Source organism: Cupriavidus taiwanensis (assembly GCF_900250075.1).
GTDB classification, from domain to species: domain Bacteria; phylum Pseudomonadota; class Gammaproteobacteria; order Burkholderiales; family Burkholderiaceae; genus Cupriavidus; species Cupriavidus taiwanensis_C.
In genome coordinates, this window is the sequence record NZ_LT977071.1 from 113,031 (window position 1) to 565,872 (window position 452,842).

Consider the following 452,842-nt stretch of genomic DNA (forward strand, 5'->3'; position numbering starts at 1 on the left):
CACCACCTCGTCGCGGTAGGCGCGGAAGCCGTCGTCCGCGTCGGCGCTGGCGCAGTACGACTTCAGCGCCGGCAGGTCCCAGCCATAGGCCGGCGCGCACGAAGTGGGATGGGCGCCCGCCGGCGCGTGCACCACGCCGGTCACCAACGCGCGCTCGAACGGGTTGTTGCGGGCGCGCGCCAGCTCGGTGTCTTCGAGGCGCGGGTGCAGCGTTTCGCAGCTGACATAGCAGCGCTGCGCGGCGCGCGCGAACCACTCATCGAAGAACGGATCGGGGCCGTCGATGCGGGTGTTGCCCAGCACATCGCTTTGGTTCACGTGCAGCAGCGCCGCATCCAGCGGAATCGCCGGCATCGCCAGCAGCACCTCGCCATCGTCGTACGGCGACCGGACGGTCTTCAGGTGCGGGTTGCGGTCGAGCACGTCGGTGCCCAGCGCGGCGCGCGTCGGCAGGAACGGCAGGCGCGCGGCGGCCGCGCGCAGCCCCAGCTGCAGCATGCCTTCGTCCAGCTCGGTCACCTCCAGCAGGCCGCGCTCGCGCGCCTGGCGGAAGTACGGCTCGAGCGGGATCACGTCGAGCGAGACAAAGCCGAACACCAGCCGGCTCACCTTGCCGGCCGCGCACAGCATGCCCACCTCGGGGCCGCCATAGGCCACCACGGTCAGGTCTTTCAGCGGCGAGCGCAGGATCTCGCGCACCAGCGCCATGGGCTTGCGGCGCGGGCCCCAGCCGCCGATGCCGATGGTCATGCCGTCGGCGAGCTGGCCGACCACGTCGGCCGCGCTCATGGTCTTGTCGATGGTCTTGTTCATAGGTCTGTGCCGCGCTTAGCGGTATCCGATGCTGAAGTCATGGCCCCACAGGCTGACCCGCGTGGCCTCGTAGGCGGCGTGGCGGCTCCAGTCCACCTCCAGCCCGCCGTGCCCGAACTCGAGGTCGAAGCCGCCGGGGGTCTTCATGTAGAAGGAAGTCATGCGGTCATTGCAGTGCTGCCCCAGCGTGGCCGACAGCTTCACGCCGTGCTGCTGCACGCGGTCCAGCGCGCGGCCCACCTCAGCCATGTCGGGCACCTCGGCCATCACGTGGATGCAGCCGGCTTCGGACGGCATCTCGAAGATCGCCAGGCTGTGGTGGCGCGCATTGGCGCAATGCAGGAAGTGGATGCGCTTTTCCGGCTCGTTGGGATCGCTGGTGAAGCGCACGCGGTAGATGTCCGACAGGCCGAAGCCCATCACGTCGCGCAGGAACGCATAGGTCTGGTCGAAGACCGGCGCCGGCAGTACGGTATGGCCGGCGCCCATCGGGTCGGTGATGAAGCGCGGCACGCCGACCGGCGAGACGAAGCGCAGGAAATCGGAACGCATGCCCCACGAGACCTCGTGGCGGTTGCCGGACGGATCGGCAAACCAGGCCATCGCCTGCACGCGGCGCTGCGCGAGTTCCGCGGGGCTGGCCTGCACGACTTCGACCTGGGCCTGGCGCAGCGTCTCGAGCGCATGGCGATAGGCGGCCTCGTCGGCCAGCTCCCAACCGGATGCCAGGTAGCGGTCGCGCGCACCCGGCACCACCAGGTAGCGGTAGTCGCGTTCATCCATCTTCACGTAGAGCGCACCGCCGGGGGCGCCGGCGCAGGTCATGCCGAGCACCTGCTCCGCATAGTGACGCCATTGCCCCAGGTCGGTGGACTCGACCACGATATAGCCAAGCGCACGGATATCCAACATGCGGGTCTCCTCAGGTTCGTTGCCACTGCTGGCTGATGAGACCTATTCTTCCGCGCGCGGCTATCCGGCACATCGTCCAGTGGGACTAGCCGATCCAGGTCCGGATTCAGGCGCCGACGGGGCGGACGATGTACTGGCTGGTGGGGACCACGTCGATCTTGTCGAAGTCGATGAAACGCTGGCAGCTCGCCATCATGGCCTGGAGGTTGCGCTGGAATTTCTCTTCGTTGCCGACCGCGTCGAAGAACGCCTGCGGGTCGGTCATGGCCGCGTCGGGAAAGCACTCCTCGACGATGGCGTCGCAAGGTGGCGCAGCGTAGGTTAGCGGTCGCACCACCACATTCTGCACATAGAGGAAGTTGTCCTGGGTCTCGACCGCCACCTGAGTGTGGTGGTTGTGCCAGATGTCCAGCCACGCCTGCGGCGTGAGGCGGGGCGGCCGCGTCAGGAACGCCAGCTGCGCAAAGCCGGGCGTGCGCTCGCCCGCCGCGGCCGGGAAGCGCGTATTGCGGATCGGCTGGGACTCGGTCACGAGGTAGCCGGCCATGCGGCCGGCCGCTGCCTCGAGCGCCTGGTCGTACGGCTGGCGCAGGCGGTCGACCGCGCTGTCCATCCAGACCGAGACCAGCCCTTCCATCTGCGGGCGGGTGTTGGCCTGGCGCAGGCCCGCGGCAGGCAGTACGGCGTCATCGGCCACGTTGACCTGCAGTCCGCGTGCGCCCAGTGCCAGCAGCTTGTCCGCGAGTGCCGTGCGCAGCCGGTGCGCGAATTCCGCCGGCTCGGTCCGCGGATCGCGCCAGACGATATAAATGACTTTCTCCATGCTCCACGCTCCCTGATACAGGTGCCGGCCGTAGCCGGACGGGTTGAAGCGTGCGCGGAACAGGAACGGGCGCGGACCGCATGCATTGCCGTATCCGCCTGACGTGCCATCTGTTTGCCGCGCCCGCTGGTCCTGTGCATGCTAGGCGAGACGATGGCGGTGCTCATCCTCCGATCGGACTAGAGGGATGTTGTGCCGCGTTGGCGCTCAGCCGAGCGTCACCACGCTGCTCAGCAGCATGCGCACCAGCGTCGCCTGCCGCGTCACGCCGGTCTTGGAGAAGATCGCGCGCAGGTGGGCGCGCACCGTGTTCTTGCTGGTGCCCAGGGCCTCGGCGGCTTCGTCGAGCGTCATGCCGTCGGCAAGCACCAGCGCCAGGGCGGTTTCGGCGGGAGTGAGGTCGAACAGTTTGCGCACCACCTCGTACGAGGCGCGCGACTTGCGCTCGGGATCGCGGATAAAGACCGCGCAGGCGGGCCGATGGCGGTTTTCTTCCGACCATTCGCTGAGCGGAATGGTGCGAATCAGCACGCCGAGCTTGCCGCGCCCCGACGGGCGCGTGATCGACATGGCCTCCGCCAGCGCCGGCTCGCTGCCGTGGTGTCCCAGTTGCGCGCGCCGCAGCAGGTACTGGAACTTGCGGCTTTCGTGGGCGTAGGCAATCTCGAAGGTATTCCCGTTGAGGCGGATGCCGTCGTTCTGCGCAAGGATTTCCTCGGCCTCGGCATTCCTCTTCAGAACCGCGCCGGCGGCGTCGAGGATCACCATGCCCACCAGCATGCGGTCGATCGCGCCCGCGTAGAGCGAGCGCTCCGATTCCACCACATCGAGGCGGGAATGCAGCCGGATCGCGCGCTTCAGGTGAGGCAGGATGGCGGCGCAGGTGGTCTTGTCCGCTGCGGAGAAGTCCTGCGTGTCGTGCTGCCGGCAAATGCGCAGGCGGCACTCGACACCATCCTCGGTACGGATGTCCGCACCGAGCAGGTAGCGGATGCCGAGCGGCTGCAGGAACTGGCGGAAGATCTCGCTGCGGCACCAGTTGCCGGCACCCAGCGCCTCGTCGACCGTCACCGCCCGCTCGGTGGGCAGATTGATGAAGGGATCGATCGCGTAGTAGTAGCTGTTGTAGGAAGCCTCGGCCTCCAGCGAGGTGCCGTGCGCCGAAGCATGCACGGCCAGGCCGCTGCGGTCGCTGGCAGGCGAACGCAGGATGAAGCTCACATAGCTGGCACCGAGTTGCTGGCGCAGCATCTCGAGGGCGTGGCCCCACGGCACGGGCTCCATCGGTCCTTCATAGACCGCGGCCAGCAGCGCGCTGAATTCCGTGACGCTCAGGCCTGTTGGCACAGGCAAGGGCGACGCCACTTCCCGCGCCTCAACGGTCGCCATCCACATTCTCTGTCTCCTGGTTGCACACCACTGTGCATGCCTGCCGGCGCTCTGCGGCACCTGGGGCAGCGCAATTATAGGGACGCTGTCCGCCGATGCGCGGCCCTCGGTGTTTTCCCTGACCTGCAATCGGACGATGTCGGGCCCGCGCCGGGCCTTTCCAATGACTGCATTCCCGCAGTGCAACCCAAGGAGAACAAGCGAGATGAATTTCACCGACAAGTGCGTGCTGGTCACCGGCGGCGGCGCCGGGATCGGGCTCGCCACCGCGCAGGCCTTTCTGGAACAGGGTGCATGCGTGGCGGTCATGGAGATCGATGCGCAACGCGCCGACCATGCCCGCGCACTGCTGGCAAAGCCCGGCGCCGAGGTGCTGGTGTTACAGGGTGACGCTGCCGACCCGGCCACTGTGCGCGAACTCGGCGCGCAGATCGAACAGCGGTTCGGACGGCTCGACATCTTGGTCAACAACGTCGGCGATTTCCTTCGCATCGCCAAGCCGTTCGAGGACTACACCGACGGCGAGATCGCCAGCCTCTACGCAGCCAATCTCGGCCACATCTTCACCGTCACGCGCGCCATGCTGCCGCTGCTGCGGCGCAGCGGCGCGGGCAACATCGTCAGCGTCTCGTCGATCGAGGCCTTCCGCGGCATTCCGTACTGCAGCGTCTACGGCGCCTTCAAGGCTGCCATCACCGGTTTCACGCAGAGCCTGGCGCTGGAACTGGCGCCGGCGGGCATCCGCGTCAACCTGATCGCCCCCGAGACTACCGAAACCCCGCAGGTTCCCGTGTCGCAGATGGTCGCGGCCGAACACCGGCACCATATCCCGCGCTGGATCCCGCTGGGCCGCTTCGGCACGCCTCAGGACATTGCCGACGGCATCCTGTTCCTGGCCAGCCCACGCGCTGCCTGGATCACCGGCACGGCCCTGCATGTCAACGGCGGCGCCCTGGCCGCCGCCGGCTGGTACCGCGACCCCAACGGGGCGTGGACCAACATGCCAGTCATCGCCGGTAACGGTATGAACCTCTGATGGCCGCACTCCGCGGCCACCCCACCCAGCAAGGAGACAAGGATGAAGATACTGATCGTCGGCGGCACCGGCATGATCGGGGGCCACGCGGCCCTGCACCTGCGCCGCCGCGGCAACGATGTCACCATCGCGGGACGCAACCGCCCCGCCGCCGGCACGCCGCTGGGCGAGCTGGACTTCCTGCGCTGCGATTACATCGCCAATGACCTGCCCGCGGCGCGGCTAGGTGCCTTCGACGCGCTGGTGTTCGCCGCCGGCAACGATGTGCGCCACGTCCCGCCCGGCGGCGACGAAGCGGCGCACTGGGAGCGCGCCAACGTCGAAGGCGTGCCGCGCTTCTTCCGCACGGCGCGCGATGCCGGCATCCGGACCGCGGTGCATGTCGGCAGCTTCTACCCGCAGGCGGCGCCGCGCCTGGCCGAGGACAACGCCTATATCCGCTCGCGCAAGCTGGCCGACGAAGGCGTGCGGGCCCTGGCCACGGATGCCTTCCGCGTCAGCAGCGTCAATGCCCCGTTCGTCGTCGGCACGGTGCCGGGCCTGACCGTGCCCATGTTCAAGGCCTATACCGACTATGCCAAGGGCGGCTTTGCGCCGATGCCGGAGTTCGCCCCGCCGGGCGGTGTCAATTTCATCTCGGCCAGGTCGCTGTCGGAAGCAATCGAAGGTGCCCTGCTGCGGGGCGAGAACGGCAAGGCTTATCTCGTCGGCGACGAGAACCTGACCTTCCAGGACTACTTCGGCGCATTCTTCCGCGATGCCGGCCGCCCGGTTCCACCGGTCATCGACCAGGAGCATCCGCTGCTGCCGGACTCGGCGATCTGCTTTGGCCGGGGCAACACGCTCTACTACGAGCCGGACGCGGCCGAAACCGCCCTGCTCGGCTATCGCCGCCGCGACATCCTGCGCACGGTCAGCGAGATCGTCGCGCAGTACCGCTAAAGGTCGGCACGGCGGCCCGCGCGTGCAGGCCGCCGTGGCCGGGCCTACAGCCCCGAGATCAGCTGTGCGTTATCGATTCGCAGCTCCGCGCCATTGATGAAGCGCGAGGCGTCCGAAGCCAGGAACAGCACCAGCTTGGCCACATCCTCCGGCTGGCACATGCGTGCCATCGGATCCGTGCCGATACCCAGCGCCGCCGCATCCAGGTCAGGCACCAGCGCCTGCGTCATCGGCGTCCAGATGCCGTCGGGGTGGATCGAATTGCAGCGGATGCGGTAGCCGTTGCGCTTGCAATGCACGGCCACGCTGCGCGTCAGCGCGGTCACGGCCCCTTTCGCGCCACTGTACGCGCACATCATCGGCAGCCCGCCCAGCGCCGCCACTGACGACATCACCACGATCGAGCCGCCGGCCGGGTTGTCCTTCATGGCCTGCACGCCGAACCTGCAACCGAGGAAATAGCCATCGGCATTGACGCGCATGACCTGGCGCCAGGTGTCGAGCGAGGTGTCCTCGATCGAACCCAGCGGGCAAATGGCCGCATTGTTGACCAGCACGTCGAGCCGGCCGAAGCGGTCCTGCGCGGCGGCCATGACTTTGCGCCAGTCGTCTTCACTGGCGATGTCGTGACGTACAAACCGTGCCGCATCGCCGATCTCGCGGGCCAGTGCCTGCCCGGCCTCTTCGTTCACATCGCCGAGCACCACGCGTGCGCCCTCGGCCGCCAGCAGCAGCGCGTCGGCGCGCCCTACCCCGCTGGCCGCGCCGGTAACCAGCGCGACCTTGCCCTTGACTTGATGCATTGCCTCTCTCCTTGGATGGCTCGTTTCAGGTGGCGTCGGGAATGCTGCCGGCCAGCACCGCGCGCAGCGCCGCGTCGCCATACACGCCCGCCACGGCCTCATCGAGCAGGGGATTGCCGCGCAGCTCGCTGCCGCCATCGACGGCAAGGCTCTGGCCGGTGACCCAGCCCGATTCCGGCCCGGCCAGGTAGCGCACCGCGCTGGCGATGTCGTCCGGCTCGCCGGCGCGGCCCAACGGCATCTGCGCGACGAACTTGCCGAGCACGGCCGGGTTGTCGAACAGCGGCCCGCTCGCCCCGGTGCGGGTCAGTCCCGGCCGCACCGCATTGACGCGGATGCCGCATCCGGCCAGTTCCTCCGCGGCCGCGCGCACCAGTGCATCCAGGCCAGCCTTGGCCGCGCAGTAGGCCGAGAGCCAGCGGCAGGTCATGCGCGCCGCGTTCGACGAGATGCAAACGATCGCGCCACCGTGCGGCGCCATCAACGGCGAGGCGTGGCGGATCGCCAGGAAGGCGCTGGCGATGTTCAGCTCCAGTTCCGCCATCAGCGACGCGGCATCGTGCATCAGCAGCGGACGAAAGCCGCCGCCGCCGACTGTCGCCACGACCATGTCGAGACGGCGCCCCAGCGCCCACGCCTGCTGCAGCGCGGCCTGCACGTCATCCTCGCGGCATGCGTCGCCGACGCTGATTTCAACCGTGGCGCCGGCCACTTGCTCGCGCAAGCTGTGCCGTGCCGCTTCCAGCGCTTCGCGCCGCCGCCCCATCAGGACTACCGCCGCGCCATCGCGCAGCAGCGCCAGCGCGCTGGCCGCGCCGATGCCACCCGCCCCGCCGGTAACAAGCGCCGTCTTGCCTTCGAGTACGCGGGTCATGGTCACGCCCCCCGCAGCGGCAGGTCCTGCGTCCAGTCGACCACCAGCTCGCGCGCTGCAAAGCGCCACCGGCCCTGCCAGCGCTCAAGGCGGTCCTGGTAACGGATGCCCCAGTCCAGCTTGCGCTGCACCCCGTCCTGTTCATACAGGTGGTTGGCCACGCAATAGGTTTCCGCGGTCGCGGCATCGCCAGCGAGCACCACCGTTTGCTGGTGCAGGTGGTGCTGCGTCGCGCGGTACTGGCCGAGCGCAGCCATGCCATCAACGATGGCTTGCGCGCCGTCCAGGCGGAAGCCCGGCCCGCTCAGCCATGCATCCGGGCTGAACAGTTCCGCCAGGCTAGGGAAATCGCGCCGGTCCACTGCCTGCGCGTAGCGGCAGGTCAGCGCGTGAATGGCTTGCTTGTGCTCCAGTTCGGACATGGCCAGGCTCACTCCTTGGTTGTGACCGGCGGCGCCGGTGCGGCACCCTGCCGGTGGTTGGGATGGCGAATATCGTCGGCCTTGCCGCAGCGGTGGCCATCGTCCGCCTGGGGTAGCCGGCCGTGGCGCCGCTTAGTCCGAACGAAGGATGTTCCGGGGCCATGCCCGCCCCAAGCTTCCGTAGCGCGGGCAGCCACTGCGGCGTCCGCATATCACCAGACAGGAGACAGACATGAAGCACGCGGAACAGGCCATCGTCGCGGTCGTCACGGGCGGCTCGCGCGGGGCCGGCAAGGGCATCGCGCTGGCGCTCGGCGCAGCTGGCGCCACGGTGTACGTGACCGGGCGCACGGAACAGGAAGGCAGCGCGCCGCTTCCCGGCACCATCCACGCCACCGCGCGCGAGATCGATGCGCTCGGCGGGCGCGGCATCGCGGTCGCCTGCGACCATGGCGACGACGGCCAGGTCGCGGCGCTATTCCGCCGCGTGCACGAAGAGACGGGACGGCTGGACATCCTGGTCAACAACGCCACCTTCCTGCATGACCAGCTGATCCAGCCGGGGCCGTTCTGGCAGAAGCCGCTGGAGATGGCCGGCATCCTCGACGTGGGGCTGCGTTCCGGCTATGTCGCCAGCTGGCACGCCGCGCCGGTGATGGCGGCGCAGGGACGCGGGCTGATCGTGTTCACCTCGTCCTTCGGCGCCAACTGCTATATGCATGGGCCGGCCTACGGCGCGCAAAAGGCCGGCATCGACAAGTTCGCGCACGACATGGCGGTGGACCTGCGGCCGTACGGCGTGGCCGCGGTGTCGCTGTGGATGGGCCCGCTGCGCACCGCGCGCACGCTGCGGGTATGGGAGGAGCATCCGGACAAGTACGCGGCATTCGCGCCGGTGGCGGAGACGCCGGAGTTCACGGGGCGCATCATCGACGCGCTATACCGGGATCCGGTGCTGATGGAGAAGTCCGGGCAGGTGCTGATCGGCGCGGAAGCGGCGCTGGCCTATGGCATCGTCGACGCGGAAGGCGTGCAGCCGCCGTCGTACCGGGAGGCGCTGGGCGGCCCGCCGGCGGTGCATCCGGCGATCGTGGAATAGGGTTGGATCTGCGGGCCCATCGGCGCTTGCCACCACCCCTCGCATACGCTCCCCTCTCCCGCCTGCGGGAGAGGGGAGGGGGAGAGTGCAAGAGCTTCAACTAAGTGAACCCATACCGTTCTTGCCATACGCCTGCCCTCTCCCCCGGCCCCTCTCCCGCAAGCGGGAGAGGGGAGCAAACAAGCGCGGCCTCCTACCGTCCCTGTGACAACAACCCCGTCGTAAACACCGTCGACCGGATCATCCACTCCCCATCAGCCCGCACATACTCATCCGCATAGCGCCCGGTCAAGAACGTACGCGAACCACTGGCATCATCCAGCGCCAGGTAGGCCAGATCCCAGCTGCCCTGCGCCAGATTGTCATCCAGCACACGGATATCCCCCTGCCCCGCGAAATGCATCTCCCGCAGCGTAGGCCGGCAGGCCAGTTCGGCAAAGCACTGCACCAGCGCATCGCGGCCCGCGAACGTCCCGATCCGGTCATAGTGGATATGCGCCCCGTCGGCAACAAAGCACGCCCGCATGGCCTCGGGGTCCTTGTCGTCGCAGGCGCGCAGGTAGCGCAGCTTGAGCGCCCGGATCGCATCGGCGGCCTCGAGCCGGTCCAGCCGTTCGGCAAGCGACTTCATGTCCGTCATGTCGTGTTCCCCCATCACGATGCCCGCAACTGGTACTTGAGCACCTTGCCCGCCGCACTGACCGGCAACGAGCTCACGAACAGCACCTCGCGCGGCACCTTGTAGTTGGCCATATGCCGGCGCGCCCAGGCGATCAGCGTTTCGGCGTCGACGCGCGCGCCGTGGCGCAGCACCACGTAGGCGCGGCCGACCTCGCCAAGGCGGTCGTGCGGCATGCCCACCACCGCCACCTGGGCCACTGCCGGATGCGCCACCAGCAGCTTCTCCACCTCGGCCGGATAGCAGTTGAAGCCGCCGACGATAAACATGTCCTTCATGCGGTCGGTGATGCGCAGGTAGCCGCGCGCGTCCAGGGTGCCCACGTCGCCGGTATGCAGCCAGCCGTCGCCGTCGATGGCTTCGGCCGTCGCTTCGGGCAGGCCGAAATAGCCCTGCATCACGTTGTAGCCGCGCACCAGCACTTCGCCCGGCTCGCCGGTGGGCACCGGCTGCCCCTGGGCGTCGATGCAGCGGATCTCGATGCCCGGCATCGCGCGGCCGGAAGTGCCGGCAACGGTATCGGCGTCGTCGCCGGCGCGCGTCAGCGTGGCGAAGCCGCACGACTCGGTCAGGCCGTAGCCGGTGATGATGGTATCGAAGCCGAGTTCGTCGCGCATGCGCTGGATCAGCGCCGGCGCGATCGCGGAGGCGCCGGTCACCGCCACGCGCAGCGAAGACAGGTCGAACTCGCGCAGGCGCGGCGCGTTCAGCAGGGTCTGGTACAGCGTGGGCGGGCCGGGCAGCACCGTGATGCCTTCGTTCTCCACGCGCGTCATCACAGCCTCGGCGTCGAACACCAGGTGGGGCAGCACCGTGGCGCCGCGCGACAGCGCCGCCAGCCATCCGGCCTTGTAGCCGAACGTATGGAAGAACGGATTGACGATCAGGTAGCGGTCCCCCGCCCGCACGCCGGTGATGGCGGCCCAGCTGTCGATGGCGCGCAGGTTCTGCGCATGCGCCGTCATCACGCCCTTGGGCCGGCCGGTGGTGCCGGAGGTGAACATGATGTCCATCGGCGTGTCGCCGCCCACGCCGGCCTCGCGCGCGGCAAACGCCGCCATGTCGGTGCGCGGCGCCTGCGCGAGGAAATCGTCCCATGCCAGCTCGTCGGCGCCGGCGGTCCGTCCCTGCCCCGGCCGCAGGATCACCAGCCGCTCCAGCGTGGCGGGCCGATGCGGCGCCAGCATCTGCGGATAGCTTTCGCCAAGGAAGCCGTCGACGCAGAACAGCAGCCGCGCGCCGCTGTCGGCCAGCACCGCGCCGGCTTCGGCCCCTTTCATGCGCGTATTGAGCGGCACCAGCGCCGCGCCCACGCTGTGCGTGGCCAGCGCCGCGATAATCCACTCGGAGAAGTTGGGCGCCCACAGGGCGACGCGGTCGCCGGGCTGCACGCCGAGCGCCATCAGCCCGCGCGCCGCCTGGATCCGGCTGTCGTCGAGCGCGGCGTAGCTCAGGCGCAGCCCGTCTTCCTGGATGGCGATGCGCTCGCCGTGGCGGCTGGCCGCGCGCCGCAGCAGCGCGGGAATGGTCTCGGCAATGCTGTCGTTGGCCGCGGCTTCGATGCCGGCCGGTGCCACAATGGCGTCGAGGGTGTCAGATGGAGTCATGTCAATCCGGGAACTTCAGGTGGATCTCGCTGCTGGCCGGGCGCGCCTGGCAGGCCAGGGTCCAGCCCGCATCCAGGTCGGCGCGGTCGAGCACATGGTTTTCGCCGAGCGTCACATCGCCCTGCGTCACCTGGCACATGCAGGCGCCGCACAGGCCGGCGCGGCAGGAACTGGGCGCGGCCACGCCGGCGCGCTGCAGCGCGTCGAGCACGGTTTCGTCGGGGCTCACGCTGACCTGATGGGTGGCGCCATCCAGCTGCACGGTGAGCGCGGCGCCGCGCATCGCGGGGGCGGCGCGGCCGGCATCGGGTACCACGGTGGCCGCGGCCGCTGCCGCCGGCGCATTGGGCAGCGATACGAAGCGCTCCACGTGCAACTGCGCACGCGGCACGCCCAGCGCCTGCAGCGCGGCCTGGGCGCCGTCCATGAAGGGCCCGGGCCCGCACACAAAGCACTGCGCCATGCTCCACGGCCGCACCAGTTCCTCGATCTGGCGCTGCGTGGGCGGGCCCTGCACGCTGTCGAGCCAGTGGATCACGCGCAGGCGGCCGGGATGGCTGCGCGCCAGTTCCGCCAGCGCCTCGCGGAAGATGATGGAATGCTCGTCGCGGTTGGCATACACCAGCGTGACCGCGCCGCGCCCGTGCCGCAGCGCCGCCTTGGCGATCGACAGCACCGGCGTGATGCCGCTGCCGCCGGCCAGCAGCAGGAAATCGCCCTGCAGCGCGGGCGGCGTGAACACGCCGGCGGGTGGCATTGCCTCGATCGTGTCGCCGGCGCCGAGATGGTCGCAGATCCAGTTCGAGACGCGCCCGCTCTGCACGCGCTTGACGGTCACGCGCAGCGCGCCGTCCACGCCCGGCGTGCTGGACAGCGAATAGCAACGCTGCAGCGGCACGCCGTCGACCGGCACGCGCAGCGTCAGGAACTGGCCCGGGCGGTAGGCGAAGGTCTCGCGCAGCCCATCCGGCAACGCGAATACCAGTGAATGCGCCTGGTCCGTCTCCGCGACCACTTCGGCAATCTGCAGCCGATGGAATTGCACTGGCGCCATGATGTCCTTGTTTCGTCGTTGCTTCCCGGCGCGCGCTCAGGCCACGCCCATGATGGTCTGGGCGTTGTCGATGCGCAGTTCCGCGCCATTGATGAAGCGCGACTCGTCCGATGCCAGAAACAGCACCAGGTTGGCCACGTCGCGCGGATGGCACATGCGCTGCATCGGCTCGGCGCCGCCGACCTCCTCCGGCAGCGCGGTGGCGCCGCCCGGCAGGAAGGCCGCGGTCATCGGCGTCAGGATGCCGTCCGGATGGATCGAGTTGCAGCGGATGCGGTAGCCGCTCTGCTTGCAATGGCCCGCCACGGCGCGCGTCAGCGCCGCGACCGCGCCCTTGCTGGCGCTGTAGGCGCAGAACGCGCCCATGCCGCCCAGCGCCGCCACCGACGACATATTGACAATGCTGCCGCCGCCCGCCTTCATCGCCGCGACCCCGTACTTGCAGCCCAGGAAGTAGCCGTCGGCGTTGATGCGCATCACGCGCTGCCACTGCTCCAGCGTGGCCTCCTCGACCGTGCCCAGCATCAGGATGGCGGCGTTGTTGACCAGCACGCTGGGCGCGCCGAAGCGCTGCTCGGTGCGCGCCATCACCTGTTGCCAGCCGGCTTCGCTGGCGATGTCGTGCGGCACGAACAGCGCGGTCTCGCCGATCTCGCGCGCCAGCGCGTGGCCCGCTTCCTCGTTCACGTCGGTCAGCACCACGCGCGCGCCTTCGCGCGCCAGCAGCAAGGCGTCTTCCTTGCCGACGCCGCTGGCGGCCCCGGTGACGATGGCGATCTTTCCTTCAGTACGTTGGCTCATGGGTAGTCTCCTGGTTGGTATGGGCCTGCTGTGCGCCGATGGAGCGGCCGGCAGGCTGTTGTGCGAGATGGCGGCCCGCGTTGCGTCCCGACCAGATGCAGTCGGCAAGCGACAGGCCGCTTACGTAGTGATTGGAGGCGATGCCGACGGCGGTGCGGCCCACCGCATAGAGGCCGGGTATGGGCGCGCCGCCCGCGGCGGCCAGCACCCGGCCGCTGGATTCCTCCACCGCTAGCCCGCCCAGCGTGATCGCCGGACACGGAAAGAGCCGGCTATCGGCCGAGATGTCGATGGCCAGCCACGGCCCGGTCTCGAGCGACGCGCACATGGCCGCCGACTTGCCGGCCGGATCGGGCGTTTCGCCACGCGCCGCGGCGTTATACGCGTCGAGGGTCGCCCGCAGCGCGGCGCCTGGCATGCCCAGCTTGCCGGCGAGCGCCTCGATGCTGGCGGCGCGGCGCGCGCCGGCCAGCATCAGCAGCGCCGCGGGCAAGGCCTGGAACGCCCATAGCCGGCCGCCCAGGCATTCGCGCAGGGCCTCGCGCGCCAGCGCGCGGTTCAGCACCAGCCAGGCACGCCCGCCGTGCCGCTCGCAGATGGCATGGCCGAGCGTGGCGCCATAGGTTTCCTCGTTGCCGATGCGTGTGCCCTGCGCGTCGACCACGCAGCCGCGCGCCCACGCGAACGGCGGATTGATGAAGCGCCACGCCGACACGCGCTCCAGGTGCCGCGTGGCGCCGCCGGCCGATTCGCCGAGGCGGATGCCGCTGCCGTCGCAGCCGGTCGCCCCCAGCCGCCAGGCCTGCTGGTACTTGCCGGCGTGGCGCGCCACCATGGCGCGGTTGAAGATAAAGCCGCCGGTGGCCAGCACCACCGCGCTGGTCCGTATTGCGACCGGCTGTGCATGGCGCAGCTCCAGCTGCAGCACCAGCGCGCGCAGACGGTCGGCCAGCGCCGGCATGGCGTTGTGCAGGCGCTCGGCCAGCCGTGCCAGGCGCGCATGGCGCTTCTGGAGACGGCCCGGCGGCAGCTGCCAAAGTTCGACGCCGACCACCGCGCCGTCGCGGTCCAGGATCAGCCGCCGCGCCGCGCTATGGCGCATGACCGTGATCTGCCGGTGGTCTTCCACCGCACGGCGCAGCACGCCATACAGCGTGCGGCCGGACATGCCGGGACCCTTGACGCGGTGGCCGCGCGGGGCGGGCGCGGCATGCCGCGCGTAGGCGGGCACCGCTTCATTGCCGGAGTAGTACAGGTAATAGGGCTGCGCCGGATACGAGGTCTTGCGCGGCGGCACGGTGGCGGCAAAGCGCACCCCCAGCGCCTCCAGCCACCCGAGCATCGCGCGGCTGTGCTCGCAGAAGTCCTGCAGCGTGGCGTCGCTGACCACCCCTTCGGTTTCCTGGCGCAGGTAGCCGGCCATCGCCTGCGGCGTATCGTCATAGCCCGCGGCGCGCTGGTAAGGCGTGCCGCCGCCGGCATAGACCACGCCGCCGCTCCTGGTGCTGGCGCCGCCGCCTTCGAAGCGTTCCGCGACGATCACGCGCGCGCCGCCATGCGCGGCTTCCAGCGCGGCGCAGGCGCCGGCGGCGCCGAGGCCGACCACCACGGCATCGCAGGCGGCCTGCCAGGGATGCGCGTCGGGGTCATCGAGCCGCAACGGGGCGTGGACGGGGGTGACGGCGTCGTAAGCCATGCTGGCGCTTGCTCCAGGTCAGGCTGAACACAGCGCGCCCAGCGGCGCGGACGTGGTATAGGCGCCGTCGACGTAGACCAGCGGCGAGACCTCGCCGGCCAGCCTGACCTCGCGCAGCCGGCCGATAAAGACCGCATGGGTACCGTAGTCGAAGCGGCCGTCCTGCTGGCAGATCAGGTTGGCCTGGGCATCGCGCAGGGACGGCACGCCCAACAGGTCGTCTTCCCACTCGCCGCTGGTGAAGCGCGCTTCGCCCTTGAGCCGGCCGCTGCAATCGACCGCGATATCGCGATGGTCGGCGGCGAGCAGGTTGATGCAGAAGTCCGCGCCGTCATCGAGCGGCGGGTAGATCGACGAATTGCGGTTGATGCAGATCAGCAGCGAGGGCGGATCGGCGGACAGCGAATCGACCGCGGTCACCGACATCGAATAGCGGCGCTCGCCGTGGCGGCAGCTGATCACGGCGACGGAGCGCGCCATGCGGCGCATCGCCTTGAGCATGTCATCGCGCAGCGCGCCACCGGATGCAGCGCCGGAATCTGCGCTGGCATCCGCACTGGATTGGGGTCTGGCGCTCATAGAGCCTCCTGTACTGGTTGAGCGGGGTGCGTGGCGGGGGGTTGCCGCGCATGCTGCGAGATCACGTCCGCGGCGATCATGCCGAAGGTCATTGCCGGGCCCAGCGTGGAGCCGGCGCCGGGATAGCTGGTGCCCATCATCGACGCGCTGGTATTGCCGATGGCAAACAGGCCGGCGATGGCGCTGCCGTCCGCGCGCAGCACGCGCGCGCTGGCGTCGGTGACCAGCCCGCCCTTGGTGCCGATATCGCCGGCATCGAGCCGCACCGCGTAGAACGGCGCCTTGCCGATCGGCGCCAGGCAGGGGTTGGGCCGTACCGCGGGGTCGCTGTAGTAGGTGTCGAACAGGTTGTCGCCCTTGCCGAACTCCGCGTCCACGCCGGTGGCGGCGTAGTCGTTCATGCGCGCGACGCTGGCGGCGAGGCCATCGGCATCCACGCCGATCTTCTGCGCCAGCTGCGCCAGCGTGTCGGCGCGCACCAGGATGCCCGACAGGCTGGCCGGGATGCTGCGGTCCGGCATTACCGAGCCGGGCAGGATCGGCCCGCACGGGTACTTGTGGCGGAAGGTGGCATCGAACACCATCCAGGCCGGCACGCTGCATCCGGTCCGCTCGTGGTCGCGGTACATCGCGGGCACGAACTCGGAATACGGCGCGGCCTCGTTGACGAAGCGCCGGCCCTGTCCGTTCACCACCAGGCAGCCCGGCATGGCGCGCTCGATAAACAACGCGCGCTGTTTCTCTTCGCCCTGCACCTGCACCGTGGGCGCGCCCCAGACGTGGGACATCAGCGCCACGTCGGCGCCGGCCGCCTGCGCGGCGCGGATGGCGTCGCCGGTATTGTTCGGCGGCGTCGCGCTCCACGCAGCACGGGTGGGCTGCGGCAGGTATTGTTCGCGCATGGCCTGGTTGCGCTCGAAGCCGCCGGCGGCGAGGATCACGCCGCGCAGCGCGCGGATCTCCACCACGCGTCCGTCCTGCACGGCGCGCACGCCGCGCACGGCGCCGTCCTCGATGATCAGGTCCTGCAACGCGGTATCGAGCCACAGCGGGATCGCGCGATCCATCATCGCGCGCCGCAGGCCGCCGACCAGGCTGTTGCCGAGCGTGAGGCGGCGGTCGCGCCGGGTCTTGCGGCGCCAGCCCAGGTCGAGCCAGTAGCGCGCGAACTGGCGCAGCGCCAGCCCGAACCAGCCGGGCGACCGGCACAGCAGCGCGTGCGCCTCGCCGGAGGTGACGGCCACGCGGCCACCGACCAGCGTGCCCGGCGAGGGCGGACGCAGCCGGTAGAACTCCTCGCGCAGCTGCGCGCCGTCGAACGGCATCGGGTCGAGTGCGCGGTAGCCCGGCATCGCCCCCGGCAGTTTCTGGAAGTAATCGGCATAGCGCGGCAGCGTGTAGTAGTGCACGCCGGCCCGCTGCTCCAGGTATTGCAGCATGCGCGGCGCCTGTTCGAGGTAGGCGCGGATGCGCTGCGGGTCGCCGTGCTCGCCGGTGCAGGCCAGCACGTATTCCAGCGCGCTGGCGTAGTCGTCCTGCCCGCCCGCCGGCGCGATATGGTGGTTCAGTGGAATCCAGATACCGCCGCCGGACACCGCCGAGGTGCCGCCGTACTGGCTGCTCTTCTCCAGCACCACCGCCGACAGGCCGCGGTCGGCGGCGCGGCAGGCGGCCAGCATGCCGCCGGCGCCGGAGCCAACCACCACCACGTCAAATTCTCCCGGCTGCATGCGCGCTCTGCTCTGGCTCATGTTGGGTCCTCGTGCCGGTGCGGCTCAGATAAAGAAGTCCGTATTGGCGCGGCCCATCATCACGCCACCCAGGTTCTGGCCGAAGCGGTCCAGGTTGTTGGCATAGTGGGCGCGCGCCGCGTGCAGGTCGAGGAAGCGGCGCACCATCGGGTTGCTGCGGTAGATGCCGTTGCCGCCGGCGTAGCGCAACAGGCCGTTGGCCAGCTCCGCGCAGCGCTGCGCCACCTGCGCGGACTGGAAGCGGAAATGCAGGCGTCGCGGGGTCTCGACCTGGCCGCCGTCGCGCGCCACGGCCAGCAGCTCGTCGAAGTTGCGCTCCAGGATGGTCCGCATCTCGTCGATGGCCACTTGCGCGCTGGCGCACGCCATCTGCGCGCCGCCGTCTTCCGCGGTCTTGCCGCCGCCGTTGCTGCTGACGCGGCCGTCGGCATAGGCGACGAAGTCGTCCAGCGTGCCTTCCAGCGCGCCGATGCAGGCGGTGCAGACCGCGCGCACGAAGATCTGCGCGAACGGCAGCCGGTACAGCGGCACGTCATTGACGGCCAGCCCCGGGCTGGTGCCCATGGCGCCGTCGACGGCGCGGTGGGTGCGGTAGTCGGGCACGAACACGTCGTCGACCACGATGTCGTGGCTGCCGGTGGCGCGCAGGCCCAGCACGTCCCAGTTGCGCACGATCTTGTAGTCCGAGCGCGGCAGCAGGAAGGTGCGGTAGTCATAGGCGCCGCCCGGCTCGGCGGGGGGCACCAGGCCGCCCAGGAAGATCCAGTCGCACAGCTCGCTGCCGCTGGAGAACTTCCAGTGGCCGGAGAAGCGGTAGCCGCCCTCCACCGGCGTGACCTTGCCGACCGGCATGTAGGTCGAGGCGATCAGCGTGGCGGGATCGTTGCCCCACACTTCCTGTTGCGCGCGTTCGTCGAACAGCGCCAGCTGCCAGTTGTGCACGCCGACCACGCCGTAGACCCAGGCGGTGGACATGCAGCCGCGGGCCAGCGCCATCTGGATGCGGAAGAAGGTTTGCGGGTCCAGCTCGTAGCCGCCGTGGCGGCGCGGCTGCAGCACCTTGAAGAAGCCCGCGGCCTGCATCTCGGCAATGGTCTCGGCGGGGATGCGCCCGTCGGCCTCGGCCTGCGCGGCGCGCTGGGCCAGCGCCGGGATCATCTGCTCGGCACGCGCGATCAGGCGCGCGGCCAGTTCCTTGGGATGGTTGTCGTGATGCACCGCGGTCTCCTTGTTGTGCCTGGTTTTGTGGCTGGCATCGATGTTTGCACCGGCGCGGCGGCGTGCCATCGTCTGTTGGGACTAGCTGTTATCGCGGACTCGTATGTGCGACTTCGTGGTTGCGCCGGCCCTCACCCCCGCCCCTCTCCCGCAAGCGGGAGAGGGGAGCAAACCCGCGGCAAGCCAAACGCCTCCACGAATCAAGCCAGCGCCCGCAGCTTCCTGCCCTGCTTGCGGAAATGCGGAATCACGTGTTCGCCGATATTGCGGATGGTCTCCAGCTGCGCCCATTGCGGCACCGTGCCCATCTGGCAGATAAACAGGATTTCATCGGCGCCCGCATCGATCAGCCGCTGCACGTAGCCGATGCAGTCCTCCACCGTGCCGTAGGCGTGGTTGGGGTTCAGCATCATCATCGACGGATCGCTGAAGTCCACCGATACCTTCTCCGACGCGAACTTCGTGTTGATCACCGCCTTGCCCTGCGCATCGGTGGCCGTGACATGCTCGTCGTCCCACGCCGACGGATCGGGACGCTCGCCGCCGGCATACCAGTACGACAGCGACTCCATGAAATAGCGCTGCCCCTTGATGCCGATCTTGCGCGCGGCCAGGCCGTCTTCCAGCACGATGGTCGGGCACAGCGCCGCCAGGTGCTGGTGCGGGCGGAAGCCCACCTGGTCTTCCGGCTTGCGCGTTTCCCACGCGGCGCGGTAGATCTCGTTTTTCTTGGCGACATCCTCGGGGCCGCCGAAGCCCAGCACCAGCGCGCCCATGCCGCGCGCGCCGGCGCGCTGCAGCGTGTCGGCGTTGGTGCAGGCCAGGTACATCAGCGGGTGCGGGTCCTGGCGCGGCTTCGGGTGGATCGGGCGGCGCGGGATCTTGATGAACTCGCCGTCGTGCTCGATCTCGTCCTGCGTTAGGATCTTCGGGATCAGGTACATCGACTCGTCGATCATCGGGTGCAGGGTATTGAGGTCGTAGCCGAAGGTGCCGGCCTCCTGCTGGGTGCCGCCCTTGCCCACGCCGAAGTGCACGCGGCCGCCCGACAGGATGTCGAGCGTGGCGATGCGCTCGGCCACCTTCACCGGATGATTCATTGCCGGGGGCAGGCACACCACGCCGTGGCCGATGCCGATGCGCTGCGTGCGTCCGGCGACGAAGGCCAGGAACGTCTCCGGCGCGCTCATGTGCGCGTAGTTGGTCAGCGCGGTGTGCTCGACCGCCCAGACCACGTCGAAGCCCATGTCCTCGGCCAGCACCACCTGTTCCATGATTTCATCGAACACCTTGTGGTCGCCGGCGCGCGAGGCATCGACGGTCTGGGCTTCATAGATCAACGAAAAACGCATTGCAGTCCCCTCTCGCTTTGTCGGTACAAGACCGCATCCGGGGCACTGCGAGGCGCTGCGCCTTGGGCCGGAAGCGGCCTGCGTGATCGCAGTGTGGTCGGCGCAAGACGTCGCAACATCGTCTGATTGGATTATGAGCCGCGCCGGGCGCGTCCCTATCATGGGCACCGGGCATACCGCCCGCGCTGATCGAAAGGAACCGACACCATGCAAGCCAGGCTGCTGCTTTACCCCGTTGCGGACATCGACGCCGCGTTGCCGTTCTTCACCCAAGCACTGGGACTGCCGGTGAAGTTCCGTGATGGCGACCGCTATTGCGCGCTCGATGCGGGCGCGCTGACGCTGGCGCTGGTGGCCGGCGAGGAACGGCTGGTGGACCAGCCGGCGCTGGCCTTCAAGGTGGATGAGGGGGACGATATTGCCGCGGCGATGGCGCGGCTGGTGGCAGCTGGCGCCACGGTGGCGCAGCCCGCGACGCAGGGGCCGCACGAGACGCGCGCGGTATTGCGCGCCCCCGAGGGCTTTGCGCTGGTGCTCAGCGCAAAGCCCTGACGTCTTGCCTTAGCCCAGCGAAATCACGCTGCTCAGCAGCATGCGCACCAGCGTGGCCTGGCGGGTCACGCCGGTCTTGGAGAAGATCGCGCGCAGGTGCGCGCGCGCCGTGTTCTTGCTGATGCCGAGTTCGTCCGCGGCTTCATCGAGCGTCAGGCCGTTGGCCAGCTGCAGCGCCAGCTGCGTCTCGGCGGGGGTGAAGTCGAACAGCTGGCGCACCACGTCGTGCGAGGCCTGCGAGCGGCGCTCGGGGTCGCGGATAAAGACCACGCAGGCGGGGCGCTTGCGGTTGTCCTCGGACCACTCGCTCAGCGGGATGGTGCGGATCAGCACGCCCAGCCTGGCGCTGCCGGACGGGCGCGTGATCGACATCGCTTCCATCAGCGCCGGCGCGGTGCCGAGGTGGCCCATCATGGCCTGGCGCAGCAGGCGCTGGAACTTGCGGTTTTCCTGGCCGTACTCGACATCGAGCCCGCCCTTGGCGACACGGATGCCGTCCTTGGCGCCGAGGATCTCGTCGGCGGCGGCATTGGTCTTGATGATGGTGCCCGACTCGTCCAGGATCACCATGCCGACCAGCATGCGGTCGATGGCGCTGGCGTAGACGGTACGTTCGGACTCGACCACGTCCAGGCGCGAATGCAGGTCCACCGCGCGCTTCAGGTGCGGCAGCAGCGAGGTGCACAGCGCCTTGTCCGCGGCGGAGAAATCCGGACCGTCATGGTCGCGGCACACGCGGAAGCGGCATTCCACGCCGTCGTCGGTGCGCAGGTCGGCGCCGAGGATATAGCGGATGCCGACGTCCTTGAGGAACTGCAGGTACAGCTCGCTCTTGCACCACACGCCGTGCCCCAGGTGCTCGTCGATCGTCACCACGCGGTCCGACGGCAGCCCGATGAACGGGTCCAGCGCGTAGTAGTAGTTGTTGTAGGAGGTCTCGCCCGGCAGCGTCGAGCCATGCTCGGAGGCGTTGATCATCAGCCCGGGACGGTCCGTGGCCGGCGAGCGCAGGATCAGCGTGGCGTAATTGGCATTGAGCTGGCGCCGGATCTGCTCCAGCGCCTTGCCCCATGGCACCTGCTCCATCGGGCCCTGGTAGATATTGCCCAGCAGTGCGCTGAACTCCGACAGCGACACCGTCGCCTGCGCGAACAGGTGTGCGGCCGCCTGGCTCTGGCTAACCTCCATCAGCATTTCCTCTGTCTCCATTGTGGCGTGCGCAGCGCTCCGGACGAGCCGGGCCGCTGGCTTGTGGGGCTCTGTGGCCCTTTTTTTGTGCCCCGATTATAGGGACGGCAAAGGGGCCGCGGCTTGCCCCCCGCCTTCATGGTTTGCCCTAGGCAGCCCGGCCGCACATGCTGGCCGCACACGCTGGCCGGACTAGTCCCGCGGGACAGGCCCATCGTCACGCGGCGGCGGCGCAAACACATACTCCAAACAGACTAAGGACAGACCCATGCCCGCTCGCCAAGGGCAAACCCCTATGCAACCGGTAGCGCAGCGGCATCCCACCCAAACAGACGATGCCCGCGCGCGGCGCCGCGGCTACAAGGAGCCATGCGCGGCGATCGACGCCGCGGTTTTCAGGAGACTTCCACCATGGCGGCAAATCCGCGGCAGCAGGCCGCAGTCATCACCGGCGCGGCCGGCGGCATCGGGCTGGGGCTGGCAAAGGCGCTGGCCGCGCAAGGCTATGCGCTGGCGCTGGCCGATATCGATGCCCAGGCGCTCGAAGCGGCACGCGCGGCGCTGGCCCGCGACGGCGCAACCGCCGTCGCCGTGCCCACCGACGTCTGCGACGCGCGGCAGATCGCGCACCTGTGCGACGAGAGCTTCCGGCAACTGGGCCGTATCGACCTGCTGTTCAACAACGCCGGCATCCTCGCGACCGGCCGCTGCTGGGAACTGCCCCCCGAAGTGTTCGACAAGGTGATGCGCGTCAACCTGTGGAGCGTGCTGCATGCGCTGCGCTGCTTCGTGCCGCGCATGGCGGCGCAGGGTTCGGGCCATATCGTCAACGTGGCGTCGATGGCGGGACTTGCGGTCGGCCCGTGGCTGGCACCCTACACGCTGTCCAAGCAGGGCGTAGTGGCGTTGAGCGAAGGGCTGGCGCTGGAGCTGCAGGCGGCAGGCCTGCCGATCAAGGTGTCGGTCGTGTGCCCGGGTCCGGTTGCCACCGGCATCGCAGCGGACCTGGACGGCGCCGCGCCGCAGGAGGTGCACCAGATGAACGGCGCGCTGCGCACCGGCATCGCCGCCGGCCTGACGCCGGACCAGGCCGCGCGCGTGATCCTCGACGGCGTATCGGCCGGCCAGTTCTGGATCCTGCCGCACGAACAGGCCGCGCACGCGGCGCTGGCGCGCGCGCAGGGCATTGCCGCCGGCAGCGCGCCGTCGTTTGCGATGCAGGTTTGATTTCGACAGCCGTCCAGGAGACACCATGCCGCTCGATCCCCAGGCCCGTGCCATGCTCGATGCCATGGCCGCCATGCCCAGCCCCGACTTCTCCACGCTGCGCGCCCCCGACTACCGCGCCGCGCTGGCGGCCATGCCCGGCTTCGCGCCAGGCGATGCCGTCGCCGCGCAGCAAGACCTCACTTTCGACGGGCCGGCCGGTCCGCTGCAGGCGCGCCTGTACCGGCCCCATGCGCCCACCGAGGCCGACGGCAACGCTGCGCTGCCGCTAGTCATCTATTTCCACGGCGGCGGCTTCGTGCTCTGTGGCCTCGATTCGCACGACAACATCTGCCGCAGCCTGGCGCGCCGCAGCGGCGCGCTGGTGCTGTCGGTCGACTACCGCCTCGCGCCGGAGGCGCGCTTCCCGGCCGCCGCCGACGACGCCGTCGCCGCGGTACGCTGGGCCTCGGCGCATGCGGCGCAACTCGGTGCCGACCCATCCCGGCTGGCTGTCGCCGGCGACAGCGCCGGCGGCAACCTGGCCGCCGTGGCGTGCCAGCAGCTGCGCGGCAGCGGCATTTCGCTGCGGCACCAGCTGCTGCTCTATCCCTGGCTGGACTGCAGCGATGCCGCAACGAGCAGTGCCAGCTATCGCGAATGCGCGCAGGGCTATTTCCTCAGCGCCGCGGAACTGGCGTGGTATCGCGCCCAGTACCTGGCCACGCCCGCCGACGCCGGCGATGTCCGCGCCAGCCCGCTGCAACAGCGCGACCTGCGCGGCCTGCCGCCGGCCACCATCATCACCGCCGAATTCGATCCGCTGCGCGACCAGGGCGAGGCCTACGGCGAGGCGCTGCAGCGCGCCGGCGGCAATGCGGCCGTGCGCCGCTGGCCCGGCCAGATCCATGGCTTCGCCAGCATGCAAGGGGTGATGGATGCCGCCAGCCATGTGCTGGACGCGGCCGCCGCGTCGCTGCGCCAGGCCTTCGGCGCAAGCAGCCGGCAGGAGGCAGCATGAGCACGGCCAACCTGCTGGCGCCGATGGCCGAAGTGCTGGCAGCGCTGGCTGCGGGCGAGCGCGTGGTGGTGCTCGAAGACGAGAGCGCGGAAGCCACCGGCTGCGTGCTGGTGGCCGCCGAGCGCGCCACCGAGGCCGACGTCAACTTCATGGCCGCCGAGGCGCGCGGCCTGGTGTGCATGGCCATCACCGAGGCGCGCCGGGCGCTGCTGCAGCTGCCGCCGATGGCCGCAAGCCAGCGCCAGCGCGAGCGCTACACCGTGTCGATCGAGGCCGCCAGCGGCGTCAGCACCGGCATCTCCGCCGCCGACCGCGCGCTGACCCTGCGCGTTGCGGCGGCGCCGCGCGCCCGGCCGCAGGACCTGGTCCAGCCTGGCCATGTCTTCCCGGTGGTGGCGCAGCCGGACGGGGTGCTGCGCCGCGCCGGCTTTGCCGAAGCCTGTTCCGACCTGCCCCGGCTGGTCGGGCGCGTGGCGGCCGGGGCCTATGCGCTGGTGCTCGACGACGACGGCGAGCTGATGCGCGGACCGGCCCTGCTGGATTTCGCCCATCGCCACCGGCTGCCGGCGGTGTCGGTCAGCGCGCTGATCCACCACCGCCTGCTGACCGAGGGCGCGCTGCGCCGCACCCGCTCGACCGAACTGGCCACGCCGTTCGGGCGCTTCACCGTGCACGCCTACCATGACGCGCCGGTGGATGCGCTGCATCTGGCGCTGGTGCTGGGCCAGCCCGACCCGCACACGCCGGTGCTGACGCGGGTGCAGGCAGTGGAGATGCAGCGCGACGTGCTGGCCTTCGGCACGCCCGCGCAGCCGGCATGGAACCTGGAGCGCTCGCTGGAGCGGATCGGCGCCGAGGGTTGCGGCGTGCTGGTGCTGCTGGATGAGCGCGAGTCGCCGCAGCAGCGGCTGGACCGGCTGAGCGCGCCGGCCGCCGCCGCGCCGGCGCCGGCCTTCGCGCAGCGCGCGCTCGGCGTCGGCGCGCAGATCCTGCGCGACGTGGGCGCGCACAAGCTGCGCCTGCTGAGCCATCCGGTACCTTACCGCGCGGTCACCGGCTTCGACCTGGAGGTGACGGAGTTTGTCCCGCCCGGCTGAGCGGCATAGCCTTGTCCGTCGTCCCCGCGAAGGCGGGGACCCAGTGCCTTGTCCGTCCGCAGGCCAGAAACAAAAACGCTGGATTCCCGCCGCGCGCGAACGACTGTGGCTTATCGCAGCGCCTCGCCTTTTGGACGGCTCAGCATGACTGGCCGAAGCAGTCGGCAAAGCTGCGCGTGAAGCGCTCCACGTCGGCGTCGGGCAGGTGGTTGATGCCGCCGGCCAGGCGCCGGCCGCCGCCGGTGTCGAAGCCGCGGCAGAAATCCGCCGCGCCGGTGGCACTGTGCGCCGGCACCCGCACGCTGACCGCAAAGCCGCCGCCGGAGCGGGGCGACAGCAGGCCGATGGCATCGCCGGGACGCCCGCGCACCAGCTCGTTGGCGAGCACGCCGATCGCGCGCCGTGCCCACGGCGCGTCGGGCAGCACCAGCAGCGCGGCGCCGGGCACCTCATGCATGGGCGAAAGGCGGCGCGCCCGGGCCATGTCGTCCTCGTAGCCCTCGCACAGCAGGGTGTAGGTGGCGCACTGCGCGGCGAAGTCCAGCGGGTCGGCAAACGGCAGCATGTGCTGTGCCAGCGCGGCGGGGTCGCAATGCAGGTCGGCCACGCACTCGCCGTACGCGTTGTAGTTCAGGCAGGTGCCGAGCCGTTCCAGCACCGCGGTCTGGCCCGGGTCCAGGCGGAGTTGCGCCGCCATCGCGCGCGCCACCTCGCCGAGGTTGTCGCCAAAGGCGGCGGTGACCGCCCAGCGCCGGTGGCGCCCGCCCAGGTGGCGGTCGACCAGGATGCTGGTGCAGACCTGCGCCGCCTCGTCGATATGCGCGCGCAGGCCGGCATGCGAGGGCACGTTGCCGGCGTGGTGGTGGTCGAAGTAGTCCACCTCCACCCCGGCGTCGAGCAGCCGCAGCAGGCCATCGCGGTTCTGGTCGAGCGAGATGTCGAGCGCGGTCACGGTATCGCCGGCACGGGCCTCGATGCGCTCGAGCAGCCGGATATCACGCTTGACGCCGGTAACCAGCGTGGCGTCGCTGGCGTGCGAACCACCGGCCAGGCGCAGCTGCTGCAGCGCGCACAGGCCGTCGGCGTCGCCGTTGAAGGCAAAGTAGCTTGTCATGGCATGCGGTGCTGTGGGCTCAGGGCATGAAATCGCCACCATTGGCGTCCAGCGAGGCGCCGGTGATGGCCCTGGCGTAGTCTGACACGAGAAACAGCGCAGCGCGCGCGCAGTCGTCGTCGGTCGGCATGCGGCCCAGCGCGATCTGTGCGGTCACCGGCGCGATCACCGTGTCTTCGCTCACGCCCTGCTCGGCGGCGGCGTGGCGCACATAGCCCTGCACCGGCGCGCCCCACATCCAGCCCATGAAGATGCTGTTGGCACGGATGCCATGCGGCCCCAGCTCGCGCGCCAGGTACTTGACCGCCACCGCCAGCGCCCCCTTGGATGCGGCGTAGCCGGATTCGCCCGGCATCGGCTTGCGCGTGGCCTGGGTGTTGATCATCACGATGGCGCCGCCGCCCTGCGGCTTCATCAGCGCCGCCACTTCCTGCGTCAGCGTCATGGTGCCGAAGACATTGGTGTCGAACACCTGGCGCCAGACGTCCAGGTCGGCCGCTTCCACCGGCTCGGGGAAATTGCCGTGCTGGAAGGCGCTGTTGACCAGCGCGTCGATGCGGCCGAAGCGGCGCAGGGTCTCGTGGGCAAGGTGGCGCGACTGGGCGCGGTCGGTGATATCGGTCACCACCTTCAGCACCTCGCAATCGGCGCCGAGGGCATCGATGCGGGCCTGGGCTTCCTCCAGCTTTGCCTCGGTGCGCGCTGCGATGGCCACGGCGCGGGCGCCTTCGCGCGCCGCTTCCACCGCCAGCTTGATGCCCAGGCCGGGGCCGATGCCGGATACGATGACGATCTTGTCTTTCAGCAGCATGTTGGTGTCTCCTGGTTTGGTGGTCTTGTGCCTGTCAGAAAGGCTTGGTGGTTTCTCCCCTCTCCCGCTCGCGGGAGAGGGGCCGGGGGAGAGGGCAGGCGGTGGCATACCGCGGGCGCGACTTCGTCTGACGCTCACGCCCTCTCCCCAACCCTCTCCCGCAAGCGGGAGAGGGAGTACGCAAGCGGGAGTTGGAAAGCCAGAGGCGAGTGCTGGCGTTGCCGGTCATTCGTTTGCGTTGCGGTTCAGGATGTGCCGCGCCCGGTAACCGGCGAAATCTCGCTCGAGCTGCGCCTGGCTCAGCCCGAACCGTTCCGGCGTATAAGCGTGCGCCGCGCGCTGGTTGCGCGGGTTGCTTTCCATCCAGGCCCACATGCCGGCGCGCGCGGCCTCGGTCAGCGGCATGCCGGCGAAGCGGTAGACCGCCTGCGCCACGCCGAACGGATCGCGCACCGTGTCCTCGAAGCGCACGTCGAGGAAGCGCTCGGCCGGCATGGCGTCGCGCACGGCCATGGCGTGATCGGTGCCGCGCCGCATCTGTTCGCTCCACTGGCGGCCGGCCGTGACCGGATCCGGATCGTGGGCGTACAGCTTCCACAGCGTATGCGCCATGCTCGCCATCGACGGGATGGTCTGCAGCGGATCGCGGTGGGTCAGCACCACCTGCGCGCCCGGGAACACGCGGAACAGCACCTCCAGCGTATGCAGGTGCTGCGGGGTCTTCAGCACCCAGCGCTGCGCCGGCACCGTCGAGGCCTCGCCGCGCTGGCGCTTCTGCCACTGCAGGAACTGCAGCATGGTCTTCAGGCAGGCATAGACCTCGGTATGGTCCTGCCGCGCCAGCCAGCCGGTATAGGCCGGCACATTGGCGTAGGAATCCATCGCGCACAGGAACGAATGCTCCATCAGCATGAATTCCTCGTCGGCGGCCATCGCGTCGAGCGGGTGGATGGCAAGGATGTCCGGGATGAACCGGATCATCTGCGCAACCTCTTCGCGCGCCGCGGCGATGCGCCGGCCGGGGTCGCGCACGTCCTCGCCCGGCAGCGGGGCCGGATAGCGGGTCTCCCACCAGGCCGCCGAACTGAAGCGCGCGTCGGTGGCCAGCATGCGCTGCAGCAGCGTGGTGCCGGTGCGCGGCAGGCCGACGATGACCAGCGGATCGTCCACGCGCTCCTGCAGGATTTCCGGATGGCGCCGGCAGAAGTCCTGGATCACCAGCCGGTTGACCAGCTGGCCCCGCAGCTTGCCTTCCAGCATCTGCGCACCTTGCGCCGACAGGTTGGCCTCGCGTGACAGCGAATCCGACAGCACCCGCAGCGCCTCGCGATAGTTGCCCGGGCCGAAGTCGTCCAGGCCGCCGGCCTGCTCGCTCGCCTGCGCCAGCAGGCGTTCCACGTTGATGGCGTTCATGCCTTGTTCTCCCTGAGCGATGCAAGCTTGACCACGCGCGTGCGCGGATGCGCCGGCTGCGCCGCGCCGACCCAGCGCCAGCACATGGTGCCGTTGTGATGGCCGGCGGTTTCCAGCCAGTTGGGCAGGCCCGGGTCGCGCGCGCTGAGGATCACCGTGACGCCGCCGTCGGCGTTGAGCCGGGCGCCGTGCTTGTTGAGGCAGATATCGTGGTAGCGGTAGTCGAGCGATTCCATCCAGTAGTTGTTGATCTGGAAGTTCCAGAACTCGCACTCCGGCACCCGCTCGACCTCGACCACCAGCGCCTCGTCATCGGCGAGCCGCCAGCATGAGTGGTAGTAGAAGATGTTGGGATCGCCGCCCGCCGCCTGGCACACCGCCTGGTCCGCCGGCGGCAGCGCGTTGACATGGCCGCCGTAGCCCTCGGCCCAGTCGGCAAAGATGCGCGCGGTGCCCTCGACAAAACCGGCGGCGCGCAGCAGTCCGGCATGCAGGCGCTCCGCGCTCAGCGCTGGCGGCTTGCCATTGGCGTCGATACGCTCGATCTGCAATTGCGCCGGCGTCTCCGCCTTGCGGTCGAGGAAGGTCTGGCGCACCACCAGCGCATTGGTGGCCGGCTCCATGCGCACCCAGTTGCCCGGCTGCGGCTCGGCGCTGAGCGTGATCTCGAAACTGCCGTCCGGCTCCACGGCAAGCTTGTTGCTGTCGATAAAGCCGGTCTGGACCATGCGTCCGTCGGTTTCATAGCCGCCCTTCTGCGTGCCGAAGCTCAGGTACGCGACCGTGCCGCGCCGGCCACGGATGCGGTACGCCGCGTTGCCGTCCAGGCGCGCGTAGCGGTACAGGTTGTCCGGATTGTCCGCGCCGATCTTGGCGGTCTCGTGCGAGGGCGAAAAGAAGCCGGGGAACGCCGGATCGGCAAATTCCACATGCATCTCCAGCGCAATGCGCAGCAGGCGGCTCAGGTAGCGGAACCCTTCGGCGCGCGTGAGCGCGTCCGCCGGCGCTTCCGGGCGCAGGATCTGCTGCCCGCTGCGCTTCAGTACGTCGCAAAAATCGGCCCAGGTCTGGCCGCTCAGCAATTGGTCTTCGGCGGAGGTCGCCATCTGCCTGCTCCCGTGGTTGGTCGGCGCAGCAACGATACCCAGCGCAGCACGGCTCCTTCCTCGTCCGGGTGGACTAGGAAATGCGCGCCGCGGCCCGCGATTTCTTAGTCCGCCCGGACGAAGTGGCGCAGGCCCCCGGCTCGCTACCTTTTGCCCATGCCAGGCAGCCGCACAACCCTGCGCGGCGCCGGCAAACCAAGAGGAGACCCCGATGTTGACCCACCTGGAGCAACTGGAGGCGGAGAGCATCCACATCATGCGGGAGGTGGTGGCGGAGTGCGAGAACCCCGTCATGCTCTATTCGATCGGCAAGGACAGCGCGGTGATGCTGCACCTGGCGATGAAGGCCTTCCATCCCGCGCGGCCGCCGTTTCCGCTGCTGCATGTCGATACCACGTGGAAGTTCCGCGAGATGATCGCGTTCCGCGACCAGACCGCGGCCCGGCTCGGCCTGGACCTGCGCGTGCACATCAACCCCGAAGGTCTGGCGCGCAATATCAGCCCGCACGAACACGGCTCGGCCGTCCATACCGACGTGTGGAAGACGCAGGGCCTGAAGCAGGCGCTGGACCACTACGGCTTTGACGCGGCCTTCGGCGGCGCGCGCCGCGATGAAGAGAAATCGCGCGCCAAGGAGCGCGTGTTCTCGGTGCGCACCGCCCAGCACCGCTGGGACCCCAAGATGCAGCGCCCCGAACTCTGGCGCCAGTACAACACGCGCAAGCGCAAGGGCGAGAGCCTGCGCGTGTTCCCGCTGTCGAACTGGACCGAGCTCGATATCTGGCAATACATCTACCTGAACCAGATTCCGATCGTGCCGCTGTACTTCGCAAAGGAAAGGCCTGTCGTCGAACGCGACGGCACGCTGATCATGGTCGATGACGAGCGCCTGCCGCTGCGCGCTGGTGAAACGCCGCAACTGCGCAAGGTCCGCTTCCGCACGCTGGGCTGCTACCCGCTCACCGGCGCCATCGAGAGCGAGGCCGACACGCTCGGCGGCATCATCCAGGAAATGCTGCGGGCGACCACGTCGGAGCGCCAGGGACGGCTGATCGACAGCGATTCGGCCGGTTCGATGGAGAAGAAAAAGCAGGAGGGATACTTCTGATGGAAACCCTGATCGACAACGCGCCGGCAATGGCGCAACCCGGCGGCACGCAAGGCGAGATCGCGCAGTATCTGCGCGCCCAGCAACACAAGAGCCTGCTGCGCTTCATCACCTGCGGCAGCGTCGACGACGGCAAGAGCACGCTGATCGGCCGGCTGCTGTATGAATCGAAGATGCTGTTCGAGGACCAGCTGGCGCAGCTCGAGGCCGACTCGAAGAAGATGGGCACGCAGGGCGAGAACCTGGACTTTGCGCTGCTGGTGGACGGCCTGGCCGCCGAGCGCGAACAGGGCATCACCATCGACGTGGCCTACCGCTTCTTCGCCACCGACAAGCGCAAGTTCATCGTCGCCGACACCCCCGGGCACGAGCAATACACGCGCAACATGGTCACCGGCGCCTCCACCGCCGACCTGGCCATCCTGCTGGTCGATGCGCGCCGCGGCGTGCAGACGCAGACACGGCGCCACAGCTTCCTCGTGGCCACTCTCGGCATCCGGCGCGTGGTGCTGGCCGTCAACAAGCTGGACATGGTGGATTACTCGCGCGAAGTCCATACGCGCATCGAGAAGGAATACCGCGAGTTCGCGCGGCAGATCGGGCTGACCGATATCGTCTGCATCCCGATGTCCGCGCTGCGCGGCGACAATATCACCGCGCCCAGCGCCAACACCCCGTGGTACCAGGGCCCGACGCTGATGGACCACCTGGAGAGCGTGCCGATCGACCACGTGCCCGCGCAGGACGAGTCGTTCCGGCTGCCGGTGCAATGGGTCAACCGCCCCAACCTGGACTTCCGCGGCTTTGCCGGCACCGTCAGCGCGGGCGTGATCCGGCGTGGCGACCGCGTGCGCGCCCTGCCCTCCGGCCGCGAAAGCCGCGTCACCGGCATCGTCGGCGCCGGCGGCGAATGCGACCACGCCATGCGCGGCCAGGCGGTGACGCTGACCCTGGCCGACGAGATCGACGTCAGCCGCGGCGACGTGCTGGCCTGCGCCGACGACCCGCCCGCGGTGGCCGACCAGTTCGAGGCCACGCTGGTATGGATGAACGAGGACGCCATGCTGCCCGGGCGTCCTTACCTGCTCAAGCTGGGCACGCGCACTGTGGGCGTGACGGTGGCGCAGCCCAAGTACAAGGTCAACGTCAACACGCTGGAGCACCTGGCCGCGCGCACGCTGGAGCTGAACGAGATCGGCGTGTGCAACCTGCACCTGGACCAGCCGGTGGCGTTCGACCCGTACGCGCGCAACCGCGAACTCGGCGGCTTCATCCTGATCGACCGCCTGACCAACAACACGGTCGGCGCCGGCATGCTGCACTTCGCGCTGCGCCGGGCGCAGAACGTTCACTGGCAGGCGATCGACGTCGACCGCCGCGCGCATGCCGCGCTCAAGCACCAGTCGCCGCGCATCGTCTGGTTCACCGGGCTGTCCGGCGCGGGCAAGTCCACCATCGCCAACCTGGTGGAAAAGCGCCTGCACGCGCTGGGCCATCACACCTACCTGCTCGATGGCGATAACGTGCGCCATGGCCTGAACAAGGACCTGGGTTTCTCCGAAGCGGACCGCATCGAGAACATCCGGCGCGTGGCGGAAGTGGCCAGGCTGATGCTGGACGCCGGGCTGATCGTGCTGGTGTCGTTCATCTCCCCCTTCCGCTGCGAGCGCGAGATGGCGCGCGCGCTGGCCGGCGAGGGCGAGTTCATCGAAGTCTTCATCGACACGCCGCTGGCCGTGGCCGAGCAGCGCGACCCCAAGGGCCTGTACCGCAAGGCGCGCCGCGGGGAGCTTAAGAACTTCACCGGCATCGACTCGCCCTACGAGCCGCCCGAGCATCCGGAAATCCGCATCGACACCACCGGCGACAGCGCCGAGCAGGCGGCGGAGCGGATCGTCGCATGGCTCAGGGACAGGCCCTAGGCTGAACGGACGATGAGGCGGCGGTGGGGGTGGGTACGATGGGCGAGACCGACATTCTGCCGGGAATGCTCACCGTGCCCGCCTGAGGCCAAAGCACTTGCACGGCCGATTGCGTGCTCCCTCTCCCGCTTGCGGGAGAGGGGAGCCACCCACCGCTCTGCCATATGCTGCCAGACCCGTTGCCCGCCGCCGAACTCAGCGCCCTCCTCGCCCAGCTCTATCAAGGCCCCACAGAACCCGTCCCCTGGGCCATCTTCCTTGAAAGCCTCCGCCAGCGCCAGGCCGCCGCCTTCGTCACGCTGGTGCTGCGCCACCCCGCCACCGACCGCCCCGGCCTGATCGTCAACGCCTCCGACTACGGCCCCCACCTGCCCGGTGAGCCGTCATACAGCGAGCAATACTATGCGCTGTGCCCCTTCCTGGACCTGCACCCCGACCGCCTCTTCAGTGCCGACGAGCTGTTCGGCGAAGCCGGCTGGCTGGCGCATCCGTTCTACGTGCAATATCTGCAGCCGCTCGGCCTGCGCTACATCCTGGCCGCCAACCTGGTCACGCCGGATGGCGTCGAATGCGCGCTGTTCATCAGCCGCACCGCCGCGGGACAGGACTTCACCCTCGCCGACAAGGCGCTGCTGCTCGACTTGCTGCCGCACCTGAAACGCGCCGTCGACCTGCATGCCGCGCTCGACGTGCTGGCCTCCGAACGGTCGCTCTACGCCGATGCGGTCGACCGCATGCAGGTGGGCACGGTCATCCTGGACGAACACGGCCGCTGCATCCGCGCCAACGACGTCGCCGGCCGCCTGCTGCGCGCCCGCGACGGCCTCTACCTGGCGGACGGCGCGCTGCACGCGCACTGCCCGATGGAAAACCGCAGGTTCCGCAAGATCCTGGAGAGCGCCGCACAGGCCCACGCGCTGGCCACGCCGCGCAGCGAAGTCACCACGCTCAGCCGGCCCGCCGCGCCCACGCCGCTGAGCGTGCTGGTGCGCCCCATTCCGCTCAGCTACCGCAGCGAGGACAAGGCCCGCCGCCCCGCGGTAGCGGTCTTCATCCGCGATCCCGCCGGTTCGCCGCGCAACACCCACGCCAGCCTGCGCAAGCTGTTCCACCTGACCCCCACCGAGATCGAGCTGGCCCTGCTGATGGTCGACGGGCTGACCCTCGATGAGGCCGCGGCGCGGCTGGGCGTGAAGAAGAACACCGCGCGGGCGCATTTGCGGGGGATCTTTGCGAAGACGGGGGCGACGCGGCAGGCGGTGCTGGTGAAGATGTTGTTGTCTAGTGTGGTGGGGATGGGGTGAAGGACGGCGGCCGGTCAGCTAGTGTCGGCGCAGCTCAGGCTTTGCGTTCGTCGCTGGCTTGCATGGTCGAACCGCGCCTGGCAAATCAACGACCGACCGGTCGGGCTAATAACCGATCGGGGATACCGCCCACATCGAAGCCCATGGGGACCAAAGCAGAGAATACCCTAGCCCGTCGACAAGAACATTGAAGCCCCGCTGATGGGCACCTAAGATGGAGCTTCTGGCGTGAGCGGCGAGCTTGCCCTTGCCCAGTCTGTGGTCTGCGATGACTGGACCTTCCGATCCAGGCGGACCTGCGGTGTAGTGTAGTCCCGTAGCAAGAATAGACCTATAGCTTGGGAGACAACTGTGCTGAGTCATCATGAAATCGCCACGCTGGTCCTGGTGAACGACCACTCCGACGCCACCGAGCTGGACGACGCAGACATGCAGGCGCTGCTTGAAAAGCAGCTCATCACGCTCGAGCGTCTCGGGCCAACCCTTGCGCACCCGCAAGTCACGATTCAAGGCTACGCCTTTCTCAAAGCGGTCGGTCGTGTTCGCGCAAGCGACGGCAAGGCACGCCAGCAAACCGCCTTCAGACCATCGCTTTAACCCCTTGCGAGCTGTCGACTGCCTCGGCCTGCTTTCGCGGCCAGGGGCAGCCGGCCTTGCCAAGGCGGGCATGGCAATCGTCAACGGCGGACAACCTTGCAGTGAAGCCTCGCTGCTGCGCGCCGGGGCGGCGTGCTAGCATGAAGGCCCGCGTTCTCCTCCCGCCCCGCTTCCCATGACCACGCTCTACGCGACGCTTGGCGTACAGGCCGATGCCACCCTGGACGAGATCAAGCTTGCCTATCGCCGTGCGGCAATGAAATGGCATCCGGACCGCAATCCCGGTCGCGAAGCCGAAAGCCATGCCGCCTTCCAGCAGATTCGCGATGCCTATGCGATCCTGTCCGACGCCGAGCAGCGCCAGGTCTACGACGAAGTCTTCGAACGCGAAATGCGCCGCTGGGAAGCCGAGCACGCAGCACAAGAGGCCGAGGAACGCCAGGCACAGGAGCAGGCGAGACGCGTCGCGCAGGAGCATTACGAGAAGATGGTTGCCATCGCGATGCGCTATGCCGACGCAGGGCATTCGCGCGACGTCCTGTTCGGCATCCTGCTGGGCAAGGACTGCGAGACGGAGCTCGCCGGACGAATTGCCGACAGCGTTCATGCACTGCATCAGTCGCGCCACGCATGCGCCGAGCGCGAGGCCGTAGCGCCGGCGGATGCCAGCCCGGCGCGCACCGAAATCCCCGGCAGCCCGTTCGAGGCATTCTGGCAAGGGCTGTTCAGGTTCCGCTAGCAGCGGATTCCGGATCCGCGCGCCGCCGCTCACCACGCATCAGCATCCAGACATCGCACCCATCCATCGATGGCGTGTCGTGTTGCATTGGACCCTGCGTTGATGTGTCTCCACGCCACCTGCTTACCCCCCGCTTTGGTGGGGTGCTGGCGCTGCAAAATTGGATCTCTGTTAACCGCCGTTTGATATAGATTGTAAAGACATTTAGAGCCACGGGTTCGCATAGCAGGGCCTGGCCGTACTTCATCTTTGGTGTCAGCCGTCGGCGAAGACCACGATCTCGTGGTGACCGCCGCGAGCCGGGGGAGACAATGTTGCGTCAGGTGCTTGCGCGCACGCCGAGCCCGCTTGGACGCGTTGGGTCGCGTTCCATCACGGCGGGCACGGTGCTTCTTGGAGCGCTGACGACGGCTGTCGTCTATGCCTTCTGCACCGATCTGCTGGAACGGGATGTGCGGCTGCGCTTCGACAGCGATACCGGCGACGTGGTCCAGCAGATCGATACGCGGATCCGGCTCTATACCGACGTGCTGGTCACGATGCAGGCGCTGTTCGGCGCCAGCGACCATGTCTCGCGCGGCGAGTTTCGCGACTTTGTCGTCGGCCTGAACCTGCCGCAGCGCTACCCCGGTTTCCAGACGCTGAATTACGCGCCCTACGTGCCGGCGCCGGAGCTCGATGCGTTTGTCGCCAGGCAGCGCAATGACCCCATCCTGCGCGAGGCCGGCGTGACGTTCAGCATCCGGCCTCCCGGCCAGCGCCCGGGCTACTTCGTCCTGACCTATGTCGAGCCGCTCGCCACCAACCTGCCTTCCATCGGCGTCGACATGGGTGCCGAACCGCGCCGCCTCGCCGCGCTGGAGCGCGCCCGCGATACCGGGCACCCGGTCAGCAGCGGCCGGCTGATCTTCAGCGAGGCCAGGAATCCTCATGTGGGCATCGCGCTGCGCCTGCCGGTGTATCGCAAGGCGCTGGACCTGGATTCCGTGGAGGCGCGCCGCGCCGCTTACGTCGGCTCGGTCGGTGCCGGCATCCGCGTGGCGGATTTGCTCAAGGACCTGGTCAGCAACCAGAACCTGCGCCCGATCCGCTTTCGCGTCTATGACGCCGGGGACTTTACGGCGCCAGCCGATGCCCTGTCCGCCGGCAACCTCCTTTATGACAGCCGCACCGGGCTGGCCACGCCCCGCCCGGGCCGTGCCGCAGATGGCCGCGCAGCGCCGCGCGCGGGCACGGCGGCGGATGAACCGGCGGCCGCGGCGGCCAGCCGGGACGACCTGACCAGGAGCGTGGAGCGCAACTTCGGCGGACGGCGCTGGGTCATTGCCTTCGCTGCCGACTCGACCGCGATCGGCGGTCCGCAACGCTATCTGCCCACGCTGGTGATCATTTCCGGGATGATCATCACCGTGCTGCTGGGCTGGCTGGCCTACGCCTTGTCGAGCTCGCGTGCACGGGCCGTAGCCGTCGCCGACCAGATGACGCACAGCCTGCGCGAGAGCCAGGCGGCGCTGGCCGAGGCGCAGCAGATCGCCCAGCTCGGCGACTGGCGCATCGACCTGGGCAAGGACGTTGCCCACTTTTCACGGGAAATGGGGCGCCTGCTGGGCTGGCGCGGCCACCGGCCGACCCCGGACACGCTGTTCCAGGCGATCGAGACCAGCCATCGCGCCGTGCTGCGGGAACGGATGGAAAAAGCCGTGCGGGATCGCCAGCCGTTCGAGCTCGAGTGCCCTTACCGTTCGCAACGTGGACGGCGCGGCTGGTTGCATCTGATTTGCCACGCGCAGGGTCCGGCGGGCAACAGTACCGCCTTGCGCGGCACCGCGCAGGATATCAGCCAGCGCAAGGCGGCGGAACAGGCGCGCGCGCAGGAGCACCAGATCGCCCTGCACCTGGCCACGGCCGACAGTGAAGCCGAGGTGCTCGAGGACATCGTCCACACCCTGCTGGAAGGCATGGAATGGGAGGCCGGGGCATTCTGGCCGGCCGACGATGGCCATGGCAACAAGCTGCCGCAGGTATGCCTGAGCCGCGCCAAGGGGCTCGAGCCATGGCTCGCCGCACACCCTGCCCGTACCGCGGGCGCCACGGCCATTGCGGCGCCACAATGGTATGCGGGACTCCATGACCTGGCCCGGCATGCGCACGCCGGATGGCTTGCCAGCGGTGGCATCCGCACGGTATTCGCCTTTCCGCTGAGCCGGGGCCACGTTACCCTTGGCGTGGTCGAACTCTATTCCCGCACCCGGCGCAGCGCCGATGTCCATGCGCTGACGATGGCCGTGGGCATTGCCGGCCAGACCGGGCATTTCCTGCTGCGGCGGCAGGCCGAGGAAAACCTGCGTTTCATCGCCAATCACGATGCCCTGACCGGCCTGCCCAACCGGCTGATGTTCAAGGCCGAGTTCGAAAAGGCCCTGGCACGCGCCCGCGCCGGCGGACAGGCACTGCATGTGATCTTCGTCGACCTGGACGAATTCAAGGTCGTCAACGACACCATCGGCCACAACGCCGGCGATGCCGTGCTCCGCGAAATGGCCGAGCGGCTGCTCCAGGGCTTGCCCGAGGTGGAGTTGATTACGCGCTTTGGTGGCGACGAGTTTGTCGTGCTGCTCGACCCCAAGGGCGATTCGACCGTTCTTGGCCGGACCATCTCGCAACTGCAGGCGGTGCTCACGCCCGCCTTTGTGGTCAATGGGTCCGAGATGCGGATGACCGCCAGCATCGGCATCAGCTCGTTCCCCGAAGACGGCGACGACTGGCAAACCCTGCTCAAGCATGCCGACCTGGCCATGTACGGCGCCAAGCAGCTGGGCAAGAACGGCTACCAGTTCTATTGCCGCGGCATGAGCACCACATTGCAGCGGCGCATCGACATGGAGTCGCACCTGCACCGCGCGCTCGAGAATGATGAGTTCGTGCTCTATTACCAGCCGCGCATCGCGCTGGCATCCGGCACCTGCACCGCAGTCGAGGCGCTGATCCGCTGGCGCCACCCGGAGCTAGGCCTGGTCATGCCAGCGGACTTCATTCCCTTCGCCGAGCAAAGCGGCGCCATCGTCGAGATCGGCGCATGGGCGCTGCGCGAAGCGTGCCGCCAGAACGCCGCGTGGCTGGCGCAGGGACTGCCGCCGGTGCGTGTTTCGGTCAACCTCTCCGCCCGGCAGTTTGCCGACAAAGCGCTCAGGCTGACCATCATCGATGCGCTGCGCCAGGCAGCCCTGCCCGGCAACCTGCTTGAGCTGGAGCTGACCGAAAGCATGGTCATGCGCGATGCCGAACAGGCTTCGAACTGGCTGTCGCGCCTGAAGCGCACTGGCGTGCGCCTGGCCATCGATGATTTCGGAACCGGTTATTCCTCGCTCGCCTACCTGAGCCGCTTCCCGATCGATACGGTCAAGATCGACCGCAGCTTCGTCCGCTATGTACCCGAAAGCCGCAGCGACACGCAGATCACCAGCGCGGTGATCGGCCTGGGCCACAGGCTCGGCCTCGAAGTCGTCGCCGAGGGCGTGGAGAACGAGGCCCAGCTCGAATTCCTGCGCCGCGAAGGCTGCGACGAAGTGCAGGGCTACTACTTCAGCCATCCGTTGCCGCCGGCGAAGATCACTGCCTTCCTCGCCAGACGCATGGAGCATGGCCCCGAGTTCGCACGGAACCGATGCGCGCCTGACCAGGCGCGCCGTCGTGTCGTCGCATTGCAGGCAGTCCAACAAAAAGAGAGGAAACTGGATCATGCATGAACGTACTGTGCAAACCATGTGGCAAGACATCGATGCCCTCGATTTCGAGAGGATGAAGGCCAAGCTGCTGCACCAGCGGCATCGGGACTGGACTCCGGCGTCCCTGGAGCAGGCCGAGGACGGCTACCGCCAGTTCCTGAAGCTGGCCGCGAAGTATCCGGAAACACCGGCAGTGCCCAGCGAGCTGGTCGATGCCTTCTGGCATGCCCATATCCTGGATACCCGGCGTTATGCCGACGACTGCATGCGCATCTTCGGCCGTGTGCTGCATCACGATCCCTACGTTGGCATCGACGGCCCGGAAGACGAGGCACGCCTGCTGGCGCTGGCCGCCTCCAGCGACGCGCTGAACCTGCGCGAGTTCGGCAGACCGCTTACCTCCGCGGCCTACTGCGCACGCGCTGCAACGGACCACGCCGCGTATTGCGCGCGCATCGGCGAAAAGAAGGATGCCGCGTACTGTGCCCGGCTGGCTGAAAGGAAGGATGCCGCCTACTGTGCTCGCCTGGCGACGGATGAGGCCGCCTACTACGCACGGGAAGCGGAAGGCGGGCTGGGACAAGCGCCCTCGGTCACGGCGAGGCCCGCTTATTGCGCGGTGAATTCGCCTCGGCGTGTTGCTTGACTTCGGATCAGGAAGGCACCCATCACGTTTGGCCTGGGTGCTACCGACCACTGGTACAACCTGCAGATCGCTCCCCGTTATCTGTCAGGTGATTGTGAATGCGCGGCCCTGCCGCGCATTTTTTTCAGCTGGGTTGGGCGGCCGGCCTTTTCAGGGAGCGGTTTAAGCCATTGGCGGGGCGCGACATGAGACCGCCAGCCGTGTTCAACTGGCGCTGACTTCGTTAGTGAGCGACTTGCCGCTTTCGAACTCCGTCACGCTGCGCAAGGTTGTTTCGCAAATGGTGGTCACGGCCTCGCGCGTGAGGAAGGCCTGGTGCCCGGTCACGATCACGTTAGGAAAGGTGATTAGCTGCTGCAGCACGAAGTCGTCGACGATGGTGCCGGACAGGTCGCGGAAGAACAGGTCCGCCTCCTGCTCGTACACGTCGATCGCCAGGCCGCCGAGTTGCCCGGTCCTGAGCGCTTCGATCACTGCTTCCGTGTCGATCAGCCCGCCGCGACTGGTGTTGATCAGCAAGGCGCCTGGCTTGGCGCGCGACAGCGTTTCGGCGTTGATGATGTGATGGGTCTCGGGCGTGAGCGGGCAGTGCAGCGAGATGCAGTCCGCGCTTGCGCCGATTTCCCCCTCGTCCGCGTAGCGTCCGCCAAGGGCCTCGAATTCCGGGGATGGGTACTTGTCGTAGCCGATCACGTTGCAACCGAACCCGACCATGATTTTCGCAAACACGCGCCCGATCTTGCCGGTGCCGATCACGGCCACGGTCTTGCCGCACAGGTCGAAGCCCATCAGGCCTTCGAGCGAAAAATTGAAGTCCCGCGTGCGGTTGTAGGCGCGGTGGATCTTGCGGTTGACCGCCATCAGCAGGGCCACTGCGTGCTCGGCGACCGCGTTGGGCGAGTAGTCGACAACGCGCACTACCTTGATCCCAAGCGCCTGCGCGGCTTTCAGGTCGACGTTGTTGAACCCCGTGCAGCGCAGCGCGACCAGCCTGGTGCCGCCGCGACCGAGCGCTTCCAGCACGGTCGCATCGGCCCGGTCATTGACGAAGATGCACACGGCGCCGTGACCCGCGGCGAGGCCAACCGTCTCACTGTCCAAGGGCACGTCGAAGTACTTGAGCTGATGGCCTTCAGCCGCATTCGCGGCATCGAGATGTTGACGATCGTAGGACTTTGCGCTGAAGACGGCGATTTCCATGATGTGTCTCCGCGGCGAATCGCATGGCGCGCTTCGCCCAGGTTGCCCCTGCACTATCCGCCAGCCAGCGTGGCGGCGACCTGTACGAACAGGATCTTCACAATGGTCATTGACGGGAAGATCATCGAGTAGCCAAGGTCGGGCCGGTCGGTGGGCGCGACGCGGTTGGCAAAGGCAAGGATGGCGGGATTGCCGGTCGCGCCGCAGATCACGCCCACCGCCAGGTCGAACGGCAGCCTGAAGACCCAGAGGCAGAAAATCGCAGTAATCAGCAGCAGGGCGAGCAGGATCACCACGCCATAGATCAGGAAGGACACCCCGGTTACGCCGATGGTGGCGAAGAACTTCGGCCCGGATGCGATGCCCACCTGTGCCAGGAAGATGGTCAGCCCGAAGTTGCGCAGGACCAGGTTGGCCGACAGCGGCATGGTCCAGACGAACGGCCCGAGACGGCGCACCCGGCCGAGCACGAGGGCAACCAGCAGCAGCGCCGCCAGCCCCAGCGCCAGCGTGCCGACGCCGGGAATCGGCACCGGGATCAGCCCCACCAGCAGCCCGAGCGCCGCGCCGATGCCGATCGAGATAAAGCTCAGTTCGGCGGTGCCCTTGATGGAGTCGCCAAACAGCGCGCGAATCGGCTTCATGTGGGCGCGATTGACCAGCAGGCCGACGCGGTCACCGAACTCGAGGGTGAGGTCATCGCGGGGCATCAGGTCCGCATCGCCGCGCCGCACATGGGCGATCGAGCAGACCATGCCTTCGGGAAAACGGATATCGCGCAGCGTGTGCCCGACCACGAGCCGGCTTGAGGCGAACACGCGCATATAGTCCAGGTCTTCGCGATGGCTCGTCATGCGGCCTGGCTGCAGCTCTCCGCACAGCGAGGTGGCTTCACGCAGCGCGGCCGGGTCGGTGGCGGTCGCGAGCAGCACGTCGTTGGCCTGCAGGACCAGGTCATCGGCGGACGGGTAGTTGTGGTGGGCGCGACGCACGGCGGCAATCGCTACCCCTTCCGGCAGGCGCGCTACCACCTCCGGCAGCCGCAGGCCGATAAACGCCGGGTTGGTCAGCGCAATCTCGGCGGTCTCGATCAGCTTTGGTGGCGGCCGCACGATATTCGGCTTGAGCAGCGCGGTGAGGGCATACAGAAACAGGATCGGCCCGGCCACGCCGACCGGGTACGCGACGCTGTAGCCCACTGCGGCGCCGTCGCTCTTCATCGCCGTCATCGCGGCCTGCAGGCTTGCCGTACTGGTGCCCGCGCCGGCGAACATTCCCAGCGACTCGTCGAGCTTAACGCCGACCAGCGGCACCAGCGCAACCGCGACCAGTCCGGAGCCAACCACGCCAAGGACCGCAGCGGCGTTGGCCTTGATGCCATCGGGGCTGGTCAGCCCCTTGAAAAACTGCTCCCCGTACTGGATCCCAATGCCATAGAGAAAGAGCAGCAGCCCCAGGGTGCCAAGGATGGCAGGCGGCGCGGCCTTGGGCGCGAACCCGCCGATCGCCAGCCCCACGAACAGCACCGCGCCCGAACCGAGTGACACGCCCTTGATACTGATCTCGCCTACGACATAGCCCAGTGCAACCGTGAGGAACAGCGTGAGCAGCGGCTGGGTTTCGAGCAATGTCCGGACTGCATCCATGCCGTTCTCCGCTGGAGGTTCTGAAACACTGCGGGCGAGGCAAGCGACGGGTTCTGGAGCCCTACCTGGCCGCAGCCGGCTGTACGGACACTGCAACGGCCTCGGTATAAACCGCTTCGACCCGGTCGCCCGTCTTGATGCCATTGAGGCGTGTCGTGTCCCCTACCAGCAGGACCACGGTGCGTCCCTTTGGCCCCTTCAAGGTGACCGTCCTGGCGCTGGTGTCGAAGGCAACGACGTCTGCCGTGACGGTGACTTCACGTCCGACCGTGCCGCCCGGCTTTGCTCCGGGCGCAGCGCGCTCCGAGATCTCGCGCTCATGCATGGCCAGCGGACCACTGCCCTTCTTCAGGCTCATGGTCAGCGCTTCCCTGTACTCCACCGTGACAGTGTCGCCGACCTTGAGCTGCTCGAAGTTCCTGGCGTCCGGCCCCACGACGAGATCCCTGGTCTTGCCGTCGCCGGATTTCAGCCGGACCGTCCGCGTCGGCGCATCGATCTTGGTGATCGTGGCGGTGACCTTGGCGGTGCCGGTCGCAGTCGCCCCTTCAGGCGACTGCGTGACATCCACGCGGGTTTCGGGTTGCGCCCATGTTGCCGTGGTTGCCACCAGCATTGCCGCCGCGGTCAGTAGCGTCTTGCATTTCATGCCATCCTCCGTTTTCTGATCGGGCCGATGTGCGTCTTGTTCTGAACTCTAACGTTAGCCCCGGACGCAACAGAACTGAATCTTTTCGGATGACGAGATAAGAAAAACTTCCGGCCAACGGATGCGACCGCCTTGACTAACCTGACGTTGCGGTCGGCGTGTCTCCTGTGCGGGCTTTACCGAGGCAGTTCACTTGAACCGCACAGTGAGTACTTCAATTGCACGGAGTACCTGGGAGAGAGATTCCATCAATGGTTTTCCCACGACAGAAATCACGGGGGGTAGTGGCAACGTCTTCCTGGTCCAGCTCTCGGTCGAGGGGCAGTTTTCCGATTTTGGTGCAGCAAGAGCGAAATTCAGTCGAAAGTGCCGGAGTATTCGTCATGGCGGGAGAATCTACGGCGGGTTGCTGAGGTGTCCGGCCACTTTTGGCCGCCGAGGGCTGGGCGGGTTGTTCAGATGCCGTGCCACTCTTTCTCGCCGGAGCAGTCTTTGCTGGCTGTCCGGTTGACGGGACATTTCCCGTCGCCGGACGAACCCTTGCAGGTGGCTCGGGTGGCGGGACGATTTTTGTCGCAGGAGATGGTTGGACAGGTCGTTCTGCGTTCGGGCCTGTCGACGCAGGAGAGACGCATTGGCCCAGTTGGCAAATGCGCTCGCCCTTGCACTGCATGTCATGTTCGCATCCGACTGCACCGGCGTGCGGCGCAGTCCCCATGGCGAGTGACAGGGCGAGGAGCAAGCCTGGCGCTTTCATCTTCAGCTTCGCCTCCTGCTCTACGTTCGGTGATTGGCACGCTGCTCGACCCTGGCGCAAGTCAGACTGGACCTTTTCGCAGTCTTAGGGCCATGCGGCGGGCGACACTCCTAGTATGGAATGTTCAAACAGTGAGCGCCACCCGAGCTGTGAGCGGGCGAGTCGCGGCAACCCCGCGGTCAGACAGCCTGCGCCAGTGCGACGGCGTCGGCACATGTCCTCGTCAGGACAGCGCATGCGTATTACGACGCCGGATGGCCTCATGGCGCATCGCGTAATGCCATCCCAGGTCGGCTATCGGCCCGGCCTTTCGGCCAGTCTCGACGGCATCCGCGGCGGCAGCGTTGCCTTGCCGTGCCCTCTCTGCAATGCCAAACATAATGGCGGCCAGCCTGAACAGGTTGTAGGCGATGTAGAAGTCCCAGTGTTCGATACCCGCAGTGCCGTTGGCTTCGGCATACCACTGCAAATATGTCTGTTCGCACGGGATACCAAGGCCCGCGAAGTCGAGATCGGCGATACCGCGCCACAGCGATGAAGGGATGTGCCAGCTCAGGCAATGATAGGCAAAGTCAACGAGCGGATGTCCCAGCGCGGACAACTCCCAGTCCAGCACCCCGATGACCCGGGGCTCGCTGGGGTGGAAGACCAGATTGTCAAGGCGGAAGTCGCCATGGACGAGACGCGTCTCCTTGCCCGCGGGGATGTTCCTTGGGAGCCAGCTCACCAGCGCCTGCATGGCGGAACTTTCCAGCGCGCCGGTGGCACGGCTCTGGCGCGTCCATCCGGCAATCTGACGCGCCAGGTAGTTACCGACAGGGCTGTAGTCGGCCAGGCCTGCCGCCTGGACATCGATGCGATGCAGCGCTGCCATCACCCGATTCATCTCCGCGTAGATGGCCCTGCGCTCGGCGCTTTGCATTCCCGGCAACGACTGGTCCACCATTACCCTGCCATCTAGGTATTCCATCAGGTAGAACGGGCTGCCAACCACGGACAGATCTTCGCTGTACAGGTACACGGCGGGGACGGGCACATTACTGCCCTGGAGCGCGCTCATGACCCGAAACTCGCGGTCGATGGCGTGCGCCTTGGCCTGGATGTGCCCGGCAGGCTTCATCCGCAGCACGTAGCGGTGTGCACCGGAGGAGACCAGGAAAGTCGGATTGGACTGGCCACCGGTAAGCCGGGTGGCAGCAAGCGATGCCTGGTCGATCAGCCCGCGCGCAAGGAGCAGCCGGGCCAGCGCGTCCCAGTTGCGGTGAGTCGTATCGTTCATTGGGCTGTCCTTTGGCTGATGTGGAGAATCGCTTGACGCATCACAGCGTGCTGACGAGATGCCCGCCATCGACGGGCAACACGGCGCCGGTGATGTAATCCGATGCCCCCGATGCCAGCAGCAGCAAGGCGCCATCAAGCTGGGAGGGCTGTCCCAGGCGCCGCTGAGGGATGCGCCGGACCATCGCTTGCCCGCCGTCTGTCTGGAAGAAGGCGCGATTGATCTCAGTGGCGAAGTACCCCGGCGCCAGGGCGTTGACACGGATGCCATGGCGTGCCCATTCCAGTGCCAGCGATTGCGTCAGGTGGATCAAACCGGCCTTTGCCGCCGTGTATGCGGGAACCTGCTGCGCCACCCGCAGCCCCAGAATGGAAGCGATGTTGATGATGCTGCCCTGCCGGCCAGCTTCGCGCATTTGCTGGGCGGCGTACTGCGCCACACGCCAGGCGCCAGTCAGGTTGGTATCGATGACCCGCGCCCAATCCTGCTCACTCGTCTCTAGCGCGGGCCCGGTGGTTGCAATGCCAGCACTGTTGACGACGATGTCCACGGTACCCTGCGCCTGCTCGGCCCGGAAGAAGGCGCCGGATACGGAATCGGGATCACACACATCCAGGTGAACCACACATCCGTCCGCGCCCGTCGCCCGGATCTCCGCCAGCAAGCGTTCCCCTTCGGCGAGTCGGCGGCCGGCAAGCACTACGCGGCATCCAGCGTTTGCCAGGGTCAGCGCGAAGTGGCGGCCAAGCCCGCCGAATGCGCCCGTCACAAGTGCCACTTTGCCCTGCAAATCGGGAAAGACAGGTTGAGGACGAGGTGAGGAAGCCATACTTGCAGTCTCCTTGGACGCGGTCGTTGGAGCGCAGGTTAGGCCGTTGCGCCTGCCAAGCCAGCCACCCGAACGGGGAGGCACCCCACCATGCCCCCCCGAGGCAAACCTCGGGATGCCCGGTGCCTCCCCTGTTGGGGGGCTGGAAAGCCGTGCCATGGCGCTTACGCTGGCAGGCATCCGGCGTCCCTGGCGCTGCATGCAAGTCATGGGCATGCTGCCCAGGCCGCTGCCACAGCAATCAAGGAGTTCCTCCGTGACACGGCCTATCCCGATCCCCCGCACGCCATCGGCGTACGCCTATCCGCTGCTGATCAAGCAGCTCCTGCACGCGCCGCTGGCGGTCAACCCGGAGCAGGAAATCGTCTACCGCAGTCAGGTCCGACACAGCTACTGGACCATGCGGCACCGCATCGGCCAACTGGCCAGCGGCCTGCAATCGCTCGGCATTGCACCGGGCGATACGGTGGCAGTCATGGACTGGGACAGCCACCGCTACCTCGAAAGCTACTTCGGCATCCCCATGATGGGCGCGGTGCTGATGACGGTAAACGTGCGGCTGTCGCCGGAACAGATAGCCTACACACTGAACCACGCTGGCGTCAGGCTGCTGATCGTCCATGCCGACTTTCTGCCAACGCTCGCCTTGATTCGCGCTCAGCTCGAAACCGTCGAGCGCTTCGTTCTGGTCAGCGACGACACCTTCGCACTGAGCAATGCGCCCTTGCCCGATGGCTTCAGCGCCGAGTACGAAGCGCTGCTGGCGGCGTCGCCACCTGACTACGCCTTCCCGGATTTCGACGAGAACGCCCGGGCCACGACCTTCTACACCACAGGCACTACCGGGCTGCCCAAAGGGGTGTACTTCAGCCATCGGCAGATCGTGCTCCATACGCTCGCCACCATGGCGGCTCTGGCCGCTGCGCCCAGCCAGGGACGCGTGCATCGGGACGACGTCTACATGCCGCTGACGCCGATGTTCCATGTGCACGCATGGGGGATGCCCTTTGTGGCAACGGCGCTTGGTGTGAAACAGGTCTATCCGGGCCGCTACGCCGCAGATCACCTACTGCGGCTGATGCAAGGCGAGCGGGTCACGTTCTCCCACGGCGTGCCCACGCTGCTCCACATGATCCTGTCGCACCCTGATTCAACCGAGGTCGACCTGAGCGGCATGAAGATCATCGTGGGCGGTTCGGCGCTGCCGCGCGGCCTGGCGCAGGCCGCCGTCGACCGCGGCATCGACGTGTTCACCGGCTACGGCATGTCTGAGACCTGCCCCATCCTCACACTGGCGCAGGTGAAGACCTCGCTGCTTGGCGATGCCGCCACCGAGCTCGACCTCCGCACCAAGACCGGCTTGCCGGTTCCGCTGGTCGACCTGCGCATCGTCGATGACGAGATGCGCGACATTGCGCACGATGGCGAGGCCAGCGGCGAAATCGTGGTCCGCGCACCGTGGCTCACGCAAGGCTATCTCGGCGATGCGGCTGGGTCCGAGCACCTGTGGGCCGGTGGCTACCTCCATACCAACGACATTGGCTCGATCGACAGCGACGGTTATCTGAAAGTCACCGACCGCATCAAGGATGTGATCAAGAGCGGCGGCGAGTGGGTATCGTCGCTGGAGCTCGAAGACCTCATTTCGCGCCACGCCGCGGTGAGCGAAGTGGCCGTCATCGGCATCAAGGATGCACAGTGGGGCGAACGTCCCCTGCCGTTGGTCGTGCTGCGGCCGGGACAGTCCACTGGGACGGAAGAAATCCAGGAGCATTTGCGCAACTTCGTCCGCCGCGGCGCGATCTCGAAGTATGCGATCCCGGAACGGGTGCTCTTTGTCGACGCAATCGAAAAGACCAGCGTGGGCAAGATCAACAAGCGCCTGCTCCGCGAAAAGTACCAGAACGCCCCGCCCCTTTCCCCTGCTTTCGGCACCCACCCATGAACCGGCGGCCAACGCCGCTGTGGCAAGTGCCTTATCACTAGAAAAACCGCTTCAGGAGACAAAGCAATGCAAGCTTCCACCATCACAGAGCGCATCAGACGCCATCCCAGGTTCGGCGAACTGGTCCGACGCCGCGCCCGCCTCTCGCGGGTATTGCTGGCCCTGGTCCTCGCCCCCTATCTCGCGCTGATGCTTGCGGTTGCGATGCAGCCCCAACGCCTGGCCGAGCCGCTTCATCCGGAAACACTGCTCAACCTTGGCATCGTCCTTGCCGTCGGAATCGTGCTGCTGGGCTGGGCCGCGACATGGTTTTACGTGCGCCGTGCCAACGGCAAGCTCGAGACGATGGTGCAGCAGATCCTGTCGGAGGCCGGACAATGAATCTCCAGGCCATTGCCATGTTCCTGCTATTCGTCGCGCTGACGCTGGGCATCACGTACCGGGCCTCCTCGCGCACCCGGACTGCCAATGACTTCTTTACTGCAGGAGGCGGCATCACGGGTATGCAGAACGGCCTGGCCGTGGCGGGCGACTACATGTCGGCTGCCACGCTGCTCGGCGTAGTCAGCCTGGTCTATGCACGCGGTTTTGATGGGCTGCTGTATATCGTCGGGTTCTTCATCGGCTGGCCGGTCATGCTGTTCCTGATGGCCGAACGGCTGCGTAATCTCGGCAAATTCACCTTTGTCGACATTATTTCGCACCGGCTCGATCCCGTCAGCACTCGCTGCATTGCAGCGGCCAGCAGCCTGGTGGTGGTGCTGCTCTACCTGATCGTGCAAATGGTCGGCGCCGGCGAGTTGGTGCAGTTGTTGTTCGGCATCGACTATGCCTATGCCGTCGTCGGGGTCGGCGCGCTGATGATGATCTACGTGACTGTTGGCGGCATGATCGCCACGACATGGGTGCAGATCGTCAAGGCAGTGCTGCTTCTGTTCGGCGGTTCGTTGCTGATGCTCCTGGCGCTGGGGCATTTTGGCTTCAGCCTTGAAGCGCTGGCTGCCAGGGCAATCGCGGTGCACCGCAGCGGCCCCGCCCTGCTCGCGCCGGGCACGCTGTTCGCCGATCCGGTCTCGGCGCTCTCGCTGTGCGTGGCCACCGTGCTCGGGCTGTCGGGACTCCCGCATATCCTGATGCGCTTCTTTACGGTGCCGAATGCGTGCGAGGCACGCAAGAGCGTGTTGGTGGCCAGCACCTGCATTGGCTACATGTTCCTCGCCATGTTTGCCATCGGTCTTGCGGCCATCGTGATCGTCGGTACCGAGCCGCGCTACTTCGAAGGCGGCCAGGTTGGCGGCAAGCTGCTCGGCGGCGGCAATATGGTTGCAATGCATCTCGCCAGCGCGACCGGCGGCAACCTGTTCCTCGGGTTCCTGGCGGCGGTCGCCTTTGCCACGATTCTCGCCGTGGTGTCTGGCCTGACGCTCGCGGGCGCTTCCGCGATCTCGCATGACATCTACGCCGGTGTCCTGCGGCGCGGCTCTACCACCGATGCGGCCGAGGTCTCCGTCACCAAGAAGGCCACGCTCGCCATCGGCGTCGTCGCGGTGCTGCTGGGGATTGCCTTCAAGGGGCAGAACCTGGCGTTCCTGGTCGCGCTGGCTTTCAATGTAGCGGCCTCGGCGAATTTTCCGGTGCTGGTGCTGTCGATGTACTGGCGCGGCCTGACCACCCGGGGCGCGGTCGGGGGCGTGGCGTCTGGCCTGGCGTCGTCGGTCGCGCTGGTGATACTTTCCCCCGCCGTCTGGAAGAATGTGCTGGGGCATCCTTCAGCCATCTTTCCGTACGACCACCCGGCCCTGTTCACGGTCCCGCTCGCGTTCCTGGTCACATATCTGTGCTCGCGCTTCGACCGCAGCGCCAGGGCCGAGGCAGAGCGACTGGCCTTCGACGCGCAACTGGTCCGCGCACAGACCGGCCATGGAGCAGAGGCACCATCCAGCCACTGAAACCCGGCGCATGACCCGGCGCGGGTTGCGCGCCAAACCGAGGTGCAACCCGCTGCGGTAGCCCCGTGCTAGGTCGCTGCAGGCGTCAGCGCGGCATAGAACGCCGCGCTGTCCCAGTAAGCTCGCATGAATTCGATCCGGCCATCCGTGTCCATACGAACGATAAAGACGTGCGGCAGCGAGAAGGACTGGCCTCGGCTTGCGATCCCGAGCACGTCCCTGGCCTGCCTGCCCGTGATGGTCACCTCGGCAATCACGGTGCGCTGGTCATCGTCACCATAGACCGCAGTGACCTGGTTGCTCAAATTCGGGAAACCATCCATCAGGGCGCGCCAGATTGCCTTGCCGGCCTCGCCAACTGGCCCCTCCATTGCCATGGGGACATAGTCGATCCGCGCATCTTGAGAAAACATGGCAAGCATGCCGTCGATGTCATGGGCACGGTAGCGGGCGAAGAATGCCTCGACGATCTCGATCTGGTTCATCACGTATCTCCCTGGAAACACCCCGGCAAGCTAGCTCCGCGTCTCGGGGCGCTGCGCGACCCGAGGCAGGTCCCGACCCAGGCCGCTGCGGACCGCCTGGATGCGGGAGTTCACTTTCAGCTTCTCAAAGATATTCTTCAGATGCCATTTCACGGTTTCCGGGGCGACACGAATGGCCCGGGCAATCTCCTTGTTGGAAAGCCCCCGTGCCACGTAGTCGAGAATTTCCACTTCACGGGCGCTTAGCCTGCTGGCGGACGCTGGCTCCACCTGGTCATCCGCGGCGTCTGGCGCGCGTGCCGGCGCATCGAAGCCCGCGCATAGCCTCCTCACATACCAGGGCTCAACCTCGGCCAGGCGGTCTTGCTGCAGACACAGTGCGTCAAGGATTTCGCGGGCCGCAGGGCCGGCATCGAGAAACACCCGGTGCAGACCGTTCGCCTGGCCATAGGTGAGCGCGGCGCGCATGGCCTGCACAGCCTCCGCACGCTGCCCCGCACTGTGCAGGGCGACCGCCAGCATCACTGAAATCTGGGCGGACAGGTACTGCATGCCCGCCGCACGGACCTCAGCCTGCACCCCCTGCAGGATGGGAACGGCCAGCGCGGGTCGGCCGCGGCCCACCAGCAGCCGGCAATGCGCCACCTGGAAGCGTTGCCAGGTCTCCAGGTAGCTGCCACGCAAAGTCGCCGGTTTCTGCCCGACCAGCCCATCCAGGTCGTGCCCGATGCGCGCGGCACGGCCGATATCTCCGACACCAATACTGATCCTGATCGCCTCGGCCTTGCACGCGACCTGCATCCGCAGCCATTGGCGGCTCCTGGCTACGGCTTCCGCGTCTTCCACGATCCGATAGGCTTCATCCGGCTTCCCCGCCAGCAGCCGCAGACGGGCCAGCGTCACGCAGAAGCCGATCAGGGGTCCCAGCGAGCAAGATTGCAGCGCCATCTCGAGCCGCCCGTCCAGCAGTTCCGCGACCCGGTCGAGGTCATTCCACTCATAGTGGATGGCGGCCAGATATCCGACCGGAAGCACCGATGCGGCAGACTGCCGGCCGGCGCGCGCGTTGGATTCGCGCAGCACATCCTCCAGGGTCTGAACGGCCTCGCCCAGCCTGCCTTCCACGAACAAGCTGAGCCCAACCATGCTTTGCCGGTACACCTTGGCGTAGATCGGCGTATCAGCGCCGGTATTGAGGGTGAGCGTGCGCCGCAGGCGCTCGACCTCGTCAAACCCCGCTGCATAGCTGAGCCCGAAGATCTGTGTGGTCAACCCGATGCCCTCCTCCCATGAGCCGGTTTCGGGGCCGAGCGCAAGCACCTTGCGGCCCATTTCCAATGAAAGTTCGCTTTCATCGGACAGACCCGCGATTAGCGCCGTGACCGCCTGCAACTCGACGCGCACTACCTCGGTCAAGGGCAGCCGCCCGTGGCCGATGTCCTCCTCGACCGCCTGCAACACCGCTTTGGCCGCCACTGTCTGCATCGTCAACGCGAGCGCCCAGGCCTGCGCCAGACGCAGGCGCAGCCGGCCATGCACCGCCTCGGGGGGCAGCTTGGCAACCCAGCTCAGCACCGTCCGCACGTCGCTGGCCTCGACCAGGGTCATCGCGCATTGCTCGACCCAGCCGGCGGCGCGATCGACATCGCCCGCGGCCAAGGCATGCCGGACCGCTTCCTGCCACAGCGATTGCGCCGCAAACCATTCACTGGCCCGGCGATGCAATTCGGCAACTTCGTGCGGACGCTCCCTGACCAGGCGTTTTCTCAGGTATTCGGCAAACAGCGCGTGATAGCGATACCACTGGCCCTCGGCGTCCAGGGGTCTGACGAACAAATTCCGAGCCATCAGCCACTCGAAAGTGGCATGCGACTTGCTGGAGCCTGTCACTGCCTCGCACAAGGGCACCGACATTCGGTCCAGCACCGACGTCTGTAGGAGAAAAGTCTGTAGCGGCTCGGGGACGTGAACAAATACGTTCTCGTTCAGATACGCTTCAACGCTGCGCCGGACGAATGGCAAGCGCTCGGCAAAGACGTCTGGCTTGTCGGTTGCGCTTAATGCAAACGACGCCAGTTGCAAGCCAGCCGCCCAGCCTTCGGTCGCTCCAAGCAGGACCTCAGTCTGGGCAGCGCTCAGCTCATGCCCGGAAACGGCGGAAAAAAACGCCTGCGTCTCGGCGCTGTCAAAGCGCATGGCTTCCGCATCCAGCATCAGCAATTGACCCCGGGCTTCGAAGTAACTCAGCGGAAAGCCTGGCTCGCCCCGCCCCGCAACGAGTAAATGCAGGTTCTCCGGGGCATAGCGCAGCAGCCGGAACACCGCCTCGTGGATGGCGCGCGCTGCCAGCCGATCGAAATCATCCAGCACCAGCACCATCCGGCACGGCAGCGCCAAGACCGCATTGAGTAGCTCGGCAAACATTGCGTCCGCCGGCGCCAACGGGTCCGGCGCCAGGCCGCACGGGATCTGAACGCCGGCCCGGCTGCAGGCATCCCTGGCCGCTGCGAGCAAGTAGGCGCCGAACTGGAACAGATCGTCGTCGTCTCGGTCGATACTGAGCCAGCCAACGGCGCAGCCTTCCTGCGCCATGACCGTCCTCCATTCACTCAACAGCGAAGTCTTGCCGAAGCCGGCCGGGGCTACCAGAACCGTCAGCTTGCGTTCCATGCCTGGGCGCAACAGCTCGATGGCGCGCTTGCGACGGATATAGTGGCGTGTTCGCGGCGGCGCCAGCTTTGTCAGGATCAAGGCTGGCCGCCATTGGGGCAGTTGCGCAGCGGCGACCGGCGATGATTGGGTCATGCGTGGCTCTTCCTAACGGCGGGTGCGACCACTACACGATCACACCCCATTTATCCGCCTGCTCCCGGCGCACCATCTCGGCGGCTGAATCAGGCGTGATGGTTCGGTAGCGATGCGACGCGGCGGTGATGACATCGATCATGGCATCCATCATTTCCTGCGGGTCACGCTGGTTATTCAGCGGACGCTTTACCCGCGGCTGCATCTCGGGACACTTATGAAGCTTCTCCCCAAGACAAGAGGGTCTTCTTGCCACTCGCATCTAACTTTCCTTCACTAGGATCAGCCGAGCAGGTCCGGATGCGACTGTAACGGATGATCGCCGAAACGGAAGTCAAGCCACAAGGGCAGGAGATACCGTCAGAGGGGGGGACGGCGGGGGGCTTGGCCGGCGATGCCAACTCGCCGCTGTTTCCGGGCGTTGCTTTGTACTTCGCTGATGCCTCCTGGGCTGATCCGAACGCCGCTTTCAGCATTGCCAGGACCTGTACTGGGTACCCCCCCACTTAGGGAGGCTCCTTGCAAACACCGCCGCGATGCGGGAATGATTGCGTCAGCGATGCGAACGGCGTGTCTCGCCTTTCCACTAACAGTTGGCCGCGAATGGGAATCGCAAGGCAGAGACTAGTACGCGCATCTTTAAGCACTCCGGCGCCGCCAGCTACGGACCAGGCCGGGCTCGGCAAGCGCGAGATGAATCCAAGGAACCTGCCATGTCGACTATCTCAAGACGCTCCTTTGTCCAGTCCATCAGCGCCGCAACACTCGCGCCGGGAATGTTGCTCGCCTCGGCCGAGGCTGGAGCGTCCGAAAGCTCCGCTCTGCCCAAAGGGGCCGGCGCAAACTACGCCGATTACAAGCATATCCAGGTCACCAAGGACCGCCACGGCGTCGCCACCGTTACCTTGAACTATGCGCCGCTCAACCTGCTGGATGAGGTACTGTCGGATGAGTTCGACCGCGTGACCCGCCAACTGGAACAGGATGCGGGGGTGCGCGTCATCATCCTGCAGAGCGCCGTTCCGAAGTTCTTTATCGCTCACTCGGGCTTGCGCCGTGTCGGCTCCGCACCGAAAACGACTTCAAATACACGTACCTTCCGCCTGACCCAGATGCTCGGCGAGCGCTTGCGCAACATGCCAAAAGCCGTGATCGCCAAGGTCGAGGGCATCGCCCGTGGCGGCGGCTGCGAGATCGCGCTGGCCGCGGACATGTGCTTCGCCGCGATCGGCAAGGCTGTGTTCGGCCAGCCCGAAGTCGTCTGCGGACTGGTCCCTGGCGGGGGCAACACACAGCGATTGCCGCGGCGCATGGGGCGCGCACGTGCCCTTGAGGTGCTGCTCGTCGGCGAAGACTTCTCGGCAGAACTGGCCGACCACTACGGCTATATCAATCGTGCGCTGCCGGCCGATGAACTGGGGCCATTCGTGGACAGGCTCGCACGCCGCATTGCGACCTTCCCCACCACCACCATCGCGCACCTGAAAAAGGCGGTGGACATGGGCTCAGACGTATCGTTCTCCGAAGGGTTGTTGGTCGAAGCGCATGAAGCCGATCTTTGCGTAGCCAACGAAGCGATACAGGCGCGTGTGAAGGCGATACTCAAAGCGGGCGCCGAGACCTACGAAGGCGAACTCCATTTCCCCGACCTCGCTGCCAACCTGCCGCCAGCCGATTAGGCGATCTACCTGCCTCCGAACGGTCATCGCCCGCCGGTGCGAAAAAGCGTTGATACGAGCGAGCGAGTGCAGTGCACATAGCAAGGTGCCGGAATGCATGGCCCCTGCTGGTGATTGGGGGATTTCCCTCATCCTTAAAGCCGGTGGAAACTAAGCACCAAAAACCCGTTCATCTTTAGAAGGAAGCCCATCATGACGTCCCAGACCGACAGCAAGCAGCCGACGCCTGATCAAGCCGAGCGCAACGCATTCTTCCCCTCCCCATACTCACTCTCACAATTCACGTCGCCAAAGTCGGACCTCTCCGACGCCGACTATCCGGACGCTTATCAGGGCGGCCGCTGGAAAGTTCTGCTCGTTGCTGCGGACGAGCGCTATCTCCTCACCGGAAACGGTACCTTCTTCTCTACTGGCAACCATCCCGTCGAGACCCTGCTGCCCATGTATCACCTGGACCGCGCAGGCTTCGAGTTCGACATTGCCACGTTATCCGGCAACCCGGCCAAGTTCGAATGGTGGGCGTTCCCTTCCGAGGACGCCGAGATAAAGTCCCTCTACTCAAAGTACGAGCAAAAGTTCCAGCAGCCCCTCAAGCTTGCTGACGTGGTCAGTTCCTTGAACACGGATGCAAACTACATTGCCGTCTTCATCCCTGGTGGGCATGGGGCCCTGATGGGGCTACCCTTCAGCGCAGATATGAAGGCAACGCTTCAGTGGGCCATGCAAAACGACAGGTTCATCATCACGCTTTGTCATGGGCCTGCCGCCCTGCTTTCCGCAAGCGTCGACGAACCTAACGGTGGAGATCTGTTCCGCGGCTACCGCATCTGCGCATTTCCAGATTCCATGGACAAGCAGACCCCAGATATTGGCTATATGCCCGGCCCCTTGCGTTGGTTCTTTGGCGAGAAGCTTGCAGCGATGGGAGTCGAGATCGTAAACACCAAAATCGATGGAAGTACTTTCCGTGACCGGAAGCTCCTCACCGGAGACAGCCCGTTCGCTGGCAACAATCTTGGCAAGCTGGCTGCGCGCGCGCTACTCGATGAAGTGCAGAGTACGCCTGGGCGCTAGTTGTGAGTCGTCAAGACGTTATTTCCTGACGCCGCAGGTCGGGACATGGGCGCAAGGGCGCCGACACCGCTTGGTGGTCGGCGCCAATTGGTTTGCCGTTTTTACGTAGCGCGCCCGCTGCAGCGAGCCGATAATCTGCTCAATGCGCCGGCACTCAGCCTAGCGGGGGGCGGCCCAGGTGTTCGCAGTTCATCACGAATTCCACGCTTTCAGGGCGCTAACCGCGCCCCTGTTGCGCCGTCAGTGCCCTTCCAGTCCACCGAGACTGAACGTCCAAAGCGCGAACCCGGAGTGCCTGCCATGCTCAACCTCAGCCCGTTCGGAATGTTCCACACCGCCATTGCCCTCGTGGCGGTGACTTGTGGCCTGGTGGCGTTGTTCAAGTACGGCGAGATTGGAACCCGCTCCCGCCCCGGCCGTCTCTACGTATGGCTGACTGCAGCGACGGCATTTACCGGGCTCTTTATCTTCCACCATGGCGGATTCGGACCGCCCCACGCGCTGGCGATACTGACGCTTGTCGTCCTGGCCATCGCCGGCGCTGCTGAACGTCGCGGGGGAACCGGTGTGGCACGCTACACGGCGGTACTGGGCTACTCACTCACGCTGTTCTTCCATCTGATTCCAGGATTGACCGAAACCGGCACGCGTTTGCCGGTGGGCGCCCCGGCCTTCACCGGTCCGGAAGACCCGACGCTTAAAGCAATAGTCGGCTTTGCCTTCCTGATCTACCTGATCGGCGCAGCCATCCAGGTCTCGCGCATTCGGCGCTCCCGCCGAATGGCGGTCACCCTCTGAACTCTCCGCCGCGCCGACTGAGTCGATGTAACCGGTGGGTGGGTAACAGCGACGATCCCGAAATCGTCTTTCCAGGAGATGCTGTCATGAAACGGCTGTTCGCCTATTGCATGTCGTCGTTTGGTGTTCTCCCTAAATCAGGCCATCTGGCCGACCATGACCTCGACGTCTCGGCGGCGGCCGCTGGCACGTTGTACGTGACGGTAGGAAACGACAGGATTGGCTATCGCAGGTTTGGTCGGGGTCCGATGATCATTCTCGCCAACCGCTTGCGCGGCACGCTCGATACATGGGATCCGTTGTTCCTGGATGAGCTGGCGTCGCGATACACCGTCGTCACTGTCGACTATCCCGGGATCGCGTATTCGACTGGCAAACTGCCCGATGCCATGGCGTTGGCATCGAAGTTCATCGACGATTTCGCCAATGCCATCGAGGCTGAACGCTTTGCCATCCTCGGCTGGTCGTGGGGTGGTCTTGTGGCTCAGACCTACCTTTTAGACCACCCCCAACGCGTAACCCAGGCAATCCTGATTGGAACCAACCCTCCGGGACACAATGAGATCCCGCTGCAGCAGGTGTTTCTCGAGCGGGCGTTCAAACCCGTGAACGATCTCGCCGATGAAGAAATCCTGTTCTTCGAGCCGGCGTCCGAGGCGAGCCGCGCCCAGGCCAAGGCCTCACACGAACGGATCTATGCAAGGGCTGGCGTGGCTTCGAGGATACCGTCCACCCCCGAAGAGTTCGCACCGTACTTCAAGGCGGCGGAGGGCTTTCGCAACGACGAAGAGCGCCGACGCGAACGCATGGAGCAGGTAGACTTGCCTATCCTGGTCATTGCCGGAGACCACGATACAAGCACCGCTGGACAGAACTGGTTTCCTTTGATTGGAAAGATGCGGCAGGCACAGTTTATTTTCTTCTCCGAAACTGGGCACGCTCCACAGCACCAATACCCCGCCCTTGTATCCGGCTACATTCACGAATTTCTGTCGAGGACGTCTGTTGACAGCAGGAAGTGAGTCGGCGGCCGAGGATCGGTCGCATCGGGGCAACGCCTGTTGCCCCAGCAGGCATGGAAACGAGGCCAGCCATGGAGCCTGGCCTCGTGCTGATCAGGAACGGAGAAATGCCAGCAGGTCCGCGTTGATGATTTCGGCATGCGTGGTAGGCATGCCATGCGGGAAGCCCTTGTAGGTCTTCAGCGTGCCGTTGCGCAACAGCTTTGCCGAGAGCGGGGCGGAGTCGGCGTAAGGGACGATCTGGTCGTCGTCGCCGTGCATTACCAGCGTTGGCACGGCAATCTTCTTCAGATCTTCCGTAAAGTCCGTCTGGGAAAAAGCAACGATGCCATCGTAGTGTGCCTTGGCGCCGCCCTGCATGCCCTGGCGCCACCAGTTCGCGATCACCCCTTCGTCCGCCTTGGCACCCGGGCGGTTGTAGCCATAAAAGGGGCCTGCAGGGATATCGCGGTAGAACTGCGCCCGGTTCAGGGCCACCTGCGCCTGGAAGCCGTCGAAGACTTCCTTCGGCAAGCCGTCCGGATTGGCTTCTGTCTTGACCATCAGCGGCGGCACAGCGGCAATCAGGACGGCCTTCGCGACGCGGCTTTCGCCGTGTCGCGCCAGATAGCGCACCACTTCGCCGCCGCCGGTCGAATGCCCGACGTGGACGGCGTCTTTCAGGTCCAGGTGAGCCGTCAGCGTTGCCAGGTCGTCGGCATAGTGGTTCATGTCATGGCCGCTGGCGGTCTGGGTCGATCGCCCGTGGCCGCGTCGGTCATGCGCAATCACGCGGAACCCATGATTGAGGAAGAACATCATCTGCGCGTCCCAGTCGTCCGCGCTCAGCGGCCATCCATGAGAAAAGACAATGGGCTGGCCGCTACCCCAATCCTTGTAGAAGATATCCACACCATCCTTGGTCCTGACCGTCTGCATGGCATTGCCTCCCAGTTGATTGCCCCTGTTCGCAGGAGCGGCTATGAACGTCTTTCGGCCTTACAGCCAGATGGCGTGGTGCATAAATCACCTTGATGCGGGCAGCGCGTACCGTGGTCACCGGCCTTTTTCAAGCCCATGGTTTGCTCGCGTCTGTCATCTCGCCCTCATTTCCATCCCCCACTGCTGGCCATCATTCCTTGAAAACTTAATCCCTGGCTACGTAAAATCGGCAAATGTCGCCCGGTCTTTGCACGGCCTCCGGATTTGAACTACCAGCCAGGGAGCGATCCATTGACACAACTGGTCTGCCCGGAATTCGATGAATTCGAGGCCGCGCTTTACGGCGTCCAAGGAAGATACGTGTTGCGCGCCAGGCCGCAACGGGATTGGCGACTGAAGCTGATCGACCTCAACGGGGTGGCGATCATGATGGGCCGCGAGGGGGCGCCCACAGCGTATTCGGGCATCGGCATGCCTGACTACTTCAATATCTTCATTCCTCTCAGTGCACAGCAATGCACTATCGTCGATGGCCAGGCTTTCGACGCGCAGACCGTCGGATGGATGGCGCCCGACCTGATGTTCCACATCGTTGCAGAGCGGGCCGCAAGCTGGCTGACAGTGGCGATCTCCGCAACGTTGGTGATGCACTGGGTCCACACGCATGCCGACGAGTTCGACGCGGCGCTGCTGTCCAACAACCTGGTGTGCACCGGGCGCCGGGGCGTGATTGCACTACTGACGACGATATGGCGAATCATGCGTGTCGAGCGCGATGATCCGGCCCAATTGCGCTATCCAGGCGCTGAACTCGCTGCACGAACCGAGCTGGTCGACCTGGTGTTTCGCGCCGTGCTTGCGATCGATGAAGGCGCTGCCAGTATCCGGCAAACGCCGCGCCATCGGCAGATTCTCAGCCGGGCACTGGACCTCCTCAATCTGATGGGGGAAACGCCAATCCTTGTTAGCGATCTCTGCGCGGCGGCCGAAGCGTCCGAGCGCAGCGTCCGCAACGTATTTCATCGATACCTGGGCATGGGGCCTCACCGCTATCTGGCGCTGTACCGCATGCACGCCATCCGTGAAGCGCTATGCAACGCTGCGCCTGGCGACACGGTCTCCGGCATCTGCGGACGGTTCGGTGTATGGGACTTCGGTCGGTTCGCCGCTCTCTACAGCGCCCACTTCGGCGTTCTGCCATCGCAGACGCTAAGGGCTCGCCGCGCCCGACGGGCTATCCCTCAACGCCACGCCTGAGTGAACTCGCTGATCACCCTCTCCAGGTGGTTACGCATTGCGGCTCGCGCCGCTGTCGCGTCGCGCGCCATCACCGCCGCGAAGATGCGCTGATGGTCTTCCTGCGATGCCTCCCGCAGCCCCGTGGTATGGAAGTGTTCCTCGATCTTGCCCCATAGCGGATCGCGGCGCCCGCTGTCCCACAGTGCGGTGACCATATGCAGCAGAACCCTGTTGCCGGTCGACTCGGCCAGGCACAGGTGGAACTGCCGGTCCGCCGCCTCGTTGGCCTGCTTGTCGTCCATGTGCTCGCGCATCAGGCTCAGGGCCGCGAACATACGGTCAAGGTCGCCGTCCTTGCGCTCGCTGGCCGCCAGGCCGGCGATTTCCGATTCAATCAGCGCCCGGGCGCGCAGTGATTCTATCGGCCCCGGCCGCCAGGGCATCTCGAACGGCTCGCGATTGGGCGTGGGCGCTTCCGCGCAGACGTAGATCCCGGAGCCGCCGCGCACTTCGACCAGCCCCTGCACCTCCAGCGCGATGATGGCTTCGCGCACCAGGGTACGGCTGACGCTGAACCGCTCGGCCAGCGTGCGTTCGGACGGCAACCGCATGCCGGCGGAGAACTCTCCGGATGCGATCAGTGCCTGCACCTGGCTGGCCAGGCTCAGGTAAGAACGGTCGCTGGCCGCTGGCGGGTTCTCGACTGTCGGACGGGTTACAAGATCGCTGGTGGAATGTGGCATCGCAGGTAAGTGGGCGGCTGCCTGATGTGATCACCGGTTGACCACTCGCCACACGAAGGCATGGGCAGGGCAGTGCCTGATGCAGACCATGGTAAACCATGACGGCAAAACTGGGCAACCTGTTCATAATTGGTGAACCAAATAACCCAATCCGGTACACCAATGCCGCGCGTTTCTCCCGGCCATGACGCGCGCCAGGTCAGGCCGGATTGCCTTTCAGCCCTCTTCATCAGAATCGCCCCAAGGAAGCCCACCCATGAAGATGTCGTTCCGCTGGTTTGGCCCGACCGACCCGATCCCCCTCGAATACATCCGGCAGATCCCGGGCATGACCCACATCGTCTCGGCCATCTATGACGAACCGGTCGGAGAGGTATGGCCGCTGGACAAGATCCTGGCGCTTAAGTCCACCATCGAGGCGGCTGGGCTGCAGTTCAAGGTGGTGGAGTCGGTTCCGGTTCATGAGGACATCAAGCTCGGCAAGCCGACGCGCGAGCGGCTGATCGCGAACTACCAGCAGACCATCAGGAACCTGGCCGCAGCGGGCATCGAGGTCATCTGCTACAACTTCATGCCGGTGTTCGACTGGACCCGTACGGAACTGGCAAAAAAGCTCGATGACGGCTCGACCTGCCTTGCCTTCAGCACCCGCGAGGTAGACCAGGTCGACGTCAGCCAGGGTATCGCCCTGCCCGGCTGGGATTCCAGCTACGCGCCAGGAGAACTGCAGTCGCTGCTCGCCGAGTATCGTGACATCGACGAAGGCAGGCTCTGGGAGCACCTGGAGCATTTCCTGCGCGCGATCATTCCCGTGGCCCGGGAGTGCGGCATCAAGATGGCCATTCATCCGGACGATCCGCCGCGCCCCATCTTCGGACTGCCGCGCATCGTCAAGAACCGCGACGACCTGGCACGCATCCTGAGCATCGTCGACACGCCGGCAAACGGCCTGACGCTGTGTTCCGGCTCGCTTGGCGCCGGCCCGCAGAACAACGTCGAGGCGCTGGTGCGCGAGTTCGGCGGCATGGGGCGCATCCACTTCGCCCATATCCGCAACGTCAAGATCACGCCGGAGGGCGATTTCGAGGAAACCGCCCACCTGTCGAGTTGCGGATCGCTGGATATTGCCGCGATCGTCAAGGCGTACCACGACGTCGGCTTCCAGGGCTATTACCGCCCGGACCACGGCCGCATGATCTGGGGCGAGACGGGCAAGCCGGGATACGGCCTTTATGACCGGGCACTCGGCGCGGTCTATATCAATGGTATGTGGGAAGCGATGGAAAAGACGGCCTGAAGCGCCGTGGGGCCGAGGCCCAGTCAAAACATAATCGGAGACCTGTCATGACAATCACCAAGAAATCGCCCGTGAATTCGCGCCGTTCGGCGTTGATCCTGAGCGTCGCAGCGCTCGGCCTTGGCGCGCTGGCAACGACCGCCGCGTGGGCGCAGACCAACTGGCCGACCAAGCCGGTAACGCTGCTGGTGGGCTTTCCGCCCGGTGGCCAGACCGACTTCGCGGGACGCGCGCTGCTTAACGGCCTGCAGAGTTCGCTCGGTCAGTCGTTTGTCATCGACAACAAGGCCGGCGTGAATGGCAATATCGCCTCCATCGAGGTCATGCGCGCGGCGCCCGACGGAAACAAGCTGCTGGTAGGCAACGGCTCGATGACGATCATGCCGCACGTCTACACCAAGCTCGGCATCGTCGATCCGCAGAAGCTGACGCCGATAGGCGTGATGCTGCAGTCGCCGCTGGTGCTCGTCGTGCCCGCCAGTTCGCCCATCAAGAATTACGCGCAGTTCGTCGAGGAGGTCAAGGCGCGCGACAAGTCGGGCAAGACCATCGACTATGGCTCGGGCGGCACCGGCGCATTGCCGCATGTCACGATGGAACTGCTGCGCGAGCGCATGGGCGGGCCGAAGATGAACCATGTTCCCTACAAGGGCAGCAGCCCGGCTATGGTCGACCTGATGGCCGGGCGCCTGGATGCGATGTTCGATGCCACGTCGGTCGTCGCGCCTTTCATCAAGTCGGGCCAGTTGCGGCCGCTGATGGTAACGGGACCCAAGCGCGTGGCCATGATCCCGGACGTGCCGACGGCCACCGAGAGCGGCATCAAGGACTTCACCATCATCTCGTTCATCGGCCTGTACGGACCGCCGGGCCTGAGCCCCGACATCGTCAAGAAAGCCAACGGCGCATTGAATACGGCGCTGAAGGACCCGGCCGTCGTCAAGAGCATCGTCGACCGCGGCGACGAGCCCGGCGGCGGCACGCCCGAGCAGCTCGCAACGCTTACCCGCACCCACTACAAGATGTGGGGCGAGGTGGTGAAGGCCAACAACATCACGGCTGATTAAGGCTGCGCAGGCCGGTGAATGCCGGTCTGTCGCCAGTGCTGCGTCGCGGCACTGCGCAAGGGTTGGTTAAGAAAATTACTGCCACATTACGGAATATGCCTTCGCTGAAGCGCCACGCCCTGGTCAATTAGCCGTTCAATTTGTGAATCGGTAAGGCCTGCCTCGCGCAACACCTCTACCGTGCTGGCGCCGATCTCTTGCGGCGCCTCACGGTACGTTGCCGGCGTGCGGCTGAGCTTGACGGGAGAGGCGACCGACTTGAAGTTGCCGATTTCGGCCACCATGCCACGGTGCGCGGTATGCGGGTGGTTCAGCGCCTCGACCACGCTGTGGATGACACCGCACGGCACGCCAACCGCCACCAAGCGCTCGAACAGCGACTGCGCTTCGAAGCGGCTGAAGGCTGCCTCAAGATCACGCTTAAGATCAAACCGATGCACGGCTCGCTGAGCATTTGTAGCGTAGCGTATATCAACCGCCAGTTCAGTGCGGTCCACCGCTTCGCACAGCCGCTGAAACTGGCCGTTGTTGCCGACTGCGAGATAGATGGGCTCTGTGGCGGTCGCATAGGTATCGTAGGGTGCGATGTTCGGATGGCCATTGCCGGACCGCATTGGAGCCTTGGCGGTGAATAGTGTGTTGATGGAGTGTGGGTATAGCGAAAATAGAGCGTTGTCGTACAGAGCCGACTCGATGGACTGTCCCCTACCGCTGCGCTCACGCTCATGCAAGGCCAGCAACACGCCAATCACGGCGCTCAACCCGGTCGTCACGTCGACGATCGGCACCCCGACACGCGTGGCCGTGCCATCCGGGTCACCGTTGATGCTCATGATGCCACCGAGCGCCTGCACCGCGGCGTCGTAGCCGGGCAGCCCGCCGAGCGGCCCCGTCGCGCCGAAGCCGGTGACACGGCAATGGATGAGCTTCGGAAAGCGTGTGGAGAGCACGTCGTCATAGCCCATCTCCCAACGCTCCAGCGTGCCAACCTTGAAGTTTTCAATCAGCACATCCGCGTCAGCAAGCAATCGCATCAGCACTGCGCGTCCCTCTGGCAATGCCAGGTCGAGGCATACCGTGCGTTTGTTACGATTGATGCCGGCGAAGTACGACGCCATCCCAGCCTCATTGAATGGGGGGCCCCAGGTACGCGTCTCATCGCCCATCGGACCCTCTACCTTGATCACGTTTGCACCATGATCCCCGAGAATTTGCGCGCACAAGGGACCGCCAAGTACCCGTGAGAGATCCACGACCTTCACGCCGTCCAGTGATGCCATTGTTCCGTGCCTCCTGAATGTTGTTCGACGCTTTTGTTCAATTCGCCGCCAAGGGCGGCAGTTCGGCTCCCACGTTCCAGCGCGCTGGCCGGCGCTCCCGCGCCGCTGTCACGCCTTCCACCGCCTCCGAACGCATTTGCTGTGCAAACTTGATTGAGGCGGCATCGAGGTAGTTTTCCAATGCGTTGTGCGACTCGGCTGACAGCGAGCGAGCCTGTGTCAGCAGGGACTTGGTCAAGACACTGGCCGCGGGTGCCGTGGCCACGACGAATTCCAGAACTTCCTGCACGCGCGCCGGCAGTGCCTCCTCAGATTGTGCAAGGTAGTCCAGCAAGCCGATGCGGTGCGCCTCCACTCCATTGATCCGTTCACCGGTGAGCATGAGGCGGCGCGCAACCTGAACGCCAACGCGTGCGCTGACGAAAGGGAGGATTTGCCCGGGCACCAGACCAATACCTGCCTCCGGGAACCCGAACCGTGTGCCGGGAGAACCGACGGAGATGTCCACCGCGCATACCAGGCCAGCACCACCGCCCATGGCGGCCCCATGCACACTCGCTACCGTAACCTTCGACGACCGAGTGAGCCGGGACAGGAACTCGCCATAGCGACGGTTGCCAACCGCAATCGGGTCCTGGCCATCCGCGCCAGGCTTCACTGCCAGGCGGTCCTCGATATTGCCGAGATCTCCACCAGCACTGAAGGCCTTGCCTGCCGCGGTGAAGAGAATGACCCGTACGTCATCCATCTGTTCGGCCCGGTCAACCGCCTTTGCCAATGCGGCAACCATGTCGGCACCCAGTGGATTCCTCGCATCGGATCGGTTAAGCTCGATGCGAAAAACTGCGCCGTGAACGCCAGTGCGAACGAATGGCGCCGCCGCGGCGGCAGACCGGCCTGCAGCTTCGATGGGTGTGGGGGATACGCTGGAAGTCACGCTGTTCAATCCTGAAGGTTAATGTTAGGAATCAACGCCTCTTGCAAGCCGAGGCCGCAACGTTATTCGACATGAGCTTTCGCAACCTTGACATCGGCCTGCTTCGCACCTTTGTTGCCGTGGCGGAAAAAGAAAACTTCGCTGTGGCGGCGGAACAGGTTTTCCGTACCCAGGCCGCCGTGTCCCAGCAGATGCAGAAACTGGAGGCCGCGCTCGACTGCGAATTGTTCGAGCGTGTCGGGCGCAGCAAGCGTCTTACCATGGCGGGCAGCAGACTTCTCGACTACGCGCGTCGCATCGTCGGCCTGAACGATGAGGCCTATCGCGCCATGACCCAGAGAGCCTTCGACGAGCCTGTGAAAGTCGGAGCTTGTGCTGACGCCGTCGACTCGTTGATTCCCGAGTACCTGAAGATGTGTGCCGAGGTTTTTCCCGGTCTGCGCGTGGACATCCAGGTTGGCCGCCGCCGTTGGCTGACCTCGTCCCTGCGCCGGGGCGAGATTGATCTGGTCGTCATGCTTGATCCGGTGCCGAATCCGGAGTTCGATCAGGTCGTGCTGCGCACCTCTCCCGTCACCTGGATCGCCGGCGCGCGGTATCACCATCAGCCCGGCGCGCCGGTACCGCTTGTGCTCATCGAAAGAGATTGCCCGTTCCACAGCATGGCAATCAAGTCCCTGTCGGAAGCCAGCATCCCCTGGCGTATTGCCTTCCAGACCTCGACGCTGGCAGGTATTCGGGCTGCATTGCGAGCGGGCATGGGGATCACGCCTCGCACCGTAGAGATGCTGGCCCCGGACCTGAAAGTCCTGGACCCTCACTCGGGCATGCCAGCGCTGCCGACCATCAGCTACCGGCTTTATGCGCGCACCGGCAGGCTTAGCGAGAGCGCACTGAGCATCGGCCGCCTGATTTCGCCGCGCTGAACGAGCTACGGGCTTCATGGCTGCTGCATCCCTGCGTCGACGATGATTTTTCCCCAAAGCCTGGTGTCGCGCCGCTGCAGCTCCTGCAGATGCGTCGGCGCGACCTTGGCCGGAATCAGCCCCTTGCCCACCAGGAACTGGCGCCCGCTGGACGAGTCGAGCGTCTCCGCGATCCAGCGCGACAACAGCCTGGCCACGGGCTGGGGGGTCGACGCGTTGGCGCTCCAGATGGCGATCCACGAACTGACGTCGAAGTCCGGGAAGCCGCTTTCCGCCAGCGTCGGCACATCGGGCAACGACGGCGCGCGTTCGGCGCTGGAGATCGCCAGGGCGCGCACCGTGCCAGCCTGGATCTGCGGCAGCGCCGTGACCATGTCGCACAGGTAGTAGTCGAACTGGCCGCCGATCAGGTCCGTCATGGCCTGGCTGCTGTTCTTGTAGGGAACGTTCACCGCCTTGACACCCGCTCGCTGCTTGAACAGTTCACCGGTGATGCGGCCGCCCACGTTGGCGCTCGCAAAGGACAGCGAACTGCTCTCCTTCCTCGCCAATGCCAGGAACTCCTTGAACGTCGCCGCTTGAACCCGCTTGGGATTCACGAGCAGCACGAACGGGGTACTGGCCATGGTCGCCAATGGCGTAAAGTCGGCTTCCGGGTCGTACGGAAGCTTGCGGTAGATGGTGGCATTTGCCGCGTGTGTCGATGAACCGGACACCAGCAGCGTGTACGCGTCAGGGGCGGCTCGGACCGCGGTCTCCGCTGCAATGTTGCCGTCGGCGCCGGCCTTGTTTTCCACGATCACGGGCTTACCGGCACGCCTGGAGAGTCCGTCGCCCACGAAACGGGCGATACTGTCCGAGGCACCGCCCGCGCCATAGGCAACGATGATGCGCACGGGCTTGTCGAGGCGTTCGGTGCCGGCAGCGGGCGATGGCTGGGCGATGGCTGCGGCGCCCCACAGGAGAGCAGCCAGGCCGATCACCACGGACGCGCCATACTGTCGCCGAGGACGCCGCCGCGCACTGCTCTGAGCCTGCCAGGCTGATGGGTAAATCGCTTGCATCACTCGTGTCTCCTGGTTCGTTGTGTGTCGCGAAGTGCCTGCCGCCCGGTCAGCGAGCGGCGGCTGCTTCCCGGCTCCCTTCGGGCAACAGCTCTGCCGGGCATTCGATTTCCATGTCCAGCAGCATCTGTGCGTAGCACTTTCCCAGCGGATCGGAACGCAGGCTGCAGGAGCCACCGCCGCCCAGTGCCTTTTCCAGTACGAAGTTGAAAGCGCCGATTTCCGGAAGTTCGTACCGTGTCACCGGTCCTTCAATCAAGTGCGCAAAGTAGTCGCGTACCCGCTCCGCCGTCGCCTGCGCGCTGACCACCGGCAGCCAGGCGGGGTCCCGCACCATCAATCCGATATTGGCGTCGTTGCCTTTGTCACCACTGCGCCCGACCGCCAGCGTGCCGAGCGGAATACGCACGAGGCAGCCCACGTCCGGTCGTTGTGCATCCCCAGCGAATGTGACGGGCACGTGCGCAGTGATTGCCGGCCGCTCCGAGGACGTGCCACCCACTGGCACCTCCACGGTTGTCGCCGGCTCGTCGGCCATCTTCCATTGCACCGTCACTTCCTGCTTGGGAAGCAGGAACGAGACCGTGCGGATCACGCTCTGGATATCGGAGCGTCCGCCGAAATGGCTGCGCGTGCCAGGCCCCATCGATGTGCCGGCGGACGCCGCCTCCTTCTGCAGGAAAGCCAACGCCTGCCGGTCATTGTGCTGGGCGGCAATGCGCAGCACCACTTCGCGGCTGTCCCGCACGCGGCGGTGCGGCCCGTACATGGATTCCGCGCCCAGCAGTTCCACCAGGGTCTCGCTGTAGTCGGCGTGGCCGCTCCTGGCCATCAGGGTGCGGCTGCGCGCAAGCAGGGCCTGCGCCGTGCGTTCGGCCTTCTCCAGCGCCCGCTGCCCGCGAATCGCCATCATCAGCGCAATCTGGTAACCCTGCTGGTAGGTGGCGGTCACCTTGAAGCAATCGCTGGGCGCCCTCCCCCGCGCGCCGCTGACGCGCACCCGCCCGCCGCTGGCCTCGAAGCCCGGCAGATCCTCGATCCGGACTTCGGAGAAGTCGCAGATGACATCGGGCAGCGCATATGCCTTCGGGTCACCGATCTCGTAGAGCAATTGCTCGCCCACGGTCTGGCGCGTCACCAGCCCGCCCGCGTCGCCCGGCTGGTAGAGTTCGAACACGCCGTCGGCGGTCATGCGGACCAGCGGATATCCGATGTTGGTCCAGTCCGGCACGCGCTCCCAGTCCGTGAACAGCCCACCCGTGGCCTGCGCGCCGCACTCCACCAGATGGCCGGCAAGGCTGCCCTGCGCCAGCCGGTCGTAGTCCTGCATTGACCACCCGAACTCGTGGATGGCGACCCCGAGCAGCGCGGCGCTATCCACGCAGCGGCCGGTGACGACGATGTCCGCGCCGGCGTCCAGTGCCTGGGCAATGGGCAGGGCGCCGAGGTAGGCGTTGGCTGACATCAGCCGGGGAAGCCCGGCATCGGCCTCGTCGCCGGGCCAGGGCAGGAAGCTTTCCTGAAGTGCCAGCACGTCGTCGCCGGACACGATAGCGACCTTAAGGTCCAGTCCTTGCTCTCGCGCCAGGGCAAGGATGGCATCGCGGCAGCCCGCCGGGTTAAGGCCGCCTGCGTTGGACACCAGGCGCACCCCACGCTGCTTCAGCGCTTGCAGGTGGGGCTTCAGCGCCGCGCTGACGAAATCCGTGGCATAGCCCAGTTCCGGCGCACGAAGGCGCGCGCGCTGAAGGATCGCCATGGTGGTTTCGGCGAGGTAGTCGAAAACGAGGTAGCCCAGTCCCGGCTCCTGCAGCAGTTGCGGGACGGCGATCTGCGAGTCGCCCCAGAATCCCGATGCGCCACCAATGACGATCGCGCGGCCGGGTTTTGCGTTCTGGACCATTCATGCTCTCCTGTAGTGAGTGTCTGGACCCGCCCGTGGCCGTGCCCCCCGCGCGTCCGCTCTGCATCCGGGCTTCCATGCGGTCAGGTCGCGCCCTCGGCTTCGACCTTTCCCGCTTCGGCGTCCACGCCGACTTCGATCAGCACCTGTCCCGCGTTGAGTTGCATGCCCTCCCGGGCAAGCAGGCGCACGATGCGCCCAGTGCTCGGCGCTGCCAGGGGCATTTCCATCTTCATCGACTCCAGCACGACCAGAGTCTGGCCGCGCTCGACGGCGTCGCCCTCGCCAACCAGGACGGCAACCACGCGCCCGCTCATCGGCGCCCGTACGCTGCCACCGACGGATTCGCCGTCGCTGGCAGCGAAGCGCGCCAGCCGCCGGAACACGAACGTGTCGGCGCCATCCTGCAGCCACCATTCGTCGCGTCGAGGCGAGCTGCACGTCAGCTGGCGGTACACGCCATCGACCGCAAGCCCGAGCGTTCCGCCATGTCCGCCGGCCGAGCTCCCGGTCGGCTCCCAATGCACATTGGCAACGCTGCAGGCGGGCTCTGCCTCGCGCGCTTGCGCATCCGTCGCGTTGCGCGCGGGCGTCGGATCGCCCGATCGGAAACGGATGACGACTTCGCCCTGGTCCGCCGATGGCCGCAGTTCCACCGCGCTGGCCGTCCCTTGCGCCGCGGCGCCTGCGCCGCTTATGTGCGTGGCATCCATGAGCCACAGCGCCCGCGTTTGCGCCGGGCCGGCCGGCAGCCGCTGCATGCCGGACGCGCCGCGGCCGACCGCGCCCGACAGCAGCAAGGCCGCCGCGGCGCGTACATGCACCGACGGCTGCGCGCGCCACGCCGGACCGCCCATGTCTTCGCCAGCCAGAAAATCCGTGGTGACCTCGCCGGCCACGAAGCGCGGATGGCGCAGGCAGCGCGAGAGCAGGCCAAGGTTGGTTCGGACACCCAGCAGCGCCGTTCGCTCGCAGGCACGGACCAGGCGGTGAATGCTTTGTTCGCGCGTCTCGCCCCAGGACATGATCTTCGCGACCATCGAGTCGTAATCGGACCCGATCTCCATGCCGCCGTGCAGCGCGCTGTCAACGCGGATGTCGGGCGCCGGGCGCCAGACATCGACGCGGCCCACCTGGGGCAGGAAGCCCGCCGCGGGATCCTCCGCACACAGCCGTACCTCGATGGCATGGCCGCACATGCGCACATCCTCCTGCCCGAACGCGAGCCGCTCGCCCTGGGCGATGCGCAGTTGCTGCTCCACCAGATCAAGCCCCGTGACCAGCTCCGTCACGCCGTGCTCGACCTGAAGCCGCGTGTTCATCTCCATGAAATAGAAGCGGCCTTTTCCATCCAGCAGGAATTCGAGCGTGCCGGCGCCCGTATAGCCGATGGCCTCGCAGGCGCGCACCGCGACCTCTCCCATCGCCCGGCGCAGCTCGGCGTTCACCGCGGGCGAAGGCGCTTCCTCGATGACCTTCTGGAAGCGCCGCTGTGTCGAACAGTCGCGCTCACCGAGGTGCAGGCAGCGGCCATGCTCGTCGCACAGCACCTGGATCTCGATGTGTCTTCCGCGTTCGATGGCGCGCTCGATGATGAGCTCGTCAGAGCCGAACGCGCCTGCCGCCTCGGAGCGCGCCTGTTTCAGCGCCGCCGGCAAGGCCGTGGCGTCGCGGACGACCCGCATGCCACGGCCGCCCCCGCCTGCCGCGGCCTTCAGGATGACCGGGAAGCCGATGCGCTCCACCGCGGCGAGGGCCGCCTCGTCGGAGGCACAGCCCTGTTCTCCCGGCACAGTCGGCACCTCGGCCTTTTGCATGGCCAGCTTTGCCTGTGCCTTGTTGCCCATCAGCGCAATGACGTCTGCCGAGGGTCCAACGAAGGTCAAGCCCGCATCGGCAACTGCCCGCGCGAACTCCGCGTTTTCGGACAGGAATCCGTAGCCCGGATGTATCGCCTGGGCGCCGGTGCGCCGGCATGCCTCGATCAGCGCATGGGCATGCCGATAGCTGCGGGCGGCGTCGGCCGGTCCGATGCGCACGGCCAGATCAGCCTCGCGCACGTGACGGCCACCGGCATCGGCGTCCGAATAGACGGCAACCGTGCGCAAGCCGAGCTTGCGCGCGCTGCGCAGGACCCGCAGTGCGATTTCCCCCCGGTTGGCGACAAGCAATGTGTCGAAGCGCATGTGATTCTCCCCTGATCAGGCCGATCGCTTCGGCAGGATTCCCATGTGCTTGCAGATGATGGTCAGCATGATCTCGTCGGCGCCGCCGCCGATGGAGATCAGGCGGAGGTCGCGCCAGGCGCGCGACACCCGGTTGTCCCAGGTGAAACCCATGCCTCCCCAGTACTGCAGGCAGGAATCGGTCACCTCCCGGCACAAGCGGCCGGCCTTGAGCTTGGCCATTGAGGCTAGCTCGGTCATGTCGCCGCCAGACATATGCACCTGGGCCGCGCGGTAGATGACGGATCGCAGCAGTTCGACTTCGGTCTTCAGTTCGGCGAGCCGGAAATGGACCACCTGGTTGTCCAGGATCGAACGCCCGAACGCCTTGCGCTCACGGGTGTACTCGATGGTCTCGTTGATTGCATTGGTGAGCGCGGTGACCCGGCGGGTGGCGCCGCTGAGGCGCTCCTCCTGGAACTGGCGCATCTGGTAGGTGAAGCCCATGCCTTCTTCCCCGATGCGATAGCGCTGGGGCACCCGAACGTCGTCGAAGAATACCTGCGCGGTATCGGAAGACCACATGCCGACCTTCTTGATCTTGTTCATCGTGATGCCGGGACGCAGCTTCCCGTTCTCCCTCAGCGGCAGGCAAATGAGCGACTTGTTGCGGTGGACATCGCCCTCGCTGGTATTCGCCAGCAGGCACATCCAGTCGGCCTGCAGCCCGTTCGTGATCCACATCTTGGAGCCGTTGATCACATAGTCGGAGCCATCCTTGCGCGCCGTGGTCTTCAGCGATGCCACGTCCGAACCCGCCCCGGCTTCTGACACGCCCAGGCACACCACGAAATCTCCCGCAACGGTCGGCTTGAGAAAGGTCTCCCGCAACTCGTCCGAGCCGAATCGTGCCAGCGCCGGCGTGGCCATGTCGGTCTGCACGGCGATGGCCATGCCGACGCCGCCCGCGCTGATGCCGCCGATGGCCTCGCAGAATGCAATCTCGTAGGAGTAGTCCAGCCCCATGCCGCCGAATTCCACGGGCTTGTTCACGCCGAGATAGCCCGCCGAGCCGAGCTTCTTGAACACTTCGTGCGCGGGAAAGATTTCGTCAGCCTCCCATTTCTCGACAAAGGGTTCGATCTCCCGGTCGATCAGCCTGCGCACGCTGTCCTGCAGCGCGATGTGTTCGGGGGTCATCATGGTTGGTGTCTCCTTGTGTTTTCGAAAGGATGGGGCGCAGGCCGCCTGCCAGACATGCGGCCTCAGGCGGTGCGCACCCGCCGCTGTGTTTAGAGGCGGGCGACGCCGAACTGCATCGGCTGTACGGCGCGCTGCCTGGCCTGTGCCACCGTGGCGAGCGCCATGGCCAGCCACGCGCGCGTTTCCCTCGGGTCGATGATCCCGTCATCGAGCAGCATGCTGCTGGTGTGGATCGCACTGGACTGGCGTTCAAACGTGGCAACGATGTCGCGGCTCTCGGCTTCTATCGCAGGTTCGTCGACGGGGCGCCCGCTGCGGCGCGCGGCGTTCTCGGCGACCAGGCGCATGGTCATGGCGGCCTGCTCGCCGCCCATGACGGCAGTGCGCGCATTCGGCCACGAGAAAAGAAAGTCTGGGCGGAACGCGCGGCCGCACATGCCATAGTTGCCGGCGCCGAAGGACGAGCCACACAACAGGGTCAGGCGCGGCACCGGCGCATTGGACAGCGCCTGGATCAGCTTCGCGCCGTGCTTGATCATTCCTGCCTGCTCATGCTCGCGCCCAACCATGAAGCCGGTGATGTTCTGCAGGAAGACAAGCGGCCGGCCCAACTGGACGCACGACTGGATGAACTGCGCCGCCTTGGTGGATCCGTCGCAGTCGAGCGGTCCGTTGTTCGTCAGGATTCCCACGTCGTGTCCCTGGATGCGGGCGTGGCCGCAGACCGTATGGATCCCATACATCGCCTTGAACTCCCTGAATCGCGATCCATCGACAATGCGCGCAATCACTTCGCGCATGTCGACCGGCGTCCGGGTGTCGGCGGGCATCAGTTCCAGCAGATCCTCGGCAGGCTTGAGCGGCTCGTCCCAGCTCTCGCCGCCCGGTGCCTCGCGCCAGCCGATCGTGTCCATCACTTCGCGCAGGCGGGCAATGCCATCGAGGTCGTTGTCGGCCACGTGATCGGCGAGGCCTGAGACGCTGGCGTGCATGTCGGCCCCCCCGAGTTCCTCGTCGGTGGCCTCTTCGCCCGTCGCGGCGCGCAGCAGCGACGGGCCGGCCAGGTATGCATGGGCTTGGCGCCGAACCATGATGACGTGGTCGGATAGCCCCGGCAGGTAAGCGCCCCCGGCCGCCGAAGATCCATGGATGAGAGACACGACCGGCACGCCGGCTGCGGACAGCCGCGCCAGGTTGTAGAACATGCCGCCACCCACGACAAAGCGTTCGACCCGATACTTGCGCAGGTTGCCGCCCGCGCTTTCCACTAACTGGACAAAAGGCAGCTTCTGGGCGAGCGCAATTTCCTGTGCCCGAATCAGCTTCTGGCCGGTCAGCGCCTGCATCGCACCGGCACTGATGCCGGAATCGTTCACGGCGATCATGCAACGCACGCCTTCGATGAAGCCAATGCCGACAATGAGTGCGGCGCCGGGTACGCTGGTGGACGGGTCCGGATTCTCGATCCCGCAATAGCCGCAAAGGGTCATGAGTTCGTAAAACGGCCGGTCGGCGTCCAGCAGGTGCGCGAGCCGCTCGCGTGGCAGTAGCTTGCCTCGCGCGTGGAATGCGTCTGCCGCGCTTGCGGACTTGCTGACCGCCCGTTGCTCCAGCTCGCGCACTTGGCTCAGCATAGCCAGCATGTGCTCGCGGTTGCGTTCTGCTGCGGACACCGTAGCGCGCACGCCCGGAATCGATGCCGCTTGAGTGAAACTGTTTTCGTCCATTTTCTGCCTTTATGACATCCTTTTTTGCTGGCTGGTACGAGAGTTCGAAGCAGGTCTGATGACTGGATGATGATCTGCCTGCACCAGGAGTTCCAGTTAGAAATCCCTCCGGATTTAATAAGAGAATCTTATGTGTCGACGACATGCGCGGGAGCGACGGCATCGCACGCATCGGCGCGGCGAATCAGGTGCTGTGACGGAGGTGTGCGTGGAAAGCAAGAAGGACTGCCCAAGCGCAGAATCACCCAGGGCAGTGGCGACGCGAGACGGTCGCAGCCGCACGCGGCGGTTGCGAATACCGGAACGCCGCAGGAAGCAACAGCAATAGTCAGGTCGCTTTCCAGGCGTCGCCAGGTTGGCCGGTGCCGATTGCGGCCATGATCTCGCCAGTGTGCTGGCCGCGCCGTGGAATCGCGCCCGCCACCATGGCCTTGCCATCGAAACGCGGCGCGGGCGCAGCCTGCAGATGGCCCTCCGCCTGGAAGTAGACACCTCGCGCGGCCAGGTGCGGATGCCCGGCGGCCTCTTCCGGGCTCAGCACCGGGCCGAAACACACGTCGGTGTTTTCCAGCAGTGCGCACCATTGCGCGCGCGTCTTGGTGGCAAAGAGTTCCTCAAAGTGCCTATGCAGCTCGGTCCAACGCTCGCGGTCCCATTGCCGGGCGAAACGCGGATCCTCGGTCAGCCCTAATTTTTCCAGCAGCAACGCGTAGAACTGCGGCTCGATCGAGCCGAGCGTGACGAACTTGCCGTCCGCGCAGCGATAGGTCGAATAGAAATGAGAGGCATCGTGGATATTGTTGCCGCGCTCGCCGGTGATGAAGCCCTTGCGGGCCGTCGACAGCAGCAACTGCAGCATATGGGCCGAGCCATCGACGATCGATGCGTCGACGACGGTGCCCTTGCCCGTGGCGCGGGCATTGAGGATGCCCGAAAGCAATCCCACTGCCAGGTACAACGCACCGCCGCCGACATCGCCTACCACCGTGATGGCCGATGATGGTGGCTCAACGGGCCCGCCCTGGTAATACATCGCGCCGGAGAGCGAAATGTAGTTGTTGTCGTGCCCGGCCGCCTGTGCCAGCGGACCGGTCTGGCCCCACCCCGTCATGCGCCCGTAGACAAGACGCGGGTTGCGCGCCAGGCAAACGTCCGGGCCCAGGCCCAGCCGCTCCATGACGCCCGGACGCATGCCCTCGATCAGCGCATCGGCATCCTGGACCAGCGCCAGCACGAGCTCGCGACCCTCGGCCGTCTTCAGGTCGGCGACCACTGAACGCTTGCCCCGGTTCAGCACATAGCCGTCCGCGGACGGCGCTGCGCCGTTGGCCGGCGTGGCGCGCTCCACCGCGATGACGTCGGCGCCGAGATCGGCAAGGTGCATCGCGCAGAACGGGCCCGGGCCGATTCCGCAAATCTCGACGACTTTTACACCGGAAAGCATGGGCAGTTCTCCTGAATCAGCATGAAGGTGGAGGTTTGGGACTGTATTTCGGAGCCTTTCCGCAGGGGCCTTGCCACGCCAGTCTCGCCCGAAACGACAGGGAGTCCTGGCGGGCGGTATCCTTCAGTCAAGCGTGATGCGCGCCTCGCTGGCGATCCGTCCCCAGATCTCCGCATCGCGCCGCATCAGCTTCAGGAACGCCTCGGGCTCCAGCGTTCCCGGCTCCAGTCCCAGTTCGCGAATCGCGGTCTGCATCGCGGGCCTGGCCAGGATGGTCAGCACCGCGGTGGCAAGCTTGTCCCGCACCGGCTTCGGCGTGGCCGCGGGCACGAACAGGCCGTACCAGCCGTTGGGCTCGTAATCGCGATAGCCCAGTTCGGTGAACGTCGGCGCGTCCGGCAGCAGCTGCAGCCGACGCTCGCCCGTCACGGCCAGCACCCTGATCTTCGGCGAGCTGAGCGCGGCCTTGCTGCTGGCCACATCCACAAACCCCGAGCTCACCTGCCCGCCCAGCAGGTCCTGGGCCAGCGGCGAGCCGCCCTTGTAGGCAACATGGGTCAGGTCCACCTTCGCCTGCATGCGCAGCAACTCGCCGTGCATGTGGGAGGAGGTCCCGTTGCCATAGGAGCCGTAGCTGAACTTGCCTGGCCTGGCCCTGGCCTCGGCCACCAGCTCCCCCACGCTGCCGACGCCGGACGATACCGGCGCGACGAACACGTCCGACGAGAGCGCCAGGCGCGCCAGCGGAGCCAGGTCGCGGAAGGTATCGTAGGGCAGTGACTTGTACACGCCCTGCAATTGCACCAGCGGCGTCGCGCCCAACAGCAGCGTATAGCCGTCCGGCGCGGCCTTTGCCACCCCGCCTGTGCCGATCGTGCCGCTGGCACCCGGCTTGTTCTCGACCACCACCGGCTTGCCCCACATCGCCGTCAGCTCGCGGCCGAGCAGGCGGGCCAGGGTGTCGGATCCGCCGCCGGCCGGGAATGGCACGACCAGCCGGATGGGCTTCTGCGGATAGGCGAAACCATCGAGTGCATGACTCAGGCCCGGCAGCGCTGCGAAGCAGGCGATCGCGAGCAGCGCGGCCCGCCGCCGCGGTGAAGTGATAACAGCCATGGACGTCTCCTCAGATCAGGATCGGGTCAGTCGATCAGTTCGAACTGCGGCAGGCTCACGTCTTCGCTCGCCTTCTCGAACACCACGCGCACCCGCTTGCCGATGGCGACGGCCTCGGGCGATGCGTTGAGGATGTTCGCCATCATCCGCACGCCCTCGTCCAGTTCGACGATGGCAACCACATAGGGCAGCCGCGCCTTCATGAAGGCGTTGGGGGCACGGTGGTTGACCGTAAAGGTGTAGATCGAGCCGAATGCGGAGACCTCGGCCCATTCCACCTGGTCCGACCCGCACGCCACGCACAGAGTGCGCGGATAGAACTGGCGGTGGCCGCAGGCGCGGCAGCCTTGCACCACAAGGCGGCCCTGCGCCGCGGCTTGCCAGTAGCCTGTGGTGATCTCAGTGGGACGCGGCAGGGGACGTTGTGCTTCGCTCATGCTTCAGACTCCGAGGATCATGGTGGTGTTGCAGGAGAAGACGAGTCCCGGCGCATGGCACAGCGCCAGTTCGGCGCCGGGCAACTGCCGCTCGCCGCACTCGCCGCGCAGCTGGCGCACGGCCTCGATCAGCACGAACATGCCGAACATGCCCGGATGCCCGTAGGACAGTCCGCCGCCCGAGGTGTTGATCGGGAAGCGGCCACCCGGCCCCAGCGCGCCGTCGGCGACAAACGCCCCGCCCTCGCCACGCTGGCAGAAGCCGAGTTCTTCCAGCGACTGGATGACGCCAATGGTGAAGTGGTCGTAGATCTGCACCACGTCGATATCGTCGCGGGTCACGCCGGCCATGCGGAACGCTTCATCCGCCGTCTGAGCAACGCGGGTGTCGAGCCAGTCGGCCGTATTGAAGGGGGTGTAGTGGTGCGAGAAGGTCTCGGCCGCGCCCATCACGTAGACAGGCTTCGACTTCAGGTCGCGTGCACGATCGGCGGAGGTGATGATCAGCGCGCCACCGCCATCGGTGACGAGGCAGCAATCGCGCGTACGCAGCGGCGATGCGATGACGGGCGACGTCATGACCTCTTCAATGCTGGTTTCCTCCCTTCGGTACGCCTTGGGATTGAGCTGTGCCCAGCGCCGCGCCGCCACTGCCACCTCGGCAAGGTCCCTGGTCGTGGTGCCGTAGCGATGCATGTGCAACTGGGCGACCATCGCGTAATAGCCGACCGGGCTGAGCTGGCCATAGGGCGCGATGAACTGTCCACGCGGTGAGTCCGGTGTATCCGCGGCGACGGCGCCACTCTTGCGCGAGCCGTCGGACAGTTGCGTACTGCCATAGGTCACCAGCGCCACCGAACACATGCCGGCGGCAATGGCCGCCATCGCATGACGGATGTGCATCAGGTTGGACATGCCACCGACGTTACTGGAGTCGACGTACCGTGGCTGGATGCCGAGGTATTCGGCCAGCTGCACGGTGGCAAAGCGGTCATCGGTATGCGCGAACACGGCATCCACATCGCGCAGCGACAGCCCCGCGTCCTGCAGGGCCAGCCGCGCGGCCTGCGCCTGCAACTCCAGTGCCGTCTTGCCGGGCACCTTGCCCAGGTCGGATTCCGCGGCACCGACGATGGCGACCGAGCGAGAAAGGTTCTTGGTCATGGTGAATTCAGAGTGCGCGCGCGATGACTTCGCGCATGATTTCGGCCGAACCGCCGTAGATCCGGTTCGGGCGCACGTCGGTGTAGGCACGGGCGATGGGGTATTCGCGCATATAGCCGTAGCCGCCAAAGAACTGCATCAGGTCATCGATGGCGCGCGTGGCCTCGCCGGCCCAGAATTTGGCCATGGCAGCGCCATCCGGCGTCAGCGTGCCGGCCAGGTATTGTTCAAGGCAGCTGTCGACGAAGGCACGCGTGGCACACGCATGCGTCTTGATTTCGGCCAGGCGGAAGCGAATGAACTGGTTGTCGATCAGCGCCTTGTCGAAGGCACGGCGTTCCTTGACATGCGCAATGGTCCAGTCAAGCGCCACCTCCAGCGCCACGGCGCAACGCAAGGCGATCAGCAGGCGCTCACGCACCAGCCCGCTCATGGCGTAGCCGAAGCCGGCATTGCGCTCCCCGACCAGCATGTCGTCCGGCACGAAGACGTCCTCAAAGAAGAGTTCAGCGGTGTCCTGGGCTTTCTGGCCGATCTTGTCCAACAGACGGCCGCGGCTGAAACCGGGGCTGGTGGTGTCGACCCAGAACAGGCTGATGCCGCGCGCACCGGCGGCCGGCTCTGTCTTGGCGAATACCAGCACACGGTCAGCGTGGTAGCCATTGGTGATAAAGGTCTTCTGGCCGTTGAGCCGGTAACCACCATCCACCTTGACAGCGCTGGTGCGGATGGCCTTCAGGTCGCTGCCCGCCCCCGGCTCGGTCATCGCGATCGATCCAACCACATCGCCGCTGGCCATGCGCGGCAGGAACTCACGCTTCTGCGCCTCGGTGCCGAACTCCAGCAGGTACGGCGCGACGTTCTCCGAGTGCGTGGTGAACCCGGTCACGCCGCTGGCCAGGGCCCGGGCGATCTCTTCCACCACGATGGCGCTGTGCAGGAAGTCGCCGCCGGCACCGCAGTAGGCTTCGGGCAAGCCGGGGCACAGCAGGCCGTGGGCGCCGGCATCGCGCCAGACATCCCGCGGCACCAGGCCGGCGGCTTCCCATTCGGCGTGTCCGGGCATGACCTTGTCAGCCAGGAAACGGGCGACGCTGTCGCGATACATCTCGTGCTCCGGCGCAAACATCTTGCGCGGCGCGTGGTAGCTGGCTTCTTGTCGGGACATGGCATCAGTTGCGCTCAATGCGCGATTCGGTTTTCGGTTGGCCAGTAGCTGGCCTTGACGGCGCGCTTGAGCAGCTTGCCGGTTTCGGTGCGCGGCAGCGCCGCGACGAAATCGACCGAGCGCGGGCATTTGATCGGGGAGATCCTGCTGCGGCAAAGCGCGATCAGTTCTTCGGCCAGGACCGGCGACGCGCGCTCAGGCTCGTGCAACTGGACCACCGCCTTCACTTCCTCGCCGAATTCGGTATTCGGCACGCCGACCACCGCCACGTCGAAGACCGCCGGATGGCTCATCAGCACGTTCTCGGATTCCTGCGGATAGATGTTGACGCCGCCCGAGACAATGGTGTTGGCAAGGCGGTCCGTGAGGTAAAGGAAGCCATCGGCATCGACGTAGCCGATGTCCCCATAGGTGGCCCACCCACGGTCGTTATAGGCCTCCCGGGTTTTCTCCGGATCATTGTGGTAGGCAAAGGTCCCGCCGCCGGAGAAGTAGACCACGCCGGTCTGGCCCTGCGGCACTTCATTGCCATCGTCGCCGACGATGTGTACCTGCCCGAACTCGGGCCGTCCGACCGACCCCTTGTGCGCAAGCCATTCCATTGAGTCCAGCGAGGTGCGACCGACCAGTTCGGTGCCGCTGTAGAACTCATAGAGGATCGGCCCCCACCAGTCGATCATCTGCTGCTTGACTGAGATCGGACACGGCGCGGCGGCGTGGATCGCATAGCGCATGGTGGACAGGTCGAAGCGCTCGCGCTCCGCCGCAGTCAGTCGCAGCAAGCGCACGAACATGGTCGGCACCCACTGGCTATGGGTCACGCCGTAGCGCGCGATCGCATCCAGCGCCGCCAGCGGCTCGAACTTCTCCATCAGGATCGAGGTGCCACCGGCGTGCATCGTGGCCATGTTCCAGCGCACCGGGGCAGTGTGATAGAACGGCGCGGTCGACAGATAGACCGTGTCGCGGTCCAGTGACTTCCAGCCCAGGCGAGCGTCGTCACCGGTGCGGAAGAAGGCGTTGGCGCCTTGCAGTGGACGCTTGATGCCCTTGGGCCTGCCCGTGGTGCCGGACGAATATGAGAAGTCAGTTCCCTCCACCGTGCGCGGCAACGTGACATCGGCCGGCATCTGCTCCAGCCACGCTTCATAGTTGCTGTAGCCCGGCTCGCTCCCATCCAGAAGCACGCGCGTGACCCGAAGCGATGCCAGCGCGCCGGGGGCAAGGTCGCCAAGGGTCTGCGCCGAGCAGAACAGTACCCGGGCGCCACAGTCCTGCACGATGTACTCCACCTCGTCGGCTTTCAGGTGACGGCTGATCGTGGTGTAGTACAAGCCGATCCGGTGCGCGGCCCAAAGGATCTCGAAATAGCGGACATGGTTCTCCAGCAGCACGGCAATGCCGTCGCCCTCGCGCAGACCGGCAGCCAGCAGTGCGGCAGCGCACCGGCGCGAACGCTGCTCCAGTTCGGCCCACCTCACCGCCTGGCCGGACGGCACCATGCGGTAGGCAACCCGGTCGGGGGTGGCACGGGCGAATTGCTCGATCACTGACATCTTGACTCCTTGATTACGGATGCAGGTCGGCGACGCCGTGGCTCAGCACCACCACATTGCGCTCGTCGGCGAGCGCACGGAACCGGACCTGCCCTTCGCCGCGCCACATCTCCACGCGCAGCGTTTCACCAGGCACGAATGGCGATGAAAAGCGCACCGAAAGGCTGGCCAGGCGCGATGAATCCCCACCGCAAGCCTGCTTCAGCAGCGCCCGGCATGCCATGCCGTAAGTGCAAAGGCCATGCAGGATCGGCCGCTCGAAGCCTGCCTGCCGGGCGGCGGCGGGCAGTACGTGGATGGGATTGCGATCGCCATTGAGGCGGTACAGCAAGGCCGCTGAAGGCTGGGTCGGCATCGACATGATCATGTCAGGCGCGCGCTCCGGCACCGCCGGCAGTGGCTCGGGCGGTGCATCGCCGGGCGTGGCGGCGCAAGCAAAGCCACCATCTGCCCGGCAGAACGAGACATGCTCGACGGTCGCCAGCAACTCGCCGCTGGCCTGGTCCTCGATGCGCCGCTCAGTGACCACCAGCGCGCCCTTGCCGGCGCCCTTGTCCACCACGCGGCTGACGCGCGTCTGGCTGCGTACCGCGCCAGACGCCGCGGGCACTGCAAAAAAGCGCATCCGGTGCTCGCCGTGCAGAATCTGCATCCAGTCGATGCCCGTACCCGGGTCGCTTGCCCATGCACCTGGCGCGCCGACGGTGGCGAGGAAGGTGGGCACCACGCTCAGTCCTTCCTCAAAGACAAAGGGCAAGTCCGCCTCGTCCATCGGATCGGTGCCAAAGCCGAGGCTCAGCGCATAGCGAATGTTGTCATTCGCCGCATAGTTGGAAATCTGGTCAAAAAACGCCCACGAGCGCAGGCGGTGATAGTCGATGGCCATCGCTGCGTACCTCCGTTCTCAGACCGGGTCCCAGGAAAACACCTCGGGCGAGCGCTCCAGCGGCGTGAATGCGCGCTTCACCGCCGGCACGGCATGCTCCGCCAGCGTCTCCAGCGTCCAGCCTTCGGCGCGATGCACCGACGCCACCGGGCGCGGCTGGCTCATGACGATCAGCTCATTGCCGCGCACGGCCAGCACCTGGCCATTGACTTCCGCCGAAGCATCGCCGGACAGGAACGCTGCAACCGGGGCAACCTGCTCCGGCTTCATCGCCTGCATCCGCTCCAGGCGCTTCTTCTCGGCCTCGGTTTCGCTGGGCAGCGTGCCGATCAGGCGGCTCCATGCGAACGGGGCAATACAGTTGGAACGGACATTGAAGCGGGCCATGTCCAGGGCGATGGATTTCGACAGCGCCACGATGCCGAGCTTGGCGGCGGCGTAGTTAGCCTGCCCGAAATTGCCGACCAGGCCGGTGGTGGAGGTCATGTGGACGTAGGTGCCGCTTTGCTGCTCTTTGAAATAAGGCGCCGCCGCACGGCTGACAAAGTAAGCGCCCCCAAGGTGCACATCCAGTACCGCCTGCCATTCAGCGGTGCTCATCTTGTGGAAGATGCGGTCGCGCAGGATGCCGGCGTTGTTGATCACGCCATCGATGCGGCCGAACTCGCGGATGGCGGTATCGACAATGGCCTGCGCGCTCTCGGCAGTCGCGACCGAATCGGTGTTCGCCGCGGCCTTCCCGCCGGCTGCACGGATCTCGTCAACCACCTTCTGGGCTGGTCCGGCATCGCTGCCCTCGCCGCTCCCGCTGGAGCCCAGGTCGTTGACGACCACCCTGGCGCCCTGCGCGCCCAGCAGCATGGCAATGGCACGGCCGATGCCATTGCCGGCTCCGGTGACGACGATGACTTTGTCCTTGAAGTTGTTTTGCATGGCGTTGTCTGCGAGAAGAGAGTGATTAATTTGTTCGGGCTTACTCGGGCTTGATATTCCCGTCCTTGATGACCTGCTCCCAGCGGGTTTTTTCGGCGCGCACGAAGCTGTCGAACTGCCGCGTCGACCCCCCTGCCGCCGTACCGCCCTGCTGCGCCAGCTTCTCGCGCAGCGCAGGATCGGCCAGCGCCTTGTTGACGGCAGCGTTCAACGCCTGCACGACCGCGGGCGGCGTCCTGGACGAGACAAAGAGACCGAGCCAGACCGAAACGTCGAAGTCGCGGTAACCGGATTCGGCCATGGTCGGCGTATCGGGGAGTTCCGGGGCACGCTGTTTGGTCGTGACGGCAAGCGCGCGTAGCTTGCCTGCGCGCACCAGCGGCAGTGCGGTGATGAGGTTATCCACCATGAAATCGACTTGCCCTGCCACTAGATCGGTCAGCGCCGGCGAAGCGCCCCGATAGATCACGTCGACGGCGGTAATGCCGGCGCGCTGCTTCAGCAGGTCCCCGGCGAGATGGCCGGAAGAGCCGCTCGTCGAAACGGCCATGGACAAGCCGTTGGGGCGCGTCTTGGCATAAGCCGCCAGCTCGGCAATGGTCTTGACCGGCAGTTTCGGGTTAACCACCACGACGTCCGGCATCGTCAGCACATGCGCCACCGGCGCGAAGTCCTCGAACTTGTAAGGCAGCTTGTCGTGCAATGCGTAGTTGGCCGCATTGGGGCCAAGGCTGCCCATCACCAGCGTATGGCCGTCCGGCTCCGCGCGCAGCATGGCCTGCATCCCGATCACGCCGCCCGCGCCAGGCAGGTTCTCCACGACGACGGGCTGCCCCAGTTGCTCAGACAGCGTCTTGCCGAGCAGGCGGCTAGTCAGGTCAAGGATGCCGCCGGGCGAACTTGGCGCGATCAGGCGCAAAGGACGCTTGGCCTGGAAGCTCTCCTGGGACGGGTTGGCGAATGCAAGGCCCGCGGTGGACACGACAGCGAGGCAGGCTAGCGCCTGGCAAAGAAAACGCCGCTTCATGGTTGTCTCCTGTTTAATTTTTTCGGACATTTATGTCCGCCTGGCGGTCATTGCCGCCCGTTTTTTCGAACTTTACGTCCGGCCTTGCTACAATGTCAACCTGAAATCAGACCTCGCACAGACATGACTACTGCCGACAACGATGGCTTCATACGCTCTTTTGCCCGCGGACTTGCCGTTATCCATGCGCTGGGGCGCAGCGGCACGCACACCGTTGCCAGCATCACGGCATCCACTGGCCTCCCGCGGACCGTGGTGCGCCGGATCCTGCTCACGCTGTGCGAGCTTGGCTATGCGGCGGAATCCGAAACGCGGGGTTTTCGCCTGACGCCGAAGATTCTTACCCTCGGCATGACCTACCTGACTTCGCTGCCCTTCTGGGGCCACGCGCAACGCGCCCTGGAAACCCTGTGGACGCAGGTCACCGAGTCATGCGGCATGTGTGTGTTCGACGGGCACGATGCGGTATATGTCCTGCGTATTCCGTCGCTGAAGATCCGCTCACTGGGACTTGGCGTGGGCAGCCATGTGCCGGCCTTCGCCACGGCACCAGGCCGGGCGGTGCTGGGCTTCCAGACCACAGAATTTCTCTCGCAGTTTCTCGACGAGGCCTCCCTGCGCGCCTACACGGACCGCACCGTGCACGACAAGGCGGCATTGCTTGAAGCGTTCGCCGCCGTGCGCCGCGATGGCTATGCGTGGGTGGATGGAGAATTCGACCAGCACATCGCAGGCCTCGCAGTACCGGTACGCGACGAACACCACAACGTGGTGGCATCGATCAGCGTCAACCTGCCCTCGGGCGAAGTCACGAGGGAGGAAGCGGTGAAGCGCTTCCTGCCGCCCTTGCGAGCGGCCGCGGAACAGTTGACCGGCCTGGCGCCGGCATTCCTGAGCCCAGTCGTGGTGCCCACGCAGCGTGAAGCAGCGGTCAGCGTGCAAGCTTGAGCAAGGCTGCATGCCAGCAGACGCCTACTTCCAGTGTTGCTTGCGAAGCTCGTGCTTGAGCACCTTGCCGACGCTCGACAAAGGCAACGCCTCCACGAATTCGACGCTGCGGGGGACCTTGTAGCTGGCAATGCGTTCTCGGCAGTGGGACTGGATCGTCTCCAATGTCGCACTGGCTCCCTGCCTGAGCACGATCACCGCATGCACGGACTCGCCCCATTTTTCGTGTGGTACGCCAATGACCGCCGACTGTGCGACCGCGGGATGGCTCGCCAGCGCCGCCTCGACCTCCGCCGAGTAGACGTTCTCGCCGCCGGAAATGATCATGTCCTTGATGCGGTCGCACAGGAACACGAAGCCGTCCTCATCCATGTAGCCGCCGTCGCCGGTATGCATCCAGCCGTTGCGGATGGCCGCGGCGGTCTGCTCGGGCTGGTTCCAGTAGCCCAGCATCACCCCGGGGCCGCGCACCGCGATCTCGCCGACCGTGCCGCGTGGCACCTCTCTGCCCTCTGGATCGACGATCCTGACCTCGGTCGTAAATGCAGGCCTGCCCACCGAGCGCATGCGGCCGTTGGCCAGCGACTCCTCGTTGTGGTATTCCGGCCCCAGCATGGTCGCCACCGGCGACAACTCCGTCATGCCGTAGCCCTGGCTGAACCTGGCCTCCGGGAACGCGGCCTGCGCACGCTGCAGCAGCGACAGCGACATCGGTGACGCGCCATAGCGCAGCGCGCGCAGCGACGCAAAGCTCAGTTCCGCGGCACGCGCCGGATTCTGGTCCAGCCAGTCCAGGCACATCTGGATCAGGGTCGGCACCAGCACCACGTCCGTGACCTGGTCCTGCGCGACGGCTTCCATGGCGCGGCCCGGATCGAACAAAGCCATCGGGACATGCGTCCCGTTGGCCAGGAATCCATTGTTGATTGCCGAGAGACACGCCAGATGGAACATCGGCATGACGTGCAGGAAGGTCCCGCCGATGGTCGTCGTGCCCGCCATCAGGCTGTTTGTCGACGACGAGACCAGATTGGCATGGCTAAGCATCACGCCTTTCGGAAAGCCCGTGGTACCGCCGGTATAGAAGATGCCGGCAAGGTCGTCGCCCCGGCGCAGGCGGTCTTCCATTGGCGGGTTTTCGGCAATCAGCGCCTCGTACGGGATCATGCCCGGCGGCACCTCGCCATCACCCGCATAGATGACGTGGCGCAGGCCCTTGCTGTCGGCCGCCACCCTGGCGGCTACCGTCGTGAAATTGTCGTCGACGATCAGCACCGATGTGCTCGAATCCTCGAACGAGTAGAGAATCTCCGCGGCGCTCCAGCGTATGTTGACGGGATTCAGCACGCCGCCGGCCCAGGGCACGGCCATGTAGTACTCGATATAGCGCGCCGAGTTCAGCGAGAACATCGCGACGCGGTCGCCGTCCTGCACGCCCAACTTGCGCAGCCCCGCAGCCAGCCGCGCGACGCGCGCCCCCAGCCCGGCATAGGTCAGACTGCGGCCCATGTAGCGCACCGCTTCGGCATTGGGCCGCTGCTGCATGGAGCGGTGCAGCGCCTGAGTCATGTACATGTCGTGGTCTCCTTCGTCCGCCGCGTGCCCTGGCGGTGCAGGCCGCTGCGTCCGCAAACGCGCGACCCTTGTGTTGTTGACGCTGCCGGCTGCAAGCGCCCGCCGATTCGCGGGCGGATCGGGCACAGGGCAGTTGCACCGGCCTTCCGACTCTTTTGACTCTTCCGACTCAGAAGTTGGCGCCCGGGCCGCCGCCGCAGTAGAGCACCTGGCCCGACAGGAAGTTTGACTCCGGCGTGCACAGCAGGTACACCGCGCCCGCCGCCTCTTCCGCTTTGCCGGCACGGCCCAGCGCGATTACGCGGCTGGCATTGTCCAGCATCGCCTGCTGCACGCCCACTTTGATCTCCCGGCCTTCGATGCTGACCGTCTTCGACTGGTCGCCGGCCAGCGCCTGCGTCAATCGCGTTTCGATCAGGCCGAAAGCAACAGCGTTCACATTGACCTTAAGGCGGCCCCATTCCTTCGCCAGCGTCTTTGTCAGGCCGAGGATGCCGGCCTTGGCAGTCGAATAGTTCGACTGGCCGGCGTTGCCGCCGGCGGCGCCCGACGAGATGTTCACGATTTTCCGGAACACCTCCCGCCCTTCGGCGGCCTCGGCCTTGGCGGCAGCCGAAATGACCGGCTGGGCCGCCCGCAGGATGCGGAACGGCGCGGTCAGGTGGCAGTCGATAATGGCATACCACTGCTCGTCGGTCATCTTCTGGATCACGTTGTCCCAGGTGTAGCCGGCGTTGTTGACGATGATGTCGATGCCGTTGAAGTGCTTCACCGCGGTGCCCACCAGCCGATCGGCAAAGTCGGTGGCGGTCACGCTGCCGACGCAGGACACCGCCTCGCCGCCTTGCGACCGGATCAGATCGACGACTTCGTTGGCCGGTTCGGCATCGAGGTCGTTCACCACCACGCGCGCGCCCTCGGACGCCAGCTTCAGGGCCACCTCACGGCCGATGCCTCGGCCCGAGCCGGTGACGATGGCAGACTTGCCTGCGAGCTTGCTCATGCTTTCCTCCCTGGTTACAGGTATCTGGTTTTCCGGATTCAGCTCAGCGCCACGGTGGCTTCGCCCACCAGCTTGTCTTCACCGTACTGATTGGTGCACTTCAGCGCCACCTTCACGCGCTTTTCGCCGTCGATCTCGAACTTCTCGACGATTTCGCCCTTGCAGGTCGGCTGGTTGCCGAGGTGCGTGATGCCGGTGAAGCGGATCGACAGGTTGCGCAACGCGGACTGCGGCACCCAGCCGGTCAGCAGCCGGCCCAGGTAGGCGGCCGACAGCATGCCGTGCGCGAACACGTCCGGCATGCGCGACTTGCGCGCGAAGTCGAGATCGATGTGGATCGGGTTGTGATCGCCGGAAGCGCCGGCGTACAGGGCCAGCGTGGTGCGGTTGATCGCCGGCAGCGCCAGCGCGGGCAGCTTGTCGCCCACCTTCACGTCGCTATAGCGGGGTGCTTGCATGGTTCTGTTCTCCTTGCCGGCGCTCAGCCACGGCGTTCCACGAGAGTGCTGCGCATGTCGCCGACGTGCTCGCCGGCCTGGTTGGTCACGCGGGTGGTACTAACCACGAAGTGCAGCGCCCCGCCCTTCTTGTCATAGACGTCGCTGACCGTCGTGGTGAAATGGAGCGTATCGCCGGCGTAGGCCATGCGGTGATAGTCAAAGGCCTGCTCGGCATGCAGGATGCGGCCGAGGTCCAGTTGCAGCACCTTCATGCGGTCAATGCCGGAAGCGGCCGACACATCGCTGTTCAGGCACATGAAAAATGTCGGCGGCACCGGCAGCGAGCGGTGGCCCGCATCATGGGCCGCGGCGTCGTCGGTATAGACCGGGTTGGTTTCGCCGGTTGCCTTGGCGAAGAAGCGCAGGCGCCCCTTCTCCACCTCGATGGATCCCTTGCCGAGATCCATCCCGATCATGCTTTTGTCAGCCATCTCATCTCCTCTCGATAGTCGGGCAATGCACGGACCGAACGGCTGCCCCCGGATCCGGTTCAGCCGCGGCCGTACATCGTCACCACGCAGGCGCCGCCGAGGCCGAGGTTGTGCTGCAGCGCCAGCTTCGCGCCTTCAACCTGGGTCGGGCCGGCGGTGCCGCGGATCTGGCGGGTCAGCTCGAAGCACTGCGCAAGGCCCGTGGCGCCCAGCGGATGGCCCTTCGAAAGCAGGCCGCCCGACGGGTTGACCACCACCTTGCCGCCGTAAGTGTTGTCACCGTCCAGCACCATCTTCTCGGCCTCGCCGACCCTGGCAAAGCCAAGCGATTCGTAGGTCAGCAATTCGTTCTGCGCGAAGCAATCGTGCAGTTCGCAAACCTGGATGTCGGACGGGCCGACACCGGTCTGCTCGTACACGGAGTTCGCGCCCGCCTCGGCCATATGGAAGCCCACCAGGCCGATCATCGACGGCGGATCAAAGCTCGGCGCGACGTCGGTGGTCAGCGACTGGGCGAGGATGCGGACGCCGGTGCGCAGGTTGTGCTTCTTCGCAAACGCCTCCGTGCAGACAATGGCGGCGGCGGCGCCGCAGGTTGGCGGACAGGCCATCGAGCGCGTCATCACCCCAGGCCACATCACTTTCTCGTTCATCACATCCTCTTCCGTGACGACGGTACGGAACACGGCCAGCGGGTTATTGGCCGCGTGACGGCTGGCCTTGGCGCGAATCTTTGCGAATGTCTCCAGCCTGGTGCCGTACCGCTGCATGTGCTCGCGGCCTGCGCCGCCGAACAATGTCAGCGCGCGCGGCACGCCGGCTTCGAGCGCGTCCTGCACCATGGGTGCAGCGATATTGGTGAACTCGATCATCGCCGCCTCGCGGTCGGTCCAGGCACTCTTCAGCGGGCCCGGCTGCATGAACTCGAAGCCGAGCGCCAGCGCGCATTCCACCGCGCCGCTCTCGACCGCCTGGCGCGCCAGGAACAGGGCAGTCGAGCCGGTCGAGCAGTTGTTGTTGACGTTGACAATGGGAATGCCGGTCACCCCTACCTTGTACAGCGCCGCCTGGCCGCAGGTCGAGTCGCCATAGACGTAACCGACATAGGCCTGCTGGATCTTGTCGTACGAGAGGCCGGCATCCTCCAGCGCCAGTCTGGCGGCATTGGCGCCCATCACGGCGTACGGGTCGCTCTGGCCTGGTTTCCTGAACGGGATCATGCCGACGCCGGCGACTACCACGTGCTTGGTCATTCCTTGTCTCCTTGCATAGCGGCGGGAATTACAGCTTCCGCGAAATCAGTTCGCGCATGACCTCGTTGGACCCGCCGTAGACTCGGGCCACGCGCATGTCGACGAAAGCACGGGCGATCGGGTACTCGAGCATGTAGCCGTAGCCACCGTGCAACTGCGTCATATCGTCGATGCATCTCCACAGGACTTCGGTGGCATGCAGTTTGGCGATGGCGGCTTCTTCTCCCGTGAGACGACGCCGCATGTGCTCGCCGAGGTAGTAATCCACCATCGTGCGCAAGGACACCGCCTGTGCCTTGACATCGGCGAGCTTGAACCGGGTGTTCTGGAAGTCCCAGACCGTCTGCCCGAAGGCCTGGCGGTCCTTGACGTACTCGATGGTCTGCTCCAGCAGGCGCTCGAGCTTGGCGGCAGCGGAGACGGCGATGATGAAGCGTTCCTGGGCCAGGTCGTGCATCAGGTAGCCGAAGCCCTTATTCTCCTCGCCGAGCAGGTTGCCAGCCGGCACCCGGACGTTGTCGAAGAACAGTTCGGCGGTGTCCTGGGAGTGCATGCCGACCTTCTGCAGCTTGCGGCCGCGGCGGAAGCCCTCGCGATTGGTTTCGACCATGATCAGGCTGATGCCCTTGGCGCCGGCCGACGGGTCGGTCTTGCACACCACCATCACCATGTCGGAGATGAAGCCGTTCGAGATGAAGGTCTTGCTGCCGTTGATGACCCATTCGTCGCCATCCCGCACTGCAGTGGTACGGCAGGCTTTCACGTCCGAGCCGCCACCAGGCTCGGTAATGGCAACGGCCAGCACGGTCTCGCCAGAGCAGACGCCGGGCAGCCACGCCTGCTTCTGCGCTTCGGTACCCAGCCGGACGATGTACGGCGCAACGATATCGGAGTGAAGCCCGAAGGAAATACTGCAGCCGACATAGGCCATTTCCTCGGCGATGATGGCCGCGTGCCCGAAGTCGCCGCCTCCACCGCCGTATTCCACCGGCAGCCCCGTGCACAGCAAGCCTTCGCGGCCAGCCTTGATCCAGGTCGCGCGGTCTACGATACCGTCCTCCCACCACTGCTCTTGGCGCGACAGGCATTCACGCTCCAGGAACCGGCGGACCGTGGTGCGGAACTGCTCATGATCTTCACGATAGACACTACGAACGACCTGCACGAAGACTCCCCCCTGTTCGGCGTTGGATGGCGCCGACCGGCTGAGATATCTGCCCGGTCCGCGGTGAGTCAATGATGGGTCTCGGGCCACCCCCTGCCCCCTCCCCGAATTGGGTAGTCCATCCGATGAAAACCGGAAGGGATCACGAAAGCGCTGACGCGCCGTCAGCGCGACTGGCCTGCCCCTTGCATCGAGGCGTCGGCTTCGACATCCCGCAGCAACGCCACGGCTTCGTCGCGGCAGGTGACGCCCAGCTTGATGAAGATGTTCTTCAGATGCCACTTCACCGTCTCCGGGGAGACGGACAGGGTGCGTGCCACCATCTTGTTCGACATCGCCTGCGAGATCAGCTTCAGCACCTCGGCCTCGCGCTCGCTCAGGGTCAGGACCGGCGAAGCGCGGCGTACAGCGCCGGGCGGCACCACGCGAGCGCGCCATCGCTCCGACGCTTCGAGCAGGCGTCTCGCAAAGAAGGCAAGGACAGGGTCGAACACCTGCGCCTGAAGCGCCTCCTGGATGAGCCTCGCACCATGGGGGGCGGCGTCTAGCAAGCTGCGCACCAGTCCGAACCGCTGGCCGTAACGCAGCGCCTCGCGCAGACGCTCGTACGCAACGCGTGCATTGCCGCGCCCGCGCTCGGCAACCGCACACTGCATCAGCACGATCGCAAGGTATCGGCCGCGCGAGGCCAGCTTCCCACTCTCCAGCAATGGCGTCAGATGCGACAAGGCACCATCGTAGTCATGGCGATGCAGGCACAATCCGCTCACGGCCAGTGTCGCGACAAAGTCAACGCTCCACGTTGCGGCGTGGCGTGTGCCATCACCGGCCAGCGCCTGCGCTCGGGCGACGGCTGCCTCGGCCGGATCGAGTTCCCCCTCGAGCAGCAGCCAGCGCGAGCGGACGCCAAGGGCAATCACCAGAAGGCGGTCAAGGCTGTGCCGAACCGCGTAGTCTTCCAGGCGGTCCAGGTACGCCACGGACTCCAGGCTCCGTCCCGCCACCCGGTGAGCCTGGGCGAGCATCTGCAGCGCGCGCAGCACGGCATCGGGCACCGACACCGCTTCGAGTCGCTCTATCCGCTTCTCCAGCAGTTTGCAGACGGCTTCGATCTCGTTGAGCTCGTACAATGTTTCGCTCAGCAACACCGCAGCCATGTGTGCGGCGCCCACGTAGATGCCGCCCAGTTGCTCGGCTTCGTGCAGGACCTGGCGGAATACCGGCTCGGCTTCCAGGCACCGTCCTTCAATCGACAGGCTGAGGCCGGCGAAGCAGCGCCCCACGAGGCTGCTGACCATCGCGCCACCTTGCTCGGTGCTGTCGGCCAGCACCTCCCGGGCGCGCTCATATTCGCCGCGGTGCATGTGAATCCAGCCCACGACATTGCCACGCGTGGTCAGCATGAAATCGTCCGCGTCCGGCGGCACGCGCTCGAGCTCCGGCAGTAGCACCGTCGCGGCACTGATGTCGTCCCGCATCAGCGCCAGTCCGCCTCGCAATACCGTCACCGCATACCGTTCACGCTCGCCGAGGGTGGCTGCCTTCAGGGCCAGCTGCTCGATAGCCTGTTCTGCGGCAGCGAGGTGGCGCGACCGGAGATCGATGTGCGCCTGCATGGTCTGCAGCACAAAGTACGACTCGACCAGCCCGGCGGGCAGCGAACGGAGCAACCGGGTCAGCCGGCCGAGACCATCTCGCGCAAGCAGCTCCGAAGCCCGCGCCAGAATCACATCCGCCGCGGCGCCCGCCTCCCCGGCGAGCACCGCGTGCGCCACCGCCTCCTCGACGTAGTCGCGCTGCTCGAACCAACGCCAGGCTGCGGCATGGAGCGCGCGCTGCCGTTCTTCCGGCATGGCGGCGACGCGCGCGAGCAGGACTTCCCGCAGCAAAGGGTGAAGGCGATACCAGCTCTCCTGGTCATGGTCACTCACCTGGATCAGGAACAGATTGCTGCTGTCGAGCCTGACCAGACGCGTCATCATGCGTGCCACCGCCCGCGGCTCGCCCACCAGGGTCGCGCACAGGTGCGCGCTGAAGCGGTCGCAGATGGCCGCGCAGGTCAGTAGTTTCTGGTCGTCGGCATCCAGCTGACTCAGGACCTCGCGGTCGAAGTACTGCGCGAACGTGCCGGCATCGCGCAGCGCAGTGGGCGAAAAGCCGGCCCCATGCTTGGCCTTGATGTCGAGGGCAAACAATTGCAGGCCGGCAATCCAGCCATCGGTCAGCTCATGCAGCTGCCTGGCTTCGCGCGGACTGACCACGCCGAGCTGCTCGCGCAGATATGCCTCGGACTCCACCGGGTTAAAACGCAGATCGCGAAAATCGAACACACTTAGCAAGCCTTGCGCATGCATGCGGGCCAGTGAAAGTGAAAGCCGGTTACGCGAACAGAGAACCACGTGCAAGTGCGGTGGCGCGTAGTCGAGCAGCCATTGCAGGGCTTGCCAGATGCGCACGTCCTCGATGTGGTGGACGTCGTCGAGCATCAGCACCAGGTCGCGCGGCTGAGTGGCAATCGCCTCGATCAGCGTCACCACCCAGCTTTCGGCCGCAGAGAAATCGCCACGGTCTCCGGCAAGACCGGCAGCCTTCTGCGCAATATCGGCGTTCACCAGCGCGATGCTGGCAAGCAGACAGTCGAAGAAGCGGACGGGATCATTGTCCTCTTCTTCCAGCGAGAACCAGGCCACGTCAAAACCCAGCGCAACTAATCCCTGACGCCATGCGACCAGCGCCGACGTCTTGCCGCATCCGGCCGGCCCCTGCACCACCACACATCGCCGATGCCGCGCGTCGAGCAGCCTGTGAACCAGCGCTTCGCGGGCCAGCAGCCGCCGGGCCGGGCGCGGCGGCGTCAGCTTCGTACCGGCAATCGGCTCGGGCGGGCTCTTGGGTACGTTTGGCAATTGCGTCGACCCTGGATAAATGGGGGCATGTATCCGTTGCGCAGAACTCACTGCTCACGCAGGGCACTTAGCGAATGGGACATTATAAGGCCCGGGGCAAGGCCGTGGCGTTCGACGACAACTGAGGGTCGGTGGCAACAAGAAACCGGGGGTAATCAGCCCTCGGTGTACAACTGGCCTATGCAGCCAACAACGCAACCCAGCGGATGGTCAAGTAGCAAAGTCCGACGCACCCGAACTTGCGAGCAAGCGCAGCATCGCAGGCCAGGCCGAATGGCCGACGAGCCGCCCTTCCGGGTGAAATACTTTGGCCGTCATCTGACACAACTCCCGGGCAGGGAGACGCAGGTTCCCGGACATGTGCATGGCATCCACCTGTACCTTGCAAGCTATTTCGAGCCAGTAGCAACGATTGAAGGCTTCCGGGACCGTGGGCCCGACCACCAGCATGCCATGGTTTCGCAGGACCAGAACCTCATTGCTGCCGAGATCGCGTTGCAAACGTTCTTCTTCATCGCGGTTGAGCACCGGGCCTTCATAGTCGTGATATCCGACATAACCCTCGAAGCGCATCGCGGTCTGGGTCAGAGGCAGCAATCCTGCCTCCAGCGAAGAAACCGCCATGCCGGCACGCGTATGGGTGTGAATCACGCATCCCACGTCTTCACGGGCTTTGTGCACCGAGGTATGGATGATCGCCCCGGCGGGATTTACAACGTAACCGAGTTCATTCTCCGGCTGAAGAACGACTTCGCCGCTCATGTCGATCGTGATCAGATTCGAAGCGGTAATCTCCGAGTAAAGGTAGCCGTACGCGTTGATGAGCAGATGATCCGTTCCTGGAATGCGGGCGGATATATGGTTGTAGATCATGTCCGTAATGCCATACAGACTCATCAGCCGATAGCATGCAGCCAGTTCCACGCGCATTTCCCACTCTTCACAAGAAACCACTTGCCTGACCTGGGAGATAGGAATTTTCATTTTCTTGGGGGGTGACAAGTAGAAGTACCGTCAAGGCAGGGAAACCAGGCAACTCAATCGAGCATGGCTACCTGTACATCGCGGCTGCCCTGATATGGGTTCCGGCCATGCCAGGTCTCGAGATTGTCGAGAATCATGACATCCCCATCCAGCCAGGGCCAGGCGCGCGTGCGCTGATCCAGGAAGTGCTCGAAGTGCTGCACGTCTTCCAGTGTCAGTGGCTCGCCGTTACCCAAGAATGTCCCGGTCGGGTGCTTCTGGGAGGCCCGGATACTCTCGACAAGCTCGGCATCCAGGCCTTCGCTGACGGTAACGGTGTTGTAGGAATGAAGATTGGACCGATACAGGAGTTGGCCAGTCTTCGGATGCGCGGCGGCGGCTCCGGTGCGGTTTATCACGGTGAGGCCGCCGTCTTCGTTCCACAACGGCTCGAGTCCCTTGGACCGGCAGACCTCTTCGACTTCAGCCGGGTCATCGGTCTCGAAGGCGAGATTCCAGCCGCGCAGGTCCATGTGAGGCACGGCTGCGTCCAGCGCCGCGGTGCGCGGGGCGTAGTTGCGCACGGTCATGATGCCGTGTTCCTCGAGCTTCTTGCGCAAGGGCTGCGGCAGGCTCTCCAGCAGGCCTCTAACGTCACCAATGATGGTCTCTCCGCCGATATCAGCGGCCTTTTTGCTGAAGAAGGCAATGCGTAACGGGTAGTCCCTGAGGTAAGCCATTTCCGAATGCAGCCGCAGTCGCACAGCGCGGTCGAGGCGCGTCGCCTCCATCACCTGCCCCTCGACTCGCATGCGAGGGGCCACGCCACCCTTGTAGTCGCCATGAAAGGTCGGGAAGAGCGCCATGAGCGCGGCGAAGTGTGCGGTTTCCGAGATGGGGAAGCCTCGCAGGACAATGCCGCCATACTCGCAAATCAATGCATCCAGCGTCGGGCGGCATTCCTTTGCCCACTGAAGAAACCTTTCACGCTCCTTGAGCGCGTCGGATGCGGGCTCGATGAATAGTGGCGGGGTACCGGGCTCGAAGGCGTTGCAGCGAACCAGTTCGCCAAGCTCTCGGACGATCACGGTCTTCCTAACAGCGTTCATCATTTCTCCAAGTATCAGATCAAAAGACAGTCGATCCTATTTTTCCTCGGTCACGTTGCCAAATTTCCTGATGTAACCCTGCCATTCCGAATACTCGGATTTCAGGCTATTCATCGTTTGCTCTGGCGTGGTACTGATCAGCCTGACGCCAAGTGCCGCAGTCGCTTCCGCCGTCTTCGGGTCATTGATGGCCAGAGCCATGTCCTGCGCCAGCTGATCGACAATCTTGCGAGGCGTTGACTCGCGAACGAAATACGACATCCCAGACATCCTGTCGCCACCCTGGTACCCCAGCTCCCGGAATGTCGGAACCTGTGGCAGGGATTGCCATCGATTGGTTCCGGTTACGGCAACCACCCAAGCTCCTCCTGAGTTCACTGCCTTATGCGCACCGGAAACACTCATCAGGCCGGACGTCACATGACCACCTACGATGTTCGTGATCATTTGCGCCTCCCCCGAAACCGGAATATGAATAAGGTTGATCCCGATTGAGGCCTTGAGTTGCTCCCCGAGATATTGGGTGGAGCTGCCGCTTCCATGCGAGGCGAAGCTGTATTCGGGATGTTTGCGTGCCTCATCGAAAAATGAAACGGCATCGCGGGAGCGGGTAGTGTTGCTGGCAACCAGCACTACCGGGGTTCTGAATACCTCGGTAACGGGTATGAAATCGCTGAGAGTCTTGTATCCAGGGTTGCCGCGGAGCAGCTCGGTGGAAATCATCACGGCCGGAGAATTCATGAGGATGGTATATCCATCCGCAGGCTGCCGATGCACATAGACCGTGCCGATTGCACCTCCCGCGCCGGGACGGTTTTCCACAATCACAGGCTTCCCCCAACGCGCACTGAGTCGCGCCGCAATTGCGCGGGAGATGACATCGCCGCTGCCACCGGCGGCGAACGGTATCACCAGGGTGACGGGCTTGTCCGGGAACGCGTGACTCTGGCCTGCCGAGAATATGGAACAGCTCATCAGTACAACCCTAAGCATCCATTGCAAAGACATCGATCTCCCTCCTGTAATTGATATATTTTTAAAATCAATAATTGCTTGTTTCCATTGATAATTTACTGAAAAGAGATCGACAAATCTGCCCTGCGAGACCGGGGCGCAAGGGTGAGGCGGTGATCCGGGGGGAAACAGGAGCGCGAGGGTTCCCCCTGCCGGTCAAGGCATCTCCAGATTTTCCTTGGAGGTTGCAGGCCTTATCGGCAATGATGGCTGCGGCGGACACCTCCCTACCCCCCCATAAATGGGTGGCTGGCAGCGATGGACAGGGCTACGCGGCACGACGCCAGGGCGAGTCAGGTCCTGGGCATTGCCCTTGGGGTGCCGTACCGCATCCGCGTTCATGGATGAGCAGTTCCGTGCCCTGGCTGTCACGAATTTCGAACAAGTGGGCTAGAGTTCGGTCGGCATAGCCCGCCGGATGCGCAGCGGCAATTGCGTGCCGCCCGAGGCTGGCCACCACACGGCTGTTGCGACCTAACTTGGTTGCTCGTCAAGAATGTCTGCCAAGGCAGCCACGCCGGATCGCGAGCTATGGTCATGCAGCAGAAGACCCCGCGCCCGGTCCAGTTCGAGATCCGAGTCGGCTACATGCATTGCGGCATGTCTCAACGCGACAGTATGCACGGCTGGCTCATCGATGGGTCGCCTCCATCAGGGACTTGACTATACGGCGTTTGGCACGCAGGAACAGAAGGCAAGGTCCTATTTGCCCCTGCGGCCGCGGCGTATGACGCAGTTAAGAGTTATTGGTAGTTTCAAGATAGCCACTGACGCGAAGAGGCTACGAACCTAAGCTTTTGAAGCGGCCGTATGCCTTGCGTCGTTGCGAACTCTCAGTCGGGTCACCGGCTTCCCCTCTGCCGCCTGAAGTCAGCCGGCCACAATGCGTCATTCAGATGAACAGTCACCAGTGGCAGCTACCTGGCCAGAAGCGGACATCTGCCTTCAATCTGACGACCGACGGCTCAGGGTCGAGAGGCGTCTCTGGCGCAAGCCGCCCGCAACGGGAGATGCCGAAGGCCGAGACCGGCTGCAGTTTCAACCGACCTGCCCCGCGGCCCCGCGTCCCGACGCCCCCAAAGAAAAATTGCGAATCGTCTGATCGCCATCCCCACTGAAAAGGCAAAAACTAGGGCATCACCGAAACAACGGTGATCGGGCGTCACAACCCGTTTATCATCAACGGATGGTCGCTCCGGCGACCATCTCCACACGCACGCGCGCGTCGTTCCACTATGGCGGGCCGGGCGGGGCAGCCGAAAGGCTGGCCGGGCTTCGTTGATGAACCGGTTTGTGACCCCCGCTGTCAGGCCCGCCACCCTCTACCGTTTGCATCAGGCGGGTCTCCCAACCTTCTTCAGGAGAACGCAATGCAAGAGAAAACCCATCCGAAGCACGAAACCATCTTCGTCGGCATTCCCGCGGAAACTCTGGAATCCCTCGACCGAATCCAGGCCGGCCTGGGCAGCGTCCTGTCGCTGCTGGAAGTGGAAAGCGAACGGTCCGAGGGATGCCACGGCGTTCATTGCCTGCTGGCGATGATCAAGATGCAGGTGGATCAGATGGCCGAGGCTTTGCAGCCTGAGGCTGAGTCGTTATGACACCCAGGCTTCACGGTGCTGCCCGGCCCCAACCGACACGCCGCAGGGCGCGTTCCCGTCGACCGTGCATGTTGCAGAACACGGCGCAGGCATCCGGTTCGTGCCGGTGCAATGGAATACTGATTGACGGTCCCGCAGCAATGACGCCCGTCGCGCCGGCGACGGGCCATTTGTTCGTCGGAACTGTACTCGACCGAATACGGGGCAGGTATCAGCGATTACGCGGCGATGCCGATCATGGGAGCGAGCGTTACGATCAGCGCGGGCAGAGGGGGATGGACAAGCCTACGATTGATGTCCGACTTTGGAGATCCCGGCCACGCGGCGCATTGCGCTGTCAGGATTGCAGCGGGGCTTCTCTGCAGCGGGCTTCCCTCTGGTTCATTATCCTATTCAAAAAAGCAGGTTTTGCCCAGAATACTGGACATATGCCAGCTTTTACCGATACCACTTCCGTCCTTGAGCGCCATTTGCTCCGGCAACTCGGCGACCGCATCAAACGCCTGCGAAAGGCTCAAGGTCTTGGCACGGTGGAGATGGCCAGGCGCGTGGGCATCTCCCGCGCCAACCATGGGCACATATTTGCGCGTCATGTTCGTACTGGGGGTTGCCGGTGATTCCCTTCCCCGCCCTAAAATTGCGAATCGTCTGATCGCCATCCCCACTGAAAAGGCAAAAACTAGGGCCATCACCGAAACAACGGTGATCGGGAGTCGAAACCCGAATATCATCAACGGATGGTCGCTCCGGCGACCATCTCCACACGCACGCGCGCGTCGTTTCACTATGGCGGGCCGAGCGGGGCAGCCGAAAGGCTGGCCGGGCTTCGTTGGTGATCCGGTATTTCGACCCCCGCTGCCAGGCCCGCCACCTCTACTGTTTGCATCAGGCGGGTCTCCCAACCTTCTTCAGGAGAACGCAATGCAAGAGAAAACCCATCCGCAGCACGAAACCATCTTCGTCGGCATTCCCGCGGAAACCCTGGAAGCCCTCGACCGGATCCAGGCCGGCCTGGGTAGCGTCCTGTCGCTGCTGGAAGTGGAAAGCGAACGGTCCGAGGGATGCCACGGCGTCCATTGCCTGCTGGCGATGATCAAGATGCAGGTGGATCAGATGGCCGAAGCTTTGCAGCCTGAGGCTGAGTCGTTATGACACCCCGTCATCCGACTCTTCCCTTACCGCGGATCCGTGTTCGCGTAGCGAGACGTTAAATTCGCCGCCCTGCCCGACCGTGCTTTACTCGGTAATGTGGCCGCCATGGCGCTCGACCAGCGCGTAGCTGATGGACCGGCTGAGCCCGGTCCCCCTCTGCCTCTTTGGTGGTGAAAACGGACTGAACAGATTGGGCAGGTCTTTCCCTCGCTGCCCCGACCGCAATTCACCATACGAGTTTGGTGTGGCGAACACTCGTCCCATACCTCTGAAGTGACCTGAAAGGCTTCCCACTGTAGAGATCTCTACAACGTTGAAATAGGCGTTATAGGCTTCTACCATGCGCCCATGACCGCAATCACTCAATCCTGGGCGCTGCTGATCGTCACGCTTCCCACGTCAGGCGCCACCGCGCGCATGCGGATCTGGCGTGCGATCAAGAGTATGGGGTGCGCCGCGCTGCGTGACGGGGCCTATCTTTTGCCCGCGGGCGTGGAACAGGTCGGCCAGTTGCGCCAGCTTGCTGACGAAACCCGGCAGGAAAACGGACAAGCCTGGCTTCTGCAAGTCAGTGCCGGAACTCCGGACGACGAGATCGCGTTCCGCGCCTTGTTCGACCGCGGCGCTGACTATGACGAACTGCAGGCTGCGCTGGCCGAAGCGCTTGATGGGCTCTCCGACCATAACAGCGCTGAACTGAATCGACTGCTGCGCCGCCACGAGCGCGCCTATGAAGCGATCCGCCGGATCGACTTCTTTCCGAATGAGGCGTCGCGCCGCGCAGAAGCGGGATGGAATGATTTCAGCCGGACCATCGAGGCAATCCAGTCGCCGGGCGAGCCCCAGCCGCTCACCCGTACGATCCCGCGCCGGGATGCCGCGCAATATCAGGGGCGGCGCTGGGCCACGCGCCGCCATCTGTGGGCGGACCGCGTGGCCAGCGCCTGGCTGATACGGCGCTTCATCGATCCCCATGCACGGTTCCTCTGGCTGGAAAGCCCCGCCGATTGCCCGGACGATGCACTGGGCTTCGACTTCGACGGAGCGACGTTTACGCATGTGGGCGATCGCGTTTCCTTCGAAGTGCTGCTGGCCAGTTTTGGACTCGAGGCTAACCGGGTACTCGGCCGGCTTGCCAGAATGATCCATGCACTGGATATCGGCGGCATCTCGGTGCCGGAGGCCAGTGGCTTCGAAGCCATGCTGGCCGGCGCGCGAGCGCGGCTGCAGGATGACGACGCGTTGCTGGCGGAAATCAGCTCGGTGCTGGATTCGCTCTACGCGCATTTTTCAGCCAACCAAAGACCCTGAATCGATCCCTACAAGACCATGGCACCACAGCAAGGCCCTGACCGTCCCGCCTATACCCTCTGGCAGCTGGTCGCCTATTTTCTCCGCCTGGGAACCCTTGGCTTCGGCGGCCCGGTAGCACTGGCCGGCTATATGCACCGCGACCTGGTGGAGCGGCGTGGCTGGATTACCGATGGCGACTACAAGGAAGGCCTCGCGCTGGCGCAACTGGCGCCAGGCCCGTTGGCGGCCCAGTTGGCCATCTATCTCGGCTACGTGCATTACCGCATCCGGGGTGCAACGCTGGTCGGCCTGGCATTCGTGCTGCCGTCCTTTCTCATGGTGCTGGGATTGGGCTGGGCTTATGTCCGTTTTGGCGGCCTCACCTGGATGCAGTCCGTGTTCTATGGGGTGGGTGCCGCCGTTATCGGCATCATTGCCATCAGCGCATACAAGCTGACCGCCAAGAGCGTGGGCCGCGACAAGCTGTTGTGGGCGGTCTACCTGACGCTGGCTACCGTGACCGTCATCACCGAATCCGAAATCGCCTGGCTGTTTCTCGCCGCCGGCGTACTGGTCTGGTTCTGGCGCGCTCCCCCGAAGTGGCTGCGCCAAAGCGGCGCCAATGCGCTGGCGGCCACGCAGATGCCGGCCGCAAGCGGGCTTTTCAGCGCGCTCGACTGGCCGCTGCTGTCACAGCTTGGCGTGTTCTTTGCCAAGGCGGGCGCCTTTGTATTCGGCTCGGGTCTTGCGATCGTGCCGTTTCTCTACGGCGGCGTGGTAACGGAATACCACTGGCTCAACGAAAAGCAATTCGTCGATGCGGTGGCCGTGGCCATGATCACTCCCGGCCCCGTGGTCATCACGGTGGGATTCATCGGCTACCTGGTGGCCGGACTGCCGGGGGCCTGTGTGGCGGCATTGGCTACCTTCCTGCCTTGCTACCTGTTCACGGTACTGCCGGCCCCCTACTTCAAGAAATACGGGAAGCTTCCCGCCATCCTCGCCTTTGTCGACGGCGTCACGGCGGCGGCGATTGGCGCGATTACCGGGGCCGTGATCGTGCTGGCCAAACGCTCGATCGTCGATGGCCCCACCCTGTTGCTGGCGCTGGCCACGGTCGCACTTTTGCTGAAGTTCAAAAAGCTGCCTGAGCCGGTCATCATCACCGCTGCCGCGTTGATCGGCCTGGTCGTTTATCCGATGTTGCGGCCCTGAGCCTCTAACCAGGCAACCTGGCTGCAAACCCTGTCACTCACGCCCCGCTCATCGCCCGTCCTGCGCCAATTGTTGCCCTTCGCTCAACATACTGAAGGCCATCGCGACGCTACTGGCAATCGCTCCCCCTGCCTAGAATCGGTTGCAACGATGGTCGCACGGAATGCGCGACGGTCGAGAAGGATGTCCGCGCAACACAGCGGAACACGCCTGCCGCCCAGTGCGGTTTTCCCACCGATTGACAGGACTCCCGATGATGAGCGAAACAATCCGCAATGTGCAGCCGGTTACCGCCAACCTTGGCAAGGATGGTGCCGGCGAACTCGTGCCCTCGCGCTACGCCGTGCGCGTGGGTGACGTCGATGTCGTGCTGATCAGCGATGGCATTCTGCCGCTGCCGACCTCGACCATGTCCACCAACGTAAGCCAGGCCGACCGCAACGCCTGGTGCGATGGCTGCTTCCTGCAACGCGACACGTTCGACTGGGCGCTGAATATCGCGCTGGTGCGCAGCGGCGAACGCCTGATCCTGATCGACTCGGGCGTGGGCGACGGCTTCGAGTACTTCACGCGCGCTGGCCGGTCGGTAATGCGCCTGGAATCGGCAGGCATCGACCTGGCCGCGATCACCGATATCGTGATCACGCATATGCATATGGACCACGTCGGCGGGCTGAACGTCGATGGCGTCAAGGCCAGGCTGCGCCCGGACGTGCGCATTCACGTAGCGGCCGCGGAAGTGGAGTTCTGGAAAAACCCGGACTTCAGCAGGACGGTGATGCCGGAAGCGGTACCTCCCGCGCTCCGCAAGGCGGCGGCAAAGTTTGCGCAACTCTACAGCGAGAACATCGTGCAATTCGACCAGACCGTGGAAATCGCAGCGGGGGTGTCGGCGCGCGTGACGGGCGGGCACACGCCGGGGCACTGCGTCGTGGACGTGGCTTCGAACGGCGAGAAACTGACATTCGTCGGCGACGCGATCTTCGAGGTCGGCTTCGAGCGGCCCGACTGGCAGAATGGATTCGAGCACGATCCCGAAGCGGCCACGGACGTGCGTATCGCGCTGCTCAACGAGGCTGCGGCAACCGGCGCCCTGCTGGCCGCGGCTCATGTTGCGTTCCCGTCGATCGGGCATGTTGCAAAGCACGGAGAAAGCTTCCGGTTCGTGCCGGTGCAATGGGATTATTGATGGCGGGTCGCGGAAGCAATAAGTCTCGTCGCGCCGGCGACGGGTCTTCTATTCTTCAAACCGGGCCATCATGCAGAGGCGTTATCCGTTTCGCGAGCCACACGGCGCCATTGCCCCGGCGTCATTCCCATCGTTTCAGTGAACGCCCGCCGGAATGCAGCCACGGACCGATACCCGACCGAATCCGCCACGGCCTCTGTGGTCATCGCCGGTTTCTTCAGCGCGTTGGCGGCCAGGCTCATCCTGATATCGGTCAGCAATTCGATGGCTGAGCGTCCCAGCTTGTCCTGGAAGTGCCGCATGAAGGTGGCGCGCGACATGCTGCACAAGTCGGCCAGATCCCGCAAGGTCCAGGGCCGCGCCGGATCGGCGAACATGGCGGAAATGGCCGGAGCCAGACGTGGATGACCGACAAGCGCCAACAAGCCTGCGGGGGCCTGCGCGGATTCGCTGGCGGCGCGCAGCACCAATGTGAACAGCGCCGAGGTAAGCGCGTTGAGCATCGCGCATCCGCCCAGTTTGTCGCCGGTCGCCTCCATGCGCATCAGCTCCAGCAGGCCGGCGAGGTGATGCGAAGCGGATGCCGAGGCCTCTTCGCGATGGTTGCCCATCGCACGTACCACCAGGTCCGTGGGCAGATAACTGCGAATCAGCCGATCATGCGGCGGCTCGATGAGAAATCGCCCGCATAACAGGTCCAGCTGCTCGCCCGGGCCATCATTCTGGCTGAGCATCCATCCTGCAGCACCGTGGCGATTGTGGGTACGCCCCGGCTGCTGCCCACTGCCATCGTGCAGTACGTGGGCCGACCCGTGAGGCAATAGCACGATATCTCCTGCCACCAGTTCCCGGGTCGTCTGCGTCTGCGGGTTCTCGACGATCGCCCGGCCCTTGAGTACGACGTGGTAGGGGATCTCGTGGGCCGCGGACTGAGGCCAGGCTACCCGCCATGGCGCACCATAGACGCAACGGACCTCCAGCCGCCCGGTGACGGTGATTATTTCCAGCAGTTGGCTCAGCCAGTCGACCTGGGACATAGGATCTCGGGAACCTGAACGATCACGCATCTTATGGCAAACGTACAGCGGTTTTTCGCTGGCTTTTCAGTATCCCGGGAATCGTTCCCGGTACCGCCGGGCTTGGGGCATGGCGCTCGCATCGACCTGAGGCGCATCGATGCGAGCGGATCGCGTCAGACCGAGCCGGCCGGCGCAACGGCAGGAAAGTCCTTGTCGGGATCAAACACGTTATTGATGAAGTTAGTCAGCGAATACATGGCAACCAGCGCGACGATTTCCATGATGTGCGCATCCGTGTAACCAGCCTCGCGGACGGTCTGGAAGTCGGCGTCAGTGACGTTGCCGCGGGTCTCGATGACTTTGCGCGCAAACCGGACCGCGGCGTCACGCTTCGGATCGTTGGCATGCCCTTGCCGGGCGAGAATGATCTCATCCGGCGCCAGCCTGGCCATATGCTCGGCGGTAAAGCTGTGAACCGCCAGGCAGTAATTGCAGCCGTTCACTTCGGACACGGCGAGGCCGATGCTGTCACGCGTCTTCACGTCGAGCGCCTTGCTCAGGGAACCCAGCAGCGTGGCCCATGCGTTGAACGCGATCGGACTTTGGGCGAAGGTCGCCATCATGTTCGGCGTGAATCCGATGCTTTTGGTGAACGCGTCGAGGGTCGGTTTCGAATCGGCCGGCACTTGTTCCGGCTTCAGGGCAACAGTTCTTGGCATCGTAGTCTCTCTGAGTTATCTGACTTCACTAGTTTGGGAAAATCCATGTGCGGCCGCGGGCCGCCTATACCAGGTCCAGCACCTCGGCCACCGGGAGGCGCGGCTTCTGCGGCCAGTTTCCGTTGCGCTCTGCGCCTACGGACAACAGCATGACGGGCACTTCATTCCCCGCCAGTCCGAACTCGCGGTGTACCGCTTCGGCATCGAAGCCAATCATCGGCGTCGAACCCAGGCCTAGCGAGCGGGCGGCGTAGATCATTGCCGCCGCGCCGAAGGTGCCGCTGCGTACGGCCTCGTCACGCTGGCGCTGCGGATAGTCCATGTACAGGTCGCGTGCGGGGATTTCCCATTCCGGCACCATCTCCGCCGGCATGACGCCCGCCTCCACCAGCGGCGCCAGGCGATCCGGTATTACGCTCGAATCGGCCAGCTGACCACAGACGATGAAAGTCACGGCAGCTTCGGTGATCGGGGGCTGGTTCCAGGCGATCGGACTGAGCCGTGCCTTGGCCTCGGCGGAACGTACGGCGATGAAGCGCCAGTTCTGCATGTGGAAGGATGTCGGCGCGCTGGTGCCGATTCGTACCAGCGCGCGGATTTCGTCGTCGCTCAGGGCGGCGGCGGGATCGTAGTACTTGGCCGCGCTGCGGCTCAAGATGCATTCGATGACTGCATTGGTCCGGGTGATTTCCTGCGTCATGGAGGGCTCTCATCAGGTGGTTGGGAGCCTCCACTTTAGGTCCAGCCGGTGCTCATTTCTAGACTAAATCAGGTCGAAAAAATGCCCAAAAGGATCAGACTTTGGTTCAGCCGCCCGTGCCCATGGGCAGGTAGCTCCCGTCGCCGCGCCAACGGGAAGCTTCGAGCTGAGGGCGGGTATATGCGATTACTGCGCAGCGCCCTGCTTGCGCACGGCATGCGCTTCCGTCACCTCCCGCTGCGCCGCAGCCATTTTCTGCGGCCAGGTACTTTTGATATACGCCAGCACGGCAACGATGTCCTGGTCGGACAGCGATTGCCCAAAGGCCGGCATATCGCTGACATACCCCTGCGGAGCCGTGACCCCGGCTACCAGCCCATTCTTGGTAATCGCAAACAGCACCGCGTCGGGATGATGCCAGGTATGGCCGGAAGCATCATGCGGCGGTGCCGGCATGCGGCCGTTCGGCAGCCGCTCGCGCCAGTTGGGCTGGCCCTCCAGCTTGGCGCCATGGCATGCGGCGCATTGCTGTGCGTAGATCTTGCGACCCTGCGCGACGCTGGCCGCGTCGGTAGCATCGATGCGCAGCTTCCGTATATCGCCTGTCTTGCCGGCATCGGATGGCGTATCGAGGTACCGCCTGGTCTGCAGTGCAACGGCGGCGGCAATCGCCGCGCCAAGCACCAGCAGCACCACGATCCGCCAGCGTGGCTTGCCTGATTTGTTCATGTCGCCCCTGCACCAATATGCCTCATCGACTACACCTGACTCCTGAAAAATAAAGAAGGTTACCCCGTATCCATGCGCATCCGCCTTACGAAGCAGCGCCCCTGAGACGCAGCGCATTGGCAATGACCGAGGCCGAACTCAGGCTCATCGCCAGCGCCGCGATCATCGGCGACAGCAACAGGCCCGTCGCGGGATACAGCGCGCCGGCCGCCAGCGGCACGCCGAGGGCGTTGTAAATGAACGCAAAACCGAGATTCTGCTTCATGTTCCGAATGGTCGCGTGCGAGAGTTGCCGGGCGCGGGCGATGCCGCGCAAATCCCCTTTGACCAGCGTGACCTGGGCGCTGTTCATCGCGACATCGGTGCCGGTTCCCATGGCGATACCGACATCCGCCTGCGCCAGCGCCGGCGCGTCATTGATGCCGTCGCCGGCCATGGCGACCACCGCGCCGGACTGCTGCAGGGATTTGACAAGTTCCAGCTTGTCGGCCGGCTTGACCTCGCCATGGAATTCGTCCACGCCAAGTTTTGCGGCCACCGCTCTGGCGGTTGCGATGCCGTCGCCAGTGGCCATGACGACACGGATGCCTTCTTCACGAAGACGCTCCAGCGCCTCGGGCGTGGTGATTTTGACCGGGTCGGAGACGGCGAGCAGGCCTGCAAGCTTGCTGTCGACCGCGAGATACATGACGCTGGCGCCTTGCGCACGCAATGTGTCCGCCTGCGCTACCAGTGCTTCGGTGGCCACGCCCTCGGCTTCCATGAGCGCGGTGTTTCCGATCGCAATCTTGCTGCCTGCCAACGCGCCCCTTACCCCAATGCCCGAACTCGACTCGAAGCTTTCCGGCTTGTCCAGCCGCAGGCCTCGACTACGGGCGGCTTCGACGATCGCCGCCGCCAGTGGGTGTTCGCTGCCTTGATCCAGGCTGGCTGCCAACCGCAGCACGTCTTCCTCGGTAAAGCCATTGGCGCCGATCGCGCGCTCGAATACCGGCCTGCCCTCGGTGAGCGTCCCGGTCTTGTCCACAATCAGGGTATCGACCTTGCGCAGGTTTTCGATTGCCGCGGCGTCGCGGAACAGCACGCCCCCGGACGCCCCCTTGCCGCTTGCCACCATGATCGACATCGGTGTGGCCAGGCCCAGCGCGCAAGGACAGGCGATGATCAGCACCGCGACGGCATTGATCAGGCCGAACACCCAACCCGGCTCGGGACCGAACAGTCCCCACGCGACCAAGGTCAGCACCGCGATGCCGATGACGCCGACGACGAAGACGCCGGCAACCTTGTCCGCCAAGCGCTGCATCGGCGCCTTCGAGCGCTGCGCCTGCGCAACCATCTGGACAATCTGCGACAGCACGGTCTGCGAGCCGACCTTTTCGGACTGGATCACCAGGCTGCCCGATGTGTTCATGGTGGCGCCGATGACACGGTCGCCGGCGCGCTTGGTGGTAGGAATCGGCTCGCCGGTGATCATCGACTCGTCGACGGCGCTGGTGCCTTCCGTCACGACCCCGTCGACCGGCACCTTCTCGCCGGGCCGCACGCGCAGCAGGTCGCCAACATGCACATGGGCCAGGGGTACGTCTTCCTCGATGCCGCCGGGACCGATGCGTCTCGCCGTCTTGGGCGCCAGCCCCAGCAGCGATTTGATGGCGGCCGAGGTCTGGGAGCGGGCCTTCAGTTCAAGCAGCTGTCCCAGCAAAGTGAGGGAGATGATCACTGCCGCAGCCTCGAAGTAGACGCCGATGCGGCCATGCTCGGCAAACTCCTGCGGAAAGGCGGCCGGAATGACGGTCGCAACGACGCTGTAGAGATAGGCGGCGCCAGTGCCGATCCCGATCAACGTCCACATGTTGGGACTGCGGTTGACGATCGACTGGAAACACCGGACGAAGAACGGCCACCCTGCCCACAGCACCACCGGCGTCGACAAGGCAAGCTCGACCCGGCCCTGCGTCGACAGGTCCATCCAGCCAAGGCGATGCCCGAACATCGCCAGTACGAACACCACTCCGGTCAGCGGAAGCGTCCACCAGAAGCGGCGACGGAAGTCCGCCAGTTCCGGGTTTTCATCCTCATCGAGTTCCGGCATCAACGGTTCCAGCGTCATGCCGCATTTCGGGCAGTTGCCCGGATGGTCCTGGCGGATTTCCGGATGCATCGGGCAGGTATAGATCGTGCCCTCGGCGGGAGGCTGCGCCGGGGCTGGCTCGGTCCCGGTGCCGGATTGCTCATGAGCATGAACATGGTGATGCGCATGCTCGTGATGATGGGCGTGGTCACCCTGTGCGCCACCGTGGCGTCCAGGCATCTTGGCATCGCGGTCGCTGCTCGTCCTGTTCATCCTGGTTCCCTTGGTTGTTGGGCCTGCCATCACTGGGAAGTCCGCCCTCGCGCCCAAAGACGGCAGCTTAGGCCTTCCCATGGTAGTAAGGTCAAGGGCGACCAGGGCGAAAACCAGCGGCCGTACCGGTCCAGGGTACGGGGCCGTCCCTCACCAGGACGTTACGCAACCATTACATCCCGGTAAGGTGCAACGAGCGTTGTCGGTCGGGTCTTCGCTGGCGTCGACGGCGCCAGGGGCCACGCGGCGATGATGGAACAGACGGACGACAAGCTCCTCCAACCGGCTTATGCCGCACGCAGTCAAACGCTGCTACCATTCCGGCAACCCAGGTATCTCAAGTGCGTACTACTATTCGTCGGCTCTGGCTTGCCGCCTTCCTGCTGAGCGCTTTCCTGACAGTGCAACTGGCAGCGGCGGCGTATGCGTGCGAGGGCAGCCGGTATTCGCTGAGCGCGACGGAAGAGATGGCGGGCATGACTGAAGCCTGCCCCGACATGGCAATGGAACACGCCGGGCCAGGCGTACATGACGGGCTATGCCAGGAGCATTGCCAGTTCGGCTCGAAGTCGGCCGACCATGCCACGCCTCAGATTCCCGCCTTCCATCCGGTGCTGGTCAATGTCGTGGTGCCCGCGCCGATACCGGTCATGGCACATCGCCTGGCCGCTCCCCGCGATGCGATTCCCCGGGCGCCGCCACGCCCCCTCCCCATCCTTCACTGCTGTTTCCGAACGTAGCCTCCGCAGCAACGCCTGTTGTCGTGCCCTGAGCCATCGGCTCCAGGGTCGTCGTTGCTTTGCGGAGGCTTTATGCATTTGCACTTATCCACCAAGTGCGGGCGCCGGCTGGCGCTCGCGCTCACGCTGCTTGCCGTGATCCATCCGGCATGGGCGGAGTCCGCGCCAGCCCTTTCCCTGCAGGAAGCGCTCGCGCTCGCCGCGGCGCGTTCGGCCGATGCCGAGACCTCGCGCTCGGCAGTCCAGTCAGCCATCGAGATGGCTGTGGCCGGCAGGCAGATGCCGGACCCGGTCCTGAAGGTCGGCGTCAACAACGTCCCGGCGAATGGCCCGGACCGGTTCTCGCTGGGGACCGATTCGATGACCATGAGGTCGATCAGCCTCATGCAGGAATTCACACGCCCGGCGAAGCGCCAGGCCCGCGCGGAGCGCTTCGAGGCCGAGGCGTCGTCGGCCGAGGCGCAACGTATGGTGGCGCTGGCCAACGTGCAACGCGGCACCGCCACGGCGTGGCTGGAGCGCTGGTATGCGGAACGCGCGCACGAGCTGCTCGCCGAACAGGCGCAATCGATCAAGCTGTTGATCGATGCGGCACAGGCCGCCTATCGCGGCAACCGCGGCTCACGCGCCGAGATCCTGGCCGCCCGGATCGAATCGCAGCAACTGCAGGATCGCGAAGACGAAGCCCGCGCCGCGGTCGCCTCGTCCCGGGCGATGTTGCGCCGGTGGGTCGGCGATGCGGCAGCGTTGCCGCTGGCCGAGCGTCCCGCGCTCGATGCTCCGGCCTGGCTCGATACCCTGGATGCCGCCGGCGCCGCGCAGCTGCCAGACCTCGCTGCCGCGCAGGCCCAAGCCGGCGTGGCCGAGGCCGAGAGCCGCGTGGCGCGCGAGAACAAGGTGCCGGATGTCAGCGTCGAGCTGATGTACAGCCAGCGCGGCCCCGCCTACTCGAACATGGTGTCGCTGAACGTCTCGCTGCCGCTACCTTGGGACCAGGAACATCGCCAGGACCGCGAACTGGCCGCCAGGCTGGCGCAGGCCAACGCTGCGCGGGCGCAAGCCGAATCGGTACGCCGTGGCCTGATTGGACAGCTGCGCGGCAAGCAGGCCGAACTGCAACTCAGCCAGACCCGCCTGGAGCGCTATCGCAATGCCACGTTGCCGCTGGCGAAGGCACAAACCGAGGCGGCCCTGAGCGCCTATCGCACTGGCGCCGGCAGCCTGGCCGCCGTGGCGGAGGCCAGCCGCAAGGCGCTCGAGCTGTCGCTCGATCGGCTCCGGCTGGAGGCAGCGACCGCCAGGCTCTGGGCCGAGCTCACGTTCCTGATGCCGTTACCGACCGCCGCGCAAGCCATGCCGCCGCAAGGAGCCCAACCATGAAGCAAACCGCGATGGCACGGACCCTGGTGGTTCTGCTCGTGCTGGCGAGCGCTGGCGCTGCCTATTATCTCGGCCATCAACAGGGGCGCCGGCAGATCGCCGCGTCGGACACGCCGGCCAGCGGCACCGGGGCGGCGAACCTGAAGGCCGGCGATATCGATCCGGGCACGGGCAAGCGCATCCTCTACTGGCATGATCCGATGGTGCCGGGCCAGCGCTTCGACAAACCCGGCAAGTCGCCCTTCATGGATATGCCGTTGTCGCCCGTGTACGAGGAAGCGGGTGGCAGCGCGACCGTCACCGTTGACAGCCGCGTGGCGCAGAACCTTGGCGTTCGCACGGCCGAGGTCAAGACGGGCCGGCTGGCCTCCGCGTTCGAAGTTCCGGGCAATGTTGCGATCGACGAGCGCGGCATCGAAGTGCTGCAGGCCCGTACCAGCGGGTTCGTCGAGCACGCGTATGCCAGGACGACGCTGGATCCGGTGCGCAAAGGCCAGCCGCTGGCACAGATCTATTCGCCGGAATGGGTCACTGCGCAAGAGGAATACCTGGCGGTGGTCCGCATGGGCGCAACCCTGCAGGGCGATTTGCGCGAAGCCGCGATGGCCCGCATGCGGCAGGCCGGCATGACCGACAGCCACATCCGCCTGGTGCAGGACACCGGCAGGCTGCAGCCGCGGCTTGCCATCACCAGTCCGGTGGATGGGATCGTCACCGAGGTCGGCGCGCGCGACGGCATGACGGTCTCCCCCGGCACGACGCTCTTTCGCCTTGCCAGCCTGGCGACGGTATGGGTACTGGCCGAGGTGCCGGAGACCTATGTCTCGCGGCTACGGCCCGGACAGGCGGTGTCCGCGCTCGCGGCCGCCCTGCCTGGACAAGCGCTGCCCGGCAAGATCGACGCTATCCTGCCCGACATCAACCCCGGCACCCGTACTGTCAGGGTGCGGATCGAACTGCAGAACAAGGGCCGTCAGCTGTTGCCAGGCATGTTCGTGACGGCCCGCTTCGAGGCCGCAGCTGGCACGGACCGGCTGCTGGTCCCGACCGAGTCGCTGATCCGCACCGGCACGCGCACCATCGTCATGGTGGAAACCGGTCCCGGCGGGTATAGCCCGGTCGAGGTCAAGACTGGCGCAGCTTCCGGCGGACAGACCGAAGTGCTCGAGGGCCTCGAGTCCGGACAAAAGGTAGTGGTCTCCGGCCAGTTCCTGCTCGACTCCGAAGCCAGCCTGCGCGGTGCCACGCAGCGCATGACCGCAGCACCAGCCGCGCCGGCAACCGCCGCCGCAGGCCCGGAGCACGAAGGCACCGGACGCGTGGAGGCGGTCAGCGCGCAAAGCATGACGATTTCCCACGGGCCGATCCCGTCGGCCAGTTGGGGGGCCATGACCATGGACTTTGCCGCACCCGCTGCCGGCATGCCGCAAGGATTCAAGCCCGGCGACCGTATCCGCTTTCGCTTTCAACTCGACCGCGACGGTGCGGCGACGTTGTCATCGGTGGAACGCGCAGCTTCTGCCCCGGGAGGCCGGCCATGATCGCGCGGCTTATCCTGGCTTCGATCCGCAACCGCTTCCTGGTGCTGCTGGCCACGGTCGTGCTGACCGCGTGGGGCTTGTGGGCCGCGCGCAGCACGCCGCTCGACGCGCTGCCAGACCTGTCCGACGTGCAGGTGATCATCCGCACGCCGTTTCCCGGCCAGGCCCCGCAGATCGTCGAAAACCAGGTCACCTATCCCCTTACCACGACGATGCTGTCCGTGCCCGGGGCCAGGACCGTGCGCGGCTATTCGTTCTTCGGTGACTCCTATGTCTATGTGTTGTTCGAGGATGGCACCGATCTCTACTGGGCGCGCTCGCGCGTGCTGGAATACCTGAACCAGGTGCAATCCCGGCTGCCCGCCGCTGCCAGACCGGCCCTGGGCCCGGACGCGACCGGCGTAGGCTGGATCTACGAGTACGCCCTGGTCGACCGGACCGGGCAGCACGACCTCGGCCAGTTGCGTGCGTTGCAGGACTGGTTCCTGCGCTTCGAGCTCAAGTCGCTGCCCAATGTGGCCGAGGTCGCGTCGCTGGGCGGCATGGTCAGGCAGTACCAGATTGTCCTGATGCCGGACCGGCTGCGGGCCTATAACCTGTCGCAGGCCAAGGTGCTGGCGGCGCTCAAGGGGGCGAACCAGGAGACCGGCGGATCGGTGCTGGAGCTGGGCGAAGCCGAATACATGGTGCGCGCCAGCGGCTACCTGAAGACGCTCGATGACTTCCGCCAGATCCCGCTGCTCACCAGCGAGGCCGGCATCCCGGTACGGCTGGGAGACGTCGCCACGATTCAGCTCGGCCCGGAAATGCGGCGCGGCATGGCGGAACTCGACGGCCAGGGCGAAGTCGCGGGCGGCGTCATCGTGATGCGCTCCGGAAAGAATGCGCTGGAGACCATCGACGCGGTCAAGGCCAGGCTCGCCTCCTTGCAAACGAGCCTGCCCAAGGGCGTGGAGGTGGTGACGACCTATGATCGCTCAGCGCTGATCCAGCGTGCGGTGGATAACCTGACTGGCAAGCTGATCGAGGAATTCATCGTGGTGGCGCTGGTGTGCCTGGTGTTCCTGTTCCACCTGCGGTCCGCGCTGGTCGCCATCGTCTCGCTGCCGCTCGGCGTGCTGGCCGCGTTCCTGGTGATGCGCTACCAGGGCGTGAACGCCAACATCATGTCGCTTGGCGGTATCGCCATCGCCATTGGCGCAATGGTCGATGCGGCGGTGGTGATGATCGAGAACGCCCACAAGCACCTGGAACGCTGGCACGCCGACCATCCCGAACGACCATTGAGCGCACAGGAGCGTTGGCGCGTCACTGGCGAGTCCGCGGCGGAAGTGGGCCCGGCCCTGTTCTTTTCGCTGCTGATCATCACGCTCTCGTTCATTCCCGTATTCACGCTGGAGGCGCAGGAGGGGCGGCTGTTCTCGCCGCTGGCGTTTACCAAGACCTATTCCATGGCGGCTGCGGCCGGCCTGTCGGTCACGCTGGTGCCCGTCCTGACGGGCTACATGATTCGCGGCAGGATTCCATCGGAACAGGCCAATCCGCTCAGCCGCTGGCTGATCCGCGGCTACCAGCCCTTGCTTGCCAGAGTACTGGCGTACCCCAAGACCACCATTGCGATCGCGGTACTGCTGCTGGCGGCAACCGCCTGGCCCGTGATGCGCATCGGCGGCGAGTTCATGCCGCCGCTCGACGAGGGGGACCTGCTGTACATGCCGTCGGCGCTGCCGGGCCTATCCGCCGGCAAGGCAGCGCAGCTGTTGCAGCAGACCGATCGGCTCATCAAGACCGTGCCCGAGGTGGCGACAGTATTCGGCAAGGCCGGCCGCGCCGATACCGCCACCGACCCGGCGCCCATCGAGATGTTCGAGACCACCATCCAGTTCAAACCGCGGGACCAGTGGCGCGCGGGCATGACGACCGACAAGCTGGTGGAGGAACTGGATCGCGTGGTCAGGGTGCCTGGCTTGTCGAACGTCTGGGTGCCACCGATACGCAATCGCATCGACATGCTCGCCACGGGGATCAAGAGCCCGGTCGGCATCAAGGTGGCCGGCACGGACCTGAAAGAGATCGACAGGCTCGCCACAAGGATAGAAGAGGCGGTCAGGACGGTACCGGGAGTTACCTCGGCGCTTGCCGAACGTCTCACCGGCGGCCGCTATATCGATGTGGATATCGACCGCGGAGCTGCTGGCCGGTACGGTCTCAACATCGAGGACGTGCAGAGTATCGTGTCATCCGCGATCGGGGGCGAGAATGTCGGTGATGTGGTCGACGGGCTGGCGCGCTTTCCGATCAACGTCCGCTATCCGCGCGACTATCGTGATTCCATCGAGCAATTGCGCGCCCTGCCCATCGTCACCGACAAGGGTCTGCAGATCACGCTTGCGGACGTGGCGCGCATCGAGGTCGTGCAAGGCCCGCCGATGTTGCGCAGCGAGAATGCACGCTTGTCCGGCTGGATCTATGTCGACATTCGCGGACGGGATCTCCGTTCAGCCGTGCGCGAGATGCAGGCCGTCGTGGCAAAGACGGTGCCGATGACGGCGGGGTATGCGCTGAGCTGGTCAGGACAATTCGAGTACCTGGAACGGGCCACGGCCAAGCTCAAGCTGGTGGTGCCGTTCACGCTGCTGATCATCTTTGTGCTGCTTTACATGGTTTTCGGCCGCCTGGATGAGGCGCTGCTGATCATGGGCACGCTGCCCCTTTCGCTGATCGGCGGCTTCTGGCTGCTCTATCTGCTGGGCTATAACCTCTCCGTGGCTGGCGTCGTCGGCTTCATTGCGCTGGCCGGCGTGGCGGCGGAATTCGGTGTCATCATGCTGCTCTATCTGAAACAAGCCTGGAATGAACGCGAAAACCGTGGCGAAACCACGCAGTCGGCACTTCTCGACGCGATCCAGGAAGGAGCGGTGCAGCGCGTGCGCCCCAAGGCCATGACGGTCGCGGTAATCCTCGGCGGCCTGATCCCCATCATGTGGTCGCATGGCACGGGCTCGGAAGTGATGCAGCGCATTGCCGCACCGATGGTCGGCGGCATGGTGACTGCCCCATTGCTGTCCCTGTTCGTCGTGCCGGCGGTGTATTGGCTGATGCGCCGACGGCAGACCCGAGTTCCCCCAGTCCCTACCCACTCTCCACTTCAGGACGAATCGCAATGAAACCCGGCAAGACTCTCGCACTCGCGCTCACCATCGTCGCCGCCTCGACCGCCTCCACCGCATTCGCAGCGGGATCCATGGACAGCCACAACATGCACGGCATGGACAGCAGGGCACCCGCGGCGTCAAAGCAGGCTTCCCAGCCTGTGCCAGCCGAGATCAGGAAGATCGATGCGTCGGCCGGCAAGGTGACGCTCAAGCACGGCCCCATCGAGAACCTCGGCATGTCCGCCATGACCATGGCGTTCCCGGTCAAGGACCGCGCCTCGCTGAGGAATTTCAAGGAGGGCGACGCGGTTTCCGTCACCTTCGACAAGATCGACGGCAAGCCGACCGTCATCGACATGCAGCGCAAGTAGGCGCGCCTGGCCGCATGTCGCCGCTCCCGACGGCGGCATGCCATGTCAGATGCTCGGCCGGGTTCCCACGGCTAGTGGACCGACCCGGGCTGCAGTTCGACCTTGATCCAGCCAGGCTGACGCTGGTCGAAGGCCTGGTAGGCTTCGATCGCCGAGGTCATCGGCTCGCGCCGCGTCAGGATGGCGGCCGGATCGACCGCACCGGTGCGCACCAGTTCCACCAGCCGCGGGATATAGGCGCGGTGGTTGCAGTTGCCCATGCGCACCGTCAGGTTCTTGTTCATCGCCGCGCCGATCGGGAAGCTGCGGTCGGTGGGCGGATACACGCCGATGATCGACAGCGTGCCGGCCTTGGCCAGCGCGCGGATGGCCCAGTCCAGCGCCTGCGCCGGCGCGTCGCCCGGGACCCAGTTGCCCTGCTCGGTGGGGTGGGCATGCGGCGCCAGGCGGGCGGCCTCCTGCTCGCTTTCCGGGATGGACGGATCCTGCGCCGCCGGACCATGGTGCGCATGCATGGCATCGACGCCGACGGCATCGATGGCCCGGTCCACGCCGATGCCACCGGTCAGCTCCACGATGGTCTGCACGGGATCCTCGGCATCGAAATTCACCACCTCGGCGCCCTGCGCGCGCGCCATGTCGAGCCGGTCGGCCACCGCATCCACGGCAAAGATGCGGCCCGCGCCCATCAGCTTCGCCGACGCGATCACGAACTGCCCCACCGGGCCACAGCCGAACACGGCCACCGTATGGCCAGGACGGATGCCGGCGAGGTCGGCGCCGAAATAGCCGGTGGGAAAGATGTCCGAGAGCATGATCGCCTGCTCGTCGCTGATGTTGTCCGGCAGCTTGACCAGGTTGACGTGGGCGAACGGCACCCGGGCCTTCTCGGCCTGCAGTCCCTGGAACGGTCCGGTCTGCTCCGGCCCGCCATAGAAGGCGGTGCCGGCCTGCTTGCCGTGCGGGTTGGCGTTGTCGCACTGGGCGTAGTAGCCGGCGCGGCAGTACGAGCAATAGCCGCAGGCAATGGTGGACGGGATCACCACCCGGTCGCCAACGTTGAGGTTGCGCACGCCGTCGCCGAGAGACTCGACCACGCCAACGCCCTCGTGGCCCAGCACCGTGCCCGGCGCCAGCCCTTCCATGGTGCCGCGCACGAAGTGCAGGTCGGTGCCGCAGATGGCACTGGCGGTCAGGCGCACGATGGCGTCGGTGCCCTGCTCGATCACCGGTTCCGGCACATCATCGAGCCGGATGTCGCCGATCCCGTGAAATACAACCGCTTTCATGGTGTCCTCCAGATGAAGCCGGAGCCACCTCCGGCGAGGTCAGTCGGAGTACCGCCGCTGCAAGGAACGTTCCCAAAGGCTGGCCCGTGCGCCGGCGCGCGGAACAGCGGCCGCGAGCGCCCGCGTGGCAATTTCTGTTACGCGCCTTGCAATCCATTCCGGCGCGCAGGCACCGGCCGCCGAGAGCAGGGGAAGCGCTGCGCCGCCGTGATTGCGAGCTTCCGACTTCGGCAAGCAGGCGCAGAGAAACGGCTTGGGCATGTCGATTGCTAAATCTCACCTGACGTCCTCAAGCTGGCGCACATTACCAAGGAGGCACCCATCATGAAGCTCTACTACGCTCCCGGCGCATGTTCCCTGGCGGCACATATCGCCCTCATCGAGACCGGCCTTCCCTTCTCTACCGAGCGCGTCGACCTGCGCGCCGAGCCGCACAAAACCGAGCGCGGCGCCGACTACAAGACCATCAACGCCAAGGGCTATGTGCCGACGCTGGAGCTCGATCAGGGCGACCGGCTGACCGAGGCGGCCGTGGTGGTCCAGTACATCGCCGACCAGGCTCCGGAACAAGGACTTGCCCCGGCGTGCAGTACGCTTGAGCGCTATCGCTTGCAGGAATGGCTGAACTTCATCTCGTCCGAACTGCACAAGGGCTTCGGGCCCTTCTGGAAACCCGGCACGCCGCAGGAGCAGAAAGAGGCGACGTGGGCGCGCCTGTCACAGCGGTTCGACTGGCTGGCTCCGCAGCTCGCGGACAAGGATTATCTGATGGGAGAGTTCAGCGTCGCGGACGCCTACCTGTTCACGATCCTGAGGTGGCCGGACCATTTCAAGCTGTCGCTTGATCGCTGGCCTGCGCTGCAGGCGTATCGGGCGAGGGTCGGGGCACGACCTGCGGTAAAGCAGGCGTTGCAGGAGGAAGGGATCCGTTGACGTGGAGCGCGCCTTACGCCATCGGCAGCTCCCGCACCGGTTGTCCAGTGACGACGGCGTGCCCACAAAGCATGCGCCATTACACCGCCCGGTTGTACGCCGACGAACCAATGGCGCAGCTGTTGATGCAGCATATCGGTCATCTGATTTCGCTGTGAGCTCTCTACCAGCGACGCCATATTTGGCCGCACGGATGGAGGTTCCCGGCACGATATGCGAACTCCCCGTTGATCGCAGATTTCAATTCACGCGGCGTGGCAGGCGGCACTGCTTCGGCCCGATCGATGGGGCTTTGACCCCATCGAACCCGCTCAAGTCTGCCCGGATCCTTACATCGTCGCCTGGAAGTTGGCGGCTACACGCTGGCGCAGATAGTCCTCCGCGCTGATTGGCGCGTACTTGCCGGACGGGCTTTCGATCATCACGTCGCGGTTGGCCTGGCAAAAGAATGCCAGGCTGTAGCGCGAGCCCTGATATTCATGCGGCTGCGGGTTGCGCACGCGGTGGAAATTGGAGGGTAACTGGTCATCGCTCCAGCGCATCAGCATGTCGCCAATATTGCAGGTGATGATGTCATCCGCCGGCTCTATGCTGGTCCATTCCTGGCCATCCATCTCCTTGCCCGGACACAGTTGCAGGCCGCCCTGCCCCGCGCGCTGGAACAACAGCGTCAGGCAGTCGAAATCGGTGTGTGCGCCGGCGCGCCACAGTCCGGATGGCAACGAGGGGTCGCTCGGGAAATAGTGCAGCAGCCGCAGCGTGCTCTGGTAGGTAGGTCGGGACGGGTCGTGCGCGCGGGTGAAGAAGTCGCGCGTGAAGCCGAGCTTCTCGGCGAAGCAAGACAGCACGCGCATGCCGACCTGCCAGCATTGCGCCTCGAACGCCAGCATGACGGCACGAAATGCCGGCAGCTCGTCTTCGGTCGGCCACAGCGGCGCCATGTGCGGCAGCGTGATCTGGTAAGACTCTTTCTGGTCGTGTGTGCCCGTGGAGGGGCGCACCTGCGCCTTGCTCTCCCAGCCGCTGTTCAGTGCCCGCTGCAAGGGGTACTGCGCCTTGACGTCGTCCGGCAGGGCGAAGAAGCGCTGTGCCATCTCGAATGCTCCCTGCACCTGCGCCAGGTCAATGCCATGGTTGACGAGCTGGAAAAAACCGACGTCGGTGGCGGCTGCCCACAGCGCTTCGGTGATCTGCGTGCGGCGCGCTTCGAAGTCGGACAGGTCAATACGGCGGATTTCACGCGTATGGGTCTCGGAACCCTGGCCGCCCATGCAGGCTTCCTTGTTGAGTTCGGTCAGCGTGTATGGAGAGGCAGTCAGCGTAGTCATTTGTGCTCCGTGCGAAAGAAGGTCGATGGGTGTCGGACCGGGAGCAGCAGGCAACGCGCGGAAGCTCGAGCAAGCGATCCGGGTACAGTCTTGAAGCTCCGACGGCAAGCAAGCCAGGCCCGTTGCGGCGGCCCAACCTGTTCCGACTTCAAGAGCAATTCCCGGCCAGCCTGCACAACCTGTGCAGCTGGTGAACGCTTCTACTCTCGCCGGCGACAACGCAAGGTTCACGCCAGGCAGCGAGGTCGGTCAGGCGAGGGGTGATTGCCCGGCAGGCGCACCAGCGGAATTCACGGTGCACCGCCAGCGTGCGTGCCATGCACACTGGCGGCGTGTCGACAGAGAGGACACGGCACACATCGACACGCCCGGCGCACCACTGCGGATGGCATGGATGTTGCGAAAGTACTGGCGAGAGTAGAAGCGTTCACTGTCGCGCCGGGAGCCCGAAGGCTTTTTCGGATGATCAGCGCGACAACCGGAAATTGCTCTTGAAAGCCGCGCCTGCGTCCGGTAGTCCGGGCCGAGGCCGTGCCTTCATGACGCATGCCCGGCATCCATGGAACCGCTCGGGCTCTCATCATGGCGCGACCGCAGGCGTGTTGAACGACAGCTCAAATCGCCCCGCCATGACACCTCGCCTCTTGCTCCGCCGCCTGCTCGGGTTGGCAGCCATTGCCTCCACCTGCTGGTCTGCCAGCGCCTTCGCACTCGACAAGGTTGTTTTCCTCACCTCCTGGTACGCCCAGGCCGAACACGGCGGCTTCTACCAGGCCGTTGCCACCGGCCTCTACAAGAAATACGGCCTCGATGTGCAGATCCGCATGGGCGGTCCGCAAGTCAATGGCATGCAGATCCTGACCAGCGGCCAGGCAGATTTCCTGATGGGCTATGACCTGCAGGTTCTCAAGAGCGTCGAGCAGGGCCTGCCTGTCGTCACGGTCGGCGCCTCAATGCAGACCGACCCGCAAGGCATGATGACGCATGCAGACGTGAAGAGCCTTGCGGACCTGAAGACTCGCACCATCCTGGTCTCCACCTCCGGACGCACGACCTGGTGGCCGTGGCTGCGGGCCAAGTACAAGCTCGATGAATCGCAGTCGCGCGTCTACACCTTCAACCTCCAGCCATTCCTGGCCGATCCTAATGCCGCACAGCAGGCCTACGCGTCGTCCGAGCTGTTCAGCGCCGACAAGGCGGGCGTGAAGGCGCGCTTCTTCCTGTTTGCCGATGATGGCTACCCGCCTTACGGCACCACCATCGTGACGATGGATAAGACCGTGCGGGAAAAGCCGGATCTGGTCGCCCGTTTCGTGCGTGCCTCGATGGAAGGCTGGAAGAGCTACCTGGCCGACCCGGCGCCCGCCAACGCGCTCATCAAGCGTGACAACCCGAACATGAAGGACGACCAGCTCGCCTATGGCCTGGAGAAGCTCAAGCAGTTCCGCATGATCACCGGCGGGGACGCCGCCACGCAGGGCATTGGCGTCATGACCGACGCGCGCTGGCGCAAGACGCGTGATTTCATGGTCGGGGTGGGTCTGCTCAAGGCCGATCTGGACTGGAAGCGTGCCTACACCACGCAGTTCGTCAACGACCTGAAGGTAATGCCATGAAGACCGCATCACACGCCGAATTTGTGTTCTGTCGGGGAGGCCGCCATGTCGCTCGTCTTTCGTAGCAGCACCCGCGCTGCAGCCGTCCCGCAAGCGGGTGGCAGCCCGCTTCCGCTGGATGGCGTTCGTGCCGCCGATGCCCCGGCGCTGTTCGCCAACCAGGTCGAGAAGACGTATCCGAACGGCACCGTGGCCCTCGAGCGGGTCAGGCTGGCGATCCAGCCGGGCGAGTTCGTCTCGCTGCTCGGGCCGTCCGGCTGCGGCAAGAGCACGCTGCTCAAGCTGTTTGCTGGACTAGAGCAACCATCGGCAGGCCATGTGCGTTGGTGGGGCGGTCCTGCGCTCGCCGCGGGTATCGGCACGCCAGGGCGCACGCTCGCGATGGTGTTCCAGGAGGCAACGTTGATGCCATGGGCGAGCGTGGCCGACAACGCGCGCCTGCCGCTCGATCTGGCCCGCATGCCGCGCGCGGAGGCCGACGAGCGCGTACGGCGCGCCCTGGCACTCGTCGGCCTCGGTCACTTCGGCACAGCGTACCCGCGCGAGTTGTCCGGCGGCATGCAGATGCGCGTGTCGATCGCGCGCGCCCTGGCCGTGCAGCCCGACCTCCTGCTGATGGATGAGCCCTTTGGCGCGCTGGATGAATTTACGCGCAACAAGCTCGATGCCGACCTGCGCGCACTGTGGGCCGAGCGCGGGTTGACCGTGGTGTTTGTCACGCACAGCGTCTACGAAGCGGTCTATCTGTCGAGCCGCGTGATCGTCATGGCGGCTCGCCCGGGGCGGGTCATTGCCGATGTGCCGATCGAAGGCCCGGCCGTGCGCGACGATGCGTTCCGCGTGTCGCCGGCCTTCATGCAGTACTGCGCGCAACTGTCGGCGTTGCTGACTCAGGCCAATACCGGTGCGCCGGCGGCCGACTGACTTCTGGAGAACTCATCATGAACCCTCCGTTGTTGTCCCGCCCGGCCGTACAGCGCGTGGCAGCGCCGCTGGCCGTGGGAATCGTGCTGCTGTTCGCCTGGCAGTCTGTCTGCATGGCATTCAACGTGCCGTCCTACCTGGTGCCGTCGCCCGTGGCCATCGGCAAGACGCTGGCTGAAGACTGGTCCCTGTTGTTCGGCTCCCTGTGGGTGACGCTGCGCATAACGCTGCTGGCGTTTGCGCTGGCCGTGGTATGCGGCACGGTCGCTGCATTCCTGTTCGTGCAGAGCCGGTTGATCGAGGCGAGCCTGTTTCCCTATGCCATCCTGCTGCAGGTCACCCCGGTGGTGGCGATCGCGCCGCTAATCATCATCTGGGTCAAGGAGCCGACGCTGGCGCTTGTCGTCTGCGCGACGCTGGTGGCGGTGTTTCCGATCATCTCGAACACTGTGCTCGGCTTGCGCAGCGTCAACCCGGGGCTCGCCAACCTGTTTCGCATTAACCGCGCGAGCCGTTGGGACACCCTGGTGCGTCTGCGTATTCCCAGTGCACTGCCGTACTTCTTTGGCGGACTGCGCATCTCTTGCGGTCTGTCGCTGATCGGTGCGGTGGTGGCAGAGTTCGTGGCCGGCACGGGCGGCACCGGTGCCGGGCTGGCGTACCAGATCCTGCAGGCGGGCTTCGCACTCAACATTCCCCGGCTGTTTGCCGCGCTGTTCCTGATCACAGTAACGGGGATCGCCCTGTTTGTGGCCATGGTTGCACTGTCGCGGCTTGCGCTGTCCCACTGGCATGAAAGCGAACTGGCATGACGACTCCTTCTGAACAACGTACTTCCCTGCTGATCCGCAACGCTGCCGCCATACTCACAGGGCAGGACGGTAGCCCGGGCCGGCCCGAGCGCAGTCCCGGACCCGATCTGCGCATCGTGGACAAGAGGATCGACGCAATCGGCCATCTGCGGCCCCTGGCCGGTGAACGCATCATCGATGCAACGGACTGCGTCGTTTATCCCGCGTGGATCAACACGCACCACCATCTGTTCCAGTCGTTGCTCAAGGGCGAGCCGCAAGGGCTGAACCTGACGCTGACGCCGTGGCTGGGCGCCACGCCCTACCGGTTCCGCGCGGCGTTCGACGAACATACCTTCCGTCTGGCCGCCCGCATCGGCCTGGTCGAACTAGCGCGCAGTGGCTGCGGTACGGTGGCGGACCACAACTACCTGTACCACCCGGGCATGCCGTTCGACGGCTCGGCGATCCTGTTCGAGGAAGCCGATGCATTGGGGCTGCGTTTCGTGCTCTGCCGCGGCGGCGCGACGCACACGCGCGGGCTGGAGAGTGCCTTGCCGCAGGCGTTGCGCCCGGAAACGCTCGATGCCTACCTGGCCGACTGCGAGCGGCTGGCCGCCCGGTATCACCAGTCCGGGCCCGGAGCGATGCGCCGTGTGGCCATGGCGCCCACGACGCCGCTGTATTCGATGTCACCGGAGGAGCTGCGTACCTGCGCGCGCACCGCACGCCGCCTTGGCATCCGGCTGCACAGCCACCTGTCTGAAACGGTGGAATACCAGAACGCCGCCAGCGCCCTGCACGGCACGATGCCAGTCGCGTTCTGTGGCGAGCATGAGTGGCTCGGGCCAGATGTCTGGTTCGCCCATCTCGTCAAGCTCGCCCCGGCGGAGATCCGGATGCTGGGCGAAACCGGGACAGGCATCGCGCACTGCCCGCAGAGCAATGGACGGCTCGGTAGCGGCATCGCCGACATTCCGGCACTGGAGGCAGCTGGCGTGCCGGTGTCCATCGGTGTTGACGGCGCAGCCTCCAACGAGGCGGCGGACATGATTTCCGAAGCCCATGCCGCATGGCTGATGCAGCGTGCCAGGCGCGGTGAACTGGCGCGCTCGCAGGCCGAGGGCGGTCAGGGCGAAGGCGGTGCCGGTGCCGCGCGCGTGGAGGACGTGGTGCGCTGGGGCAGCGCCGGCGGCGCGGCAGTTCTCGGGCTGGAGGGCGTCGGCACCATCGCGCCGGGGCAGGCTGCTGATCTCGCGGTCTACCGACTCGACGATCCGCGCTACTTCGGACTACATGATCCGGCGATTGCGCCGGTGGCCAGCGGTGGCCGGCCAGCGCTGCGAGCGCTGTTGGTAGGCGGTCGCGTGATCGCCGAGGACGATGCGCTGCCGGGTGTGGACCTGGCCGAGCTGGGCGCGCAGGCACGTGAAGCCGTTGCGTTGCTGAAGGCGCGGGTACTCGGGGGGTAGCCGCCTGAGAAAAAAAGCGTCACCTGTATAACAAAAACGCTGTACCGCGATGCCGCCGGCCCCCAATGCAACACCACACCGAGCCCACGCCAGGCGGCACGAATAAAAGCACAAAGACATTGCAAGAACCCGTCAGGGGCCACTACACAACGTTCCAAGCAGGATCAAAACCACGGAGGTCTAACAATGCAGAAGCAGTACAAGCCGGCGCTCAAGCTGGCTGCGGTAGCGGCTATCCTTTTTTCCGGCACGGCCATGGCCCAGTCCAGCGTCACGCTGTACGGCCAGGCTGACATGTTCGTCGGTGGCGTCAAGAGCCCCGGCGTGGGCGAGCGCGCCTGGGTCGCCAACTCAGGCGGTATGCAGACGTCCTACTGGGGCATCAAGGGTACCGAGGACCTGGGCGGCGGCACCAAGGCCATCTTCGACCTGAACGGCTTCTTCCGTACCGACAGCGGCAACAGCGGCCGCTTCAACGGCGACTCGATGTTCAGCCGCAGCGCCTATGTCGGCCTGCAGAACGACAAGGCCGGCACCATCAGGCTGGGCCGCAACACCACGCCGTACTTCATTTCGACCATCCTGTTCAACCCGCTGGTCGACTCGTACGTGTTCTCGCCGGCGATCTTCCACACCTACTTCGGCGCGGTCAGCGGCGCCGTCGCCGATCCCGGCATCATCGGCGACTCGGGCTGGAACAACTCCGTGGTGTACAGCACGCCAAACTTCGGCGGCCTGACCGCCAACTTCATCTACGGCTTCGGCGAGCAGCCGGGCGCCGCGGGCAAGCAGAAGTTCGGCGGCAACGTCCTGTACTTCAACGGCCCGTTCGCCGCGACCGTGGCCTACCAGCAGGTGCGCTTCAACAGCGTGCCGACCGACATGTCGGACATCGGCCTGTCGCGCCAGGACGCCGCGCAGATCGGCCTGTCCTATGACTTCAAGTTGGTCAAGCTGTTCGCGCAGGGCCAGTACATCAAGACCCGCGCCACCACCGCGCCGTCCGGCGACATCAAGCACATCGACGGCCAGTTCGGCGCGTCGGTGCCCATCGGCGCCGGCAACCTGCTGGCTTCGTATGCCTACGGCAAGGTCGACAACTCGCTGGGGGACTTCAAGCGCAATACCTTTGCCGTCGCCTACGACTACAACCTGTCCAAGCGCACCGACGTGTACGCCGCCTACTACTACGACAAGATCACCGGCATCGAGCACGGCGATACCTTCGGCGTGGGCGTGCGCCACAAATTCTGAAGGCGTCCGGCGTCTCGGCGGCGGCAGCGCCTTGGCGGGCCACTACGACACCCGGCGTGCAGAAGCCGCACTGTGCCATGAATTGTTCCTGGATCGGGTGGACGGTGCTGGCGCTTGGGTGAATGCCTTCGACCGTGGTGATCCTGCGGTCGTGGGCTTCGGGCGCCCGTATCAGGCAACTGTTCATCGGCTTGCCATCCACAAGGATCATGCAAGATCCACACTCCCCCACGTCGCAGGTGCCGGTCAGGCCGGCGTCGTAGCGCGGCGCGTCCAGCAGTGTGCTGTACGGCTCGACGGTCAGCTCGCGCAGTTCTCCATTGAATCAGTTGACGCCAGCCGCCGAAGGCGAGACGCGGGCATTCGGTCCCGCTTACAGGGTTGAGCAGGCCTTTTCCTCACTTTATGACAGCCCCTGTCATACGCCGCGCCTCTTGGAGGATGTTTTTTGCGTGATGGGGCCAGGACGCCACCTCTGAGTCCGAGATCCATCGCACAGATCCGCACATCCATTTCTGCTTTATAAGGATTTACCCCTAGATCTACCCGTCCGGAATTTCGGACACGTATGCAAATGAACCGCGTGACGGTATGGTGGAGCTGTCTCTTAAGTAACTGCCTCATGAATAAAGGCGCTTTGAGGGCGCTGGTGCAGCAATGATTAGATCGTTACAGATTCGATCCGCCACCGTTGCGGACCTGCCTGCCATTACTGCGGTGCTAGACGAATGCGGATTAATGCAAAACACATTGTTGCCGCAGTATTCGTTCCACATTGCGTTAATGGATGGGCGCGTTGTCGCCTGTGCCGGAGCGGAGCGGCACGCGCAAGTGATAGTCGTCTGTTCAGTCGCGGTGCTGCCCCCATATCGGGCTCGCGGAATTGCCAAACACCTGGTATCTGCCGTTCTGGTGCGCGCGCGTGCAGAGGGCTGCGAACGCGCGGTCCTCGCCACCGCAAAAAGCCCCGGCTTCTTTTCGCGTTACGGTTTTTCCCTCGTTTCGACGACCTCTCTGCCTGTCAGCCTGCGGAATTCGCATACCTTGACGTCGCCGGGAATGCCAGCGGGAGTCTGCATGCAATGCGAATTGAAATAGTGACCGGGACTGCAACCAAGACGGGAACCCCATTGCGGTCCAGTGAGAGGGGTACTGCAAAACGGATTTACCGTAGAACTTCCGCTTTTCCTGATTTCAGAGGCAAGACACAACGGAGTCCTGCGTTGACAAGGTGGCCGTAAGTCATTTAACGCGGCGATCCACTCACGGGTTTCTCACAATTTCGTTATGGCCTGCTTGCTTCACTAGCGCGGCTAGATCAGGCCAGCGACGCGAAGAACTGATCATCAGAAACGTCAACCGCGTGGGATCGCTGTATTGCGGCGCGTGCCAACCCCACGCGGTCGATTTACGTCAGACGTGTCCCAGTGCTGCCACCACAGCGGCCCAGCCACCGGCCACGCCACCATATGGTCAGGAACCCGCCTTCCACCATTCCCGCTGCGTCGCAGAACCGGCGCAAACGTATGAAAACAACCGTTTTTTGAAGGCATCAAGTTTGACCGACGCCGGCAAATTTACTGCTTGGCGCCCGCTTCCTTGAACTCGACATCCTCCACGTCCTCGCCCTTCTTCTCGGCGCTCGCCTCTTTCGCGTTGGCGGCGCGAGCCGAGCCAGTGTCCGGCTGAGCCTGGATGTCGGCATAGACCTTTTCACCGAGTTTTGCCGAGGCCGTGGCCAGGGCCTGCGCTCTGGCCTCGATCTCGGCCTTGTCGGAGGTCTTCAGTGCCGCCTCAAGGTCCTTGATTGCGGATTCGATCTTCTCCTTCTCGCCCGCCTCCAGCTTCTCTCCGTATTCGGCTAACGCCTTGCGCGAGCTGTGTGCCAGCGCGTCACCGTGGTTGCGCGCATCGACCAACTCCCGCTGTCGATGGTCTTCGTCGGCATGAGCCTCGGCGTCACGCACCATGCGTTGGATCTCGCCTTCAGACAGGCCCGAGTTGGCCTTGATGGTGATCCGGTTCTCCTTGCCGGTGGCCTTGTCCTTCGCCGACACGTGCAGAATGCCATTGGCGTCGATGTCAAACGTCACCTCGATCTGCGGCATGCCCCGCGGCGCCGGTGCAATGCCCTCCAGATTGAATTCGCCCAGCATCTTGTTGCCCGTAACGATCTCGCGTTCGCCTTGGTACACCTTGATGGTTACCGCCGCCTGATTGTCTTCGGCCGTCGAGAAGACCTCAGAGAACCTGGTCGGGATGGTGGTATTCTTGGCGATCATCTTGCTCATGACGCCGCCCAGGGTCTCGATCCCAAGCGACAGGGGGGTAACGTCGAGCAACAACACATCCTTGCGCTCACCCGTTAGTACCGCGCCCTGGATTGCCGCCCCCACTGCCACCGCCTCGTCGGGGTTGACATCCTTGCGCGGCTCGCGCCCGAAGAATGCCCTGACCTTCTCCTGCACTCTGGGCATGCGGGTCATGCCGCCCACCAGAATCACGTCGTCGATCTTTTCGACAGCGATACCGGCATCCTGGATTGCGATGCGGCACGGCTCCATCGTGCGCTCGATCAGGTCTTCGACCAGCGCTTCGAGCTTGGCACGTGTGAGCTTCAGGTTCATATGCCGCGGCCCGCTGACGTCGGCCGTGATGTACGGCAGACTGATTTCCGTCTGCTGGCTCGACGAGAGTTCGATCTTGGCCTTCTCCGCGGCCTCCTTCAGGCGTTGCAGCGCCAGTACGTCCTTCGACAGGTCGACCCCTTGGTCTTTCCTGAACTCGCCGATGAGGTGGTCGATGATGCGCTGGTCGAAGTCTTCGCCGCCGAGGAACGTATCACCGTTCGTCGAAAGCACTTCGAACTGCTTCTCGCCCTGCACGTCAGCGATCTCGATGATGGAAATGTCGAAGGTGCCGCCGCCGAGGTCAAACACGGCGATCTTGCGGTCGCGGCTTTCCTTCTTGTCCAGCCCGAACGCCAGCGCCGCCGCGGTCGGCTCGTTGATGATGCGCTTGACTTCCAGCCCGGCGATGCGGCCAGCATCCTTCGTCGCCTGACGCTGGCTGTCGTTGAAGTACGCAGGCACCGTGATGACGGCATCGGTAACGGGTTCGCCGAGATAGTCTTCGGCGGTCTTCTTCATCTTGCGCAGCACCTCAGCCGAAACCTGCGGCGGGGCAAGCTTCTGGCCTTGCACTTCGACCCATGCGTCGCCGTTGTCGGCCTTCAAGATCGTGAAAGGCATCAGGCCGATGTCCTTCTGCACTTCCTTTTCCTCGTAGCGGCGGCCGATCAACCGCTTCACCGCAAACAGCGTGTTCTTTGGATTCGTGACGGCCTGCCGCTTGGCGGGTGCGCCGACGAGGATTTCGCCGTCGTTCAGATAGGCAACGATCGAAGGGGTGGTGCGCGAGCCTTCGGAATTCTCAATCACTTTGACTTGGTTGCCTTCCATCAGCGCCACACACGAATTCGTGGTGCCAAGGTCAATCCCGATGATCTTGCTCATGATGTCCATCTCCAGCCAATCTCAGCCGGGACCGCGGCGGCGCCCTTGGGGACGCCACCGGTTCCCGGCGGAGACTGCAACTCACGCCACGTTGACTGGGATGCGGCGTGGACGCGCTTCGTCGCGACGCGGGATTGTCAGTTTGAGCACGCCGTCCTGCAAGTTCGCCTCGATCTTCGACGCGTCAAGGTCGGCACTCAGCGAAAAAGCGCGTGCGAAGTGCGGCCGGCGAATTTCCGCGTGCTGGATCCGCAATCCGGAAGGGGTTGGCACGACCGCTTGCGCCTCGATATGGAGGTTGCCGTCGTGGACATTCACCTCGAGCTTGTCCTTCGTCACGCCCGGAAGGTCGGCCCAAAGGGTGACGCCACTGGCATCCTCGACAATGTCAACCGCGGGGAGCAGCGTCATCGTCGGCGACGACCTCTCGTCCTGATTCTTTGCCACCGCGTTCTGGTTGCGCTCAACCATTTGGGTAGTGTCGTTCATGGCTTTCTCCTCGCGTTACTGGACCGTGACAGCCTTCGGCTTCGAGGCTTCGCGCTTGCCAACACTGATAGACAGGCAGCCGTTGGCATAGCGCGCCTGGACCTTGTCGGGGTCGGCGCTCTGCGGCAATTCGACCACACGACGGAACGTGCCGCTGAATCGCTCTTGCGCATACAGCCGGACCTCGGGATCGTCCGCAGCCGGCGCCGCTTCGCGCTCGCCGCTGACGGTCAGCAAGCCCTTGTCGATCGACACCTCGAACTGGTCTGGCTTGAGCCCGGGTGCGAACGCGACAATCTCGATGGAATCGTCCGTGGCACCGATATTGACCGGGGGAAATGCCCCGAAGCGGCCGGAGCGGATGCTGGATGGGAAGCCGCCGAACAAACTCGCCATCTGCCTTTGCATGCGGTCGAGTTCGCTGAAGAGGTCGGTTCCAAAGAAAGGATCGCTCATGGTCGTAACCTCCTTCGAAGCAGCAAGGAAGCGAAGGGGCATACGCGCTCCCATCCACTTGCCAGGCTGCTGGCAAACAAACAGAAACACGCAGCGCGCAATGGTCGCGACTGCCTGAGCGAAAATAAAATAGTAATTGGGCAGCCAAATTTCAAGGGGACAAGTTTGCGCCGCGCGGTGGGGCAAGTGCCTTGCCGGAGACGCTTACTTTCGTCCACATTGACCGCCCGCCGCACCAGGCGAGTCGCGGCGACGCTCGCCGTCACACAGCCAGGGCCAGTGCAACGGCGTCGGCACCCGCCGGGAAGTGCAGCCGATCAGAGGTGTCGTTGGCGGCATCCCAGACGCCTTCGGCGACATCCGTTGCAGTCGTCACGGCGCAGAGCTGGCTGAATCCCGCGAACACTTCATGAGCGACAGGCGCGTAAGGCTTCAGTACATCGATGGGGCCAGCGGCCTCCAAGGCCCGGTCGATGCTCTCGGTCGCGTGACATCAGACCAATCGTTATTCGGCCCGGATGCTGCCCTGCTTGATGACCTTGGCCCATTTCGCGGTCTCGCCCTCGACGAACTTGCGGAAGTCCTCGGGCCGCGAGCCGGCCGGTTCGGCGCCGATGGCGGCGAGCCGCTGAGAAACCTCCGGGGAGTTGAGCACTTCGCGCGTCAGCGCGCTGAGCCGGTCGACAATCGCCTGTGGCGTACCGGCCGGGGCAAAGAGCCCATTCCATTCGTAGACCTGATAGCCCGGCAAGCCGGATTCGGCAATCGTGGGCGTGTCCGGCAACGCGGCAGACCGCTTCGTGCCTGTCGTGGCCAGCACCTTGAGCTTCTTGCCCGCGACTAACGGGTATGACGCCGCCATATTGCTGAACATCATGTCGACCTGGCCACCCATCAGGTCGCTTAGTGCCGGCGCGCCGCCCTTATAGGGAACGTGCAGCAGATTCAGTCCCGACTGCTGCCCGAACAACTCCGCCGCCAGGTGCTGTGCCGTGCCCGGTCCCGCTGAAGCATAGGTCAGCTTGCCCGGCTTCGCCTTGGCGGCATTAACAATGTCCTTCGGTGACTTGAATGGAGAATCGGGCGGCACCACTAGCAGGTTCGGCACCAGCACCACCAGCGAGATGGGGGCGAAGTCCTTAACGGTGTCGTATGGCAAGCGCGCCTGCAAGCTTGGATTGACCGAATGCGCGGTGGCATCGAGCAGCAGCGTGTAACCATCGGGCGCGGCCTTTGCCACCGCGCCCGCGCCAATCACGCCGCTTGCACCGGGACGGTTGTCGACCACGATGGTCTGGCCCAGCTTGGCGCCAAGCGGCGCGGCAAGAGTACGCGCAACCGTGTCGGCGGCACCGCCCGCGGGATAGGGCACAACCAGCCGGATGGGCCGGTCCGGATAGGCTGCGGGTGCGGCGTGGGACGCGTTCGGCGAAATGCCGAGGCCAAGCAATGCGAGCGAAAGCAGCCGGGCAGTGATGGGCTTGAACATGTCTCGACTCCAGATTCTTATGTGATAAAAAATCAAACGGTAGCGATGGGAGTTGCCGGGGATCCGACCGCGCCGGGCAGGCGCAGCGGCGGTGCGGTCAACAGGAAGCGGCTGCGCCGATGTGCCCGCAGCCACCGCGCCAACGGCGTCAGGTGCCACAGTTCGCCAAGATGAATGCCGTTCTTGAACAGGCAATGCTCGTGCAGCGGCAGCCGGGGCCCACGGATCGGCGATGGCGTCAACGGCTTGGGCACGACAAGCTCCACGGCCGGGTTGTCTGCCAGCAGGCAGGCAAGCCGCACGTCGGTGATCCAGTTGAGCAGCTTCTTGTCGTGGCCGTCCAGCCCGGTCCCGGTTTCATGCAGCACGCGCAGGTCGGGCATCCTGTTCATCGACAGCAGCGTGTCCGCAAAGCCGGTATGCAGGCACACCATGTCGCCCGGTTCGACCGCTATCTTGTCGGCCTCGAGTATGCGCATCAGCGCGTCATAACCGACGGCGTTGCGCTTGCGGCCGATGTGGTGCTCGAGGTCGATCATGACGCCTCGTCCTTGCGCCCCATGCTCGGCCAGCACCGCAATGCTGAGCGCGCGGGCTTCGGGATTCTCGTAGCGCGCCCACGGTTCAGTGGCCTGCATCTCAGTGCCCGCGATGACATCCTCGCCGCCCCGGTAGCCGTTATAGAACACCGGCTCTTCCTTGCCATCGCCATCCGCGTCGAAATGGCTGCCAACATGCGCAAGACTGTCCCATTGCGTCGAGTACTGCAGGCTCATCAACACCACGTCGTCGTTGACGACATCGGTCAGGTCGGGGTCTTCCGACTGATACGACCAGCAGAAGCCTTGCTGCCCGGCGCTCTTGCCGTCACGCAGCACGGCAAAGCGGCGCGGGGGCTGGCGGCGAACGTTCATCGTTTGCCCGCCCGGGTAGTCCAGCGGCAGCGACAGGCAGAACGTGACGCCCTCGCGAACTTCCGCCACACCCTGCAGCACCTTGGCGCGGTCGACCAGGTTCATCCGGCCGCGTTGGTCATCCGGGCCGAATTCGCCCCAATGACTGCCTTCGGGCTGCCGCTTCCAGCGAAGTTGAGTTGACGCCATGCCCCGCTCCTTAGCGTCGCCCGCCGAGCACCGCGAGCGCGTTCTTCGCGGCCGCTACGCCCATGTTGACGTAGGCGTCGCTGGTCACGCCGCCGATATGGGGGCTCAGCACGAACTTCTGATGACGGAAGAACGGATGGTCCGGAGCAGGAGGCTCCTGTGCCAGCGAATCCAGGCCGGCTGCTGCAACCTTGCCGCTCTCCACCGCCGCAAGCAGTGCCGCCTCGTCGATCAGGCCGCCACGCGCGGTATTGACCACGATGACACCGTCCTTGCAGGCCGACAATGCCTCGGCATCCAGCAAGCCCTGGTTGTCGGCGGTGAGCGGGCAATGGAACGACACGACATCCGATTCACGCCAGATCGTGTCCAGGCTGACCGCACGGATATCGCCGGGTACCTCTGTAGCGAAGGGGTCGTAACCCAGCACGTTCATGTCCATGGCGGTTGCCATGCGGGCAAAGCGGCGGCCGATCGCACCCAGGCCGATGAGGCCCAGCGTACGCCCCTTCAATTCAAGGCTCTGGTGCGTCGCCTTGTCCCAATGCCCCGTGCGCGTGCGCTGGTCCAGCTGCACCACGGATTTCGCACAGGCAAGCAACAGCGCCATGGCATGCTCCGCCACGGCCGCAGCATTGGCACCGGCGGCCGCCACCACCTTCACGCCACGCGCCTGCGCAGCTTGCTGGTCGATGTTGTCGATGCCGCTGCCGTGCTTGGACAACACGCGGATGGACGGCGCCGCGTCGAGCGCCATCGCACCCACCTTGCTGGTGCGCACGATGATCGCCACAGGCGCATGGCGGCGACACAGCTCGGCCGTTTCCTCTTCGCTGGCGGCCTTGCCGGCATAGATCAGTTCGTAATCGGATAGCAAGGCGACGGCTTGCGGGGCGAGATTTGCCGCAGTCACCACAATGACAGGCTTGCTGGCGGCGCTCACAGTGCCTCCCCCGCCTTCAGCACGCCCGCTGCGCGCAGCGCGTCATCCAGCCAGGCCGGGCGCAAAGCCTTGCCCGATTTGATTCCGTCGATGCGCTTGCGCTCGCCGGCTACTTTCTCGGCCGCGGCGGCGATCAGCGAAGCCGCCTTATCGCGTTCGATGACCACGACCCCGTCGCCGTCCCCGATCACCAGGTCGCCCGGGCATACGCTGACGCCACCGCATTGGATCGGGTGGTTGACCCGGCCCGGCACGAACTTGGTCGGGCCATTGGGGTTGGTGCCAACGGAATACATCGGGAAGCCCGTATCCCGGATTTCATCGGCGTCCCGCGACGCGGCATCGAGCACGACGGCGGTCACGCCCAGCGCGATGCACTGCTGGACCATGATGATGCCCATCAGCGCGCTGTTCTGGTCGCCTTTGCCATCGACCACGATGACGTCGCCCGGGCGGGCCAGCGCCATGGCCGCATGGATCATCAGGTTGTCACCCGGTCGCACTTCCACCGTCAGCGCGGTGCCACAGAAGCGGCTGGTGGGGCTGAGCGGCGCAATGCGGCCGTGCATGCCGCCGCGGCGTCCGGCCACGTCAGCAAAAATGGATGAAGCGAACTCCGAGGCCTGCCGGACGATCTCGGCCGGTACTCGTTCAAAATCACGGATGACATCAGGGAGGGTCGGTTGCGCGGACATGGTTGCTCCTGAAAAAGTGCGAATGCATCCCGCCGCCCGCCTGGTTACCCACGGCGGGAGGTTCTGCAGTGATGCGAAATGGTTGGGAAGTGCTTGGTGACGGGAGCGCGTCGGCGCTCAGTCGATGGTGGCGCCGGAGTCCTTGACCACCACGCGCCAGCGGGCCAGGTCTTTCTGCATCAACGATGCGAATTCCGTGCTGCTGCCGCCGAGGACACGACCGCCTTCGGCTTCGATCTTGTTTTTGACGTCAGGCGTCTTCAGGGCGCGGTTCAGTTCGGCATTGAGCTTTTCCAGGATCGGCGCAGGCGTGCCGGCGGGCGCGAGCAGGCCGAACCAGGTATCGGCTTCAAACTGCTTCACACCGGCCTCCGTGACGGTAGGCGTCGACGGAAGCTGGGCGGAGCGTTGGGTCGAGGTCACCGCCAGGCCGCGCAGCTTGCCGTTCTTGATCTGCCCCATGACGGTCGGCACGGAACCAATATAGATGGCAACCTGCCCGCTCAGCACGTCAGTCAGCGCCTGCGACGCGCCCTTGTAAGGGATATGCTGCAGCTTCACGCCGGCCTGCTTTTGCAACAGTTCCATGGCGAGATGAGCCACGGTGCCGTTGCCTGGCGTGCCAAAGGTGACGGTGCCCGGCTTTGCCCTGGCTGCTGCCAGCACTTCGCCGAGGTTGCGGTATGGGGAGTTGTCCGCCACCACGAGCGCCAGTGGCGCGGAGGCGATCAGCCCGATCGGCGCCAGGTCCTTGGCCGGGTCGTACGGGAGTTTCTTGTACAGCGAGGGATTGATGGCCAGGTTGCTGGTCTGGCCGAACACCAGCGTATAACCGTCTGGCGCCGCCTTCGCAGCGGCTTCAATGCCCAGATTGCCCCCGGCGCCGGGCTTGTTTTCGATGACCACCGTCCACTTAAGGTCGCGGCTCATCTGATTCCCGATGGCGCGCGAGAAAGCATCCGGCGCTCCGCCCGGCGGGAACGGCACAATCAGGCGAATAGGTTTGGTGGGGTAGGTCTCGGCCACTGCGGACAGCGGCAGTAGGCCGAAAATGGCGCAGGCGGCCAGAAGGCGGGTAGTCCGTTTCAAGGTTGTCTCCGTAATTAGCCTTGTTCTATGCCGCTAACTATAGGGAGTCGTTGCGAGGTGTACAATCGCGTTGTCTCGTACGGAACGCATGCCATGAAACGGAACACGTCGCCCGGTTTGGAAGACGCCAAGGAAAGTGGCGATAAAGACACGATCATCGCAGTGACGCGGGCATTGCAGATCCTGGAAGCGTTTTCGGCGGACGACTCCGCGCTCACGCTCGCTGAACTCAGTCGTCGCGTCGGCATGGGCAAATCAACCGTCTTGCGCACCGCGAGGACGCTCGCTCAATCCGAATATCTGGTGCAAAGGGACGATGGCCAATGGCGACTCGGCGCTGCGGCGGGATGGCTCGGCGCACGCTATCAGGCCGCATTTCGCGTCAGCGAAACGGTCGAACCGGTGTTGCGACGCATCTCGTACGAGACTCGAGAGAGTGCCGCGTTTTACGTCAGGGAGGGCGACACGCGGGCCTGCCTGGTGCGTGTGGAAGGGCCCGGCGCGGTGCGACACCACGTGCGCGTAGGTGAAAGGCTGCCGTTGATTGGCGCCCCCGGCCGTGTTTTGCGGGCCTTTGCCGGTGAAATGGGCGAGCCCTACGAAACGATCCGCAAAGACGGCTATTTCATCTCCATGGGGGAGCGCGAGCCAGAAGTTTCCAGCATTGCAGTTCCCGTGTTTGGCATCAACTGGACGCTGGCAGGCTCGCTTTGCATCTCTGGCCCGATCAGCCGCCTGACGCGCGACAAGCTGAGCGAATACGCCGAACTGATGCTGGCTGCGGGCCGCGAAATGTCGTATCTGATCTCCGGCTCCCGCGGGCAGACCGCGAAGCCATCCACTTGGCATCCTTGAGACAATGGTTCTGCCATAACCTGACCTTCAACGAGCATCTCAGCACTCGCGACGATAGCATTCACTCGGAGCGTTGTTGACTGGTCGTTCAAAAACCCCCACACTGGCGTTATTGAACAATCGTTCCATAACAGGTCAATGGTGTTGCATGGGTCGACCAAGGACGTTCGACGAAGACGTTGTTATCGCCTGCGCGGCGGAGGTTTTCGGCCGTATTGGCTACAACGCCTGCTCGGTGGACGACCTGGTGGAGGCCACGGCGTTGCAACGAGGCAGCCTGTACAAGGCATTCGGTTCCAAGCGCGGCCTCTTCGAAAAGGTGCTGGACCGGGTTCTTGTCGGCGAATGGTACCGGGACCCGGCCGCACTCGATCTCCTCATCACCGCCCTGCGCGAACTCGCACCGGCCGATCTGCCGATCGCTGCCCGTTGCCGGGACGCCCTGCACGCTTATGGACAAGATGCTGCCGAGCTGCTCGGCGCTCGTTTGCTCGGTCACCTGCCCCCTCTCGATCCCAACAAGGAGTAGCGATGCCTCGACTTGAATTAACCGACCGCGAACTTGTTGTCCGCTTGACACCGTGGGAATCGATCTGGTCGCTGCGCCGCGGCTTTCGTGTGCCGCTGGCGCAGGTTCGCGGCGCTACCGAAGACAATGGCTTCGATGGCAGAGCGCTAGGCCTGCGCCTTCCAGGCACCTACTTCCCGGGCCTGATCGCCGCCGGCACCTTTATCAAGGACGGCGACAAGCAGTTCGTCTACACGTCGCGCAACTTGCAGACCATCGTGATCGAGCTGGAACGAAATGACTTGGCCCGCTTGGTGATCGGAGTTCCCGACGCCCGCGCCGAGGCAGCGCTAATCAACGCCGCCGTCGCCAGCCGCCACTAGTATCCAAAACAGACCCGGGGGAGCTACGCGCTCTTGCTATAAGCGGACAATCCTGCCGCCAGTGCCGCGAAGGTCACGGCGCAGCGCGCGCTTGCCCGCAGGTCTTCATGCATGGCAATCCAGGTGTCCATCGTCAGCGAGAACTGGCGGTGGAGGACCCGCACCAGCTGGCTGTCCCGCGCGGCCAGCGCCGACTGGCACACACCGATGCCCAGGCCGGCGCGGATAGCCGCCAATTGAGCCAGGTCGCTGTCGGCCCGGAAAGCGAAGCGGTCCCGCGAAAACTGAGGGACCTTTTCCTGGAACCGGCGAATATAGGCGTTCTCGTGATCGAAGCCGATCAGCGCGTGGGCGGACAATGCCTCCATCGACCTGGGAACGCCCCGGGCCGCAAGGTAACGCTTATGGGCGTGCAGGCCGAGCTCGATCCTGCCGACGCGCTTGGCCACCAGTGCCTGCTGCACCGGCTGGAACATGCGTACCGCAATGTCCGCCTCGCGATGCAGCAGATCGTCGGCCCGGTTCGACAACACCAGCTCGATCACCAGTTCCGGATGCTCGCCATGCAGCGCGGCCAGGACCGGCGGCAGCACTTCGACGCCGATGACTTCGCTGGCCGTCACTCGGACCGTGCCTCGCACGCCGGCTCCGTGGCCACTCGCGGCCCGGCGCAGGGCGGCCGCCGTGGCAGCGATGCCGGCGGCATAGGGCCTCAGTTCCAGTGCGGCGTCCGTGGGCGCGAAGCCATCAAAGGATCGGGTAAAGAGCGTCAGCGCCAGAGCCGCCTCGAGGTTGTCAATGTGCCGCCCTACGGTCGGTTGCGTCAGGCCCAACGCCCGCCCCGCCGCGGATAGCGAGCCAGTCTCCATCACCTGGAGAAAGCTGCGGTACCACTCCCAATTCGGTTCGCTGTCGGCCATGGTATGCAAATTTGTTTAGCTGCTAGCGGATTCTAGGCAATTTTCTTTTCCCCTGTCCATGCGCACACTGCAGTGATTCGCAACCCGTTCGCCCAACCCAAAGGAATCCACCATGTCCAGGATCGCATTGTTCGGCGCCGCCGGCGTCATTGGCCAAAGCATCGCCTCGGCTCTGCGCAGCCAAGGCCGCGCCTACCGCGTCGTCGGCCGCAATGACGCCAGCCTGCGCGAAGCCTTCGGCGCCGACCCATTGGCCGAAATCGTTACCTGGAATCCGGATTCGCCGGCCTCGGTGCGCGCCGCAGCGGAGGGTGTGGACACGCTGATCTACATGGTCGGCGTGGACTACTGGCAGTTCGACTTGCACCCGAAGCTGATGCGCCAGACTCTCGATGGAGCGGTGGCCGCCGGCGTCAGACAGTTGATCCTGATTGGTACCGTGTATCCCTACGGACGGGCGAGGTCCAACCCGGTACGCGAAAGCCATCCCCGCGAACCGCACACTTTTAAAGGCCGCATGCGCAAGGCCCAGGAGGACCTGCTGATGCAGGCCCATGCCGACGGCCGCATCCGCGCGACCGTGTTGCGCCTGCCGGATTTCTACGGCCCCGGCGTGGAGGCCAGCCTGCTGCATCGCGCCGCACAGGCAGCGGTGCATGGCGGCACAGCCGACATGATCGGCCCGATCGACCGCCCGCACGAGTTCGTGTTCGTGCCGGATGTCGGCCCGGTGGTCGCACGGCTTGCCGATACACCCGCCGCTTTCGGCAAGATCTGGCACCTCGGGGGTGCCGGTACGACGACCCAGCGCGACCTGGTCGCGGAAATGGAGCGCCAGACCGGCACGAAGCTGAGGTTGCGCGTGGCGGGCAAGACGATGCTGCGGCTCATCGGCCTGTTCAACCCCTTCATGCGCGAGATGGTGGAGATGCACTACCTGATGACCGAGCCGCTGATCATGGACGACTCGGCGCTGCAGCAGCTGATCGGGCCAATCCACAAGACGCCATATGCGCAAGGCATCCGCCAGACGCTGGCGGCGGTTCCTGGGAAGCGCGCGGCAGTGCTACCGTGCCATCACGGCGTACACGCGGACTGATGGTTCAGGTGCGGGACAAATCAAGCAGGTCCTGCGGGCGTGCAAGCAGTGGTGTCGCGCAGTGCAACTGCAACGCCGCCGCCGCCGTGTAGCCCCAGGCTACGCCGCGGAACGCCATGCCGGCGGCACTGGCGGCTTGCGCGTCGCGGATCTCGTCGCCGACATACAAAGCCTGGTCCGGACGCACACCAGCGGAAGAGACCAAGGCCCGAAGCTTGCGCGTCTTGCCGAACATCGAAATGCCGCAGCTAAAATGGCTGATCTGTTCGCAGACGGCGGGACCTAGGACGGTGCGCACGACGTCTTCGCCGTTCGACGTGGCAACGGCGAGGCTGATACCACGCCGCGCCAGCGCATTCAGTGTCTTGGCCACGTTCGGGAATAGCGAAACCTGCGCGATGCGCTCGTGCATCAGCCGCCTTACATCGATGGTAATGGCAGGCACCTTCCACAGCGGCACGCCAAGCAGCCGCATGGTGTTTTGCGCGGAGCTGCTGCGCGCTTGCTCGAGCAGATCGCCTTCGAGCGGGCGAAACCCATGTTTGCGGGATGCGACGTCAACGGCTTGCAGAAAGCACTCCATCGAATCGGCCAACGTACCGTCGAAATCAAACGCGATGAGTTTGTAGGTCATGGATAACTGCAGCGACGCCGCGAGGCCATCGTAGAAGGCATTAATAGTGTCACCACTTCTTCCTGGTTCTGAGGCTGCCCCTTGGTCAGAGGCCGCCGGTGAGCGGGAGGGATAGTATCGAAGCTGGCCCAACAGCGGATTGTTCGAATGCTGATGCCGGGCCGGAGCGCCCGCTATCGGAACATGTAGTCGAGACCGAGTGTGAAGGTCTGGCTCTTTACAGCGGCATCGTTGCTGCCTTTCCAGCTCAGCTTGCCGAAGTTCGTGTACTGGCCGCGCAAGCGCCAGTTCGGTGAGAATGCATAGAGGGCGCCGACCCCCAGCGTGAGCAGCCCGGACGACCGGTTTCTCGATTCGACGTCACCCGAGCGATCACCATCCACCCAGCCCACGCTCGCGATGCCTAGCAGCGAGAATCGCTCGGTCACGGGCAGATGGCCGACCACGCTGGCCGTCCACGCGCCGATGCTGAACTTGTCCTTGCTGCCGCCCGATTCCGCTTCCACGGCACCGAGGCTGGAAACCGTGCTCTCGACCGACACATAACGCGAGAACTGGTATCCGCCGCGGAAGCCTACCGCCAGGTTGTTGGACGATACGCCCGACCATCCCGGACGGTCAGTGCTGAATTTCTGGCGGGAGTAACCAAGATCTCCGCCGACGTACCAGAATTCGTCGGACGGCGAAGCCTGCTGCTGTGCCCGCGCCTCAGGGGCCGTGGCACTGAGCAGCGCGAGAGCGAGAGAGACCGCGCCGAGGGATGTTCGGGCTTGGGCGAAAGTCGGCATGCTTTACCTTTTGTATGAAAAAATTAATGTAAAACGATAAAACATTGCTGTTGTACAATACAATGCATGGCTTTCGCAACTCTTTTTCGAACGGAGTATCTGCATGTTCGTTTCGTCCGCCTCCCCAATCCCTGAAGGCGCTGCGCTGCACCGGATTCGCACGCTGTCGCGCACGATGCAGCGGTTGACGACATTCGGCGGCGCAGTGGCCCTGGTCAGTGCCGCATGGATATGGTTCGGGTCGTCTGCAGCGGAACTGGAGCGCGTGGTGCGCGGGATCACGCACGCATCGACCGCATATCCCGTGCAGGTGTTGCCGATGCACCGGGCAGCCGGCTTTCTTGCCACCGGTATCGGGCTGACCCTGTTAATCTGCGTACTGCACCAGGCGCGGCGGATGTTCGTGGCGTTCGGACGCGGTGAAGTGCTGACAATCGACACGGCCATCCGACTGCGTCGCATGGCGCTGGCATTGACGGCCATGGGGCCGGCGATCCCGCTGATCCGGCTGCTGACGGGCGTGGCGCTGGTGGGCGTGCCCGGCAAACCCTATTGGATAATCGCAATCACGCTGAGCGACTACTTCGTCAGCCTGCTCGGTGGCCTGCTGCTCGCAATCGCGTGGGCGATGCTGGAAGCCGTTCGGATAGCCGAAGAAAACAAGGGCTTTGTCTGAGGAACAATGACGGTATTGGTCAGACTTGACGTGCTGCTAGCGGAGCGCAAGATGAAGTCCCGCGAGCTGGCACAGCGCATCGGAATCTCCGAGCCCAACCTTTCCCTGCTGAAATCGGGGAAGGTGAAGGGCATCCGCTTCGATACGCTCGAACGCATCTGCAAGGTGCTGGATTGCCAGCCGGGAGACCTGCTCGAATACCGCGATGACGCGGGAACGGAAGCCGGCGATGCCACGTAGACACAATCGCGTGGCCGGCAGCCCGGAATTCCGGGACCATTGATGCACCACACGTTCTATATTGCGCGCCGGTGTCGCAGCACACTGCCCGCGTGCAGGTCCCTGGATTCGCCGTCCTGACAGGCCAGCTTTCCGTTAACGAACACCGCCTTGATACCGGTGCTCACTGCCGTCGGCTGGTCAAATGTCGCCGAGTCGGCCACCGATTGCTCGTCGAACACGACAATATCGGCATAGTGGTTCTCAGCGACGATACCTCGCCCGGCAAGGCCAAAGCGGCCCGCGCTCAGCCCGGTCATCTTGTGGACGGCGATTTCCAGCGAAAAGAGTCCCCGATCTCGCGCATAGTGGCCCAGTACGCGAGGAAAGGTTCCCCAAAGCCGAGGATGCGGACTCACGTCATGTGCCAGGCCATCGGAACCGACCATCGTGGCCGGGTACCGCAGGATGCGGCTCACATCGTCTTCGCTCATGGCGAAATAGATGGCGCCCGCCGGTTGCAGGGCCTCGGCAAGCGCCTCGGGCGATGTCCCCCGCTCCCGCGCCAATGCAAAGAGTGACCGCCCGGCCGCGCTGGGATCGGCCTTGGACCATGTCACCCGGACATCATCCGACTGTGCAATCCGTGCCGGCAGCAGCATGGTTGACGATGCGTTGTACGGGTAGCAGTCCAGGCAGACCGACTGCTTGCTGGCGGCAGCTTCGATCATGGCCAGCGTTTCCACGGATCGCCCGTGATTGGCCTTGCCGACCAGCTTGTGGTGGGACAGCACGGTCTCGATGCCGAGCGCATGGCCGATCTGCAGCGCTTCGGCCAATGCGTCGACGATGGCGTCGCCCTCATCCCGGATATGCATCGTGATGATGCCCTGGGCCTTGCTCAGCGGCGCGCCGACGGCGATCACTTCGGCGGGGTCCGCCGCCCTGGCAGGCGGGTAATAAAGGCCGGTGGACATGCCGATGGCACCCGCCGCGAGCGCCGCGTCGAGATCTGCCGCCATGAGCTGCTGCTCCCTTGCCGTGGCGGCCCGGTCGAGCCGGTCCATGCGCCTGACCCGCAGCGTCGAATGCCCGACCAGACAGGCGGCATTGAGCGCCGGCCCGGACGCCTCCAGATCGTCCAGATAGTCGCCAAAGCTCTCGTATCGCCAGCCGCCTGTCCCCAGCAGGTCGAGCGGCGCCGGCGGCGTCCCGGCCGATTGCAGCGGCGCCAGGCTGATCCCGCAATTGCCGGTGATGACGGTCGTTACGCCTTGCGACAGCTTCGGATGCGGACCTTCCGGCGCATCGAGCAGGAGCCGGTCATCATGCGTATGCACATCGATGAAGCCGGGGGCCACGATGTGCCCGGAAGCATCGAAGCGTCCGGCCGCCGGGACACCCGACAGATCGCCAAGGCGAACGATGCGGTCCCCCGCGATACCCACGTCCAGGCGGCAACGGGGTGCCCCAGTACCGTCGATGACGGTGCCGCCTTCGATAATCAGATCCAGCTTCGTGGTCATGCGCTTGCCCCGGAATTCATTGTTGCGCGAAGAACTCTGAGATCTGCCCCAGGTCGCGGGTCTGGGTCAGCGCCAGCATCAACAGGATGCGTGCCTTCTGCGCGGACAGGCTGCCGGTGGCCATGCTGCCCGACAGCTTCGGCGTTACGATGCCGCTCACCGCACGGGAGCTGCGGACAACCGGAATCCCCTTGCTGCCGAACTCCCGAATCAGGGCTTCGTGGTCGGTGCTGGCATTGCCATTGCCGGTGAACCCGATGACCACGCCCTGCGCGCCCTCCGCCACCGCATCGCGCACGAGCTGCATTTCCTGCCCCTGGTAGCGATAGACCAGCTCCACCTGCGGCAGCTTGGTGACGGCAGACACGTCGAAGTACAGTTCGCCCTTGGCGCGTGCCGGCTCGAAGTAATAGATCACGCGCTCGCCGGCAATGGCGCCAAGGTAGCCCTGCTCCAGCGCGCCCATCGTGTCGACGTTCAGCGTGTTCATCTTGGTCACGTAGCGCGCCGCGCTGATGCGGTCGTTCATCACCACCATGACGCCGCGGTCGCGCGAGCCTGGATCGGCGGCCACCATGACCGCGTCGAGCAGGTTGACCGGGCCATCCGCGCTGAGCGAAGTCGCAGGCCGCATCGATCCCGTGATGACGACCGGCTTGCTCGACCGCGTGGCGAGGCTCAGGAAATATGCCGTCTCCTCCATCGTGTCCGTGCCGTGCGTCACGACGATGCCCGCCACCTCAGGTTCCGCGAGCAAGGCGTTCACCCGCTTGGCCAGGTTGAGAATGTTTTCGCTGGTAATGACGTTGCTGCCGACGTTGACGATCTGCTCGGCCCTTACGTTGGCGTAGTCGTGAATCTGCGGCACGGCCTTCAGCAGCGCATCGACGCCGGCCAGGGCGCCGCTGTAATTGGCCATGTCCGTAGGCGAGCGCGTGGAGCTGACGATCGTGCCGCCGGTGGCAAGGATGACAACGCCGGGCTTGCGGGCATTGCCGGACGGCTCGGGCTGGCCTTTGGCCTGTTGGGCGGCCGCGGGCAGTGCGAACAAAGGCGTCAGTGCGAGCCACGCCAGGCATGCGCGAATGGAAGTCTTCATGATGCGTTTCCGGGGGATAAGGTTTGACAGGTCAGTCCACTTGCGCGCCGGAGCGCTTGATGACGCCAGCCCAGAGCGGCGTCTCGCGCGTCACGCGCTCGGTCAGCCGCGCGGGCGGGCCGGTCAGCGTCTCGAAGCCGATGGCGGCATAGCGGTCGCGCACCGCCGGCTTTGCCAGGCAGGCATTAATGGCCCGGTTCAGCCCGGCGACGATGTCTGGCGACGTCTTCGCCGGCACCACGATGCCGCCCCAGGCCACAATGTCGTAACCGGGCACGCCCGATTCGGCCAGCGTTGGAATGTCGGGGAACAGGCCGCTCCGTTGCGCGCCGGTCACGGCCAGCGCCCTGAGCCGGCCCGCCTTGATATGTGGCGAGATCGAGCTGAGATTGTCGAACATCAGGTCGACCTGCCCGCCCATCAGGTCCTGAATCGCTTGCGGACTGCCGCGATACGGCACGTGAGTCATCGATGTGCCGGTCATGCTCTTGAACAGTTCCCCGCTCAGATGCCCGGTCGTGCCATTGCCGGCCGACCCCATCGTCAGCGTACCGGGCTTGGCCTTGGCCAGCGCGACAAGCGCCTGGACGCTGTTCACGCCCAGGTCCTTGCGCACCACCAATGCGTTTTGGACATAGCCAAGCAAGGCTACCGGCATGAGTTGCCTGTCCGGATCGTAGGGCAGCTTGCGGAACAGCGACTTGTTGATGGCAAGCGTGCCGACGTTGCCGTAACCGATCGTGTAGCCATCCGCGGCGGCATTGACCAGGTCCACCATGCCGACGTTGCCTGCCCCGCCCGGCTTGTTGTCGACGATGATGGGCTGTCCCAGCGCCACCGAAAGCTCCTCGGCCAGGATCCGGCATACCGCATCCGGCGAGCCGCCGGCGGCGGACGGCACGACCAGCCGGATTGGCCGCGCGGGCCACCCGGCGGCCCGTGACAGCCCCGGCAGGGCCAGTGATGCGGCGGCGAGACCCAGCTTCATCATCTCGCGCCGCGTAAAGCGTCTCGTGGTCATTGGCCTTTCTCCTGCGTCTCTCTTGTCGTGGGAAACCCCGTGTGCCCGACAAATCGTAGGTTCGCAAGCGGCGTTGGACAAGCCACGTTTCCTGGGGCTGGCATGAGGTATTCTCATGGATGTCCGTACTGACCTCCAGTTGGCCAGCCTCCCCTTGCCCCCATGAACTTCCACGTACGCGCCCCCTCCACGATGTCACTGCTGTGTCTGGAGGCCAGCGCGCGGCTGCATTCCTTCACCGCCGCAGCAAGGGAGCTGCAGCTCACGCAGGGGGCAGTAAGCCGGCAGATCCAGACGCTGGAAGGCAGGCTCGGCGTCAGGCTGTTCACGCGCCGGCGCGATGCGCTGGTGTTGACCGACGCCGGCCGCTACTACCTGAACGAGGTTGCGCCGCTACTGCAAAGGCTGGAACGCGCGACGGCCAATGTGATGGCGCTGAAGGGCCGGGGCGGCGCGCTTTCGCTATCGGCCGGCGCATCCGTCGGCACGTACTGGCTGATTCCCCGCTTGCCCGGTTTCACAAGAGACCACGGCGAGATCACACTGAATCTCGGCACGCGCGTCGGGCCAGTGGACTTCCGCACCACGACGGTGGACGCGTCGCTGGAGTTTGGCGATGGACAGCGCGAAGGACTTCACAATGAATTTGTGCTGCCGCTGATGCTGTCGCCTTACGCCGCACCGGAATGGATCCGCCGGCATGGCAAGACCATCAGCCCGGATACGCCCCGCTCGGCGCTGATTCACCATCAGACCTTGCCCGACGCCTGGGACGAATGGTTCAGGCTCGAAGGCATCGAGGGCGAAGCCACGCGCGAAGGCCCTCGCTACGAGATCATGTCGATGGCGTTAAATGCATCCGTTGCCGGGATGGGCGTAGCGCTACTACCACCCTACATGGCCGACGACATGATTGCGCTCGGCCGATTGAAACGCCTGTCGCGTCGTACATGGCGCTATCCGAAAGGCTACTACCTGGTGTACTCGGAAGAGTCCGCGCAACTGCCATCGCTGCAGGTCTTTAGAGAATGGCTCAAGGACCAGGCGAATGAGACGACGTAGGCGCTGCGGCAAGCAGGATTACAGCCAAAAAACGCAGTCTGCCCGGGTTATCCCGCCCCCTGTGCCATGCGCCGCAAATCAACGAGACGGTCATACTCGTCGCCGCTCAGGATTCCGAGGCTGACGGCCGCCTCGCGTGCGGTACAACCGTGAGCCTTGCCATGTGCGACGATCCGCGCCGCCTGATCGTAGCCAATATGCGGATTGAGCGCGGTAGCTGCCAGGAGCGGAGCGTCAAGCTGGCGCGCCAGTCGGTCACGATCGGGTTCCAGTGCGGGAATCACCCGTTCTGCCATGGTACGGGCGCTATCGGCAAGCACACGGATCGACTGCAGCACGTTGTAGATGAGCACCGGCTTGGCCACATTAAGTTCGAAGCTGCCGGATGCCCCTGCCATGGTTGCGGTGACATGGTTGCCGGCAACCTGCATGCCCGCCTGCACCATGACCTCGGCGATGGTCGGATTGCGCTTTCCCGGCATGATCGACGATGTCAGGCCCTCATCCGGCATGACAAGCTCTCCGATGCCACAGTGCGGGCCGGAACTCATCCAGCGCAGGTCATTGGCGATCTTGATGAAAGAGACCGCGATGACGTTCAACACGCCGGACAATTCCAATAGCGCATCGTGTGCGGCCATGCCCTCGACCTTGCATGGGTTCGGACGAAATGGCAGGCCGGTCAAGCGACTCGCCTCGGCGCAGAATGCCTCGGCGAAACCTGCCGGCGCATTGAGCCCCGTGCCTGCCGCCGTGCCTCCCTGCGGCAGGGACAGCAGGCGCGGCATCGTAGCTTCCACCCGCTCGATGCCATGGCCCACCTGGGCCGCGAAAGCCTCGAAGCCCCGTCCCAGCGTGGTTGGCACCGCATCCATCAGATGGGTGCGGGCCAACTTGAGGATGTCCGCAAAGGCTGCCGCGCGCGACTGCAGACTGGCACGCAGCGCGCCCAGCGCCGGCAGCAGACGGTCTTCGAGCTCCATCACGGCGCTCAGGTGCATCACGGTCGGAAAGCTGTCGTTGGACGACTGCGAGCGGTTGACGTGGTCGTTGGGATGGACCGGACGCTTCGTGCCCAGCGTCTCGCCCAGCCGCTCGTTGGCACGATTGGCGATGACCTCGTTGGCGTTCATATTGGTCTGGGTGCCAGACCCCGTTTGCCAGATGGTCAGCGGAAAGTGTGCATCGAAGGCACCGCTGCGCACCTCGGCCGCGGCGGCGACGATGGCCTGGGCCAAGCCGGGCTCGAGTTCCCCGCACTTCAGATTCGCAACCGCCGCCGCCATCTTGTGCAGGCCGAACGCATGAATCAGGCATGCCGGGAACCGCTCGGTGCCGATGTCGAACACGGCCAAGGCGCGCTGGGTCTGGGCGCCCCAGTACCGGTCAGCCGGAATGTCAACCGGACCAAAGGCGTCGTGCTCTACGCGAGTCTTTATCATCGTTCAATCCAGCGAGATATTTGCCTTGGCCGCGAGCACCTTCCAACGCGCCACCTCGCTCTCGGTATGTTTGCCGAGTGCGCTGGCGGTGTACTTGCCCGCCGGCAACATCTGGATGGCCTGCGCGGACAGGCGGTCCGTGAATGCCTTGTCATTCATGACCTTCAGGTAGGCGGCCTGCACCTTGTCGATCACCGGCTGCGGCGTTCCCTTCGGGGCGTATATGCCGTACCACGTGGCCGCTTCGAAACCGGGGGCCACCGTTTCCGCCAGCGTCGGCACGTCCTTGAGCTGCCCCACCCGCGTTGCCGAGGTGACGGCGAGGGCACGGACCTTCGCTTCCGTGATTTGCGGCAAGGCCGTGTTGGTCTGGTCGAACATGCCATCGACCTGTCCGCCGATCACATCGATCAGTGCGGGTCCTGCGCCCTTGTAAGGCACCAGCGAAACCTTGATACCCGCCGCAGAAGCAAACATCGCCGCGATGAGGTGCGAGGTGGAGCCCATGCCCGCATTGCTGATGAACAACTTGCCCGGGTTCTGCTTGCCGTACTCGACCAGCGCTTTCACGTCCCTGGCCGGATGGTCCTTGCGAACCATCAACACCATCGGCGTATCGGGGAAGCGAAACACCGGGGCGAAATCCTTCACCGGATCATAGGGCAGCTTCTTGTACAGCGCGGGGGCAGCGCCCATGTAGCCCATGTGCCCGACCAGCATGGTGTAGCCGTCGGCCTGCGCGCGGGCCGCCTTGGCCGCCCCGACCGTACCGCCTGCGCCGGGGGAGTTGTCGATAACGATCGACTGCCCCAGCTCGCGCGACACGCGTTCTGCAATATTGCGGGCCAGCGCATCGGTGGGGCCACCGGCCGCGAACGGGACGATCCATGTGATCGGCTTGGTCGGCCACGCCTGGGCATGGGCCGACGCCGTGGCGGCGAGCATAGCGACGGCCAGTGCGGCACGCACGAAGTTGGTGAAGGGTTGCATGCTTTGTCTCCTGTATGCGTCTTGTAGAGGGATGGTCAGCGGGCCATGGCCCGCCCCAGCGGCACGCCGTCGGGATTAACCAAGACGGCGATGCCACGGCAGCCGCTTGGGTGTCGCCTCGATCGGCGCGTGAGTGGAAGAAGGATTCATCCATGTCTCCTGCGAACCGGGGCGTGCGACTTCAGGCCACTTCGCCGGACAGCGCAATGGCGCGATCTACCATTTGCGGCGCCAGGCCGAGGTAGTTCACCGGGTCCACCATGTGTTCGATGTCTTCGCGGTCGAAGTGCTGCGTCACGGCGGGCAGCGCGAGGAGCGCTTCGGCCAGCGTGCCGCCCTGCTCGTTCACGGTGCGGCAAGCGTCGTAGACCACGTCATGGGCCTGCTGCCGGCCAATGTGCGGGGCCATGCGCATCATCACGGCTTCGGCCACGATCAGGCCCTTGGAAATGCCGAGGTTCGTGGCCATGCGAGAAGCATCGACGATCAGTCCGCCAAGCGCGAACTTGGCCTGGTGGAGTGCGCCGGCCGTCAGGATGAAGCTCTCGGGGATGGCGATCCACTCGGCATGCCAGGGTCCGGTGGCGCGCTCGAAATCCTGCACCAGTGCATCCACCATCAGGCCGGCGTGCTGGCGCACGGCCTTCGAGGCGGCCAGCATCAGCTCGCTCGAGATCGGGTTGCGCTTCTGCGGCATGGTGCTGCTGGCACCCCGCCCCTTGACAAAAGGCTCATAGACTTCGGCAAACTCGGTCGAGGCCATGATCATGATGTCCAGCGCGATCTTGCCGAGCGAGCCGGTGATCAGCGCCAACAGGTTCACCGCCTCGGCGAAGCCGTCGCGCGCCACGTGCCAGGTGGTAGCCGGAACGCCCAGCCCAAGTTCCTGCGCCAGCGCGCGCTGGACCTCCAACCCCTTCTCGCCCAGCGACGCCAGCGTGCCCGCGGCCCCTGCAAACTCGACCACGGCGACACGCGGGCGCAGTTCGGCCAGGCGCTGCTGGTGGCGGTCGAACATCGCCAGCCAGATGGCAACCTTGTAGCCGAAGGTCACCGGCAAGGCTTGCTGAAGGTGGGTACGGCCAGCCATCGGGGTGTCGCGGTGCTTGACGGCCAGGCTGGCCAGAATGCCGCGCAAGGTGCGGATATCGGCTTCGATGCTGTCGAGCGCGTCCCGCACCTGCAAGGCCACGGCGGTGTCCATGATGTCCTGGGTGGTGGCACCCCAGTGAACATAGCGGCCGGCCTCGCCACACATTGCCACCAACTGATGCACCAGCGGCAGGATCGGATAGCCGACAATATCGGTTTCTTCGCGCATGTGGTCGAAGTCGATACGCTCGATACGGCTTTCCCGGGCAATGACCTCGGCCGCCTGTTCGGGGATGACGCCCGTACGCGCCTCTGCCCTGGCCAGGGCGACTTCAACGTCGATGTAGCGTTGTACGAGCGCGCCATCCGAGAAGATCTCGCGCATGGCTTTGGTGCCGAAGGCATCGCGAAACAGCGCGGAATCAACGACGGTACTGGCAGCAGGAATCGTGTAGTGGGGCATGACGGACCTTGTGGAAATCAGGCGGAAACTTGAATATGTTCGAACATATCCGTCATTAAATATGTTCGAACATATCTTGGGAATGCGTGTTAACCCTGAAAGGGGGCGCGCTTCAGGTCACCATAAAAGTGCTGTGAAAGGCCAATGAGCAAATCAAACGCTGCAGACATCAAAGGGCAATTGCTGGACGGCATCACCTCAGGTCGCTTCCCGGTGGGGACGCTGCTGCCCACAGAGTTCGAGCTATGCGAGCAGTACCAGGCCAGCCGCTACACGATTCGCGCGGTGCTGCAAGAACTGCAGGACATGGGGCTGGTATCGCGCCGCAAGAACGTCGGCACACGCGTGGAAGCCATGCGGCCGAAGGCCGTGTTCAAGCCGACGCTGGCGTCCGTGGAAGACCTGATGCAATTTGGCGAAACGCACCGCCGGGTGGTGCAGTCGGTGGAAACGGTGACCGCGCCGGCGGAGGTAGCGGCGGATCTGGGCGGCACGCCCGATACGCTGTGGCTGCGCATTTCGAGCGTACGGCTGGACGAGGACGCCAGCGCCGCACCGATGGCGTGGACCGACATCTATATCGATGCCGGCTATGCCGATATCGGGCCGATCGTGCGCGGCATGCCGGACGTGCTGGTCAGTTCCTTGATCGAATCACGCCACGGTCGACCGATTGCCGAGATCGAGCAGGACGTACGAGCTTCGACGCTGCGGGACACGCGCATCGGCCATGCGCTGGGGCTGGAGCTGGGATCGCCTGTGCTGAAGATCGTGCGCCGCTATATCGACGAAGCGGGGGAAACGTTCGAGGTATCGGTGACCATCCATCCCGCAGAAACGTTCTCAGTTACGACTCGCCTGAAACGCACGGCGGGATGATTTTTATAAGCGAATCGGGCGCGCCAGGCTTCCATTATCCGCCACGTTCAGAACGTCTTCTCGCCGGACTGGTGACGCTCTTGCCTGCATTCAGGGATGGAGCAGCCTTGCTGGGGGGCTCGCCGGCCTGCTGCTTGACGCCTGCGATGATCAGTTCCAGCCCCGTACTGAAGCGTGCGTCGAAATCGGTGGAAAAGATGGCCTCCCGAGCCGCCATATTCCTCGGATAGCTGCGCTGCGCCAACTCCTCGAAGGCAGTCTTGCGTGAAGCGACATCGAACGCGCTGTGGGGGCCGAGTGCCTGCTCTTCCATCACAAAGCCCAGGATGTAGTAGAGAACGCTGAAGGAATACGTCGAGGCACGGCCCACATCGACGCCGGCCAGCGCGAATGCTTCCAGCATCGACTCGTTGATGCGCAGCACGTTGTCAGACACGACATAGGTGCCCGCAAAGACGCGGGCACCATCACGGCGCTGCAGGAGCGCCTGCCGCAGCGCGGCAGCAATTTGCCTGAGCCGGCTGTCCCACGGCTGATCCGGGCCCTGGGGCAGGACAACATTGATGACCAGTGCGTCCGCCACGGCATCGATAAGTTCTTGTTTCCCGCTGAAATGCCAATAGAGCGAAGGGGCCTGTATGTCGAGGGCCAGCGCCAGCTTGCGCAGCGTCAAGCCATCAAGACCCTCCTGATCCAAAAGGTCCAAGGCAGCTTGAATGACCTGGTCACGTTGAATCTTTGGCGCTTTCATTCCAATCCGTGTTTGCAATCTAACACCGTTAGTGTACCATCGATCGCGGCTATCTAACATCGTTAGGTTCGAACCTGCTTAGGCGCGCCGGTCAGACGTGCGACGCCGAGCGAGGGATGGCAGGAAAACCAAAGGGAGGCAACAGATGACGCATGAGGACCGGAAGAGCTTCACGGAGGATCAGGTCAGACGGTTGGCCGGCGGCCTTCAATCCGGCACCTGGACGGAGGAGGAGAAGATCGCGCTTGCATGCCGCATGCTGGCGCTGGAAGGACACTCGCGCACACTCGCGGGACAAATTACGGTGAGAAGCACCGACGACACGTTCCTGACGACGCCACTGGCAGTGGGATTCGACGAGGTCCACACCAGCCAGATCCTTCGCATCGACGAATCGATCAACGTCATCCAGGGCAGCGGCGCCGCCAATCCGGCGATCCGCTTTCACCTGTGGATATACCGCGCCCGTCCAGACGTCAATTGCATCATCCATACCCATCCGCCATACGTATCGGCCCTGTCCATGACCGGGCGGCGCTTGCGCGTGGCCCACATGGATGCCACGCCGTTTGCCGATGACTGCGGCTTTCTCGCTGAATGGCCTGGACTGCCGATCGCCGACAGCGAAGGCAAGATCATTGCGACGGCACTCGGAAAAAACCGAAGCGTGCTGCTTGCGCATCACGGTTTTCTCTGCGCCACCGGCTCCATCGAGGAGTCGGCTTATCTGTCGATGCTGATCGAGAACGCTGCGCAGCTGCAACTGTTGGCTGAGTCGACCGGCTCGATTGCCGAACTGGATCCTGGCCTTGCAAGGGAATCCCATGACTTTCTGCTGCGCCCGGAAATCGTCCGGGCGAGCTTTGCCATGTTCGGCCGACGGGCGCTCCGCGCCGGTTTGCCAACGCCATGGGCTGGCCGGGCTTCCTGACTAGCCGTCATGTCGAAACACGTCGGAAATTGCCACCGACAACGACCGACCCAGAAACCAATACCTTCGGGAGTAGAAAATGCTTACCAAATATCAAGTCGTCATTGCCGGTGCTGGTCCGGTAGGGTGCTGGCTGGCGGGAGAATTGCAACTCGCCGGAATCTCGACACTGGTGCTGGAGCAAAGCGAATCGATCGATCCTCAGTCGCGGGCTTTGACTGTGCACCCACGCACGATCGAGACCTTCGCATCGCGAGGCGTGGAAAAGGCGTTTCTCGATGAGGGGGTTGCAATCCCTGCCGGACATTTCGGACTTCTGGATTACCGGCTCAACTTCCGTCCGCTCGAGTCGCCGTACCCCTTTACCCTGGCGATTCTTCAAGCGCGGACAACCGAGTTGCTGCAACAGCGCGCACGCGATCTCGGCGCCGAGATCCGACGCGGGCACAAAGTCCATTCATTTGCGGAAACCGACTCGGCGGTCACCGTCGCGGTGCAAGGTCCAGGTGGGCCCTATTCCGTGGACACTGAGTACCTCGTCGGCTGCGATGGCGTGCGAAGCACGGTACGGAACTGCGCCGGGATTCCCTTCCCCGGTACCGATGCCACCGTCTACGGATGGTTGGGCGACGTCATTCTGGACGCCCCGCCCGACGACGTTGCCATCAACAAGTGGACGTCCGCCGGCGCGATTGCGGTAGTCAAGCTGCCGGGAGGGCGTCATCGGCTTGTCGGTATCTCGCCCGATGACGTCCGGACGGATCGTCCCGGAGAGTTCACGCTCGATGAACTGCGGGCAAAAACTGTCGCGATCATGGGGACTGACTATGGCATGCACAGTCCTTCGTGGCTGTCGCGCTACAGCAATACCGCCCGGCAAGCCGAGGCTTACCGCAAGGGACGCATCCTGCTGGCCGGCGACGCTGCGCACCAGCATATGCCGGCCGGCGGCGTCGGCCTGAACGTCGGCATCCAGGACGCCATGAACCTCGGCTGGAAACTCGCCGCGACGATCCATGGCTGGGCACCGGCGGGCCTGCTCGACAGCTACCACGCCGAACGCCATCCGGTCGGTCAGAACCTGCTTGAGCACACCCAGGCGCAGACGCTCCTGATGAGTGTGTTCACCAATGAATGCCGGGATCTGCGTTCATTGCTCCAGAAGCTGATCCTGGAGAACCCGGCGCTCGAGATGAGCCTGGTCAAGCGGCTGACTGGCCTGTCGGTTGCCTACCCGTCCGCCGAGCCGGCTCATGCTCTCGTCGGACAGCGTGTTCCAAACCTGATGTTCCAGCGCTCCGGCGAGGGGGTCTTCCAGAAGCTTCACAACGGGCGCTATGTCATGCTGGATCTGCGAGCCAATACGGCATGTTCCAGCCCGCTCAGCGGCGATGACCTTGGTCGCCACGCCAGCTCTTGCGTCGACGTGCATTTCACTGCGTTGACAGCCGATGCGCCCGCCCCCTGGGCCGGTCTCACCGCAATGCTGGTGCGTCCGGATGGATATCTTGCCTGGGCCAGCGAGGACCATGAGACCGCGGCCCTGAAAGCCGGGTTAGCCAGGGCAGGCAGCGCAACGTTTGCGCCAGCCTCGGCAGCCTCGATCACAGCGGAGGTCCACTGATGAACCCGTACTCGACGCAAGCGCTCAAGGCCGACGGCGGATCAACAGTCTTGCCCGACTGTATGCTTGTCGACGGCGCCCTGGTCAAGGGCGCCGCCACCATGGACGTAGTGAATCCGGCCACCGGCATGGCCTTCGCTGTCGCGCCGCGCGCCTCGGCCCAACAGGTCGAGCAGGCCATAGCCAGCGCCAAGGCAGCGCTGGAGAAGTGGTCGCGCAGCGATCTGGCGCACCGGCGCAGTGTGCTGCGGGATATTGCCGACGCCGTCGACGCGAATGCCGGCCGGCTTGCATGGCTGCTCACGCAGGAACAGGGCAAACCCATTGCCGATGCGATGATGGAAGTCCAGGGCACAGCCACGTTCTTCCGGCATGTCGCCGACGCCGAACTGGCGCCGGTTCTCCTCGAGCACAGCGGGGTCCGCCAGGTCGAACTGCATCGACGGCCGCTGGGCGTGGTCGCGGTCATCGTGCCCTGGAATTTCCCGTTGCTGCTGATGGCCTTCAAGGTTCCTGGCGCGCTCCTGACCGGTAACACCGTCGTGATCAAGCCCGCCGCGACAACCCCGCTGACGACACTGATGTTCGCCCGGCTGGTTGCCTCCATCGTTCCGGCCGGCGTTCTCAATGTGATTACCGACAGCAACGATCTGGGCAGCATCCTGACCTCGCATCCGGATGTCGCGAAGGTGTCGTTTACCGGGTCCACGGCAACCGGGTACTCGGTGATGGCCAATGCGGCGAAGACGCTGAAGCGTGTCACCCTCGAGCTGGGCGGAAACGACCCGGCCATCGTGCTGGATGACGCCGTTCCCGCAGACATCGCGCAGGGCATTTTCCGTGCTGCCTTCTTCAATGCAGGGCAGGTGTGCATTGCCATCAAGCGCCTGTACATCCACGCATCCATCTACGACGAGCTTTGCGCCGAGCTGGTCAGCCTTGCCACAGGCGTCACGGTTGGCGACGGATCGGACAGCCGGACGACCATGGGGCCACTCCAGAATCGTGCCCAGTATGAAAAGGTCAAGGGCATTCTGGCGGACGCCGCTACGAAGGGACGGATTGTAACTGGCGGCCAGATTGAGGATAGCGAAGGCTACTTCATCCGTCCGACCATTGTCGCTGACATCGAGGAAGGTGCCCGACTGGTCGACGAGGAGCAGTTTGGCCCGGTGCTTCCGCTCATTCGCTACACCGATCTCGATGACGCCATCCGGCGCGCCAATGCCAGCGAATACGGACTCGGCGCGTCGGTGTGGTCCTCGGACGTGAGCCGGGCCCGGGAGGTGGCGGAACGACTGGTATGCGGCAGCGTCTGGATCAACCAGCATCTTGATCTGGCACCGCATATTCCGCAGGCGGGCGCAAAGCAGTCTGGCTTCGGCGTAGAGCTTGGCGGCGAAGGCCTTCTGGAGTTTACCCAGATTCAAGTCGTCAACATCCGGGGCGACAAGGTACAAGAGGAGTTGAGTTGATGGGAAACAGCGTACGCAGGATCAACCCTCCGGGGCTTCCGCAGCTTGAGAGCGTGATCTCCCACGCGATCATCGTGGAGCCGGCAGGCCTGATCTATACCTCAGGCCAGCTGTCATGGGATGAGAGCGGTGCCCTGGTCGAAGGCACGATGATCGAGCAGTTTCACCGGGCCTATGCCAACATCGATCTCGTGCTCCAGGCCGCAGGGTCTTCGCGGGAAAGGATCGTGAACGAGGTGATCTACCTGGTCGACTATTCGCCCGATACCGCCGGTGAACTGGTTGCCGCGCTCGCATCGGCACGGCCGCCAGGGTTGGTTCCACCCACGAGTACCGTCGTCGGGGTCCAGACGCTTTTCGCGCCTGGCTTCCTTGTCGAGGTGCAAGTGGTTGCAACGACCTGATCAGCTTACGGGGCGTCCATCACCGAACGCTGGCTCCGCCCCACCGGCCACTATTGCCGCATGAGCATCAGGTCCAGGTTCTGCACCGCGGCTCCGGATGCGCCCTTGCCAAGGTTATCGAACACCGCGGACAGCAGCACATGCCCGTTTTCAACGTGGTGGAATACGCTCAAGTGCATGTCGTTCGTACCATTCAGCGCTTGCGGATCCAGGTGTGTCAGGGCGGCCGATTCGTGCAGCGGCAAGACCCGTACGTGCGTGGCCGCGGCATAGTGGCGCGCGAGGCAGGCGTGTAACGCGGCGCCGTCCACGCCAGGTGCCAGCTGCCGCAATGCCAGCGGCACCGTCAGCACGATGCCCTGGCGGAACGATCCGTACGCCGGGACGAAAATGGGACGCTGCGCAAGGCAGGCGTGCTGCCGGATCTCGGGCGCGTGCTTGTGCGCGAGTTCCAGGCCATAGACCTGGTATGCAGGCGCGTTGGCAGCGCCCGGCCCCTCATATTCCGCCACGCCGGCACGGCCGCGTCCGGAATACCCGGATACCGCGTGAATGCTGACCGGGTAATCCGCCGGTATCAGCCCGGCCTGTGCCAGAGGACGCAGCAGGCCGACGGCACCGGTCGGATAGCAGCCGGGATTGGTGACCCGGGATGCATTCGCAATTTGCTCGGACTGCCCCGGCGCCATTTCCGGAAAACCGTAAGTCCAGTCCGGCTGTGTGCGATGGGCGGAGCTGGCGTCGATCACGCGCACGGCAGGATTGACGATCGCGCCCACGGCCTCGCGCGCGGCGTCGTCCGGCAAACAAAGGATGGCGATGTCGCAGGCGTTGATGGCTTCCGCGCGGCGCCGCGCATCCTTGCGCTCCGCTGCGGGAAGTGTGAACAGCCGAATGTCTGTGCGGTTGCGCAGCCGCTCGTGGATTTGCAGCCCGGTGGTGCCCTGGTCGCCGTCGATGAAAACTACGGGAGCGCTCATGTGTTTGTGACTCCGCTGCTGTGGGGTTGAACGGGTAAGACGAGCCTCTATGTTGCGCGGACGACTAGAATAGAGAAAGTTGAATTTCGTAAAGCAAACATTCAGTTTTCCTGAATCTGGACTTCGTCATGCGAGAGATCAGCCTGGACCGCTTGCGCACCCTGGTCGCCGTGACCGAGCGGGGTTCCTTTGCCGAGGCGGCGCGCGCCTTGCACCTGGCGCCGCCGACGGTCAGCCTCCACATCGCCGAACTCGAAGACCGCATCGGGGCGCCGCTGCTGTTGCGCAAGCGCGGCCATGTGGGGCCGACGCCGATCGGCGCGCTGCTGGTGGAACGCGCGCGCCGGCTGCTGGCCGACGCGGAGCAGGCACTGGACGATATCCAGCGCCAGGTAGACGGGCTCGAAGGGCGTGCGCGCCTGGGCGCGTCCACCGGCGTGATCGCGCACCTGCTGCCGCAAGCGCTCGAGGCCCTGCGCGAGCACCATCCCGCCATCGACATCCAGATTGCCGTGCATACTTCGGAGGAAACCCTGTCCCGGCTGGTGGATGGAACGCTCGATATCGGAGTGGTCGCGCTGCCTCAGCCCCCGGTGGCCGGACTGGTGATAAAGCCCTGGCGCCGCGACCCGGTGATGGCCTTTGTGCCGGCGCACTGGCGGTGCCCGGCCCGAGTTACCCCGGAATGGCTGGCCGCCCAACCGCTCATCCTCAACGACTCGACCACGCGCCTGTCGCGCCTGACTACCGAGTGGTTCGCGACCGCCGGGCACCATCCCGCGCCGCGCATTCAACTGAACTACAACGACGCGATCAAGAGCCTGGTAGCGGCAGGGTATGGCGCAGCGCTGTTGCCGCATGAGGCCACTACGCCATTGCCCGACAGCCGCATTGTCATGCGTCCGCTGCGGCCAGCGTTGTGGCGGCGGCTCGGTATTGCCTGTCGTGCGGGTTACCTCGAGCGCTCCACGCAACACGTACTGGACGTGTTGTGGGCCTTGCGGTTGCCGTAGGCGTTGCACGGAACAAGCGCCGGTGTTCGCACCTCTCCGCCCGCCAGTAACGCCGCAGCATCTCAGTCTTAAATTAACTTCATATTGCCTGCCCCGCTGGCGCTGACTAGTATTCTGAGACAAAAACTAAGGGGGGCTTCCATGCGGCAAATTCAGGTTTCCCTCGCAGGCAGGCGATGCTCCGGCCACTGGCTGCATGCACAGGCCTGCCCCGCCCTGACTATCCTCTCCGACGCGTCCGCGGCGTCACGCCGCCGACGGCCTCATCGCTACCGACACCCCCTGCCCGCCGCCTGATCCAGGCCGGCAGCGCCGCAGCGCATGGCGTGCGCAGATAGCGCGCCCGCCCCGCAGCCCCTGCCGATGATCTCCCTTTCGTGCGGGGGCAAGATGCGCGTAGTGCTGTATCACGACGATCGTGCCAGGCTCGAGCGCGATCTGCGCGAGCATGGGCTGCCCGACCAGGTGCCGCTGGACGACAACACGCGCGGCATGCTGGCGGTGCTGGTGGTGGCGGACGGCAATCGCGTCACCGAGGCGGCGCAGCGCTGGCTGCGCGCCGAGCCGCGCGCCGACGCCTTTATCGCCGGCTGCACCGCCGCCACCCGCTGCCATTGCATTCCGGAGGCATGGTGGCCGGCGGCGCTGTGCGATCTGGTCTGCGCGCCAGATCAAGACGCGCTGCTGACCGAACTGGCCGCGCGGCTGTGCCGCCTGGCCGAGATCGAAGCGGTGCTGGACGCACCGTGGTTGCGCGAGCGCGCCGTCGGGGATTCGCCGGCCTGGCGCGCCACCTTGCGCGCGGTGGCGCAGGTGGGCCGCTATGGCCGCGGCACCTGCCTGCTGCTGGGCGAAAGCGGTTGCGGCAAGGAGCTGCTGGCACGGCTGATCCACGATCTCGATCCGGAGCGCCATCGCGCGCCGTTCGTGGTGGTGGATTGCACCACGCTCAGCCCGGAGCTGTCGGGCAGCGAACTGTTCGGCCATGCCAAGGGCGCCTTCACCCACGCCGTCTCGGCACGCGACGGTGCGGTGGCGATGGCCGATGGCGGTACCTTGTTCCTGGACGAAGTGGGGGAACTGCAGTTGCCGCTGCAGGCACGCCTGCTGCGCGTGATCCAGGAGCGCATGTACAAGCGCGTGGGCGAGGACACCTGGCGCAAGTCGGATTTCCGGCTGACGTGCGCGACCAATCGCGACCTCGAGACCGAGGTGCAGGCCGGCCGGTTTCGCAGCGACCTGTACTTCCGCATTACCCAGTGGACCGTGCGCGCGCCCTCGCTGGCCGAGCGTCGCGAGGATATCCCGCTGCTGGTGCGGCATTTCCTTGCAGAAAGCCTGGCCGGAACCGGGCCAGGCCTGCCGCTGGTGATGCCGGAGGTCATGCATTACCTGGTGACGCGCGACTACCAGGGCAATGTGCGCGAACTGCGCAATGTGGTGTCGCGCCTGGCCGAGCGCCAGCGCGGCTTCCAGGTAATCAGCACGGGCGGGCTCGACGGCCCCGTGCCGCAGCTGCGCAACGGGCTCGCGGCAGACATCGTCAACCCCTGGCCGGAAGCGCTGCGGCACGCCATCGAAGGCGCACTCGACGCCGGGCTCGGCCTCAAGCATATCGGCCAGATCGCCGAGTCCATGGCGGTGCAGGTGGCCGAGAGCCGCCACGGCTGCACCAGCCGCGCGGCGGAGCTGCTGCAGGTCACGCCCCGGGCGCTGCAGTTGCGGCGACAGGTGCGGCCCGCGCCGTCGGCATGAAGCGCTGGCCGGTGTGCACGCTGTTTCGGATCGGCGCTGGCGGCGGCAACGCTACCCGCGCCAGCAGGCGCAACGCATTGCCACCGGCCATGCGCGCAAATGCGTCAGGCGTGGGACGCAGGGCGCGCAGCTTGGCCAGCTCCAGGCCGGGGTGCAGCCACGGTCCATCCGAACCGAACAGCAGCTTGCCGGGGCCGGCGCGCCGGAACGCTTCCTCCAGCACGTCGAAGCGCCGCACGCCCGAGGTATCGGCAAACAGGTTGGGATAGCGTGCGATCAGGTCCACCACTTGCCGCTGCGCCGCCCAGTCGTCGGCAAAGCTGCCCAGGTGCGCGAACACGAACGCCACCTCGGGATGGGTCTGGGCCAGCAGGCGCAGCGCGCCGGTCTCGCCGCCGGGGTCGTACAGCACCGGCAGCCGCCAGTGGCGCGCGGCATCGCAGACCTGCCGGTGGATCGGGGCATCGTGCCGATGCACCTTGATGCCGCGCAGGCCCAGCCGCAGCACGGCTTCCTCGATCATGCGATGGACGCGGTGCCGGTCACGTTCGGCATGGATCATGGCAAAGCCGGTAAAGCGCCCGGGATCGGCGCGCGCCAGCGCCGCCACGTCGCGGTTGCCGCGCAGGTAGTCCGACTGGAACACCGGCAGCAGCACCGCATGCGCGATGCCGGCCTGCCGCGCGCGCCGGACATAATCGGCCAGCGGCGCGGTGGTGTCCCACGGGCCCGTCATGCCGTCGCCCTGCCCGGCATGGACATGGAAGTCGACGATCATCGCGGCAGCTCGAAGCGCTGGCCGGGCCCGTACTGCAGGTCATTGCCGGCGCCGAGGATGCCGGCCGGGACCAGGTTGCGAATCGACAGGCCGCTGCCGACGGTGACCGTGCCGCGCAGCTTGTCATTGGCCAGCGCGAAGCCCTTGTTGGCAAGCGTGCGCACGATGGCGTGCTCGACCGCCGCGCGCTCGCCGGCACTGGCCACGTTGGCGGTCCATACCGTCAGCGGCGGCGCGCAAGTGCACGCGGCGCCGGCGCGCGCGCTGCCCTGGCGCGCGTGGTACCAGCCATGCACGCCCAGCCGCGCCGGCAGGCTGGCCGCCGTGCCGACATAGACCGGCGTCGCACCGCGCTGGAACAGGTAGACGCCGCCGCCGCGGGTGGCGCGCGCGGCGGCGTCCAGGCTCGGCCAGCGCCGCCATTGCAGCGTCACGTTGGCGGATTTGGGCGCGGACTCGAATGCCAGTTCCGCAAGCGCTGGCTCGCTCTCGTAGCGGCTCGCCGGCGCGCGCCACCGGTCCAGGCTGAGCCCCACCAGCGACAGCCGGCCCGCCTGCCGCCGGGCCAGCAGGCAGGCGCGGCAGCAGGCGCCGCCGCTGTCCAGCCGGCTCTCATACCGCGCCGTACCGCGGCGCGAGGGCGTGCCGATGCGGCGTGCGCGGGCCACCAGCTGGCGCAGGTCGGTCAGCAGTGCCTGCGGCGGCGTGCCGGCCGGATAGCGGCGCACCTCCGCCAGCAGCCGCAGCAGCCGGCGCATGCGCCACGGCGCCAGTTCCAGTGTTTCACCTTCCGCAGTCTTGAACATGGAATCTCTCCCGATAGGCCGGCGGCGCACGCCCGCGCGGCGCGGCCGGCTGGCCCGCCAGCAAGGCAAGCGCCTGCAGCAGGCCGTCAATCTCTTGCAGTGCATGGCTGGCGCGCACCACCACCGCCACGGCGCAGCGCCCTTCGGCCTGCCGCAGCAATGCCGTGCGGAAGCCCGCGGCGCGCAGCCCCGCGTGCAGCGCGCGTGTGCGCCCGGCAGAGCCCAGCCGCAGCTGCTGCATGGGGTGCAGCGGCACGCTGACCTGCAGGTCCGGCAAGCGGTGCTGCGCCAGCCAGCGCAAACCCCGCCGCAGGCGCCGCACGCGCTCCAGCAACGCCGCGCGCAGCGCGTCGCCGTCGCAACCGTTGCGCGCCAGCGCGTTCAGGCCGGCCAGCAGCGCGGCCTGCGAAGCAGCGCTGCAATGGGCCTGGGTCGGGCCGTCGCGGGCGATCTCGCCCACCAGCGCGGCGGGGCCACACAGCGTGGCCAGCGGCGCGCCGAAGGCCTTGGCCCACGATGCCAGCAGCAGCACCGGCTCGGCGCTCGCCAGGCCCGCGTAGCGCAGCAGCCCGCCACCGCCGCTGCCCCACGGACGTCCCGGCCCGGGTTGCGCGCCGGCCAGGCCCAGCAGCTGCGTGTGGTCGGCCACCACCAGGCCGCCACGCTCGCGCACCAGCGCCAGATAGCGGCGCAGCGCCACCGGCGCGCCTTCGCGACGCGTGCCGTCGGTGACCACCGCGGGCGGACGGGTGCCCGCGCCCTGGCGCAAGCGCCGCGCCAGGTCCGCCAGGTCGGCATGGCGGAACAGCGTGACCGGGACGCCGAGCCCGCGCACCCGCTCGAGCCCCCAGCGCATCACCGGATAGAGGGTGTCATCCGCTACCAGTGCATGCGTGCGCCCGAGCCGGTCGAACAGGTCCAGCGACAGGTGCAGCGTCGACGGCCCGGCCAGGCCCGCCTCGCAACCCTGCAGCGCCGCCGCCTGCGCCGCCAGCGTGCCGGCCAGCGGCGACACGGCCAGCGCGGCAGGCGTGCCGGTCGTGAGCGCCGCATAGCTGCCCAGTTGCGCGGCGGGATGCGACATGCCCAGGTAGAGCGCCGACGCGAAATCGATCATGGCCGCCTGCCTCTCCTCTCGCCTGCATCGCTGTCACTGCCGTTCCCGCCTGCCACGCTCAGGCCACCTGCGCACCTCGGTGCTCTTGCAGCCGGCGCAGCAGGTGCATGCCCGGCACCTGCACGTCGACCGGCTCGGCACCGATGTCGACGCCGGTGACGGCCCGGTACGAGTGGATATAGGTCTGGATCTCGGGGCGGAAATACGCCGCCCAGTTCGCCGCGTTGGACGGATCCGTGACCGAATTCCAGTCGCTCCAGCGGATCGACGACACGATCTGTTCGCCGGTGGTGGCCAGCTGCCAGAACTGGTAGGTATTGGTGTCGCCCCACCCCTGCAGCTTGCGCATGCTTTCCACCGAGTGCATCCACGGCTCCGGATACGCGATCATCGAGCGCCGCGGCAGGAACTCGCGGAACTCCGGCCGCGCCAGGATCCACTGCTGCATCATCATCTCGATGCGCGAGGTGGTCGGCAGGTCGCCGAACTGGTTATGCGCGCCCTCGGACAGGATCAGGTGCACCTCGCGCAGTGCGTTCAGCAGCGGGAAACCATCGGGCACCACGGTGGTATCGTCCGCCTGCCGGAAGAACGGCACGCACAGGTTCAGCAGCGTATGGAACGCGCCCAGGAACTTGCTGCGGCTGTCGGCCGGCTGGATGCGCGGCACCGCGCGCCCGAACAGGCGGAAGCCATACTCGTGCAGGTACTCGGCCGCACGCCGCTCGATCGGCAGCCGGTGCTGCTCATCCTGAACCCAGCCCCAGATGATGTTGCTCACCGGCCGCAGCGGATCCAGCTCGAGCTGGTTGAGCGGGTCCCTGGGCCCGCCGGAGAGATTCTGGAAGCGGCGCGAGATGGCGTTCATGGTCTGCACCAGCTGCAGCTCCTCCATCCAGTAGCTCCAGATCAGTTCGATCAGCGGCGGCGCGCTCAGCTTGGCCGAGATGTCGTTGTTCCAGTGCTGCAGCCACAGGCAGCCGTCGCCGCACGGGCCGTCGTCGCGCGGCACCAGTTCGCGCGATTCCGACAGCGGCTCGGCGGGATGCATGGCCGGTTCCGTGGCGCCGGAACGCGCGAAGGACTCGCGCATGCTGTCGACGGTGCGCCCCGCGTCGGTGCCCTGCAAGCCCTGCACCACGCGCTCCAGGTAGGGCAGCGTGGGCGACCCGTTCTTGCCGAAATACTGGCTGGCGATGTCCTCCACCTGTGCCAGCTCCAGCCGCAAGCCGAGCCGTTCATTGGCCAGCCGGATCGCCGCTTCATCGGTCCGCAGCAGCCTGGCGATGGCGCCGCTGTCGTGCGGGGACGGCACCACGGCGCCCCACGTCACCACGAAGGCCTCGGTGGCCACCTTCAGCGCGCGGTAGGCGTCGGTGTCCGAGAACGGCAGGAAACGACGCCGGCTCAGCCGCGCGGCTTCGTCGTACAGCGCCGGGCCGGCGGGTGCGCCGGCGCGGGCGGGGAGCGGGCTGGTGCCAAAGAACAGCAGGTCCACCTGGCGCGCGTAGTTGGCCCAGCTCAGCATGTCCGCGTTGCGCTTGATCAGCAGCCACAGCGCCCAGTCCCCCGTCAGGTCGCGCGAGGTGCGCTTGAGGCTGAATGACGGCTCGTGGTAGTCCTTCACTCCCACCGGGCCGGAACGCGCCCCGATGGGGTCGACCTCGGCGCCGCTCGCTTCGTCGCCTTGTGGTTCGGCGCCCTCGCCGGCGTCAGGGTACGGCGGCGCCTTCAGCCGGCCCGGCACAGTGACCTCGCGCCGGCCGCCCAGCTTCGCGGCAGCATCGAACAGCATATCGTCCGGAATGCCCAGCGCCGCCAGCTTGCGCATGGTGCGCGCCACCTCGCCGAGCGCCGCGGACAGGCCCTCTTCCCTCTGGCTCCAGGCGTCCGAAGGCCCGACGCGGATCTCCAGCCTGGCCTCGGTGCCGGGCTTCAGGCGCAGCTGCTCCATCTCGCGCGGCTCGCCTTCGCGTGCGTAGACCGCCAGCTTCAGGTATTTGTGGCCCTCGGTCAGCCTGGTGAAGTCATAGTGCCAGTCACCGTCGGTATTGCCTGTCGGCACCAGCGCGTACTCCACGCGACCCGACTCCGTGTTCGTGTTCATCACGTTCTCCTTCAGCAAATCACGCGTAGGCCGCGACTGGCATGCGCAGCGGCTGCCGTCGCTGGTTGAGCGCCTCGCTCAGCTGTGCACTGCCGGCGCTCCAGGGCAGATAGCCGGCCAGTGCCCAGCGCTGCAGCAAGGCCGAGATGGTGCGCAACTCGACATCTGGCGCGAGCAGGCCGCTGTAGCGGGCCTGCCCCAGCACCGCGAACGCCAGCGTCGGGGTATCGGCCAGGTACTGGTGCGGGCGCGACCGCACCAGGCGCCACAGCCGCAACAGGTTGGCGGGATCGCGGCCGGGCAGCCGCAGCGCCTGGCCCAGCGTGCGCCCGCCCAGCCGCGGCGCGCGCAACGCGAGCAACCTGGTCACGAACGCCGGGATCGACTGGTCCAGCTGCGCGAACGCGCGCCGTTGGGCGGCGCTCATCTGCCAGCGCGGATAGAGCCGCTCCCACACCTGCTCGAGCGCATCCCACTGCGGATGCGGATACAACGCACGGCCCATCGCCACCGACAGCTTGACGCGGATCCACGGCGCCGGATGCGGGTCGTCGAGGTTGATGCGCAGCACGAAGGCGCGCGGCAGGCTCACCACGCTCATCAGCCCGCACGTGGCGGTGATGCCCACCCGCGACACCGCCCACAGATCGGCGACGATCTCGCTGATCCAGCGCTCCCAGGCGCGCCAGACTTGCGGCGGCGCCGCCGATGCAGGCGTCGCGCCGACACCGCCTGACACCAGCCACAACCCCCGCTGGCCGTGGCCGTTAGCGGCGGCGCGGCGGTACGCATTGGCCAGGTCCAGCAGCGCGGCGGCCTGGTGGCCAACTTCGTGGAACAGGGACGCGGCCAGGCCGGTGCCCACCATGCGCTCGCGCGGCATGCGGATCACCGCCACCGGATTGGCGCCGCCACCGGGCAGGCGCGTCCGCGCCCGCCGGATCGCGCCGCCATGGCCGCGCTCGACATAGCAGATCACCTGCGGCAGGTCGATCGCCACGCCGGGCTGCCGCAGCCCGTCGCGCGCGGCCACGTCCAGCCCCGCCAGCCAGACGCCGGTGCCATGCTGGCTGCGTTGCGTCAGCACTTCGGCAAAGATCTCGAAATGCGTGAGCGCGGCGTGGAAATACAGCTTGAGCATGGCGTAGCGCCGCTGTGCGCGCGCCACCGCGGCGGGTTCGGGCCGCGCGGCGCGCAGCGCGCCGAGGAAGCGCCCGATGCGCCGGCGCAGCTGGTGCCGCGCCGCCTGGATATGGCGCTCGATGGCGCTCATGGCTTCGTCGCTGATATTGGCGGCGGGGACCATCGGCATCTGCAGCGCGTAGGGCAGCTGCGCGTCCAGGCGGGCGCGGATGCCGAGCACCTCCTGTTCCAGCAACCGCAGGGCGTTGGCACAAGCGTTCATGACGGCGGCCTCGGGGTCGTAGCGCGAATGTCGAAGGCGGATGGGGACGGCTCAGAACATCGGCCGAGGCGGTGCCAGGTACAGGATCAGCGCGCGCCCGTTGCGCGAACGCCGCCACTGCCCGCCCATCGGCAGCGCCGCCGCGGCCAGGCCGCCTTGCGCGGCTCCGTTGCCGCACGACGGGCACGACCCCGCGCCGCCATTGGCGTAGCCCGCATACGGACTGCGCACCGCCGCGGCCATGCTGGCCACCGGCTGCGCCCCGGCAGCGCCGCTGGCCGCCGGCCCGAAGATCGGCGGCGTGCCCATCTGCCGCGCCGCCGCCACGCCGTTCTGCGAAATCGTGCGCATGGCGGGCAACAGCCCCGGCGCCACCTGGCGCGCGGCCTGCAGGAACGCCGCGCGCGCGGCACGCGACGGCGGCACGTTGCGCGGCATGGTCAGCAGATTGCGGGTGGCCTGCTGGCCGATGCGGACCACGCGGCGCGCCACCTCGAATTCGCGGTCCTCGTTGCTCAGGCCCTCGAGCTCCAGACCGAGCGCGCTGCCGGCCATGCTGGCCAGCTTGCCGCCGATCGCGCCGCCCGCGCCGGGCACCACCAGGTTGCCGAGCGCGCTGCCCACCACCGGCAACGCCGCCTTGGCCGCCGAACGCAGGATGCCGCCCAGCGCCTTGCCCGCCGACGACCTGGCAAAGCTGCTGGCGGCGCGTCCCACCGAGCGCACCAGGCCGCCCAGGAACTGCTCCATTTCCTGTTCGCTGTTGACGGCCAGCAACTCGGCCGCCAGTTCCATCTCCTGCATCTCGCCGGAGACCTCTTGCTCGAACTCGTTCTCGAATTCTCCCTCGCCCTCGAATTCGCCTTCGAACTCGGTCGCCATGCCGCCGAGTTCCTGGCCCAGCTCGCCTGCCTCCATCAGCTCCGAGGCCAGCTCCTGTTCGAGCTCGTTGTAGCCGGTGCCCCAACCGCCCGGCCTGGAAGTCCCGATATCGTGCATTTGCAGCTCCTTTCAGGTTAGGTTGGCGAGCCGCAGCGGAACTCGCGTGACCACCTTGTGCACGCGCCGTGCCAGCCCGCGCAGAACGTCTAAGTCCCTGAAAAGGCGAGATATTGGGAAAATCCCCGGCGGCCGGCGGCGAACCGCGCTTCGCGCGGCGCCGGCCTGGGGTGCGGGATCAGGCGAAGCGCGCTTCGCTGCCCGGGCGCAGTCTGGAATGCAGGATCGGCGCGACCCTCCCGTCCGGCGCGGCATGACCTGCCCACGCCTTCACCGGCTTCACGCCGCCTGCTGTCTGCGCGGAGGATGGCGGCAGGGGTCCATGCCCCCGCCGCCGGTCCCGCCTACTTGATGCAGGCGAGGTTCACGGCAAGGCCGCCCCAATCAGTAGCCTGGTTGTTGTCGACCTGCACCTGCAGCTTGTCGCCATGGGTAACCGTCCCGGCCAGCGCCTCCTTGCTGCAGTTCTGCAGGCCATTGGTGATCTTGCAGCTCAGGTCGCTGACCTGTGCGAGCACCACCGAAGCCCCGGAACCGCTCACCTTGTGCACCGAGATGTCGAGCGTGCCCTGCACCTTGCCCAGCGTGCTCGCCGTAAGCGTGACGCGCGTGCAATCGTAGGGAATCACGACGCCGAAGTCCGACGGCAACGCTACCGCCCCGCCGGCGCCGGTCATGGCATAGCGGCCGCGGATGAGCGTATCCGGCACGTTGAAGTTGCCGTTGTAGACGGTGCCGTTGGCCATGGTCACGCCCGTCGTCGGCCACTTGCCGTCCTGCTTGGGACCGTACATCGTCCACGTGGTGGTGTCGAAGTAGAAGTCGCCGTTCACGCCGATGTCGTCGGTCGGTGCGCCGCTGCCGTAGAGGACATGGCCGCCATTGCCGACCGTGGTGCCGCCGCTGCCGCCGGTGCCGCCGGTGCCGCCGGTGCCGCCTGACTGGCCGACCAGCGAGACCCCTGCCGGCCATGCACCGTCTGCCTTGGGCCCGTACAGCGTCCAGGTGCTGGTGTCGAGGTAGTAGTCGCCATTGTTGCCGAGGCTGTTCGTCGGCGCGCCGGTTCCCGACAGCACCGTGCCGCCGCTGGGAGGCGGCGTGCCGGTGGCACTGCCGAGCGGCACGCCCGCCGGCCACGTGCCGTTGGCCTTGGGGCCGAACAGCGTCGAGGTCGAGGTGTTGATGTAGTAGTCGCCGTTGTTGCCGACGCTGTCGGTCGGATCGACCGAGCCGGACAGGATGGTGCTCCCCGCCGCACCGGTATTGCCGCCCGGACCCGCGAGCGAGACCCCTGCGGGCCATACGCCATTGGCCTTGGGCCCGAACATCATCCACGTCACGGTGTTCAGGTAGTAGTCACCGTCCTTGCCGATCTCGGGCCCCGGGTCGGTGGTGCCGGACAGCATGGCACTGGTGGTCGCCGCGGCCGGAGCGGGCGTAGTCGGCGCGGTGGCTGTGCCTGGCGACGTGCCTGTCGAAGTGCCAGGCGACGTGCCCGTTGAAGTGCCAGGGCTGGCTGCGGCGCTGGTAGACGGGGAGTCGCCCCCTCCGCCACCGCCGCAGCCGGCGAGCACGATGACAAGGCAGGCGAATGGCACGGCGGCCAGCTTGATGTGGGCGTTTTTCATGGGCTCCCCTTCCTCGGACTCTGCGGTCGTAATGTCGACGGCTGCGAAGGCGCCATCGATGAACCCAATCTAGGTGGCGGAAATGGAATGGAAAATCCGCTCGATGGATGACCGAGGTATGTGTCCGGGATGAAACGCTGCGGGCGATGCGCGCGGGCCCACCGGTGCGCCGCGAGCTCCAAAGAAAAGCCGGCCATCGCCGATGGCCGGCCCAAGCTCACAGCAGATGGAGAAATGCGGCCCCGCCGCGCATCGCCGCCGCCGGACAGCGCGAGCGCGGGGCCAGCCTCAATTTGAATCACCGCGAAGGTGTCGTCTTCGTCCACCCGGACTCGTCCGTTCAGGGTATGCGGCGCGCCGGCGGGTGGCCCTAGTGTGTCCCTTCCCAATGACTTTGATGAAGGAGGAGACATGGCCAAGGCCGAGAATCTGGTGACGTCGATCCAGGTAGAAATCGAGGCGCCGGCAGCGCTGGTGTGGGAGGTACTGACCGACTTTGCGCGCTACGGCGAATGGAACACGTTCTGTCCCGGGCTGGAGACCACCGGGCGGCTCGGCGACATGGTGCACATGCAGGTGCGCATTCCCGGCACCGACCAGGTGATCCCGGTCAACGAGTACCTGGTGGCGTGGGAACCGGAGCGGCTGCTGTCGTGGGAGCAGCGCCCCACCGACGACAACAAGGACGCCGCGCGGCGCGACCAGTACCTGGAAGCGATCGGCCCGGGACGCAGCCGCTACTTCACCACCGACCTGTTCCTGGGCCTGAATGCCGAGACCATCATGCGCGAGCACGGTGCCTGGGTGAAGCAGGGCTTCGACCAGGTGGCACGCGACGTCAAGGCGCGCGCGGAAGCGCTGCAGGCGCAGCGGCAGGCCAGCCGCAACTGAGCAGGCGGCGCGTGGCCGGTCCGGAGCCCGGGCCGGTCACGGGGTCGGACTCACAGCGTCACTGCGTTATTGCGGCGGGCGCTGGCTCAGCACCACCAGCGCCGCGGCGCCGCGGCTGCGCACGCAGGCGTCATCGCAGCGCTCCAGGACGGCTTCGGCGGAGTGCAGTGTCACCGTGGGCCGATCGTCCTGGCCGGCATCCATCGCCAGCCCCCAGGCCACGCCCATGGCAGCGCCAGCCCCAAGCAGGCCTGCCGCCCAACGAAATCCGAGCCGCTTCATCGCTGTCTCCTCCGCTTGCCCTGCTTTTATCCGGGCTATTGAGAGCATCGTAGTCAGCGGCGCGCCGGAGCTCTTCGTCCGAGCAGACTAAGGGGTATCCCGCATCAGCGCGAGAGCGGAAGTGGCGTGGGATCGACAACAAGCGCGCGCGGCGGACAGCGCCGCACGGCCCTGATACAGCCGGGCCAGCGCCGCGGCGCTGCCGGATAGCCCGGCGGGCGCCAGATGCATCGCGTGCGCGCCCAGCAGGCCCCACAGGTGTGCCACCAGCAGGCCGGCCAGATCCGGAGTGGGCAACAGCATCGCGAACGTGACGCGCAGCGATTCGACGCCGCGCAGCACGCGCTCGCGCAGCGGACACAGCTCGCACGCTTCGCCGCACTTGTGCTGCAGCAGCGCGGCAATCAGGCTGACATGGCGCGCGAGTTCGTCGCCGTGCAGCAAGGCCTGCAATGCCTGCGCCAATGCGTCCGGGCCGGCGCCACCCTGCGCCAGCGGCGCGAGCCGCGCGGCGAAGTCGGCTTCGGCGCAGGACAGCAGCGCGCCCAGCAGTTCGGCACGGGAACGGAAATGCCCGTAGACGGCGCCACGCGTCATGCCGATGGCACGCGCCACGTCGTCGACGGTGACGCAGTGCAGGCCGCGGTGGCGAATCAGCTGCTGCGCGCTGGCGAGGATGCGTGCGCGCGTGACGGCGGCATCCTCGCGGGTGTGGCGGGCCATCGGCGCGGCGCGCTTACACGAAATGGACGTCGTCCGGGCCCCAGTGGGCGCGCATGCTGCGGATGCGGCCGTCGTCGCCGAAGCTCATGATGTCGGTCACGTCGATGCGCGCCGGCCGCCCTTCCAGGCGCGCATGCACGGCGAAGGTCAGCGCGGCGGCATTGCCATGCGAGCCGCGCGGCGGCGCCACCACCTCCAGCCGCGCGCCCAGCGCGGTGGCGTGCTGGTAGAACGCGAGGATGGCGGGCTTGCCAACGATGGGCTGCGCGCCGACGGGATCTTCCACGGTGGCGTCGTCGGCGTAAAGCGCGGCAACGCCCTGGGCGTCGCCGGCATTGAAGCGCTCGACATAGGCGAGCAGCGTCGCCTTCATCGCGGCGCTATCGGGATGGGGATTGGGGCCCTGGGACATGGGATGCTCCTGGTCGTGGGTTTCAGCGCGCGGTGTAGCCGCCGTCGATCACCAGTTCGGCGCCCGTGACGTAACGGCCCGCGTCGGACACCAGGTACAGGATGCCCGCCGCGATGTCGCGCGGCTGGCCCACCTTGCCCGCGGGCGTAAGCCCGCCCAGGTAGTCGAACAGCCCCTCGCCCTGCCCCGAGGCCTGCGCCACGTGTTCCAGCATCGGCGTGCGGATAAAGCCGGGATGGATCGAATTGGCGCGGATGTTCTTGCCCGCGTACAGCAGCGCGTCGGTCTTGGCCATCATCCGCACCGCCGCCTTCGACGCGTGATACGGCGGCACGTCCGGGCCGCCGGCGATGCCGTACATCGACGACACATTGACGATGGCGCCGCCGCCGGCGCGTTCCATATGCGCGATGGCGTGCTTGGTGCACAGGAAGGTGCCGGTCACGTTCACCGCCATCACCTGCTGCCATTGCTCCAGCGCCAGTTCATGGGTGGGCGCATTGGGTCCCTCGATGCCGGCGTTGTTCACCAGGATGCCGAGGCCGCCGAAGCGCTCGGCGATCTCGGTGAATACGCGCGCCACCTCGTCTTCGCGGGTGACGTCGAGCTTCCAGAACGCGGCCTCGCCGCCGGCCGCGCAGATCGCTTCGGCCGTGGCCTTGCCGTCTGCTTCCAGCACGTCGAGCACGGCCACCCTGGCACCAGCGGCCGCAAGCATGCGCGCGGTCTCGGCGCCGATGCCGCGCGCGGCCCCGGTGATGGCCGCCACCTTGCCACGCAGGCCGAACAGGTCATACGGGTAATCCATGATGTCTCCTTGGTATTTATCGTGTGTGCGCAGGCAATTATGCCGCGCCGCCCGGAGCGGTATCGGCCAGGAAGCCCAGGCATTCGCGGTTGAAATACGCCGCGTGCTCGACCATCACCCAATGCCCGCAGCGATTGATCATGACAAAGCGCGCATCGGCACAGCCGCCCAGGAACTTCGCCGCGCCCGAGGCGGGATTGAACTGGTCCTCGGTGCCCCAGAAGCCCAGCACCGGACAGCGGATCTCGCCCAGCCGCGCGGTCAGGTTGGGCACCTTCATGGTGGCCAGCACCTCGCGCGGCTGCTCGCGGCATACCGCCATGCGCTCGTCGACCAGCGCGTCGGTGACCAGGCTGGCGTCGTGCACCAGCAGTTGCAGCAGCTGGCGCATCGTATCGGGGTTCATGTGGCCGCCGGTAAACAGCGACACCATGCGCTGGATGCCCGGCATCTCGAAATAGGTCTCGCGCTCCTCCACGCCGCCGGGCGCCATCATCACCAGGCGGCTGACATGCTCGGGGTAATCGAGCGCGTACTGCAGCGCGATCGCGCCGCCCAGCGAATTGCCCACCAGCACGCAGCGCGGCAGTTCCAGCGCCAGCAGCTGCTCGCGCAGCGCGGCGACGAAGAAGTCCAGCGTGTACTCGACATCGTCCGGCTTGGACGACAGTCCGTAGCCCGGCAGGTCCACCACCACGGTGCGCATGCCCGCCGCGGCGAACGCCGGCACGTTGTGGCGGAAGTTGCTGTGCCCGCTCGCGCCTGGTCCGCTGCCGTGGATAAAGACCACCGGCTCGCCGGCGCCGGCGTCCTGGCAGTGCAGGCGCAGCCCCTTGGCGGTAGTGATGAAGCGCCCCACCGGCAGGTTGGGGTGGAGCGAAGCTGGCTTGGTCGACGTGGACGAGGGTGTCGAGGACGTGTGCTGCGAGGTAGCGGACATGAGGGCGTCTCCCTAGGTTTGCCAGCATCTTGCGCAGCGCCACCGCCGCGGGCATCGTTCATTCGGACTACGAGCCGCCGCGCCACTTCTCCTACGATGGGCGCTCCATGCAAAACGGGGCAAGCCCATGACAGGATTCGATTACACCGGCCAGACCGTGCTGGTCACCGGCGGCACGCGCGGCATCGGCCACGCCATCAGCGAGGCCTTCCTGCGGGCCGGCGCGCAGGTGTTCGTGTGCGGCCGCACCGCGCCCGCCGACGACAGCGAACTGCCGGCCGCAAACGGCCGCAGCGCCCGCTTCATTGCCGCGGACATCCGCGACCTGGAACAGGCCGACGCCATGCTGGCGCAGATCGCACAGGCCAGCCCGACGCTGGACGTGGTGGTCCACAACGCCGGCGGCGCGCCGTTCGCGCTGGTTGCCGACGCCTCGCCGCGGCTGCTCGAGTCCGTGATCCGGCTCAACCTGGTGGCGCCGCTGCAGCTGGCGCAGCGCTGCAATGCGCGCATGCAGCAGCAGGCCGGCGGCGGCACCCAGCTGTTCGTCGGCAGCGTCAGTGCACTGCGCCCGTCGCCCGGCACCGCGGCCTACGGCGCCGCCAAGGCGGGCATCCTCAATGCGGTGCGCACGCTCGCGGTGGAATGGGCGCCGCGCGTGCGCGTGGCCGCGGTCAGCCCTGGCATGGTGCTGACCGATACCTCGCAGCAGCAGCATTACGGCGACCCGGCGGCCTTGCGCAGCATGGCGGCGACGGTGCCGCTGGGCCGGCTGGCGCTGCCGGACGACATCGCCGCGGCCTGCCTGTTCCTGGCGTCGCCGCAGGCTTCGTACGTGAGCGGCGCCAATCTCGTCATCGATGGCGGCGGCGAGCGGCCGGCATTCCTCGACGCGGCCTCGGTCAACCGCGGCTGAACCGTGGGCCTCGTTGCTAATGCCGTTCAGTGAACCACTGTCGTTCCCGCGTAGGCGGGAACCCAGCGACTTCAAAAGACGCTGGATTCCCGCCTACGCGGGAATGACGGTAGTGTTTGATGACTTAACTGAACGGCATTAGGGCCTCGTTGCCCTCATTGCCTCATCGCCCGTAGGGAAACCGCCTAGTCCGTTCTGCCGATTTGTGCATGGCTCCCCCTCTCTACGCTTCTCGTCCAGGCGAGGGCCGATCGAAGTGCCAGGCAATGAACCAACACCGATTCCACGGGGAGACCACCATGCACCAACCACCACGCGGGCCACAGCAGCGCCGCAACCGGCTGCGGCCCATCGCCGCGGCAGCGGCCCTGACGGCGCTGGCCGCGCTCCTTGCGCAGCCCGCGCAAGCCGGCGACACCATCGACTTCGGCAACGACACCACGCTCGACTACAGCGTCACCGCGTCCTACGGCGCGGCGCTGCGCACCGGCCGCCAGAGCGACGCGCTGCTGAGCCCAGCCAATATCAACGGCGACGACGGCGATCGCAACTTCAAGCGCGGCGACATGACTGCGAACCGCGTCTCGCTGCTGGGCGAGGCGCACCTGAAGCGGGGCGAGTTCGGTGCGCTGCTGCGCGGCAGCGTGTTCTACGACTGGGCCTACAGCGGCACCAACTCCAACAACGCGCCCTTCACGGTCAACCACAGCGGGCCGTTCAACCAATTCACCGAGTCGGCGAAGGACTACCACGAGCACCGCGCACAGCTGCTCGACGCCTATGTCTACGGTGCCACGCCGATCGGCGGCACGCAGCTGAGCTTCAAGCTGGGCAACCAGGTGGTGGCGTGGGGCGAGAGCCTGTTTTTCGCCAACATCGCCGGGGCGCAAGGGCCCGCAGATGCCACCAAGGCCTTCGTGCCCGGCGCCGAGGTCAAGGACATCCTGCTGCCGGTGCCGCAGGCCTCGCTGCAGCTGCAGGTGACGCCGACGTTCAGCGTGATGGGCTATTACCAGTTCACCTACAAGCCGAACCAGATGTTCGCCCCGGGCAGCTATTTCAGCACCACCGACGTGGTCGGGCCTGGCGCCGAGTTCATCATCGGGCCTGGCTTCAACATCCCGCGCGGCCCGGATATCCGCCCGTCCGACTGGGGCCAATGGGGTGTCGGCGCCCGCTTCCGCGTGTTCGAGGACACCGAGATCGGGATCTACCAGTTGCGCTACCACGACAAGAACCCGAGCGTGGTCACCTCGCTGTTCCCCACGCTGCAGTACCAGCAGAAGTTCTACGGCGGCATCAACCTGACCGGCGCCAGCTTCTCGACGCAGCTGCTCGGCGCCAACGTCGCCGGTGAAGTCAGCTACAAGGACGGCATACCGATGCTGGTGGACGTGGCAGGGTCGCCCACCGCCTCGCGCGGCAAGGCGCTGCAGGGCAACCTGTCCGCGATCTATTCGGTGGGGCCGACCTTCCTGGCCGATTCGCAGGCGCTGCTGGGCGAAGTCTCGTATCTGCACGTGCTGTACGTGGACCCGGTGATGGGCTTCAGCAAGCTGTCGAACACGCGCAACTCGGCGGCGTTCCAGGTGGGCTGGTCGCTGACCTACAACAACGTATTCGACGGCTGGGACGTCACCGTGCCGCTGACCTATGCGCAGCAGTTCAGCGGCAGGTCGGCGGTGGCGGGCGCGTTCGGCACGCTGATGGGCTATGGCGACAAGCGCGCCAGCGTCGGGCTGACCTTCAAGTACCTGAACAACCTGGAGCTCAACCTGACCTACGCCGCGTTCATCGGCGGCGCCAACATCGTCAACCGCCCGCTGGCCGATCGCGACTACGTGGCCTTCAACGCCAAGTACTCGTTCTGACCCCTCGTCCCGGTCCGCACCGCCTGCATGGCCGCGCGGACCGCCCTTTTTTCCGCCATGAATGCCGACCTGATCACCACGCTCAGCAACGAACTCCACCACGCGCTGGTCACGCGCACGCCGGTGCCGCCGCTCAGCGGCCGCGGCCTGGCGCTGGATGTCGGCGCCGCCTACCGCATCCAGCAGGGCTTTGTCGCCCACCGGCTGGCCGCAGGCGACCGCGTCACCGGCAAGAAGATCGGCGTGACCAGCGCCGCCGTGCAGCAGATGCTGGACGTGCACCAGCCCGACTTCGGCATCCTGCTGCAGAGCATGCACTACGCAGCCGGCCAGCCCATTCCCACCGCGTCGCTGATCCAGCCGCGCGCCGAGGGCGAGATCGCCTTCTTCCTGCGGCGCGACCTGCGCGGCCCGGGCGTGACGCGCGACGACGTGCTCGACGCCACCGAGGCGGTGGCGGCCTGCTTCGAGATCGTCGATTCGCGCATCCGCGACTGGCGCATCCGCATCGAGGACACCGTTGCCGACAACGCCTCGTGCGGCGTCTATGTGCTCGGCGACGAGCGCGTGAGCCCGCATGCGGTGGACCTGGCCGCGTGTGCGATGACGCTCAACAAGAACGGCGAATGCGCCGCCACCGGCCTGGGCAGCGCCGCGCTGGGCCATCCCGCCGACGCGGTGGCGTGGCTGGCCAACACCCTCGGCAGCTACGGCATTCCCCTGCTGGCCGGCGAGACCATTCTGTCGGGCTCGCTGGCGGCGCTGATTCCCGTGCAGGCGGGCGACCGCCTGTCCATGCATATCACCGGCATCGGCGGCTGCGCCGCCGTGTTCTCCTGACTGTCTGACCCTGCGATCCCAAACACCATGAACAAGATCCGATGCGCCCTGATCGGTCCCGGCAATATCGGCACCGACCTGCTCTACAAGCTGCGCCGCAGCGATATCCTGGAACCGGTCTGGATGGTCGGCGTGGAGCCGACCTCCGAAGGCCTGGCGCGTGCGCGCGAACTGGGGCTGAAGACCACCAGCGACGGCATCGACGGCCTGCTGCCGCACCTTGAGGCCGACGATATCCGCATCGCCTTCGATGCCACCTCGGCCTACGTCCACGCCGAGCACTCGGCCAAGCTGACCGCGCGCGGCGTGCGCGTGATCGACCTGACGCCGGCGGCGATCGGGCCGTTCTGCGTGCCGCCGGTCAATCTCGAGGCCCATATCGGCAGCAACGAGATGAACGTCAATATGGTGACCTGCGGCGGCCAGGCCACCATTCCGATGGTCTATGCGGTGTCGCGCGTGCAGCCGGTGGCGTACGGCGAGATCGTGGCGACGGTGTCGTCGCGCTCGGTCGGGCCCGGCACGCGCCGCAATATCGACGAGTTCACCCGCACCACCGCGGGCGCGATCGAGGCCGTGGGCGGCGCGCGGCAGGGCAAGGCCATCATCGTGATCAACCCGGCCGAGCCGCCGCTGATCATGCGCGACACCATCCACTGCCTGACCGAAGACGCGCCCGACGTTGCCGCCATCACCGCGTCGGTGCACGCCATGATCGCCGAGGTGCGCAAGTACGTGCCCGGCTACACGCTGAAGAACGGCCCGGTGTTCGACGGCAAGCGCGTCTCGATCTTCCTCGAGGTCGAGGGCCTGGGCGACTACCTGCCGAAATACGCCGGCAACCTCGACATCATGACCGCCTCGGCCGCACGCACGGCCGAATGCATCGCCGCCGCCATGCGCGCCGGCAGCCCTGAAACCGCCACTGCCTGAGGAGCCCGGCCATGGCCCAACGCATCACCCTGCACGACATGACCCTGCGCGACGGCATGCACCCGAAGCGCCACCAGATCTCGCTGGAGCAGATGAAAGGCATCGCCCGCGGGCTCGATGCCGCCGGCGTGCCGCTGATCGAAGTCACCCACGGCGATGGCCTGGGCGGCGCCTCGGTCAACTACGGCTTCCCCGCGCACAGCGACGAGGAATACCTGCGCGCGGTGCTGGGCGAGCTGAAGCAGGCGCGCGTGTCGGCGCTGCTGCTGCCCGGCATCGGCACCGTCGACCACCTGCGCATGGCGCACGAGATCGGCGTGCAGACCATCCGCGTGGCCACGCACTGCACCGAGGCCGATGTCTCGGAACAGCATATCGGCATGGCGCGCAAGCTCGGCATGGATACCGTCGGCTTCCTGATGATGGCGCACATGGCGCCGGTGCAGACGCTGGTGCAGCAGGCGCTGCTGATGGAAAGCTACGGCGCCAACTGCCTGTACATCACCGACTCCGCCGGCCACATGCTGCCGCACGATGTCACCGAGAAGCTCACCGCGGTGCGGCAGGCGCTGCGCCCGGAGACCGAACTGGGCTTCCACGGCCATCACAACCTGGCCATGGGCGTGGCCAATTCGCTCGCCGCGATCGCCTGCGGCGCGACCCGCATCGATGCCGCCGCCGCGGGCCTGGGCGCCGGCGCCGGCAACACGCCGATGGAAGTGCTGGTGGCCGTGTGCGAGCGCATGGGCATCGAAACCGGCGTCGACGTGTTCCGCATTGCCGACGTTGCCGAGGACCTGGTGGTGCCGATCATGGACCACCCCATCCGCATCGACCGCGACGCGCTCACGCTGGGCTATGCCGGCGTGTATTCGTCGTTCCTGCTGTTTGCCAAGCGCGCCGAGGCCAAGTACCGCATTCCCGCGCGCGAGATCCTGGTCGAGCTCGGCCGGCAGCGGCTGGTGGGCGGCCAGGAAGACATGATCGAGGACACCGCGATCACGCTGGCGCGCGCGCGCGGCCTGCCCGTCGCGTAAGGACGCTTTCGATCCGGCCCGGCACGCCGGGCATTGCTTTCATCACCCACCAAGAAAGAGGAGACAGGTACCCATGCTCAGACTTCGTGCCCGCCCGCGGCTTGCCGGCTTGGCCTTTGCTGCGATGGCACTGGCCGTCGCATCCAGCCCGGCCCACGCCCTCAATATCCTGCTGACCAATGACGACGGCTGCGCCGCGCCCGGCATCGCCGCGGTGCGCAAGGCCCTGCAGGACGCCGGCCACCGCGTGATCACGGTCGGCCCCGCCACCAACCAGAGCGGCTCGGGCGCGGCCTATGCCGTGCCCGATGGCCGCACCCGGCTGGTGGTGGACCCGCTCGCCGGCAGCGCCGATACCTTCTGCGTGCACCGGGTCAAGCCCACCTATGTCGCGGGCAGCGCGCTCAACAGCACCAACCCGGACTATATCGGCAGCGGCTCGCCGGTCGACGCCACCGCCATCGGCCTGAAGATCGTCGCGCCGGAAAGCGGCATGACGCCGGACCTGGTGGTGTCGGGCGCCAACTTCGGCGAGAACCTGTCGGATTCGATCCCGCACTCGGGCACGGTGATGAACGTGCTGTTTGCCGCGCGCCGCGGCGTGCCCGCCATCGCGCTGAGCGTGGGGGTGGACTTCGCCGAGGCACGCTCCGGCTTCCCCGCCACCATCGCCGCGTTCCCAAAGGCCGGCGCCTTCCTGGCCCGCGTGGTCGCCACCCTGGAGGCCAGCCGCTCCGCCGGCCAGCCGCTGCTGCCCGTGGCCCACCCGCTCAGCATCAACTATCCGGTCGGCGGCACCCCCGCCGGCGTGCGCCTGACCGTGCCCGGCACCGTGGATTCCTTTACCACGGCCTACAAGCGCAATGCCGACAACACCGTCTCGATCGACGTGGGCGCGGCCGAGACCGAACCGGCCGCGCTGGCGAAGACAGCCGAGACGCCGGCCTTCCTGGCGAAGTACATCACCATCTCGCCGCTCGACGTCGACTTCCGCCCGACGCCGCTGGCGCGCGGCTTGTTCAACCGCTCGCGCCGCGAGCTGGCCAACCTGGCTCCGTGAGCACCGATACCATGGGCAAGCAACTTCGACACTGGCGCCACCTCGTGCTCGCATGCGGGGTCGCGGCCATCGCGGCATGCGGGGATGAGCCGGCGCAGGATGTGAGCGGCACCGCGGCCGTCGGCGCGGCGCTGGCCGGCGCCAGCATTCAGGTGCGCGACACGCAAGGGCAGGTGCGCCACGCCACGGCCGATGCCAGCGGCGCCTTCCGCCTGTCCGGCGTGCCGGACGGCGCGTTGATGGTCCGCTGCGAGGGCGGGCTCGTAAGCGGGCTCACATCGGGTGAGCCGAACCGCCAGCGGCTGCACGGACTGGTGCTGGGCGGGCGCACCGTGAACTGCACGCCGCTGACCGAGCTGGCGCTGTGGAAGCTGACCGGCGGCCCGCCGGCCCAGGCCTTCGACGGCTTCGGCACGGCAAGCGCCAAGGGCCTGTCAGCGCAAGCGCTGGCCGAAGCGGAAAGCGCCGTGCTGGCGGCGCTGGCCGCGGGGGCCGGGGTCGATGTCGACCCTGCCGCCATCCCGCGGGGCTGGCATGACACCCCGCTGCAGGCCGGCAATGCCGGCGATGCCCACGATGCCGCGCTGGACGCGCTGCGCGAAGCCATCGCCGACCAGGCCTCGATGGACTTCATGGGCGAGATGGTGGTGCACGGGCTGTGCGTGGCCGACGGGAACTGCGGGTGATGCAGGGGATGCGGGACGCGTGAGAACCACCGTCCCGCAGCGCCGCGGCGGTGGTGCTTTCAGGGTTGCGCCGCCGGCAACATCTCGCATACCGGCAGCCGGAACATGAACTCGCTGCCGCCGCTGCGCCGGTTGCGCACTTCCAGCGTGCCGCCGTGCGCCTCGATGATGGAGCGGCAGATGGCAAGCCCCATGCCCATGCCATCGTCCTTGGTGGTGAAGAACGGCTCGAACACCTGGCCCAGCACGTCGTCGGGAATGCCCGCGCCGTGGTCCTGCACGCTGACGACGACGCTATCCTGCTCGCGGTACGAGGTCACGATCAGCTCGCGCTGCGCGGGCGGGGTCTGCGCCATGGCGTCGAGCGCATTGGTGATCAGGTTCAGCACCACCTGCTGCAGCTGGACGCGATCGGCTTCGACCACGGCCGCTCCCGCCGCCAGCCGTGCGACGACCCGCACCTCGTGCGCGTCGAGCTCCAGGCGCGCCATCTCCAGCACTTCGCGCAGGACATCGTCGGGATGCAGCGGCGCCAGCACCGCCGGCACCTGCCTGGCCAGCGCGCGCAGCGCACGGATGATGTCGGCGGCGCGCAGCGCGTACTGCTTGATGTCGGCAAAGCCGTCGAGCGCCTCGGCCACCTCCGGCCTGGGCCGGTTCAGCCAGCGCAGGCTGGCGTCGACGGTGGCGACGATGGCGGTGAGCGGCTGGTTCACTTCATGCGCGATCGAGGCGGCCAGGCCGCCCATCACGGTCAGGTGCGAGGTGCGCGCCAGTGCCGAGCTGGCGCTGCGCAGCCGCATCTCGGCGGCAACGCGGCGGTTGCTTTCTTCGATCAGCTGCTGGTACAGGCGCGCGGTCTCGAGCGAGATCGCCACCTGCGGCGCCAGCACCTCGAGTTCGGCGATCCGGGTGGCGTCGAATACCGCCGGCGCCAGGCTGTTTTCCAGGTAGAACACGCCGAACAGGCTGCCCCCGCGCAGCAGCGGCAGGCACAGCACCGAGCGCGGGCCACCGGCAATCGCGCCCCTGGTGCGGATCGACGGCGCATCGACCATGGCGTCGTCCAGCGCCAGCGTCTGCCGGGTGCGCAGCACGCTGTTGAGCACCGCCAGCGGCAGGGCCTGCTCGGTCGGCGCCGCGCTGCCGAGCGTCACCGCCACCTTGCCATCTGCCACGCGTGCCGAGGCCTCGATCATGGGCTGCCCGCCGCGCATCAGCAGCAGCAAGCCGTACTGCGCGCCGGCATGGACCACCACATGGGTCATCAGCGTTTCGATCAGCCGGTCCATCACGATCTCGCTGGACAATGCCCTGGCCGCCTTCATGCCCAGCTCCCAGCGCTGCGCGCTGGGCTTGCCGTCGGCGCCGCCGTGGTCGTGCCCCGCCACGTCGCGTTGCGGATCGCGCGCCTCCAGCAGCATCGCCTTGTGGTCGGCGCCCCAGCGCTGGTAGCCGGCATGGGCCAGGCGCCAGTGCTGCGCGGCCGCGGTCGGCAGGCCGCGCGCTTCGCACAGCATGCCGGCCAGCTCGTGCGCGAGCGCCGCCTCATGTACGAAGCCGGCCGCGGCGGCAGCCCCCGCCGCCTGTTCGTAGCCGGCCAGTGCCTGCAGCGGATCGCCGCGCAAGCGCGCCAGCTCCGCATCAACCAGCGCCAGCTTGCCGCGGAAGGTCAGCGGGTTCAGCGCCGCCCAGCGGGCAAAGCAGTCGCGATGCGCGGCCAGCTCGGCCATGACTTCGGCCATGACTTCGGCCATCACGTCGTCCGACGCCGCGCCGGTAGTCGCGTGCGACAGCGCAAGGGCCAGATACAGCCGGCAATCCGCGACGTTGATATGGGCCGGCGCCGACCAGATCAGCGCCTGCGCCTCGCGCAGGCTGCGCACGGCGTGCTGCCACTCCTGCCGGAACACCGCCGCCATGCCGTCGTAGAGCCAGATCCAGAACCGGGTCGGCAGCGAGTTGGCGCGCGCCAGCCGCTGCGCCGCGCTCATCTGGTGCGCGGCCTCGCCCTGCGGTGCGGCTTCGTCGCCGCTGCGCAGCCGGTGCAGGAAATGGTGCTGCGAATACAGGATCAGCTCGATATCCCGGTACTGCACCAGCCGCGTCAGCGCCAGCCCGCGGCCGATCTCCTCCTCCACCAGGCGCAGGTGCTCGCCCATGGCAAGCAGGTCGGACGCGATATGGTTGCAGGCATAGCAGGCCATGCCGATATCGCCGGAAGCCAGGCCCAGCGTGACTGCGCGCTGCGCATGCGCCAGCGCGTAAGACAGGGGCCGGGTCCAGGCGCTGACCTGGTCGACCGCCACCAGCGTGGCGATACGCTCGGCCTCGTAGCCATGGCGGTCGGCCAGGTCCATCGCCGCCAGCCCGTAGGCCAGGCCGTCCTCGTATTCCTCGTACAGGCTGGCGATAAACACCCCGAACCACGACAGCCCATATGGCGATTCCGCGGTGGCGCCGTGTTCCAGCGTCAGCTCGACCATCTTGGCCACGTGCAGGAAGCTGATGCCATCGCGCACGAACAGCGACGAGATCAGCGTCGACAGCAGCCCCATGATGGTCTGGATGCGGCTGTCTTCGGTCGCGGGCAACCGGCCCAGGCTGTCGATCGCCCGCCCGCCCAGCGCCTGCTTCACCGCGTCATAGGCCGCGCGCATGCGCGCCGGGCTGGGCCCGCGCTCAAGGTGGATGTCGAGCAGCGCCAATCCCGACAGCGCGGCGTCGATCGCGCCCTCGTAGTCGGAACGCACGGTCTGCAGGCTGGCCTTGAGCCGATGCACGGCGGCCTTGTCCACCGGCGGCAGGTCGCGCGCGAGCAGCGCGTCGATCTCCTGCGAGGCCGGCTCCAGCCGTGCCTGCGCCAGCAGGCATTCGCAGTGCAGCACGCTGGCGGCGTAGGCCAGCGCGCAGTGCGTGGTCCACCATGACGGCTGCATCAGCGCGAACGCGGCGTCGGTGTAGCGCGTCGCCTGCGCCATCGCCGCGCTGCGCCGGGCGCGCCTGGCGGCGACCAGCAGCACCTGCACGAACGCCACGCGCTGCGGCTCCGGCAGCGGCTGGCCGGCGGCGCGCTCGATCTGGTTGCCGATCTCGAAGGCATGCGCGGCCAGCTCGCCCTGCCAGTGCTGGATCATGATGTCCGCGATGCGCGCATGCGCGGCGGCTCGCTCGCGTGGCGCGATCATGGCGTAGGCGGCTTCCAGCACGCGGTCATGCTGGAATGCGTAGCCGTCGCCGGTCCGTACCAGCAGGCCGGCATCGACGAAGGGGCGCAGCCGCTCGCCGAGCTGCGCCGCGCCGACTTGCGCCACGCGCGCAAGCAGGCTTTGCTCGCAGCGTATGCCCACGCAGGCCAGCTGCCTGAGCAGCTCCGTACCCTCCTGCGGGAGCCGCGCGAAGCGGCGTGTCATCAGGTCGGTCACGCTGTCGGTGTAGCGATGCTGCGCGGCGTCGGCCTCGTCCCAGTGCCAGCCGGCGCGCTCGTTGCGGTAGGCCAGCACGCCGTCGTCGACCAGCGCGCGCAACAGCTGGTACGAGAAGAAGGGATTGCCGCCGGTCTTCGCATGCACCAGCTGCGCCAGCGCTTCCACGCGCGGCGCCGGCTCGTTGAGGGCGGCCGCCACCAGTTCGGTCAGTTCCCACGCGGCCAGCGGCCGCACGGCGATGCGCGTGACCGGCAGCGCGCCGGCGCGGCTGGCGTGCAGCAGCCACGAGAAGCGCTGCTCGACATCGTTGCCATGGTCGCGATAGGCGGCGATCAGCAGCAGGTTGCCCGGGCGCTGCGTGGTGATGGCTTCGAGCAGCGCAATGGTCGACGCATCGGCCCATTGCAGGTCATCGAAGCACAGCACCAGTGGCGCGCCCTGGTCGGCAAAGGTGGCGAAGGTGGCAAGGATGGCCTGCTGCGCGCGCGCCTGCGCCTGCTGGGCCGGCACCTCCGCCAGCGGCGCGGTGCGTCCCAGCACCTGCTCGGCCTCGGGCACCAGTACGGCAATGGCCCGGCCCTGCCCCGCGAGCGCGCGCAGCCAGCGCTCGCGCACCGGCGCCAGCACGGCTTCGGGCTCGCCCAGCAGCGGCAGCGTCAGCGCACGGATCATCTGCGCGACCGGCGCATACGGGATGTCGAGCTGCAACTGGTCGCTCTTGCCGCTGGCAAAGCGCATGCCGTGCTGCCCCGCCTGGCACGACAGCCACGCCGCCAGCGCCGACTTGCCGGTGCCCGCGGCGCCGGCGATCAGCACCAGCTCGGACTGGCCGCCGTGGCGCACGCGCGCCAGCGCATCGGCGAGCTGCGCGGTTTCACGCGCGCGGCCAAAGAGTTCGCCGGACACGTTCAGCGTCGAGGTCGCGCCTGCGGCATCGAGCCTGAACGGCGCGATCTCGCCGCGTTCGCGCCAGTCCGCCCGGCAGCGCAGCAGGTCGGCAAGCAGCGACATGGCGCCGGCATAGCGGTCAGCCGGGTCCTTGGCCAGCAGCCGGAGCACGATCGCGCCCAGCAACGGCGCGAGGCCGGGCGCACCCACATGCGGCGGCACGGGCTCGACGGCGAGATGGGCGTGCTGCCACGCCGCGGGCGAATCCGCCGTGAACGGCAGCGTGCCGGTCAGCATCCGGTAGAAGGTGACGCCTAGCGAATACAGGTCAGAGCGGGCACTGGTGCGCGCCTGGTCGGCGCGGGCCACTTCGGGCGACTGGTATGCCCACGATGCGGGGCCGGGGCGCGGCACCACGGACGGCATGGCGTCCAGCGCGGTGGCATGGTCGAAGCCGGTCAGGCGCACGCCGGCGCTGTCGTTGCCACTGTCGTTGGCGCTGTTGTCGTCGCTGTCGTCGACGAGCAGGTTGTGCGGCCGGATATCGCCATGCAGCAGGCCGTGCCCATGCGCGCCCGCCAGCGCGCGCGCGCTGCCGATGGCAAGCTCCAGGAAGCGTGCGACGGGAACCGGGGCCTCCCCCAGTGTCGCGGCAAGGGTCGATGCGGGCGCGCCGCCATACACCACCACCATCCGTTCCGCGTTGCGCAGCGTGGCCACCGGCACCGCGGCCCAGTCCGCCTGCAAGCGCGCCGCCAGCCGGGCTTCGTCCTGCAGTGGCCCGCTGTGGGCCGGCGGCGCACTCCTGGCGAAGCAGCGCAGCCCGGTGTCGGGGTCGGACAGTTGCAGGTAAGCGATGCCGTCCGACACATGCAGCACGGTCTGCGCGGCCCGCGCCAGCCAGGCGTCGTCAAAGGCCGGTGCGGGGCTTCGCTGCGCGGGGATGCCAGGCGTCATGGGGGCGGGAATGATGGCAGGCTCGGCGCCACGGCGCACTCAGCCGCCGACCTTGCACAGGCCCAGCTGCTGCGCCATCAGCACCAGCTCGGCAAAGGTGCGCGCCTTCATCTTGCGCATGGCCTGGCCGCGGTGGATCTTCACCGTCACCTCGCTGATGCCGATCTGCGCGGCGATCTGCTTGTTGAGCAGCCCCGCCACCGCCAGGCCCATGACCTCGCCTTCACGCGGCGTCAGCGACTGGTAGCTGGCGCGCAACGCGTCGAGCTGGCGCAGTCCCTGGCGCCGCAGCCGGTCTTTCTCCAGCGCGGCGGCGACCGCATCGAGCAGGTCCTGGTCGCGGAACGGCTTGGGCATGAAGTCTTCGGCGCCGGCCTTCATGGCGGCGACCGTCATGGCGATGTCGCCGTAGCCGGTCATGAAGATGATGGGGATGTGGACACCCAGCTGCCCCAGCCGCGCCTGCAGGTCGAGCCCGCTCTGCCCGCGCAGCCTGACATCGAGCAGCAGGCAGCATGGTGTATCGGGCAAGGGCGTCGCCAGCAGTTCGGCGGCCGAGGCGAACAGCGCCACGTCCAGGCCGACCGAACGGAACAGGTTGCCCAGCGCCCGGCGCAGCGCGGCATCGTCGTCGACCACCAGCACCGTCGCGTCATCGTTCGCACTGGTGTCGGCTGGCTCCAGGCTCGGTGATGTCACGGTCAGATCTCCAGTGCGCTCGGAAAGGTGTTGCGGATTATAACCAGCGGGCATGTCATCGCAAGGACGGGTACGGGGTCACCGCAGTGATGCAGCGGTCACCCATACCATGGTGTTAGTCGCGGGCGCGCGCGGCGACAGCGTGTACGGCGCGCACGGCGCACCATGCCTGGGCACCGGCGCCGCGGCCGGGTAATACGAACATCCGATTTGCGTTGGCGCCGGCACCGACTAGTCTTCCCTCCGGCAGCGCTGCGGTCACGCAACCACGCCGCCCTGCTCCGCCCCTACCGGGTAGCGGCCTTGCCTTGAAGCAAGGACCGCACCCGGGCCCAACCCTGTTCCCAAGGAACCGACATCATGTCCAACCCGAAGCTCGAAGTCCTCACCCCGCAGAACAGCCAGCTGATCATCATCGACCACCAGCCGCAGATGGCCTTCGGCGTGCAGTCGATGGACCGGCAGGCCATGAAGAACAACGTGGTCGGCCTGGCCAAGGCGGCCAAGATCTTCAATATCCCGACGACCATCACCACCGTCGAGAGCGAGTCGTTCTCGGGCTTCACCTATCCGGAACTGCTGGACGTGTTCCCGCAGCAGAAGACCCTGGAGCGCACCTCGATGAATTCGTGGGACGACCAGAAGGTGCGCGACGCGCTCAAGGCCAACGGCCGCAACAAGGTCATCGTCGCCGGGCTGTGGACCGAGGTCTGCAACACCACCTTCGCGCTGTGTGCCATGCTGGAAGGCAACTACGAGATCTACATGGTGGCCGACGCTTCGGGCGGCACCAGCAAGGAAGCGCACGACTACGCCATGCAGCGCATGGTGCAGGCCGGCGCCGTGCCGGTGACGTGGCAGCAGGTGCTGCTGGAATGGCAGCGCGACTGGGCCCAGCGCGACACGTATGACGCCGTGATGAAGCTGGTCAAGGAGCATTCGGGCGCCTACGGCATGGGCGTCGACTATGCCTACACCATGGTCCACAAGGCCCCGCAACGCACCGCCACGCCGCACGAGTCGATCGCGCCGGTGCCGGCCCGCTAAGCCTGGCGATCTCGTCGCCCCCTGTCGTCCTCCTCCATCGCAAAGGTGAATCATGAGCTTTATTACTACCCAAGACGGTACCCGGATCTTCTACAAGGACTGGGGCTCGGGCCGCCCGGTCGTGTTCTCGCACGGCTGGCCGCTCAATGCCGACGCCTGGGACGCGCAGCTGCTGTTCCTGGTGCAGCAGGGCTTTCGCGTGATCGCCCATGACCGCCGCGGCCATGGCCGCTCGGACCAGCCCGCGCGGGGCAACGACATGGACACCTATGCCGACGACCTTGCGGCGTTGCTGGACGCGCTGGACCTGCAGGATGCGACGCTGGTGGGCCACTCCACCGGCGGCGGCGAGGTGGCGCACTACATCGGCCGCCATGGCACCAAACGCGTGGCCAAGGCGGTGCTGATCGGCGCGGTGCCGCCGGTGATGCTGAAGACCACGGCCTACCCCAACGGCCTGCCGATGGCGGTGTTCGACGGCATCCGCAAGGGCGTCGCCGACAACCGCTCGCAGTTCTACCAGGACCTGGCGGTGCCGTTCTTCGGCTTTAACCGCGACGGCGCCAAGGTTTCGCAGGGCACCATCGACGCGTTCTGGGCGCAGGGCATGGCCGGCGGCATCGTCGGCCAGTACGCCTGCATCCGGGAATTCTCGGAGGTGGACTACACCGAGGACCTGAAGAAGATCGATGTGCCGACGCTGATCCTGCATGGCGACGACGACCAGATCGTGCCCATCGGCAATTCGGCGCGGCTGTCGGCCGAGATCGTGAAGGACGCCACCCTGAAGGTCTACCCGGGTGCTTCGCACGGCATGTGCGTGATCAACGCCGACCAGGTCAATGCCGACCTGCTGGTCTTCCTGAACGCCTGAGCTTATGTCAGTCACCCGCCGGCAGTTCATCGCCTCCGCCGCCGCGCTCGGCGCGGCCGCCTCCTCGGAGATCTTCGCCATGTCACCAGGCACCCCCGACCTCATCCTCGTCAACGGCAAGTTCGCCACGCTCGACAAGTCCAACCCGCAGGCCGATGCCGTGGCCGTGCGCGACGGACGCTTTGTCGGCGTCGGCACGCGCCAGGACATCATGAAGCTGGCCGGGGCGCAGACGAAGGTCATCGACCTGAATGGCCGGCGGGCCATTCCCGGGCTGATCGACAGCCACATGCACATCATCCGCGGCGGCCTGAACTACAACATGGAGCTGCGCTGGGACGGCGTGCGCTCGCTGGCCGATGCGATGCGGATGCTGAAGGACCAGGTGGCGCGCACCCCCGCGCCGCAATGGGTGCGCGTGGTGGGCGGCTTCACCGAGCACCAGTTCGCCGAGAAGCGCCTGCCCACCATCGAGGAACTGAACGCCGTGGCGCCCGATACGCCGGTGTTCATCCTGCACCTGTACGACCGCGCCATCCTGAACGGCGCCGCGCTGCGCGCGGTGGGCTACAACAAGGACACGCCCAATCCGCCGGGCGGCGAGATCATGCGCGATGCGCGCGGCAACCCCACCGGCCTGCTGCTGGCCAAGCCCAATGCCACCATCCTGTACGCGACGCTGGCAAAGGGCCCGAAGCTGCCGCCGGAGTACCAGAAGAACTCGACCCGCCATTTCATGCGCGAGGTGAACCGGCTTGGCGTCACCGGCGTGATCGATGCGGGCGGCGGCTACCAGAACTACCCCGAGGACTACAGCATCATCGAGGAACTGCACAAGGAAGGCCAGCTGACGGTGCGGCTCGCCTACAACCTGTTTACGCAGAAGCCCAAGGAAGAGCTCAACGACTTCAAGTCCTGGAGCTCCCAGGTCAGGCCCGGCCAGGGCGACGACCTCTACCGCCACAACGGCGCCGGCGAGATGCTGGTCTACACCGCGGCCGACTTCGAGGATTTCCGCGTCGAGCGCCCCGAGATGGCGCCGTCGATGGAAGCCGACCTCGAGCCGGTGATCCGCCTGCTGGCGGAAAAGCGCTGGCCGTGGCGGATGCATGCCACCTATGACCAGACCATCTCGCGCGCGCTCGACGTCTACGAGAAGGTCGCCAAAGAGGTCCCGTTCGATGGCCTGAACTGGTTCTTCGACCACGCCGAGACCATTTCCGACCGCAATATCGACCGCATTGCCGCGCTGGGCGGCGGCATCGCCGTGCAGCACCGCATGGCGTACCAGGGCGAGTATTTCGTCGAGCGCTACGGCGCGCGCGCGGCCGAAGCGACGCCGCCGGTGAAGAAGATGCTGGAGAAAGGCGTCAAGGTCGGCGCCGGCACCGACGCCACGCGCGTGGCCTCGTACAACCCGTGGGTGTCGCTGTACTGGCTGACCACCGGCAAGACCGTGGGCGGCATGCCGATGTACCCGCAGGCCAACCTGCTCGACCGCGAGACCGCGCTGCGGCTGTGGACCGAGGCCAATACCTGGTTCTCGTCCGAAGTAGGCAAGAAGGGCCAGATCAAGGTAGGCCAGCTTGCCGACCTGGCGGTGCTGTCGGCCGATTACTTCAGCGTGCCGGGCGACGAGATCCAGGACATCGCCTCGGTGCTGACCATCCTCGGCGGCAAGGTGGTCTATGGCGACGGCGACTTCGGCAAGCTGTCGCCGCAGATTCCGCCGGCGATGCCGGACTGGTCGCCGGTGCGGCATGTCGGCGGCTACCAGCCACGGCCGCAGGCCCGCAAGCTGGCCATGAACACCGCGTGCGGATGCGCCAGCAGCTGCGGCGTGCACGGGCACGCGCATGCCAGGGCCTGGACCGCGAGCGTGCCGACCGCGGACGAAAGCACCTTCTGGGGCGCACTCGGCTGTTCGTGCTGGGCGTTCTGATCCCAGCCACTTCCCCAACGCCCCACCCGGAGACCGGCCATGCCTGAACCGACCACCACGCTGACGCCGGCTTCCTCCGGCGCAGCCCCACTCCCCATGCCGCGCTGGCTGCACTGGCTCGCGCTGCTGCTGCTGTGCGCGGCCTACCTGCAGGGCGGCCTGGTCAAGCTGGTCGACTTCCGCGGCGCGATCGCCGAGATGCAGCACTTCGGCCTGGCGCCGGCGGCGCCGATGGCGATCGCGACCATCGTGCTGGAACTGGGCGCGTGCGCCATGATCCTGCTCGGCTGGCGCCGCTGGCTGGGAGCCCTGGCGCTGGCGGCGTTCACGCTGGCCGCGACCTTCGTCGCCAACCGCTTCTGGCAGGCGCCGCCCGAGGCCAGGTTCATGATGGCCAACGCCTTCTTCGAACACCTGGGCCTGGTGGGCGGCTTCCTGCTGGTGGCGTGGCACGACCTGCGCGAACGCGCGCGGCGCACGCTTGCTGCGCAGGCGAACCGGTGACCCGCATGGCAGAACAAGCACTCCGCCCCCCGCCCACGCCCGCCGGTGGCGGCACCTTCGCACCGCTGGCGCAGGCCACCTTCGCGGTGCTGTGGGCCGCGACCATCCTCGGCAATATCGGCAGCTTCATGCGCGACGTGGCCAGCGCGTGGCTGGCCACCGACCTGTCCACCTCGCCCGCCGCGGTCGCCACGATCCAGGCCGCGGCCACGCTGCCGGTGTTCCTGCTGGCGATCCCGGCCGGCGTGCTGTCCGACATCCTCGACCGCCGGCGCTTCCTGATCGCGGTGCAGGTGGGGCTGGCCATGGTCAGCGGCACGCTGATGGTGCTGGCCTGGCGCCAGGCGCTAACGATCGAGATCCTGATCGGCATGGCCTTCCTCGGCGGCATCGGCGCGGCGATGATGGGGCCCACCTGGCAATCGATCGTGCCGGAACTGGTGCCGCAGCAGGAGCTCAAGCGCGCGGTCGCGCTCAATGCGCTGGGCGTCAATATCGCGCGCGCGATCGGCCCGGCCGCCGGCGGCCTGCTGCTGGCGGCGTTCGGCGCGGCCACGACCTATGGCGTGGACCTGGTCAGCTATGTCTTCGTGATCGCCGCTCTGCTGTGGTGGAAGCGCCCCCAGCGCGCCGCCGACCCGTTGCGCGAGCATTTCCTCGGCGCGTTCCGCGCGGGGCTGCGCTTTACCCGCGCGCACAGCAAGCTGCATATCGTGCTGGCGCGCGCGGCCGTGCACTTCGCCTTCGGCAGCAGCATCTGGGCCTTGTTGCCGCTGGTGGCGAAGCAACTGCTGCAGGGCGGCGCCAGCCTCTATGGCGTGCTGCTGGGCGCGGTCGGCCTCGGCGCGATCCTCGGCGCGCTGGTGATGCCGCGGCTGCAGCGGCGCCTCGACGCCGACGGCATGGTGCTGCTGTCGGCCGTCGTCACCGCGGTGGTGATGGCGGCACTGTGCATCGCGCCGCCGGTGTGGGTGGCGCTGCCGCTGCTGCTGTTCCTCGGCGCCGCCTGGATCACCGCACTGACGACGCTGGGCGGCGTGGCGCAAGCGATCCTGCCCAACTGGGTGCGCGGCCGCGCGCTGGCGGTCTACCAGATGGTGTTCAACGGCGCGATGGCGGCGGGCAGCCTGGTGTGGGGCTTCGTGGCCCAGGCGCTGGGCATCTCCGGCGGGCTGCTGGTCGCCGCCGGCGGCCTGCTGGCCGCGGCGCTGCTGCTGCATCGGCTGCGCCTGCCGCGTGGCGAGGAAGACCTTGCACCGGCCCAGCACTGGCCGGAGCCGGAGGGCGCCGACGAGATCGCGCATGACCGCGGACCGGTGATGATCCTGATCGAATATTGCGTCCGCGCGGAAGACCGCGATGCCTTCCTGCGCGCGGTGCACAAGCTCTCGGAAGAACGGCTGCGCGACGGCGCCTTCAACTGGGGCGTGATGGAAGACCCGGCCGATCCGGAGCTGCTGACCGAATGGTTCCTGGTCGAATCCTGGGCCGAGCACCTGCGCCAGCACCGCCGCGTGCCGCATGCCGATGCCGACCTGCAGCGCGAGATCACGCGCTTCCATGCGCGCGAGACGCCGCCGCGCGTGCGCCACCTGCTGGGTGTGGGCCTGCCGCCCGCGCCGTCGGCGCCGCGCTGATTCGCCAACCTCGTCAGGAATCCGATCCCATGAAGCTCTACCTTGTCTCCCTGGCCGCCGGCATCCTCGTCGGCATCATTTACGCACTGATGCAGGTCCGCTCGCCGGCGCCGCCGGTGGTGGCGCTGGTCGGCCTGCTTGGCATGCTGATCGGCGAACAGGTGGTGCCGCCGATCAAGCGCATGCTTGCCGGCGAACCGGTGACGGCCGCGTGGTTCCACGCCGAGTGCATGCCCAAGATCACCGGAACCCCGGGGCCGACCCTGAACGCCGCCAGCAAGCCGCCCGCCGACGATGCCGCGAACTAGCCCGGCCCGTTGCGCGCTGCTGGGCACGTGCTGCGCCGTGCTGTGCGCGCCCGCGCTGGCGGCCGGCAGCGTCACCGTCTACGGCCGCCTGAACACGTCCCTCGAGTACAGCCGTGCCAGCACCGCGACCGACGGCACTGCCCTTGGCAGTGTCGTGCGCCTGAACAACAACCGCTCGGTATTCGGCCTGCGCGGCGAAGAAGACCTGGGCGGCGCGCTCAAGGCCGTGTGGCAGATCGAAAGCGCACTGTCGCTCGATTCCGGCCAGGGCCAGATCGCCAGCCGCAATTCGCGCATCGGCCTGCAGGGCAGCCATGGCCTGCTGTTCCTGGGCCACTGGCACACGCCCTACACCGAGGCGACCATGGGCTACGACCCGTACTATCCGACCACCGCCGGCTATATGGCGCTGATCGGCAACGGCTCGGCCTCGAGCACCGACAATGTCGAGAACACCAGTTCGTTCGACCGGCGCCAGAAGAACATCGTGCAGTACCGCACGCCGCCCTGGGCCGGCGTCAGCCTGTGGCTGGGCTGGGGCTTGCCCGAGGAGAAGACCACCGTCGCGCGCAATCCCGCGCTGTACTCGGTGGCGGCGGTCTACGATCGCGGCGCGCTCAACGCGACGCTGGCCTGGGAGCGCCACCAGCACTACCAGGCCGCCGGCCGCAACGACGACGCACTCAAGGCCGGCGTGGCGTGGCAGCTGCTGCCCGGCACGCGGCTGGCCGCGGTGGTCGAACACCTGCACTACCGCACCGATACCGGCGACCTGCAGCGCAACGCGTACTACGCCTCGCTGGTGCAGCAGGTCGGGACCGGCAGCGTGCGCATCGGCGTGGCCTATGCAGCCAACGGCACCGGATCGTCGACGGATACCATCGGCTTCTTCCGCAGCGGCGCGCAGACCCACGCCACGCAGTTCACGGTCGGCTACGACTATCCGCTGTCGCGGCGCACCGCGCTGTATGCCTACTACAGCCGCATCAACAATGCCGACAACGCGATCTACGACTTCGCCATCAACGACCTCGGCGTCCGCGCCGGCGCCGATCCGCAGACGTTTGCCCTGGGGCTGCGGCACACCTTCTAGTGCCGCCCACGCAGCAAGGGGGCGTGCGTGACCCCCGCCACCGCGCACGCCTGTTCGAGGAGTTCGCGTGAATGCCACGCCCGTGATTGCCATCGTCGACGACGACGCCGCCGTGCGGCAGGCCATGGGGCGGCTGCTGCGCGCCTTCGACCTGGCCGTGGAGCTCTACCCCGGCGCGGCGGAGCTGCTGGCGTCGCCATCGCTCGACGGCATCGACTGCGTGATCGCGGACGTGCAGATGCCGGGCATGAACGGCTTCGCGCTCAGCGCCGCGCTGCGCGCGCGCGGCCTGCGCATGCCGGTGATCTTCATGACGGCCTTCGACAAGCAGGGCTATGAAGCGCGCGCGCAGGCGGCGGGGGCGGCGTGCTTTATCGGCAAGCCGTTCGAGGATACCGAGATCATCCGGTGTATCGAGCGCGCGCTGGGGCTGCCGGGCCACACGCGGTAGGCCGCTCGCGCATCTCGATGCGCCATCGCTGCTCCGGCAGCCATCCTGGTGGTGCCGGTGCCCCGCTACGCTATGTCGCCTGGCTGGACCCGGCGGCTGTCGCGGCGCGCTCGCCCCTGCCGTGCGTGGCGAGCCAGCAAAGGATGGACCCCGCGACCACCATCGCCGCCCCCTTCCAGAACGCGAAGGACAGCGGCGCATGCAGCAGCGCCGCGGCCAGGGCGGCCGACAGCACCGGAATGAAATACGATGCACCGGCGAGCACGGTCACGTTGCCGTGCAGGATGCCGACGTTCCACGCCGCATAACCGAAGCCCATCGCGCAGGCAGCCAGGGCCAGGTAGACCACGCCCGCAACGCTGAACGCCATCGCTTCGCCGCCGGTGAACAGGTACTTGGCCCACAACGCGAGCGCGGTCAGCATGAAGAACAGCGTGACGGCGTTCTTGCCCTGGGCGATGCGGGCCGTGACGGTGCAATAGCCGGCCCAGATGACCGCGCCCGCGAAGGCCAGTCCGTAGCTGAGCGGGTTGTCGCGCACGTTGGCCGCCATGCCCGCCACATCCAGTCCCTGATCGCCGCCCAGTACCTGGCAGATCCCCAGGATAGCCACCAGCAAACCCGGCACGATCAGCCAGCCGGCCCGCTGCCGGTTGAACAGGATGGCGGCCAGCAAGGTGAAGCTGGGCCACAGGTAGTTGACCATGGCCACTTCGATCGCCTGCCTGCCGCTGTTGGCGTAGCCGATCGATAGCGACAGGCACAGCTCGTACGACACGAACAGCACGCTGCCCCAGACCAGGTAGGCGCGGGGCAATGCCCGCAGCCGGACGTGGCCCACCGAGACCCACAGCAGCACCGAGGCAACCGTGTACATCAGCGCGGCACCGCCCGTCGCGCCGAAGCTCTCGCTGACGCCGCGGATCAGGCCGACAATCGAGCTCCACAGGAGCACCGCGACGAGCCCGACCAGCGTTGCCTGTTTTCTTTGCATGCCTGCCATTTGTTTTAGCTATCGATGGGAGCGGACGGGGCCATACTTTACTCGACCCGCGCCGGCACATCGATCCCGATCGGCCTGCCCGCAGGTCGCCGCAAAACGCCAGACTCGAGCACTTACCCCGCTAGAATGCAGCAAGAGACCCGCGTCGCGCGTTGGTCTGCCCCCGGAGCCGGCATGGAACCCCTCTCTTTTGAATTCGTCACCGTCGAGGAAGCCAAGAAGATCCTGGACGGCGAGCCGCCGGTGCAGGCCGCGCCGGACTGGAGCGAGCTGCGGCGTGCGCCGACGCCCGAAGATGCGACGCTGTCGGACGTGGCCATGCGCTGGCTGGTGTCGCTGCCGGCCGGGGCGCGCCCGCTGGTGCTGTGCCGCCGCTATCCGCGCATCGGCAACCAGCTGGCGGCGCTGGCCGCCAATCCGGCCGCGCTGCATGCCTTCCTGGTCGAGCTGCTGATCGACAAGCGCGGCGGGCGGCAGGGGTTTCCCGAGGGCATCGCGCTGGAGCTTTCGCGCCTGCATGAATACGTGGTGCAGCAACTGCCCGGCGCCAACGAGGCGCCGGGGTGGCCGGACCTGACCGACTGAAACGCGCGACTGACTAGATCACCAGCTCGATCACGAACGGCCCCTTGCGCGCATTGGCCATGCGGAACAGGTCGGCAAAGCGCTCCATGTCGGTGGCCTGCGCGCCTTCCACGCCCATGCCGCCGGCGAGCTTGACCCAGTCCAGGTCCGGGTTGCCGATGTCGAGCATGTCCAGCGCGGTCTTGCCCGGGTTGGCGCCGACGCCGGCCAGTTCGCCCAGCAGGATGGCGTACTTGCGGTTGGCCAGCACCACCACGGTCACGTCGAGCTGCTCGCGCGCCATGGTCCACAGCGATTGCAGGGTGTACATGGCCGAACCGTCGGCCTGCAGCGCCACCACGCGCCGGCCGGGCGCCGCGACGGCCGCGCCGAGCGCCAGCGGCAGGCCAGCGCCGATGGCGCCACCGGTCAGCTGCAGCCAGTCGTGCGGTGCCGCGTGCACCGTGCCGGGATAGAACGCACGGCCGAAGCTGACGCTCTCTTCCACCACGATGGCCTGCTCGGGCAGCAGCGCGGTGAGCGTGCGCGCCACCGCCTCGGAGGTGACCGCGCCGCGCGCGGGCTCCACCGGAGCGGGCGCGGCGGCGGCGGGCAGCGGCGCCTGGCGCGCGCCGAGTTCATCGGCCAGCCGCGCCAGCGCTTCGGCCAGGTCTTCTTCCGGGCGCGCCAGCACATGCACCGCGGCGTCCTCCGGATACGGGCGCGGCGACTTGCCCGGGTAGGCGAAGAACGTCACCGGTGCCGGCGCGCCGACCAGGATCACGTTGCGGATGCCGGCCAGCTTGTCGCGCGCGGCATCGCCGGAATACGGCACGCGGTCCACCGCCAGGCGCCCGCGCCCGCGCGCCACGCGCGCATTGGACATGGGCGAAATCAGCCGCGCGCCGGTGGCGGCGGCAATGCGGTGCGCGTCCGCCAGCGGCGCCTCGCGCAGCGCGCTGCCGGCCAGCACGATCAGCGTCGGCTGGCCCGAGCGCAGCACGCGCGCAGCCTGCTGCACGGCGTCCGGCGAGACCCTGGGCACCGGCAGCGCCGGCAACGGTGCCGCCACCACGCCGCCCGCATCCCAGCACACGTCGGACGGCAGGATCAGGCTGGCGACGCCGCCCGGCGCGGCGCAGGCAGCCTGCACCGCGGCCGAGGCATCGGCCCCCACCGACGCCGCCCGCGTGGCGGTGCGCGTCCACACCGAGACCGGCCGGGCCCAGCCTTCGGTATCGGCGGTGAGCGGCGCGTCCAGCGGCCGGTGATAGGTGGCCTGGTCGCCGACGAGGTTGACCACCGGCGTCTGCGCGCGGCGCGCGTTGTGCAGGTTGGCCAGCCCGTTGGCCAGCCCGGGCCCGCAATGCAGCAGCGTGGCGGCGGGCTTGCCGGCCATGCGCGCGTAGCCGTCGGCCGCGCCGGTGACCACGCCCTCGAACAGCCCCAGCACGCAGCGCATGCCGGGAATGCGGTCCAGCGCCGCGACGAAATGCATCTCGCTGGTGCCGGGGTTGGCAAAGCAGGTATCCACGCCATTGGCCAGCAGGGTCTTGACCAGGCTCTCGGCGCCGTTCATCGGTTGTGCGTTGTCCATCTGGGGTCCGGTGGTTGAAGGGTTGGCTGGAGGGTTGGCTCGGGGGCGGTCAGTCATGCCGGATGCGGGCGCGCGGCCAGCAGGTCGAAATCCAGGCAGACGAACTCGGTCGGGAATTCAATGCGGGCGAAATAGACGATGCGCTCGGCGCCCGCCGCGGTGGCCGACGGCACGCAGGCAAAGCGGCGCAGCTCGGCCACCGGCGCACCCACCGCCAGCGCCAGCGCGGCCGCCGATTCGGCGCCGGCCGCGACGATCGACAGCCGCTGCCGCGCCGTGCTGACCGACAGGCCGGGAAAGCGGTCGAGCACCGGCACCGACGCGCCGTGGCGGAAGGCCTCGGGGTCGCGCGCGAACACATCCGCGTCGATATAGACCTCGCCCACGGCGAAGGGGCTTCCGTCGAGGCGGTGCAGCCGGCGCAGGAAGTGGTAGGCCGGTGCGCGTGCGCCGCTGCAGGGCATGCCCAGATCCTCGGGCAGCGGCACCTTGCCGGCCGACTCGACCATGGCTTCGGTGTCGAGCTGCGCGCCGACGGCGACGGCCTCGTCCCAGCTGGTCGACAGCGACACCTGACGCCGCGCCTGGCACGGCGCCTTGACGAAGGTGCCGCGCCCGCGCGCGCGCTCCAGCAGCCCTTCTTCGTCGAGCATCGACAGCGCATGGTGCATGGTCATGCGCGCCACGCCGTACTGGCGGCACAGCTGCTCCAGCGACGGGATGCGCGCCCCCTGGCGCCACGCGCCGCTTTCGATCTGGCGGCGAAAGATGGTGGCCAGCTGCAGGTAGACCGGCTGGCGGCTGCGGGACAGCAGTTCGCTGGAAAGAGGTTCCGGCATGGACGGGTGCCCGGTGCCGGGCAGATTTCGGCGCCGGCGGATGCCGGCGGGTGGTGGGGGGACAGTATAAAAAGTCTATATATGTAGACTACTAGGGTTTACCTTGGTCTCCGTTGAGCCGTCTGCCCCCAAAGCGGCCATCCCAAACTCGGGATGGCGGCCTTCAGTGGGCTAGGCGAGGAGCGCGCGTGCCGCACTGCTCGCCTCCTTGGTGACTGCGGCCCATGCAGCCTCCTGAAATCTGATAAAAATATCTTTAAATTACATTTAAGACATTTCCCATGGATTTCCGTACGGTTTCGGGGCAAATTCGGGCGTTTGCCCATCGGCGATTGCGCTGCCCTGGTTGGACGGGAAATGGACCTTGCCACGCTCTATCAGCATCTTTTTGCATCCCACCATCGCCTGTACGCGCTGGAGGGCGGCTCGCCGATCGAGGAGCTCGCCGTCGAAGCATGGATTTGCCGGGAAGGTGTCTCGATGCTGGCCGAATCGCGCATCGTTGTGCTCAGCGCCAATGCCGGCATCCCGCTCGAGAGCCTGCTCGGCCAGCGCGTCACGCTGCTCACCACGCTCGCGCACGGTGACAAGTCGCGCCGCACCGGCCTGATCCGGCAAGTCGAGAAGCTTGGCGCCGACGGCAGTCTGGCGCGCTACCGCCTGACCGTGGTGCCCTGGCTATGGCTGACCACGCAACAGCGCCACAGCCAGGTGTTCCAAGACCGGCGCCTGGACAGCATCCTTGAGGCCATCCTGCAGCCGTATTCGCCCTACGCGCAGTGGCGCTATGCCGCCGGCGCCGAGGCCCGCATTGCGGCAATCGGCGCGCACGCGTACGTGGCGCAGTTCCGCGAGACGGACTACCAGTTCCTCACACGCCTGCTGGCCGAGGCCGGGCTGGGCTACACCGTGGTGGAGGACGGGGAGGCGCCCAGTGGCCATACCGTGGTGATCTTTGCCAACAGCGCGCAACTGCCGGAAGACGCCGAATCGGCGGCCGCCGGCGGGATCCGTTACCACCGTGCGCATAGCCAGGAGGCCCGGGACGCAATCCAGCAGCTGATCTGCGAGACCGCGGTGGGCGTCGGCGGCGTGGCCGTGTCCGCCTGGGATCCGGAAGCCAAGCGCGCGCTCCGTGCTCACGCGCCGGCCCGCTACGCCGGCCATGTGAACCGCGCCGCGAGCCCGGACCCCTATCTGTCGGTGAGTCTGTCGCTGGCGCCGGACGCAGCCAGCGCCCAGCGGGTCGCCGACCAGGCCATGGAAGCCATCGAAGTGCGGGCGCTGCGCTTCACCGGGCGCGCCTCGGTACGCTCGCTGCGTAGCGGCACCCGCCTGAGCGTCAACGGCTGCCCGCACCTGCCGCCGCTGGAAGACGATGCCGCTGGCTACCCGTTGCTGGTCGACGCCGCCGAGTACTGCGGCATCAACAACCTCGCGGCCGACACGCGTGCGGCGCTCGCAGACCGGCTGGGGCCCTTGGACGCGGCCCTGTGCTTCGATACCCCGCCCGCGGCGCCGGAAGTCGCGGAGCCTACTGTTGGCCTGGCCAACTTCTTCGCTTTCGGCGCCGTTGAGCGGCGCGGGCCTGATGACGCCATGAGGGCGGCCGCCCGGGAGCAAGGCTACGCGTGCCTGTTCCGTGCCTACGATGCCCGGCGGCCATGGCGCGCCGCAGTGCTCGAGGGCAACTGCCCGCGCCTGTACAGCCGGTCCGTGCCGCTGGGCATCCACAGTGCGCTCGTGGTTGGTCCGGACGGCAGGCCCAGGCCGATGGCAACGCCGAGCACCACGTCAGCCCGCGCGGGCAAATCCGGGTGCGCTTCCCCTGGCAGCGCGGCGAGCGCGCCGACGACCGCAGCAGCCGCTGGGTACGCGTGGCCCAGCGCCAGGCAGGTGCCGGCATGGGCTGGCAATGGCTGCCTCGCATCGGACATGAAGTGCTGGTCAAGTTCGCGGATGACGATATCGACCAGCCGTTCGTGATCGGCGCGGTGTACAACGGCCAGGGCGAAGCCGGCATCGCGCCCACGCCGGGCGGCAAGTCCATGAGCGGCACCACCTTCGCCCAGCCGTATGACGCCAGCGGCATCTATGCGATGGGTTGCGACAACCAGCCGAGCGCCCAGGGCAACCTGGCCGGCGGTAACAGCCCCGCCTGGCATGGCATGGGTGCCGCACCGGATGGCCACCGCAACGCCGCCGCGCTGACCGGGTTCAAGAGCCAGGAGCATGGCGGCAGGGATACAACCAGCTGGTGCTGGACGACAGCGACGGGCAGCTGCGCACGCAGCTGGCCACCACGGAACAGGCCACGCAGCTCAATCTCGGTCATGTGATTCACCAGCAGGACAACCGCCGCGGCAGCTTCCGCGGCCAAGGCTTCGAGTTGCGCACTGACGGCCATGCCGCCGTGCGAGGCCGTGCCGGCGTGCTGCTGACCACCTATCGCGATGCGGTGACGGGCCGCGCGCTGCCTACGGGCGACAACGCCGCCGGTATCGCCCTGCTGCGCCAGGCCGCGGACCTGGTCAGGACGCTGGGCCAGGGCGCGACCACGCACCAGAGCCAGGGCCTGTCGACCGCGAAAGACGACGAGGCACCGCTGCCGAAACAGGCCAGGGCCGCCGCAGGCATGGTCGATGGGCAGTCGCTCGAGGCCGCCAGAGACGACGCGGCCGGCGGCAATACCGGTACGTCCGGCAAGGTGCCGCACCAGGCGACCCCCATGGTTCACCTGAACGGCAGGGCCGGCGTGGCGATGGTGGCGGGACAGGATCTGCAGCTTGCCAGCGGTGAGAGCGCGGTACTGGCCAGCGGCCAGGACAATTCGATCGCGGTGGCCGGACAGGCCCGCGTGCAGGCGGGGCACGCGATCGGCATCGCGGCCGGCTTGACCGCGGCCGGCGAAGGCAACGTCGGGCTGCAGCTGACGGCCGGGCAAGATGATATCGACCTGCAGGCCCAGCATGATCTGTTGAAGCTCGCCGCGCGCGATGACCTGACGATCGTCTCGGCCAACATGAACGTGGACTTTGCCGCGGCCAAGCGCATCCGCATCGCGACCGCCGGCGGGGCCGCCATCACGATGGAGGGCGGCAACATCACCGTCGAGTGCCCGGGGCCAATCACTTACAAGGCCGCGAAGAGGACATTCGAGGGTGCGGAGAGCACTCCCTACTCGTTGCCGCAGTTTCCTCAGACCGTGTGTCTTGATTGCCTGCTCAAGGCGGCGGCCGCCGGCATGCCGCTGGCGACCGTGTAGAACGGGGGTAATGTGTACTTCGCAGTCGAATCCCGAGATCCCGAGACGTGGCTTGATGGCCTGTTGCCACGCATTGCCAGTACCGAGGGCCTGCACTGGTCTGCCCTTGTCGATGGCGCGTTCGACCACGGCGCGGGCCCCTTCGCGGCACCTATCCCGCGCCATCCTTTATACGCGGAGAGCGACGCGCTGCGCGACTTGCTGTCCGCCTCTCCTTACCTGTTGCCGTTGGACACGCTGGCTGGCAAGGAACGGCACGCCATGATCTCGGCGCTGGGCAGGCATTGCCAGGGCAGGCCGATGCTGAGCTTCGTGGCGTCATGGGAATCCCCGGAGCGCCTGGCGCAGCTGTGGCAGCCTTGCCTGCAGCCGGTAGTCGAGGGCGATGACACTCGTTTCCTGCTGCGCTTCGCCGATACACGCGTGCTTTCCGCTCTGCCTGTTGCCCTTGGTCCAGCCGCGTGGTCGCATCTGACAGCCCCTGTCGCGCAGTGGCACCTTGTGAATCGCGATGGCCTGATCGAAACTCTGCCGCTTGGCGGGCACCGGACCGAACCCGAAGCACATCGATCCGGGCCGCTTAAGCTCACCCAGGATGAACTCGACCGGATGGTGGACGCAGCGATGCCGGATGCCTTGCTGGACGCGCTGTACCGGCAAGCTCCTGGCATCCTGGCCGCGACTGAACGAGTGCACTCACATCGGCGCGTCGCTCAGGCCTTCGCGCTGGCCAGGCAGCATCGCGTTGAGGCGATGCCGGACATGCTCCTGCTGGCTTCGTATGCCTTGGCATCGGGAGAGGCCGGCCTGCAGTCGCCCGGGCTTCAGCAACGCTTGCGCGAATCACACCAATCCCCGGAAGCACTGCGTGAGTATTTGTTCGCGGAGGCAAGATGGTAATGGTCTCGGTGAGGGCATTCGTCATGGCATCATCCAGCCGCATAACGGATAACCAATGATGGCGACAAAAATGATCCGAAGTTCGTTTGTTGCAATTCTGGCGGCGCTGCTATTCGGCATGGTCGGGTGCGGCAAAGCGGAGGCACCGCAGGCCGCTGTCGAAGAGGACGATACGCTCGGCGGCCAGATCGGCGTGCTCAATTACACCGACGTGCCGATCGGCGTTGTGTACGTCGATGGCCAATGGGCTGGGGGGATGGTCGCGAATGCTGGTGGGACAAAATGGATAGGCAGCATCTCGGTACCGAAGCACTGGGACCCAAACTTTAAAGTCACGATCAAGTGGAGCGACGACGAGTTGTACGCAAGGGACAAGAAGGCCCTGTACACCAAGGAAGTGCCAGTCGAAAAGTATCCCCCTACTGGCAGCGCCTACTTCTATGTTGCGTTCTATCCGAACCAGGAAGTGAAGCTATTCCTGACACGAGGTGGGCCAGAATTCGAGGGTGATCCCTACGATTTGCCAGATCCAAAGGAAGCGTGCTTGAAGCGCCGCGCTCCAAAAGACAGGCGTTTGTGCTATCGCCCCGAACTGCGTGACCCTCCTGACGCTGCGGAGCCCGGTCAGTAGGTGGGCATCTTGCACCGCTTCTAAGTCTCGTAACGCCAATTCCGCTTTGACCGCAGAATCCATGACCGTCGTCCAGTTTGCGCCGCCATGCCCCTCCAAGCCCTTTGAGCTCTCCCCGCGCCGCAGCGGGCTGGGGCGGCGAGGCGCGCATCAACTGGGCACTGCTGCAAATCCACAACCACCTGCTGCCTTGGCAACGCGAGAGGCCGGCCTGCATTCGCCCGAGCTGCAGCAATGCTTGCGGAAGTCACACCAATTCCCGGTAGCACTGCGTGAGTATTTGCTTGCGGAGGCATGATAGTGATGGTCTCGAGAGGGCAATGGCCTTGTGCTGGACTGGCGTCATGGCATCATCCAGGCGCGTAACGGATAACCAATGATGGCGACAAGAATGATCCGAGGTACGTTTGTTGTGATTCTGGCCGCGGCGCTATTCGGCATGGTCGGGTGCGGCAAAGCGGAGGCACCGCAGGCCGCTGTCGAAGAGGACGATACGCTCGGCGGCCAGATCGGCGTGCTCAATTACACCGACGTGCCGATCGGCGTCGTGTACGTCGATGGCCAATGGGCTGGAGGAATGGTCGCGAATGCTGGGGGCACCAGTTGGACCGGAGCTATATCTGTCCCAAAGCAGTGGGATCCGAACTTCAAAGTCACGATTAAGTGGAGCGACGACGAGTTGTACGCCAAGGACAAGAAGGCCCTGTATAGCAAAGGGGTTCCCGTAGAAAAATACCCACCAGCGGGTGGCGCATATTTCTATGTCGCGTTCTATCCAAACCAGGAAGTCAAACTCTATCTCACGCGCGGTTTGCCCGGCTTCAAGGGAGACCCTTACGACCTTGAAGACCCCACGGATGCATGCCTGAAGAGGAAAGCACCGAAGGAACGGGAGACCTGTTATGCGCCGGAATTCAGAGAAGAGTACCGAATGCTGCAGCAGCGAAAGGGCCCAAACTAATCCCTATCCCACTAAACCAATCCGCTGGATTTCGCCGAAGCATGACGATCGTTAAGTTCGCGCCTCAGTGCCCTACTACGCCGTTTGATCTGTCGCGGCAAGAAAGGTATCGCCAATACACCGGATTGGATCTCCGCCTCAACGCACCCCTTCCGTGCGAAGAGGAATTGCACTTCGGCTTCTTCTTCGACGGCACCCGAAACAATGCGGACAACGACCGCCCGCGTAGCGCCCAGAGCAACGTCGCAAGGCTTTTTGACTTGTTCAGAATCGCGCCGAGCCCTGCAGAGTTGAAGAGATACCGGTTTCGTAGCTATGCCGCAGGCGTGGGCACGCCCTTCTACAGGGAAGTCGGAGATGTGGGAATTGGCATTCAGGCTGTCGCAGGCGCCGCCGCAGGCTGGGGCGGTGAGGCACGAATCAACTGGGCGCTGCTGCAAATACACAACCACCTGCTGCCTTGGCAACGCGAGAGGCCGGCCTGCATTCCCCCGAGCTGCAGCAATGCTTGCGGAAGTCACACCAATTCCCGGTAGCACTGCGTGAGTATTTGCTCGCGGAGGCATGATAGTGGTGGTCTCGAGAGGGCAATGACCTTTTGCTGGACTGGCGTCATGGCATCATCCAGGCGCGTAACGGATAACCAATGATGGCGACAAGAATGATCCGAGGTACGTTTGTTGTGATTCTGGCCGCGGCGCTATTCGGCATGGTCGGGTGCGGCAAAGCGGAGGCACCGCAGGCCGCTGTCGAAGAGGACGATACGCTCGGCGGCCAGATCGGCGTGCTCAATTACACCGACGTGCCGATCGGCGTCGTGTACGTCGATGGCCAATGGGCTGGGGGGATGGTCGCGAATGCCGGTGGGACCAAATGGATCGGCAGCATCTCGGTACCGAAGCACTGGGACCCAAACTTTAAAGTCACGATCAAGTGGAGCGACGACGAGTTGTACGCAAGGGACAAGAAGGCCTTGTACACCAAGGAGGTGCCAGTCGAGAAGTATCCGCCGCAGGATGCCTCGTTTTTCTACGTCGCCTTCTTTCCAAACCAGGAGATCAAGCTATACCTGACAAAATGGGGTCCCGGTGCGGAGGCAGATCCTTACCGTCTTGAAGACCCAACGGATGCGTGTCTGAAAAGGAAGGCACCAAAGGAAAGGGAAACCTGCTATGCGCCGGAGTTCCGAGAAGAATACCGAATGATGCAGGAGCGTAAGAGCCGCAACTAGTCCCAGGCATCTTATTCCATCCCATTCAATCCGCTTGATTCTGCCGAAGCATGACGACCGTTAAGTTCGCGCCTCAGTGCCCTACTACGCCGTTTGATCTGTCGCCGCAAGAACGGTATCGCCAACACACCGGACTGGATCTCCGCCTCAACGCGCCCCTTCCGTGCGAAGAGGATTTGCACTTCGGCTTCTTCTTCGACGGCACCCGCAACAATGCGGATAACGACCGCCCTAGACAGGCGCAGAGCAACATCGCGCGTCTTGCGGATCTTTTTGAAGTTAGTAGACGGCCCACTGAGCTCAAGAGATATCGCTTTGCAAGCTATGCGGCTGGTGTGGGAACGCCGTTCTACAAGGAAGTCGGGGACGTAGGCATCGGCATTCAGGCCGTCGCAGGCGCCGCTGCAGGCTGGGGCGGTGAGGCACGCATCAACTGGGCACTGCTGCAAATCCACAACCATCTGCATTTTCATTACCACCAAAGCAACTTGACGGAACGGCACGCAGACCGCGACCTCGTCAAGCAGATGAGCGCCGACCTGAACGCCCCCGAAATCCAGATCCCGAACCTCGGCAGCAGCGGCGATATCGAACGCGAACTGAAGCGCAAGTACCGCGCCAAGGGAGAATTCGATCGCAAGTTGCGCTCAGGCGTAGGCCCCCTCGCCTCCCTGACTGCGGTAGCGCGCACCAACTGGCGGGAGGTCAATACCAAGGGCCGCCGGCGCGTGCTCGGCGAACGCAAGGCAGAACTGGCCAGGATTCTGGGCAACCTGCCCCGGGACCGCAAGCCGATCATCAAGCGCATTCGCCTGCATGTCTTCGGATTCTCGCGGGGCGCGGCGCAAGCGCGCGTGTTCTGCAACTGGCTGCGCGATGCGTGCGATGCCAATGGGGACAAGCTCAGCCTGTGCGGCATTCCAGTCCAAGTCGATTTCCTGGGACTGTTCGATACCGTTGCCTCCGCTGGCATTGCACAGAGCATGATGGAAACCATGGTTTCCGGCCATGGCGCGTGGGCGCAGAAGCGCTGGCTGCGCATCCCCGGCCCTGACCTGGTCAAGCGCTGTGTGCATCTGGTATCGAGCCATGAGGTCCGTGGATCCTTTCCGCTGGATAGCGCGCAAGGCGGCAACGTGGAGGAATTCGTCTATCCGGGTGTCCATTCCGACCTCGGCGGAGGCTATGAGCCCGGCGAACAGGGCCGCGGCTGCCGCGCCAACGGGACACCTGACGACAGCGCGAAGCTGTCTCAGATTCCGCTCGCGCACATGTACCGGGAGGCCGTCATTGCCGGTGTGCCGCTGATGAGCCCGTCTAGCGCGCCAGGCGAGCTGCGAGACCAGTTCAAAGTCGACCCTGACCTCATCGCGGCTTTCAACGCCTATCGCAGCGCGACCGCTACCTCAGGCTCCCAGCCCGACACCACGGCGAACCTGATCCATCACCATTACGGCTACTTCCTGCGCTGGCGCCATCGCTGGCTTGGCAAGGTAGCAACCATGCCCAGCGTCCAACGCGCACCACGGAACGACCGCACGGACCTGATCAACGCCGATGCCGAGCTGGCCGAGGAATTGAAGTGGGTCCGGCACCACGACAGCTACGAGAACCTGGTGCCAAGCTGGGCCCGCGGCCATTACACCGGCTGGCTGATGGAAGGCGCGAAATGGGTTGCCGAAACCCATGCCTCGAATCTTGGCGCGGCAACGGCGGCAATGGCCGGCTCGGCCGTGCGCCCTGCCGTGCAGGCCGCGGTGCCCGAAGCACCCGGTGGTTCGATTGCCTGGATGCCGGCCGTCGGAGCCGTGCAGGGAGCCGCCATGTTCTACCAGGCCAAACGGGCCATCGGTATCAAGTTCGGCATGTGGAAGGACGTCAAGCGGGCCTGGGAGAACACCGATGTTCCGCCGGCCGTTGACGTTTTCCTCTCGCGCTATGTCCACGACTCCCGCGCCTGGTTCAAGCCCATGGGCGACGACGACGATGTCTGGTACCGCAAGCAGCAGGACAAGCTCGATGCGGCCGCCGCAAGAGCTGCTGCACGCCAGGAAGCTGCGCCGGCCACGATCTCGCCCATGACGGCCAAGGTCGGCGTCCTGCCGCCACCACCATTGAGTGCCGAGGAAAGGGCGATGCTGGAGACACATGCGCGCCTGAAACGACAACGCGAAGCCAAGGGCCAGTCGGTCGACGAAGCCCTGAAGGACCCGGCCTACACGGACCAGCTGCCGCAACAGGCCAGTGGACGCGAGTTCTGGCAGATGTGGGGCTATCTGCGATGGCGCACCGTCTATGACGACAAATACATGGACTATCGCGCCAGCTACCCCGCGCTGGCCAGCCTGGACGCCACGGCACTGAAAAGGCGGATGAAGGAGTTGGACCGAAAGCTCAAACAGACGCTCGTCCGCTCAGAGTTGATTGGCAAGGCGCTCAGCGGTTACGCGAGCTCCGGATCGATACCGCAAGATCTCTATATCGAGAACGAGGGGTTGATACGCACCATGGCCGCCACCGAGACAGAGATGGCGGCGATTACGGCGTTCATGGAAGCGCAGACGGAATAAGCTTGACTGTTGTCGCTGACCGCAGTCAAAAATCGCTCGGGCAAAAAAAAGCGCCCGCAGGCGCTTTGCAAGACCGTTGTACGGCGTCTTACCACCGCACATCCCGTTCCCACGCCTTCATCTCTTCCTCGGCCTGTTCCTTGGTGTAGCCATAGCGCTCCTGGATGCGGCCGGCGAGCTGGTCGCGCTTGCCGTTGATCTGCGTGATGTCGTCGTCGGTCAGCTTGCCCCACTTCTCCTTGACCTTGCCCTTGGCTTGTTCCCACTTGCCTTCGATCTGATCCCAGTTCATCGCTTTCTCCTTGATGTCATGGCAAGGGGGCGCGGCAGCGTCCCCTTGCGAGTGGTGCGGTGTACGACCCGCCCCCCGCGGGGCAGGCCGTGCTGAAGCGGCTTACTTGCCGTACTTGGCCTTCACGTCGGCCTGGCACTTGTCCTTGGAATCGCCGGACAGTGCGTCGCAGCGTTCCTTGTCGGCCTTGTAGGCGGCGTCGGTGGTGTCCTTCTTCGCATCGGCGCGGGCTTCGGCCACGTCGCTGCGCGACCCGGTCGCGGCGGCCTTGTCGACCTTGGCGGCGGTCAGGGCTTTCTCGTGTGCGGCCTTGGCGTCCTTCTTGCAGACGTCCTTGTCGTTGCCCTTCTTGTCGTCGCACATTTCCTTGGCGACGTCATAGTCGCGGTCGGCCTTGGTCTTCTCGGCCTTGGCCATGGACTTTTGCGTGCCGTCGCGGCGGGCCTCGGCCTGGGCCTTGGCAACATCGCGGTCGCGCTTGGCCTCGGCCTTGCAGACGTCCTTGGCGTTGTCCTTCATGCCGTCGCACTTGGCGGAGGCAGCCTTGTAGTCCGCGTCGGCCTGCTTCACCGCGGCGTCATAGTCGGCCCTTGCGCCGGTTGCAGCCGTTCCGGCCGTCGTTGCCGGTGCCGTCGTCTGCGCCAGGGCAAAGCCTGCCGGGGCGGCAACCATCATCGAACACACTGCTGCGGTCAGCCATTTCTTCATCATGTCGAGCTCCTTTCCGGGTGATTGCGTAAGGGTACGCATGAGAGGCCGGCGGCTATGCTGCTGGCCATGCCGTATGTACAGAGTAGGCCCGGGGGGATGGGGTCAGCAGGCGTTCGGCTCCGAAAGGAACGTCAGACTATTCCGACATAGATTCGCGCGCTGCACATGCCTGGCGATATCGGCTTCGCCGGGCTTGTGGATTGCGCCTCGCCATGCAAAACGCCGCCCACTGCGGGGCGGCGCCGCGCATCGCCATGTCTGCGATGCCAGACAGGCTGCGCGAGGCCAGGCCTCGCGCGGCGCTGTCATCAGCCTGAAATCGAAGGCGTGATCCGGTTCTCGTCGGGCGCCGCGCCCTCCTCGTCCGGCCAGTTCCGGCCCACCATCCATTCATAGAGCGTCGGCAGCACGATCAGCGTCAGCACGGTCGCGGTGATCAGGCCGCCGATGATGACGATGGCCAGCGGACGCTGCGTCTCCGAGCCGATGGCGCGCGAAACCGCCATCGGGAACAGGCCCAGCATGGCCAGCAGCGCGGTCATCAGCACCGTGCGCAGCCGGTCCATCGAGCCGGTCAGCACGGCCTGGCGCACCGGCATGCCCTCCTCGCGCAACTGGTTGAAGTAGGTCACCATCACCACGCCGTTGAGCACCGCCTGGCCGAACAGCGCGATAAAGCCGATCGCCGCCGACACCGACAGCGGGATGCCGGTCAGCAGCAGCGCAAACACGCCGCCGATCAGCGCGAACGGGATATTCGAGATGATCAGCGTGGCGCTCTTGAACGACTTGAACGCATTGAACAGCAGCAGGAAGATCACCAGCACCGACAGCGGCACCACGATCGACAGCCGCGCCATGGCGCGCTCCTGGTTCTCGAACTCGCCCGACCAGCTGATCTTGACGTCGTCGGCCCTGACATTCTTTGCCACCAGCTTCTGCATGTCCTTGACCACGCTGCCCATGTCGCGGTCGCGGATGAAGATGCCGATCGAGGTGGTGCGCTGGCCGTTCTCGCGACTGATGTTCATGGCGCCGGAGGCCGCGCGGAAGCTCACCAGCTGCGACAGCGGCACCTGCGCGCCGTCGGCGGTCTGCATGAAGATATTGGGCAGGTTCGGCAGCGCGCGCTCCGACGGCTTCAGCCGCACCGCCACGCTGAAGTGCTTCTCGCCCTCCCACAGCTCGGTCGCGGCCTTGCCGGCCAGCGCGGTTTCCATCAGGTCCTGCACGTCGGCCACGTTGATGCCGTAGCGCGCGGCCTGGGCGCGGTCGAATTCCAGCACGTACTGCGGCAGCTCGCCGTCGCGGTCGATAAAGGCGCGCATCACGCCCTTGACCGACTGCACGTTGGCCAGGATCTGGTCGGCCACCTTCTTGTTCTGCTCGAGGCTGTCGCTCTGCACCTTGATCACGATCTGGCCCTTGATCTGCGAGATGCTCTCGAGGATGTTGTCGCGCACCGGCTGCGAGAAATTGGGCTCGATGCCGGGCAGCCGGCGCAGGTTGCGGTCGATCTCGCCGATGATGGCGCGCTTGTCCAGGCCGGCGCGCCACTGCTTCTCGGGCTTGAGGTCGACCAGGATCTCGACGGTGTTGATCAGCTTGGGGTCGGTGCCGTCGTCGGGGCGGCCCACCTTGGAGATGGTGGTATTGACCTCCGGCGTCCGGCGGATCACGCTGCGCAGCAGCCGCGCCTGGTCGCGCGCCTCGTCGATCGAGACGGAAGCCGGCAGGTCGAAGCTGACCCACATCGAGCCCTCGTCCAGCTCGGGCAGGAATTCGCTGCCGAGGAACTTGCCCGCGCCCACGGTCACCACCAGCAGGCCCAAGGCCGCGCCCACCACCACCTTCTTGTGGTCCAGCGCCCAGGCCAGCATCGGTTCGTAGAGGCGCTTGCAGTGGCGCACCAGGAAGTTGTCGTCGTGCGCGATGTTCTTCCTGAGCAGCAGGTGGCACAGCAGCGGCACCAGCGTCAGCGACAGGATCAGCGAACCGATCAGCGCGCCCGTCACCGTGTACGCCATCGGCGCGAAGATCTTGCCCTCGTGCCGCTGCAGCGTGAAGATCGGGATGTGCGCCGCGATGATGATGACCATCGAGAACACGGTCGGGCGGCCCACCTCGGTGGTGGCCTGCAGGATCGCATGCAGGCGCGCGCGGCTGTCCTGGATCTGCTGCGCCTTGAGCTCGCCCAGGCGCTTGAAGATGTTCTCGACCACGATCACAGCGCCGTCGACGATGATGCCGAAGTCCATCGCGCCCAGCGACAGCAGGTTGGCCGGAATCCCGACCCAGGTCAGGCCGATGAAGGTGGACAGCAGCGCCAGCGGAATGATCAGCGCCACGATCGCCGCGGCGCGCACGTTGGCCAGGAACAGGTACAGCACTGCCATCACCAGCAGCGCACCCTCGACCAGGTTGCCGAACACCGTATGCAGGGTCTTGTCGATCAGCGTGGAGCGGTCGTAGTACGGCACGATCTTCACGCCCTTGGGCAGGATCTGGTCGTCCAGCAGGTCGATCTTCTGCTTCAGCGCCTCCAGCACCAGCGACGGGTTCTCGCCCTTGCGCATCACCACGATGCCCGAGACGATATCCTCTTCGTCGTCCTGCCCCATCAGGCCCTGCGGCGGCGCGCTGCCGACGCGCACCTCGGCGATGTCCTTGACCAGGATCGGGGTGCCGTTGTTCTCGGCCACCACCACGTTGGCGATATCGGCCGAGGTGCGGAAGCTGCCCAGCGAGCGCAGCAGGAACTGCTGCCGCCCGTGCGCGACCGCGCCGCCGCCGGCATTCGAGTTAGCGCGCTGCAGCGCGGTGAACAACTGCGACAGCGAGATCTTGGCGTCGCGCATGCGCGCGAGGTTGGGGTTGACCTCATACTGCTTGATGGTGCCGCCGATGGTCACCAGGTCGGCCACGCCCGGCACCTGGCGCAGGTTTTTCTCGACCACCCAGTCCTGCAGCGTGCGCAGTTCCTGCGGCGTATAGCCCTTGCCGGTCAGGCGGAAGCGGTAGATCTCGCCGATCGCAGTGGACAGCGGCGCCAGGTCCGGATGAACGCCGTCGGGCAGGTCAACGCTGCGCAGGCGCTCCAGGATCTGCTGGCGCGCGGCCACGTCGGTCGCCTTGTCGTTGAAGGTCACCATCATGAACGACAGGCCGAACTGCGTGTGCGAGAACACCCGCACCGCGTTGGGCGTGCCGGCCAGCGCGGTCTCGATCGGGATCGTGACCTGGCGCTCCACCTCTTCGGCGGCGCGGCCCGGGTACAGCGTGATGACGTTGACCTGGATGTCCGACACATCCGGGAAGGCTTCGATCGGCAGGTTCTTGAACGCGGCGATGCCGCCGCCGACGAAGAGGATCAGGCCCAGCCAGACAAAGAGCTTCTGGTGCAGGGCAAAGCTGACGATACGCGAAATCATGTGGCGATCGTCCTCAACGTTTTTCCGCCGCGCGCACCGCGTTGACCGCGGTGGCATCGCGCAGGATGTCTTGCAGGTAGAGGTTGCCTTCGCTGACCACGGTCTCGCCGTCCTTCACGCCCTCGAGCAGTTCGGTGGTGCCGGGCAGCGTCACGCCCACGCGCACCTGGCGGCGCTCGAAGGTGTTGGGCGCAGTGCGCACGAACACATAGTTGCGGTTGTCGGCCAGGAACACCGCCTTGGACGGCACCGCGATGCCCTTGAACGATGCCGCCGGCAGCCTGGCGGTGACGAACATCTCCGCCTTCAGGCGGCGTTCGGGATTGGGCACGTTCAGCCGCACCTTGATGCTGCGCGCGGTCGGATCGACATAGTCGGCAATCTTGACCACGGTGCCGGCAAAGGTCTCGCCGGGCCAGGCGGCGGTGGTCAGCTGCACGTCGACGCCGGGCCTGAACAGCTTCAGGTCGGACTCGCCAGCGTCGACCTGCGCCCACAGCGTGGTCGGGTCCGTAACAAGGAACAGCGGCGCGGCGGGAGGCTGGTCGGGGCGCAGCTCCATGCCGAGGTTGATGTTGCGCTCGACCACCAGGCCGTCGATCGGACTGCGCAGCGCGAAGCGCTGGTTGACGCCATCCGGTCCGGCCGCGGCCGCGCCGTACTGGCTCAGCGCCGCACGGGTGCGCTGCAGGTCCGCCGCGGCCCGCGCGGCATCGGCCTGGGCCTGCTCCAGTTCTTTCTGCGCGATGATGCCGGCGCCATACAGCTCGCGCTGGCGCGCCAGCGCCTTGGCCGCGACCGCGCTGTCCGCGGCGGCCTTGCGCGCATCGGCCTGGGCCACGCCGAAATCCGGCGAGGTCAGCATTGCCAGCGGCTGGCCGGCCTTGACGGTGGCGCCGGGCTGCACCAGCACCTCGGTCACGCGCCCGGCAAACGGCGTCGCCACGCGCACGGTCTTGTCTTCGTTCCACACCAGCCGGCCGGGCAGGCTCAGCATGCGCTCGCCGCCGGTGGTGGCGGCCTCGCCGGCGATGCCGGGCAGCGTCTTCACGCTGGCGGGGAACTGGATGGTGTTGCCGCTGACCCTGGGATCATCATCGGCCTTGGGGGCTTCGGACTTGCCGCAAGCGGCCAGCGCGAGCGCGCACAACGACATCGCCAACAGGGCGGAAATGCGGGCCGGCAAGGCGGCGCTGGGGAATGACATGCGACGGGACATGCGTGACAGGAAAGACATGAAGGGGATCGCGGGAACGGCGGTTCAGGGACGCGCGGGCGTGGCGGCAGTGCGTGCCGGCGCCGCGGTGGTCGAGGTCTGCAGCGCGGCGCGGTATGCCGACAGCGCCTTGGCATATTCGCCCTGCGCGCCGACCGCATCGAGCCGGGTCTGGCGCAGCGCGCGGCGCGCATCGAGCAAATCGAGCACACCGCTTGCGCCCTTGCTGTAGGCAAACTCGGCGTTGCCGGCGACGCTTTCCGCGGCCGGCAGCACTTCATCACGCATCTGCCGCAGCGACTGGCGCGCGGTTTCCAACTGGCTGCGCAGCCGGTCGATCTCGTTGCCGGCTTCCAGCATCACGCGGTTGCGGTCGTCGAGCGCGGCGTAGTAGTCGACCTCGGCGCGGCGCGCCTCGCCGCCGTTGCTGTGGCGCACCGGCAGCGGGATCGACAGGAACACGCCGAAGCTGTTGCCGGAGCCATAGTTGTTGCTTGGCGAGGTCGGATAGTGCTCGGCCTGCGCGCCGATGGTCACGTCGGGCACGCGACCGGCTCGCGCCAGGTCGCGCGACGCCGCGGCGGCGGCCAGGCGCGCCTCGGCGGCAGTCACGTCGGGGCGGCGCTGCAGCGTATCGGCGTCCGGCGGCGGCACGGCGGCATCGAGTGCCGGCCAGTCGGCCACCAGCCGGTTGTCGGCGAGCGTGCCGGGCACGCCCATCGCCTGCGCCAGCATGGCCTTGTCGCGGTAATGATCGGTGATGGCCTGGCGCATATCGCTCTGCGCGCGCAGGGCATCGAGCTGCAGCTTGGTCACGTCGGCGCGCGCCACGTCGCCGGCACGCAGGCGCGTCTCGCTGGCCTGGCGGGTGCGCTCGTACAGCGCCAGGGTTTCGCGCAGTACGGCGACGCGTTCCTGGCTCGCCAGCGCGTCGAAGAAGGCCTGCTCCACCGCGCCGGTCTGTTGCGCCATCACGGCTTGCACCACTTCGCCGGCGGCGGCGCTGGCCTTGCGCGCGGCATCGACGCGCAGGTTGCCCTTGTTGGCCGTCTCGATCAGCTGGTCCACGCGCAACGTCGAGTCCACGGTCTTGCTGCGCAGGTTGCCCGAGCCGACGCCGGCATGTGGATTGATGTTCTCCACGCCCAGGCTGAGCACGGGATTGGGGCGCTGCGACGCGATCTGCACGTCGGCCTGGCTGGCTTCCACGCCACGGCGCGCGGCGATGATGGTGCGGTTGCAGCGCAACGCGTCCTGGCGCGCCTGGCCCAGGGTCAGCGTGGCGCCTGCCGGCGGCGGCGCGCACGGGCCATTGGCCGGTGCGGCTTGGGTGGAATCCGCGGCGTTTGCGGAAGCTTGCGGATCCGTGGGACGTTCGGCAGCCAGGCTCGCTACGGCCGCCAATACCAGCAGGGAACCTGCGGCAATACGGGATAAGGCAAAAGGCACGGTCAGTCAGGCTCGGTTCGAAGACGGTCTGCGGTTAAACGACCGTGCCCGCCCAACGGTTCACAGCCAGCGCAAAAAATCATCCTGCGCCACCGTCCGCGATGCGGTTGCGCGGCATGGCTGTCTTGGTGCGCCCTCGCCCGCTGTCCTGATGCTGTCTACGCCACCCGGACACGATCTCCCGCCCGCATTCAAACCGAACCGCTTTACAAACGGCTTTCATTCACCTGACAAAAGCCTTTATGTACGCGAAAACCCTGACCATTCGCCACAAAGGACAAACGGCACGGCCGTTGCCGACCGTGCCGTCAGACTTTCCTGACTGCGTTTATGCCTTCACCCGGTCATCCAGCCCCAGGCCGCGGCCGATGATCTCCTTCATGATCTCGCTGCTGCCGGCATAGATGCGCGAGATGCGCGCATCGGCATACATGCGGCAGATGCGGTACTCCTCCATATACCCGGCGCCGCCGTGCAGCTGCACGCCCTCGTCGACCATGCGCCCCTGCAGCTCGGAAGTCAGCAGCTTGGCCGATGCAGCCGTCTCCACCGTCAGCGTGCCGGCATTGTGTTGCAGCACGCACTGGTCGACAAAGGTCTGCAGCGCATCCAACTGCGCGCGCAATTCGGCCAGCTTGAAGCGCGAGTTCTGGAACGTGCCGATGGCGCGCCCGAAGGCCTTGCGCTCGCGCACGTAGTCCAGCGTGATGTCGAAGGCCACCTGCGCCGACGCCATGTAGCCGCAGGCGCCGATCAGGCGCTCCTCGGCCAGGTGGCGCGTCAGGTAGCGGAAGGCCTGGCCCGGCTCGCCCAGCACGTTGGCCTTGGGCACCTTGACGTTGTCGAAGAACAGCTCCGAGGTGTCCTGCGAGTGCAGGCCCAGCTTGCGCAGCTTGCGCCCGCGCTCGAAGCCGGGCATGCCGCGTTCGACGATGAAGAGCGTCAGGCCATGGCTGCGCTCCGGGTCGGTGCGGGCCACCACGACCACCACGTCGGCCAGCTGGCCGTTCGAGATATAGGTCTTGGCGCCGTTCAGCACCCAGTGCTCGCCATGGTCCTCGGCGCGGGTGCGGATGCCGGCCAGGTCCGAGCCGGTCTGCGGCTCGGTCATGGCCACGGCGAAGATCGACTCGCCGCGCGCGGCCGCGGGCAGCAGGCGCTGGCGCTGCTCTTCATTGCCGATGCGGCCGATGTAGGGCGCCACCAGGCGCGAGTGCAGCGTGCCGAAGAAGCCGGAGTCGCCGTGGCGCGCATTTTCCTCGATCAGGATCTGCTCGTAGCGGAAGTCCTGCACACCGGCGCCGCCGTATTGCTCGTCGGCCCACATCAGCAGGTAGCCCTGCTCGCCGGCCTTGCGGAACACCTCGCGGTCCACGCAACCCTGTTCGCGCCAGCGCTCGCCGTGCGGGCCGACCTCGCGCTGGTAGAAGCGGCGGGCGGATTCGCGGAAGGCGTCGTGTTCGGCTTCGAAGATCAGGCGTTGCATCGGGGGTCTCCAGGGGGTTTTGACATTGACCGGGCCAGTGTCGGCCGAGCCACGCCCGGGAGATTCGTCGGAACAGATGATTTTTCTTACCGTCGGCGGACCGCCCCGCCCGCAGCGAAAAGCCGGTTGAGTGCAATTTTATTGATATGAAGTGCAAATAACTTTCATTTACCGCCCGGCATGCTTTGTGCCAATACTGGAACCACAGATAACGATTCGACGGAGCGGGAACATGGAAGCCATCCTCTGGATAGGGCTTGCGCTGGCGCTGGTGGCGTTGGGGGGCAGCGTCACGTGGCTGATCGGCACGCGGGTGCCGGAACCCGTGTTTGCGCGCGCGCAGTTGCACGGGCGCTTTGCCGGCCTGGAACCGCGCCCGCCACGCCGGGGTGGCGGCGGCCGGACGCGGCGCGTGCGCCAGTGGCGCCTGGTGGCCGTGCCCGCACCTTCGGGTCAGCTGGTGCCGGTGCGAATCTGACTGCCGGGCGGCAACGCCTGAGCCCTATTGCGGGAAGTCCCAGCGCTGCGACCAATCGGATTCTTCCCGCACGATCTCGCGCAGGATATCCACGGCTTCGCGCGCCGGGCCCGCGGGCGCTTCGGCGCAAACCAGGAACACGGGATACGAAAACTCCGGCGCGCCGGCGACGCGCGCCAGGGCCCCGCTGTGCAGGTAGCTCTGCACCACGCGCGTACGGAAATAGCCGCTGCCGCCGTACTGCAAGATGTACTGCAACGCCAGCGGCCCCAGGTTGAAGTACAGCGACGCGCGCGCATGCTCCGGCAGCGCGCTGTCATGCTGGCGGCGGAACTCGGGGCCCCAGTCGACATAGACATAGCCGCCGTCGCGCTGCGTCGAGCGGATCAGCACCAGCTTCTCTTCCATCAGCGCTTCCACGTGCATGCCGGGCGCGTATTCCGGCTGGTACACCAGCGCGGCGTCGAGGGCGCCCGACTGCAGCCTGCGCTGCAGCTCAGCCCCCTCGCCCACTTCCGCCCGCACCGCCTGCGCCGGCATGCGCTGGCGCAGGCGCGTCGCCCACAGCAGCACCAGCGGATTCCCCAGGCTGATCTCGGTGCCATAGCGGAACAGGCTGGCCAGCCCCGCCGGCAACGGCAGCTCGCGGCACGCCGCCTCCCAGGTCTGCACCAGCTGGCTGGCATAGCCGAGGAAACGCTGCCCGTCCGGCGTCAGCCGCGCCCCGGCCTTGTTGCGCTCGAACAGGCGGCAGTTCAGCTGCGCCTCCAGGCTCTTGATGCGCGCGGTGACGGCGGTCTGGGTGACATGCAGCTTGTCGGCGGCGGCCAGCAGGCTGCCGTCGCGCACGACTTGCAGGAAGGTGCGGGCGAGTTCGATATCCATGGTGGCAGAGGATCCGGGACGACGTGGCGCATTGTAGACAAGGTAGCCGATTGAGAATCAGCCCATACACACAAGGATGTACTTCTGTTGTCATGGTGCTATGCTTTGTACCTACAGGGATGTACATGGAACTCTCAATGCCCTTCACCCGTATCTTCCGCAACGGTAATTCCCAGGCGGTGCGCATACCCGCGGAACTGGCCTATCCCGACACCGACATGCAGTTTGAAATCGAGCGGATCGGCGACGAGCTGCGCATCCGGCCCGCGCGACGGCGCCTGACCGGCCTGCTCGATGTGTTCGCCGACTTCCCGGACGACTTCATGGCGCCCGGGCGCGAAGACCAGGCCCAGTCCGAGCGGGAGGGGTTCTGATGGCCAGGTATATGTTCGACACCAATATGTGCATCTACCTGATGAAGAACCAGCCGCCCCGGGTTGCCGAACGCCTTGCCCGGTGCTTCGAGGGCGACGTGGTGCTGTCCGCCATCAGCCTGGCCGAACTGGAGTTCGGCGTTACCGTGTCGCGCGATCCGCAGCGAGCCCGGCGCGCCTTGCAGGCGCTGGTCGGCCGCGTGCCGGTGCTGCCGCTGAATGCCGCGGCGGCGCGCGCTTATGGTCCGGTCCGCGCCGCCACGCGCGAACGCAAGGCCGACGCGCTGGACAAGCTGATTGCGGCCCATGCCATTGCCGAAGGGCTGACGGTGGTCACGCGCAACGTCCGCGACTTTACGGCTTACCCGGGGCTGCGCGTCGAAGACTGGACCGAGGGCCAGGGCGCCTGACGGGAAAACCGGCGACGCTGGCGCAGCACCAATATCCCACACCACTTCCTGATCGCTGACGGCCCCCGGTCCAGCTTCAGCGCACCGGCTGCGGCCGGACTCCCGCCGGCATGGCGACCGGCACCGCGCCGGTCTGCGCCGCCAGCACACCGCGCGCCTCGCGCGGCGGCCGCAACGGGGCGATGCCTTCCGGCTCCTGCCACGCCAGGCCATTGTCATAGCCGGTGGCAACGGCCTCCAGGTAGCCGGGCGCAAACTTGCGCTCCGGCGTCACCGCCTGCACGGCGGGCGCCGTGGCGGCCTGTGGCGCCTCGGACTGCGCGCAGGCGACGCTGTTGAGGCATAAGCCCAGCACACGCAGCAGCACCATGGCCTGGCGCGAACGGTGTCGGATGGCGGACGGGCGCGACGCGGCCTGCCCGTTCTGGCATGGGGATCGGGTATTCATCGGGACTCTCCGGGAAGCCATTGCTGGCAGGTGGCACAACGAGCCGCGGCGCCGCGCTCGCGGTCCATTCCGCAACGACCGTGCCACCGGACTAATGCCGGCTACAGCGGGGATTGCTGCACTTTCCCGGTGTAGAGTGGTGGGGTCTGGCCGACGCTAGCGGCGCCGGTGTCGGTGGAGACCCGACAATCCCGTGCCGGCTCAGGGCTTGACCGCCGCCGCCAGCACCGCCGGCATCGGCACCTCGAAGCCGCTGCCGCGCATGTACCCGGCAACGGTGCCGCGCAGCACGGCGCGGATTTCGTCGCGCGCCTTGGGGGTCTGCGCGCGCAGCGTGGCGGCTGCCCGCACGGTGCCCTGGGCAAGCGCGTCGAACAGCTGGTCGGGCGTGGAGAAGCGCCAGACCTGCGGCACGCTGCGGCAGGTCGGCATGACAAAGCCGGCCTGCTGCAACGCGCTGCGGCAGTGGCCAGGATCGCTGAACAAAAAGAAGTTCGGCCCGACCGGGATATCGACGTCCATCGAGCCATAGGCGCGGATCGCGGCATAGACCGCGCCGAAGCCGACCGCGCGCTCGGGCGTATCCCATACCGTGAAGGCGATGCGCCCGCCCGGGCGCAGGACGCGGAAGGCCTCGGCCAGCGCCGCGTCCGGGTCGGACATATGGCACAGGCCAAAGCCGTTGACCACGGCGTCGAAGCTGGCATCGTCGAACGGCAGCGCCTGCGCGTCGGCCTGCTGATACTGGACCTCGGGATGCAGCTTGCGCGCCAGTTGCACCTGCGCCTGCGCGAAATCGATGCCGACCGACTCGGCGCCGCGCTCCACCGCCCCGGCCGCGACGTAGCCGGAGCCGGACGCGACATCGAGCACGCGCTGCCCGCTGGCGACATGCGCGGCGTCCAGCAGGGCCTCGACCGATTGCCGGGTAACGTGCGACAGGTGCTCCTGGTACCGGCTGACGACTTCCGGGTCTTCCCAGCCAGCCAGCTCAAAGGCGCGAAACGAATCTGCGGTGTGGTCCATGCCTACTCCTCGGCGACGATGTCCAGACGGGCGGGCGTGTGTTGGTGATGTTGGTGTGCGGACGCAGCACTGATGCGTCCTGAGAACCCGGTCAAGCCAAGTATAGACAGCGCCGCGCTCAACCAGCGGCCAGGCGCTCGGGCGAGCACCCGGAACCGGGCTTCACCCGTTCAGGTGAAGCGCAGCGTGGCCACGCCGGCGGCGATCAGGCAGGCCGCGCCGAGGCGCGCGGCGCCGACGTGCTCCTTGAGCAGCAGCGCGGAGATCAGCGCGCCGAACAGGATCGAAGATTCGCGCAAGGCGGCCACCGGCGCCACCGGCGCGCGCGTCATTGCCCACAGCGACAGCCCGTAGGACGCCAGCGTGCCGCCCCCGCCCACCAGCGCGAACACCAGGTTGCGGCGCACGTAGCCGGCCAGTTGCCGCCGGCGCGTCGCCAGTGCCCACGCCGCCAGCGGCACCGCGGTAAGCACGAAGATCCAGAAGGCATAGGCTACCGGCGCGCCGGAGCGGCGCACGCCGGTGCCATCGATCAGCGTATAGGCGGCGATCACCAGCGCATTCAGCAGGGCCAGCCACACGCCCTCGCGGCTGCCGCGCCCGCCACGGGCGCCACGCGCACCGCCCGCCATGGCCAGGATGCCCAGGCTGATCACGGCAATGCCGGTCCATGCCAGCGACGACAGGTGCTCGCCCAGCCAGCCCACGCTGGCCAGCGCCACCAGCAAGGGCGCGCAGCCGCGCATCAGCGGGTAGGTCAGGCTCATGTCGGCGCTGCGGTAGATCCGCGCCACCAGCGCGAAGTACACCACGTGCACGCCCACCGACGCGGCGATAAAGGGCCAGCTGGCGGCCGCCGGCTGCGGCAGCGCCGGCAGCGCCAGCGCGGCCATCAGGCCAGCCGTGACCGCCACCATCACGGTGGACAGCAGCTTGTCGCCGCCGCCCTTGACCACGGCATTCCACGCGGCATGCAGGAAGGCGGCAAGCAGGACGACGGCAAAGACGGTGAGCGACATGGGCGGCAGCGAAGTCGGCGCCGGCAGGCAGCGCGGGATCGCGCCATTCTAGCCGCGCCGGCGTGCCGCGCCGCGGCCCGACTATCTGGCGCCGCTGACCCGCCAGACGGTATTGCCGACATCGTCGGCCACCAGCAGGCCACCGCGCTGGTCGATCGCCACGCCCACCGGGCGCCCGCGCGCCTTGCCGTCGTCGTCGACAAACCCGGTCAGCACGTCGAACGGCGCGCCCTGCGGCCGGCCCTGGCTGAACGGCACGAAGATCACCTTGTAGCCCGCCAGCGGGCGCCGGTTCCACGAACCATGCAGGCCGACGAACATGCCTTCGCTGAAGCGCGCCGGCAGGCTGTTGCCGCTGGCCGCGGCCAGGCCGAGCGCGGCGGTGTGCGCGCCCACGGCGTAGTCGGGCACGATCGCCCTGGCCACCAGGTCCGGTGCCGGCGGCTTCACGCGCTGGTCCACGTGCTGGCCGTAGTAGCTGTAGGGCCAGCCGTAGAAGCCGCCGTCGCGCACCGAGGTGATGTAGTCCGGCACCAGGTCGCTGCCGATCTCGTCGCGCTCGTTGACGGCGGTCCACAGCATGCCGGTGACCGGCTCCCACGCCATGCCGTTGGGATTGCGCAGGCCGCTGGCGAAGATGCGGTGCGTGCCGGTGCTGCGGTCGACCTCCCAGATCGCGGCGCGGCCGACTTCCTTGTCCATGCCGTTCTCGCCCACGTTGCTGTTCGAGCCCACCGTCACATACAGCTTGCTGCCATCGCGGCTGGCGATCAGGCTCTTGGTCCAGTGATGGTTGAGCGGTCCGCCGGGCAGGTCGACCACCTTCTGCGGCGCGGCGCTGATTTCGGTCTGGCCGGGCTGGTAGGGGAAGCGCAGCAGCGCGTCGGTGGCCGCCACGTAGAAGTCATTGCCGACCAGCGCCATGCCGAAGGGCGAATTCACATCCTTCAGGAACACCGAGCGCTGGTCGGCGACGCCGTCGCCGTTGCTGTCGCGCAGCAGCGTGATGCGGTTGGCGCTGGGCGTGCCGGCGCCGGCGCGCTTCATCACCATCTTCATGATCCAGCCCTTGATGCCCTTGCCGTCGTCAGGCTTGGGCGGGGCATTGCTCTCGGCCACCAGCACGTCGCCGTTGGGCAGCACATAGACCCAGCGCGGATGGTCCAGCTGGTCGGCAAAGGCCGTCACCGCCATGCCTTCGGCCGGCATCGGACGCTGGCCCGAGGCCCAGCCGATGGCCGGAGCGATCTTGACGGTGGGAATGGCGGTCTCGTGCGGCGGCGGCAGCTGCGGCGTGGGTCCGAAGCCGGCCTCGGACGGCAGCTTGGCGGATTCGCCGCAGGCGGCGAGCGTGGCGATCACGGGCACGGCGCCCGCCAGCATGGCGGTGCGCAACAGGCGCAAGGGGGTGGGCATCGGCATGGTCCGGGCTCCTCAGGCCACGCAAGGCCGCGCGCCTGTGCCTGGACTATAGGACGTAGCGCGACCGGCGCTCTGTAGGCGCCGCGGAAGCCACCATGCAGGACGATGCCCGACCCCGGGGGCGGCCCTGCCCCGGCGCGCTCAGCCCCGATGCGGCGTATCCAGTCCCTTCACCACCGCCGCTCGTTGCACGAACGCATCCAGCACGCGCCGCACATTGACGAAGTCCTTGAAGCCGACCAGGTCGCCCGCCTCGTAGAAGCCGACCAGGTTGCGCACCCACGGCAAGGTGGCGATGTCGGCGATGGTGTACGCGTCGCCCATGATCCAGGCGCGGCCTTCCAGGCGCTGCTCCAGCACCTGGAGCAGGCGCCGGCTCTCCGCCACGTAGCGGTCGCGCGGGCGCTTGTCCTCGTAGTCCTTGCCGGCAAACTTGTGGAAGAAGCCCAGCTGGCCGAACATCGGGCCGATGCCGCCCATCTGGAACATCACCCACTGGATGGTCTCGTAGCGGCGCGCCGGATCGGCGGGGATCAACTTGCCGGACTTGTCGGCCAGGTACAGCAGGATCGCGCCCGACTCGAACAGCGCCAGCGGCTTGTCGCCCGGGCCGTGGGGGTCGAGGATGGCCGGGATCTTGTTGTTCGGGTTCAGCGACAGGAATTCCGGCGACAGCTGATCCTCGGTATCGAAGCGCACCAGGTGCGGCTCGTACGGCAGGCCGGCCTCTTCCAGCATGATCGACACCTTGACGCCGTTGGGCGTGGGCAGCGAATAGAGCTGGATGCGGTCGGGATGCCGTGCCGGCCATTTGCGGGTGATGGGAAAAGCGGACAGATCGGGCACACGGGCTCCTGGTTCGGGCGCTTCCGCATTGTGGGGAAGCTGCCGGACAACGAAAGAGCCCGATCATAAACCGGTGTTGGCAGGCTTGCAGGGCAACGGCCCGGGCCGGCCGGCGGCTCCGCACTCATGCAAGCCCCCGTACATAGAGGCGCCCTGCGGCCACGCTTAGATCATGACGCCATGGTCTTCGGCCTGCTGGTCGCAGCAGGCATGCCGGATACGACACGCCCGGCAACGTTAGTTCCGCATTCCTCAGTTTTCCGCCGATTCAATACCCCGCGGCAAAACCCCGGTTCATACAATGTGCAGCCATGCATCGTATTGATCCAGTAACGGTACGCCCAGGCTATATCTCCCGTCGCCATCGAGAGAAAACCTCCGTACGTCAGGGCGAGGAGTATTTCAGAAAATGGCAAGGCTCGGTATCGACATTGGCGGTACGTTCACCGATTTCGCAATCGAAGTTCTTCACGATGGTGCCGTGCGTCACCATTTCGTGAAGGTACTGACAACCCCCACGCACCAGAAGTTGCGGTGGTGGAAGGTACCCGCCAAATACTGGCAGCAGCGGGCCTTCAACCGGCTGACGTCAAAACGCTCGTGCACGGCACGACCTTGGCGACCAACGCAGTCATCATCAAGCGTCGGCAACAGTTCCCGCATGCCCTCCTCATCCAGCGGAAGCAGAACCTTGCCGTCTGCCGCCAGGCGCTCGCGGACCGTCAGCCGCAGGCAACGTGGCACGAGCGGCTCGGGCTTTTCTACAACATGGCCAGCGCGGTACGCGAGCACGCCGTGGAGGTCGGCAAGGGCCTCGATGGCCGGACGCTCATCGCTATTGGCGGCATGGCCCCGCTCCATGGCGCCCGCCTCGCCGCCAAACTCGGCCTGCACCACGTGATCGTCCCGGTGGGCGCGGGCGTGGGCTCCGCTTTGGGCTTTCTGCGGGCGCCGGTCTCATTCGAAGCCACCCGCCGCGTGCTGCTTGGTACGGCGCAGTTTGACGCCGATGCGGCCAATGCCATTGCCTATGGGCTCATCGCGGACCTCCGGCAGCTGGTTTCCAGCGCTGCCTCGTCGCAATCAATGACTGAACATCGCATGCCCTGGATGCGCTACAAGGGCCAGGGCCACGAGATTCGTGTTGCCGAGCCACTGGACTCGGAGCGCTCAATTCTCGATGCAGTGCGATATAACAAGCTGGGGGTCGTCCACTACGCGCTGGATGGCGATATTCCCGGCGAGCTGGAGTTCTCGGGCCGCCAGTCAACGACTCGCATTGCGACCCGGCAACAGTTGCCGGCAGCCCCCCAAGCGGGACGTTCGCGCGCGCAACTCTACTGTCAGCTGACACCCGAGGCGGCCGAGGAAGCGCAGCGCCTCGGCCACTCCGATTCGCTCGACACCCTTATCCGGCGGGAGATCAGACAGCGCATTCCCCGCTTCGATAGCCGGGTGCACACCATTGTCAACCAGTGGATTCCATACAAACTGCCGGTTTTCTACCCAGGGTATTGTCGGAAGGTGGTCGACTTTCTCGCTTGGCAATCTAAGGAGAGGAGATCCGTCTACTACTGTGGCGGCTACCTGTCCCAGGCACTCCTGACCGGCGCTTGTGCGAGACGAATTTGGGGGGCCAAACACGCGCGCGAGTGCCGGCGTTGCCGACTTTCGCGCCTCCACGGGAGGTGAGGGGGATATAGGGGCACAGGCCGGCGGTCAACTTAGGCCAAGCCCGACTTTGACTCTATCAATCCAAGGATGCCCCCGATTGCTTGACGACCTTCGCCCATTGAACCAGCTCTCGGTTGACCAGCTCAGCAAGCTGTTCTGGCGTACCTCCTGCCGCTTCAGCACCTTGCAACGCAAGCTTTTCCTGGACCTCTTTCGACCTCAGCACATTGTTTGTTTCCACCTGCAGCTTTGCGACCACCTCCTTCGGGGTTCCTGCAGGTGCAAACAGGGCATACCAGGACGTTGCAGCATAACCGGGCACTGTCTCGCCAATTGCCGGCACGTTTGGCAAGAGCGGTGATCGCTTCTCCGTTGCGACCGCCAAGGCTTTCAGCTTCCCGGCCTTAACAAATTGCATCACGCCAGGCAAACTCCCGAACGTTACAGGGACGCGGCCACTAACTACGTCGGTGGCGGCCGCCGCCGCGCCCTTGTAGGGGACGTGGTTCAGTTTGACCCCCGCCTTGAGGTTAAACATCTCCGCGAACAGGTGGTTGGGTGTGCCATTCCCCCCAGACGCATAATCGAGCTGGGAGGGCTTTTGCTTCGCCATCGTAATTAGGTCCTTGACGGACGATACCGGCAACGATGGGTTCACCACCAAGACATAAGGCGCTGTGGCAACAAGCGCAATCGGTTCGAAGTCTTTGTTGGGGTCGAATGGAATATTTTTGTAGATGGCCGGATTGATGGTGAGCGAACTTCCCACCGTCAAGAGCAGCGTATACCCGTCTTTGGGGCTTTTCGCAGCTGCCTGGATGCCGATGTTGCCACCCGCGCCAGGCCGGTTGTCAACAATGATCGACTGTCCGATCCGCTCCGAGAGATTTTGCAGAACCAGCCTCGCCACCGCATCGTTTGCCCCTCCGGGGGCCTGCGGCACGATGACGGTGATTGCCTTTGTTGGATATGCAAACGAAGGAAGCGAAACTATTGCGGCGGCCACAGCGACGGCAACCTTTCGCAAGCACCAGAGGGAGGTGGCACGCAGGGAACTAAGGTTCTTCAAAATCGCTACTCCTTTATGTCTGCTTCACGCGGTCGTGATTTCGCATTACGTCAGATATTTTTATTAAATATGATGCGGCGAACAATCAAGCGATCGGCTCGCGTGAAAAAAAGCCGTCCCGAGGAACGGCTATCAAGTTGCGGAGACACCGCAGAAGAATCGCGTCATATGCCGCCTTAAATCATGCTGCTCGTGCAAAACGGCGCCTGCGCCGCCTTACTTGCCTTCCTTACCTTACCCCTGGCAAGGATAGGAAGTGGGATCAGCACAAGTACATGCCGCTAACATTTCCCACCGTTTCCTTCCTTCAGGAGATGTTCCTTAAGACTGGCATCTCTTCGTTGTTCTCGCTTACGAATGCGTCATCCCCTTCCAAGACCTTGCGTGCTTTCGAAAGGTCGAGGTGGCCTTCCCATGCAGCAATGGCTACTGCCCCTACGCAGTTGCCGATCAGGTTAAGTGCCACCCGGAAGAAGCCCATTAGCTTGTCCACCGACAAGATCAGCGCCACGCCCAGTACGGGGATTGCAGGGATGGCAGTCAACGTTGCTGCGAGCACGACGGTCGCTGACCCTGGGATTCCATGCGCGCCCTTGGACGTCAACAGGGAAACAAGAAGAATCAGAGCCAGGGTGCCGCCTTCCAACGGCGTGTTGGTCGCCTGCGCGATGAAAATAACGGCGCACGTCAGCCAAATCGAAAAACCGTCGAGGTTAAACGAATATCCCGTTGGAATAACGAGTCCAACCGTCGTTTCCTTCACGCCGAGGTGGCGAAGCTTTGCCATCACAAGCGGCATCACAGCATCGGACGAACTGGAGCCCAGGGCAATGAGCACTTCGCTCTTCAGGTATGCGATGAACTTGAACAAGCTGAGGCCGGAAAGGCGCATCACCAGGCCCAAGACCAGGAAGAGGAAGAGTGCGCACGCTGCATAGTACGTCAGGACTAGCTGACCGAGCTGTTGAATCGTCGTGAAGCCGAATTTTCCTACCGTGAATGCCATCGCCCCTGCAACGCCAAGCGGCGACAGACGAACAATGAAGCCAACGACACGAAAAAGGACTTCGGAGAGGCTGTCCATCAGTTGACCAACCATCCTTCCTTTTTCACCGGCGACCTGAAGCGCGCAGCCGAACAGGACTGCAATCAAAAGCACCTGCAGAATGTCGCCCTTCGCAAAAGCCGAAAGGAAAGTGGAGGGAATGATGTTCAGCAGAAAGCTCTTTACGTCCGAAACGTGAGAGGCATTCTCAACGAAGGTTTGTATCGACTTCGGATCCAAAGTGGACACGTCGATATTCATACCCACGCCAGGTTTCAAAACGTACGTGATGAAAACCCCAATCAGTAGCGCAATTGTTGTGACAATTTCAAAATAGATAATTGTCTTGAGCGCTACACGTCCCGCGGTCTTTAGATCCCCTGCGTGCAGAATCCCGGTTACGACAAAACAGAACACAATGGGCGCAAGCATCATCTTGATGAGCTTGATGAAGCCTTCTGCCAGCGGTAGCAGTTGTACCCCGAAGGATGGGTACACGATGCCAATAAGCGCGCCAACTGCAAATCCCAAGAGAACCTGGATATGTAACTTCTTTAGTTGCTTAAACACAATTTATCTCCACCATCCGCCTTGAAGCCGTCGTTGATTCCGACGGTCTTCGCTGCTGTTCCTTACTTCTCTGCGGCGCTGCAATCGAAGATTGCATGATCCATTCCCTGCCCGAACGCGGGAATGACGGGTCGCACGTCCTCTGAAAGCACAAACTTGTCGCAGTTTGGACCGGAGCCGATCCGGTCAACCACAACGAAGTCACACGCTTCGGTTGGCAGCAGCACGTGATGCCATACGCCCGGGGCGTAGTTGATTCCCTGTCCGGGCTTGGCGATGAAGGCGCGGATGTCGCCTGCCTCCACCGAGGCACCGCGGGGAGCGACCACTACGATAAAGCTGGTCGGCTTCATGGGAATGAAAGCTTGGCTCGACAAGGGGTGACGCTCGAGGAACACCACTTCCAATGGCAACACATACGGTCTCGCACGCATGATGCTTATGCCGGCCTTCCCTCCAAGAGCCAGTGCATCGACAACAGCGAGGTCGTGGTAGCGTTCGACCATCCCTTCGTTGATATGGTGGAAAGCGCCGGCCGAGGCCTCAATGACATCTCCGAAGGGCGCAAAGGCCACCTTGGTCAATGGTTCTAGGTTAAGAGTGATGCGCATAGGTCTCCTTTATGCTTATAACGTGGCGCGCTGTCTTCGCGGCCATACTGGTATGACCAGTCGTAACTGTAGGCTTGCAAGAATGCAGGGTCAAGTGTTTAATGTGAAAATTATCAGACCAGTATGAAGTGTCATCTGCACAGACTATGAAAGCGACTTCCGCTGCCTTGGCATCCAAAGCACCGCTGACTTCACCTGCACCAACTGGACGGCGGCCACCTGTCGCATTGCGCACGCCAGTCACCCAGCACGCCTTGGAGCGAATGCAGACATTGATCTACAGCGGCGAATGGGCGGCGGACAGCCAGATCCCGTCTCAGCGCGAGTTAGCGGAGCTGCTCGGCGTAAGCCGCTCTTCATTGCGCGAGGCGATCTCGTCCTTGGAGGGGATGGGATTGGTGCGTGTAGAGCCCGGCAGAGGCGTGTTTGTTGCATCGCTCGAGCAGCAAGCTGCGGTCGGGAGAAATTCCGAAGTTCATCAAATCGACCATACGCCGAGCGAGCTTTACGAAGCACGTCTCTTGATGGAGGGTTGGGCCGCCGCGCTGGCAGCCATCCATATCACAGATGACGATATTGCAACGCTACGAAAGCTGCTGGGGCAAATGGAGATAACGGTAAAGAATCACGACGTCACTCATTTGAATCAGCTGGATTTTGAATTTCACTCGCTAATAGCAGCTTGCTGCGGCAATCGACTGATTCGCGCACTGCTCGCCCCGATCTTCTCGGAGGAAGAAATGGGCGCCCCGCGTCTCTCCGACACGGCGTTCCTTAGCAGCCGGGTCAAGGAACACAGGGAAATCGTGGAAGCCCTGGCAACGCGCAATCCGAGCCTGGCCCAAATGGCCATGCGAAACCACGTCCTGCGCAGCGCAAAGCGGGTCCAGGTAGAACTGCCTGATCACGTCCATCAGCTGCCTTGATGCACAACCGCGTGCCGTAGGCGGGACGTTACCCGCCCAACGGCCGCGGTATGTGTTAGAAGGTGAAATCGCGATTCACGTTCTTATAAAGCAGATACGTCGCCTTGGACCAACCCGTCGCATAGAAGAACTGCGGACAGAATGGTGCCATGTAGATGAAGTCCTCGGCCCAGCACTCGTGCCAGTCGTTCTGCAGCAGGTACATCCCCTGCCCTTCGAGCATATAGAGACCATGTTCCATGACATGCGTTTCCACCATGGGAAAGTAGTTGCCAGGCTCGAAACTCAGGATGTTGATGGCAAAGTCGAACGCAGGATTCTCATCGGGCAATAGATGCTGCCAAGTGCGACCCTTGGTGTGCTTGTTCACCTTCTCGACATCTTGCTCGTGTGAGACCAGGGCAGCCGGTGCTTCCACACCGTCAAGGCGCTCGTAGGGTTTTTTAATCCATACGACGCGCGCTTCGTCCGCGCCGGGGTTGTACACGCGCACGCCAGTTCCTGCAGGTGCATAGGCAAAGCTGCCCGCTTTCAGTTCGTGCGTCTTGCCTTCCAGTTCCAGGGACACATTGCCGGAGACAACGTAAAAGAAGGCCTGCATACCGTCGTTACGCAAAGCCGTCATTCCACCGCCACCCTGGATTTGCAGCAGTAACTGAGCAAACTTCGCACCCAGCCCAGGCGTAGCCTGGACGCTGATGGTGGTTTTTTCGATGCCAGGAATGCGGCTTTCCAGAATGCCCTCGGGCGGCATCACCGCATAGTGGGTTGTTACGGCCGCACGATGGTGAGCGAATACACCGGGGGGCTGAATTTGTCGCTTCGTCATTTTTCGAACTCCTTAGCAGATGAGGGGAAGCACCAGGGCGCGGTGCTTGAGGGTTAGAAGCGATGGCGCAGTCCAACCGAAACGCCGAATGGGTCGGCACCAGCGGCCGCTCCGGTACGGCCGTTGGAAAAGTCGTACTTGGCCGCCGCCTGATTGAAGATCTTCGAAATCGTTGTGCGAATCATTGTTCGCTTGCTCAGGTTGTAGTTGTAGCCGAAGGTCCACAGCTGTGCTCCTGTCTGGCCACTCGAACCACAATTGACTCCATTGCCTGCAGTGGACCCCTGGCAACTGATGTCGCTTGCACGTGCATACATGGCATAGATTTCGTGGACACCCCAGTCATACTCGGTAACAAGAGCCCAGGCATCCCGGCGCAGGCGGCCATCACCATTGGAGAACTGGCCATCGCTGGCCGACCGGTCATACAGCGCGCCGATGAGCCACTGCTCAGTCATCTGGTACTTCACGCCGACGCGATGCTTTTTGTCGTGGCCATTGGCCTGTGCCAGCCCGGTCCTGTTCTTGTCGTGCCGGTCTTCGTATGCGTAAGCGACGTAGAGGGGACCGATTGAGTAAGCAAGCCCAGCACCAATGACGTAGTCGTTACGGCCAGTTCCCTCGGCGCGTGCCTCTCCAAAGCCATACTGCGCGCCTATCTCGACCCCATAGAAGGAGGCGGATCGGTAGCGCACGGAGTTTTGCAGCCGTGAGTCGTGGTCGGTTGAAATTCCGTTCATGCTCGAGACCAATGACTGCAACGCGCCGATGCCTGTATTGGCACCCGGCGTAAGATCAAGGGCGTTGCCCAGCGCACGAACGCTGGTGGTGTTCACACCCAGTGTGAGAGCCCCCACCGGTCGATGCCGCAATCCTACGAACGTATCCCGATTAAAGAAGGGCGTGCTGGACGCGCCAGAATCAATCGAAAAGTTGCCTTCCAGCTGGAAGATGGCATCCAGACCACCGCCCAGGTCTTCCGAACCACGGATACCCCAGTACGATCCTTGCGAACTCAGCCGGGTGAGCCCCGGCTTGTCAGCCGCCGAGCCTGCGGCCGCGCCCTTGGCACTTACGTAGTCAACCGCGGCGTCGGCTACGCCGTAGAGTGTCACGCTGCCCTGTGCTGCGGCGCTCGCGGCCAATGCCGAGAGGGCGCCGCCTATTAGTCCACGTCTCACGTCTCCTCCGTCGTTGTTATCATACTGGTCATACCAGTATGATACGATACCCACACGGGCTGACAGAGTCAAGCCACTTACAACTGCAGAGGAGAGATTGATGAACGGACTGGGCGGGCTGAATCAGACGGAGAACGGGAGCGGTTCGTGGCGGCGCGAACGACTGCCCGCATACGTATATGCAAGACCTGGTCGCGGGGCAGTACAGCCTGCCCTGGGAAGATGAAGTCCTCATAAAGGATGGGACGATGGCCGGCCACCCTCCTCCGCGGCAAGCATGACTAGGGGTGCCCGCTTCGCCAGGCCTGGCGAAGCGGGGTTCCGAAATGGCAGCGGTTAGCGCGCCTTCAGTCTAGGCGCACCCAGGAGCCGGAGTCTTGTCACGCCGCCGTCGGGGTAGATATTCAGTCGGACATGGGTGACGAGCGTATCCCGATGCGCCGCGCCGAGCTCGACGGTGTTCTGGCATCCACCCTTCAGATCGCTGCGCCCCACCAGTTCCGGCCAGTACATCGCCTGGTTCAGGACAACTTCATCGGCAGCATGCTCAAGGCATGCGCCTTGCAACGAAAAGGCGGCTGGAAAGTTGCCCGTGTAGTAGGTCGTATCGACCAGGACGCGCTCCAGAGTCCCCGGCGCTGCCAACGCAATCACAGCCCAGTCATGACCCGGTTTCCTGAGACGCCTGGTTTCCCAGCCCTTGCCCCACTCCACTGAGGGACCGGGGGCAATCATGGCCCGTACTGCGCCGAAGTGCGTATCGCTGCAGCCGACAATGCGGGCGCCGTTCTCCAGTGCCGCCAGATCGCGCTGGCCAGCGGAGCTGAACGACTGCGGCAACTGGACCAGTCCGAAGACACGAAAGCGAGCCATCCCGCCGTCCGGAAAAATGTTCAGCCGAACATGCGTGAAGAGCCGGTTCGCGTTGATGGGAACCAGTTGCTGGCTGTCGCCTGCAAGCTCGGTAGCGGGCACTAGCTCGGTCCATTCGGCATCAGCGATATCCTCATCCGCCGAAACGGCGCAGGCTTGCACCGACGCGGCCAGCGGATAGTTGCCGGTATAGAAGCTGGTGTCGAAGCCTACCGCAGTGATCTGGCCTGGCCGGCCAAGTTTGATGACACACCATTCATTGCCTGCCTTGCGTCGACGAGAAGTCTCCCACCCGTCTACCCAGCGCATTCCTTCGTCATCATGGTAGTAGTAGTTCGCCGCTTTCGGGTTAAGCATGCGCGATGCCGGCGCATACCACTCGTCAGACGCCGCTACGACTGTCGCGCCCAAACGCTCGTCCGCCAAGTCCACGTACGCCCGTTCACTGCGAAGAAACGCTTCCGAAGGTTCCGAACGCTGTCGAATCATGGTTCTGTCATTGCTGCCGCCTGCCATCATCTGCCTCCGTGGAAAGTCTGCAATACAGACTGGTTGAATCTGCCGCACCCCGCTCAGAGCTGGCATGCAGCGATACCTGACGGCGCTAGCGCCAGGGCGTAGAACAGCGCCGGTACGAAATGGAAAGGCTTCCTCGCTCATGAATGAGTGTGCCGAGATCGGCAAGCCGCTCTTGCCCCGTCGTCACCGTAAGCACGTGGTGGCCAAACAGTTCGCCGCTGGGGCAGGCAAAGCGCGTGGGCCCGTAAGGAATCAAAAGCTCTCCGCCTTCACGATCATCCCCTGCGCAAAGCAGAATCTGGCCTGCTTCTGGCCGTGATATGCCACCCTGGCCGATATGCCTTGCGGTTCCGTTCAGCCTGGCAAAAACGGCATGGCCGCTCCAGCGCCCCTGCAGGAACTCCCAATGAGCCGGCAGCCTTTCCATCAGCCAGCCACATGCTGCTGGCGAGATGTCCTGCTCAAGCCTTGCCAGAAATGAAAAGGGACCCGCCTTCAATTCGATTTCCATACTGTCTCCGGATTCGCGATACGCGATAAGCAAGCTTGCATGCAGAGGCACTGACCTGAACCCGACCAGTGGAAGAACATCAACCGCGGAATCGCGTGGCACTCCCAATGGCACATGCGAACACGACGCAAAGGCAGGCTGAAATGGCTATCATGACGTTCGCCAGGCCCATCAGCCCGGCCACATATCCGACGAGCAAGCCGCCCACGGCAGCGCCGGCTCGGAACGTCATGACATGGAGCGCGACCACCCTTCCCTTGTGCGTCTCAACGGCCTGCATCTGAGCGAAGGCACTTGAGCAGATGTTCACAGCCGCCTGGCCGAGGGCAAAAATGCCGATGGCGAAATAACCGCCCAGCTCCGAGGACGACAGCGAAAGCATTGCCGTGCCAGAGGCAAGGAAGACAAGCGAAGCCACCAGAACCTTCAGCAACGCCGGAGCATGACTGACAAGTGATAGCAAGAGGCCCGCCGCAATAGCAAGAACGCCGAACAATGCGTTGATATTGCCGAGCACCCTTGCATCCTGTCGCAGAATACTGTCGACGATTGCTGGCAGCATGTCGATAACGGGACGACCGAGCATCGCGTAGGCGAGGTAGACCAGGAAAACCAAACGCATGGACGGGTCGTCAAGGACCACGGTGAACGCGCCCTTCAGCGTAACGATGAGAGATTCCCGCCGCAACGGCGCCATCGGCACCGTCCCCGCGCCCTTGCGGAAGAACGCTCGCACAAACATGGCATCCGCAAGTGCGGCGACGCCACTCAACGCAAACGCAAAATAGGAGAGATCGTTCGTTATCAAATATGCCGCGCCAAGCGGGCCAACCGATCGCGCGATATTCATCGACACGGAGTTCACCGATACAGCACTGGCGATTTCGCCCTTCTTCACGAGCCTGGTGAGCAGTACCTGGCGGGCTGGTTGCGAAAAGCTCCCGCATATCCCCACGAGCAGCGCGCACCCAATCAACCCAAGGGTCGTCAGGTTTCCAGTGAAAGCAAGCGCTGCCATGCCCAGGGACGTCAGACCACAGATCGCGTCAGAAATGACGACAACCTGCATCACCTTGCCCCGATCGGCCAGTATTCCCGCGAGCGGGGATATGACGAACGACGGCGCGAACTGAACGAAGACCAGAAAGCCGAGCAGCACTTCCGAATGGGTCTGCTCCCAAGCGAACCATCCCACGACCACCTGTTGGACCCATGTCCCAATCTGCGCCCAGGTATGAACCAGGTAATAAGCAGCGACCCGCGGCTGGCGAAGAACTCTCATGCTCGCATGGCCATGGGCTCCGTCTTCATGCCATTGCGTGAACCGATCTCCCTCTTCGCCGTGGCACCGGTCTCCACCAGCGAGTTCGCAACATGGCACCGGACGGAACGCCCGCCGTCATACTCGCTCAACACCGGTCGTTCACTGCAAACGTCCGACCGGTATGGGCACCGGGAGGAGAAGCAGCAGCCTTGCGGCCTTTGCATTGGGTTCGCGACGCCCGGCAAGATCCGATTCGATTCATCCTGTTTCCGTCGCTCCAGGGTCGGCGTGCTTGCGAGCAGCGCTTTGGTATACGGGTGGACCGGATTCCTCAGGATCTGCTCAGCGAGACCGTATTCGACGACCTCGCCCAGGTACATCACCGCAATCTCGTCTGCCATGTGACCCACAACAGCGAGATCATGGCTGATGAACACCAGCGTCAGCAAAAACTCTTTTCGGAGTTGCAGCAAAAGGTTCAGGATCTGCGCTTGAACCGAGACATCCAGGGCCGATGTCGGCTCGTCGCAGACAATCAGAGCCGGGTTGGTTGCGAGGGCACGTGCGATTGCCACGCGTTGGCGCTGGCCGCCGGAAAGCTGACCGGGTGAAGCATGGTGTAGCCGTGTTGGCAGACCGACTTTCTCGAGCAAGCTGGCCACATGCGCGTCACGCTGCGCTGCGGGCATCGCCGCAGACAGGTCAAGCGGCCGTCTTACAATCTCGCTCACCCTGCGACTCGGATTGAGCGATGAGTACGGGTCCTGAAATACGGTCTGCACAAGCGCCGCCCGCTGCGCCGGTTCATACGCTCCAATATCACGTCCATCGAGAAACACCTCGCCTGAAACCGGCTGTTCCAATCCAAGAAGCATTCGAGCAAGCGTGGACTTGCCGCATCCCGACTCTCCCACGATGGCCAGTGTCCGGCCCTTCTTGAGACGCAAGGACACGTCAACCACCGCCTTGAGCGGAAGACGCGGCTTGAACAGGCCACCGCGGACCGAGTACGTCATGGAGACGCCTTTCGCCTCCAGCAGGGCATCTCCCGCGGGCCGTCTAAGCATAGCCTTGGGTGTTTCAACCACTTCCGGCTGCGGCGCAATGACAAGATGACAGGCGCCAGCATGCTTCTCGTCGTAGGCGCGGAACTTTGGCGCTTCGAGGGCGCATCTGGCAAACGCGTACTTGCACCGCCGCTCGAAAACACAGCTCCCTGGCTGCGAATAGAAAGACTGGACGGTGCCGGGCAGCGTAGGAAGCAGGGTGCCAGCCTCATGCTTCCCCAAGTCCGGAATCGATTGCAGCAGGCCCTGCGTATAGGGATGCCGCGAAGCGCCGAAGAGTGTGCTTGTCGGTGCGGACTCTACAATCTCTCCGGCGTACATGACCGCGACATTGTCGGCGACGGATGCGACCGCCCCCAAATTATGGGAGATCAGCAGCAATCCCATGCCGAGCTCCCGGCGCAGGTCATCCAGCAAGTCCAGAATCTGCTTCTGGACCGTGACATCAAGCGCCGTGGTGGGCTCGTCGGCAATGAGCAGCTGCGGGCGATTCATCAGCGCCATGGCGATCATGATGCGCTGGCGCTGCCCCCCGGAGAACTCGTGCGGAAACGACGTCATGCGCTTAGCCGGCGAGGCAATGCCGACCCTTTCCAGAAGCTCGATCGCGCGCCTGTGGGCCTGGTCGCTGGTCACCGCCTGATGGCACCGCATTGTCTCCGTCAACTGCCGGCCGATGCTATAGACGGGGTTCAACGCTGTCATTGGCTCCTGGAAGATGTAACCCACTTGAGTCCCTCGCACCATGCTCGCCAGGTCGCACTCGGACATGCTGGTCAGGTCGAGGCCATTGACGCGCAGCGTGTCGGCCGAGCACTGTGCGCGCCGTGGCAGCAGTCGCGGGATCGAAAGTGCGGTGAGGGACTTGCCGGAACCTGACTCACCGACTACCCCGAGGCATTCTCCCTTGTCGATTTTGAAGTTAACGTTACGAACAGCATGCAGTGTGAGACCGTTCTCAAGCGGCAGCTTGATGCTGAGGTTCTTTACTTCAAGGAGCATGGTGTTCAATCCCGAGTCTGTGGCTGGATAACATCGCGCAAGCCGTCGCCGAGCAGGTTCACGCCTATCACGAGAAGGAAGAGAGATACGCCTGGCAGCAAGACAATCCATGGGTTAAGGAACATCACAGCCTTGCCTTCCGAAATCATCAGCCCCCAGGAAGGGATGGGCGAGGGCACACCGACGCCGAGGAACGAGAGTGATGCTTCGGCCAGGATTGAAACCGCCACCTCCGCGGTAAATACGACCAGCAGCGAGCCAGCCAGGTTAGGCAAGATGTCCCAGACGATGATCTGGCGCGCGCTGGCGCCGGCCAGCTTCGACGCCTTGACATAGTCCAGTTCCCGAATCCGCTGCGCTGCGCTACGTGTTACGACCAAGTAGAGCGTCCAGTGCATCAGCCCGATGACACAAACGACAGTCGTAAGCGACGGCTGGATGAAATAAATCAGGGTCATTGCCAGCAGCAAGCTGGGTAGCGCAAGCTTGCATGTCAGCCCAAACATGACGGCGTGATCAACCAGGCGACCGAAGTATCCGGCAATCGAACCCAACGTGATGCCGATCACGGCGCCGATGGATGCCGCGCAGAAGCCAATGGTGAGCGACACCCTCGCCCCCTCGAGAAGACGTGCCAGAACGTCCCTACCCAACTGGTCCGTGCCGAGCGGATGTTGGAGCGCGCCCCTGGCATCCCACGCCGGCGGGCGTAGGCGCATCATCAGGTCCTGCGCATAGGGGTCCGTCGTCCAGACGAGCGGCCCGAAAAGCGCAACCATGATGTAGGCAAGTACAACGCCACCACCGATGCGCACGCTTCGGTTATGAAAGATTCGTGTTGGCAGGCTCTCGCGATTCTCTGGATTCGCTGGAGCCTTCGCTGCCGTAGTCAGAGAGATTTCGGTCATCTCATGCGAGCCTAATTCGTGGGTCAAGCCAGGCGTTGAGGACGTCTGAGAGAAAGGTCATCAGCACGAACATCACCGCAAAGACAAGCACCAGCATCTGTAATGTGGGGATGTCGCCGGTGAGCACCGAGTTCAGCGCCAACCGGCCCAATCCATTCATGGCGAAAACGACCTCGGTAACGACCGACCCGCCCAGCTTGTTTCCGAGTTCGATGGCCAGCACGCTCACTACCGGCAGGATCGCATTACGCAATGCGTGGCGACGCAGGAGGCTCCAGCCGAAGAACCCTTTTGCTCTTGCGGTCCGGATAAAGTCGGCCGAAAGCACTTCCATCAGCCCCGACCTGGTCAGCCGCATGACATTCGGCACCGCACCTTTACCGAGAATCACCGCCGGCATGATGTAGCTCTGCCACGAGTCGTCGCCGGATACCGGAAGCAATCCGAGGTGAACGGCAAAGAACAGGATGAACAGCAGTCCTACCCAGAAATTTGGGGCGGCCTGGATCGCGGCTGCGACTGAAAGCGCGGTGCGGTCAATCCAGCTGCCTGGCCGCAGCGCAGCAGCGATTCCGAGAGGCAGGCCAATCAGGAGGGTGACCAGCATTCCGCTCAGCGCCAGCCGGATGGTGACCGGTGCATGCTCTAGGATGATTTCCATGACCGGCTGCTTCATCACGTAGCTGACGCCCAGGTCACCTTTCAGCAGCCCGCCCACCCATGTCACATACCGCTCCGACGCCGGTCTGTCCAACCCGAGGTCTGAGCGAACTTGCGCGATCAGGGCCGGATCATCGGTATCCCCCACAATGGCCGCCGCCGGGTCCACGGCAAAGTTGAGCAGCGCAAAGGTGACAATGGACGCCGTCAGGGCCACGGCGATTGCCAATAGGATCTTCTGGGTGACGAATCTAATCACGATGTCGTTTTCCTAGTTCGTTCACTTCGCAGCCTTCCACTTGGCCAGATAGAGACGTGGCATGCCATCGGCGGCCTGAGGGAAGTTCAGATCCGGCGCCAGAACGAAGTTCTGGGTAAATTCAAAGAGAGGCACCCAGTACGCCTGGTCCTGAATGCGGCTCACCGCCTCCCGCCCGAGCGCCTTACGCGCGGGGACATCCGTGGTGGATAGGAACTGTTCGAGAGTCGAGTACAGTCGTTGGTCGTGATGGAAGTCACTGGGCGAACCCTTGCCGAACAAATTGGGCAAGAGCGCCCCGGCGTCCGCGACGCCCAAGGAGCCGTTGTTCTCGAAGTACGCTGAGATCTGGTTTTCGTCGCGCGCCTTGACCACAGCGGGAGACTTTGCAACGCGCAGATTGGCATTGATTCCAGCCCTTCGCCACATAGCGACGACGGCTTCCAGCGTTTCCTTCTCACGCGATGCCCAGAGATCGAACTGGACGCCATTCGGATAGCCTGCCTCGGCGAGAAGTTGCTTAGCCTTTTCGATGTTGTAGTTGTACTTGGTGACATCCTGGGCGCAGCCAAATTGTATCGGCAGGCATGGGGTATAGGCGGGCGCTGAACGTCCGCGAATGAGTTGCTTGGTGAGCGCATCCCGATCCACTGCGTAGTTGAGAGCCTGCCGTACCTTCAGCTTGGTAAAAGGATTGTCCTTTCCAGTGCGCCCTGCCGCGTCCATCACGATGAACCCGATGCGCATGGACGGCGATGCCACAAAGACGGCTTGCTTCGTACTTGCCACCTCATCGGCAATGTCCGTGGGAATGTTGTATGTCCAATGAACACCACCGGAAATCACCTCGGCTACCTGGGTTGCATAGTCTGGAATCACCTTGATGCGGATGCGAGGGATTTCCGGCGTGCCTTTAGGGGAGTCCTTCCGATAACCGGCAAATCTTTCCAGCACAATCTCCCGGCCTGGCAGGAACGACATGACCTTATAGGGCCCAGTCCCTACCATTTTTCGGGACTGCGCCTCGACATCCAGGCCGCTCGGCGTCCCCGCCTTGTCATAAGTGCCCTTCTTGACAACACGACCTGTTGTTGCGAGGAAATGCAGCACCAAGGGATTGGCACCCTTCATGCGGAACACCACCGTACCAGGCGCTTCACCCTTCTCGACTTTCGCAAGCCACCGCGTAAACTGATCCCCTTTCTTCGCGGTGCTTTTCGGATTGATGATGGACTGGAACGTATAAACCACGTCGTCCGCTGTCACCTTGCTTCCGTCATGGAACTGGACGTCCTCCCGCAAGGTGACTTCCAGAACGGTCGGCTCGAGATATCGGTAGCTCTTTGCCAGCAAGGGAGTCGGCTGCTGCGTCGCTGGATCGATGTAGAAGAGAGAATCATCAATCAAGAGACTGAGGATTTCGTTCTCTCGGGACGTGGCGTTGAAGTTGTCCAGTACGAGTATTTCTCTTGCGACCGCAGCCACGAGCGTTCCGTCTGCGGGCTTTGCCTCCACCGCAATTGGCGAGATGCAACCGCAAAGGATGGAGAGGGCGACCAAATTCCTGCGAATTCGTTTCATGCTCTGTTGTCCCGTGAATGCTGGTGAAGAATCATACCGGCCATACTGGTATGACCAGATGGGGAAACTATAGTCCGTCGCTTTGAATACTGTCAAAGCAGGGTTTTCCCGCCCTCAGCCTATCAAGGCGGCCTCTTAGTGGACGGACGGTCTAGCTCGGCACATGACCCCACTACAAATTGCGGATGCCGACTGCAAGTTGCGGAAAACAACATCATCACTGCGGAGGCAGGTCCGAACATCCTGAGGACTCTGACTCAGTCTCCTGCATCAAGCACGCTATGGAGGCCAGATGCACACAATGGCGCGACTATGGAGACCCCTTGGCGACAAGGCGGCAGCCTATTTGCGCATAATGCACAAAGGTCAAAAATCGAAAGGGCAACCCTAGGGGTTGCCCTTGGCAAAACGCTCGAGTCTGGCTACGCATTAGTAGGAGCCAATGCCACGCCCGTTGCGGTTTCCCGGCAATCGGAGGGCGGCCATTGGCGTTAGCTACACATATTGGGGCTCTGTAATGCTTAGAGCCACCTCCTCATGCCAGCTCGCCTACGGCAACTTACACCGTGACGCCGTCGGCCACTTCCTTGAAGTCCTCGATCTGGTCGAAGTTCATGTACTTGTAGATCTTGTCGCCATTCTGGTTGATGACGCCAATATCGGCCATGTATTCGTCCTTGGTCGGGATGCGGCCCAGGCGCGAGCAGATCGCCGCCAGTTCGGCGGAACCCAGGTACACGTTGGTGTTCTTGCCCAGGCGGTTCGGGAAGTTGCGGGTGCTGGTCGACATCACCGTCGCGCCTTCGCGCACCTGTGCCTGGTTGCCCATGCACAGCGAGCAGCCCGGCATTTCGGTGCGGGCGCCGGCAGTGCCGAACACGCCGTAGTGGCCTTCCTCGGTCAGCTGCTTCTGGTCCATCTTGGTCGGCGGTGCCACCCACAGCTTGACCGGGATGTCGCGCTTGCCTTCCAGCAGCTTGGAAGCCGCGCGGAAGTGGCCGATGTTGGTCATGCACGAACCGATGAAGACTTCGTCGATCTTGGCGCCGGCCACGTCCGACAGGGTCTTGACGTCGTCCGGGTCGTTCGGGCAGGCCACGATCGGCTCATGCACGTCGGCCAGGTCGATCTCGATCACGGCGGCGTACTCGGCGTCGGCGTCCGGCTCCAGCAGCTTCGGATCGGCCAGCCACGCTTCCATGGCCTTGATGCGGCGCTGCAGGCTGCGCGGGTCCTGGTAGCCCTGGGCGATCATCCACTTCAGCAGCGTGATGTTGCTGTTGATGTATTCGATGATCGGGTCCTTGTTCAGGCGCACCGTGCAACCGGCGGCCGAACGCTCAGCCGAGGCGTCCGACAGTTCGAACGCTTGCTCGACCTTCAGGTCGGGCAGGCCTTCGATTTCCAGGATGCGGCCCGAGAAGATGTTCTTCTTGCCTTGCTTGGCCACGGTCAGCAGGCCTTGCTTGATCGCGTACAGCGGGATCGCGTTGACCAGGTCGCGCAGGGTCACGCCCGGCTGCATCTGGCCCTTGAAGCGGACCAGCACCGATTCCGGCATGTCCAGCGGCATCACGCCGGTGGCGGCGGCAAAGGCCACCAGGCCCGAACCTGCGGGGAAGCTGATGCCGATCGGGAAGCGGGTGTGCGAGTCGCCGCCGGTGCCGACGGTGTCGGGCAGCAGCATGCGGTTCAGCCAGGAGTGGATCACGCCGTCGCCCGGGCGCAGCGAGATGCCGCCGCGGGTGCTGATGAACTCGGGCAGGGTGTGGTGGGTCTTGACGTCGACCGGCTTCGGATAGGCGGCGGTGTGGCAGAACGACTGCATCACCAGGTCGGCCGAGAAGCCCAGGCAGGCCAGGTCCTTCAGCTCGTCGCGGGTCATCGGGCCGGTGGTGTCCTGCGAGCCCACCGATGTCATCTTCGGTTCGCAATAGGTATTCGGGCGGATGCCCTTGCCTTCCGGCAGGCCGCAGGCGCGGCCAACCATCTTCTGGGCCAGCGTGAAGCCCTTGCCGGTATCGGCCGGGTTCTGCGGCAGGCGGAACAGCGTCGACGGGGCCAGGCCCAGCGCTTCGCGCGCCTTGGCGGTCAGGCCGCGGCCGACGATCAGCGGAATACGGCCGCCGGCGCGGACTTCGTCGAACAGCACGTCGGACTTGACCTTGAACTCGGCGATCACTGCGCCGTCCTTCAGGGCCTTGCCTTCGTACGGGCGCAGCTCGACCACGTCGCCCATTTCCATCTGCGACACGTCCAGCTCGATCGGCAGCGCGCCGGCGTCTTCCATGGTGTTGTAGAAGATCGGGGCGATCTTGTTGCCCAGGCACACGCCGCCGAAGCGCTTGTTCGGGATGAAGGGGATGTCTTCACCGGTGAACCACAGCACCGAGTTGGTGGCCGACTTGCGGCTGGAACCGGTACCGACCACGTCGCCCACGTAGGCGACCAGGTGGCCCTTTTCCTTCAGCGACTCGATGAACTTGACCGGGCCGCGCTTGCCGTCTTCTTCCGGCTGGAACGCAGCGCCTTCGCGCTTGTTCTTCAGCATGGCCAGCGCGTGCATCGGGATGTCGGGGCGGGTGGTGGCGTCCGGGGCCGGCGACAGGTCGTCGGTGTTGGTTTCGCCCGGCACCTTGAACACGGTGATGGTCAGGCTTTGCGGCACTTCCGGACGGCTGGTGAACCACTCGGCGTCGGCCCAGCTTTGCAGCACGGCCTTGGCATTGGCGTTGCCCTTGTCGGCCTTCTCCTTCACGTCGTGGAAGGCGTCGAACATCAGCAGAGTCTTCTTCAGCGCATCGGCGGCGACGGTGCCGACTTCGGCGTCGTCCAGCAGCTCGATCAGCGGCGAGATGTTGTAGCCGCCCAGCATGGTGCCCAGCAGCTCGGTCGCCTTGGCGCGCGAGATCAGCGCGCACTTCTCTTTACCCAGCGCCACGGCGGCCAGGTACGAGGCCTTGACCTTGGCGGCGTCATCGACGCCGGCCGGCACGCGGTTGGAGATCAGGTCCACCAGGGTCTGTTCTTCGCCGGCGGGCGGGTTCTTCAGCAGTTCGATCAGCTCGGCCGTCTGCTTGGCAGTCAGGGGCAGAGGGGGGATGCCAAGCGCGGCGCGCTCGGCCACATGTGCGCGATAGTTTTCAAGCATGGGAACCTGCTGAGTAATTAGGTTTAGAAAGACTCGGTACGTCGCGATTGTAGTCCGAAGCGGCTCCTTGGTCAAATGTCTTATATCTTATATAAGAGTAATAAAGTAAAAATTCATGTGAAACAAAGACTTGCAGGATGGATGAGTGGCAGTTTTGCATGAACGGCTACCCGAGTAGCGTAGTAGGGAATGAGGAAGACGGGGCAGCGGCCAGTCGCGGCCCCGCTGCCCAGCGCGTACGTCCCGCTCGGACAGGACGCGCACCGCTCCGCCTCCCGCGCCCCCCGACGCCCTCAAGTTCCCCGGCCAACCAGCGTTAACCACCCTGCAGGCGCGCAGCACAACGGCGCCCGCTCGCGTAGCCGTGCCTGCTCCCTTTCCGCTCAAATGGCCAAGCTGAAAGGGTTTCCCCCTTTTTTTCGGCCCTTTGCTGGCCTGCGATTCCGGAAGAATGGCAGGCATTCCGATACAGGCTTCTCATGGCGAACACGGCTTCCCCTCCCCGGACTGGCAACACAGGCAAGCGCGGCCGGCTGCTGCTGATCGGCGCCGGCGTGCTGGTGGTGGCACTGGGTGCCGGAGGCTTCGTGCTGGGCAGCGTGCTGAGCAACCGCCAGCCGGCGGCGCCCGCCGCGCCCGCCGCTCCGGTTGTCCCGCCGCCGATCTTCGTGCCGCTGGACGCGTTCACCGTCAACCTGCGCAGCGAGGACGGCGACCGCTTCCTGCATACCGGGCTGTCGCTGAAGGTGGCTGACGCCGCCACCCAGGCGCGCCTGGCCCAGTACCTGCCCGAGGCGCGCAGCCGCATCCTGCTGTTGCTGTCCGCGCGGCAGCCGGCCGAACTGGCCACCGTCGACGGCAAGCGCAAGCTGGCCGACGACATCCGCGACACCATCAGCAAGCCGTTTGCCAGCGGCCTGCCGGCGCAACACGTGCTGGACGTGCTGTTCACCTCGTTCGTGGTGCAGTAAGCGCAAGCCAGGGCAGCACGTTTCATCCATAACGCCGCACAAGGGGCAGGACACTAGATGGCCTACGACAAGTTCCTCTCGCAAGACGAGGTAGACGAGCTGCTCAAGGGCGTATCCGGCGAGGCCGATACGCCCAAGGCCAGCGAGACTGCGCCCGACGAAGGCGGGGTCCGCCCCTACAACCTGGCGACGCAGGAACGCATCATCCGCGGCCGCCTGCATACGCTGGAAATCATCAACGAGCGCTTTGCGCGCTCGCTGCGCACGGCGCTGTTCAACTTCATCCGCCGCGGCGCGGACATCTCCGTGGGCAGCGTCAGGATCGAGAAGTTCGGCGATTTCGCGCGCAACCTGCCGATGCCGACCAACCTCAACCTGGTCCACCTGAAGCCGCTGCGCGGCACCGCGCTGTTCGTCTACGACCCCAACCTGGTCTTCCTGGTGGTCGACAACCTGTTTGGCGGCGACGGCCGCTTCCACACCCGCGTGGAAGGCCGCGACTTTACCCAGACCGAGCAACGCATCATCCAGCGCATGCTGGAGCTGACGCTGACCAGCTACGGCAATGCCTGGCGCACCGTGCACCCGATCGAGACCGAGTACATCCGCTCGGAGATGCACCCCAAGTTTGCCAACGTCGCCACGCACAACGAGGCCGTGGTCACCACCGCCTTCCACATCGAGCTGGGCGCCGTCGGCGGCCAGCTGCACGTATGCCTGCCGTACGCGATGATCGAGCCCCTCAAGGACCTGCTGATGAATCCGCTGCAGGACGAGAAAGAGGTCGACAAGGGCTGGGTCACGCAGCTGTCGACGCAGCTGCGCGCGGCCGAGGTCGAGCTGGTGGCCGAGTTCGCGCACCTGCAGAGCACCGTGGCCGAGGTGCTGGCGATGCGCGCCGGCGACGTGCTGCCGATCGAGCTGCCCGAGAAAGTGTTCGGCAAGGTCGACGGCGTGCCCGTGATGCAATGCGGCTTCGGCACCATGAACGGCCAGTACGCGCTGCGGGTAGAACGAATGATCAATCACCAGGACGGCGATTCCCACCTGGATACCGAGGACACCGATTATGACTGACGGCATCGAGGACAAGCCGGTCGACCCGATGGACGACTGGGCCAGCGCGCTGGCCGAGCAGACCAGCGCCACTTCCGCCGAGATCCCTGCCGCGCCTGCGGCGGCCACCGCCACGCCGGCCGCCGCCGCGGTCTTCCCGCCGCTGGCCAAGGAAGCGCCGAGCGGCTTCCGCAACGATATCGAGATGATCCTCGATATCCCGGTGCAGCTGACCGTGGAACTGGGCCGCACCAAGGTGCCGATCAAGAACCTGCTGCAGCTGGCGCAGGGCTCGGTGGTGGAGCTGGACGGCCTGGCCGGCGAGCCGATGGACGTGCTGGTCAACGGCTACCTGATCGCCCAGGGCGAAGTGGTGGTGGTCAACGACAAGTTCGGCATCCGCCTGACCGACATCATCACGCCGTCCGAACGCATCCGGAAGCTGAACAAATGACAGCCGCAACCCGCGCCCCGCTGGCTGCGCTTGCCGCGCTTCCCGGCGCCGCAATGGCGGCCGAAGGCACGCCGGCGCCAGCCATCAGCGGCGCGGCCAGCCTGGCGCAGGCCGGGCTGGGGCTGTTCGCCATCATCGCGCTGATCCTGGGCCTGGCCTGGATGGCACGGCGTGCCGGCCTGGTGCGCCACGCCACCGGTGGCGCGATGAAGGTGGTCGGCAGCACCATGCTGGGCGCACGCCAGCGCCTGGTGCTGGTCGAGGTCGGCGATACCTGGCTGGTGCTGGGCGTCAGCCCCGGCGAGATCCGGCCGCTGCACACCATGGCGGCAGGGTCGCCGTCCACCAGCCAGACCGGCGCGCACGTTGCCGCCGGACCGTCGCAACCGCCCACCGGCGGCAGCTTTGCCGAGAAGCTGCTGCGCTCGATGCAGGCTCAATTCAAATCATGACTTACCCGCGTGCCACGCTGTGGCGACCGCTGCCGCGCCCTGCCCGCGCCGCGCGCCCGGCCTCGTTGTTGTCCTTGCCGCTGCTGTGCCTGCTGGCGCTGACGCTGGCCATTGCCGTGCTGGCGCCCGCGCAAGCGTGGGCCCAGGCGCTGCCCGGCGTCATCAGCAAGCCCGCCCCGGGCGGCGGCCAGATCTGGTCGCTGCCGGTGCAGACGCTGGTGCTGCTGACCTCGCTGTCGTTCCTGCCCGCGGCGATGCTGATGATGACCGGCTTCACCCGCGTCATCATCGTGCTGGGGCTGCTGCGCAACGCACTGGGCACGGCCACCTCGCCGCCCAACCAGGTGCTGGTGGGGCTGTCGCTGTTCCTGACCTTCTTCGTGATGTCGCCGGTGTTCGACCGCGTCTACAACGACGCCTACAAGCCGCTGTCCGAAAACAAGCTCAGCCTCGAAGCCGCCGCGGCCAAGGCTGCCGAGCCGCTCAAGGCCTTCATGCTGCGCCAGACCCGCGAGAAAGACCTGGCCATGTTCGCGCAGATGGCCAAGGCGCCCGAGATGCAGGGGCCGGAGGAAGTGCCGCTCAGCATTTTGGTGCCGGCCTTCGTCACCAGCGAACTCAAGACCGCGTTCCAGATCGGCTTCACCATCTTTATCCCGTTCCTGATCATCGACCTGGTCGTCGCCAGCGTGCTGATGGCGATGGGCATGATGATGGTGCCACCGGCCACCATTTCGCTGCCGTTCAAGCTGATGCTGTTCGTGCTGGTGGATGGCTGGCAGCTGCTGCTGGGTTCGCTGGCGCAGAGCTTCATGAGCTGACGCCGGCCGCCAGCGCCAGCCATTTCTTCGCAAGAGCCATGACCCCAGAGACCGTAATGACCATCGCCACCCAGGCGATGAAGATGACCCTGCTGCTGGCCGCCCCGCTGCTGCTGGTGGCACTGGCCGCCGGCCTGCTGGTCAGCCTGTTCCAGGCCGCGACCCAGATCAACGAGATGACGCTGAGCTTCATCCCCAAGCTGATCGCGCTGTTCGCCACCATGGTGCTGGCCGGCCCGTGGATGATCAATGCGATGGTCGACTACATGCGCGAGGTGTTCCAGGGCATTCCCGCGCTGGCGCACTGACGGCGGCCGCCATCTCGGGCCCGCCACCATTACCCCCTCCGCCCTCCCTGCCCGTTGACCCGCCGCCGTGATCGAGTTCACCTCAGCCCAGCTCTACGGCTGGCTCGCGGCTTTCCTGTGGCCGTTTTTCCGCATCCTCGCGCTGATCGGCACCGCGCCGCTGTTCGGTGAGTCGACCATCCCGCGGCGCGCCAAGATCGCGCTGTCGGCAATGATCGCGATGGTGGTCTCGCCCACCATCGCCCAGCTGCCGGTGGTGCCGGTGTACTCCTTCGGCGGGCTGATGATCATCCTCAATGAAGTCGGCATCGGCCTGGCCACGGGCTTCGTCATGCGGCTGGTGTTTGCCACGGTGCAGCAGGCCGGCGAGATCATCGGGCTGCAGATGGGCCTGTCGTTCGCGTCCTTCTTCGACCGCGCCGCCGGCGGCCAGACCATGGTGCTGTCGCGCTTCCTGAACCTGGTCGCGGTGCTGCTGTTCCTGGCGCTCGACGGCCACTTGCTGATGCTGGGCGCGCTGGTCGACAGCTTCAACACCCTGCCCATCGGCGGCACCCCGCTGTCGGCAGGCGGCGCCCTGGCCGTGGCCCGCGCCGGCGGCATGGTGTTCGCCTCCGGCCTCTTGCTGGCGCTGCCGATGATCGCCGCCTTGCTGATCCTGAACCTGGCCATGGGCATCCTCAACCGCGCCTCGCCGCAACTGTCGATCTTCGCGGTGGGCTTCCCGGTGACGCTGTCGGGCGGGCTGCTGGTGCTGATGCTGGTGATGCCGCAGATGGGCAGCTACATGCAGCACATGATCGAGGCGGGGCTGGAGGCGGTGGGGACGGTGCTGGGGCAATTCGGGCGCTAGCGCGCCGGCGTGCCGCTTCCGGCGCGCATAAACTTAGACGTCGAATATTCCTTGACAGGGCGTGGCAAGGCGCTAGTATTACGCCATGTACTTCGATCTCTAAGATAATTGAGGTACGACACCCACCGTTCAGGAGCCCTCACATGTACGACCTCTATGCCACCGACAAGCTGATCGACCTCTGGCTGACCGAAGACATCGGAATCTGCGACCTGACCGTCCAGACCATGATCGAACCGGGCGAGACCGGCAGCTTCTGCATGAACGCCCGCGAGCCGATGATCATCGCCGGCATCGACGTGGCGGCACGCATCTTCGCCCGTTACGATCCGGCCTTGTCGATCGACGTGCGCGTGGCCGACGGCGACAAGGTCGGCAAGGGCGCAGTGCTGCTCAACGTAAGCGGCAATGCGCGCAGCGTGCTGACGGCCGAGCGTACCGCGCTGAACATCATGCAGCGGCTGTGCGGCATCGCCAACCAGACCGCCACCTATGCGCAGGCCATTGCGCATACCAGGGCGCGCCTGATCGACAGCCGCAAGACCACCCCCGGCCTGCGCGCACTGGAGAAGCACGCGGTCACCTGCGGCGGCGGCCTGAACCACCGGCTGAGCCTGGACAACGGCGTGATGATCAAGGACAACCACATCGCGGTTTGCGGCAGCATCGCCGCGGCGGTGGAACGCGTGCGCCGCAAGCTGCCGGTGCTGACCAAGCTGGAAGTGGAATGCGACCGGCTCGAGCAGGTGCGCGAGGCACTGGCCGCCGGCGTCGACGTGATCATGCTGGACAACATGTCGGTGCCCGACATGAAGGAGGCGGTGCAGATCGTCAATGGCCGCACCAAGGTCGAGGCCTCGGGCGGCATCCGGCTGGAGACCATCCGGGCGGTGGCGGAAACCGGCGTCGACTACATCTCGACCAGCCGGATCACGCAGTCCGCGGCGGCCGTGGATATCGGGCTGGACGAAGCCTGAGCCCCTGAGCCCGGGAGCCTGCCCGCGACGGCGCCCGCACACCGTTTCACGCCTTCTACCCAAGGCATTCGCCCTCGCCGGCCGCGCCGGCGGGGGCCTTTTCATTGGCGATGGCCGCCTCGGGCTACAGGTCCGACAGCAGCCGCCCGACTTCCTGCGTCGACGGCACGCGCCGTCCGTTTTCCGCCGAGGCGATCTCGTCGGCAACCAGGCGCTTGGCGATGGTGATCAGGACCCGACGCGTGGTCGCCACGTCCTGTTCGCTCACGCCCTCCACACTCAGCGCATTGACCTCGGTCGCCAGCGGCTCGAGCTTGCGGCGCAGCGCGCGCCCGGTCTTGCTGAGAAACACATGCACCCTCTTCTTGTTGCCGGGCAGGTGCGTGCGTTCGACGTAGCCGAGCGCCTCCAGCGCCTTGACCGCCGCAAAGGTAGTGGGCTCGGTCACGCCGGCGCGCTCGCTCAGTTCGCGCTGCGACAGGCCGTCATGGCGCCACAGAATGCGCAGGATGGTCCAGTGGCCGTACGACACCGAATGTTCCGCCAGGCGCAGTTGCAGCGCCCGGATATAGGCGCGCGCGGCGTCCTTCACCAGGTGGGCAAGCCGCTCTTCGTCGGCTTCTTCCGGTGGCGTGATCGTGACCGGGGCATCCGGCTTTCTTGTGGCCATAGTGTTAAGCGGAAAGTGAAACGCATCCATGCGGCACCGGATCGACAGTGCCCGCAACAGCGCACATGATAGCGCCTCCACCGCGCGAGCGGCGTTGGCGGACCGCGCCGCCGCGCCCTCCAATGTAGCGTTCACTCCATCGGTGCGCCATGCGCGCATTGGCGGCACCAGGCACCGCAAACGCGCCCGCCGCGCCCCCGTGTTTTCCCCTACGAATGCTCGCATCCCGCGTGCCTGCTGGATCTTCGGGCGCTGGCCCGCTGCTTGCATAACCTTAGACATCGAACTTTTCTTGACAGTCGCGGGTCTGGTGCTAGCATTGCCAAACAACTTCGACATCTAAGGTATTGGCCATGAACGCGAGCGGCACGTTCTTCTTTGTGGTGGGCCCCAGTGGCGCGGGCAAGGATTCGCTGATGGACGGTGCGCGGGCGGCGCTCGATGAAAACTATGTATTCGCCCGGCGCGTCATCACGCGGCCCGAGGGTGCGGCCGGCGAGGCGCATGAGGGCGTCTCGGAGGCGGAGTTCGCGCGGCGCCAGGCCAACGGCGAGTTCCTGGTGACGTGGGATGCGCACGAGCTGCGCTATGGCCTGCCGCGCTCGCTGATGTCGGAGCTGGAGCGTGGGCGCAACGTCGTCGCCAACGGCTCGCGCGCCGTCATCGCGGAACTTGCGGGGCGCCTGCCGCGCTTCGTGGTGGTCCTGGTGACGGCGCCGCATGACGTGCTGGCACGCCGCATTGCCGCGCGCGGGCGTGAAGCGGGCGAGGAGGTTGCCAGGCGCGTGGCACGGACGGGTGCGGCGCTGCCTCCGGAAGTCCGGTGCATCACGGTGTCGAACGACAGCACGCTGGAGGTGGGCAAGGCCCGCTTCGTCCAGGCGCTGCGCCAAGGCACGCGCGCATCCAGTGACGGAGCACCGACCAGCCGCACCAACCTGATGGCCAAGCTGCGCGGCGAGCCACTCGACGAAGCCGCCTACGTCGCGGTGCTGCAGGACGCCATGGCGGGCCGGTACACCGAGTCCGAGCTGACCGAGTTCCTGGTTGCCGCGACCCGCTCGCTGGGCGACGAGGAGGTGGTGGCACTGGCACGTGCGCGTACGGCATTCACGCCCCGCATCGAATGGGACGAGCCCATCGTGGTCGACAAGCACTCCATCGGCGGCGTGCCCGGCAGCCGCATCACGCTGATCGTGGTGCCGATCGTCGCGGCGTACGGACTGGCCATGCCCAAGACTTCGTCGCGCGCGATCACCTCCGCTGCCGGCACGGCCGACGCCATGGAGACCGTGGCGCGCGTCGACCTGGCGCACGACGACGTGCGCCGTTGCGTGGCGCAGGCACGCGCCTGCATTGCCTGGAACGGTCGCCTCAACCATTCGGTGGTCGACGACGTGATGAACGCGATCACGCGCCCGCTGCGCCTGGACTCGCGGCGCTGGTCGGTGGCGTCGATCCTGTCGAAGAAATACACCGCCGGCGCGACCCACATCATCGTCGACCTGCCTTATGGCGCGCAGACCAAGCTGGCCACGCGCGCCGACGCCGAGGCATTGGGCGCGATGTTCGAGCATGTCGGCAAGGGGCTCGGCCTGCACGTGCGCGCGCTGGTGACCGACGGCAGCCGGCCGATCGGCCGCGGCATCGGGCCCGCACTGGAAGTGCGCGATGTGCGCCAGGTGCTCGCCAACGATGCCTGGGCCCCCGCGGACCTGCGAGATAAAGCCTTGCGCTTCGCCGGCGAAATCATCGCCTTCGATGCACGCGTGGGCTCGCCCGCTGAGGGCCTGCGCATTGCCACCGCGCTGCTCAGCGAAGGCAAGGCCAAGGCCGCATTCGACCGCATTGCCGCCGCGCAGGGCGCGCTACCCGAGCCGGTGGCGCCCGGTGCGCATACCTGCGTGGTAAGCGCGGCCATGCAAGGCCGCGTGGCCGCCATCGATGGGTTGCGCATCTCTGGGGTGGCGCGCGCCGCCGGGGCGCCGCGCGAGCTGGGTGCGGGCGTCGATCTGCTGTGCACAATCGGGGCAAAGGTGGCGCCAGGGCAACCCCTCTACCGCATCCATGCGGGCAGCGATGCGGCACTTGCGGCGGCCGCGGCGCTGGCACGCGCGGGCGGCGAGTGCAGCGAGGCGGTGCGTATAGATCCCGATTGACCGGCTTCCCCCTTCCCTTCACCCTAACCGACGAGGCATATCAATGAGACCCCTATCCGTCGTCCGCAGTCTGGCATCCCTGCTCCTTGTCGCAAGCAGCCTGACAACCGTGTCGGGCCGCGCCGAAGCGAACCTGGCGAGTACCTTCCCGCAGAAGCCCATCCGCATGGTGGTGACGTTCCCGGCCGGAGGAGGGACCGATTCGCTGGCGCGCCTGATCGGAGCCGACCTCAGCAAGTCACTGGGGCAGCCGGTGGTGGTCGACAACCGTCCTGGCGCCAGCGGCAATATCGGCGCGGAGTTTGTCGCCAAGAGCCCGGGTGACGGCTACACACTGCTGATCGTCAACAGCAGCTTCGCCATCAACCCGAGCGTCTTCAAGAAGCTGCAGTTCAATCCGAAGTCGGATTTCAGCGCGGTCATCACCTTCGCTTCGGTGCCCTCGGTGATCGCGGTGCCCGCGCACTCGAAGTTGCGCACGCTCAACGACCTGCTCACGGCCGGCAAGAGCAACACGCCGCCCAGCTACGCCTCATGCGGCAACGGCACGCCGCAGCACCTGGCCGGCGAGTTGCTGAAACTCTCGGCGAAGATCGACATGCTGCACGTGCCGTACAAGGGCTGCGCTCCGGCCATCGCCGACATGCTGGGCAACCAGGCCGAGGTCAGCGTCAATACGCTGACCAACACCATTCCCTACCTGAAGAGCAACAAGCTGCGCGCGCTGGCCGTCACGTCGAAGGCTCGCTCGCCGTTCCTGCCCGACGTCCCCACGGTCAGCGAGCTTGGCGTGGCCGGCTACGACGTCGACCAGTGGTTCGGCATCCTCGCCCCGGCCAATACGCCCCCCGAGATCGTACAGAAGCTGAACGCGGAAATCGCCAAGGCCATCGCCAAGCCGGAAATCAAGGCGTCGCTGACGCAACTCGGCTTTGCGACGACCACCAGCACACCCGCTGAATTCCAGAAGCTGGTGAACGCCGACATCGATCGCTGGCAGAAATTCACCGCCAAGATGAGCCTGGTCGTCGATTGAACATCGGGCGACCGACCACGCCTGCCCTATCCCTTCACGCACACCACCTGCCGCAGCGTATGCACCACCTCGACCAGGTCGGACTGCGCCGCCATCACCGCGTCGATATCCTTGTACGCCATCGGGATCTCGTCGATCACGGCGGCGTCCTTGCGGCACTCCACGCCTTGCGTGGCCTGCTGCTGGTCGGCCACGGTGAAGCGGCGCTTGGCCTCGCTGCGGCTCATGGTGCGGCCCGCGCCGTGGCTGCAGGAACAAAATGACTCCGGATTGCCCTTGCCGCGCACGATGAACGAGCGCGCGCCCATCGAGCCCGGGATGATGCCCAGCTCGCCGGCGCGCGCGCTGACCGCGCCCTTGCGCGTGACCAGCACGTCGGCGCCAAAGTGATGTTCCTTCTGCACGTAGTTGTGATGGCAGTTCACCGCTTCCAGCTGCGCCTGGAACGGCTTGCGCAGCACCCGCTGCGCCGCGCCCAGCACCGCCTCCATCATCAGTTCGCGGTTGCGGCGCGCGTAGGCCTGGGCCCATGACACCGCGTAGATGTAATCCTCGTAGTGCGAGGAGCCTTCCACCAGGTAAGCCAGGTCGCGGTCCGGCAGGTTGGCCAGGTGCTGGCGCATATCCTGCTGCGCCAGCGTGATAAAGGTCGTGCCGATCGCATTGCCGATGCCGCGCGAGCCGCTGTGCAGCATGAACCAGACCGACTGCGCCTCGTCCAGGCATACCTCGATGAAGTGGTTGCCGGTGCCCAGCGTGCCCAGGTGATTGCGATGGTTGGCGCGCGCCAGGTGCGGATATTTGTCGGTGATGCGGCGAAAGCCTGGCGCCATCTCGGCCCAGGCGGCGTCGACATGCGCCGGCGCGTTGCCCCAGGCACCCTGGTCGCGTCGCCCGCCCTGCGCGCTGCGGCCATGCGGCACGGCATGCTCGATCGCGCTGCGCAGCTGGCCCAGGTTGTCGGGCAGGTCGGAGGCGGTCAGCGAGGTCTTTACCGCCATCATGCCGCAACCGATATCGACGCCTACCGCCGCGGGAATGACGGCGCCAACCGTGGGGATCACCGAGCCGATGGTCGAGCCCTTGCCGAGATGAACGTCCGGCATCACCGCCAGATGGCGGAAGATGAACGGCATCCGGGCCGTGTTCACCAGCTGCTCGCGCGCGGCCCCCTCCACCGGCACGCCGCGCGTCCACAGCTTGACCGGCTTGCCGGCGCCGGTGTCGAGTACGTCGTATTGGGTCTTGCCTGACATGGTTGCCTTGGCCTTTATCGTCACGGTCTGGAGCTTAGAGAGCCCGGCCCGGCGAGGATTCCCTGGCAGTTACCCGCTCAACTAACCCGCTGCCGCGGATGTCGACGGTGCTCAGTGCGCCGGGTCAATGGGCAATCAGACTCGCCACGATGTCCCGGCGCTCATCCAGAACGCGCACGACGTCCAGCACCTCACCGCTCACGCGGTAGAACACCAGGAAGGGAAAGCGATCGAGGGACCAGACGCGCAGCGATGCGTCCGGAAGCAGATGGGCATAGCGGCGCGAGCCAACGGTCGGATGCTCGACCAGGAAGGCCAGCACGCTTAGCAGTTCGTCGGTAAAGGCCTCGCCAAGGCCTGACGCGGCATCGTCATACCAGTCTTGGGCCGCATCGGCGTCACCGCGCGCGGCGGGACGCAGCCTCAGGCGCAGCGCCACGGCTTAGCGTTTGCGGTTTTGCAGGCGGGCGCGGAACTCGGCAGCGAAATCTTCAACCCGCGCGTATTCGGTCCCTTCGCCGCTGTTGAGCCCATCCACGATGAGTTCATACAGACGACGTTCCGCCTCGTTCTGCGGACCAACGGCATCGGCAGCACGCGGCAGCAGGTACTTCGGCGAGGAGGGAGGAGTCAAGCGAGCCATACCGCATTCTACCAAGGGTAATCCTCCGGCTAGTCACCATCTTCCTTATCCAGAGCATCCAGAGCCTGCTGCAGCACTTCCAGGGGCCCAGGCGCGGACCGGTTGCGGCGCGGGAGCTTGCCGATCAGCCGTTCATCGTCCCGCAGTTTGCCGACGAGGAAGGATTCGGCTTCGCATTGACCGCGCTGGGAAAGGCGGGAGGCTTTACGCCACGTCTCGAGTATCGCGTGCAGGACTTCATTTCGGCCGCTAGCCTCGCCTCCGCGGGATACGGGGTCGCGATCGTGCCAGAGTCAATGCAGAACTTCTCGCAGCCTGGCGTCTTTTATAAACCGGTTACGGATTTCCGCCTGGCAGTCCATCTCGCGCTGGCCTATCGCCAGCGCGAGATGTCGCCCGCGGTCAGGGCCTTCGTGAAGCAAACCGTGGACGCGAGCATGGCGGCAAAAAGCTGAGCGCCGGCCGCCTTAGCCGACAAACCCCGCAAACGCCCCCAGATCCACATTCCCGCCCGACACGATGATGCCCACGCGCTTGCCCTTCACATCGAGCTTGCCATGCAGCACTGCGGCCGCGGCCAGGCAGCCGGTGGGCTCGGCGACGATCTTCATGCGGCCGGCGAAGAACTTCATGGTCTCTATCAGTTCGGCGTCCGACACGGTAGCGATGTCCGTGACCAGTTCGCGGATCACGGCAAAGGTGTGGTTGCCGAGGTAAGGCGTCTGCGCCCCGTCGGCAATGGTGCGCGGGGTGTCGATGCGGACGATCTCGCCGCTGCGCAGGCTGCGCTGGCCGTCATTGCCGGCCTCCGGCTCGACGCCGTACACGGCACAGCCGGGCGACATCGCCTGTGCCGCCACCGCGCAGCCGGACAGCAGGCCGCCGCCGCCCAGGCACACCACCAGCATGTCCAGCGGACCGGTTTCCTCGAACAGTTCCTTGGCCGCCGTGCCTTGCCCGGCCATCACGTGTGGGTGGTCGTAGGGCGGGATCAGCGTCATGCCGCGCTCTGCGGCGATGCGCCGGCCCAGGGCCTCGCGGTCGTCGCGGTAGCGGTCGTACAGCACCACCTCGGCGCCATAGCCGCGCGTGGCTTCGATCTTGATCGCGGGGGCGTCCTGCGGCATCACGATCACCGCCTGCACGTCCAGCAGGCGCGCCGACAGCGCGATCGCCTGTGCATGGTTGCCGGAGGAGAACGCCAGCACCCCGCCGGCCTTCTGCTGCGGCGTGAACTGGGCGATGGCGTTATAGGCGCCGCGGAACTTGAAGGCGCCGATGCGCTGGAAGTTCTCGCACTTGAAGAAGAGCTGCGCCCCCGTGGCTGCGTCGGCGGTGGCGGAGGTCAGCACCGGGGTGCGGTGGGCGGCCGCGCGGATGCGGTCGTGGGCGGCGACGACGTCTTCGAAGGAGATCGGCAAGTTCGGCATGGCGATGGCGGGGAAGAAGTGTAGCGGGACAGGCAAGTCTACCCGCCCCGCGCCGCCCATGCACCTGCCGGTTTGCTCGCCTCTCCCGCTTCGGGAGAGGGAGTACGGCGGCGCTACGCCGTCGCCATCGCACCCACCGCACGCGGCGCCAAACCGGGCGCCCCGACACGTGCACCACCCTCACCCGGCAGGCGGAAGAACGCCACCACCTCGCTCAGTTCGCGACCCTGCTCTTCCAGCGCGCGCGAGGCATTGGCCGCCTCGCTCACCAGCGACGCGTTCTGCTGCGTGACCTGGTCGATCTGCACGATGGCCTGGTTGACCTGCTCGATGCCGCGGGTCTGCTCGGCCGACGCCGTCGCGATCTCCTCGACGATGCCGGTCACGCGCGCCACCGCCTGGGTCACCTCGGCCATGGTCTGGCCGGCCTCGCTGGCTAGCGACGAGCCATCCTGCACCTGGCGCCCCGATGCCTCGATCAGCTCCTTGATCTCCTTGGCCGCGCTGGAGGAGCGCTGGGCCAGCCCACGCACCTCGCTCGCCACCACGGCAAAGCCCCGGCCCTGCTCGCCGGCGCGTGCCGCTTCCACCGCGGCATTCAGCGCCAGGATATTGGTCTGGAACGCAATGCCCTCGATGATGCCGGTGATCTCCGCGATCTTGTCCGAGCTGGCGCTGATGTCCTGCATCGTGCCGACCACGCGCTGCACCGTGGTGCTGCCGCGCTGCGCCACATCGGCGGCGCTGCGCGCGAGTTCGCTGGCCTGGCGCGCGTTCTCGGTGTTCTGGCGCACGGTCTCGGTCAGCTCCTCCATGCTGGCCGCGGTCTGCTCCAGCGAGGCCGCCTGCTCCTCGGTGCGGCTGCTCAGGTCGGCATTGCCGCTTGCGATCTCGCTGGTGCTGATGGCGATATTGCCGCTGCTGGCGCGCACGCGGGTGACGGTAGCGGTCAGGCGCTCGTTCATGTCGCGCAATGCCGCCAGCAACCGGCCGGTCTCGTCATGGCGGTCCACTTCGATGCGCGCGCCCAGGTCGCCGCCGGCGACGGTGCCGGCCACCTCCACGGCGCGCTGGATCGGGCGCGTGATGGCACGTGTGATCAGCACGCCGCCGGCCAGCGCAATGACCGCGGACACCAGCGAGATCAGGATCAGCAGGTTGCGCTGGCGCTCGTAGTCCGCCTCCAGCCTGCGCTCCATTTCCTTCTGCCGGGTCTTGGTGAACTCGGCGTAGGCATCGGTCGACTTGATCAGCGCCGCCAGCAACGGACGGCATTGCTTGTCGATCCGGCCGATGGCCTCCTCGATCTTGCGCTCGACTGCCAGCCGGACAATGCCGGTGGCGACCGGACCATACTGCGCCTCGACCTTGGCGACCTCCTCCACCAGCTTGCGCGCCTCTTCGCTGACGCCAGGCTGGCGCACCATCTCGCTGAGCCGCGCCAGCCGGGCCTGCACGTCTGCGTGCGCGCGCAGGGCATCAGCCTTCTCGCGCTCCAGCTCGGCAGCGTCCGTCACCAGCACCAGGTTGCGCGCCGCGATGGCACGCCGGTCGACCGCGTTGCGCACCTGCGCAGCCATTTCCGCCCGGGCATTCAACCCGTTCAGGTAGTCATTGAAACCCGCCGTCGCCTCGCCAAGCGCATGCAGCGAGTACGCCGACACCACCAGCACCACGCCCGCCAGCGTGCCGAACCCGGCCAGCAGCCGCGTGCGGATAGACAGACTCCTGAAAACACTCATGATCACTCCCCTTACCGTCCAAGAAGACGTATGCGCTTCCGTTGTTATGGTTCTAACCCTGTTGCATGCCCGACTTCGGCATGCCACTGCGCGCCCGTTCCTGCCGGTCGACACGGTGTGCGGGAGCGCCAGGGCACATGGCCCTGGCTGGCATCCGTGCTCTTTGTTGCGGGGGCTAACGGTAGCGAGCCGGTGAACTGTTCCCCACAAGAGTGGGGGGCGGGTGCAATTGGTGCGAGGGAGCGAAAAGCGGTGCGCCGCAGCTCACATGCCGGCGCCACTCGCGACGGCCGGCGTATCGCGCCGCGCCAGCAGGTCCAGCGCAACATCCACGATCATGTCCTCCTGTCCGCCCACCATGCGCCGCTTGCCCAGTTCGACCAGGATGTCGACCGTGCCCAGCCCGTAGCGCGCCGCGGCGGCTTCGGCGTGGCGCAGGAAGCTGGAATAGACCCCGGCATAGCCCAGCGCCAGGGTCTCGCGGTCGACGCGGACCGGGCGGTCCTGTAGCGGGCGCACGATGTCGTCGGCGGCATCCATCAGCGTGTAAAGATCGCAGCCGTGCTGCCAGCCCAGGCGTTCGGCTGCGGCGATAAAGACTTCGAGCGGCGCGTTGCCGGCGCCGGCGCCCATGCCGGCCAGGCTGGCGTCGATGCGATCGCAGCCTTCTTCCACCGCGACGATCGAGTTGGCCACGCCCAGGCTCAGGTTGTGGTGGGCATGCATGCCGGTCCGGGTTTCCGGACGCAGCACATCCTTGAACGCGCGAAAGCGCTCGCGCACGTCCTGCATGCCCAGCGCGCCGCCGGAATCGACCACATACACGCACTGGGCGCCGTAGCTTTCCATCAGCTTCGCCTGCTGCGCCAGCGCCGCGGGCGTGGTCATGTGGCTCATCATCAGGAAGCCGACGGTATCCATGCCCAGTTTGCGCGCGTATTCGATATGCTGGCGCGAGACGTCGGCCTCGGTGCAGTGCGTGGCCACGCGCACCACGCGCGCACCGGCGTCGTAGGCGGCGCGCAGGTCATGCACCGTGCCCACGCCGGGCAGCAGCAGCGTGGCCACGCGGGCATGGCGCACGGTTTCGGCCACGGCCGCAATCCACTCCAGGTCGGTGTGCGCGCCGAAGCCGTAGTTGAAGCTGGAGCCCGACAGCCCGTCGCCGTGCGCCACTTCAATCGAATCGACGCGGGCCGCGTCGAGTGCCGCGGCAATGCGGCGCACGTGTTCCAGGCTGTACTGGTGGCGGATCGCGTGGCTGCCGTCGCGCAGCGTCACGTCGGAGATATAGAGCTTCTTGTTGGGCGTGTTGGGCGTGCTGGACGGTAAGTTCATGTTCGTCTCCCTGCGGTGATTGGGCCGCGCTCAGGCGGACAGCCGGGTCGCGGCCAGGCGCTCGGCGCAGGCCAGCGCGGCGCTGGTCATGATGTCGAGATTGCCGGCATAGGCCGGCAGGTAGTGCGCGGCGCCCTCCACCTCGAGGAAGATCGAGGTCTTGAGCCCGCTCATCGGTCCCAGCCCCGGGATATTCAGCGGCGCCGAGGGGTCGATGCGCTCGAACTGCACGCGCTGCTTGAGCCGGTAGCCCGGCACGTAGGCCTGCACCGCCTGCGCCATCGCTTCGATGCTCGCCTCGATCGCCGCCGTATCGGCATCGTCAGACAAGGTGAAGACGGTGTCGCGCATCATCAGCGGCGGCTCGGCCGGGTTCAGCACGATGATGGCCTTGCCGCGCGCCGCACCGCCCACCGAGCACAGTGCCTGGCTGGTGGTCTCGGTGAATTCGTCGATATTGGCGCGCGTGCCCGGCCCCGCCGACTTGCTGGAGATCGACGCGACGATCTCGGCGTAGTGCACCCTGGCCACGCGCGACACCGCCGCCACCATCGGGATGGTGGCCTGGCCACCGCACGTGACCATGTTGATATTGGGCGCCGCCAGGTGCTGGTCGAGGTTGACCACCGGCACCACGTGCGGACCGATCGACGCCGGCGTCAGGTCGATCACGCGCACGCCGTGCTGCTGCAGCACGCGGTTGTGGTGCGCGTGCGCGCCGGCCGAGGTGGCATCGAAGGCGATGCGGATCTCGCCGAAGCCGGGCATGGCGACCAGCCCGTCGATTCCTTCCGCGGTGATCGGCACGCCCAGCCGCGCGGCGCGGGCGAGCCCGTCCGACGCCGCGTCGATGCCCACCATGGCGCCCATCTCCAGATGCTGCGATTGCCGCATCACCTTGATCATCAGGTCGGTGCCGATATTGCCCGAACCGATGATGGCCACCTTGTGCCGGGCGTTTGCTTTCATGTCCATGTTGCTGTCCTCTCCGTTGTCTTCGCTGTCTCCATTGCGCAGTGCTCAGCGCCCCAGCGCCTTGGCGGTGGTGCCGCCGATGCCGAACTGCGTCTTTGGCACCTCGGTGATCATCACGCGCACGGTTTCCACCGGCGCGCCCACCGCTTCCACCGCGGCATCGGTCAGCGCGCGGATCAGGCGCGCCTTCTGTTCGTCGGTACGGCCTTCGATCAGGAAGACCTGCAAGATCGGCATGGTGTGTCTCCTTTTTCCAGACGTTCGCGGCGCGGGATCAGGTGAAGCGCATCGAGACCGTGCCGAGATGCTGGTAGCGCACGGTGATGCTGTCGCCCGCGGCGACCGCGATGGCCTCGGTCACGCCGCCTGTCATGATGAAGGTCCCTGCAGGCAGCTCGTGGCCGCGCGCGCCCAGCATGTTGGCCAGCATGGCAACGCTGTTGGCGGGATGCCCCAGCACCGCGGCGCCGGCGGCGGTGGCGACCACCTCGCCGTTCTTCTCCAGCACCACGCCGAGGGTCTTCAGGTCGAGTCCGTCGGCGCCGCGGTGGCTGCCGCCGACAACGAAGCGCGCCGACGAGGTGTTGTCGGCAATCACGCTCTTCAGGTCGAAGCGGAAGTTCTCGTAGCGCGAGTCGATCACCTCTACCGCCGGCAACACGAAGTCGGTCGCGGCCTGCACGTCGCCGATATGGCAGCCCGGCCCCTTGAGCGGCGCCTTCAGCACGAAGGCGATCTCGGCCTCGACCTTGGGGTGGATCAGCGTGCCGGTATCGATGGCGGCGCCGTCCATGCAGGCGCCGTAGTCGGTGAGAAAGCCGTACACCGGCTCGCTCACGCCCATCTGGCGCATCTTGGCGAACGAGGTCAGGCCCATCTTTAGGCCGGCGATGCGGGTGCCGCGTGCCAACTTGCGCGCGCGGATCGCGTCCTGGATCGCATAGGCGTCGCCCCAGTCCATCTCCGGATGCGCGTCGGTGATCTTCGGCACGGCTTCCCGGTGCAGCTCGGCGTTCTCCAGATGCTCGGCCAGCCGGGCGATGGTGTCTTGCGTGAGGTTCATGGCTTTGTCCTGCTGAAGGGATGGAAGGGGTCAGACGAAGCGCACGCCGGCCGAGCCGATGCCGCCCAGGCTGATGCGCAGCTGGTCGCCGGCGGTCACCGGCACCATCGCGGCCAGCGAGCCCGACAGGATCACTTCGCCACGTTTCAGGCCAAGCCCCAGCCGGCCGAGCGTGTTGGCCAGCCACACCACCGCATTGGCGGGGTGCCCTAGCGCGGCCGCGCCGGCACCGGTGGCGACGATCTCGCCGTTCTTCTCCAGCGTCATGCCGACCGTGCCGAGGTCGAGCTGGCGCGGATCGACCGCCGCGTCGCCCAGCACGAACACGCCCGACGAGGCGTTGTCGGCAACGGTGTCCTGGATGCGGATCTTCCAGTCGCGGATGCGTGAGTCGACGATCTCGAAGCACGGCAGCACGTACGCGGTGGCGCGCAGCACATCGGCATTGGTCACGCCAGGTCCTTCGAGGTCGTCCTTGAGCACGAAGGCGATCTCGCCTTCGGCCTTGGGCGCGATCAGGGAATCGGCGGAAATGGCGGCGCCGTCGGCATACACCATTCCCGACAGCAAGTGGCCGAAGTCAGGCTGACGCACATCCAGCATGTCCATCACCACGCGGCTAGTCACGCCGATCTTCTTGCCGACCACGCGCTCCCCGGCGTCGAGCCGGTGCTGCACCATGGCGAGCTGGATACGGTAGGCGTCATCCAGGGTCAGGTCGGGACAGGACTCGGTCAGCGGCGCCAGCGGGCGGCGGCTCGCCAGCGCCTGGTGCAGGCTGGCGCCGAGTTCGCGGATTTGTTCGCTTTGCATGTGGAGGCTCACAGTTTGACGCAGACGTTGCGCAGCTCGGTGTAGAACTCGAGCGAATGGACGCCGCCTTCGCGGCCGATGCCGGATTGCTTCGCGCCGCCGAACGCGGTGCGCAGGTCGCGCAGGAACCACGCGTTGATCCAGCAGATGCCGACTTCCAGCGCGCTGCCCATGCGGTGCGCGGTGCCGAGGTCACCGGTCCACACGGTGGCGGCCAGGCCGTACGGCGTGGCGTTGGCCAGCGAGATGACTTCGTCCTCGGTGTCGAACGGCGCGAGATGGCAGCACGGCCCGAAGATCTCCTCGCGAATCACCGCGGCGCTTTCGGGAAGGCCGGTCCAGATGGTCGGCTGCACCCACGCGCCTTCGGCGAGCTTGCCGGGCATCTGCGGCACGCCGCCGCCAGTGACTACCGTCGCGCCTTCCTCGGCGGCCTTGCGGTAGTAGGACAGCACCTTGTCGCGGTGCTCGTGCGAGACCAGCGGCCCCATGTTGACGCCGGGTTCCGTCGGTGCGCCGAGCTTCAGCCCCTCGGCCCTGGCCTTGAGCGCGGCGACGAAGCGCTCGAAGATCGGGCGCTGCACGTAGACGCGCTCGGTGCCCAGGCAGACCTGGCCGCTGTTCTCGAATGCCGAGCGGGCGATGCCGGCGACGGCCTTGTCGAAATCGGCATCGGCAAAGACGATGCCCGCGTTCTTGCCGCCCAGTTCAAACGACACCGGACGCACGCCGTTGGCGGCGGCCTTCATGATCGCTTCGCCGGTGCGCGTTTCGCCGGTGAAGGTGATGCCGTTGACTTGCGGATGCGCCGTCAGGAATGCGCCGGCGGAATCCGGGCCAAAGCCGTGGACCACGTTGTAGACGCCCGGCGGCACGCCGGCCTCGTTCATGACCTCGCCCAGCAGCGTGGCGGTGGCGGGGGTTTCCTCGGACGGCTTAACCACCACGGTATTGCCGCAGGCCAGCGCGGGGCCGACCTTCCATGTCATCAGCAGCAACGGCAGATTCCACGGACAGACCACGCCGATCACGCCGCGCGGGCTGCGCACTGCATAGTTGATGGCCTTGCCGCCATCCGGTGTATCCATGGCGAAGCTTTCGGTGGGAACGTTGCGGATCAGGTCGGCAAAGACCTTGAAGTTGGCAGCGCCGCGCGGGATGTCGATATGACTGGCGAGCGCATAGGGCTTGCCGGTATCGGCGATTTCCGCCTGCACGAATTCCTCGAAGCGCCGGTTGATGCCGTCTGCCACCGCGTGCAGCAGTTCGACGCGCTGCGCCACGGTCATGCGGCCCCAGGGGCCGTGCAGCGCATTGCGCGCGGCTTGCACGGCGGCGTCGACTTCAGCCTGGCCGGCTTCGTGGACGTGGCCGATCAGGGCGTTGTCGGCGGGGTTGCGGTTCTCGAAGGTGCGGGTGGTGCCGACCCACTCGCCGTTGATGAAGTTCTTGAATTGTTTCATGTTGGTTCTCTGGTGTTGGGCGACGCATCCACTACGGCTTTCCCGCTCACCGACTGGTTGCTCCCTCTCCCGCAGGCGGGAGAGGGGAGCCAACCAGCGGCAAGTGCTGGCGCCTGTGCTCTCAGGTCAGCACATTCAAAAACGCCTCGTTCAGCTTGCGGTCGTGATAGAAGATCGCCTTGCCCAGCTCGTTGTCCGTCCAGGTGATCGTCGGCTTGTCCGGGTAGTGGATATAGCCGCCGGAAAACACCTCGTTCCGGTTCCCCGACGGATCAAAGAAGTAGATCGTCGCCCCACGCGTGATCCCATGCCGCGTCGGCCCGATATCCAGCGACACATCCTTTTTGGAAATGATGTCGGCCGCCTTCAGCACCTCGCCCCAGTTGTCGAGCAGGAACGAGGCATGGTGGAAGCGGTTCTTCTCCGGATGCCGGATAAAGGCGACGTCATGCGCCTTGTTCGAGCATGTCAGGAAGGCACCGATCAGCACCTCGCCGTCCGGCCCGGCCACCACCTGCTCCGCCAGCGAGAACCCCAGCACATCGCGGAACAGCTTCACGGTGCCGTCGACATCGTCGCCATACAGCAGGCAATGGTCGAAGCGGCTGGGTGCCATGCCGCGCAGGTCGTCCGGCCAGGGATCGGGATTGAGGTCGCCGGTCTTGCAGCCCGGCTTGTCCTTGTCCGCGAACAGCTCCATCGCATGGCCGGTGGGAATCGTGAAGCGGAAGCGCACGCCGGTGTGGGGGTGCTCGCCCGCGGCGATCCATTTGCAATCGGTGGCCAGCCCCGACTGCTCTACCTCCAGCGCCAGCCGCTCCAGCGTGTGGCCGCTGTCGACGCGAAAACCCATGTAGTCCATGCCCGGGCTGTCAGACTCGCGCAGCACCACGCTGTGGTGGTCGTGCTCGTCCCACGCCTTCAGGAACACGCGGCCCTGCTCGTCGCGGGCGGTTTCGATCAGGCCGAGGACCTCGGTGTAGTGCCTTACCGCCGGTTCCAGCTCCAGCACGCGCAGGGCCACGTGCCCCGGGCGCAATACGCCAGTCAATGCCATGTCTGTCTCCTTGTGTGTGTCTTCACTGCTTGGTCATGCGTGATCGCTTTTGCCGGCATGCCGCTCAAGGCAGCGCTGCAGCAGCGCCACCGGCCGAAGCCGGATATCGCTGTCGGGATAGGTCTTGCAGGCCAGCACCAGCCCTTCGCGCTGGTCGGCCTCCGACAGGCAAGCCCGGCTCGTCTTGCCCACGTGGTACTGCCCGGCCTCAATCCGCACCTTGCACACGCCGCAGCCGCCACCGCGGCAGCCGGCGGGAATGCCGCGCTGGCCCAGTACTTCCATGGCCCGCAACAGGTTCTGCTCCGGCGCGCACACGTAGCGCTGCCCGCTGCCGGCGATTTCCACGGTATGCATGCATGGCCCTCCCCGCTCAGATCTTGAACAGCGGGCTGCGCGCACTGTTTTGCGCATCGCCCGCGGACAGGAACTTCTCCGTGTGGATATCCGCCTCGAACAGGCGTCCCTGCATCAACGTGCGGATGCAGGCCTCGATCATCGGTGGCGGGCCGCACAGGTAAGCCTTGTGGCCGCGGAAGTCGGCGCCGCCGTCCTTTGCGTAGAGCTGCTGCAGAACGTCATGCACGTAGCCGCGTGCGCCGTCCCAGCCGCTGTCGGCGGGCTCGTCCGACAGCGCGGGCACATAGCGGAAGTTGGCATGCGCCTGCGCCAGCGCGTGAAACTCGTCGTCGTAGTACAGCTCATCACGATTGCGCGCGCCCTGCACCAGCGTGATCGGCAGCGTCTCGCCGGCGGCAAGCAGGTCGAGGATCATCGAGCGCGGGCTGGACAGGCCCGAGCCGCCGGCCAGGAACAGCATCGGCACCCGCGCCGACTTGCGCACGAAGAAGCGCCCGTACGGGGCCGAGAAGCGCAGTTCGCTGCCTGTGGCCAGCTGCTCGTGCAGCCAAGTGGTGGCGGGTCCGCCGGGCACGCGCCGCACATGCAGTTCGACCAGTTCGTCGCCAGGCTTGCTGGCGAGCGAGAACGCACGCGGCTGGTCGCAGCCCGGCACCTGCAGGTTCAGGTACTGGCCAGCCTGGAACGCGGCGCGCTGGCCGTCCTTCGGCTTCAGCCAGATGCCGAGGATGGTCGGCGTCAGCGCGCGCGTGGCCACCACCTCGGCGCGGTAGTCGGCCAGCGGCAGGCCCTCCGCATCGGCGTCCTCCTCGATATCGGCCTCGATCACCAGGTCTGACTGCGCTGTCGCGCAGCAGGCCAGGCATTGGCCGTTGTCGCGCTCGAAGTCCATCAGCGCAAAGCCGGAGGCCTCGCCCTGGTTGACCTCGCCGTCGACCACCTGCACCTTGCAGGTGGCGCACAGGCCGTGGCAGCAGGCGTGCGGCAGCCACACCCCGTTGCGCAGGCAGGCATCGAGCACGGTCTGCCCCGGCGCGATGGGAATGGTCTGGCCGATCGGTTCAATGGTCAGCGAATACATCTCGGTCTCCTTGCTTGCTAACCGCGCATCAGCTGCCGCTGCCGCCGATGCCGTCCAGCCCCGGCGTGCGGAAGCGGATCACCTCCTTGTGGCCAAGGCCGTTCTCTGCCAGCGTGCGGTCCAGGTCGGGCTGCCACGGCTGGCCGCCGCGCAGCCACTGCACCGTGCTCCAGTCGATGCGGGCGAAGTCGGGGTGATAGCCGTAGACGCCAGGAAGGACGTCTTGCACCACCGCGCGCAGCGGCATCGACGGCGCGAACGGAAAGCAGTGCGGTGCGCAGAACAGCAGGTGGCCGTCCCAGCCGATGTAGAGCAGGCGGTTGCCGTGGAATGCATCTTCGCGATCGGCGGGCGCAAAGGTGTAGTCGCCGATGGATACGACGGGCATGGTTGTCTCCTTGTCTGTGATGCGTCGCTCAGGCGGCCGGCGCGATGCCCTTCCAGGCGTTCCAGTTGCGCTGGTCCTGCGAGCCTTCGAAGTCGAGGTTGTCGGCGCCCTGGTTGATGCGGTACCACTGCAGCACGTCAGGCAGCGTGGCGCCGCCGCAGTTGCCCTGGTAGATCTGGTGCACCGGCAGCCACGCCTGCGCGTACTTGGCGGGCTCGTCGTCGAAGATGTCCTTGCAGCCATCGGAGCAGAAGTGGAACTTCATGCCGTGGTAGCTGCTTTCGCGGTAGCAGGTCTGGGTGGGGTCGTCCGCTTCGGAGAACACCATCGGGATCTGGCAGGTCTGGCACAGCATCGGCAGCGTGGCGTTGTAGAAGCGCTCGCCGGCCTGCTGCCGCTCCTGCCAGTGGTCCAGGCGCGGCTTGTAGTAGCGTTCGAAGGTCTGGGGGTATTTCTCGGCCAGCCACGCCATCTCGTCGGCCTTCGGGATCCAGGTATGGAAGCCCGCCGCGGCCGCGTAGTTGTAGAAAGTGCCCCACGCCTCGTGCGTGATGCGGTCCTTGGTCCTGGTGGCGACCTCGTGGTACTTGGGCATGCGCAGCCCGTAGCGCTCCAGGTCCTTGAACAGCGCACCGCCGGCCTGCTCGAAGTACATCTCCCACGCCTCGGCCCACGACATCACGCGCTTGGGCAGCATGTAGTCCATCATCATTCCGACCAGCGTCAGCAGGCGGAAGCCGCGCCAGAACCATTTGTCGAGCCACTTCTGCAGGATCGGGATGTTGCCGGGGTCCTGCTCGCACAGGAACTTGACCACCTCCAGCCCCAGCGTCATGTGGCGCGACTCGTCGGACTGCGCCGAGAAGCCGAAGGTCACGGTGGCCATGTCGCCGTTGTACGCCGCGCCCGACATGAACGGCATGAACAGCAGGTTGGTCAGCACGTACTCGAACGAGAACGAGATCGCGGTGATGAACTCGAACGGCCCCGCGCTCATCGCGTCTTCGAAGTAGGACTTGGGCACCGACAGGTACCAGACCCGGTCGTGCATGTGGCGCCATTCGCCGAAGCCGTGGAAGTACTTGTTGTAGACCGACAGCGTATGCAGCTGGGTCTGCGCGTGGCGCAGCTCGTCGATCGACTGCATCTGCGCCGCCACGCGCGCGCCCGCGCCGCGGAAGTGCCGGCCCAGGTGGGCATAGCCGCGGTGCGCGGCGTACTCGAGCGGCGTCACGCCGGTCAGGAACAGCCGCAGCGCGTTCAGGTAGCGCGGGTCGGACACGTTGAGGTGGCCGTTGTTCTGCACGAACGAGTCGATGATCGCGTACAGCTTGCGCTCCTTCTCCGACTGGTATTTCCAGTACGCGTCCATGGTCATGCGGAACGGGTCTTCCCACTTGTCCCAGTCGTGGATCTTGATCCCTTCGTACTTGTCGAAGGGAAAGACCTTGTCCATCGGCTCATAGGTCGTTTCCCAGGCGAGGTCGCGCGTCATCGAGGCGTATTTCTCGCGCAGGTTGAGCTTCTTGCGTGCGTCCATGATGTCTCCGTGTTGTCCTGTGTGCGTGGGCTCAGGCGTTCCAGCGCAGCGTGAAGGCGTCTTCGTCTTCGTCGATGTTCCCGCACAGCGAGATCAGGTTGAGGTGGATCTCCTGCAGGTCCCAGTCGCGGCCGAGCTTGCCGGCGACCAGCTCGCGCACGATGGTCAGCTGGCCGGGGGCGTCGATCTTGACCATGGCCGGGAACTGCGCGACCACGGCGTGCGGATTGGCTTCGGTGATGGCGTCGATGATGGGGCGGGTGTCGTCGTTGTTCTGCAGGGCGATGTAGACGTTGGCGGCGGTGGTCATGGCGGGTCTCCTTCTTTGCGCTCAGGCAGCAAGGCCGAGCTTGTTCAGGCGGACTTCAAACTGTTCGCGGCACAGCGCCACCATCTGCGCGCCGTCGGCTCCGGTCAGTGCGTTGGCAACGGGGATCAGCGCTTCGGCTACCTGCGCCGCAGCGGCGTGCGCCCAGCCGGACAGCAGCGCGCGGTTCGCGTCGGACTCCGCAGCGGCGGCCTGGATTACTGCATCGACCCAGCGCGCATGCTCGTCGCGCCAGTCGTTCATGAACTCGGTCAGCACTGCCAGCCCGGTGCCGCAGGCGCGTGCAATGACCGCATCGGCATGCTGGTAGACCAGCGGGTAGAGCAGCCCGTCGAGCACCAGGTTCTGGGCGACGAAAGTCTCGAACCAATCCGCGGTGACGAAGGTGTGTTCGACAAAGCAGCGCAGCGGCTGCCACGCGGGCCCCTCCAGCCAGGCCACCCTGGCCCGCTCCAGCGCGACGCCGGTATTGCCGTCGAGCAGCATGCCGATGCGCGACAAGTACTGGGCGATGCCGAGGCGATCCATGGCGCAGTAGGTGCAGGCCTGCGTGATGGCCGTGCCCCAGCCGTAGTCGGCGCAGTAGAAATTGTTCATGTTCGCGCCCCACTCCACGTGGCGCAGCGGCAGCAGGCCGGTGGCCAGGCGCTCCTGCCATTCGGCCGGCAGCGCCTGCAGCAGGCCGCGTCTCTCGACGAAGGCGAAGCTCTTCTCGGCGGCGTCCTGCTGGCGCCCGCGCGCGGTCACATAGGCGCCGTAGTAGAACTGGCGCGGGTCCTTCAACGCATACCAGTCATGCATCACGATGGCGGTGCGGCGCTTGTCGTACAGCTCGAAGCCGGGGTCCCAGGTGGGGCGGTAGTGGAAGTTCACCTCCGACTGCACGTCGTAGGTCGCCTCCTGGTAGCGCGACGCCGGCTTGTCGCCGAAGCGGCGCGCCACGTGGCCGTAGGTCTGGCGCAGCGGCTGGATCTGCTGGGTCTTGATATCGACTTGCATCGCTTGGTCTCCTGTGTCCCTTCTCTTTGTAATGTGGTGGCGGCGGTGGGCGGCCGAGTCAGTCGTCGGCTTCGGGCTGCGGCGAGGCTTCGAGCGCAGGCAGGAAGCGCACGCGGTTGACGCAGCAGAAGGCTTCGAACATGGGCTCCGGCATGATCAGTTCGACGTTGAGCTCGGGGTCGGCCACGCTGAAGGCGAATTGCACAAAGCCTTCCGGGGTTCGGCCCTCGACCCGCACATAGCGCGGGGTGGCTTCGAACAACGGGATGGACGGGGTGTTCATGGCGCGCTCCTTGGCGTGGCTGGACGCGGGCCTTACTGCGAAGACCGTGCCAGCAGCCGCAAAGCGTTGTGGGGCAAGGGTTGCCGGGACGCGGCGGACGCCAGCGTGCGCGTTAACCCGGACGGCCGGGCACGACAGCCATCGATGAATTGATGAAGCGGTCCGCGAGCTTTGATCAAATGATCAAAAGCCGCGCCGGGCGGGCGTTTGCGGGCAGCACGCTACGAAGGGTGCGCTGGCGCTGCGGCGCAGCAGCGCGTGCCGGACTGGAGGAGAAAAGGGCTTGATCCGACAGCGGAAAATCGCTCGCGCTGCGCAGCATGGCGCGGATGCGGGGCGATGCATGGCCCGCAAGAGCCTGCATCAAATGATCAAATGAACAAATGAGAAAGCGAAAGTCAGGAGACGAGAGCAAACCCGCAGCGTCATCTTTGCCTGGGGCTTTCCAACTCCCGCTTGCGTACTCCCTCTCCCGCTTGCGGGAGAGGGTTGGGGTGAGGCCGAAGTATCCACGAAGTGAAGGCCGTCGCTATTGCACGCGCCCACCCTCACCCCCGCCCCTCTGCCGCGAGTGGGAGAGGGGAGCAAACCCGCAGCTGGCAGGCCCTAAGCAATCAGTTGCCATTCCCCCCGCGCGCACCCCGCGTCTTCCACCGATACGCCAGCTGCGGCCGGGTGATGCCCAGCAGCCGCGCGGCCTGGCTCATGTTGCCGTCGGCGCGCTGCATCGCGGCCTCCATCAGCACGGTCTCGACATCGCCCAGCGCCAGCTGCTGCTCTGACATCTGGTCCAGCAGCGCATGGACCGCGGCTGCGCGCAGGTCCGGCAGCGTGCCGCCCGCGCCCAGCCGTGGCGCGGTATCCGGCGGCGGCGCCACGGTGCCCGGCAGAAACAGGTGGTCGGCGCCGATCTGCCCGCCGTGGCTGGCCAGGATCACGCCGCGCTCGATCACGTTCTCCAGTTCGCGCACGTTGCCGGGCCAGTCATAGTGGCGCAGCTCGGCCAGCGCGCGGTCGGTGATGCCGACGATGCGCTTGCCATGGCGCGCGCCGTAGCGGGCCACGAAGCGCTCCGCCAGTGGCCGGATATCGTCGAGCCGCTCGCGCAGCGGCGGTATCGTGACCGGATAGACATTGAGGCGGTAATACAGGTCCTTGCGGAAGGTGCCCTGCTTTACCGCTTCGGCCAGGTCGACATTGGTGGCCGCCACCAGCCGCACGTCCACCTTGCGCGCGGCGGTACCGCCCACGCGCTCGACCTCGCCCTCCTGCAGCACGCGCAGCAGCTTGGACTGCGCCGAGGCCGAGAGCTCGCCCAGTTCATCCAGGAACAGGGTGCCGCCATGCGCGCGCTCGAAGCGGCCGGGCCGTGACTGGGTCGCGCCCGTGAAGGCGCCCTTGTCGACGCCGAACAGCTCGGCCTCGATCAGTTCATCGGGAATCGCCGCGCAGTTCACCGCGACGAAGGGCTTGTCGGCGCGGGCGCTCACGCCGTGCAAGGCCTGCGCGAAGCGCTCCTTGCCCACGCCGGTCTCGCCCAGCAGCAGCACCGTCACGTTGCTGGCGGCGGCACGCTGCAGCAGCCCCCACGCCGCGCGAAAGCCGGGCGAGGTGCCGACCAGGTCCGCCGGCGTAGCCGCCCCGCCCTGCAGCGCGCGCAGGTGCTCGACCTCGCTCTGCAAGGCGATCAGGGTCTCGATCACGGGGTCGGGCTGGTACAGCGCCAGCGCCTGTGCACCATCTTCCCAGGCTTCCACCGGCTTGCCGACGATGCGGCAATGCGGGTGCCCGCAGGCAATGCACTCCACCTCGCGATACAGGATGGTGCGGCCCATCAGCGCCGAGGTGTAGCCGGTGGCATAGCCGATCTGCATCCAGCAGGCAGGCTGGTCGACGATGCCGAACAGCTGCCGGTGCACGTCTCCCTCGAACGAGTCTTCCCAAAGGAACTCGCCGTCGTAGATGCCGGCGGCGATGTCGATATCGACCTTGACTGGCGTGACCCGCACCACCCCCTCGATGGTGTGCAGGCAGGGGCCGATCTCGAGCTGGCCGAAGTCGCTGTGGCCCGCGCGCAGTTTTCTGGCGACTTCGGCATCGCGCATGCCCGAATGGAAGCCCATGCGCGTGAACAGCCCGCGCGCGCGCTCCATGCCCAGGGTGTCCACCAGTTCCTTGCGCAGCGCCGCCAGCGCAGCGGTGTGGATCAGGATCATGCGCTGCTCGTCCAGCCAGATCGCGCCCTCCTCCATGGCGAAGCGCAGGCGGCGCGCAAGATCGGCCAGGCCATCGCGCATGGTGGCCGAGAACTTGTCGGTTGAACTACTCATTGTCTCCCCTCAGTGCCGGCGGATGATCCGCTCGAATGTGCCTTTCGGCTGGCATGCTATGCACATTATGTGCCAGAGAGAGAGATGGTGCGCCAGCGCGCAGATGCGCGCGGTGGCGTGGGGATGCAGCGGCGTCAGGTTCCCGTAAACCGCGGCTTGCGCTTCTCCTGCCAGGCCAGCGCACCTTCGCGGATATCCTGCGACTGATTCGCCGCGCCGATATCCGCCGCCAGCGCCCCCGCATCGAGCGAGCCGCGGCCGATGGCATTCAGATGACGCTTCATGCCCTGCACCGCCAGTGGCGCCAGGCCGGCCACCGTTTCGCTGAGTTGCTCCGCGCGTTCGCGCAGGCGCTCGGCAGGCAGCAGCTCGGTCAGGAAGCCGCAACGGAACATCTCGTCGGCATCGATGCGCTCGGCAGTCAGGAACAGGCGCTTGGCGTGGTTCAGCCCCAGCCGGCTGACATAGCGTTCCATGCCGCGCTGGTAGAAATGCAGGCCCAGCCGCGCCGCGGGCATGAACATGTCGACTGCGTGGGTGCCGAGCCGGAAGTCACAGGCGAGCCCAAGGTCGGTGCCGCCGCCGTAGACGCCGCCGTGGATCTCGGCAATGGTGACGGCGCGGCAGTCTTCCATCGCGTTGACCAGGGTCTCGAAACCGGCGCCGCGCTGGCCGGCCGCGAGCCGGCCGATATCGAAGCCGCTGCAAAAGTACTTGCCGCTGCTGCGCAGGCGCAGCACGCGCACGTCGCTGGCATTGACCGCCTCGACATGCCGCTGCAGTTCTGCCAGGTCGTCCGGCCCCAGGCGGTTCGCCACTTCCGGGCGGCGCAAGGTGATCGTGGCGACATGACCGGCAATGTCGAGCGAAGGCAGGGAACCATCAGTCTGCATGGGCAATTCTCCAGGAGGGATCTTCAGGGATTAGTGGTCGCCGGCGGCCGGCGTGCCACGGCGGGCGAGCGCGATGTCGAAGCGTTCCAGCCGCGCCTGCGCAAACGCGGGCCGGGCCTGCGCGCGCTGCCACCACGCAGCCGCGGCCGGCGCCGACGTTAGCGCGGCGGGCGCCAGTTCGGCGATGCGCGCGATGAAAGGCGTCGCGGCGATATCGGCCAGCGTATAGCGCGCGCCGAAGAGCCAGTCGCCATCGGCCAGCATCGCTTCCATCTTCGGCAGCAGCAACAGCAGCGCCTCGAGTGCGCGGCGTTTCTCCGCTTCTGTATAGGGCTGGCGCGCGATGCGCAGCCATGCGTCGCGGCGCTCGGCGGTGGGGATGCGCGCCAGCCGCTCGGCCAGCGTGGCATCGCTCCATTGCGCGGCAACCGGCTGCAGCGCCAGGCTCCAGTTCAGCACCAGCAGATTCGGCAGCGCCTTCTCGTCGGTCCAGCGCACGAAGTTGCGCATCACCGCGCGCTGGTAGGCGTCATCGGGCCGCAATGGCGGCAACGGGCGGATCTCGTCCAGGTATTCGCAAATAGTGCCGCTCTCGTGGAGGAAGCGGCCATCGTCCAGCACCAGTGCCGGCACCACGCCGTTGGGGTTCATCGCCAGGAACGCGGGCGCGTGCTGTTCCTGTGCCGCCAGGTCGACCGGCACGCTGTCGTAGTAGATGCACTTCTCGGCCAGGCACAAGCGCACCCGGCGCGACGCGCTCGACAACCAGCCATGGAAGAGTTTCATGTTGCGCTCGCCCGGTTCACGGGATCAGCACGGCCGAACCCGTGGTGGCGCGGCTTTCCAGGTCGCGGTGCGCATCGCGCACGGCGGTCAGCGGGTAGCGGTGCGTGACTTCCAGCCGCAGTCGCCCGGCCGCGACGGCATCGAACAATGTGGCCGCGGCAGCAGCCAGCGCCTGCGGGCTGGCGATATAGGTACGCAGCGTCGGCCGCGACACGATCAGCGAGCGCGCGTGCAGCAGCTGCAGGTCGAAGGCCTCGACGTCGCCCGACGCGGTGCCATAGTTGATGGCCATGCCGCACGGCCGCAGGCATTGCAGCGACGGCACGAACACGTCCTTGCCGACGCCGTCGTAGACCACGGCCACGCCCGCGCCGCCGGTCAGCGCCCGCACGGCATCGACGAACTCGGTCTCACGGTAGTTGATGACATGGTGGCACCCGTTCGCCAGCGCCACCGCCCGCTTGGCTTCGCTGCCCACGGTGCCAACCACGGTCGCGCCCAGCGCGCGCGCCCATTGCGACAGCAGCAGGCCCATGCCGCCCGCCGCCGCATGCACCAGCACCACGTCGCCCGGCTGCACGGCATAGAGCCGGCGCAGCAGGTATTCGGCGGTCAGGCCGCGCAGCAGCGTGGCGCCGGCCACCTCCGCGGGAATCGCGTCGGGCAAGGGCACGAGCCGGCCCGCCGGCACGTTGCGGATCACCTGGTACGCCCCCGGATGCATGCAGGCCACCCGCTGGCCCACCTCGAAGCCGTCCACCCCGGGCCCGATCGCCACGACCTCGCCAGCGCCGACCGAGCCCGGCGTGACCGGGAACGGCGCCGCGGCGTGAGGGCCATGCGCGCCTTTGCGCTGGTAGATGTCGGCGAAGTTCAGGCCGATGGCTGACTGGCGCAACTGGACCTCGCCCTGGGGCGGCGGCGGGACTTCTACCCGGCATGGCTCCAGCACGTCCGGGCTTCCGGTCCTGTTAATACAGATGGCATCTGTAAGCATACAAATCCTGGAAGGTTGCCGCGATCGGTGTCAGTACCGTAAACGCTGGCGTTGATGTGAAAATGCCGGTCTCTAGGGATTTCAGTGAGCAATTTTGCGGCGACCTTGCTCGTTGAGGACCACGGACACCTCACAGCCTACGTGATCTCGCGACCCTCCGCATCATGGAAAGTCCGTATACGTATTTTTATATCTACTATTTGTATACTCAGGCCGATTCACTTGCCAAGGATTGCCATGACCTCTTTCCCACCCGGCATCGACCCCGGAGCCGCCGGCGCCACGTGCGCCGACCTGCCGCTGTCGGGCCTCACCGTGCTGGACCTGTCCATCGCCCGCGCCGGTCCTACGGCCGTGCGCCTGTTGTCGGACTGGGGCGCCGACGTGATCCGCGTCGAGCCGCCGCCGCCACAGGACCGCGGCTCGGTGACCGGGCGCAGGCGCGGCTCGGACGAGCAGAACCTGCACCGCAACAAACGCAGCCTGTGCCTGGACCTGAAGACCCCGCAGGGCGCCGAGGTGCTGGGGCGACTGGTGCAGCGCTCCGACGTAGTGGTGGAAAACTTCCGCTCGGTGGTCAAGGAGCGCCTGGGGCTGACCTACGCTCATCTGAGCGCGATCAACCCGCGCGTGATCCTGGCCAGCATCTCAGGCTTTGGCCAAGACGGGCCTTACTGCGAGCGCCCGGGGCTCGACCAGATCGTGCAGGGCATGTCGGGGCTTAGCTCCGTCACCGGCGAGCCGGGCCAGGGGCCGCTGCGCGTCGGCATCGCCATTTCCGACACCACGGCCGGCATGTTCCTGGGCCAGGGCATCCTGCTGGCGCTGCTGCACCGCGCGCGCACCGGCCGCGGGCAATGGGTGCATACCTCGCTGATCGAGGGCATGCTGAACAAGCTGGATTTCCAGGCCACCCGCTACACGGTGGACGGCGAAGTGCCGACCCAGCAAGGCAACGCGCACCCGACGCTGGTGCCGATGGGCACCTACCGCTGCCGCGACGGCGTGGTCAATATTGCCGCCAGCACCGACCGCATGTGGGCCAACTTCTGCCGCACCCTCGAGGCCGGCTGGCTGCTGGACGACCCCGCCTTCCGGACCGCCGCGGGCCGCGCCGCCGAGCGCCGGCGACTGGACGCCGCGATCGGCCAGTGCACCGCCGCGTTCACCGCCGCCGAGTTGACCGCGCGCCTGAATGCGGCCGGCGTGCCGTGCGGCCCGGTGCTCGATATCGGCCAGGCCTTCGAGGACGCGCAAGTGCGACACCTGCGCATGACCCGGCCCGCCGAGCATGCCGTGCTGGGGCCGCTTGCGCTGCTGCGCTCGCCGATCAACCTGTCGGCGGCACCGCACCCGGAACGCTTTGCCCGCGCCGCGCCCGATCCGGGCGAGCACACCGATGAGATCCTGCGCGGGCTGGGCTATGACGACGCCGGCATCGCCGCCTTGCGCGCAGCCAGCGTGGCGTCCTGAACCCCGCCCGACACCACAGTGGCAGCGACTACAACAAGGAGACAACCATGAACCATGCTCTCGGGCGCGTTGCCATCGGCGCGACCCTCGCCACCCTGGCGGCCTTGCCGGGCATCGCCGGCGCGCAGGAATATCCGGCCCGGCCGATCCGGCTGCTGGTGGGCTACACGCCGGCCGGCGCCGCCGACTTCGTCGCCCGCGTGTTCGGCGAAGCGCTGTCCAGGGAACTGGGCCAGACCGTGGTGGTGGACAACAAGCCCGGGGCCGGCAGCACACTCGCCTCCGCGGCGCTGGCGCAGGCCGCGCCGGATGGCTACACGCTGGGACTGGCCACGGCCACGCTGTACGGCATCGACCAGCAGTTGTACAAGGCCCGCTACAAGGCCACCGACTTCACCCCGGTAACGCGGCTGACGGTGTCGCCGCTGATCCTGGCTGTCAACAAGAACCTGAACGTCGGCGACGTCAAGACGCTGGTGGCCAAGGCACGCGCGCAGCCGGGCAAGTTCAACTACTCGTCGTCCGGCATCGGCGGCTCGCCGCATATCGCCGCGCTGCAGTTTGAAAAAGCCACGGGGGCCAAGATGACCCATGTGCCCTACAAGGGCGGCGCCCCGGCGCTGCAGGCCGTGGCCGCGGGCGAGGTGGAATTGTCGTTCGGCACCGCAGCGTCGGTCCTGCCGCTGGGCACGCAAGGCGTAGTGAAGATGATCGGCGTGACCACGCCCAAGCCGTCGGCGGTGGCGCCGGGCCTGCCCGCGCTGGCGGAGATGGGCCTGCCGGGTTTTGACTTTACTTTCTGGTTCGGACTGTTCGGGCCGGCCGGACTGCCCGACGGCATCCGCGACAAGCTCTTCGCCGCCGCGACAAAGGTGATGGCCGACCCGCAATTGCGCGCCAAGCTGGCCGGCAACGGCAGCGAGGTGTCGACTTCGGCTTCGCCCGCGGAGTTCGGCAAATGGGCGGCAGCCGACGGCAAGTCGGCGGTGACGCGCATCGAGCAGGCCGGCGTCAAGCTGGAGTGACCCCGCCGGTCGGCCGGGACTAGCGGCGGCCGCGGCGGCCGCCGGCTTCGTCGTCGGGCATGGCCGCGATCATGTCCGCATAGACGTCGCCGCCGGTGGCGATATGGCGCACCATGGCCACCGCGGCATCGTCCTCGTTGCCGCGCACGATCGCGCCCATCACCGCCTCATGCTCGGCCAGCGAGGCCAGGATGCGGGCCGGCTTCTCGAAGCGCAGGTCGCGCATGCCACGCATGCGCGCGCGCATGGTGCGGATTTGCCGCGACAGGATGTCGTTGCAGCAGGCCGCGTAGATGACGTCATGGAAGACATCGTTGGCTTCGCGGTAGCGATCGGAATCGGCACGCTCCGCCGCCGCGCGGCATGCGTCGAACGCCTGCTGCAGCGCCGTGCGCTGCGCCGCGGAGATGCGCCGCGCCGCCAGGCGGGCCGCGAGCGCCTCCAGCTGAACCAGGATCTCGTTCATCGCGACGTACTCGCGCAGCGTGATTGAAGAAACGATTGCGCCCTGGCGCGGCACCAGGTCCACCAGGCCCGCCGACTCCAGCTGGATCAGCGCCTCGCGCACCGGGGTGCGCGACACGCCGAAACGCGCCAGCAACTGCTGCTCTTCCAGTTGCGTGCCGCTGGGCAGCTTCCCGGAAAGAATTTCCTGCTCGATCGCGGCGCGGATGGTTTCGGACAGGCTCTTCTTTTCTTCGGACATGGACAGCAGCTGCGCAGGACAGGGAGAGTAGATTCTAACCTGCCCTGCGTATTCAGAGGCTGCCCTTGTGTGCACAAGATATGGCGTCCCGGCACGCAGCCTCGGTGGGCACATTGACCGGAATGGTCTTGAGCCAAGGTATGCGCCGGTATCGAGATCCGCCCCCTTGCGCTTTACAACGCTGACGAAGCTTCAGGCGAGCATGCGCACCTGCGGCTCGCGATCCCATTGCCGGGTCTTGGCCGCGACGATGAACCGCGCCGGGTCGCTGGCCGGCACAATGCCGTTGTCCGGCCTCAGGTTGGCGTGCGTAAGCAATACCTCGCCGCCGGCATCGACCGCGATCGCCTTCAGGTGCGCATAGGCAAAGCAGACAAAGTCCAGCGCCGCGCTCTCCTGTACCAGCATGGTGGCGGCATCGGCACCGAGGATCACGGCCACGGCATCGAACATCACCGACGGCGTCCCCGCCAACTGGCCATCCGCCGGCAGCTTCGACCCATCGGCCAGCACCGCGCCGCCCACCTTGGGCGCGACGATCTTCACCGTCGCGCCGGCGGCGCTAGCCGCCTGCCGGATCGCCTCCACGGTGGCGCCGTCGGAGCCGTCGGCGACCAGGATGCCGATCTCGCGCCCCTGCAGCGTGTCCTTCATCTTGCCGATGATCTGCAGCGCCGGCGACGGCGGCAGGTCCTGCACCGGCGCGGCGGCGGGCAGCGGCTCGGGCACCTGGTCCAGCGCCAGGCCGTCGGCCACGCGCCGGCCCAGGTCGGGGTCGATATTGAGCAGGTGGGCCACCATGCGCTCGCGCACATGCACGTGCTCGACCTTCGACAGCTCGAACACCAGCGCCGAGGCAATATGCGCCTGTTCGGCGCGGGTCTGGCTGCGGTAGAACAGGCGCGCCTGGCTGTAGTGGTCGGCAAAGGTCTCGGCGCGGATGCGGCCCTTGTCGCCCTGCTCGGCCACCCGTGCGTGGCGGAAGCCCAGATCGGGCGCCTCGCGCGGCGAGTCGTCGGACAGCGAGTTGGGCTCGTAGGCGACGCGTCCCTTGGGCCGCTGCATCTGCATATGGCCGTCGCGCTGGTGGTTGGCGAACGGGCACTTGGGCGCGTTCACCGGAATCTGGTTGAAGTTGGGGCCGCCCAGGCGCAGCAGTTGCGTGTCGAGGTAGGAGAACAGCCGGCCCAGCAGCAAGGGATCGTTGGAAAAATCGATGCCGCGCACGATGTTGGCGGGGCAGAACGCTACCTGCTCGGTCTCGGCAAAGAAGTTGTCGGGCCAGCGGTCCAGCACCATGCGGCCGATGATCTTCAGCGGCACGGTCTCTTCCGGGATGATCTTGGTCGCATCGAGATGGTCGAACGGGAACTTGGCCGCATCGTCCTCCGTGAACAACTGCACCCCCAGCTCCCATTCCGGGAAGTTGCCGGACTGGATCGCATTGAACATGTCGCGGCGATGGAAATCCGGATCGGCGCCGGCGATCTTGACGGCCTCGTCCCACACCGTGGACTGCAGCCCCAGCTTGGGGCGCCAGTGGAACTTGACGAAGGTGGACCGGCCCTGGTTGTCGAGCAGGCGGAAGCTGTGTACGCCGAAGCCTTCGATCATGCGCAGCGAGCGCGGGATGGTGCGGTCCGACATGATCCACATGACCATGTGCATCGACTCCGGCGTGAGCGAGATGAAATCCCAGAAGGTGTCGTGCGCGGTGGCCGCCTGCGGGAACGCGCGGTCGGGCTCCATCTTGACCGCGTGGACCACGTCGGGGAACTTGATCGCGTCCTGGATAAAGAACACCGGGATGTTGTTGCCGACCAGGTCCCAATTGCCTTCCTTCGTATAGAACTTGACCGCGAAGCCGCGCACGTCGCGCGGCGTGTCGATCGAGCCTGCGCCACCGGCCACGGTCGAGAAGCGCGCAAACACGGGCGTCTTGACGCCGACCTCGGTCAGGATGCTGGCGGTGGTGTATTGCGCCAGCGAATCGGTCAGCTCGAAGTAACCGTGCGCCGCGGTGCCGCGCGCATGGACGATCCGCTCGGGAATGCGCTCATGGTCGAAGTGTGTAATTTTTTCACGCAGGATGAAATCTTCGAGCAGCGTCGGGCCGCGCGGATTGGCCTTGAGCGAGTTCTGGTTGTCCGCGATGGGCGCGCCCTGGTTGGTGGTCAGCGGGACATGGGTGCCGCCGGCAACCTGGTGCAGCTCTCCGCCGGTGCCGCGCTGCGCATCGCCATAACCGGCCGGAGCGCCCTGGGCAGCGGTGGCGGGTGTGGAGTTTGACGTGGGCTTGGCCTGCGCGTCGGACGTGTCGGGCATAACGGTCTCCTGTGTCGGGTTGAAGGGATGAACGGCAGCAACCCGGCAGTGCCTGCAATTGCCACGCCTGCCTGCTGACACTTTTGGTTACAAAGCAAAATTGCCGAAAGTGCACCCTGTCAAACATCTGACATTTGATCGGTCAACAATCGCCCGCTGTCGCGACAAGCCACGGCCATCACCGCAGCAACCGGCCAGATCCCGCGCTTGTCATCCGCCCCGGCGGAAGTCCGATGCGTGCCGCTGTCTGTCGGCGCAACGGGCGCGGCCCTCGTTCTCTTCCTCAACCAGAAGAAAAGGCCCTGCACCAATGAGACCCACCTTGCTGTCGCATTCCGCCCGGCCATGGCTGGCGGCCGGCACCCTGACCCTGGCATTGATGCTTGCCGCCTGCGGCGGCGATGACTCTCCCGGCGCGGGAGGCGGCACCCTCCAGCCCAACGCCGTCAACGGCAACGCGCCGGACGCGGCCGGCAAGCCCGGCCACACCGGCAAGCCTGGCAGTTGCAGCACGCGTTGCGCGCCCTGACCCGACGTGCCCCCGGATTTGTCCCCTGATTTGCCCCTGACGCGGGCCGCTTTCCGATCCAGCGACAGAACGACTCCACCCACGCCATGACCTTCAATCCGTCCAAGCGACAGTTCCTCAAGACCAGCCTCGGCACCGGCGCCGCCGCCGCGATGCTGGCCAGCTTTCCGCCCAGCATCCGCCGCGCCCTCGCGATCGAGGCCAACAACGCCACCGGCACCATCCAGGACGTCAAGCACGTCGTGATGGTGATGCTGGAAAACCGCTCGTTCGACAATTACTTCGGCACGTTCAAGGGCGTGCGCGGCTACGGCGACCGCTTTGCGATCCCGCTGCCGAACGGCAAGACCGCGTTCTACCAGACCGATGCCAACGGCAATACGCTGACGCCCTACCACCTCGACGAAACCCAGGGCAACGCGCAGCGCGCCGGCGGCACGCCGCACACCTGGCCCGACGCGCAGGCCGCCTGGGACCACGGCCGCATGGACCGCTGGCCGGTGGCCAAGAAGGCGCTGTCGATGGGCTACTACGACAACGCCGAGATCCCGTTCCAGCGCGCGCTGGCCGACGCCTTCACGCTGTGCGACGCGTACCACTGCGCGATGCACACCGGCACCATCCCCAACCGCCTGTTCTACTGGACCGGCAGCAACGGCCCCACCGGCGACAACGTCGCGGTGATGATCAATGAGTTCAACGCCGGCGCCGACGTGGGCCCGTCCACCGAAGGCTGGACCTGGAAGACCTACGCCGACCGCCTGCAGGGCGCGGGCGTGAGCTGGAAGGTCTACCAGAACGTGCCGGACAACTATGGCTGCAACCAGATGATGAGCTTCCGGCACTGGCGCGCCGAGATGGAGAAGATGCCGGAAGGGCGCAGGTTGTCCAACACCGCGGGCGCGGGCGTCAATCCGCCCTACAACCCGGATATCGACGACCAGTACAGCGCGCTGGCCAAGGGCTTCTGCAACACCATGCCCGACGGCGGCTTCCTGCAGTCGCTGCGCGACGACGTGGTCAACGGCCGGCTGCCGGAGGTATCGTGGATCATCCCGCCGGCAGAGTTCAGCGAACACCCCGGCCCGTCCAGCCCGGCCAAGGGCGGCTGGTACGTGCAGTCCATCCTCGATGCGCTGACGGCATCGCCCGAGGTCTGGAGCAAGACCGTGCTGCTGATCAACTTCGACGAGAACGACGGCTTCTTCGACCACAGCCCGCCGCCCACCGCGCCGTCGCGCAACCCGGACGGCACGCTGGCCGGCAAGTCGACGCTGGACGATGCGCAGATGGCCTACGAGTACTTCAATTTCCCGCCGGCCACGCCCAGGCAGCCGCCGCAGGACGGCAAGCCCTTCGGGCCGGGGCCGCGCGTGCCGCTGTGGGTGGTGTCGCCGTGGAGCCGCGGCGGCTGGGTCAACTCCGAGGTGTTCGACCACACCTCGGTGCTGCGCTTCCTGGAAGCGCGCTTCGGCGTGATCGAGCCGCAGATCAGCGCCTACCGCCGCGCGGTCTGCGGCGACCTGACCAGCGCCTTCAACTTCGCCACGCCCAACACCGAGACGCTGCCCGTGCTGGCGGGTCGCACCACGCGCGCCGACGCCACCAGCCTGACCGCCTGGCAGCAGACGCAGCCCGCCATTCCGGTGCCCGTCACGCCGGCGCTGCCGGCGCAGGCCACCGGCGCGCGCCCGTCGCGCAAGCTGCCGTATGAGCTGCACACCAGCGCGCGCGTCGATGCCGCCGCCCGCACCGTGCGCCTGCTGTTCGCCAACGACAGCGCGCACCAGGCGGGCGCGGTGTTCCATGTCTACGACAAGCTGCACCTGGACCGCATTCCGCGCCGCTACGTGGTCGAGGCCGGCAAGGCGCTGGACGACGTGTGGGACGTCAATGCCGACGGCGGCAAGTACGACCTGTGGGTGCTCGGCCCCAACGGCTATCACCGCGCCTTCACCGGCGATGTCAACGCGGCGGCCACCACCTCCGCCGAGATCCAGGTCTGCTACAACCCCTGCAAGAAGCCGACGATCCAGGTCAAGCTGCATAACGACGGCGATGCCGACGTGACCTTCACCGTCAAGGCGCTGGCCTACCGCGACGACGGCCCGTGGACGCAACGGGTCAAGCGCGGCAAGGTGGAAACGCTGGAATGGCCGGTGGCCGAAAGCGGCAACTGGTACGACTTCGTCGTGATTTGCGAAGCCAGCCCCGCGTTTGCGCGCCGCTTTGCCGGGCGCATGGAGACCGGCGAGGATACGGTCAGCGATCCGGCAATGGGCGTGATCTGACGGCCTGACGGGACTGGGCGCAGGGCGGCGCTTACGCCTTGCGCCAGACCGGCGAGGCCGACACCGCCACCTTGCGCGGCAGGATGCCTTGCGCGGCAAAGGCGTCGGCAATGCGCTGCTGCTCGGCCAGCGCGGCCGCGTCGACGGTGCGCACGGCATAGCTGCGGCGCGCGTTGGCGGCCTCCACCGTGGCGGCATCCAGGCCGATCAGCGGCGCGTGCCAGCGCGCGGCCTCGGCGGGGTTGCGCTTGACCCAGTCGCCCGCGTCGCGCAGCGCGTCGAACACCACCTCCAGCACTTCGGCATGCGTGCGCGCGAACGGCGTCGCCGCCAGGTAGAAGCGGCGATAGCTCGACAGCCCTTCGCCGTCGCGCAGCACGCGCGCATTGGACTGGCGCTGCACCGCGGCCAGGAACGGGTCCCAGATCGCCCATGCCGCCACGCTGCCGCGCTCGAACGCCGCGCGCGCATCGGCCGGGCTGAGGTAGGCCGGCTCGATGTCGCGGATCGACAGCCCGGCGCGCGCCAGCGCCTCGAGCACCAGGTAGTGCGCGCCGGCGCCCTTGGCAAACGCCACGCGCTGGCCCTTGAGCTGGGCCACCTCGTGGATCGGCGAATCGGCGCGCACCACGATCGCCTGCGCCTGCGGCGAAGGGGTCTCGGTCGCGTAATACGTCAGCGACGCACCCGCGGCCAGCGCGAACGGCGGCACCGCATCGGCCACGTCGGCGCTGAGGTCGATGTTGCCGAGGTTGAGCGCTTCCAGCAGCGGCAGGCCGGAGGTGAACTCATACCATTGCACCGCCACGCCTTTTTGCGCCAGCGCCTTTTCCAGCGTCTGCCGCGATTTCAGCAGGATCATCAGCGTGGATGACTTCTGATAGCCGATGCGCAATGTCGTCAGGCCCTGCCCCAGGCTGACCCCAGGCAGCGCAGCGGCTGCAGCCGCGCCCGCCGCGGCCAGAAGCCAGCGGCGACGGGAATTGTGGGTCGGGGTCATGGCGGTGCTCCGGGAGGCAAATCGGAGCGCCAGCTTAGTCGCGGAACCGGGCCGAGCCAACGAACATTGTCGCCAATGCTTATGCGGCGGCTATCATCCAGGATTCCGCGCCACTCCCGCACCCAGACACCATGAACCTGTCGGCCGGCATTCCCATCCTCCGCATCTTCTCGGTCGACAAGGCCATGGAGTTCTACCTCGATTTCCTCGGCTTCACGCTCGACTGGGAGCATCGCTTCGAAGACGGGTTGCCGCTTTACGCGCAGGTCAGGCGCAGCGGCCTGACGCTGCACCTGAGCGAGCACCATGGCGATGCCACGCCGGGGTCGACCGTGTTCGTGCCGGTAGTGGATATCGAGGCGCTGCACCGCGAGCTGTCCGCCAAGGACTATCCGTACGCGAAGCCCGGTGTGGAGGATGTGGGCTGGGGCCGGATGCTGCAGGTGGCCGATCCGTTCGGGAACCGGCTGCGGTTCTGCCAGGTGCAGGCAGACTAGGCGGCAGCCGCGCCCGCCTGCCTATGCGCAGGGCAATGCCTCGAATGCCGGCAGCCGCTCCAGCGCGGCGGTCAGCGCAGCCAGCGCCGGATGCAATGCCGGATCGACTGCCCCGGGCAGCATGAACTGCGTGAAGGTCCAGGCCACCGCGGCGGTCAGTTCGGGCTGGCCAAGCTCGGCTTCGGAACGCGGCAGCGGGCGCGCGGCAAGCTCGGCCTCCAGCAACGCAAAGGCGCTCTCGCGCTGGGCGTCGACGCGGTCCAGCCACGGCTGGTGCAGCTTGCCGGCCGGACGCTGGCTGTGCTCGTAGAAGTTCTGCACCACCTTCTCGCACGCCGTCAGTGCCAGCCCGACGATGCGCAGCGCGGCCTGCCGCGACGCGGTATCGGCAGGCATCAGGCTGCGGCCGGCCAGCGACTCGGCATAGTCGATGATGAGCGTGGAGTCCATCAGCACGACGCCGTTGTCGCACACCAGCGAAGGCGCCTTGACGACCGGATTGACAGCGCGGAAGCGCTCGACTTCCCCGAACACGGACACGGATTCATGCGTGAACGGCAGTCCGAGCAGGCGCAGCGAGATTGCCGTGCGGCGGACATAGGGGGAATCGAGCATGCCGACGAGTTTCATGGCGGGGCTCCATGTTGGGCAGATCGGGGCGGATCGGGGCGGATCGGGAGGAGTCGGGACGGGGCGGAAGCGGCTTCCCGCCATCATCCGCTAGCCCGGCCGGCCGCGCCACTGCCGGGGCGTGTAAACTGCTGCATTTTTCGAATCCAGCGGAATGTTACAAGTGCCCCGGCGCACAGGCTTGAGCGGACCCACGCTGGTCCGCCTGCTGGCCCGCCTGGCTGACGCCGACGCCCCCGCCCCTGCAAGCTCGCTTTCCAGCCAGCTGAGCCAATGGCTCGGCTGGGCGGATGCGATCGCGCTGTCGTCGGCGCTGAAGGCCCAAGTGCCGGCGATGCCGCCCCCGGCAAGTGGCGGCGGCGGCACCGAAGCGCAGCAATGCGCGCGTGTGCGCGCCCGGCTGGCCGATGCCATCGCCGAAGACGCCGCGCCGGCCGGCCGGCGCCGCGGTCCGGCGAGACCGTCGGCGCTGCCGGACCCGGTCGATGCGCAGGTCGATTACGCGGTGCATCGTCAGCGCTACCTGACGTTGCAGCAGACCATGGAGACCAGCATCGGCAGCCTGCGCGGCGGCCTGCGGGCGGCGCTGTCGGCCGGTACGCCGGCCATGGCCAAGCTGGCCATGGTCGACGCGGTGATGGAGCGCGTGCTCGGCGCCCGCGAGCAGAGCCTGCTGGGCGCGGTGCCGAACCTGCTGGAGGCGCACTTCCAGCGCCTGCGCCAGGCCGAGGCCGCGGCACTGGAGGCGCAGGCCCAGGCACAAGGACAACCCGCGGCGGTCCGCGCCGGCGCATGGCTGGGCGTGTTCCGCAAGGATATGCAGAGCGTGCTGCTCGCCGAACTCGAGATCCGCTGGCAGCCCGTCGAAGGCCTGCTGGCGGCGCTGCAAGACAGCTAACCCGGACATCATGACCCGATACCTATCCCATATTGTTGCGTTCCTGGCGGGCCTGGCGGTCGTCTGCTGGATTGGCGTGGGCTATGCCGGCACCAATTTCCTGGCGCTGGTCGTCACCCTGCTGATCGGCGGCTTCTACGTGGGCGGCGCGCTGGAACTGCTGCGCTACCGCCAGGCCACCGCCACGCTGGCGCAGGCGCTGGCCGGACTGGCCGAGGCGCCGGCCAGCCTTGGCGGCTGGCTGGAACGCCTGCACCCCAGCCTGCGCGACAGCGTGCGGCTGCGCGTCGAAGGCGAACGCGTCGGCCTGCCCGGCCCCGCGCTGACGCCGTACCTGGTCGGGCTGCTGGTGCTGCTGGGCATGCTCGGCACGTTCCTCGGCATGGTGGCCACCTTGCGCGGCACCGGCATCGCGCTGGAAGGCGCCACCGACCTGCAGGCGATCCGCGCTTCGCTGGCGGCGCCGGTCAAGGGGCTGGGCTTTGCCTTCGGCACCTCGGTCGCGGGCGTGGCCACCTCGGCCATGCTGGGCCTGCTGTCCGCGCTGTGCCGGCGCGAGCGCATCCAGGCCGCGCAGGCGCTCGATGCCCGCATCGCCACCACGCTGCGCAGCTATTCGCGCGGCCATCAGCGCGACGAAGCCTTGCGGCTGCTGCAGCGCCAGGCCGACGTGATGCCGGCGCTGGCCGAGCAGATGCAGGCCATGATGCGCGCCATGGCGCAACAGAACGAAGCCCTGGCAGAGCGGCTGGTGGCCAGCCAGGACGCCTTCCACGGCAAGACCGAGGCGGTCTATGCGCGCCTGGCGTCATCGGTGGAGCAATCGCTGAAGGACAGCATCGCCGACAGCGCCCGCGCCGCCGGTGCCGCGATCCAGCCCGCGGTGGACGCGACCATGGCCGGTCTGGCGCGCGAGACCACGGCGCTGCGCGACACCGTCACGCAGGCGGTGCAACAGCATCTGGACGGTGTTTCGAGCCGGTTCGAGCGCGCCACCGCCGGTGTCGCCGATACCTGGAACCAGGCCCTGGCCGGCCATCAGCACACCAGCGAGGCGCTGGCGGCGGACCTGCGCACATCGCTCGATGGCTTCAGCCAGACCTTCGAACAACGTTCGGCCAGCTTGCTGGACAACGTTGCCAGCCGCTTCGATGCGGTGGCGGCCAGCACCGCCGGGGCCTGGCGCGAGGCGCTGTCGCAACAGCAGCAGGCCGGCGAAAAGCTGGCCGGCGACAACCAGCAGGCGCTGGCGGCCGCCGCGGCAACGTTTGGCGAGCACGCCGCGGCGCTGGTGCGCAGCGTCGATGCCTCGCATGCCGGCCTGCAGGCCCAGCTGGCCGCGCAGGACGCGCAGCGCCTGTCGGCCTGGGCCGACACGCTCGGCGGCATGACGGCCACCCTGCGCCAGCAGCTGGAACAGCTGAACGCGCACACCGTCAGCCGCCATGACGAAATCAGCGCCACGCTGGCGCAGAGCGTGCGCGAGGTCTCGGCGCAGACGCAGGCGCATGCCAGCAGCACGCTGGCCGAGATCGACCGCCTGGTGCAGGCAGCCGCCGAAGCGCCGAAGGCCGCTATCGCGCTGCAGGCCGAACTGGCGTCGCGCGATGAAGCGCGCTTTGCCGCGTGGACCGATACGCTCGGCGGCATCACCGCAACGCTGCGCCAGGAATGGCAGCAACTGAACGCGCACACGGTCGCGCGCCAGGATCAAATCAGCGCGACGCTTGCGCAGAACGTGCAAGAGATCTCCGCGCAGACGCAGGCACATGCCAGCCGCACCCTCGCCGAAATCGACCGCCTGGTGCAGGCCGCCTCGGAAGCGCCGAAGGCCGCGGTCGCGCTGCAGGCGGAACTGGCCGAGCGCGATGCGGCGCGCTTCGCCGGCTGGACCGAGACCCTCCACGGCATCGCCGCCACGCTGCGCCAGCAATGGGAGCAGTCCAGCACGCACGCCGCCGCGCGCCAGCAGGAAGTCTGCGAGGCGCTGGCGCAGACCGCGCGCGCGATCTCGACCGAGACCCAGGCGCACACCAGCACCACCCTGGCCGAGATCGATCGCCTGGTGCAGGCCGCGGCCGAGGCACCCAAGGCCGCCACCGCGCTGCAGGCGGAACTGGTGGCGCAGGACGCGCAGCGCCTGGCCGCCTGGACCGAATCGCTGGGCACCATGGCGGCCGCGCTGCGCGGCGAATGGGAGCAGGCCAGCGCGCACGCCACCGCGCGCCAGCAGCAGATCTGCGAAACGCTGGCCGTCACCGCGCGCGACATGGCGGCGCAGGCCCAGGCCCAGGCCACCGGCACCGTCGCCGAGGTCTCGCGCCTGCTGCAGGCCGCGAGCGAAGCGCCCCGCGCCGCCGCCGAGGTCCTTGCGCAGCTGCGCGAGAAGCTGACCGAGGGCATGGCGCGCGACCACGCCATGCTGGAAGAACGCAGCCGCATGATGGAAACCCTGGGCACGCTGCTTGACGCCGTCAACCACGCCTCCACCGAACAGCGCACCGCGGTGGACACGCTGGTGGCCACCACCGCCGACCTGCTCGAGCGCATCGGCACGCGCTTCACCGACAAGGTGGAGGCCGAGACCGGCAAGCTTGCCGACATCGCTGCCCAGGTCACCGGCAGCGCGGTCGAGGTGGCCAGCCTGGGCGAAGCCTTCGGCGTGGCGGTGCAGCTGTTCAGCGAATCGAACGGCAAGCTGATCGACCACCTGCAGCGCATCGAGGCCGCGCTGGACAAGTCGATGACGCGCAGCGACGAGCAACTGGCCTACTACGTGGCGCAGGCGCGCGAGGTGGTGGACCTGAGCATGCTGTCGCAGAAGCAGATCCTGGAAGACCTGCAGCTGCGCGCGGCCCGGCAGGCGCCCAGCGCAGAGGCGGCATGAGAGAAGAACTCGACGCCGGCGTTGAGCCCACCGTGCCGGCCTGGGCGGTCTTCGGCGACCTGATGTCGGTGCTGCTGGGCGCGTTCGTGCTGGTGCTGCTGGGGGTCATCGGCGTGCAGATGGAGCTGTCGGCGCGGCTCGAAGCCGAGGTGAAGCAGCGGCAGGAAGAAGCCCAGCGCCGCCAGACGCTGGAAAAGGCGCTGGCCGGGCCGCTCGCGGCCGGCCGCGTGACGCTGGTGAACGGGCGCATCGGCATCAGCGGCAGCGTGCTGTTCGCGCTGAATTCCGCCGAATTGCAGCCCGAAGGCCGCGACCTGCTCAAGAGCCTGGCCCAGCCACTGTCGGCCTACCTGCGCAGCCGCGACGAGATCCTGATGGTCAGCGGCTTTACCGACGACCAGCAGGTGCGCGAGGGCAACCGGCGCTTTGCCGACAACTGGGAACTGTCGGCGCAGCGCGCCCTGACCGTGACCCGTACGCTGATCGATGCGGGCATCCCCCCCTCGTCGGTGTTCTCGGCCGCGTTCGGCTCGCAGCAGCCGGTCACGCCGAATGCCGATGCGGCGGGCCGTGCGAAAAACCGGCGCGTGGAAATCTCGCCGGTGCCGCGCGTGACCACCGGCACGGTGAAGGCGCATGGCTGAGCTCGACGCGGCGGCCGGTGCCCGCGCGCGGCTCGACGGCTGGCAGGCCAGCGGCGCCGACCGCGCCGACCCCGTGCGCTTCCGGCTGATGCAGGCACTGGCCGCCCGTGCGGCAGCACATGACGGCGCGGCGCGGCAGTTGCTGGAGGCGCGCCTGCAAGAGCTGATCGCCGCCTATGCCGACATCGTGCAGCGCAACGCCGATAACGCTGGCGAGACCACTTGCCAGCCGGCGCCAATGCCGGCCGTGAGCGCGCTGGGCGCACTGGTCCACGATCTCGCCGCGCGTGCCAGACCCGCCATCGCGGCGGCTTCGAACGATGCCCGCGCGCTGTCGCCGGCGCCGGCGCAAGCGGTCGGCACGCCGCTGGTCGACACCCTCGCCGACTACTTCCGCGAAACCTGGGCCAGGGTCAGCGTCGAGCAGCAGTTCCGCCAGTCGCTGGAACGCGTGCCGGAGAACGCAGGGCCGCTCAATACCGACCATCTCGTGCATCGCTCGCTGTCGCTGATGCGCGAAACCTCGCCCGAATACCTGCGGCATTTCCTGTCGTATGTCGAGGGCATGGCGTGGCTGGAGCAGTTGAGCGAGGCCGCAGCGGCGCAAAAGGAAGCGGCCCGCGCCGCCGCCAGGAAAAATACGCGCGCCAAGGCCCGCAAGTAGCGGCCTGGCCGCCTCAGTCCAGCCGCACCACCACCTTGCCGAAGGCGCCGCGCTCGAGATGATCGAGCGCCGCCGGCAGCTCGCCGAAGCCATACGCGCGCTCGACCACGGGGCGCAACTGCAGCCAGTCGACCGCGCGCACGAGGTCCTGCAATGCGCGCCGGTGCGACACGCCAATCCCCTGCACGGTCACGCGGCCATGCAGCACCGGATAGACGTTGGCACGCAGCTCGTCGCCCTGCAGGTTGCCGATCACCGAGATCCGGCCGCCCTGCGCCAGCGCGGCCAGCGAGCGGCCGAAGTTGTCGCCGCCGGCCAGTTCCAGCACATGGTCGGCGCCATGGCCGCCGGTCAGCTCGCGCACCGCGGCGGGCCAGTCGGGCGTGCGGCCGCGATGGATGCCGTGCGCCGCGCCCAGCGCCTGCGCGCGCGCCAGCTTGTCGTCGCTGCCCGACACCACGATCACGCGCGCGCCCTGGGCGCGGGCGATCTGCACCGCGAACAAGGCGACGCCGCCAGTGCCGATCACCACCACGGTATCGCCGGGCCGCGTCACCGTGGCCTCGGCCAGCGCCTGCCATGCCGTCAGGCCGGCGCAGGTCAGCGTGCTGGCGTGCGCGGCATCGAGCGTGCGCGGCGCCGCCACCAGCGCATCCTCGGCCAGCACCACGTATTCGGACAGCATGCCGGGGCCCGGCACGCCCAGCGGCTTGCTGTGGCGCGGCTGCACGCCATCGAGCCAGCCGGTGAAGAAGGTACTGATCACCGCGTCGCCCACGGCAAAGCCGGCAACCCCATCGCCAATGGCCACGACTTCGCCGCGCATGTCCGACCCCGGCACCAGCGGCGGCTGCACCGGCATCCCCATGCCGTCGTGGAGGATCAGCAGGTCGCGGTAGTTCAGGGCCACCGCATGCACCCGCACCAGCACCTCGCCATGTCCCGGCGTGGGTATCGGCGCATCGACGCGATGCAGGTGGTTGCGGCCGAATGCCGAAAGTTGCCAGCGTTGCATGGAGGAAGTCATGGGTGCGGTCCTGTGGGTGAAAAACGGTGAACCCACTATACTGATTCCCCATCAGATCCATTGGGCAATCGAAGTCCTTCCTGTGTAGCCACCATGGAACCAATCACCCATGACCGGCTGGCCGGCATCACGGCCTTCGTGGCCGCGGCGGAAGCCGGCAGTTTTGCCCAGGCGGCGGCACGCCTGGGCCTGACGCGCTCCGCCATCGGCAAGGCCATTGCGCGGCTGGAGGCACGCGTCGGTGCACGGCTGTTCGTGCGCACCACGCGCAGCCTGGCGCTGACCGATGACGGCCAGGCGTTCTACGAGCGCTGCGCCCAGGCGCTGGAGGAACTGGATGCTGCGCAACACATGCTGGAGGCCGGGCGCGGCGCCGTCGCGGGCCGTGTGCGCGTGAGCGCGCCGGTGGTGTTCGGCCGCCATCATGTGGCGCCGCTGCTGCTGGAACTGGCGGAGCAACATCCGCAACTGCGGCTGGAAGGCAATTTCACCGACCGGCTGGTGGACTTTGCCGACGACGGCATCGACCTGGCGATCCGCAGCGGCCGCCTGCCGGACAGCGACACGCTGGTGGCACGGCCGCTCGGCACGCAGGCCATGGTGCTGTGCGCGGCGCCCGACTACCTGCGCCGCCATGGCACGCCGGCCTCCACTGCCGGACTGCTGTCGCACCAGTGCCTGGTCTACCTGCGCGGCAGCCAGCCCGTATCCTGGTCGCTGGCCGACACCGACGGCAATCCGGTGCGGCCGGAGCTGTCACACCGGCTCGCCTTCGACGACATCGATACCCTGGCCATGGCCGCGATCCGCGGCGCCGGCGTGGCCAGCCTGCCGCTGTGGCTGGTGCGCGAGCCGCTGCAGCAGGGCACGCTGGCGCGCGTGCTGCCGCAGGCCTCGGTCAGCCGCACCCCGTTGCACCTGGTATGGCCGCGCACCCGCTTTCTGCCGCACAAGCTGCGGGTGACGATCGACCTGCTGATGGCGGCGCTGCCGGCGGTGCTGGCGCCGGATTGAAGGCCCGCCGTGCGGCGCCGCGATAACGCTACGCCGCCACGGCAAACCCGTAAAGCGCCGCGGCGTTGCGCCAGCGCAGCGCCGCGGACAACGCCGCGCCGTCACCGCGCTGCCCTTGCCACGCGGCAAGCGTGCGGCACTCGTCCAGCCGCTGCGGCCCCTCGTGATTGGTCCACGGCCAGTCGCTGCCCCACAGCAGGCGCTCATCGCCGACGATGTCGCGCCAGCGCTGAGCAAGCCGGGGCCAGTCGTGCGGCGATGCCAGCCGGTAGGGCGCGCTGATCTTCACCCACAGCTGGCGGCGCGCGCGCACTGCCATGGCGGCATCGAAGACCGCATCCGCGATCCCTGCTGTGCCGGGCCGGCCGAAGTGGTCAAGCACCACTGGGGCGCCCGCATCGCCCAGCGCCGCATCCAGCTGGGCCAGCACCATGGCGCCCTGCCCGTTGCCGGTATGGAGCTCGACGTGCCAGCCCAGCGCGGCGATCCTGTGGAACAGCGCGCGCCACGGCGCAGTGGCAATGCGTTGCCAATCCGGATCGCCGTACAGGTTCAGGCGGATGCCGCGCACGCCAGCGGCCTGGAACGCCGCCAGTTGCGCGTCCGTGATCGTCGGGTCGATCACCGCCACGCCGCGCAGGCGCGCGGGCAGCGCCTGCAGCGCGGCCAGCAGCGCGGTGTTGTCGGTGCCGAGAAAGCTGGTCTGCACCACCACCCCATACAGGTCGCCCTGGCCGCCGAGCTTGCCGATGGCCGCCTGCCAGTCATCCAGCCCGGCGGCATAGGCCGGCCGGTAGCGCGCCGAAGCCGTAGCCACGCCGGTATCGAAGACGTGGAAATGGGTATCCACCAGCGGCAAAGCGCGCCTGCTCATCATCAAGCCTCCGTGGGGCGGGTATATCCGGATATGGCATCCAGACCCGCGTCAGTATTCTAGTCCTCTAGAGGACATAAGCATTCAATCAATTTAGCACGGCTCCGGCATGCCAGACAACGCACCGCTCCAGACCACCACCGCCACCGCGGGGCTGAGCCGTTACGGCCAGATCGCGGCGGCACTGCGGGACAGGATCGTTTCCGGCGCCTGGACGCCGGGCAGTGCCATTCCGGCCGAAGGGGCGCTGGCCACGGAGTTCGGCATCGCGCTGGGCACCATCCGCCAGGCCATCGCCGTGCTGGTCCAGCAAGGCCTGCTCGAGCGCGTGCAGGGCAAGGGGACCTTCGTGCGCAAGGGGCTGAGCGGCGCCAGCCTGATGCGCTTCTTTCGCTTCGGCGGCGCCGACGGCGCGCCCGTGGTGCCGCGCTCCGAAATCCTGTCGTGCCGCGCCGTCCGGCTGGACAAGGCCATGGCGGCGCGGTTCGGGCTGGCGAGCGGCGCGCGCGGGCTGGCGATCTCGCGCCGCCGCTGGCTGGAGCAGACGCCGCGCCTGCTGGAATCGATCTGGCTGCCGCTGCCGCGCTGCGAAGCCCTGCAGCAGCTGCCGCCGGCGCAGTGGGGCGACCTGCTCTACCCGCTGCTGGGCAGCGCCTGCGGCGTCACGGTCCATCGCGCCGTGGACGAGGTGACCTTCCGCACGCTGGCGGCGGACGAGGCCGCGTTGCTGACACTGCCCGATGCGCATCCCTGCGCGGTCGTCACGCGCCACGCCTTTGACCTGGCCGGCCACTGCATCGAATACCGGCTGACGCGCGGCGACGCCTTTGCCTTCCGCTATACCGCCGACGTCCGCTGAGGTCCGTGATGGACCGTCGCCAAGGAGACCGACCCATGCATGCACGCCACGCGATCGCCGCCGCCGCCACCGCCTTGATCGCCATCGGCACGCCGGCGCAGGCCGCCGACAACGCCGCGGCCTGGCCGGCACGCCCCATCACCATCGTGGTGACCTATCCGCCGGGTGGCGGTGCCGACCTGATGGCACGGCTGATCGCGCCCGGCCTGGGGCGCGAGCTGGGGCAGACCGTGGTGGTCGAGAACCGGCCGGGTGCCGGCGGGCAGATCGGCGCGGCCTATGTCGCCAAGGCCGCGCCCGACGGCTACACGCTGATGGTCGATGCCTCGTCCTATGCCGTGAATCCCAGCCTCTATCCGCGCCTGCCCTACGATCCGGACAAGGCGTTCCGGCCGGTCGGCGTGCTGGCGCGCTATCCCAATGTGCTGGTCGCCACCGCAGGCTTCCCGGCGGGCAAGGTCAGCGAGGTGGTGGCCATGGCCAGGCAGAAGCCGGGCTCGGTGGCCTTTGCGTCTTCGGGCAACGGCTCGGCACAGCATCTGGCCGGGGTCTTGTTCGAGCAGCGCGCCGGCGTCGACCTGCTGCACGTGCCCTACAAGGGCGGCGGCCCGGCCATGACCGACGTCATTGCCGGACAGGTGCCTCTGTTCTTTGCCAACGTGGCTTCGAGCCTGCAGCACATCCAGGCCGGCAAGCTCAAGCCGCTGGCGGTGACCAGCCGGTCGCGCAGCCCCGCGCTGCCCGCGGTGCCGACCATGCAGGAAGCCGGCGTGGCCAGCTACGAGGTGTATGAATGGAACGCGGCCTTCCTCCCCGCCGCGACCCCGGAGCCGATCGCCGCGAAACTTGCCGACGCACTGCAGAAGGTGATGACCAGCGCCGAGATCCGGCAACGCGTGGCCGAGCTGGGTGGCGAGGTGGTGGCAGCATCCCCGGCGCAAGCGCGCCAGTTCATCGACGCGCAGGCGCGGCAATGGGCCAAGGTCATCCGCGACGGCAACATCCGGCCCGAATAACCACGCAGCCGCCCCTGCCGCTTCGCGGCCCGGGGCTACCGCAACCCCAGGAGACAAAAAGCATGACCGCAGCCAATCCCATTCGCCGCCAACTGCTCAAGGCCAGCGCCGCGCTGGGCGCGTGCGCGCTGGCGCCCTCACTCGCCCGCGCCCAGGCGTGGCCGGCCAAGCCCGTCCGGCTGGTGGTGCCGTTCGCGCCGGGCGGCAGCTCCGAGATCGTCGCGCGTTCGACCGCGGCGGAGCTGACCAAGCTGCTCGGCGTGTCCGTGTTCGTCGAGAACAAGCCGGGCGCCGCCGGCAATATCGCGATGGGCGAAGTCGCGCGTGCCGACGACAACCACACGCTGATCCTTGGCCATATCGGCACGCTGGCGGTCAATCCCTTTATCTTCCCGAAGCTGCCGTATGACCCGGTCAAGGACTTCCGCGCGATCTCGCTGCTGTCGAAGGTGCCGAGCCTGTACGTGGTCCATCCCGACGTGCCCGCGAAGAACCTGAAGGAGTTCGTGGCGCTAGCCAAAAGCAAGCCCGGCAAGCTCAACTATGGATCGGCCGGCAACGGCAGCGCCGGCCACCTGGCCTTCGAATACCTGAAGGCCGCCACCGGCACCTTCATCACCCACGTGCCATACCGCGGCAGCGGCCCGCAGATCACCGACCTGCTGTCCGGCCGGCTCGACGCCGCCGCGGTGGGTGCGCCCGCGATCCTCCAGTTCATCAAGGCGGGCAAGGTGCGCTGCATCGCCACCGGCACGACCCAGCGCATCGCGCAGTTGCCCGACGTGCCCACGGTCGCCGAGCAAGGCTATCCCGGCTTCGAGATGACGCAGTGGTACGGCCTGCTGGCGCCGGCATCGCTGCCGCAGGCCGCCGCCGACAAGCTGGCCGACGCCACCATGAAAGCCGTGAAGAGCCAGAGTTCGGTCGAACGCCTGAGCGCTGACGCGGCCATCGTGGTGGGCGGCACGCCGGCGGAATTCTCGCGCTTCATCGCGCAGGAGCAGCAGCGCTGGCGGCCTATCATTGCGCGGGCTGGAATCAAGCCGGACTGATATCTCCCAACGCCGTCCGGCGGCTCATGGCTTTTCCTGCCACACCGCGATGCCGCCCGCGGTCCCGGCACGGCCATCCAGGCTGATCTCCATGCGGGTCAGGTCTTCGCCAACCAGCAATCCACCGGCATAGGTCTTGCGGACCCGCTCGACGATCTGCCCGACGGTGGCATCGCCGTTCAGGCCGATGTGGCTGAACACGGCCAGTTTCGGCGCCGCGGCCTGGAACACGCGCGCGGCGTCCTCGGGCGAAGACAGGTGGTCGTAGATGGCGCGGTACGCAGGGTTGGCAGCGAGCAGCGCATCCGGGATCAGCGTGACGCAATGCACCAGCACGTCCGCGTTCCTGGCCTGCGCCACCACGGCGGGGCTGAAGCGGGTATCGCCCGACAGCACCACCGAACGGCCGCGATAGTCGATGCGGTAGCCGTACGACGGGCGGATGTGGTCGCCGTGGTCGTTCTCGAAGGCGGTCACGCGCACGCCGTCCTTCTCGTAGACAACGCCGGGCGCGACGTCGTGCGCATCGATGGTGATGCCGGTCAGCGCGCTGCCCTCGTCCTTGTGCCGGATCGCAATGTCCGCGGCAAAGGCCTGGCGCAGGCCGTCCGCCAGCGCGCGCGTGCCCGCCGGGCCGTACAGCGCCATGGGCCGGTCGCGGCGGCCGTAGGGCGGGCGCAGCCAGCCGGTCAGCCACAGGTCGGGCAGGCCCACCAGGTGGTCGGAATGGAAATGCGTGAGGAAATGCGCATCGACGCTGCCCAGCGGAATCCGCAGCTGCCACAGGCGCACCGATACGTTGCGGCCGAAATCGAAGACCAGTTTCTGGCCACCGGCCTCCACCAGCGTGCTGTAGCCGGCGCGGGCCGGCGACGGCACCGGTGTGCCCGTGCCCAGCAGCGTCACACGGAAGTGGTCGGCGCCCTCGGCGCCGCCAGCGCGGGGGGCGGCCGTCGCAGCGGCTGCGGCACCGGTAGCCACCGGTGCCGTGGCGGGCGCGGCGGCGGCGAGCGCCGCGGCGCAGGTCATGACGATGCCGGTCAGCACCGACAGCAAGCGGGATGGTTTCATCGTTCTACCTCTTGAAGGAATGCCGCAACGGCTCAGAAGATCTGCTTGATGCCAAGCATGACGCCGGCCTGGTTGCCGCCGGGGACGGGATTGCCGCCGGGGCTGCCGCCGCTGACCGACAGCGCCGACTGGCCGCGATTGTCGATATAGCCTGCGGTGGCATAGACGGAGGTGCGTTTCGAGAACGCATAGGTGCCGCGGATCGCGCCAAGCCAGGCTCCGTTCGCGCTGTGGCGGTAGCTCAGGTAATAGATTTCGCCGGCGAGGTTGAACGCGGGCGTGATGTCATGCGAGACGCCCGCGAACCACAGATCGCTGCGCGGCGTGGCGCTGGCCTGGTTGTTGCGCGACAGCAGCCCCAGGCCCAGCTTGGTCCGCTGCAGCAGCAGGTAGCCGCCCAGCGAGAAGCGATCGTCTTTCAGGCTGCTGCGGGTCAGGCCGCCAAAGGCGCCGGGGCCGCCGCGCAGCGAATCGTAGGCGGCGCTCACGCCCCACCAGTCGGTCTCGTACATCAGCATGGCCGACCATTCGCGGCAGGCCCGTGTATCCGCGGGGTTCTCGCCCGCGCAGTTGGTGCCGGCCGGTCCGGGGCCGGCATTCACGACATCGCGACCCAGGCTGTACGTCGCGCCGACCGTGACGCCGCCGAACTTGCCCTTGTACGACACCGCGTTGTCGGCGCGCGTGTTGGGGATATAGCTGTCGATCGAGCCCACGCCATAGACATTGGAGGTCAGGATGTCGGTATCGAGCCTGGCCCAGAACAGCATGGTGTACTGGCGCCCAAACCCGAGCTGTCCCCACGGGCCGCTCAGCCCGACGAAGGCCTGCCGCCCGAACAGGCGCGCGCCCTGGTTCGACACCCCGGAGTCGGGCGCAAACCCCGATTCGAGCACGAACACGCTCTTCAGCCCGTTGCCAAGGTCCTCGGTGCCGCGCAGTCCCCAACGCGACGGCACGGTCGCCGCCAACGACGGCTGGCGCACCAGGGTACTGCCCGCCGCGCCAACGTGGTTCAGCATTTCCACGCCCGTATCGATGACGCCGTAGAGGGTCACTGACTGCGCCGCCGCCGCCATTGGCATGGCGGCGATCAGTGCGGCCGCGATGCGTATTTTCATGTTGCCTCCTCCTGGCCGGGCCGAGTTGCCGCGGATTTGCCGACCTGTGCATGTTCATATTTGAACATCTGTTTCTTTATTGAACCAACAGGCGCGAATCATATCGCTGTCTGCAGCGCAGGCGGAGTGGGGAAACTACCAACCGGGGCAAACGCGGTATGTGGCTGAAGGCGGATACGGTGGCGCGCACGCCGGTCCCGCTACACGCACCATTTACAAACCGTGCCCCTTGCACGGGTTACGGCAACGCGCCGCGACGGTGGCCCGGAACCTGCAAGGGCTTGCTGCCCCGATCCACCCTTCAGGAGCCCGCCATGAGCATCTTCAAGGACATCCTCAACAAGCTGCTGGGCAAGGACAAGCCCGCGGCCACCACCACGGCGACCACCGCCAGCACTCCACCCGCGGCCGGAACGCCGACTTCAGCAGGCGCGCCGGCCGGCACTGCGCCAGCCGCCGGCACTGGCGCAGCGCCCGCGGGCAACGTCCAGGGCACCACCGGTGCGCCGGCCGGGGCCCAGGCCACGCCGCTGTCGGGCGTCGATGTCGAGGCCATCATGGACCGGATGGCGCAGCAGAGCGGGCAGACGCTGAACTGGCGCACCTCCATCGTCGATACGATGAAGGCGCTCGGGATCGACAGCAGCCTGGAACACCGCAAGGAACTGGCGCGCGAGCTGCACTACACCGGCGACATGAACGATTCCGCGGCGATGAACGTGTGGCTGCACAAGCGCCTGATGCAGGAGCTGGCCGCCAACGGCGGCAAGCTGCCGAAGGAACTGTCCTGAGCGATGACGTGAAAGGCGGCGCCGGGCTGGCACCGCGGCAGGCTCAGCCCGCGATGCCGGCCCAGCGCAGGTGCCGCGCCCAGTCGGCTTCGCTGATCACGCCGGACACGCCCTGCCGCTGGCCATCGGCGCGATAGAAGTAGGTGCGCGGCATTTCGCCCATCCAGTCCGGATCGACCGCATAGCGCAGCCGCTCCTGCGGCTCGTGCCCGAAGACCCACGCATTGCGCGTGAGCCTGACGCGTTCGAGCATCTTTTGCACCTGCTGCGAGGCGTCGGCACTGTCCGTTGCCAGCGTGACGACGCGCAAGTCCGGATGCCGCGCCCGCAGCTTGCCGAGCGCCTCGAAGTTGCGCTTGCAATAGACGCAATCCAGCGACCACACCACCAGCACGAAGGGCTTGCCCTGCTGGCTGGCAGCGATGCGCGCGGCGCTGGCGGATTCGAACACGGCGACGCGATCGGCGGCATTGGCAGTGCCGAGCATCAGCGCGCACGCGGTAACCGCGGCAGCAGCGGCGGCAGCGATCAGTTGGCGGCGCGATCGCATCATGCGCCCTCCTGCCCGAGCGCGAAGACCTGGAAGCCCTCGGCCTCGGTGCGCCATAGCACGTAGGCGCGGCCGGCGTGCTGCAGCAGGTGCGGCTGGTCGGAATCGCGCTCGGTGCCGGCCAGCTTGCGTGTCTGCCAGGTCTTGCCGCCATCGTGCGACAGCATGGCGGACAGCCGCGTCTGCTGGCCGTCGAACGATTTCCACACCACCGCGATGTCGTGGTCGTTCAGCGCGACGATATCGGCATGCTGTGCGCGCGGGTCATCGAGCGCGCGTTGCGCCTGCAGCTTGCCGTCGCGCCAGCGCCCCACCGACACCGTCGGCTTGCCGTCGCGCATGCTGAACCAGACCATGTGCACCGTGCCGTCAGGTGCCACCGAAGCGCCGGGGCCGTGGTGCGGGCACGCATCGATGCGCCAGTCATCGAAGGTGGCGCGCTGCATCGGCGTGGCCTTGCCGTCGGCGCCCAGCAGCGCCAGCGCGTGGTCGCGCGCATTGGGCGGGAACACGTGGCGCCACAGCGCCAGCATCCTGCCGTCGGGCGTGGGCGTCAGCGCGATGCGGCAGCATTCGCACGACTGGTCGGCGATCTTGTAGTCGCCCTGGAAGGTCTTGCCGTGGTCGGCCGAGACAGCGTAGTAAATCGCGGCGCCGGCATACGGCTGCTTGCGCGCCTCGGCGGCGGCCACGTCGCGCTTGTCGATCCAGCTGACGAAGACGCGCCCGGCCGGGTCCACCGCAAGGGCGTCGAAGCGATGCGCGATCTGGTCGCGGTTGGCATGCACCGTCAGCGGCTCGGCAAAGGTCTTGCCGCCGTCGGTGGAGCGCGCAAAGCGGATAAAGCCGGTCCACGGCCTGGGCAGCGGCTGGGTCCAGGTGATGTAGACCTGGCCGTCGGGCCCCGTGGCCACCTTGGGGCGGCTTTCATGATCGGCGGCGACCGGCTCCGGCGTGGCGTTGACATGCCGCGTCGCGCTGAAGCTGCGACCGTAGTCCGTCGACGACCGCACCGCGACATGCTGGCCATCCTTGTAGGCAATCCACAGCCTGCCGTCGCGGTCGAAGGCCGCGCCGGTGCCGAGTTCGCTCATTTTCGCCCTGGCCTGGCCGCCGTGGCCGGCGTGGCCGCCATGCGCCTGCGCGGCCGCGGTGGCCGACGCCAGCGTGGCGCAGGCCACCAGTCCCGCGGCGATCAGGCGGAAAGCGCGGCGGGCGCCTGGCATGGTGGAGGTCAGCGTGTTCACGTGCTCAGAAGGAAAGTTTCGCCTCGGCGTAGAACGTCCGGCCCGGGTACGGGTGGTAGACGTAATAGCGCTGGTCGGTGAGGTTGTCGATGCCAAGCCCGAGCCGCACATTGCGCGCGGGCTTGTACGTCACCTTGACGTCGAAGGTCAGGAAGCTGCTGGTGCCGCCGAAGGTGTCGGGGTTGCGGTCCGAATTGTCGAGCGTATTGTACTGCCGGCCCGAATAGGTCATCGCCAGCGTGCCGGCCCACGCAGGCGTAAAGCGATAGGTGCCCACCAGGTTGGCGCGCCACTTCGGGATGCGATAGAAATACTTGCCCACCGAGGCCGGGTTGTTGGCGTTCTCCAGCGTCTTCGAATGGTTGTAGGCGCCGCTGGCCGAGAGGTCGAAGCCGCTCACCAGCACGTCGCGCCCGTCGTAGGCCAGCTCGATGCCGCGCGTGCGCACCCGGTCGACGTTCTGGAAGCTGGTGACGGAGGGGAACACCGTGGTGTTGGTCTGGCTGACCAGCGCATCGCGGATATCGTCCTCGTACAGCGAGACCCGGAAATTCGACGCCTCCACCGTGCGCTCGAAGGTCAGGTCCTTCGAGAACGATCGTTCCGGCCGCAGGTTGGGATCGTTGTTGATCAGCGCGGTGCCGGTGATGCGGCCCTGGAACAGCTCGCTGACGGTCGGGTAGCGATAGGCCTGGCCCAGCGACAGCCGGCCCCGCCAGTCCTGCCCGAACGCCTTCTCCAGCGCCAGCTTGGGCGACCAGTTGGATTCGCTGCGCACCGGATAGCCGATATCCACGCCAGCCTGGCTGCGGCTGCCGTCATAGGCGCGCCAGTGCTCGTAGCGCACGCCGGGAATCAGCTTCCAGTCCTCGGCAAAGTACCAGGCGTCCTGCGCGTAGAGCGCCTGGGTCTCGGTCTTGCCGGTAAAGGCATTGTTGAACGCGGTGATGGTGGCCGCGCGCCAGTCCGAGGTGTTGTAGGTGGTGTTGCTCAGCCGGTAGTTGTCATAGTGGTAGCCGAACGTGACCCAGTGCCCGCCCTGCAGGCGCTCGGGACGGTAGTCGGCCTTCAGGTCGAGCGTGCGCCAGCCGGTGCCGTCGCCATAAGTCACCGTGCCCGGTCCGTTGCCGACGGCGTTGGCGCTGCGGCTCACGTCCTTGCTGACGTCGAACAGCGACGCCACCCCGGAAAAATTCCACCCCGTCTGGTTGCGCGTGCGCAGCGACAGCCCGTAGAGCCAGCGCGCGTCCTCGCCATTGCCGGGCGCAAAGGCATTGGCCGGAATCACGTACTGGGAGCCGCCGATGTTCACCGGGCCGCTGGACACCACGTTGCCGCTGGCGTCGCGCAAGTAGCTGCCGGTGGCGTTGGAGCGGTCCTGCTGCCAGTAGGCAGCGGTGAACTGCGCCTGCAGCGTGCTGGTGATGTCGTAGCCGAGCTTGAGCTTGAGCTGGTCCTGCACCGTGTGCGTAACGCCCTCGCTGTTCACGCCCATCACCACGCGGTCGCGCCCGCTCTGGTCCTGGTCGAAATAGGCCCCGGAAACCGGCGTGTCCGCCGCGCCCGCGGGCCGCGTCGAGCGCGACGCGGTGTAGAAGCTCAGCGGCTGGCTCTTGCTGTCCTGCCGGTCCACGCTGACCAGCCACGAGAACGCGCCGACGCGGTCGCCCACATAGGCGTTGGCATGCACGCCGTTGAAGTTGTCGTGGGTGCCGTACAGGCCGAAGCGCTGCGTGAACAGCTGCACGCTGGCATCGCCCTCGAACTTCTCCGGCGTGCGCGTGGTGATCAGCACCGTCGCGCCCAGCGAATTGCCGGGATACAGCGCCGAATACGGGCCATACAGCACGTCCATGCGCTCGATCTCGGCGGCATTGACCAGCGACCAGCGCGGCGGGAAGCTGAAGTCCGAGCCGAGCAGGTTGGACAGCAGCAGCCCGTCCGCATAGACCAGCCCGCGTGCCGACTGGCGCGAACTGGTGCTGCGCACCGAGATGATCGAATTCATATCGCCGATAAAGCGCTTGCGCACGGCGAGGTTGGGCGCGTACTTGAGCGCGTCCTCGGTATTGACCACGTTGAAGTCGGCCATGCGGGTGCTGCTGATGCCATACGCCGGCGCTGGCGTGTTGGGCGGGATCGCCGGCGTCTCGCCGCGTTCCGGGCGGGCCGATACCACCACCTCCTGCAGCGGCGCGGGCGCCTCCACGCCTGCCTCCACGCCTTGGGCGGCGGCCACGGCGGGGCCCATCAGCACTGCCGAAACGGCCAGTGCAATGCGGTGTTTCTTCACTGAATGCCTTGTTGTCGTCGTTGTCGGCTCGCCGCGCCTGCGCAGCATCAGGCGCTCCTCCCGGACGGCCCCGATAGCAAGCGTTCCCCGATAGCGAGCGGTCCCCGATAGCGAGCGCTGATATTTTATGGGGCCGGAAGCCATCGGCCGATGCGACATAGCGACGCGGCCAGCGCAGCCATATCCGCATGCATCCGTGTTAACCCGCATATCCAATACGGGGCCTTGTCACTACATTGCCCCGACTGGCGTCAAGCCAGCGTGATGCAGGGAGAGACTGTCGCGGCGCCCGCCGCGCACGGCGCCGAAGGAGCAACCGCCCCGGAAACTCTCAGGCAAAAGGACCGGCATCACCCGTCAGTGCACTCTGAAGAATGCCGGACGCCATCGTCCGCCCGGCATACCGAAGGAGCAAGCGCGCCCGCCCCAGTGGCAAGGCGTCGTGAATCTCTCAGGTCCAGAACAGAGGGGGCGTCCTACACGCATGTCGCGTGCGGACTCCCACCCTTCGACGTTCCTGGATCCTGCAGACCATGAAGACAATCGCTGTCATCGGCGGTGGCATCACCGGTGTCACCACCGCCTACGCGCTGGCGCGGCGCGGATTCTCCGTCACGCTGTTCGAACGGCATCGCTATGCCGCCATGGAGACCTCGTTCGCCAACGGCGGCCAGCTCTCCGCATCCAACGCCGAGGTCTGGACCCACTGGTCCACCATCGTCAAGGGGATGAAGTGGATGCTGCGCAAGGATGCGCCGCTGCTGGTCAATCCCCGGCCCAGCTGGCACAAGCTGTCGTGGTTCGCCGAGTTCATCGCGTCGATTCCCCACTACCGCCGCAACACCATCGAGACCGCGCGCCTTGCCATCGCCGCGCGCGAGCACCTGTTTGCCTGGGCGGCGCAGGAAGGCATCGATTTCGACCTGAAGAAGGAAGGCATTCTCCATATCTACCGTGACAAAGCCGGCTTCGAGCATGCCGGCCGCGTCTCCGCGCTGCTGGCGCAAGGCGGGCTCGAGCGGCGCGCGGTGACCCCGCAGGAGATGCGCGCGATCGAGCCGACGCTGGCGGGCTCGTACTACGGCGGCTACTTCACCGAAAGCGATTCGACCGGCGACATCCACAAGTTCACCAGCGGCCTGGCCGCCGCCGCTGCCCGCCTGGGCGTGCGCTGCCGGTACGGCCAGGACGTGCGCGCGGTGAAGACGGACGGACGGCATGCCACCGTCACCGTGCAGGACGGCGCGGACACCGCCAGCTCTACCTTCGACGGCGCCGTGATCTGCGCAGGCATCGCAAGCCGCGCACTGGCGGCAGAGCTGGGCGACCGCGTCAACATCTATCCGGTCAAGGGCTATTCGATCACGGTCAACCTGACCGACGACGCCAGCCGCGCCGCTGCGCCGACGGTCAGCCTGCTCGACGACGAAACCAAGCTGGTCACCAGCCGCCTCGGCGACGACCGCTTCCGCGTCGCCGGCACCGCCGAGTTCAACGGCACCAACCGCGATATCCGCGCCGACCGCATCCGCCCGCTGGTCGACTGGGTGCAGCAGTGCTTCCCCGGCGTCAGCACGCGCAGCGTGGTGCCATGGGCCGGGCTGCGTCCGATGCTGCCCGACATGCTTCCGCGCGTGGGGCGCGGGCGTGCGGCCTGCATCTTCTACAACACCGGGCACGGGCACCTGGGCTGGACCTTGTCGGCGGTGACGGCGGACATGGTGGCGGGAGTCGTGGACCAGGCAATAGGAAGCGTGCCTGCGGTGGTGCCGGGTGCCGCCCTTACGCCAGTGCGGGCATGAGGCTGCGGGGGTAAGGCGCTCGGCCCGCATGCTAGTGCCGTTCAATTACCCCCTGTCGTTCCCGCGCAGGCGGGAATCCAGCTTCTTTTGAAGTCGCTGGGTTCCCGCTTGCGCGGGAATGACAGTAGTGTTTGATGCTTTAACTGAACGGACTGATTCTGACGATAGCGGAGTCGTATGTTCGGTGGCCAAAGACCGGCCATGCAGTGAGAGCTGAAATGGGGCGGCGAAGCCACCGTCATAAAAATTTCACTTCCCATCTTTCCATTATTCGACTATTGTCGAAAAATGAAAACCGATCACGCCCTTGACGCGCTCGCCGCGCTAGCCCATTCGATCCGTTTGTCCGTGTTCCGGCTGCTCGTGCAGGCCGGGCCTGGCGGCCTTCCTGCGGGCCGGATAGCCGAGCTGATGGAAATGCCGGCGTCATCCCTCTCCTTTCACCTGAAGGAGTTGCACCGTGCCGGCTTGCTGTCCAGCAGGCAGGACGGACGCTCGATCATCTACATGGCCCATTTCGAGACCATGAACGCACTGCTTGGCTACCTCACGGAAAACTGCTGCAGCGGCAATCCGTGCTCCCCTGTGTCCAAGTGTTCCGTCGCCTCGGAGACCAAATCATGAAGCGCTTCCACGTGCACGTCAGCGTCGCCGACCTGTCTGCGAGCATTCGCTACTACTCAGCCCTGTTCGCAGCCGAGCCAACGGTTGTGAAAAGCGACTATGCGAAGTGGATGCTGGAGGATCCGCGCGTGAACTTCGCCATTTCGGCCCGTGGCGCGGAGACCGGCATCGACCACCTCGGGTTTCAGACAGACGACGCGGCCGAGCTGGCCGAACTGAAGCAGCGGGCCGAAGCGGCCGACATGGCGTTGCTCGACGAAGGCGAGACCACCTGCTGCTACGCGAAGAGCGAGAAGTATTGGGTCACGGATCCGCAAGGCATCGCGTGGGAGCACTTTCATACCCTGGGTAATGTGCCGGTGTACGGCGAATCCCGAAAAATCGATGCTGCGGGCCAGGAATCGGCCTGTTGCGTCCCCCGCGCTCCGAAGGGCAAGCCGATCGGGATCGCGGTCAATTCCACGCCGTCCGGCTGCTAAGGGTGCGTCCTCACACGCATTCCGATCCGCACTTCAATAATCTCGTAGCGCCCCATGACCACCAACGTACTGATTCTGTGCACCCACAATTCTGCCCGCAGTGTGCTGAGCGAGGGCATGTTGAACCATCTGGCCCGGCAGTCGGGCCGCGATGTGCGAGCCTATAGCGCCGGGAGCTCGCCAAGCGGGCGCATCAATCCTTTCGCCCTCGAGGTGCTTGGCAATGCTGGCGTCGACGTGGGCGACTTCCGCAGCAAGAGCTGGGATGAATTTGTCGGCGAGAATGCTCCCGAGATGCGGGTGGTCATCACGGTGTGCGACAGTGCCGCCGAAGAGCAGTGCCCGTATTGGCCGGGCAGCCCGGTCAAGGTGCATTGGGGCTACCCTGATCCATCCAACACGGAAGGCGGCGACGAAAAGAAGCGCCGGGCATTCGAGTTGACACGACAGGCCATCGGCTACCGCATGCTCCAATTGCTGGCGCTGCCGCTCGACACGCTGAGCAATGCGGAGCTGCAGGACCATCTGAACCGTATCTCGCAAAGCTGAGCGTCATGGTCGATCTGCGCAACAGGCTGGGCGCCGAAGCCTTGGGAACGGCGCTGCTGCTGGCCATCGTCATCGGCTCGGGCATCATGGCCGAACGGCTTGCCGGCGGCAATGTCGCAATCGCCCTGCTGGCCAACACGGCGGCCACGGTCGGTGGCCTGTATATCCTGATCGAGGTCTTTGGTCCCGTCAGCGGCGCGCACTTCAATCCGGCGGTGAGCGCGGTGATGGTGGCGCGGGGTGAGCTGCCTGGCGCGGCGCTGCTGCCCTATATCGCAGCCCAGCTCGCCGGCGCGGTGCTGGGGGCCTGGCTTGCCCATGCCATGTTTGACATCACGATCCTGCAGCTTTCCAGCAAGGTCCGCAGCGGTCCGGGGCAATGGCTTGCTGAAACCGTTGCGACCGCCGGCCTGCTTCTGGTGATCCTGCGCGCGCCGAACGGGCGCGCCTCCGCCATGGTGGCGGCGTATATCGGCTCGGCATACTGGTTCACCGCATCCACATCGTTTGCCAATCCCGCCGCCGCGTTCGGGCGCATGTTCAGCGACAGCTTTGCGGGCATCGCACCCGCGAGCGTGCCGGGCTTCATGCTGGCGCAGTGCCTGGGCGCGGCCATCGGGCTGGGGCTGCACCGGCTGCTGGAGCCGCGTGCGTTGCCACACGGCCACCCCAACGTCATCGAAGCATCCGGCGAGCACCCGGCGGACTGACGCCGACTGCAACGCAAGGACGGAGGATCAAATGACCATGGATCTGCCCAATGTCGTCCCGGCCGTGCTCGATACACCGGACCTGGCCAAGCTGCAACCGTCTCGCGTCAGCACGCATCCGCCGCGCATCCTGCTGCTCTATGGCTCACTGCGCGAAACGTCTTATAGCCGCCTGCTGGTGCAGGAAGCCGAGCGCATCCTGCAACATTTCGGCGCGCAGACTCGCGTCTTCGATCCGCATGACCTGCCGGTGTGCGACAGTGTTCCGGCGGATCATCCCAAAGTGGTTGAACTGCGCAAGCTCTCGGAGTGGTCGGAAGGTCAGGTGTGGTGCAGTCCCGAGCGGCACGGCACGCTGACCGCGGTTTTCAAGAACCAGATCGACTGGCTGCCTCTGGAAATCGGAGCCATCCGACCGACTCAGGGTCGCACGCTCGCCGTGATGCAGGTTTGCGGCGGCTCGCAGTCGTTCAATGCGGTCAACGCGCTACGCGTGCTGGGGCGCTGGATGCGCATGGTGACGATTCCGAACCAGTCATCGGTAGCCAAGGCGTACCAGGAGTTCGACACCAACGGCCGCATGAAGCCGTCCTCTTACTATGACCGCGTGGTCGACGTGATGGAAGAGCTTTACAAGTTCACCCTGCTCGTGCGCGATCGCAGCGACTACCTGACGGATCGCTACAGCGAGCGCAAGGAAGCGGCGCCGGCAAACGTCACCGCGCTCGCCGCGGCAGCCATGCGCCATGAACACGACGCGCAGGTCAGCGACACAGATAGCGGCGAAGTCGAATAGCCGGCCGATGGGATGGCCAGGAGCACCGGCTCCTGCCACGCCCGAAATCCCAACCCACGCTGGCTCACCTGCATTTCGATGTATGCCCACTTTCAAGAGTTAGCGATTTCTGAATCCGTTGCCAGGATTCAAACTTCGCGCGCCCCTGGAAATGCGACATCTCTCATCGATTCCCCGGTACCGGCAGGAAATACTGGTGGCGTCATCGGATCACCGATGATCGGGTGTGGAAAGCCCGGATGTCTGACGAGGACAGGCGTTGCGCTTGCAGCAAGCAACGCCTGTGCGCTCGCATGGTTCCATGGCGGGCCAAGCGAGGCAGCCGCAAGGCTGGCCGGTTCCCCTCGTCAGACCGGTCTTTCCACCCTCGTCGACTGGCCCGCCGCCCTCACGTGGAAAGGAGTGGCGCGCACTCACTTGTGAGGAATCAATGACGACGATCGATGAAATGACCAATGAATGCCTGCAGCAGGTTCGCGCTGGTATTGAAGGAGTTCTCGTACTCCTGGATCACGAAAGCGAAAACTCGGAGGGGTGCTTCAGTGCGCTGTGCCTGCTTGGCATGGTGAAGATGCAGCTTGATGGGTTGATGGTTGCGCGAGGGCGGCTGCCATAGCCGGCTGGCGGGTGTGACGGTGACTTTGCGCTGTCACACCTTGTCCTGCAGGAACCACCTAGGCGCGGTCATCCGTAGCGCCCCCTGACAGCATTCCGAGCTGGTCTTTAGTCAACCTTGATCTTTGCGCTTGCTGCCAGCGATTTCCACGCCCGGATATCCCTCTGGATCACACGCGCAAACTGTTCCGGCGAATTCTTCTCCACCCACAGCAGACCCTGCTGCGCGAAGCTGGCCTGCAATGCCGGCGCCACCATCACCCTGGCGATTTCCTCGTTTAGCCTCAGCACGATCCCGGCCGGCGTATGTGCCGGGACAAACACGCCGTACCAGCCATCGAGATCCAGGTCGAAGCCCTGCTCCTTCAGCGTGCGCACCTCCGGCAGCATGGGCGAGCGCCGCGTGCCGGTCATGGCAACCGGCACCAGCTTGCGGGCCTGGATCAGTGACAGCGGCGAACGCGCGTCGACGAATGCAATGCTGACGACCCCGCCCTGCAGGTCGGTGAGCAATTGCCCCATGGTCTTGTACGGAATATGCCGCATGCGCAGGTCGCGCTGGCGGGCAATGGCTTCCATCGCCAGGTGGCCGGTCGAGCCGACGCCCCACGTGCCGTACGCAAGGTTGGGATGCGCGCGGACGTAGTCGACAAAGCTTGCAAGGTCGCGCACCGGCGTCTCGGCGGTTGCCACCAGCAGCACGCCGCCGGCGCTGACCTGGATCACCGGTGCCAGGTCCTGATTCGTGTCGTAGGGCATGTCGTCACGCAGCGCTGCGTTGATCGCGATCGCGGAGGCGTTGCTGAACAAGACGGTATAGCCGTCCGGCGCCGCCTTGGCCGCCAGGTTGTTGCCGACAATGCCATTGGCGCCGGGCCGGTTCTCGACCACGACCGGTTGCCGCAGCGCGCGCGAGAGCAGGTCGGCGAACACCCTGGCGACGAGGTCGGTGCCCGAACCTGCACCGCCCGGCACGATCATCCGCAATGGGCGCGATGGCCAGGCAGAGGGTGTCGGGGCCTGCGCGAACACGTTCGGCGCGAGACACGCCGCGATGGCGGCGGGAATTGTGTCCTGTAACCACCTGCGTCGGTTCATCATTGTCTTCCTCGGGGATTGTCCTGCCATGCATTGACCGCGCGCCGCTGCCTGGCGCTGGATCTTCCACGGCAGCAGCTGTCTCGGTCGCCGGTGCTGCTCAGCCGCTCAGCCGCGCCTGGGCGGCGGCTGGAAGCCAACGAAGGCGCGATTCCAGGTGGGACTGATGACAAGCTCGTTGACCGTGGCGCGCGCCGCCAGGGACAGCACAAAGGCCACCGCCGCGGCCACGTCCTCCGGCTGCAGCATGCGCGCCAGGTCTTCTGCGGCGGGCGGGGTGGGCCGGTTGATCAGGATGGGCGTGGCGGTCTCGCCGGGATAGATGGCGCAGGCGCGGATGCCGTTGGCGCACTCTTCCATGGCTACCGACGTGGTCATCGCCGCCATGGCGTGCTTGCTGGCGCCGTAGGCGGCACCGGTCAATGCCGAGGCGTAGCGTCCGGCCCACGACGAGATATTGATGATGGTGCCTTCGCCCTGGTCGCGCATCCCGGGCAGCACCGCATGCATGCAGTAGAACGCGCCGTTGAGGTTGATGTCGATGACCTGGTCCCAGTCGGCCGGCGTCAGGCGGGACAGCTTGCGGTTGACCACGTTGATGCCGGCGGCGTTGACCAGGATATCGACGGCGCCGGCACGCTCCTGCAGCTGGCGGCCTGCGGCAGCCACGGCTTCGCGGTCGGCCACGTCCAGCGGCAGCGCGATCACGCGCTCATTGCCGCATTCTGCGACGAGACCGGCAACCGCCGCTTCGCTGCGCGCGGAAATCACGACGGTCGCGCCTGCCTGCCACAGCGACAGCGCACAGGCGCGGCCGATGCCGCTGGAGCCGCCGGTGATCCAGGCGGTCTTGCCGTGAAGGGAAAGGATGGGGGCGTTCATTGCGAAAGATTCCTTGGTCTGGGATAGCGGTAAGGGGGACGCTTCAATGCGTGGTCACGCCCATGATCTGGTTGACGTCGTAGATCGGCGGGCGCGGGTTCTTTGCCCACGCGTCGGTCAGCAGGTAGCGCAGCCGGAAGCTCTCGGGCACGTCGGCCAGGCCCGGCGTGAACAGCCACAGCCGCAGCAGGTGGCGCTTGCGGTCCAGCTCGGGATGGTCCTCGTAGCTGGTGCGCGAGTGCAGGACCACGTAGTTGTTCAGGAACTGCATGTCGCCGGGCGCCAGCTCCATGTCGATGCGAAAGCGCGGGTCCTGCGTGTATTCGTCGAATCTGTCGAGCGCGGCGATGTCCTCGGGCGCCAGCGGCGGCGCGTCGGGGAAGCGCTGCGCCGTATTGATGAAGCTGCGGATGTAGCGGTTGAACAGGCGGCCGTTGTGCCAGCTGAACACATGCGTCATCGTGTACGGCGCCTGGCCCGGCGCTTCCTCGTGCCGGCGGTCGAACGCAAAGGGCTGGTACAGCCGCGCCAGCAGTTCGGGATGCTCGCGCAGCATGGCGTTATGGATTGCCATGGAACTGGCGATGCTGCTCATGCCGCCGCGGCGCGCAGTGCGCAGGCACAGCAGCCCGACCACGTCGGCGCCATCGGTATGGAACGGCAGCCGATGGCGCGACTGATAGCCGCGCGCCGTCATGTCTGACTTCGGGTCCTTGCCAAGATCCCAGACATGGCCCAGCACGTCGCCGAACGCGTTCTGCGCAACCGCGCGGCCCAGATGCATGCCGATGCCCCAGTAGATCGTGCCGGCGTCCATCTTGGAATAGCGCTCGACCGGCAGCCCGCGCAGCAGCACCACGCCCAGTCCCCGCTCCAGGCGATGGCGCAGGTCTTCCAGCTTCGCGGCAAGGCTGCCGAGCGGAAACGTCTCCTTGCTGATGGCCGGCACGGCAAGGCCCAGCGATTTGCAATGCGCCAGCGCCGCCTCCAGCTGCACGATCTCGTCCGCGCTCAGCCAGACCACCCACTCACTCTCCTTCGCGGCAATGTCGCTGGCTTCCCACGCCGCCGGGGTCTCCACCGCCTTTAGTGCTGCTTGCGCCTGTGCTGTTTCCATTGCTGTCTCCTTGTTGTCGCGGCCATTGCCGGGCCGGTGCAGCCATTGTGCGAAGGCAGCGTGCGCATGACTAATGAAAGTTGATGCGTCTGACCAAACCAAAAGGTAATATCCCCGCTGGGATGCTGTGGCATGACCGGCCTCACCGCAATGAATCAAGCTTGTTTCTAGGGGTTTTCACCATGGACGCGATCGGCTTCCTGCGCAGCGGACTGAAGCTACGCCATCTCCGTCTGGTCATAGCACTGGAGGAGCACCGGCAGGTCGCGCGGGTCGCGAACGCGTTGAACATCACGCAGCCGGCGGTATCGAAGGCGCTGGCCGAGGTCGAGGAAGGCCTGGGCTACCCCTTGTTCGTGCGGCGGCCCCGCGGCATCGAACCCACGCCGCACGGCATGATCTTCGTCAGCTATGCGCAGTCGATCCTGGACGAACTGGACCGCGCCGGCGACGAACTGCTGGCGCTGGGGCAAGGCGCCTGCGCCTCGATTGCGGTCGGCGCCATGCCCGGTTCGACGCTGGCGCTCGCGCCGCGCATCATCGCGCTGGCCAAGGCGCGGATGCCGACGCTGAACATCGCGGTGTACGAGGCGCCGATGGACGTGCTGATGGGCCAGTTGCGCACCGGCCGCCTTGATATCGTGCTGGGGGCGCTGTCGGAGCGCGCTACGGCCGGGGATATCGAGCAGCACCACCTGTATGAGGAAGTGCTGCGGGTGGCGGTCCACCCGGAGCATCCGCTGGCAGCGTCAGCGACGGTGGACTGGCCCGACCTGGCGCCGTACCCGTGGGTTGTGCCGCCGCGCACCGCCCGGCTGCGCCAGAGCCTGGACGCGTCGCTGCGGCGCATGAAGGTGGAGGTGCCGGCCAACCATGTCGAGTCAGTATCGGCCGGCCTGGTGCTGGGCCTGCTGGCGGCGATGCAGGCGGTGGCAATGATGACCGGGCGCCTGGCGCGCACCTATGAAGCGCACGGCCTCGCCCATGTCCTTCCGCTCGAGATACCGGGCGTGCTGCTGCCGGTGTCCACTTTCACGCTGGCCGGCAAGGCCCCCTCGCCGGCTGTCGAACTGTTCCAGCAGTGCGCGGAACAGGCGGCGGCCGGCTGACTGGCCCGCTATTCCGGCGTGATGCCGTTGACCTTCACCACGCTGGCCCATGTGGCATAGTCGTTGCGCACCGTGCGCGCGAACTCGTCCGGCGTGGTCAGCGGCGGATCGGCCATCATGTTGAGCTGCTGGAAGCGCGTGGCGAGCGCCGGGGAGCGCAGCGCCTTGTTGATCTCGCGGTTCAGCGTCACGACGATCTCGCGTGGCGTGCCCTTGGGCACGAACAGCCCGTACCAGCCTTCGTTAGTCATCGGGAAGCCTTGCTCGGCCATGGTCGGGACATCGGGGAACGCGGGAGCGCGGTGCTTGCCGGTGATGCCAAGCGGCCGGATCTTGCCGCTCTTCACCAGCGGCACCGAGGTGGTGATGTCGACGAAGGCGATCTTCAGCACGCCGCCCTGCAGATCGGTCAGGATCGGCGGCACGCCCTTGTAAGGCACATGGGTCAGGTCGATGCCGGCCAGCGTATGCAGCTGTGCCATGGCGAGGTGGCCGCCCGAGCCGATCCCCCAGCTGCCGTAGTCATACTTGCCGGGCCGCGCCTTGACCGTTGCCACGAAGGACTTCATGTCCTTTGCCGGAAAGTCCGGCGTGACCACCAGCAGCACGCCGCCCGAGCCGATCTGCGCGACCGGCACCAGGTCCTCGACGATGTTGAACGGCAGCTTCGGCTGGATCGCCTGGTTCATCACGGTGGCCGAGGCGCTCGCCAGCAGCACGGTATGGCCATCCGGCTGCGCGCGCACGACGGCATCCACCGACAGTTGCCCGTTGGCGCCGGGCTTGTTGTCGACCACCACCGGTTGCTTCAGCGCTTGCGAGATCGGTTCCGCGAACACACGGGCCAGCACGTCGGGGCCGCTGCCTCCGGGGCTCGGCACGACCATGCGGATGGGGCGCGAGGGCCAGTTTCCCTGCGCAAGAACGGGGGCGGCTGCCAGCGCGGTGGCGGCCAGTACTGCGAAATGCCATGCGCGCTTGCCGCGGCATGTCGGGCTTGATTTCATATTGTCTCCATAAGCCCACGCCGTTTCTGTGAATGGCGATGCCCCTGGGTCGAGAAGGCATCGGAGGCGTGTGTGCACCGGGATTTTGCGCACGATCCGGCCGCGAAAACCAATGAAATAAAACTGCGGAAGCATAAGCGATTGGTCATGCCGGCACGGTGCACCGTGCGCGGGCTCAATCGCGATGCAACGTAAGCCGCGGCCTGCGGCGCTCGCCCGCGCGCACGGTGCCGGGCGCGACACCCTGCCAGCGGTGGAAGGCCTTGTTGAAGCCCGCCTGCGTCTTGAAGCCGAGAGCCCGCGCGACATCGCCAAGCGGCATGTCGGTGTGGCTCAGCAGCCGCCGCGCCAGCGCTTCGCGCTCTTCGTCCAGCAATTGCGCGAACGAGGTGCCGTGGTCCTGCAGGTGGCGATGCAGTGTAAAGCGATGCACCGCGAACAGCGATGCCAGCCGCGGCGCGCTGCATTCGCCCAACAGCATCAGGTCGCGGATCGCCTGCCGGGCCTGGCCGAGAAAATCCGGCGCGACATGCGATTCCAGCTCGCTTAGGTAGCGCACCACCGAGGATTCGACCGCCTCGTCTACCACGCCGCAGCGCTGCTCCAGCGTGCCGGCCGGGAACACGAATTCGTCGCGCGGCTGGCCGAAGCGCACATCGGGTCCGAAGTGCGCGACAAACGGCGCCAGCTCCGGCGGCGGCGGGCGCGACAGCGAGACCGCCGCGGGCAACCAGGACTTGCCGAGCATCAGCCGGAACATCTGCAGGTTGGCCGCGAGGTAGGCGGTCAGCAGTTCGTTGCGGCCCGCGAAGGCGCCGTCGATTTCGATCGAGAAGACCGCATAGCCTTCGCGCACGGTCAGCGCCGTATCGATGCCGCGGTACCAGATACGCCCGTAGCGCAGCAGCCCATCCACCGCATCGCGCACATTGCGCGAAGAAAGCAGCAGCAGGCGCAGCGGCCCGGCGTTTTCCATATTGGCGCGGGCGCCGACCTGCACCGCGAACGGGGAGCGGCCGGAGGTTTCGACCGCATCGGCCAGGATGCGCCCGCAAAGCGTCAGCGCCAGCGGCGCCATGGGCTCTTCCAGCGCTGCCGGGCCGATGCCATAACGGCCCAGCAGAGGCCACGGGTCGGCGCCCTGCGCCCGCAGCACCTCGACCACCCGGGCAAGCGTGCCGACCGGGACCGAACGGCGCGCGGGCTTCATGGTTCGGGTTTTCACCAGCTGTGACAAACGGATAGGAAATAGTGACAACAGGATAAACGCAGCATGCGCCCGGCGTCCAGAATACCTGCACCGCCCCCGTGCAAGGGGCTTCACCATCAGGAGACCATCCATGCATTTTCTCGACGACAGCCTGCTTCCCGAAAACCAGGAAAAACTGGTGATCCAGGTCGCACCCTATGGCCCGCAGTGGCTGCCCTCCGACTCGGACGATATCCCGGTGAGCATGGACGCGCAGATCCAGAAGGCCGTCGATTGCTACAACGCGGGCGCCACGGTGCTGCATGTGCATGTGCGCGAGTCGGACGGCAAGGGTTCCAAGCGCCTGTCGATGTTCAACGAGATGCTGGCGCGCCTGCGTCAAGCCGTACCCGACATGGTGCTGCAGGTCGGGGGCTCGATCTCGTTCGCACCCGAAGGCGAAGGCAAGGCCGCCGAGTGGCTGGACTACGACACCCGCCACATGCTGGCGGAACTCGATCCCAAGCCTGACCAGGTCACGATCGCGATCAACACCAGCCAGATGAATATCTGCGAGATGCTGACCGCCGACGACGTGCAGGGCACCATCCTCGAGAAGCCCGAGTATCTGAAGGCGTATAGCGAGATGGTGGTCGACTCCAAGCCGTCGTTCTTCATCGAACACCTGCAGCGCCTGAGCAAGGCAGGCATCCAGCCGCACTTCATGCTTGGCCACGTGGCGCAGCTGGAGACGGTCGAGCGCCTGATCCGCAAGGGCCAGTACCGCGGCCCGCTGATCCTGAACTATGTCGCCATCGGCGGCGGCGCTGCGGGCCTGCACCCGGCCGACATGATCGAGTTCGCGCGCCGCACGCCGGACGGCGCGGTGCTGACCATCGAAAGCGCGATGCGCGCGGTGCTGCCGATGAACGCGATGGCGATCGCGCTGGGCCTGCATGTGCGCGTGGGCATCGAGGACAACCTGTGGGGCCGCAAGGGCGAGCGCATCACCTCGGTGCAGCAGATCGAGCAGACCGTGCGGCTGGCGCGCGAACTCGGCCGCGACGTCGCCAACGGCAAGGAAGCGCGCCGCATCTACAAGATCGACGAGTGGTACGACAGCGCCGACGAGACCATCCGCCAGCTCGGCATGGCGCCGAACCGCAAGCCGGGGCAACGCGGCTTCACGGTGCCGGGCTGCGCCTGAGTGCAACCATCCGCCACGGCATGCGCGTTGCCTTGGCCGCGCGTGCCGTCGGTATCCGAACACAGCCCCTCCTTGCAGCAACCGAGCAACCGATCATGAAACTGACCAACAAGATCGCCGTGGTGACCGGCGTCGGCCCCGGCCTGGGCCAGGGCATCGCCGTGGCGCTGGCGCGTGCCGGCGCCGACCTGGTGATCTGCGACATCGACCCTGAAGCGCTGGCCGCCGCGCGCGAGGCGGTCCTCGCCGAAGGCCGCCGCTGCCTGTCCGTCGTGTGCGACGTATCGTCGAGCCAGCAAGTGGCCGGCATGTTCGCGCAGGCGCGCGAGACCTTCGGCACGGTGCATATCCTCGTCAACAACGCCGCGCTGACCCCGAACCGTCCGGTGGACACCGAGCGCCGCAACCAGCTGTACGCCTACCTGCAGACGCCGGTGCCGCGCGCGTCGCTCGGCTTTACCAGCGAAATCACCGACGAGGAATGGCTGCGCTACTGGGGCGTGAACGTGCATGGCACCTTCTACTGCACCCGCGAGGCGTTGCGGCTGATGCAGCCGCAACGCTATGGCCGCATCGTCAATATCGCGTCGATTGCCGGGATCTCGTCCCGCAGCGCGCACAGCCCGCACTACAGCGCCACCAAGGGCGCGGGGGTTGCCTTCACCCGTTCCGTGGCGCTGGAAGTGGCCGGCGCCAACATCTACGTCAACGCGATGGCCCCCGGCGGTGTCGCGACGCCCGCCTTCAATCAGTACCTGGAAAAGATCGGCGAAGACGGCCGCAACCGCCTCTGGCAAAGCTGCCCGGCGGGCCGCTTCGGCACCGTCGAGGAATACGCCGCGACCGTGCTGCATCTCGCCAGCGACGAGCACTACCTGGTCGGCCAGGTCATCAGTCCCAACGGCGGTTCGGTCATTTGAGCCCGCCCCATAACCAGACAGCCATGCAACACAATCTGTTTGCCCACTACAAGGCGCTGCGCGATACCGGCGTGCTCGGCGGCCAGCTCGATCCGCTGACCGAATGGGATCCCAGGTGGATTGCCAGCTGGGTCGCGCTGGCTCGCGATGCGCAGGCCGAAGGCGTGCTCGATCCCAAGCTGGTCGCGCTGATTCGCCTGAACCTCGACGTCACCGCCACGCACCTGTACAAGCCGGGCGTATCGCGCCACGTGCGCGAGGCGATCCGGCTGGGCGCCACGCGCGCCGAGATCCTGGAAGTCTTCAAGCTTGCCAGCGTGGTCGGCATCCATTCCTGTGCGGTCGGCGTGCCGGCACTGGCCGAGGAACTGGCCCGCGCCGGCATCCCGGATGAGCCAGTCGCATCAGGCGCGACGCCGGTGTGCGACGCGGTACGTGCCAACGGCATGTTCAACCCGCTGTGGGAAACGCTGTACCGCTGGGATCCGCAGTACCTGGAGAAATTCCTGGCCATGGGCTTCGGCCTGTGGACAGACAACATCCTGCCGCCGCTGTGGATCGAGTTCCTCTGCATCGCCGGCGATGCCGCGATCACCCACATGTACGGCCACGGCACCCAGCGGCATATCGAAGCCGCGTTGCGCCTGGGCGCCACGCGCGCGCAGATCCTGGCGGTGCTGAAGATCGTCACCCTGCAAGGCATCGAGGCCTGCGAACTCGCGGTGCCGATGCTGGACCGCGCCACGCGCGAAGCCGCGGCCTGACCCCGCCGCCGGCTTCTCTCCCCTTTCCCATAAATGGGAGAGGGGAGACAACACTTGCAATGCCCAGGAGTACCAAGTGCAACCACTCGCCCCCGCCTCTGCCATGCCCTCGGCACCGCCGCACGATGCCGTCTCGCTCGCCGCCCTCTACCGCAAGATCACCTGGCGGCTGCTCCCGTTCCTGTTCGCGGCCTATGTGCTGAACACGATCGACCGCATCAACATCTCGTTCGCCAAGCTGCGCATGGGCAGCGACCTGGGTCTCTCGGATGCGGCCTATGGCATCGGCGCGGCGGCCTTCTTCGCCGGGTACATCCTGTTCGAGGTGCCCAGCAACCTTTATATGCAGAAGACCGGGGCGCGCCTGACCATTACGCGCATCCTGCTGCTGTGGGGCCTGGCGACCGTCGCCACCAGCCAGGTCAATTCGCCCGAGGCGCTCTATTTCGCGCGCTTCCTGCTCGGTGTGGCCGAAGCCGGCTTCTTCCCGGGAGTCATCCTGTACCTGACCTACTGGTTCCCCGCACAGCGCCGCGGACGGATCACGTCGCTGTTCCTGATGTCGGGCACTTTCGCCGGGATGATCAGCGGTCCGCTGGCGGCAGCGATCATGCTGCACCTGGATGGGTGGCTGGGCCTGCGCGACTGGCAGGCGCTGTTCGTGGTGGAAGGCCTTCCGGCGATGCTGCTCGGCCTGGTGGCCTGGCGTTACCTCGACGACAGCCCCGCCCAGGCAAAGTGGCTCACGCCCGCGGAAAAGGCCATGCTCGCAAGCGACCTTGGCAAGGAAGTCCAGGCGCGCCGGCACGGCGGCATCCTGGCGCTGCTCAGGGATCCACGCATCTACGTCATCGGCCTCGCCTTCCTGTCGATCTATGCCTGCACTAACACCATCGCCTACTGGATGCCGACGCTGATCCAGGGCTTCGGCCAGGCGCACGTGTCGCGCATTGGCTGGATCTCCACGCTGCCCTATGTACTCGGGCTGGTAACGATGTACCTGCTGGCGCGCAGCTCAGACCGCCGCCTGGAACGGCGCTGGCACGTGGCGGGCTGCCTGCTGGTTGCGGCCGCCAGCTTCCTGCTGATGGGCCTCGCGCGCGGCGAACTGGTGCCGGCGGTGGCATGCATGACGGTCGGGGCCGCCGCGTGCCTGGCCGCGCTGCCCGTGTTCTGGACGATTCCGCCGGCGTACCTTCGCGCGCAGCAGGCGCCCGCCGGCATCGCACTGGTCAGCAGCCTGGGCGGCGTGGCGGCCTTGCTCAGCCCGATCGCGGTGGGTGCGATCAAGACCCGCACCGGCGACCTCTATCTTGCATTCGACCTGCTGGCTATCCTGCTCGCAACGGGAGGGGTCACGCTATTGCTTGCGCTGCCGGCGCGGCTGCTGGAACGCGGGAGCGGATCTCGCGAAGGGTGTCCCGAAGCCGAAGTCAAGTCGACCCAAAGAGCATAGTGCCGTCATTGGAGGTGGGAAACTCTGCGCGGCGCAACAGCGGGAGCCAGTCAGTCTCGGTACCAGGCATCGCAGCAACGAGGCGACGGGAAATCGAGCGCAGTGCGCCGCTAGTTCGGTTGCTTTCACCCCCGCCTTCCCAGTCAACCCAACCTCACCAGATTCAGCGCCGCCAGCGGTCCTCCAGGAAACTGGTGCTGCCTTCCGCCCGCATCGAGCGAACCGAGATCGATGCCGAAGAATCCAAGACGATCGATCAACCTGGCCACCTCGACCTTGGCATTGGCATCATCGCCGGACAAGAACATCACGCGCCGGCCACCTTCTGCCTGCGGATCGCCGGCAACCAGCCCGGGTTGCAGGTGGTTGAACGCCTTGACAACGCGCGCGCCGGGGACGAGGCCTGCAAACAACTCGCTCGAGGAGCGCCCATGCAGGTCCGCGGGGCGAAACAGCGGTGCCTCGATCGGGTTGTTGGCATCGATGACAATGCGACCGCCAAAGTCCGGCAACCCGCCCAGCGCCTGCGGCAGCTTCGACCAGTTCACGGCCACCAGCACGATCTCCTGCGCTGCGGCTTCCTCGCGCGTGCCAGGGCGAATCGAAGGCCCGATTGCTTTCACGGCATCGCGCAGCGTTTCAGGCCCACGGCTGTTGGCGACCACCGCCTGTATGCCGCGCCGTGCCAGTGCCATGGCGAACGCCGTGCCTATCGCGCCCGCGCCGATGATGCCTATGGTTTTTTCGTAGCTTGCTTGCATGACGATTCCTGGTTCAGGCGGTGAAGCCGCCGTCGGCAACGATCTCGGCCCCGGTCACGAAGGCTGCGTCCGGGCCGGCGAGGAATGCCACGACGCCGGCAATCTCATGTGGCTGCCCATATCGGCCCAAGGCAATGCCGGGCCCTACGATCTCGCTGACCGGGCCGCCGGCGGGATTCATATCGGTGTCGGTCGGGCCAGGATGGACGGTGTTGACCGTGATGCCTTTCGGCCCCAGGTCACGCACCAGACTGCGATTGAAGCCTGCGATCGCACCCTTGGTCAGCGTGTAGAGCGATGCCGTCGGGAACGCGGCGTAGCGCGTCATCGATGAACCGATATGGATCACACGCCCGCCGCTCTTCATGTGGCGCACCGCTTCCTGCGTGGCCACAAATATACCGGTCACGTTCACCGCGATCATGCGCTCATAGCTGTCGAACGCAATGTCCTCAATGGCACCACCCAGGCCCAGGCCAGCGTTGTTGACGAGGATATCAAGACCGCCGAATGCGTCGACCGTTGCTGCCACGGCCTGGCGCACCGCGGCGGCATCGCCGGCGTCTGCGGCGAGCGCGACAGCGCGGCCGCCGGCCGCTTCGATTTCGCGTACCACCGTGGCGGCCTTTTCCGGTGAGGCACTGTAGGTCAGCGCCACGGCGGCGCCGTCGGCGGCCAGGCGGCGTGCAACGGCGGCGCCGATGGAGCGTGAACCGCCGGTAACAAGGGCGGTCTTGCCGGCCAGGGGAAGCGTCTGCTGAGTCATTTCTTTCTCCGTTGGGGTGAATCAGAAGGTGTGAACGGAGTATGGGTGTTCGATTAGGCCGTGATTAGTGATGAATGGCGGGAATCATCTTCAAGCAATCGTGTAAGCTCAGCCAGATGGAAACCCTCGCCAACCTCGAGTCCTTTGTGCGCAGCGCCGAAACGGGCAGCTTTTCGGCAGCGGGTCGCCGACTTGCCCTGACGCCCGCGGCCGTCAGCCGCAACGTGGCCATGCTCGAGCGCAACCTGGGCGTGCGTTTGTTTCAGCGCTCGACCCGCAAGCTCACGCTTACCGAGGCTGGCGAACGATTCCTTGCATCCATTGGCGGCAACCTGGACGCGCTGCAAGCCGCCATCGCCGCGATGTCGAATGACCACGGCGAACCGGCTGGCGTGTTGAAAGTCAGCCTGGCCCCTTCTTTCGGCGTGGCTTACGTGATGCCGTTACTGCCTGATTTCCTGAAGCGTTACCCCGCGATCCGCCCGGAATGGCACTTCGAGAATCGTGCGATCGACTTGATCGCCGAAGGGTTCGATGCAGCCATTGGCGGAGGCTTCGAGCTGGCGCCCGGTCTTGTGTCGCGTCCACTGGCACCGGCGCATATCGTCGCGGTGGCGTCGCCTGCGTATCTGCGGGAACGCACGCTGCCTGCCGATCCGTCCATGCTGGGAGTCATGGATGGCATCGTCATGCGCTCCGGACGCACCGGACGCACACGCCACTGGACCATGCGCGATGCCGCCGGCAACGAGGTTGCGGCAACCCTGCCGGAACGCATTGTCGTCAGCGACCCGGCCGCCATGCGTGAAGCCGCGCTACTGGGTCTGGGCGTGGCGCTGCTGGCGGTACCCGATGTGCTGCCATGGATGGAACGTGGCGAACTGGTACGCGTACTGCGCGCTGGTACGCCGACGCCGGCGCCATTTCTTTGTATTACCCTACGCGCACCCTGATGCCCGGCAAGACACGCGCATTCATAGACCACGTTGTGGAAGCCTTTCGCCGCGACGGACTAGCGCAGCGGCTGGCAGGCAGCCTCGGCATTTAGCGTTGTCTACCGAGAGGTACGCCCTTTTGGCGTCGAACGCGAGGGGCTGAGGCTCGGCGATTACCTCGTTCCGAGTCGCCTGCATGCATCGCCTGACTTGGTATATTCCCGAGGCACCCAGCTTGAGTTGCAACCCCAAAGAAAATGTCCCGGCAAGGCCGGGACATGTGCATGCGTCGATCAGTCTGCGAAATCGGTGGCTTCAGACGAGCCCCTCCAGGCATCGAGGTCTTTTGCCACCGCGCTCGCCTTCGCGGCTGCCAGTTCGTTGGCAATCTTGCCCGCGAACAGATGCAGCGGAGGTGCCTCGACAGTCGCGGCCTGGATGATCAGCAGCGCCAGCTTGTCGGGATCGCCGGCCTGGCGGCCATGCAAGGTGTCCAGGTGCAAGTCAAGCGAAGCCTTGGCCTGCGAGTAGTCGTCGATCTGCCGCTGGGCCACCGCAAGCGCACCATCCGACAGGAAATCGGTGCGCACCGGGCCCGGATACACCACCGTCGCGCGAATGCCCAGCTCGGCCACCTCTGCCGCAAGGGATTCCGTCAGTCCGGATAGCGCGAACTTGCTCGCCACGTAGCTGCCCCATCCCGCATACCCGCCCTGGTAGCCAACGATGGACGAGATGTTGATGATGTGCCCGCTGCGCTGGCGGCGCAGCTGCGGCAGCGCATGGCGCAGGACAGCCACTGGCGCGAAGAAGTTGACCTCGAAATTGCGACGCAACTCGTCGTCCGACAGTGCCTCGACCGTGCCTTGCTGGGCATAGCCGGCATTGTTGACGACCACGTCCAGACCGCCGAACCATTCCACGGTCCGGTCGATGGCCTGCTGCACGCTGCGGTCATCGGTCAGGTCCACCTCCAGCGGCAGAAAGCGGTCGGACGCGGCACCGAATACCTGCGTCAGCGATGCGGCCGTGCGGGAGGTTGCCGCCACCCGGTGGCCTTGCTCCAGCAGACGGGTAACGAGTTTCTGACCGACGCCCTTCGACGCGCCGGTGATGAACCATGTACGGGGTGCTTGTTTCATGATGCAAAGTCCTTGAGTAGATAAATGTTCGGCCAAGATGTTCTTCAAGGCAGGGCCACGCTCATGCCACCGTCGGCCATGACCACGGCGCCGACGATGAAGCTCGCCTTTTCCGAGGCGAGAAACGCGATCACCTCCGCGATTTCCTTTGGCTGTGCGGCACGGCGAATCGGTGCCTTCTTGCCATGCTCGGCCAGGAATGCCTGACCGTCAGCATGGATGTGGTTGGTGATGTTGGTGATGACATCGCCGGAACCAACCGCATTGACGCGAATGCCGTGCTCGATGGCTTCCAGCGACAGCGCACGCGTCAATTGCGCCAGCGCGCCCTTGGATGCCGCATAGGCCGCGATCAACGGAAAGGCCTGATAGCAGGCGTAGGACCCCACGTTGACGATGGCGCCAGCCTTAGCCGGCACCATCGCGCGCATGGCCTCGCGCGAGAACAGGAAGGCGCCCGTGGCATTGACCGCCTGGATGCCGTTCCAATCCTCCAGCGACATGTCCACCAGAGCCTTGTTGATGATGACCGCCGCGTTGTTGACCAGGATGTCGAGCTTGCCGAACCGATCGATCGCCGTCGCGACGGCTAGCACGGCACTCTCCTCGCGCGCCACGTCTGCGACGACGGGAACGATGCCAGGACGGGCCAGAGCTTCCACGTTGCTGCCGCGCCCGACAGCAATCACATTCGCGCCCTCGGCGTGAAGCAGTTCCGTGGTGGCCAGGCCAATGCCGCTGGCTGCACCGGTGACGATGGCGACCTTGCCTGCGAAGGCGCCGCTTGCTGGGTTTCGTGATGTCATGATGTTCTCCTGATTGGGTTGCGTGCTGTGTCTCAGAAAGTCAGAACGGGCTGGCGGTGGGTCGTACGACGATCTCGCTGACGTCGACTTCGGCAGGCTGCTCTACCGCGTATGCAATGGCGCGGGCGATGGCGTCCGGCGTGATGGCGATGCGACGGAACTCCTGCATGGCCGTGCGCGCCGTGTCGTCAGAGATCGAGTCCGCCAGTTCAGACTCCACGACACCCGGGCAGATCACGGTCACGCGGATCTTGTCGGTCTCCTGGCGCAGCCCATCCGAGATGGCGCGAACGGCGAACTTGGTGGCGCAGTAGACCGCGGCAGTGGGCGACACCGAAAGTCCGCCAATCGAAGAGATGTTGATGATCTGGCCCACCCCTTGCGCTTCCATCGTCGGCAGCACGGCGGCAATGCCGTGCAGTACGCCACGGATGTTCACGTCGATCATCCGGTCCCACTCGCCGACTTTGAGCGCGTTGAGCGGTGAAAGCGGCATCACGCCCGCGTTGTTGATCAGCACGTCGATCCGGCCAAAGGCTTCGAGAGCGAACCGTGCGAATGCCGCCACGTCATCGGCCGAGGTCACGTCCAGTTCGCGGTAGCGAACGATGCCCCCGGACGCCTCGATCGATGCCGTCAACTCGGCGAGCCTGTCGGTCCGGCGGGCACCGATGACAAGCCGGTGACCTTGCGCGGCGAGCAAGCGCGCAGCGCCCTCGCCAATGCCGCTGCTGGCGCCGGTGATCAGGATGACTTTCGATTCATTGGTGACGTTTGCCATGTTGCATACTCCTATTGTCGGTTCGGATCTGGCCGCGGCGATATCCGCTTGCAGCGGAACGCTTCGCAGCCACGTTTCGGCCTTCAAGGAAGCGGTGATGTTCGTTGGCCGGTGAGTGAATGATAGGGAGCAGCCTACCGTTGGCGAATACATGGACCGATGCCATCCTTGCCTATTCCTATCGATCTGGCTGGCACGGCGTTTTAAACGCGCATAGAATGGGGGCAGCAGGCAAACAACAGGAGAACTGAGTTGTCGAAGGTCCGCTCCCCCGCTTCCACCAGAATGGTGCGTCTCATCGAGACGCTGGCGCCCACCGAGGGTTACACGCAGTCCACACTCGACAGCGTCCGCCTGATGCGTTCGGATCGGCCTCTTGGACGCACACCGGTGCTGTACGAGCCGAGCATCGTCATCGTTTGCCAGGGCCGCAAGCTGGGCTTCCTGGGCAATGAGGTCTATGTCTATGACGCGCAGCACTATCTGGTGCTGTCCGTACCGCTGCCGTTCTCCACGGAGACCCACGCATCCGCAGAAGAACCCATGCTCGCTGTCTCCATCCGCCTGGACCTCATCGAGCTCAGCGAATTGATCACGCAGATAGGCGCCGCTGGGCATCTTTCTGACGAGCCGCCGAACGGCATGGTGTCGACCGAGCTCGACGCCAATCTGGCCGGTGCGACCGTCAGGCTGCTGGAGGCATTGACGGTACCCATGGATGCACAGATTCTGGGACCCGGCCTGGTGCGGGAAATCTGCTATCGGGTATTGACGGGGGCACAGGGCGGCGCAATGCGTGCCGCCCTGGCCCACCAGGGGCGCTTCGGGCGCGTGGCGAAAGCGCTCAAGCGCATCCACGCCGACTATGCTTCACCGCTCAACGTGACGCGTCTTGCCGAAGAAGCCGGCATGAGCGTGCCTGCCTTCCACGCCAATTTCCGCACGGTGACCCAGACCTCGCCGATCCAGTACATCAAGTCCACGCGCCTCCACCAGGCCCGCTTGATGATGATCCGCGACGGCGTCACTGCGGCGGCCGCGGCCGGACGCGTCGGCTACGAAAGCACCTCGCAGTTCAGCAGGGAGTTCAAGCGCCTGTTCGGGCGAACGCCGGTCGAGGAGGCACGCGATATGCGTGAGTCATTCACACTTTCGCCGGCGGTTCGCTTCGGTGCCTAGGCCCTTGTCTCCTGGGCCACGTCCACGACGATCTTGCCTCTCACGTGGCCACCCTTGCTGTGGCCGAGCGCCTGGCCGACGTGCGATAGTGCGTAGACCGACTCGATATGGGTGCGCAGATCGCCTGAGGCATGAAGCTCGGCCAGCTTCTCAAGCCTGGACCCATCGGCACGTGTGGCAAAGTGTTTGCCTGTCGCCTGCGCCGCATCGGCCAGGGCAGCGCTGGGTCTCGCGACCGTCGATACCAATTTACCTCCGGGTTTCAGCACGGACCACGAACGCTCTTGAGTTTCACCGCCAATCAGGTCAAGCACGAGATCTATCCTTGAGACGCGTTCGGCGAAGACCTCAGCGCGGTAGTCAATGAAGGAATCGGCGCCGAGACTCTCCAGGTAATCGCGATTCCCAGCCGAGCCGGTGCCGATAACGTGGGCCCCGGCCAGCTTGGCAAGCTGCACGGCGGCGCTACCTACGCCACCTGCGGCACCGTGGATCAGGACGGATTGCCCGGCTTGCAAGGCGCCATGCTCGTGGAGCGCCTGCCATGCAGTTAATGTCGCTGCCGGAATCGCCGCGGCATCTGTGAAGGCCAAGGATGCAGGCTTGCGTGCCAGCCGCGCGGCCTCCACGACGGCGCGCGTGGCGAAGGCCCCGACAATGCCGATGAATCCCATTACTTCATCACCCGGCTTTAGCGTGGTAACGCTGCGCCCAACGGCGATGACTGTCCCTGCGGCATCCACGCCCGGTGTGAACGGCAACGGCAGCGGGATGAACGCTTGCATGGCGCCACTGACGATCTTCCAGTCAATGGGATTCACCGACGCCGCAGACACATCGATCAGGACCTCGTTGTCGCCAGGCACGGGATCGTCCAGCTCGACCAATCTCAGGTGATCGGGACTGCCATAGGCTGTAACTCGCATGGCTTTCATCAGATGCTCCTGGAGGAGACGCCCACCACCGGGGCATCGAGGGCAAGGGCCGCCTGGACGGGATCGAAATACTCCCGCAGCTGTACGATGCGGCCGTCTTGGGCGGTGAGAAACACAACATACTCCTGACGATAGACGCGGCCGTTCGCGGCAATCACGCCCTCGCCGCGCACCCGTGCAATCGCATGCTCGGGGTTATCCGTCGCAGTTACGATGGCCTCCGAGAATCGAAAGTCCTTGACCGCCCCAGCGAACCAGCTTGCGTGCCGGAGAACGGCTTCGCGGCCTTCGAGTTTCACCGGGTGGCCCAGACTCGGAGCGTAGGGCAGATCCCATACGATGTTGTCTGCAATCAATCCTCGCCATTGCTGGGGCTGGTCTACGAGCCATTCGAGGTGCTTATGCAAGAGCGTTGTTGCGATGGTCATGATGTTGTCTCCGGGAACGCAATGGTCAAACCGACACACGACCGGCAGGCACACGGCGGTTGTCAAGGCTGAGGGCACCCGGGCCAAATGCGACCACCTGCAACAGGCCGCCAGCCATAGCCAGGTTCTTCAGAAAATGAAACATCTGGTTCTGATCGGCGAGGGCGTGGTGAAAGATGAGCGCGGTCACGATTGCGCAGCCAGCCAGCAAAAGAGCGATCAGGCGCGTCTTGTATCCAGCTACCAGGAGCGCGGCGCCCGCCAGCTCAAGCACCAATGCGCCGATCAGTCCGAGCGCTGGAGCGGGGAGACCCAGCGATCCGATATACGCCATGGTCGCACCGGGGGCGAGCAGCTTACCGACGCCGCTGATGATGAAAATGGTTGCGAGGAGAGTGCGCCCGGCCACAGCGATTGCCGAGTTTGCGTCCAGCGAGACTTGCGAGTTCGAGTTCATGGTGATCATCCTTTGAGAGAGCGGATGACCGAAGATTAGGGTCTTGACACCCATCTAGGAAGCCTATATTTATAGATGCGATCCATCTACTCCATAGATACATGCTCGATGCTGTTTCGCTGGACCAGTTGCGCACCTTCATCGCCGCCGCCGACGAAGGCAGTTTTTCCGCCGCGGGGCGGAAACTACGGCGGGCACAGTCCGTAGTCAGCCATACTCTGGCCAATCTCGAGGGCCAGATCGGGGTGCAGCTTTTCGATCGCGCCGGGCGTTTTCCCAGGCTTACAGACGAAGGGTCGGCCTTGCTCGCTCAGGCGCGAATGGTGGTCGCTGGCATGGACGGGTTCAAGGCCAAGGCGCGCGCGATATCCGATGGGCTCGAACCCGAATTGTCCGTGGTGGTGGACGTGATGTACCCGATGGCTTCGTTGACCGATGCTGTCGGCGCGTTCCGAAACGAGTTTCCGCACACGCCATTGCGCCTTTACGTCGAGGCCCTTGGCGCCGTCATGCAGCCTGTCCTGGCGCAGGCGTGTCGACTAGGCATTAGCGGCTCGATGCCATCGGTCCCGGAGATTCTGGATTCCGAAAAATTGCTGGATGTGCCGATGATTACGGTCGCAGCACCGTCACATCCTTTGGCGTCAGCAAGAAAAATTATCCGCGCCGCGGACCTGAAGGAGCACGTCCAATTGGTCCTGACCGACCGCACCACCCTCACGGAAGGCAAGACCTTCGGTGTCTTCTCGCCGCAGATATGGCGCCTTGCTGATCTGGGCGCCAAGCACGCATTCTTGCGCGCTGGCTTTGGATGGGGCCATATGCCGGTGGCGATGGTCCAGGATGACTTGGACGCCGGGAAGCTTGTGCCCTTGCGGCTTGAAGCGTTCCAACCCCATACGCCCCCAATCGCCATGTTCGCCATTTTTCGGAAAGACACACCGCCCGGCCCTGCGGGCCGCTGGTTTCTCAAGCGGCTCCGAGATTCAGGCGGCACCCGTTAGCTTATTGGAGTTTTGCTGTTCCTCTTCGGATCAGCATGTCAAAGAGAATCTGCGCGGCCGGCGCCAACGGGCGTCCTCGACGCGAGATCAATCCCAACGTTCGAGTGATGGGTGGGTCAGTCAGCGGGATCGCAAGCAGGCCACTGCCGGACTTCGGCGGCAAGGCCATTCGAGGCACAACACCGATTCCCAGGCCGGCCTGGACCAGGCTTACCAGGGCGGGAACATGATTTACCTCGCAGTACCAACGCGGTCTTGCCTGCAGCCGCGCAAGGGCCTGGTCAATCAGGAAGCGATTGCCGCTGCCTTGCGCGAGCGTAATGTAGTCAAGACCTCCAAGGTCTTTCCATTTGACGCTTTTTCGCGTAGCTAGCGGATGCCCTTTGCGACAGGCGACAACAAACGCCTCTTCAATCAAAGGGCAGAATTCGATGTCTGGCTCCTGCGTCCCGATATAGGTCAGACCGAAATCCGCATCGCCGCGCGCGACTGCGAGGAGGACATCGCCCGAAGACTCGTCAATGATGCGGAGTCTTATCCCCGGGTAGCGCTCGTGATACGGCCCCACGACCGAGGGTAAGAAATGGCCTACCGCAGACGGTACGCAAGCAAGCGTCACCTCGCCCGACAGCCGCTCGGCAACGGTCTGGATGCCGAGCATGGCCTCTTCAAGCTCGTTGATGACGTTTCGCGCCTTGTGCACAAACATGCGGCCCAGGGTAGTCAATTCGACCTTGCGGGTGGTCCGCGTGAACAGCGCAACGCCAAGCGCGTCTTCCAGTTTGTCGATACGACGCGACAGTGCCGACTGCGACAAGAACATCGCATCGGATGCTGCCTTGAAGCTGCCCAGATCGGCTACGGCCAGAAACGCCCGCAAGTCCGCCAGATCGAAATTCATGTGCCTAACGCAAGAATCCTTGTGATATTTGCACTTTACACCGGAATCCAGCAAGCGTGATTATCTGCGGCACGGACAGAGCAAGACGCTGTCATGACCAAGCAGGAGACACAATGCCCAACAAAGTACGAGAGCCGGTACGGCGCATGACGCGCCGTGCCGCCCTTGCCGCCCTCGCGATCCCGCTAGCCGCTTTACTGATCCCCGCACATGCGCAGACCTGGACACCCGTCAGGCCGATCCGGCTGATCGTCCCGTACGGGCCCGGCGGCAGCTCGGACGCCATTGCCCGCGCGATCGCGGCAGAAATGTCGAAGGGTCTCGGCCAACAGATCGTCGTGGACAACAAGGGCGGTGGCCAGGGTGTCATCGCCATGCAGGAAACCGCGCGCGCCGCGCCTGACGGATACACACTGGTTCTTGGTCACGTTGGCACGCTTGCCGTCAATCCCGCCATGATGCGCAAGCTTCCCTACGATCCTCTGAAGGACTTCACGCCGGTGACATTGCTCGCGAAAGTGCCGATGGTGTTCGCGGTCGGGCCTACCGTCCACAGCGATTCCATCAAGGCATTCATCGCCCATGCCAAGGCGAAGCCTGGCGCCATGACATACGGATCGGCGGGCAACGGGAGCGCTGGCAACGTTGCCTTCGAGATGCTCAAGCAGGTCGCGCATATCGATCTCGTGCACGTGCCTTACAAGGGCACCGGCGCCCAGATTACCGACTTGCTGGCCGGAAACATTGATGCCGCATCGGCGGGCCTGGCAGGGATTCTGCAACACGCCAGGGCAGGCAAGCTGCGCATCCTCGCGGTTGGATCGTCAAAACGCCTCACGCCGATTCCCAACGTTCCCACCATTGCCGAGGAAGGCTATCCCGGATTCGAAAGCTCTCAGTGGTTTGGGCTGATGGCGCCTGCGCGCACGCCCACGCCGGTTGTCAGTCGTCTGCATGCCGAGGCAGTAAAGGCCCTGGCCAGCCCACTGGTGCGACAGCGACTTGCAGAGGACGCAAGCACGCCTGTCGGTGCGGGCAGCGCCGAATTCACGTCATTCATTCGTACCGAGCAACAACGCTGGGGCACCGTCGTGCGCAGCGCGGGAATCCAGGCCAACTAAATCTTCAGAGAATATCCAGCATGCAACAAGATCGAATCACGGTATCCGAAGCCGAACTCCGTCAGCTAGGAACACGCGCGTTCCAGGGCCTCGGCCTGGCCGAACATGACGCCAGCGATGTCGTTGACATCCTCGTACTGGCAGACCTCTTCGGGCTCAGCACCCATGGACTGTCTCGCATCGAATCCTACGGCGAACGACTCCAGTCCGGCGGTATCTCGGCACGCCCCACCATTACCGTCGAACGCGCCGCGCCGGCGCTGGTAAAGGTCGATGGCGGCAACGCGGTCGGTCCGCTCGCTGGCATGAAGGCGCTGCGCGCCGCCATGGAAGTCGCCGGAGAATTCGGCATCGGCATGGCCTTCGTCCGGGGCAGCAATCATTTCGGGCCGGTTTCGCCGTACAGCTACATTGCGGCGGAAGCAGGGTTCGCCAGCATGATTGGCAGCAATGCCACGACGACCATCGCGCCATGGGGCGGAAGCGATGCACGCCTGGGCAACAGCCCACTGGGCTTCGGCGTACCGGGGCATGACGGCCGCCACTTCCTGCTGGACATGGCAATGAGCGTGGCCGCGCGCGCCAAGATTCGCAATGCACTCAAGGCAGGACAATCCATTCCGGATTCGTGGGCCACCGACGCGCAAGGACGAAGAACCACCGATCCCAAAGCCGCCCTCGATGGCTTCCTGCTGCCGATTGGCGGGCACAAGGGCTATGGGCTGGCACTGATGGTCGATCTCTTCGCTGGATTGCTCTCGGATGCGGCGTACCTGACGCACGTCAAGTCCTGGGTCGATGCACCTGACGAACCCCAGAACCTTGGCCATTTCTTTATCCTGGTCGATACCAGGCGGCTGGGATCGGCGCAATGGCTGGCTGCCCGCATGAAAGACTTTGCCGCCATCCTCCACGGTAGCGCACCGGCCGAGCCTGGCAAGCCTGTCATTGTTCCCGGAGAGATCGAACTGGACAAGCTGGCGCGTCAGCGCGAAGCGGGCATCGCCATGGACCCGGCAGTGAAAGCACTACTGGATCGACATGCGAACGCGAAGACCAACTGAGATTGCACACTCGGAAGCACCATGACAAATGACCATGCACGGCTCGAGCTTGCGCCGACGGGAATCCTTCGCGCCTCCATTAATGTAGGCAATCCTATCCTCGCAAACCTCGATGCCGAGGGAAATCCATTCGGCGTTTCAGTAGACCTGGCCGGCGAGTTTGCCCATCGCCTTGGCCTGCCGCTTGAGCTTGTCGTGTTCGATTCCGCGGGAAAGTCGGTCGATGCCGTCACGGCTGAGCAGGCTGACTTCGGGTTCTTTGCGGTCGACCCAGTCCGGGGGGCCGGCATCGCCTTCTCTGAACCTTACGTGCTGATCGAGGGCGCATACCTGGTGAAGAATGAATCCCCCGTCCAGGCCAACGATGAAGTTGACCTTGCCGGACGCCGCGTCGTCGTAGGGAAAGGGAGCGCCTACGACCTTTATCTCACTCGTACGCTGCAACATGCACAGATCGTGCGCGCCCCAACGTCTCCATCCGTGGTGCAAACATTCCTGGAAGAAAATGCGGACGTCGCTGCAGGGGTGCGACAGCAATTGGAAGGAGATGCCAGGCGCACTGCGGGCCTGAGGTTGCTGCCGGGCCGGTTTATGGTCATACAGCAGGCAATGGGCCTCCCCAAAGCCCGCAGCGCTGAAGCTGTGGAATGGGTACGGCGGTTCGTCGAGGAGATGAAGGCCTCCGGCTTCGTTGCGGACGCTCTCAGGCGTCACGGCATCGAGGGCGCGTCGGTCGCACCCGCGAAATCATAGCGGGGGGTGCGAACGCGCCAACGCCGTGCTGCGCAACGAGCTGCTGGTGCTGCCGTTCGGGCCGTAGCATTCCAGACCCGTTCGGGGGATGCCGGCCTCATTTTCTCGACCGTTGCGGCGCTTTTGGCAGTTCTGTTGGATTTTGCAAGATGTACGCATACAATGCCCCGGCGTCAGCCGATAGAGCTGGCGGACCTGGAGAAGAAGCAAAATGCAGACGGGAAAACTGATGGCAGGGCTGGTCCTGGCCGGGTTGCTGGCCGGTTGTGAATCGATGGATGGCGCAATGTCCTCCATCAACGGCGTGCTCGACGGCACCGGCGACGTGCTCAGCGGCGACTTCCGCATGCTGGCCGACCCCAAGCCGGCTTCGCTGGGCGACATCTGGGCCGACTGGAAGAAGAACGAAATCACGGCGAAGAAGAAGTGGGACGCGCAGGCGATCCTGGTGTCGGGCACGGTCTCGCGCATCACCAAGGTCGACGGCCTGAGCATCACGAACGACACCATCGCGGTCTACTTCAAGGATTCGGTCAATCCGCAGTGCACCGGCAAGGCGCTGATGCGCGATGCGATGCTGGTCAACCAGAAGAAGATCAGCAACCTGCAGACCGGGGACAAGATCAACGTGACCGGCGTGCTGGCGACCAGCGATTCCGAGTCGTACAACAGCAGCAACAAGGAATGCTATTTCGCCTTCGCCAAGTCGAAGATCGAAGCGGCGCCGGCAAGCACGGCAGCCACCAGCACGGCGGCCCCGTCGAAGGCCGCCACCGGCACCAAGGCGAAATCGACCAAGACCAGCAAGAAGTAAGCAGCCCCGCGGGGACGCGCGCCGGCGGCCGGCATGAACCGGCCGCCGCGCTCCATGCCCCCTGTGCCCGCTCCGCTGCGTGCGGGCCACGTCATACGCCGCCGTCAAGGCTGCATCCCTTACACGCTCTGAAACCCTTGCACGGACACCCGTCTGCCCGCTTCCCGTCTGCCGGGGCTCCGAGGCCATTCGGCCGCACGGTACGAATCTTGCCCCTTGCTGGTATCCGCCCGCGGAGCCGGTGCGATTTTGCGCCGGTTTCTGCACATGGCGTTTTACTTGTCAGGAAATCAGCATGGGCTACTACTACGATGAGCGTGAAGCGCGCGACCAGCGCGAGCGCCGCCAGGCATGGGACGACGATGACTGGCAGCCGGAATCGGAACGCGACCGCTGGCAAGCGCAGCGCCGACGCCAGCAAATGACTCCGGGCCAGACCAGCTACGGCGGCCCCGCCCGCCCGGCCCGGGAATTCAATGAGCAGTACGGCGCCAGCCGCTACCCCGACTATCCCCGCGAGGGGCGCTACGGCAGCGACCTGCGCTACGGCCTGAACGGCGGCTACGGCTGGGAACGTGCCGGCGAATGGCGCGACCCGCAGGCCTGGGAACGCGACGACGAATACGCGGAACAGCAGTGGCGCCAAAGCGCCGAACGCGCCCGCGAGCCGCGCGAGCGTTATCAGGCGCGCGAGCGCTATGAGGGCCGCGGATCGTCACGCGACGAGGGCCGCGAGCGCTACTTCAGCGATCTGCGCAGCGACCGCCGCTACTGGACCGACCCGGACGACGACGAAGAGGAAGAACACCGCTACACGGTGCAAAGCCACAGTCCGGGCTATCGCCAGTACGCACAGCGGCGCGGCTGGGAGACCGATGAAGACCGGGACGACGATCGCGACGACGACCGCGAGCACGGCGTGCTCTATAACCTGGGCCGCCGCATCGGCGAAGTGGTGGGCGACTTGTTCGGCACGCCCGACGAGCGCGAACGCCGCGCCGGCCCGCGCGGCTACCAGCGCAGCGACGAGCGCATCCGCGACCAGATCTGCGAGCGGCTCAGCTACGCGCGCGGCGTCGACGTCAGCGATGTCAGCGTCGATGTCAACGACGGCGTGGTGTCGCTGACCGGCACCGTGCGTGACCGCGGCCAGAAGTACTACATCGAGGACATGGCCGACGGCACCTACGGTGTCAAGGAAGTCAATAACGATATCCGCGTGCGCCGCGACAGCGACCGCCCGGGCGAGTCGTCCGGCGGCGCCAGGAGCGCGACCAGCGCAGCCGGCGCGGCCAGCACGAGCAGCGCCGGTAGTGCGGCCGGCACCACCGGCAGCACCACCACCGGCGGCAGCACCACCAGTCCGAGCGGCAGCACCTGGCGCGCATAAGGCGAGCAGCCGGCGGAGCCTTCCGCCGGCTTTTTCTTGCATCCCGTCATCGCCCATCCCGCATGCCCGCGTCCACGCTGAAGATCGCCACTTTCAACATCAACGGCATCCGCAGCCGGGTGGGGGCGCTGTGCGACTGGCTCGCGCGCGAAGCGCCGGACATCGTATGCCTGCAGGAACTGAAGACCGCCGACGAGAGCTTTCCGGCGCGCGAGATCCGCGACGCCGGCTATGGCGCGATCTGGCACGGCCAGAAGTCCTGGAACGGCGTCGCCATCCTGGCGCGCGGCGCGGAGCCGGTCGAAGTGCGCCGCGGCCTGCCCGGCGACCCCGACGACAGCCACAGCCGCTACCTCGAGGCGGCGGTCGCAGGCATGCTGATCGGCTGCCTTTACCTGCCGAACGGCAACCCGCAGCCGGGGCCGAAGTTCGACTACAAGCTCGCCTGGTTCGAACGGCTGATCGCGCATGCGCAGGAACTCTTCGACAGCGGCCACCCGGTGGTGCTGGCCGGTGACTACAACGTGGTGCCGACCGACCAGGACATCTACAACCCGCGTTCCTGGCGCAAGGATGCCCTGCTGCAGCCGGAAAGCCGCGATGCCTACGCACGCCTGCTGGCGCAGGGCTGGACCGATGCGCTGCGCCAGCACCATCCCGACGCGCCGATCTACACCTTCTGGGATTACTTCCGCCGGCACTGGCAGACCAATTCCGGCCTGCGCATCGACCACCTGCTGCTGAGCGCCGAACTGGCGCCGCGGCTGCGCGACGCCGGCGTCGACCGCTGGGTGCGCGGCGAAGACCACCCCAGCGACCATGCGCCGGCGTGGGTGGTGCTGGGCCCGGCGGCGCGGCGCAAGCGCGCGGGCTAGCCCGCGGCCTCGGCCACCAGCTTGTCGCGGATAAAGCCCAGGAAGGCGCGCACGCCCTCGGGCAGCGTGCGGCCCGCCAGCGTCTGCAGTTCGATCGCCCGGCTGCGCATGCCGCGTTCGCGGATGGACGCGGCATGCAGCTCGCCGCGGCGCAAGCGGTCGCCCACCGTCACGCTGCCCGAGATTGACAGGCCGCCGCCGTGCAGCACGAAGCTGGTCAGAGTCTCGAAGTGGTTGGTCACCAGCACCGGCTCGAACACTATGCCGCGCTCGCCGCAGGCCAGGTCAAACAGCTGGCGCACGGTGTTGTCGCCTTCGGGCAGCGCCAGCGGGTACGGCTGCATCTGCGCCAGCGTGACACTGCGAAAGCGCGCCAGCGGGTGATCGGGACGCATGATGGCGATCACCGGCGCGGCCTGCCGGTGCGCGATGCGGATGCCCTGCTCGGCGGCGCGGCTGTACGTGATGCCGATATCCGCGTCGCCGTGCAGCACGATGCCCGTGACATCGGCGGGAGGCGCCACGCGCACGTGGAACTGCAGGCCCGGATAACGCTGGCGGAACTCGGCGATGATGCGCGGCAGGAAGTCGATCGCAAACCCGGCGGAACTGGCCACGCGCACCCGGCCGCGGCGCAGGCCCTGCAGCGCGGCGATCTCGGACACCACGCGGTCGGCCTCCAGCGCGCCGCGCAGCGCGTAGGCCGCCAGCAGTTCGCCGGCGGCGCTGGCCACCATGCCGCGCGGGCGGCGATCGAACAGCGGCACGCCGAGCAGGGCCTCGAGCGCGGCGACCTGCCGGCTTACGGCCGACACGGTCACGTTGAGCCGCTGCGCCGCCTCGGTCAGCGAGCCGCTGCGCACCACTTCCAGGAAATAGCGCAGCGAGGTGTCCTGCAGGCGATGCGACAACATGGGGGCGGGCTCCGGCCGGTTTGCGTTTTACGCAAGGATATTTGAAAAAATCGGCGATTGTGGGAAAGCACGGGTCGCCCGTATGCTTTTCCCACCCACCACCGGAGACCCTGCGCCATGGCGCCTGCCCAGACCCCCTCTACCTCGACCGACCCGATCACCGACCTCGATGCCGTCGCGCTGTCGCGCGCCATCCATGCGCGGGACGTCTCCTGCGTGGAAGTGCTCGATGCCTTCCTCGGCCAGATCGACCGCCACAATCCCCGCGTCAACGCCATCGTCGCCGCGGTGGACCGCGATACGCTGCGCCGGCAGGCGCGCGCGCTGGACGACGAGCTGGCGCGCGGCGCCAGCCGCGGTCCGCTGCACGGGTTCCCGCAGGCGCCCAAGGACATCAGCCCGGCCGCGGGCATGGTCACCACCAAGGGCTCGCCGATCTTCGCCGGCCAGGTCAGCGACGCCGATGCCGTGATCTTCGAGCGCATGCGTGCCGGTGGCGCGATCTTTGTCGGGCGCACCAACTCACCGGAATTCGGCCTCGGCGGCCATACCTACAATCCGGTCTACGGCACCACCCGGAATGCCTTCGACCCCACCCGCTCCGCCGGCGGCAGCAGTGGCGGCGCCGCAGTGGCGGTGGCACTGCGCATGCTGCCGGTCGCCGACGGCTCGGACATGATGGGGTCGCTGCGCACGCCCGCGGCGTTCAACCATGTCTATGGGCTGCGCACCTCGGTCGGCTGCGTGCCGCACGGCCCGGGCGACGAAGTGTTCTTCCAGCAGTTCAGCGTGGCCGGACCGATGGCCCGCAACGTGCCGGACCTGGCCTTGCTGCTGTCGGTGCAGGCCGGCTTCGATGCCCGCCTGCCGCTGACGCGCCGCACCGAGGCGCCCGGCAGCTTCGCGCTGCCGCCCGAGCGCGACTGGACCGGCGTGCGCATCGGCTGGCTCGGCGACCTCGGCGGGCACCTGCCCACCGAAGCGGGCCTGCTCGACACCTGCGAGCAGGCCCTCTCCGACCTGCGTGCGCTCGGTTGCGTCGTCGACGCGGCGCTGCCCGACTTCGACCTGGAACGCCTGTGGCGCGCATGGATCGATTTGCGCAGCTTCTCGGTTGCTGGCGCCAACGCGGCCCTGTACCGCGACCCCGCCAAGCGCGCACAGCTAAAGCCCGAGGCGGTCTGGGAAATCGAACGCGGGCTGGCGCTGCCCGGCACGCGCCTGTACGAGGCCATGGCCGAACGCAGCGCGTGGTACCAGGCGCTGCGCGCGCTGTTCGAGCGCTTCGACTACCTGGTGCTGCCGGCCGCGCAGGTATTCCCGTTCGATGCCAACTGGGACTGGCCGCACGCCATCGACGGCCGCGACATGGACACCTACCACCGCTGGATGCAGGCGGTGGTGCCGGCCACCATGGCCGGGCTGCCGGCGCTGGCCGCGCCCGCCGGCTTCGGCCCGCAGGGGCTGCCCGCCGGCATCCAGATCATCGGCCCGGCGCAGGCCGACGCCGCGGTGCTGCAACTGGGCCACGCCTACGACCAGGCCGGCGGCTTCTCGCGCGTGCGCAGCCCCTGGCTGGGCTGAGCCCCGCTGCCCGTCGATTCCGCTTGCCCCCATTCTCATAACTGCCGCTGGAGTGCCACGATGACTGCAATGCCCCCGAAGCTGTTTCTCGCCTGCGCCACCGCCCTGGCGACGCTGTCCGCCGCGCCCGCCGCCCACGCGCAAACGTGGCCGGAGCGCCCGCTGCGGCTGGTGGTGCCGTTCGCCGCCGGCGGCGCCACCGACGTGCTGGGCCGCCTGCTGGCGGTCGGCCTTGGCGAAAAGCTCGGCCAGCCGGTGGTGGTCGAGAACAAGCCCGGCGCCAGCACCGTGGTCGGCGCCACCCAGGTGGCCAAGGCCGCGCCCGACGGCTACACGCTGCTGCTGGCGGCCAGCACCACGTTGACGCTGAACCCGGCGATCCGCCAGAACCTGGGCTACGACCCGATCAAGAGCTTCACCCCGCTCGGCCTGATCGCCGACATGAGCCTGGTACTGGTCGCCAACCCCGACACGCGGATCGCCTCGCTCAAGGACCTGGTGACACAGGCCAAGGCCAACCCGGACAAGTTCTCCTACGGCTCGTTCGGCGCCGGCTCGTCGGTGCATTTCGGCGCGGAGATGCTCAAAGCCGCCACCGGCATCCGCATGGTCCACGTGCCGTTCAACGGCAGCGCGCCAAGCCTGACCGCGCTGGCCGGCGGCCAGGTGCCGGTGGCCGTCGATACCGTGGTGGCGACCCTGCCGCTGATCAAGGGCGGCAAGATCCGGCCGGTGGCGGTGCTGTCGCCGCAACGCCTGCCGGCGCTGCCGCAGGTGCCGACGGTAGCCGAAAGCGGTTATCCGGGCTTCCAGATGGGCACGTGGTTCGCGCTGCTGGCGCCCGCGGGCCTGCCCGCGCCGGTGCAGCAGAAGCTGGAAAAGGCACTGGCCGACGTCGCCAATTCCCCGGCCACGAAAGCGCGCATGGTCGAGCTGGCGCTGACGCCGGCTTATGGCAATGGGGCGGCGGTGAAGGCGCGGGTGGAGAAGGAATTGCCGGAGATGCGGGCGGTGGCGGCGCGGGCGGATATTCGGGCGGAATGAGCTGCCTCACGCGCCATCGACATGCGCCGCGAACCCCATGGCTTGCGGCGCCACCTCTTGGCGCAGCGTGAGCTGCGGGATCAGGTAGTCCCCGCCATTCTGGCGCCGGAACGGAATCGGCGCGGTCGTTCCCAGCGCATCCAGCCGCTCGCCCAGTTCCTCGCGAATCCGTGCAAAGCGCGCCGCATCGACCTTGCCGGTCCGATAAACCACGTAAGGCGGCAGCACATCGAACCCGGGGTAATACAGGATGCCGTGGTGGATCGGGAACAGGATGTCGTCGATCGGGCCGTTGATGCCGCGTGCGCTGTAGTGCGACTCCCAGCCGCCGGCGGTGACGATCAGCATCGCGCGCTTGCCGGCGAGCGTGCCTTCGCCATAGCGGTCGCCCCAGCGCTGGTCCGAGTGCTCGCCGACGCCGTAGGCAAAGCCATAGGCATAGACGCGCTCGACCCAGCCCTTCAGGATGGCCGGCATCGAGAACCACCACAGCGGGAACTGCAGGATCACGGCGTCGGCCCAGCGCAGCTTGTCCTGCTCGCGCGCGATGTCATCGCTCTGCAGCCCGTTGTCGAAGGCGTGCTTCGAATCCAGCGACGGGTGGAACGGCGCGTCGGGCGTGGGAACCTTTGAATCCGAGGCGTCGAGCTGCGGCTTCCATTGCATCGCGTACAGGTCCGAGACCTGGACTTCGTGGCCGGCGTCGCGCAAGCGCTGCACCGAAAAGTCGCGGATGGCGCCGTTGAGCGAGCGCGGTTCGGGGTGGGCATAGACCAGCAGTACCTTCATGTCGGTGGCTTCACAAGTTTTGGTGAAGCCAGCATAGGCGCTGGTCCGGTATATTAGAAATGAATATCCGATATTCCAGGTATTGCCATGACTAATTCCGAGGCCAGTCTGAGGCGGCTCGACCTGAACCTGCTGCTGACCCTCGACGTGCTGTTGTCCGAGCACAACGTGACCCGCGCGGCGCAGCGGCTGCATCTTTCTCAGCCTTCGGTCAGCGTCCACCTGGCCCGGTTGCGCGACCACTTCGGCGATCCGCTGCTGTTGCCGGGCCCGCGCGGCATGCGCCCCACCGCCAGGGCGGAGGCGCTGCGCGAGCCGTTGCGCGAAGCGCTGGCCGCCCTGGCGCAGGCAGTTTCTGCCGACACCCCGTTCGATCCCGCCACGTCGACCCACACCTGGCGCGTGGCAGCGACCGACTATGGCGAATCGACCATCGTGCTGCCGGCGCTGCAGGGGCTGCGCAAGTCCGCGCCCGGCGCGCGGCTGGCCGTGGTGGAGATGGTGCCGACGCGCATCGCCCGACAGGCCGAGCGTGCCGAACTCGACCTGGCCTTCCACACCACCGAAGGCTCGCCGCCGGCGCTGCACCGGCGCGCGCTGTTCACCGAGCGCTATGTGCTGGCGGGCCGTGCCGGCCATCCGCGGCTGAAGCGGCGGCCCACGCTGGCGCAGTTCTGCGCGCTCGAGCACGTGATCGTGTCGCCGGACGGCGGCGGCTTCGAGGGCGTCACCGACGACGCGCTGGCCCGGGCCGGGATGCAGCGCCGCGTGGTGCTGTCGGTACCGCACTTCCTGTTCGTCACGGCGGCGCTGGCCGGCACCGACCTGGTGGCGATGCTGCCGGAGCGGCTGGTGCGCGGCGCGCCGGCATTGGTCGCGGTGGCACCGCCGGTCGATGTGCCGGGCTACGAGATGTCGATGTTGTGGCCCGAGCGCGTGCATCGCGATCCGGCGCACCGCTGGCTGCGTGAACACATCGCCACATCGGTGTAAGCGTCGTCGTTATCGCTATTTTGCATACAAACCTGGAATACAATCGACGCTTTCAACGTTGCGGCATGGCCAGGCCCTGCCGCCCCAGTTTTGGAGGAGATCATGACGTTTTCGGAAACCGGCCTCACGTCCCGCCACGTGGCCGCGCTCGCGCCGATCGAGGACTACCTGCAGGGCCATATCACCGGCAAGGCCGAATTCATGTACAAGGCTTTCGCCGCCGACGCACGGATCGTCTCGTTCCGTGACGGCAAGCTGCATGCGCTAACGGTCGAGGAATTCGCCACGGCGCGCTGCCCCGGGCATCCGGCCGCGGACGAAGCCCAGCGCAAGCGGTTCATCACGCAGTTCGACGTGGTCGGCAACGCCGGCGTGGCCAAGGTGGTGCTGGAATACCCGGGCGTGACCTTTACCGACTACATGACGCTGCTCGAGATCGACGGCGTCTGGAAGATCGTCAACAAGACCTTCAGCGCCGCGGCGCGCTGAGTCCGGACTACATCCCGGGCCTGCCGCGGCTCAGGCCGGCAACACCGCCGTTGCTTCGATTTCGAACAGCATGTTGTCCAGCGCCAGCCGCGGCACCGGGATCAGCGTGCAGGCCGGCGTCGGCCGGTCGCCCCACATCTCGCGCAGCGCCGCGCCGAAGGTGCGCAGGCGGTCGTGCGAGTGGTCCACCACCAGCACCGTGAGCTTGGCCACGTCGCCCACGTCGGCGCCCGCTGCCTGCAGCGCAATGCGCAGGTTGTGCATGGCGCGCGCCACCTGGCGCGGAAAATCGAGCGGCAGGCAGCCCGCCGCATCCTCGCCGCCCTGCCCCGACACATAGATGATGCGTGCCGGGCCTTCGACGAGGGCGACGTGCGAATAGCCGTTGGGCCGCGGGTCATACAGGCCGTCGGGATTGAGCAGGCTCAGCGAGTCATTGGGGCGCGCGAAGGGCACCGCCGGCGTGACCGGCAACGCGGGCATGGCGGGCGAGCGCAGGGATGAAGGCGAGAAGGGAAACATCGTCATGGTCATCGGCTTGTGGAAGGCGTCTCGGACAGAGAAGCCGCCAGTATCAAACCTCAAGTTAGGTTAAGGTCAAGCGCGGCCATGGTGGTAGCATGGGCATTCCTGCGTTCGTCCGGTGACTTCCCTTTGCCATGGCCTCCAGGCAACCGCCCCCCTCCCCGCGCCGGCGCCGCCCCCCGCCCTCTGAAGAACTGCTCTCCGTTGGTGAAGTCTCGGCGCGCACCGGCATTGCGGTGTCCGCCCTGCACTTCTATGAAGCGCGCGGCCTGATCGCCAGCACCCGCAGCGGCGGCAACCAGCGCCGCTATGCGCGCGCCGTGCTGCGGCGCCTGGCGGTGATCCGCGTGGCGCAGCGCATGGGGCTGCCGCTGGCGGTAATTTCCGACGCCATGCAAAAGCTGCCCGACGGCCGCGCACCCACGGCGGCGGACTGGCGCAAGCTCTCCGCCAGCTGGCGCGATGACCTCGATGAACGGATTCGCACGCTCACGCAATTGCGCGACCAGCTGGATGGGTGCATCGGCTGTGGATGCCTGTCGCTGAAGGCGTGTCCGTTACGCAATCCGCAGGACGCGCTGGCGGGCGAAGGGCCAGGGCCCCATTTTGCGGAGTGAGGCTGGGCGGGCAGGGCCGTGCCGGCTTACTTGAAGGTCTCTAGGTACGCCAGCAGATCGGTGATCTGCTGATCGTCGCCCAGCCCCCAGAACCGCATCTTCGTGCCCGGCACCACCTTGCCGGGCGAGCGGACGAAGGCGCGCAGGGTGTCATGCGACCACACCACCTTCGACGCGCGCATTGCGTCCGAATACTGGAAATCCGTCGTGCTGCCCGCGGTGCGGCCAAAGATTCCGTTCAGTTGCGGACCAAAGCCCGCGCGCGCATTGCGCCCGACGTGGTGGCACGAGGCGCAGCGCGTGGCAAACAGCGCCTTGCCGGCCTGGAGATCGGCGGCGGCCATGGCGGCGGTGGGAATGGCGGTGAAAGCGGTCAGTGCCAGCAGGGTGGCGGCGGTACGGCGCATGAGCAGCTTGGAAGGAAAATGCCTGGACAACGGGTTGGGATGATACAGGCAAGGCCCGCGCGCCCCGCAGGCGCGGGGTTACACCACGTCACACTTGCAACACTTCGCGCGCCCCATATTACAGCCCGCGCCCCTACAGTGAGCCCATGTCCAACGCCCCTTGGGAGGCAGCCATGAAACGAATCATCGCAATGGCGGTAGCAGGCGGTGCAATGCTGGTGGCCAGCGCTGGTGCTTACGCCGGTGTGAATATCGATATCGGCATCGGCGTGCCTGGCGTGGTGGTGGCGCAGCCGGCGCCGGTCTACCATCCGGCTCCGGTCTATGCGCCGGCGCCAGTGTATGCGCCCGCTCCCGTGGCCTACGCACCGCGCCCGGTCGTGGTCGCGCCGCGGCCGGTGGTGGTGGCGCCGGTGCCGGTGCGCTACGACAATGACCGCGGCTATCGTCGTGCCTACTACCGCGGCCATTACCGCGATGGGTACCGCGACGGCTACCACGACCACCGCCGCGAATGGCGTGGGCGCGAGTGGGAGCATCGCCATGGCGACCACGACGACCACGGCCGCGGCCACGGACGCCGCTGGGACTGAGCCCCGCCATGACGCGGCGGGCGGGCGCGCGGCCACCGGCTGAAGCGTCCGCCTGCAAGGATTCGCCAGTCACGCTACCCTGTCGGCAATTTCCAATCCGGGCCGGGGCCATGGACTCGCCCCGGCCATGCCCAGGAGCAGCCATGCCGCAACCCCTCAAGATCGACTTCGTCTCCGACATCGCCTGCCCCTGGTGTGCCATCGGCCTGTCTTCGCTGCAACTGGCGCTGCAGCGCGTGGGCGATGCGGTCGACGCCGAGATCGTCGTGCATCCGTTCGAGCTGAATCCCGGCATGCGCCCCGAGGGCGAAGCCATCGTCGACTATCTCGGCCGCAAGTACGGCCGCACCCCGGCGCAGATCGCCGAAACCCAGGCGATGATCCGCGACCGCGGCGCCGCCGTGGGCTTTGCCTTTGGCCCGCGCACCCATGTCTACAACACCTTCGACGCCCACCGCCTGCTGCACTGGGCCGGGCTGGAAGGCAAGCAGCTGCCGCTGAAGCAGGCGCTGCTGCGCGCCTACCATGCGGACGGCAAGGACCCCAGCAACCATGACGTGCTGGTCGACGCGGCCCAGTCCGTCGGCCTGGATGCCGCCGCGGCACACAAGGTGCTGGCGGGCGGCGACTATGCCGACGCGGTGCGCGCGGAAATCGAGGAATACCAGCGCATGGGCATCCAGTCGGTGCCGTCGATCATCTTCAACGACCGCTACCTGGTGACCGGCGGCCAGCCGGTGGAGGCCTTCGAGCAGGCCATCCGCGACATTGCAGCGGAAGCGCAGCAGGCGCAAGGCTAGCCTATTGCCTTGCCCGCCAATGCAAGTGGCCCGCCCGGTACCCCGGGCGGACCACTCTGCTTTCGGCGCACTAATCGTTCAGCGCGCCGCGGGCTTCATCCCCACGGTGACGGCATCGGCCGCGCGCGGCCTGCGCGTGGCCAGCCCCAGCACCACCTGCCATGCGAACGACACCGCGCCGACGATAAACACCACGTCGCCGAAGGTGCGCACCCAGCGCAGCGTTTGCAGGATGGGCTGCTGCATGAAGGCTTCGCTGCGCGCGTACCAGGTGCCATGCTCGACGCTGGCCAGGAACTGGATAATGCCGATCGGCAGCAGGCTGGTGCCGATCATCAGCACCAGGCCGAGGTTCAGGCCCCAGAAGGCGGTCTTCATCAGCGTGGGGCTGAGACGGTAAGCCGGCCGTACATAGCGCAGCACCAGCAGCGTGAAACCGAGCGCCAGGAAGCCATAGACCCCGAACAGCGCGGCATGGGCATGGACTGGCGTGGTGTTCTGGCCCTGGATGTAGTACAGCGCGATCGGCGGGTTGATCATGAAGCCGAACACGCCCGCGCCCAGCATGTTCCAGAACGCCACCGCGACAAAGCACATCAGTGGCCACTTCAGGTCGGCCATCCACGGCGCGCGCCGCTTCAGGCTCCAGTTCTCCCACGCTTCATGGCCCAGCACGATCAGCGGCACCACTTCCAGCGCACTGAACGCGGCGCCCACCGCCATCACCGGCGTGGTGGTGCCGGCGAAGTACAGGTGATGGAAGGTCCCGGGAATCCCGCCCAGCATGAACAGCGACGCCGACGCCAGGCTGGCCGCGGTGGCCATCGGGCGCGACACCAGCCCCAGCGTGGAGAAGATGAAGGCCAGCGCCGTGGTCGCGAAGACCTCGAAGAAGCCCTCGACCCACAGGTGCACCACCCACCAGCGCCAGTACTCCATCACCGTCAGGCTGGTGCGTTCGCCATAGGCCAGGCCCGCGCCATAGAACAGGCCGATCGCCACCACCGACGAGGTCAGCAGCGCCAGCAGGTTGCGGTCGGTGCCGCGCGCGCGCAGCGCCGGCAGGATGCCGCGCATCATCAGCACCAGCCAGATCAGGATGCCGGCGAACTTGCCGATCTGCCACAGCCGGCCCAGGTCGACATACTCATAGCCCTGGTGGCCCAGCCAGAAGTTCAGGTGCGGCGGCAGCTTCTGCGCGATCGCCAGGTAGTTGCCGGCGAACGAGCCCACCACCACGACCACCAGCGCCCAGAACAGGACATCGACGCCCAGGCGCTGGAACTTCGGGTCCTTGCCGCCGTTGATCAGCGGCGCCAGGAACAGCCCCGCGGCGAGGAAGCCGGTGGCGATCCAGAACAGCGCGCTCTGGATATGCCAGGTGCGCACCAGCGCGTACGGAAACCACTGCGACACGTCGATGCCGTAGAACTTCTGGCCTTCGACGGTGTAGTGCGCGGTGAAGCCGCCCAGGAACACCTGGAACACGAACAACGCCACCACCAGGAACAGGTATTTACCCAGCGCGCGTTGCGACGGCGTCAGCGCCACCGACAGCAGCGGGTCGCGCGCCGGCGCCTGCGGCGGCGTTTCCTCCTGGCCGCGCAGGAAGGCCCACGCCCACACCAGGAAGCCGACGCCGGCCAGCAGCACCACCACGCTGATCACCGACCACACCACGTTTTCGCTGGTGGGCTGGTTGCCGATCAGCGGCTCGTGCGGCCAGTTGTTGGTGTAGGTGGCCTCATGGCCCGGGCGCGCGGTCGATGCGGCCCACGCGGTCCAGAAAAAGAAGTGCGTCAGCTGCTGGCGGCGCTCGGCACTCGGCAGCGTGTTCTCCTTCATCGCGTAGTGCTCGCGCGTGGTGTGCAGCGCCGGCGCGTCAGAGAAAAGCTGGTCGTAGTAGGCGGCGGTGTCGGCGATGGCTTGTGCGCGGCGCTTAGACACGGTCAGCACGTTGCTGTCCGCATCGGTGGCATTGCCGCGGTACTCGGCGCGCAATTGCTCGCGCAAGGCGGCTTGCGCCGGCGCGTCTAGCTGCGCGAACGAGCGGCCGTGGCCGTCGCGCGCGGCCAGCTCCAGCCACGCGGTCAGTTCGCGGTGCAGCCAGTCGGCGGTCCAGTCCGGCGCCTGGTAGGCGCCGTGGCCCCAGATCGAGCCGAGCTGCATGCCGCCGACGGACTGCCATGCGGTCTGGCCGTCGAGGATGTCGTCGCCGCTGAACAGCGTGCGGCCCTCGGCCGTGACCACCTTGGCCGGGATGGGCGGGGCCTGCCGGTACACCTCGACGCCGTAGTAGCCGAGCAGGGAGAAAGTGACCGCCAGCACGGCGATCAGCAGGAACCAGAGTTTGCGGTAGGGACCCATGATGCGAAGTCGTTGAGGGTGATGTCGGGCGGGCTCAGGCGTGCGCCGGGCAGCCGCAGCCGTTGGCCGGCGGGATGGCGGAAGCGGTGGCCGCCGCGGTTTCGAACAGCACGTTGTTTTCCAGGTGGATGTGTTCCATCAGGTCTTCGCGCAGCGCGCGCAGGCCCAGGTAGAGCGCGCGCCAGGTATTGCAGGCCGCGCGCGGCAGCGTGATGTCGTCGGTCAGCTCGGCCAGCCGCTGCAGGGCCACGCCGTGGTCGTCGTGCTCGGCGCGCATCACGGCGATCGGGCGGCTCGCGGCGGCATGCAGGCCGCGCAGCAGCATCGGGAACAGCACCTGCTCTTCCTTCTGCATGTGCGATTCCAGCTCGCCCAGCATCTCGCTCAGGTGGTCGGCCAGGCCCAGCGGGCACTCCGGCCGGTCGCCGTGGACTTGCTCGACGCGCCGCGCCAGGCGGATCAGCTCGGGCAACTGCTCGCGATGGCGGGCGTGGAAGCGCACCAGGATATGCTCGATCAATGCCGGCGGCGCGGCCCTGTTCCAGTCCTGCGCAGAGGGATCCGCGTCGTTCTGCAGCGCTTGCAGCTGTGCTGCGATGGCGGCCACGGCAGCGGCATCGAGCCCCTTCTGCTGCGCGGCGTCGCGCAGGCTCTGCTTGCCGCCGCAGCAGAAGTCCAGACCGTGGTCGTGGAAAATGCGGGTGGCGCCGGGGATCTGGCGGGCCAGCTGGCCCAGCGAATGGTCTTGCAACGTCATGGCGGTTTCTCCGTGTGGATGTGGTGACCGCAAGACATACGCGAGCAGCGTGCCAGTTAAAAACCCCCTGGAATCAAGGTCTTGGAAAACACAGGGTATTAACTACCTTATACTTGTCACGGTATTAAGTACCCTTTACGGTGTTTTCCACCATGATTCCTGCCACCGTCATGTATCCCGACCTGCTGGCCGACCTCGTCATCGACCTGCCGCACGCGGTGCGCCTGCAGCGGCTGGTCAGCGCGTTGCGCACGCATTTCCGCTGCGGCGCGGTGGCGCTGCTGCGGCTGGAGGAAGACCACCTGCGCCCGGTGGCGGTCGACGGCCTGGTGCGCGACGCGCTGGGCCGGCGCTTTGCGGTGGGCCTGCATCCGCGCCTGGCCGCGATCCTGGCGCGCCGCGGCGTGACCTGCTTCCATCACGACAGCATGCTGCCGGACCCGTACGATGGCCTGATCGACGAGCATGTGGGCGAGCCGCTGCCGGTGCATGACTGCATGGGCACCCGGCTGGAAGTGGACGGCCAGCCGTGGGGCGTGCTGACGCTGGATGCGCTGACGGTCGGCACCTTCGACGGCGCGGCCCAGGCCGAATTGCAGCGGCTGACGGTGATCGTCGAGGCCGCCGTCCGCACCACCCGGCTCGAGGGCGAGATCCGCGCGCTGCAGCTTGCGCGCGGCACCCCCGAGTCCGAGGAAGGCATGGCCCCGCACGACATCGGCGCCGAGATCATCGGCCAGAGCGAGGCCATCGCCAACTTGCTGCATGAACTGGAAGTGGTGGCCGACACCGACCTGCCGGTGCTGCTGCTGGGCGAGACCGGCGTGGGCAAGGAGCTGTTCGCGCACCGCCTGCACCGCCAGTCGCGCCGGCGCGCGCAGCCGCTGGTGCATGTCAACTGCGCCGCGCTGCCCGAGTCGCTGGCCGAAAGCGAGCTGTTCGGCCATGCGCGCGGCGCCTTCTCCGGCGCCACCGGCGAGCGCCCGGGGCGCTTCGAGGCCGCCGACGGCGGCACCCTGTTTCTCGACGAGGTGGGCGAACTGCCGCTGGCGATCCAGGCCAAGCTGCTGCGCACGCTGCAGAACGGCGAGATCCAGCGGCTGGGCTCGGACCGCCCGCGCCGCGTCAACGTGCGCGTGATCGCCGCCACCAACCGCAACCTGCGCGAGCATGTGCGCGACGGCTCGTTCCGCGCCGACCTGTACCACCGCCTGTCGGTGTACCCGATCCCGATCCCGCCGCTGCGCGAGCGTGGCAACGACGTGCTGCTGCTGGCGGGGCGCTTTCTCGAGCTGAACCGTGCCCGCCTGGGCCTGCGCAGCCTGCGGCTGTCGGGCGGCGCACAGGACGCGCTGCGACACTACCGCTGGCCCGGCAACGTGCGCGAGCTGGAACACGTGATCAGCCGCGCCGCGCTGCGCGCGGTCAGCCGCGGCGCGGGCCGCAATGACATCGTGACGCTGGAGCCGGAACTGCTCGACCTCGACGGCCTGGAGTTGCCGACCGCCACGCACGCCGGCACCGGCGCGGCCAGCCCGCCCGCCGCGTCGGCGCCGGCCGCAGGCATCACCCTGCGCGACGCCGTCGAGCACACCCAGCGTGCCTGCATCGCGCAGGCCCTGCGCGACCACGGCGGCAACTGGGCGCAGGCGGCGCGCCAGCTCGGCATCGACGCCAGCAACCTGCACAAGCTGGCCAGGCGGCTGGGTTGCAAGTGAACCCGGTCCGGCTCCGGGGCCGCGGCGGCATGGCAAGTCGCGCCATTACCGCATAAGCTGATCCGGATGCCCAAACAGGGCGCCATCGTCGTGTGCAGCAACTGCCGCCCACTGCGCGCACGGCCCGCCACTGGAGAATCCCCGTGATGATGACCGCAACGCAAGTCTTCTGGCCGCCGGTGTTCTGGCCCTTTCCCGCCGTCTACGCCGGCGCCCCGCAGCTGGGGGCCATGCAGGCCGACCTGGCCGGGATCTGGCACCGCATGGCCGAACTCAACCTGGACTTCACCCGCACCCTGTTCGAGAACATCCAGTTCGACGCCATGGGCACGATGATGGAGCCCGACCCAGAATCCCGCTACGCGCGCGAGATCGCCAGCGAGCTGCCGCTGCTCGGCGGTTCGCTGCATTACGCCTCGGCCATGCTGGAGCTGTATGCCCGTGCCCAGCAGAAGTGGATCGACGGCTGGGGCCACCTGCTGACGCGCGGCATGGGGTTCGAGTGGCCGGGCCTGCAGCAGGATGTCGTCGACATCCCGTTCTGGCTGGTGCGGGACACCCCGAGGCAGGCCTGAGCGGGTCCTGATCCCGCCAGGGCGCGCTTGACCGGGCGGCGGCCGCGCGGCCGCTGTTGCATCGGCGCACCCGCCGCCAAGCCAGCGGTGGCGCCCGGTATCATGCTGGCTGACGAGATCGCGGAGCGCACGCAACCGGCGTGCGCCTGGCCGGGCGGCGGCACCCATGCCCGGGTCTCGAAGACGCGCGCCGCCTTCAATGCCCTCATATTCGCTGGTTCTCCTGCTTACCGTCGCCGTGGTTGCCTGCATCGGCATGGCCATCGCCACCTGGCCGCGGCGCGACGATCCGACCGTGCAGGCCTTCCTGGTGCTGGCCGCCGGCGCGGCCACCTGGAGCGGCGGCCGCCTGCTCGAGATCAGCTCGACCGACCTGGAGGGACGCATCCTGTGGGCCAAGATCCAGTACCTCGGCATCGTCGCGGTGCCGATAGGCTGGCTGGTGGCGATGGTGCACCTGAGCCGCCCGCGCTACGTGGTGCCCTGGTCGCGGCTGTGGCTGCCGGTGCTGGCGGCGGTGGTCACGGTGGTGATGGTCTTTACCAACGAGCGCCACGGGCTGGTGTGGCCGCGCATTACGCTGATGCCACCCGGCGTGCTGCCCGGCGCGGTGTTCGACCATGGCATCGGCTATGCCGTGGTGGCGGCGTGGTCGTACCTGCTGCTGGCGCTGAGCCTGTATTTCCTGGTCACGGCCGAGGTCCCCAACGGCGCCTTGTCGCGCCGCGGGCGCGCCATCCTGGGCGGGGGCCTGGCCTTGCCACTGGTGGCCAATGTCGCCTATCTCAACCGCTGGACCGGGCCGCTGGGCGGCGACCTGACCCCGGCGACGTTTTCGCTGATGGCGGCGCTGGTGTGGTTCTGCGGGCTGCGCACGCACCTGGACGATATCGGCCACTACGCGCGGCTGCGCGTGTTCGATGCGCTCGGCGAAGGCTGCGTCATCGTCGACGGCCATGGCACCATCGTCGAATTCAATCCCGCCGCCGCGCAGCTGTGGCCGGCGCTGCGTCGCGGCGACCCGCTGCCCGCCGGCTGGGACACTGCACTGCGGCCTTCTCCCGCAAACGCTGAGGCACACGCCGCGGACAGTGTTGCCATGCCCTTCGTGCCGCCCGGCGCGCCGTTCGAGCTGACCGGCGAACGCGTCGCCCGGCTGGACGGCAGGCAGATCGGCAGCCTGCTGTTCCTGCGCGACATCAGCCGCTTCCAGTCGCGCGAGCTGGCGCTGAGCGCGCGGCTGGGCCAGACCGAGGAACAGTTGTGGCAGGTCCAGGCGGACCTGGACATCGACGCACTGACCGGCATCCGCAACCGCCGCTACTTCCAGCGCGAATCGATCGCCGCCGTGACGCGCGCGTGCGAGCGCGGCCAGCCGCTTGGGTTGCTGATCCTGGACGTGGACCAGTTCAAGCAATACAACGACCTGCATGGCCACATGGCCGGCGACGATTGCCTGCGGCAGATCGCCGGCGCCCTCAGCGGCGTGCTGCACGGCGAGCAGTTCTGCGCGCGCCTGGGCGGCGAAGAGTTCGCCGCGGTGCTGCCCGGCGCGAGCCGCGATGAAACCCGCGAGCTGGCGCGCCGCATGGTGGCCGCGGTGCGCGACCTGGGCATTGCGCATCAGGGCACGCCAGTGCAGCCGGTGGTGACGATCAGCGTGGGCGCGGTCTGGGCCGTGCCCGAAACGCCGCGGCTGGAGCCGCTGCTGCACCGCGCCGACAGCGCGATGTATCGCGCCAAGCGCGCCGGGCGCAACCGCTTCATGCTGGACGGCGAGGCCTGAGCCGCGCTCAGGATGCGGCGCCGACCCGTCCCGCGGTGGCGCCATGCAGCGCCACCAGCCGCGCCGCGGCCTGGCTGACCCACGCCGGCCGCGGCGCCGCATCGAGCCAGTACTTGACCTCCAGCCCCAGCGCAGTGTCGCCGCTGATGACCAGCCGGCGCTGGAAGAACAGGGTGTCGGTGTCGGCCTCGCCGCCCAGCAGGCGCAGGTAGTCCACGGCGCAGGCACGCAGCGTCAGCGCGGGCTCGGCGTCGGTGCTGCCGGCGCGGAAGCGCCCGCCTTCGCAGCGGAACGGCACGGCCAGCTCCAGGTCCTGCACCGTCAGCAGGAAGGCATGCCCATCCAGTGCCGCGGGCGGCTCCAGCCAGCCGGCGCGGCGCGCCAGCTCCAGCGCGGCCACCAGCGGCAGCGCCCGCGCGCGTGCCGGCAGGCGCCGGTGCACGCCCGCCATCAGCTTGTGCAGCGCGCTCATGCCGGGGCCTCCCAGGCGATGCCGGCGCGGCCGTGCCAGTAGCCGTTGCATGGCTGGGCACCGGCCGGCGCGATGCCGCTGGCGGCCGGCGGTCGTTGCCCGGCGCGGATCGCCGCCAACTGCTGCACCACCGCAAGCGTGCCCGACGAATGCGGGCTGACGCGCAGCATCCCCACGCCCATTCGCGCCATCGCCAGCGTCTCGGCGCACAGGTCAAGGCAGGTGGCGCTCTGCGTCTGCACCCCGTTCAGCGTGAAGAACGCCTGCCCTTCGCCGGTCGCGGCGACCAGGCCATCGGGATAGTCCATGCAGCGGAATTCGCAGCTGTCCTTGCGCAGGCGATGATGGCGCGCGGTAAAGCAGCGCGCCGAGAACGCCAGCGGCAGGCGGCCCCAGACCAAGGCTTCGAGCTGCATGCCGGCGGGCCGCGCCGCCGCCAGCGCGGCCAGCGTGGTGCCGTCCATTTCCACCGGCGCGACACAGCCCACCGCGCCCAGGCTGGCCAGCCACGCCAGCGTATCGGCATGGTAGGCATTCAGATGCGGGCCGCCGAGGAAGGGCCGCCCGCCCATGCAACGCACCGCGCCGGGATCGTTGGCCTCGACCAGGTAGTCGTCCTGCGCGCACACGCGCCGCATCCAGGCGATATCGGTGTCGGACTCGACCAGCACCGGCGTGGACAGCACCACTTCCTTGCCGGCATCGCGCAGCATCTGCGCAATCTCCAGCCATTGCGCATGGCGGATTTCATGGCGGCGGGTGCAGACGGTTTCGCCCAGGTAGACGCGGTCGACCGGCGCGTCGGCGACCGACGCATAGAACTGCAGCACGGCCTCGCGCGGCCAGTAGTACAGCAGCGGACCGAGGGCGATGCCGAAGCCGGGCATCGCGGCGGCGTGCGGCATCGCGGCCGCGGCGGTGTGTGGCATGGAAAGCTCCATCGTGGCCGGCAGGTCCGGCATGTCCGGATACAGGCAGGTGGGTGTCATGGTGTCAGCGCCAGGGGCGGTCGTAGGCGCCCTGCGTAACCTGGTCGCCTTCGGCATGGCGTCCCAGCGTGCCCTGCCACTCCTGGCGCGGCGCGAAGCGCGCCGGATCGGCGCAGGCGGCGTCGATCGCCGCGCGCAGCACGCCGACCACGTCGCCGACATAGCGCGGGCTGCGCTGGCGCCCTTCGATCTTGATCGCGGCAATGCCCATGTCGATCAGCGCCGGCAGCAGCGACAGCGCATTCAGGCTGGTGGGCTCCTCCAGCACGTAGCCGCGCTCGCCCTCGACCTCGAAGCGGCCCTTGCACAGCGTCGGATAGCCGGCCGGCTCGCCGGGCGCGTAGCTGTCGATCAGGATGCCCGACAGCCGTGCCTGCATGGTGCCGTCCTGCTCGGTCCAGCGCACCGCATGCGCGGGCGAGCACACCCCCTTGTTGTTGGGCGAATCGCCGGTGGCATACGACGACAGCAGGCAGCGCCCCTCGGCCATCACGCACAGGCTGCCGAAGCCGAACACCTCCAGCTCGACGCTGGTCTGGCGCGCCAGCTTGCCGATCTGCGCCAGCGACAGCACGCGCGGCAGCACCACGCGGCGGATATTGAAGCGCTCGCGCATCAGCTCGATGGCATCGGCATGCGTGGCCGAGCCCTGCACCGACAAGTGCAGCCGCAGGTCCGGATGGCGCGCGCAGGCATAGCCCATCAGGCCCGCGTCGGCCATGATCACGGCATCGGCGCCCAGGTCCGCGGCCGCATCGACGGCGCGGTGCCACTGCGCCACCGCGCCCATCTGCGCAAAGGTGTTGATGGCGAACAGCACCTCGGCGCCGCGCGCATGGGCTTCGGCCACGCCGGTGCGGATGTCGGCCTCGGTGAAATTCAGGCCGCCGAAGTTGCGCGCGTTGGTGGCATCGCGCAGGCCCAGGTAGACCGCGTCGGCGCCGTGCTGCAAGGCCACGCGCAGCGCCGCCAGCGAGCCGGCGGGCGCAACCAGTTGCGGGCGGCGCGGCGCGCACGCGGCGGCCGAAGGCGAGTCGGAGCGGGCGGGAGTGGAACAGGTCATCGGAGATGGCGCCGGCGGCGGCGCGGGGGAAGGAAGACAGCGGCCGATGCTAGCCAAGCGCCCGCGGCAGGGGCTTGACCGTGCGCAAACCCACGCCAACGGCACCCTGGCCGCGACGGGCTATGCCGGTCGGCGTAGGCCGATGGCAGGCCACCCGGCCACGCTTGACCTGCGGCAAACGCGGGCCCGTGCCGCTGTGCCACGCTTGCGCGTCATCCCCGCGCCGGGGCCGCCGTGCGGCCCGGCGTCCATCCCCTTCCGGAGACCCGTTTATGAATCACCCCTGGCTCAAGCTGGGCGGCCGCCGCCTGCTGCCGATCGTGCAGGGCGGCATGGGCATCGGCATCTCGGCCCACCGGCTGGCCGGCGCCGTCGCGCGCGAGAACGGCGTCGGCACCATCGCCAGCATCGACCTGCGCCACCACCACCCCGACCTGATGGCACGCACCCGCGGCAGCCGCGGCAGCCTTGGCAAGCCAGCCATCGAAGCCGCCAACCTCGAGGCGCTGGACCGCGAGATCCGCGCCGCGCGCAACGTCTCCGAGGGCCGCGGCCTGATCGCCGTCAACGTGATGAAGGCGGTCGGCTCGCACGCTGCCCTGGTGCGGCAGGCCTGCGAAAGCGGCGCCGATGCCATCGTCATGGGCGCCGGGCTGCCGCTGGACCTGCCCGAACTGACCGCCGGCCATCCCAGGGTGGCATTGATCCCGATCCTGTCCGAAGCGCGCGGCATCGGCCTGGTGCTGCGCCGCTGGATGAAGAAGGGCCGGCTGCCCGACGCCATCGTGGTCGAACACCCGGCGCACGCCGGCGGCCACCTGGGTGCCGCCACCATCCAGGACCTGTCCGAGCCGCGCTTCTCGTTCTCGCGCGTGCTGGGCGAATGCCGCGAACTGTTCGCGCAGCTGGGCCTGGCCTGGGACAGCATCCCGCTGATCCTGGCGGGCGGCATCGACAGCCACGCCAAGGTGCGTCACTGGCTCGGCGAAGGCGCCGCCGCGGTGCAGCTCGGCACGGCCTTCGCCGTGACCGAGGAATGCGATGCCCATCCGGCCTTCAAGCAAGTGCTGGCCACCGCGCGGCCCGAAACCCTGCGCGAATTCACCAGCGTGGCCGGCCTGCCCGCGCGCGCGGTGCTGACGCCATGGCTGCAGCGCTACCTGTCGAGCGAAGCGCGCCTGCAGCGCCGCGCCCGCGTGCGCGAATGCCTGGAAGGATTCGATTGCCTGCAGGCCTGCGGGCTGCGCGACGGCATTGCACGGATCGGCCAGTTCTGCATCGACCTGAAGCTCGCGCAGGCGGTGCGCGGCGACGTGGAGCGCGGCCTGTTCTTCCGCGGCCGCGGCGCGCTGCCGTTCGGCGAGGCCATCCGCCCGGTGGCGGAGCTGATGCACTATCTGCTGACGGGGGAGAAGCCGGCCGGGCTGACACCGGCGGCCGGCTGACCGTTTGTGTGCTCCCTCTCCTGCTTGCGGGAGAGGGTTGGGGGTGAGGGCGAGAGCATCGACGAAGTAAAGGCTGTCGCTATTGCCACCGCCTGCCCTCACCCCCGCCCCTCTCCCGCAGGCGGGAGAGGGGAGCAAACCGGCGGCACGCCCATCCCCTCCACAACACGCGGCGGCAACCCTCCACACCTGCGCATCCGCCGCATGCAGCGCAGCGCCGCCAGCAATTGCCATCCCAGCCATGCATTGGCCCCCGCCAGCAGCAGCCCGCCGACGCGGGCCAGCAACGCCGGCGCCAGCGGCAGCGCCAGCAGCACCGCGTAGGCCGCCAGCAGCAGCCACCCCTGCCCGCGCTGACTGCCCGGCGCGATGATCGCCTGCATCGCCGGCACGCGCGCCCTGGGCGGCAACACCCGGCGCAGGTGCAGCCATACCAGGAACGGCACGATCTTGCCCAGCATCGCCGTCACCGGCAGCACGCCCACGCCGACCAGCGCCATCGTGCCGGCCCACCACGCCAGCGGCAGCGCCGCCGCGGGCAGGACCACCGCCGCCGCTCCCAGCACCGCCGCGCCGAGCATGCTGGCGCATGCCACCGGCCACAACGGCCACAGCGGATCGTGGCGCCGCCGCGCGCGCAGCGTGCCGGCGAGCCCGCATGCCCCCAGCACCGCCACGAACGACAGCCACACCACCAGCGCGGCCCGTGCCAGCACCGGCTCCCGTGGCCACAGCACCAGCGCGGCGCTGAACACCGCCAGCGGCGCCCAATGACCCAGCGGCAGCCAGCGCGCCAGCGCCGCCGGCGCGCGCGGCGTCTGCCAGAACATCGGCAGCACCGTGGCCGCGACCCCGCTGACCAGCGCCGCCAGCCAGCCGCCCAGTGCCCACGCCATATGCAGGCCAAGCGCCTGCGCCACCGGCACGCGCCACAGCCCGCCCAAGGTACCCGCCAGCGCGATGCCGGCGACCACCGCCACCATCAGCGGCGCGCCGATGCCGGCCAGCGTGCGCGTGGTGGCGTCCACCGCGGCCACGCGCCGGCCCGCGGCAAGCAGCGCCGCGCCCGCCAGCAGCAGCACCGCGCCCAGGGCAGCCGCAACCCGCAACGCCGCCGGCTCACCGCGCAGCAAGCCGAAACCGAGCGCAGCCGCGACCGCCGCGCCGGTCGCGGCCATCAACGGCGCCAGCCGCCCGGCACCAGGAACGTCCACGCGCGCCACCACCGGCATCATCTGGAACAGCGCCCCGACCATCACTGGCAGCAGCATGCCCAGCGCCAGCGCATGCACCCCAGCCAGCGCCAGCGGCGCGAAGCGATCGGGCAGACCGGTCGCCGGCCCCGCAGCCAGCAGCAGCCCCGCGGCCGCGCCCAGCCACGGCGCCGGCATCAGGCACCCGAACACCAGCGCAGGCCGCGGCGCGCGCGCGTAGTCGAGATCCGCGCCTTTCATGCGCGCCCCGTGGCGTGACGGCGGTGACGCATGCGTGCGCCGATTGAAGTGGATACGGCCATCGCTTCTTCTCTCCAGTCCCGGACGAAATGCCCGATGCTAGGGCGCAACGCCGTGCAGGGACTTGACCGGGACCAAGTCCGGCGCGGGCTTTACATATCACGGTGTGATGGAAACCGCCCTGGCGCCACACGCCCTGCACGCGATGCGCCGCTGCGGGCACATACTCGCGCCAAAGCCGGGTTTCCTTGATCTGGCGCAGGTAGCCCAGCCTGTCGCGCGGAGAAAATCGCTTCCGACTCCTTGCGTGACCCCTGGTAGCCCCCGATACCACCATGTCAGATACCGATCCTCCTGCCGCCTCCGCCACGGCGGCATCCGCGTTGCCCGCGCTGCGGCACCGACTTTCCACGCGCATCATCTCGCTGTCGCTGGCCGTGCTGCTGGTGGTGCTGGGCATGATCTCCGGCACGCTGTGGCTGTCCTGGAAGCTGGAAGGCGCCGGCGCCGCCATCAACGATGCCGGCAGCCTGCGCATGCGCGCCAACCGCGTGGCGATCGAGCTGGCGCTGGCGCACGCGGGCCGCGCCAATGACCTGCCCGCGCAGGTGCAGGCGCTCAACGCCACCCTGGCGCTGCTGAAGAAAGGCGACGCGGCGCGGCCGCTGTTCCTGCCGGACGAGCCCGCCATCCATACGCAGATGACCCGCGTCACCCATGACTGGCAACAGCGGCTAAGACCGCTGGCCGTGGCCGGCGCATCGCCCGCCGCATACATTGCCGCGCTGCCGGGTTTTGTCGCGCAGGCCGACCGCCTGGTCGTCATGATCGAACACGACAGCGCGCGCAAGACCGACCTGCTGCGCCTGTCGCAGACCGCGCTGGCGCTGATGGCCTGCATCGGCACGGTCGCCGTGATCTACCTGCTCTACCTGTGGATCATCCTGCCGGTGCTGCGGCTGCAGGACGGTCTGCGGCGCATGGCCGCGCGCGAATTCTCGCTGCGCCTGCCGGTGGAAAGCCGCGACGAGTTCGGCACCCTCAGCGAAGGCTTCAACCGCATGGCGGGCGAGCTGCAGGGCCTGTACCACGACCTCGAAGCACGCGTGGCGCAGAAGACCGCCGAGCTGGAGCGCCACAACCGCGACCTGGAAACGCTGTACGAGATGGCCGCCTTCCTCAACCAGGCAGCCGACGCCGAAGCCATGGCACAAGGCTTCCTGGCGCGGGTGATGCGCCAGTTCGATGCCGATGGCGGCAGCGTGCGCGTGCTCGACAGCCGCCACGGCCGCATGCACCTGCTGGCCGCCGCGGGCCTGCCGGCGGCGCTGGCCGAGGCCGATTCCTGCGCCTCGGCCGACGGCTGCCATTGCGGCGATGCCACGCGCGAGGCCGTGATCGCCATCGTCGACTTGCGCGGCGCGGCGCGTGCCGGCGCGGCCGACGAAACGCCGTGCGGCCGCGACGGCTTCCAGTCGCTGGCGGCGTTCCGCATCGAAAGCCAGCGCGGCGCCACCGGCATGTTCGCGCTGCACTTCCGCGCGCCGCGTAAGCTGCCGCCGTCGGACCGGCAACTGCTCCAGACGCTGGCGCAGCACCTGGGCACGGCGCTGGAACACCTGCGCCTGTCCGCCACCGCGCGCCAGCTGGCGGTGGTGGAAGAGCGCAACCTGGTGGCGCAGGGACTGCACGACAGCATCGCGCAGGGGCTGAACTACCTGAACCTGCAGGTCCAGCTGCTGGACGACGCGGTCGCGCGCGACGACCTGGCCGAGACCCGCGAACTGGTGCCGATGCTGCGCCATGGCGTGGAAGAGAGCTACCAGGACGTGCGCGAGCTGCTTAACAATTTCCGCTCGCGCCTGGGCACCGGCGAGCTGCGCCCGGCGGTGGAAGAGACCGTCGGGCGCTTTCGCCGGCAATGCCGCACCGAGGCCACGCTGGCCATCGACGAACGCGGCGGCGCCTGGCCGCTGTCGCCCGAGCAGCAGCTGCAGGTGCTGTTCATCCTGCAGGAGGCGCTTTCCAACGTGCGCAAGCACGCCATGGCGGCGCACGTGGCGGTGGCGCTCAGCCATGGCCGCGACTTCCGCCTGGTGGTGCAGGACGACGGCGAAGGCTTCGATCCCGACGAACTGACCACCCGCGCCGACGCGCATATCGGCCTGAGCATCATGCGCGAACGCGCCGCGCGGCTGGGGGCACAGCTGCACGTGCAGGCCAGCCCCGGCAGCGGCGTGCGCATCGAACTGGTGCTGCCCGCCGGCAGCCAGGGCGCCGCGCGGCGCGACCGCAGCGCCAGGCCCATCACCAGCCTTAGCCGCCTGCCCCTCCCGAGCGAGACCCAGCCATGACCATCCGCATCCTGCTGATCGACGACCACACCCTGTTCCGCTCGGGCATCCGCGCGCTGCTGCAGCGCCAGCCCGACTTCGAAATCGTCGACGAAGCCGCCGACGGCGTGGAAGGCATCAAGCGCGCCAAGCAGCACCGCCCCGACGTGATCCTGCTCGACCTGAACATGCCGGGCCTGTCCGGGCTCGAAGCGCTGCAGCTGCTGGTCGAGGACCTGCCCCAGACCGCGGTGATCGTGCTGACGGTGTCCGAGGAGGCCGAGGAGCTGGCCGCTGCGCTGCGCGGCGGCGCGCGCGGCTACCTGATCAAGAACATCGAGACCGAGGCGCTGATCGCCGCCATCCGCCGCGCCGCCGCCGGCGAGCCGGTGATCTCCGACAGCATGACCGCCAAGCTGGTGGCCCAGTTCCGCGCGCCCGCGCCCGTGGCCGCCCCGCGCCAGGAAGAAGCGCCGCGGCTGACCGCGCGCGAGCGCGAGATCGTGCAGGGCCTGGCCCGCGGCGAAAGCAACAAGGAGATCGCGCGCGACCTGGGCGTGGCCGAAAGCACGGTGAAGATCCACGTGCAGAACATCCTGAAGAAGCTGAACCTGGCCAGCCGGGTGCAGGTGGCGGTCTATGCGGTGGAACACGGGCTGAACACGGCCTGAACACTGCCCGCGCAGGCCGCGCGGGTCGCCTTGCCCGCACTTGGGCGTCGTCCGATTCCTACATCGATATCAGTCCCTGCCCGGAGGGATGCCCGCACCCCTTGTTCTACGCTGAACGGTAAGCGGATGGCTCTGCGGAGCCGCCTCGGAGTCGGAAGCCGCGCGGCTTCCCCGATCCACGAACAAGGAGCACGCCATGGGCATCGGCACCATCCTTCTGATCATCCTCGTCCTGCTGCTGATCGGCGCCCTGCCGGCCTGGCCGTACAGTTCCGGCTGGGGCTACTGGCCGAGCGGCGGCCTGGGACTGATCGTCCTGATCGTGGTGCTGCTGGTGGTGCTGGGCCGGATCTAGCGCCCGGCAGGCAGCGCACCGCGGCACGGAGCGCGCAAGCCGGTTGCGTGCCGGCCGCGCTTGTCGCGGCCGCGCCTGGCACCTATAACGAAGCGCGGGCACGCGCGACAGCGTGCGCCCGGTCCTTTCAACCTTTTCACCTTTCGCAAGGAGACTCAGATGCCAGCAAAATCCAAGGCGCAACAGCAGGCCGCCGGTGCGGCGCTCTCCGCAAAGCGCGGCGAAAAGAAGGCCGGTTCGCTGAAGGGACCTTCCCGCTCGATGTACAAGTCGATGAGCGAGAAGGAACTCGACAAGATGGCTTCGACCAAGACCAAGGGCATGCCGAAGCACAAGTCGGAACGTTGACCGGTAGGCAACGGCCTTGCACATGAGGCCGGGCCGCGCTGCCGGCGCGGCGGCATACCAGCACAGGGCAGGCACACGCCTGCCCTGTTGCTATCCGGCCCTGCCGTTCTTGCCCTTGCCGGTCTTCACCGGCTTCGCCGGTTTGCCGGTCTTCCCCTCCAGCGGTCCACCGCAATATCCCGGCAGGCGCCTGGCGCGAGGACTGCGTGCAAGCTTGATCGATTCCGCCAGCGCCAGCCCGAACCCCGCAATGCTGTCCAGGTCCTGCTCCACCCGCTTGCGCAGGAAGCCGGCCCAGCAGAAGTCGCCGTAGGCGCTGTCCGGCTTGCGGTACGCGCCCGCTTCGCGGGCAAAGGCGGCCAGGCTGCGGTACGGGTCGTCGCGCATGCTGCGCACGGTCGAGGGCAAGGCCTTCTGCCCCTTGCGCTTGCCGTGTTCATCGTAGGGATGGACATGGCCCAGCTCGCGCATGCGCTTCCAGAACGCGGCGCCGTCCAGATCGCTGAAGTCTGCCAGCACCCGCACCGGCGCCAGCTGGTAGCCGAGGTCCAGCCACGCGCGCGCCCAGTGGTGGTGGTCGACGATATAAAGCTCTCCGCCCGGCCCTGCCACGGTCTTGATGCGATGCCGGCGCATGAAGCGCTGCAGCACCTCGCGGTCTTCCGGATCGGCGTGGCGCTGCGTGACTTCCATCTTGTGGTGGACGTGGATGTAGCCGAGCGTCAGCTGCGTCGGACGCAGCCGCGCCAGTTCGGCCACGGCCTTGCCGCGCGGGCAGCGCGGCACCACCACCGGCGCGACGAGGGGCTCGGCGCCGGGGGCCGGCTCGGCGGGGCGTTCAGTCGTGTTCGGCACGTTTCTGGTTGACGAAGTGCTCGAGCTCGCTGCCGGGGTCTTCGTTGCCGGTGCTCTCCTCGGCGGTGGCGTCGCTGGCCAGCGGCCGCGGCCAGTATTCGCCCTCGCCCTCGCGCACCGGCTCGCCGTGCCGGGCCGGATCGAAATCGGTCCACTGCCCACATTCCCAGGTGCCCTGCGCGCGCTCGAGCTGGCTGGCGCCGGTTTCGCGCAGCACGTCGATGACCACCGAACCCAGCCCGTTGTTGACGCACGCGGCCAGCATGACGTTGTCGGCCCGCTGCTGCGCGGCGGTGTCGTCGTCCTGCTGTTCCCTGGCAGGGTCCTGCACTGACACGATGGATACCTCCCACACCGAGAAGCCGCGCGCGAACAAGGTGCGCGCGGCATCCTCTGCGCTGGCGAGCGAATCGAAACGTCCCGCGATGATCGATGACATGATGCCTCCCAGAGATTGGCGATGGCGGCAGGCTGATCTCACCTGCATTGCAAGAGCCACGCCCGCGCAGGATCTGCACGGCACGGCAGGCGGCGGGACCGCTGCATGCAATATTTGCAAACGCGGCGCCGAACTACATGCACGCGCATGGCGCAAGCCCGCTCGCTCATCCGTTCACGACCTCGCCGCCATTGATGTGCAGGATCTGCCCGGTGATATAGCTGGCCGCATCCGAGGCCAGAAACACATAGCCCCCGGCGACCTCGAACGGTTGCCCCGGGCGGCCCATGGGCGTCTTCTTGCCGAATTGCGCCACTTCCTCGGGGCTGAAGGTGGACGGAATCAGCGGCGTCCAGATCGGGCCCGGAGCCACGCCGTTGACGCGGATGCCGCGCTCCACCACCTGCAGCGCCAGCGAGCGCGTGAACGACACGATCGCGCCCTTGGTCGCGGAATAGTCGAGCAGGTGCTTGCTGCCGCGATAGGCGGTGACCGAAGTGGTGTTCAGGATCGACGCACCGGCCTTCAGGTGGGGCAGCACCGCGCGCGTCAGGTGGAACATCGCAAACACGTTGGTGCGGAAGGTGGCCTCGACCTGGCTGGCCTCGACTTCCTCGAGCGATTCCTTGGGATGCTGCTCGGCGGCATTGTTGACCAGGATGTCGAGCTTGCCGTACTGCTGCAGCGTCTGCCGCGCGACCGCCTCGGCGTGGTCGCAGTCGGCGAGGTCGCCGGCGATGGCCAGGCATTTGCGGCCGGCCTGCTCGACCAGGTTGACGGTCTCGCGCGCGTCCGCATGTTCGTTCAGGTAAGCGATGGCGACATCGGCGCCTTCGCGCGCAAACGCCACCGCAATGGCGCGGCCGATGCCGCTGTCGCCGCCGGTGACCAGCGCGACACGACCGTTGAGCCGGCCGCTGCCGACATAATCGTCCGCGCCGCTGTCCGGCTGCGGGCGCATCGGGGCTTCCAGGCCCGGCTGGCGCGACTGGTGCTGGGGCGGGACGCTCTTGGGTGTGGACATGGCAGTGTCTCCTGTCGGGATTGGCCGCGCCATGCGACGCCGGCGTGACGGCGCGCCGCGGCAATGCAAGATGCCAGGGTGGCGCGCAAGTTCCATGCCGCAAAGCGCAAGGCGCGGGCGCCCGCATGCCGGCGGCGCGGCGGCGCCGGCCCGGCGGTGCTGCCCGTAACCCTTACATCGCACGGCAAACCTTACAGCGCGCGCGTATGCGGCACTGCGCCGGCTCGTCTGCACGCCGGGGCACGGATTTTGCGGCTTTCTCCATATTCGAAACGTCAACGGCTTCCGGCGCCTGCCGCACATGCCTGCGGGCAGTGCCGGCGCGCGGGGCCTCACCGCCAGGAGGCAGATATGTTCAACTTCCGCAATGACCGCGGCAGCCGCGGCCGGCCCGAAGCGCAACGCCGCGAACGCGGACCCGAGCAAAGGATGCGCGATGAGAGCGAGGGGCGCGGCTCGGAGGACTGGGGGCAGGAATGGGGCGAGGACTGGCGCGGCGAAAGCAGCTCGCGCCGGGGCGAGTATGGTGGCCAGGGCTATGAAAGCCGCCAGCGCTGGGAAGAAAGCCGCCGCGACCAGGATCGCGACGAGCGCCGTCAGGAACAGCGCAACGAAAGCCGCGGCCAGGGCCGCAACATGGGCAGCGAGCGCGAATCCTCGCGCCACGGCGGCCCGTGGTATCAGCAGGACACGCCCGCCGGCCAGCGCCGCGGCAGCTGGGGCGAGAGCGGCTATGGCGCCGCCGATGTCGGCGGCAGCGGCCATCCGTATAGCAGCGCCTATGGCGGCTACCGGCCGCCGCAGCAGGACAGCGGCTACCGCAGCCAGGAACGCGAATCGGGCTACGGCTATCGCGACGAAGACCGTTTCGGTCCGCGCGGGCGCCGCAGCGAATCCAGCGGCGAGCGCTATGAGCGCGACGAACGCAGCGAACGCAATCAGCGCGGCCAGGGCGGCTGGGGCTCGGAGCGCGGCCGCAGCGAAGGCGGTCGTGCCATGCACTGGCAGGAAGGCAGCGAACGCGACCGCGACCAGCGGGGCGGACAGCCCAGCTACGGCGGCGGCTACTTTGGCGATTCGGGTCGCGGCGGCCAGTCGTTCAGCGGCGGGCAGCGCGTCTACCCGGACGACCCCGGCTACCGCCGCCGCACGCCGTTCGCCGGCCAGGCCAGCGCCTCCGGCACGCAGGGCGGGCAGCATGCCGGCCGCCGCGCCACCGGCCCCAAGGGCTACCGGCGCTCTGACGAGCGCGTGCGCGAGGATGTGTGCGAACGCCTGGCGATGAACCCGTATATCGACGTCGGCGAAGTCAGCGTCGAGGTAGCTAATGGGGTCGTGACGCTGGACGGCACCGTCAGCGAGCGCCGCGAGAAATACGTGGTCGAGGAGATCGCCGATGCGGTGTTCGGCGTCACCGAGGTTAACAACCGCCTGCGCGTGCAGCGCCAGCAAGGCAGTTCGTGGGCGGCAGGCTCCGAGGTGGGCGGCGACACCTCGACCGGCAGCAGCGACACGGCGTCGGCGGGCGGCACTTCGCCGGACCGCACGCTCAACAAGAGCTGAGCCTTGCCCTCCGGCCAGGCCCCCGCGCACACGGCGCCCGCCCCGCGGCGGGCGCCGCGCAAGCTGGCGCCCGACAGCAAGCTGATGGTGCCGCTGGACGCGCTGCGTCCCACCCAGATCACGGTGGGCGGCTACCACGTGGCGCAGAAGATCCACGTCACGCGCCGCATTGCGCCCGAGGCGCGCGCGGCGTTCCTGGACCGGCACCGCGTGCACCTGGTAATCGGACCGGAGCAGACGCTCTATGTGGTCGACCATCACCACTGGGTGCGCGCCTGGCATGACCTGGGACTGACCCATGTGCCCGGCCTCGTGCGTGCCGACCTCAGCGACATGGACGTGTCTGCGTTCTGGCGCCACATGGTCGCCAATCACCTGGTCCATCCTTACGACGAGCATGGGCGCCGGCGGCCCCTGACCGAACTCCCCGAGGCCATCCACGATATGCGCGACGACCCCTACCGCAGCCTGGAGGCCTTCGTGCAGCTGGCGGGCGGCTATCGCAAGGTCAAGACCGCCTACCCAGATTTCCGCTGGGCAGACTTCTTCCGGCGCCACGTGCCGGGACCGTTCGACACGCCGCATCACTTTGCCTTTGCGGTGGCGAGCGCGTTCAAACTGGCGCACTCGCGCGAGGCCAAGGACCTGCCTGGCTATATCGGCGCCCTGGGTTGCTGAGCGCCCGGCCGCGGACGATTAACCGCTATTGCCTTTCTTGCCGTTGGCTGGCTGGGACTGCCCTGCCGCCAGCAATTGCAGCAGCCGCGCCTCGTCCGCGCGCAGCCGCGTCATGGCGGGCGCGCGCCCGCGCGCCTGCAGCACGCCGGCCAGGTAGGCATCGATGACGTCGGGGTGCACATAGCATTTGCGGCACACCGCGACGGTGTTGCGCAGCTGGTTCGCGACCTCGCGGATGGCATCGGTCACCGCCTTGCGGCGCGCAGTCTCGCTGGACGCTTCCGGCAGCTTGCGCAGGATCGCCAGCGCATGCACGCTGCCGGCCCAGGTGCGGAAGTCCTTGGCGGTAAAGTCCCCGCCGGTCACTTCCTGCAGGTAGGCGTTGACATCGGCCGAGCCGATTTCGCGGATCTCGCCGTCGCTGTCACGGTACTTGAACAGGCACTGGCCCGGCAGGTCGGCGCAGTTGCGCACGATGCGCGCGAGGCGCGGGTCGTTGACCGAGACGTCGTGCGTGATGCCGCTCTTGCCCGTGAACTGGAAACGCAGCCGGCTGCCGCGCACGGTCACGTGGCGCCGCCGCAGCGTGGTCAGGCCGTAGGTGCGGTTCTGGCGCGCGTAGCGCGGCGAGCCGACGCGCACCAGCGTGGCGTCGAGCAGCAGCACCACCGCGCCCACCACCTTCTCGCGCGGCATGCCGTTGCGGCGCAGGTCGCGCGCCACGCGCGCGCGCAGGCGCGGCAGCGCGGCGCCGAACGCCGCCAGCCGCGCGTACTTGTCGGTGTCGCGCAGCGTGGCCCATTGCGGGTGGTAGACGTACTGCTTGCGCCCGCGCGCATCGCGCCCGGTGGCCTGCAAGTGGCCGTGCGGATCGGGGCAGATCCACACCGACTCATAGGCCGGCGGGATCGCCAGTGCCGCGATGCGCGCCAGCGTGGCGGCATCGCTCACGCGCTTGCCGTCCGGGCCCGTATAACTGAAGCCGCTGCCGTGGCGCCGGCGCGTGATGCCCGGGCTGCCGTCGTCGACATAGCGCAGCCCCGCTTCGCGCAGCACCGTGTCGAGCGCGGCGGAGGCTTCGGTGGCGGGCAGCGTGCTGTCCATGGGCGCGCGAGCTCAGGCGGCGCCCGGCGCGCTGGCCGACTCGGGCTGCGGGGTTTCGAGCCCGGCGTCGGGCGAGGGCGGCGCGGGCTTTGGCGGCGCCGGTGGCACCGCGCGCTCGGCGGTGACCGGGCCGGCGCGGGCCACGGTGACCATTTCACGCAGCCAGTTGACCAGCATGCTGCTGTAGGTGCGCTGGAATTCCTCGTCGCTCAGGCCATGGTCAGCGCCCTTGATCACGCGGTAGGTGAGCGAGTTGGCATGGATGCAGGAATCGACATAGCTCATCACCACGGCATGGGGCACGATCTGGTCGTGCTCGGATTCGATCACCAGCACGTCGCCGGTAAACGCGGTGCAGGCGCGCAGCGCGCGATTGCTGGCGGGCGGCACCATGCTGCGCCGGTAGGTCACCAGGTCCTGCTCGCGGTGCAGCTGGCGCTTGGGCAGGTCCCAGCCCGTGTCCATGTACAGCGCCGGGGCCCGGAACGCCAGCCAGCGCACCTGGCGCAGGCTGCTGAGCAGCGCCGCCAGGTAGCCGCCATAGCTGCTGCCCACCACCGCGATCGCGTTGCGGTCAACCTCCGGCTGGCGCACCAGCACATCGTAGGCCGCCACCACGTCGGCAAGGTTGCGCGTGCGGCTGACGGTCTCGTATTGCGCGCGCGTGCCGGCATGGCCGGTCAGGTCGAAGGTCAGGCAGACGCAGCCCAGCCCCGTCACCTTGCGCGCGCGCGCCAGGTATTGCTGCTGGCTGCCGCCCCAGCCGTGCACGAACAACACACCCGGCAATTTGGTCTCCGGGCTGATCAGGGTACCGGCAATGGTGCCGCCTTCGCTTTCGATCTGCAGCAGTTCTTCATGCGTTGCCATCGGATTCGAACTCCAGTCGTGCGTACTTGGTCAGGGGGCCGACATGGCGGTCTTCGCCCTGGTAGTAGATCTCGGCGTCATCCGGCACGCGCACGTCGTTGCCGTAGACCTCGCGCGTCGACGCCACCACGCGCGTGCGCCCCGGGTCGTCGCGCAACGCCGCCAGCGCTGCCAGTTCGGCACCGGTGGCACCGCCGACGCGCCAGGACTGCTCGAGCACGCCACCGAGCATCTGCCCGCCATTGGCGCCGCCGGCCGGCGCGCCGAAGGCGACGTCGTAGTTGCAGCGCGACAGCACCATGCCGCCGCCCTCGCCATAGCAGGCCAGCGCGGCCTCGTGGTACACCATCGCCGCGCGCACCGCGGCGAGGATGCGGGCGTCGAACGGCTGCTGCAGCAGCGCGTCAAAGCCGCCGCGCACCATGGTCAGGGTCGAGCCGCCGTAGACCTTCTGGCCGCGGTTGTTCTCGGTCAGCCCCTGCGTGCCGCAATAGCTCGCCTCCAGTCCCGCCAGCACCACCTTGCCGACGCTGAAGGTCTGCGGCGCGCGCAGGTCGCGCTCCACCACCAGGCCGTCGCGCTCGACCTGCTCCGGGGCAAGCGCGGCCAGCGCTTCCTCCAGCGCAGCTTCGCCGTCGACCACGCGCTGGCCCAGCCCGCCGACACCGCCGGTATCCTTCAGCCGCACCGGCCCCAGCGTCAGCAGGCGCAGCGCCGCGATGCGCGCATCGCCGAGGCTGAACGCGGTAAAGCCCGGCAGCGTGGCGCCCACCACGCGCCGCACGAAGGCCTCGGACCAGCCCCGTGGCGCCGCGGCACCGGGCTCGACCAGGCCGTGCGTGATCGCCTTGGTGGCGACGAACGCATATGGCACCACGCCACCGAAGAGATCACCCTCGCCCTGCACGCCCAGGCTTGCCGCCAGTTCGTGGCCGACCAGCGTCTGCGCCGGCACCAGGTACGGCGCGGGCCGTCCCGCCGCTGGCCCGGCGTAGCCGCCGGCGAACGGCTGGCCGGCAATCCGGGCCACCTTGCGGGCAATATTGGCAAGGGTCATGCCATGGTGGCTGTCGGCCCGGTCCAGGGTGTCGCAGCCGTAGGCCATCACCGGGCGGCTGCTCTGCTGCGCGGCTGCCGGACCCGCAGCCGGCAGCACCGGTTTTCGCTTGCTTGCGTTACTGGATGCGGTCACGGCCTGCTCCTGTTTCGGTTGGTCGCATGGATCCTGCGCAAGGGGCCGCTGGCCGGCAAGCTAGGAGGCTGCCGAGGCGGGGGTTGCGGGTGTGCCGCCGGCGGTCGCGGCGGGCGGATGCCCGCGCGCGGCCCGCGCGTGACGCTTGGCGGCGTGGTTCTCGCGCGCCTCGTCGAGCGAATGGCTGGTCTTGATGCCGTCTTCCTGGTCGGCCAGCTCGGCCAGCTGGCGGTAGAAGCTGACCAGCTGGCGCAGTTCGTCTTCATCCAGGTCTTCGATCGACACCAGCATGTTGCTGGCCTCGCGGTGCGAGGCCAGCAGTTCGTTGAGCTTCAGGTGGACCGCCACGGCGTCCTTGTTCTGGCTCTGCTGGATCAGGAACACCATCAGGAAGGTGACGATGGTGGTGCCGGTATTGATGACCAGCTGCCAGGTTTCGGAGTACCCGAACATCGGGCCGGTGAGCGCCCACGCCACCACCACGCCGACCGCCAGCACGAAGGCGGTCGGCGACCCGGCATGGCGCGTGGCGCCGCCGGCAAAGCGGTCGAACAGGTGCAGCACGGTGGCACGTTTGCCGGCGCCGGGCCGATGGCCAACGCCGGGCAGGATGGGGCTGGATTTGCGCATCGTTGCACTCCCACGGATAAGTTGCCGGATTGGCCGCCGGGACTGGCGATGACCTGGGCGGCATGCTGATTTCATTGTATGGAGCGCATCGCCAATGTGCAGCGGGCGCAGTCCTACAACGGGCGCAGCACTTGCCCCGCCCTACACCTTTCGTTTCTACATCGGGTGATAAATCTTGCCGGCAGCGTGACCGCGTTCATGCGTGCGGGGCGTACGTGGGCGACGGGAACGCTTCTTGCGCCGCATTCCGTGACGAAGCGGCGACTCCCGTGCGCCGGTGGTTGCCGGATTGCCGGAACGCCGCCCTGTTGACCAGGGCCCGATCCGCACGCGGTGTCGGTCCCAAGCAAACGGAGCCAGCCATGTTCCAGTCCCCTGCCACGCAACCCCGCGCGCCGCGCCGCGTCGTCGACATCATGACGCGCCAGCCGGCCTATATCACCCCCGATGAAACCATCCAGCATGCCGCGCAGCTGATGGCGGACCTGCATGTCGGCTCGCTGCCGGTCTGCGACGGCCGGCGCCTGGTCGGGATGCTGACCGACCGCGACATCACCGTGCGCGCCACCGCCGGCGGCCAGCCGCCGCAGGCCACGCGCGTGGCCGATGCGATGTCGCCGCAAGTGCAATGGTGCCTCGAAGACGAATCGCTCGAAGACGCGCAGCACAAGATGGAAGCCGCGCAGGTGCGGCGCCTGCCGGTGCTCGATCACGACCATGCCCTGGTGGGCATCGTGTCGCTGGGCGACCTCGCCAGCAAGAGTGCCGATACGCGCGATGCCGGCGAGGCGCTGGCGTCGATCTCCACGCCTTCGGCGCCCGCGCGCTGAAGCCGCATCGACCAGGAGCCGCGATGAGCGCAACCCCTTCCGCCGATGACGAAGCCCTGCGCGTGGCCGTACGCGCCCAGATTGCCGCAGCCTTCGATGGCCGCTTTCCCGACGGCGTGACGCTCGAGGTGGCCGACCGGCGCGTGACCGTGCGCGGCTGCGTGGAAGACGTAGACACCGCGCAGCGCGTGGAAAAGGCCGCGGCGGTCAGTCCCGGCGTGCTGGGCGTGCATAACGCGCTGTCGACGCGGCAGCCGCCCGCGCCCGAGCCGCAGGGACAGCCCGCCGGTAGCGGCAGGCACGCCGACCCGGCCGACAAGCCGGCCGGGCAGGTGAACCACAAGGTCTGAACGACAACGCTAAACCACAAGGCGCCGGAGGTTTGCTCCGGCGCCCTGGCGTTTACGAGGTGCTAATGACCCGATGAGTTGCGATCAACCCCAGGGGTCATAGCGGTCGGCTTCCCAGTACGGCGAGATGCCGTAGTACTGGTGGATGCTGGTGGCCCATTGCGAATCGGCCATGGTCGGCCAGTGGTCCTTGTCGAAGCCTGGCGCGGCCTTGAGCCGGTCCTTCTCGACGCCGAGCACGAAGCACTTGCGCCGCGTGTCCAGCGTCAGCGCGGACCACGGCAGCGCGAACAGCTTTTCGCCGATGCCGAGGAAGCCGCCCATGGCCAGCACGGCATAGGCGACGCGGCCGCCGAGCACGTCGATCATGATGTGGTCGATGGTGCCGATATCGTCGCCGGCCGGGTCAACCACCTTGTTGCCCTCGAGCGTGTCGGCCGCCATCACGAACGGGCCGGGTCCCGGGGAATTGCGGTCGATGCCGCCGACGATCGAGGCGCCGTGCGGATGTTCGGCGCCGGGCGTTTCAGGTTGGACTGGATTCATGGATACCTCCGTTTGGCTGCTCGGGTAGCGGGTTGGGGCGAAATGCGTAGCGACGATGCGCTAGCGGCGTGCGCGCGTGTCGGCCGGCACCGGCGGTACCAGCGGATCGAAGTCGGCCCAGCGGCCATCGACCCACTCGCCGTCGGCGCGCTCGACATCCTTGGCGCCGCCCTGGCGCAACACGGTCGCGACCGTGTCCGCCGCGGCGGTGTCCGTGCTGGTCAGGTGCGCCGCCAGCACGACCCCGGCATTGCGCACCGGCGGCTGGCCGGTGCGCGGATTGCGTCCGGCATGGCGCGCCAGTGCCAGCGCACCCGCGAGCGAGCCCAGGTAGGCACCCAGCCCGACCGCGAATACCAGCACCAGGATCGACAGCGGTGGCGTCGCGCCCAGCGCGGCGACCAGCGCCGCACCAACCGCGGCGCCCACGGCGGCGCCGATCAGCACCCCGCTGATGGCGCCCACGCCCGCCTTGCGCGCGCCGGCGTCCGCGGCGTGGTCGCCGCCGATGGCATAGGCGGCGTGCTGCCCGGGCGGGTTCACGTAGAACAGGTTCAGGTCCTGGTCGGCAAACCCCTGCGCGCGCAGCCGGCTTGCGGTGGTCTCGGCGGTGGCGAAGCTGTCGAAGCGGCCAGCGATGATGGCGGACATGGTGGCTCCTTTTCGTTCATCGATGTGTTCGGAACCGCGGCGGTGCGGGTGGCAGCCACGCCGCGGCGCTTGGACTCAAGGTGGACTAAAGGGGGCAGGCACGCTCCTCAGCGCTTGGCCGACTTGCCCGGCTTGGCGGACTTGGCCGCAGTCCTGGCCCCGGCCTTGCCCCCGGCCGCTGCGCCGGTCTTTGCGGCAGGCTTGGCTGCGCGCTTGGTAGCGGGCTTCGCAGCAGGCTTCGCAGCGGACTTGGCGGCAGGCTTGGCCGTCGCCGACCTGGTCGCGGCGGACCCGGTCATTGCGGACCTGGCCGTGGATTTGGCAGCTGTCCGGGTCGGCGGCTTGGCGGCCGGCATGTCGCTCGCCTTCGAACCCGCCTTCGCGCTCGCCTTCGCCCCCGTCTTTGCAGCAGGCTTGCCCGAGCGCCCAGGCTCCGCGGCTGCGCCCTTGCGCTGGCCGGCCGGCTTCGCGCCTACCGGCTGCTCCTGGCTGCCTTCCCTGAGCTTCCAGTCGACGTCGTCGCGCGCGGTCTGCGTCTTCTTCTCGGCGTGCATGGCAGCGCTGGGCGAGATCGGATCGCTGGCCGGGAAGGTCATCTCGAGCGAATCGTCGACGGCGGCCTGGTAGGTCTTGGCTTCCTTGCCGCGCGGCCGGGTGCCCGCGGCCGGCTTGCCGGCTGCGCCCTTGCCCGCGGACGGCCCGCTGCTGCGGGTGGCCGGCGCGCTGCCGGCACGCGCCGATGGCGTGACCCTGGTGGACTGCGCGGACCGCGTGGCGGTCGCGGACTTCGCCCGGGACGGCTTCTGTGCAACCTGCTCGGCCTGGGCGGACTTGCGGCTGGCGTTGGGCATGGTTGTTCCCTCCTTGGTTTAGGGTGCTTGATCCATGCAAGGGGCGGGCCAGAAATTTGTCAGCGGCCTTGCACGCAGGCAGGCGCTGCGGCGCGCGTGTGAACGCAGCCATACCGTGGCGCGCGGCCACCGCGCGATGGCGCCGCGGGCAAGTGGTACGCGTAGCGTTGGCGCCGGGCGGGTAAAAACTACATCGATATCGGCGGCGGAGCCGCGTTCAGGCCTGGCGCATATGGCGCGGGAACCGGACCGCGATGCAGACGCTGACCTTGTCGCTGTCGCAGCCGTCACTCTCAGCGCTCAGCACGGCACCGTGCATTTCCACCATGCGCCGCGTCAGCAGCAGTGCGCTGCTTTGCCGGGACGGTGGCTCGCCGCCCTGCGGCGGACGGCGGCCGAAGAAGTCGGTAAGCGCCGCCAGCCGGCTGGCGCTGCGCTGCGAATCCAGCGGCGGGCTTTCGGTAATGCGCAGCTTGACGTAATCGGGCTCGCTGAACAGGTGCATGCTGACCGCGCCGCCGGTGGGGGCGCGCCAGATGCAGTGCACCAGCAGGTGCCGCAGCAACGGCCCCAGCCGCATGGCGTCCCCGTCGATCCGGTAGGCGGCGGCATCCGCCGCGTCCGCGGCTGCGCCCGGCCCGGAGGGGAGCGCAGCCTCCGACCAGATCGCGGAGCCGTCCGCGCTCAGCGGCGACAGCAGCACGCCGCGCGCCTCGGCCGCATGGCGGCGGTCGGCAATGGCCTGCAGCGCCAGCGTGCGCAGGTCCAGCTGCTGCCAGCGGGGCGGGGTGTCGTCGGCCAGCAGCCGCACCCCCTCTTCCATTTCCTCGATCAGTGCCAGCTGCTGCTGCATGCCCGAGCGGATGCCGTCGAGCGCGCGCTGCGCCGGCGCCGGCGTGGTATCGAAGGCGCGGTCCAGCACGTAGGCCCAGCTCTGGATGGCGTTCAGCGACGAGCGCAGGTCATGCGCGGATTGCTCGATCAGCGTGCCGACCTCCTGCACGCTGCGCACCGGCTGGACGCTGCCGTTGCCGGCCGCGGCCCGCGCGTTCGGCGCCTGCGCGTCGGACGGCCGCGCGGAATCTGGCTCGGAATTGCCCGGCAAGCCGGACGGCGGAGATAGCTGCGTCATGTGCGGATCGGCCGCAACGGCCCGTAGACATGGCAGGCCGGATCGGCCGGAGACATTGCCCTGCTCGGAAGCAAGAAACGTGCTCCACGCGCCCATGCCGCCACCGGGGCCGCCGCGCGTACCCGCCATCCCCGTGGTCCCAAGCGATGGCGCACGCCGTTATCCGGTTGCGGACGGACCCGAGTCATTGCGCGAGGCCCGCAACCACTCTGGCAATTCGCCACGGGCGGCATAATCTTCCAGCCGGTTGTACAAAGTCTTCAGGCTGATGCCGAGGATTTCCGCCGCGTGCTTCTTGACCCCCGCGCACTGCTCCAGCGTGGCGAAGATCAGCTGGCGGTCGGCATCGGCCAGCGACATCCCCACCGGCACCGACACCACCGCCGCGCCCGGCGCCTGCGTGGCTGCGACCTGCAGCGGCACCTGGGCTTCGGTGATGAGGTCGTCGTCAGCCATGATGAAGGCGCGCTGCACGAAGTTGCGCAGCTCGCGCACGTTGCCGGGCCACGCGTGCAGGCGCAGACTGTCGAGCACATTGGGCGCGAAGCGGCGCTGCAGGCCCTGTTCGGCATTGAGCTGGTCCAGCATCATGTTGGCGATCTGGATGACGTCGTCGCCGCGCGCGCGCAGCGGCGGCAGCTCCACCGGGAAGACATTGAGCCGGTGGAACAGGTCGGCGCGCAGCTTGCCGTCGGCGACCGCTTCCTCGGGGTTGCGGTTGGTGGCCGCCAGCACGCGTACGTCGGCATGGCATTCGCGATTGGTGCCGACCCGCATGAAGGTGCCGGTCTCGAGCACCCGCAGCAGCTTGACCTGCAACTCGGCGGGCATCTCGGTGATTTCGTCCAGGAACAGCGTGCCGCCGTCGGCGCGCTCGAAATAGCCCTTGTGCTGGCGATCCGCCCCGGTAAAGCTGCCGCGCTCGTGGCCGAACATCTCGCTTTCGATCAGCGTGGGCGAGATCGCGCCGCAGTTGACCGCCAGGAACGGCTGGCGCCGCCGCGCCGACAGCTCGTGCACGGTCTGCGCGGCGAGCTCCTTGCCGGTGCCGCTTTCGCCGATCAGCAGCACGGTAGCCTCGGTGGGCGCCACGCGCGCGAGCTGGTCGTAGACCGCCTGCATCACCTCGGAGCTGCCCATCAGGCGCCCGAAGCGGCCGTAGCGGCGCAATTCGCCACGCAGCGAATGGATCTCGGCGCGCAACTCGCCGGTGGTGGCCAGGCGCTTGAGCACGGTCTGCAGGCGCGCGACGTTGATGGGCTTGACCAGGTAATCGGTGGCGCCGGCGCGCAGCGCTTCCACCGCGCTTTCCACGCTGGCGTAGCCGGTGGTCAGGATCACCTCGACGCCGGAAGCGCCGACCTCCTCGAACAGTTCCATGCCGTTGCCGTCGGGCAGGCGCAGGTCGGCCACGATGGCTTCCGGCATGCGCCAGCCGATCTGCAGCCGCGCTTCACGCAGCGTTCCGGCGGTGGCCGAGGTGAAGCCTTCCATGGCTACGATCTCGGCCAGGGCGGCGCATGCGTTTTCGTCGTCATCGACAATCAGGATGTGGGGCATACGATCCGTCAGTGAGACCTAATGGAAACTCAAGGCAAAGCCCCGGGCGCTGCCTTCCGCAACCGCAACGCCGACCGGCACCGGGTCAGCGGAAATCCGCCGGCGCGCCTCATGCGTGGCGCGTACGGCAGCCTTGGCAGGCAGAGGAGGGCACGGCCCTGACTGCGGATTCTGGTCCGCGGGGGCGGGTCCACACTGCGTAATGCCAGTCTAAGCCCGGGCAGGCACGGTCGTTGCCGGTGTCCGTCTGACACAGCTGTCGGAACTTGCCGCGCAGGCGCGCGCCGCTATGGCAAGCCCCCACGCCAAAGGCTAGCATAGGAACTTCTCCCGGCAACCCGCCACCTGCAACCCTCGATCGGCCGATTTCGGGCCAGCAACCCGTGCCAGTGACCGCCAGCACTTCGCGGCGCAGCAACGCCGCCTCTTCCAGCCACGGCGCCAGCCACGGCGCCGGCACCGCGCCGGCCAGCGAACCCGCGCCGCGACGCGCCGTGCCGTCGCAGGTGTCGCTACTGTGGGAAAGTACCGCGCCCGCAATGCAACGCCTGCTGGCGCAGATCGAGCGCGTGGCGCCCACCGATGTCACCATGCTGGCCGTGGGGGAAAGCGGCTCGGGCAAGGAAGTGGTGGCGCGCGCGGTGCATGAGCGCAGCGCCCGCCGCAACGGCCCCTTCATTGCCGTCAACTGCGGCGCGATCCAGCCCACGCTGATCGAATCCGAACTGTTCGGCCATGAAAAGGGCGGCTTTACGGGCGCCATCGAGCAGAAGGCGGGCTACTTCGAGCAGGCCCAGGGCGGCACGCTGTTTCTCGACGAAGTCACCGAGATGCCGCTGGAGATGCAGATCAAGCTGCTGCGGGTGCTGGAGGGCCGCACCTTCCACCGCGTCGGCGGCGATACGCTGATCGCCACCGACGTGCGCATCCTCGCGGCCACCAACCGCGACCCGGTGGAAGCCGTGCGCGGCGGCCAGCTGCGCGAGGACCTGCTGTACCGGCTGGCGGTCTTCCCTTTGCATATCCCGCCGCTGCGCGAGCGGCCCGACGATATCGTGCCGCTGGCACGCCACTTCCTGGCCGAGTACAACGCCATGGAGCGCACCGACAAGAGCTTCTCGGCAGGCTCGCTGGACCGCCTGGTGCGCTACGACTGGCCCGGCAATGTGCGCGAGCTGAAGAACGCGGTCTACCGCGCCTTTATCCTCGCCGACAAGGTGGTGGAGATCGGCAACCCCAACCTGGCCACGCAGGCGCCGCGGCCGACCACCGTCGACGGCGTGGTCAACGTGCGCGTCGGCACCACCCTGGCCGACACCCAGCGCGAGATCATCATGGCGACGCTGGCGCGCTTCGACGGCGACAAGCGCCAGGCCGCGCGCGCCCTCGGCATCAGCCTGAAGACGCTCTACAACCGGCTCGACGCCTACCGCTCCTTGTGAGGCCCCGCGGGTCTTGCCGGCACCGGCTCGGCCAGGGCCCGCGACAGGGCTTCGATCGACAGCGGCTTGGTCAGGTGCGCATCGAAGCCGGCCTGCCGGCTGCGGCGCTGGTCCTCGGCGGTGCCGCGCCCCGACAGCGCCAGGAACCGCACCGGGCGGCCGCGCAGGTCCTCGCGCAGCGCTTCCAGGACTTCATAGCCCGACATGTCGGGCATCTGCAAATCGAGCAGCACGCAGTCGGGCCGGAACGCCGCGGCCACGCCTACCGCCTGCTGGCCGCTGTGCACCGCCTGGGCCTCGTGGCCAAGCAGGGTCAGCAGTTCGGCCATGCTGTCGGCGGAGTCGGCATTGTCATCGACCACCAGCACGCGCCGGCGCGGCGCCCTGCCCGGCGCCAGCGTGGCGGGCTCGGCCGGACGCGCGCTGGCGCGCGGCAGGATCACGGTGAAGGTGCTGCCCTTGCCCGCGCCCGCGCTGTCGGCCTGGATCGCGCCGCCATGCGCTTCGAGGATGGCCTTGGCCAGCGCCAGGCCGATGCCCAGCCCGCTGCGGCTGCCGGCATCGCCTTCCTGCGTGAACAGGTTGAAGATGCGGTCCAGCGCCGCGCGTTCCAGCCCGCGGCCGGTATCCGACACCGCGGTGATCACGCGCTCGGCCTCCACGCTGACAAGCACGCTGACGGTTCCCCCGCGCGGCGTGTACTTGGCGGCGTTGCTGAGCAGGTTCAGCAGCACCTGCCCGAGCCGCGCGGCATCGGCCCGCACATAGGGCGAGACCTCAGGCAGCGCCACCACGAGTTGCTGGCCCGACGCTTCCAGCGTGGGACGGATCGCTTCCAGGCTGGTGGCAACCACCTCGTTATAGGACGTCGGCGTCAGCTCCATCTTGAGCTTGCCGGCAGTCACGCGGCCCACGTCCAGCAGGTCGTTGACCAGCCGCTCCACCTGGCGCAGCTGGCGGTCGATGATCTCGGCGCAGCGGCGCACGCGCGGCCCGGTGTCGGGGGTCAGCGCGATCACTTCGACGGCATTGCGCACCGGCGCCAGCGGGTTGCGCAGCTCGTGGGCGAGGATGGCGAGGAAGGACTGCAGGCGGCGGTTGCCGGCATCGAGCATTTCCAGCCGCAGCGCATCGCTGAGGTCGCGCGCGGTCCACAGCAGGCCTTCGGGACAACCGGCCGCGTCGCGCACCAGCACCATGCGCGTGGCGCAGCGCATTACCGAGCCGTCCTTGCGCGCCAGCCGTTCTTCGCCAGCCCATTGGCCGCAGGCCCGTGCCGCCTCCAGCGCGGCCTGCGGGCGGCCCGCGGCGGCATCCTGGCGGGTATAGAGCCAGGCCAGCGGCCGGCCAGCCGCCTCTTCGGCGGTATGGCCGGCAAGCGCGCGCGCGCCCGCGTTCCAGCTGCGGATGGTGCCGTCGAGCGAGAGTTCGCAGACCGCGGTGCAGGGCAGGTTCTCGGCCAGCAGGCGCAGCTTGTCGGCGGCCAGGCGCGCGTGGTCGGCGGCGGCCTGCTGCACCGTGGTGTCGCGGCACGACACGATAAAGCCCGCCCCCGATGCGAGGTCGGCCGAGGTTCCCGCAGCGCCCGGTGCAGCGGCGGACAGGTCGGCCGCGTCGATGCGCCGCAGCTCGCAGCTGGCGCGCAGCAGGCTGCCGTCGCGGCGCACACGCCAGCCTTCGTCGCGCGCCTGGCCGGCCTGCGCGGCCGCATCGAGCCATTGCTGCGGCAGGCCGGCGGCAACGTCCTCGGGACAGTGCAGCCGCGACAGATGGCTGCCGGCGATCTCCGCGGCGCTGTAGCCGAACAGCCGGCGCGCCGGTTCGGGCCACGCCACGATCACGCCGTGCGCGTCGAGCTCGAACACCGCGCAGTCCTGCACCGCGTCGAGCAGGCGCCGATACCTTAGCGCCAGTTGCGCAGCATCGCCCTCCGGCGGCACCCCGCCGCAGCCTTCCACGGAGGTCGAGCGAACTTCGGTTGCCGCTTGCAGCCCGGACATGGGGACCTTGGGTAGAGGTTGGATCGATGGCGGCCTGGCCGGCCCGGCATGCCGCCGCACAGCGCCAAATGCCCGCGAGCGCGGGCATTCCAGTCAATGATAGGCGCTCGCGGCCCATGCGCCACCCGAGATGGCAGCACGCGGCCCGCAGGAAGGAAATCGGCCTCCGCGCCGCACGCATGCCCTCCCGGGCGGCGTGCGGCGCGCGCGGGTGAGCGCTAGCGGCGGCGCAGCTGGACCATGGCCGCGACCGCGGCCGAGGCCCCGACCACCAGTGCGGTGGTCAGCATGGGGTAGCGCGCGGTGGTGGTGTACGGGCAGGAATGCAGCGCGGCGTGGGTACCAGTGCGCTCCTGCAGGCCGCTGCCGCTGCCGTAGAGCGCGTTGTCCTCGAGCGGGCCGGCCGGATGGCGGGTCTGCTGGGCGCGGCCCATGAAGCGGCGCATGAAGCGGTCGAAGGTGTGCGGCGCATGGTACGCGGCGGCCGAGAAGGCCTTGGCCGCGGCGCCGACGAACAGCTCGCGGCGCGGGTTTTCCGCGGCGAACAGGATCGCGTCGGCGGCCAGGGCCGGGTCGTACAGCGGCGGCGGCAGGCGCGGCTCGACGTCGAGGAAGTTCTTGGCGTGCATGGCCAGCGGGGTTTCCAGGCCGGCGGGCTTGATCAGCGTCACGCTGACCGGGGCCTGCTCCTGCTCCAGCTCCAGCCGCAGCGAATCGGTGAAGCCCTTGATCGCATGCTGCGAGGCCGAGTAGGCGCTCTGCAGCGGCATCGGGCCGTCGGCGGCCTCGCTGCCCATGTTGATGATGGCGCCGCCATGCTCGCGCAGGTGCGCCGCGGCCGCCAGCGAGCCATGCACGGTGCCCCAGTAGTTGGTGTCGAACAGCCGCCGCTGGTCTTCCAGCGGCACGTCGCAATGGCGTCCGAAGATGGTCACGCCGGCGTTGTTGATCCAGGTGTCGAAGCCGCCGAAGCGCTCGATCGCCGCATGCGCCACCTTGCCGACCTCATCGTGCCGGCCGACATCCGCGACCACGGTGATCACTTCGGTGCCCTGCTCGCGCAGTTCTTCCGCCAGCTGGTGCAGCGACCCCTCGCTGCGCGCCACCAGCACCAGGCGTGCGCCCTGCTGCGCCGCCTTGCGCGCGGTGACCAGCCCAACGCCGCTGCTGGCGCCGGTCAGCACAATGACCTGCGAGCTGATTCTCTTCAAGGTGGGTTTCATCTGCCGCTTCCTCCAGTGGGGAGTCCCGGCCCTGCGCCGGGCGTATCGGTCGAAAGTCGCAAGGAGCGTTCCCGTCGCGGGCCCGCCGTGACCGCGGCTGCGGGGCATGACGTCCAAGGCAGATTTACAACGCCTGGTAAGAACCACATGGCGCCGGGGGCGCATCGCGATGACGCGGTGTGCCGGTGCTGCGTGCCCGCTGCGTGCCGCTGCGCGCGGTATGTAGGACGGGCGCCGATTTCAGCGCGGCCATGTGCTGCCTAAGCTGGATGCATCCATGCAACCGGCGACCGCCATGGCCAAGACCCCTTCGCAGGACTCGCGCGCGCCGCGCGCCGCTGGCAAGCGCGCGGCGAAGCCTGCCGCCAGGACGGGCAGCAAGCCCGCCAGGACGACCTCGGCGAAGCCTGCCACCAAGCGCACCGCAAGCGCCCGCCCCGCGGCACGCGGCGCGGCACCGGCTCCAGACACGCCCGCGGCGCTCGAGAAATACCTCCGCATGCGCGACTTCGGCGCCACGCCCGAGCCCAGCGGCGCCGCTGCGCGCGCCGCACCGCGCCCGCGTGCCGCGGCGTTGTCGTTCGTGATCCAGAAGCATGCGGCTCGGCGGCTGCACTACGACTTCCGTCTGGAGCTGGGCGGCACGCTGAAGAGCTGGGCCGTGCCCAAGGGGCCCAGCCTGGACCCCGCCGACAAGCGCATGGCGGTCCATGTGGAAGACCATCCGATGGACTACGCCGGCTTCGAGGGCGTGATTCCCGCCGGGCACTATGGCGCCGGCACGGTGATCGTCTGGGACCGCGGCACCTGGGTCCCGGTGGGCGATCCCGAGGCGGACTATCGCAGCGGCAAGCTCAAGTTCGAGCTGCGCGGCGAAAAGCTGCACGGGCACTGGACCCTGGTGCGCATGCACGGCAGCCGGCAGAAGGAGCAGGACGCCTGGCTGCTGATCAAGGAACGCGACGACGCCGCGGTGCCGGCGTCGGAGTTCGACGTGGTCGAGGCCCTGCCCGACAGCGTGCTGGGCGGCACCCAGCGCAAGCCCGCGGCCAGGCGCGCCGGCGCCGGCAAGGCCGCCGCGGCCGAAGCGGCTGCACCGGCCGCGCACGATGCCATGCGCGCGCTGAAGCCACCGCCCGGCGCAACGCGCGCGGCGCTGCCGCTGGCGCTGGCGCCGCAACTGGCAACGCTGGTCGAGAAACCGCCGCCCGACGCCGCGGCCTGGCGCTACGAGATCAAGTTCGACGGCTACCGGCTGCTGGCGCGCGTCGACGGCAAGGACGTGCGGCTGTTCACGCGCCAGGGCCATGACTGGACCAGCAAGCTGCGCGCGCTGGCGCGCGATGTCGGCGCGCTGGGCCTGCCCGACGGCTGGCTCGACGGCGAGATCGTGGTGCTCGGCAAGCACGGCGAGACCGACTTCCAGGCCTTGCAGAATGCCTTCGATACCTCGCGCGTCGAAGCCATCCAGTACTTTGTCTTCGACCTGCCCTACTTCGCCGGCCATGACTTGCGCAAGGTGCCGCTGGTGGAGCGCCGCGCGCTGCTGCGCCGGATCTTCGGGCACAACGTCTCGCCGCGCCTGCAGTTCAGCGAAGACTTCGAAGCCAGCCCCGGCGACATGCTGGACGCGGCGTGCCGCATGAAGCTGGAAGGCGTGATCGGCAAGCGCGCCGACTCCGCCTACGTCAGCGCGCGCAGCAATACGTGGATCAAGCTCAAATGCACCTTGCGCCAGGAATTCGTGGTGGCGGGCTTCACCGATCCCAAGGGCAGCCGCACCGGCATCGGCTCGCTGCTGCTGGGCGTGCACGACAGCGGCGGACGGTTGCGCTATGCGGGCAATGTCGGCACGGGCTTCGACACCCGCACGCTCGACGAGCTGCGCGCGCAGCTCGAGGCGCTGCGTGCCGATGCGTCGCCGTTCCACACGCTGCCGGCCGGCGTACGCGGACATTGGGTCAAGCCCAGGCTGGTGGCCGAAGTTTCGTTCGGCAGCTGGACCCGCGAAGGCCGGGTGCGCCATGCGGTATTCCATGGCCTGCGCACCGACAAGCCCGCCGGCGCGGTCTCGGTGGAGCAGCCGGCGGCGCCGGCTGGCAAAGGCAAGGCGGCAGCCACGACGCGGGACAAGCCAGCAGGCAGGCCTGAGTCCAGGCCAAAGGCGGCCGCGGCCAAGCGACAGACCGCGGTGGGCGGCAAGGTCTCGATCAGCCACGCCGAGCGCGTGATCGACGCCGAGTCGGGCCTGACCAAGGGCGAACTGGTGCGCTACTACGAACGCGCCGCGCCGCTGATGCTGCCGCACCTGCGCGGACGCCCGATCGCGATGGTGCGCGCGCCGTCCGGCGTGGGCGGCGAGCAGTTCTTCCAGCGCCACAGCGACACGCTGCGCGTGGACGGCCTCAACGTGCTGGACCCCGGCCTGTGGCCGGGACATCCGGCACTGCTGGAGATCGCCTCGGCCGAGGCACTGGTGGCGGCGGCGCAGCTCAACGTGGTGGAGTTCCATACCTGGAACGCGAGCAAGCGCAGCATCGACCGGCCCAACCGCATCATCTTCGACCTCGACCCCGGCGAAGGCGTGCCGTGGACGCAGGTGCAGGAAGCGGCCGCGCTGATGAAGGCGCTGCTGGACGAGCTGGGGCTGGCCAGCTTCCTCAAGACCAGCGGCGGCAAGGGCCTGCACGTGGTGGTGCCGGTCACGCCGCGAGCGGGCTGGGACGAGCTGAAGGATTTCGCGCGCGACGTGGTGCTGCATGCGGCCGCGACACTGCCGCAGCGCTTCGTCGCCAAGAGCGGCGCGCGCAACCGGGTCGGCAAGATTTTCATCGATTACCTGCGCAACGGCATGGGGGCCACCACGGTGGCCGCATTCTCGGCACGCGCGCGGCCCGGGCTGGGGGTATCGATTCCGGTGGCGTGGGAGGAGCTGGACATATTGACCAGCGCCGCGCAGTGGACCGTAGCCAATGTCGAAGCCCGGCTGGACGCGCTGGAGGCGGCCGACCCGTGGGCGGACTACGCCGGCACCCGGCAGGCCATCACGCGCGCCGCGGCACGCCTGGCGCGCGCCGGATAGCCCCGGTGCCGGGGCTGTCGTTGCCCGTGGCCGGCGGCACATTTCTTGCCCCTTGTTGACGAGCGTGTCCCGGCGATATCCCTGTTGCGAATCACGCCAGGACGGCAACATCCGACGGAGACAGACCATGGCCCCACTGAAGATTCTCGCGAACCTGCGCGCCGCCGGCAGCACCGGCGCGGCCCCGCGCAACCGCCGCGGCCTGCGCCGGCTGCTGGTGTCCTGCGCCATGCTGTCCTGCGCGGCAGCCCCGGTGCAGGCCAAGCTGCCGCCGCCCACGCCCGAACAGCAGCAGGCCGCCGAAGCCAAGAAGGCCAAGGAAGCCGAAACCGCCAAGCAGCAAGCCGACGCGCTGGCCGTGGTGCAGGACCGCATTGCCGCGCGCTTTGGCAAGGGCACCGATTACAAGGGCTGGACCGAGCCGGGCAAGATCCCGCAGAAGGCTGCCGAAGCGCCGCGCTCCACCGGCCCGCAAGGCGGCACCTCGCCCAGCGCCGAGGCCCACAGCGGCGAGGCGGCGCGCCGCTAGCCCGCACGGCACCCTCCGGTCAGTCACGCCGGTGCGGACGGCGGTATGCCGCGCCGTGCCCTCCTCGCTGTCCGCGACGTTGCCCAGCCGGCACGCGTCTTGCCACTGCGAAGCGGAACGGCCCGCGCAAAACACCGCGGCCACGTTGATCAACAAGGGGGACGGCGATGATCTGGGGGATGGGGGATTGCAGGATTTTCAAAGGCAGTACGGGCCACCGCGGTAAGTCTTACACGCGGCGCGTGCAGACCAGCGCGGTTTTACACGACACGGTCGCGCGGCGCTGCCCGTCATTGCGGGTGCGCACTGGTGCGCCGCGCAGGGTGCGGTCATGAAGCCGCAAGCCAACCGCGCCCCGCTGATCCTGAACGTCGAGGATCGCGAAGGACCGCGCTACGTCAAGAGCCGCATCCTGCATCGCGGCGGCTTTTCCGTGATCGAGGCGGTCACCGGCCATTCGGCGCTGTCTCTGGTGCGCCAGCACGCGCCATCGCTGGTGCTGCTGTCGGCACGGCTGCCCGATATCAGCGGCCTGGAAGTGTGCCGCCTGCTGAAAGAAGATCCGCAGACCGCACGCACGCTGGTGCTGCTGACCTCGCCCGGGCTGGCCCAGTCGCGGCAGCGGGTGGAGGCGCTGAACTGTGGCGCCGACGGCTACCTGGTCGAGCCCGCCGAACCCGAGGAAGTGCTGTCCAGCATCCAGGCGCTGCTGCGCCTGCGCGGCGCAGAAGACGCCTTCCACCGCACCTCGCGCGCCCTGCACGAGCATGAAGACATGTTCCGCCAGCTCGCCGAATCGCTGGCCGACGTGGTGTGGATCCTCGATCCGTCGACGCGCCGGCTGCTGTTCGCCAGTTCCTCGCTGGCGACGATCTGCGGCCACTCGGCCGAGCAGCTGATGGACGACCCGCGCCTGTGCCTGCAGCGCGTCGCGCCGGCCGACCGCGCGCGCGTGGAGGCCGCCGTGGAGAGCATGCTGCGCGACGGCAGCATGGACATCGAATTCGCGGTGGCCTTGCCCGGCGGCGAGATGCGCGAAGTCCGCGCGCGCGCCTTCCCCATGCGCAGCCGTGGCGGCGCCGACGACCCCGACAGCGCGCAGGCCGGTGCCGTCGGCCAGCCGCTGCGCATTGCCGGGATCTGCCAGGACGTGACGCTGCAGAACCGCGCCGGGCGCACCTTGCGCGACGAGGAACGCCGCAAGGACCAGTTCCTGGCGATGCTGGCGCATGAACTGCGCAACCCGCTTGCACCGCTGCGCAGCGCCGCAGACCTGCTGCAGCAGCTCGCGCCCACGCGCGAAGACATGTTCCGCGCGCGCGACATCATCGGCCGGCAGGTGCATCACCTGACCCGGCTGGTCGACGAGCTGCTCGATATCTCGCGCTTCAACCAGGGCCGCATCACGCTGCGGCAAGACCTGGTCGAGCTGCGCACCGCGCTCAATACCGCGGTGGAAGCCGTGCGTCCGGTGCTCGACGCCTACCGGCACACGCTGCGCTTGTCGCTGCCGGAGCAGCCGCTGCCGGTGCGCGGCGACCTGGTGCGCCTGACGCAGATCTTCAGCAACCTGCTGCAAAACGCTGCCGCATACACCCCCGCCGGCGGCATGATCTCGGTCGAAGCCGGCTTCGACGAGAGCACGCCAGAGACCGTGCCGGATGCGGTCTCCGGCGGGCAAGTCACGGTGCGCGTGCGCGACAACGGCACTGGCCTGTCCGCAGCACTGCAGCGGCAACTGTTCGATCCGCTGGCCCCGCCCGACCCGGCCAGGGAGAACGACGCCCCCACGGAGGCACCGCACAGCGCCTTCCCGCATGACGGGCCGGGCATCGGCCTGACACTGGTGCAAAAGCTGGTGCAGCTGCACGGCGGCACCATCCGCGCCTTCAGCGCCGGCCCCGGCCAGGGCAGCACCTTCACCGTGACGCTGCCGGTCGAGCCGTGGCAGAACTGGCATCCCGGTTCCGGCAAGGCCGGCTCGCGGCGCAGCGTGCCGCGCCGCATCCTGGTGGTGGACGACAACGTCGACGCGCTCGAGGCCATGACGATGGCGCTGCAGGCCATGGGGCACACCGTGGTGACCGCGCCCGACGGCCCCAGCGCGCTGGCGCGCGCCAGCGACGCGCGCCCGGACCTGGTGCTGCTGGACCTGGGCATGCCGGCCATGGACGGCTTTGAAACCGTGCGCCGGTTGCGCGCGCTGCCCGAGCTGCGCGGCGCCAAACTGGTCGCGCTGACCGGCTTCGGCCAGCCCGAGGACCGCCGCCGCGCACTGGCCGCGGGATTCGACCAGCACCTGGTCAAGCCCGCCGACCTGGACGCGCTGACGCGGCTGCTCGATGAGCTCGACCAGGAGCGCGCCTAGCGCCATGCCCGCGCCGGCCGGAGCCTTCACCCGAGGATTCAACCAGGAGCTATCCGTGCATACCACGCCCGATCCCGACATCCCGCCCCGTGAGCCCGAAGTCCCGCCGCCGGAGCCGCCGCCCGGCCCGCCCCAACCCGTGGAAGACCCGCCTCCGGGCGACATGCCGCCACCGCCGCCGCAACGCGCCGGCGCCCGTGGCAAAGGAGCGATCAAGTGTCCCGCATCATCTGGAAAGGCGCCATTGCCTTCGGCCTCGTCAACATCCCCGTCGTGCTGCGCCCCGCGTCGCGCAGCCAGTCGCTGGACCTGGACCTGCTAGACGTGCGCGACATGGCCCCGGTGGGCTACCAGCGCATCAACAAGAGCACCGGCAAGCCGGTCGACAAGGAGCATATCGTCAAGGGCTACCAGTACGCCAAGGACGAATACGTGCTGCTCAACGACGAAGATTTCCGCCGGGCCAATGTCGAGGCCACGCAGACCGTGGACATCGTCAGCTTTGTCGATGCCGAGAGCATTCCGCCGTACTACTTCGACACCCCGTACTACCTCGAGCCCGACAAGCGCGGCGAGCGCGGCTATGCCCTGCTGCACGAAACCATGCGCCGCACCGGCAAGGCCGCGCTGGCGCTGGTGGTGCTGCGCGCGCGCCAGCACCTGGCGGCGATGCTGGTGCACGACGACGCGCTGGTGCTGAACACCATGCGCTTCGCCGACGAGGTGCTGCCGATCTCGGAACTGCGCCTGCCCAAGGCGCCCAGCGGCAAGGCCACCGGCGCGCGCGGGCGCGAGATCGAGATGGCCGCCAAGCTGGTCGAAGACATGACCGAGGACTGGGCCCCCGAGCAATACCGCGACACCTACCGCGACGACCTGATGGCGCGCATCGAGCAAAAGATCGAATCCGGCAAGACCCACCAGCTGACTCCGCCTGCGGAAGAGGAAGAAGCGCCGCGCCAGGGGGCCAAGGTCATCGACATGGTGGCGCTGCTGCGCCAGAGCCTGGGCAAGCGCGGCAAGGGCAGGCAGGAAGACGAGACCGAAACCGAAACCGATGCCGAGCCGGCGCGCCGCAAGACCCCCGCGCGGCACGCCGCCGCGCGCAAGCAGCCCGCCGCGAAGCGCGCCAGCGCCACGCCGGCCAAGCGCACGCGCAGCTCGAGTTCAAAGAGCGCCGGCACCAAGCGCGCCGGCAAGAGCGCATCGCACGCGCCGGCCGCGCGCAAAAGCGCCGGCACGACGGGCAGAAAGCGCGCCGCTTGATCCGTTTCGTTTCTACGGACTCAAACGTCCTGGCTTGTGTGCTCCCCTGTCCCGCGCGCGGGACGGGGGAGAGGGCCGTTGGGATGCCACCGGCTGCGCTTACAGCCGAGAAGACTCCCCCCTCACCGCGTCGACACCTTCAAGTTGTCATTCACCGACGTCACCCCCTCGACGCTGCGTATCGTCTTCAACGCCAGGTCGTGCTGCTGCTGGGTCGGCACGGTGCCGCTGACTTCCACCGCCCCCTGTTGCGTCTTCACCTGAATGCCGGTGGACTTGAGGTCCTTGGTGCCGAGCAGCCGGGTCTTGATCTTCGTGGTGATGGCGCTGTCCTCGATGCTTTGCCTGGCCTGGCCGACCCCGGTCACAGCGCTGGTGTCCGGGTCGGGCCGGCCGGGCATGCCCGGTGCCGAGTTGACCGGCGCCACCGGTGCCTCGTCGGCCGCAACGAAGATCAGCGCGCTCTTGTCGAGCGCCAGCGCACTACCGGCAGCAGAAGCCAGCGCCGCGACGCAGGCCATGCGCACGGTGCGCGCGGTGGTTCGGGAAAATCGCATGCTTTCTCCTTGACGGTCCAGCGCAAGCCGCTGCCGGGCTGGCACGCGGCGCCACTGGCAAGGCATTTTTCAGCAAGCTCCATACCCACCATGGCGGGCCGGGCGGTGCCACAGCCGCCGCGCCGGATGCTATGTAAAACGGGCCACGCGTTGTAAAAGCGCCGCGGCGCACGCGTGGCGCATCGCGCGCATCGCGCCGGCCCAGGCGGCATGGCGGCGCTGTCGTGCTTGGCATGGCGATTGCGAAGCAAGGTCTGCGGCAGTTCGCCGCGTCAAGGAGCTAGCAATGGGACAGCAGCAACAGCCGGGTCAATCGCAGTCGGGCCAATCACAATCGGGCCAGAAGCAGCAGGAACAATCGCAAACTGGTCAACGCGGCAGCCAGCAGCAACCTGGACAACAAGGCGGCGGGCAGATGGGTGACAAGGACCGCATGCAGGACCAACAGCAGCAGCAGGACCGCGGCAGCTCGCAGCCTGGCCAGCAAAGCGGCCAGCGCGGCGGCCAGCAAAGCGGCCAGGGCGGGCAGACGGGTGGTCAGCAGGGTGGACAAGGCGGACAAGGCGGACAACGCCAGCAGTAACACCCAGCCGCTACAACAAGGCAGCTATCCGGGTATGTGCGTGAGCAACATGCGGTGCTGACGCAGGGGCATACGCCGGAGATTGGCAGGCCGGAACCCTGAACGGGGCTCCGGCCCTTTTTACGGGTGGCGGGCGCGGCGGCGCACTGCGCGCGCATGCTGTCACCATCGCGTCACCATCGCGTGTATGCTGGCCCTGACCCGATCCCTTTTCCTTCCAGGCAGTTCCAGCCTTGTCCAGCGTCACTGACCCCGCCCCGGGCAGCGCCACGCCGCAGCGCCGCGGCCCGCTGCATCAGCTCTCCGCGAGACTGCGGGAGCAGGCAGGTGCGCACGTGCGCGCGCTGACCCGCAGCAACTCCGGCCTGCGCCTGGACTATGACAACCCGCCCGGCGACCCCGGCCTGTTCGGCCCGGAAGCGGTCTGCTGGCGCGTGCATGCGGATTTCCCGGCAATGCTGGCCGGCGGCGTCAGCGCGCTGCTGCTGCAGACGCTGCATCCGCTGGCGCTGGCCGGGGTATGGGACCATTCCAGCTTCCGCACCGACATGCAGGGGCGCCTGGGCCGCACCGCGCAGTTCATCGCCGGCACCACCTATGGCAGCCGCGCGGACGCGATGGCGCTGATCGAACGCGTGCGGCGCATCCATACCGGGGTGTCCGGCATCGCGCCGGACGGACGGCCCTACGCGGCGTCGGACCCCGCGCTGCTGACCTGGGTGCACGTGGCCGAGGTCTCGAGCTTCCTGGCGGGCTACCTGCGCTATGTCGGCCCGCTCGGCGCTGCCGAGCAGGACCGCTATTACGCCGAGGTGGCCAGCATCGCGCAGTTGCTCGGCGCGACCGAGGTGCCGCGCTCGCGCGCCGAAGTGGACGCCTATCTCGACTCCATGCGGCCCGCGCTGATGGCCAGCGAGCGTACCCGCGAAGTGGTGCGTCTGGTCAGGAAGATGCCGGTGGCCAATCCCTTGCTGCAGCCGGCGGTGAGCATCATGACCGACGCCGGCATCGCGCTGCTGCCGCCGTGGGCACGCCGCCAGCTGAACCTGGACGGGCCTTCGATCCGCCGCTCCGCGGCGCTGGCAGGCATGCACGTGCTGGCACCGGCACTGCGCTGGGCGCTTGGCGCGGGCTTGGCGGCCCGGGCCCGGCGGCGCGTGGCGCGCGGCGCGGACGCTCAAACGGGTTGAGGGTACGACGTGCGTTGCAGCCGACCAGGGCCGATCAGCGAACGCTTTCGGAGAGCAAAACGGAAATAGCGCCAGATTGCCCCGTATTTCAGGGGATCGCCCGCCGGTGAAGTGGCGTTAAATGTGGCTTGGCATTCCGAACGGCCGGTCGGGTTATTCGACCGTCCGGCCACTGCGCCGCAGAGCGCGAATCAAACGACGAGGGCAAAAAAAGAAGCCCACGCGCGGGGTGCTCGTAGGCTTTCCAGGACTGCTCGAGCCAAACAGCTCTTGTTACGAATATAAACGCGCTTACATGAGGTGTAAATCCCGCTTCTATCAGGGGATTCCCCTAGCGCGAACGCGCGCCTTGGCGTGTTTCTGGCATTTTTGCCCCTGAAATCACTTTCAGGTTAATTCTTGCAGAGGCTGGCAATTTGCTGCCGGCCGAATGCCCGCTTGGTCTTGTCGGCCAGGCGGGCGTTTCTCACGCCCGCAGAAGCGCCGTTCCTTACCTCAATTCGCAGGAAGAAAGCAAACAAATTAATAGAGCGTAGCCTCTAGACCACGAGCGACGTGCCGTCCGTCAACGCTTGTAAAACTTTGTTACTCTCGCCCCTGAAGTATTCCCCTTCTCTTCTGGCAGCGCCAACCGCCGGCCATTGCACGACAATCCGGGGCCTCCATGCCGGGCCGGGTCTCGAGGCAATCCAGGCGGCCAGTCCGGTCGCCGTTACCGAGAGCGGATGTTTCCCCTGCCGCCCAGGCCGAGCCGCACCCCAAGCCGCCGGCCAACGGACCGTTATCAGCCGCCAGAACCCTTGCGGGCTCTTCCGGAGTCGTTGTGAAGAAGAAGGAAATCCGGCCCAAGCAACCCAGCCGACGGCAACTGCAGTCCCAGCAATTCGCCGCGTACCGCATCACCCAGTCCCCGGTGATCGTGCACTTGTCCAACGGCGCCCGGCTGCACGGGCTGGTGCTGGCAGCCGACGATTTCGTGCTGCTGCTCGGCCGGCGCCCCGACGACATCCAGCCCACCGTGGTCTACAAGCGCGCTATCTGCCTTGTCACGCCGGCCGGTGGGCCGGAGGTAGTGAGCGTCGCGCCGGAAACGGTGGCCGCGCCGGATTTCGTGCCGCTCTATATTCCGCGCACGCGCAAGCGCCGCTAGGCCGGCGCCTCTTCCAAACGCCCTCCCGCCTTTGCCGACCGTCGTGGTACGGCGCCTCCCCCGCCCTGCCGGCACCCCGCGAAACTATCGCGGAGATCACTCTAAACCTTTGCCTTGCCCGGTCGATAACCCAAGCAACGGAGGCACTCTACGCCCTGCAAAGCAGGCCGCCAACGTTACGGCACTAGCCGGAATGCCCAAAACTTTGCATATAGGAGTCGTACCATGGCGCAAGTCATTAACACCAATTCGTTGTCTCTGATGACTCAGAACAACCTGAACGCTTCGCAATCGTCGCTGAACACGGCGATCCAACGCCTGTCGTCGGGCCTGCGCATCAACAGCGCCAAGGACGACGCCGCCGGCCAGGCCATTGCGAACCGCTTCACCGCCAACATCCGCGGCCTGACGCAAGCTCAGCGCAACGCCAACGACGGCATTTCGCTGGCGCAAACCACTGAAGGCGCGCTGACCGAAGTCAACAACAACCTACAGCGTATCCGTGAACTGGCCGTGCAAGCCTCGACGGGCTCGAACTCGTCGTCCGACCTGAAATCGATCCAGGACGAAATCAACCAGCGTCTGGCAGAAATCGATCGTACCTCTCAGCAAACCGACTTCAACGGCGTGAAAGTGCTGGCCGGCAGCAACAAACTGTCCGTCCAGGTTGGCGCAAACGACGGCGAAACCATCTCTATCGATCTGAAGCAGATCGACAAGACCACCCTGGGCCTGAGCGGTTTCTCGGTGGCCAAGAACTCGCTGGACGTTGGCCCAAAGATCACCACGATCGCCGCCGCCGCGGGCACCGGTTCGTACAATGTGAGCTTCGCTGCTGGCGACATTACCAAGATTAACGCTGCAACCGGCAAGACCTTTGCAGCAGCGGACCTCGAACTGCACGAAGTCAAGACGGCCGCCGGCGCCAACTCCGGCCAGTTCGTGGTAAAGGCTGGTGACGACTACTTCGCGGCTTCGGTTGACCGTACCACCGGCGCCGTGAAGCTCAACGAAGCCGACGTGGCATTCGACGACACCGCCAATGGCATCACCGGCCCCGTCACGCTGCAAGACCAGGTGGTGCGCGTTGCCAACAACGCGGCTGGAGTCGCCACCGGCTACGTCACCGTGCAGGGCAAGAACTATGCCGCGGCAAACACCCTGACCGATGGCGGTGCTGCCGGCACCCTCAACGTGGCTGTGGGCACGATCTCCCTGAGTGGCACCCCTACAGCCGAGTTCACCGGCGTTCCGACCGGCAACGCGCTGAAGAAGATCGACGCCGCACTGAAGCAAGTTGACGATCTGCGCAGCTCGCTGGGTGCCGTCCAGAACCGTTTTGACTCCGTCATCTCGAACCTGGGCACCACCGTGACCAACCTGTCCTCGTCGCGCTCGCGTATCCAGGACGCGGACTACGCAACGGAAGTGTCGAACATGACCCGCGCGAACATCCTGCAACAGGCTGGTACGTCGGTCCTGGCGCAAGCCAACCAGACCACTCAGGGCGTGCTGTCGCTGCTGCGTTAATCGCCTAGGCGAAAGACCAAGAAGGCTGGGCCGCAAGGCCCGGCCTTTTTGTCCGAGAGCATTTTGCAGGCAGTCCGACTGCCTGCAAAGCGTTACTCAGAGCAAGCGAGTCCCACCAATCCGGACGGAGCGTTCGATGTCCCTTTCCCCGACCGTGACTGCAATTGTCACCCGGATGCCAGCCGAAGCCCCGGCCAGCACAGCGACCATGGCCAGCCAGGCAACGCAGCGCGAAGATCAGGTCGCAGGCAGGAGCCAGGAGGAAGTCCCCCAGAGGGTGGAAACAAGCGCCGCGATCGGCGAACTCGTGGACGCGCTCAAGACCACCACCATCGGCCTGCGCTTTGAGATCGATGAAGCCACGCACCGTGTCATTACCAAGGTGATCGACAAGGAAAGCGGCGAGTTGATCCGGCAGATGCCCACCGAAGAGGTACTGCGCATCGCCCGCGCCATCGACAGGCTGCAGGGATTGTTCATCAACCAGGCAGCGTGAGCTTTGATCATCAGTTGAAGACGAGACAATTACATGGCAACGATCTCTTCCATTGGCATCGGGTCCAACCTGAACCTGAGCGACTTGCTTGACCAGTTGCAGAAGGCCGAGCAGGCACCGCTTGACGCCATTAACGCGCAGGCCAAGAGCTACCAGACCAAGTTGTCGGCCTACAGTCAGGTGCAGAGCGTGCTGAGTGCCTACCAGGCCGCGGCAAAGAAGCTCTCTGATGCTGCTACCTTCGGCGCCGTAAAGGCCAGCGTCGGCACGACGGACGTGATGACTGTTTCCACCGGTGCCAACGCCGTACCGGGCAGCTATAGCATCACGGTCAACACGCTGGCCACGGCCCAATCGCTGGTGAGCAGCAACGTTGCAGACCAGAAGGCGGTGATCGGTGGAGGCGAGCTCGTTTTCGACTTTGGCGAAGCGCTCGCCACCGGCGGCGCGGCCACCAGCACCAAGAAGGTCACCATCCCCGCGGATTCTTCGCTGGAAGGCATGCGGGATGCCATCAACAAGGCAGGCATCGGCGTGACCGCCAGCATCGTCAATGACGGCAGTGCCAGCCCCTATCGCCTGGTGCTGACCTCGGACAAGACCGGAACGCAAGCCACCATGCGAGTCTCGTCTGCCGACCCTGCCCTGAACAACGTGGTAGCGTTCGATCCGGCCGCAGCGCCCGCTGCCAACAAGATGGAACAGAAGGTTCCGCCGGCCAACGCGACGCTCAAGATCAATGGCATCGACGTGGTCAGCCAGAGCAATTCCGTGGTGGACGCAGCGCAGGGCGTGACCATGAACCTGGTCAAGCCAGGCACTACATCGCTGGTGGTGACCCGTGACAGCGAGGCAATCAAGGCCGCGGTCCAGGCCTTTGTCACTGCCTACAACAACATCCAGAGCACCGCCAAGTCGCTGACGGCGTTCGATACCAAGGCCGGAACGTCGGCGGCGCTGACCGGAGACGGCACGCTGCGCTCGATCCAGTCTGGCCTGCGCTCGATGCTGGGCGGCGCGATGGACGACGGCAACGGCGGGACGATCACGTTGATCGACGTCGGCATCACGTTCGACAAGGACGGCACGATGAAGCTGGATGAAACCAAGCTGACCAAGGCGATGAACGACAACCTGGGTCGCGTCACGTCGCTGTTCTCGAGCACCACCGGCGACGGCGGCATCGGCAAGCGCGCCACCACCTATATCGAGGGCCTGAGCAAGACCGACGGCGCGCTGAAGGTGGCGCAGGACGGCATCACCAAGACGCTGGAGGACCTGGAGGACGACTATGACCGGGTCCAGGACCGCGTCACCGCCACCATCGACCGCTACAAGGCCCAGTTCACACAGCTGGACCTGGTGGTGGCGCAGATGAACCGCACCAGCAGCTACCTGACGCAGCAGTTCAACGCGCTCAACAACAGCATCAAGAAGTAACCCGCCACATCCCACCGCCACGAGGAACCCAGCCATGTTCGCCCGCGCATCCGCCAACGCCTACGCCCAGGTCGGCGTCCAGACCGGTGCCATGAGCGCCAGCCCGCACAAGCTGATCGCCATGCTGTACGACGGCGCGCGCGCCGCGATCGCGCGGGCCAGGTTCCACCTGGAAGGCGGCAACATCGCCGAGCGCGGCAATGCCATCTCCAAGGCCATCGACATCATCGACAACGGCCTGCGCGCGGTGCTCGACCACGACGCCGGCGGCGAGATCTCTGCCAATCTCGAAGCACTGTACGAATACATGGTGCGCCGGCTGATGCTGGCCAACCTGCGCAGCGACGCGGCGCTGCTGAGCGAGGTTGACACGCTGCTGGAAGGCCTGGCCTCGGCCTGGGCGCAGATCGATGACGCGGCCGCCGGGGCCGAGCGGCAACCCGCCTTACAGGACAACTGACATGGCCTTCCCTCCAGTGTTTTCGCCGATCGTGGCCTGCTACGAGGACATCCTCGCCCTGTCCGCACGCATGCATGAAGCCGCGCAGGGCGCCGACTGGGACACGGTCACCACCCTGCAGCAAGCCTACCTGGCGCAGGTGGAGCGCCTGCGCCAGCTCGACCACGATGCCCCGTTCTCCGATGCCGAGCGCATGCGGCGCTACCAGCTGCTGGACCGCATCCTGACCTACGATGCCCGCATCCGCGACCTGGCGCTGCCGCAGCTCAAGCGGCTCGGCGACATGCTGACCAGCTCGCGCCGGCAGTTCGAGCTGAGCGCCGCCTATGGCGCGACGGCAGGGGCCACGTCGGGCGCCACCACCTGAGGCGGCCTGGGCGCCGCTCCCATTTTCCACCGGCTGGCCGCACCGCCGGCCGTCCCTGATACACGCGACCCGTATGACCGGCATCCACCTGCCGCCAGGCCTGGCACCCGGTCAGGCCCCCGACCCCCAGACCCTGCGCACCGCCATTGCCGTCGACCAGGTCGCGGCCTTGCAGCCGGTGGCCGAGGCGACCGAGTCCAACGTCCAGAACGCCACCGGCCAGGCCATCCGCCACAGCGCGCTAGCAAGCGGTGCCAATGCCATGGCCGGCCAGGGCGCCCTGCTGCCGGGCGCGTCGACGCAGGAATCGCTGAGTGCGGCAGCGCGCGCCATCCTGGCCGTCTTGGACGGTGCCGAGGCCCAGCCGGTGCGCGGCACGGCCTCGCTGCTGCCGGCGGCACCCACGGCAGCGTCGGCGCAGGCCACCGCCGCGGCGCTGGCCCATGCGGTAGGCCAGAGCGGCCTGTTCTATGAATCGCATCTGGCGCAGTGGGTGGCCGGCGCGCGCGGTCTCGCCAGCCTGCGGCAGGAGCCGCAGGCGCAGGTTCCGGTGCCGGGGCGGCCCGCTGTCACGCCCGGCGCAGGCCAGGGCGCCGCTGCCACGCCGCCGCCGCTGCAGCTGGCCTATGCCGGCAGCGGCGCAGGGGCGGAACCGGCGCGGCCATCCATGCCGCCGCTGCTGCCGGCCTCGCAGGTGCTGGCCGAAGCGCTGGCCTCGGCCGGCAATCCGCGCGTGGCCCACAGCCATGCGGCGGCCGAGCAGGCGTTACGGCAAGGCACCGCGACCACCGCGGCCTACAGCCGCGGCGCCGCCGCCGAACCGGCCGCGCAGCGCCCCTCGGCGGCAACACTGGCCACGCAGGCCTACCAATCGACAGCCGAAGCTGGCGCGCGCCTGGCCGCGCTGGACAGCCTGGCCAGCCAGCCGGCGCGCACATCGGAGGGCGGTGTGCAGTCCGCTCCGGCCGATGCCAGCCGGCAGCCGGCGGCCGCCGGCCCTGCCATCCATCCCGCCACCGAGGGCGTGGTCCGCCAGCAACTGGAATTGCTCGCCACGCAGCAGTTCCGATTTGCCGGCGAAGCCTGGCCCGGCGTGCCGATGGAATGGGAACTGCTGCGCGCGGAGGCGGAAGATGCGGGCTCTCATGGCGAAGGCGCGCGGCCGTGGTCGAGCCGCCTGCGGCTGCAATTGCCTAACCTGGGCGTGGTCGAAGCAGTGCTGACTTTAGGCCCTGGCGGTCTCGACGCCCGGGTGGCCACCCCCGAAACCGACGTGGCGGCGCGCTTTATCGCGGCGCGGCCGCAGCTGCGCAGCCAGCTCGAGGCGCATGGCATCGCCGTGCAGCGCCTGAGCGTGCAGACGCAGGACAGCCTGGCGCAAGGCGGGACGCAATGAGCGATGCAGCACAAGAACGCGGGGCAGCGATCGCGCTGTCGTACCAGCACAGCGACCGCGCGCCGCGCGTGGTCGCCAAGGGCTATGGCGTGGTCGCCGAAGCCATCATCGCCCGCGCGCGCGAGGCCGGCGTCTACGTCCACGACTCGCCGACGCTGGTGAACCTGCTGATACAGGTCGACCTGGACAGCCACGTGCCGCCGCAACTCTACGTAGCAGTGGCCGAGCTGCTGGCGTGGATCTATCACCTGGAATCCGGCCTGGATCCCGACGCGCCGCGCCCGGCCTGAGCGCCGGCCCGACGGCAAAAGCCCCCGGCCGCTTGCGCGCCCCGGGGGCTTTCCATTCCAGGCAAGGCTTTGGCCTCACACCGGCATATTCATCATCTCCTGATAAGCCGCCACCAGCCGGTTGCGCACCTGCACCCCGGTCTGGAACGACACGTTGGCCTTCTGCAGGTCGATCATCACGTCGTTGAGCGCCACGCCGGGCTTGCCCAGCTCGAATGCCTCGGCCTGGCCGTAGGCGCGCTCCTGCGCGGCGTTGATGCGGCCGAGCGAGCGCTGCAGCTCGCCGGCGAAGCCGCCGCCGACCGGCGCCGCGGACTGGCCAGCGGGGTTGCCCGAGGCAACCTGGGACATCCCGCGCAGTTGCTGCAGCATGCCCTCGATGGAAGAGATAGTGGTCATGGGATCGTCATGGGCCGGCGTTCCGGCCCGGTTGGTCGTATGGCGCGCCGCTGGCGCGGTTGCCACCTGCGACGGGCCCGCGCCAGGCGGACCCGCAGCCAGTTTCAGCCTCCGCAGAGTACCCGCCGCGGCCGCCGCCCCATGGAGGGAAATCGGCCAGAAAACACGGTCTATTCGCCGGATTGTCGCGCTCAAGTCTGGCCGATCATTGCCACCGTGCCGCAAAAGGGCGGGCCATGGCGCCCTGCCTGCATGCCTGCCTCGCGCAAGGACCGGCCGATCCACAGACAACCACCATTCGGGAGTACGCGTGTTTTCTCTGCAGCGCAATGTGAGCCGCACGGCTAGCCGTGCCGCGAGCCGGGCCGACGACCAGGGCGAGCCGCAGCGCCGGCGCCGTCGCGCGCCTGGCCGCGCCGGATCCGGAGCACGCGCATGACCGCGGCAGTGGCACTGCCCGGGCGTCCGGCCGAAATGCTGGAGCGCCTCAAGGCCAACCCGAAGCTGCCGCTGATGCTGGGCGGCGCGGCCCTGGCCGCCGCGATCGCGGTGGGCGTGCTGTGGTCGCGCGGCCCCGACTACAAGGTGCTGTACAGCAACCTGTCCGAGCGCGACGGCGGCGCGGTGCTGCAGTCGCTGCAGCAGATGAACGTGCCGTACAAGTTCGCCGAAGGCGGCGGCGCCGTGATGGTGCCGGCCGAGAAGGTGCACGAGACGCGCCTGCGGCTGGCTTCGCAAGGCCTGCCCAAGAGCGGCACCGCAGGCATGGAACTGATGGACAACCAGAAGTTCGGCATCAGCCAGTTTGCCGAGCAGGTCAATTACCAGCGCGGGCTGGAGGGCGAGCTGGCGCGCTCGATCGAGTCGATCGCCGCGGTGCAGTCCGCGCGCGTGCACCTGGCCATCCCCAAGCCGACGCTGTTCGTGCGCGAGCGCCAGAAGCCGACCGCGTCGATCGTGCTGCAGCTCTATCCGGGCCGCGCCATCGACGAAGGCCAGGTCGCGGCGATCAGCCACCTGGTGTCGTCGAGCGTGCCGGATCTGACACCCAAGTCGATCTCCATCGTCGACCAGCACGGCAACCTGCTGTCGAACACCGGCAACGAGCGCATGCTCGACGCCACCCAGCTCAAGTACGTGCAGGCGCTGGAGCAGAACTACCTGAAGCGCATCGAGGCGATCCTGACGCCGATCGTCGGCAAGGACAATGTGCGCGCGCAGGTGACCGCCGACGTGGACTTCTCCATCGTCGAGCACACCGACGAGAGCTACAAGCCCAACCAGGACCCGACCCGCACCGCGATCCGCAGCCAGCAGACCAGCGAATCGACCCAGCAGGGTGCAACGCCGCCGGGCGGCGTGCCCGGCGCGCTGTCGAACCAGCCGCCCGCTGCCGCCGCCGCACCGGTGACCACGCCGCAGACGCCGCGCGCGGGGCAGGCGCCGGGCCAGGCCGGCGCACCGGCCGCGGGCCAGCCCGCCCAGGGTGGCCAGCCCGGCCAGGCCGCGCAGGGCGCCACCAGCGCGGCGTCCAGCGGCCCGAGCAGCAACCGCCGCGATTCCACCGTCAACTATGAGCTGGACCGCTCGGTGCGCCATGTGCAGCAGGCCCCGGGCGGCGTGCGCCGGTTGTCGGTGGCGGTGGTGGTCAACTACCGCCAGCAGGCCGATGCCAAGGGCAAGCTCGTCGCCGAGCCGCTGCCGCCGGCGCTGCTGGCGCAGATCCAGAACCTGACCAAGGAAGCGATGGGGTTCTCGGCCGATCGCGGCGACTCCATCAACGTGGTCAACAGCCCCTTCACCGCCGAGCGCGAGAAGGCCGAGCCCGAACTGCCGCTGTGGAAGCAGCCCGACATGATCGCACTGGGCAAGAGCCTGGCCGGCTACCTGCTGCTGGCGCTGCTGGCGCTGTTCGTATGGTTCAAGGTGGCGCGCCCGATCCTGCGCCGCTACACCGCGCCGCCGTTGCCGGCGCCCGAGCCCAAGGACGAGACCGAGGCGGTGCTGCTGCCGCCGGAAGAGCCGGCCAATCCGGAAATCCTGCGGCTTGCCGCGAAGTATGAAAGCGACCTCGCGCTGGTGCGCGACGCCGCCCAGCGCGACCCCCGCCTGGTCGCCAGCGTGATCAAGAACTGGATTAGCAATGACAACCGCTAAGGGCATCTCTGAATCCGGCCTGCAGAAGAGCGCTGTGCTGATGATGGCGATCGGCGAGGATGCCGCGGCCGAGGTGTTCAAGCACCTGTCGCAGCGCGAAGTGCAGGAGCTGGGCTCGGCCATGGCCACGCTCAGCTCGGTCACCCGCGAGGAAATGGCCGAGGTGCTGGGCGAGTTCCGCGCCGAGACCGAGCAGTACCTGGCGCTGAACGTCGATTCCAGCGCGTTTATCCGCAGCGTGCTGAACAAGGCGCTGGGCGAGGAGCGCGCACAGTCGGTGATCGAGGACATCCTGGAGTCGCGCGATCCGGGCGGCGGCATCGACTCGCTGAACTGGATGGACGCCACCGCCATCGCCGAGCTGATCCGCGACGAGCACCCGCAGATCATCGCCACCATCCTGATCCACCTGGACCGCCAGAAGTCGTCGGAGGTGCTGGGGCTGTTCACCGACCGCCTGCGCAACGACGTGATCCTGCGCATCGCCACCTTCGGCGGCGTGCAGCCTGGCGCGCTGCAGGAACTGACCGACGTGCTGACCAAGCTGCTGGCGGGCCAGAGCCTGAAGCGCAGCCGCATGGGCGGCGTGCGCACCGCGGCCGAGATCATCAACCTGATGAGCACCGCGCACGAGGAAGCGGTGATCGACGGCGTGCGCCTGCACGACGGCGACCTGGCGCAGAAGATCATCGACGAGATGTTCCTGTTCGAGAACCTGCTCGAGGTCGACGACCGCGGCATCCAGCGCGTGCTCAAGGAAATCGCCACCGAATCGCTCATCGTCGCGCTCAAGGGCGCGCCGCAGGAGCTGCGCGACAAGTTCATCCGCAACATGTCCACCCGCGCCGGCGAGATGCTGCGCGAGGACCTGGACGCGCTGGGCCCGGTGCGCGTGTCGCAGGTCGAAGCCGAGCAGAAGGCCATCCTGCAGGTGGTAAGGCGCCTGGCGGATGCGGGCGAAGTGCAGATCGGCGGAGGCGACGATGCCTATGTCTGAGGCAGACCCCGAACGCGGGGCCGGGCGCCGCGGGTCGGGCGCCGATCCGCTCCCGTCCCTGGGCGGCCACGGCGCGGCCGCTGCCGGCGGCTTTGCGCCATTCGAGCCGCCACGCCGCGCGCGCGGTGGCGGCGCCGGCTGGCAGCGCTGGCAGATGGGCTCGCTCGATCCCCGGCATGCCGAGCCGCTCGATACGCTGGCCTCCGTGCCGGCCGAACCCGCGCCGCCGCCGATCGACTTCGCAGCCATCGACGCGATGCGCGAAGGCGCGCGCAAGGAAGGCTATGCCCAGGGCTACACTCAGGGCCAGACCCAGGGCTACGGCGACGGCCATCGCGAAGGCTATGCGCGCGGCCTGGAAGCGGCCCGCAACGAGGCCGCGCAGCTGCAGGCACTGGCCGGCAATTTCCGCAGCGCGCTGAGCAATGTCGACGACGCGGTCGCGCACGCGCTGGTGTCGCTGGCACTGGACGTGGCGCGCCAGCTGGTGCGCACGACGCTGGCGCAGGACCCCGCGGCGCTGCTGCCGGCGGTGCGCGAGCTGCTGAGCAGCGAACCGGCGCTGTCCGGATCGCCCAGCCTGCTGCTGCACCCCGACGACGTCGCGCTGGTGGAGACCCATCTGCAAGGCGAACTCGCCGCCGCCGGCTGGACCGTGCGCGCCGATGCGTCGGTGGCGCGCGGCGGCTGCATCGCCAGCGCCGCCAGCGGCGAGCGCGACGCCACGCTGCCCACGCGCTGGACCCGCGTGGTGCGGGCGCTGGGCCGCGACGATCCGTGGGAGCCGCCGCATGCCTGATACCGCTCAGCACAGCCACCACGCCGCGCACGACCATGCGCAACACTGGATCGGCGCGCTCAACGGCGCCGCCGCCGGCATCGCCGGGCTCGACAGCAAGCGCAGCTGCGGCCGCCTGACGCGCGCCGCGGGCCTGGTGCTGGAAGCCGTCGGCCTGCGTTTGCCGGTGGGCAGCGATTGCCTGATCGAGCTGCCCGCCGGACAGTTCACCACCGACAGCAACGCCCCGCGCACCGCGGAGGCCGAAGTGGTCGGCTTCGGCGCCGACCGCCTCTACCTGATGCCGCAGTCCGACGTGGTCGGGCTGCTGCCGGGCGCGCGCGTCTACCCGCTGGAGCCGTCGCCGCAACCGGCCGGCACCAGTGCGCCGCGCGAGCCGGGCTCCAAGCGCCTGCCGGTCGGCGCGGGCCTGCTGGGCCGCGTGCTGGATGCGGCGGGCCGCCCGCTGGACGGCCTCGGCCCGCTCGCCGCGGCGATGGAAGTGCCGCTCGCCGGCGAGCAGATCAACCCGCTGATGCGGGCCCCGATCGAAACCGTGCTCGACACCGGCGTGCGCGCCATCAACGGCATGCTGACCGTCGGCCGCGGCCAGCGCATGGGCCTGTTCGCCGGCTCCGGCGTGGGCAAGAGCGTGCTGCTGGGCATGATGGCGCGCTACACCAGCGCCGACGTGATCGTGGTCGGCCTGATCGGCGAACGCGGCCGCGAGGTGAAGGAATTCATCGAGAACATCCTGGGGCCGGAGGGTCGGCGCCGCTCGGTGGTGGTGGCCGCGCCGGCCGACTGCTCGCCGCTGCTGCGCATGCAGGGCGCCGCCTATGCGACGCGGCTGGCCGAGTATTTCCGCGACCAGGGCCAGCATGTGCTGCTGATCATGGATTCGCTGACGCGCTATGCCATGGCCCAGCGCGAGATTGCGCTGGCGATCGGCGAGCCGCCCGCCACCAAGGGCTATCCGCCGTCGGTCTTCGCCAAGCTGCCGACGCTGGTCGAGCGAACCGGCAACGGCCCCGAGGGCGGCGGCTCGATCACCGCGTTCTACACCGTGCTGACCGAAGGCGACGACCAGCAGGACCCGATTGCCGATTCCGCGCGCGCGATCCTGGACGGCCATATCGTGCTGTCGCGCAGCCTGGCCGAAGCCGGACACTATCCGGCCATCGACGTCGAGGCCTCGATCAGCCGCGCCATGACCGCGCTGATCCCGCACGAGCAGTTCGGCTCGGTGCGCCGCTTCAAGCAGCTGATGTCGCGCTACCAGCGCAACCGCGACCTGATCAGCGTGGGCGCCTACGTGCCGGGCAACGACCCGGAACTGGACCTGGCGATCCAGCTGCATCCGCGCATGGAAGCCTTCCTGCAGCAGGACATCCACGAGCGCGCCGGCTACGCCGACGCCATCGCCGCGCTGCACAGCCTCTTCGACAGGAGTGAACATGCTCAAGCATTCACCGCTCAACACGCTGGCTGACCTGGCCCAGACCGATACCGATGCCGCCGCGCGCGAACTCGGCCGGCTGCAGGGCTTGCGCACGCAGGCAGAGGTGCAGCTCAACCAGCTCACGCAGTACCGCCAGGAATACCGCGAGCGCATGCAGGTGGTGGCGGCGCAGGGCATTACCTCCAGCCGCTGGCAGGACTTTTCGCGCTTCCTCGATTCGCTGGACCAGGCCATTCGCCAGCAGGGCGCGGCCCTGGCCAAGGCCGAGGCCGACCTGCTGGCCGGCCGCAACCGCTGGCAGCACCAGAAGCGCCGCCTGAACTCGTTCGACACGCTGATCGCGCGCGCGGAAGCAAAACAGGAACAGGTGGCCGCGCGCCGCGAACAGCGCGCCAACGACGAATACGCCGCCCGCCTGGCACGCACCGCCGCCAGCCGCCTGAGCGAAGCCTGAACAATGCCTGGGCGGCAACCGCCCGCCAGGCCACACCGTAGCGACTCCCCATGATCGATATCAGCCAGATTGTCAGCAGCGCCGCCAACGCGGTGGAAGGCGCCCGGCGCGCCAGCGCCGACACCGCCGCCAGCGGCTTCCGCGACGCGCTCTCGCAGGCCCGCGACAGCCACAAGGCCGCCGCACCGGCGCCCGCCGCCAGGGAGACGGTCGCGCGCGACAAGTCCGCGGCGCGGCCGGCTGCCGCACAGGCGGACGCCGGCAAGCCGCAGCATGCCGCCGCCAACGGCAAGAAGGCCACTGCAGGCGAAAAGGATCAGGACAAGGAAGATGCCGCCGAGGCAACGCCGCCTGATGCAGCCGCCGCCGCAGCCGCAGCATTGGCGCTGATGCTTCCCGCAGCTGCGCCAGCGAACCCCGCCGCCACGCCAGCCGGCGCGGCGGGCGCTGCCGTCGCCGGCATGACCGACCCCGGCAGTGCCGCGGCCTTGCAGGCGGCGCTCAGCAACACCGTGCCGAACGCTACCGCGCAAACCCAGGTCGAAACCGGCACCACCGCAGGCCCTGCTGACGGCACCGCATTGCCCGACCTGTTGCAGACGGTCACCGCCGAATCCCGGCCGGCGCAGCCGTCGGTCGCCGACACGCTGGCGACCATCGCCTCGCAACGCGCGGCGATGCAGTCCGGCGGCAGCGCCGGCACTGATGCAAAAACTGGCGCAACGCCGGCCGTTGCGGGCGACGCATTGGCGGTCCGTCAAGCGGACTTGCCGGGTCAGGACGCTGGCGCTTCCGCGGGCGGAGCGGGGCATCGCCCCGACAGCAGTCTCGGCCAGCATCGCGCCGATCCGCTCGCGGCCGGCACAAGTGCGCCGGATTCCCGGCCCGCAGCCAACCCATTTGCCGCCGCGCAAGCGACGGCACGCGCTGGAGAGACCGCGGCGGCCAGCCCCGATGGCACCCCGGCCATTGCCGCCACGCTGGCCGGTCAACCCACGCCGGCCGCTGCCGCGGCTGCCGCCAGCCGGCCCCTGGTCGCTCCCCCGCTGTACGACAGCCAGTGGCCGCAGGCCCTGGGCCAGCAGATGATCCGCCTGGGCACGCAAGGCCAGCACAGCGCCGAACTGCAGCTGAACCCGCCCGACCTCGGGCCGCTGAAGGTGGTGCTCAACGTGGTCAACGACCAGGCCCAGGCGCAATTCGTCTCGCCCCACCAGGCCGTGCGCGCCGCGGTCGAAGCCGCGTTGCCGCACCTGCGCACCGCGCTGTCGGAAAACGGCATCCAGCTGGGCCACACCTCGGTGGGCGCCGATGGCTTTGCCAGCCAGGCCGGCAACGGCAACGGCCAGCAACAGCAGGCGCCGGGGCAGGGGCGTGGACAGGCTGGCTTTGGTGGCGCTGCGATGGCGTCGGCTGAACCGGGCCAGGGATCCAGTGCTACGGCACGGCCTGCGCGAGTGCTTGGGCGGGGGGAGATTGATACGTTTGCGTGAGAACGCGCTGGCTGTTTGCTCCCCCTCTCCCGCAAGCGGGATAGGGAGTACACAGACGCGGCGCACGGCCGACGGAACGCCTTGAAACGTTGAGGAGGGGCGGCTGGCATTGGTAAACATTATTGATTACCATACAAGGCTCTGTTGACGTGGGAGGAATTTCAATATGCTGCGTTTTCCCGCCAACATCGTCCCCGACGGCGATGGCTTTGCGGTCTCGTTTCCCGATATTCCGGAAGCCCTGACCAGCGGCGCCACGATCGAGCAGGCCCACGAGATGGCCGCCGATGCGCTTGCCACGGCCATGGAGTTCTATTTCGAAGATGGCCGCCCGGTGCCGCTGCCGTCGAAGGACGCACGCGGCCAGCATCTGGTCGAGCTGCCGGCAAGCATGTCGGCAAAGGTGCTGCTGCTCAACGAGATGATCGCGCAGGGGGTTACGCAGGCGGAGCTGGCACGCCGCCTGCATACCCGCAAGCAGGAAGTCCAGCGCATCGTCAACCTCGATCATGCGACCAAGATCGACACGATCGAGGCCGCCTTCCGGGCGCTGGGCAAGCGGCTGGAACTGAAGGTCGCCTGAACCCGCAGGGCTATCGCAGCACCCTCCCCACCATGACGTTCGACCTGTTCGACGACCTGCCCCAAGACAGCCCCGCCACTCCCGCCATCGAACCCCTCGCCGACGGCGCCCTCGTCCTGCGCGGCGCGGCGCGGGCCAATGCCGAAGTGCTGCTCGCCGACGTGCAGGCGATCGTGGCCCTGGCCCCCTGGCGGCACATGGTCACTCCCGGCGGCCTGAAGATGTCGGTGGCGATGACAAACTGCGGCGCGTGCGGCTGGGTCTCCGACGCGCGCGGCTATCGCTACGACGCGGTCGATCCGCTGAGCGGACAAGCGTGGCCCCACATGCCCGCGAGTTTCCGCGAGCTGGCAGCCAGCGCGGCGGCGCAGGCGGGTTTCGCCGGTTTTGCGCCGGATGCCTGCCTGATCAACCGCTATGTGCCGGGCACCCGCTTGTCGCTGCACCAGGACCGCGACGAGCGCGATTTCACCGCGCCCATCGTCTCGGTGTCGCTGGGGCTGCCGGCGGTGTTCCTGTTCGGCGGCATGCGCCGTGCCGACAAGCCGCAGCGGATACGGCTGGCGCATGGCGACGTGGTGGTGTGGGGCGGACCGTCGCGGCTGGCGTTCCACGGCGTGGCGCCGCTGGCCGCGGGCGATCATCCGCTGCTGGGGCCGTTGCGCATCAACCTGACGTTCCGCAGGGCGCGATAGGCGCCTGACCGGCCTTGGCACTTTGGCGGGGGTTTTCTACAGTCAATGGACTGTCCCGAACGCCATCGTGCAAAGGTCCCTCCCATGCATCTCGACGGCTCCTGCCATTGCGGCGCGGTCCACTTCTCGCTCGAGTCCGATTCGCCCTGCCCTTACATGCATTGCCATTGCTCGATCTGCCGCAAGACGGCGGGCGGTGGCGGCTATGCCATCAACATCGGCGGCGATGCCGCCACGCTGCGCGTGCGCGGGCGCAAGCACCTGGGCGTCTACCATGCCGTGCTACGCGAGCCCGGCAAGCGCGCGCGGCGCTCGCCGGCGCAGCGGCATTTCTGCGTGAAATGCGGCAGTGCGCTGTGGCTGTGGGATCCGCGCTGGCCCGAGCTGCTGTATCCCCATGCCTCGGCCATCGATACGCCGCTGCCGCGCCCGCCGGAGGTGGTGGAGGCCTCGCTGGCCTCCGTCGCGCCGTGGGTCGACGTGCCGCGCGGCAAGGGCCATTTGCACTGCGACACCTGGCCGGAGGAATCGCTGGCCGACTGGCACAAGCGGCACGGCCTGCTGTCGCGCTGAATGACAGGCACGCGCGGCGTCTGCTTCCAGATCAAGAGCCCGGAGCGCCCCGGCCGGGCGCTCATGAACGCTGTCGCCTGTCAGGCCGGCAGGAAGCCTTCAACCGTCAGGTAGCGCTCGCCGGTGTCGTAGTTGAAGCCCAGCACACGCGCGTTGGCCGGCAGTTCCGGCAGCTTCTGCGCGATCGCGGCCAGGGTGGCGCCCGACGAGATCCCGACCAGGATGCCTTCCTCGCGCGCGCAGCGGCGCGCCATCTCGCGCGCGGGCTCGGCATCGACCTGGATCACGCCGTCGAGCAGCGTGGTGTCGAGGTTCTTCGGGATAAAGCCCGCGCCGATGCCCTGGATCGGATGCGGCGCCGGCGCGCCGCCGGAGATCACCGGCGACGCCACCGGCTCGACTCCGAACACCTTCAGCTGCGGCCATTTGTCCTTCAGCACCCGCGCGCAGCCGGTCAGGTGGCCGCCGGTGCCGACGCCGGTGATCAGCGCGTCGAGCCCCTCGGGGAAATCGTTCAGGATTTCCTGCGCGGTGGTGCGCGCATGCACGTCGACGTTGGCCGGGTTCTCGAACTGCTGCGGCATCCACGCGCCCGGGGTGGCGGCGACCAGTTCCTCGGCGCGCGCGATCGCGCCCTTCATGCCCTTCTCGCGCGGGGTCAGGTCGAAGGTGGCGCCATAGGCCAGCATCAGGCGGCGGCGCTCCACCGACATGCTGTCCGGCATCACCAGCACCAGCCTGTAGCCCTTGACCGCGGCCACCATCGCCAGGCCGATGCCGGTGTTGCCCGAGGTCGGCTCGATGATGGTGCCACCGGGCTTCAGCACGCCGCGGCGTTCGGCGTCTTCCACCATCGCCAGCGCGATGCGGTCCTTGATCGAAGCGCCCGGGTTGCTGCGTTCGGACTTGATCCAGACCTCGTTGCCATTGCCGAACAGCCGGTTGATGCGGATATGCGGGGTATTGCCGATCGTCTGCAGGATGTTCTGGACCTTCATCGTGTTCTCCGTGGCGGTTGCGATGCAGCGAGCCTGGCAAGCGCGTGCAGCGCAGGATCGAATGACCTGCCGATTCTAGTGCAAAGCGCTGGCGGGGGCGCTCGCGTATGATTGAGGCCGCCGCGCCTTGCCCCCCGCTTTCTCTGGAATCCGGCCCGAAATCCCCCGCATTGCCTCCCTTGCATCGATGCCCGACCACCTGCTGCTGTCCTCCCTATTGATCTTCGGACTCGGTGGTTTGCTCGGCGCGGTGGGCGGGCTGTTCGGCATCGGCGGCGGGCTGATCGCGATTCCGGCGCTGGGGCTGCTGTTCGGCATGGACCAGCAGCTGGCGCAGGGCACCGCGCTGGTGATGATCGCGCCCAATGTGCTGATCGGCTTCTGGCAATACCGCAAGCGTGCCAACATTGCGCTGCGCACGGCGGTGGTGCTGGGCTTGTCCGCGGTGCTGGCGACCTGGCTGTCGGCGCGCGCGGCCACCGCGATGGACGCGCAATTGCTGCGGCGGATTTTCGCGCTGTTCATGATCGGCATGGCGCTGTACTTCCTGTGGCGGCTGCTGCCGCGGCGCGCGGTGACGGCGCCGCAGGCGCGCCTGTCGGCGCGCTGGATTCCGCTGGTGGGCGTCGTCGGCGGCTTGTTCTCCGGCTTCTTCAGCGTGGGCGGCGGCGTGGTCGCCGCGCCGGCGCTGGTCGGCCTGTTCGGGCTGCGCCAGGCCGCCGCGCAAGGCCTGGCGCTGGCGCTGGTGACGCCCGGCGCGGTGGTGGCGCTGGCCACCTATGCCCATGCCGGCCAGGTCGACTGGGCCAGCGGCATTCCGCTGTCGCTGGGCGGCATGCTGACCATCTCGTGGGGCGTGGCGCTGGCGCACCGGATGCCCGAGCGCCGTCTGCGCGCATTGTTTGCGGTGTGCCTGATCGCCACCGCGATGGTGATGCTGGTGCGCGGCTGAATCCGGTGAATCCTGCGCCGCGCACCCCGCGCGCGGCGCGCTACTTGCGCAGCACCAGGCAGAAGTTGTTGGCCGGCATCGGCACCGGCTCGTCGCAGCGCAGGCCCTGCGCCGCGCCCAGCGCGATCACGGCCTCCATGTCGCGCACGCCCCAGTCGGGGTCGGTGGCACGCAGCTGCGCGTCGAAGGCGGCGTTGCTGGGCGCGGTGTGCGCGCCGCCGCGACGGTAAGGGCCGTACAGGAACAGCACGCCCCCCGGCCCCAGCAGCTTGCCGGCGCCCGCGAACAGCGCCTCGGCCGCGGCCCACGGGGCGATATGGATCATGTTGATGCAGACCACCGCAGCCGCGGCGTCGATGCCCCACGGCTGCTGGCAGACATCCAGCGCCAGCGGCGCGCGCACATTGGCCAGGCCCGCGTGCGCGGTCCAGGCCGCGATCGACGCGCGCGCGGCAGCGTCCGGATCGCTGGGCTGCCAGGTGATCCCCGGCAGCGCCGCGGCAAAGTGCACCGCGTGCTGCCCGGTGCCGCTGGCGATTTCCAGCACAGTGCCGCTGGCAGGCAGTACCTGGCGCAGCACGGCGAGGATGGGCTCGCGATTGCGCTCGGTGGCGGGCGCCATGCGGCGCGCGTCGGGGTCGTGGGTCGGGCCGGTCATGATGGCATGCGCAGGCGGTAGCTGGGGAATGCGCCTAGCGTAGCAGAATTGGCGCGCGGGCCAGCCGCGCGCCAGGGCCCTGCTCTGCCAACCCGCCGCTCAACCCGGCGCGCACGGGAACGCCTGCGCCACAGACGGCCGCAGCGCCGCCGTGGTCGGGTTTTCCTCGCCGCTTGCCAGCGTGTTGTCGGTGAACTTGCAGCCGTAGGCCGGGCTGGCTACGGTGGCGGCGTCCAGCACCTCGTCGCCGGCCGGCTTCACGCCGTTCTGTTCCCAGTTGACCATGTCGTCGAAGGCCCTGGCCTCTTCCGCCACGGTGAAGTCGCAATGGCTGACGCCGCGGATGGCGCGCTGCACCAGCCATTGCGCGGTGCCGTTGGCATCGGCGCGGCGCTTGTAGATCTGCTCCATGCTGAACGGCACGTACATGTCGCCCAGCGTATGCAGCGTCACCACCGGCACGCCGATGCGCGCATTGGTCCTCGGAATCCAGCGCAGGCCGTCGCTGCGCGCGCGATTGGCCTCGGCGCTGCCGCTAACGCGGAAGATGCCCGCATTGAACGACTGCTCCGCCGCCGACTGGGCCGGGTCGTTGTCGAACTGGAAGGTGATGCCGGTGGTGTTGACCACGTTCTGCGTCAGGATGCCGTTGACCGAGCCGTCCTGGCCGAAAGTGCTCCACACCGCGTCCTGCAAACCTTGCGCGCCCGGGCCGCCGAAGCCCCAGTCGAACAGCGGCCGCTGCCCGCCGGTCAGGTTGCGCACGATCGCCTTGAGGGTATCGCCCTGCGCCGTGGTCTGGCCGGGGTAGGTGGTGAACAGCGCCGCGCGCACCGCCGGCGCGATCTGCGCCCAGTTGGCCGCCGGCCACGCCGTCACCGGATAGCCCGCCAGCTGCTGCGCCGCGGTCTGGTAGGCGCCGAAGTAGTTGAACAGCTCGGTATCGCCCAGCACCCCGCACATCGGCACCGCGCCGTGGTAGCGCACCTTGTGGTTGGCGGCCTGGATGTTCTCTTCATCGACCGCCGCCGCCGAGATATGGCCGCCCATCGAATGGCCGACGATGTAGAGGCGCGCCGGCGCCGCCAGCGTGCGCCCGTTCTGCGCGGCAATGCGCGTGAAGGCCAGCGCCAGGGCATTGGTGTCCTCAAGGCCGGCGCGCACTTCATAGTAGTTTTTGGTATAGCTGGACGCGGCCCAGGCGTAGCCGTTGGCGAGCAGGTGCCGGCGGATCCTGGGAGGGGCCACCGACAGCGCCGCGCCGGTGCCCGCGTAGCCGTGGGCATACATCACCAGCCGGCCGTTCCAGTTCTTCGGCACCTCGATGCGGTAGCCGGCGCCATCCTGCACGCCCCACCAGCGGTCGGCCTCGGGCGCGCCGGCGAGCGCCGCGAACGGCAGCGTGGCGGCATCGATGGTGAAGGTGCGGTCGTCCTGCGGGCGCTTTTCCTCGGCCTGCGGCGGCGGGTTCTGCGCCGGTTCGTCGTCATCGCCGCCGCAGCCATACAGCAGCGTGGCGGCGAGGCACAGCATCGCGGCTTTCCCGACAGCTCGTTTCATGCCTGGTCTCCTTGTTATGCAGTTCTTGTTGTCCTGGCGGATAGCGCGCCGGCAGCGAAGTGCGGTGGCCGGCGCCCCCACCACTGTAGGACACGGTGGCGCAAGCCGCATGGAGGCCATCCTCGACACGCTGGGGCCGTTGCAACGGATGCGGGTTAGCCCCGGCTCGCCTGAACCGGTGCCGCGTGTTAGCGGACCAGGGGCGGATGAGCGACGACCGCGCCCCAATGCAAAACGGCGGGCCGAAGCCCGCCGCTCTGTCATGGCCGCACGTCCCCGCGCGTCAGACCTTGGCCAGCCTGACGCCGGTCGGGTCGCCGGTAAGGTAGCCGACCGCCGCGCCGAAACGATCCTTGTAGTTGGCCCGTACCAGCGGATCGAGCTGCGCCTTGACCTTGTCGTGCAGCGGGGATTCCCAGTCGCCGACATGCTGGAAGTTGCTCATCACGTAGGTCCAGCCGTTGATCTCGTCGACCGCATGCAGGCCGGTGGATTCGGCGCCGGCCGGGCACGACAGCACGCGGCTGAGCACCTTGGTGTCGACGTTGTACGCCCACAGGAAATTGTTGACGTGGGTGTTGCTGTCCTCGCCGACGAACAGCGTGCGCAGCTTCTCCGAGAACTTCAGGTTGTCCGGCGTGGCGACCTTGTCGGGGTTGGCGAAGTTGCCCAGCGCATCCTGCTGCTTCATCTTGCCGCCGCCCAGGTCTTCGCTGATCAGCGCCGGCACCGCGGCCATGTCGACCGGCACCCATTCGCTCGCCATCGCCGTGCCGCTCTTGTCGGCCTGGCCGCCCTTCAGGTTGAGCTCATAGACCGCGCCGGAGTAAGGGCCTTCCACCTGGATGTCGCCGGCATTGGCGGCGTTGCCCGCCAGCATGCTCGACTCGATGCGCGACATCGCCGAATAGGCCTTCTTGTCCTTGATGTTGACGGTGGTGCCTTCCATCTTGGTAAAGCCCAGGCTGCCGCCGACCAGCGCGGCATAGCGGTGGGTCTCCAGGAAGGCCGCGGCCTTTTCCATGCCCGGCACCAGCTTCACCCAGTTGGCCTTGCCGTTATAAATGATGCGGGTGTAGCTGGCATCGGCCGGGTCGGCGGTCTTGACGTCCATGATGTCGGCAAGCCGGATGCCGCCGTCGACCAGCGCGCGGATCTCGGCGCTGGTGGCATGGCCCAGCCGGATCCACGACAGCGTGGCGCTGCCCGGGCCGGTGCCCGAGGTCTGGTGCCACTTGGCCACGTACAGCGTGCCGGCGGACAGGTCGCGCGCCTGGTCGGCGATAAACAGGAACAGGCCGCCGTTGGTGGCATCGTCGCCCATCAGCACGGTGCGCTCGTCCGGCATGACCTGCACCAGCTCGTGCGAGATGCGGCCCAGGCAGTAGTGCTTCCTGATGGTGCCGGTACCGTCCGGGTGCACCGTGACCTCCGGCAGGTGGCCGTAGTTGTAGGCGTTGGCGCGGGCCGGGTCGCCGTACAGGTTGCGGCTGTAGCCCTGCAGCTGCGTGACCGCGTTGGCGTCCATCAGGTCGGTCTCGTACTCCTCGCTCGACAGGTGCGTGTTCCATGGCGACAGGCTGGCGCCGCAGGTGATCCACAGGCCGTTGACGCCCGAGGTGTCGACGTTGTGGTACCTGACCGGTGTCAGCTTGCCGGTGGCCGGGTCCTGGTCCAGCGTCAGCACCGCGATCGGCGACGGCAGCAGCCCGTACATGCTGGCATTGCCCTGGTTGCGCGTGGTGTATTCGAACTGCACCACCGCGAACACGGTATTGCCCTTGATGCCCGGCACGGTCGGGTTGGCCAGCGTCAGCAGCGAGCTGCCGTCCGGTGCATCCGAGAAGAACTGGCGTTCCTTGCCGGCGACCGAGGTATCGATGATCGGCTGGTTGTTGATGTCGTAGTACCCGCCCGCCACGATGGTGCCGCCCTTGCCGTCGGGCAGCGTGTCGCCGGTGACGAAGAAGGGCTGGTAGGCCAGCTTGTAGGTCTGGCTGCTGCCGTCGCTGAAGGAGACCTTGAGGCTGGAGCCGACCGTGGTGGTCGCCATGGCCTCGGGCGTGGCCAGCGTCGGCGCGCTCATCGGCACGAATTCGGCGGTGGTGAAGGTGGCGGCCGGGCCGGGCGCGGGAGACGGGGCCGGCGCCGGCACGGCGGCGTCATCGCCGCCACCGCAGCCTGCCAGCAGGCTGGTGGAGGCGAAGCCGAGCGGCAGCATGGGCGCGCCGGCCAATAGCTTCAGGGCCTTGCGACGGCCAGCATTGGGTTGTTCAAGCATGTTTTCGATCCGGGGAAAGGAAAGGGATGGTTCATTGCATGTTTGCGCCAGTCCCGGGGGCGGGACCAGGCACCTGTTGCACAGGCGGCGGCGGGCGTCATCGCGCACGTCCGGGGCGGATCGTAGGCGCCGTTTGTGACACCAAGTTGACGATGCAACACAATGCGCGGCGGGCTTCGGGCCGGCCGGGTCCGCTGCGGTACACTGCCGCCTTGCTTCCGCGGCCCGGCCGGCGCGGATTTCCGTACCAGTTCCGTTGCCCGTGCCCACCTACACGCTAGCCAACCCCGTCCACGCCGAGATCGAGATCCGCAAGAGCCGCTTCCTGGCGCTGGCGCTGCCGGTTGCCGACCGCGACGCCGCCATGGCCGCGCTGCAGGCGCTGCGCGCGGAGCATCCCACCGCCACCCATGTGTGCTGGGCGCTGCTGGCCGGCGGGGCCTCGGGCATGTCCGACGATGGCGAGCCCTCCGGCACCGCCGGGCGGCCGATCCTGGAAGTGCTGCGCCACCACGATCTCGACGGCGTGCTGGCGGCGGTGGTGCGCTACTACGGTGGCGTCAAGCTGGGGGCTGGTGGGTTGGTGCGCGCTTACACCGATGCCATCGCCGCGGCCCTGAAGACCGCCGAACGGGTCGAGCGCATCGCCTACGGCACGCTGGCGGTCGCGGTCGACTATGCCGACGAGCCGCGCGTGCGCCGCTGGCTGGACTACGAGGCGCCGGCTGGTTGCACGCTGGCCGAGACCGGCTACGGCGCAGTCGCCACGCTGGTGTTGCGCATGCCCGCAACGCAGCTCGACGCCGCGCGCAACGCGTTGCGAGACGCCACCCACGGCCGTGCGCAATTTCCGAAGGCGGAGGACGACAGCCATGGCTGACATGGAGCCTTCGGACGAAAGCGCCGAATTCACCGCACAGGTGCTGCCGGGCCCTGCCCGCTTCCCCGCGCCGGTGGCGCTGAGCCTGCTGGAGGCGGCCTTGCTCGAAGGCGTGGCGCTGCCCAATTCGTGCCGCAACGGCACCTGCCGCGCCTGCGCCAGCCGGCTGCACGCCGGGACGATCCGCTACCGGATCGAGTGGCCGGGGTTGAGTCCGGACGAAAAGGACGAGGGGCTGATATTGCCCTGCGTGGCTTGTCCGGAGAGTGATGTAGTGTTTGAGCCGGTCAGTCTCGGCTAGCTGCGATCAGACCAGCCGAATGGGCCCAGGGTATTGGCCAACAAGCGGGTCCGAGGTCAGCAGCGTCAGGCCTTCCACGGTTGCCTGGGCGACGAGAAGCCGGTCAAACGGGTCCTTGTGAATCGGCGGAAGGCAATCAAACGCCACCGCATGATCACTGCGGATCGGCAGCTCACTGTAGCCGTTATCAAGCAAGCCTCTGCGAAAGACCCGGGCGTTGATCTGGAAGTCCGCACGGCCAAGCCCTTGCTTGACGCCGATCTCCCACAGGCTGGCGGCGCTGAAAACCAGCACCGTGTCGTCGGCATTCAATAGCGCATGCGCGTCTGGCGAGATGCGCTCAGGCGTCAGAGCCATCCACAGCAGCAGGTGCGTATCCAGCAGGAGTTTCATGACTCGCCGCCAAACATGGCTTCAATCTCGCGCTGGCCCATGCGATCGAAATCATCGGGCACCTGCCCATGTCCGGCCATGAATCCCAACCGCTTGACCTGCGCTTTCTCCGGCACATGCAGCGCCACGACTTTCACAAGGGGCTTGCCTGCCTTGGCGATCACAAAAGGCTCGCCGTTGGCCGCCTGATCGACCAGCCGCGAGAGATGGGTCTTGGCCTCGTGGATGTTGATGGTTTGCATGACGCGCCTCACTAAACTAAGTCTACTTAGTTTAGTCCATTCATCTCCTGCGGCAATTGCCGTTCCTCTAAGCCCCAACCGCCAGAAAAAACCGCAACGCCAGCTTCAACCCGTCCGGCCCGGCCGGGTCCGAGAACGCGTGCCCGCCGGCGCCGCCGCTCCACGCGTGGCCCAGGCCTTCCACGCGCACCAGGCGCAGGTAGGGCGAGCTGCCCTCGTACCAGTCGAACACATCGACGGCGCGGCGCATGCCGCGCTGGATGCGCCGGGCCGGCACGCCGGCCAGCGGCGGCGTGCCTTCGGGCTGCAGGTGCATCCACATGCCGGCGGCGGCGGTGGCGTTGCTGAAGTCCACCACGTGGTCGGCATCGCCATGCAGCAGCAGCAGCGGCGGCGGGCGGCGTCCCGCCAGGCCGAAGCGCAGCGCCTGCATGGTCTTGGCGTCGGGCCCGCGCTGCCCGCGCATGGCGCGCGTGGCCTGCGTGGCATTGGCGGCGCTCCACGGCACCGCGCCCGAGTGCGAGCCCACCGCGGCAAAGCGTGACGGATAGCGCAGCCCCAGCATCAGCGCCATCGCCCCGCCGGCGGACAGGCCCAGCACGCTGACGCGGTCCGCCGCCACCGGATGGCGGCGGCAGGCCTGGTCGATCAGCGTCATCAGCAGCCCGGCTTCCACGGCGCCCTGCGCGGCAGGCCGGAACCAGTTCCAGCAACGCTGCCCATTGGCCTGCGAACTCTGCTCGGGCAGCAGCACCACCCAGCCGGATTCGCGCGCCACCGCGGCGGCGCGCGTGACCGCGGCAAAGCTGGCGGCGTCCTGGCCGCAGCCGTGCAGCAGCACCAGCATCGGCGCACGGCGCGACGCGGTGGCGCCGGCCGGGACGAAAATGCGGTAGCGGCGCGGCGCCAGCGGCGCGCCCCATGCGCCCTCTTCCCAGCGCCCGCTGCCACGGCTCTGCGGGGCCGCCACCGGCGACACCACGCCTGACAAGGCACGCTGCGTGGCCGCCGTGACTGCAGCGGATTGCTTCACCGCGTTGCGCACGATGGCCTCGGTCATCGGCTTGGTGAGGTTCTTGTTGACGGCGCGCTGCATCTGGCGCGCATGGCGCGACGCGGCCTTGTTCAGCGTGGACCAGAGTTTCGCGCCGGGTGAGCGGGGCATGCGGCTTCCTGTGCAAGGGATCACCGCCACATGATATGCGCTGTGGCCGACGCAACTTGCATGCAACGCGCGCCGGATGTCTGCCTACAATGCAAAGACCGTGTCGCCCCAGACACGAACCGGAGGCAAGCATGAGCGATGTGACAAGCGAGTTCAGGCCCCTGGATCCGGGCCGCATCAACCTGACGGATCCGCTCGAAGTGCAGTACTGGTGCAGGGAGCTGGGCTGCAGCACCAGCGACCTGGAAAATGCCGTCGACCAGGCCGGCGATCATATTTCGGCGGTGCGCGCGCAGCTGGAACAGCGGCACCCGGGCGCGCGCTCCGGCTGACATCCCCCCACCCTGGCGGGATGCCAGCGCGCCGCGTTGCGCCCGGCTGGCGTCCTAGCCCCCCACGTTGAGCGCCTTGGGCAGCCGGATCTGGATGAACTCGCTGTCATCCGGCATCTTGCTGCCGACATGCCGCCCCACGCTGAACGGGAAGTTGTTGTCGTCGATCACCAGCAGCGTGGTCGCGTCCAGCACCAGCACGTCTTCGATGGTGTTGAACGGCATGCCGAACGGATCGCCCAGCGCCACGTCGCCCGGGGCACCGCCCGCGCTGATGCCGGACGGGTCGCGCAGCGCCATCAGGTTGGCCAGTTCGGACTTGGCGACATAGTCGCCCGGCTTGCCCAGCGTCACCTGGAACAGCCTCTTGAAGCCGTTCAGGTCGCCCTGCGAGCCGTCGCGCTCGATGACAATGCCCTCGCTGGCGTTGAACAGGATGAAATCGCCGATATTGGTGCCCTTGTCGTCGAGCCGGTACTTGTGTTGCACCCCGGTGTACCGGCGCGTGGCGATATCGAACTCCGAGATCAGCAGCGTCTTGCCGTCGTGGCCGGCCAGCGGCAGTTCCAGCAGCGGATAGAGCTTCTTGCCGTCCGGGCTGATCGCCATGCCCTCGAAGCCGCCCGAGCGCTTGGCGCGCAGCGGGTTCGACGTCACGGTGGCGCGGTACGGCCAGTACAGGCCCGCCATCCACGGCGTGTTGGCGCCGGCCTCGTCCTGCATGTTGGTGCCGTCGTCGCTGTTGGCCGCGTCGCCATAGATCGGGAAGTCGCCGAACAGGTACACCGTGCGGATCGCCGGAAACTTCTCCTGCACGCGCAGCAACGTGCGGAAGTCGAAGCTCTGGATATCGGCGCGCTGGGCCATGCCGGCGGCACTGATCACACCCGCCAGCGTGTCGGCCATCTGTTCCGCGCCGACGGTGCGGTCCTTGTAGACATTGCCCTTGCCATCCTTGTCGCTGCGCGGATTGAGCTTGGTCTCGAGATTGAAGCGCACCGCCTGCGCGTTCTTCACCCGCTGCGCCGCCTGCGGATGACCCTGCCCCGCGCCGGTGCTGTAGTACGCAACATAGGCGCTGACCAGGTCGAACACATCCTGCGCGCGCGGCACCACGTACGGGCTGGCGTAGCCCTTGCCCGCCGCCACCGCCGCCGACACCGGCGACAGCGCCGCGTCGTTGCGCTGGCTCGGGCCGCGGAACAGCTTGTCGCAGATGTAGGTGGACTGGATCTGCGCCGCAGTCAGGTTCCTGATCAGCACTTCGTCGGCGGTGCCGTAGGGCGCGCCATCGGCGCGGCGGCACTTGACCGATTCGATATAGGGATCGTGCTTGAGCAGCGCGACGCCATCGGCGGTGATGCCGACATCGGTCTCCAGCGTGGTCATCAGGTTGTCCAGCGCGGCCTCCATCGCCGGCAAGGTATTCTCCGGGCGCAGGTCGCGCGCGCCGCGGTGGCCCTGCGCATCGAACTTCGCGGCGTCGATCAGACCGTCGGCGCTCAGGTAGTCGCCGGCCTTGCCGTCGCCGTTGGCATCGTAGGCGGCGACGGCCGCGTACAGCAGGTCGGGCCGGTCCGAGATGATGCCGTTGACGCCGGCCTTGAGCAGCTCGGTCATCTTGGCGCTGTCGTTGACGGTCCAGGTCACCACGCTGTAGCCGGCGGCCTTGAGCGAGGCCACGTCGAGCGTGTCGGAAACTGCCGGCACCAGCCCCGGCTGCGGGTTGCCGCCGCGCGCGTAGTGCGCGTCGGGGCTCGACTTGACGCCGTTGACGTCGTACTTGAGTTGCACGTAATAGGGCGCAAACACCGGCGCGCGGGTGCCGCCATGCGCGAAGGCATGCGCGCGCACCGCGTTCATGATGCGCACCGGCGTGGCCTCTTCGTTGAACGGGTTCTGCGGCGAGCGGATCTCCTTGCCGGCGTTCTCGAAATCCGGCAGCGGAATCGGCGCTTCCAGCAGCACGCCGTTGGCGTCGGTATGCAGCAGGAACGGGCCGAACTCATCGCCGAACCACAGCGTGCCGTCGCTGCCGCGCTGCATGCTCTCGATATCGAAGTCGGCGCCGGTCAGCACGCGCTCGCTGGTGAACTGGTTCGCGATGGCGAACTTGACGTGCCCGTTGGGGTCCTTCAGCTCGATAAAGCTGCGCACCGCCACGCTGCCCGCGCCTCCGGCCGCGGTCTTGAACGTGGGCGCCACCGTGTAGACGCGCAGGTTGAAGTCGGCCGAGTTTTCCAGCGAACCGTAGCCGTTGTCGGCCATCACCATGAAGCTGCCGTCCGGGTTGCGCAGCACCGCCGAGAAACCCTGCACCGGCTGTGAAGCAAACGGCGCTGTCTGCCCGTTGAGGTCGCCGGTGACATAGCGCCCCGACTGCGGCCCGCTGGCAAAGGTGGCGGCGGGCAGCACGGCGCGGCCCACCAGCGTAGGGGCGGTGACCGCGGGCGTGCCGTTGCCGCTGCCGTTATCGTCGCCGCCGCATGCCGCCAGCAGCGATGCCGCCACCGCGGCAGTAGCCAGTGCCGCGCGGGTCCGGCGCGAAGGGAAGACGCTCAGGCGCATTGCAGGGTTCCTGGAGTTGGGCAATGCGCCATGGTGGTGGGCCGATATGTCGGCTTGATGTCGCTTGCGTGACAGCATGAGCGACCCGCATCAATCGCGCAAAGACATGCAGCCCTTACCCGCGTTAAGCGCAGTGCAGACCGGAATTCAGCAATGCCTTATTCGCCTGCCGGCAGTTTTGCTGCATGATTTCCGGCCCGGGCCCGGACCCGGCACTCAAGACTGGGACAGATCGATAACACCACGTCGGAAAACAAGGGGTTTATCAACACGAGGACGCATCGACACATGAACACCAAGCTGCCGCTTTTCACCCTCTGCGCCGCCTTGCTCGCCCCGGCCGCATGGGCCGGCAACGAACCGCACTGGAGCTACACCGGCCCCACCGGCACCAGCCACTGGGCCGAGCTGGACCAGGCCTACCAGACCTGCGCGCTGGGCAAGCACCAGTCGCCCATCGACATCCGCACCAGCAAGGCACGTCCCGCCGACCTGAAGCCGATCGGCTTCGGCTACGCCGCAGCTTCTGGAACCGTGGTCAACAACGGCCACACCGTGCAGGTCAACCTGCCGGCGGCGGGACAGATCGAACTGGACGGCGTGCCGTACAAGCTGTTGCAGTTCCACTTCCACACGCCGAGCGAAGAGAAGGTCAACGGCAAGACCTATCCGCTGGTGGCGCACCTGGTGCATCAGAACGCCGAAGGCAAGCTGGCGGTGGTGGCCGTGCTGTTCAAGTCGGGCCGCGAGAACGCAGCGCTCAAGCCGGTGTTCGCCAGCCTGCCGGCCAAGGGCGGCGAATCACGTGAACTGGCTGCGCCGCTGGACGTTGCGGCGCTGCTGCCGACGCAGCAGGCCTATTGGTCCTTCACCGGTTCGCTGACCACGCCGCCATGCAGCGAGGACGTGCGCTGGCAGGTGCTGAAGACTCCGGTGGAAGTGTCGCCGGCACAATTGGCGGCGTTCCGGAAGCTCTATCCGATGAACGCGCGGCCGGTGCAACCGCTGAACGGCAGGACGGTGCAGGCAAGCCGCTGAGGAATCTTGTAAGGCTGACGGATTTCCAACACCGCTTGTGTACTCCCTCTCCCGCTTGCGGGAGAGGGGAGCAACCGACCGCAAGCGAAAGAGCTCAACGCCCCTCACCCCAACCCCCGCATCGCCAGTTCCCCACCCAACACCAGCAACCCGCAGAAAAACAGCTTGCGAAAACGCTCCGCACTGATCCGGTGGCGCAGCCACTGCCCCAGGAACATCCCGCCCAGCGCAGGCACCAGCGCCAGCGCCGACGCCCCAAGCACCGGCATATGCAGCAGCGCGCCGCCCAGCGCCAGGCTGACCGCCAGCGCCACGGTCGACACCGTGAACGACAGGCCCAGCGCCTGCACCAGGCTCTCCTTGTCCAGCCCCAGCCCTTGCAGGTAGGGCACGGCCGGAATCACGAACACGCCCGTGACCGCGGTGATGCCGCCGGTGACCAGCCCGACCAGCGGCCCGAGCCAGCGTTCCGCGCCGGCCGGCACCGTCAGCTTTACCGCCGCCAGCCCCACCACCGCGTACAGCACCAGCGCCACGCCCAGCGCGGACGTCGCGTGCGTGATCATGTCGGCCGGCACCAGTGCCGCGCACAGCCAGGTGCCGGCGCAGATCGCCGCCAGCATCGGCCACAGGCGCCGCACCAGCAGGCCGAAGCGCGGGCCGCTGAACAGCTGCACCACGTTGGTCACCATCGACGGCGCCACCAGCAGCGCCGCGGCCTGCGCCGGCGGCATCACCAGCCCCAGCATGCCCACCGCGACCGTGGGCAGGCCCAGCCCCACCACGCCCTTGACGAAGCCCGCCAGCAGGAATGTCAGGCCGATAAAGGCGGCCTGCGCGCCGATCGATTCCATCGTCATCGCCACACCTTCAGCCCGCATCGCGGTCGTGCACCGCGCGGCTGTCCGCCGGCGCCTGCTCGCGCGCATCGAGCCCGTAGTCGCGCAGCACCTGCGCCACGCGCAGCCGGTAGCCGGCAAACACGCCGCCGCGTCCGGCGGCCTGCGCCTGGCGATGCGCCAGCGTATTGCGCCACGCGATCACCGCGGCCTCGTCGCGGAAGAACGACAGCGACAGCAGCTTGCCGGGGTTGGTCAGGCTCTGAAAGCGCTCCACCGAGATAAAGCCATCGATGGCCTCGAGCTGCGGGCGCAGGTGCGCGGCGATGTCGAGGTAGGCGTCCTGCCGGCCCGGCGCGGGCTCGACTTCGAAGATGACGGCGATCATGCTGGTCTCCATGAGATCAAAGGAAATGCGGAATGCGCGCGTTCAGCGACGGACGATAGCGGAATGCGCGCGCCAGTGCAGCCGGCTCGGCGCCGCGCGCGCACAGCGCCGACACCGTCGCCGCAGCCAGCGCTTGCGCCAGCCGGTCCCCGGGGCAAGCATGGCGGCCATGGCCGAAGGTCCACGCGCGCGCATCGTCGGCAAGGCCGCTGGTCGATGCCGCGGCCAGCAGCACCAGCACCGTGTCGCCGGCCTTGACGGCGTGGCCGCAAAGCTCGGTGTCCGCAGCAAGGAATCGGCGCGTATTCTGCACCGGCGGGTCGTCCTGCGCGACGCGCGCCACCATGCCCAGCAACGGCATACCGCCGGCCGATGGATTGCGGCCCAGCCGCAGCAGCGTATTGCCGGCGAGCCCGGCAGTCGCTTCGCAGGCCTGGACCAGCAGGCCGATGATATTGGCGGCGACCGCCTGCGCCTCGATGCCGGCAGCCAGTGCCGCGCGTTGCAGCGCGGGCAGCGGGCCGTCAGCCACCACGCTGCTGGCGAGCGACGAGTCCAGCCACGTGCCCAGCCACCGCGCCGCCTCGGCGCCGCCGCGCACGGTGTCCGCGTCCGCCAGCGGCGACTGGGCCGCGGCGAACGCGGCAACTTGCTGCGCCACTTCAACCGCCGTGCCGCGGTCGCGCGTCACCGGCAGGCCGAGCACGGCTGCCACCGTGACGACCGGAAGGGTGACGAGCCAGCGGTTGACCGACGCGGCCGTCATGGCAGCGTGCGCGTGCTCGCCCGGATCCATCATTTGCGCCATCGCGGCGGCGTGTTGCGCCGCGACGCCCGGATCCACGGCCGCCAGCATCGGCATCAGCAGCGCCTTCAGCGGCGCATGCGCGGCGCCATCGTTCATGCGGACCAGCCGGCCGAACAGGTCGCCGGCCGCGGTGCCGGCCAGCGCGGGCGGCACCGGCTGCGTGGCCGGGCGCACGCGGCAGTCGGGATGGGCCAGCACGGCTGCCACTTCGCTTGGCCCGGCGGCAATCCACAGCCCCAGGCGTTGCTCGCGGAAGAAGGGCCGGGTGGCGGCCAGTTCACGGTAGTAGGGATAGGGGTCGGGATGCATGACGGCGCTGAGCGGATCGATCCCGGTAACGGTGGCTGTGATGGTCTCTGGCATGGCGGCGCGAATCGCATGTATTGGCTGATTGCGCCGCAAGCTCGGGCGCACATCGGCATCATGCCGCCGCGGCCGGGCCGGAAGCTTCACGGTGTCGTGAAGCGTCGAATGCAGGGTGCTGCGGCCCGTCGATTGGTTGTATGCTTTGAGCACGGCGTGCCGGGCGCCTCGCGCGGCCACGCCATACCAAGTACGGCGGTGACGACATGAAGCGTGTTCACGCACTGGTTGTGGCCGGCATCATGCTGGCGGCGTGCGTTTCCACCGGCGTCGACGTGAAGCCCGAGCACTTGTCGAACTTCCTGCCCGGTTTTTCCACGCTCGACGAGGTCACTGCGCAGCTCGGCCCGCCTTCCTCGAAAGCGACGCTGCGCGACGGCTCGACCATCCTGGTCTACTCGTTCGCTGCCTCGCAGCCCCACCCCGAGAGCTTCATTCCCTTCATCGGGCCATTGTTTGCCGGCGGCGCGATCCGCACTTCGACGGTGCTGTTCGAATTCGACCAGAACGGTGTCCTGATGAGCCAGCGCCGCACCACCTCGAGCGGGGTCTCGGGAATGAGCGTGCTGACGCCCGGGGCGCTGCCCGGCACGCCGCCCGGCACGCCGCAATAGGCCGCCGGGCGCGCTTGTCACGGCTCCATCGGCGCCACCCGCCCATCGGCCCGCTCCGCCGCCGGCGCATCGTTGCGATGCGCCAGCCGGTACAGCACCGGCAGCACCAGCAGCGTCAGCGCCGTCGACGACAGGATGCCGCCGATCACCACCGTCGCCAGCGGCCGCTGCACCTCGGCGCCGGTGCCGGTGGCCAGCGCCATCGGCACGAAGCCGAGCGAGGCCACCAGCGCCGTCATCAGCACCGGGCGCAGCCGCGTCAGCGCGCCTGCGCGGATGGCGTGGTCCAGACCGTGGCCGGCCTCGCGCAGCGAGCGGATGAACGACAGCATCACCAGTCCGTTGAGCACCGCCACGCCGCACAGCGCGATAAAGCCCACCGCCGCCGAGATCGACCACGGGATGCCGCGCAGCCACAACGCCAGGATGCCGCCGGTCAGCGCGAACGGGATGCCGGTGAAGACCAGCAGCCCGTCCTTGACGTTGCCGAACATGGCGAACAGCAGCACGAACACCAGCCCCAGCGCCAGCGGCACCACCACGCGCAGCCGCTCGGTGGCGGACTGCAACTGCTCGAAAGTGCCGCCCCAGCTGGTCCAGTAGCCGGCGGGAATCGCCACGCGCGCGCGGATGGCGGCCTCGGCCTCGGGCACGAAGCTGCCGATATCGCGCCCGCGCACATTGGCGCTGACCACGATGCGGCGCTTGCCGTTCTCGCGCGAGACCTGGTTGGGGCCCGGCGCCATCTCCACGCTGGCGACTTCGCTCAGCGGGATGTAGCTGGTGCGCGCACCGGCATCCTTCGGAAGCGCCACCGGCAGTCGCCGCAGCGCGTCGATGTCCGCGCGCACGGACTCGGGCAGGCGCACCACGATATCGAAACGCCGGTCGCCGCTGAAGAAGGTGCCGGACACCTTGCCGCCAATGCCGATCGACACCGCGTCCTGGATATCGCTCAGGTTCAGCCCGTAGCGGGCGGCCTGGTTGCGCTCGATCCGCACCGTCAGCATCGGCAGCCCGGTGGTCTGCTCGACCTTGACCTCGGCCGCGCCGGCAATGTCTTGCAGCACCGCGGCGATGCGGCTGGCGGTCTGCTCCAGCACGGCGTTGTCGTCGCCGAACACCTTGACCGCCACGTCCGAGCGCACGCCCGAGATCAGCTCGTTGAAGCGCAGCTGGATCGGTTGCGAGAACTCATAGTTGTTGCCCGGCAGCTTGCCCACCTCGGCGCGGATCGCGGCGATCAGCGCGTCGCGCGTACGGCGCGGCTCGGGCCACTGCGATTCGGGCTTGAGCATGATGTAGCCGTCGGAGATGTTCGGCGGCATCGGGTCCGAGGCAATCTCCGCGGTGCCCGTGCGGGCAAAGATGCGCTCGATCTCCGGGAACTTGGCCTTGAGCGCGGTCTCCACCTGCTGCTGCATCGCCACCGATTGCGTCAGGCTGGTGCCGGGTATGCGCAGCGCCTGCACCGCGAGGTCGCCTTCGTTGAGGCTGGGCACGAATTCGCTGCCCAGGCGCGTGGCAATGGCCAGGCACAACACCACGGCCACGCCGGCGCCGGCCAGCACCACCGGCGTCGACGCCAGCACGCGCTCCAGCAGCACCGCGTAGCGGCGGCGCGCCCACGCCATCAGCCGGTTGTCGCGCTCGGCCACGCGGTTGCCGATAAACAGCGCCACCGCCGCGGGCACGAAGGTCACCGACAGCACCATCGCCCCCAGCAGCGCCAGCACCACGGTAAAGGCCATCGGATGGAACATCTTGCCCTCGACCCCGGTGAGCGCGAAGATCGGCAGGTACACCACCATGATGATCAGCTGGCCGTACAGCAGCGGCCGGCGCGCCTCGCGCGCGGCGGCAAAGACTTCCTGCAGGCGTTCGTCGCGGGTCAGCGTGCGTCCGTGGGCGGCCTGCGCATGCGCCAGCCGGCGCACGCAGTTCTCGACGATCACCACCGCGCCATCGATGATGATGCCGAAGTCCAGCGCGCCCAGGCTCATCAGGTTGGCGCTGATGCGGTAGTGGACCATGCCGGTGAAGGTGAACAGCATCGACAGCGGGATCACCAGCGCGGTGATCAGCGCCGCGCGCAGGTTGCCCAGGAACAGGAACAGGATGGCGATCACCAGCACCGCGCCTTCGAGCAGGTTCTTCTTGACCGTGGCGATGGCCTTGTCGACCAGCGTGGTGCGGTCGTACACGGTAACGGCCTGCACCCCCGCCGGCAGCGTGCGATTGATCTCGGCCATCTTGCGGTCGACCGCCTGCGACACCGCGCGGCTGTTCTCGCCGATCAGCATGAACACCGTGCCCAGCACCACCTCGCGGCCGTTCTCGGTGGCTGCGCCGGTGCGCAGCTCGCCGCCGGTCTGCACCGTGGCCACGTCGCGCACGCGGATCGGCTGGCCCTGCGCGCTGCCGACGATCACGTCGCCGATTTCGTCCAGCGAGCGCACCTGGCCCGGCACGCGCACCAGGTACTGTTCGCCGCGGCGCTCGATATAGCCCGCGCCGACGTTGTCGTTGTTCTTCTCCAGCGCACCCACCACATCGGCCAGCGCCAGCCCGTACGAGGCCATGCGTGCCAGGTCGGGCGCCACCACATAGGCGCGCGCATGGCCGCCGATGGCGTTGACCTCGGTCACGCCCGGCACGTTGCGCAGCTGCGGCCGGATTACCCAGTCCTGGATCTCGCGCAGGTCGGACAGCGTGTACGCGGTGCCATCGGGCTTGCGCGCGCCGGGGTCGGCTTCGACGGTCCACAGGTAGATCTCGCCCAGCCCGGTAGAGATCGGTCCCATCGCGGGCGTGATGCCGGGCGGCAACTGGTCGCGCGCTTGCTGGATGCGCTGGTTGACCAGCTGGCGCGCAAAGTGGATGTCGGTGCCGTCGCGGAAGATCACCGTCACCTGCGACAGCCCGTAGCGCGACAGCGAGCGGGTCTGCTCCAGCCCGGGCAGCCCCGCCATCACGGTCTCGACCGGATAGGTGATGCGCTGCTCGGTCTCCAGCGGCGAATAGCCCGGCGCGGCGGTATTGATCTGCACCTGCACGTTGGTGATGTCGGGCACCGCGTCGATCGGCAGCCGGGTGTAGCTGTACAGGCCCAGCGCGGCCATGCCCAGCACCGCCAGCAGCACCAGCCAGCGTTGCGCAATGGCAAAGCGGATCAGGCGTTCGAACATGGGCGCCTCCCGCTCAGTGCTCATGCCCGGCGCTGGCCTTGCCCAGCTCGGACTTGAGGATGAAGCTGTTGGCCGCGGCGTAGCGCGCGCCGGCCTGCAGGCCCTGGGTCACCTCCACCAGCTTGCCGTCGGTGCGCCCGGTCCTGACCGGCCGCGCCGCAAACCCGTCCGGCACCGCGACGAACACCACGCTCTGGCCATCGACCTGCTGCACCGCGTCGGCCGCGACCGTCACCGGCACCTGCACCGGCGCGCCCAGCACGCTGACCGTGACAAACAGCCCCGGGCGCCATGCCGTGCCCGGATTGGCCAGCGTCACGCGCGCCTTGGCGGTGCGGGTCTGCTCGCCCAGCAAGGCGCCGACGTAGGACACCTTGCCTTCGGCCTGCGTGGCGGAGGCGCTGGAGCGCACCGTCACCGCCTCGCCCACGCGCACCCGGTCCAGGTCGCGCGCGGACACCACGAACTCGGCCCAGACCGAACCCAGGTCCGAGATCGTGAAAACGCTGGCGTCTTCCTTGACCGCTTCACCCAGCGACAGGTGCTTCTCGACCACGATGCCGTCGAACGGCGCGCGCAGCGCGAACTGGTTCAGCGCGCCGCCGGCCCCGCCGCGCTCGGCGGCGCCGATCGCGGTGAGCTTCTGGCGCGCGTTCTGCACCGCGATCTGCGCCTCTTCCAGCGCCGTGCGCGCCTGCTGGTAGTCCTGCTCGGCGGAGATCTTTTCCTGCCACAGCGTCTTCTCGCGCGCATAAGTGGCCCGCGCCAGCGCCTCGCGCTTCTGCGCGGCCAGCAGTTCGCTGCGCTGCTCCGCCACCGTGGTGCTGGCGATCAGCGCCAGCACCTCGCCCTTGCGCACCGGCTGGCCCAGGTTGGCCGGCACCGCCTGCGCCACGCCCGCGACGCGCGGCACCACGTGCGCGGTGCGGTCATCGTTGAAGCGGATCTCGCCGGGGAAATCGACGCTGCTGCGCAGCGCCGCGGCCGCGGCGGTGGCCATGCCGATGCCGGCCTGCTCGATCTGCGCGGGCGTCAGCGCGATCACGTGCGGCTTGCCTTCCGCCTGCGCTTGCGCCGCGGGCGTGCTCGCGCCGGCATGTGAATCGGCCTTGCCCCCTGCCTTGGCCTCCGCCTTGTCGTCCTCCTTGCCATGCTCGTGCCCGTGCTCGTCGCCATGCTCGGCATGCCCGTGCGCGGCCTCGCCGCTGGTGCTGCCGCCCTTGCCGGTGAACAGTATCGCCGCGCCGCCCAAAAGCCCCGCGACCAGGATGGCCACCACCGCGGCCCGTTGTTGCTTGCTCATTGCCATGTCTGCAGCTTCCGTATCAGTGTCCGAGGATGCGGTCGATGCTGGCGGCCGCGTCATAGGTGCGGGCCAGCACGTCCAGGTAGCGGATGCGCGCCTGGAACAGCGTGCGCTGGGCATCCAGCACGTCGAGGAAATTGAACTTGCCGGCCTCGAACCCGCGCGAGGCGGCAGCGTAGGCCTGTTCGGCCGCCGGCAGCACCGAGGCCTGCAGCGTCTGCGCCGCGGCGCGCGACACCGACAGCTGCGTCGAGGCCTGCTGCAGTTCGCCCTGCAGGCGCACGCGCGTGGCGGCGTGCGCGTCCTGCGCGCCGTCGGCACGGCGCAGCGCCGCGTACAGGTTGCCCTGGTTGCGGTCGAACAGCGGGAGCGGAATCGCCACGCCCAGCACCGCCATGTTGCGGTTGGCCTCGTTGTCGCGCTTGGCGCCCAGGCTCACGGTCACGTCGGGATACTGGCGGCTGCGCTGCACCGCCACTTCGGCACGGCTGCGCTCCGCCGCCAGGCGGCTGGCTTCGAGCAGCGGCGAGTCTTCCAGCGCCGCCTGCAACGCTGCCGGCGCTGGCCGCGACGGCAGCGCATCGAGATCGCCCTGTGCCTGCGCGAAGCGCGGCACGCTGTCGCCCCACAGCGCCGCCAGCGACTGTCGCGCTGACTGCAGCGCGCCGGTGGCCTCGGCCAGCTCCAGCTCGGCATTGGCCTGCTCCACCCGGGCGCGCGTGGCTTCCAGCGGCGCCACCTTGCCCGCGGCCACGCGCCGGCCCGCGGCGTCGGCGGCCTGGCTGGCGATGCCGACCGAACCTTCGGCCAGGCGGACGCGCTCCTGCGCCACCAGCACGCCGAAGAAGCGCGCGATCACCGTGGCGCGCAGCCCGGCGCGGGTGCTGCCCAGCTCGGCCTGCGCCAGCTCGCGCCCGCGCTCGGCCAGGCCGATGCGCGCGGCGCGCTTGCCGCCGAGTTCGATCGGCAGGTTGACCTGCCCGGTGGTCGAGCGCGAGGCCTTGCGCGTGTCTTCCATCGACACCGCCAGTTCCGGATTGGGGATGACGCGCGACTGGATCAGGTCGCCTTCGGTGGCGTCAAGCTCCTTGCCGGCGGCGGACAGCGTGAAGCTGCCGGCTTCAGCCAGCGCCAGTGCGGCATCGAGGGTCAGGATAGGGGCCAGTGCGCCGGCCGGCGCGGCAGCCGGTGGCAGCGCCACGGCGGCGGGCGGCGTCTGCGCGACGCCGGGGAATGGGCTGGATAACACGGCCGCCAGCCCGAGCGGCAGCAAAAGTCTTCGCATCGAATTGCACCAGAAGAAAACCGGGGGAATTCGGCGAGACGCCCGGCGTCATGCGGTCATGACGCCAGGAGGCGATCGGAATGGATCGGGATGGCGGGGAAGCGTCGTCTCGCCGGCTAAGCGAGACGCAGCCACTGCGGGCGGTCGGGCGCCCGCGCGCTGTGCGAGGAGAAGCGGGGTTGGGGCACCGGCGGCGCCAGCTCCACCCGGCGCAGCGCGGGTACGTCCTGCGCATCGGCCGGCGCGAAGGGCAGCGAGGCGATATGGCAGACGCCGCAGTCGGGATCGGCGAGGTTCAGCTTGGCCTTGTCCTGCGCGGGATCGGCGGGCTGCTCCGGCATGCCGCTGCCGACCTGGTGCCGGTGCTCATGGTGCCCGTAATGGGCCTTGGCGGCCGCGGCGGCCTCGTGCCCGCAATACGCGGCGGCTCCCGCCCAGGCGAACTGGAGCGGCAGGACGAGCGCAAGGAGAACGAGGATCAGGCGTTGCATGAATGGTGAGGGCGGCGCTGCGGACGCCGATGGCGGCCGGCCAGCGAGCGGCAAGTTTAACCGAGGCACCGCGATCATTCAGGCAACGGGGTCATTACATTTGCGTCATGGCGGCGGCGCGAGCGGCCGGTTCGCAACAATTCAATATTTTTGAATAACTCATCCGGCAAAGCGCCCGCTTGCTCTGCTCTTGGACTCCTATAGTTCCGTACATGAACGGCACGCACACAAAGCAACGCCTTCTGACAAATTCAACAAGCTAATGGAGAAACCATCATGACCAAGACCACCCGCCTCGCTTCCGCCCTGCTCCTGACCCTGGCCGCGCTGGGCGCCGCCCAAGCCGCCACCGCCGCCGACGTGCTGCCCGGCGACAAGTACGGCTACAACTTCCGCAGCACCGTGCCGGGTGACAAGTATGGTTATGAATTCCGCAGCCATGACGCCTTCACCGACGGCGCCCGCGCCGGCAAGGCCGACCCCTTTACCGACGGAGCCCGCACCGGCAAGGCCGACCCCTTCACCGACGGGGCCCGCACCGTGGCCGGCCTGGACCGCAGCGGCGTGTCGGCATCGCCTGCCCGCGGCTTCGACACCTTTACCGAAGGCAGCCGCACCGGCAAGTTCGATCCCTACGGCGAAGGCGCCCGCGCCTGAGCGGGCCACGCCGCACGCCGGCGACAAATCCTGCAGAGAGGCCAGCGCCAGCGCTGGCCTTTTGTCATTCCTCGCGCCCCAGCCGGTGCATGGCTTCGCGCAGCGTGCGCATCTGCGCGCTGAAGCGGGTGCAGGCATCGCAGATGGCCAGGTGCGAGCGCACGCGCAGCCGCTCGCCCCACGACAGCGGCAGGTCCAGGCTCTTCATGGTCAGGTGGTGGACCTCTTCGCAATCCGGCAGCAGCCGGCGCGGCGGGCGGGAGGGTGGGGTTTCCGGCATCTTTGTCCGTGACGGTTCGCTGGCGTGGGCGGAGGCAGGCTCAGCCGGCCTTGCCGGGCCGGCCACGCTGCCCGAACCAGTGTAGTTCGAGGCATTCGCGCAGGCGCATGCGGGCCCGGTAGAGCATCGCCCAGGCATTGGTCGCGCTGATCTGCAAATGCTGACAGATTTCTTCGGTGTCCAGCTCCAGCCATTCCCGCATCATGAAGATGCGGCCGGTGCGCGCCGGCAGGCGGTCCACACATAGCTGCAGGATCTCGAAGAACTCGCGACGCTCGAACGCGCGCTCCGGATCGCCCCAGTCGGAGGGTGGATCCTGGTAGTGGCCGTTGCGCGTGAACAGGGCGTCGAAGGCGTCATCGTCGGACTGCGGCTGGCCATCGCCGTCGGTAGCCAGCGCCAGCCTGACCTCGCGCCTGCCGCTGCGCAGCGCGTCGATGATCTTGTGCTTGAGGATGCCGACCAGGTAGGTGCGCAGCGCCGACTGGCCGGCAAAGCGCTCCGGATGCTCGAGCGCGGCCAGCAGCGTTTCCGAGACGGCATCCTCGGCCACCGCCTCGTCGCGCAGCTGCAGGCGCGCGAAGCGCAACAGGTAGGGGCGTAGCGCCTGCAGTTCGGCGGGGTCGAGGCTCATCGGGGATCGGGGGCGGTTGCCTGGACGGATGCGCCATCATACCCGCGCCCTCCGCTTTGCCGGTATGCCGCGGTGGTCAGCTGCCGGTCAGCGCGGAGTTCGTCCTTATTTACCCCTAAAGGCTGGGTCAAAATTTGCCGATATTTTCGGTAAACTTCCGGGCTTTTCCACCTTCCCTGCCCGGCCCTGGTCAGGATGTCCATCAATTTAAACCGGCGGTCGCGCACTGGGTTAGCCCGTATTCGCGTCGAAATTTCCGACTTCGGCACGGACATTTTTGATCGGGAAGATTCTTCAAGAATTATCCGAACGACCTGGAATACCGGGTAGCCCGGTCAGAAACAGCAGAAAGCAGAACAGCAGTGAGCAACAAATAATGTCAAAGCAGTGGAAGGTATGGCTGGCAAATATCTGCATTGGGGCCTACCGACTCCTTAGTATCGGGCGCAACGCCGCATGCTCGCCGGTGCGCGAGCAGAAGTTCAGCCGGCTCGTCGTATTCTCGACCACGGCCCTGGGTGACTTCATGCTGAATACCCCTGCCATCCGGGCCCTGCGGAACCGATATCCGGCCGCCAGGATTACGCTGGTGGCAAACCCGAGGAATCGGGACCTTGTCAGCGCATGTCCGTATGTCGACGATATCGTTTGCTGGGACCATAAGGCCAAAAGCATCGTGCCCACCATTTGGCGACTGCGAAAGCGCAAGCCGCAGTTGGCGGTCATCCTGCACTCGAAAGGGCCCTATGACCTGATCGCGGCGGTCTTCGCCGGGTGTTCTTACCTGCTCAAGAACATCTACGATGATGAACTGCCTGGCCAGGAACGGTGGCTCGAAGCGGCCACCTGGACACGGGACGAGGGTCACCTGATCCAAAGCAAGCTGGACCTGGTGGGCCATTTGGGCTGCGACACATCCAACCCCGAAATGTTCGTGCCCGCCCGTCCTGTCACCGGTGCTGCGCCGGCGAGCATCATCGGTTTCCAGTTGGGCGCCTCGCAGCCGGTCAGGTGCTGGCCGATCGAGCATTTCATCAAGTTGGCCAAGGCTCTGCTCGCCGAAGCGGAGGACACCGCGATCGCGCTGATCGGATCAGATCGGGAAAGGAGTCTGGAGAGCAGGTTCATGGCCGGGCTGACGTCGCAAGAAAGGCAACGTGTCACCAGCTACGTCGGCCGAACCACGCTGCCCACACTGATTACCGTGATTCAGCGCATGAAGGTGCTGGTTACCGGCGATACCGGCCCTCTCCATCTGGCTATCGCACTCAAGGTAAGGACCGTCAGCCTTTTTGCCACCGCGAGCCCGAAGAAAACCGGCCCCTATCAGGACACGGCCTTGCACAAGGTGTTGCACGTAGCGATGGACTGGCGACAGCCGGCCGGGGCTGAGCCTCTCCACCCGATGGCGTACATCAAGGTCGACGAGGTCCTGCACGCTGTGGTGGCCTCGATGCGAGGTGCCGAAACCGGGCATCCGCAGTCGTTGCCTGCGGCCGCCCGCCCGGGGCAACGGACGGCCAGACCGGAAGTGGCCGTCCTGGCGGTCTCGTAACGGCTCGCGCGCCGCGCTGTCAAGGCGCCATGCAGGGCGCGGGAAAATGCAGCCCGGTTACCCGATCCCGCGGAACTGCCCGCACAGGCGGAACACGTCCATCGACAGCGGAATCTCCTTGGCCTTGCCGTAGCGCGTCGCCAGCTTCAGCAGTTCCTTGATGTCGCGCCCGCTCGCCGCGGGGTAGGCGTCGGCAAGCGCATCGATCAGCACATCGTCCAGTTCCGCGCCGAACTGCGCCGCCTGCAATCGCCACAGCCGCACGGCATCCTCGCGGCACGGCGTGGTGTAGTGGATGGTGGCGATGCAGCGCGACAGGATGGCATCGTCGACGTCGCCGATGCGGTTGGTGGTCATGAACAGCAGGCCGCTGAAGTACTCCAGCGTGCGCAGGAACTCGGCGACGATGGCATTGTGTTCGAGGTCGTTGTCGCGGCGGCGGATATAGACGTCGGCCTCGTCCAGCAGCAGGATTGCGTTCCAGCGCATGGCGCGGCGCAGGATGGTCATCAGCGTGGCCCCCACCGACGCCGCGGTGGTGCCCAGCTGCCCGGAGTGCACGCGGTACAGCGGCTTGCCCACCACCTCGGCATAGACCTCGGCTGTCAGCGTCTTGCCCAGGCCGGGCGCACCCTGGCACAGGATGGTGGTGCCACCGGACTTGCCGGGCACGAAGTCCGGCGCCAGCATGTCCATGTGCGAGGTCAGGATGTCGATCAGGTCGCGGTGGTGCGCGGGCAGCACCAGCTTGTCGCGCAGCGCGGGCTGGTAGCGGTAGTCGGCCAGGTGCTGCACGTGTACCCAGATATTGCGGTGCCACTCCAGGTGGAACAGGTGCACGTAGCCATGCAGCGGCACCCGCTCGAAGCCCTCCATGATGCCCGCCTCGCGCCAGAACGACGGGTCGCAGGTCATCTCGAAACGGCGCTCCAGCCGCTCCTCGTCGTTCACGCAGCGCGCGCCCGCGGCATCGGCGATCGGGATCAGCTCGGCCGCGCCCTTGCCATCGACCGCGAACGCCGCGCGCGTCGCGACGAACTGCGCACCGAAGCCGCGCTGGCAGCGCACGAAGCGCTGCGCGTGCTGTTCATATTCCTGGCGGAATTCCGCGCACTCCTTGTAGAAGCCGAATTCGGCCAGCAACTCCGGGATGGTGCGGTTGGCAATATCGTCGCGCGTAATCACCATCGACGTAGTCATGCCCGAGCGCCGCAGGTGGTGGTCGGTCAGCGCGGAGTTGGCCGACTGCATGGTATTGGCGAGCAGGTCCACCACCACGTACGCCATGCCTTGCTCGGGCAAGACATAACGCATGCGGCGTACCACCCAGGGCAGCAGCACGCCGTCGCGGTTGCGCTGGTACAGCCAGCCGTCGATGACGTCGCGCGACAGGTACGCGGCCAGCCCCGCCACCAGTTGGTCGAGCCCCGGAATCACGCGCGCCTGCGGCGCGTTGTAGATGTTGTCCAGCGCCAGCATCTGGAACATCAGCGCGCGCTCGTTCTGGGTCTTGCTGAGCGTATAGAGCGAACTGAGCGCATGCGCGTCGAACAGCTTGCTCGACACCAGCATATTGCCGTGGCACACGCCATGCTGCTGCAACTGCCGGGCCAGCGGCGAACCGGTTTCGATCATCGCCAGCAGGGGATGGATCAGCGCCTCCGGAATCTCGAAATCCATGTACCGCGCTCCCGTTCAATGGCGTGGCCGCGCCCGGCCAGGGGCCAGGGTTTTACTGCAGGAAGAAGTCGATTGCGCGCTCGACCACCGGCGCATGGATGACATGGGGCCCGTCGAACTCGACGTATTCCACGTCATAGCCCGCGGCGCGCAGCCTGGCCGCATGCGCGCGCCCGCTGGCAATCGGCAATTGCTCATCGGCCAGCCCGTGTGCGACGAACACCTTGGGAATGCCGGTCTGCATGAACACCGACATGAAGCCGCCGGAGAACGCGATCACATGGCTGGCGATATCGCCGTTGGTAATGCCCAGCGACAGCGCATAGCTGGCGCCGTCAGAGAACCCGGCAAAGGCCAGCCGCCGCGGATCGATCCGGTAGCGCGACGTCACCGCGGCCAGCGCCTGGTGCAGCCGCTGCAGGTCCGGCCCGTTGCCGCCGATGACGATGTCCCAGGTGGGATAGAGCGAATGCGGCGCCAGCACCAGGAAGCGATGCCGCTGCGCATGGGCTTCGAGATGCGGCAGGATTTTTTCGGGGAAGCCGCCGGCGCCGTGGAACATGACCATCAGGGGCACCGGCTCATGGGGTGCGAGCCCTTCCGGGACGAACAGCACGGCATCGCGTTCATCGGCCACGCCGAGCCGGTGCCGACCCGCGGGCAGCGGACTTGCACCCGGGGCCGCGGCGGCAAAGGACATGCGGCCGAACAAGGACGGGTCGAGCATGGCGTCTCCGGCGGGCGACTCGTGGCCGCACCGATATGGTGATATTTTGTATATTACATACAAACATCCATCCGCGCTAGCCGATCCCCATGGCGCCCCCAATCGGCGAAAATCCGATTTTTTACCGTCGATCCTTGCCGGCGACTCCCGCTTTTCCGCTCTCGGTCTCATCCGCAACCACGTTGCGTTCAGCGACCAGCCTGCTCCAGCGTGCCAGCTCCTGTCGAATAAACGCCTGGAAGTCTGCAGGGCCCGCGTGCACGACCTTGAAACCGTAACCTGAAAGCACCTCGTTCTTCGACAAATCAGACAGGACATGCTTCACCGCCAGATCGAGTTTTTCGATTCTGTCTCGCGCGGTCCCCTTGGGGGCCAGAACGCCATACCACCCGGTGACATACATGTTCTGCAACCCGGCCTCCGCAAAGGTGGGCGTCTCAGGCGCGATCGGCAGGCGAGTGTCGTTCGCAATCGCCAGTGCACGCAACTTCCCGGATTTGACGTACCTGAGACTATCGGCCCCCGCGAACACTGCGTCCACGTCACCACTGATTGCTGCCGTGACCGCCTGGACGCCGCCGTGGTACGGCACATGGGTCACTCGTATCGAGGCGGATTGCGACAGCAACTCTATGGCGAGATGGCTGGTATTTCCGTATCCGGACGATGCCACGGTCACCGGATGGGACTTTGCGCGCACGATCAGTTCGGATACAGAAGTGATTTTCGAAGTGGCGCCCACATAAAGCACCAATGGTTGCTTTGCCAGCAGAGAAACCGGCTGGAAATCACTGACTGGGTCGTAGCCGGCCGACCGACTCACGAGTGGCCCGATCGCGTAGGCGGCCAGGGCGAGCACGAGGGTATAGCCATCGTTGCTGGCGCGTTGAACGTGGCGCAAGGCGATCTGTCCGCCCGCGCCTGGCTTGTATTGAAGCACCACTGGCACTCCCAGCGCGGTCTGCAGTCCCTCGCCGAGCGGGCGCGCCATAAGATCCGCCGGCCCTCCCGGAGGATAAGGCACGACCATGGTGATGGGTTGATCGGGATAGCCGGCCCACGCTGGCTGAACCGACGCGATCGTTCCGCCTGCCACCAACCATCCGCCGGATCGCATTATTGCTGCGAGTCTTTGCACAATCAAAAAGGGTGAAAAATCAAGCCATTGTCGCAAGGCGAGCGGGGCCAGCTGGTATTTAAGGATTTACTGGGCTGAGCCACGGAAGGCTGATACGCGATCAGTCCAACACCGCAGGCGCATCAGCGGCTGTCGATTATGTGTCGACATGGGCGATTTGGTAAGATGCGGCCTCCCGGCTGCGCCTGCAAGCTAGCCGTTTTTTTGCACATTGGTCCCGACAACGGTGCTTTCCATGTTTTTCCCGCAGGCCGGAATACGTTTACGCTTTGATTCCACATGGGAGGCAGGGGACCGGCTGTTCGGCCGCGGCTGGCTGATGCAGGACGATGGTTGCAAGGTGTCCGTGCTCGGTGTCTGGCCTGCCAACAATCCCTCCGCCCCGGCCGCGCTTGACCGGCTCGATCACGAATATGCGCTTCGTGACAACATCGATGCGACCTGGGCCGCCCGCCCGCTAAGGCTGCTGCGCGAGCGCGATACGGCAATGCTGCTGCTCGACGATCCGGGCGGCGAGCCACTCGCCCGCCTGGTGGGTGGGCCGATGGACCCGGCGATGTTTCTCGACATTGCCGTGGCGGTAACCATGGCTGTCAGCCATCTCCATCAGCGCGGCCTGATCCACAAGGATTTGAAGCCCGCCCATGTTTTGGTGGCGCCGGACCGGCGCCAGGTCTGGTTGACGGGCTTCGGCATCGCGTCGCGAGGGCCGCGCGGCGCCCAGGCACGTGCGGACATCAGTGACATCTCCGGTACGTTGCCCTATATGTCGCCAGAACAGACGGGCCGGATGAATCGGGCGATCGACGCACGCAGCGACCTGTATGCCTTGGGTGTTACCTTCTACCAGATGCTTACTGGTGTGCTGCCCTTCGTCGCCAGTGAACCCCTGGACTGGGTCCATGCACACCTGGCGCGCTCGCCGTGGCCGCCGGCCGAGCGCAACCCAGCCGTGCCTGCGATGCTTTCGGCGCTTGTCATGAAGCTCCTGGCGAAGGCTCCCGAGGAACGCTACCAGACGGCCGCAGGCCTGGTGCGCGACCTGCAGCACTGCCGGCGGGCGTTGTCGGCGCAGGGGCAGATTGCAGCGTTCGAACTGGGGCAGCGCGACCTTTCGGAGGCCTGGGCCATCCCCGACCACCTCTATGGTCGCGAGCAGGCCATGGCGACGCTGGTGGAAGCGTACGAGCGCGTGGCCTCCACCGGGCGCAGCGAAATCGTGATGGTTTCCGGCCATTCTGGCGTAGGCAAGACATCGCTCATGCGGTCGTTTGCGCGCGCGGTTGCCGGGCGCGGCGGGATCCATGCCGCCGGCAAGGCCGACGCGCCGGCTGACTTGGCGGCCGAGGCGCCCATCGATACGGGCGTACGGCTGCCCTATGCAACGCTCGCGCGAGCGCTCAGCGGCCTGTTGCGCAATGGACTGGCAGATCACGCGGCCGACATGGCTCCGTGGCGCACCGTCATCGCGCAGGCGCTGGGGCCGAACGCCGGTGCGCTTGTGCCCTTGCTGCCCGAACTGAAGACGCTGCTCGGTCCGGTACCGTGGATGCGGGAAACGCCGTCGTGCGAAACCGGGCCGCAAGTGCGGCTTGCGCTGCGCAACCTCGTGGCCGCTCTCGCGCGAAGCGCGCGGCCGCTGACGCTGTGCCTCGACGACTTCCAGTGGCTCGACGACGAAAGTGTCACGCTGCTGCACCAGATGCTGACTGATCCGGGCACGGCAGACCTGCTGGTGGTCTGCACCTGTCGCAGCCACGAAGTCGCAGACGACCAGAGCGCGATCCACGGTGTCGATGCGTTACGCGCGGACGGCGCCGCCGTGGTCCATGTCGAGCTGGGTTGTCTCGGCGAATCCGACCTGCGGCAGCTCGTCGCCGACGCGCTCCATTGCAATACCGACACGAGTGCGCCGCTTGCGCGACTGGTGATGGACAAAACGGCAGGCAATGCGTTCTTCGCCACGCAGTTCATCAGCGAGCTGTTCCACGAGGGGTTGCTGCACTTCGATCACGGCGCGGCACGCTGGACCTGGGACCTCGACCAGCTCGCAGCCAAGGCGCTGACTGACAACGTGGTAGCGCTGATGGTGGGACGGATCGACCGGCTGGCGGCCAGTACGCGATCGGCACTGGCCCTGCTTGCCTGCCTGGGCAACGACACCACGGTCGACACGCTGGCGCGCGGCTGGCCCGGCGACGCCCGCGAACTGGAGCCCGCGATCCGCGAAGCCATGCACGCGGGGCTGGTCTCGTGCAGGGAGAACGTGCTGCGCTTCTCCCACGACCGAGTCCTCGAAGCGGCCTATTCGCGCATCGCCGAGCCAACGCGGCAGGCATTCCATTTGCGTGTCGGCCGGCTACTGCTCGAGCGCACGCCGTGCGACGAGATCGAGGCGAACGTCTTTACCATCGTCGGACAGCTGAACCGCGCGACCGAGAACATCGAGGTACAGGAAGAGCGCGACAGGCTCGCGGAACTCAACCTGGCTGCCGCGCTGCGCGCCAAGTCCGCATGCGCCAACACCGCGGCGCTGCACTATCTGTCGATCGGGCTCGCGCTGCTGGGCGATCACGGCTTCGCGCGGCACCAGGCCCTCGCCTTCGACTTGACGCTGCACATGGCCGAATGCGAGTTTCTCACCGGGGATTCGGCGCGCGCCGAGCATCGGCTGGAGTCACTGGCCGCGCGCACCTCGTCGCTCACCGCGCTGGCAGTCCTCACGCAACTCCAGCTGGGCCTGCTGATGACCGGCGGGCGCCGTGCCGAAGCGGTCACGGTCGGGCTTGCCTACCTGCAGCGTGCCGGGGTCGAATGGGCATCGCATCCGACTGCAACGGCATTGGCGCGCGAGGAGGCGCTGTTCGCCCGCCACCTCGGCGAGCGCGAGATCGCCGAACTGGCTGCGCTGCCCCCGATGACGGACCCCGGTGCGCTCGCGACGATGCGCGTGCTGATTGCGCTGGTGCAGCCGGCCTGGTACACCGACGACCAGTTGCGCAGGCTTGTGGTGCTACGCATGGCCAACCTGAGCCTGTCGCATGGCAACAGCGACGAATCGGCCCTCGCCTATGCATGGGTGGCCATGCTGCACGTGGCCGCCTCCACCGATGAGCCGGCCGGCGTCGCATTCGAGCGGCTGTCGATAGAGGTTGCGGAACGGCGGGGCATCGACCGGATACGCGCACGCGTATATCAGGTCGTCGGCGGGAATCTGCTGCACTGGTCCAAACCGCTGCGCGTCGCGCGCGGCCTGCTGCGCCAGGCGTTGGCATTGACGCAGCAGATCGGCGACCTCACCTATGCCGCCTACATCCGCAGCAACCTGATGACGCATGCGCTGGCGATCGGTGATCCGCTCGCCAGCGTGCAACGCGATGCCGACTCGGGCAGCGTGTTTGCCTGGGGGCCGCGCTTCACGTTGGTGGCGGACCGCCTTGCGCCTCAGCGCCAGCTCGTACGTACGCTGCGCGGGGTCACGCCGGTGTTCGGGCGCTTCGACGCCAAGGATTTCAGCGAAGCCTCGTTCGAAGCCCGCTTGCGCGGTGACGTGGGCCTGCTGCTGGTGTCATGCTGGTATTGGATCCGCAAGCTTCAGGCTCGCTATCTGGCTGGCGCCGCGGCCGAGGCACTGGATGCGGCCGAGCAGGCACGCCCGCTTCTGTGGACCTCGCCGGCTTACTTCGAGCAGGCCGAGTATCATTTCTACGCGGCACTGGCACGCGCGGCGTGCTGCAATCCAGCCGTCGAGGGCGAACTCGCAGCGCATCTTCCCGAACTGGCCGGGCACCATTGGCAGTTGGCGCAATGGGCACGGCGCTGCCCGGCGACGTTTGCGCACCGGGCCACGCTGGTCCAGGCGGAGATTGCCCGGCTCGAAGGACGCGACATCGACGCGATGCGCGGGTACGAGTCGGTTATCGCCTCGGCACGCGAAAGCGACCTGATCCACATTCAGGCGCTGGCAAACGAACTGGCGGCGCGCTTTTATCTGGATCGCCGGCTCGATAACGTCGCGCTGGTGTACTTGCGCCAGGCGCGTCACGGTTACATGCGCTGGGGTGCAGACGCCAAGGTCTGGCAGCTCGACATGCAATATCCCGCGCTGGCGGTCGATGCGGGAGCCGCCCTTGCCTCAACCCCGTCGATGGGCACGATTGGCGCTCCGCTCCAGCATCTGGACCTGGCCACGGTCATCGCGATCTCGGAGGCGATGTCGGGCGAGACCGGGCTGGAACGGCTGCTGGCGACGCTGATCCGGACCGCCATCGAGCAGGCCGGCGCGACGCGGGGGCTGCTCATCTTGCCCGAAGGCGCCGAACATCATGTTGCAGCCGAAGCTGCCGTGCGGGAGGAATCGGTCGTGGTGACATTGTCCGTGCGACCGCTCGATGCAGCCGATATGCCGTTGGCGATGGTCGAGCACGTGCTGGATTCTCGCGAGCACGTGGTCATGAACGATGGATCCGCCAGCGGGGCCTTTTCCGCCGACCCCTTTGTTCGCCAGCGCCGGGCACGTTCGATGCTGTGCCTGCCGCTGCTGAATCAAGGCAGGCTGACCGGAGTGCTTTATCTTGAAAACGCACTTGCGCCAGGTGTGTTCGTTCCGGCACGGATCGAGGTGATCAAGCTGCTGGCGTTCCAGGCGGCCAGTGCCATTGAGAACAGCCGGCTTTCCGAGCACCGCCGGCGCGCAGATGAATCCCTGCGCCAGGCCCATGCAGAGTTGGCGCACGCAAGCCGCGTCACCACACTCAACGCGCTGACAGCATCAATCGCCCATGAGGTGAGCCAGCCAATCGCGGCATTGACCATCGAGGCACGCGCCGCGCTACGGTGGCTCACGCGCCAGCAACCGGACGTCGAGCAGGCGGTCGCAGCCCTGGACGCCATTGTCGAGCAAGGAGAACGCGCTGGCAGCGTTATTGCGGGCATGCGCGCGATGCTGCGCAAGGCCGGGCCGCAAGCGCAGCGCATCAATCTCAACGAGATGATCGCCGAGACGCTGCCGCTCTTTGCCGGCGAACTGGATCGCACCCAGGTCATCCTGAAAACGGAACTGCTGCCCGCGCTACCCCTGGTGTGGGCTGACAAGATCCAGCTCCAGCAAGTGTTGCTGAATCTGGTGATCAATGCCGTCGAGGCAATGCGCGAGATCCTCGAGCATTCACGCGAACTCACTGTACGCACCGCAGTCAGCCCAGCGCGTGAAGTTGTGGTCACGGTGCACGACGTCGGTGTCGGCCTGCCTGCCGATACGGAGCAGGTGTTCCAGCCCTTCTACACGACCAAGGCCGAAGGCCTGGGCATGGGCCTGTCGATCTGTCGCGCCATTCTCGAAGCGCATGGCGGGCGCCTGCACGCGTGGCCGAACCGGCCACGGGGCGCCGTATTCGAGTTCACATTACAGGCGGCCGAAACTGCGCCCGAAGTGAACTGCGGCGCTCCGTCGTGATGGAAGTGCGAGGGTGTCGGAACCTGATTTGCATTGGCCACCCTCGCCAGCGCCATCCTATACTCCGCATCACACCCTTCACCCCACCCCAAACCATGGATTACACCCCCGGCATCAGCCACCTCGCCAGCCTGCTCGCCGACCCGGGCCGTGCCGCGATGCTATGGGCGCTGATGGACGGCAGCGCCCGGCCCGCCGGCGAGCTGGCGTTGATCGCCGGCCTGTCGGCGTCTTCCACCAGCGGGCACCTGGCGCGCCTGTCCGAAGGCGGCCTGCTGGTGGCGGAGACGCGCGGACGCAACCGCTACTACCGGCTGGCGGCGCCGGAGATCGGCGTGGCGATCGAGGCGCTGGCGTCGGCGTCGCTGGCGAGCCAGCCGCCGCGGTTGCGCGCGGTGCCGGTGTCGCGCACGGCGCCGCCGGCGCTGCGCCAGGCGCGCACCTGCTATGACCACCTGGCGGGCGAACTGGCGGTGGGGCTGTTCGAGCGCATGACGCAGTCGCGCTGGCTGATGCTGGACGGGCCGCGCGTCGAGCTCAGCGGCGACGGCGCGCAGGCGCTGGCGCGGCTGGGCGTGGATGTGGACGCGGCGCGCCGCAAGCGGCGGCAGTTTGCCTGCACCTGTCCGGACTGGAGCGAGCGCAAGCCGCACCTGGGCGGCGCGCTCGGCGCGGCGCTGCTGGGCAGCCTGCTGGCGCGCGGCTGGGTCGAGCCCACGCGCACTTCGCGCGCGCTGCGCGTGACACCGGCGGGCCAACGCGAGATCATCCGCATCGCGGCCTAGCGCGCCGCGGCAACAGGAGAAAAAAGATGGCCACACCGCTGGACGACGATACGCAGGACGCGATCGCGCGTTTCTTCGCCCTGATCAACCTTGGCGACAGCGCCCAGACCTCGGCCCAGATGGCGATGTTCGAGGACGCCCTGCTCGATGCCGAGGACGACGACACCGACGGGCCGGAACTGCTGTGGGTGATCCGCGAGGTCATCGACTGGCAGTCCGGCTTCTTTGTCGACTGGAAGGACGCGCAGTCCTTTATCGGCTGCCTGACCCAGCTGTGCGAGCGCATGGACCTGGAGCTCGACTGGGGCACCGACGACCCCGAGGACGAGGCTTTCCTGGAGAGCACCAGCGTGCCGGAACTGATGGAGCTGGCGCACAACCAGCTGCGCGTGGCGGGCTATACGCTGTGGAACTGGGATACCGGCGGCGATGCCTACGCCGGCTGGATCACGCGCAGCGAGGATGACGAAGAGATGCTGGACCTGGCCGAGATCCTGCGCTTCGAGGTGCGGCCGGCGGACCAGCCTTATTGAACACCGGCCGGCGCGCTTGCCGGCCCCGCACCGGCCGCGCTGCGCGCCTAGTCGAACAGAATTACCGAGCGCGCCAGTTCGCCGCGGCGCAGTTCGTCGAAGGCGTCGTTGATGCGTTCCAGCGGCAGCCGCTGCGCGATCAGCTCGTCGAGGTGCAGGCGGCCCGCCATGTAGAAATCGACCATGCGCGGCATGTCCACCGGGAAGCGGTTGGAGCCCATCAGCGAGCCCTGGATGCGCTTCTCGCCGAGGAAATCGCTGCCCTTCAGTTCGATCTTGACGCCCGGCGCGATCATGCCGATGACCGTGGCGGTGCCGCCGCGGCGCAGCATGGCAAAGGCCTGCTCGGTGGTCTCCTTCAGGCCGATGGCCTCGAAGGCATGGTGCACGCCGCCGCCGGTGAGGGCGCGCACCGCGTCCGGCACATTGCCCTCGCTGGCGTCGATCACGTCGGTTGCGCCGAACTTGCGGGCCAGTTCCAGCTTGCCGGGCACCCGGTCGATGGCGATGATGCGGCCGGCGCCGGCAATGGCGGCGCTGTTGACCGTGGCCAGCCCGATGCCGCCGCAGCCGATCACGGCGACGGTCTCGCCCGGCTGCACCTTCGCGGTATGGATCACGGCGCCCATGCCGGTGGTCACCGCGCAGCCGATCAGCGCGGCGCGGTCCAGCGGCATGTCGCGCCGGATCGCCACCAGCGCGTGCTCATGGATCAGCATCTGCTCGGCGAACGCCGACAGGTTCAGGAACTGGTGCATGGCGTTGCCATGGGCGGCCTGCAACCGCGGCGCTTCGTCCTCGCGGCGGCGGGTATCGGGCTCGGTGCACAGCGACAGGTGGCCGGTCAGGCAATGCTCGCAATGGCCGCAATAGGCCGACAGGCAGGTGATGACGTGGTCGCCGGGCTTGACCGTGCGGACTTGCGCGCCGACCTGCTCGACCACGCCCGCGGCCTCGTGGCCCGGGATGGTGGGAACGGGATGCGGGTAGGCACCGTCCACGAAATGCAGGTCGGAGTGGCACACGCCGACGGCGGCGGTGCGCACCAGCACTTCGCGCGGGCCGGGCTTGCCGATGGCCACGTCTTCGATCGCCAGCGGCGTCCTGGGTTGATGCAGCACTGCAGCTTTCATGGAATTCCTCCGGAGGGGAGCTACGGTGCCGGAAAAAATACCCCCAAACCGGGGTTCAGGAAAGCCGCGGGCCGCCCGCCGGTGCCGCTTTAAAGCTCTTCCTTGATCGGGAGCACGCGCAGCACGCCGATCCCCAGATGTTGCAGCGGGCCCATGCCGGGCTCGCTGTCGTAGACCACCAGCTGGCCCTTCTCGCGCGTGGTCCAGGTCAGGCGCGGATTGCCGCCGTCGCCATCGGTCTGCAGCCCGATGCGGTAAGCCATGTCGAGCAGGCCGTCTTCGGTCGAGCGGATCATGCGCTCGGCCAGCGCCGGACTGTCGAGCACCACGCCCATCTCGGTATTCAGCTTGGCCGAGCGCGGGTCCATGTTGAGCGAGCCGATAAAGACCTGGCGCCGGTCGACGATGTAGTTCTTCGCGTGCAGGCTGGCGCGGCTGGACGACAGCCAGGCGCGCGAGCGCGAACCGCGCGCGGCCTTGCCGCGATTGGCCAGTTCGGCATAGGCGCTGGGCTTGAGCTCGTACAGCTCGATGCCGGCGGCAACCAGCGCCTGGCGGTGCGGTGCGTAGCCGGCGTGCACCGGGCTGACATCGGTGGCTTCGAACGAGTTGGTCAGGATGCGCACGCGGATGCCGCGCCGCGCCAGCGCGATCAGCCAGGCTTCGCCGTCGTCGTCAGGCACGAAGTAGGGCGAGATCAGCAGCACCTCCTTCTGCGCGCTGCTGATCATCTTCTCCAGCCTGGCGGTGGCGTGGCCCGGGTCGTCGTGGGTCTGGTGGGTGATCTTGGCAGCCTTGTCCGAGACCACCACGGCCTTGCCGTAGTAGCCGGGCATGTGGCCGCTCTCGATGCCCCTGGCCAGCCCCGAGTCCAGCAGCTCCTGCACGTAGGGACTGGCCACGGCCTGGTCACCACGCGCCTCCAGCCGCTTGCGCAGGCTGCGCATTTCCACCGGCGCTTCCTTGCCGGCGGGGATCAGCGCCACCACGGGATAGGAAGACGCGTCGTTCCAGTATTCGTCGAACACCGCGGACACCTGCGGCACCGCCGGCCCGGCCACCAGCACATCGAGGTCGCTGAAATCCATGTCGGTGCGCGCCGAGAAATACGCGTCGCCGACATTGCGCCCGCCCAGCAGCGTGATCTGGTTGTCCACCGTCATCGACTTGTTGTGCATGCGCCGGTCCAGGCGCTTGAAGTCCACCAGCATTTCCAGCCAGCGCGCGCTGCGGTTGGCAAACGGGTTGAACAGGCGCACTTCCACATTGGGATGCGAATCGATCGCCGACAGGACCTTGTCGAGGCCGCCGGTATGCAGGTCGTCGAGCAGCATGCGCACGCGCACACCGCGGTCGGCCGCGTCCAGGATATCCCCCAGCACGGCCGCGCCGGTACCGGTCGGCTCGAAGATATAGGTCTGCAGGTCCAGGCTGCGCTGCGCCGCGCGTGCCATCGCCAGCCGCGCGGCCAGGGCGTCGGGCCCGGACTGCAGCGGGTAGAACAGCGACTCGCCCGGGCGCTTGGCCAGGCGCGGCGCCAGCGCCTTGCCCAGCGGCGTGTCGCTGGTATTGGCCGGGGCGGTCGACGGGGTGCGCTCCGCCTGTGCCGGCAGGCTGGCGCAGCCGCCCAGCACCGCGGTGCCGATCAGGCTGGCCAGCGCGATGGCGGCCAGGCGGGCCGCGCGCCGGCACCAGCCGGCGCCGGCACGTGCCGCGGCGATCGGCCGCCGGGCGTCGAGCGGAACATGGCTGTGCGTCTGGAACATCCGTCAGTCTCCCTGTGCCGGTGAATGAAGGAACGGGGATGGGCCGGTGGCCGGGTCCTCGCACCGGCCGGCGTGCAGCGCCTGCTACCTCGCAAGATATACCCCGCGCGCCAGCCCCGGCAGCGGTGCCATTCCTGTCCGCGCCGGGAGTTTGTCCTACAGCGCAACATGGCCGAAGGGCGGACCGGCAGGCAGGCCGGCATCCGGCGGCGAGTGCGGCACTTGGCCAAGAGCACCCTTGCCAGGCAGGCGGCTGCGGCTTTCCCTGCACAGCGATTTCTCTTATGATGCCGCCCAATATACCGGCCGGTAGCACCGGGAGGAGGCCCTGCGGCATGTGTCGCCGCCCGCGCGGCTGGCGGCCTGGCGCAGCTTGCGGCCGCCCGGCGATGCCGGCATAGTTGCGCGCCTTCGCGCCCCTTTGCGTCCCTTCGTGGCTTGTACCGCACAGCGCGCCCAGACCGGATTCCGATGTCGACACAACCCTCCCAGCCTTCCTCCGCCGGCGCACCCGCGCCCACGCTGCGCCGCACCCTGCGCGCCCGCCATCTCACCATGATCGCCATCGGCGGCTCGATCGGCACCGGACTGTTCGTGGCCTCGGGCGCCACTATCGCGCAAGCCGGGCCCGGCGGCGCGCTGGCCGCCTATATCCTGATCGGCGCGATGGTGTATTTCCTGATGACCAGCCTGGGCGAGCTGGCGGCGTACATGCCGGTGTCGGGCTCGTTCGCCACCTATGGCGCGCGCTATGTCGACGAGGGCTTCGGCTTCGCGCTGGGCTGGAACTACTGGTACAACTGGGCCGTGACCATCGCGGTGGAACTGGCCGCGGCGCAGCTGGTGATGCAGTACTGGTTCCCGGACACGCCCGGCGTACTGTGGAGCGCGCTGTTCCTGGGCCTGATGTTCGCGCTCAATGCGATCTCGGTGCGCGGCTTCGGCGAGGCCGAATACTGGTGCGCGCTGGTCAAGGTGGTGACGGTGGTGGCCTTTATCGGCATCGGCACGCTGATGATCTTCGGCATCCTGCGCGGCGACATGGCGGCCAGCCACGGCCTGGCCAACCTGACCACCGGCGATGCCCCCTTCGTCGGCGGGCTGCCCGCGCTGATCGGCGTGGCCATGATCGCCGGCTTCTCGTTCCAGGGCACCGAGCTGATCGGCGTCGCCGCCGGCGAATCGGCCGATCCGGCCAGGAACATCCCGCGCGCCGTGCGCCAGGTATTCTGGCGCATCCTGCTGTTCTATGTGCTGGCGATCCTGATCATCGGCATCCTGATCCCCTACACCGACCCCAGCCTGCTCAAGAGCGACGTGCAAACCGTGGGCGTAAGCCCGTTCACGCTGGTGTTCCGCCATGCCGGCCTGGCCTTTGCCGCCGGCGTGATGAACGCGGTGATCCTGACCGCGGTGCTGTCGGCCGGCAACTCCGGCATGTATGCCTCGACCCGCATGCTGTACAACCTGGCCACCGAGGGCCGCGCGCCGCGCGTGTTTGCCCGGCTGACGCGCAACGGCGTGCCGCTGGTGGCGCTGCTGGCCACCACCGCGGTCGGCGCGCTGTGCTTTTTGACCTCGCTGTTCGAAAGCAAGTCGGTGTATCTGTGGCTGCTGAACCTGTCGGGCATGACCGGGTTCATTGCCTGGCTCGGCATCGCCATCAGCCATTACCGCTTCCGCAAGGGCTTTGTCGCCCAGGGGCATGACCTGGACCGGCTGCCCTATCGCTCGCCGTTCTTTCCCTACGGGCCGATCTTTGCCTTCGGGCTGTGCCTGGTCGTGACGCTGGGCCAGAACTACCAGGCCTTTACCAGCGGCAGGATCGACTGGGTCAGCGTGGCCGCGACCTATATCGGCATTCCGATCTTCCTGCTGATCTGGCTGGGCTACCGCATCGCGCGCAAGACGCGCTTCGTGCCCTATGCCGAGATGGAATTCCCCGCGCTGCCGGCCCGCGATGCCGCCGTAATGCGCACCGTCGTGCCCGCGGCCGGTGAATAGGCGCCGTTCCCGGGCGCCTGGCAATCCGCAGCATCAAGCAAAAAAAAGCACAACAACAAGGAGCATCGCTTTGAAGAAAGCAATCCGTATCAGCCTGCTGGCGCTTGGCGCCGGCATGGCCCTGGGCCTGCCCGCGCACGCCGCGCCCACGCTGGTGGAATCGGTGCAGGGCTATACCCTGCAGCAGGACAAGGTCACCCGCTTCAGCGGGCTGGTGTTCGACCAGGGCAAGGTGCTGGCCACCGGCGACGCCGCCGCCCTGCGCACGCAGTATCCGGGCGCGCAGCGCATCGACGGCCAGGGCAAGACCCTGCTGCCGGGCCTGATCGATGCCCACGGCCACGTGTTCCGCCTGGGCTTCAAGACCACCGAGATCTCGCTGTCGGGCACGCGCACGCTGGCCGAGGCGCAGGGCATGATCCGCGCCTATGGCGACAAGAACCCGCAGCGCAAATGGCTGCTGGGCTATGGCTGGAACCAGGTGAACTGGAAGCTGGGCCGCTTCCCGACGGCAGCCGAGCTTGACGCCGCCGTATCGGACCGCCCGGTGCGGCTGGTGCGCGTCGACGGCCACGCCGCGTGGCTGAACACCAAGGCGCTGCAGGCCGCCGGTATCACGCGCGACACCAAGGATCCGGCCGGCGGGCGCATCGAGCGCGATGCCAGCGGCAACCCCACCGGCGTGCTGGTCGACAAGGCCATGGCGCTGGTCAACAACGTGATCCCGCCGTACAGCGACGACGACCGCCGCGCCGCGCTGGCCGCCGCGCTGGCGCACATGAACGCGCTCGGCCTGACCGCCGCGGGCGACGCCGGCGTGACCGTCGCCGAAGACCGCATCTACCGCGAGTTCGCCGACCAGGGCAAGCTGACCACCCGCATCTACGGCATGATCCGCGACACCGGGGACGACTTCAAGGCGCTGTCGGCCAAGGGGCCGCTGTCGGGCTACGGCAACGACCGCTACTACCTGCGCGCGGTCAAGCTGTACGGCGACGGCGCCCTCGGCAGCCGCGGCGCCGCGCTGATGGCACCGTACTCGGACGACCACGTGCACAGCGGCCTGCTGTTCATGAGCGATGCCGCGATGCAGGCCGCGGTCAAGACCGCGATCAAGGCCGGCTACCAGGTCAACATCCACGCTATCGGCGACGCCACCAACCACCAGGTGCTGGACGCCATGGAAGCGGCGTACAAGGACGTGGGCGGGCGCGAACTGCGCAACCGCGTCGAGCACGCACAGGTGATCGCGCTGCCGGACATCCCGCGCTTCAAGTCGCTGGACCTGATCGCGTCGATGCAGCCCACCCACGCGACCAGCGACATGAACATGGCCGAAGACCGCGTCGGCAAGGACCGCATCAAGGGCGCCTATGCCTGGCAGACGCTGCTCAGGCAAGGCACCGTGATCGCGGGCGGCTCGGACTTCCCGGTGGAATCGGCCAATCCGTTCTACGGCCTGCACGCGGCGGTGACCCGCACCGACCATGAAGGCCGCCCGATCAAGGGCTGGCATGCGGAGGAAGCCATGACCCTGCCTCAGGCCTTCCGCGCCTTCACGCTGGACGCGGCCTACGCCCAGCACCAGGAGAAGACGCTGGGCTCGCTCGAGCCGGGCAAGTGGGCGGACTTTATCCTGGTCGACCAGGACCTGTTCAAGGTCAAGCCTGCCGATATCTGGAAGACGCAGGTGCTGCAGACGTGGGTGGCCGGAGAGCGCGTGTACGCGAAGGACGGCAAGCGGTAAGCACGCGGTAGTGCACCAGTGGCCTGCCCGTACGGGCAGGCCGGGGGTGACAAGCGCGGCGCCGCAAGGGTGTCGCTTTTTTTTGAAGACGACGCGCGGTTGGCAGTGCACGGCACGCGGCCAGATAGTCGCCCCGGGACCGCCGCGCGGGTGTGCCGGCGACGACGGCCAGCGCATGCGCCAGGTCGGCCTCATCGCTTTGCCAGCGGTCCTGCCCCGTCCGAAAGTACCGCCCTCACGGCAGCGGCGGCTTGGGCAGGCGCGTCTCGCCCGGCTCCAGCTTCAGCTCGACATCGAGGCGGAAGCCCCCGTTGCCATCCGGTTCGAAATCGCGCAGCAGCGAGCCGACCGCACCGAACGCGGCGTCGCTGAAGGCATAAGGATCGAGCGCATCGAAGATCTGCGTGGTCAGCACCTTGTGCCCCGGCGCGATGGCGATGAAGTGCAGGTGCGCCGGGCGCATGTGGTCGCGGTTCTGCAGCTTCAGCAGTTCGCCGCAGGGGCCGTCGATCGGCACGCCATAGCCCGACGGCCGCACGCTGTCGAACCAGAAATGCCCTTCGGCATCGGTCTCGAACACGGCACGCAGGTTCATGTCTTCCTGGTGTTCGTCCTGGTTTTCGTAGAGGCCGCTCGGCGCCGCCTGCCAGGTCTCGATGCGCGCGCCGGCGATGGGTGTGCCGTCGATCGACACCACGCGGCCCCGCACCGTCAGCGGGTCGCCAGTGGTGTCAGGGGTGGCGATATGTGCGCCGTTGGGCCGCACCGGCTGGTTGGCGCGCCAGAACGGGCCGATCAGCGCGGGCTCGGTGCCGCCGGCGGCCAGCACGGCCTTGGCGTCCATCAGCAGCACCAGCGTGGCAAGCCCGAGGATATCCGCGAGCAGGATGCCCTCGTGCTTCTTCGGGCCGGTGGCCTGGCCGATGCGGACCATGAAGTCCAGGCCGGCGTGGAGTTCTTCATAAGTCAGCTGCACCTCTGACGCGAACGCGTGCGCATGCCGGATCAGGGCATCGAGTATGGTGCGGGTACGCGCGTCGGCGGTGCCGGCATTGGCCTTGAGCACGGCTTCCAGCAGCGCCTCGGGGGTGGCGGGAATCGATTGAGGGGCCGCCGTGGAAACGGCGCTGGCGCCGCCTGCGGAAGCAGAAGTCATGGTGTGGTCAGCTCCTGTGGAAAGTGGGAATGGATATGGCGCGGAGCGGGGCGTCGCTGTGACGCCCCGCTCGATGCCGCAGGCGCCTGCTCGCCGGCCACGCGTCCGCGCGCCGCGAACGTGGTCAGCCTTCGGTGCGCGGCTGCGCCGGGTCCGCTCCGCCTTCCTTGATGTAGCCGTCGTCGCCGTAGACCAGGCCGGTGGACTCGGCCGCCTTGACCACGTCCGGGTGCCAGGCGATGCGGCCGCATTCTTCGTCGGTGCCGCCCACCACTGAGTAGACCACCAGCGCGTGGTCGTTGGGGTTGCGGAAGCCGCGCATCACGCCGATCGGGCAGGAGATCACGTCCCACTGGTTCAGCATCAGCGAGTACTGGCCCTTTTCGCCCCAGATCACTTCCATCTGGCCGTTCAGCGGGCAGAACACTTCCTCGGTCTTGTGCGCGTGCAGGCTGGCGCCCTGGCCGACGGGGATTTCGATGAAGGTCACGCCGAAGCGGTGGTTGCCGGGGATCGCGGGCTCGACGCCTTTGTTCTCGAGCACGCCGCGGTTCATGATCTTGTAGATGTTCTTCTTCATCCCGGGCAGGCGGCTTTCGATGAAGGTCTCGCCGTAAGGCTTGACCTTGCCCCAGCGCGCGATGCGGGTGGCTTCCATTTCCTGTGGGGTGGGATCCATATGGCTTCCTCGGTGTCATGAAGTTGGGAAAACGAGAGGGCGTGCGCCTCTGTTCGTGCAACTTTAAGAAGCGCCAACAGGGCCGTCCAACACCATTTTTCGCAGGCCGCGATAACAATCCGGTATCGGGTTTTGCGCCGAGCGACCGTCCGCGCGGGCCGCGACCCAGCCCACCCAAGCGGCATTACGCGCGCAGTGACCGCCCCACGGCCGCCCCACGGAACGGCGCCCGTCCGTCGTTGCTTTCACCACAAACCCGGTCCTGCCGCCTTGACGCCATGGCCCACGCGTGGGCATCATTCGGTCTTTTCCGAAATGCGAATTATTCGCATTTGTATTGACATTTACATACAGGCCTGCCTGTCTTCCTGCTGTTCCATCATGAGCCGCCAAGTCCTTCGCGCCGCGCGAGCGCGCGCACCCCAACCTCGCCATCTCGCCGTGCTGGCGCAACTTGCCGTGCTCGCCGGTTTTCCGGCGACGGCCGCGCTGGCGCAGCAGGCCGCGGCGCCGGCCGATGCGGCATCGCTGCCGGCGGTGACCGTGAGCGCCTCGGCGGCGGACGATTCCGGCCTGCAGCTTGAGAAAAAGGCCAGCGCCGGCGCGCTGGGCTCGCGCACGCAACTGGACACGCCCTACTCCACCACCATCGTCACCGGCGAGGACCTGGCCGAGCGCCAGGTGGCCAAGCTGGGCGATGTATTCACCATGGACGCGTCGGTCAGCGACAACGGCAACGGCTACAACAGCTGGTCCAGCTACCTGAGCGTGCGCGGCCTGCAGATCGACTGGCAGAACGGCTTCAAGATCAACGGCCTGCCGTTCGTGGCCTACGGCATCACGCTGCCGTACGAGCACATGGAACAGGTGGAGTTGCTCAAGGGCCTGCCGGGCTTCATGTACGGCTTCGCCACGCCGGGCGGCATCGTCAACTACGTCACCAAGAAGCCGACCGACACCTTCACGGCATCGTTCGAGCTGGGCTACCGTGCCGCCAATGTCTGGAGCGAGCACGTCGACCTGGGCGGCCGCGCCGGCCCGGACAATATGTTCGGCTACCGCCTGAACGCGACGCACGAAGAAGGCACCCCGTACAACGCGCGCAATATCCGGCGCGACAGCGTGTCGCTGGGGCTGGACGCGCGCCTGACCAGGGACCTGACCTGGACCTTCGACTCGATCTACCAGGACCGCCGCGCCACGGGCCAGATGCCGTCGTTCAGCCTGTGGAGCTATGGCGATACGGCGCTGCCGGGCGCGGTGTCCGGGCGCATCCGCAACTTCGCCGGCGCCGACCAGCACCTGAACACCAACCTGCAGCTGTACAGCACCGGCCTGCGCTACCAGATCAATCCGGACTGGGCGGTCAGCACCAGCTACAGCTTTACCAAGGTCAACCGCAGCCGCAACGAAAGCACCTACAACCTGCTGAACCAGGCCGGCGACTACATCGACCAGCGCTACGACACCGCGCAGAACCAGCAGGTGGGCCAATGGCAGGCGATGCTGGAGGGCAAGTTCCGCACCGGCCCGTTCGGCCACCAGCTGGTGGCGGGCCTGTCGTGGCAGAAGCAGATCGACCGCTATGACAACAACGGCTTCGGCGCGGTCATCGGCACCGGCAATATCTTTGTGCCGAACACCAACACGTATTACAGCTCGACCGCCTTCAGCAAGGTGCGCAACAGCGACATCACGCAGAAGTCGGTGTTCGCCAGCGACACCGTGCAGCTGACCGAGCGCTGGTCGGTGCTGGCCGGCCTGCGCGTGACCAATTTCGAGCAGAACGGCTATGTGCCGGTCACCTCCAGCTACAGCAAGAACGGCGTGGTCACGCCGACGCTGGCGCTGATGTTCAAGCCGGTGCCCACCGCCACGGTCTATGCCAGCTATGTCGAAGCGCTGGAGCCCGGCTCGATCGTGCCGGACGGCTACACCAACGCGCGCCAGCTGCTCAGCCCGATCCGCAGCAAGCAGTATGAAATCGGCGTCAAGGCCGACCAGGCCGCGTGGAGCGCGACTGCCGCGGCCTTCCGCATCGAGCGCGGCGCCGAGTACGACAGCATCAGCGGCGGCGTGCCGACGCGCCAGCAGGACGGCACCTCGATCTACCAGGGCCTGGAGCTGGCGGGCGTGTACCGCCTGGGCTCGCAATGGGAGTTCGGCGCCAGCGCGATGTATCTCGATTCGTACTACGACAAGGGCGTCGCCAACAGCGGCAACCGCGTGGCCGGCGCGCCCGGCTTCATCATGGCCGGCCGCGTCAGCTACCGCGTGCCGTTTGTGCCGGGATTGCGCCTTGGCTTCGACGGCAAGTACACCGGCAGCACCAAGCTCAATGCGGGGAATACGCTCGAGGCCGGCGGCTATACGGTGTTCAATCTCGGGGCCAGCTACAGCACGCGCGTTGCGGGCAAGGACCTGACGTTGCGGGCGGCTCTGAACAACGTGACCAACAAGCGCTATTGGGGCTTCCAGTACGAGAACTACATCCAGCCGGCGGATCCGCGGAGCATCAGTTTGACGGCGAGGATTGCGTATTGAGGTTTTGCCGCATGTGCGCGATGACACCCGCTCTCTGTGAGCGGGTTTTTTGTTGGTTCTCGCTGCGCTTGGGGTGTGGAAGTTGGGTGGGTTGTCGTGCTTGGCGGGCGTGGCTGTTTCGCCGGCGCAGCCGGCGACCTACTTCTTGGCCGAGCGCCAAGAAGTAGGCAAGAAACGCGTCGCCTATGCGGCTGGCAATCAATTCCGCGGCGTTGGTGGTTCGGGGGGTGGTGATTTCCGTTTGGCGTGGGTGCCCGTTCGAACCTGCTAACGCTATGTGAGTCAGGGGCGGTGCCTTCGACCACTGACTTTTGAACGATCCCAACAGGGTGTAGGCAGCCTGCTGCTGGCGCTATCGGTGGGACGCCTTCGGCTGCGCTGCGCGCGCTCCCTATCTCAGGTGTGCTGCTCGGGCACGGAG

At 66.9% G+C, this 452,842-nt stretch carries 411 protein-coding genes, 4 pseudogenes and 2 riboswitches (1 of these 417 running past the window's edge); of the genes and pseudogenes, 188 read left to right on the top strand and 227 right to left on the bottom strand.

Annotated features, from left to right (window positions below; translation table 11 throughout):
- From CBM2588_RS16950 to CBM2588_RS16965, 4 genes are all read right to left on the bottom strand, one after another.
- Positions 1–813, bottom strand: the 5' portion of a protein-coding gene (locus tag CBM2588_RS16950; RefSeq protein WP_115681603.1) for a CoA transferase subunit A. The gene continues 78 nt to the left of window position 1, outside the view; only the first 813 of its 891 coding nucleotides appear in the window; its start codon is at positions 811–813; its stop codon lies off the left edge, out of view.
- Positions 814–828: 15 nt separating this feature from the next.
- Entirely contained in the window at positions 829–1,725 is an 897-nt protein-coding gene (locus CBM2588_RS16955; RefSeq protein ID WP_115681604.1) for a VOC family protein, read from the bottom strand.
- A gap of 106 nt (positions 1,726–1,831) precedes the next feature.
- A complete protein-coding gene (locus tag CBM2588_RS16960) occupies positions 1,832–2,548 on the bottom strand; it encodes an EthD domain-containing protein (protein WP_115681605.1) in 717 nt (238 codons plus the stop codon).
- A gap of 207 nt (positions 2,549–2,755) precedes the next feature.
- Complete coding sequence (locus tag CBM2588_RS16965) at positions 2,756–3,943, bottom strand: helix-turn-helix transcriptional regulator (RefSeq protein WP_115681606.1); 1,188 nt, start codon at positions 3,941–3,943, stop codon at positions 2,756–2,758.
- A gap of 199 nt (positions 3,944–4,142) precedes the next feature.
- Between CBM2588_RS16965 and CBM2588_RS16970 the strand changes: the two genes are divergently transcribed.
- Entirely contained in the window at positions 4,143–4,973 is an 831-nt protein-coding gene (locus tag CBM2588_RS16970) for an SDR family NAD(P)-dependent oxidoreductase (RefSeq protein WP_115681607.1), read from the top strand.
- A gap of 42 nt (positions 4,974–5,015) precedes the next feature.
- Positions 5,016–5,915, top strand: a complete 900-nt coding sequence (locus tag CBM2588_RS16975) for an NAD-dependent epimerase/dehydratase family protein (RefSeq protein WP_115681608.1) — start codon at positions 5,016–5,018, stop codon at positions 5,913–5,915.
- 44 nt (positions 5,916–5,959) lie between these two features.
- Here CBM2588_RS16975 and CBM2588_RS16980 read toward each other — a convergent pair whose 3' ends face one another.
- Genes CBM2588_RS16980 through CBM2588_RS16990 form a run of 3 tightly spaced genes read right to left on the bottom strand, consistent with a single transcriptional unit; the run spans position 5,960 to position 8,014 of the window.
- Positions 5,960–6,718: an SDR family oxidoreductase gene (locus CBM2588_RS16980; protein WP_115681609.1), complete on the bottom strand. Its 759-nt coding sequence runs from the start codon at positions 6,716–6,718 to the stop codon at positions 5,960–5,962.
- Positions 6,719–6,743: 25 nt separating this feature from the next.
- Positions 6,744–7,592 (bottom strand): SDR family NAD(P)-dependent oxidoreductase, encoded by an 849-nt coding sequence (locus CBM2588_RS16985; RefSeq protein ID WP_115681610.1) that lies wholly within the window; start codon positions 7,590–7,592, stop codon positions 6,744–6,746.
- Positions 7,593–7,594: 2 nt separating this feature from the next.
- Positions 7,595–8,014: a nuclear transport factor 2 family protein gene (locus tag CBM2588_RS16990; protein ID WP_115681611.1), complete on the bottom strand. Its 420-nt coding sequence runs from the start codon at positions 8,012–8,014 to the stop codon at positions 7,595–7,597.
- Positions 8,015–8,246: 232 nt separating this feature from the next.
- Between CBM2588_RS16990 and CBM2588_RS16995 the strand changes: the two genes are divergently transcribed.
- A complete protein-coding gene (locus CBM2588_RS16995) occupies positions 8,247–9,113 on the top strand; it encodes an SDR family NAD(P)-dependent oxidoreductase (RefSeq protein WP_115681612.1) in 867 nt (288 codons plus the stop codon).
- A 193-nt stretch (positions 9,114–9,306) separates the two neighbouring features.
- On the opposite strand, the gene CBM2588_RS17000 is transcribed toward CBM2588_RS16995, so the two are convergent.
- The 9 genes from CBM2588_RS17000 to CBM2588_RS17040 form a co-directional block, all read right to left on the bottom strand.
- Positions 9,307–9,753, bottom strand: a complete 447-nt coding sequence (locus CBM2588_RS17000) for a nuclear transport factor 2 family protein (protein ID WP_115683630.1) — start codon at positions 9,751–9,753, stop codon at positions 9,307–9,309.
- Positions 9,754–9,767: 14 nt separating this feature from the next.
- On the bottom strand, positions 9,768–11,399 hold the full coding sequence (locus CBM2588_RS17005) for a FadD3 family acyl-CoA ligase (RefSeq protein WP_115681613.1): 1,632 nt from the start codon (positions 11,397–11,399) through the stop codon (positions 9,768–9,770).
- Position 11,400: 1 nt separating this feature from the next.
- Positions 11,401–12,453 carry a ferredoxin--NADP reductase gene (locus CBM2588_RS17010; protein ID WP_115681614.1) on the bottom strand — a complete coding sequence of 351 codons (1,053 nt, stop codon included), beginning with the start codon at positions 12,451–12,453 and terminating at the stop codon, positions 11,401–11,403.
- A 36-nt stretch (positions 12,454–12,489) separates the two neighbouring features.
- Positions 12,490–13,254, bottom strand: a complete 765-nt coding sequence (locus CBM2588_RS17015) for an SDR family oxidoreductase (RefSeq protein ID WP_115681615.1) — start codon at positions 13,252–13,254, stop codon at positions 12,490–12,492.
- The gene (locus tag CBM2588_RS17020) at positions 13,238–14,950 is read right to left on the bottom strand and encodes an FAD-binding protein (RefSeq protein ID WP_115681616.1); all 1,713 of its coding nucleotides are present in this window, start codon (positions 14,948–14,950) and stop codon (positions 13,238–13,240) included. The genes CBM2588_RS17015 and CBM2588_RS17020 overlap by 17 nt, the downstream gene beginning before the upstream one ends.
- A gap of 18 nt (positions 14,951–14,968) precedes the next feature.
- Positions 14,969–15,529 carry a flavin reductase family protein gene (locus CBM2588_RS17025; protein ID WP_115681617.1) on the bottom strand — a complete coding sequence of 187 codons (561 nt, stop codon included), beginning with the start codon at positions 15,527–15,529 and terminating at the stop codon, positions 14,969–14,971.
- Complete coding sequence (locus CBM2588_RS17030) at positions 15,526–17,280, bottom strand: FAD-dependent oxidoreductase (protein WP_115681618.1); 1,755 nt, start codon at positions 17,278–17,280, stop codon at positions 15,526–15,528. The genes CBM2588_RS17025 and CBM2588_RS17030 overlap by 4 nt, the downstream gene beginning before the upstream one ends.
- Positions 17,281–17,304: 24 nt before the next feature.
- The gene (locus CBM2588_RS17035; protein ID WP_115683631.1) at positions 17,305–18,498 is read right to left on the bottom strand and encodes a flavin-dependent monooxygenase; all 1,194 of its coding nucleotides are present in this window, start codon (positions 18,496–18,498) and stop codon (positions 17,305–17,307) included.
- A 200-nt stretch (positions 18,499–18,698) separates the two neighbouring features.
- A complete protein-coding gene (locus CBM2588_RS17040) occupies positions 18,699–19,850 on the bottom strand; it encodes an LLM class flavin-dependent oxidoreductase (RefSeq protein WP_115681619.1) in 1,152 nt (383 codons plus the stop codon).
- 207 nt (positions 19,851–20,057) lie between these two features.
- Here CBM2588_RS17040 and CBM2588_RS17045 point away from each other — a divergent pair, with 207 nt between their 5' ends.
- Positions 20,058–20,402 (top strand): VOC family protein, encoded by a 345-nt coding sequence (locus CBM2588_RS17045; RefSeq protein ID WP_115681620.1) that lies wholly within the window; start codon positions 20,058–20,060, stop codon positions 20,400–20,402.
- A gap of 9 nt (positions 20,403–20,411) precedes the next feature.
- Here the strand turns inward: CBM2588_RS17045 and CBM2588_RS17050 are convergent, their stop codons facing one another.
- Positions 20,412–21,596 (bottom strand): helix-turn-helix transcriptional regulator, encoded by a 1,185-nt coding sequence (locus CBM2588_RS17050; RefSeq protein WP_025583301.1) that lies wholly within the window; start codon positions 21,594–21,596, stop codon positions 20,412–20,414.
- Between the two features lie 405 nt (positions 21,597–22,001).
- Between CBM2588_RS17050 and CBM2588_RS17055 the strand changes: the two genes are divergently transcribed.
- From CBM2588_RS17055 to CBM2588_RS17065, 3 genes are read left to right on the top strand one after another with little or no spacing between them, the layout of a single operon-like run.
- On the top strand, positions 22,002–22,817 hold the full coding sequence (locus CBM2588_RS17055) for an SDR family NAD(P)-dependent oxidoreductase (protein WP_115681621.1): 816 nt from the start codon (positions 22,002–22,004) through the stop codon (positions 22,815–22,817).
- Between the two features lie 25 nt (positions 22,818–22,842).
- The gene (locus tag CBM2588_RS17060) at positions 22,843–23,817 is read left to right on the top strand and encodes an alpha/beta hydrolase (RefSeq protein ID WP_115681622.1); all 975 of its coding nucleotides are present in this window, start codon (positions 22,843–22,845) and stop codon (positions 23,815–23,817) included.
- Positions 23,814–24,914, top strand: a complete 1,101-nt coding sequence (locus CBM2588_RS17065) for a 3,4-dihydroxy-2-butanone-4-phosphate synthase (RefSeq protein ID WP_115681623.1) — start codon at positions 23,814–23,816, stop codon at positions 24,912–24,914. Before CBM2588_RS17060 ends, CBM2588_RS17065 begins: the two co-directional genes overlap by 4 nt.
- A 139-nt stretch (positions 24,915–25,053) precedes the next feature.
- On the opposite strand, the gene CBM2588_RS17070 is transcribed toward CBM2588_RS17065, so the two are convergent.
- From CBM2588_RS17070 to CBM2588_RS17085, 4 genes are all read right to left on the bottom strand, one after another.
- Positions 25,054–26,028: an acetyltransferase gene (locus tag CBM2588_RS17070; protein WP_115681624.1), complete on the bottom strand. Its 975-nt coding sequence runs from the start codon at positions 26,026–26,028 to the stop codon at positions 25,054–25,056.
- Between the two features lie 19 nt (positions 26,029–26,047).
- Positions 26,048–26,839, bottom strand: a complete 792-nt coding sequence (locus CBM2588_RS17075; protein WP_115681625.1) for an SDR family oxidoreductase — start codon at positions 26,837–26,839, stop codon at positions 26,048–26,050.
- A gap of 225 nt (positions 26,840–27,064) precedes the next feature.
- On the bottom strand, positions 27,065–28,252 hold the full coding sequence (locus CBM2588_RS17080; RefSeq protein WP_115681626.1) for a sulfotransferase family protein: 1,188 nt from the start codon (positions 28,250–28,252) through the stop codon (positions 27,065–27,067).
- Positions 28,249–29,358 carry a DUF1214 domain-containing protein gene (locus tag CBM2588_RS17085; protein ID WP_115681627.1) on the bottom strand — a complete coding sequence of 370 codons (1,110 nt, stop codon included), beginning with the start codon at positions 29,356–29,358 and terminating at the stop codon, positions 28,249–28,251. Before CBM2588_RS17085 ends, CBM2588_RS17080 begins: the two co-directional genes overlap by 4 nt.
- On the opposite strand from CBM2588_RS17085, the gene cysD reads away from it, so the two are divergent.
- The 7 genes from cysD to CBM2588_RS17120 all read left to right on the top strand — a co-directional run bounded on the left by cysD (position 29,240) and on the right by CBM2588_RS17120 (position 39,399).
- The gene (cysD, locus tag CBM2588_RS17090; RefSeq protein WP_269462423.1) at positions 29,240–30,466 is read left to right on the top strand and encodes a sulfate adenylyltransferase subunit CysD; all 1,227 of its coding nucleotides are present in this window, start codon (positions 29,240–29,242) and stop codon (positions 30,464–30,466) included. The genes CBM2588_RS17085 and cysD overlap by 119 nt on opposite strands.
- Entirely contained in the window at positions 30,466–32,388 is a 1,923-nt protein-coding gene (gene cysN / locus CBM2588_RS17095) for a sulfate adenylyltransferase subunit CysN (RefSeq protein ID WP_115681629.1), read from the top strand. Before cysD ends, cysN begins: the two co-directional genes overlap by 1 nt.
- A 164-nt stretch (positions 32,389–32,552) precedes the next feature.
- Entirely contained in the window at positions 32,553–33,692 is a 1,140-nt protein-coding gene (locus CBM2588_RS17100) for a helix-turn-helix transcriptional regulator (RefSeq protein ID WP_115681630.1), read from the top strand.
- A gap of 351 nt (positions 33,693–34,043) precedes the next feature.
- On the top strand, positions 34,044–34,289 hold the full coding sequence (locus CBM2588_RS17105; RefSeq protein ID WP_115681631.1) for a hypothetical protein: 246 nt from the start codon (positions 34,044–34,046) through the stop codon (positions 34,287–34,289).
- 175 nt (positions 34,290–34,464) lie between these two features.
- Complete coding sequence (locus CBM2588_RS17110) at positions 34,465–35,028, top strand: J domain-containing protein (RefSeq protein ID WP_115681632.1); 564 nt, start codon at positions 34,465–34,467, stop codon at positions 35,026–35,028.
- 311 nt (positions 35,029–35,339) lie between these two features.
- Complete coding sequence (locus CBM2588_RS17115; RefSeq protein WP_439897448.1) at positions 35,340–38,774, top strand: bifunctional diguanylate cyclase/phosphodiesterase; 3,435 nt, start codon at positions 35,340–35,342, stop codon at positions 38,772–38,774.
- The gene (locus CBM2588_RS17120) at positions 38,767–39,399 is read left to right on the top strand and encodes a glycine-rich domain-containing protein (protein WP_115681633.1); all 633 of its coding nucleotides are present in this window, start codon (positions 38,767–38,769) and stop codon (positions 39,397–39,399) included. The genes CBM2588_RS17115 and CBM2588_RS17120 overlap by 8 nt, the downstream gene beginning before the upstream one ends.
- A 204-nt stretch (positions 39,400–39,603) precedes the next feature.
- Here CBM2588_RS17120 and CBM2588_RS17125 read toward each other — a convergent pair whose 3' ends face one another.
- The 5 genes from CBM2588_RS17125 to CBM2588_RS17145 all read right to left on the bottom strand — a co-directional run bounded on the left by CBM2588_RS17125 (position 39,604) and on the right by CBM2588_RS17145 (position 45,759).
- A complete protein-coding gene (locus tag CBM2588_RS17125; RefSeq protein WP_115681634.1) occupies positions 39,604–40,599 on the bottom strand; it encodes a 2-hydroxyacid dehydrogenase in 996 nt (331 codons plus the stop codon).
- Positions 40,600–40,652: 53 nt separating this feature from the next.
- Positions 40,653–42,245 (bottom strand): aspartate:alanine exchanger family transporter, encoded by a 1,593-nt coding sequence (locus CBM2588_RS17130; RefSeq protein ID WP_115681635.1) that lies wholly within the window; start codon positions 42,243–42,245, stop codon positions 40,653–40,655.
- 61 nt (positions 42,246–42,306) lie between these two features.
- Positions 42,307–42,894: a DUF1344 domain-containing protein gene (locus tag CBM2588_RS17135; RefSeq protein ID WP_115681636.1), complete on the bottom strand. Its 588-nt coding sequence runs from the start codon at positions 42,892–42,894 to the stop codon at positions 42,307–42,309.
- 980 nt (positions 42,895–43,874) lie between these two features.
- The gene (locus tag CBM2588_RS17140) at positions 43,875–44,930 is read right to left on the bottom strand and encodes a phosphotransferase family protein (RefSeq protein WP_115681637.1); all 1,056 of its coding nucleotides are present in this window, start codon (positions 44,928–44,930) and stop codon (positions 43,875–43,877) included.
- A 40-nt stretch (positions 44,931–44,970) separates the two neighbouring features.
- Positions 44,971–45,759: an SDR family NAD(P)-dependent oxidoreductase gene (locus tag CBM2588_RS17145; protein WP_115681638.1), complete on the bottom strand. Its 789-nt coding sequence runs from the start codon at positions 45,757–45,759 to the stop codon at positions 44,971–44,973.
- 214 nt (positions 45,760–45,973) lie between these two features.
- Here CBM2588_RS17145 and CBM2588_RS17150 point away from each other — a divergent pair, with 214 nt between their 5' ends.
- From CBM2588_RS17150 to actP, 3 genes are all read left to right on the top strand, one after another.
- Positions 45,974–47,704 carry a fatty acid--CoA ligase gene (locus CBM2588_RS17150; RefSeq protein WP_231942312.1) on the top strand — a complete coding sequence of 577 codons (1,731 nt, stop codon included), beginning with the start codon at positions 45,974–45,976 and terminating at the stop codon, positions 47,702–47,704.
- A 66-nt stretch (positions 47,705–47,770) separates the two neighbouring features.
- Positions 47,771–48,085 carry a DUF485 domain-containing protein gene (locus CBM2588_RS17155; protein WP_111520151.1) on the top strand — a complete coding sequence of 105 codons (315 nt, stop codon included), beginning with the start codon at positions 47,771–47,773 and terminating at the stop codon, positions 48,083–48,085.
- Positions 48,082–49,653 (top strand): cation/acetate symporter ActP, encoded by a 1,572-nt coding sequence (actP, locus tag CBM2588_RS17160; protein ID WP_172583624.1) that lies wholly within the window; start codon positions 48,082–48,084, stop codon positions 49,651–49,653. Before CBM2588_RS17155 ends, actP begins: the two co-directional genes overlap by 4 nt.
- A 68-nt stretch (positions 49,654–49,721) precedes the next feature.
- Here actP and CBM2588_RS17165 read toward each other — a convergent pair whose 3' ends face one another.
- Together CBM2588_RS17165 and CBM2588_RS17170 are read right to left on the bottom strand one after the other, a co-directional pair.
- Entirely contained in the window at positions 49,722–50,138 is a 417-nt protein-coding gene (locus CBM2588_RS17165) for a nuclear transport factor 2 family protein (RefSeq protein WP_115681641.1), read from the bottom strand.
- 30 nt (positions 50,139–50,168) lie between these two features.
- Positions 50,169–52,943, bottom strand: coding sequence for a LuxR C-terminal-related transcriptional regulator (locus CBM2588_RS17170; RefSeq protein WP_115681642.1), 2,775 nt, complete (start codon positions 52,941–52,943; stop codon positions 50,169–50,171).
- Positions 52,944–53,656: 713 nt separating this feature from the next.
- On the opposite strand from CBM2588_RS17170, the gene CBM2588_RS17175 reads away from it, so the two are divergent.
- From CBM2588_RS17175 to CBM2588_RS17190, 4 genes are all read left to right on the top strand, one after another.
- A complete protein-coding gene (locus CBM2588_RS17175; protein WP_115681643.1) occupies positions 53,657–54,622 on the top strand; it encodes an enoyl-CoA hydratase/isomerase family protein in 966 nt (321 codons plus the stop codon).
- 192 nt (positions 54,623–54,814) lie between these two features.
- Positions 54,815–55,696, top strand: coding sequence for a glyoxalase III HchA (hchA, locus tag CBM2588_RS17180; RefSeq protein ID WP_115681644.1), 882 nt, complete (start codon positions 54,815–54,817; stop codon positions 55,694–55,696).
- A gap of 300 nt (positions 55,697–55,996) precedes the next feature.
- On the top strand, positions 55,997–56,494 hold the full coding sequence (locus CBM2588_RS17185) for a hypothetical protein (RefSeq protein ID WP_115681645.1): 498 nt from the start codon (positions 55,997–55,999) through the stop codon (positions 56,492–56,494).
- 86 nt (positions 56,495–56,580) lie between these two features.
- Positions 56,581–57,516 (top strand): alpha/beta fold hydrolase, encoded by a 936-nt coding sequence (locus tag CBM2588_RS17190; protein WP_115681646.1) that lies wholly within the window; start codon positions 56,581–56,583, stop codon positions 57,514–57,516.
- A 93-nt stretch (positions 57,517–57,609) separates the two neighbouring features.
- Here CBM2588_RS17190 and CBM2588_RS17195 read toward each other — a convergent pair whose 3' ends face one another.
- Complete coding sequence (locus CBM2588_RS17195) at positions 57,610–58,434, bottom strand: alpha/beta fold hydrolase (protein ID WP_115681647.1); 825 nt, start codon at positions 58,432–58,434, stop codon at positions 57,610–57,612.
- Positions 58,435–58,728: 294 nt separating this feature from the next.
- Between CBM2588_RS17195 and CBM2588_RS17200 the strand changes: the two genes are divergently transcribed.
- Complete coding sequence (locus CBM2588_RS17200) at positions 58,729–59,694, top strand: AraC family transcriptional regulator (RefSeq protein WP_115681648.1); 966 nt, start codon at positions 58,729–58,731, stop codon at positions 59,692–59,694.
- Here the strand turns inward: CBM2588_RS17200 and CBM2588_RS17205 are convergent.
- Positions 59,679–60,419, bottom strand: a complete 741-nt coding sequence (locus tag CBM2588_RS17205) for a FadR/GntR family transcriptional regulator (protein WP_115681649.1) — start codon at positions 60,417–60,419, stop codon at positions 59,679–59,681. The genes CBM2588_RS17200 and CBM2588_RS17205 overlap by 16 nt on opposite strands.
- 256 nt (positions 60,420–60,675) lie before the next feature.
- Between CBM2588_RS17205 and uxuA the strand changes: the two genes are divergently transcribed.
- Together uxuA and CBM2588_RS17215 are read left to right on the top strand one after the other, a co-directional pair.
- Complete coding sequence (gene uxuA / locus CBM2588_RS17210) at positions 60,676–61,716, top strand: mannonate dehydratase (RefSeq protein WP_115681650.1); 1,041 nt, start codon at positions 60,676–60,678, stop codon at positions 61,714–61,716.
- A gap of 47 nt (positions 61,717–61,763) precedes the next feature.
- On the top strand, positions 61,764–62,783 hold the full coding sequence (locus CBM2588_RS17215) for a Bug family tripartite tricarboxylate transporter substrate binding protein (protein ID WP_115681651.1): 1,020 nt from the start codon (positions 61,764–61,766) through the stop codon (positions 62,781–62,783).
- Between the two features lie 86 nt (positions 62,784–62,869).
- On the opposite strand, the gene CBM2588_RS17220 is transcribed toward CBM2588_RS17215, so the two are convergent.
- Positions 62,870–64,063 carry a CaiB/BaiF CoA transferase family protein gene (locus CBM2588_RS17220; RefSeq protein ID WP_115681652.1) on the bottom strand — a complete coding sequence of 398 codons (1,194 nt, stop codon included), beginning with the start codon at positions 64,061–64,063 and terminating at the stop codon, positions 62,870–62,872.
- A 37-nt stretch (positions 64,064–64,100) separates the two neighbouring features.
- A complete protein-coding gene (locus CBM2588_RS17225; RefSeq protein WP_231942181.1) occupies positions 64,101–65,000 on the bottom strand; it encodes an enoyl-CoA hydratase/isomerase family protein in 900 nt (299 codons plus the stop codon).
- Between the two features lie 71 nt (positions 65,001–65,071).
- Here CBM2588_RS17225 and CBM2588_RS17230 point away from each other — a divergent pair, with 71 nt between their 5' ends.
- Entirely contained in the window at positions 65,072–65,926 is an 855-nt protein-coding gene (locus tag CBM2588_RS17230; RefSeq protein WP_115683633.1) for a LysR substrate-binding domain-containing protein, read from the top strand.
- A gap of 14 nt (positions 65,927–65,940) precedes the next feature.
- Here the strand turns inward: CBM2588_RS17230 and CBM2588_RS17235 are convergent, their stop codons facing one another.
- The 14 genes from CBM2588_RS17235 to CBM2588_RS17300 all read right to left on the bottom strand — a co-directional run bounded on the left by CBM2588_RS17235 (position 65,941) and on the right by CBM2588_RS17300 (position 83,719).
- The gene (locus CBM2588_RS17235) at positions 65,941–66,990 is read right to left on the bottom strand and encodes a Bug family tripartite tricarboxylate transporter substrate binding protein (RefSeq protein ID WP_115681653.1); all 1,050 of its coding nucleotides are present in this window, start codon (positions 66,988–66,990) and stop codon (positions 65,941–65,943) included.
- A gap of 49 nt (positions 66,991–67,039) precedes the next feature.
- A complete protein-coding gene (locus CBM2588_RS17240) occupies positions 67,040–68,893 on the bottom strand; it encodes an acyclic terpene utilization AtuA family protein (protein WP_115681654.1) in 1,854 nt (617 codons plus the stop codon).
- Positions 68,894–68,976: 83 nt separating this feature from the next.
- A complete protein-coding gene (locus tag CBM2588_RS17245; protein ID WP_115681655.1) occupies positions 68,977–71,079 on the bottom strand; it encodes an acetyl/propionyl/methylcrotonyl-CoA carboxylase subunit alpha in 2,103 nt (700 codons plus the stop codon).
- 15 nt (positions 71,080–71,094) lie between these two features.
- Positions 71,095–72,261 carry an acyl-CoA dehydrogenase family protein gene (locus CBM2588_RS17250; RefSeq protein WP_115681656.1) on the bottom strand — a complete coding sequence of 389 codons (1,167 nt, stop codon included), beginning with the start codon at positions 72,259–72,261 and terminating at the stop codon, positions 71,095–71,097.
- Between the two features lie 89 nt (positions 72,262–72,350).
- Complete coding sequence (locus CBM2588_RS17255) at positions 72,351–73,904, bottom strand: acyl-CoA carboxylase subunit beta (protein WP_172583693.1); 1,554 nt, start codon at positions 73,902–73,904, stop codon at positions 72,351–72,353.
- A gap of 412 nt (positions 73,905–74,316) precedes the next feature.
- A complete protein-coding gene (locus CBM2588_RS17260) occupies positions 74,317–75,432 on the bottom strand; it encodes a CaiB/BaiF CoA transferase family protein (protein ID WP_172583625.1) in 1,116 nt (371 codons plus the stop codon).
- 123 nt (positions 75,433–75,555) lie between these two features.
- Positions 75,556–76,548 carry a Bug family tripartite tricarboxylate transporter substrate binding protein gene (locus CBM2588_RS17265; protein ID WP_115681659.1) on the bottom strand — a complete coding sequence of 331 codons (993 nt, stop codon included), beginning with the start codon at positions 76,546–76,548 and terminating at the stop codon, positions 75,556–75,558.
- 26 nt (positions 76,549–76,574) lie between these two features.
- Positions 76,575–76,985 carry a Zn-ribbon domain-containing OB-fold protein gene (locus CBM2588_RS17270; protein WP_115681660.1) on the bottom strand — a complete coding sequence of 137 codons (411 nt, stop codon included), beginning with the start codon at positions 76,983–76,985 and terminating at the stop codon, positions 76,575–76,577.
- 3 nt (positions 76,986–76,988) lie between these two features.
- The gene (locus CBM2588_RS17275; RefSeq protein ID WP_115681661.1) at positions 76,989–78,149 is read right to left on the bottom strand and encodes an acetyl-CoA acetyltransferase; all 1,161 of its coding nucleotides are present in this window, start codon (positions 78,147–78,149) and stop codon (positions 76,989–76,991) included.
- Positions 78,150–78,156: 7 nt separating this feature from the next.
- On the bottom strand, positions 78,157–79,317 hold the full coding sequence (locus tag CBM2588_RS17280; RefSeq protein WP_115681662.1) for an acyl-CoA dehydrogenase family protein: 1,161 nt from the start codon (positions 79,315–79,317) through the stop codon (positions 78,157–78,159).
- Between the two features lie 14 nt (positions 79,318–79,331).
- Positions 79,332–80,873 carry an acyl-CoA synthetase gene (locus CBM2588_RS17285; RefSeq protein ID WP_115681663.1) on the bottom strand — a complete coding sequence of 514 codons (1,542 nt, stop codon included), beginning with the start codon at positions 80,871–80,873 and terminating at the stop codon, positions 79,332–79,334.
- A gap of 13 nt (positions 80,874–80,886) precedes the next feature.
- Positions 80,887–81,759, bottom strand: coding sequence for a MaoC family dehydratase (locus tag CBM2588_RS17290; RefSeq protein ID WP_115681664.1), 873 nt, complete (start codon positions 81,757–81,759; stop codon positions 80,887–80,889).
- Positions 81,760–81,777: 18 nt separating this feature from the next.
- Positions 81,778–82,692: an SDR family NAD(P)-dependent oxidoreductase gene (locus CBM2588_RS17295; RefSeq protein ID WP_115681665.1), complete on the bottom strand. Its 915-nt coding sequence runs from the start codon at positions 82,690–82,692 to the stop codon at positions 81,778–81,780.
- A 40-nt stretch (positions 82,693–82,732) separates the two neighbouring features.
- Positions 82,733–83,719, bottom strand: coding sequence for a Bug family tripartite tricarboxylate transporter substrate binding protein (locus tag CBM2588_RS17300; RefSeq protein WP_115681666.1), 987 nt, complete (start codon positions 83,717–83,719; stop codon positions 82,733–82,735).
- Positions 83,720–83,842: 123 nt separating this feature from the next.
- Here CBM2588_RS17300 and CBM2588_RS17305 point away from each other — a divergent pair, with 123 nt between their 5' ends.
- Positions 83,843–84,667 carry an IclR family transcriptional regulator domain-containing protein gene (locus CBM2588_RS17305; RefSeq protein ID WP_115681667.1) on the top strand — a complete coding sequence of 275 codons (825 nt, stop codon included), beginning with the start codon at positions 83,843–83,845 and terminating at the stop codon, positions 84,665–84,667.
- Between the two features lie 24 nt (positions 84,668–84,691).
- On the opposite strand, the gene CBM2588_RS17310 is transcribed toward CBM2588_RS17305, so the two are convergent.
- The 10 genes from CBM2588_RS17310 to CBM2588_RS17355 form a co-directional block, all read right to left on the bottom strand.
- On the bottom strand, positions 84,692–86,242 hold the full coding sequence (locus CBM2588_RS17310) for a long-chain-fatty-acid--CoA ligase (RefSeq protein WP_115681668.1): 1,551 nt from the start codon (positions 86,240–86,242) through the stop codon (positions 84,692–84,694).
- Positions 86,243–86,411: 169 nt separating this feature from the next.
- Positions 86,412–87,245, bottom strand: a complete 834-nt coding sequence (locus tag CBM2588_RS17315; protein ID WP_115681669.1) for an SDR family NAD(P)-dependent oxidoreductase — start codon at positions 87,243–87,245, stop codon at positions 86,412–86,414.
- 38 nt (positions 87,246–87,283) lie between these two features.
- Entirely contained in the window at positions 87,284–87,703 is a 420-nt protein-coding gene (locus tag CBM2588_RS17320) for a MaoC family dehydratase (protein ID WP_115681670.1), read from the bottom strand.
- 23 nt (positions 87,704–87,726) lie between these two features.
- Positions 87,727–88,176 (bottom strand): MaoC family dehydratase N-terminal domain-containing protein, encoded by a 450-nt coding sequence (locus CBM2588_RS17325; protein ID WP_115681671.1) that lies wholly within the window; start codon positions 88,174–88,176, stop codon positions 87,727–87,729.
- A gap of 59 nt (positions 88,177–88,235) precedes the next feature.
- The gene (locus CBM2588_RS17330) at positions 88,236–89,429 is read right to left on the bottom strand and encodes a lipid-transfer protein (protein WP_115681672.1); all 1,194 of its coding nucleotides are present in this window, start codon (positions 89,427–89,429) and stop codon (positions 88,236–88,238) included.
- 28 nt (positions 89,430–89,457) lie between these two features.
- A complete protein-coding gene (locus tag CBM2588_RS17335; RefSeq protein WP_115681673.1) occupies positions 89,458–90,594 on the bottom strand; it encodes an acyl-CoA dehydrogenase family protein in 1,137 nt (378 codons plus the stop codon).
- Positions 90,595–90,758: 164 nt separating this feature from the next.
- Positions 90,759–93,500, bottom strand: a complete 2,742-nt coding sequence (locus CBM2588_RS17340; protein ID WP_231942183.1) for a LuxR C-terminal-related transcriptional regulator — start codon at positions 93,498–93,500, stop codon at positions 90,759–90,761.
- A gap of 210 nt (positions 93,501–93,710) precedes the next feature.
- A complete protein-coding gene (locus CBM2588_RS17345; protein WP_115681674.1) occupies positions 93,711–94,484 on the bottom strand; it encodes a class II aldolase/adducin family protein in 774 nt (257 codons plus the stop codon).
- 53 nt (positions 94,485–94,537) lie between these two features.
- The gene (locus CBM2588_RS17350) at positions 94,538–95,575 is read right to left on the bottom strand and encodes a TauD/TfdA family dioxygenase (protein WP_115681675.1); all 1,038 of its coding nucleotides are present in this window, start codon (positions 95,573–95,575) and stop codon (positions 94,538–94,540) included.
- Positions 95,576–95,608: 33 nt separating this feature from the next.
- Positions 95,609–96,580 (bottom strand): Bug family tripartite tricarboxylate transporter substrate binding protein, encoded by a 972-nt coding sequence (locus CBM2588_RS17355; protein WP_115681676.1) that lies wholly within the window; start codon positions 96,578–96,580, stop codon positions 95,609–95,611.
- A gap of 1,376 nt (positions 96,581–97,956) precedes the next feature.
- On the opposite strand from CBM2588_RS17355, the gene CBM2588_RS17360 reads away from it, so the two are divergent.
- The 6 genes and pseudogenes from CBM2588_RS17360 (at position 97,957) to CBM2588_RS17385 (ending at position 103,036) form a co-directional block, all read left to right on the top strand.
- Positions 97,957–98,187, top strand: coding sequence for a DUF1484 family protein (locus CBM2588_RS17360; RefSeq protein WP_115681677.1), 231 nt, complete (start codon positions 97,957–97,959; stop codon positions 98,185–98,187).
- A gap of 428 nt (positions 98,188–98,615) precedes the next feature.
- Positions 98,616–98,805 (top strand): annotated as a pseudogene (locus CBM2588_RS31490) (helix-turn-helix transcriptional regulator); the annotation flags it as partial.
- A 303-nt stretch (positions 98,806–99,108) separates the two neighbouring features.
- Complete coding sequence (locus tag CBM2588_RS17370; protein ID WP_115683635.1) at positions 99,109–99,339, top strand: DUF1484 family protein; 231 nt, start codon at positions 99,109–99,111, stop codon at positions 99,337–99,339.
- Between the two features lie 348 nt (positions 99,340–99,687).
- Positions 99,688–100,650: a chromate resistance protein ChrB domain-containing protein gene (locus CBM2588_RS17375; protein ID WP_115681678.1), complete on the top strand. Its 963-nt coding sequence runs from the start codon at positions 99,688–99,690 to the stop codon at positions 100,648–100,650.
- 18 nt (positions 100,651–100,668) lie between these two features.
- The gene (locus CBM2588_RS17380; RefSeq protein ID WP_115681679.1) at positions 100,669–101,847 is read left to right on the top strand and encodes a chromate transporter; all 1,179 of its coding nucleotides are present in this window, start codon (positions 100,669–100,671) and stop codon (positions 101,845–101,847) included.
- 256 nt (positions 101,848–102,103) lie between these two features.
- Positions 102,104–103,036, top strand: a complete 933-nt coding sequence (locus CBM2588_RS17385; RefSeq protein WP_115683636.1) for an MBL fold metallo-hydrolase — start codon at positions 102,104–102,106, stop codon at positions 103,034–103,036.
- Between the two features lie 68 nt (positions 103,037–103,104).
- Here the strand turns inward: CBM2588_RS17385 and CBM2588_RS17390 are convergent, their stop codons facing one another.
- The 5 genes from CBM2588_RS17390 to CBM2588_RS17410 all read right to left on the bottom strand — a co-directional run bounded on the left by CBM2588_RS17390 (position 103,105) and on the right by CBM2588_RS17410 (position 108,550).
- Positions 103,105–104,073, bottom strand: a complete 969-nt coding sequence (locus CBM2588_RS17390) for an AraC family transcriptional regulator (RefSeq protein ID WP_115681680.1) — start codon at positions 104,071–104,073, stop codon at positions 103,105–103,107.
- A 155-nt stretch (positions 104,074–104,228) separates the two neighbouring features.
- Positions 104,229–104,774, bottom strand: coding sequence for a carboxymuconolactone decarboxylase family protein (locus tag CBM2588_RS17395; protein WP_115681681.1), 546 nt, complete (start codon positions 104,772–104,774; stop codon positions 104,229–104,231).
- A 64-nt stretch (positions 104,775–104,838) separates the two neighbouring features.
- On the bottom strand, positions 104,839–105,474 hold the full coding sequence (locus CBM2588_RS17400) for a nitroreductase family protein (RefSeq protein WP_115681682.1): 636 nt from the start codon (positions 105,472–105,474) through the stop codon (positions 104,839–104,841).
- Positions 105,475–105,660: 186 nt separating this feature from the next.
- Entirely contained in the window at positions 105,661–106,203 is a 543-nt protein-coding gene (locus tag CBM2588_RS17405; protein ID WP_115681683.1) for a c-type cytochrome, read from the bottom strand.
- Positions 106,204–106,288: 85 nt separating this feature from the next.
- Positions 106,289–108,550 carry a copper-transporting P-type ATPase gene (locus tag CBM2588_RS17410; RefSeq protein ID WP_269462424.1) on the bottom strand — a complete coding sequence of 754 codons (2,262 nt, stop codon included), beginning with the start codon at positions 108,548–108,550 and terminating at the stop codon, positions 106,289–106,291.
- A gap of 341 nt (positions 108,551–108,891) precedes the next feature.
- On the opposite strand from CBM2588_RS17410, the gene CBM2588_RS17415 reads away from it, so the two are divergent.
- The 5 genes from CBM2588_RS17415 (at position 108,892) to CBM2588_RS17435 (ending at position 115,737) form a co-directional block, all read left to right on the top strand.
- Positions 108,892–109,290, top strand: a complete 399-nt coding sequence (locus tag CBM2588_RS17415) for a copper resistance protein (protein ID WP_115681685.1) — start codon at positions 108,892–108,894, stop codon at positions 109,288–109,290.
- 72 nt (positions 109,291–109,362) lie between these two features.
- Complete coding sequence (locus tag CBM2588_RS17420; protein ID WP_115681686.1) at positions 109,363–110,670, top strand: TolC family protein; 1,308 nt, start codon at positions 109,363–109,365, stop codon at positions 110,668–110,670.
- On the top strand, positions 110,667–112,211 hold the full coding sequence (locus tag CBM2588_RS17425; protein WP_115681687.1) for an efflux RND transporter periplasmic adaptor subunit: 1,545 nt from the start codon (positions 110,667–110,669) through the stop codon (positions 112,209–112,211). Before CBM2588_RS17420 ends, CBM2588_RS17425 begins: the two co-directional genes overlap by 4 nt.
- Positions 112,208–115,378 (top strand): efflux RND transporter permease subunit, encoded by a 3,171-nt coding sequence (locus CBM2588_RS17430; protein WP_115681688.1) that lies wholly within the window; start codon positions 112,208–112,210, stop codon positions 115,376–115,378. Before CBM2588_RS17425 ends, CBM2588_RS17430 begins: the two co-directional genes overlap by 4 nt.
- Positions 115,375–115,737: a copper-binding protein gene (locus CBM2588_RS17435; RefSeq protein ID WP_115681689.1), complete on the top strand. Its 363-nt coding sequence runs from the start codon at positions 115,375–115,377 to the stop codon at positions 115,735–115,737. The genes CBM2588_RS17430 and CBM2588_RS17435 overlap by 4 nt, the downstream gene beginning before the upstream one ends.
- A 71-nt stretch (positions 115,738–115,808) precedes the next feature.
- Here the strand turns inward: CBM2588_RS17435 and CBM2588_RS17440 are convergent, their stop codons facing one another.
- Positions 115,809–117,026, bottom strand: a complete 1,218-nt coding sequence (locus tag CBM2588_RS17440) for a zinc-dependent alcohol dehydrogenase (RefSeq protein WP_115681690.1) — start codon at positions 117,024–117,026, stop codon at positions 115,809–115,811.
- 324 nt (positions 117,027–117,350) lie between these two features.
- On the opposite strand from CBM2588_RS17440, the gene gstA reads away from it, so the two are divergent.
- The gene (gene gstA, locus CBM2588_RS17445; RefSeq protein ID WP_115681691.1) at positions 117,351–117,959 is read left to right on the top strand and encodes a glutathione transferase GstA; all 609 of its coding nucleotides are present in this window, start codon (positions 117,351–117,353) and stop codon (positions 117,957–117,959) included.
- Between the two features lie 329 nt (positions 117,960–118,288).
- On the opposite strand, the gene CBM2588_RS17450 is transcribed toward gstA, so the two are convergent.
- Positions 118,289–119,287 (bottom strand): isopenicillin N synthase family dioxygenase, encoded by a 999-nt coding sequence (locus CBM2588_RS17450; RefSeq protein WP_115681692.1) that lies wholly within the window; start codon positions 119,285–119,287, stop codon positions 118,289–118,291.
- A 629-nt stretch (positions 119,288–119,916) separates the two neighbouring features.
- Between CBM2588_RS17450 and CBM2588_RS17455 the strand changes: the two genes are divergently transcribed.
- From CBM2588_RS17455 to CBM2588_RS17475, 5 genes are all read left to right on the top strand, one after another.
- On the top strand, positions 119,917–120,903 hold the full coding sequence (locus CBM2588_RS17455; RefSeq protein WP_115681693.1) for an ABC transporter substrate-binding protein: 987 nt from the start codon (positions 119,917–119,919) through the stop codon (positions 120,901–120,903).
- 45 nt (positions 120,904–120,948) lie between these two features.
- Positions 120,949–121,827 carry an ABC transporter ATP-binding protein gene (locus CBM2588_RS17460; protein ID WP_115681694.1) on the top strand — a complete coding sequence of 293 codons (879 nt, stop codon included), beginning with the start codon at positions 120,949–120,951 and terminating at the stop codon, positions 121,825–121,827.
- Positions 121,828–121,844: 17 nt separating this feature from the next.
- Positions 121,845–122,639 (top strand): ABC transporter permease, encoded by a 795-nt coding sequence (locus CBM2588_RS17465; protein WP_115681695.1) that lies wholly within the window; start codon positions 121,845–121,847, stop codon positions 122,637–122,639.
- Positions 122,636–124,090 (top strand): amidohydrolase family protein, encoded by a 1,455-nt coding sequence (locus CBM2588_RS17470; protein WP_115681696.1) that lies wholly within the window; start codon positions 122,636–122,638, stop codon positions 124,088–124,090. The genes CBM2588_RS17465 and CBM2588_RS17470 overlap by 4 nt, the downstream gene beginning before the upstream one ends.
- A gap of 186 nt (positions 124,091–124,276) precedes the next feature.
- On the top strand, positions 124,277–125,344 hold the full coding sequence (locus tag CBM2588_RS17475) for a porin (protein WP_115681697.1): 1,068 nt from the start codon (positions 124,277–124,279) through the stop codon (positions 125,342–125,344).
- Here the strand turns inward: CBM2588_RS17475 and CBM2588_RS17480 are convergent.
- Complete coding sequence (locus CBM2588_RS17480; RefSeq protein WP_115681698.1) at positions 125,289–125,657, bottom strand: (2Fe-2S)-binding protein; 369 nt, start codon at positions 125,655–125,657, stop codon at positions 125,289–125,291. The genes CBM2588_RS17475 and CBM2588_RS17480 overlap by 56 nt on opposite strands.
- A 425-nt stretch (positions 125,658–126,082) precedes the next feature.
- On the opposite strand from CBM2588_RS17480, the gene CBM2588_RS17485 reads away from it, so the two are divergent.
- Positions 126,083–126,442, top strand: coding sequence for a GNAT family N-acetyltransferase (locus CBM2588_RS17485; RefSeq protein ID WP_269462425.1), 360 nt, complete (start codon positions 126,083–126,085; stop codon positions 126,440–126,442).
- Positions 126,443–126,921: 479 nt separating this feature from the next.
- Here the strand turns inward: CBM2588_RS17485 and dnaK are convergent, their stop codons facing one another.
- The 9 genes from dnaK to CBM2588_RS17530 all read right to left on the bottom strand — a co-directional run bounded on the left by dnaK (position 126,922) and on the right by CBM2588_RS17530 (position 135,123).
- The gene (gene dnaK, locus CBM2588_RS17490; RefSeq protein WP_115683637.1) at positions 126,922–128,859 is read right to left on the bottom strand and encodes a molecular chaperone DnaK; all 1,938 of its coding nucleotides are present in this window, start codon (positions 128,857–128,859) and stop codon (positions 126,922–126,924) included.
- Positions 128,860–128,940: 81 nt separating this feature from the next.
- Entirely contained in the window at positions 128,941–129,348 is a 408-nt protein-coding gene (locus CBM2588_RS17495) for an Hsp20/alpha crystallin family protein (protein ID WP_115681700.1), read from the bottom strand.
- A 15-nt stretch (positions 129,349–129,363) separates the two neighbouring features.
- Positions 129,364–129,804: an Hsp20/alpha crystallin family protein gene (locus CBM2588_RS17500; RefSeq protein WP_115681701.1), complete on the bottom strand. Its 441-nt coding sequence runs from the start codon at positions 129,802–129,804 to the stop codon at positions 129,364–129,366.
- A 262-nt stretch (positions 129,805–130,066) separates the two neighbouring features.
- On the bottom strand, positions 130,067–130,267 hold the full coding sequence (locus tag CBM2588_RS17505) for a hypothetical protein (RefSeq protein ID WP_306437248.1): 201 nt from the start codon (positions 130,265–130,267) through the stop codon (positions 130,067–130,069).
- Positions 130,268–130,309: 42 nt separating this feature from the next.
- Positions 130,310–131,293 carry a tripartite tricarboxylate transporter substrate binding protein gene (locus tag CBM2588_RS17510; RefSeq protein ID WP_115681702.1) on the bottom strand — a complete coding sequence of 328 codons (984 nt, stop codon included), beginning with the start codon at positions 131,291–131,293 and terminating at the stop codon, positions 130,310–130,312.
- A 32-nt stretch (positions 131,294–131,325) separates the two neighbouring features.
- Complete coding sequence (locus CBM2588_RS17515) at positions 131,326–132,396, bottom strand: cyclase family protein (RefSeq protein ID WP_115681703.1); 1,071 nt, start codon at positions 132,394–132,396, stop codon at positions 131,326–131,328.
- Between the two features lie 10 nt (positions 132,397–132,406).
- The gene (locus CBM2588_RS17520) at positions 132,407–133,339 is read right to left on the bottom strand and encodes an NAD(P)-dependent oxidoreductase (RefSeq protein ID WP_115681704.1); all 933 of its coding nucleotides are present in this window, start codon (positions 133,337–133,339) and stop codon (positions 132,407–132,409) included.
- The gene (locus CBM2588_RS17525; protein ID WP_115681705.1) at positions 133,336–134,034 is read right to left on the bottom strand and encodes an RraA family protein; all 699 of its coding nucleotides are present in this window, start codon (positions 134,032–134,034) and stop codon (positions 133,336–133,338) included. The genes CBM2588_RS17520 and CBM2588_RS17525 overlap by 4 nt, the downstream gene beginning before the upstream one ends.
- 117 nt (positions 134,035–134,151) lie before the next feature.
- Positions 134,152–135,123, bottom strand: coding sequence for a Bug family tripartite tricarboxylate transporter substrate binding protein (locus CBM2588_RS17530; RefSeq protein WP_115681706.1), 972 nt, complete (start codon positions 135,121–135,123; stop codon positions 134,152–134,154).
- A 93-nt stretch (positions 135,124–135,216) separates the two neighbouring features.
- Here CBM2588_RS17530 and CBM2588_RS17535 point away from each other — a divergent pair, with 93 nt between their 5' ends.
- The 3 genes from CBM2588_RS17535 to CBM2588_RS17545 all read left to right on the top strand — a co-directional run bounded on the left by CBM2588_RS17535 (position 135,217) and on the right by CBM2588_RS17545 (position 136,869).
- On the top strand, positions 135,217–135,978 hold the full coding sequence (locus tag CBM2588_RS17535) for an IclR family transcriptional regulator (RefSeq protein WP_115681707.1): 762 nt from the start codon (positions 135,217–135,219) through the stop codon (positions 135,976–135,978).
- Positions 135,979–136,054: 76 nt separating this feature from the next.
- Complete coding sequence (locus tag CBM2588_RS17540; protein ID WP_231942185.1) at positions 136,055–136,507, top strand: TetR/AcrR family transcriptional regulator; 453 nt, start codon at positions 136,055–136,057, stop codon at positions 136,505–136,507.
- A gap of 2 nt (positions 136,508–136,509) precedes the next feature.
- Positions 136,510–136,869 carry a hypothetical protein gene (locus CBM2588_RS17545; protein ID WP_115681709.1) on the top strand — a complete coding sequence of 120 codons (360 nt, stop codon included), beginning with the start codon at positions 136,510–136,512 and terminating at the stop codon, positions 136,867–136,869.
- A 23-nt stretch (positions 136,870–136,892) separates the two neighbouring features.
- Here the strand turns inward: CBM2588_RS17545 and CBM2588_RS17550 are convergent, their stop codons facing one another.
- The gene (locus CBM2588_RS17550) at positions 136,893–137,789 is read right to left on the bottom strand and encodes a LysR family transcriptional regulator (RefSeq protein WP_115681710.1); all 897 of its coding nucleotides are present in this window, start codon (positions 137,787–137,789) and stop codon (positions 136,893–136,895) included.
- A 112-nt stretch (positions 137,790–137,901) separates the two neighbouring features.
- Here CBM2588_RS17550 and CBM2588_RS17555 point away from each other — a divergent pair, with 112 nt between their 5' ends.
- Entirely contained in the window at positions 137,902–138,888 is a 987-nt protein-coding gene (locus tag CBM2588_RS17555) for an NAD-dependent epimerase/dehydratase family protein (RefSeq protein ID WP_115681711.1), read from the top strand.
- 4 nt (positions 138,889–138,892) lie between these two features.
- Here CBM2588_RS17555 and CBM2588_RS17560 read toward each other — a convergent pair whose 3' ends face one another.
- Positions 138,893–139,522, bottom strand: coding sequence for an HAD hydrolase-like protein (locus CBM2588_RS17560; protein WP_115681712.1), 630 nt, complete (start codon positions 139,520–139,522; stop codon positions 138,893–138,895).
- A 173-nt stretch (positions 139,523–139,695) separates the two neighbouring features.
- Positions 139,696–140,310 (bottom strand): porin family protein, encoded by a 615-nt coding sequence (locus CBM2588_RS17565; protein ID WP_115681713.1) that lies wholly within the window; start codon positions 140,308–140,310, stop codon positions 139,696–139,698.
- 103 nt (positions 140,311–140,413) lie between these two features.
- Between CBM2588_RS17565 and CBM2588_RS17570 the strand changes: the two genes are divergently transcribed.
- Positions 140,414–140,986, top strand: a complete 573-nt coding sequence (locus tag CBM2588_RS17570) for a DUF2975 domain-containing protein (protein ID WP_115681714.1) — start codon at positions 140,414–140,416, stop codon at positions 140,984–140,986.
- A 6-nt stretch (positions 140,987–140,992) separates the two neighbouring features.
- Positions 140,993–141,226: a helix-turn-helix domain-containing protein gene (locus tag CBM2588_RS17575; protein ID WP_115681715.1), complete on the top strand. Its 234-nt coding sequence runs from the start codon at positions 140,993–140,995 to the stop codon at positions 141,224–141,226.
- Between the two features lie 56 nt (positions 141,227–141,282).
- Here the strand turns inward: CBM2588_RS17575 and CBM2588_RS17580 are convergent, their stop codons facing one another.
- Genes CBM2588_RS17580 through CBM2588_RS17590 form a run of 3 tightly spaced genes read right to left on the bottom strand, consistent with a single transcriptional unit; the run spans position 141,283 to position 144,851 of the window.
- Positions 141,283–142,731: an N-acyl-D-amino-acid deacylase family protein gene (locus CBM2588_RS17580; RefSeq protein WP_115681716.1), complete on the bottom strand. Its 1,449-nt coding sequence runs from the start codon at positions 142,729–142,731 to the stop codon at positions 141,283–141,285.
- A gap of 16 nt (positions 142,732–142,747) precedes the next feature.
- The gene (locus tag CBM2588_RS17585) at positions 142,748–143,830 is read right to left on the bottom strand and encodes an asparaginase (protein WP_115681717.1); all 1,083 of its coding nucleotides are present in this window, start codon (positions 143,828–143,830) and stop codon (positions 142,748–142,750) included.
- A gap of 31 nt (positions 143,831–143,861) precedes the next feature.
- On the bottom strand, positions 143,862–144,851 hold the full coding sequence (locus CBM2588_RS17590; RefSeq protein ID WP_115681718.1) for a Bug family tripartite tricarboxylate transporter substrate binding protein: 990 nt from the start codon (positions 144,849–144,851) through the stop codon (positions 143,862–143,864).
- Between the two features lie 162 nt (positions 144,852–145,013).
- Between CBM2588_RS17590 and CBM2588_RS17595 the strand changes: the two genes are divergently transcribed.
- Positions 145,014–145,913, top strand: a complete 900-nt coding sequence (locus CBM2588_RS17595; RefSeq protein WP_231942186.1) for a LysR substrate-binding domain-containing protein — start codon at positions 145,014–145,016, stop codon at positions 145,911–145,913.
- 47 nt (positions 145,914–145,960) lie between these two features.
- Here CBM2588_RS17595 and CBM2588_RS17600 read toward each other — a convergent pair whose 3' ends face one another.
- The 3 genes from CBM2588_RS17600 to pcaB all read right to left on the bottom strand — a co-directional run bounded on the left by CBM2588_RS17600 (position 145,961) and on the right by pcaB (position 149,900).
- Complete coding sequence (locus CBM2588_RS17600; RefSeq protein WP_115681720.1) at positions 145,961–147,355, bottom strand: class II fumarate hydratase; 1,395 nt, start codon at positions 147,353–147,355, stop codon at positions 145,961–145,963.
- 3 nt (positions 147,356–147,358) lie between these two features.
- Entirely contained in the window at positions 147,359–148,345 is a 987-nt protein-coding gene (locus tag CBM2588_RS17605; RefSeq protein ID WP_115681721.1) for a tripartite tricarboxylate transporter substrate-binding protein, read from the bottom strand.
- Positions 148,346–148,526: 181 nt separating this feature from the next.
- Complete coding sequence (gene pcaB, locus CBM2588_RS17610) at positions 148,527–149,900, bottom strand: 3-carboxy-cis,cis-muconate cycloisomerase (protein WP_115681722.1); 1,374 nt, start codon at positions 149,898–149,900, stop codon at positions 148,527–148,529.
- A gap of 144 nt (positions 149,901–150,044) precedes the next feature.
- On the opposite strand from pcaB, the gene CBM2588_RS17615 reads away from it, so the two are divergent.
- A complete protein-coding gene (locus tag CBM2588_RS17615) occupies positions 150,045–150,779 on the top strand; it encodes a GntR family transcriptional regulator (protein WP_115681723.1) in 735 nt (244 codons plus the stop codon).
- A gap of 34 nt (positions 150,780–150,813) precedes the next feature.
- Here the strand turns inward: CBM2588_RS17615 and CBM2588_RS17620 are convergent, their stop codons facing one another.
- Positions 150,814–151,530, bottom strand: a complete 717-nt coding sequence (locus tag CBM2588_RS17620) for a TetR/AcrR family transcriptional regulator C-terminal domain-containing protein (RefSeq protein ID WP_115681724.1) — start codon at positions 151,528–151,530, stop codon at positions 150,814–150,816.
- Positions 151,531–151,675: 145 nt separating this feature from the next.
- On the opposite strand from CBM2588_RS17620, the gene CBM2588_RS17625 reads away from it, so the two are divergent.
- The 4 genes from CBM2588_RS17625 (at position 151,676) to CBM2588_RS17640 (ending at position 155,964) form a co-directional block, all read left to right on the top strand.
- Positions 151,676–152,461: an aldolase gene (locus CBM2588_RS17625; protein ID WP_115681725.1), complete on the top strand. Its 786-nt coding sequence runs from the start codon at positions 151,676–151,678 to the stop codon at positions 152,459–152,461.
- Positions 152,462–152,540: 79 nt separating this feature from the next.
- Entirely contained in the window at positions 152,541–154,085 is a 1,545-nt protein-coding gene (locus tag CBM2588_RS17630) for an FAD-dependent monooxygenase (RefSeq protein WP_115681726.1), read from the top strand.
- The gene (locus CBM2588_RS17635; protein ID WP_231942187.1) at positions 154,085–155,560 is read left to right on the top strand and encodes an aldehyde dehydrogenase family protein; all 1,476 of its coding nucleotides are present in this window, start codon (positions 154,085–154,087) and stop codon (positions 155,558–155,560) included. Before CBM2588_RS17630 ends, CBM2588_RS17635 begins: the two co-directional genes overlap by 1 nt.
- Positions 155,560–155,964: a RidA family protein gene (locus CBM2588_RS17640; RefSeq protein WP_115681727.1), complete on the top strand. Its 405-nt coding sequence runs from the start codon at positions 155,560–155,562 to the stop codon at positions 155,962–155,964. Before CBM2588_RS17635 ends, CBM2588_RS17640 begins: the two co-directional genes overlap by 1 nt.
- A 50-nt stretch (positions 155,965–156,014) precedes the next feature.
- On the opposite strand, the gene argC is transcribed toward CBM2588_RS17640, so the two are convergent.
- Complete coding sequence (gene argC, locus CBM2588_RS17645) at positions 156,015–156,944, bottom strand: N-acetyl-gamma-glutamyl-phosphate reductase (RefSeq protein WP_115681728.1); 930 nt, start codon at positions 156,942–156,944, stop codon at positions 156,015–156,017.
- A gap of 128 nt (positions 156,945–157,072) precedes the next feature.
- Here argC and CBM2588_RS17650 point away from each other — a divergent pair, with 128 nt between their 5' ends.
- Both CBM2588_RS17650 and CBM2588_RS17655 read left to right on the top strand, forming a co-directional pair.
- Positions 157,073–157,957 (top strand): LysR family transcriptional regulator, encoded by an 885-nt coding sequence (locus CBM2588_RS17650; protein WP_115681729.1) that lies wholly within the window; start codon positions 157,073–157,075, stop codon positions 157,955–157,957.
- A 363-nt stretch (positions 157,958–158,320) separates the two neighbouring features.
- On the top strand, positions 158,321–159,712 hold the full coding sequence (locus CBM2588_RS17655) for a sigma 54-interacting transcriptional regulator (protein WP_231942188.1): 1,392 nt from the start codon (positions 158,321–158,323) through the stop codon (positions 159,710–159,712).
- Here CBM2588_RS17655 and CBM2588_RS17660 read toward each other — a convergent pair.
- The 7 genes from CBM2588_RS17660 to CBM2588_RS17690 form a co-directional block, all read right to left on the bottom strand.
- Entirely contained in the window at positions 159,657–160,490 is an 834-nt protein-coding gene (locus CBM2588_RS17660) for an amidohydrolase family protein (protein WP_115681730.1), read from the bottom strand. The two genes, CBM2588_RS17655 and CBM2588_RS17660, sit on opposite strands and share 56 nt — an antisense overlap.
- Positions 160,487–161,296: a hypothetical protein gene (locus CBM2588_RS17665; RefSeq protein WP_115681731.1), complete on the bottom strand. Its 810-nt coding sequence runs from the start codon at positions 161,294–161,296 to the stop codon at positions 160,487–160,489. The genes CBM2588_RS17660 and CBM2588_RS17665 overlap by 4 nt, the downstream gene beginning before the upstream one ends.
- Complete coding sequence (locus CBM2588_RS17670) at positions 161,274–162,413, bottom strand: aminotransferase class I/II-fold pyridoxal phosphate-dependent enzyme (protein ID WP_115681732.1); 1,140 nt, start codon at positions 162,411–162,413, stop codon at positions 161,274–161,276. The genes CBM2588_RS17665 and CBM2588_RS17670 overlap by 23 nt, the downstream gene beginning before the upstream one ends.
- 58 nt (positions 162,414–162,471) lie before the next feature.
- Positions 162,472–164,520 (bottom strand): 8-amino-7-oxononanoate synthase, encoded by a 2,049-nt coding sequence (locus CBM2588_RS17675; protein ID WP_115681733.1) that lies wholly within the window; start codon positions 164,518–164,520, stop codon positions 162,472–162,474.
- 19 nt (positions 164,521–164,539) lie between these two features.
- A complete protein-coding gene (locus CBM2588_RS17680; protein ID WP_115681734.1) occupies positions 164,540–165,925 on the bottom strand; it encodes a hypothetical protein in 1,386 nt (461 codons plus the stop codon).
- A 51-nt stretch (positions 165,926–165,976) separates the two neighbouring features.
- Entirely contained in the window at positions 165,977–166,924 is a 948-nt protein-coding gene (locus CBM2588_RS17685; RefSeq protein WP_115681735.1) for a hypothetical protein, read from the bottom strand.
- A 344-nt stretch (positions 166,925–167,268) separates the two neighbouring features.
- A complete protein-coding gene (locus CBM2588_RS17690; RefSeq protein WP_115681736.1) occupies positions 167,269–168,552 on the bottom strand; it encodes a hypothetical protein in 1,284 nt (427 codons plus the stop codon).
- Positions 168,553–168,963: 411 nt separating this feature from the next.
- Here CBM2588_RS17690 and CBM2588_RS17695 point away from each other — a divergent pair, with 411 nt between their 5' ends.
- Positions 168,964–169,443 carry an SRPBCC domain-containing protein gene (locus tag CBM2588_RS17695; RefSeq protein ID WP_111520079.1) on the top strand — a complete coding sequence of 160 codons (480 nt, stop codon included), beginning with the start codon at positions 168,964–168,966 and terminating at the stop codon, positions 169,441–169,443.
- A 66-nt stretch (positions 169,444–169,509) separates the two neighbouring features.
- Here CBM2588_RS17695 and CBM2588_RS17700 read toward each other — a convergent pair whose 3' ends face one another.
- The 5 genes from CBM2588_RS17700 to CBM2588_RS17720 form a co-directional block, all read right to left on the bottom strand.
- The gene (locus CBM2588_RS17700; RefSeq protein ID WP_115681738.1) at positions 169,510–169,725 is read right to left on the bottom strand and encodes a hypothetical protein; all 216 of its coding nucleotides are present in this window, start codon (positions 169,723–169,725) and stop codon (positions 169,510–169,512) included.
- Positions 169,726–169,812: 87 nt separating this feature from the next.
- Positions 169,813–170,448, bottom strand: a complete 636-nt coding sequence (locus tag CBM2588_RS17705; RefSeq protein WP_115681739.1) for a TetR/AcrR family transcriptional regulator — start codon at positions 170,446–170,448, stop codon at positions 169,813–169,815.
- Positions 170,449–170,461: 13 nt separating this feature from the next.
- Entirely contained in the window at positions 170,462–170,860 is a 399-nt protein-coding gene (locus tag CBM2588_RS17710; RefSeq protein WP_115681740.1) for a nuclear transport factor 2 family protein, read from the bottom strand.
- Between the two features lie 22 nt (positions 170,861–170,882).
- Complete coding sequence (locus tag CBM2588_RS17715; RefSeq protein ID WP_115681741.1) at positions 170,883–171,668, bottom strand: SDR family NAD(P)-dependent oxidoreductase; 786 nt, start codon at positions 171,666–171,668, stop codon at positions 170,883–170,885.
- 37 nt (positions 171,669–171,705) lie between these two features.
- On the bottom strand, positions 171,706–172,608 hold the full coding sequence (locus CBM2588_RS17720; protein ID WP_115681742.1) for an alpha/beta fold hydrolase: 903 nt from the start codon (positions 172,606–172,608) through the stop codon (positions 171,706–171,708).
- Positions 172,609–172,735: 127 nt separating this feature from the next.
- On the opposite strand from CBM2588_RS17720, the gene CBM2588_RS17725 reads away from it, so the two are divergent.
- From CBM2588_RS17725 to CBM2588_RS17755, 7 genes are all read left to right on the top strand, one after another.
- Entirely contained in the window at positions 172,736–173,524 is a 789-nt protein-coding gene (locus tag CBM2588_RS17725; protein WP_115681743.1) for an SDR family oxidoreductase, read from the top strand.
- A gap of 299 nt (positions 173,525–173,823) precedes the next feature.
- On the top strand, positions 173,824–175,395 hold the full coding sequence (locus CBM2588_RS17730; protein ID WP_115681744.1) for a DUF1302 domain-containing protein: 1,572 nt from the start codon (positions 173,824–173,826) through the stop codon (positions 175,393–175,395).
- 57 nt (positions 175,396–175,452) lie between these two features.
- Positions 175,453–176,235 (top strand): 2-oxopent-4-enoate hydratase, encoded by a 783-nt coding sequence (dmpE, locus tag CBM2588_RS17735; protein ID WP_115681745.1) that lies wholly within the window; start codon positions 175,453–175,455, stop codon positions 176,233–176,235.
- Positions 176,236–176,262: 27 nt separating this feature from the next.
- On the top strand, positions 176,263–177,168 hold the full coding sequence (locus tag CBM2588_RS17740) for an acetaldehyde dehydrogenase (acetylating) (RefSeq protein WP_115681746.1): 906 nt from the start codon (positions 176,263–176,265) through the stop codon (positions 177,166–177,168).
- 11 nt (positions 177,169–177,179) lie between these two features.
- Positions 177,180–178,205, top strand: a complete 1,026-nt coding sequence (dmpG, locus tag CBM2588_RS17745; protein WP_025583241.1) for a 4-hydroxy-2-oxovalerate aldolase — start codon at positions 177,180–177,182, stop codon at positions 178,203–178,205.
- Between the two features lie 73 nt (positions 178,206–178,278).
- Positions 178,279–179,265 carry a 5'/3'-nucleotidase SurE gene (gene surE, locus CBM2588_RS17750; RefSeq protein ID WP_115681747.1) on the top strand — a complete coding sequence of 329 codons (987 nt, stop codon included), beginning with the start codon at positions 178,279–178,281 and terminating at the stop codon, positions 179,263–179,265.
- Complete coding sequence (locus CBM2588_RS17755; RefSeq protein ID WP_231942189.1) at positions 179,262–179,951, top strand: hypothetical protein; 690 nt, start codon at positions 179,262–179,264, stop codon at positions 179,949–179,951. The genes surE and CBM2588_RS17755 overlap by 4 nt, the downstream gene beginning before the upstream one ends.
- Before the next feature lie 59 nt (positions 179,952–180,010).
- Here CBM2588_RS17755 and CBM2588_RS17760 read toward each other — a convergent pair whose 3' ends face one another.
- Positions 180,011–185,224: a trifunctional serine/threonine-protein kinase/ATP-binding protein/sensor histidine kinase gene (locus tag CBM2588_RS17760; protein WP_115681748.1), complete on the bottom strand. Its 5,214-nt coding sequence runs from the start codon at positions 185,222–185,224 to the stop codon at positions 180,011–180,013.
- A 39-nt stretch (positions 185,225–185,263) separates the two neighbouring features.
- Positions 185,264–185,923 carry a response regulator transcription factor gene (locus tag CBM2588_RS17765; RefSeq protein WP_115681749.1) on the bottom strand — a complete coding sequence of 220 codons (660 nt, stop codon included), beginning with the start codon at positions 185,921–185,923 and terminating at the stop codon, positions 185,264–185,266.
- Between the two features lie 360 nt (positions 185,924–186,283).
- On the opposite strand from CBM2588_RS17765, the gene CBM2588_RS17770 reads away from it, so the two are divergent.
- The 8 genes from CBM2588_RS17770 to CBM2588_RS17805 all read left to right on the top strand — a co-directional run bounded on the left by CBM2588_RS17770 (position 186,284) and on the right by CBM2588_RS17805 (position 193,779).
- Positions 186,284–186,970, top strand: a complete 687-nt coding sequence (locus tag CBM2588_RS17770) for a hydrolase (protein ID WP_115681750.1) — start codon at positions 186,284–186,286, stop codon at positions 186,968–186,970.
- A gap of 52 nt (positions 186,971–187,022) precedes the next feature.
- Positions 187,023–187,844, top strand: coding sequence for an alpha/beta fold hydrolase (locus CBM2588_RS17775; protein WP_115681751.1), 822 nt, complete (start codon positions 187,023–187,025; stop codon positions 187,842–187,844).
- A 4-nt stretch (positions 187,845–187,848) separates the two neighbouring features.
- Positions 187,849–189,786 (top strand): amidohydrolase, encoded by a 1,938-nt coding sequence (locus CBM2588_RS17780; RefSeq protein ID WP_115681752.1) that lies wholly within the window; start codon positions 187,849–187,851, stop codon positions 189,784–189,786.
- 39 nt (positions 189,787–189,825) lie between these two features.
- A complete protein-coding gene (locus tag CBM2588_RS17785) occupies positions 189,826–190,290 on the top strand; it encodes a DoxX family protein (RefSeq protein ID WP_115681753.1) in 465 nt (154 codons plus the stop codon).
- A gap of 5 nt (positions 190,291–190,295) precedes the next feature.
- The gene (locus tag CBM2588_RS17790) at positions 190,296–191,927 is read left to right on the top strand and encodes an MFS transporter (RefSeq protein WP_115683641.1); all 1,632 of its coding nucleotides are present in this window, start codon (positions 190,296–190,298) and stop codon (positions 191,925–191,927) included.
- Between the two features lie 29 nt (positions 191,928–191,956).
- Positions 191,957–192,235, top strand: a complete 279-nt coding sequence (locus CBM2588_RS17795; RefSeq protein WP_115681754.1) for a XapX domain-containing protein — start codon at positions 191,957–191,959, stop codon at positions 192,233–192,235.
- Positions 192,222–193,328 carry a porin gene (locus tag CBM2588_RS17800; protein ID WP_115681755.1) on the top strand — a complete coding sequence of 369 codons (1,107 nt, stop codon included), beginning with the start codon at positions 192,222–192,224 and terminating at the stop codon, positions 193,326–193,328. The genes CBM2588_RS17795 and CBM2588_RS17800 overlap by 14 nt, the downstream gene beginning before the upstream one ends.
- A gap of 67 nt (positions 193,329–193,395) precedes the next feature.
- The gene (locus CBM2588_RS17805; RefSeq protein ID WP_115681756.1) at positions 193,396–193,779 is read left to right on the top strand and encodes a response regulator transcription factor; all 384 of its coding nucleotides are present in this window, start codon (positions 193,396–193,398) and stop codon (positions 193,777–193,779) included.
- Between the two features lie 70 nt (positions 193,780–193,849).
- Here the strand turns inward: CBM2588_RS17805 and yddG are convergent, their stop codons facing one another.
- Positions 193,850–194,773, bottom strand: coding sequence for an aromatic amino acid DMT transporter YddG (yddG, locus tag CBM2588_RS17810; protein WP_115681757.1), 924 nt, complete (start codon positions 194,771–194,773; stop codon positions 193,850–193,852).
- Positions 194,774–194,956: 183 nt separating this feature from the next.
- Between yddG and CBM2588_RS17815 the strand changes: the two genes are divergently transcribed.
- A complete protein-coding gene (locus tag CBM2588_RS17815) occupies positions 194,957–195,367 on the top strand; it encodes a hypothetical protein (protein WP_115681758.1) in 411 nt (136 codons plus the stop codon).
- 13 nt (positions 195,368–195,380) lie between these two features.
- Here the strand turns inward: CBM2588_RS17815 and CBM2588_RS17820 are convergent, their stop codons facing one another.
- Positions 195,381–196,925, bottom strand: coding sequence for an acetolactate synthase large subunit (locus tag CBM2588_RS17820; RefSeq protein WP_115683642.1), 1,545 nt, complete (start codon positions 196,923–196,925; stop codon positions 195,381–195,383).
- A 71-nt stretch (positions 196,926–196,996) separates the two neighbouring features.
- Positions 196,997–197,782 carry a GntR family transcriptional regulator gene (locus CBM2588_RS17825; protein WP_115681759.1) on the bottom strand — a complete coding sequence of 262 codons (786 nt, stop codon included), beginning with the start codon at positions 197,780–197,782 and terminating at the stop codon, positions 196,997–196,999.
- Between the two features lie 357 nt (positions 197,783–198,139).
- Between CBM2588_RS17825 and CBM2588_RS17830 the strand changes: the two are divergent.
- The 7 genes and pseudogenes from CBM2588_RS17830 (at position 198,140) to CBM2588_RS17860 (ending at position 207,340) form a co-directional block, all read left to right on the top strand.
- Positions 198,140–201,047 (top strand): annotated as a pseudogene (locus CBM2588_RS17830) (type VI secretion system Vgr family protein).
- A 12-nt stretch (positions 201,048–201,059) separates the two neighbouring features.
- Positions 201,060–201,947 carry a DUF4123 domain-containing protein gene (locus tag CBM2588_RS17835; protein WP_115681760.1) on the top strand — a complete coding sequence of 296 codons (888 nt, stop codon included), beginning with the start codon at positions 201,060–201,062 and terminating at the stop codon, positions 201,945–201,947.
- A gap of 55 nt (positions 201,948–202,002) precedes the next feature.
- Positions 202,003–202,578 (top strand): DUF3304 domain-containing protein, encoded by a 576-nt coding sequence (locus CBM2588_RS17840; RefSeq protein ID WP_115681761.1) that lies wholly within the window; start codon positions 202,003–202,005, stop codon positions 202,576–202,578.
- 376 nt (positions 202,579–202,954) lie between these two features.
- Positions 202,955–203,539 (top strand): DUF3304 domain-containing protein, encoded by a 585-nt coding sequence (locus tag CBM2588_RS17845; protein WP_115681762.1) that lies wholly within the window; start codon positions 202,955–202,957, stop codon positions 203,537–203,539.
- A 41-nt stretch (positions 203,540–203,580) separates the two neighbouring features.
- Positions 203,581–203,994 (top strand): annotated as a pseudogene (locus CBM2588_RS17850) (phospholipase effector Tle1 domain-containing protein); the annotation flags it as partial.
- A gap of 191 nt (positions 203,995–204,185) precedes the next feature.
- Positions 204,186–204,770 carry a DUF3304 domain-containing protein gene (locus CBM2588_RS17855; RefSeq protein ID WP_115681764.1) on the top strand — a complete coding sequence of 195 codons (585 nt, stop codon included), beginning with the start codon at positions 204,186–204,188 and terminating at the stop codon, positions 204,768–204,770.
- 50 nt (positions 204,771–204,820) lie between these two features.
- Positions 204,821–207,340, top strand: a complete 2,520-nt coding sequence (locus CBM2588_RS17860) for a T6SS phospholipase effector Tle1-like catalytic domain-containing protein (RefSeq protein ID WP_115681765.1) — start codon at positions 204,821–204,823, stop codon at positions 207,338–207,340.
- An 88-nt stretch (positions 207,341–207,428) separates the two neighbouring features.
- On the opposite strand, the gene CBM2588_RS17865 is transcribed toward CBM2588_RS17860, so the two are convergent.
- The 6 genes from CBM2588_RS17865 to CBM2588_RS17890 all read right to left on the bottom strand — a co-directional run bounded on the left by CBM2588_RS17865 (position 207,429) and on the right by CBM2588_RS17890 (position 215,925).
- Positions 207,429–207,632, bottom strand: coding sequence for a CsbD family protein (locus tag CBM2588_RS17865; protein ID WP_115681766.1), 204 nt, complete (start codon positions 207,630–207,632; stop codon positions 207,429–207,431).
- Between the two features lie 102 nt (positions 207,633–207,734).
- Complete coding sequence (locus CBM2588_RS17870; protein ID WP_115681767.1) at positions 207,735–208,343, bottom strand: hypothetical protein; 609 nt, start codon at positions 208,341–208,343, stop codon at positions 207,735–207,737.
- A 308-nt stretch (positions 208,344–208,651) separates the two neighbouring features.
- Positions 208,652–211,774: an efflux RND transporter permease subunit gene (locus tag CBM2588_RS17875; RefSeq protein WP_115681768.1), complete on the bottom strand. Its 3,123-nt coding sequence runs from the start codon at positions 211,772–211,774 to the stop codon at positions 208,652–208,654.
- A 13-nt stretch (positions 211,775–211,787) separates the two neighbouring features.
- Positions 211,788–212,981 carry an efflux RND transporter periplasmic adaptor subunit gene (locus CBM2588_RS17880; RefSeq protein WP_115681769.1) on the bottom strand — a complete coding sequence of 398 codons (1,194 nt, stop codon included), beginning with the start codon at positions 212,979–212,981 and terminating at the stop codon, positions 211,788–211,790.
- 54 nt (positions 212,982–213,035) lie between these two features.
- A complete protein-coding gene (locus CBM2588_RS17885; RefSeq protein ID WP_439897449.1) occupies positions 213,036–214,394 on the bottom strand; it encodes a TolC family protein in 1,359 nt (452 codons plus the stop codon).
- 373 nt (positions 214,395–214,767) lie between these two features.
- Complete coding sequence (locus CBM2588_RS17890; RefSeq protein WP_115681771.1) at positions 214,768–215,925, bottom strand: acyl-CoA dehydrogenase family protein; 1,158 nt, start codon at positions 215,923–215,925, stop codon at positions 214,768–214,770.
- Positions 215,926–216,157: 232 nt separating this feature from the next.
- On the opposite strand from CBM2588_RS17890, the gene CBM2588_RS17895 reads away from it, so the two are divergent.
- Entirely contained in the window at positions 216,158–216,403 is a 246-nt protein-coding gene (locus CBM2588_RS17895; protein ID WP_115681772.1) for a hypothetical protein, read from the top strand.
- A 24-nt stretch (positions 216,404–216,427) separates the two neighbouring features.
- Here CBM2588_RS17895 and CBM2588_RS17900 read toward each other — a convergent pair whose 3' ends face one another.
- Complete coding sequence (locus CBM2588_RS17900; RefSeq protein WP_115681773.1) at positions 216,428–217,288, bottom strand: LysR family transcriptional regulator; 861 nt, start codon at positions 217,286–217,288, stop codon at positions 216,428–216,430.
- 137 nt (positions 217,289–217,425) lie between these two features.
- Here CBM2588_RS17900 and vapB point away from each other — a divergent pair, with 137 nt between their 5' ends.
- Together vapB and CBM2588_RS17910 are read left to right on the top strand one after the other, a co-directional pair.
- A complete protein-coding gene (gene vapB, locus CBM2588_RS17905; RefSeq protein ID WP_115681774.1) occupies positions 217,426–217,662 on the top strand; it encodes a type II toxin-antitoxin system VapB family antitoxin in 237 nt (78 codons plus the stop codon).
- Positions 217,662–218,072 (top strand): type II toxin-antitoxin system VapC family toxin, encoded by a 411-nt coding sequence (locus CBM2588_RS17910; protein WP_115681775.1) that lies wholly within the window; start codon positions 217,662–217,664, stop codon positions 218,070–218,072. Before vapB ends, CBM2588_RS17910 begins: the two co-directional genes overlap by 1 nt.
- 76 nt (positions 218,073–218,148) lie before the next feature.
- Here CBM2588_RS17910 and CBM2588_RS17915 read toward each other — a convergent pair whose 3' ends face one another.
- The 5 genes from CBM2588_RS17915 to CBM2588_RS17935 form a co-directional block, all read right to left on the bottom strand.
- Positions 218,149–218,520, bottom strand: coding sequence for a hypothetical protein (locus CBM2588_RS17915; protein WP_115681776.1), 372 nt, complete (start codon positions 218,518–218,520; stop codon positions 218,149–218,151).
- 201 nt (positions 218,521–218,721) lie between these two features.
- A complete protein-coding gene (locus tag CBM2588_RS17920; RefSeq protein ID WP_115681777.1) occupies positions 218,722–219,546 on the bottom strand; it encodes a class I SAM-dependent methyltransferase in 825 nt (274 codons plus the stop codon).
- A 170-nt stretch (positions 219,547–219,716) separates the two neighbouring features.
- Entirely contained in the window at positions 219,717–220,565 is an 849-nt protein-coding gene (locus tag CBM2588_RS17925; RefSeq protein WP_115681778.1) for an EamA family transporter, read from the bottom strand.
- 81 nt (positions 220,566–220,646) lie between these two features.
- Entirely contained in the window at positions 220,647–221,987 is a 1,341-nt protein-coding gene (locus CBM2588_RS17930; RefSeq protein ID WP_115681779.1) for a PQQ-dependent sugar dehydrogenase, read from the bottom strand.
- Between the two features lie 141 nt (positions 221,988–222,128).
- Complete coding sequence (locus tag CBM2588_RS17935; protein ID WP_115681780.1) at positions 222,129–222,833, bottom strand: glutathione S-transferase N-terminal domain-containing protein; 705 nt, start codon at positions 222,831–222,833, stop codon at positions 222,129–222,131.
- 537 nt (positions 222,834–223,370) lie between these two features.
- On the opposite strand from CBM2588_RS17935, the gene CBM2588_RS17945 reads away from it, so the two are divergent.
- Positions 223,371–224,525, top strand: coding sequence for a hydantoinase/oxoprolinase family protein (locus CBM2588_RS17945; RefSeq protein WP_172583627.1), 1,155 nt, complete (start codon positions 223,371–223,373; stop codon positions 224,523–224,525).
- A gap of 58 nt (positions 224,526–224,583) precedes the next feature.
- Here the strand turns inward: CBM2588_RS17945 and CBM2588_RS17950 are convergent, their stop codons facing one another.
- From CBM2588_RS17950 to CBM2588_RS17960, 3 genes are all read right to left on the bottom strand, one after another.
- On the bottom strand, positions 224,584–225,576 hold the full coding sequence (locus CBM2588_RS17950; protein ID WP_231942191.1) for a tripartite tricarboxylate transporter substrate binding protein: 993 nt from the start codon (positions 225,574–225,576) through the stop codon (positions 224,584–224,586).
- A gap of 307 nt (positions 225,577–225,883) precedes the next feature.
- Positions 225,884–227,191: a C4-dicarboxylate transporter DctA gene (gene dctA / locus CBM2588_RS17955; protein ID WP_115681782.1), complete on the bottom strand. Its 1,308-nt coding sequence runs from the start codon at positions 227,189–227,191 to the stop codon at positions 225,884–225,886.
- 62 nt (positions 227,192–227,253) lie between these two features.
- Positions 227,254–227,802, bottom strand: coding sequence for an ureidoglycolate lyase (locus CBM2588_RS17960; protein ID WP_115681783.1), 549 nt, complete (start codon positions 227,800–227,802; stop codon positions 227,254–227,256).
- 263 nt (positions 227,803–228,065) lie between these two features.
- Between CBM2588_RS17960 and CBM2588_RS17965 the strand changes: the two genes are divergently transcribed.
- A complete protein-coding gene (locus CBM2588_RS17965) occupies positions 228,066–228,728 on the top strand; it encodes a FadR/GntR family transcriptional regulator (RefSeq protein WP_063239423.1) in 663 nt (220 codons plus the stop codon).
- A gap of 55 nt (positions 228,729–228,783) precedes the next feature.
- Here the strand turns inward: CBM2588_RS17965 and allE are convergent, their stop codons facing one another.
- The 10 genes from allE to acnB form a co-directional block, all read right to left on the bottom strand.
- The gene (allE, locus tag CBM2588_RS17970; protein WP_115681785.1) at positions 228,784–229,557 is read right to left on the bottom strand and encodes a (S)-ureidoglycine aminohydrolase; all 774 of its coding nucleotides are present in this window, start codon (positions 229,555–229,557) and stop codon (positions 228,784–228,786) included.
- Between the two features lie 53 nt (positions 229,558–229,610).
- The gene (locus CBM2588_RS17975; protein WP_306437249.1) at positions 229,611–230,792 is read right to left on the bottom strand and encodes a porin; all 1,182 of its coding nucleotides are present in this window, start codon (positions 230,790–230,792) and stop codon (positions 229,611–229,613) included.
- 282 nt (positions 230,793–231,074) lie between these two features.
- A complete protein-coding gene (gene alc, locus CBM2588_RS17980) occupies positions 231,075–232,100 on the bottom strand; it encodes an allantoicase (protein WP_115683644.1) in 1,026 nt (341 codons plus the stop codon).
- A gap of 115 nt (positions 232,101–232,215) precedes the next feature.
- The gene (locus tag CBM2588_RS17985; protein ID WP_115681787.1) at positions 232,216–232,641 is read right to left on the bottom strand and encodes a DUF3830 family protein; all 426 of its coding nucleotides are present in this window, start codon (positions 232,639–232,641) and stop codon (positions 232,216–232,218) included.
- A 79-nt stretch (positions 232,642–232,720) separates the two neighbouring features.
- Positions 232,721–233,923 (bottom strand): MFS transporter, encoded by a 1,203-nt coding sequence (locus CBM2588_RS17990; RefSeq protein ID WP_115681788.1) that lies wholly within the window; start codon positions 233,921–233,923, stop codon positions 232,721–232,723.
- Positions 233,920–235,974: a dipeptide ABC transporter ATP-binding protein gene (locus tag CBM2588_RS17995; protein ID WP_115681789.1), complete on the bottom strand. Its 2,055-nt coding sequence runs from the start codon at positions 235,972–235,974 to the stop codon at positions 233,920–233,922. Before CBM2588_RS17995 ends, CBM2588_RS17990 begins: the two co-directional genes overlap by 4 nt.
- Before the next feature lie 5 nt (positions 235,975–235,979).
- The gene (locus CBM2588_RS18000; RefSeq protein WP_115681790.1) at positions 235,980–236,882 is read right to left on the bottom strand and encodes an ABC transporter permease; all 903 of its coding nucleotides are present in this window, start codon (positions 236,880–236,882) and stop codon (positions 235,980–235,982) included.
- Position 236,883: 1 nt separating this feature from the next.
- On the bottom strand, positions 236,884–237,801 hold the full coding sequence (locus tag CBM2588_RS18005) for an ABC transporter permease (protein WP_115681791.1): 918 nt from the start codon (positions 237,799–237,801) through the stop codon (positions 236,884–236,886).
- A gap of 21 nt (positions 237,802–237,822) precedes the next feature.
- Entirely contained in the window at positions 237,823–239,382 is a 1,560-nt protein-coding gene (locus tag CBM2588_RS18010; RefSeq protein ID WP_115681792.1) for an ABC transporter substrate-binding protein, read from the bottom strand.
- Between the two features lie 559 nt (positions 239,383–239,941).
- A complete protein-coding gene (gene acnB, locus CBM2588_RS18015; RefSeq protein WP_115681793.1) occupies positions 239,942–242,533 on the bottom strand; it encodes a bifunctional aconitate hydratase 2/2-methylisocitrate dehydratase in 2,592 nt (863 codons plus the stop codon).
- Between the two features lie 479 nt (positions 242,534–243,012).
- On the opposite strand from acnB, the gene fliL reads away from it, so the two are divergent.
- From fliL to nadC, 8 genes are all read left to right on the top strand, one after another.
- Positions 243,013–243,504, top strand: coding sequence for a flagellar basal body-associated protein FliL (gene fliL, locus CBM2588_RS18020; RefSeq protein WP_115681794.1), 492 nt, complete (start codon positions 243,013–243,015; stop codon positions 243,502–243,504).
- A 57-nt stretch (positions 243,505–243,561) separates the two neighbouring features.
- Positions 243,562–244,581, top strand: a complete 1,020-nt coding sequence (gene fliM / locus CBM2588_RS18025) for a flagellar motor switch protein FliM (RefSeq protein WP_012355214.1) — start codon at positions 243,562–243,564, stop codon at positions 244,579–244,581.
- The gene (gene fliN / locus CBM2588_RS18030) at positions 244,574–245,014 is read left to right on the top strand and encodes a flagellar motor switch protein FliN (RefSeq protein ID WP_115681795.1); all 441 of its coding nucleotides are present in this window, start codon (positions 244,574–244,576) and stop codon (positions 245,012–245,014) included. Before fliM ends, fliN begins: the two co-directional genes overlap by 8 nt.
- A complete protein-coding gene (gene fliO, locus CBM2588_RS18035) occupies positions 245,011–245,466 on the top strand; it encodes a flagellar biosynthetic protein FliO (protein WP_115681796.1) in 456 nt (151 codons plus the stop codon). The genes fliN and fliO overlap by 4 nt, the downstream gene beginning before the upstream one ends.
- On the top strand, positions 245,463–246,287 hold the full coding sequence (gene fliP / locus CBM2588_RS18040) for a flagellar type III secretion system pore protein FliP (protein WP_439897450.1): 825 nt from the start codon (positions 245,463–245,465) through the stop codon (positions 246,285–246,287). The genes fliO and fliP overlap by 4 nt, the downstream gene beginning before the upstream one ends.
- A gap of 38 nt (positions 246,288–246,325) precedes the next feature.
- Positions 246,326–246,595: a flagellar biosynthesis protein FliQ gene (gene fliQ / locus CBM2588_RS18045; protein WP_115681797.1), complete on the top strand. Its 270-nt coding sequence runs from the start codon at positions 246,326–246,328 to the stop codon at positions 246,593–246,595.
- Between the two features lie 67 nt (positions 246,596–246,662).
- The gene (gene fliR / locus CBM2588_RS18050) at positions 246,663–247,448 is read left to right on the top strand and encodes a flagellar biosynthetic protein FliR (protein WP_115681798.1); all 786 of its coding nucleotides are present in this window, start codon (positions 246,663–246,665) and stop codon (positions 247,446–247,448) included.
- A gap of 143 nt (positions 247,449–247,591) precedes the next feature.
- Positions 247,592–248,425 (top strand): carboxylating nicotinate-nucleotide diphosphorylase, encoded by an 834-nt coding sequence (gene nadC, locus CBM2588_RS18055; protein WP_115681799.1) that lies wholly within the window; start codon positions 247,592–247,594, stop codon positions 248,423–248,425.
- A gap of 124 nt (positions 248,426–248,549) precedes the next feature.
- On the opposite strand, the gene CBM2588_RS18060 is transcribed toward nadC, so the two are convergent.
- Entirely contained in the window at positions 248,550–249,095 is a 546-nt protein-coding gene (locus CBM2588_RS18060; RefSeq protein WP_115681800.1) for a MarR family winged helix-turn-helix transcriptional regulator, read from the bottom strand.
- Positions 249,096–249,448: 353 nt separating this feature from the next.
- Between CBM2588_RS18060 and phnN the strand changes: the two genes are divergently transcribed.
- Together phnN and CBM2588_RS18070 are read left to right on the top strand one after the other, a co-directional pair.
- Positions 249,449–251,254, top strand: coding sequence for a phosphonate metabolism protein/1,5-bisphosphokinase (PRPP-forming) PhnN (phnN, locus tag CBM2588_RS18065; protein ID WP_115681801.1), 1,806 nt, complete (start codon positions 249,449–249,451; stop codon positions 251,252–251,254).
- A gap of 43 nt (positions 251,255–251,297) precedes the next feature.
- Positions 251,298–252,290 (top strand): tripartite tricarboxylate transporter substrate binding protein, encoded by a 993-nt coding sequence (locus CBM2588_RS18070; RefSeq protein ID WP_115681802.1) that lies wholly within the window; start codon positions 251,298–251,300, stop codon positions 252,288–252,290.
- A 26-nt stretch (positions 252,291–252,316) separates the two neighbouring features.
- Here CBM2588_RS18070 and CBM2588_RS18075 read toward each other — a convergent pair whose 3' ends face one another.
- The 3 genes from CBM2588_RS18075 to CBM2588_RS18085 all read right to left on the bottom strand — a co-directional run bounded on the left by CBM2588_RS18075 (position 252,317) and on the right by CBM2588_RS18085 (position 254,189).
- Positions 252,317–253,546, bottom strand: a complete 1,230-nt coding sequence (locus CBM2588_RS18075; RefSeq protein ID WP_115681803.1) for an RtcB family protein — start codon at positions 253,544–253,546, stop codon at positions 252,317–252,319.
- A gap of 124 nt (positions 253,547–253,670) precedes the next feature.
- Positions 253,671–253,985 (bottom strand): type II toxin-antitoxin system RelE/ParE family toxin, encoded by a 315-nt coding sequence (locus tag CBM2588_RS18080; RefSeq protein ID WP_115681804.1) that lies wholly within the window; start codon positions 253,983–253,985, stop codon positions 253,671–253,673.
- Between the two features lie 3 nt (positions 253,986–253,988).
- Positions 253,989–254,189, bottom strand: coding sequence for a hypothetical protein (locus CBM2588_RS18085; protein WP_115681805.1), 201 nt, complete (start codon positions 254,187–254,189; stop codon positions 253,989–253,991).
- Positions 254,190–254,257: 68 nt separating this feature from the next.
- Here CBM2588_RS18085 and CBM2588_RS18090 point away from each other — a divergent pair, with 68 nt between their 5' ends.
- On the top strand, positions 254,258–254,644 hold the full coding sequence (locus tag CBM2588_RS18090) for a LysR family substrate-binding domain-containing protein (RefSeq protein ID WP_269462454.1): 387 nt from the start codon (positions 254,258–254,260) through the stop codon (positions 254,642–254,644).
- 12 nt (positions 254,645–254,656) lie between these two features.
- Here CBM2588_RS18090 and CBM2588_RS18095 read toward each other — a convergent pair whose 3' ends face one another.
- The 20 genes from CBM2588_RS18095 to CBM2588_RS18190 form a co-directional block, all read right to left on the bottom strand.
- Entirely contained in the window at positions 254,657–255,619 is a 963-nt protein-coding gene (locus CBM2588_RS18095) for a threo-3-hydroxy-L-aspartate ammonia-lyase (RefSeq protein ID WP_115681806.1), read from the bottom strand.
- A 113-nt stretch (positions 255,620–255,732) separates the two neighbouring features.
- Positions 255,733–257,361: a methyl-accepting chemotaxis protein gene (locus CBM2588_RS18100; protein WP_115681807.1), complete on the bottom strand. Its 1,629-nt coding sequence runs from the start codon at positions 257,359–257,361 to the stop codon at positions 255,733–255,735.
- A gap of 264 nt (positions 257,362–257,625) precedes the next feature.
- A complete protein-coding gene (dmpG, locus tag CBM2588_RS18105) occupies positions 257,626–258,699 on the bottom strand; it encodes a 4-hydroxy-2-oxovalerate aldolase (protein ID WP_115681808.1) in 1,074 nt (357 codons plus the stop codon).
- A 30-nt stretch (positions 258,700–258,729) separates the two neighbouring features.
- Entirely contained in the window at positions 258,730–259,674 is a 945-nt protein-coding gene (locus CBM2588_RS18110) for an acetaldehyde dehydrogenase (acetylating) (protein ID WP_115681809.1), read from the bottom strand.
- Positions 259,675–259,719: 45 nt separating this feature from the next.
- Positions 259,720–259,980, bottom strand: a complete 261-nt coding sequence (locus CBM2588_RS18115; RefSeq protein WP_269462455.1) for a 2-hydroxymuconate tautomerase — start codon at positions 259,978–259,980, stop codon at positions 259,720–259,722.
- Positions 259,949–260,737: a 2-oxo-3-hexenedioate decarboxylase gene (gene dmpH, locus CBM2588_RS18120; protein WP_115681811.1), complete on the bottom strand. Its 789-nt coding sequence runs from the start codon at positions 260,735–260,737 to the stop codon at positions 259,949–259,951. Before dmpH ends, CBM2588_RS18115 begins: the two co-directional genes overlap by 32 nt.
- Positions 260,738–260,767: 30 nt before the next feature.
- Positions 260,768–261,550 carry a 2-oxopent-4-enoate hydratase gene (gene dmpE, locus CBM2588_RS18125; protein WP_115681812.1) on the bottom strand — a complete coding sequence of 261 codons (783 nt, stop codon included), beginning with the start codon at positions 261,548–261,550 and terminating at the stop codon, positions 260,768–260,770.
- An 8-nt stretch (positions 261,551–261,558) separates the two neighbouring features.
- Positions 261,559–263,013 (bottom strand): 2-hydroxymuconic semialdehyde dehydrogenase, encoded by a 1,455-nt coding sequence (locus tag CBM2588_RS18130; protein WP_115681813.1) that lies wholly within the window; start codon positions 263,011–263,013, stop codon positions 261,559–261,561.
- 121 nt (positions 263,014–263,134) lie between these two features.
- The gene (locus tag CBM2588_RS18135; protein WP_115681814.1) at positions 263,135–264,070 is read right to left on the bottom strand and encodes a catechol 2,3-dioxygenase; all 936 of its coding nucleotides are present in this window, start codon (positions 264,068–264,070) and stop codon (positions 263,135–263,137) included.
- A 33-nt stretch (positions 264,071–264,103) separates the two neighbouring features.
- Positions 264,104–264,427: a 2Fe-2S iron-sulfur cluster binding domain-containing protein gene (locus CBM2588_RS18140; RefSeq protein WP_115681815.1), complete on the bottom strand. Its 324-nt coding sequence runs from the start codon at positions 264,425–264,427 to the stop codon at positions 264,104–264,106.
- A gap of 16 nt (positions 264,428–264,443) precedes the next feature.
- Entirely contained in the window at positions 264,444–265,511 is a 1,068-nt protein-coding gene (locus CBM2588_RS18145) for an NADH:ubiquinone reductase (Na(+)-transporting) subunit F (protein WP_115681816.1), read from the bottom strand.
- A 28-nt stretch (positions 265,512–265,539) separates the two neighbouring features.
- A complete protein-coding gene (locus tag CBM2588_RS18150; protein WP_115681817.1) occupies positions 265,540–265,899 on the bottom strand; it encodes a phenol hydroxylase subunit P4 in 360 nt (119 codons plus the stop codon).
- 28 nt (positions 265,900–265,927) lie between these two features.
- Positions 265,928–267,439 carry an aromatic/alkene/methane monooxygenase hydroxylase/oxygenase subunit alpha gene (locus CBM2588_RS18155; protein WP_115681818.1) on the bottom strand — a complete coding sequence of 504 codons (1,512 nt, stop codon included), beginning with the start codon at positions 267,437–267,439 and terminating at the stop codon, positions 265,928–265,930.
- Positions 267,440–267,470: 31 nt separating this feature from the next.
- Positions 267,471–267,749, bottom strand: a complete 279-nt coding sequence (locus CBM2588_RS18160) for an MmoB/DmpM family protein (protein ID WP_115681819.1) — start codon at positions 267,747–267,749, stop codon at positions 267,471–267,473.
- Positions 267,750–267,770: 21 nt separating this feature from the next.
- Positions 267,771–268,766, bottom strand: a complete 996-nt coding sequence (locus CBM2588_RS18165) for an aromatic/alkene monooxygenase hydroxylase subunit beta (RefSeq protein WP_115681820.1) — start codon at positions 268,764–268,766, stop codon at positions 267,771–267,773.
- 58 nt (positions 268,767–268,824) lie between these two features.
- On the bottom strand, positions 268,825–269,049 hold the full coding sequence (locus CBM2588_RS18170) for a phenol hydroxylase subunit (RefSeq protein ID WP_115681821.1): 225 nt from the start codon (positions 269,047–269,049) through the stop codon (positions 268,825–268,827).
- 614 nt (positions 269,050–269,663) lie between these two features.
- Entirely contained in the window at positions 269,664–271,379 is a 1,716-nt protein-coding gene (gene poxR / locus CBM2588_RS18175) for a phenol degradation transcriptional regulator PoxR (RefSeq protein ID WP_115681822.1), read from the bottom strand.
- Between the two features lie 134 nt (positions 271,380–271,513).
- Entirely contained in the window at positions 271,514–272,272 is a 759-nt protein-coding gene (locus tag CBM2588_RS18180) for an enoyl-CoA hydratase/isomerase family protein (protein WP_115681823.1), read from the bottom strand.
- Positions 272,273–272,302: 30 nt separating this feature from the next.
- A complete protein-coding gene (locus CBM2588_RS18185) occupies positions 272,303–273,058 on the bottom strand; it encodes a glutathione S-transferase family protein (RefSeq protein ID WP_115681824.1) in 756 nt (251 codons plus the stop codon).
- 16 nt (positions 273,059–273,074) lie between these two features.
- Entirely contained in the window at positions 273,075–274,055 is a 981-nt protein-coding gene (locus CBM2588_RS18190) for a quinone oxidoreductase family protein (protein WP_115681825.1), read from the bottom strand.
- Positions 274,056–274,292: 237 nt separating this feature from the next.
- Between CBM2588_RS18190 and CBM2588_RS18195 the strand changes: the two genes are divergently transcribed.
- Positions 274,293–275,528: a CaiB/BaiF CoA transferase family protein gene (locus CBM2588_RS18195; protein WP_115681826.1), complete on the top strand. Its 1,236-nt coding sequence runs from the start codon at positions 274,293–274,295 to the stop codon at positions 275,526–275,528.
- Between the two features lie 47 nt (positions 275,529–275,575).
- Positions 275,576–276,553, top strand: coding sequence for a Bug family tripartite tricarboxylate transporter substrate binding protein (locus CBM2588_RS18200; RefSeq protein ID WP_115681827.1), 978 nt, complete (start codon positions 275,576–275,578; stop codon positions 276,551–276,553).
- A 19-nt stretch (positions 276,554–276,572) separates the two neighbouring features.
- Here CBM2588_RS18200 and CBM2588_RS18205 read toward each other — a convergent pair whose 3' ends face one another.
- Positions 276,573–277,259 carry a GntR family transcriptional regulator gene (locus CBM2588_RS18205; protein WP_115681828.1) on the bottom strand — a complete coding sequence of 229 codons (687 nt, stop codon included), beginning with the start codon at positions 277,257–277,259 and terminating at the stop codon, positions 276,573–276,575.
- A 192-nt stretch (positions 277,260–277,451) separates the two neighbouring features.
- Positions 277,452–279,584, bottom strand: coding sequence for a catalase (locus CBM2588_RS18210; RefSeq protein ID WP_115681829.1), 2,133 nt, complete (start codon positions 279,582–279,584; stop codon positions 277,452–277,454).
- Positions 279,585–279,906: 322 nt separating this feature from the next.
- Here CBM2588_RS18210 and CBM2588_RS18215 point away from each other — a divergent pair, with 322 nt between their 5' ends.
- Together CBM2588_RS18215 and CBM2588_RS18220 are read left to right on the top strand one after the other, a co-directional pair.
- Entirely contained in the window at positions 279,907–280,113 is a 207-nt protein-coding gene (locus tag CBM2588_RS18215; protein WP_115681830.1) for a hypothetical protein, read from the top strand.
- Positions 280,114–280,199: 86 nt separating this feature from the next.
- Complete coding sequence (locus CBM2588_RS18220) at positions 280,200–282,404, top strand: phosphocholine-specific phospholipase C (RefSeq protein ID WP_115681831.1); 2,205 nt, start codon at positions 280,200–280,202, stop codon at positions 282,402–282,404.
- A 31-nt stretch (positions 282,405–282,435) separates the two neighbouring features.
- On the opposite strand, the gene CBM2588_RS18225 is transcribed toward CBM2588_RS18220, so the two are convergent.
- Complete coding sequence (locus CBM2588_RS18225) at positions 282,436–283,404, bottom strand: aliphatic sulfonate ABC transporter substrate-binding protein (protein WP_115681832.1); 969 nt, start codon at positions 283,402–283,404, stop codon at positions 282,436–282,438.
- 131 nt (positions 283,405–283,535) lie between these two features.
- Here CBM2588_RS18225 and CBM2588_RS18230 point away from each other — a divergent pair, with 131 nt between their 5' ends.
- Positions 283,536–283,901, top strand: coding sequence for a glyoxalase superfamily protein (locus tag CBM2588_RS18230; protein ID WP_115681833.1), 366 nt, complete (start codon positions 283,536–283,538; stop codon positions 283,899–283,901).
- A 21-nt stretch (positions 283,902–283,922) separates the two neighbouring features.
- Here CBM2588_RS18230 and CBM2588_RS18235 read toward each other — a convergent pair whose 3' ends face one another.
- Entirely contained in the window at positions 283,923–284,531 is a 609-nt protein-coding gene (locus CBM2588_RS18235; RefSeq protein WP_115681834.1) for a glutathione S-transferase family protein, read from the bottom strand.
- Between the two features lie 154 nt (positions 284,532–284,685).
- Here CBM2588_RS18235 and CBM2588_RS18240 point away from each other — a divergent pair, with 154 nt between their 5' ends.
- Genes CBM2588_RS18240 through CBM2588_RS18255 form a run of 4 tightly spaced genes read left to right on the top strand, consistent with a single transcriptional unit; the run spans position 284,686 to position 289,624 of the window.
- Entirely contained in the window at positions 284,686–285,429 is a 744-nt protein-coding gene (locus tag CBM2588_RS18240; protein WP_115681835.1) for a DUF3348 domain-containing protein, read from the top strand.
- A gap of 10 nt (positions 285,430–285,439) precedes the next feature.
- Positions 285,440–288,316 (top strand): DUF802 domain-containing protein, encoded by a 2,877-nt coding sequence (locus tag CBM2588_RS18245; protein WP_115681836.1) that lies wholly within the window; start codon positions 285,440–285,442, stop codon positions 288,314–288,316.
- Positions 288,313–288,960 carry an OmpA family protein gene (locus CBM2588_RS18250; protein WP_115681837.1) on the top strand — a complete coding sequence of 216 codons (648 nt, stop codon included), beginning with the start codon at positions 288,313–288,315 and terminating at the stop codon, positions 288,958–288,960. Before CBM2588_RS18245 ends, CBM2588_RS18250 begins: the two co-directional genes overlap by 4 nt.
- Positions 288,953–289,624, top strand: coding sequence for a DUF2894 domain-containing protein (locus tag CBM2588_RS18255; protein ID WP_115681838.1), 672 nt, complete (start codon positions 288,953–288,955; stop codon positions 289,622–289,624). The genes CBM2588_RS18250 and CBM2588_RS18255 overlap by 8 nt, the downstream gene beginning before the upstream one ends.
- A gap of 13 nt (positions 289,625–289,637) precedes the next feature.
- Here the strand turns inward: CBM2588_RS18255 and CBM2588_RS18260 are convergent, their stop codons facing one another.
- Positions 289,638–290,651: a zinc-dependent alcohol dehydrogenase family protein gene (locus CBM2588_RS18260; protein ID WP_115681839.1), complete on the bottom strand. Its 1,014-nt coding sequence runs from the start codon at positions 290,649–290,651 to the stop codon at positions 289,638–289,640.
- 93 nt (positions 290,652–290,744) lie between these two features.
- Here CBM2588_RS18260 and CBM2588_RS18265 point away from each other — a divergent pair, with 93 nt between their 5' ends.
- Positions 290,745–291,665, top strand: a complete 921-nt coding sequence (locus tag CBM2588_RS18265; RefSeq protein ID WP_115681840.1) for a LysR family transcriptional regulator — start codon at positions 290,745–290,747, stop codon at positions 291,663–291,665.
- Between the two features lie 28 nt (positions 291,666–291,693).
- Here the strand turns inward: CBM2588_RS18265 and CBM2588_RS18270 are convergent, their stop codons facing one another.
- Positions 291,694–292,542 carry an amidohydrolase family protein gene (locus tag CBM2588_RS18270; RefSeq protein WP_231942193.1) on the bottom strand — a complete coding sequence of 283 codons (849 nt, stop codon included), beginning with the start codon at positions 292,540–292,542 and terminating at the stop codon, positions 291,694–291,696.
- A 106-nt stretch (positions 292,543–292,648) separates the two neighbouring features.
- Here CBM2588_RS18270 and CBM2588_RS18275 point away from each other — a divergent pair, with 106 nt between their 5' ends.
- From CBM2588_RS18275 to CBM2588_RS18285, 3 genes are all read left to right on the top strand, one after another.
- Positions 292,649–293,398, top strand: coding sequence for a GntR family transcriptional regulator (locus CBM2588_RS18275; protein ID WP_115681841.1), 750 nt, complete (start codon positions 292,649–292,651; stop codon positions 293,396–293,398).
- Between the two features lie 35 nt (positions 293,399–293,433).
- Complete coding sequence (locus CBM2588_RS18280) at positions 293,434–294,414, top strand: tripartite tricarboxylate transporter substrate binding protein (RefSeq protein WP_115681842.1); 981 nt, start codon at positions 293,434–293,436, stop codon at positions 294,412–294,414.
- Between the two features lie 62 nt (positions 294,415–294,476).
- Positions 294,477–295,466, top strand: coding sequence for a Bug family tripartite tricarboxylate transporter substrate binding protein (locus tag CBM2588_RS18285; protein WP_115681843.1), 990 nt, complete (start codon positions 294,477–294,479; stop codon positions 295,464–295,466).
- Positions 295,467–295,490: 24 nt separating this feature from the next.
- Here CBM2588_RS18285 and CBM2588_RS18290 read toward each other — a convergent pair whose 3' ends face one another.
- Both CBM2588_RS18290 and CBM2588_RS18295 read right to left on the bottom strand, forming a co-directional pair.
- Entirely contained in the window at positions 295,491–296,537 is a 1,047-nt protein-coding gene (locus CBM2588_RS18290; protein ID WP_115681844.1) for an MBL fold metallo-hydrolase, read from the bottom strand.
- Between the two features lie 32 nt (positions 296,538–296,569).
- Positions 296,570–297,658 (bottom strand): porin, encoded by a 1,089-nt coding sequence (locus tag CBM2588_RS18295; RefSeq protein ID WP_115681845.1) that lies wholly within the window; start codon positions 297,656–297,658, stop codon positions 296,570–296,572.
- A 314-nt stretch (positions 297,659–297,972) separates the two neighbouring features.
- Between CBM2588_RS18295 and CBM2588_RS18300 the strand changes: the two genes are divergently transcribed.
- Positions 297,973–298,449 carry a DUF3597 domain-containing protein gene (locus tag CBM2588_RS18300; protein ID WP_115681846.1) on the top strand — a complete coding sequence of 159 codons (477 nt, stop codon included), beginning with the start codon at positions 297,973–297,975 and terminating at the stop codon, positions 298,447–298,449.
- A 43-nt stretch (positions 298,450–298,492) separates the two neighbouring features.
- On the opposite strand, the gene CBM2588_RS18305 is transcribed toward CBM2588_RS18300, so the two are convergent.
- From CBM2588_RS18305 to CBM2588_RS18315, 3 genes are read right to left on the bottom strand one after another with little or no spacing between them, the layout of a single operon-like run.
- Positions 298,493–299,002, bottom strand: a complete 510-nt coding sequence (locus CBM2588_RS18305) for a TlpA family protein disulfide reductase (RefSeq protein ID WP_115681847.1) — start codon at positions 299,000–299,002, stop codon at positions 298,493–298,495.
- Entirely contained in the window at positions 298,999–300,225 is a 1,227-nt protein-coding gene (locus CBM2588_RS18310) for a sialidase family protein (protein ID WP_115683647.1), read from the bottom strand. Before CBM2588_RS18310 ends, CBM2588_RS18305 begins: the two co-directional genes overlap by 4 nt.
- 25 nt (positions 300,226–300,250) lie before the next feature.
- Positions 300,251–302,539: a TonB-dependent receptor gene (locus CBM2588_RS18315; RefSeq protein WP_231942195.1), complete on the bottom strand. Its 2,289-nt coding sequence runs from the start codon at positions 302,537–302,539 to the stop codon at positions 300,251–300,253.
- A gap of 258 nt (positions 302,540–302,797) precedes the next feature.
- A riboswitch (glycine riboswitch) is annotated at positions 302,798–302,896 on the top strand.
- Positions 302,897–303,015, top strand: a riboswitch (glycine riboswitch). It begins immediately after the preceding riboswitch.
- A gap of 15 nt (positions 303,016–303,030) precedes the next feature.
- On the opposite strand from CBM2588_RS18315, the gene CBM2588_RS18320 reads away from it, so the two are divergent.
- From CBM2588_RS18320 to CBM2588_RS31695, 7 genes are all read left to right on the top strand, one after another.
- Positions 303,031–304,341: a D-amino acid dehydrogenase gene (locus CBM2588_RS18320; protein WP_368666644.1), complete on the top strand. Its 1,311-nt coding sequence runs from the start codon at positions 303,031–303,033 to the stop codon at positions 304,339–304,341.
- 288 nt (positions 304,342–304,629) lie between these two features.
- Entirely contained in the window at positions 304,630–304,965 is a 336-nt protein-coding gene (locus CBM2588_RS18325) for an ArsR/SmtB family transcription factor (protein ID WP_115681850.1), read from the top strand.
- Positions 304,962–305,444 carry an ArsI/CadI family heavy metal resistance metalloenzyme gene (locus tag CBM2588_RS18330; protein ID WP_115681851.1) on the top strand — a complete coding sequence of 161 codons (483 nt, stop codon included), beginning with the start codon at positions 304,962–304,964 and terminating at the stop codon, positions 305,442–305,444. Before CBM2588_RS18325 ends, CBM2588_RS18330 begins: the two co-directional genes overlap by 4 nt.
- Positions 305,445–305,498: 54 nt before the next feature.
- Positions 305,499–305,993, top strand: a complete 495-nt coding sequence (locus CBM2588_RS18335; protein ID WP_115681852.1) for an arsenate reductase ArsC — start codon at positions 305,499–305,501, stop codon at positions 305,991–305,993.
- 5 nt (positions 305,994–305,998) lie between these two features.
- Positions 305,999–306,703, top strand: coding sequence for an aquaporin (locus CBM2588_RS18340; RefSeq protein ID WP_115681853.1), 705 nt, complete (start codon positions 305,999–306,001; stop codon positions 306,701–306,703).
- 31 nt (positions 306,704–306,734) lie between these two features.
- Entirely contained in the window at positions 306,735–307,499 is a 765-nt protein-coding gene (gene arsH / locus CBM2588_RS18345; protein WP_115681854.1) for an arsenical resistance protein ArsH, read from the top strand.
- A gap of 430 nt (positions 307,500–307,929) precedes the next feature.
- Entirely contained in the window at positions 307,930–308,115 is a 186-nt protein-coding gene (locus CBM2588_RS31695; RefSeq protein WP_115681855.1) for a DUF1484 family protein, read from the top strand.
- Positions 308,116–308,222: 107 nt separating this feature from the next.
- Here CBM2588_RS31695 and CBM2588_RS18355 read toward each other — a convergent pair whose 3' ends face one another.
- The 3 genes from CBM2588_RS18355 to CBM2588_RS18365 form a co-directional block, all read right to left on the bottom strand.
- The gene (locus CBM2588_RS18355) at positions 308,223–309,095 is read right to left on the bottom strand and encodes a Bug family tripartite tricarboxylate transporter substrate binding protein (protein ID WP_439897451.1); all 873 of its coding nucleotides are present in this window, start codon (positions 309,093–309,095) and stop codon (positions 308,223–308,225) included.
- A gap of 225 nt (positions 309,096–309,320) precedes the next feature.
- Positions 309,321–310,094, bottom strand: a complete 774-nt coding sequence (locus CBM2588_RS18360) for an SDR family oxidoreductase (RefSeq protein WP_115681857.1) — start codon at positions 310,092–310,094, stop codon at positions 309,321–309,323.
- Positions 310,095–310,137: 43 nt separating this feature from the next.
- Positions 310,138–311,211, bottom strand: coding sequence for a TauD/TfdA family dioxygenase (locus CBM2588_RS18365; RefSeq protein ID WP_115681858.1), 1,074 nt, complete (start codon positions 311,209–311,211; stop codon positions 310,138–310,140).
- 182 nt (positions 311,212–311,393) lie between these two features.
- On the opposite strand from CBM2588_RS18365, the gene CBM2588_RS18370 reads away from it, so the two are divergent.
- Positions 311,394–312,320, top strand: a complete 927-nt coding sequence (locus tag CBM2588_RS18370) for a LysR substrate-binding domain-containing protein (RefSeq protein ID WP_172583631.1) — start codon at positions 311,394–311,396, stop codon at positions 312,318–312,320.
- Positions 312,321–312,328: 8 nt separating this feature from the next.
- Here the strand turns inward: CBM2588_RS18370 and CBM2588_RS18375 are convergent, their stop codons facing one another.
- Both CBM2588_RS18375 and CBM2588_RS18380 read right to left on the bottom strand, forming a co-directional pair.
- Positions 312,329–313,327 carry a Bug family tripartite tricarboxylate transporter substrate binding protein gene (locus CBM2588_RS18375; protein ID WP_172583632.1) on the bottom strand — a complete coding sequence of 333 codons (999 nt, stop codon included), beginning with the start codon at positions 313,325–313,327 and terminating at the stop codon, positions 312,329–312,331.
- Positions 313,328–313,502: 175 nt separating this feature from the next.
- Positions 313,503–314,537, bottom strand: coding sequence for an AraC family transcriptional regulator (locus tag CBM2588_RS18380; RefSeq protein WP_172583633.1), 1,035 nt, complete (start codon positions 314,535–314,537; stop codon positions 313,503–313,505).
- Positions 314,538–314,667: 130 nt separating this feature from the next.
- Here CBM2588_RS18380 and CBM2588_RS18385 point away from each other — a divergent pair, with 130 nt between their 5' ends.
- The 4 genes from CBM2588_RS18385 to CBM2588_RS18400 all read left to right on the top strand — a co-directional run bounded on the left by CBM2588_RS18385 (position 314,668) and on the right by CBM2588_RS18400 (position 318,863).
- Complete coding sequence (locus CBM2588_RS18385) at positions 314,668–315,723, top strand: 3-keto-5-aminohexanoate cleavage protein (protein WP_115681862.1); 1,056 nt, start codon at positions 314,668–314,670, stop codon at positions 315,721–315,723.
- A gap of 95 nt (positions 315,724–315,818) precedes the next feature.
- On the top strand, positions 315,819–316,643 hold the full coding sequence (locus tag CBM2588_RS18390) for an SDR family NAD(P)-dependent oxidoreductase (protein ID WP_115681863.1): 825 nt from the start codon (positions 315,819–315,821) through the stop codon (positions 316,641–316,643).
- Between the two features lie 23 nt (positions 316,644–316,666).
- Entirely contained in the window at positions 316,667–317,407 is a 741-nt protein-coding gene (locus tag CBM2588_RS18395) for a carboxymuconolactone decarboxylase family protein (RefSeq protein ID WP_115681864.1), read from the top strand.
- Between the two features lie 76 nt (positions 317,408–317,483).
- Complete coding sequence (locus tag CBM2588_RS18400; protein ID WP_231942196.1) at positions 317,484–318,863, top strand: MFS transporter; 1,380 nt, start codon at positions 317,484–317,486, stop codon at positions 318,861–318,863.
- A gap of 143 nt (positions 318,864–319,006) precedes the next feature.
- Here CBM2588_RS18400 and CBM2588_RS18405 read toward each other — a convergent pair whose 3' ends face one another.
- Complete coding sequence (locus CBM2588_RS18405) at positions 319,007–319,624, bottom strand: NADPH-dependent F420 reductase (RefSeq protein WP_115681866.1); 618 nt, start codon at positions 319,622–319,624, stop codon at positions 319,007–319,009.
- Between the two features lie 13 nt (positions 319,625–319,637).
- Entirely contained in the window at positions 319,638–320,390 is a 753-nt protein-coding gene (locus CBM2588_RS18410; protein ID WP_115681867.1) for an SDR family oxidoreductase, read from the bottom strand.
- A 116-nt stretch (positions 320,391–320,506) separates the two neighbouring features.
- Here CBM2588_RS18410 and CBM2588_RS18415 point away from each other — a divergent pair.
- Positions 320,507–321,438: pseudogene (locus CBM2588_RS18415) on the top strand (LysR family transcriptional regulator).
- Positions 321,439–321,618: 180 nt separating this feature from the next.
- On the opposite strand, the gene CBM2588_RS18420 reads toward CBM2588_RS18415, so the two are convergent.
- The 3 genes from CBM2588_RS18420 to CBM2588_RS18430 are packed head-to-tail and all read right to left on the bottom strand — an operon-like array spanning position 321,619 to position 324,054.
- Positions 321,619–322,467 (bottom strand): SDR family oxidoreductase, encoded by an 849-nt coding sequence (locus tag CBM2588_RS18420; RefSeq protein ID WP_115681868.1) that lies wholly within the window; start codon positions 322,465–322,467, stop codon positions 321,619–321,621.
- 44 nt (positions 322,468–322,511) lie between these two features.
- Positions 322,512–323,273 (bottom strand): SDR family NAD(P)-dependent oxidoreductase, encoded by a 762-nt coding sequence (locus CBM2588_RS18425; RefSeq protein ID WP_115681869.1) that lies wholly within the window; start codon positions 323,271–323,273, stop codon positions 322,512–322,514.
- 40 nt (positions 323,274–323,313) lie between these two features.
- Positions 323,314–324,054 carry an SDR family oxidoreductase gene (locus tag CBM2588_RS18430; RefSeq protein ID WP_115681870.1) on the bottom strand — a complete coding sequence of 247 codons (741 nt, stop codon included), beginning with the start codon at positions 324,052–324,054 and terminating at the stop codon, positions 323,314–323,316.
- 285 nt (positions 324,055–324,339) lie between these two features.
- On the opposite strand from CBM2588_RS18430, the gene CBM2588_RS18435 reads away from it, so the two are divergent.
- Entirely contained in the window at positions 324,340–325,233 is an 894-nt protein-coding gene (locus CBM2588_RS18435; RefSeq protein ID WP_172583694.1) for an AraC family transcriptional regulator, read from the top strand.
- On the opposite strand, the gene CBM2588_RS18440 is transcribed toward CBM2588_RS18435, so the two are convergent.
- From CBM2588_RS18440 to CBM2588_RS18450, 3 genes are read right to left on the bottom strand one after another with little or no spacing between them, the layout of a single operon-like run.
- The gene (locus tag CBM2588_RS18440; protein WP_115681872.1) at positions 325,230–326,168 is read right to left on the bottom strand and encodes an NADP-dependent oxidoreductase; all 939 of its coding nucleotides are present in this window, start codon (positions 326,166–326,168) and stop codon (positions 325,230–325,232) included. The two genes, CBM2588_RS18435 and CBM2588_RS18440, sit on opposite strands and share 4 nt — an antisense overlap.
- The gene (locus CBM2588_RS18445; protein ID WP_115681873.1) at positions 326,168–326,596 is read right to left on the bottom strand and encodes a nuclear transport factor 2 family protein; all 429 of its coding nucleotides are present in this window, start codon (positions 326,594–326,596) and stop codon (positions 326,168–326,170) included. Before CBM2588_RS18445 ends, CBM2588_RS18440 begins: the two co-directional genes overlap by 1 nt.
- A gap of 25 nt (positions 326,597–326,621) precedes the next feature.
- The gene (locus tag CBM2588_RS18450) at positions 326,622–327,062 is read right to left on the bottom strand and encodes a DoxX family protein (protein ID WP_115683648.1); all 441 of its coding nucleotides are present in this window, start codon (positions 327,060–327,062) and stop codon (positions 326,622–326,624) included.
- 92 nt (positions 327,063–327,154) lie between these two features.
- Between CBM2588_RS18450 and CBM2588_RS18455 the strand changes: the two genes are divergently transcribed.
- Positions 327,155–328,057, top strand: coding sequence for a LysR family transcriptional regulator (locus tag CBM2588_RS18455; protein WP_115681874.1), 903 nt, complete (start codon positions 327,155–327,157; stop codon positions 328,055–328,057).
- 1 nt (position 328,058) lies between these two features.
- Here CBM2588_RS18455 and CBM2588_RS18460 read toward each other — a convergent pair whose 3' ends face one another.
- Positions 328,059–328,958 (bottom strand): LysR family transcriptional regulator, encoded by a 900-nt coding sequence (locus CBM2588_RS18460; protein WP_115681875.1) that lies wholly within the window; start codon positions 328,956–328,958, stop codon positions 328,059–328,061.
- Positions 328,959–329,071: 113 nt separating this feature from the next.
- On the opposite strand from CBM2588_RS18460, the gene CBM2588_RS18465 reads away from it, so the two are divergent.
- The 6 genes from CBM2588_RS18465 (at position 329,072) to xth (ending at position 334,975) form a co-directional block, all read left to right on the top strand.
- Entirely contained in the window at positions 329,072–330,079 is a 1,008-nt protein-coding gene (locus CBM2588_RS18465) for a Bug family tripartite tricarboxylate transporter substrate binding protein (protein WP_115681876.1), read from the top strand.
- Positions 330,080–330,099: 20 nt separating this feature from the next.
- Positions 330,100–331,143, top strand: coding sequence for an Ldh family oxidoreductase (locus CBM2588_RS18470; RefSeq protein ID WP_115681877.1), 1,044 nt, complete (start codon positions 330,100–330,102; stop codon positions 331,141–331,143).
- Positions 331,144–331,164: 21 nt separating this feature from the next.
- On the top strand, positions 331,165–331,896 hold the full coding sequence (locus CBM2588_RS18475; protein ID WP_115681878.1) for an ABC transporter substrate-binding protein: 732 nt from the start codon (positions 331,165–331,167) through the stop codon (positions 331,894–331,896).
- Positions 331,897–332,107: 211 nt separating this feature from the next.
- A complete protein-coding gene (locus CBM2588_RS18480) occupies positions 332,108–332,710 on the top strand; it encodes an OB-fold protein (RefSeq protein ID WP_115681879.1) in 603 nt (200 codons plus the stop codon).
- 295 nt (positions 332,711–333,005) lie between these two features.
- The gene (locus CBM2588_RS18485) at positions 333,006–334,100 is read left to right on the top strand and encodes a BON domain-containing protein (RefSeq protein ID WP_115681880.1); all 1,095 of its coding nucleotides are present in this window, start codon (positions 333,006–333,008) and stop codon (positions 334,098–334,100) included.
- A gap of 62 nt (positions 334,101–334,162) precedes the next feature.
- Positions 334,163–334,975 (top strand): exodeoxyribonuclease III, encoded by an 813-nt coding sequence (gene xth, locus CBM2588_RS18490; RefSeq protein WP_115681881.1) that lies wholly within the window; start codon positions 334,163–334,165, stop codon positions 334,973–334,975.
- Here the strand turns inward: xth and CBM2588_RS18495 are convergent.
- Complete coding sequence (locus CBM2588_RS18495; protein ID WP_115681882.1) at positions 334,972–335,889, bottom strand: LysR substrate-binding domain-containing protein; 918 nt, start codon at positions 335,887–335,889, stop codon at positions 334,972–334,974. The genes xth and CBM2588_RS18495 overlap by 4 nt on opposite strands.
- A gap of 117 nt (positions 335,890–336,006) precedes the next feature.
- On the opposite strand from CBM2588_RS18495, the gene CBM2588_RS18500 reads away from it, so the two are divergent.
- Both CBM2588_RS18500 and CBM2588_RS18505 read left to right on the top strand, forming a co-directional pair.
- Positions 336,007–337,473 carry an amidase gene (locus CBM2588_RS18500; protein ID WP_115681883.1) on the top strand — a complete coding sequence of 489 codons (1,467 nt, stop codon included), beginning with the start codon at positions 336,007–336,009 and terminating at the stop codon, positions 337,471–337,473.
- Between the two features lie 60 nt (positions 337,474–337,533).
- Positions 337,534–338,517 (top strand): Bug family tripartite tricarboxylate transporter substrate binding protein, encoded by a 984-nt coding sequence (locus tag CBM2588_RS18505; protein ID WP_115681884.1) that lies wholly within the window; start codon positions 337,534–337,536, stop codon positions 338,515–338,517.
- A gap of 6 nt (positions 338,518–338,523) precedes the next feature.
- Here CBM2588_RS18505 and CBM2588_RS18510 read toward each other — a convergent pair whose 3' ends face one another.
- Complete coding sequence (locus CBM2588_RS18510) at positions 338,524–339,306, bottom strand: NAD(P)H-dependent oxidoreductase (protein ID WP_115681885.1); 783 nt, start codon at positions 339,304–339,306, stop codon at positions 338,524–338,526.
- 87 nt (positions 339,307–339,393) lie between these two features.
- Here CBM2588_RS18510 and CBM2588_RS18515 point away from each other — a divergent pair, with 87 nt between their 5' ends.
- Complete coding sequence (locus tag CBM2588_RS18515) at positions 339,394–340,299, top strand: LysR family transcriptional regulator (RefSeq protein WP_115681886.1); 906 nt, start codon at positions 339,394–339,396, stop codon at positions 340,297–340,299.
- A gap of 102 nt (positions 340,300–340,401) precedes the next feature.
- On the top strand, positions 340,402–340,788 hold the full coding sequence (locus CBM2588_RS18520) for a nuclear transport factor 2 family protein (protein ID WP_115681887.1): 387 nt from the start codon (positions 340,402–340,404) through the stop codon (positions 340,786–340,788).
- Between the two features lie 30 nt (positions 340,789–340,818).
- On the opposite strand, the gene CBM2588_RS18525 is transcribed toward CBM2588_RS18520, so the two are convergent.
- Positions 340,819–341,271: a RidA family protein gene (locus CBM2588_RS18525; protein WP_115683649.1), complete on the bottom strand. Its 453-nt coding sequence runs from the start codon at positions 341,269–341,271 to the stop codon at positions 340,819–340,821.
- Between the two features lie 176 nt (positions 341,272–341,447).
- Between CBM2588_RS18525 and soxR the strand changes: the two genes are divergently transcribed.
- Entirely contained in the window at positions 341,448–341,930 is a 483-nt protein-coding gene (gene soxR, locus CBM2588_RS18530; RefSeq protein WP_115681888.1) for a redox-sensitive transcriptional activator SoxR, read from the top strand.
- Positions 341,931–341,956: 26 nt separating this feature from the next.
- On the opposite strand, the gene CBM2588_RS18535 is transcribed toward soxR, so the two are convergent.
- Entirely contained in the window at positions 341,957–342,337 is a 381-nt protein-coding gene (locus tag CBM2588_RS18535) for a c-type cytochrome (RefSeq protein WP_115681889.1), read from the bottom strand.
- On the bottom strand, positions 342,304–342,882 hold the full coding sequence (locus CBM2588_RS31570) for a hypothetical protein (protein ID WP_368666648.1): 579 nt from the start codon (positions 342,880–342,882) through the stop codon (positions 342,304–342,306). Before CBM2588_RS31570 ends, CBM2588_RS18535 begins: the two co-directional genes overlap by 34 nt.
- 191 nt (positions 342,883–343,073) lie before the next feature.
- Here CBM2588_RS31570 and CBM2588_RS18545 point away from each other — a divergent pair, with 191 nt between their 5' ends.
- Complete coding sequence (locus CBM2588_RS18545; protein WP_115681891.1) at positions 343,074–343,730, top strand: DsbA family oxidoreductase; 657 nt, start codon at positions 343,074–343,076, stop codon at positions 343,728–343,730.
- A gap of 78 nt (positions 343,731–343,808) precedes the next feature.
- On the opposite strand, the gene CBM2588_RS18550 is transcribed toward CBM2588_RS18545, so the two are convergent.
- Together CBM2588_RS18550 and ytfE are read right to left on the bottom strand one after the other, a co-directional pair.
- Positions 343,809–346,097 (bottom strand): nitric-oxide reductase large subunit, encoded by a 2,289-nt coding sequence (locus tag CBM2588_RS18550; RefSeq protein ID WP_115681892.1) that lies wholly within the window; start codon positions 346,095–346,097, stop codon positions 343,809–343,811.
- Between the two features lie 34 nt (positions 346,098–346,131).
- Complete coding sequence (gene ytfE, locus CBM2588_RS18555) at positions 346,132–346,854, bottom strand: iron-sulfur cluster repair protein YtfE (RefSeq protein ID WP_115681893.1); 723 nt, start codon at positions 346,852–346,854, stop codon at positions 346,132–346,134.
- A gap of 152 nt (positions 346,855–347,006) precedes the next feature.
- On the opposite strand from ytfE, the gene norR reads away from it, so the two are divergent.
- From norR to CBM2588_RS18570, 3 genes are all read left to right on the top strand, one after another.
- Positions 347,007–348,572 (top strand): nitric oxide reductase transcriptional regulator NorR, encoded by a 1,566-nt coding sequence (gene norR / locus CBM2588_RS18560; protein ID WP_439897452.1) that lies wholly within the window; start codon positions 347,007–347,009, stop codon positions 348,570–348,572.
- Positions 348,573–348,718: 146 nt separating this feature from the next.
- On the top strand, positions 348,719–349,147 hold the full coding sequence (locus tag CBM2588_RS18565) for a polyhydroxyalkanoate granule-associated phasin (protein ID WP_115681895.1): 429 nt from the start codon (positions 348,719–348,721) through the stop codon (positions 349,145–349,147).
- Positions 349,148–349,346: 199 nt separating this feature from the next.
- On the top strand, positions 349,347–350,933 hold the full coding sequence (locus CBM2588_RS18570) for a histidine kinase N-terminal 7TM domain-containing protein (protein WP_115681896.1): 1,587 nt from the start codon (positions 349,347–349,349) through the stop codon (positions 350,931–350,933).
- A 7-nt stretch (positions 350,934–350,940) separates the two neighbouring features.
- Here CBM2588_RS18570 and ubiT read toward each other — a convergent pair whose 3' ends face one another.
- The 3 genes from ubiT to ubiU all read right to left on the bottom strand — a co-directional run bounded on the left by ubiT (position 350,941) and on the right by ubiU (position 353,457).
- A complete protein-coding gene (gene ubiT / locus CBM2588_RS18575) occupies positions 350,941–351,405 on the bottom strand; it encodes a ubiquinone anaerobic biosynthesis accessory factor UbiT (protein ID WP_115681897.1) in 465 nt (154 codons plus the stop codon).
- On the bottom strand, positions 351,402–352,334 hold the full coding sequence (locus CBM2588_RS18580) for a U32 family peptidase (protein ID WP_115683650.1): 933 nt from the start codon (positions 352,332–352,334) through the stop codon (positions 351,402–351,404). The genes ubiT and CBM2588_RS18580 overlap by 4 nt, the downstream gene beginning before the upstream one ends.
- A 64-nt stretch (positions 352,335–352,398) precedes the next feature.
- On the bottom strand, positions 352,399–353,457 hold the full coding sequence (ubiU, locus tag CBM2588_RS18585) for a ubiquinone anaerobic biosynthesis protein UbiU (RefSeq protein ID WP_231942200.1): 1,059 nt from the start codon (positions 353,455–353,457) through the stop codon (positions 352,399–352,401).
- A 272-nt stretch (positions 353,458–353,729) separates the two neighbouring features.
- Here ubiU and CBM2588_RS18590 point away from each other — a divergent pair, with 272 nt between their 5' ends.
- Positions 353,730–354,902, top strand: a complete 1,173-nt coding sequence (locus tag CBM2588_RS18590) for an NAD(P)H-dependent flavin oxidoreductase (RefSeq protein WP_115681898.1) — start codon at positions 353,730–353,732, stop codon at positions 354,900–354,902.
- A 98-nt stretch (positions 354,903–355,000) separates the two neighbouring features.
- Here CBM2588_RS18590 and CBM2588_RS18595 read toward each other — a convergent pair whose 3' ends face one another.
- Positions 355,001–356,356, bottom strand: a complete 1,356-nt coding sequence (locus CBM2588_RS18595) for a hypothetical protein (RefSeq protein WP_115681899.1) — start codon at positions 356,354–356,356, stop codon at positions 355,001–355,003.
- A 335-nt stretch (positions 356,357–356,691) separates the two neighbouring features.
- Here CBM2588_RS18595 and CBM2588_RS18600 point away from each other — a divergent pair, with 335 nt between their 5' ends.
- The 4 genes from CBM2588_RS18600 (at position 356,692) to CBM2588_RS18615 (ending at position 360,063) form a co-directional block, all read left to right on the top strand.
- Positions 356,692–358,710 (top strand): type IV pili methyl-accepting chemotaxis transducer N-terminal domain-containing protein, encoded by a 2,019-nt coding sequence (locus CBM2588_RS18600; RefSeq protein WP_115681900.1) that lies wholly within the window; start codon positions 356,692–356,694, stop codon positions 358,708–358,710.
- Complete coding sequence (locus tag CBM2588_RS18605) at positions 358,707–359,360, top strand: response regulator (RefSeq protein ID WP_115681901.1); 654 nt, start codon at positions 358,707–358,709, stop codon at positions 359,358–359,360. Before CBM2588_RS18600 ends, CBM2588_RS18605 begins: the two co-directional genes overlap by 4 nt.
- A gap of 196 nt (positions 359,361–359,556) precedes the next feature.
- Positions 359,557–359,715 carry a DUF3309 family protein gene (locus tag CBM2588_RS18610; RefSeq protein ID WP_012356889.1) on the top strand — a complete coding sequence of 53 codons (159 nt, stop codon included), beginning with the start codon at positions 359,557–359,559 and terminating at the stop codon, positions 359,713–359,715.
- A 159-nt stretch (positions 359,716–359,874) separates the two neighbouring features.
- On the top strand, positions 359,875–360,063 hold the full coding sequence (locus CBM2588_RS18615; RefSeq protein WP_012356890.1) for a DUF3008 family protein: 189 nt from the start codon (positions 359,875–359,877) through the stop codon (positions 360,061–360,063).
- 90 nt (positions 360,064–360,153) lie between these two features.
- On the opposite strand, the gene CBM2588_RS18620 is transcribed toward CBM2588_RS18615, so the two are convergent.
- From CBM2588_RS18620 to CBM2588_RS18630, 3 genes are all read right to left on the bottom strand, one after another.
- Positions 360,154–360,918: a ParB-like protein gene (locus tag CBM2588_RS18620; protein WP_115681902.1), complete on the bottom strand. Its 765-nt coding sequence runs from the start codon at positions 360,916–360,918 to the stop codon at positions 360,154–360,156.
- Positions 360,902–361,357 carry a hypothetical protein gene (locus CBM2588_RS18625; protein ID WP_115681903.1) on the bottom strand — a complete coding sequence of 152 codons (456 nt, stop codon included), beginning with the start codon at positions 361,355–361,357 and terminating at the stop codon, positions 360,902–360,904. Before CBM2588_RS18625 ends, CBM2588_RS18620 begins: the two co-directional genes overlap by 17 nt.
- Positions 361,358–361,523: 166 nt before the next feature.
- Positions 361,524–362,381 (bottom strand): SDR family oxidoreductase, encoded by an 858-nt coding sequence (locus tag CBM2588_RS18630; RefSeq protein ID WP_115681904.1) that lies wholly within the window; start codon positions 362,379–362,381, stop codon positions 361,524–361,526.
- 351 nt (positions 362,382–362,732) lie between these two features.
- On the opposite strand from CBM2588_RS18630, the gene CBM2588_RS18635 reads away from it, so the two are divergent.
- Both CBM2588_RS18635 and CBM2588_RS18640 read left to right on the top strand, forming a co-directional pair.
- Positions 362,733–363,944, top strand: a complete 1,212-nt coding sequence (locus CBM2588_RS18635) for a BON domain-containing protein (protein ID WP_115681905.1) — start codon at positions 362,733–362,735, stop codon at positions 363,942–363,944.
- A 3-nt stretch (positions 363,945–363,947) separates the two neighbouring features.
- The gene (locus CBM2588_RS18640) at positions 363,948–364,622 is read left to right on the top strand and encodes a ParB-like protein (RefSeq protein ID WP_172583634.1); all 675 of its coding nucleotides are present in this window, start codon (positions 363,948–363,950) and stop codon (positions 364,620–364,622) included.
- A gap of 18 nt (positions 364,623–364,640) precedes the next feature.
- Here CBM2588_RS18640 and CBM2588_RS18645 read toward each other — a convergent pair whose 3' ends face one another.
- From CBM2588_RS18645 to CBM2588_RS18660, 4 genes are read right to left on the bottom strand one after another with little or no spacing between them, the layout of a single operon-like run.
- The gene (locus CBM2588_RS18645; protein WP_115681906.1) at positions 364,641–365,726 is read right to left on the bottom strand and encodes a DNA topoisomerase IB; all 1,086 of its coding nucleotides are present in this window, start codon (positions 365,724–365,726) and stop codon (positions 364,641–364,643) included.
- A gap of 12 nt (positions 365,727–365,738) precedes the next feature.
- On the bottom strand, positions 365,739–366,596 hold the full coding sequence (locus CBM2588_RS18650; protein WP_115681907.1) for an alpha/beta hydrolase family protein: 858 nt from the start codon (positions 366,594–366,596) through the stop codon (positions 365,739–365,741).
- The gene (locus CBM2588_RS18655; protein ID WP_115681908.1) at positions 366,583–367,788 is read right to left on the bottom strand and encodes a DUF3182 family protein; all 1,206 of its coding nucleotides are present in this window, start codon (positions 367,786–367,788) and stop codon (positions 366,583–366,585) included. Before CBM2588_RS18655 ends, CBM2588_RS18650 begins: the two co-directional genes overlap by 14 nt.
- Before the next feature lie 60 nt (positions 367,789–367,848).
- Positions 367,849–368,418, bottom strand: coding sequence for a low affinity iron permease family protein (locus CBM2588_RS18660; RefSeq protein ID WP_115681909.1), 570 nt, complete (start codon positions 368,416–368,418; stop codon positions 367,849–367,851).
- A gap of 362 nt (positions 368,419–368,780) precedes the next feature.
- Here CBM2588_RS18660 and CBM2588_RS18665 point away from each other — a divergent pair, with 362 nt between their 5' ends.
- Together CBM2588_RS18665 and CBM2588_RS18670 are read left to right on the top strand one after the other, a co-directional pair.
- Positions 368,781–369,248 carry a CBS domain-containing protein gene (locus CBM2588_RS18665; RefSeq protein ID WP_115681910.1) on the top strand — a complete coding sequence of 156 codons (468 nt, stop codon included), beginning with the start codon at positions 368,781–368,783 and terminating at the stop codon, positions 369,246–369,248.
- Between the two features lie 23 nt (positions 369,249–369,271).
- Positions 369,272–369,598, top strand: coding sequence for a BON domain-containing protein (locus CBM2588_RS18670; protein WP_115681911.1), 327 nt, complete (start codon positions 369,272–369,274; stop codon positions 369,596–369,598).
- A gap of 84 nt (positions 369,599–369,682) precedes the next feature.
- Here the strand turns inward: CBM2588_RS18670 and CBM2588_RS18675 are convergent, their stop codons facing one another.
- From CBM2588_RS18675 to CBM2588_RS18695, 5 genes are all read right to left on the bottom strand, one after another.
- Positions 369,683–370,144 (bottom strand): PRC-barrel domain-containing protein, encoded by a 462-nt coding sequence (locus tag CBM2588_RS18675; protein WP_018005539.1) that lies wholly within the window; start codon positions 370,142–370,144, stop codon positions 369,683–369,685.
- A gap of 60 nt (positions 370,145–370,204) precedes the next feature.
- Entirely contained in the window at positions 370,205–370,795 is a 591-nt protein-coding gene (locus CBM2588_RS18680; protein ID WP_115681912.1) for a DUF6861 domain-containing protein, read from the bottom strand.
- A gap of 107 nt (positions 370,796–370,902) precedes the next feature.
- The gene (locus CBM2588_RS18685) at positions 370,903–371,646 is read right to left on the bottom strand and encodes a hypothetical protein (RefSeq protein WP_115681913.1); all 744 of its coding nucleotides are present in this window, start codon (positions 371,644–371,646) and stop codon (positions 370,903–370,905) included.
- 217 nt (positions 371,647–371,863) lie between these two features.
- Entirely contained in the window at positions 371,864–372,778 is a 915-nt protein-coding gene (locus CBM2588_RS18690; protein WP_231942201.1) for a sensor histidine kinase, read from the bottom strand.
- A 159-nt stretch (positions 372,779–372,937) separates the two neighbouring features.
- Positions 372,938–374,338, bottom strand: coding sequence for a sigma-54-dependent transcriptional regulator (locus CBM2588_RS18695; RefSeq protein WP_092314495.1), 1,401 nt, complete (start codon positions 374,336–374,338; stop codon positions 372,938–372,940).
- Positions 374,339–374,721: 383 nt separating this feature from the next.
- Here CBM2588_RS18695 and CBM2588_RS18700 point away from each other — a divergent pair, with 383 nt between their 5' ends.
- Positions 374,722–375,780, top strand: a complete 1,059-nt coding sequence (locus CBM2588_RS18700; RefSeq protein ID WP_115681915.1) for a sigma-54 interaction domain-containing protein — start codon at positions 374,722–374,724, stop codon at positions 375,778–375,780.
- On the opposite strand, the gene CBM2588_RS18705 is transcribed toward CBM2588_RS18700, so the two are convergent.
- Positions 375,765–377,780, bottom strand: a complete 2,016-nt coding sequence (locus CBM2588_RS18705) for a PAS domain-containing hybrid sensor histidine kinase/response regulator (protein ID WP_115681916.1) — start codon at positions 377,778–377,780, stop codon at positions 375,765–375,767. The genes CBM2588_RS18700 and CBM2588_RS18705 overlap by 16 nt on opposite strands.
- A gap of 218 nt (positions 377,781–377,998) precedes the next feature.
- A complete protein-coding gene (locus CBM2588_RS18710) occupies positions 377,999–379,003 on the bottom strand; it encodes an SDR family oxidoreductase (RefSeq protein ID WP_115681917.1) in 1,005 nt (334 codons plus the stop codon).
- 295 nt (positions 379,004–379,298) lie between these two features.
- Here CBM2588_RS18710 and ligD point away from each other — a divergent pair, with 295 nt between their 5' ends.
- The 4 genes from ligD (at position 379,299) to CBM2588_RS18730 (ending at position 386,248) form a co-directional block, all read left to right on the top strand.
- Positions 379,299–382,085 (top strand): DNA ligase D, encoded by a 2,787-nt coding sequence (gene ligD, locus CBM2588_RS18715; RefSeq protein ID WP_115681918.1) that lies wholly within the window; start codon positions 379,299–379,301, stop codon positions 382,083–382,085.
- Between the two features lie 127 nt (positions 382,086–382,212).
- The gene (locus tag CBM2588_RS18720) at positions 382,213–382,614 is read left to right on the top strand and encodes a hypothetical protein (protein WP_115681919.1); all 402 of its coding nucleotides are present in this window, start codon (positions 382,213–382,215) and stop codon (positions 382,612–382,614) included.
- A gap of 331 nt (positions 382,615–382,945) precedes the next feature.
- Entirely contained in the window at positions 382,946–384,982 is a 2,037-nt protein-coding gene (locus CBM2588_RS18725; protein WP_115681920.1) for a hybrid sensor histidine kinase/response regulator, read from the top strand.
- A 216-nt stretch (positions 384,983–385,198) separates the two neighbouring features.
- Entirely contained in the window at positions 385,199–386,248 is a 1,050-nt protein-coding gene (locus tag CBM2588_RS18730) for a non-homologous end joining protein Ku (RefSeq protein ID WP_115681921.1), read from the top strand.
- Positions 386,249–386,370: 122 nt separating this feature from the next.
- Here CBM2588_RS18730 and CBM2588_RS18735 read toward each other — a convergent pair whose 3' ends face one another.
- Both CBM2588_RS18735 and CBM2588_RS18740 read right to left on the bottom strand, forming a co-directional pair.
- Positions 386,371–386,805: a BON domain-containing protein gene (locus CBM2588_RS18735; protein ID WP_115681922.1), complete on the bottom strand. Its 435-nt coding sequence runs from the start codon at positions 386,803–386,805 to the stop codon at positions 386,371–386,373.
- Between the two features lie 328 nt (positions 386,806–387,133).
- Positions 387,134–387,358 carry a hypothetical protein gene (locus CBM2588_RS18740; RefSeq protein ID WP_197717968.1) on the bottom strand — a complete coding sequence of 75 codons (225 nt, stop codon included), beginning with the start codon at positions 387,356–387,358 and terminating at the stop codon, positions 387,134–387,136.
- 263 nt (positions 387,359–387,621) lie between these two features.
- On the opposite strand from CBM2588_RS18740, the gene CBM2588_RS18745 reads away from it, so the two are divergent.
- The 9 genes from CBM2588_RS18745 (at position 387,622) to CBM2588_RS18785 (ending at position 395,707) form a co-directional block, all read left to right on the top strand.
- Positions 387,622–388,578: an oxygenase MpaB family protein gene (locus CBM2588_RS18745; RefSeq protein WP_115681923.1), complete on the top strand. Its 957-nt coding sequence runs from the start codon at positions 387,622–387,624 to the stop codon at positions 388,576–388,578.
- 823 nt (positions 388,579–389,401) lie between these two features.
- Complete coding sequence (locus tag CBM2588_RS18750; RefSeq protein ID WP_115681924.1) at positions 389,402–389,728, top strand: RNA chaperone Hfq; 327 nt, start codon at positions 389,402–389,404, stop codon at positions 389,726–389,728.
- 225 nt (positions 389,729–389,953) lie between these two features.
- A complete protein-coding gene (locus CBM2588_RS18755; RefSeq protein WP_025584127.1) occupies positions 389,954–391,258 on the top strand; it encodes a flagellin FliC in 1,305 nt (434 codons plus the stop codon).
- A 136-nt stretch (positions 391,259–391,394) separates the two neighbouring features.
- Positions 391,395–391,754, top strand: coding sequence for a flagellar protein FlaG (locus tag CBM2588_RS18760; protein WP_115681925.1), 360 nt, complete (start codon positions 391,395–391,397; stop codon positions 391,752–391,754).
- 33 nt (positions 391,755–391,787) lie between these two features.
- A complete protein-coding gene (gene fliD, locus CBM2588_RS18765; protein ID WP_115681926.1) occupies positions 391,788–393,194 on the top strand; it encodes a flagellar filament capping protein FliD in 1,407 nt (468 codons plus the stop codon).
- A 34-nt stretch (positions 393,195–393,228) separates the two neighbouring features.
- Positions 393,229–393,654 (top strand): flagellar export chaperone FliS, encoded by a 426-nt coding sequence (fliS, locus tag CBM2588_RS18770; RefSeq protein WP_115681927.1) that lies wholly within the window; start codon positions 393,229–393,231, stop codon positions 393,652–393,654.
- Position 393,655: 1 nt separating this feature from the next.
- Positions 393,656–394,021, top strand: a complete 366-nt coding sequence (locus CBM2588_RS18775; protein WP_025584123.1) for a flagellar protein FliT — start codon at positions 393,656–393,658, stop codon at positions 394,019–394,021.
- Positions 394,022–394,094: 73 nt separating this feature from the next.
- The gene (locus tag CBM2588_RS18780) at positions 394,095–395,417 is read left to right on the top strand and encodes a flagellar hook-length control protein FliK (RefSeq protein WP_115681928.1); all 1,323 of its coding nucleotides are present in this window, start codon (positions 394,095–394,097) and stop codon (positions 395,415–395,417) included.
- On the top strand, positions 395,414–395,707 hold the full coding sequence (locus tag CBM2588_RS18785) for an EscU/YscU/HrcU family type III secretion system export apparatus switch protein (RefSeq protein ID WP_115681929.1): 294 nt from the start codon (positions 395,414–395,416) through the stop codon (positions 395,705–395,707). The genes CBM2588_RS18780 and CBM2588_RS18785 overlap by 4 nt, the downstream gene beginning before the upstream one ends.
- A gap of 75 nt (positions 395,708–395,782) precedes the next feature.
- Here CBM2588_RS18785 and fliE read toward each other — a convergent pair whose 3' ends face one another.
- Positions 395,783–396,106, bottom strand: coding sequence for a flagellar hook-basal body complex protein FliE (gene fliE / locus CBM2588_RS18790; RefSeq protein WP_115681930.1), 324 nt, complete (start codon positions 396,104–396,106; stop codon positions 395,783–395,785).
- Positions 396,107–396,541: 435 nt separating this feature from the next.
- Here fliE and fliF point away from each other — a divergent pair, with 435 nt between their 5' ends.
- The 9 genes from fliF to CBM2588_RS18835 all read left to right on the top strand — a co-directional run bounded on the left by fliF (position 396,542) and on the right by CBM2588_RS18835 (position 405,298).
- The gene (gene fliF, locus CBM2588_RS18795; RefSeq protein ID WP_115681931.1) at positions 396,542–398,263 is read left to right on the top strand and encodes a flagellar basal-body MS-ring/collar protein FliF; all 1,722 of its coding nucleotides are present in this window, start codon (positions 396,542–396,544) and stop codon (positions 398,261–398,263) included.
- Entirely contained in the window at positions 398,250–399,260 is a 1,011-nt protein-coding gene (gene fliG, locus CBM2588_RS18800; RefSeq protein WP_062803757.1) for a flagellar motor switch protein FliG, read from the top strand. Before fliF ends, fliG begins: the two co-directional genes overlap by 14 nt.
- Entirely contained in the window at positions 399,247–400,059 is an 813-nt protein-coding gene (gene fliH / locus CBM2588_RS18805) for a flagellar assembly protein FliH (protein WP_115681932.1), read from the top strand. Before fliG ends, fliH begins: the two co-directional genes overlap by 14 nt.
- A complete protein-coding gene (gene fliI, locus CBM2588_RS18810) occupies positions 400,052–401,530 on the top strand; it encodes a flagellar protein export ATPase FliI (protein ID WP_115681933.1) in 1,479 nt (492 codons plus the stop codon). Before fliH ends, fliI begins: the two co-directional genes overlap by 8 nt.
- On the top strand, positions 401,496–401,954 hold the full coding sequence (fliJ, locus tag CBM2588_RS18815; RefSeq protein WP_115681934.1) for a flagellar export protein FliJ: 459 nt from the start codon (positions 401,496–401,498) through the stop codon (positions 401,952–401,954). Before fliI ends, fliJ begins: the two co-directional genes overlap by 35 nt.
- Before the next feature lie 50 nt (positions 401,955–402,004).
- Positions 402,005–403,447 (top strand): flagellar hook-length control protein FliK, encoded by a 1,443-nt coding sequence (locus CBM2588_RS18820; protein ID WP_115681935.1) that lies wholly within the window; start codon positions 402,005–402,007, stop codon positions 403,445–403,447.
- Positions 403,448–403,613: 166 nt separating this feature from the next.
- Positions 403,614–404,030, top strand: coding sequence for a type II toxin-antitoxin system HicB family antitoxin (locus CBM2588_RS18825; protein WP_115681936.1), 417 nt, complete (start codon positions 403,614–403,616; stop codon positions 404,028–404,030).
- 32 nt (positions 404,031–404,062) lie between these two features.
- Positions 404,063–404,725 carry a DNA oxidative demethylase AlkB gene (gene alkB, locus CBM2588_RS18830; RefSeq protein WP_115681937.1) on the top strand — a complete coding sequence of 221 codons (663 nt, stop codon included), beginning with the start codon at positions 404,063–404,065 and terminating at the stop codon, positions 404,723–404,725.
- An 84-nt stretch (positions 404,726–404,809) separates the two neighbouring features.
- The gene (locus CBM2588_RS18835) at positions 404,810–405,298 is read left to right on the top strand and encodes a GFA family protein (RefSeq protein WP_115681938.1); all 489 of its coding nucleotides are present in this window, start codon (positions 404,810–404,812) and stop codon (positions 405,296–405,298) included.
- Between the two features lie 80 nt (positions 405,299–405,378).
- Here the strand turns inward: CBM2588_RS18835 and cysK are convergent, their stop codons facing one another.
- Positions 405,379–406,296 (bottom strand): cysteine synthase A, encoded by a 918-nt coding sequence (cysK, locus tag CBM2588_RS18840; protein ID WP_115681939.1) that lies wholly within the window; start codon positions 406,294–406,296, stop codon positions 405,379–405,381.
- A 187-nt stretch (positions 406,297–406,483) separates the two neighbouring features.
- On the opposite strand from cysK, the gene CBM2588_RS18845 reads away from it, so the two are divergent.
- A complete protein-coding gene (locus CBM2588_RS18845) occupies positions 406,484–407,248 on the top strand; it encodes a sulfite exporter TauE/SafE family protein (protein WP_115681940.1) in 765 nt (254 codons plus the stop codon).
- A 40-nt stretch (positions 407,249–407,288) separates the two neighbouring features.
- Here CBM2588_RS18845 and CBM2588_RS18850 read toward each other — a convergent pair whose 3' ends face one another.
- From CBM2588_RS18850 to CBM2588_RS18860, 3 genes are all read right to left on the bottom strand, one after another.
- Positions 407,289–407,906, bottom strand: a complete 618-nt coding sequence (locus CBM2588_RS18850) for a DUF938 domain-containing protein (RefSeq protein ID WP_115681941.1) — start codon at positions 407,904–407,906, stop codon at positions 407,289–407,291.
- A gap of 99 nt (positions 407,907–408,005) precedes the next feature.
- On the bottom strand, positions 408,006–409,466 hold the full coding sequence (locus CBM2588_RS18855; RefSeq protein ID WP_115681942.1) for an alpha/beta hydrolase family protein: 1,461 nt from the start codon (positions 409,464–409,466) through the stop codon (positions 408,006–408,008).
- 283 nt (positions 409,467–409,749) lie between these two features.
- Positions 409,750–411,747 carry a PhoX family protein gene (locus CBM2588_RS18860; protein ID WP_115681943.1) on the bottom strand — a complete coding sequence of 666 codons (1,998 nt, stop codon included), beginning with the start codon at positions 411,745–411,747 and terminating at the stop codon, positions 409,750–409,752.
- Positions 411,748–412,009: 262 nt separating this feature from the next.
- On the opposite strand from CBM2588_RS18860, the gene CBM2588_RS18865 reads away from it, so the two are divergent.
- Positions 412,010–412,627, top strand: coding sequence for an IMPACT family protein (locus CBM2588_RS18865; protein WP_115683654.1), 618 nt, complete (start codon positions 412,010–412,012; stop codon positions 412,625–412,627).
- Entirely contained in the window at positions 412,620–412,928 is a 309-nt protein-coding gene (locus CBM2588_RS18870; RefSeq protein ID WP_115681944.1) for a 2Fe-2S iron-sulfur cluster-binding protein, read from the top strand. The genes CBM2588_RS18865 and CBM2588_RS18870 overlap by 8 nt, the downstream gene beginning before the upstream one ends.
- A gap of 6 nt (positions 412,929–412,934) precedes the next feature.
- On the opposite strand, the gene CBM2588_RS18875 is transcribed toward CBM2588_RS18870, so the two are convergent.
- The 3 genes from CBM2588_RS18875 to CBM2588_RS18885 all read right to left on the bottom strand — a co-directional run bounded on the left by CBM2588_RS18875 (position 412,935) and on the right by CBM2588_RS18885 (position 414,728).
- Entirely contained in the window at positions 412,935–413,321 is a 387-nt protein-coding gene (locus CBM2588_RS18875) for a type II toxin-antitoxin system VapC family toxin (RefSeq protein WP_115681945.1), read from the bottom strand.
- On the bottom strand, positions 413,318–413,563 hold the full coding sequence (locus CBM2588_RS18880) for a type II toxin-antitoxin system Phd/YefM family antitoxin (protein WP_115681946.1): 246 nt from the start codon (positions 413,561–413,563) through the stop codon (positions 413,318–413,320). Before CBM2588_RS18880 ends, CBM2588_RS18875 begins: the two co-directional genes overlap by 4 nt.
- A 67-nt stretch (positions 413,564–413,630) precedes the next feature.
- Positions 413,631–414,728 carry an extracellular catalytic domain type 1 short-chain-length polyhydroxyalkanoate depolymerase gene (locus CBM2588_RS18885; protein ID WP_115681947.1) on the bottom strand — a complete coding sequence of 366 codons (1,098 nt, stop codon included), beginning with the start codon at positions 414,726–414,728 and terminating at the stop codon, positions 413,631–413,633.
- A gap of 131 nt (positions 414,729–414,859) precedes the next feature.
- Between CBM2588_RS18885 and CBM2588_RS18890 the strand changes: the two genes are divergently transcribed.
- A complete protein-coding gene (locus CBM2588_RS18890) occupies positions 414,860–415,060 on the top strand; it encodes a DUF3606 domain-containing protein (RefSeq protein WP_115681948.1) in 201 nt (66 codons plus the stop codon).
- A gap of 54 nt (positions 415,061–415,114) precedes the next feature.
- Here CBM2588_RS18890 and CBM2588_RS18895 read toward each other — a convergent pair whose 3' ends face one another.
- A complete protein-coding gene (locus CBM2588_RS18895) occupies positions 415,115–417,628 on the bottom strand; it encodes an esterase-like activity of phytase family protein (RefSeq protein WP_115681949.1) in 2,514 nt (837 codons plus the stop codon).
- A gap of 288 nt (positions 417,629–417,916) precedes the next feature.
- On the opposite strand from CBM2588_RS18895, the gene CBM2588_RS18900 reads away from it, so the two are divergent.
- A complete protein-coding gene (locus tag CBM2588_RS18900) occupies positions 417,917–418,666 on the top strand; it encodes a carbonic anhydrase (protein WP_115681950.1) in 750 nt (249 codons plus the stop codon).
- A gap of 104 nt (positions 418,667–418,770) precedes the next feature.
- Here the strand turns inward: CBM2588_RS18900 and CBM2588_RS18905 are convergent, their stop codons facing one another.
- The 3 genes from CBM2588_RS18905 to CBM2588_RS18915 are packed head-to-tail and all read right to left on the bottom strand — an operon-like array spanning position 418,771 to position 421,064.
- A complete protein-coding gene (locus tag CBM2588_RS18905; protein ID WP_115681951.1) occupies positions 418,771–419,526 on the bottom strand; it encodes a sulfite exporter TauE/SafE family protein in 756 nt (251 codons plus the stop codon).
- 10 nt (positions 419,527–419,536) lie between these two features.
- A complete protein-coding gene (locus CBM2588_RS18910) occupies positions 419,537–419,893 on the bottom strand; it encodes an antibiotic biosynthesis monooxygenase family protein (protein ID WP_115681952.1) in 357 nt (118 codons plus the stop codon).
- A gap of 16 nt (positions 419,894–419,909) precedes the next feature.
- Positions 419,910–421,064 (bottom strand): cytochrome P450, encoded by a 1,155-nt coding sequence (locus tag CBM2588_RS18915; protein ID WP_115681953.1) that lies wholly within the window; start codon positions 421,062–421,064, stop codon positions 419,910–419,912.
- 206 nt (positions 421,065–421,270) lie between these two features.
- On the opposite strand from CBM2588_RS18915, the gene CBM2588_RS18920 reads away from it, so the two are divergent.
- Complete coding sequence (locus CBM2588_RS18920; protein WP_115681954.1) at positions 421,271–421,678, top strand: hypothetical protein; 408 nt, start codon at positions 421,271–421,273, stop codon at positions 421,676–421,678.
- Positions 421,679–421,695: 17 nt separating this feature from the next.
- On the opposite strand, the gene CBM2588_RS18925 is transcribed toward CBM2588_RS18920, so the two are convergent.
- From CBM2588_RS18925 to czcI, 4 genes are all read right to left on the bottom strand, one after another.
- Positions 421,696–424,866: a CusA/CzcA family heavy metal efflux RND transporter gene (locus tag CBM2588_RS18925; RefSeq protein WP_115681955.1), complete on the bottom strand. Its 3,171-nt coding sequence runs from the start codon at positions 424,864–424,866 to the stop codon at positions 421,696–421,698.
- 13 nt (positions 424,867–424,879) lie between these two features.
- On the bottom strand, positions 424,880–426,175 hold the full coding sequence (locus CBM2588_RS18930) for an efflux RND transporter periplasmic adaptor subunit (RefSeq protein ID WP_115681956.1): 1,296 nt from the start codon (positions 426,173–426,175) through the stop codon (positions 424,880–424,882).
- 16 nt (positions 426,176–426,191) lie between these two features.
- Positions 426,192–427,457: a TolC family protein gene (locus tag CBM2588_RS18935; RefSeq protein ID WP_115681957.1), complete on the bottom strand. Its 1,266-nt coding sequence runs from the start codon at positions 427,455–427,457 to the stop codon at positions 426,192–426,194.
- Between the two features lie 116 nt (positions 427,458–427,573).
- On the bottom strand, positions 427,574–427,948 hold the full coding sequence (czcI, locus tag CBM2588_RS18940; RefSeq protein ID WP_115681958.1) for a cation efflux protein, CzcI family: 375 nt from the start codon (positions 427,946–427,948) through the stop codon (positions 427,574–427,576).
- A gap of 276 nt (positions 427,949–428,224) precedes the next feature.
- Between czcI and CBM2588_RS18945 the strand changes: the two genes are divergently transcribed.
- Positions 428,225–428,605 carry a hypothetical protein gene (locus tag CBM2588_RS18945; RefSeq protein WP_115681959.1) on the top strand — a complete coding sequence of 127 codons (381 nt, stop codon included), beginning with the start codon at positions 428,225–428,227 and terminating at the stop codon, positions 428,603–428,605.
- Positions 428,606–428,669: 64 nt separating this feature from the next.
- Here the strand turns inward: CBM2588_RS18945 and CBM2588_RS18950 are convergent, their stop codons facing one another.
- Positions 428,670–428,885: a zf-HC2 domain-containing protein gene (locus CBM2588_RS18950; RefSeq protein WP_115681960.1), complete on the bottom strand. Its 216-nt coding sequence runs from the start codon at positions 428,883–428,885 to the stop codon at positions 428,670–428,672.
- Positions 428,886–428,925: 40 nt separating this feature from the next.
- Positions 428,926–429,519: a sigma-70 family RNA polymerase sigma factor gene (locus CBM2588_RS18955; RefSeq protein ID WP_115681961.1), complete on the bottom strand. Its 594-nt coding sequence runs from the start codon at positions 429,517–429,519 to the stop codon at positions 428,926–428,928.
- 376 nt (positions 429,520–429,895) lie between these two features.
- Between CBM2588_RS18955 and CBM2588_RS18960 the strand changes: the two genes are divergently transcribed.
- Complete coding sequence (locus tag CBM2588_RS18960) at positions 429,896–431,074, top strand: glycosyltransferase family 9 protein (protein ID WP_115681962.1); 1,179 nt, start codon at positions 429,896–429,898, stop codon at positions 431,072–431,074.
- 57 nt (positions 431,075–431,131) lie between these two features.
- Here CBM2588_RS18960 and CBM2588_RS18965 read toward each other — a convergent pair whose 3' ends face one another.
- The 3 genes from CBM2588_RS18965 to CBM2588_RS18975 form a co-directional block, all read right to left on the bottom strand.
- On the bottom strand, positions 431,132–432,754 hold the full coding sequence (locus CBM2588_RS18965; protein WP_115681963.1) for an ATP-binding protein: 1,623 nt from the start codon (positions 432,752–432,754) through the stop codon (positions 431,132–431,134).
- A gap of 52 nt (positions 432,755–432,806) precedes the next feature.
- Complete coding sequence (locus tag CBM2588_RS18970) at positions 432,807–433,481, bottom strand: alpha/beta hydrolase (RefSeq protein ID WP_115681964.1); 675 nt, start codon at positions 433,479–433,481, stop codon at positions 432,807–432,809.
- Positions 433,482–433,602: 121 nt separating this feature from the next.
- Positions 433,603–434,472 carry a Bug family tripartite tricarboxylate transporter substrate binding protein gene (locus tag CBM2588_RS18975; protein WP_231942202.1) on the bottom strand — a complete coding sequence of 290 codons (870 nt, stop codon included), beginning with the start codon at positions 434,470–434,472 and terminating at the stop codon, positions 433,603–433,605.
- Between the two features lie 382 nt (positions 434,473–434,854).
- On the opposite strand from CBM2588_RS18975, the gene CBM2588_RS18980 reads away from it, so the two are divergent.
- From CBM2588_RS18980 to CBM2588_RS18990, 3 genes are all read left to right on the top strand, one after another.
- Complete coding sequence (locus tag CBM2588_RS18980; protein WP_115681966.1) at positions 434,855–440,074, top strand: trifunctional serine/threonine-protein kinase/ATP-binding protein/sensor histidine kinase; 5,220 nt, start codon at positions 434,855–434,857, stop codon at positions 440,072–440,074.
- A 95-nt stretch (positions 440,075–440,169) separates the two neighbouring features.
- On the top strand, positions 440,170–440,859 hold the full coding sequence (locus CBM2588_RS18985) for an ArsR/SmtB family transcription factor (protein WP_115681967.1): 690 nt from the start codon (positions 440,170–440,172) through the stop codon (positions 440,857–440,859).
- A gap of 26 nt (positions 440,860–440,885) precedes the next feature.
- On the top strand, positions 440,886–441,392 hold the full coding sequence (locus tag CBM2588_RS18990) for a DUF6630 family protein (RefSeq protein WP_115681968.1): 507 nt from the start codon (positions 440,886–440,888) through the stop codon (positions 441,390–441,392).
- 47 nt (positions 441,393–441,439) lie between these two features.
- Here CBM2588_RS18990 and CBM2588_RS18995 read toward each other — a convergent pair whose 3' ends face one another.
- Positions 441,440–442,525 carry a Zn-dependent alcohol dehydrogenase gene (locus CBM2588_RS18995; RefSeq protein ID WP_115681969.1) on the bottom strand — a complete coding sequence of 362 codons (1,086 nt, stop codon included), beginning with the start codon at positions 442,523–442,525 and terminating at the stop codon, positions 441,440–441,442.
- Positions 442,526–442,614: 89 nt separating this feature from the next.
- Positions 442,615–444,291, bottom strand: a complete 1,677-nt coding sequence (locus CBM2588_RS19000; RefSeq protein ID WP_115681970.1) for a phospholipase D family protein — start codon at positions 444,289–444,291, stop codon at positions 442,615–442,617.
- 471 nt (positions 444,292–444,762) lie between these two features.
- Between CBM2588_RS19000 and CBM2588_RS19005 the strand changes: the two genes are divergently transcribed.
- Together CBM2588_RS19005 and CBM2588_RS19010 are read left to right on the top strand one after the other, a co-directional pair.
- Complete coding sequence (locus tag CBM2588_RS19005; RefSeq protein ID WP_115681971.1) at positions 444,763–446,295, top strand: amino acid permease; 1,533 nt, start codon at positions 444,763–444,765, stop codon at positions 446,293–446,295.
- A gap of 70 nt (positions 446,296–446,365) precedes the next feature.
- A complete protein-coding gene (locus CBM2588_RS19010; RefSeq protein ID WP_115681972.1) occupies positions 446,366–448,042 on the top strand; it encodes an amidohydrolase in 1,677 nt (558 codons plus the stop codon).
- Positions 448,043–448,277: 235 nt separating this feature from the next.
- Here CBM2588_RS19010 and CBM2588_RS19015 read toward each other — a convergent pair whose 3' ends face one another.
- Positions 448,278–449,198, bottom strand: a complete 921-nt coding sequence (locus tag CBM2588_RS19015) for a dioxygenase family protein (RefSeq protein WP_115681973.1) — start codon at positions 449,196–449,198, stop codon at positions 448,278–448,280.
- A 124-nt stretch (positions 449,199–449,322) separates the two neighbouring features.
- The gene (locus tag CBM2588_RS19020; RefSeq protein ID WP_115681974.1) at positions 449,323–449,877 is read right to left on the bottom strand and encodes a cupin; all 555 of its coding nucleotides are present in this window, start codon (positions 449,875–449,877) and stop codon (positions 449,323–449,325) included.
- Positions 449,878–450,258: 381 nt separating this feature from the next.
- On the opposite strand from CBM2588_RS19020, the gene CBM2588_RS19025 reads away from it, so the two are divergent.
- A complete protein-coding gene (locus CBM2588_RS19025) occupies positions 450,259–452,421 on the top strand; it encodes a TonB-dependent siderophore receptor (protein ID WP_115681975.1) in 2,163 nt (720 codons plus the stop codon).
- Positions 452,422–452,842 lie beyond the last annotated feature (421 nt).

Excerpts from the sequence above, each read along its gene's own strand:
- cysN (WP_115681629.1), top strand. The coding sequence starts at position 30,466 with ATGGAAACCCTGATCGACAACGCGCCGGCAATGGCGCAACCCGGCGGC.
- CBM2588_RS18870 (WP_115681944.1), top strand. The coding sequence starts at position 412,620 with ATGGCTGACATGGAGCCTTCGGACGAAAGCGCCGAATTCACCGCACAG.
- CBM2588_RS17640 (WP_115681727.1), top strand. The coding sequence starts at position 155,560 with ATGGGAAACAGCGTACGCAGGATCAACCCTCCGGGGCTTCCGCAGCTT.
- CBM2588_RS17925 (WP_115681778.1), bottom strand. The coding sequence starts at position 220,565 with ATGTCGCTCACCGTCTTTGCCGTCGTCCTGCTTGCCGCCTTCCTGCAT.
- dmpG (WP_115681808.1), bottom strand. The coding sequence starts at position 258,699 with ATGAACTTACCGTCCAGCACGCCCAACACGCCCAACAAGAAGCTCTAT.
- CBM2588_RS18325 (WP_115681850.1), top strand. The coding sequence starts at position 304,630 with ATGAAAACCGATCACGCCCTTGACGCGCTCGCCGCGCTAGCCCATTCG.
- CBM2588_RS17845 (WP_115681762.1), top strand. The coding sequence starts at position 202,955 with ATGATGGCGACAAGAATGATCCGAGGTACGTTTGTTGTGATTCTGGCC.
- CBM2588_RS19000 (WP_115681970.1), bottom strand. The coding sequence starts at position 444,291 with ATGTTCCAGACGCACAGCCATGTTCCGCTCGACGCCCGGCGGCCGATC.
- CBM2588_RS17120 (WP_115681633.1), top strand. The coding sequence starts at position 38,767 with ATGCATGAACGTACTGTGCAAACCATGTGGCAAGACATCGATGCCCTC.
- CBM2588_RS17390 (WP_115681680.1), bottom strand. The coding sequence starts at position 104,073 with ATGTCCCAGGTCGACTGGCTGAGCCAACTGCTGGAAATAATCACCGTC.
- CBM2588_RS16995 (WP_115681612.1), top strand. The coding sequence starts at position 8,247 with ATGAAGCACGCGGAACAGGCCATCGTCGCGGTCGTCACGGGCGGCTCG.
- CBM2588_RS18495 (WP_115681882.1), bottom strand. The coding sequence starts at position 335,889 with ATGTTGTCGCATCGCCTGCAGGACACCTCGCTGCGCTATTTCCTGGAA.
- CBM2588_RS17595 (WP_231942186.1), top strand. The coding sequence starts at position 145,014 with ATGAACTTCCACGTACGCGCCCCCTCCACGATGTCACTGCTGTGTCTG.
- cysK (WP_115681939.1), bottom strand. The coding sequence starts at position 406,296 with ATGAAGGTCCAGAACATCCTGCAGACGATCGGCAATACCCCGCATATC.
- CBM2588_RS18470 (WP_115681877.1), top strand. The coding sequence starts at position 330,100 with ATGCAACAAGATCGAATCACGGTATCCGAAGCCGAACTCCGTCAGCTA.
- CBM2588_RS18625 (WP_115681903.1), bottom strand. The coding sequence starts at position 361,357 with ATGTCATCGATCATCGCGGGACGTTTCGATTCGCTCGCCAGCGCAGAG.
- CBM2588_RS18380 (WP_172583633.1), bottom strand. The coding sequence starts at position 314,537 with ATGAAGCCCGCGCGCCGTTCGGTCCCGGTCGGCACGCTTGCCCGGGTG.
- CBM2588_RS18735 (WP_115681922.1), bottom strand. The coding sequence starts at position 386,805 with ATGCGATTTTCCCGAACCACCGCGCGCACCGTGCGCATGGCCTGCGTC.
- CBM2588_RS18480 (WP_115681879.1), top strand. The coding sequence starts at position 332,108 with ATGCAGACGGGAAAACTGATGGCAGGGCTGGTCCTGGCCGGGTTGCTG.
- CBM2588_RS17380 (WP_115681679.1), top strand. The coding sequence starts at position 100,669 with ATGGCACCACAGCAAGGCCCTGACCGTCCCGCCTATACCCTCTGGCAG.
- CBM2588_RS19015 (WP_115681973.1), bottom strand. The coding sequence starts at position 449,198 with ATGACTTCTGCTTCCGCAGGCGGCGCCAGCGCCGTTTCCACGGCGGCC.
- CBM2588_RS18245 (WP_115681836.1), top strand. The coding sequence starts at position 285,440 with ATGACCCGATACCTATCCCATATTGTTGCGTTCCTGGCGGGCCTGGCG.
- CBM2588_RS17460 (WP_115681694.1), top strand. The coding sequence starts at position 120,949 with ATGTCGCTCGTCTTTCGTAGCAGCACCCGCGCTGCAGCCGTCCCGCAA.
- CBM2588_RS16960 (WP_115681605.1), bottom strand. The coding sequence starts at position 2,548 with ATGGAGAAAGTCATTTATATCGTCTGGCGCGATCCGCGGACCGAGCCG.
- CBM2588_RS17000 (WP_115683630.1), bottom strand. The coding sequence starts at position 9,753 with ATGACGGACATGAAGTCGCTTGCCGAACGGCTGGACCGGCTCGAGGCC.
- CBM2588_RS17960 (WP_115681783.1), bottom strand. The coding sequence starts at position 227,802 with ATGCGCATCACTCTTAACCTAGAACCATTGACCAAGGTGGCCTTTGCG.
- CBM2588_RS18650 (WP_115681907.1), bottom strand. The coding sequence starts at position 366,596 with ATGGCAACGCATGAAGAACTGCTGCAGATCGAAAGCGAAGGCGGCACC.
- CBM2588_RS18920 (WP_115681954.1), top strand. The coding sequence starts at position 421,271 with ATGAAGCGTGTTCACGCACTGGTTGTGGCCGGCATCATGCTGGCGGCG.
- CBM2588_RS18260 (WP_115681839.1), bottom strand. The coding sequence starts at position 290,651 with ATGACTTCCTCCATGCAACGCTGGCAACTTTCGGCATTCGGCCGCAAC.
- CBM2588_RS17250 (WP_115681656.1), bottom strand. The coding sequence starts at position 72,261 with ATGATGACCCCCGAACACATCGCGCTGCAGGACAGCGTGCGCAGGCTG.
- CBM2588_RS17430 (WP_115681688.1), top strand. The coding sequence starts at position 112,208 with ATGATCGCGCGGCTTATCCTGGCTTCGATCCGCAACCGCTTCCTGGTG.
- CBM2588_RS17515 (WP_115681703.1), bottom strand. The coding sequence starts at position 132,396 with ATGGCGTCAACTCAACTTCGCTGGAAGCGGCAGCCCGAAGGCAGTCAT.
- uxuA (WP_115681650.1), top strand. The coding sequence starts at position 60,676 with ATGAAGATGTCGTTCCGCTGGTTTGGCCCGACCGACCCGATCCCCCTC.
- fliF (WP_115681931.1), top strand. The coding sequence starts at position 396,542 with ATGACCGCGGCAGTGGCACTGCCCGGGCGTCCGGCCGAAATGCTGGAG.
- CBM2588_RS17155 (WP_111520151.1), top strand. The coding sequence starts at position 47,771 with ATGCAAGCTTCCACCATCACAGAGCGCATCAGACGCCATCCCAGGTTC.
- CBM2588_RS18455 (WP_115681874.1), top strand. The coding sequence starts at position 327,155 with ATGCTCGATGCTGTTTCGCTGGACCAGTTGCGCACCTTCATCGCCGCC.
- fliJ (WP_115681934.1), top strand. The coding sequence starts at position 401,496 with ATGCTCAAGCATTCACCGCTCAACACGCTGGCTGACCTGGCCCAGACC.
- ligD (WP_115681918.1), top strand. The coding sequence starts at position 379,299 with ATGGCCAAGACCCCTTCGCAGGACTCGCGCGCGCCGCGCGCCGCTGGC.
- CBM2588_RS31695 (WP_115681855.1), top strand. The coding sequence starts at position 307,930 with ATGACGACGATCGATGAAATGACCAATGAATGCCTGCAGCAGGTTCGC.
- CBM2588_RS18945 (WP_115681959.1), top strand. The coding sequence starts at position 428,225 with ATGACCAAGACCACCCGCCTCGCTTCCGCCCTGCTCCTGACCCTGGCC.
- CBM2588_RS18755 (WP_025584127.1), top strand. The coding sequence starts at position 389,954 with ATGGCGCAAGTCATTAACACCAATTCGTTGTCTCTGATGACTCAGAAC.
- CBM2588_RS17690 (WP_115681736.1), bottom strand. The coding sequence starts at position 168,552 with ATGAAAAACGCCCACATCAAGCTGGCCGCCGTGCCATTCGCCTGCCTT.
- CBM2588_RS18285 (WP_115681843.1), top strand. The coding sequence starts at position 294,477 with ATGACCGCAGCCAATCCCATTCGCCGCCAACTGCTCAAGGCCAGCGCC.
- CBM2588_RS18890 (WP_115681948.1), top strand. The coding sequence starts at position 414,860 with ATGAGCGATGTGACAAGCGAGTTCAGGCCCCTGGATCCGGGCCGCATC.
- CBM2588_RS17775 (WP_115681751.1), top strand. The coding sequence starts at position 187,023 with ATGAGCTTTATTACTACCCAAGACGGTACCCGGATCTTCTACAAGGAC.
- alc (WP_115683644.1), bottom strand. The coding sequence starts at position 232,100 with ATGATTCGACAGCGTTCGGAACCTTCGGAAGCGTTTCTTCGCAGTGAA.
- CBM2588_RS17455 (WP_115681693.1), top strand. The coding sequence starts at position 119,917 with ATGACACCTCGCCTCTTGCTCCGCCGCCTGCTCGGGTTGGCAGCCATT.
- CBM2588_RS18190 (WP_115681825.1), bottom strand. The coding sequence starts at position 274,055 with ATGCTTACAGATGCCATCTGTATTAACAGGACCGGAAGCCCGGACGTG.
- CBM2588_RS18060 (WP_115681800.1), bottom strand. The coding sequence starts at position 249,095 with ATGGCCACAAGAAAGCCGGATGCCCCGGTCACGATCACGCCACCGGAA.
- CBM2588_RS18645 (WP_115681906.1), bottom strand. The coding sequence starts at position 365,726 with ATGGACAGCACGCTGCCCGCCACCGAAGCCTCCGCCGCGCTCGACACG.
- CBM2588_RS17245 (WP_115681655.1), bottom strand. The coding sequence starts at position 71,079 with ATGCGCTTCGACACATTGCTTGTCGCCAACCGGGGGGAAATCGCACTG.
- CBM2588_RS18975 (WP_231942202.1), bottom strand. The coding sequence starts at position 434,472 with ATGGCGCGCCCGCTCGGCGAGGGACTGCAGACCGCGCTGGGAGTGCCA.
- CBM2588_RS17890 (WP_115681771.1), bottom strand. The coding sequence starts at position 215,925 with ATGCAACGCCTGATCTTCGAAGCCGAACACGACGCCTTCCGCGAATCC.
- CBM2588_RS17555 (WP_115681711.1), top strand. The coding sequence starts at position 137,902 with ATGTCCAGGATCGCATTGTTCGGCGCCGCCGGCGTCATTGGCCAAAGC.
- CBM2588_RS17485 (WP_269462425.1), top strand. The coding sequence starts at position 126,083 with ATGCAAAACACATTGTTGCCGCAGTATTCGTTCCACATTGCGTTAATG.
- CBM2588_RS18880 (WP_115681946.1), bottom strand. The coding sequence starts at position 413,563 with ATGCAAACCATCAACATCCACGAGGCCAAGACCCATCTCTCGCGGCTG.
- CBM2588_RS18425 (WP_115681869.1), bottom strand. The coding sequence starts at position 323,273 with ATGACATCACGAAACCCAGCAAGCGGCGCCTTCGCAGGCAAGGTCGCC.
- CBM2588_RS17320 (WP_115681670.1), bottom strand. The coding sequence starts at position 87,703 with ATGCAAGCACCCCGCTATAGCGACGTGAAGGTGGGCGACAAGCTGCCC.
- arsH (WP_115681854.1), top strand. The coding sequence starts at position 306,735 with ATGACCATGGATCTGCCCAATGTCGTCCCGGCCGTGCTCGATACACCG.
- CBM2588_RS17875 (WP_115681768.1), bottom strand. The coding sequence starts at position 211,774 with ATGATTTCGCGTATCGTCAGCTTTGCCCTGCACCAGAAGCTCTTTGTC.
- CBM2588_RS17360 (WP_115681677.1), top strand. The coding sequence starts at position 97,957 with ATGCAAGAGAAAACCCATCCGAAGCACGAAACCATCTTCGTCGGCATT.
- CBM2588_RS18155 (WP_115681818.1), bottom strand. The coding sequence starts at position 267,439 with ATGGACGCACGCAAGAAGCTCAACCTGCGCGAGAAATACGCCTCGATG.
- CBM2588_RS17375 (WP_115681678.1), top strand. The coding sequence starts at position 99,688 with ATGACCGCAATCACTCAATCCTGGGCGCTGCTGATCGTCACGCTTCCC.
- xth (WP_115681881.1), top strand. The coding sequence starts at position 334,163 with ATGCCCGCGTCCACGCTGAAGATCGCCACTTTCAACATCAACGGCATC.
- CBM2588_RS18510 (WP_115681885.1), bottom strand. The coding sequence starts at position 339,306 with ATGAAGGTACTGCTGGTCTATGCCCACCCCGAACCGCGCTCGCTCAAC.
- CBM2588_RS17165 (WP_115681641.1), bottom strand. The coding sequence starts at position 50,138 with ATGAACCAGATCGAGATCGTCGAGGCATTCTTCGCCCGCTACCGTGCC.
- CBM2588_RS18295 (WP_115681845.1), bottom strand. The coding sequence starts at position 297,658 with ATGAAAATACGCATCGCGGCCGCACTGATCGCCGCCATGCCAATGGCG.
- CBM2588_RS17280 (WP_115681662.1), bottom strand. The coding sequence starts at position 79,317 with ATGTCCCGACAAGAAGCCAGCTACCACGCGCCGCGCAAGATGTTTGCG.
- CBM2588_RS18725 (WP_115681920.1), top strand. The coding sequence starts at position 382,946 with ATGAAGCCGCAAGCCAACCGCGCCCCGCTGATCCTGAACGTCGAGGAT.
- CBM2588_RS18235 (WP_115681834.1), bottom strand. The coding sequence starts at position 284,531 with ATGAAACTCGTCGGCATGCTCGATTCCCCCTATGTCCGCCGCACGGCA.
- CBM2588_RS18600 (WP_115681900.1), top strand. The coding sequence starts at position 356,692 with ATGTCAGATACCGATCCTCCTGCCGCCTCCGCCACGGCGGCATCCGCG.
- CBM2588_RS17815 (WP_115681758.1), top strand. The coding sequence starts at position 194,957 with ATGGAACCCCTCTCTTTTGAATTCGTCACCGTCGAGGAAGCCAAGAAG.
- CBM2588_RS18545 (WP_115681891.1), top strand. The coding sequence starts at position 343,074 with ATGCCGCAACCCCTCAAGATCGACTTCGTCTCCGACATCGCCTGCCCC.
- CBM2588_RS18075 (WP_115681803.1), bottom strand. The coding sequence starts at position 253,546 with ATGTCAGGCAAGACCCAATACGACGTACTCGACACCGGCGCCGGCAAG.
- phnN (WP_115681801.1), top strand. The coding sequence starts at position 249,449 with ATGAACGCGAGCGGCACGTTCTTCTTTGTGGTGGGCCCCAGTGGCGCG.
- CBM2588_RS17215 (WP_115681651.1), top strand. The coding sequence starts at position 61,764 with ATGACAATCACCAAGAAATCGCCCGTGAATTCGCGCCGTTCGGCGTTG.
- CBM2588_RS18310 (WP_115683647.1), bottom strand. The coding sequence starts at position 300,225 with ATGCCAGGCGCCCGCCGCGCTTTCCGCCTGATCGCCGCGGGACTGGTG.
- hchA (WP_115681644.1), top strand. The coding sequence starts at position 54,815 with ATGACGTCCCAGACCGACAGCAAGCAGCCGACGCCTGATCAAGCCGAG.
- CBM2588_RS18580 (WP_115683650.1), bottom strand. The coding sequence starts at position 352,334 with ATGCCACACACCGCCGCGGCCGCGATGCCGCACGCCGCCGCGATGCCC.
- CBM2588_RS18070 (WP_115681802.1), top strand. The coding sequence starts at position 251,298 with ATGAGACCCCTATCCGTCGTCCGCAGTCTGGCATCCCTGCTCCTTGTC.
- CBM2588_RS17150 (WP_231942312.1), top strand. The coding sequence starts at position 45,974 with ATGCTGCCCAGGCCGCTGCCACAGCAATCAAGGAGTTCCTCCGTGACA.
- CBM2588_RS18905 (WP_115681951.1), bottom strand. The coding sequence starts at position 419,526 with ATGACGATGGAATCGATCGGCGCGCAGGCCGCCTTTATCGGCCTGACA.
- dmpH (WP_115681811.1), bottom strand. The coding sequence starts at position 260,737 with ATGAACCTCACGCAAGACACCATCGCCCGGCTGGCCGAGCATCTGGAG.
- CBM2588_RS18335 (WP_115681852.1), top strand. The coding sequence starts at position 305,499 with ATGACCACCAACGTACTGATTCTGTGCACCCACAATTCTGCCCGCAGT.
- CBM2588_RS17880 (WP_115681769.1), bottom strand. The coding sequence starts at position 212,981 with ATGTCATTCCCCAGCGCCGCCTTGCCGGCCCGCATTTCCGCCCTGTTG.
- CBM2588_RS17370 (WP_115683635.1), top strand. The coding sequence starts at position 99,109 with ATGCAAGAGAAAACCCATCCGCAGCACGAAACCATCTTCGTCGGCATT.
- CBM2588_RS18535 (WP_115681889.1), bottom strand. The coding sequence starts at position 342,337 with ATGCGCCGTACCGCCGCCACCCTGCTGGCACTGACCGCTTTCACCGCC.
- CBM2588_RS17450 (WP_115681692.1), bottom strand. The coding sequence starts at position 119,287 with ATGACTACGCTGACTGCCTCTCCATACACGCTGACCGAACTCAACAAG.
- CBM2588_RS18685 (WP_115681913.1), bottom strand. The coding sequence starts at position 371,646 with ATGCCCAACGCCAGCCGCAAGTCCGCCCAGGCCGAGCAGGTTGCACAG.
- CBM2588_RS17895 (WP_115681772.1), top strand. The coding sequence starts at position 216,158 with ATGGAAGCCATCCTCTGGATAGGGCTTGCGCTGGCGCTGGTGGCGTTG.
- CBM2588_RS17205 (WP_115681649.1), bottom strand. The coding sequence starts at position 60,419 with ATGCCACATTCCACCAGCGATCTTGTAACCCGTCCGACAGTCGAGAAC.
- CBM2588_RS18990 (WP_115681968.1), top strand. The coding sequence starts at position 440,886 with ATGGCCACACCGCTGGACGACGATACGCAGGACGCGATCGCGCGTTTC.
- CBM2588_RS18665 (WP_115681910.1), top strand. The coding sequence starts at position 368,781 with ATGTTCCAGTCCCCTGCCACGCAACCCCGCGCGCCGCGCCGCGTCGTC.
- CBM2588_RS17020 (WP_115681616.1), bottom strand. The coding sequence starts at position 14,950 with ATGGCTTACGACGCCGTCACCCCCGTCCACGCCCCGTTGCGGCTCGAT.
- CBM2588_RS18550 (WP_115681892.1), bottom strand. The coding sequence starts at position 346,097 with ATGGGTCCCTACCGCAAACTCTGGTTCCTGCTGATCGCCGTGCTGGCG.
- CBM2588_RS18835 (WP_115681938.1), top strand. The coding sequence starts at position 404,810 with ATGCATCTCGACGGCTCCTGCCATTGCGGCGCGGTCCACTTCTCGCTC.
- CBM2588_RS17825 (WP_115681759.1), bottom strand. The coding sequence starts at position 197,782 with ATGCCGGAACCTCTTTCCAGCGAACTGCTGTCCCGCAGCCGCCAGCCG.
- CBM2588_RS17525 (WP_115681705.1), bottom strand. The coding sequence starts at position 134,034 with ATGTCCGCGCAACCGACCCTCCCTGATGTCATCCGTGATTTTGAACGA.
- fliP (WP_439897450.1), top strand. The coding sequence starts at position 245,463 with ATGACTTACCCGCGTGCCACGCTGTGGCGACCGCTGCCGCGCCCTGCC.
- CBM2588_RS18385 (WP_115681862.1), top strand. The coding sequence starts at position 314,668 with ATGCATTTTCTCGACGACAGCCTGCTTCCCGAAAACCAGGAAAAACTG.
- dmpE (WP_115681812.1), bottom strand. The coding sequence starts at position 261,550 with ATGCAAAGCGAACAAATCCGCGAACTCGGCGCCAGCCTGCACCAGGCG.
- ubiT (WP_115681897.1), bottom strand. The coding sequence starts at position 351,405 with ATGAGCGCGCTGCACAAGCTGATGGCGGGCGTGCACCGGCGCCTGCCG.
- CBM2588_RS17310 (WP_115681668.1), bottom strand. The coding sequence starts at position 86,242 with ATGTACATGACTCAGGCGCTGCACCGCTCCATGCAGCAGCGGCCCAAT.
- CBM2588_RS18165 (WP_115681820.1), bottom strand. The coding sequence starts at position 268,766 with ATGCAAGTCGATATCAAGACCCAGCAGATCCAGCCGCTGCGCCAGACC.
- CBM2588_RS18995 (WP_115681969.1), bottom strand. The coding sequence starts at position 442,525 with ATGAAAGCTGCAGTGCTGCATCAACCCAGGACGCCGCTGGCGATCGAA.
- CBM2588_RS18525 (WP_115683649.1), bottom strand. The coding sequence starts at position 341,271 with ATGCCCGCGTTGCCGGTCACGCCGGCGGTGCCCTTCGCGCGCCCCAAT.
- CBM2588_RS18370 (WP_172583631.1), top strand. The coding sequence starts at position 311,394 with ATGGACGCGATCGGCTTCCTGCGCAGCGGACTGAAGCTACGCCATCTC.
- CBM2588_RS17995 (WP_115681789.1), bottom strand. The coding sequence starts at position 235,974 with ATGCTCCTTGAAGTAAAGAACCTCAGCATCAAGCTGCCGCTTGAGAAC.
- CBM2588_RS17240 (WP_115681654.1), bottom strand. The coding sequence starts at position 68,893 with ATGGTCCAGAACGCAAAACCCGGCCGCGCGATCGTCATTGGTGGCGCA.
- gstA (WP_115681691.1), top strand. The coding sequence starts at position 117,351 with ATGAAGCTCTACTACGCTCCCGGCGCATGTTCCCTGGCGGCACATATC.
- pcaB (WP_115681722.1), bottom strand. The coding sequence starts at position 149,900 with ATGCCCCACTACACGATTCCTGCTGCCAGTACCGTCGTTGATTCCGCG.
- CBM2588_RS18110 (WP_115681809.1), bottom strand. The coding sequence starts at position 259,674 with ATGGACATGAAAGCAAACGCCCGGCACAAGGTGGCCATCATCGGTTCG.
- CBM2588_RS18465 (WP_115681876.1), top strand. The coding sequence starts at position 329,072 with ATGCCCAACAAAGTACGAGAGCCGGTACGGCGCATGACGCGCCGTGCC.
- CBM2588_RS18095 (WP_115681806.1), bottom strand. The coding sequence starts at position 255,619 with ATGCCGAACTTGCCGATCTCCTTCGAAGACGTCGTCGCCGCCCACGAC.
- CBM2588_RS17580 (WP_115681716.1), bottom strand. The coding sequence starts at position 142,731 with ATGACCACGAAGCTGGATCTGATTATCGAAGGCGGCACCGTCATCGAC.
- CBM2588_RS18430 (WP_115681870.1), bottom strand. The coding sequence starts at position 324,054 with ATGGCAAACGTCACCAATGAATCGAAAGTCATCCTGATCACCGGCGCC.
- CBM2588_RS17585 (WP_115681717.1), bottom strand. The coding sequence starts at position 143,830 with ATGAAGACTTCCATTCGCGCATGCCTGGCGTGGCTCGCACTGACGCCT.
- CBM2588_RS18675 (WP_018005539.1), bottom strand. The coding sequence starts at position 370,144 with ATGAATCCAGTCCAACCTGAAACGCCCGGCGCCGAACATCCGCACGGC.
- CBM2588_RS18850 (WP_115681941.1), bottom strand. The coding sequence starts at position 407,906 with ATGACCGGCCCGACCCACGACCCCGACGCGCGCCGCATGGCGCCCGCC.
- CBM2588_RS18775 (WP_025584123.1), top strand. The coding sequence starts at position 393,656 with ATGGCCTTCCCTCCAGTGTTTTCGCCGATCGTGGCCTGCTACGAGGAC.
- CBM2588_RS18485 (WP_115681880.1), top strand. The coding sequence starts at position 333,006 with ATGGGCTACTACTACGATGAGCGTGAAGCGCGCGACCAGCGCGAGCGC.
- CBM2588_RS18680 (WP_115681912.1), bottom strand. The coding sequence starts at position 370,795 with ATGTCCGCCATCATCGCTGGCCGCTTCGACAGCTTCGCCACCGCCGAG.
- CBM2588_RS18780 (WP_115681928.1), top strand. The coding sequence starts at position 394,095 with ATGACCGGCATCCACCTGCCGCCAGGCCTGGCACCCGGTCAGGCCCCC.
- CBM2588_RS18520 (WP_115681887.1), top strand. The coding sequence starts at position 340,402 with ATGACGTTTTCGGAAACCGGCCTCACGTCCCGCCACGTGGCCGCGCTC.
- CBM2588_RS18895 (WP_115681949.1), bottom strand. The coding sequence starts at position 417,628 with ATGCGCCTGAGCGTCTTCCCTTCGCGCCGGACCCGCGCGGCACTGGCT.
- CBM2588_RS18885 (WP_115681947.1), bottom strand. The coding sequence starts at position 414,728 with ATGCCCCGCTCACCCGGCGCGAAACTCTGGTCCACGCTGAACAAGGCC.
- CBM2588_RS17405 (WP_115681683.1), bottom strand. The coding sequence starts at position 106,203 with ATGAACAAATCAGGCAAGCCACGCTGGCGGATCGTGGTGCTGCTGGTG.
- CBM2588_RS17400 (WP_115681682.1), bottom strand. The coding sequence starts at position 105,474 with ATGACGCAGGAAATCACCCGGACCAATGCAGTCATCGAATGCATCTTG.
- CBM2588_RS18230 (WP_115681833.1), top strand. The coding sequence starts at position 283,536 with ATGAACCTGTCGGCCGGCATTCCCATCCTCCGCATCTTCTCGGTCGAC.
- argC (WP_115681728.1), bottom strand. The coding sequence starts at position 156,944 with ATGAGCGCTCCCGTAGTTTTCATCGACGGCGACCAGGGCACCACCGGG.
- CBM2588_RS17300 (WP_115681666.1), bottom strand. The coding sequence starts at position 83,719 with ATGAAGCGGCGTTTTCTTTGCCAGGCGCTAGCCTGCCTCGCTGTCGTG.
- CBM2588_RS18820 (WP_115681935.1), top strand. The coding sequence starts at position 402,005 with ATGATCGATATCAGCCAGATTGTCAGCAGCGCCGCCAACGCGGTGGAA.
- nadC (WP_115681799.1), top strand. The coding sequence starts at position 247,592 with ATGTACGACCTCTATGCCACCGACAAGCTGATCGACCTCTGGCTGACC.
- CBM2588_RS16980 (WP_115681609.1), bottom strand. The coding sequence starts at position 6,718 with ATGCATCAAGTCAAGGGCAAGGTCGCGCTGGTTACCGGCGCGGCCAGC.
- CBM2588_RS18825 (WP_115681936.1), top strand. The coding sequence starts at position 403,614 with ATGCTGCGTTTTCCCGCCAACATCGTCCCCGACGGCGATGGCTTTGCG.
- CBM2588_RS18365 (WP_115681858.1), bottom strand. The coding sequence starts at position 311,211 with ATGGAAACAGCACAGGCGCAAGCAGCACTAAAGGCGGTGGAGACCCCG.
- CBM2588_RS18360 (WP_115681857.1), bottom strand. The coding sequence starts at position 310,094 with ATGAACGCCCCCATCCTTTCCCTTCACGGCAAGACCGCCTGGATCACC.
- fliH (WP_115681932.1), top strand. The coding sequence starts at position 399,247 with ATGCCTATGTCTGAGGCAGACCCCGAACGCGGGGCCGGGCGCCGCGGG.
- CBM2588_RS17930 (WP_115681779.1), bottom strand. The coding sequence starts at position 221,987 with ATGCCGATGCCCACCCCCTTGCGCCTGTTGCGCACCGCCATGCTGGCG.
- CBM2588_RS17840 (WP_115681761.1), top strand. The coding sequence starts at position 202,003 with ATGATGGCGACAAAAATGATCCGAAGTTCGTTTGTTGCAATTCTGGCG.
- fliO (WP_115681796.1), top strand. The coding sequence starts at position 245,011 with ATGACAGCCGCAACCCGCGCCCCGCTGGCTGCGCTTGCCGCGCTTCCC.
- CBM2588_RS17625 (WP_115681725.1), top strand. The coding sequence starts at position 151,676 with ATGACGCATGAGGACCGGAAGAGCTTCACGGAGGATCAGGTCAGACGG.
- CBM2588_RS18435 (WP_172583694.1), top strand. The coding sequence starts at position 324,340 with ATGGTGCGTCTCATCGAGACGCTGGCGCCCACCGAGGGTTACACGCAG.
- CBM2588_RS18220 (WP_115681831.1), top strand. The coding sequence starts at position 280,200 with ATGACCTTCAATCCGTCCAAGCGACAGTTCCTCAAGACCAGCCTCGGC.
- CBM2588_RS18355 (WP_439897451.1), bottom strand. The coding sequence starts at position 309,095 with ATGATCGTGCCGGGCGGTGCAGGTTCGGGCACCGACCTCGTCGCCAGG.
- CBM2588_RS18275 (WP_115681841.1), top strand. The coding sequence starts at position 292,649 with ATGCCAGACAACGCACCGCTCCAGACCACCACCGCCACCGCGGGGCTG.
- CBM2588_RS18085 (WP_115681805.1), bottom strand. The coding sequence starts at position 254,189 with ATGGCTCGCTTGACTCCTCCCTCCTCGCCGAAGTACCTGCTGCCGCGT.
- actP (WP_172583624.1), top strand. The coding sequence starts at position 48,082 with ATGAATCTCCAGGCCATTGCCATGTTCCTGCTATTCGTCGCGCTGACG.
- CBM2588_RS17615 (WP_115681723.1), top strand. The coding sequence starts at position 150,045 with ATGAGCAAATCAAACGCTGCAGACATCAAAGGGCAATTGCTGGACGGC.
- CBM2588_RS18785 (WP_115681929.1), top strand. The coding sequence starts at position 395,414 with ATGAGCGATGCAGCACAAGAACGCGGGGCAGCGATCGCGCTGTCGTAC.
- CBM2588_RS17045 (WP_115681620.1), top strand. The coding sequence starts at position 20,058 with ATGCAAGCCAGGCTGCTGCTTTACCCCGTTGCGGACATCGACGCCGCG.
- CBM2588_RS17700 (WP_115681738.1), bottom strand. The coding sequence starts at position 169,725 with ATGAAGCGGCTCGGATTTCGTTGGGCGGCAGGCCTGCTTGGGGCTGGC.
- CBM2588_RS18505 (WP_115681884.1), top strand. The coding sequence starts at position 337,534 with ATGACTGCAATGCCCCCGAAGCTGTTTCTCGCCTGCGCCACCGCCCTG.
- fliG (WP_062803757.1), top strand. The coding sequence starts at position 398,250 with ATGACAACCGCTAAGGGCATCTCTGAATCCGGCCTGCAGAAGAGCGCT.
- CBM2588_RS18180 (WP_115681823.1), bottom strand. The coding sequence starts at position 272,272 with ATGCAGACTGATGGTTCCCTGCCTTCGCTCGACATTGCCGGTCATGTC.
- CBM2588_RS18760 (WP_115681925.1), top strand. The coding sequence starts at position 391,395 with ATGTCCCTTTCCCCGACCGTGACTGCAATTGTCACCCGGATGCCAGCC.
- CBM2588_RS18695 (WP_092314495.1), bottom strand. The coding sequence starts at position 374,338 with ATGCCCCACATCCTGATTGTCGATGACGACGAAAACGCATGCGCCGCC.
- CBM2588_RS17820 (WP_115683642.1), bottom strand. The coding sequence starts at position 196,925 with ATGAACGGCGCCGAGAGCCTGGTCAAGACCCTGCTGGCCAATGGCGTG.
- CBM2588_RS17410 (WP_269462424.1), bottom strand. The coding sequence starts at position 108,550 with ATGAACAGGACGAGCAGCGACCGCGATGCCAAGATGCCTGGACGCCAC.
- CBM2588_RS18565 (WP_115681895.1), top strand. The coding sequence starts at position 348,719 with ATGATGACCGCAACGCAAGTCTTCTGGCCGCCGGTGTTCTGGCCCTTT.
- vapB (WP_115681774.1), top strand. The coding sequence starts at position 217,426 with ATGCCCTTCACCCGTATCTTCCGCAACGGTAATTCCCAGGCGGTGCGC.
- CBM2588_RS17790 (WP_115683641.1), top strand. The coding sequence starts at position 190,296 with ATGGCAGAACAAGCACTCCGCCCCCCGCCCACGCCCGCCGGTGGCGGC.
- CBM2588_RS18210 (WP_115681829.1), bottom strand. The coding sequence starts at position 279,584 with ATGCCCGACACGTCCGACGCGCAGGCCAAGCCCACGTCAAACTCCACA.
- CBM2588_RS18410 (WP_115681867.1), bottom strand. The coding sequence starts at position 320,390 with ATGACTCAGCAGACGCTTCCCCTGGCCGGCAAGACCGCCCTTGTTACC.
- CBM2588_RS18185 (WP_115681824.1), bottom strand. The coding sequence starts at position 273,058 with ATGAAACTCTTCCATGGCTGGTTGTCGAGCGCGTCGCGCCGGGTGCGC.
- CBM2588_RS18420 (WP_115681868.1), bottom strand. The coding sequence starts at position 322,467 with ATGAAACAAGCACCCCGTACATGGTTCATCACCGGCGCGTCGAAGGGC.
- CBM2588_RS18500 (WP_115681883.1), top strand. The coding sequence starts at position 336,007 with ATGGCGCCTGCCCAGACCCCCTCTACCTCGACCGACCCGATCACCGAC.
- CBM2588_RS17295 (WP_115681665.1), bottom strand. The coding sequence starts at position 82,692 with ATGCAAAACAACTTCAAGGACAAAGTCATCGTCGTCACCGGAGCCGGC.
- CBM2588_RS18460 (WP_115681875.1), bottom strand. The coding sequence starts at position 328,958 with ATGAATTTCGATCTGGCGGACTTGCGGGCGTTTCTGGCCGTAGCCGAT.
- dnaK (WP_115683637.1), bottom strand. The coding sequence starts at position 128,859 with ATGAGCAAGATCATCGGGATTGACCTTGGCACCACGAATTCGTGTGTG.
- CBM2588_RS17770 (WP_115681750.1), top strand. The coding sequence starts at position 186,284 with ATGTCCAACCCGAAGCTCGAAGTCCTCACCCCGCAGAACAGCCAGCTG.
- CBM2588_RS17350 (WP_115681675.1), bottom strand. The coding sequence starts at position 95,575 with ATGATGAACGCTGTTAGGAAGACCGTGATCGTCCGAGAGCTTGGCGAA.
- CBM2588_RS17470 (WP_115681696.1), top strand. The coding sequence starts at position 122,636 with ATGACGACTCCTTCTGAACAACGTACTTCCCTGCTGATCCGCAACGCT.
- CBM2588_RS17720 (WP_115681742.1), bottom strand. The coding sequence starts at position 172,608 with ATGTCCGCTACCTCGCAGCACACGTCCTCGACACCCTCGTCCACGTCG.
- CBM2588_RS18670 (WP_115681911.1), top strand. The coding sequence starts at position 369,272 with ATGAGCGCAACCCCTTCCGCCGATGACGAAGCCCTGCGCGTGGCCGTA.
- CBM2588_RS17660 (WP_115681730.1), bottom strand. The coding sequence starts at position 160,490 with ATGATCGTCGACTTCCATGTCCATGCCGGGCAGGGCGACGGCATGACG.
- CBM2588_RS17260 (WP_172583625.1), bottom strand. The coding sequence starts at position 75,432 with ATGCTTTCCGGTGTAAAAGTCGTCGAGATTTGCGGAATCGGCCCGGGC.
- CBM2588_RS17495 (WP_115681700.1), bottom strand. The coding sequence starts at position 129,348 with ATGAACGACACTACCCAAATGGTTGAGCGCAACCAGAACGCGGTGGCA.
- CBM2588_RS17230 (WP_115683633.1), top strand. The coding sequence starts at position 65,072 with ATGAGCTTTCGCAACCTTGACATCGGCCTGCTTCGCACCTTTGTTGCC.
- CBM2588_RS18395 (WP_115681864.1), top strand. The coding sequence starts at position 316,667 with ATGCAACACAATCTGTTTGCCCACTACAAGGCGCTGCGCGATACCGGC.
- CBM2588_RS18150 (WP_115681817.1), bottom strand. The coding sequence starts at position 265,899 with ATGCCCGTCGTATCCATCGGCGACTACACCTTTGCGCCCGCCGATCGC.
- CBM2588_RS16965 (WP_115681606.1), bottom strand. The coding sequence starts at position 3,943 with ATGTGGATGGCGACCGTTGAGGCGCGGGAAGTGGCGTCGCCCTTGCCT.
- CBM2588_RS18610 (WP_012356889.1), top strand. The coding sequence starts at position 359,557 with ATGGGCATCGGCACCATCCTTCTGATCATCCTCGTCCTGCTGCTGATC.
- CBM2588_RS17590 (WP_115681718.1), bottom strand. The coding sequence starts at position 144,851 with ATGACCACGAGACGCTTTACGCGGCGCGAGATGATGAAGCTGGGTCTC.
- CBM2588_RS18330 (WP_115681851.1), top strand. The coding sequence starts at position 304,962 with ATGAAGCGCTTCCACGTGCACGTCAGCGTCGCCGACCTGTCTGCGAGC.
- CBM2588_RS18965 (WP_115681963.1), bottom strand. The coding sequence starts at position 432,754 with ATGGATTTCGAGATTCCGGAGGCGCTGATCCATCCCCTGCTGGCGATG.
- CBM2588_RS17220 (WP_115681652.1), bottom strand. The coding sequence starts at position 64,063 with ATGGCATCACTGGACGGCGTGAAGGTCGTGGATCTCTCACGGGTACTT.
- CBM2588_RS18200 (WP_115681827.1), top strand. The coding sequence starts at position 275,576 with ATGAACCATGCTCTCGGGCGCGTTGCCATCGGCGCGACCCTCGCCACC.
- CBM2588_RS17725 (WP_115681743.1), top strand. The coding sequence starts at position 172,736 with ATGACAGGATTCGATTACACCGGCCAGACCGTGCTGGTCACCGGCGGC.
- CBM2588_RS17040 (WP_115681619.1), bottom strand. The coding sequence starts at position 19,850 with ATGCGTTTTTCGTTGATCTATGAAGCCCAGACCGTCGATGCCTCGCGC.
- CBM2588_RS16970 (WP_115681607.1), top strand. The coding sequence starts at position 4,143 with ATGAATTTCACCGACAAGTGCGTGCTGGTCACCGGCGGCGGCGCCGGG.
- CBM2588_RS17865 (WP_115681766.1), bottom strand. The coding sequence starts at position 207,632 with ATGAACTGGGATCAGATCGAAGGCAAGTGGGAACAAGCCAAGGGCAAG.
- CBM2588_RS18010 (WP_115681792.1), bottom strand. The coding sequence starts at position 239,382 with ATGAAACGAATTCGCAGGAATTTGGTCGCCCTCTCCATCCTTTGCGGT.
- CBM2588_RS17100 (WP_115681630.1), top strand. The coding sequence starts at position 32,553 with ATGCTGCCAGACCCGTTGCCCGCCGCCGAACTCAGCGCCCTCCTCGCC.
- dmpE (WP_115681745.1), top strand. The coding sequence starts at position 175,453 with ATGAATGCCGACCTGATCACCACGCTCAGCAACGAACTCCACCACGCG.
- CBM2588_RS17730 (WP_115681744.1), top strand. The coding sequence starts at position 173,824 with ATGCACCAACCACCACGCGGGCCACAGCAGCGCCGCAACCGGCTGCGG.
- CBM2588_RS18605 (WP_115681901.1), top strand. The coding sequence starts at position 358,707 with ATGACCATCCGCATCCTGCTGATCGACGACCACACCCTGTTCCGCTCG.
- CBM2588_RS18405 (WP_115681866.1), bottom strand. The coding sequence starts at position 319,624 with ATGCAAGCAAGCTACGAAAAAACCATAGGCATCATCGGCGCGGGCGCG.
- fliD (WP_115681926.1), top strand. The coding sequence starts at position 391,788 with ATGGCAACGATCTCTTCCATTGGCATCGGGTCCAACCTGAACCTGAGC.
- allE (WP_115681785.1), bottom strand. The coding sequence starts at position 229,557 with ATGACGAAGCGACAAATTCAGCCCCCCGGTGTATTCGCTCACCATCGT.
- CBM2588_RS17440 (WP_115681690.1), bottom strand. The coding sequence starts at position 117,026 with ATGAAAGCGGTTGTATTTCACGGGATCGGCGACATCCGGCTCGATGAT.
- CBM2588_RS17800 (WP_115681755.1), top strand. The coding sequence starts at position 192,222 with ATGCCGCGAACTAGCCCGGCCCGTTGCGCGCTGCTGGGCACGTGCTGC.
- CBM2588_RS17085 (WP_115681627.1), bottom strand. The coding sequence starts at position 29,358 with ATGGCGACCTCCGCCGAAGACCAATTGCTGAGCGGCCAGACCTGGGCC.
- CBM2588_RS17665 (WP_115681731.1), bottom strand. The coding sequence starts at position 161,296 with ATGTTCAAGACTGCGGAAGGTGAAACACTGGAACTGGCGCCGTGGCGC.
- CBM2588_RS17855 (WP_115681764.1), top strand. The coding sequence starts at position 204,186 with ATGATGGCGACAAGAATGATCCGAGGTACGTTTGTTGTGATTCTGGCC.
- CBM2588_RS18300 (WP_115681846.1), top strand. The coding sequence starts at position 297,973 with ATGAGCATCTTCAAGGACATCCTCAACAAGCTGCTGGGCAAGGACAAG.
- fliN (WP_115681795.1), top strand. The coding sequence starts at position 244,574 with ATGACTGACGGCATCGAGGACAAGCCGGTCGACCCGATGGACGACTGG.
- CBM2588_RS17465 (WP_115681695.1), top strand. The coding sequence starts at position 121,845 with ATGAACCCTCCGTTGTTGTCCCGCCCGGCCGTACAGCGCGTGGCAGCG.
- CBM2588_RS18225 (WP_115681832.1), bottom strand. The coding sequence starts at position 283,404 with ATGACCCCGACCCACAATTCCCGTCGCCGCTGGCTTCTGGCCGCGGCG.
- CBM2588_RS17620 (WP_115681724.1), bottom strand. The coding sequence starts at position 151,530 with ATGAAAGCGCCAAAGATTCAACGTGACCAGGTCATTCAAGCTGCCTTG.
- CBM2588_RS17705 (WP_115681739.1), bottom strand. The coding sequence starts at position 170,448 with ATGGCCCGCCACACCCGCGAGGATGCCGCCGTCACGCGCGCACGCATC.
- CBM2588_RS17900 (WP_115681773.1), bottom strand. The coding sequence starts at position 217,288 with ATGGATATCGAACTCGCCCGCACCTTCCTGCAAGTCGTGCGCGACGGC.
- CBM2588_RS17780 (WP_115681752.1), top strand. The coding sequence starts at position 187,849 with ATGTCAGTCACCCGCCGGCAGTTCATCGCCTCCGCCGCCGCGCTCGGC.
- CBM2588_RS18925 (WP_115681955.1), bottom strand. The coding sequence starts at position 424,866 with ATGTTCGAACGCCTGATCCGCTTTGCCATTGCGCAACGCTGGCTGGTG.
- CBM2588_RS19005 (WP_115681971.1), top strand. The coding sequence starts at position 444,763 with ATGTCGACACAACCCTCCCAGCCTTCCTCCGCCGGCGCACCCGCGCCC.
- CBM2588_RS18475 (WP_115681878.1), top strand. The coding sequence starts at position 331,165 with ATGACAAATGACCATGCACGGCTCGAGCTTGCGCCGACGGGAATCCTT.
- CBM2588_RS17680 (WP_115681734.1), bottom strand. The coding sequence starts at position 165,925 with ATGAACGCTTGTGCCAACGCCCTGCGGTTGCTGGAACAGGAGGTGCTC.
- CBM2588_RS17060 (WP_115681622.1), top strand. The coding sequence starts at position 22,843 with ATGCCGCTCGATCCCCAGGCCCGTGCCATGCTCGATGCCATGGCCGCC.
- CBM2588_RS18705 (WP_115681916.1), bottom strand. The coding sequence starts at position 377,780 with ATGTCCGGGCTGCAAGCGGCAACCGAAGTTCGCTCGACCTCCGTGGAA.
- CBM2588_RS18135 (WP_115681814.1), bottom strand. The coding sequence starts at position 264,070 with ATGGCATTGACTGGCGTATTGCGCCCGGGGCACGTGGCCCTGCGCGTG.
- CBM2588_RS17145 (WP_115681638.1), bottom strand. The coding sequence starts at position 45,759 with ATGGCTTCCTCACCTCGTCCTCAACCTGTCTTTCCCGATTTGCAGGGC.
- CBM2588_RS17005 (WP_115681613.1), bottom strand. The coding sequence starts at position 11,399 with ATGACTCCATCTGACACCCTCGACGCCATTGTGGCACCGGCCGGCATC.
- CBM2588_RS16985 (WP_115681610.1), bottom strand. The coding sequence starts at position 7,592 with ATGACCCGCGTACTCGAAGGCAAGACGGCGCTTGTTACCGGCGGGGCG.
- CBM2588_RS18660 (WP_115681909.1), bottom strand. The coding sequence starts at position 368,418 with ATGCGCAAATCCAGCCCCATCCTGCCCGGCGTTGGCCATCGGCCCGGC.
- CBM2588_RS17685 (WP_115681735.1), bottom strand. The coding sequence starts at position 166,924 with ATGCACGATATCGGGACTTCCAGGCCGGGCGGTTGGGGCACCGGCTAC.
- CBM2588_RS17710 (WP_115681740.1), bottom strand. The coding sequence starts at position 170,860 with ATGTCCCAGGGCCCCAATCCCCATCCCGATAGCGCCGCGATGAAGGCG.
- CBM2588_RS18910 (WP_115681952.1), bottom strand. The coding sequence starts at position 419,893 with ATGATCGCCGTCATCTTCGAAGTCGAGCCCGCGCCGGGCCGGCAGGAC.
- CBM2588_RS17910 (WP_115681775.1), top strand. The coding sequence starts at position 217,662 with ATGGCCAGGTATATGTTCGACACCAATATGTGCATCTACCTGATGAAG.
- poxR (WP_115681822.1), bottom strand. The coding sequence starts at position 271,379 with ATGAGTAGTTCAACCGACAAGTTCTCGGCCACCATGCGCGATGGCCTG.
- CBM2588_RS17355 (WP_115681676.1), bottom strand. The coding sequence starts at position 96,580 with ATGTCTTTGCAATGGATGCTTAGGGTTGTACTGATGAGCTGTTCCATA.
- CBM2588_RS17570 (WP_115681714.1), top strand. The coding sequence starts at position 140,414 with ATGTTCGTTTCGTCCGCCTCCCCAATCCCTGAAGGCGCTGCGCTGCAC.
- CBM2588_RS17235 (WP_115681653.1), bottom strand. The coding sequence starts at position 66,990 with ATGCAAGCGATTTACCCATCAGCCTGGCAGGCTCAGAGCAGTGCGCGG.
- CBM2588_RS18270 (WP_231942193.1), bottom strand. The coding sequence starts at position 292,542 with ATGATGAGCAGGCGCGCTTTGCCGCTGGTGGATACCCATTTCCACGTC.
- czcI (WP_115681958.1), bottom strand. The coding sequence starts at position 427,948 with ATGCAACGCCTGATCCTCGTTCTCCTTGCGCTCGTCCTGCCGCTCCAG.
- CBM2588_RS18960 (WP_115681962.1), top strand. The coding sequence starts at position 429,896 with ATGTCAAAGCAGTGGAAGGTATGGCTGGCAAATATCTGCATTGGGGCC.
- CBM2588_RS17420 (WP_115681686.1), top strand. The coding sequence starts at position 109,363 with ATGCATTTGCACTTATCCACCAAGTGCGGGCGCCGGCTGGCGCTCGCG.
- CBM2588_RS18915 (WP_115681953.1), bottom strand. The coding sequence starts at position 421,064 with ATGCCAGAGACCATCACAGCCACCGTTACCGGGATCGATCCGCTCAGC.
- CBM2588_RS17785 (WP_115681753.1), top strand. The coding sequence starts at position 189,826 with ATGCCTGAACCGACCACCACGCTGACGCCGGCTTCCTCCGGCGCAGCC.
- CBM2588_RS18900 (WP_115681950.1), top strand. The coding sequence starts at position 417,917 with ATGAACACCAAGCTGCCGCTTTTCACCCTCTGCGCCGCCTTGCTCGCC.
- CBM2588_RS17195 (WP_115681647.1), bottom strand. The coding sequence starts at position 58,434 with ATGCAGACGGTCAGGACCAAGGATGGTGTGGATATCTTCTACAAGGAT.
- norR (WP_439897452.1), top strand. The coding sequence starts at position 347,007 with ATGATTCCTGCCACCGTCATGTATCCCGACCTGCTGGCCGACCTCGTC.
- fliS (WP_115681927.1), top strand. The coding sequence starts at position 393,229 with ATGTTCGCCCGCGCATCCGCCAACGCCTACGCCCAGGTCGGCGTCCAG.
- CBM2588_RS18450 (WP_115683648.1), bottom strand. The coding sequence starts at position 327,062 with ATGATCACCATGAACTCGAACTCGCAAGTCTCGCTGGACGCAAACTCG.
- CBM2588_RS17065 (WP_115681623.1), top strand. The coding sequence starts at position 23,814 with ATGAGCACGGCCAACCTGCTGGCGCCGATGGCCGAAGTGCTGGCAGCG.
- CBM2588_RS17115 (WP_439897448.1), top strand. The coding sequence starts at position 35,340 with ATGTTGCGTCAGGTGCTTGCGCGCACGCCGAGCCCGCTTGGACGCGTT.
- CBM2588_RS18255 (WP_115681838.1), top strand. The coding sequence starts at position 288,953 with ATGGCTGAGCTCGACGCGGCGGCCGGTGCCCGCGCGCGGCTCGACGGC.
- CBM2588_RS17670 (WP_115681732.1), bottom strand. The coding sequence starts at position 162,413 with ATGATCGATTTCGCGTCGGCGCTCTACCTGGGCATGTCGCATCCCGCC.
- fliE (WP_115681930.1), bottom strand. The coding sequence starts at position 396,106 with ATGACCACTATCTCTTCCATCGAGGGCATGCTGCAGCAACTGCGCGGG.
- CBM2588_RS17740 (WP_115681746.1), top strand. The coding sequence starts at position 176,263 with ATGAACAAGATCCGATGCGCCCTGATCGGTCCCGGCAATATCGGCACC.
- CBM2588_RS17795 (WP_115681754.1), top strand. The coding sequence starts at position 191,957 with ATGAAGCTCTACCTTGTCTCCCTGGCCGCCGGCATCCTCGTCGGCATC.
- CBM2588_RS17475 (WP_115681697.1), top strand. The coding sequence starts at position 124,277 with ATGCAGAAGCAGTACAAGCCGGCGCTCAAGCTGGCTGCGGTAGCGGCT.
- CBM2588_RS17130 (WP_115681635.1), bottom strand. The coding sequence starts at position 42,245 with ATGGATGCAGTCCGGACATTGCTCGAAACCCAGCCGCTGCTCACGCTG.
- CBM2588_RS17425 (WP_115681687.1), top strand. The coding sequence starts at position 110,667 with ATGAAGCAAACCGCGATGGCACGGACCCTGGTGGTTCTGCTCGTGCTG.
- CBM2588_RS17675 (WP_115681733.1), bottom strand. The coding sequence starts at position 164,520 with ATGAACACGAACACGGAGTCGGGTCGCGTGGAGTACGCGCTGGTGCCG.
- CBM2588_RS17500 (WP_115681701.1), bottom strand. The coding sequence starts at position 129,804 with ATGAGCGATCCTTTCTTTGGAACCGACCTCTTCAGCGAACTCGACCGC.
- CBM2588_RS18290 (WP_115681844.1), bottom strand. The coding sequence starts at position 296,537 with ATGAAACCATCCCGCTTGCTGTCGGTGCTGACCGGCATCGTCATGACC.
- dmpG (WP_025583241.1), top strand. The coding sequence starts at position 177,180 with ATGGCCCAACGCATCACCCTGCACGACATGACCCTGCGCGACGGCATG.
- CBM2588_RS17545 (WP_115681709.1), top strand. The coding sequence starts at position 136,510 with ATGCCTCGACTTGAATTAACCGACCGCGAACTTGTTGTCCGCTTGACA.
- CBM2588_RS18250 (WP_115681837.1), top strand. The coding sequence starts at position 288,313 with ATGAGAGAAGAACTCGACGCCGGCGTTGAGCCCACCGTGCCGGCCTGG.
- CBM2588_RS18630 (WP_115681904.1), bottom strand. The coding sequence starts at position 362,381 with ATGTCCACACCCAAGAGCGTCCCGCCCCAGCACCAGTCGCGCCAGCCG.
- CBM2588_RS18145 (WP_115681816.1), bottom strand. The coding sequence starts at position 265,511 with ATGTATTCGCTGACCATTGAACCGATCGGCCAGACCATTCCCATCGCG.
- CBM2588_RS17050 (WP_025583301.1), bottom strand. The coding sequence starts at position 21,596 with ATGCTGATGGAGGTTAGCCAGAGCCAGGCGGCCGCACACCTGTTCGCG.
- fliM (WP_012355214.1), top strand. The coding sequence starts at position 243,562 with ATGGCCTACGACAAGTTCCTCTCGCAAGACGAGGTAGACGAGCTGCTC.
- yddG (WP_115681757.1), bottom strand. The coding sequence starts at position 194,773 with ATGCAAAGAAAACAGGCAACGCTGGTCGGGCTCGTCGCGGTGCTCCTG.
- CBM2588_RS17395 (WP_115681681.1), bottom strand. The coding sequence starts at position 104,774 with ATGCCAAGAACTGTTGCCCTGAAGCCGGAACAAGTGCCGGCCGATTCG.
- CBM2588_RS17010 (WP_115681614.1), bottom strand. The coding sequence starts at position 12,453 with ATGGCGCCAGTGCAATTCCATCGGCTGCAGATTGCCGAAGTGGTCGCG.
- CBM2588_RS18720 (WP_115681919.1), top strand. The coding sequence starts at position 382,213 with ATGGCCCCACTGAAGATTCTCGCGAACCTGCGCGCCGCCGGCAGCACC.
- CBM2588_RS17125 (WP_115681634.1), bottom strand. The coding sequence starts at position 40,599 with ATGGAAATCGCCGTCTTCAGCGCAAAGTCCTACGATCGTCAACATCTC.
- CBM2588_RS17170 (WP_115681642.1), bottom strand. The coding sequence starts at position 52,943 with ATGACCCAATCATCGCCGGTCGCCGCTGCGCAACTGCCCCAATGGCGG.
- CBM2588_RS18595 (WP_115681899.1), bottom strand. The coding sequence starts at position 356,356 with ATGAAAGGCGCGGATCTCGACTACGCGCGCGCGCCGCGGCCTGCGCTG.
- CBM2588_RS18985 (WP_115681967.1), top strand. The coding sequence starts at position 440,170 with ATGGATTACACCCCCGGCATCAGCCACCTCGCCAGCCTGCTCGCCGAC.
- CBM2588_RS18515 (WP_115681886.1), top strand. The coding sequence starts at position 339,394 with ATGACTAATTCCGAGGCCAGTCTGAGGCGGCTCGACCTGAACCTGCTG.
- CBM2588_RS17110 (WP_115681632.1), top strand. The coding sequence starts at position 34,465 with ATGACCACGCTCTACGCGACGCTTGGCGTACAGGCCGATGCCACCCTG.
- ubiU (WP_231942200.1), bottom strand. The coding sequence starts at position 353,457 with ATGACCTGTTCCACTCCCGCCCGCTCCGACTCGCCTTCGGCCGCCGCG.
- CBM2588_RS17315 (WP_115681669.1), bottom strand. The coding sequence starts at position 87,245 with ATGAGCAAGCTCGCAGGCAAGTCTGCCATCGTCACCGGCTCGGGCCGA.
- CBM2588_RS17915 (WP_115681776.1), bottom strand. The coding sequence starts at position 218,520 with ATGAATACCCGATCCCCATGCCAGAACGGGCAGGCCGCGTCGCGCCCG.
- CBM2588_RS17870 (WP_115681767.1), bottom strand. The coding sequence starts at position 208,343 with ATGATGAAGAAATGGCTGACCGCAGCAGTGTGTTCGATGATGGTTGCC.
- CBM2588_RS17385 (WP_115683636.1), top strand. The coding sequence starts at position 102,104 with ATGAGCGAAACAATCCGCAATGTGCAGCCGGTTACCGCCAACCTTGGC.
- CBM2588_RS17630 (WP_115681726.1), top strand. The coding sequence starts at position 152,541 with ATGCTTACCAAATATCAAGTCGTCATTGCCGGTGCTGGTCCGGTAGGG.
- CBM2588_RS18570 (WP_115681896.1), top strand. The coding sequence starts at position 349,347 with ATGCCCTCATATTCGCTGGTTCTCCTGCTTACCGTCGCCGTGGTTGCC.
- CBM2588_RS18170 (WP_115681821.1), bottom strand. The coding sequence starts at position 269,049 with ATGAACACCCCGTCCATCCCGTTGTTCGAAGCCACCCCGCGCTATGTG.
- CBM2588_RS17435 (WP_115681689.1), top strand. The coding sequence starts at position 115,375 with ATGAAACCCGGCAAGACTCTCGCACTCGCGCTCACCATCGTCGCCGCC.
- CBM2588_RS18390 (WP_115681863.1), top strand. The coding sequence starts at position 315,819 with ATGAAACTGACCAACAAGATCGCCGTGGTGACCGGCGTCGGCCCCGGC.
- CBM2588_RS17600 (WP_115681720.1), bottom strand. The coding sequence starts at position 147,355 with ATGATAAAGACTCGCGTAGAGCACGACGCCTTTGGTCCGGTTGACATT.
- CBM2588_RS19020 (WP_115681974.1), bottom strand. The coding sequence starts at position 449,877 with ATGGATCCCACCCCACAGGAAATGGAAGCCACCCGCATCGCGCGCTGG.
- CBM2588_RS17920 (WP_115681777.1), bottom strand. The coding sequence starts at position 219,546 with ATGGACCACACCGCAGATTCGTTTCGCGCCTTTGAGCTGGCTGGCTGG.
- CBM2588_RS18875 (WP_115681945.1), bottom strand. The coding sequence starts at position 413,321 with ATGAAACTCCTGCTGGATACGCACCTGCTGCTGTGGATGGCTCTGACG.
- CBM2588_RS17190 (WP_115681646.1), top strand. The coding sequence starts at position 56,581 with ATGAAACGGCTGTTCGCCTATTGCATGTCGTCGTTTGGTGTTCTCCCT.
- CBM2588_RS17275 (WP_115681661.1), bottom strand. The coding sequence starts at position 78,149 with ATGACCAAGAACCTTTCTCGCTCGGTCGCCATCGTCGGTGCCGCGGAA.
- CBM2588_RS18950 (WP_115681960.1), bottom strand. The coding sequence starts at position 428,885 with ATGCCGGAAACCCCACCCTCCCGCCCGCCGCGCCGGCTGCTGCCGGAT.
- acnB (WP_115681793.1), bottom strand. The coding sequence starts at position 242,533 with ATGCTTGAAAACTATCGCGCACATGTGGCCGAGCGCGCCGCGCTTGGC.
- CBM2588_RS17560 (WP_115681712.1), bottom strand. The coding sequence starts at position 139,522 with ATGACCTACAAACTCATCGCGTTTGATTTCGACGGTACGTTGGCCGAT.
- CBM2588_RS18280 (WP_115681842.1), top strand. The coding sequence starts at position 293,434 with ATGCATGCACGCCACGCGATCGCCGCCGCCGCCACCGCCTTGATCGCC.
- CBM2588_RS17330 (WP_115681672.1), bottom strand. The coding sequence starts at position 89,429 with ATGACCAAGCACGTGGTAGTCGCCGGCGTCGGCATGATCCCGTTCAGG.
- CBM2588_RS16990 (WP_115681611.1), bottom strand. The coding sequence starts at position 8,014 with ATGTCCGAACTGGAGCACAAGCAAGCCATTCACGCGCTGACCTGCCGC.
- CBM2588_RS18710 (WP_115681917.1), bottom strand. The coding sequence starts at position 379,003 with ATGAAACCCACCTTGAAGAGAATCAGCTCGCAGGTCATTGTGCTGACC.
- CBM2588_RS17860 (WP_115681765.1), top strand. The coding sequence starts at position 204,821 with ATGACGACCGTTAAGTTCGCGCCTCAGTGCCCTACTACGCCGTTTGAT.
- CBM2588_RS18690 (WP_231942201.1), bottom strand. The coding sequence starts at position 372,778 with ATGACGCAGCTATCTCCGCCGTCCGGCTTGCCGGGCAATTCCGAGCCA.
- CBM2588_RS17655 (WP_231942188.1), top strand. The coding sequence starts at position 158,321 with ATGATCTCCCTTTCGTGCGGGGGCAAGATGCGCGTAGTGCTGTATCAC.
- CBM2588_RS17175 (WP_115681643.1), top strand. The coding sequence starts at position 53,657 with ATGTCGACTATCTCAAGACGCTCCTTTGTCCAGTCCATCAGCGCCGCA.
- CBM2588_RS18935 (WP_115681957.1), bottom strand. The coding sequence starts at position 427,457 with ATGCGAAGACTTTTGCTGCCGCTCGGGCTGGCGGCCGTGTTATCCAGC.
- CBM2588_RS17715 (WP_115681741.1), bottom strand. The coding sequence starts at position 171,668 with ATGGATTACCCGTATGACCTGTTCGGCCTGCGTGGCAAGGTGGCGGCC.
- CBM2588_RS17550 (WP_115681710.1), bottom strand. The coding sequence starts at position 137,789 with ATGGCCGACAGCGAACCGAATTGGGAGTGGTACCGCAGCTTTCTCCAG.
- fliQ (WP_115681797.1), top strand. The coding sequence starts at position 246,326 with ATGACCCCAGAGACCGTAATGACCATCGCCACCCAGGCGATGAAGATG.
- CBM2588_RS17345 (WP_115681674.1), bottom strand. The coding sequence starts at position 94,484 with ATGAAAATTCCTATCTCCCAGGTCAGGCAAGTGGTTTCTTGTGAAGAG.
- CBM2588_RS17575 (WP_115681715.1), top strand. The coding sequence starts at position 140,993 with ATGACGGTATTGGTCAGACTTGACGTGCTGCTAGCGGAGCGCAAGATG.
- CBM2588_RS18140 (WP_115681815.1), bottom strand. The coding sequence starts at position 264,427 with ATGCATACCGTGGAAATCGCCGGCAGCGGGCAGCGCTACGTGTGCGCG.
- CBM2588_RS18855 (WP_115681942.1), bottom strand. The coding sequence starts at position 409,466 with ATGAAACGAGCTGTCGGGAAAGCCGCGATGCTGTGCCTCGCCGCCACG.
- CBM2588_RS31570 (WP_368666648.1), bottom strand. The coding sequence starts at position 342,882 with ATGGCGATGCTCCCACTCGCGCCCACGCCATTCGCGGCGGTGGTCGTG.
- CBM2588_RS17990 (WP_115681788.1), bottom strand. The coding sequence starts at position 233,923 with ATGAGAGTTCTTCGCCAGCCGCGGGTCGCTGCTTATTACCTGGTTCAT.
- CBM2588_RS18440 (WP_115681872.1), bottom strand. The coding sequence starts at position 326,168 with ATGAAAGCCATGCGAGTTACAGCCTATGGCAGTCCCGATCACCTGAGA.
- surE (WP_115681747.1), top strand. The coding sequence starts at position 178,279 with ATGCTCAGACTTCGTGCCCGCCCGCGGCTTGCCGGCTTGGCCTTTGCT.
- CBM2588_RS17030 (WP_115681618.1), bottom strand. The coding sequence starts at position 17,280 with ATGAGCCAGAGCAGAGCGCGCATGCAGCCGGGAGAATTTGACGTGGTG.
- CBM2588_RS16975 (WP_115681608.1), top strand. The coding sequence starts at position 5,016 with ATGAAGATACTGATCGTCGGCGGCACCGGCATGATCGGGGGCCACGCG.
- CBM2588_RS17635 (WP_231942187.1), top strand. The coding sequence starts at position 154,085 with ATGAACCCGTACTCGACGCAAGCGCTCAAGGCCGACGGCGGATCAACA.
- CBM2588_RS19025 (WP_115681975.1), top strand. The coding sequence starts at position 450,259 with ATGAGCCGCCAAGTCCTTCGCGCCGCGCGAGCGCGCGCACCCCAACCT.
- CBM2588_RS17695 (WP_111520079.1), top strand. The coding sequence starts at position 168,964 with ATGGCCAAGGCCGAGAATCTGGTGACGTCGATCCAGGTAGAAATCGAG.
- CBM2588_RS18930 (WP_115681956.1), bottom strand. The coding sequence starts at position 426,175 with ATGGCAATGAGCAAGCAACAACGGGCCGCGGTGGTGGCCATCCTGGTC.
- CBM2588_RS18970 (WP_115681964.1), bottom strand. The coding sequence starts at position 433,481 with ATGCTCGACCCGTCCTTGTTCGGCCGCATGTCCTTTGCCGCCGCGGCC.
- CBM2588_RS18845 (WP_115681940.1), top strand. The coding sequence starts at position 406,484 with ATGCCCGACCACCTGCTGCTGTCCTCCCTATTGATCTTCGGACTCGGT.
- CBM2588_RS18590 (WP_115681898.1), top strand. The coding sequence starts at position 353,730 with ATGAATCACCCCTGGCTCAAGCTGGGCGGCCGCCGCCTGCTGCCGATC.
- CBM2588_RS17270 (WP_115681660.1), bottom strand. The coding sequence starts at position 76,985 with ATGAGCGAAGCACAACGTCCCCTGCCGCGTCCCACTGAGATCACCACA.
- fliI (WP_115681933.1), top strand. The coding sequence starts at position 400,052 with ATGCCTGATACCGCTCAGCACAGCCACCACGCCGCGCACGACCATGCG.
- CBM2588_RS17605 (WP_115681721.1), bottom strand. The coding sequence starts at position 148,345 with ATGCAACCCTTCACCAACTTCGTGCGTGCCGCACTGGCCGTCGCTATG.
- ytfE (WP_115681893.1), bottom strand. The coding sequence starts at position 346,854 with ATGACGTTGCAAGACCATTCGCTGGGCCAGCTGGCCCGCCAGATCCCC.
- CBM2588_RS18000 (WP_115681790.1), bottom strand. The coding sequence starts at position 236,882 with ATGACCGAAATCTCTCTGACTACGGCAGCGAAGGCTCCAGCGAATCCA.
- CBM2588_RS18205 (WP_115681828.1), bottom strand. The coding sequence starts at position 277,259 with ATGTCCGAAGAAAAGAAGAGCCTGTCCGAAACCATCCGCGCCGCGATC.
- CBM2588_RS17760 (WP_115681748.1), bottom strand. The coding sequence starts at position 185,224 with ATGACGCCTGGCATCCCCGCGCAGCGAAGCCCCGCACCGGCCTTTGAC.
- CBM2588_RS17015 (WP_115681615.1), bottom strand. The coding sequence starts at position 13,254 with ATGAGCCAACGTACTGAAGGAAAGATCGCCATCGTCACCGGGGCCGCC.
- CBM2588_RS17140 (WP_115681637.1), bottom strand. The coding sequence starts at position 44,930 with ATGAACGATACGACTCACCGCAACTGGGACGCGCTGGCCCGGCTGCTC.
- CBM2588_RS17535 (WP_115681707.1), top strand. The coding sequence starts at position 135,217 with ATGAAACGGAACACGTCGCCCGGTTTGGAAGACGCCAAGGAAAGTGGC.
- CBM2588_RS17510 (WP_115681702.1), bottom strand. The coding sequence starts at position 131,293 with ATGTTCAAGCCCATCACTGCCCGGCTGCTTTCGCTCGCATTGCTTGGC.
- CBM2588_RS18375 (WP_172583632.1), bottom strand. The coding sequence starts at position 313,327 with ATGAAATCAAGCCCGACATGCCGCGGCAAGCGCGCATGGCATTTCGCA.
- CBM2588_RS18195 (WP_115681826.1), top strand. The coding sequence starts at position 274,293 with ATGACCTCTTTCCCACCCGGCATCGACCCCGGAGCCGCCGGCGCCACG.
- CBM2588_RS17965 (WP_063239423.1), top strand. The coding sequence starts at position 228,066 with ATGCAGACATTGATCTACAGCGGCGAATGGGCGGCGGACAGCCAGATC.
- CBM2588_RS18130 (WP_115681813.1), bottom strand. The coding sequence starts at position 263,013 with ATGAAACAATTCAAGAACTTCATCAACGGCGAGTGGGTCGGCACCACC.
- CBM2588_RS18615 (WP_012356890.1), top strand. The coding sequence starts at position 359,875 with ATGCCAGCAAAATCCAAGGCGCAACAGCAGGCCGCCGGTGCGGCGCTC.
- fliL (WP_115681794.1), top strand. The coding sequence starts at position 243,013 with ATGGCGAACACGGCTTCCCCTCCCCGGACTGGCAACACAGGCAAGCGC.
- CBM2588_RS17135 (WP_115681636.1), bottom strand. The coding sequence starts at position 42,894 with ATGAAATGCAAGACGCTACTGACCGCGGCGGCAATGCTGGTGGCAACC.
- CBM2588_RS17565 (WP_115681713.1), bottom strand. The coding sequence starts at position 140,310 with ATGCCGACTTTCGCCCAAGCCCGAACATCCCTCGGCGCGGTCTCTCTC.
- alkB (WP_115681937.1), top strand. The coding sequence starts at position 404,063 with ATGACGTTCGACCTGTTCGACGACCTGCCCCAAGACAGCCCCGCCACT.
- CBM2588_RS16955 (WP_115681604.1), bottom strand. The coding sequence starts at position 1,725 with ATGTTGGATATCCGTGCGCTTGGCTATATCGTGGTCGAGTCCACCGAC.
- CBM2588_RS18635 (WP_115681905.1), top strand. The coding sequence starts at position 362,733 with ATGTTCAACTTCCGCAATGACCGCGGCAGCCGCGGCCGGCCCGAAGCG.
- CBM2588_RS18980 (WP_115681966.1), top strand. The coding sequence starts at position 434,855 with ATGTTTTTCCCGCAGGCCGGAATACGTTTACGCTTTGATTCCACATGG.
- CBM2588_RS18955 (WP_115681961.1), bottom strand. The coding sequence starts at position 429,519 with ATGAGCCTCGACCCCGCCGAACTGCAGGCGCTACGCCCCTACCTGTTG.
- CBM2588_RS17265 (WP_115681659.1), bottom strand. The coding sequence starts at position 76,548 with ATGGCTGTTATCACTTCACCGCGGCGGCGGGCCGCGCTGCTCGCGATC.
- CBM2588_RS17305 (WP_115681667.1), top strand. The coding sequence starts at position 83,843 with ATGACTACTGCCGACAACGATGGCTTCATACGCTCTTTTGCCCGCGGA.
- CBM2588_RS18100 (WP_115681807.1), bottom strand. The coding sequence starts at position 257,361 with ATGAGTGTTTTCAGGAGTCTGTCTATCCGCACGCGGCTGCTGGCCGGG.
- CBM2588_RS17025 (WP_115681617.1), bottom strand. The coding sequence starts at position 15,529 with ATGAGCGCCAGACCCCAATCCAGTGCGGATGCCAGCGCAGATTCCGGC.
- CBM2588_RS18265 (WP_115681840.1), top strand. The coding sequence starts at position 290,745 with ATGGAACCAATCACCCATGACCGGCTGGCCGGCATCACGGCCTTCGTG.
- CBM2588_RS17055 (WP_115681621.1), top strand. The coding sequence starts at position 22,002 with ATGGCGGCAAATCCGCGGCAGCAGGCCGCAGTCATCACCGGCGCGGCC.
- CBM2588_RS17070 (WP_115681624.1), bottom strand. The coding sequence starts at position 26,028 with ATGACAAGCTACTTTGCCTTCAACGGCGACGCCGACGGCCTGTGCGCG.
- CBM2588_RS17285 (WP_115681663.1), bottom strand. The coding sequence starts at position 80,873 with ATGTCAGTGATCGAGCAATTCGCCCGTGCCACCCCCGACCGGGTTGCC.
- CBM2588_RS17650 (WP_115681729.1), top strand. The coding sequence starts at position 157,073 with ATGCGAGAGATCAGCCTGGACCGCTTGCGCACCCTGGTCGCCGTGACC.
- CBM2588_RS17075 (WP_115681625.1), bottom strand. The coding sequence starts at position 26,839 with ATGCTGCTGAAAGACAAGATCGTCATCGTATCCGGCATCGGCCCCGGC.
- CBM2588_RS18305 (WP_115681847.1), bottom strand. The coding sequence starts at position 299,002 with ATGATGCGATCGCGCCGCCAACTGATCGCTGCCGCCGCTGCTGCCGCG.
- CBM2588_RS17255 (WP_172583693.1), bottom strand. The coding sequence starts at position 73,904 with ATGCTGGCTATGCTGAGCCAAGTGCGCGAGCTGGAGCAACGGGCGGTC.
- CBM2588_RS17185 (WP_115681645.1), top strand. The coding sequence starts at position 55,997 with ATGCTCAACCTCAGCCCGTTCGGAATGTTCCACACCGCCATTGCCCTC.
- CBM2588_RS17985 (WP_115681787.1), bottom strand. The coding sequence starts at position 232,641 with ATGGAAATCGAATTGAAGGCGGGTCCCTTTTCATTTCTGGCAAGGCTT.
- CBM2588_RS18445 (WP_115681873.1), bottom strand. The coding sequence starts at position 326,596 with ATGACCATCGCAACAACGCTCTTGCATAAGCACCTCGAATGGCTCGTA.
- CBM2588_RS18160 (WP_115681819.1), bottom strand. The coding sequence starts at position 267,749 with ATGACCACCGCCGCCAACGTCTACATCGCCCTGCAGAACAACGACGAC.
- soxR (WP_115681888.1), top strand. The coding sequence starts at position 341,448 with ATGGCCTCCAGGCAACCGCCCCCCTCCCCGCGCCGGCGCCGCCCCCCG.
- CBM2588_RS18860 (WP_115681943.1), bottom strand. The coding sequence starts at position 411,747 with ATGCTTGAACAACCCAATGCTGGCCGTCGCAAGGCCCTGAAGCTATTG.
- CBM2588_RS18340 (WP_115681853.1), top strand. The coding sequence starts at position 305,999 with ATGGTCGATCTGCGCAACAGGCTGGGCGCCGAAGCCTTGGGAACGGCG.
- CBM2588_RS17290 (WP_115681664.1), bottom strand. The coding sequence starts at position 81,759 with ATGGCCATCGACTATCACCGCCTGCGCTCGTGGGCGTTTTTTGACCAG.
- CBM2588_RS17325 (WP_115681671.1), bottom strand. The coding sequence starts at position 88,176 with ATGGCTGACAAAAGCATGATCGGGATGGATCTCGGCAAGGGATCCATC.
- CBM2588_RS18240 (WP_115681835.1), top strand. The coding sequence starts at position 284,686 with ATGTTACAAGTGCCCCGGCGCACAGGCTTGAGCGGACCCACGCTGGTC.
- CBM2588_RS17080 (WP_115681626.1), bottom strand. The coding sequence starts at position 28,252 with ATGAACGCCATCAACGTGGAACGCCTGCTGGCGCAGGCGAGCGAGCAG.